Origin of the sequence: Streptomyces sp. NBC_00425 (assembly GCF_036030735.1) — a bacterium.
Lineage (GTDB): Bacteria > Actinomycetota > Actinomycetes > Streptomycetales > Streptomycetaceae > Streptomyces.
Genome location: NZ_CP107928.1, coordinates 7879375 through 8340747, shown reverse-complemented (window position 1 = coordinate 8340747; position 461373 = coordinate 7879375). Strand labels below are relative to the sequence as shown.

Below are 461373 nucleotides of genomic sequence, written 5' to 3'. Positions count from 1 at the left end.
GGGCGGTGACCCGTGCAGGCGGGCGGATAACAGGCCCGCTTCCGCTGATGTCGTCCCGTCCCCCGGCGCTCCCGGCGCGTGACCGCCCGGCTCGGCGACGTTCCCGCGGCGGCGGTCGGCGTGTGGCCTACGGCAGGGCGGGTTCCGGTTCGGCGGTCGGCGCGTAACCGCACGGCCCGGCGGAGTCCCGGTTCGACGGTCGGCGTGTGGCCTACGGCAGGGCCGGTTCGACGGTCGGCGTGTGCCTTACGGCACGGCGGGTTCCGGTTCGGTGGCCGGCGCGTTCGCGGTCGGCCCACGTCCCCCGGCCGCCCGCAGGGTCACCGTGGCCGCGGCGCCCGCCGTCAGTCCCCAGACGAGGGCTGCCGGGACTCCGTCGCCGATGCCCGAGGACAGATACATCAGGTCCCATTTCAAGGTCGACCCGTCCAGCGCCACCCGCAGCAACTGACTCGCCAGGAGTCCGAGCACGGTCACGCACACCGTGCCCACCGCCATCGCCGGGACCGTCACGCGCGTGAGCATTCCGGGCAGCCGCCGCAGCGCCGTCCACACCAGCGCGAGCAGCAGGACGTCCGTGGCCCGGTACAGGAGCCAGTCCCCGAACGACACTCCCGCCGGAGCCGACCAGGCGCCGAGAAGCAGCCACTGGCGGAGCAGGTCACCCGGTTCGGAGAACCGCCCGCTGCCCGAGAAGGACGTCTGCAGCTCGGCGGCGACCGACTCGTACGAGAGGACCACCAGGGACAGGGCGATGACCGCGGTCCCGACGGTTGCGGCAAGTCGGGCCGCACGCACCGGAACGGCCTCGCGCGGCAGCGGACCCTGACTCCTGGCGACCACCCGCGCGGCGAACACCGTCGCCAGGGACGCGAGCAGCGCGGTCACCACCAGCATCTGCCGTCCGGAGGAGATGACGCCCGCCAGTTGCGGGAGGAAGCGGTAACTGCCGCGTCCCTGCGAGGCGATCAGCCACGGCGCGGAGACGGTCACCGCCAGGGTTCCGGCCACCACGCCCCAACCCCACAGGGCGAGCAGCGCGGCCGGCAGCCGGCCGTCGACCGGCGGCAGCCTGCGGACCAGGAGCACCGCCCCCAGCACGAAGAAGACGAAGACCGCGGCGAACCGGATCTGCAACGCCGTCTCGTACAGCGAGAGATAGCGGGTGGCGTCGCCGCCGGCCGGATCCCCGATCTCGCCGAGCACGCCGGAACCGAACCGGACCGACGTCGGAGGGTCGTACGACCAGGGCGTGAGCCACTGCTGGAGTTCGGCGACGACCCGGCCGCCGAGCGCGTCGGTGGCGCCCTGCAGGTGCAGCGCCTCGGTGCTCGCCCCGGCCCACCACAGCAGCGCCGTGAGCAGTACCCCGCCGATCAGTGCCGGTATCGCCGCACCCCGATGTGTCATGTGTGTCCCCCCGTACTGGTCGAGCGCCCGGTGAGTCGAGTCCCCCGGTCGGCTGGAGACTACGCGGCACTGATCACACAACGATCACGTTCGGGCGTTGAGTGGTTGACGGCGCCGGATGACGGTGCGGCGGCGGGAGCCTTGACGGCCTTGTGCCGGGCTGGAATCGCGGGCGGTGCGCTGTGAGGTCGCGCACGGTAGGTGCGTAGCGGGCCTGGTGTGGCACTTGAGTGCCATGGAGTGCACTCAGGGGACGACACGAACGACACGGCCGCGATGGCCGCGATGGCCGGCATGGCCGGCTCGACTGGTGAGAGCGGTCCGGCTGAGCGGCGGGAACGTGGTGCGGACCGCCCGCCGGGCGTGGGCCGAGCCGGGCCGTGAACGGGATCTCGTGGCGCAGGCCGGCAAGGCCGCGCTGGCCGCCTGGGTGGCCTGGGCGGTGGCGGGCTGGTGGCTCGCGGCCCCGATGGCGTTCGTGGCGCCGTGGGTGGCGGTCGTGCTGGTGGAGGCGACGGTGTACCGCTCGGTGGCGCACGGTCTGCAGCAGCTCGCGGCGATCGCGGCGGGCACCGTGGTGGCCACGGCGGTGGCGTTGCTGCTGGACAGCACGATGGTCACGATGGCCCTGGTCCTGCCGGCGGTGCTGCTCCTCGGGCAGTGGCACCGGCTGGGCAGTCAGGGCGTGTACGCGGCCACCGGCGCGCTCTTCGTGCTGACCAGCGGCCAGGTCACGATCGCCTCGTCGGCGGCCCGGGTCGCGGAGGCGGTCTTCGGCGCGGCGGTCGGCGTCGCGGTCAACGCGCTGGTCCGTCCGCCGCTCTATCTGCGCGACACCCGCTCCGCGCTGGAGGACGCGGTCCGCGAGGCGCAGGAGATCCTCGACGCGGTGGCCGACGGGCTGGCCGACGGCGAAGGGGACGGCCGGGCGGCCGCCGAGTGGCATGCGCGCGCCCTGCGTCTGGACCGCCTGGTCGACCAGGCGCGGTCGGCGATCGGCCGCAGCAAGGAAGCCATGCGGGGCAACCCGCGCGGCCGGCGTGTGTACGCCGCGGCGCAACCCGACAAGACGTACGCCGACGCCGTGGTCGTGCTCGACTACATCGCCGTGCACACCGCCGGCGTGACCCGGACGGTGTGGGAGGCCGTGGACCACGGCAGCAAGGCCGCTCAGCCGGCCGCGGAGATCGCCCGTCCGTACGCGGACTTCCTGCACCGCACCGCCCACGCCATCCGGCTCTACGGCAGCGCGCGCTTCACACCGGCCGGCCATGACGACGACGCCGCCGACGAGCTCCGCGAGGCCGTCGAGGAGCTGCACCAGAGGCTCGACGCGTTCCGCCGACGGCTTCCGGGGGCCGTGCGGGACGACCCCGACGCGCTGTTGACGTACGGGGCGCTGCTGGCCCAGGCCCACCGGCTGGCCGATCAGCTCGTCCAGGACTGACCGGCGCACCGGCCCACAGGCCGCGCTCTCGCCAAGCCGCGCTCTCGCTCCGTGCGGGGCCGGGTACCCGGGAGCCGCGGCGGACGGCGGCGCCCGCGCGCGCCGCCGGGTGGGTCTGTCAACCACCCGGCGTGTGTGGCCAACTCTTGTCCGACGCTTTCTCCTCGCCACCGCTCCCCACCCCACCCCACCCCTCCCCCCCCCTCCCGTCCCCTCCCGGCCGTCGGGCGGGCTCCGTCGCGCTCGCCGTCGGGTCAGGGGATCTCCTGCTCCGCCCAGATGACCTTTCCGTCGGCCGTGTACCGGGTGCCCCAGCGGTGGGCGAGCTGGGCCACCAGGAAGAGGCCGCGCCCGCCCTCGTCCGTGATCCGGGCGTGCTTGAGCCGTGGGGCCGTACTGCTGGCGTCGGTGACCTCGCAGGTCAGGCGGGCGTCACGGAGAAGCCGCAGCCGGATGGGCGGGGTCGCGTAGCGCACGGCGTTCGTGACCAGCTCGCTCACGATCAGCTCGGACGTCATGGCCAGGTCCGTCAGGCCCCAGTCCGCCACCTGGCGGGTGGCCCGGGCGCGGACCTCGGAGACGGCGGCCGGGTCGGCGGGCACGTCCCAGGAGGCGACGTGCTCGGCTTCCAGGGCGTGGGTGCGCGCCAGCAGCAGGGCGACGTCGTCGGACTGCGGCACCGGCACCAGCCGGCGGACCGCCGACGTGCAGAGCGCGTCCAGGTCGGCGTCGGGCCGGGCCAGCACCTCGCCGAGCCGGAACATGCCCAGTTCCATGTCGTGCTCGGCTCCCTGGACGAGGCCGTCGGTGTAGAGACCGATCAGGCTGTTCTCGGCGAGGGTGATCTCGGCGGCCTCGAACGCCATCCCGCCGAGTCCCAGCGGAGGCCCGGCCGGCGGCTCCGGGAAGGACACCCGGCCTTCGGGCGTGACGACGACGGGCGGCGGATGCCCGGCCCGGGCCATGGTGAACCGCCGGGTGACCGGGTCGTAGACGGCGTACAGACAGGTCGCGCCGAGGAAGGCGGTGGTGCCCTGCTGGGCCGCGGGGTCGTCGGTGCGTTCCGTGCTCAGCCGGAGCACGAGGTCGTCGAGGTGGGCGAGCAGCTCGTCCGGCGGCATCTCCATGTCGGCGAGGGTCTGCACGGCGGTCCGCAGCCGGCCCATGGCCGCCGCGGCCGCGATGCCGTGGCCCACCACGTCGCCGACCACCAGCCCCACCCGCGCCCCGGACAGCGGGATCACGTCGAACCAGTCGCCGCCCACGCCGTCCGTGGGGTCCGCCGGCTGATAGCAGGAGGCAACCTCGAGCGCTGTTCCGCCCGCCAGGGCGTGCGGCAGCAGACTGCGCTGGAGGGTGACGGCCGCCGTGTGCTCGCGCGTGTAACGGCGGGCGTTGTCGACGCACAGCGCCGCCCGGGCCACCAGCTCCCGGGCCAGCAGGACGTCGTCGGGGCCGAACGAGACGGGGTTGAGCGACCGGACGAACGTGGCGAGGCCGAGTGCGGTGTCGCGCGCCCGCATCGGCACGGAGATGAGGGAGTGCAGCCCGAACCTGCGGATCGTCGCCGTCCTCTCGGGCTGCTCGGCGAGCCACAGTTCGTCGGTGGGGTCCAGGACGGGAAGCAGGATCGGCTCGCCGTCGATGAGCAGCTTCGTGTCGTGCGGCGGGGGCAGGAAGTCCACCCGTTCGCCCACCCGGGCCACGGCCTCGGGGCAGCCCTCGCGCACGGAGCTGAGCCCGGCCCGGCGCATCACCGGCCTGGCCGGGGCGGGCCCGGCGTCGGTGAGCCACGTGCCGTGTCCCTCGGTGCTGAGGACCGGCTCCAGCAGGTCGACGATGACGAAGTCCGCGAACCGCGGGACGGCGAAGTCGGCGAGCTCCTGGGCGGTGCGCATGACGTCGAGGGTCGTGCCGACGCTCGCCCAGGCCTCGTTGACCAGCGACAGCAGCCGGCGGGCGGCCCACCGCTCGGTGACGTCCTGCACCATGTAGCAGACCCCGGTGACCGAGTCGTCGGAGCCGACCAACGGGAAGAAGGACGTGGAGTAGGCGCGCCGGCGGTGCGGATCGGCCCAGCTCCACCCGAGGTACTCGTACTCGTTGACCGGGGTTCCGGACTTCAGGACCTTGCGCATGAGGCCCTCGATGGCGTCGGCCTGGAGGCCGGGCAGCAGCTCGCTCAGCCGTCGCCCGAGGCGCTGTTCGCGGGGCACCCCGCCGAGGCGTTCCAGCGTGTCGTTCAGCCACACGTACCGCAGTTCCAGGTCCAGCACCGCCATCCCGACCGGGGAGCGGACGAGGAACCCGTCGAGGACGGACTGCCCCACCGTCCACTGCCGGCTCTGCTCGCGTGCCGAGAGCAGAAAGCACTCGTCCACGCCGATCCGGAAGGACGCGGAGACCCGCAGGGCCACGTCGACGGAACGGCCGTCGCGGTGCCGTGCCGTGAGCTGGCCGCTCCACCCCCTGCCCGCGCGGCACCGGGCCGCGACCGCCGCCACCCGCGCCGGGTCCCGCGGCATCGCCACCAGCCGGCCGGCGAAACCCCCGACGACGTCGGACGCCGGGTGGCCGAGCAGTGCCTGCGCGCCTCGCGTCCAGCCGAGCACGACGCCGTCCGCGGTCACGATCGCCGCCGCGTCGGTGGACGCGTCGAGGAGATCGCGTGGTCCCGCGGGCGTCGGGGCCTCGGAGACTTCTCGCGCTGGATCCATGGGTGCCGTCCTCTACAGGACCATGGTGCTGCCTGTCCGCCCGATGCGCACGGCGTCGCCGTGCCCCGGCGACAACCCACCGCACCGCCCTCCTCACCCCGGCGACAACCCACCGCACCGCCCTCGTCTCTCCGGCGACAGCCCACCGCGCGACGGTGGCTCCGCAGCGCGCGCCCCTCGCCGGACCACCGGGCCGGGGGCGCGCGCCGGGCCCCGCTACCGGGCGCGCCGGATGAGGCGCAGCATGGAGGTGCGGGAGGAGGCTCCGCGATGACAGCCGAACCCATCCGGTCCGACGGGACCGCGTACGCCCGGGAGGCGCCGCCGCCGACCGGTCTGCTGGACGTGCTGAGCGTCTCCGCGATGGTCGTCGACGCCGAGGGACGCATCGTGTTCTGGACGCCGCAGGCGGAGGAATTGTTCGGCTACACCGCGCAGGAGGCCCTCGGCAAGTACGCGGCGCGGCTGTTCATCCACCCCGAGCACCTGCAGTCCGTGGTGCGGCTGTTCACGGAGGTGCTGGAGACCGGCCGGAGCTGGGCCGGCGCCTTCCCCATCCGGCACAAGGACGGCAGCAGCCGTCTCATGGAGTTCCGCAACATGCGGCTCCAGGACGATCTCGGAGACGTCTACGCCCTCGGCATCGCCGCCGACCACGAGTTGCTGCAGCGCGTCGAGACCGACCTGGCCCTGTGCGAGCGGCTGATCAACCAGTCCCCCATCGGGCTGGCGCTGCTCGACCCGGATCTGCGCTATCTCCTGGTCAACCCGGCGCTCGAGCGCATCGACGGCATCCCCGCCGAGGACCACGTGGGCCGGCGTCTGCGGGAGACCCTGCCGCTGCCCGACGTCGACACCATCGAGTCCGCGCTGCGCCAGGTGCTGACGACCGGCACGCCGCTGCTCGACCAGTACCACGTGGGACGGCCGCGGACCGACCCCGATCACGAGCACGCCTGGTCGCTGTCGTTCTACCGGCTGGAGGACCCCGGCGGGCGGGTGCTGGGCGCGGCCGCCTCGGTCGTCGACGTCACCGAACGGCACCGGGTGGCCGCGGAGGCCGACCGGGCCCGCCGTCGCCTCGCCCTCATCGCCGAGGCCTCCACGCGGGTCGGCACCACTTTGGAGGTGGAGCAGACCGCCCGTGAGCTGGCCGAGGTGGCGGTGCCCCAGCTCGCCGACGTGGTCGCGGTGGACGTCCTGGACTCGGCGCTGGCCTGCCGGCGCGCCCGTCGGCCGGACGACGGTCCTGAGCTCTTCCGCGCACTCGCGCTCAAGGCGGCGCATCCCACCGTGGCGCTGCGTGCCGCCGACCCGCCGGGCGACGTGGCCGCGTACCAGGGCGACCAGCTGGTCACCCTGTGCGTGCACACCGGCCGGCCGGTCCTGGTGAGCCACGTCGGCGACCAGGACCTGGCGCGCATCGCCCGGGACGCGGAGGCCGGCTCCCTGCTGGCCCGCGCCGGGGTGCACTCGTATCTCGCCGTACCGTTGATCGCCCACGGGGAGGTGCTCGGCGCCCTCGACCTCAAGCGCACCCGCAACCCGCTCCCGTTCGACGAGGACGACGTCCTCCTCGCCGTCGAGCTGGCCGGCCGGGCGGCCGTGGCCATCGACAACGCCCGCTGGTTCGAGAGCGTGCGCAACACCGCCCTCACCCTGCAGCGGAGCCTGCTGCCGGAGCACCCGCCCCACCACTCCGGCCTCGACCTCGCCTCCCGCTACCAGCCCGCCCAGGCCACCAGCGAGGTCGGCGGCGACTGGTACGACGTCATCCCGCTGGCCGACGACAAGACCGCGCTGGTCGTCGGGGACGTCATGGGCAACGGCATCGACGCGGCCGCCACCATGGGCCGGCTGCGCACCGCGACCTGCGCCTACGCGGACCTCGACCTCGAACCGGGCGCCGTGCTCCAGCACCTGGACAAGATCACCTGCGATCTGGAGCACTACATCGTCACCTGCCTCTACGCCGTGTACGACCCCCGCACCGGGCAGTGCCGGATCGCCAACGCGGGGCACATGCCGCCGGCGCTGGCCGGGCCCGGCCGACCGGCGACGCTGCTCGAACTGCCGTCCGGCGCCCCGCTCGGCGTCGGCGGCGTCCCCTTCGAGACCACCACGACCACGCTGGGCTCCGGCGACCTCCTGGTCCTCTACACGGACGGCCTCGTCGAGACCCGGCAGCACCCGATCGACGACCGTCTGGCGGTCCTCGTCGGCTTCCTGGACGAGCCGCACCGGCCGCTCGAGGAGATCTGCGACCTCCTGCTCTACGGCCTGCGCCATCCTGACGACCACGACGACGTGGCCCTGCTGGTGGCACGGGCCCGGTAGCCGCCGACCGTGCTGCTTGCGCCGGCCCGGGAGCGCTACGGCCGCTCGCCGGACGACCGGACCGGGGACGTGCCCGGTTGCCGGACGTCGGCCGTGACCAGTCCCGCGACGTGGGCCGTGACGGTGTCAAGGATGTCGGACCAGGCCGCTTCGTCGCCGAGCACGAGGTAGTTGAGGGTCAGTCCGTCGGTCATGGCGGCGAGATAGCGGGCCAGGACGGGGACGGGCACGCCGAGCCGCAGCCCCATGCTGCGGCACAGGTCCCCTATGAGCTCGGCGTAGGCCTCGCCGTACAGCTCGTACTGACGGCGGGCCAGGTGCTCGAACCCGGGTTGGCGCAGGGCGTATTGAGTGAGCTCGTAGGTCAGCATGTGCGTGTCGGGGTGGGCCCGGACGTGGTCCCAGTACGCCGCGAACCCCGCGCGGACGGTCTCCTCGAGCGTGGCCCGGGGGCGGATCGCCTCCCGCACGACGCTCACCGACTGGGCGGTGAGCGTCGTGATGACGGACTCGACGAGGGCCTGCTTGGAGTCGAAGCAGTAGTGGAAGACGCTCAGGGAGACGCCCGCCTCGGCGGCGATGGACCGGGTCGTCGTCCTGGGGACGCCGTCCCGGGCCATCGCTCTGATCGCGGCATCCGTCAACTGTCGTCGTCGCTCCGCCGACGGCATGCGCGCCATCCGTGTCCCCCCAGTGTCGCCTTCGCGGCTAGGCGCTGTGGACGCCCACCTCGTAGAGGGAGTATCCCCAGTCCGTGCCGCGGCCCAGACAGTGCACCCGGACGTAGCGGGCCGGGGCGCCGGCGAACTTCGCCGTGTCCAGGCCTCCGTCGCCGGACGTGGTCGACCAGGCGGTCGTCCAGTTCACGCCGTCGGTGGACAGTTCGACGCGGTACGACTTCCCGTACGCGCGCTCCCAGTCGAGGGTGACGCGGGAGACCCGGTTGGTGGCGCCGAGGTCGACCTGCCAGTACTGGTCGTCACTCCAGTCACTGGCCCAGCGGGTGCCGTCGTCGCCGTCGACGGCCCGGCCGGGCTGGTAGCTGGTGAACGGGTTGGACTCGGACGAACTGGCGGTGGCGGTGCGGCCCTCGGCGAGGTCGACCGAGGCCTGGTGCTGCTCGGTCGAGCCCCAGGTGCCGAGGTAGGACTCGGCGCCGCGGAAGAGGTCGTCCACCACGTCCTGGCCGCCGACGCGCCGGATGTCCTCGATCCAGTCGGGGATCATGCCGACGTGGGCGGCGCCGTCGGTGTTGAGGTCGAAGGTGCGCGAGCCGGTCGTCTGACGGTCGATGACGGAGCCGCCGTCGACGCTCTTGAACGGGTAGGTGACCTTGTTCGCGGCGTCGGCGCCGCGGGGGGCCGGGTGGTCGCCTATGCCGTTGAAGTCGGTGCCGAAGCCGTACCCGACGTGGTACTGGTCGCGCAGCGCGTTCGTGCGCTTCGCCTCCGCGGCGAACCCTTCCGAGCCGTGCATGTACTGGGCGACGAAGCCGCCGAGGGAGTAGACCCGCTCGGTCCAGTTGAGGTCCATCCAGCTGTGCGAGGACAGCACGCCGGGGTAGTTCGCGGCCTCGAAGATGTCGAGCGCCTGGCCGGTCGCCTTGACGCTCATGTGGTCGACCTCGAGCATCATCTTGCGTTTCATCATGCCGCGCACGGCGTACTCGCCGAGTGCGGTGAGACCGCGGGTGTTGCACTGCGCGTCGGCCTTGTACGACGGGACGTCGGTGCCCGCCGGGAGGTCCGCCTCCGCCTTCGAGGCGGCGGTGCCGATGGGGTTGTCGTGCTGCGGTCCGGTGCACTTCTCGGTCTGCCAGAAGGTGCCGGTCGACAGGAACTGCCCGACGTTGATGGCCGTTCCCAGACCGCCCTCGTCGAAGCGGACGCCGCAGAGCGCGTTGTCGAACTTGTGGCACAGGAACATGCTGCGCACGCCCAGCCCGTACAGCTCGTCGAGTCCCTTGTCGACGTCGGACTTGCTGCACTGCGCGATGTCGAGGATCTGCTTGCAGCCGAACGGCTCGGAGGTCTCGACGCCGAGGACGACCGCCAGCTTGCCCTGCTTGACGACCTCACGGGCCTGCGCGCTGTCGAGGACGATCCGGAACCAGCCCTTGCCGGGGCCGCCGTACATCTTGTCGATTTGGGCCTGGAGGTCGTACGTCAGCTTGGCCTGCAGCCGGATCGAGGTCATCTCGTCACAACTGCGGTCCTTGAACGGGTAGATGGAGCAGATCATGCCGTTGGTGACGAGGTCGTTGACCAGCACCCGCTGTCCGCCGCGCCAGGCCCGCTCGACCCAGGCGTAGTAGTTCGCCTGGTGGGTCATGGAGTCGTAGGCGGGCCAGTCCTTGAAGGTGGGCCAGCCGGTCGGGTCGTGCTTGCCGTCACCGCCGTGGGTGATGTAGTCGAAGATCGCGAGAGTCCCGTCGGGGTAGTGCTCGGGACAGTCCTTCAGCGCGTCGGCGACGCCGGCCTCGGAGAACACCTTGCCGCAGATCAGCCGTCCGCCGAAGGCCTCGCCCGAGAACAGGTGGTTGTGCGCGTCGACGAACCCGCGGACCTCGCCCGCCGCGTTCGTGCCGGTGAACGGTTCGCCCGTGACACCGATCTGGGAGTCGGGGGCCGGCCGGGCCGTCGGCGTCCACCAGTCCGCGCCGGCCGCCGAGCTCGGCGTGGGCCCGAGGACGGCGGCGAGCACGAGGAGGAGGAGCGAGACGACGGTGGCGTCTCGGCGTCTGCGGTACGGGCGTCCGGTCATGGTCACAGCACACGTCCCTCGGTCGGCGGGGATCGCGCGGTCGACGAGGGCTCTTTGGATGCCCTTGAGCTTGTCATGACCGGCGCAAGATAGTGGGTCGAGGATCGCGACTGACTCCGTTGAGAGTCAATAGTCCGGGACGCTTGACCTGATGAGCCGGCACGGCAGGAACGACGCAAACCCCCTGCATCCGCCCGCCTGTTGCGCCGGAGTCGGGGAGCGGGCGGTGTCGGAGTCGGGGCGCGGGCGGCGCCTGAGGCGATCCGGCGCGTACGAGCGAGGCGGATGCCACCCGATCGGATCACGACCGCGCGCCACATTTTGAACACGTTCAAAATATGGGTAGGGTCTTCTTCGAGAGAGAAGGGGACCCTGCCCATGAAGATCGTGCTGCCCGGCGGGACCGGACAGGTGGGAACGGTCCTGCGCCGCGCGCTGACCGCGGCCGGACATCGGGTCGTGGTGCTGAGCAGGCGGCCGGCGGGCCGGGACGAGGTCGCGTGGGACGGCCGTACGCTCGGCCCCTGGACCGAGGAGATCGACGGCAGCGACGTCGTCGTCAACCTGGCCGGCCGCAGCGTCAGCTGCCGCTACACCCCCGCCAACCTCGAGGCGATGATGAGCTCCCGGGTGGAGTCGACGCGGATCGTGGGCGAGGCGATCACCGCGGCGGCCCGGCCGCCGCGGCTCTGGCTGCAGATGAGCACCGCCACCGTCTACGCCCACCGCTTCGACGCCGCCAACGACGAGGCCACCGGTCTGATCGGCGGATCCGAGCCGGACGTCCCGGACTACTGGGGCTACAGCGTCGACATCGCGACCGCGTGGGAGGAGGAGCAGGAGAAGGCCTGCACCCCGGACACCCGCAAGGTGGCCCTGCGGTCCGCGATGGTGATGAGCCCCGACCGGGGCGGGGTGTTCGACGTCCTGCTGCGGCTGGCCCGGCTCGGCCTCGGCGGCCCGGTCGCGGGAGGCGCGCAGTACGTGTCGTGGATCCACGACCGCGACTTCGTCCGCGCGGTCCAGTTCCTCGTCGCACGGGACGACCTCGCCGGTCCGGTGAACCTGGCCGCGCCCGCTCCGCTCCCCCAGCGCGCGTTCATGCGCGCGCTGCGCGGCGCGTGGGGCGTCCCGGTGGGCCTGCCGGCGACGCGGTGGATGGCCGAACTGGGCGCCTTCGCCCTGCGGTCGGACACCGAACTGCTGCTCAAGAGCCGCCGCGTGGTCCCCGGCCGGCTGCTGGAGGCTGGCTTCGTCTTCGACCACCCGCAGTGGCCGCAGGCCGCCGCCGACCTCGTGCGCCGGGTGCGAAGCCGCTGACGGGCGACGCCGGTGTGCCCGTCATCGACCGCGCCCCGGCCGGTCGGGTGCGGGGGTCTCAGGGCGCCGGCGGGCCGGTGGTGGCGGGCCGGTGGTGGCGGGCCGGGCGGGCGCGCACCCGGGTGGGGGTGCGCGCCCGCGCGACTGACCCGTCCCCGTGTCAGCTGGTCGCGCGCACCGCGTCGAGGATCAGGTCCGCGACCGCCTTCGGCTGCGACACGGCCACCGCGTGCGAGGCGCCCTCGAGTTCGACGATCGTCGCCCCCGCCCGCTTGGCGCCGAAGCGCTCGACGTCGGGGTTGATCGCCTCGTCCGCGGCGGCGATCAGCGCCCAGGACGGCTTCGTCTTCCAGGCGGCCGCCGAGGCCGTCTCCCCGAACGCGGCGGCGGCCAGCGGGCGCTGGGCCGCGGCGAGGATCCTGGTGACGTCGGCGGGCACGTCCGCGGCGAACACCGACGGGAAGGCGTCCTCGGCGATGGTCACCTCGACGGCCGGGTCGCCGCCCGGCACCGGGTACGTCCACTCCTTGAGGTTGCTGACCAGCGGCGAGAGCGGGAAGCGGCCCTGCAGCTCGCCGAGGCTCTCGCCCTCCTCCGGGACGTAGGCCGCGACGTAGACGAGGCCGACGACGTTCTCCGCCGCGCCGGCCACCGTGATGAGGGCGCCGCCGTACGAGTGGCCGACGAGGATCACGGGGCCGTCGATCTGCGCGGCGACGGACGCGACGTACGCGGCGTCGGAGGCGAGGCCGCGCAGCGGGTTCGGCGGGGCGATCACCGGGACGCCCTGGCCCTGGAGCTCGGAGATGACGCCGGACCAGCCGGCCGCGTCGGCGAACGCGCCGTGGATCAGGACGACGGTGGGGGTGGTGGTCATGGGTGTGCTCCTTGTGGTGGTCAGACGTGCAGGGCGTCGCGCAGGGTGCCGACCGCGAGGTTGATCGCGGCTTCGGCGGCGTATGTCGGACGCAGGGCGTTCAGCATCACGAAGTCGTGGATGACGCCCTGGAAGCGGACGGCGGTGACCGGGACGCCTGCCTCGCGCAGCTTGTTGCCGTACGCCTCGCCCTCGTCGCGCAGCACGTCGGCCTCACCGGTGATCACCAGGGCCGGCGGGAGGTCCTTCAGCTGCTCGGGCGTCGCCCGCAGCGGCGACGCGGTGATCTGCGCGCGCTCGGACTGGTCGGTCGTGTACTGGTCCCAGAACCACTGCATCGCGTCGCGGCGCAGGAAGTAGCCCTCCGCGAACTGGTGGTACGAGCCGGTGTCGAAGGCCGCGTCGGTCACCGGGTAGAACAGCACCTGCTGCACCAGCGGAACACCGCCGCGCTCCTTGGCCATCAGCGTCAGCGCGGCGGCCATGTTCCCGCCCACCGAGTCACCCGCGACGGCGATGCGCGCCCCGTCCAGGTCCTTCGACGCGCCCTGCTCCACGACCCACCGGGCCACGGCGAAGTTCTGCTCGATCGCCACCGGGTACCGCGCCTCGGGCGAGAGGTCGTACTCCGGGAACACGACCGCGGCCCCGGCCCCCACCGCCAGCTCACGCACGAGCCGGTCATGCGTGTGCGCGTTGCCGAACACCCAGCCCGCGCCGTGGATGTACAACACCACCGGGAGCACGCCGTCGACGCCGGCGGGCCGCACGATCCGTACGCGTACGGACCCCGTCGGACCGCCCGCGACCGTCAGCCACTCCTCGTCGACGGCGGGCTTGGCGATCTCACCCGACTGCACCTCGTCGACCGCCTTTCGACCCTCCACCGGACCGAGGTCGAAGAGGTACGGCGGGTTGGCGGTGGCCTCGGCGAACGCCGCCGCCTGGGGTTCGAGCACCGGCGTGACCGGCTCGACGAGGTCGGACATGGAAACTCCTGCTGTTCTCGTGGTGCGTTGTCTCGAGTAACCAAGCTAGAACGCGCGTACGCCCGGGAGTTGGCCGTCCGCGCACCGTCGCTGTTCCCCCAGTGCACCACCCGGGAGGCCGGCCGGACCGGATCCGGCCGCGCGGCGCGGCGCGGCGCGGCGCATTCAACGGGGCTCGCCCGGCGGGGCCGGTACGCGGGGCTCGTACGCGAGTGCCGGACGGCGGCCCGTCGCAAGAGAAAATCGGACGCGCCCCTCAACCTGGTTGCACTAGCCTAAAACCTAGAGCCTCTAGCTATCGCTATCGCAGCCCGACAGGAGCAAGCGTTGAACGCGACCCGTACCGGCACGCTCAAGGTGCCCGGCGCCACCCTCCACTACGAGACGGCCGGCAGCGGGCCGGTCCTCCTCCTCATCCCCGGCGGAGCCGGCGACGCCGGACTGTACGCGGGCATGACGCCACGGTTGGCCGCTCACCACACGGTGGTCACCTACGATCCGCGCGGCCTGTCCCGCAGCCCGCTCGACGGCCCCGCCGGTGCCCCGCCCGCCGACGAGCAGGTCCGGGTGTGGAGCGACGACGCCCACCGGCTGCTCGAACTGCTCGCCCCCGACGAGGAGGCGGCCGTGCTCGGTTGCAGCTCCGGCGCGGTCGTGGCGCTCGATCTGCTGGCCCGACGGCCGCAGCGGCTGCGCAGGGTGGTCACGCACGAGCCGCCGCTGGTGGAACTCCTCGAGGACCCCGCTCCGCACCGGGCGCTCTTCGCCCGGGTGCGCGAGACCTTCCGGCGGGCAGGGGCCGAAGCCGCCATGGCCCGGCTCGGCGAGGGCCTGTCGGACGGGACCGGGCGGCAGGCGCCCGAGCAGCCGACGGAACTGCCGCCCGGCGTCCGGGAGATGGCCGGACGGATGCACGCCAACCTGCCGGTCTTCCTCGGCCGCGTCCTGGTCCCGTTCTCCTCGACCCTGCCCGACCTCGCGGCGCTGCGCCCGGTCGCCGACCGGCTGACGCCGGCCGCCGGGCAGGACTCCCGCGGGCAGGCGGCGCTGTACGGGCCGGCCGTGCGGCTCGCGGAGCTCCTCGGATCCACGTTCGTGGAGTTCCCCGGCGGCCACCTCGGAGCCGTCGAGAATCCCTCGGAGTTCGCCGAACGACTGCTGACCGTACTGAAGTGAACGACCCCGCTCGCCCTCGTCAACCCGGGCCGTCCCCACCCGCACCCGCACCGGGAGCGTCTTCACCGAGGAGGCGGCCGAGCTCGCGGAGGCGGTGGGCGTCCTGCGTCGGCGAAAGCGCGGCTGGGCTCCCGCGGTCGTGTCCCACCCCGCGACGGCCCGCCCCTGCGGCCGGGGCGGACCGTCCGGAACTCCTGCGCCGACTCGCCGTGCGGGACCGGGAGTTCGCCCGCTGGACGGACGAGGCCGGGCCCCGCGGCCTGCGGCGGGCGGCGGGCGGCATGGGGGCTTCTCCCCGCCTCCCCCGACCTGCTCGAGACGGCGCTGCGCGAGAGGCTCGACGGCAGCGCCGGCCTCCTCCGGGCGAAGAGCGGCGCCTTCGCGCAGGGCGCGGTCCGGTACCTCGGCGAGGTCGTCCGCCGCGCCGGGAACGGCGTGGTGTGGCAGTACCGGAACCGCACCCGCTTCGACGAGCCCCTCACGACGGCGATGTTCCACGCCGCGGACGGGATCTGCCCCGAACACTCCGACGTCCTGGACGACTTCGCGTGAGTGCCCGTCACCACGGGCTCAGCATGTGCTCAGTGCGGGTCCATCGCGGACGTCAGCACAGACGGCCGACGTAGTAGGCGCCCTGGATCTTGCCGGCCGGCCCCAGCCAGGTCGTGCCCGGGCCGACACAGCGCTCGTAGTCCGGCGCCAGGGCGACCTCGACCTTGACGACCACCCGGGAGCCGTCCGACGTGCAGTGGTTGTAGTAGGCGTCAGAACTGGTCTTGTAGAAGCCGCACGGGTCCGCGGCCGCGGGGCTCACGGTGGCAGCGGTCACCGCGCCCAGCGAGGCGACCACGAGAGCGACGGAACCGATGGTGCTGAGCACCGTACGACGAAAGCGCACGACAGAACTCCTTGACGGATCGGGAGAGCGGGACGGGGCGGGTCGACCGGACGGCCGGCCGAGGATCGCCTGCCTCAGGATCGGGGCGCGCAGCCGGGGACGGCCGCGTCTCGCGTCCCGTTCACCCCGGGAATCGTTTCGCCGGTCCGCCGTTGGAGTGGATCTTCCTCGGGGGACGACTCACCGGTGCGGATCCGGGGCAGGGCGGGCCGATTTCACCCGGCTGACCGCCTCGAGTGGTGGACCGGCGTGCGCTGACTGACGGTGGATCACGTCAGGCCGGGTCAGGTGAGCTGACGAGGTGTCGGCTGCCCGGTCGGGACGGAAGGACCATCAGATGCGCTCTGCTCGAATGATCCTGGCCACCGCGGCGGCCTCGGCCGCCCTGGCGATCGGCGCCCCGGGCGCCTTCGCCACCGACGGGGACTGGGACCACGACAGCTCCTCCTACAGCAAGGAGGACAGCTCCTCCGCCAAGGAGGACGGCTCCTGGTCCGGCAAGGAGCACGGCAAGGAGGACCACGGGAAGGAAGAGCACAGCAAGGGCGAACACGGCAAGGGCGAGCACGACGGACCGCACGGTGGGATGCACACCGGCGGAGGCGCCCTGACCGCGGTGGACCAGGACGGCGACCGCGGCGCGGCGAAGGACCCCCGGTTCGACCCGGAGACCTACAAGGACAAGGACAAGGACAAGGACTGGGAGGCCGCCGACACCAACAAGGAGGAGCACGGCTCGGGCTCCTGGGAGGGCGGCAAGGAGGAGTCCGGCGGCTGGAGCGGTAAGCACGACAAGCCCAGCGGCGGCATGCACACCGGTGGCGGCGCCCTCGCCGGCCCGTCGACGACGGCGGCCGGACTCGGCGTCCTCGCCGTCGCCGGCACCGGCGTCTACGCCCTGCGCCGCAGGAAGACGGCGGGAGGTGTGGCCTGACCATGCCTGACGCGATAGCAGCCGCGGCCGCCACGCTCGCCCCGCGTGGCGGTCCGGCCGGCTGCCGGTCACGGCCGGCGGCACCCGGCGCCGACGTCCTCGTCGGCGCCGGCCCCGTACGCTTCGCCGCCGATCCCCCTGTCGGCAGCCCCGCTGCGCCCGTACACTGACAAATCGCAGATGTGCGGGCGCAGTTCAGCGGGGGGAGCCGCCATGTCGGGGGACCAGTACGGCAGATACGACCACACCTTCAACGTTCCACCCATGCCGTCGGCGCCGCCGCCGGCCCCGGCCGACGGAGTGCGGGCCGTCGCGGTCGCGGTGCTCAACCTCAGCGGACTGGGGCTGGGGTACGCGCTGACGCGGCGCTGGGTGCTGACGGCGCTGTGCTGGGCGGCCACCGCCGCCCTGCTGCTCGTGGCGCTGCCGGCCGACCCGGACGGCGTCCCGGGTCTCGCGCTCGTCCTGTACGGCGTGTTCCTCGTCGCCGTGGCGGCGCACGGGGCGCGTGTGGGCCTGCGCACACCGCTGGCGGGACTGCGCAACGCGCCCCTCGCGCTCGGGCTGGGGCTGCTCCTGCTGGTGGCCCCGGCCGGTGGGGCGGTGCTGTACGACGGGGCGCGGGACGAAGCGATCCAGCAGATGCTCCTCGACCGGCTCGACGAGGCGAACCGCCTGGTGGAGGCGGCCGGTGACCGGCCCTTCGACTCGGCGCAGGCCGACTACCGCAAGGCTCTCGCCTCCTACGCCGCACTGCAGGCCGATCACCCCGGCTCCCGGGCCGCCGAGCGGGTGCCTGCGCAGATGAAGACCTTCTACCGGACGGTCGGCGCCTCCTACGAACAGGGCGACCACTGTGCGGCCACCGCGCCGCTGAAGTTCCTGCGCACCGTGCCGAAGAGCCTGCCCGCGACGGATCTCGGTGAGCTGAAGACCTGGCCCGACGACCGGCTGGCCACCTCGCTGTACGAGTGCGCGTCCACGTCTCTCACGGCGGGCGAGGCGGGCTGGACGGGACAGTTCGGGGAACTGCTGACCACCTTCCCCGCCTCGGCGCAGGCCGCGAAGGTGGAGCCGGCCGTGGCCGCGGCCGTCGTGCGGACGGAGAAGGACCTGGGCGGAGCCGAACCCTGCTCGGCGGTCGAGCGGCTGTCCACGCTGAGCTCGCAGATCGACGGGCTGCCCGCCGAGCGGACGACGTTCTCCGGCGCCCTCGACAAGGACGCCGCCCGGGCCACGGCGAGCGCCGACACGGGTAAGTACACCTGCGGTGTGGACCAGTACCGGGACGGCGACTTCAAGTCGGCGCAGACGACCATGACCGACTACGCCTCCGGCCACAAGAACGCCGGGAACGCTGCACTGGCGAAGAAGTTCGCGATAGCGGCGGAGATCGCCCAGACCGTGCCGGCCGCGGGAAAGAAGCTGCCGACGACGCGTTCCGGCGGAAGCATCTCGGTGACGGTGCAGAACGACAGTCCCGACCAGATCACGGTTCTGTACACGGGTCCGGTCACCGGCAGTTTCACCCTCAAAGGATGCGGCAGCTGTAAGGCGTACTCCCTCGGCAGCACCCTCACTCCGGGTTTCGAGCCCTGCAGCAACAGCAGTAAGAAGTATCCGGAGCGGACCATCAGCCTGCCGGTCGGCACCACGTTCTTCCTGCACAAGCCGATGAACGACAGCCTCGACACGCCCGCTTCGGACACGGCGAAGCTCGAATCCGGCTACATCTACACCGAGTGCGCCTATACGACGCAGCGCCTGGGGTCGCTCTCCTGAACGTGGGGGAAACGGGCGGGGAATTCCGTTCGCTGAATTTCCGTCAGTTTCTCAATTCATCACCTATGGGTCACATGTGACAGGTGATAAGGTGCGCCGGAATTCCCTTGCGCAGGCCCCCCACGAAAGCCCTGAGAAACCCCCATGGACGACATAATGCCGGACTCCCCCACCACCTCCTTCGCGCCGGGCGGCCGGCGCAGACACCGCAAGGCCCGGCACAACGGCGCAGGCCTGCGCCGGGCGCTCGTGCTCGCGCTGGCCGTGCCCGTCACGTCCGCCGCCCTGGCCGGCCCTTCGGCGTTCGCCGCGGACAAGGGCGTCGGCACGACGGCCAAGGACACCTCGCCGTCCAAGGGCCCCGACGCGGACGACCAGCAGATGGCCGCCAATCTCGCGACCCGGGTCCTGGACCGGCGACTGGGCTCCGACGTCAGCGGCGTGGTCCTCGACGCCGACTCGGGCGCCTCGCTCTGGGACCACAACGGGGCGACGGCGCTGATGCCGGCGTCCAACGTCAAGCTCGCCACCTCGACCGCCGCGCTCACCGTGCTCGGCCCCGACCACCGGTTCACCACCAAGGTCGTCTACGGCGGCGGCACCCTCACTCTCGTCGGGGGCGGCGACCGCACGCTCACGGGAGCGGACCTCGGCGAGCTGGCGAGCAGCGCGGTGGCCGGCCTCAAGGCGGCCGGGCTGACGTCGGTGAAGGTCGCCGTCGACGACAGTCTCTTCCCCGAACCCACCCTGGCCAACGGCTGGAACACCGGCTACTACCCCGACTCCGTGGCGCCGGTGCGCGCTCTCGTCGTCGACGGGCACGGCGTGCAGGACACCTCCCTGGACGCCGGGCAGGCGTTCGCGCGGCAGCTGACCGCGGCCGGGGTCACCGTGGACGGCGCCGTCACCCGGGCCACCGCGAAGGCGACGGACTTCCCGGTCGCCCGGCATCAGTCGGCGCCGCTGTCGGACATCGTCCACACGATGCTCAAGACCAGCGACAACAACATCGCCGAGACCCTGCTGCGGATGACCGCCCTGGGCGCGGGCCGTCCGGCGACCTTCGAGGGCGGCACGCAGGTCGTGCGCCAGGTGCTGAGCGAGCGGTACGGGGTGTCGCTCGACCACTTCGAGATGTACGACGGCAGCGGCCTGTCCCGGGCGGACCGCATCCCGGCCGCCACCCTCGCGGACATCCTCGAGCTGGTGACGAAGCCGCAGCACGCCCGCGTCCTCGGCTCCATCCTGGACGGGCTGCCCGTCTCCGGCGAGGCCGGCAGCACCCTCGGACCGGAGTGGGGCCGCTTCGACGACGCGAACTCCAAGTGCGCGGTCGGCAAGGTGCACGCGAAGACCGGCACCCTCACCGGGGCCATCGCGCTGAGCGGCCTCACCCAGGGCAAGGACGGCAAGTGGAAGGTGTTCTCCTTCGTCGAGAACGGCTCCACCGCCAACCCGAACGACATCAAGGACGCGATGGACGGTCTCGCCGCGACCGTGAACGGCTGCTGGGCCTGACCCGTCGCCGGGCAGGACACGGGAGGGCCGGCCGCCGGAAGGCGCCGGCCCTCCCGCCTTGCGCGATCAGCTGTGACGCACACCACAAGGGAACGATGCCGTTTCGATGACCCGGAGGACTATTCTGGCCAACAAGTGAACGAAACAGTTTCGTTCCTAAGAGGCGTTCGCCCCCACCGCATGGAGTTCGCCCCCACCGCATGGAGAACGACAGCCATGGCCTCCGTACTCATCGTCGACGATCAGTCCCTCCAACGCGTCGGCCTGCGCATGCTGCTGGCCGGGGTACCCGACCTCACCGTCGTGGGCGACACGGCGAGCGGCACGGAAGCGGTGCGCATGAGCGCCGCGCTCCGTCCCGACGTCGTCCTGATGGACGGCCGCCGTCCGCTCGCGGACGACATCGAGACCATCCGCCGCATCGCCCGCCCCGCACCCCTCGCCGCGGTCGGCGAGACGGCCCGGCCGCCCGGCCCCCGGCCGCGGGTGCTGGTCCTGACCTCCGGCAGCGACGCCGCCCACGCCTACGCCGCACTGCGCGCGGGCGCCGGCGGCTTCCTGCTCAAGGACGCCACCCCCGACGAACTGACCGCGGCCGTCCGGGCGGTGGCGGCGGGGGACGCCGTCATCACGCCCGAACTGACCCGTGCGCTCATCGACACCGTCCGCCACGAGCGCGCCGCGCTCCCCCGCGGCGGGGCGGCCGGACCGGACGCCCTCACCGAACGCGAGCGCGACGTGCTCGTCGCGGTCGCCTCCGGCTGGTCCAACGCGGAGATCGCCGCGCGGCTGTCCATCGCCCCGACCACCGTCAAGTCGCACGTCAGCCACATTCTCGCCAAGATCGGCGCCCGCGCCCGCGTCCAGGCGGTCGCCTTCGCCTACGAGTACGGCCTGGTGCACCCGGCGGCCTGACGCGGCCTCGGACCGCCCTAGCGCCGGGCGCGCTGGCGCACGTGGGCCAGGAGGAGGTTGGGGTCCTTCTGGCTGAAGTACGCCGCGCTGGTGACGTAGGCGGTCCTGCCGCGTACGGCCACGGCCGTCGGGTTGGACAGTCCGGCCTGGCGGTCGAGGACGACCTGGTGGGTGCCGTCCGGGCGGACCAGGGCGACCTCGCTGCCGCCGGTCAGCGCGACGAGGGCGGTGTCGCGGTGCCGCTCGACGAACCCGAAGTCGTCGAGCGCGTAGAGGCCCGTCGCCCGGGTCTGGATCGCGCAGGCCGAGCCGTCCTGTCCGACCGGGATGCGCAGCAGGGTTCCGGCGTTGGTGTTGGACACCCACACGGCGTCGCGGTGCAGGCGCAGACCGTTGGCTCCGACCTTGGCCGCGGGCCGCGGGTTGCGCGGCTCGAGTGCGGCTCCCTCGGCCCACGCGGTGGGCTTGCCGCCCGCGCGCGGGACGCGCCAGACGGTGCCGAGCACCGAGTCGGCGACGTAGAACACGCCTCGGCGCTCGTCGAGGGCGAGACCGTTGGGGAACCCCGTCGCCGGCAGCTGGGCGATCTGGCGGGGCTTTCCGCCGCCGGCGGGGACGCGCCAGATGCCGGTGGCGCGGGTGCCGGTGGCGTAGGTGACGTACAGCGTGCCGTCCTGCGCGCGGACGATGCCGAGGACGACGGCCCTGCCGACGACGGGCGTGGACGCGTCCGGCACGGCGGGCAGCGTCGCGAGGAGCCGCTCTCGGCCCTCGCGGGTGACGTTGACGACCTGCCGTGCGGTCGAGAACGTCAGGTCGGCCGAGCCGTCGGGTTCGAGCGCGAGGTTCTCCGGCGACCCGCCCTTCGCGAGGTCGAAGTGGGCGACGACGCGCGGCGCGGACACCGTCGGCTCGTCGCCGGCGGCGGGAGCCGTGGCGAGCAGCCCTAGGGCGAGTGCGGCGGCGGTGACACCCGCCGAACGAGGAAGTCGGGGCATGGGACCTCTTCTCGGAGGAAGCTGAACCGCCGTGGTGCGGCGGCCAGACGACCATGGCGGCGTCCCGGCGGCGACCGCCGCCGTCGCGGCCGGGAGATCGCCCGCGTGGCCCAGGGCATCGACCCGGCTGCCGCTCACCCGGGTGATCCCGCGATGCAGCAGACTGTGCGGTGCTACAGCCGTCCCGAAGGACACCCGGGCGGACACCCGCCCGGACGGACACCCACCCCAGAAGGAAGCACGACGTGATCATCTTCGGCACCAAGGGATACCTCTACCAGCTGGCGATACTGACGCTGGTGTGCGGCCGCTGCGGCAACCCCGCCGCGCACACGCTCAGGAAGCGGGTCACGAAGTTCACCCTGTTCTTCGTGCCGTTGTTCCCGATCTCCTCGAAGTACGCGACCCAGTGCACCTTCTGCGGCGCGGAGCAGAAGGTGGCCAAGGAGCAGGCCGAGCAGCTGCAGGCGCAGGCCGCGGGCCACGTCGGCGGTCAGGCGTACGGGCAGCCGCAGCAGCAGCCGTACCAGCACTGACGTCCGACCGGGTTCACGGGGTGAGTCCGACCCGGTCGCAGGCCGCGCGCAGTCGCGGGGTGCAGATCTGGGCGACGGTGTAGACGCCGCTCCCGACGAGGACCGGCTCGACGTCCTCGGCCGTCACGGCGGTCGGGGTGAGCAGGACCGACGGGATGTCCTCGGTGGTGGGGCTGTCCACGGTCGTGGTGGCCCTGTCGCGGGGATCGTCGCCCCGCCCGACGGCGACGGCCATGGCGGCGACCGCGGACGCCTCGTCCTTGAACGGCTTGTACACCGTCATGTACTGCTCGCCCTTGACGATCCGCTGCACAGCGTCGAGGTCGGCGTCCTGGCCGGTGACGGGCGGGAGGTCGGTGACGCCGGCGCTCTTCAGCGAGGAGATCACGCCCGAGGCGATGGCGTCGTTGGCGGCCAGCACACCGTCGATGCGGTCCGGGCCGAGGGCCGCGACGGCGGCGGACATGTTGGCGTGGGCGTTCTGCGCGCTCCAGTCCAGCGTGTTGTAGGACCTGGCGATCGTCACCCGGCCGGCGAGGACGGACAGCGCGCCCTTGCGGTACAGGGCCGCGTTGGGGCTGGTGGGGTCGCCGTTGACCATGACGACGTCGGCGTCCTCGGCCCGCTTGCCCAGGGCGTCGAGGAGCGCCTGGCCCTGGAGCCTGCCGACCTCGTGCCCGTCGAAGCCGACGTAGCCGGTGACGGGGCCCTCGGCGAGGCGGTCGTAGGCGACGACGGGGACGCCCGCCCGGCGCGCCTCCTGGATGGAGGAGCGCAGCGCCCGGGTGTCGGCGGCGTCGAGGATCAGGACCTTCGCGCCCTTGGTGACCATGGACACCATCTGCTGGCGCTGTCTGGTCACGTCGTTCTCGGCGTTGGCGTATTCCACCGTGCAGGCCGGGCACAGTTTCTTCACCTGCGCCTCGATGAGCGGCCGGTCCGAGTGCTCCCAGCGCGGCACGGCCCGGCTGGGGAGCAGCAGGCCGACGGTGAAGCCCTCGCCGGAGCCGCTCTGCCCTCCGCCGTCGCAGGCGGCCAGGGGCAGGGTCAGAAGGGCCGCGCCGACCACCGCGGCTGCGTATCTGCGTCGGGTGCTCACGGCACTGCCTCCGGTACGACGATCTCGCTCCACACTTGTTTGCCGCCGGCCACCGGGACCGAGCCGAACGCGTCGGACATCGCCTCGACCAGCAGCAGGCCGCGGCCTCCGGTGGACTCCCAGTCGACGATCACCGGTTTGGCGGGGGCGCGCGGCGAGGAGTCGCTCACGCAGACGCGCACGCGGTCGCCGCGCAGGATCAGGTCGAGCCGGACCGGGCCCTGTGTGTGCACGAGGGCGTTGGTGACGAGCTCGGAGACGACCAGCAGCACGGCGTCGGCGGCCTCCTGGACCTGCCAGCGGCGCAGGGTGCGCGCGGTGAAGCGGCGGGCGTGCATCACGGCGTCGGGCAGCCGCCACACCATCCAGCCGGCCCGGATGGGGCGGGTCTTCATGCCGTCGTAGCGCAGCAGCAGCAGCGCCACGTCGTCCTCGCGGCGGCCGGCGTCGCCGAGCAGCAGGTCGGCCGTGCGGCCGAGGTCCGCGGGGTCGGCCGCGGCGAGCGCGGCGCGGGTGCGCCGCATGCCCTCGTCGAGCGGGAGGTCGGCTGCCTCGACCAGACCGTCGGTGACCAGGGCGAGGACCGTGCCGGGGGTCAGTTCGACGGCCGTCATGGGGAAGTCGGCCTCGGCGAGGATGCCCAGCGGGGGGCCGCCCGCGACCTCGACCTCCTCGGTCTCGCCGTCGGGCCTGCGCAGCAGGGGCGCCAGATGGCCGGCCCGCACGAACAGGGTGTTGCCCTCCTCCATGTCCAGTTCGGCGTAGCAGCAGGTGGCGAACAGGTCGGTCTCCATGCCGACGAGGAGCCGGTTGGCGTGCGAGACGACCACGTCGGGCGGGTGACCCTCCATCGCGTAGGCCCGGACCGCGGTCCGCATCTGGCCCATGATCGTCGCGGCTCCGGCACTGTGGCCCTGCACGTCTCCGATGACCAGCGCCACCCGGTCCTGGGAGAGGGCGATGACGTCGTACCAGTCGCCGCCCACCTGGAGGCCGCGCCGGGCCGGCAGATAGCGGGCGACGGCGGTCCCGCCGGGGAGTTCGGGCAGGCGCCGGGGCAGCAGGCTGCGCTGGAGCATCGTGGCGAGTTCCTGCTCGGCGTCGTGCGCGTGGGCCCGTTTGAGGGCCTGTCCGACGAGGGCGGCGGTCGCGGTGAGCAGCGACCGTTCCTCGGGGACGAACTCGTGCGGCCGGTCCCAGCCGACCAGGCACACGCCGGCGACGCTGCCCTTGGCGGGCAGCGGCAGGACGGCCAGTCCGCCGGGGCCGATGCCGGACAGTCCGGGTTCGAGGTCGGCGTCGGTGGGCCACAGGTCCATCCGGCCGTCGCGCAGCGCGTCCCGCAGGGTGGGCAGGGCGCGCAGCGGGGCGTCGGGCCATTCGGTGCGCCATTCCGAGCGCCAGGCCTCGGGCCAGGCCGTGGGCTGGGGCGGGTCGAGGACGGTGACCATGAGCCGGTCGTCCTGCAGTGCGGCGAGGGCGACGCGGTCGGCGGCCAGCGGCTCCCGCAGGGCGGCGACCACCACGCGGCCGACGTCGCGGACGGTGGCGGCGTCGTCGAGGGCGGCGGTCAGCCACTGGATGCGGGAGACGTCGTCGGCTCCGCCGCGCAGCACCGGGGTGGCCGTCACCAGGCCGAGCACGCCGTCCGGCCGGCCTTCGGCGGCCGGCGCGGTCCGGCAGCTCAGGCTCAGCCAGCGCATCTCGCCCTTCGGGCCGCGGACCCGGAACTCCAGGTCGCGCCGGCCGGACTCCAGGTCCGCGGGCTCCAGGACCGTCATCAAAGCGTGCATGTCCTCCGGCAGGGCGTGGGCGAGCAGGGTGTCGACCTTGCCGTCGAAGTCGTCGGGGGTGATGCCGACCAGCTCGAGCAGGGTCTCGTCGGCCTCGATCAGGCCGGTGTCGGGGAAGAGGACGAACGAGCCGACGCGCAGGCTGTGCAGGGCGGGCGCCAGCAGGGACGCCGTTCCCGGCGGGTCGGGGGCCGGTTCGAGCAGCACGGCGACGGCGTCGGCGTACCGCTCCAGGAACCGGCGCTGTTCGTTCTCGAAGCCGTCCGCGGAGGAGCCGAGGACGAGGAGGCAGCCCAGTCGCCGGCCGTCCGCGTCCAGGGGAAGCGCGCCGAGCGGTCCGGGTGGGGTGTCGGCGGGCAGCCAGAGGGGGCGGTCGGTGCGGAAGGCGAGGACCGCGGGCGAGTCACCGGACAGCGGCAGGCGCTCCGGCGGCCGCTGTCCGGAAGGGGTTCCTCCGGACGTGTCCACCAGCCGGAGTTCTCCCTCGGCGGCGCCGGGCGCGTAGACCGCCGCCAGCGTCGCTCCGGCGAAGGTCAGGGCCCGGTCGAGGCATGTCCGCAACGTACCTCCCGTCCTGCCGCAGGTGCCGACAGGTTGAGATCGGGGCACCCACCCACCAGAATCGCATATAAGGATCAGCCGAACATATCCACCCTATTGTCGTCTACGGCAGGTATCGCATATGAAGGCCTGCATTCGGGACACGGTGATGGCCCTGACCGTGCTCTGCACGGCGGCGGTCCTGGCCGCCTGCGGGGCGGACGCCGACAGCGAGCCCCGCGACGGCGGGAGCGGACCGCGCATCGGCCTGTTGCTGCCGGACGCCACCACGCCCCGCTGGGAGGGCCAGGACAGGCCGCTGCTGGAGAAACGGATCGCCCGGCTGTGCGACGACTGCGAGGTCGAACACGCCAACGCCAAGGGCGATGTGGCACTCCAGCAGGAACAGATGGATTCGATGATCACCAAGGGGGTGGACGCCATCGTGCTGGTGGCCGTGGACGCGCGCTCGCTCGGACCCGCGGTCACCAAGGCCCACGAGGCCGGCATCCCCGTCATCGCCTACGACCGGCTCGCCGAGGGCCCCGTCTCGGGCTACGTCTCCTTCGACGGCGTGGAGGTCGGCAGGCTCCAGGGCAGGGCCCTGCTGCGGGCGATGGGCGACAAGGTGCCCGGCGCCCAGATCGTCATGATGAACGGCGACCCGAGCGACCCCAACGCCCGGGCGTTCCAGCGGGGCGCGCTGTCCGTGCTCGCCGGGAAGGTGCGGATCGGCAAGGCGTACGACACCCCGCAGTGGCGGCCGGAGACCGCGCACATGAACATGTCCGGGGCGCTCGCGGCGCTCGGCCCCGAGTCGATCGACGGGGTCTACGCGGCCAACGACGGTCTCGCCGGAGGCAGCATCTCCGCCCTCAAGGCGAACAAGGTCACCCCGCTGCCGCCGGTCACCGGGCAGGACGCAGAACTCCCCGCGCTGCGCCGCATCGTCGGCGGCGACCAGTACATGACCGTCTTCAAGCCGTTCGGGCCCGAGGCGGCGGCCGGCGGCTCCATGGCCGTGGCGGCGGCGCGCGGCGAGAGCCTCGAACCCGTCGCCACCGGCGAGGTGCCGACGCGCGGCGGGGAGGCCGTCGCGTCCGTGCTGCTCACGCCGGTGTCCGTGACGGTCGACAACATCGGGACCACGGTCGTCAAGGACGGCCTGCACACCGTCCAGCAGATCTGCACGCCGCAACTCCGGGCCGCCTGCGACAGGGCCGGACTCACCTGACGCCGCGTCCCCCGCTCCCGGGAAGAAGGTGGTTTGCGTGCCGGATCCCCCCTTGCTGGCGCTGCGCGGGGTGTGCAAGCGCTTCGGCGTCGTCAAGGTCCTCGACGACATCGAACTGGAGATCCACGCCGGCCAGGTCGTCGCCCTGCTCGGCGACAACGGGGCCGGCAAGTCCACCCTGGTCAAGGTGATCTCCGGAGTGACCCCCGCGGAGAAGGGCGTCATCGAGTGGCGGGGCGCTCCGGTGCACATCCGGCGTCCGCACGACGCCCGCGACCTCGGCATCGCCACCGTCTACCAGGACCTGGCGCTGTGCGGGAACCTCGACGTCGTCGGGAACCTGTTCCTCGGCCGGGAGATCCGCCGGTTCGGGTTCCTCGACGAGGTGGAGATGGAACGCCGTACCCGGCAGCTGCTGGAACGCCTGACCCGGGGCATGCCCGATCTGCGCGGCCCCGTCGTCTCGCTCTCCGGCGGTCAGCGGCAGACGGTGGCCATCGCCCGCTCGCTCCTGGGCGACCCGAGGATCCTGCTCCTGGACGAGCCGACCGCGTCCCTCGGGTTCGAGCAGAGCGCCGAGGTCCTCGACCTGGTGGACCGGTTGCGCGACCGCGGGCTGGGCGTGCTGCTCATCAGTCACAACATGGGCGACGTGAAGGCGCTCGCCGACCGGGCCGTCGTGCTGCGCCTGGGCCGCAACAACGGCTTCTTCGACGTGAACACCGCGTCGCAGGAACAGATCGTCTCGTCCATCACCGGCGCCACGGAGAACGTGCCGCGCCGGCCGGCCGGCCGGGAGGCGGGGTGGTGAAGAGCCTGCGGGCCGTCGCCCGCGCGATGGAGAGCGGGGTGACGGCGTTCCGGCGCAAGCTGAGCGCCGGCGAACTGGGTTCGCTACCCGTCGTCCTCGTCCTGGCCGTCGTCTGGATCACCTTCCAGTCCCTCAACGAGAACTTCCTCTCGCCCCGCAACCTGTCCAACCTCAGCGTGGACATCGTGGGAACGGGGCTGATCGCCGTCGGCATCGTCTTCGTGCTGCTGCTCGGTGAACTCGACCTCTCCGTCGGCTCGATCAGCGGCCTGGCCGCGGCCGTCTTCGCGGTGCTGAACGTGAACCACGGGGCGCCGGAATGGCTCGCGCTGATCGTGGCGGTACTGGCGGGCACGGTCGCGGGAACCGTGCAGGGCTACTCCATCGCCCGGACCCGGGTGCCGGCCTTCGTGGTCACCCTGGCCGGCCTGCTCACCTGGAACGGCCTCATGCTCGCCGTCCTCGGCGACAGCGGCACCGTCAACCTGGACGAGGACGGCCTGATCGCCAAGCTGACCAGCTACTACTTCACGCAGGACGCGGTCGCCTACGGCCTCGCGGCGCTCGCCGCGGGCGCCTACTTCCTCGCCTGCGACCGGGACCGGCGCCGCCGCCGGGCCGTCGACATGCCGCACCGCTCGCTGCGCGGCACCGTGGTGCGCACCGCCGGGCTCGCTGCGGTCGCCTTCGGCGTCGCCTACCTGCTGAACCGCTTCCAGGGGCTGCCGCTGGCCCTGCTGGTCTTCCTGGTGGTGGTGGCCGGCCTCGACGTCATGCTGCGCCGCACGCACTACGGACGGCAGGTATACGCCCTGGGCGGGAGCGTCGAGGCGTCCCGCCGGGCCAGTCTCAGCGTGACCTGGGTGCAGACGGCGGTGCTCGCGGTCTCGGGCACGATGGCCGCGATCGGCGGCCTGTTCCTGGCCTCGCGCATCACCTCGGTGAGCCAGAGCTCGGGGTCGGGCGTCCTGCTGGTGAACGCCATCGCGGCGGCGGTCATCGGCGGCACCAGCCTGTTCGGCGGACGTGGCACCACATGGTCGGCGGTGCTGGGCATGCTGGTGATCCAGTCGATCGCGTCCGGCATGGCGATCACGGACACACCGCCGGCCGTCCAGTTCATCATCACCGGCGGAGTGCTGTTCGCCGCGGTGGTCATCGACGCCCTGTCGCGCCGCTCGCAGGAGTCCCACGGCCGCGCGTGACCCTGTGCGCCCGGGCACGCCACGGTCGAAGTCGTGTGCAAAGTCATGCGGTCCACGGTGGCGAACGGGACGCGAACGGCACTAGTTTGGTGAAAGTTGCACCACTTCTGAACGCAGTGCCGCGTACCCGCCGTAGTGAGGGGTACCGGCGCATCCCGCGCGGGGCGTTCCACAGGCGATGAGGACAGCGTGCCGAACAACTCACCCACAGCGGAGGGACGGAGATCCCTCACCCGCAACTGGCCCGTGGGCAGACGGCTGCGCGCCGTTCTCCTCATCCCGGTGCTCGTGGCCCTCGTGTTCGGCGGCATCCGGGTGAAACGTTCGGTGGACACCTGGCAGGACGCCGACGACGCAGTCAGCGTGGCCGAACTCGTCCAGGCCGCCAACAAGTACGCGAGCGACGCGATCAACGAGCGCGACGTGTCGGTGATCCCGCTCGTCGCGGAGAAGAAGGAGTCGGCCGCCGTCGTCCAGGCCCGGAAGATCACCGACGCGGACGCGAAGGCGTTCGACGCGGCGGTCGCCCGGATGCCGCAGACCAGCGGCCTCCTGCGGCGCGTGCAGCTGGTGCGCGAGGGCGAGAAGCAGCTCACCGCCGTTCGGACCAACGCGTTCACCTCACGGATGACCGGCGTGCAGACGGAGGAGAGCTACCACACCGTCCAGCACCCCCTGATGGAGATCTCCAACGAACTCGGCTTCGGCAGCGACAACCAGGCCAGCTTCGGCCGGACGCTCTACGCCGTGTCCCTGACGCAGGCCGCCGAGTCCCTGATCCGGGCGATCGGCACGCATCTGCTGGTGGACGACCGCGACGCCCTCGCTCCGGGCGAACTGGAGACCCAGCTCGCCTCCTTCCGCTCGTACGCCTACCTCGAACAGGTGGGTCTGCAGGAGTTCGCGGGCGCCGCCACCACCGCGGACATGGCGCGGCTGCAGAAGGCGCTGACCGACGCCGGGGCCCGCGGCAAGCAGCAGACCGCCGCGGCCGCCGCCGAGGCCGAGGCGGCGGGGAAGAGGTACGTCGCCCCGCCTTCCATGGACGCGATGATCGCCGCGATCGCCACCGGGAAGCCCGCCGGGGAGCTCGCCGAGCAGGGCATCACCCCGGAATCCTTCTTCGCCGCGTCCACCCTGGGCTTCGACGCCTACCGCGGCGTCCAGGTGTATCTCACCGACGCCGCCCTCGCCAGCGCCCAGGACATCGCCGACCAGGCGCGCGGAGACGCGATGACCAACGCCGCGCTGGTGCTCGCGGCGGTGCTCGTCGCGTTCCTGCTCGCCACCTGGGTGGCCCGCACGATGGTCACCGGCATGCGCCGGCTGAGCGCCTCCGCCATCGAGATCGCCGGGCAGCGACTGCCGGCCCTGATCGACCAGCTGTCGCAGACCGACCCCGGCAAGGTGGACACCCGGGTCACTCCCATCGCCATCGACACCACCGACGAGATCGGCGAGGTCGCCCGGGCCTTCGACCACGTCCACCGCGAGGCCATCCGGCTCGCGACCGAGCAGGCGCTGCTGCGCGGCAACATCAACGCGATCTTCACCAACCTCTCGCGCCGCAGCCAATCCCTGATCGAGCGGCAACTAGCCATGATCACCAGCCTGGAGGACAACGAGACGGACCCGGACCAGCTGGAGAACCTCTTCAAACTGGACCACCTCGCCACACGGGTGCGCCGCAACGGCGAGAACCTCCTCGTGCTCGGCGGGGAGAGGCCCGCCCAGCAGTGGGACGGCCCGCTGCCGCTCGTCGACATCGTCCGCGCGGCCTCCTCGGAGGTGGAGCAGTACGAGCGCATCCGGTTCGCCGGTCTGCCGGAGGCGCAGGTCCAGGGCCAGGCCGTGACCGATCTCGTGCACCTGCTCGCCGAACTGCTGGAGAACGCCACGGCGTTCTCCTCCCCGCACTCGCTGGTGCGGGTGACCGGCTCGCGGCTTCCCGACGGCCGGATCATGGTCGAGATCCACGACGAGGGCATCGGCCTCGAGGCGGACGACTTCGCGGTGATCAACCACAAGCTGGCCAACCCGCCGACCGTCGACGTCGACATCGCCCAGCACATGGGGCTGTTCGTGGTCGGCCGGCTGGCCGAACGCCACGGTATCCGCGTCCAGTTGCGCCCGTCCGCCGAGAAGTCCGGCACCACGTGCCTCGTCATGCTGCCCGACACGGTGGCCCAGCGCCCGGCGGACGCGATGCCCGACTCCGACACCCTGGCCCTCGCCATGATCAGGGACCTCCCGACCGCTCGGAGCGCGGGCGGCACGGGGCTCTTCGGCGGCTCGGACTCCGGCGACGCCTTCACCGACTACGAGGCCTGGCAGGACGACGCGGGCAGGGCGGGCCCTGCGCAGGAGGCGCCCGCCGACGTCCGTCCGCGACGGCTCCCCCGCCGCACGCCGCCCGGAGGCAACCGGCGGGGCCGGGGCGACGGGCGCTGAGGGCGCCGCCCCCGTAGCCGCCCCCGCGGCCCGCCCGCAGGGGGCGGCGACGGGGGCGGACACGCCGGACACGCCCTTGGATGGCCCATCCCGCCGGTTAACCCGGCATCGGGTCATAGCGTGCGCGATATGAAGAAATGCCATATCGCGTACCTGGCGTGCACAGCGACCCTCCTCGGGACGGGGCTCGGCGCCGCCTCCCCCACCGCCGGGCACACGGCGCACCAGGTGCACCTCGTGCATCCGGGACAATCGATCCAGCAGGCCGTGGACGCCGCGGCGCCGGGCGACACCGTTCTGGTGGCCTTCGGCACCTACCGCGAGAGCGTCACCGTGAAGACGCCCGGGCTGACCCTGCGCGGCATGGGCCGCGGCACGGTCATCCGGCCGGCCGCCGTCTCCGGCGCCGCCGCGGCGGGCACCGCGGGCACCGCCACCGGTGCGGGCGCCGCCAAGCCCGCGACGAAGCCCGCCGCGAAGCCGGCGGCCAAGCCCGGTGCGAAGCCGGCGGCCAAGCCCGCCGTCAAGGCCGCCGAGGGCTGCGCCGAGAGCGGCAACGGCGTCTGCGTGCTCGGCACGAAGGAACAGCACGTCGAGGACGTCACCGTCGCGAACCTGACCGTCACGGGCTTCACCCGGTCCGGCGTCTACGCCATGGCCGCCGACAACCTGACGGTGCGCAACGTCACCGCCGAGAAGAACGGTGTGTGGGGCATCGCCCAGGAGGGCTCCCTGCACGGCGTGTTCCGGGGCAACACCGCACGGGACAACGGCGACGCGGGCCTGTTCCTCGCCAACTCCGTCAAGGAGGAGATGGGCGCCGTCGACACCGAGGGAACGGTCGTCGAGCGCAACCGGCTCGAGGGCAACCGGATCGGCGTCACCGTCCGCCGGCTGCGCAACCTCACCCTCGCGTCCAACCGCCTCACCGGCAACTGCGCGGCGGTGTTCGTCGTCGGCGACGAGAACAAGCCGCGGGCCGGCCTGGTGACGGTGACGGAGAACCGTATCGAGCGCAACAACAAGTCGTGCCCGAAGACCGCCCGGCTGGACGCCCTCCAGGGCTCCGGCATCGTGCTGACCGGCGCCGAGGACAGCCTGATCACCCGCAACGTCATCAGGGACAACGTCGGCGCGTCCCCCCTCTCCGGCGGCATCGTGCTGTTCAAGAGCTTCGTCGGCACCCCCAGCGAGCGGAACCGGATCAGCGACAACACGCTCGAGGGCAACGCCCCGGCGGACCTGGTCAACGCGGACACCGCAGGCAAGGGCAACACCTTCGAGGGCAACGCCTGCGCGGCGTCGAAGCCCGCGGGCCTGTGCCTCCCGGCCGACCGCACCCGTCGCTGACCGACGGCGCCGCAAGGCCCCGAAGCACTTCGAGCACTTCGAGCACCTGAAGCACGACGAACTCCTGGCATCCGAGAACGAAGGAAGGCGGCACATGACGACCGTTCAGTCCCCCAAGCTGTCGGACCCGCCCGAGCAGGACCCACCCCCCGCCCCGCCGCCCTCCATGCGGATGCGGGAGCTCGCGTTCGGGGCCGCGTGCGCCGCCGCCCTGCGCGCGGCCGCCCGGCTGGGCGTCGCCGACGCCCTCGGCGACAGCCCGCTGCCCGTGGAGGACCTCGCGGCCGCGGTGAAGGCCGAACCCCGGCAGCTGCGGCGGCTGCTGCGGGCCCTGTCCTGCTACGGCGTCTTCGCCGAGCGGCCGGACGGCACGTTCGCGCACACCGACGTCTCACGGCTGCTGCGCGAGGACGACCCGAACAGCATGCGCGCCATCACTCTGTGGTGCACCGAGCCCTGGACCTGGGACGCCTGGCCGCTCCTGGACGAGGCGGTGCGCACCGGGCACAACGTCGTGGAGGGCCTGTACGGGAAGGAGTTCTTCACCTACCTCAACGAGGACGCGCCGGAGTCCGCCGACGTCTTCAACCGCGCGATGACCACGTCCAGCGTGCAGTCGGCGCGGGACGTCGCGGCGTTCCTCGACCTGTCGGAGTGTGCGTCGGTAGCCGACCTCGGCGGCGGCCAGGGGCACGTGGTGGCGAGCCTGCTCGACAAGTACCCGGCGATGCGGGGCGCGCTGCTCGACCTGCCCCGGGTGGTGGAGAACGCGGTGCCGAGGCTGCTCGCGGGCGGCGACCTCGCCGACCGGGCCCGGATCGTGCCCGGCGACGTGCGCGAGGCCGTCCCGGTCGAGGCCGACGTCTACGTCATCAAGAACATCCTCGAGTGGGACGACGAGAGCACCGCCCGCACGCTGCGCAACGTCCGTGAGGCGGGCGGCCCGGGCACCCGGGTCGTGGTCATCGAGAACCTCGTCGACGACACGCCGTCGATGCGGTTCAGCACCGCGATGGACCTGATGCTGCTGCTCAACGTCGGCGGGGCGAAGCACACCACCGAGAGCATGGTCGCCCGGCTGACCGCCGCCGGACTGGTCATCGACGACATCAGCCCGGTCAACCCCTACCTGCACGCGTTCGACTGCCACGTCCCGGGCTGACCCGGTCGCGCCCGTCGCACCCGTTCCCCCACAGACCACCGGTCGCCGGGCCCGCAGCGTCGCGGGCCCGGCGACCGGTGTGGTCCGGCGACCGGTGTGGTCCGGCACGGCTCAGCGGGCCGGCTCGCGCTCCCAGAGGTAGAAGCGCTGCGCCATGGCGTCCTTCGGGGACCGCCAGGTCTCGGGGTCGTACGCGCTGACGTACGAGGACAGCCGCTCGCTGACGTCCCGGAACTCCGGATGCCCGGTGATCCTGGCGATGGCGGGCCCGGGGTCGCGCTCGGACTCGATCAGATGCATGTAGACGTCGCCGAACTGGAAGAGGCTGCGCCGGACGACGCCGACGAGCTGGGGAAGCTCTCCGCGGTCGGACTCCTCGAACACCTTGGCGATGTCGGGCGCCGATCCCGGGGCCATCCGGGCGACGATCAGTGCTTGGTGCATGGGGCCGTCCTCCGAACGGGTCAGTCGGTCAGACCGGGCGTGGCGCCGCGCTCCGCGGCCGCCTTCTCGATGCGGTCCCGGATCAGGGCCATCTGGACCTTGGAGTTCCGGTTGATGTTGTCGGTCATCCACTCGTCGTCGACCGGAGCCTGCGGTTTCATCGCGAAGTCCTGCGTCCAGACCATCCGCGTGCCCGCCGGCACCTCTTCGTACCGCCAGTGGATGTCCATGTGGTCGAAGGGCCCGGTCTCGACCCGGCGGGCCTTGACCGTGCGGGTGTCCCGGTCCGGCTCCCGTTCCGAGACCCAGCTCCACACGGTGCCGTTCTCGTCCGGGTGCATGGTCAGCCGGAAGGTGGTCCTGCGGCCCTCGCGGGAGAGGATCTCGACGGAGGCGTACTCGCTGAACAGCCGAGGCCAGTTCTCCAGGTCGTTGGTGATCTCCCAGACCAGTTCCAGGGGCGCCGCGATGGTGATCTCGTTCTGCGTGTGTCCGGACATCTCACGCTCCTGTCATGAGTGCGCTGTTGACGAGGTCGAGGAACTGCCGGGGCGTCTTGGAGCGCTCGGCGTCCGGGGGCATCGGCGTGCCGTACCGGTTCTCCAGCTCGCCCACGATGCCCAGCAGCCCGAGCGAGTCCACGCCCAGGGTCGCGAAGGCGGTGTCCTGCTGCCGGAGCTCGTCCGGCGCGACGGTGACGCCGGCGGACTTCTTCATGAGTTCGGCCAGCTCTTCCACGGTGATGCGGTCGGTCATGGGGTTCCTCTCCTCTGCTGCTTCCCTGCTGCGCGACGCCCCGCTACGAGGCGTCGGCGACGCCGTGCCGCAGCACCAGCGCCGAGTTGGAGCCCATGAGCCCCCGGCTCAGGACCAGGGCGGTGCGCACCTCTGCGGTGCGGGCGCGGCCGGTCACGAGGTCGAGGTCATGGCAGATGTCGAAGACGTTGGGGGTGGGTGGGATCAGGCCGTGCTCCATGGCGAGCACCGCCGCCGCGGTGTCCATCAGCGGCGCCGCGCAGTAGCCGCGGCCGATACCGGTCTTGGGCGCGGTGACGGGCACCCGGGCGCCGCGCGGGCCGAGCGCGTCGACGATGGCCAGGGCCTCGGCGCGGTCCGCGGCCGGGACGCCGAGCGCGTCGGCGAAGACCACGTCGATCTCCTCCGGGGCGCAGTCCGCCTCCTCCAGCGCTCCCCGGATCGCCTCGGCGAGGCCCTGCCGGGACTCCTCCCAGTGGGAGGCGCCGGTGAAGGTGGCCGCGTGCCCGGCGAGGAAGGCCCGCACCCGGGCGCCGCGCGCCCGGGCCGACTCCGCCGCCTCCACCACGACCATGGCGCCGCCCTCGGCCGGTACGAACCCGCAGGCCGCCGACGTGAACGGGCGGTAGGCACGGGCCGGGTCGTCGACCGTGCTGAGTTCCTCGTAGCCGAGCTGGCAGACCATCGAGTACGGCGCGATCGGCGCCTCGGTCGCCCCGGCCACGATCACGTCGGTGCCGCGCCGCACGGCACGCGCCGCGTGGGCGAGGGCGTCGAGGCCGCCGGCCTCGTCGGCGGCGACGACCGAGCAGGGGCCCTTGAACCCGCGACGGATGGAGATCTGGCCGGTGCTGGCGGCGTAGAACCAGGCGATGGACTGGTACGGGCCGACATAACGGCTGCCCTTGCTCCACAGCTGCTGGAGCTCGCGCTGGCCGAACTCGCCGCCGCCGGAGCCGGCCGCGGTGACCACGCCGACGGAGTACGGCGCGGCGTCGGTCTCCGGCCGGCCGAGTCCGGCGTCGTCCAGCGCGAGGTCCGCGGCGGCCATCGCGAAGTGCGTGAACCGGTCGGTCTGGACGAGGTAGCGCTCCTCGATCGCCGCCGACGGGTCGAAGTCGCGGACCTGGCCGGCCACCCGCAGCGGGAGGTGCTCACAGCCCTCGCGGGTGACCCGCTCCAGGACGCTGATGCCCTCCTTCGAGGACTTCCAGAAGGTCTCGGTGCTGGCTCCATTGGGCGCGACCACGCCGATTCCCGTGACGGCCGCGCGCCGTGGAAGGGGTTCGCTCATCGTGTCTTCTCCCTCGGCCGGTTCATGACCACCGCGGACTGGAATCCGCCGAACCCGCTGCCCACCGAGAGCACGCTGGAGAGCTTGCGCTCACGCGCCACGCGCGGGACGTAGTCCAGGTCGCACTCGGGGTCGGGCGTCTCGTAGTTCGCGGTCGGCGGTACCACCTGGTGGGCCAACGCCAGGACGCAGGCGACGAGTTCGATCGCTCCGATGGCGCCCAGGGAGTGGCCCACCATCGACTTGATGGAACTCATGGGGGTGTCGTAGGCGTGCCGGCCCAGGACCCGCTTCACCGCGGCGGTCTCGTGGCGGTCGTTCTGCTTGGTGCCCGAGCCGTGCGCGTTGACGTAGTCGACCGCGCCGGCGTCGGTCCGCGCGTGGTCGAGGGCGTCCTCGATGGCCCGGGCCATCTCCAGGCCCTCGCTGGTCAGGCCGGTCATGTGGTACGCGTTGCCGAAGGTGGCGTACCCGCCGAGCTCGCAGTACACGTGCGCGCCGCGGGCCCGCGCGTGCTCCAGCTCCTCCAGGACGAGCACCGCGCCGCCCTCCCCCATGACGAACCCGTCGCGGTCGGCGTCGAAGGGACGCGAGGCGTGGGCGGGGTCGTCGTTGTGGGAGGAGGTGGCCTTGATCGCGTCGAAGCAGGCCATGGTGATCGGGGAGATCGGCGAGTCCGAGGCGCCGGCGATGCAGATGTCGGCCCGGCCCTCCTCCACCGTGTGGAAGGCGTACCCGACCGCGTCGAGGCCGGAGGTGCAGCCCGTGGAGACGGTCTGCACCGGCCCCCGCGCGCCGAACCGCTCGGCCACCGTCGAGGCGAGGGTGCTGGGGGTGAACGCGCGGTGCAGCTGCGGGGCGGCCTGGCGGTGGTCGACGTCCCAGCGCTGTCCGTGATGGCTGACCAGCACGTAGTCGTTCTCCAGCCGGGTGGTCCCGCCGACCGCCGTGCCCAGGGAGACGCCCACCCGCCAGGGGTTCTCCGCCGCGAGGTCGAGACCCGCGTCCCGGACCGCCTCGTCTCCGGCGACCATGGCGAACTGGATGTAGCGGTCGCAGCGTTCGACGTCCCCGGCGTCCAGTCCGTGCGCCGCCGGGTCGAAGTCGCACTCGGCGGCGATCCGGGACCGCAGACCGGCCGGGTCGAAGAACGTGATGCCCCGCGTCGCCGTGCGGCCCTCGACGAGGAGGTTCCAGAACGCGGGGACGCCTATGCCGCCGGGGGCGACGATGCCTATGCCGGTGACCGCCACCCGTCTCGTCATGACCGGACCTGACGTCGGCCGGCGACCTCGGCGCCGATCACCACGGCCTCGGCGTCGGTCCCCTCGGTGTCGACGTGGCCGAGCGGCGGGCTCGGGGCCAGCGGGCCGAGGTGGAAGACCATCCGGGCCTCCACCTTGCCGACGTTGCGGAAGCGGTGGCGCATGCCGAGCGGGATCAGCAGCCCCTGCTCGGGCTGCAGCGCCTGGGCCTCGCCGTCGAGGTCCACTTCCAGCTGGCCGCACACGACGTACACGAACTCCTCGGAGTACGGGTGGTAGTGCTCGCCGATGCGGTCGCCGGGCTTGATGATGGCCAGGCCCATGAACCCGCTGGTCGAGCCGACGGTGGCCGGGGTGAGCATGGCGCGCAGGTCGCCGCCGCGGCGGGTGTTGGGCTCGACCTCGCTGAGATCCACGACTCTGGGACGGGATGTGATCACGACGTTCCTCCGATGGTGTACTGCACCGAGGTGGGGGGGCGGGTCGCCGCCCCGGCCCACGTGATGACGGATCAGGCGTCGGGCGACCGACGGTCGGTGACGAGGTCCATGCGCGCGCGCTCGATGAACCGCGCGAGCAGGGCGTCCTTCGCGCCGGCCGGGGCCGCGTCGGCGATGCCTTCCGCGAGCGTCGTCAGCTCGGCGGCCTGCGCGGGGTCGGACAGGCCGAGGGCCTGGCCGGGGTCGGCGCCGTCGAGTCCGCCGCGCACGTCGATCAGCCGTACGACGACGTCGTCGCGCTGGAAGATCGTGCTGCGCAGCACCGGGTTGCGCGGGTCGTCGGCCGCCGCCTCGTCCTGCCGGGCGAGCAGCTCGGCCAGCTTCATGCCGCGGTCCGGCCGGGCCGGGTAGTACAGGGCGTACCGCTCGGCCTGGGGGTCCTGCCGGTCCGCCGTCACATGGTGGACGGCGGGCAGCGCGGCCCGGGTGAAGAAGACCCGGGCGGACTCGGGGTCGTTGAGGTCCCGGTCCTGCTCCAGATAGGGGTTGATGGCCTCCTCGACGGCCCGCACCTCGGGCTGGCGGGAGACGTGGCGCAGCGCCGACAGCAGGTCGCCCCGCACCTCGATGGCCCGCACCACACGGTTGCCGTGCATGAACAGCGAGGTGCGGCACAGCCGGGTGGTGTCGTCGACCTGCGGCTCGGGCGAGGCGTAGTCGGCGAGGATCTTGGCAACGATGTCCTCGCTGCCCGGCTTGACGGTGAAGGTGAGAGCGTGCCGGATCACGCCGTCGCCGATCCTGGGCGAGGTCTGCAGCCTGCGGCGGTTCGCCTGCGCGTCCGCCGCGGGTCCGCCGGTCTCGCGGACCACGTGGAAGCGCAGCGACCTGGTGTCGCGGACGCAGCTGTGCAGCGGCTCCACCATCCGCACGTGTTCCTCGCTGTTCACCCAGGCGAGGAACGGCGGCGCGCTCTCCCACTCGCTGGTGATGAGCCACTGCGAGGGGTTCTCGATGGACTGGCACAGCTGGTCGCTCACGTGCCCGGGGACGGAGGCGACCTGGTTGCAGAGCTGCTCGTAGGCCTCCAGGAACTGCTGCTGGGCGCCGTCGTAGACGTCGACCAGCAGGACGACCCGGAGCCGGGAGCCGTCGAACACGGACTGGGAGACACGTTGCGACGCCTGTCGCGCCCGCGAACCTGCAACACGTTCGGACGTGGTGGTCATCCTGCGCACATCTCCTTCGCGGAGGGGGAAGGGAACGTCGGCCGCGTGATGCGACGTCAGCGTTCCTCGATCGTGTGCCCGTCCCCGTGAGCGCGCGACCGGGGATGAACTACGTGGGTGACTGGGCGGGCCGACGTCACAGCAGATGCGCGAAGACGACCAGGTTGTCCGTGTAGTCCTTGACCCGGCGGTCGTACTCCCCCGCGCAGGTGATGAGCCGCACCTGCGCCTCGGAGGTGTCGCCGTACACGCGTTCGTCGGGGAAGTCGGCCTTCTCGAAGGTCTCGACGCTGTCCACCCGGAAGGACGGCTTGCTGCCGTCGGCCCGCAGGACCTGGAAGACGTCGCCCTCGGTCAGTGCGCTGAGCCCGGCGAAGACGGCGGGCGACGTCTTGGTGTCGACGTGGCCGGCGATGATCGCGGTGCCCGCCTCGCCGGGAGAGGCGCCCTTGGCATGCCAGCCGACCAGGTTGACGTCGTCCGCCGGGGGCGGGTCCAGCCGGCCGCTGCGGCCGATGGCGAGGTCGGTGAAAGGGGCGTTCACCGAGATCTTCGGGATGAGCAGGCGCACCGGTCTCGATCGGCGCAGATGCCTGCCCGACGGCTCCGCGTCACGGGCGTTCGACGAGGACGGGGCCGGCGGGGCGGCGGCACGGGTGGCCTGACCGGAGGCGCCCGGCGGGGCGTGCGGGGGGCGTCCGTCGGACGACGGGTCGTGGCCGCCGCACAGGCTGATCGCGAGGAAGACGGCGGCGGTGGCGCAGAGCATCATCACGCCGGTGCGGGAGCCCCCCTCCGACGGGGACCCGGAGGACCCGGACGACCCGGAGGCGCCGGAGGACGACGGAGGGGAGGAAGCGGGAGGGGAGGACGGTGAAGGGGGGACTGCCATCGGTGGAACACCTCATTCGGGCGCGGCAGCGGGGCGGACGGACGCGGGGAGCGGGCCGGGCCGCCGCACGGGTGCACGGGCGGCGGCCGCGGCTTCGCTATCGCGGCCGGCATGGTCAGGCCGAGCCGACGGCGGTCCGGCGACGCAGGGCGTAGAGGCCCGCGCCGGCGACGGCGAGGACGCCGAGTCCGGCCGCCGTCGTCGACGGGCCGGCGAGGGCGCCGCCACCGGTGTGCATGCCGCCGCTGGGCTTCTCGTGCTCACCGCCGCTCCAGCCGCCGGACTCCTCCTTGCCGCCCTCCCGGGAGCCCGAGCCGTGCTCGCCGGCGTCGCCGCCCTCGGTCAGGGCGCCGCCGCCGGTGTGCATCCCGCCGTGCGGTCCGTCGTGCTCCCCCTTGCCGTGCTCCTCCTTGCCGTGCTCCCCCTTGCCGTGCTCCCCCTTGCCGTGCTCCCCCTTGCCGTGCTCCTCCTTGCCGGACCAGGATCCGTCCTCCTTGCTGACGGAGGAGGCGTGGTCCGTGTCCACGTCGGCCGCGTGGGCTCCCGGGGCGCCGAGGGCGAGGGCGGCCGAGGCCGCCGCGGTGGCCAGGATCATCCGGGCAGTGCGCATCTGATGGCCTTTCCGTCACGGCCGGGCAACCGACACCTCGTCAGCTCGTCCGACCCGACCGGGACGTGATCCACCGTCAGCCGACGGCCGCCGCGGCACCACTCGGGGCGTTCACTCGGGTGAAGGGCACCGGTTCAGCCCAGCCCCAGACCGGTCTGCAGGACGCGGCGCAGTGTGGACTCGGCGTCCGGGTCCGGGCCCGGCGACCGCCAGGCGACGAACCCGTCGGGCCGTACGAGCACGGCGCCCCCGCGGGACGTGCCGTGGCGCTCCGCCCAGTCGGCGTCGCCCTCCGGCGTCAGGTCGGCATCGGGGCCGTCGCCCACCCGGTACGACCTCAGCGGCAGCGACAGCTCCTGGGCGAGGCGGCAGGCGGCCTCGTGCCAGCCGCTCGGCCGGGCGGCGTCGCTGAGCAGCACGAGGGACCGCTCGTAGAGGTCCAGGGTGGAGAGCCGTTCGTCCCCGCGCCGCACCCACAGGTGGGGAGCCCGGCTGCCGGGTGCGCCGCTCAGATCGAGGCCTTCCGGGACGACCGGGACCGTGTCGTCGGCGCCGACGACGGCGCCCTGCGGGTAGCGGTAGCCGAGGGCCACGTTCAGGATGCCGCGCTGCGGGCCGCCCGCGGAGCCGGGGGGCGGGGCGAAGCCCGGGTGGCTGTGCTCGGCGGACCGGGCGGCGGCCCGGGCGCTGGTGGCCTCCGCGACGGGACGGCGCTCGGCGTCGTAGGTGTCGAGCAGCTCGTCTCCCGCCCAGCCGTCGAGCACGGCGGCCAGCTTCCAGGCGAGGTTGTGCGCGTCCTGGATGCCGGTGTTGGAGCCGAACGCCCCGGTCGGCGACATCTCGTGCGCCGAGTCGCCGGCCAGGAACACCCGGCCCGAACGGTAGCTGCGGGCGACGCGCTGGGCGGCGTGCCAGGGCGCCTTGCCGGTGATCTCCACGTCGAGGTCGGCGACCCCGACCGCGCGGCGGATGTGCTCGACGCACCGCTCGTCGGTGAACTCCTCGAGCGTCTCGCCGTGTTCGGGGTGCCAGGGGGCGTGGAAGACCCAGTTCTCGCGGTTGTCCACGGGCAGCAGGGCGCCGTCGGCGTCCGGACTCGTCAGGTAGCAGACGATGAACCGTCGGTCGCCCACGACATCGGCCAGAGCGCGGGAGCGGAAGGTGAGGCTGACGTTGTGGAACAGGTCTCCGGGGCCGCTCTGCCCGATGCCGAGCTGCTCCCGGACGGGGCTGCGCGGGCCGTCGGCGGCGACGAGGTAGTCCGCGCGGATGGCGAGGTGCTCACCGGTCTCACGGCTCTTGGCCACCGCGCCGACGCCGTGGGCGTCGGCCTCGAACGACATGAGCTCGGTGGAGAACCGCAGATCGCCGCCGAGTCGTCGGGCGTGGTCGAGCAGCACCGGCTCCAGGTCGTTCTGGCTGCACAGGCACCAGGAGCTGGGGCTGAAGCGGGCCAGGCCGCCACCCGGGTCGATGTCCCGGAACAGCCATTCGCCGGCGTCGCCGACGAGGGTGGGCGCCTGCAGGATGCCGTGGTTGTCGGCCAGCGTGGCCGCCGCGTCCTGGATCCCCCGCTCCACGCCCGCCACCCGGAACAGCTCCATCGTGCGGACGTTGTTGCCACGTCCGCGCGGATGGATGGAGGTGCCGGCGTGGCGCTCCACCAGCAGGTGCGGTACCCCCAGCCGTCCGAGGAACAGCGAGGTCGCCAGGCCCACCAGGGAGCCGCCGACGATGAGGACCGGGACCCTGAGGGTGGGGGGACCGGCCTGTCCGGCTCGTTCGTTCATCACTCTCGCCTCCAGCGCGTCGTGTCCGCCGACCCGGCCGGATACGGCGGAGACCACATGCATGCCCCGTGGAGCTGACGGCGCTTCAGGCTTCACCCGGCTGCGTCGCGGCACGGAAGGGCCCGCCGCGGTCGTCGCAGCGGGCCCGGGGGGGGCGGCGGAGCGGACGCGCCCTCAGCGACCCACGCGGCCGACGCCGTCGACGCGACCGACGGGGTCGGCACCGCCGGGACGGCCGACGCGGTCGAGGTAGAAGCGGACGGTCGTCCCGTCGTCGGCGGTGTGCACCCGCACCAGGTCGGCCACGTAGTGCACGAGCAACAGGCCCCGGCCGCCGATCTGACCGTGCTCGGGCGGCCTGCGGCCGGCCAGCGGGTCGATCATCCGGCCCGCGTCCCGGACCTCGCACACGACCTGTCCCCCGTCCGCCCAGACCGCGAGCGTTCCGCGGCCTCCGCCGTGCACCACGCTGTTGGTCGTCAGCTCCGCCACCGCCAGCTCGGCGTCGGTCAGCCGCTGCCCCGCCAGGCCCAGTCGTCCGGCGCGGTCGACCGCGAAGGCGCGGGCCGCGGCGAGCTCCTGCGCGCCGAAGGCGAACTCCGCGGCGTCCGGCGCGGGCGGCAGCGGCCGGTTGTAGCGGGCGACGACGGAACGCCAGTCGTAGGCGTCGCTCGCCGCCTCCGCGTCGCCGCTCAGCACGGTCGGGTGGGTGATCCGCGCGTCGGCCAGCACCTCCTCGTCCAGGCCGGTCTCGTCGTACGGGCACAGGACGGTCACCGCGCGGCCCGCGAAGGCCGGGTTGATCAGCGCCTCGTGCTGGGCGCACGCGGGGTACTCCAGGGCGCTGCGGCCCGGCCAGATCGGCTCGCCGATGATCCGCACCCGGCCGTTCCGGTGGCCGTCGGCGAATCCGCGGAGCACCTTGGAAATGATCCGGCCCGGGTTGCGGCCCGCCTCGGTCATGTCCAGCAGGAGGACGGCTCGCGCGTCCGCGCCGAGGGCCTCCCTGATCAGCTCGAGGTTGGGTCCGGGCACGGCCACCGCCACCGGCTCTCCGACGTCCAGGCCCTCCTGGACGAACGACACCGTCCGGTCCACGTACTCCCGCGCGGAGCGGTAGAACAGCGCGGGGTGCTCGAACGACTCGTGGATCGCGACCGTGCTCATCGCGGCGACACCTCGATCCGGTGCAGGCCCGGCCAGAACAGGCTCAGCACCCTCGAAACCTGCGGCGGCGGATGCTCGACGACCACCCGGCCCCCCGGCAGGCCCAGGGCCGTGACAGCCAGCGCCGCGACTCCGGCCACGTCCACGAACCCGACCTCCGACAGCTCCACGTACGACACGTCGGCGTGCCGCCGGGCCAGGCCCGCCAGGGCCTCTTCCCACGGCGTGCGGGTGACCGAGCTGATCTCGCCCCGGGCCCGGATGCCGGGCCGGCCGGGCAGCGAGGTCACTTCCAGCACTGCGGTCCCGCCGTGCGGCAGCCCGAATCCTCCGGCTGTCTGCGGGGCGTTCACCACCCGCGGCCTCCTTCGCTGTGCGCCGGCGTGTCCCCGGCGACCGTGCGGCACGCCGGACGCCGCCTTCTCCCGAACGGCCCCCACCGCAGCCCCTACCCGTCCCCGGCAGCCTAACGCCGCTCCTGCGGGTGCGTTGCCGGAACCGGACGTAGCGTGGCATGCACGGAGCAACGGAGGCGGACGACGGTCGAACCCCTGGGGACGCGATGTGCTGGAGTGCGACGGCCGATCTGGTGGCGGGGGCTGGACTGCTCGCCCTCGGAGGGGTCGCCGTGGCCCGGGTTCGCCGCCGCCGGGACCTTCCGCTGGCCGCGTTGCCCCTGCTCCTCGGGGCGCACCAGATCGTGGAGGCCTTCGTCTGGGACGCGGGCGGGGGAAGCGGAGCCGCCACCGTCGCCTGGACCGTGATCGCGCTGCCGCTGCTGGCGGTGTGGGTGCCCGCGGGGGTGTGGTGCGCGGCCCCGCCGTCCGCCCGGCGCGGCGTCGCGTTCACGCTGGCCGTCGGCGTGGCGACCGCCGTGCCGCTCGCTCACGGCATCGCCGCAGGTCCGGTGACCGCCGAGATCCGCGACCACCGGGTCGGCTACCTCGTCGACCTGCCGTACCAGCCCGTCCTGATCGCGGGCTATCTGGTGGCCACGGTCGGTGCGCTGCTCCTGTCGGGCGACCGCCGGCTGCGGGCCCTCGGGGCGGTGGTCGCCGTGGGCGCGGCGGGGTGCTTCGCGCTGTGGCGGCTGGAGTTCGTGTCCACCTGGTGCGCCTTTGCCGCGGTCTGCTCGACGATGCTGCTCGGCTGGGCCCGTGCGCCGCGTCCGCGCCGCGTCGTGAGGTGAGTCACATCTTCCGCCGATCGCAACTTTAGTTGAAAGTTCTGGCATCTAGGGTCAGACAGCCAGCCCTCCGCGGAGCCTTCCGCCCCTCGCCCGGCAACTGGAGCGTTCCTCCATGACCGACAGGTCTCCCACGGTGCCCGCCCCGCCCTCCGCCGCCACCGGCGCCACCACCGACGCCGCCGCTGCCGCCACCGCCGAGTACGCGCGCGTCTACGCCGAGCAGCAGCCGCGGCTCGTCGCGTACGCCCGCTCGCTCACCAGGAACACCTGGACCGCCGAGGACCTCGTCGCCGAGGCCCACTTCCGCGTGTGGCGCCGGCTGGCCGCGGGGCACGAGATCGACAATGTGCCGGCCTACCTGAGGACGACGGTGCGGCATCTCGCGATCGCGTCCGGGAGCACGGCGCGCGAGACCCCGAGCGACCCACAGGCGCAGGCCCAGGACCGGGCCGAGACGGGCACGCACGGGGAGGATCCGGCCGAGCGGGTGGCCGGCGTGGACCTGGTGGTCCGGGTGCTCGGCCAGTTGCCCGAGCGCTGGGTGAAGGCGCTGTGGCTGGCGGAGGCCGAGGGGCAGCCGCTGGCGGCGATCGGGCCGCAGCTCGGCACGAAGGACGGCGCGACGGCCGTCCTCCTGCACCGGGCGCGGGAAGGCATGCGCCAGGCCTTCCTGCGGGCGCAGACCGGCGCTCCGGACGACCCCGCGTGCCAGGTCCACTGGGCCAGGATGCCGGCGTACGTGCGTGGCGCCGCGACCGCGCGCCAGAGCGAGCGGCTGCTCGGGCACGTGGACACCTGCGACGCGTGCCGTGCGTCGCTCGCCGCGCTGATGCGCGCCAACGACCGGCTGCCCGCTGTCGTCGGCCCGGCCCTGCTCGTCCTCGCCCTGGGCGGCACCGCCAGGTTCCTGCCGGTCTTCACCGCGGCATCGGCCGGCGTGACGGGCGCGGTCGGCGGCCACGGTGCGGGCCTGCTGCACGGGATGCGTCATGCCGTGTCCACCGGCGCCAGGACGCCCACGGCGGCGACGGCGGGCGCGCTCGTGGTGGGCGCCGCCGTGGTGTGTCTCGTCCTCGGCTGGACGGACTCCGCGCCGGCGCCCCACCCGTCGGCGAGCGGGGCACCGGTGGCCGAAGCTCCGGTCGACGAGGGCCCGGTGACGGGGACGGCGGTGTCGTCGCCTCCGCCGTCACCGACCGCGGCGCGGGCCGAGAGCCCCGGCACGTCGGTGCGGGAGGCCGATGTGCCGGTAGCCGGCCCGCCCGGGCCGGTGGCCGTCGCCGCACCGCGCGGCGGCGCCGACGCGGCCGAACCGGCCGCGCGGCGGCCCGCGTCCGCCGCGGACCCCACGGCACTCCCCACGCCCGCTCCGGCGGACGAGCCCTCGACGGAAGCCCCGCAGGAGTCACCGCCGCCGGACGATGACCCGGACGGCACGCCGGAACCCACCCCACCTGTAAAGGACCCCGAACCCGAAGACCCCGAACCCACCGGTGACGACGGCCACAAGGGTCACGAGGGTCACGGCGAACACGGCGGACACGGGAGTGGCTCAGGGCACGGCGGCTGCCCGACCGACCCCCCGCTCACCCGAGCCGGAAACCCGAAAGACCGGCCACCGCATCCGCGTTCGCATTCGCAGGCCGGGACGGCCCCGGACCGCGAAGCCGGCCACCCGGGCGTCCCACACACCGCACACCCCCACTGAAGCTCGACACGAAACGCCGGAACGCCAGAACGGCGGAACGCCCGGACACGGCACGCCCTGACGCCCCGACACCGGTACGCCGAACGCCCGACGCCGGAACGGCGAACGCGGGACGCCCGGACGCCGGGGCGGGTTACGCGGAACGTCGAACGCCGGGGTGGCGGCCGGGGGTCAGGTGAGGGCCGCCGCCGTCAGCGCGGCGGCCTTGGCCACCAGGGGGTTGTCCGTGGGCCCCGCAGGATCGTGCTTGGTCGACAGGACCGCCAGGACGAGGGCCGGCCGCCCGGGAGGCCAGACCACGCCCACGTCGTTGGCGACCCCGTACGCCTGCCCGCCCCCCGTCTTGTCGGCGAGCGTCCAGTCGTCGGGCAGGCCGGCCCGGAAGCGTTCGGTGTTGGTGGTGTTGGCGATCAGCCATCCGGTCAGCCGCCGTCGGTCCGCGGACTCCAGAGCCCGGCCGAGCACGAGACGCGCGTAGGTCAGCCCGATCGCGCGTGGCCGCGTGGTGTCGGTGCGCCGCCACGGCTCCGCCGAGTTCAGCGCGGGCTCGTACCGGTCGAGCCGGGTCGTCCGGTCCCCGAGCGAGCGGCAGAAGCGGGTGATCGCGGTCGGCCCGCCCAGCTCGCGCAGCACAAGGTTCGCCGCCCCGTTGTCGCTCTCGGACACGGCGGCTGCGCACAGTTCCTCGACGGTCAGACCGCCCGCGATGTTCTCGGCCAGGCCGGTGACCGGCGCGTACCCGGCGTCCGTGACGTCCTTTTCGGTGTAGTGGATCCGCCGGGCGAGGTACGCGCCGTCGTGGTCGAGGTCGCGCAGGACCGCCGCCGCGGCGAGCGTCTTGAACACCGAGCACAGGGGGAAGCGCTCGTCCGCGCGGTACTCCGCGGTACGCCCCGTGGCGGTGTCGAGGGCGAAGACGCCGAGCCGCGCGGAGTACCGCCGCTCCAGGTCGCGCAACCGCCGCGACAACGCGGGACCGCCGGGCGCCGGACCCCGTGCGGGCGGCGTCGCGGCGTGCGCGGAGGCCGACGGCACGGTCGCCAGCGCGGCCCCCGCGCCCGCGCCGAGGGCCAGCACCGCACGCCTGCCCGGTCGTGACTCCGGACGGGCCGCCGCTTCGGCCCGGTCCGTCTCCTTCGTCTCGTGCATACCGTTCTCCTCATGCATTCCGTACGTTCCCGAGGTCGTGATCTCTGTTCCGCTACCCCGTGCGGGACGACGGCAGGCCGGGTCCGGGCCGCTCAACGCCGTCCGACGGCCGTGCCGGTGGCTCGACTCGGCGTTCCTGTGCGGCGAGTGCGGCAACCTGCCGTTCACCGTCCGAGGGACCGCGGGAAACACGCCGTTCCTAGCATCCGGTCGAACACGCAAAGGCACCGTCCCGCTCGTCCACCGCCTCCGCAGTCCGGGGATTCCCGCCCCGGCTCTCGAAGGGCTGATCATGACGACCACCGAGTCATCCCCCACCGCGGCCCGGCCGACGTCCCCCACGAGTCAGGCGACGAAGGAGACCCTGGAGGACTACACCCTCCGTTTCGCGCCCCGCAGTTACCGCCGCTGGACCCCCATGGTCGTCGCGACGACCGCCCTCGGCGGCATCGCCTACATGGCCGACTTCTCCATCGGCGCCGGCATCGGACTCGCCCACGGCACCGGCAACGCGCTCGTCGCGATCGCCGTCGCGGCGGTCGTCATCTTCGTCACCGGTTTCCCGCTCGCCTACTACGGCGCCCGCTACAACATCGATCTGGACCTGATCACCCGCGGCTCCGGATTCGGCTACTACGGCTCGGTGTTGACCAGCGTCATCTTCGCGAGCTTCACCTTCATCTTCTTCGCCCTCGAGGGCTCGATCATGGCCCAGGGCCTGAAACTGGGACTCGGACTCCCCCTGTGGCTGGGCTACCTGGTCTCCACGCTGATGGTGATACCGCTGGTGATCTACGGCATGAAGGCGCTCAGCAAACTCCAGGTGTGGACGACGCCGGTCTGGCTGCTGCTGATGGTCGGCCCGCTGGTCTACCTGGTCGCCACCGACCCCGGCACCGTCGACCGCTTCCTCGCCTACGCCGGCACCGACGGCGAGGGCGGGGTCGACACCGCGTCCGTGCTGCTGGGCGCGGGCGTGTGCCTCTCGCTCATCGCGCAGATCGGCGAGCAGATCGACTACCTGCGCTTCATGCCGCCCAAGACCGACGCGAACAAGCGCAGTTGGTGGACCGCAGTCATCATGGCCGGACCCGGCTGGGTGATCCTCGGCGCGCTCAAGCAGGCCATCGGCGTCTTCCTCGCCGTGTACGTCATCGCCCGGGTCGGCGCGGACGCCGCTCCCGAGCCGATCCAGCAGTTCAAGGGCGCGTTCGACGCGATGATGCCGTCCTGGCTCGTGGTGCCGCTGGCCGTGGCACTCGTCGTGATCAGCCAGATCAAGATCAACGTGACCAACGCGTACTCCGGCTCGCTGGCCTGGACCAACTCCTTCACCCGCGTCACCCGGCACTACCCCGGCCGTATGGTCTTCGTCCTGGTCAACCTCGGTTTCGCGCTGGCCCTGATGGAAGCCGACATGTTCAGCTTCCTCAACGACATCCTCGGCTTCTACTCGAACTGCGCCATCGCCTGGGTGGTCACCGTCGCCACCGACATCGGCGTGAACAAGTACCTGTTGAAACTCTCGCCTCTGCAGCCGGAGTTCCGGCGCGGCATGCTGCACGCCGTGAACCCGGTGGGCGTCGTCGCCTTCGTCGCCGCGTCCGGTCTTTCCATCGCGATGTACTTCCACGCCCTCGGCGACACGCTCCAGCCGTACTCCCCCGTCGCCGCGGCCGTCATCGCGTTCGTCCTCACGCCGTTCATGGCCGCCGTCACCAAGGGCAGGTACTACCTTCGCCGTACGGAGGACGGCATCGACGAGGCCTTGCTCGACGCCGACGGCAACCCGGCGGCGACGACGTACGACTGCCACGTCTGCCGGCAGCCCTACGAGCGCCCCGACGTGGCCGCCTGCCGGACCCACGACGCGGTCGTCTGCTCCCTGTGCCTGAGCACGGACAAGACCGGCGGCCACGTGCTGCCCGAGGAGGCTCCGGCGGTCTGATCCGTCGCCGGCAGTGACGAGGGGCCGCCCCGGTCCGTGATCGCGGGCGGCCCCTCGTCGGCCGGGTGCGGGTGGGTGCGGGGCGTCAGGGCCGGGCGACCGGGCGGAAGCTCCGGGCCGCCGCGCCCGGTGCGCCGCGTGCCGCGCTGCCGTCCGGGCGCCTCGTGGTCATCGGGTCACCGTCCACTTCTGCTGGGCGGCGCCTGTGCAGGTCCAGATCTGCAGCCGGGTGCCGTTGGCGGAGGCTCCGCCCGCGGCGTCCAGGCATTTGTTCGCCTGCGGGTTGACGACGTCCCGCGCGGCGGGGAGGGCCCACTGCTGGGCGGCGGTGCCGTTGCACTCCCAGAGCCGGACGGGGGTGCCGTCCGCCGTGCCGCCCGAGGCGACGTCCAGACACTTGCCGAGCGCGCGGATCGTGCCGTCGGCTCCCACCGACCACTGCTGGGCGGCGGTGCCGTTGCAGTCGTACAGCTGCACGGCCGTGCCGTCGGCGGGGTCGGCCCCGGCCACGTCCACGCACTTGCCGCCGATCCCGGTGATCCGGCCGGCGGCCGGCTGGGCGGTGTCGGTGCTGACGCGGACGTAGTCGACGAGGAGCTGCTGCGGGAACACCGTGCCGCCGTCGGGGTCGCCGGGCCAGTAGCCGCCGACCGCGAGGTTGAGGATCAGGAAGAAGGGCTTGTCGAAGACCCATCGACGTCCGCCCAGGTCGGCGGGGGTGCGCCGCTGGTAGACGGCGCCGTCGACGGACCAGGTGATCGCGTTCGGGCTCCAGTCGACGGCGAAGGTGTGGAAGGCGTCGGCGAACGCCTGCCCCCCGGGCAGGGCGTACCCGGCGCCGATGCCGCCGGAGCCCGAGTAGCCCGGGCCGTGCAGCGTCCCGTGCACCGTGGACGGCTCGAAGCCCACGTTCTCCATGACGTCGATCTCGCCCGAGTCGGGCCAGCCGACCCGGCCGATGTCGTCGCCGAGCATCCAGAACGCGGGCCACATGCCCTGGCCGCGTGGGATCTTCATCCGGGCCTCGACGCGGCCGTACGTCGTGGTGAACCGGCCGGCCGTGTTCAGGCGGGCGGAGGTGTACTCGCACCGCCCGTACCAGCAGGCGTAGTTGCCGGGATTCTCCCGCCGCGCGGTGACCACCAGGTGGCCCTGTCCGTCGAGGGCGGCGTTGCGGTTGCCCGCGGTGTAGTACTGCCGCTCGTGGTTGTTGACGTTGTCACCGGTCTCGGTCTGCCATTTCGCCCCGTCCACGGCCGCGCCCGCCGGCCCGTCGAAGTCGTCGGAGAACGTGACGGCCGCCGCCGCCCGGGACGCGGGGGCCCCGACGGAGCGTCCAGCGGATTCCGCCGCGGGCGGAGACGCGCCGTGCGCCGGCAGGGCGGACAGCGCGGCGAAGGCCATGAGCGAGGCGAGGGAGACCAGCAGGCGCCGGGTCGGGCGCGGAGAGTTCATGACTCTCCCTTCATGAGGCAGAAGGGGGCGGCACGGCGTGCGCATGACAGACAATCGCGAGCCACGGGGGCCGCGAAGGGAACGCGAGGGAGCAGCGGGCGCCGAAAGCCGTGCCGACCGGGTGGGGGTATGCGAACCGGCCCTGACGAGGGCTTAGTTCACTACGTGATTTAAGAAGTGAGCAATGCGCGTGTCAAGGGTCTGGTACGGACCGGTCGTGCCGAAGTCCGGGCCGGCCGCGCACGACGACCGCGGTGCGACCAAGATGGTCGACCATGACTGGACGGATCTTCATCGACAAGCAGAGCCCCAAGGCCTACCACGCGCTGGTCCAGACGTCCGAGGCGGTGCGGGCGACCGCCGCCGAGGCCGGCCTGGAGCGCACCGTCGTGGAACTCGTCAACCTGCGCGTCTCCCAGCTCAACGGCTGCGCCTACTGCCTCGACGTGCACACCAGGGCGGCGCTGCGCGCGGGCGAGGACACCCGGCGGCTGGGCGTCCTCGCCGCCTGGCGGGACACCGGCCTCTTCACTCCCCTGGAACGGGCCGCCCTGGCGCTGGCGGAGGCGACCACCCGGCCGGCCGACGCCGCCGCACAGGAGGCCGCGTACGCCGACGCCCGCGCGGCGCTCACCGACGACCAGATATCGGCGGTGATCTGGGTGGCCGTCACCATCAACGCCTTCAACCGCGTGTCCGTCCTCAGCAAGCATCCCGTGCACTGAGCCGCCCCGGGGCCGGGGTTGGCCGTCGGAGCGTCCGGTAAGAATCGTGGGGTCCGGTGATCGTCGTCCGCCTCAGGAGGTCCCGTCCATGCCCCACTCCGACGCCCGCGGCGCACGGGACTTCGTGGACCCGGACTCGGAAGGGCCGCCGTTCGAACGGGAGTTGCCCGCCCGGGAACCCGCCGAGGCGTTCCTGGGCGAGCTGACGGGGCGGCGCGTGCTGGATCTCGGGTGCGGAACGGCCCGTCGCGCCGCCCGGCTCGTGCGGGAGCACGGCGCCGTCGTCGACGCCGTCGACCCGGCGGCGGACGCGATCGGGCGGGCCCGCGCCGCCTACGGGTCCCTGCCCGGGCTGCGGCTCTTCCACGCCACCCTCGACGCACATCTGCGGACGGCCGAGCCCTACGACGTGATCTACTCCGCGGGCGGCGTCCCGTCCGGCGAACTGCGCCTGCTGGCACCCTCGCTGGCGACCGCGCTCGCACCCGGAGGAGTCCTGTGCCTCTCCGTACCGGACGACGGCCCGCCGACGGTCCCGACGACGGCTTCGACGACGGCTCGGCCGGCGACGCCCGCGCCCGGCACATGGGAGACGCTGCTCGCCGAACACGGGCTGCGCGTCGAGGAGACGGCCACCCTGCGCACGTCCGGCCCCGCGAACCCGCCCGGCCCCGCGAACCCGCCCGGCCCCGCGGGCCGGACCGGCTACCGCCTGGTGCGGGCACGGCGCCCCCCGCGCGTCTGCGCCCGCCCCCGCGGCGGCGGGCCGCCCGCAGCGCACGCCGCGATCGGCGTCGGCGCCATCGTGCACGGCCCCCGCGGGCTGCTCCTCGGCCGCCACCGCCGGGGCACGTGGGAGTTGCCCGGCGGCACGGTGGAGCCCGGCGAGTCCCTGCGGGACACGGTCGTCAGGGAGTTGCGCGAGGAGACCGGGCTGCGGGCCGCCCCGTCGGACGTCCGGCTGCTGGGCACGCTGCTCGACGAGGCCGGCGGCATCGTGCGGATGACGGTGGGCGCCGTGGTGACCCGCTGGGAGGGCGAGCCGGCCGACCAACCGGACGAGAGCGTCGGCGACTGGCGCTGGTACTCCCTCGACCGTCTGCCGCCGTCCCTGTTCGAGTGCAGCGCCCAGTCCCTCACCGTGTGGCGTCCGGACCTGCCGATCGACCACGCCCCGACCCACTTCACGCCCTACGGCTCCTGACCGGACGGGGCTGCGCGTCAGACGCCGGGCCCGGCGCCGTGCCGGGAGGTCGGGCGGGACCGGTGAGGGCGGGGCGGGTGAGGGCCGGGCGGGTGAGGGCCGGGCGAGGCGGGTGGGCGGGACAGGGGCGATAGCACAAAGGCTTCCGCGGCGCGGCCGGACCACGGATCGAGCCACTCGGAATCGTGCCTTTCCTCACCCGTTCTCGTGGACTCCCCGCTCACCTCCCGCGGGTCGTTCCCGCAGGTCGTGGGAGAGTGACGGCCGGAATCAGACAGGGGGGCCTGTGACGCGTCGACAAAAACGTTCCAGGGCGGCCGGAACGCCTCCGCGCCGGAAGTGTCCGGCGCTGTTCGTCGCCCTGGCCGTCGTGGCCGGTGCGACGCTCGCGGGAACGGCCCCGGCCGACGCCGCGACCTGGACCGGCGTGGCACCGGGCGTGACGTACCGTCAGTACGACCTGGTCGCGGCCGCCGGCACGGCGCGTGCACATGTGCTCGGCGTCGACCTCGCCGACTCCCGCGTGCGCCTCGGTCTGTTGTACCCGGGGGCGATGGCCGCCCGCGCGACCGTCTCCTCGCTGGCCGGCCGGCAGAAGGCGGTCGCCGGCGTCAACGGCGACTTCTTCGACATCACCGAGGCGCAGCACCCGGGGGTGGCGGCGACCGGGGCGAGCGTCGGTCCGGCGGTCGCCGGCGGAAGGGCGTTGAAGGGCGCGGTCCCGGACGCGCAGCGGTTCGGCCCCGCGCCGCCGCGGGGCACGGACACCAGGGCCGTGGTCGGCGTCGGCGCCGACGGCAGGGCGAGGCTGGACAGTCTGACCCTCGACGGCTGGTACACCGCCGCGGGCCGGCGCATGCCGCTGGGCGGCGTCAACCAGTATGCGCTGCCGGAGAACTCGGTCGGCGCGTACACCGCGGACTGGGGCAGCGTCTCGCGCCGCCGGGCCGCCTGCGGCTCGGACACCGCGCGGGCCGCGCCCTGCAGCACCGGCGCCTACGAGGTCACCGTGCGCAGGGGCCGGGTCGTGTCGGCCTCGGTCACGCCGGGCAGCGGCGCGATCGCCGCCGGCAGCACGGTCCTCGTCGGACGGGAGGCGGGCGCCCAGCGGCTGCGGAGGCTGATCGTGGGGCAACGGGTGGCGGTGCGCTACGCGCTGAGGTCCGCGTCGGGGTCGGCCTACGGCTTCGCCGTGGGCGGCATTCCGGTCCTGTCGGGCGGCCGGCCGCTCGCCGGTCTCGACACGTCGGTCTCCGCGGTGCGCACGGCCGTCGGCATCGGCGACGGGGGACGGCGGGTCTTCCTGTTCGCGCTGGACGGCGCCGCCCGGTACCGCAGGGGCCTGACGATCGCCGAGGTCGCCGCCGCTCTCAGGGGCCTCGGGGCGACGGAGGGCTTCGGTCTGGACGGCGGCGGGTCCTCGACCCTGGTGGCCCGTCCGCCGGGCGCGGCCGCCCGCGTCACGGTCCGCAACCATCCCTCCGACGGGGCGGAGCGGCCCGTGGCGAACGGCGTCGGGGTCTTCGTCAGCTGACCCGGGATCACCGGGATCACCGGACGCACCCGGTGATCCCGGCGCCACGGAGCCTCACGGCCGGAGGCCTCCGACGATGTCGGCCGTCGCCGTGAGGCCGCCGGCGATGGTGGGGGCCATGCTGGTGCCGGCCAGGAGGAATCCGAGCAGCAGGCAGACCAGGGCGTGCGAGACCTTCAGTCCGCCGTTGCGCATGAAGATCACCGCCAGAACGAGCAGCAACAGCACCACCGAAATCGAAACGGCCACCGCCGACCTCCTCCACGTCCGTTTTCACAGCGTTCGGCCGTAAGTGTGGCGTAAGGAAGGTTTCGTCTGGGTGGCTTGCCCGTCCGCCGAAGGAGTGGTGTCACGCAGAAGCCCGCCCCTGGAGTGCCCCTGGGGCGGGCTTTCACCGGGTGACGGCCGGGGTCAGGGGGCCCGCAGGTCGACGAGTTCGGCGACGGCGGCCCGGTGGGCGCCCGCGGTGCCGTACGCGATCGAGTCGGCCTTGGCCCGCTTGAGGCACAGGTGGACGGGGTGCTCCCAGGTCATGCCGATGCCGGCGTGCAGTTGCAGAGCCTCCTCGGCGGCGCGCACGGCGACCGCCGCCGCGTAGGCCTGCGCGACGGCCGTCGCGAGGTCGGCGTCCTCGCCGTTCGCCAGCGCGTCGGCCGCGGCGCGGGCGGCGGCCCGGAGGTTGACGACCTCCAGCCACAGCTGCGCCAGACGGTGCTTGAGGGCCTGGAAGCCGCCGACGGACCGGTTGAACTGCTTGCGCTCCTTCAGGTAGCGCACGGTCTCGGTCAACGCCCATTCGGCCAGCCCGAGTTGCTCGGAGGCGAGGAGTCCCGCCCCGGCCCGCAGGGCCCGCCGCACGGCGGGTGCGGCGTCGCCGCGCCGACGCCCGGCCGCGACCCCGGAGAGCGTGACGGTCGCGAGGGGCCGGGTGAGGTCGAACGACACCTGCGGGGTGACCGTCGCGGCCGAGGCATCGACCGCGTACAGGCCGCCGTCGTCCGCGGGCACCAGCAGCAGGTCGGCGGCCACGGCGTCGGCGATGCCGGTCAGCTCGCCGGACAGCAGCCCGTTCTCGAGTCGTACGGCCGGGAAGGCGGCGCCGGGCGCGCTGTGCAGCCCCACGGCGAGCGCTGCGACCGTGGTCGCCGACGCCAGCCCCGCGAGCAGGTCGTCGGCGCCGCACTCCAGCAGGGCCTCGGTGGCCACCACCGCGCTCGTCAGATAGGGCACGGGCGCGACCGCCCGCCCCAGTTCCTCGAGGACGACGGCGGCCTCCCGGTGGGTGGCGCCCTGTCCGTCCAGCTCCTCCGGGATCAGCAGCCCGGCGAGGCCCATGTCGCCGGTGAGCGTCTTCCACAGGGAGACGTCGTGCGGGGCGTCCGACTCGGTCCGCGCGATGACGCCCGCCGGGTCGAGCCGGTCGGTCAGCAGGTCCCGGACCGCCGACCGCAGCGCCTCTTCCTCTTCGGTGTAGAGAAGATCCGGCTGTGTGCTCATCGGGCGAGGTCCTTCCAGGCGACGTCCTTGTCGGTGCGCGGCTCGGACGGCAGGCCCAGGACGCGCTCGGCGACGATGTTCAGCAGGACCTCGCTGGTCCCGCCCTCGATGCTGTTGCCCTTGGAGCGCAGGTAGCGGTACCCGGCGTCGCGGCCGGTGAAGTCCACGAGCTCGGGGCGGCGCATCGTCCAGTCGTCGTACAGCAGGCCTTCCTCGCCGCGCAGTTCCACCTCCAGGCCGCTGATCTCCTGGTTCAGACGGGCGAAGGCGAGCTTCATGCCGGCGCCCTCGGGGCCGGGCTGGCCCGACGCGAGCTGCTGGCGCAGGCGTTCGCCGGTGAGGCGGGCCACCTCGGCCTCGACCCACAGCTTCAACAGCCGCTGGTGCAGGTCGTGGGTGCGCAGTTCGGGCCGTTCGCGCCACGTCCTGGCGACCGGGCCGATCATGCCGCCCTCGCGGGGCAGTCGCATGCCGCCGATGGCGACGCGTTCGTTGTTCAGCGTGGTCTGCGCGACCCGCCAGCCCTCGCCGACCTCGCCGAGGCGGCGCGCGTCGGGAATGCGCACCTCGGTGAGGAAGACCTCGTTGAACTCGGCCTCGCCGGTGATCTGGCGCAGCGGGCGCACCTCGACACCCGGGTCGGTCATGTCGCAGAGGAAGTAGGTGATGCCCGCGTGCTTGGGCACGTCCGGGTCGGTGCGGGCGATGAGGATGGCCCAGCGGGCGACGTGCGCGCTGGAGGTCCACACCTTCTGCCCGTTGACGACCCAGTCACCGTCGTCCGCGCGGACGGCGCGCGTGCCGAGCGCGGCCAGGTCGGAGCCGGCGCCGGGCTCGCTGAACAGCTGGCACCAGACCTCTTCGCCCGTCCACAGCGGCCGCAGGAACCGCCGCTTCTGCTCGTCGGTGCCGTACTTCAGGATCGTCGGAGCGGCCATGCCGAGGCCGATGCCGATGCGCCGGGGGTCGTTGTCGGGGGCGCCGGCGGCCTCCAGTGCGGCGTCGACGACGGCCTGGAGGGAGCGGGGGGCGCCGAGGCCGCCGAGGCCCTCGGGGTAGTGCACCCAGGCGAGCCCCGCGTCGAAGCGGGCCTCGAGGAACTCCGTCCGGCCGGTCGTGGCGGGCGGGTGGTCGGCCAGCAACTGCGCTGTGCGGCGCTGGAGTTCGGCTGCGTCGGTCATACGGCGGCTCCGTTCTGCGGTACGACGGCGACCCGGCCGGTGGTCACGCCGTCGGCGACCCGCTGCACGGCGGCGGCGGCTCCGTCGAGCGGTGTGCGCTCGCTGATCAGCGGCTTGATCGCGCCCCGGGCGGCCAGGTCGGTGAGCTGCTCGTGGCAGTGCTGGACCAGCTTCGGGTTCTTCGTGTTGTACAGGCCCCAGTGCAGGCCGAGGATCGCGTAGTTCTTCACCAGCGCGTGGTTCAGCGCGGGGTTCGGGATGGTCCCGCTCGCGAAGCCCACGACCACGATCCGGCCCTCGAAGGCGACGGTCTTCGCGGACTGCGTGTAGGCCTCGCCGCCGACCGGGTCGTAGATCACGTCGGCGCCCCGGCCGCCGGTGGCCTCCTTCACGGCGGCGACGACGTCCTCGGCCCGCCGGTCGATCACCGTGTCGCAGCCGAGCTCCCGGGCGACGGCCGCCTTCTCGGCGCCGCCCACGACGCCGATGACGGTCGCGCCCGCCGCCTTCCCGAGCTGCACGGCCGCGCTGCCGACGCCTCCGGCGGCGGCGTGGACGAGGAGCGTCTCGCCCGCTTCGATGCGCGCCCTTCGGTGCAGGCCGAACCAGCCGGTCTGGTAGCCGATGTGCAGGGCGGCGGCCTCGGCGTCGTCCAGCGACTCGGGGGCGGGCAGCAGGGCGGCGGCGTCCGCGACGGCGTACTCGGCGAAGCCGCCGTGCGGCAGGGCCGGGTTGGCGATCACGCGACGGCCGTCCTCGGTCTCGCCGCAGATCTCCACGCCCGGGGTGAACGGCAGCGGCGGCCGGACCTGGTAGTGCCCCCGGCACATCAGCACGTCCGGGAAGTTGATGTTCGCGGCGCGCACCCGGAGCAGGACCTGGCCGTCGCCGGGCGTGGGCCGCTCCACGTCCGCGAGCCGCATCACCTCGCTCGGCTCGCCGTTCTCGTGCACCTGCCATGCCTGCATGCGGAGCCTCCACGGGACTGCGTCGTCGGACCCTGGTCCCGTGCATACTAAGCGGTCGCTTGCCCTCCGGGGAACCGTTGCGTGCGTCACCTCTGCGACGGCCGCGCCCGCACGTGCATCCGCTCGCCCTGCGGGCCGAAAAGGCTGAGGAACTCGGCGGGACCCTCGCCCGTCGATCCGAACCAGTGCGGCACGCGCGTGTCGAACTCGGCCGCCTCCCCCGCCGTCATCACCACGTCGTGCTCCGCGAGCACCACCCGCAACCGCCCGGACATCACATAGAGCCATTCGTAGCCCTCGTGGGTGCGCAGCTCCGGCTCCTCCTCGCGCTGCGGCACCAAGACCTTGAACGCCTGCAGTCCGCCGGGCTGCCGGGACAGCGGCCAGAAGGTGCGCCCGTGCCGCACCAGGGGCTTGGCCCGCACCCGGGGGTCGCCGACCGGGGGCGCACCGACCAGCTCGTCCAACGGCACCTGGTGGGCCTGCGCGATCGGCAGCAGCAGCTCCAGGCTGGGCTTGCGCAGCCCGGACTCCAGCCGCGAGAGGGTGCTGACGGAGATGCCGGTCGCGCCGGACAGCGCCGCGAGCGTCACCTCCCGCTCCTTGCGGATGCGGCGCAGCCTGGGCCCGACCTCCGCGAGAACGCCATCGGTAGTCATGTCTCCATTTTGCAGAATCGGCAAAGACGTTTGTCAATGGCGTCGGCCGGCGGCGACGGTGGCGGCGGAGGTGGTCACGGTGACCGAGAAGTTCGAAGTGATCGTCGTCGGCGGCGGCGCCGCCGGGCTGTCGGCTGCGCTCGTCCTGGGACGGTCCCGGCGCGGCACGCTGGTGATCGACGCGGGCGAGCCGCGCAACGCGCCCGCCGCGCACATGCACGGCTATCTGTCCCGGGACGGCATGTCCCCCGCCGAGTTCCTGGCCGTCGGCCGTGAGGAGATCGCGCGGTACGGCGTGCGGCTGGTGCGCGACCGCGCGGTGGACGCGACCCGGGTCGACGGCGGCGAGGGCTTCGCCGTCCGGCTGGCGGGCGGGCGGACGGTGCACGCCCGGCAGCTCGTGGTGGCGACCGGCCTGAAGGACGAACTGCCGCCCGTCGCGGGGCTCGCCGAACGCTTCGGCCGGGACGTGCTCCACTGCCCCTACTGCCACGGCTGGGAGGTCCGCGACCGGGCGTTCGGCGTGCTCGCCACGACCTCGATGAGCGTCCACCAGGCGCTGGTCGTCTCCCAGTGGTCGAAGGACGTGGTCCTGTTCCTGCACACGGTGCCCGAGGAGGAGCTGACCGGCGAGGACCGGCGCCGACTGGCCGCGGCCGGAGTGGACGTCGTCGCCGGCGAGGTGGCCGCCCTGGTGGTGGAGGACGACCGGCTCACCGGCGTGCGGCTCGCCGCGGGCGGCCCCGGGGAGGGCGAGGCCCACGACCGCGAGGTCCTGTTCGTCGCGCCCCGGGCGGTGCCGCAGACGGATCTGCCGGCCCGGCTCGGCGCCGAGATGACGCAGACCCCGTTCGGCGCCTACCCCGTGGTCGACGCGCGCGGTCTGACCACGGTGCCCGGCCTGTGGGCGGCCGGCAACGCGTCGGGCTTCGCCGAGCAGGTCGTGAACGCGGCCAGCCGGGGCTACCGGGCCGGCGCCGCGATCAACGGGGAGCTGCTGATGGCGGACCTCGACGCGGCCGCCGCGACAGCCGGGCCGGCCACGACCACCGGGTCCACCGGGACAGCCGGAGCAGCCGGGGTGTAGTCACCGGCTCCCCGTTGCACCATGGCTGCATGTTGCTGACCCGGCTCGCCGACGTGTCCCGGGAGGTCGCCGCCGTCCCGGCGCGCTCCCGCAAGATCGCCCTGCTCGCCGAACTCTTCCGGGAGACGGACGCGGAGGACGTCCCCGTCGTCATCCCGTACCTGGCCGGGCGGCTCCCCCAGGGCCGCCTGGGCGTCGGCTGGAAGGTGCTGAGCCGCCCGGTCGCCCCGGCCGACGAGCCGACCCTCTCGGTGCGGGAGGCGGACGCCCTGCTCACCGAGCTCGGCACGGTCTCGGGCCCCGGATCGCAGGCCGAACGGGCGCGTCTGGTGGGCGAGTTGATGAGCGCGGCCACCGCCGACGAACAGCGGTTCCTGCTCGGCCTGATCACCGGCGAGGTCCGCCAGGGCGCGCTGGACGCCGTCGCCGTGGAGGGCCTGGCGCAGGCGACCGGCGCGCCCCCGGGAGACGTACGGCGGGCGGTGATGCTCGCCGGGTCGCTGCAGTCGGTGGCGCGGGCGCTGCTCGCGGACGGCCCCGCGGCGCTGGAGTCGTTCCGGCTCACCGTGGGCCGCCCGGTGCAGCCGATGCTCGCGCACACCGCGTCGTCCGTCACCGAGGCGGTCGGCAGGCTCGGCGCATGCGCGGTGGAGGAGAAGCTGGACGGCATCCGCGTGCAGGTGCACCGCGACGGCGACGACGTGCGGCTGTACACCCGCACCCTGGACGACATCACCGACCGCCTGCCCGAGGTGACCCGTGCGGCCCGGGAGCTCGCGGGTTCGCGGTTCATCCTGGACGGCGAGGTCATCGCCTTCGACGGGGCGGGCCGCCCCCGTTCGTTCCAGGAGACCGCCGGACGGGTCGGCTCCCGGGTGGACGTGGCGACGGCCGCGGAGGCGGTGCCCGTGTCCCCCGTCTTCTTCGACGCGTTGTCCGTGGACGGCCGGGACCTGCTCGACCTGCCCTTCACCGAACGGCACGCGGAACTGGCCCGGCTGACGCCCGAACCCCTGCGGGTGCGCCGCACGCTGGTGTCCGGCCCGGACGACGTCGAGGCCGCGGAGGAGTTCTCCCGGCAGACGCTGCTCCGTGGCCACGAGGGCGTCGTCGTCAAGGCGCTGGACGCGCCCTACAGCGCCGGCCGACGGGGTGCGTCCTGGCTGAAGGTCAAGCCCGTGCACACCCTCGACCTGGTGGTGCTGGCCGCCGAATGGGGCCACGGGAGGCGCACCGGCAAGCTCTCCAACCTGCACCTCGGCGCCCGTACGCGGGACGGCGGGTTCGTGATGCTCGGCAAGACCTTCAAGGGCATGACCGACGCGATGCTGGCCTGGCAGACGGAACACCTGCGGGGGCTGGCCGTCGAGGAGAACGGGTACGCGGTGACCGTCCGGCCCGAACTCGTCGTCGAGATCGCCTACGACGGGCTGCAGCGCTCCTCCCGCTACCCGGCCGGCGTCACCCTGCGCTTCGCCCGTGTGCTGCGCTACCGCGAGGACAAGCGACCCGAGGAGGCGGACACGGTGGAGACCCTGCTCGCCGCCCACCCGCAGGTGCGCCCGTGACCGCGCGCCGAAGTGCCGGCCTGCTGCTGTTCCGGCACACCGGAGCGGGCCTGGAGGTGCTGTTGGGTCATATGGGCGGCCCCTATTTCGCGAAGAAGGACGCCGGCGCGTGGACCGTCCCCAAGGGCGAGTACGAGTCCGACGAGCCCGCCTGGGAGGCGGCCCGGCGCGAGTTCCGCGAGGAGCTGGGGCTGGCCCCGCCCGACGGCGAGCCGATCGCGCTCGGCGAGGTGCGGCAGACCGGCGGCAAGACCGTCACGGTGTGGGCCGTCGAGGCGGATCTCGACCCGGCCGCCGTCGAGCCGGGCACGTTCACCATGGAGTGGCCGCCCCGTTCGGGGCGCACCCGGGAGTTCCCTGAACTGGACCGGGTGGCCTGGTACGGCCTGGAACGCGCGCGCGAGCTGATCGTCACGGCGCAGGCCGCGTTTCTGGACCGGCTGGCGGAGCACTCGTCACCGAGCGCCTGAGCGGACGCGTACGCGTTGCGGTGTCCGGTGCGGCGCGCGAAGGTCGGAACACAGCCAGCTCCCCAGGAGGTCGGTCATGCCCATCGCGACGGTGAACCCGGCGAACGGCGAGACGCTCGAGACGTACGCGGCCATGGACGGGGAGGAGCTGGAACGTCGGCTCCAGCTCGCCGAGGCCACCTTCCGCACGTACCGGACGACGACGTATCCCGAACGCGCACGAATGCTGAACCGGGCCGCCGACCTGCTCGACGAGGACCAGCGGGACATCGGCCGGACCATGACCCTCGAGATGGGCAAACCGGTCGGGCAGGCGCGGGCCGAGGCGGCGAAGTGCGCCCGGGCGATGCGCTGGTACGCCGAGCACGCGCAGGAGCTGCTCGCCGACGAGGAGCCGGCCGCCGCCGACGTGAAGGACTCCGGCGGCTCGCGCGCGGTGGTCCGGTACCGGCCGCTGGGTCCGGTGCTCGCGGTGATGCCGTGGAACTTCCCGCTGTGGCAGGTCGTGCGGTTCGCCGCGCCGGCGCTGATGGCGGGCAACGTGGGGCTGCTCAAGCACGCCTCGAACGTCCCGCGGACCGCGCTGTACCTGGAGGAGCTGTTCCACCGGGCGGGCTTCCCCACGGGCTGCTTCCAGACCCTGCTGGTCGGTTCGGGCGCGGTGGACGCCGTCCTGCGCGACGAACGGGTCAAGGCGGCGACCCTGACCGGCAGCGAGCCGGCCGGACGGGCCGTCGCCGCCACCGCCGGCGAGATGATCAAGAAGACCGTGCTGGAGCTGGGCGGCAGCGACCCGTACGTGGTGATGCCGTCGGCGGACGTCGACCGAGCGGCCGAGGTCGCGGTGACCGCGCGTGTGCAGAACAACGGGCAGTCGTGCATCGCCGCCAAGCGGTTCATCGTTCACACGGACGTGTACGACGCGTTCGTCGAGCGGTTCGTCGCGGGCATGGCGGCACTGAAGGTCGGGGATCCGCTGGAGGAGGACACGGATGTCGGCCCGCTGGCGAGCGAACAGGGGCGGTCGGACCTGGAGGAACTGGTGGACGACGCGCGGCGCTTCGGAGCCGAGGTGCTGTGCGGGGGCGAACGGCCCGAAGGGCCCGGCTGGTACTACCCGCCGACCGTCCTGGCCGGTGTCACGCGGGAGATGCGCATCCACCGCGAGGAGGCGTTCGGGCCGGTGGCGACCGTGTACCGGGCGGCCGACCTGGACGCGGCGGTCCTCATCGCCAACGACTCGCCGTTCGGGCTGAGTTCCAACGTCTGGACGCGCGACGAGGCCGAGGTCGACCGGTTCGTCCGGGATCTGGAGGCCGGCGGGGTGTTCGTCAACGGGATGACCGCGTCCCATCCGGGGTTCCCGTTCGGCGGGGTGAAGCGGTCCGGATACGGCCGTGAGCTGTCCGGGCACGGAATCCGGGAGTTCTGCAACATCACCACGGTTTGGCACGGTGCGTGACCGCCGCGCGGCTACGATCCCGGATGTGAACCGCGAAGTGACCCTGCCCCTGATCGTCGACGACCGCGGGACCCTGCAGGTGGCCGCGGCGGACGTGAGCAAGCTGCTCCGCACGCTCGGGGGCCGGTGGCTGCATCTCGTCGAGGCCGGGGCGGAGGGTCTCGACGAGGACACCGTCGCCGCGCTGACGATCGAACTCGCCAAGCTCGCCGACCGGATCGACGTGGCCTGCATCGCGCACAGCAGCGGAGGCGCGCCCTAGGGCGGCGCACGGTCGTGCCCGCGGCGACGGAGGCAGTGACGGACGCCGGATCGGCGAGCCGTCCGCAACGCGATCCGGCTCCCGGGGAGTGCTTCCCCGGGAGCCGGATCGCGTCGTCGTCCCGCGCGTCAGCGGATCGGCATTCCCGACAGCGTGCGGGCGATCACCAGCCGCTGGATCTCGCTCGTGCCCTCGAAAATGGTGTAGATGGCCGCGTCGCGGTGCATGCGCTCCACCGGGTACTCACGGGTGTAGCCGTTGCCGCCGAGGATCTGGATGGCCTGCCCGGTGACCTTCTTCGCGGTCTCGCTGGCGTACAGCTTGGACATCGAGCCCTCGGCGGCGGTGAACGGCTTTCCGTTGACCGCCATCCAGGAGGCGCGCCACACCAGCAGCCGCGCGGCGTCGATCTGGGTGCGCATGTCCGCGAGCTGGAAGGCGACGCCCTGGTTGTCGATGATCGGGCGGCCGAACTGCTCACGCGTCTTGGCGTAGTCGAGGGCGACCTCGTAGGCGGCGCGGGCCGTGCCGACGGCCATCGCGCCGACGGCGGGGCGCGAGGCCTCGAACGTGGCCATCGCCGCGTTCTTCACGCGCTCGCCGCCCGTCTTCGCCCGCTCGCGGGCCCGCGCCAGCCGCTCGTCCAGCTTCTCCTTGCCGCCGAGCAGGCAGGAAGCGGGGACCCGCACGTTGTCGAGGACGACCTCGGCGGTGTGCGAGGCGCGGATGCCGTGCTTCTTGAACTTCTGGCCCTGGGCGAGCCCCGGGGTGCCCGGCGGGACGATGAAGGAGGCGTGCCCCTTGGAGCCGAGCTCGGGGTCCACCGCCGCGACGACCACGTGCACGTTGGCGATGCCGCCGTTGGTCGCCCAGGTCTTGGTGCCGTTGAGCACCCACTCGTCCTTGGCCTCGTCGTACACGGCCCGCGTGCGCAGCGAGGCCACGTCGGAGCCGGCGTCGGGCTCGGAGGAGCAGAAGGCGGCCACCTTGACGTCGTTCGCGTCGCCGTACATCTGCGGGATCCAGGTGCCGATCTGCTCCTCGGTCCCGTTGGCGAGGACGCCCACGGCGGCCAGGCCGGTGCCCACGATGGACAGGGCGATGCCCGCGTCGCCCCAGAACAGCTCCTCCATGGCCATCGGGATGCCGAGGCCGGTGGGGTCGAAGTACTGCTGCGCGTAGAAGTCGAGGGAGTAGATGCCGACCTTCGCGGCCTCCTGGATGACCGGCCAGGGAGTCTCCTCACGCTCGTCCCATTCGGCTGCCGCGGGGCGGACGACGTCGGCGGCGAAGCCGTGCAGCCAGTCCCGGACCTCCTTCTGTTCGTCGTTGAGCTCCATGGTGAACTCGGCCATGTCCCCTCCAGCGGCGGTGCGTGTTACTAGCGGTAACGCGAGTCTGTTACCGGTCGGTAGGAAAAGTCAACTCCTGATGACGGCGCAGGAGCGCTTCCACCCGTTCGATGTCAGGCTGCTGTCAGGTGTTAGTTTGCGCAGGCGTCAGCGAAACAGCACGGGTGGGGAGAGCACATGGACACCACGCAGCGGACCGAGCAGCAGCGGTCCGCCGACCGCCGACGGCGCGAGTTGCTGGAGGCCGCCGACCGGGTGGTGCTGCGCGACGGCCCACAGGCGTCCATGAACGCCATCGCGGCGGAGGCCGGCATCACCAAGCCGATCCTGTACCGCCACTTCGGCGACAAGGGCGGACTCTACGCCGCTCTCGCCACCCGGCACACGGACGCCCTGCTGTACTCGCTGCGCGCCGCGCTGGACGCTCCCGCCGAACGGCGCGAGCGGGTCGAGGCGACCCTCGACACCTACCTCGCCGCCATCGAGGCCCGGCCGCAGGTGTACCGGTTCCTGATGCACCCCTCCGACACCGGCGCGGGCCCGGACCAGGGATTCGACGTCGGCAAACACAGCGCGCCCCTGCTGCGCCGGATGGGCGAGGAGCTGGCCCAGGTGATCGAGGAGCGGCTGGATCTCGGTCCCGCCGGCCAGCAGCTCGCCCGGGTCTGGGGGCACGGGATCGTCGGGATGATGCACGCCGCGGGCGACTGGTGGCTGGGCGAGCGGCCCTGCTCCCGCGCCGAGCTGGTGCGGAGTCTGGCCGACCTGCTGTGGGGTCGCCTCGCGGCGGCCGGCGACAAGGTCGGCGGCCCCGGCTTCTGACCCCGGACCGCCGCATGGGCACGGGTGCGGGCCCGCAGGGCCCCGCCCCGTCCGCGGCCGCGGACCGGCGCCGCCCGCGTCCCTAGGGCGCGTTGTGCCAGGAGGCCCGGCGCACCTGGCGGGCCAGCCGTCTGCCGCGCCAGCCCGACACCCGGTCCGCGTACACCTTGCCCTCCAGGTGGTCGCACTCGTGCTGCAAGCATCTGGCAAAGAATCCCGTGCCGTGGACCCGCAGCCGCTCCCCCGTCATCGTGCGGCCCTCGACCACGGCGTGGTCGTGACGCTCGGTGCCCGCCTCCAGCCCCGGCAGGGACAGACACCCCTCCGGTCCGCGCAGGACCAGGCCGTCGGCCTCGACCAGCCGCGGGTTCACCACATGGCCCACATGACGGACGTCCTCGTCGTCGGGGCAGTCGTAGACGAACACCCGCAGCGCCTCGCCGACCTGGTTGGCCGCCAGGCCGACCCCCTGGGCGGCGTACATCGTCGCGAACATGTCCTCGACGAGACGAGCGAGTTGGGGACCGAAGTCGGTGACGTCCTCGCAACGGGCGTGCAGGACGGGGTCGCCGAGCAGGGTGAGAGGCCGGACGCGCCCGCGGGCGCCCGGGATGGAGCCGTGTCGCATGGCGGCAAGGGTACGGTCCTTTCTGACACGCGCATGCCGCGCGCGACGTGAAGCGGTGCCGGGATTCGGGAGTGCGAATGGATCTCGATAGGCTGACCGCCTACCACGTTGCCGTACGGCAGAGGCGCGGCGCGTACGCAAGGAGGATCGAGAACTGATGGCAGGCAACTCGGACCCGCTCACGCCGCGGGCCAAGATCGCCGTGACCGCGGGCAAGGCGGTCGCGGCGGCGTCGCGCGCCGCGGGGCGCGGCAGCGGTTCGGTGATCGGCGGCCGGGTGGCGCTCAAACTCGACCCCGACCTCCTCGCCCGGCTCGCCCAGAACCTGGACGTGGTCCTCGTCTCGGCGACCAACGGCAAGACCACCACCACCCGGCTGATCGCCGAGGCGCTGCGCGCCGCCGGCCCGGTCGTGTCCAACGCGCTCGGCGCCAACATGCCGGCCGGCATCACCTCGGCCCTCGCGGGCGGCTCCGAGGCCCGCTACGGCGTCATCGAGGTCGACGAGAAGTACCTCGCGGGCGTCGCCCGGGACACCGCGCCCAAGTGCATCGCGCTGCTCAACCTCTCCCGCGACCAGCTGGACCGCGCCGCCGAGACCCGGATGCTCGCGGAGAACTGGCGTGAGGGGCTCGCCGGCTCCAAGGCCGTCGTGGTCGCCAACGCCGACGACCCGCTGGTGGTCTGGGCGGCCTCCTCCTCCCCCAACGTCGTCTGGGTCGCCGCCGGCCAGATGTGGAAGGACGACGCCTGGTCGTGCCCGTCCTGCGGCGGCGTCATGCAGCGGCCCGGCGACGACTGGTTCTGCGGCGAGTGCGGCTTCCGCCGTCCGACGCCGAGCTGGGCGCTCTCCGGCGACCACGTCATCGACCCGCACGGATCGGCCTGGCCGATCCACCTCCAGCTGCCGGGCCGCGCCAACAAGGCCAACGCCGCCTCCTCGGCCGCCGTGGCCGCCGTCTTCGGCGTGCCTCCGCAGGTGGCGCTGGAGCGGATGTACGCGGTGCAGGCCGTCGCCGGGCGCTACGACGTCGTCCAGTTCCAGGGCCGCGACCTGCGGCTGCTGCTGGCGAAGAACCCGGCCGGCTGGCTCGAGACGTTCAGCCTGATCGACCCGCCGCCGACCCCCGTCATCCTCTCGGTGAACGCGCGCGGCGCCGACGGAACCGACACCTCCTGGCTGTGGGACGTCGACTACACGCGGCTGACCGGCCACCCGATCTTCGTCGTCGGCGACCGGAAGCTGGACCTCGCGGTGCGCCTCGAAGTCGCCAACCAGCACTTCCAGGTCTGCGAGAACCTCGACCAGGCCGTGCAGCAGGCGCCGCCCGGCCGGATCGAGGTCATCGCGAACTACACCGCGTTCCAGGACCTCCGCCGCCGCGTCGGCAACTGACCCGAAGGACGATCCCATTCCCATGAGCGACAACCAACTGCGGCTGGTGTGGATCTACCCGGACCTGCTGAGCACCTACGGGGACCAGGGCAACGCCCTCGTCGTGGAGCGCCGCGCGCGCCAGCGCGGCCTCGACGTGGCGCGGCTCGACGTGCGCAGCGACCAGCCGATCCCGACCTCCGGCGACATCTACCTCATCGGCGGCGGCGAGGACCGGCCGCAGCGGCTCGCGGCGGAGCGGCTGCGGCGGGACGCGCACCTGTACCAGGCGGTGAACAACGGCGCGATCGTGTTCGCGGTCTGCGCCGGCTACCAGATCCTCGGCCACGAGTTCGTCAACGACCTCGGCCAGCGCGAGCCCGGCCTCGGGCTGCTGGACGTGACGACGACGCGCGGCGAGGGCGAGCGGTGCGTCGGCGACGTGCTCGGCGACATCGACCCGCGGCTCGGCCTGCCCCAGCTGACCGGCTTCGAGAACCACCAGGGCGTCACCCACCTCGGCCCGACCGCCCGTCCGCTGGCCCGCGTCCAGCTCGGCAAGGGCAACGGCACCGGCGACGGCACCGAGGGCGCGTACAACGACACCGTGTTCGGCACGTACATGCACGGTCCGGTGCTCGCGCGCAACCCGCTGATCGCGGACCTGCTGCTGAAGCTGGCGCTCGACGTGAACGCGCTGCCGCCGATCGACGACCGCTGGTACGAGGCGCTGCGCAGCGAGCGCATCGCCGCCGCTCAGCAGCCCGCGTGACCTGACAGCCCGCGCGACCTGTGTGTTCACCTGATCTTCAGGGCGCCGTCAGCAGCCCGTCTGACGGCGCGTCCGCACAGGTGAGCAGATGCGTCCAGCAGGCGGACGCATGCTTCGGCCCCGCCCCCTCCTGCCGCTAGGGTGGCGGGGATTCGAGCCGGACAGTGTGGTCCGGACCAGGCCCACGTGGAGAAGGTTGTTTCGGGCTATGCGCATTGGTGTCCTCACGTCCGGCGGCGACTGCCCCGGCCTGAACGCCGTCATCCGGTCCGTCGTGCACCGCGCCGTCGTCGACCACGGCGACGAGGTCATCGGCTTCCGGGACGGCTGGAAGGGCCTCCTGGAGTGCGACTACCTCAAGCTCGACCTCGACGCGGTGGGCGGCATCCTCGCCCGCGGCGGCACCATCCTCGGCTCCTCACGGGTCCAGCCCTCGCATCTGCGGGACGGCGTGGAGCGGGCCAAGGGGCACGTCCAGGACCTCGGTCTCGACGCGATCATCCCGATCGGCGGTGAGGGCACCCTCAAGGCGGCCCGGCTGATGTCCGACAGCGGACTGCCCGTCGTCGGCGTGCCGAAGACCATCGACAACGACATCGCCGTCACCGACGTGACCTTCGGCTTCGACACGGCCGTCGGCGTCGCGACCGACGCGCTGGACCGGCTGAAGACCACCGCCGAGTCGCACCAGCGGGTGCTGGTGGTCGAGGTCATGGGGCGGCACACCGGCTGGATAGCGCTGCACTCCGGTATGGCGGCCGGCGCGCACGCCATCGTCGTGCCGGAACGGCCCTTCGACATCGAGGAGCTGGCCCGCCGGGTCGGCGAGCGGTTCGAGGCGGGCAAGCGGTTCGCGATCGTGGTCGCGGCGGAGGGCGCCAAGCCGGCGCCCGGCGGCATGGCCTTCGACGAGGGCGCCAAGGACGTCTACGGGCACGAGCGGTTCGCCGGCATCGCCCGGCAGCTCTCCATCGAGCTGGAGTCCCGGCTCGGCAAGGAGGCCCGGCCGGTGATCCTGGGCCATGTGCAGCGCGGCGGCACGCCCACCGCGTACGACCGGGTGCTGGCCACGCGGTTCGGCTGGCACGCGGTGGAGGCCGTGCACCGCGGCGAGTTCGGCCACATGACGGCCCTGCGCGGCACGGACATCGTGATGGTGCCGCTGGCGGAGGCCGTGGAGACGCTGAAGACGGTCCCCGAGGAGCGGTACGCCGAGGCGGAGACCGTCCTGTAGGAGGGTCACGGCTGCGGCTGCCCCCGGTGACGGTGATCACCGGGGGCGGTTCTACTCTTGGGGCGGCAGGAAACGTACAACCCCCCACGAATCAGGAGCCGGCGCAATGGACCACGGCGGGCACGGCATGACGATGGATCTGCCGCCGTTCACGCTGGGACGGGGCCTTCAGTGGTCGGCGGACCCGTTCTTCCTCGTCGCCTGTCTCCTGGCGCTCGGACTCTACGGATGGGGCGTGCTGCGGCTGCGCCGGCGCGGGGACGCCTGGCCCGTCGGACGGACGGTGTCGTTCGCCGTCGGCGTGCTGACCGTCATGCTGGTGATGTGCACCGGGCTGAACGACTACGGCATGGTCATGTTCAGCGTGCACATGGTGCAGCACATGGTGATCAGCATGCTGTCGCCGATCCTGCTGCTGCTCGGCGCTCCCATGACCCTCGCGCTGCGCGCGCTGCCGGCCGCCGGCAAGGGGCGCAAGGGACCGCGCGAGCTGCTGCTGATGCTCCTGCACAGTCGCTACATGCGGATCATCACCCACCCCGCGTTCACCATCCCGCTGTTCATCGCGAGCCTCTACGCCCTGTACTTCACCCCGCTGTTCGACTTCCTGATGGGCTCGAGGACGGGGCACCTCGCGATGATGGTGCACTTCCTCGCCGTCGGCGTGGTGTTCTTCTGGCCGATCATCGGCGTGGATCCGGGCCCGAACCGGCCGGGCTATCTGATGCGGATGCTGGAACTCTTCGCGGGCATGCCGTTCCACGCGTTCTTCGGCATCGCGCTGATGATGGCCTCGCAGCCGATGGTGAAGACGTTCGAGAACCCGCCGGCCTCCCTCGGCATCGACGCCCTCACCGACCAGAACGCGGCCGGCGGCATCGCCTGGGCGTTCAGCGAGATCCCGTCCGTGCTGGTGCTGATCGCGCTGCTCTTCCAGTGGTACGGCTCCGAGCAGCGCCAGGCCCGGCGCAAGGACCGGGCCGCCGACCGCGACGGGGACCAGGAGCTGGAGGCCTACAACGCCTATCTTGCGTCACTCGACGCACGCGGGCGCTGATCCCGGGGCACCATGGAGGGGGACCCGCCCGGCGGAGGGCGGCCCTGAGGAGGGTGTCGCGATGGCCGGTACCACGGACAGTTCCACGAAGACCATGGGGGTGCTCACCGTCGGCGGCCTCGTCGCGGTGACCGCCTACACGGTGGCGCTCGGCAGCAACGGCTGGCTGTGGTTCGGCTGGGTGGTGCTCGGGCTGATCACCCTCGCCCTGGTCGTGATGCGGACCACCTGATCACCCGGGGCCGAGCCGGGCCGCCGAGTGCACGCCCGGCTGGTACTTCGGCAGCCGGGCGGTGATCTTCATACCCGCCCCGAGGGCCGTCTCGATGACCAGGCCGTGGTCGTCGCCGTAGACCTGCCGCAGCCGGTCGTCCACGTTGGACAGGCCGATCCCGCCGGAGGGACCGACCTCGCCGGCCAGGATGCGGCGCAGCGCCACCGGGTCCATGCCGGCGCCGTCGTCCTCGATGACGACGAGGGCCTCGGCGCCGGCGTCCTGCGCGGTGATCTGGATGTGGCAGGTGCCGGCCTTCCCCTCCAGACCGTGTTTGACGGCGTTCTCCACCAGCGGCTGGAGGCAGAGGAAGGGCAGCGCGACCGGGAGCACCTCGGGGGCGATCTGCAGGGTGACGGCGAGCCGGTCGCCGAAGCGGGCCCGCACCAGCGCGAGGTAGTGGTCGATGGCGTGCAGCTCGTCGGCGAGGGTGGTGAAGTCGCCGTGCCTGCGGAACGAGTAGCGGGTGAAGTCGGCGAACTCCAGCAGCAGTTCGCGGGCGCGCTCGGGGTCGGTGCGGACGAACGAGGCGATCACGGCGAGGGAGTTGAAGATGAAGTGCGGGGAGATCTGGGCGCGCAGGGCCTTGATCTCCGCCTCGATCAGTCGGGTGCGCGACTGGTCGAGGTCGGCCAGTTCCAGCTGCACGCTCACCCAGCGGGCCACCTCGCCGGCCGCCCGGACCAGCACGGCGGACTCGCGGGGTGCGCAGGCGACGAGCGCGCCGTGCACCCGGTCGTCGACGGTGAGCGGGGCGACCACGGCCCAGCGGACGGGGCAGTCGGCGTGCTCGCAGGCCAGCCGGAAGGCCTCGCCGCGGCCGCTCTCCAGCGGACCGGCCAGCCGTTCCATGATCTCGGCGCGGTGATGGGACCCCACTCCGTCCCAGACCAGCACCTGCTCCTCGTCGGTCAGGCACAGGGCGTCCGTGCCGAGCAGGGTGCGCAGCCTGCGGGCCGATCTGCGGGCGGTCTCCTCGGTGAGTCCGGCCCTCAGCGGGGGCGCGGCGAGGGACGCGGTGTGCAGGGTCTGGAACGTGGCGTGCTCGACGGGGGTGCCGAGGCCCCCGAGGCGTTCCGGCCGTCCGGTCCGCCGCCCGAGCCAGAAGCCGGCGGCGAGGAACGGCAGGATGGCGATGCAGACGCCCGCGAGGAAGCCGCTCACGGCTTCGTCTCCGCCGCCTGTGCGGTGCGGAGTTCCTCCGGCAGGTGGAAACGGGCCAGGATGGCGGAGGTGCCGGACGGGACGCGGTTCGGGGTGGCCAGGGACACCAGGATCATGGTGAGGAAGCCGAGTGGCACGGACCACAGGGCGGGCCAGGCGAGCAGGGCGTGGGCCGGGCCCGCGCCGGGGAGGCCGGCCATGGTCGCGGCGACCGCGACGAACGCCGATCCGCCGCCGACCAGCATTCCGGCGGCCGCGCCGGGCGGCGTCAGCCGGCGCCACCAGATGCCGAGCACCAGCAGCGGGCAGAACGAGGACGCCGACACCGCGAAGGCCAGCCCCACGGCGTCGGCCACCGGCAGTCCGCCCACCAGCAGGCTGGCGGCCAGCGGGACGGCCATGGCGAGCCCGGTGCCGAGCCGGAAGTGCCGGACGCCGCGGGTCGGCAGGACGTCCTGGGCGAGCACCCCCGCCACCGCCATCGTCAGTCCGGACGCCGTGGACAGGAACGCGGCGAACGCGCCGCCGGCGACCAGCGCGCCGAGCAGCTCGCCGCCGAGGCCGCCGATCATCCGGTCGGGCAGCAGCAGCACGGCGGCGTCCGCGTCGCCGGTGAGGGCGAGCTCGGGCGTGTAGAGACGGCCGAGGGCGCCGTAGACGGGCGGCAGGAGGTAGAACGCGCCGATCAGGGCGAGGACGGCGACCGTGGTGCGGCGGGCGGCGACGCCGTGCGGGCTGGTGTAGAAGCGCACGACGACGTGCGGCAGGCCCATGGTGCCGAGGAACGTGGCGAGGATCAGCCCGTAGGTGGCGTACAGGGGCCGCTCCTCACGGCTCGCGGCGAGCGAGGTGGACATGCCGCCGCTGGTTCCGCGTTCCGCGGCGGGGACCGCGGCCCCCTCGGTGAAGGTGAGGCGGGCGCCCCGCTCGATGCGGTGGGTGCCGGCGGACAGCCGGAGCACCGCGTCCTCGTGCGGGCGGCCGTCGACCGTGCCGTCCACGGTCACGGTCAGGGGGCGGTCCAGCTTCAGGTCCAGGGTGTCGCCGACCCGGACCACCCGCTGGTCGCGGAAGGCCGCCGGCTCCTCGAAGACGTCGCGGGGCGCGCCGTCGCTCTGCCAGGCGAGGACCAGGAAGAGGACGGGGACGAGGAGGGCGGTGAGTTTGAGCCAGTACTGGAAGGCCTGCACGAAGGTGATGCTGCGCATGCCGCCCGCGGCGACGGTGGCCGTGACGACCAGGGCGACGATCAGCCCGCCGAGGGAGTCCGGAGCGCCGGTGAGCACCGTCAACGTCAGCCCTGCGCCCTGAAGTTGGGGCAGCAGGTACAGCCAGCCCACGCCGACGACGAACGCGCCCGCGAGCCGTCTCACGGCCTGCGAGGCGAGCCTCGCCTCGGCGAAGTCGGGGAGGGTGTAGGCGCCGGAGCGGCGCAGCGGAGCCGCGACGAAGAGCAGCAGGACGAGGTAGCCGGCGGTGTAGCCGACCGGGTACCAGAGCATGTCGGGGCCCTGGACGAGGACGAGGCCCGCGATGCCGAGGAAGGACGCGGCGGAGAGGTACTCGCCGCTGATGGCGGCCGCGTTGAGGCGGGGGCCGACGGTTCGGGAGGCCACGTAGAAGTCGGAGGTGGTGCGGGAGATGCGCAGGCCGAAGGCGCCGACGAGCACGGTCGCGACGACCACCAGGGCGACGGCGGGGACGGCGAAGGTCGAGTTCATCGCCTCGTCGCCCTCACCGGTCCTCGACCAGCCGGACGAAGTCCCGTTCGTTGCGCTCGGCGCGGCGCACGTACCACCGGGCGAGCAGGACGAGCGGGGCGTACAGGCAGAAGCCGAGGACCGCCCATTCGAGGCGGTGGGCGTCGGGCATCGCCGCGAAGAGCAGCGGCAGCGGGCCGACGAGGAGCGCGAGGACGGCGAACACCGTGAGGGCGGCGCGCAGTTGGGACCGCATCAGGGAGCGGACGTAGGTGTCGCCCAGGGTCGTCTGCTCGTCGATCTCGGTGCGCGGGCGGTAGTAGCCGGAGGTGTGCGGGTAACGCCCGCGCGAGCGGAGCCGGGCGTGGGGAAGGGCGCGGCGGCCGGGGCGGGTGACGACGACACGTCGTTCGACGGGGTCCTGATGGGGCACGGTCAGGGCCTCCTCATCAGCAGGTCCCGCAGTTCGCGGGCGTGCCGACGGCTGACCTGGAGTTCCTCGCCGCCGACGAGGACGCTCACCGTGCCCGCGTCGAGCCGGAGTTCGCCTATGTGGCGCAGGGCGACGAGATGGCGGCGGTGGATGCGGACGAAGCCGCGGGCGCTCCAGCGGTCCTCCAGGGTGGACAGCGGGATGCGGACGAGGTGGCTGCCGCGGTCGGTGTGCAGCCGGGCGTAGTCGCCCTGCGCCTCGACGTGGGTGATGTCGTCGACGGCGACGAAGCGGGTCACGCCGCCGAGTTCGACGGGTATGTGGTCGGGGTCGGGTTCGTGGACCGGGATGCGGGGTGCGGCGCCGCGCAGTTCGGCGGCGCGGCGGACGGCCTCCGCGAGGCGTTCCTTGCGGACCGGTTTGAGGACGTAGTCGACGGCCTTGAGGTCGAAGGCCTGGACGGCGAAGTCCTCGTGGGCGGTGACGAAGACGACCAGCGGCGGCCGGGCGAAGCCGGTGAGCAGGCGGGCCAGGTCGAGGCCGTCGAGGCCGGGCATCTGGATGTCGAGGAAGACGACGTCGACGGCCTCGGGGCCGTCGGGTCCGGACTCCAGGGCCCGGTTGATGCGGCGCAGCGCCTCGGTCGCGTCGCCGGCGCCCTCCACGCTGCCGATGCGGGGGTCGGCGGAGAGCAGGTAGAGCAGCTCCTCCAGCGAGGGGCGTTCGTCGTCGACGGCGAGGGCGCGCAGCATGAAGGTGGAGTGTAGGGGCGATCGGCGCGGCGGGACACGTACGGGGCCTGGACGTTCGTGCTGGATACAGTGCGGGCATGAACGACGGCGGCGCCCTTTTCGACGATCTCGACCGGAAGATCATCACCGCGTTGATGGCGAACGCCAGGACGAGCTTCGCCGAGATCGGCACGGCCGTCGGGCTGTCCTCGACGGCCGTCAAGCGCCGGGTGGACCGGTTGCGGGACACCGGGGTGATCACGGGGTTCACGGCCACCGTGCAGCCGGCGGCGCTGGGCTGGAGCACGGAGGCCTACGTCGAGGTGTACTGCGAGGGCGCCGCCCCGCCGAGGCGGCTGGCGGAGGTGGTGCGCAACCATCCGGAGATCACCGCGGCGATGACGGTGACGGGCGGCGCGGACGCGCTGCTGCACGTGCGGGCGCGGGACGTGGAGCACTTCGAGGAGGTGCTGGAGCGGATCAGGGTCGAGCCGTTCATCCGGAAGACGATCAGCGTGATGGTGCTGTCGCATCTGCTGCCGGAGAGCCCGGAGGCGGGCGCGACGCAGCCCGCTCCCGAATAAACCTGCGAACAGACCTGCGCAGACGCAGCGAACCTGCGTCGACGGGGTGAATCACGCAGCGTTCGTGCGTGAACACGCAATGCTCGTTGCTTGTCGGGCCTCCCCGTCAGTTCCTACCGTGGTGTCAACCCTCAGTCGACTCCGCAGGAAGGTCGACACCGCAGGAAAACGGAGGAACCCCTCTGTGTCCGAAAGCCGTGTGCGGCGCCCCCGGCGCTTCCTCGTCTGCGAACCCAGACACTTCGCGGTGCAGTACGCGATCAATCCCTGGATGCATCCCGACACCCCCGTCGACGTCGATCTCGCCCAGGCGCAGTGGCAGGGGCTGATCAGCGCCTACCGCAGCCACGGCCACACCGTGGACACCGTGGAGCCGGCTCCCGGCCTGCCGGACATGGTCTTCGCCGCGAACTCGGCGGTCGTCGTCGCCGGCCGTGTCTTCGGCTCCCTGTTCCACGCGCCCGAGCGGCGTCCCGAGTCCGTCCACTACGACACCTGGTTCAAGGCGGCGGGCTACGAGGTCCACCGGCCGGAGTCCGTCTGCGAGGGCGAGGGCGACCTGGTGTGGACGGGCCGGTACGTGCTGGCCGGCACCGGGTTCCGCACGACCCGGGAGGCGCACCGGGAGGTGCAGGAGTTCTTCGGCCACCCGGTGATCAGCCTGACCCTGGTGGATCCGCACTTCTACCACCTGGACACGGCGCTGTTCGTCCTGGACGGCGGGCACGACGGAAACATCGCGTACTACCCGGAGGCGTTCTCGCAGGGCAGCCGCGAGGTGCTCGCCCGGCTGTACCCGGACGCGGTGCTCGCCACCCGCGACGACGCCATGGCGTTCGGCCTGAACTCGGTGTCCGACGGCCGTCACGTGTTCATCGCGCCCCGGGCCGAGGCCCTCGCCGCCCGGCTCGGCGAGCGCGGCTATGTCCCCGTCCCCGTCGACCTCTCGGAGTTCCAGAAGGCCGGCGGCGGCATCAAGTGCTGCACTCAGGAGATCCGTTCATGACCGCACCCGTCGTCCCGACGCGTTCCTCCGCCGATCTGATCCGCGCCGAGGAGCCGGTCCTCGCGCACAACTACCATCCGCTGCCCGTGGTCGTCGCGAGCGCCGAGGGCGCGTGGGTGCAGGACGTCGAGGGCCGCCGCTACCTCGACATGCTGGCCGGCTACTCGGCCCTCAACTTCGGCCACCGGCACCCGGCGCTGATCGAGGCGGCCCACCGCCAGCTGGACCGTCTCACGCTCACCTCCCGCGCCTTCCACAACGACCGCCTGGCCGAGTTCGCCGAGCGGCTCGCGGAGCTGACCGGTCTGGACATGGTCCTGCCGATGAACACGGGCGCGGAGGCGGTCGAGAGCGGCGTCAAGGTGGCCCGCAAGTGGGCGTACGAGGTGAAGGGCGTCCCCGCCGACCGGGCGACCATCGTGGTCGCCGCCGACAACTTCCACGGCCGCACGACGACGATCGTGAGCTTCTCGACGGACGAGACGGCCCGGGCGGGCTTCGGCCCGTTCACGCCGGGTTTCCGGATCGTGCCGTACAACGACCTGGCTGCGCTGGAGGCGGCGGTCGACGAGACGACGGCGGCGGTGTTGATCGAGCCTATCCAGGGCGAGGCCGGCGTCGTCGTCCCCGACGACGGCTATCTGGCCGGGGTGCGGGAGCTGACCCGCCGGACGAACTGCCTGTTCGTCGCGGACGAGATCCAGTCCGGGCTCGGGCGGACCGGGCGCACGCTGGCCGTGGAGCACGAGGGGGTCGTGCCCGACGTGCTGCTCCTCGGCAAGGCGCTGGGCGGCGGCATCGTGCCGGTGTCGGCGGTGGTGGCCCGGCGGGAGGTGCTGTCGGTGCTGCGGCCCGGCGAGCACGGGTCGACGTTCGGCGGCAATCCGCTGGCCGCCGCGGTCGGCACGGCCGTGGTGGAGCTGCTGGAGACGGGTGAATTCCAGCGCCGGGCGGCCGAACTGGGCGTCGTGCTGCGCGAGGGGCTGACCTCGCTGATCGGCAAGGGCGTCGTCGGCTTCCGCTCGCGCGGGCTGTGGGCGGGGGTCGACGTGGACCCGGCCCTCGGCACGGGCCGCGAGGTGAGCGAGCGCCTCATGCGGGAGGGCGTCCTGGTCAAGGACACCCATGGCTCGACCATCCGGCTGGCGCCGCCGCTGACCATCACCGGCGAGGAACTGGCCGCGGCGCTGGGCGCGTTGGAGCGGGTGCTGACGCGGGGCGCCTGACGGGTCCGCCGTCCCCCCGGGGCCGGTGCGGGTGGGTCCCGCGTCGCCCCGGGTGGCCCGGCCGCACTTGTGCAGGCAGGGTGAAGATTGGGTCGGGAGGTGGTAGACCACTCTCAGCGACAGAGAGGCCGGCCGTGGGCATTGAGGACGAGGACGACACTGCCCGCCGGCGGTTCGACGTGGCGGACACCGCGCCCCTGCTGCTCGACGAGCGGGGCGTGGTGACGAGCTGGACCAGGGACGCCGAGCGGCTGCTGGGGTATCCGGCGGCCGAGGCCGTGGGCAGCGACCTGGCCGCACTGCTCACCCGCGCCGACGCCGGACGGGTGCCGGACGTCCTCGCGCGGTGCCGCGAGGACGGCGGCTGGGCGGGGCTGCTGTCGGCTCGCCGCAGGGACGGGCGCCCGGTGCCGGTCATGGTGCGTCTGACCTCCGCCCACGAGCCCGGCGGTCCCGCGCGCTGGCTGGCCCTGCTGAACGAGATGTCCGACGCCCCGGGCTGGAACATGAGCCGCTCGGTGCTGGAGCAGATGGTCGGCGACTCCCCGATCGGCATAGCCATCGTCAACACCGATCTGCGTTTCGTGTGGTCCAACGCGGCCCTGGCGCGATTCGGCGGCGGGCCTCCGGAGCGCCGGCTGGGGCTGCGGCTCGCGGATGTGCAGCCGGGCCTGGACTCCGCGTCGATCGAGGCGCAGATGCGCCGGGTGCTGGAGTCCGGGGAGCCCGTCATCGGCTACGAGCTGTTGGGCAGGGTGCAGGCGGCTCCGCACCGGGAGACGGCGCACATGCTGTCCTTCACCCGGCTGGAGGACGAGCGGGGCGGCCCGATGGGCGTCTACTACACGGTCGTGGACATGACCGAGCGGCACCGCGCCCGGCAGCGGCTCGCCCTGCTCGACCGGGCCGGCCGGCGCATCGGCCGCAGCCTCGACATCACCCGGACGGCACAGGAACTGGCGGACGTGGCGGTGCCGGACTTCGCCGACGTCGTCACCGTGGACCTGCTCGAGCCGGTGCTGCGGGGCGCGGAGCCCGCGCCGGCCCGGCCGGCGGGCGGCCCCGACGACGCCGTGACGCTGCGCAGGGCAGGGCGGCGGCGGGCCGGGGACGCCGAGACGACCCCCGACGCCGATGGTCCGGCCGGGGCAGCCGGGGCCACCGCGGTCGTCTACCCCGCGGGTTCGCCGCCGGTGCGCGCTCTGGCCGACGGACGGCCCTGGCGGGTGGACCGGCTCGAGCCGGTCGGCCCGCGGGAAGCGTGGCGCCCGGGCGGCCCGCAGGACCTGGGCGCCCCGCAGGACGCGGGCCGCCCGCGCGCCGAGCGCGCCGAGGAATGGGCCGCCGTGCTGCCCGCCCGGTCGGGCCCGCCCAGCGCCCTGATCGTGCCCGTACGGGCGCGGGGCACCGTCCTGGGCGTCACCACGTTCCTGCGCGGCGACCGGCGCGAGCCCTTCGACGACGACGACCTGGCGCTCGCCGAGGACCTCGTCTCGCGCGCGGCCGTCTGCGTGGACAACGCCCGGCGCTACACCCGTGAACGGGACGCGGCCCTGGTCCTCCAGCGCAACCTGCTCCCTCGCCGGCTGCCCGAGCAGGACGCCGTCGAGGTGGCCGCCTGCTACCGGCCGGCCGACGAGCTGACCGGCCTCGGCGGGGACTGGTACGACCTGATCCCGCTGTCGGGGGCCCGGGTGGCACTCGTCGTCGGCGAGGTGCCCGGGCACGGCATCGACGCCGCGGCCGCCATGGGACGGGTGCGGACGGCGGTGCGCACCTTGGCCGCGCTGGACCTGCCGCCCGCGGAGATCCTCGCGCACCTCGACGACCTGGTCACCCGCATGGACGAGGAGGAGGACGACACCGGCGACGAGGAGCGCGTCTCGGCGGACGTCCGGTCCGGGACCGACGGCAGGCAAGCGGCGGGGTCGGCGTGCGTGTACGTCGTGTACGACCCGGTCGACGGGAGTTGCGTGATGGCCGCCGCCGGGCACCCCGCGCCGGCCGTCGTGCTGCCCGACGGGACCGTCGACTTCGTCGATCTGCCCCAGGGGCCCGCGCTCGGTGTGGGCGGGCCGCCGTTCGAGTCGGCCGAGCTGCTCCTGCCGGAGGGCAGCACGCTCGCGCTGCACACGGACGGTCTGCTGGGCGACGGCGAGCGGTGGGAGCCGGCCACCGACCGGGAGCGGCTGCGGCAGGCCCTGGAGCGGCCGGCCGACGCCCTCGACCTGCGCTGCCGGACGGTGATCGACGCCCTCGTCCCGGCCCGTCCGTACGACGACGTGGCCCTGCTGATGGCCCGTACCCGCCGCCTGCCGGCCGGCCAGGTGGCCGACTGGGAGCTGCCCGCGGACCCGGCGGCCGTCGCCGAGGCCCGAAAGACCGCGAGCCGCCGGCTGGCGGAGTGGGGGCTCCCGGAGCTCTCGTTCACCACCGAGCTCGTCGTCAGCGAGCTGGTCACCAACGCCATCCGGTACGCCACGGGGCCGATCCGGCTCCGGCTGATCCGGGGGCGGACCCTGTTCTGCGGGGTCTTCGACGGCGGCGCCACCGCGCCCCATCTGCGCCATCCGAGGGCCACCGACGAGGGCGGGCGGGGGCTGCTGCTGGTCTCCCAGGTCACCCAGCGGTGGGGCACCCGCTTCCTCCCCGAGGGCAAGGTCATCTGGGCGGAGCAGTCCCTCACGGACCCCGGCGTGTGATCGACGAGACGCATTCGTCGCATCACGTGAGAAACTGGCGCAAATACCGGCAGATGGGGCGCGAGCCATGAACGACACGTCGATCGACTACGCGGCGGTGTTCCAGGCCCTGCCGGGCATGGTGGCGCTGCTGACGCCCGGGCTGGTGTACGCGGACGCCAACGAGGAGTTCCTGCGGGTGGCCGGCCGCAAGCGCGAGCAGATGGTCGGCCGGCACCTCTTCGACGTCTTCCCCGACAACCCCGAGGACCCCGGCTCGAGCGGCATGCGCAACCTGGAGGCGTCGCTGCAGCGGGTACTGGCCACCGGCGAGCGGGACACCATGGCGCTGCAGCGCTACGACGTCGAGTCGGCCGAACGGCCCGGTGAGTGGGAGGAGCGCTACTGGAGTCCGGTCAACGCCCCCGTGTTCGGTCCGGACGGGTCGGTGGTGCTGCTGGTGCATCGCGTCGAGGAGGTCACCGAGCTGATCCGGGCCCGCGGCGGGCGCGGGTCGGCAGCCGACGGCGCACGGGAGGACAGCCGGGGCAGGGTGCTGGAGGCCGAGCTGTACACGCGCGCCCGTGAGCTGCAGGAGCTCAACGAGCGGCTGCGGCTGGCCCACGCCCGCGAGCGCGAGGTGGCCCTCGCCCTCCAGGAGGCGATGCTGCCGGCCCGCATGCAGGTCGGGCACCACCGGGCCGCGGTGCGCTACCGGCCGGCGGTCGGCGCGCTCAACGTGTGCGGGGACTGGTACGACCTGGTCGACCTGGTCGGCGGCAACCGCATCGGGGTGTCGGTCGGCGACGTCGTCGGACACGGACTGGACGCGGCAGGGGTGATGGGCCAGCTGCGCAGCGCCCTCAGCGCGACCTCCAGGGTGGCCCGGGGACCCGGCGAGGCGCTGAACGTCCTCGGGCGGTACGCGCACGTCGTGAAGGGGGCCGAGTCGGCCACCGCGGTCACCACGTTCATCGACTTCGACCATCACACCATCACCTACAGCAGCGCCGGGCACCCGCCGCCCGTCCTCGTCCACGCCGACGGGCGGGTGGAGTTCCTCGACCGGGCGACCGACCCCCCGCTGGACGCCCGGCCCGACCCGGCCCCGCGGCCCGAGGCGCGCACCACGTACAGCGACGGCGCCACCCTGGCCCTGTACACGGACGGTCTGATCGAGCGACGGCGGGAGGACATCTACACGGGGCTGAACCGGCTCGCGGACGCGCTGGCCCGGCATCGGGACGCCGACCCCGAGAGCCTCGCCGACGCGGTGCTGTGGGAGCTCCTGCCGCCGGGCGGCGCGACCGACGACACCGCCCTGGTCGTCGTACGGCTGTGACGGGCGAGGGGGACGGGGCTTGAACGGCACGGTTCCGACGGTTGCCGCCTGCCCCTACACTGACACCCCACACCATGTCGGTTGACCTGCTGGAACACGGCCTCGAGCCGATCCGCCGGACACGAGGAGCGACACCCTTTGTTCTACTACCTCCTGAAGTACGTGGTGTTGGGGCCGCTGCTGAGACTGCTCTTCCGCCCCCGAATAGAGGGTCTGGAGCATGTGCCGGACTCGGGAGCCGCCATCATCGCGGGCAATCACCTGTCGTTCTCGGACCACTTCCTGATGCCCGCCATCCTCAAACGGCGCATCACGTTCCTCGCGAAGGCCGAGTACTTCACGGGTCCCGGCCTCAAGGGCCGGCTGACCGCGGCCTTCTTCCGCAGTGCGGGCCAGATCCCGGTGGACCGCTCCGGCAAGGAGGCCGGCCAGGCCGCGATCCGCGAAGGTCTGGGGGTGCTGAGCAAGGACGAACTGCTCGGCATCTATCCGGAGGGCACCCGCTCCCACGACGGGCGCCTCTACAAGGGCAAGGTCGGCGTCGCCGTGATGGCCCTGCGGGCGCAGGTGCCGGTGATCCCCTGCGCGATGATCGGCACCTTCGAGGCGCAGCCGCCGGGCAAGATCGTCCCGACCCTGCACCCGGTCGTGATCCGCTTCGGCAAGCCCCTCGACTTCTCCCGCTACCTCGGCATGGAGCACGAGAAGGCGGTACTGCGCGCGATCACCGACGAGATCATGTACGCCATCCTCTCGCTGTCCGAGCAGGAGTACGTCGACCAGTACGCGGCCGTCGCCAAGGCGGAGGAGGCCGCGGCGAAAGCGGAGGCGGAGAAGTCGGGGAAGGGGCGCAGGTTCCCCCGGCTGCCGTCGAAGTGACGACACGTCGGCGCGGAGCACGACACCAGTGAGGGGCGGCCGGATCGATCCGGCCGCCCCTTGTCGCCCTATGGGCGGTGCCCTACGGGCGCCGCCCTACCGCTCGACGGCTACGGCTTGGGCGTGGCGTGCGGTGCGCAGGTCACGTCCGACCGGTCCAGCTTGCCGGTGAGGAGGTAGGCGTCGACCCGGCTGTTGATGCAGGTGTTCACCAGGCTGGTGACACCGTGGGAGCCCGCGCCCTTCTCGGTGATCAGGCGGGAGCCCTGGAAACGCTTGTGCAGCTCCACGGCGCCCTCGTACGGGGTGGCCGCGTCGTTCGTGGACTGCACGATCAGCACCTGCGGCAGACCCTTGTGCGTGGTGACGTGCACCGGAGTCTGCTGCTTGACCGGCCAGGTGGCGCAGGGCAGGTTCATCCAGGCGTTGGCCCACGTCATGAACGGGTGGTTCTTGTGCAGCGCCGTGTTGTCGCGGTCCCACTTCTTCCAGCTGGTGGGCCACTTGGCGTCGGTGCACTCGACGGCCGTGTAGACGGCGTTGCCGTTCTCCGAGGAGATGTTGCCGGCGGTGTCCGTCAGGTCGGGAGACGCCGCGTCGACGAGCGCCTTGGTGTCCCCGGCGAAGTACGCGCTGAAGACCGTGGCGACCGGCACCCACGAGGAGTCGTAGTACGGGGCGCTCTGGAAGAAGGAGATGAGCTCGGCCGGGCCGACGACGCCGCCGATGGGGCTCTTCTTCGCGGTGGCCCGCAGCTGGAGCCACTTCGCCTGGACGGCGGCGCGGGTCGCGCCGAGGTGGAAGGTCGCGTCGTTGGCGGCGACCCAGTCCTGCCAGTCCTTCCAGCGGCCCTCGAAGGCCACGTCCTGGTCGAGGTTGGCCTCGTACCAGACCTTCTCGCGGGAGGGGTTGACCACGCTGTCGACGACCATGCGGCGCAGGTGGCCCGGGAACATGGTGCCGTACACGGCGCCGAGGTAGGTGCCGTAGGAGACGCCGAGGAAATTGAGCTTCCGCTCGCCGAGGGCGGCGCGGATGACGTCCAGGTCGCGCACGGTGTTCGGCGTGGTCATCTGCTGGAGCATGGCCTTGCCGGTGCGCTCGGCGCAGCCCTGCGCGTACTCGCGGGCGAGCTTGCGCTGGGCGTACTTGTCGGCGGTGGTGTCCGGGACCGGGTCGGCCTTGGGCGCCTTGACGAACTCCTGCGGGTCCATGCAGGAGATGGGCGCGGAGTGGCCCACGCCGCGCGGGTCGAAGCCGACGAAGTCGTAGGCCTTGGCCACGTTGGCCCAGACGGGCGCCTTGGTGGTGACGCGGCGCGGGAAGCGCAGACCGGAGCCGCCGGGGCCGCCGGGGTTGTAGACGAGCGCCCCTTGACGCTCCTGAGCCGTGCCCGTGTTGCCGATGCGGTCGACGGCGAGCTTGATCTGCTTGCCGTTCGGCCTGGCGTAGTCGACCGGAACGGTGACCCAGCCGCACTTGATCGGCTTCTCCAGACCCCAGCCGTCCGGGCAGTCCTGCCAGTCGATGCCTGCCTTCGCGGCGCGCTCGGCGGCGATCGCCGCGCCCCGCGCCTCACGGTCCTGTCCCGGACGACTGCTGGTCGCGCTCGCCGTGGGCGCGGTGACGGCGCCGGCGAGCAGAGTCGCGGTGACGAGTATGCCCGCCGAGCCCAGCGCTGCAACGCGCTTGTTCGGTCGTATGTCCTTCAAGTGGGAACTCCCCCTACCTGGTTATGGCGGCAGGGTGGATCCTCGCTGCTGTGAGGCGTCTGAGAAAAGGTGTCGTTGACCTTCTTTGCCAATCCGATAACCGGAGAGGAAGGTACCGTTCACCGGATGCACAGGTCGGCGAGGGCTTCGTCCAGTACGCGGCGCAGCCGGAGTCCGTCGGGCGCGAGGGCCGTGACGAGCGCGGCGGGGCCGGCCAACGGCATCACGCAGGCCTGTTCGCCGACCGTCCGGGCCGCCGCCGGCTGCACCGCGAACTCCGGGCGGACGACGACGAGTTGTCCGACCGCGCGGTGTCCCGCGAGAACGGCGGGACCGTCCCAGCCGCCGGGCGCGCCCGGACCGCAGGCCAGTTCCTGATCGAGGACGGTCCGCCCGGCGACCTTCACGACCAGCCGGCTGGTCAACCGGCCCGGCTCCTCCCCCACCCGCCCGAGCACCTGCTCCTCGCGCAGCACCAGGCGGCCGCCGGCGCCGAGGTCGGCACGCGTGGTGACGTACAGGTCACTGCCGGCGGCGGAGATCAACTGCTCGGGCATCCAGTGCAGTTCGCCTCCGTCGGCGACGGTGAGCCGCACGTCGTAACGCGCCTCGCCCTTGGCCTGACCGGGCAGGGCGATGGTGGCGGCGGCCGAGCCGACCCGCAGCCGGGCCCCCCTGCCGACGTCCGCCTCCACGGCGAACCGGTCACCGCCGAGGGGGCCGCTCATCGCCCCGACGAGCAGGACGCGCGCCTCGTCGCCGACGGCCCGGGTGCGCCGCAGGGCGAGCGGTCCGTCGCTTTCCAGCACGGGCAGGGAGGTGCCCCCGCGCCCGTCGGCGCTCGCCCTGATCCGTGCGGTGGCGCACACCCCGCTCATGTCACGCCGTCCAGGCGGCGAGCAGCGAACGCACCCACGCGGCGACGTCCGCGACGCCGCCGTCGCCGCGCAGGGACTGGAAGACGACGGGCAGTTCGGCCCGCCCCGCCTTCGCGTCGGCGGCCATGCGGGCGAGGTCGGAGCCCACGTACGGCGCGAGGTCGGTCTTGTTGACGACGAGCAGATCGGCGGTGGTGACGCCCGGGCCGCCCTTGCGCGGGATGTCGTCCCCGCCCGCCACGTCGATGACGAAGATCTGGGCGTCCACGAGCCCCTTGGAGAAGGTGGCGGTGAGGTTGTCGCCTCCCGACTCGACCAGGATGAGGTCCAGCGGCCCCACGGCGTCCTCGAGGTCCTCCACTGCTTCGAGGTTGGCGGAGATGTCGTCCCGGATCGCGGTGTGCGGGCAGGCGCCCGTCTCGACGGCCGTGATCCGCTCGGGCGGCAGCACGGCCTCCCGCAGCAGGAACTCGGCGTCCTCCCGGGTGTAGATGTCGTTGGTGACGACGGCCAGGGACAGTTCGTCCCGCAGTGCCCGGCACAGCGCCGCGACGGTGGCGGTCTTGCCGGACCCGACGGGTCCGCCGAGCCCGATGCGCAGCGCGCGCCGCGAGCCGTCGGGCCGCCGGGCGTCGGCGCTCACGGCGGCGGGACCCTGATGGGTGTGATCAAGATGCACGACGGCTCCTATCGGCCGGGCAGGTTGAGCCCGTCCGGCGTGTGAGGACAAGGCCCGTTCAGGGCCGAAGCGGGGGCACGGGGGCGGCGGCCCCCGGGTCAGAACGGGAAGGGGCGGCGGGGGCGGGGAAACTCAGGAGGCGAACAGCCGCATGGGCCAGGCCGCATGCACCTCCGCCCCGATCTCCAGCAGCGGAGCGGACGCGGAGGGCAGCACGTCGACGCCCTCCGTCGGCGCCGCCGTCCCGCAGGCCGCGGCCCGGTCGACGACCATGTCCAGCTCCGGCGCCAGCCTGGCCAGCACGGCGGTCGCCTGGAAGGGGTCGAGGCTCAGCAACCGGACGACGGCGGTGGCCGGTCCGCTCACACTCTCGTAGACCGCGCAGTACGCCGCGTCCGTCGCCCCCAGTCCGGCCGCCCGCGCCGTCAGCCCCCACACAACCGGCTGATGCGCGCCCTTGGGGAACTCCTGGGCCAGCGCGTCCAGTTCGGCGCTCGGCCAGGCCGTCCGGGCGGCCCGCAGCAGCTGCCGGCCGAGTCTGCGCGCGACCAGCCGCAGCGCCGGGGAGGGCGTGCGGGCGTCCGCCGCGGCGTCCAGCCGCGCGGGGTCCGCCCCGGCGGCGGCCGCCGCGGCCAGCGCCGCCGCCACGAGTCCGGCCGTGTGCAGCCTCCCGCGGCAGAACGCCTCGAGGCTCGCCGCGCCGGTGATCCGTCCCGCCTTGACGGCCTCCTCCGCCCCGCCGGAGTGCGCGTGCCCTCCGGCGGGGAAACGGCCGTCGGCGAGGACCAGCAGTGCCGCTCTGGTCACGGTGACCGTCCTCCGTCTCAGAACAGGAAGTAGCGCTGCGCCATGGGCAGTTCGGCGGCCGGAGCCGCGTCGACGAGCTCTCCGTCGATGTGCACGGCGAAACTGTCGGGGTCGACCCGGACGCGCGGCCGGGCGTCGTTCTCCCGCATGTCGGCCTTGGTGACACCGCGCGTCGACTCGATGGCGACGAACTTCTTGCCCAGCTGCAGACGCTCGGGCAGTCCGTCCTCGATCGCGAGCGGCGCCACGAAGTTGAAGGAGTTCGAGGCGGGCGCCCGGCCGATCGCGCCGTACATCGGACGCGGCAGGATCGGCTGCGGCGTCGGGATCGAGGCGTTGGCGTCGCCCATCTGGGCGTACGCGATCTGCCCGCCCTTGATGACGAGGTGCGGCTTGACGCCGAAGAACGCCGGCTCCCACAGCACCAGGTCGGCGAGCTTGCCGCTCTCCACGGACCCGATCTCGCGGGCCAGTCCCTGTGCGAGGGCCGGGTTGATCGTGTACTTGGCGACGTACCGGCGGACGCGGTGGTTGTCCGCCCGCCCGTCCCCGGGGAGCGCGCCGCGCCGTCGCTTCATCACGTGCGCGGTCTGCCAGGTCCGCAGGATCACCTCGCCGACGCGGCCCATGGCCTGCGCGTCGGAGGAGATGATCGAGATCGCTCCGAGGTCGTGCAGGACGTCCTCGGCGCCGATCGTCGACGGCCGGATCCGCGACTCGGCGAACGCCAGGTCCTCCGGGACGGCCGGGTTGAGGTGGTGGCACACCATCAGCATGTCGAGGTGTTCCTCGGCCGTGTTCACCGTGTACGGCCGCGTCGGGTTGGTCGAGCTCGGCAGCACGTGCGGCTCGGAGACGACGGTCATGATGTCCGGCGCGTGCCCGCCGCCCGCGCCCTCGGTGTGGTAGGCGTGGATGCCGCGTCCGGCGATCGCGGCCAGTGTGTCGCCCACGAACCCGGCCTCGTTGAGCGTGTCGGTGTGGATCGCGACCTGGATGCCGGTGCGGTCGGCGACGGTCAGCGAGGCGTCGATGACGGCCGGGGTCGAGCCCCAGTCCTCGTGCAGCTTCAGTCCCAGCGCCCCGCCGCGGATCTGCGAGAGCATCGCGTCCTGCGAGACGGTGTTGCCCTTGCCGAGGAAGCCGATGTTCAGCGGGTACTGCTCCATCGCCTCCAGCATCCGCGCGAGATGCCACGGGCCGGGCGTCACGGTGGTCGCCTTGGAGCCCTCCGCCGGTCCCGTTCCGCCGCCGACCAGCGTGGTGACGCCCGACGCGAGGGCCTCGTCGGCGATCTGCGGGCAGATGAAGTGGACGTGCGCGTCGACCGCGCCGGCCGTCAGGATCCGTCCGTTGCCGGCGATCACCTCGGTCTCCGGGCCGATGACCAGCTCCGGGTGGACGCCGTCCATCGTGTCGGGATTGCCGGCCTTGCCGATGCCGGTGATCCGCCCGTCCCGGATGCCGACGTCGGCCTTCACCACACCCCAGTGGTCCACGATGACCGCGCCCGTGACGACCGTGTCGGGGGTGCCCTCGGCGCGGGTGGCCCGCGACTGCCCCATGGACTCACGGATGACCTTGCCGCCGCCGAAGACCGCCTCGTCACCGGCGAGTCCGGGGCCGCCGCAGCGGTCCTCCTCGATCTCGATCAGCAGATCGGTGTCGGCGAGACGGATGCGGTCGCCGGTCGTCGGACCGAACAGGTCGGCGTACGCGGCACGTGAGATCTCAGGCATCGAGGGCACCTCCGGTCTCCCCGCGCAGTCCGGGCACGATCCGGTCGCCCGCCAGGGGCACGAGTTCGACCTCGACGGGAATCCCCGGCTCGAAGCGCACAGCGGTGCCGGCGGCGACGTTCAACCGCCTGCCGTGCGCGGCGGCGCGGTCGAAGTCGAGGCCCGGGTTGGCCTCGGCGAAGTGGTAGTGGGAGCCGACCTGGACGGGCCGGTCGGCGGCGTTGAGCACGGTGAGCCGGGTGACCGCACGGCCCTCGTTGTACACGACCGGCTCGTCGGCGAAGAGGATCTCTCCGGGAATCATGGTGGCCTCTCCCGTCAGACGATCGGGTCGTGGACGGTGACGAGCTTGGTGCCGTCGGGGAAGGTGGCCTCGACCTGGACGTCGTGGATCATCTCGGGGATGCCCTCCATGACGTCGTCGCGGGTGAGCAGTTTGCGGCCGGAGGACATGAGCTCGGCGACCGTACGACCGTCCCGCGCGCCCTCGAGAATGTGCGAGGTGATGAGGGCCACCGCCTCGGGGTGGTTGAGCTTCAGCCCGCGGGCCCGGCGCCGCTCGGCGACGTCTGCCGCCACATGGATCAGCAGCCTCTCCTGCTCGTGCGGGGTCAGTTGCACGTCCCACCTCACATCCTCGCTCCGGACCGTGCGGGGCCCGGTTGCCGCGGCCACGGGGGAATGCCCCTGGTGGCATGGATCGGCAGGCTAGTTGGACCGCATTTCGAGCAAGTTAACCAAGCTGTGATCATTCAGGCCGGCGGCGGCCGACCGACACGTTCATCAACGCGCGCAGCCCGTCACCGAGCACCTCGACGGGCCGCGGGGCCGAACAGCGACTGCTGGGCGACGAAAGCCATGACACTGGCGATCAACGTGCGGGCCACGTGGGCCGGGGGGACGTCGGACCGCATCATCCCCGCGTCCTGGCGGGCGACGACGATCCGGGCCCAGGCCTCGCGCACGCCGCCGTACCCCTCGCGCAGGAGGACCGACAGCTCCTCGTCGCGCAGCGTCTCCGCCCCCACCTGGAGGACCAGGCGGAGAGAGGCCGGACGGCCGTCGACGGTCAGGGACTCCCGGGCGGCGAGGGTCCGGCCTCGCCTGGCCCGCGGCCGTACCGGCCCCCCTGCCCCGCGACCTGCCGCTCCAGGTGGCCGGTCCGGCCGCCGCCACGGCCCAGCTGGAACAGCGGCTCGCACGGCACGGGGACGCCTTCGGGACAGACCGTTACGCCGACGAGGCGGCGGCCCGTGACGCGATCGCGGACCGGACCGTATACGGCGCGGTCGTCGTCACCGCCGACGGGCCCGAGCCGCTGACGGCGTCGGCGGCGAGCCCGGTCGTGGCGCAGCTGCAGCAGCAGGCCGTGGCGCAGCGGGCGGCCGCCGACGGCAGTCGGGTGAAGACGGTGGACGTGGGGTTCCCGCCCCGGCGGCCGACCCGCGCGGCGCGGCCCTCACGGCGAGCGTGCTGCCGCTTGCGCCGGCGCTCGAGAGGATCATGGCGGGTGCCGCGGCGACCGGTCCGGCTCTCCCGCTGTCCTGCTGTGCCGTCCTGGGACTCGGGGCCGTCCTGCCGGGCGCCGGGCTGCGGTCCCGGCGGGCACGGACGGGCGCGGCCCCCGTCGGGGAACGCGAGCCGGCGCCCGTCGACTGAACGGCGGCCCGGCACCCCCGCCGCGACGGACCACGGGGCCGGTCCGGCCGCGCGCGTCGTCGGCCCTTCGCACGCCCTGACGCGCCCACCCTTCCGGCCGCACTTTCGCCGGCCTTGCGCAGGCCCTACGACGGGCCGGCCCCCCGGTGCTCCGCGGCGATCCCGAACCGCTGCTGTTCACGGGGAGCGGAGGCGACCTCGCGCACGGCGGAGACGGAGCGGATCACCGGTTCCTCCGCCGGACGGTCCAGCTCGTCCAGTCGCTCCAGGTCGGCGGCGGAGACGAGGGCGACGAGGGGTTTGCCGTGCCGGGTCACGACGACGCGCTCACCGCCGTACACCACGCGGTTGATCAGCTCGGCGAGTTCAGCCCTGGCTTGCGTCACCGGAATCTCGTAGGCCATGAACCCATTCTAACGTCACGTACGTCCTGTACATTTCTTACAGACGTGCCAGACCTAGAAGGAGGGGGCACCCATGCAGCGACCGTCCGCCCGCCATGTCCTGCCCGAGTTCACCGAACGGACGAGCTCGGGGCACCGCACGATGGATCCGTACGCGAAGCTGCTGGAGGAGCGGATCGTCTTCCTGGGCACCCCGGTCGACGACGTCTCGGCGAACGACGTCATGGCCCAGTTCATGTACCTCGAGCACAAGGACCCGGACCGGGACATCGCGCTGTACATCAACTCCCCCGGCGGCTCGTTCAGTGCGATGACGGCCCTGTACGACACGATCCGGTACATCACCTGTGACGTGTCGACGACCTGTCTGGGGCAGGCGGGCACGTCGGCTGCGGTCCTGCTGGCCGCGGGCACGCCGGGCAAGCGGTTCACCCTGCCGGGGGCGCGGATGACGATCCGCCAGCCCTCGCTGCCCGAGCCCGCCGAGGGGCAGGTCGGTGACCTGGTCATCCAGGCCGAGGAACTGGCGCGCACCCGTGCGGCCCTGGAGGAGATGCTCGTGCGCCACACCGGGCGGACGCCGGAGCAGGTGACCGCGGACATCGAGCGGGACACGTTCCTCTCCGCCCCGCAGGCGGTGGAGTACGGCCTGGTGGACGGCATCGTCCCGAGCCGCAGGGCTTCCTCCGGGGCACAGGGCGGGAGGTGAGCCGGCGATGGTGCCCGAACTGCCGCCGCTGCCCGCGCTGACCCGCGCGGAGGCCGAGCTGATCGACGGATACCTCGACGTGGTCGACATGCTCGGCCGCATCAATCCCGCCCACCACGGGGACACCTACCGCGGACTGCGCGCGGCACAGGCCCTGGTGAGCAAGGCGACCGCGCTGCGCGACGCGCTGACGCTGATGCACCAGCGGGGTGAGAGCGAGCTGCACGCGGCGACGCTCGCGCGGGCGCTGCGCGTCCTGGACGGGGAGCGCCGCACCGCGCGCGTCATGCTGCCGCCGCTCTCCGAGAGTTGACCCGGGGCGGCTCCGGTCCGGACGGCTCGCGGCTCGCACGTGACGTCCGGACCGGAGTCGAAACGACCCAGAAGGCGTACCCCCGTTCGGCAGAACGTCTACTGTTCCCCCGGACGCCCAGAACTTGCGCGGAAGGGCGCTCTTCGAGCGGAACGGGGGGCGTCTCCGCTGGTGAGAGCGCCTGAGGCGACACGGCACCTGATCACCCGTCAGAGTGTTCACCCGAACGGGTGAGTGGTGAGTAACCCCACAAATCCCCGGTTCCGTTGGGATTTTCGGACATCCGTGAGCCAAGATCCCTGTCTGACGACAAGCCCCCGCCACAAGCGGCGGGGCGATCCGGGTGGACGCCGAGTCCTGCCGCCTCCCGGATGACCGGTCGACAGGAGTGCATCGGCAGGAGTGGAGGACCCAAGCACGACGGGTCGCCGGAACGGTCACGCCATGACCGGGCCGAGCAGCCCTTGGGGTGAAGCCGCTGACGCGGCCGGGCAACTTCGCCAGCCCGAATCCGACAGGTCATCCTTCACAGGCGGCTGACGAAGGGTTGCGCATGACTGCGCTCAATCGTGTCCCGTCGCTCATGGCCCGGGCCGGTACGGCCTCGGCGTTCGCCATCGCCGCCGTGGGCGGCACGGTCGTGGTCCCGGGGCTCGCTCCGGACGCCGCGGCCGCCACACCGGCGACGAAGGCGCTTCAGGTCGCGGCCTCCAAGAAGGGTGCACCGTACAAGTACGGGGCCACCGGGCCGAAGAGGTTCGACTGCTCGGGGCTCACGCTGTACTCGTTCAAGAAGGCGGGCAAGAGCCTGCCGCGGACGGCGGCCCAGCAGTACAACAAGACGAAGCACATTTCGGCGTCCAGCCGCAAGGCGGGCGACCTGGTGTTCTTCCACTCGGGGTCGAACGTGTACCACGTCGGGATCTACGCGGGCAAGGGCAAGATCTGGCACTCGCCGAAGACCGGGGACGTGGTGAAGCTGCAGAAGATCTGGACCAAGAGCGTCTGGTACGGCCGGGTCCGCTAGCGCCCGGACGCTGATCCGCCCGGCCCTGCGGGGCCCGGGCGCCGATCTGCCGGGTCCGCCGAGCTGCCGGACCCACTGGCCTCCCGGGGCCGTGCAGGGCGTCCTGACACGCCTTCATCGCCCCGGGAGCTCGCCGTCCGCCGGGACCGCCAGGACTCCGGCAGCCGGCTCAGCCGCCGGGACGGTCCACGGGAGCTCGACGATGACCGTCTTGCCGCCCTCCCGGGTGGGCCGCACTCTGAGTCTGCCGCCGGCCTCCGCGGTCAGCCAGCGAATGATCACCATGCCTCGGCCGTTGTCCTGCTGGACGGCGGCCGGCAGTCGTTGCGGGAAGCGCGGGTGACTGTCGGTGACGCCGATGCTCAGACGTTCGTCGCGGTCGAGGACGAGGTCCACCGTGAACGTGGGTGACTGGCCGAAGGTGTGCTGCACGGCGTTGGTGGCGAGTTCCGAGACGATCAGGCGGACGGTGTCGGCCGCCTCGGCGTCCGCCGGCAGGCCCCATTCGCCGAGGGCGCCGGCCACGAAGGCACGGGCCGTGGAGACCGAGGCGGGATCGCTCGGCAGAGTGACGGATGCTTCCAGGTGATCTGCCATGGCGACGTCGTACCTTTCCCACGGGACCGGAGCCCGACACGGCGCGGATGGATTCGAGTACGGTCCCGGACTGGTGCTTCTTCGCCAGACTGCCATCACCACACCGGTCACGGGTGGCGATCCACCAAGATGTGCATATATCTGTCGCCCGATGCGGTGAACTCTACGACGACAGAGCGTATTTGGCCGACCTGTCAGGAGTAAGGAAGAGCCCATGCAACACGGACCGGCGGTGCGCCGCCGCAAGCTGGGCGCCGAACTGCGCACTTTACGCGCCCAGGCGGGCCTCACCAGCGGTGAGGCGGCCCGGCTCGTGGGGTGGCACCAGTCCAAGGTGAGCCGTATCGAGACCGGTACCAGTGGATCGAAACCGGCCGATGTGCGGTTACTCCTCGACGCGTACGGTGTGGCCGATCCGCAACTGCGCGAGCTGATGCTGGCGTTGGCCGGCGACGACGCGGGCGACGGTCGGGACCACTGGTGGCACGCCTACCGCGGGGTGCTGCCGCCCGCCTACCGGGACTTCATCAGCCTGGAGTCCCAGGCCAGCGCGATGCGCACCCTGGAGACGACCGTGGTGCCGGGCCTGCTGCAGACGCCCGAGTACGCGCGCGCCGTGACCTGCGCGGCCGTCGAGGGCCTCGACGAGGAGCAGTTGGACGCCTTGGTGGAGGTGCGGCTGGCCCGCCAGGACGTGCTGCGTGCGCAGCCGCCGCTGGAGCTGAGCGCGGTGCTGGACGAGGCGGTGCTGCGCCGCGAGGTGGGCGGCCCCGAGGTGATGGCGCGCCAGCTGCGACGGCTGGCGGAGGCCTCCCGCACGCCGCAAGTGAGCCTTCAGGTACTGCCGTTTACCGCGGGTGCGCATATCGGAGTAACCGGCCCTTTCGTTATCTTTTCATTTGCGCGCACTTCTGATCTGGATGTGGTTGTTCTCGACCATTTGACGAGTAGCCTCTATCTCGAACGGAAAGAAGACCTCCAGGCCTACGCCCAGGCCTTCAACGCCCTTCGGGCACACGCCCTTTCGCCCGGGGAAACATCGGAATACCTCGCCGCTGTCGCCGGCGGCGCGTAAGGAGGCACCATGTCCGCAGTACCGCGGAACGTACCTTCCCGTACCGATCCCGACCGGCTCCCGCAGATGCGGTGGCGGCGCAGCAGCTACAGCACCGGAGCCAACAACTGCGTCGAGACCGCCCGGCCGGACCACGGCCCCTGGGCCGGTCTGCTCGCCGTACGCGACTCCAAGGACCCGGCCGGCCCCGCCCTGCTCTTCTCCCCCGAGAGCTGGACGGGCTTCACCGCCGCGCTGCGCCGACCACGCCGCACCTGACGGCGCCTCGGGGCACCCCGGTCGGACCCCGTCAGATCCCCGTCAGATCCCCCGTCACAGGCGACCCACGGCCCTGTCCCGCCGACTCACGGTCGCGTCTCGCCGATCACCCGCACAGCGCGTTCCAGCTCGGCCCCGGAGAGGTCCGCACGGGCGGTGAGCCTCAGGCGTGAGATTCCGTCGGGCACGGAAGGAGGACGGAAGCAGCCCACGGCCAGGCCTGCCGTCCGGCAGTCCGCCGCCCACTGCAGAGCCTCCTCCGGGGACGGCGCACGCACCGAGACGACCGCCGCGTCGGGACGCACCGCTTCCAGGCCCGCGGCCGTCAGCCGGGCGTGGAGTTCCCCCGCCACCGCACGCGCGCGTGCCGCGCGCCCGGGCTCCCGGCGCAGCAGCCGCAGGGCCGCCAGCGCGGCGCCCGCCGCCGCCGGGGCCAGGCCCGTGTCGAAGATGAACGTGCGGGCCGCGTTCACGAGATGCTCGATGACCCGCGCGGGCCCCAGCACGGCTCCCCCCTGGCTGCCGAGCGACTTGGACAGCGTGAGCGTCACGACGACGTCGGGGGCGCCGGCGAGACCGGCCGCGTGCGCGGTCCCCCGGCCGCCGTCGCCGAGCACGCCCAGTCCGTGGGCGTCGTCGACGACGAGTCCGGCGCCGTGCTCCCGGCAGGCGGCGGCGAGGCCGGCCAGCGGGGCCGCGTCGCCGTCGACCGAGAAGACCGCGTCGGAGACGGCGACGGCCGGGCCCTCGTGGGCGTCGAGCGCCTTGCGCACGGCCTCCGGGTCGGCGTGGCCGACGACCTGGACGGCCCCGCGGGCCAGCCGGCAGCCGTCGATGAGCGAGGCGTGGTTGCCCGCGTCGGAGACGATCAGCGAGCCGTGCGGGGCCAGCGCGGTGACGGCGGCGAGGTTCGCCGCGTAACCGGAGGAGAAGACCAGGGCCGCCTCGAAGCCGCAGAAGTCCGCCAGCTCCCGCTCCAGGTCGCCGTGCAGCTCGGTGGTGCCGGTGACGAGGCGGGAGCCGGTGGCGCCGCCGCCCCAGGTGCGGGCGGCGGCCGCGGCGCCCTCGACGACCTCAAGATGGCGGGCCAGACCCAGGTAGTCGTTGCTCGCGAGGTCGAGCAGCGGCGAGTCGGCCGGACGCGGCCGCAGGGTCCGTACGAGTCCGGCCCGGCGGCGCAGCTCCGCCTGCTCGTCGATCCAGCCGAACGCCATGGGTCCTCCGGGGCTTTTGTAGGTAGCGGACAGACACTAGCGGCAGGGCCGCCCACCCACGGTGTGGCAATACCCACACGTCGAACCGGGTGTGTTGTGTGATCCCTACCTTGGCCCGGAGCGGGTGCGTAGGACAGGATCGGCTCTCATGGACCTGCTGAACACGCTGGTGGACAAGGGGCTTCGGCGCGAGCTGCCGACCCGCGAGGAGGCTCTGGCCGTCCTCGCCACTTCCGACGACGACGTGATGGACGTGGTGGCCGCGGCCGGGAAGGTGCGCCGGCACTGGTTCGGACGACGGGTGAAGCTCAACTACCTCGTCAACCTCAAGTCGGGCCTGTGCCCCGAGGACTGTTCGTACTGCTCCCAGCGGCTGGGCTCGACGGCCGGCATCCTGAAGTACACCTGGCTCAAGCCCGACGAGGCCTCGCAGGCCGCCGCCGCCGGTCTGGCGGGCGGCGCCAAGCGGGTCTGCCTGGTGGCGTCCGGGCGCGGGCCGACGGACCGGGACGTCGACCGGGTCTCCGACACCATCAAGGCGATCAAGGAACAGAACGAGGGCGTCGAGGTGTGCGCCTGTCTGGGTCTGCTCTCCGACGGCCAGGCCGAGCGGCTGCGCGAGGCGGGCGCCGACGCCTACAACCACAACCTCAACACGTCGGAGTCCACGTACGGGGACATCACGACCACGCACACCTACGCCGACCGGGTGGACACCGTCACCAAGGCGCACGCGGCGGGCCTGTCGGCCTGCTCGGGTCTGATCGCCGGCATGGGCGAGACGGACGAGGACCTGGTGGACGTCGTCTACTCGCTGCGCGAGCTGGACCCGGACTCGGTGCCGGTCAACTTCCTCATCCCGGTCGAGGGCACCCCGCTGGCCAAGGAGTGGAACCTCACCCCGCAGCGCTGCCTGCGGATCCTGGCCATGGTGCGGTTCGTCTGCCCGGACGTCGAGGTGCGCATCGCGGGCGGGCGCGAGGTCCATCTGCGCACGATGCAGCCGCTCGCGCTGCACCTGGCCAACTCGATCTTCCTCGGCGACTACCTCACGACCGAGGGCCAGGCGGGCAAGGCCGACCTGGAGATGATCGCGGACGCCGGGTTCGAGGTGGAGGGCGCGGAGCAGGTCACCCTGCCCGAACACCGGGCGACTGCGGGCGGCGGCTGCGGGTCCCACGAGAGCGGCGGCTGCGGCTCCGAGGGGTCCGCGGGGTGCGGCTCGCACGAGGGCTCCGGGTGCGGCTCGCACGAGGGCGGCGGCGTCTGCGGCTCCGTCCCCGCGGCGACTGCCGCCTCCGCTGCCCCCGCCGCCGCGGCGTCGGCCGGGGAGGCCCGCACCGACCTGGTCGCCGTGCGCCGCCGCGGCGCCGGCACCGATCTCGCCCCCAATGCCTGAGCCGTCCCCGCTCGCGGTGCCGGAGCTGCTGGAGCTCGACCGGCGGCATGTGTGGCATCCCTACGGTCCGATGCCCGGCCGGGCCGAACCGCTCGTCGTGGAGTCGGCGAGCGGGGTCCGGCTGCGGATGGCGGACGGCTCGGGCGAGCTGGTCGACGGCATGTCGTCCTGGTGGTCCGCCATCCACGGCTACAACCACCCGGTGCTCAACGACGCCGTGCGCGAGCAGCTGGGACGGATGAGCCACGTCATGTTCGGCGGGCTCACCCACGAGCCCGCCGTTCGGCTGGCGAAACTCCTTGTCGACATGTCGCCCGACGGTCTCGAGCATGTGTTCCTCGCCGACTCGGGTTCGGTGTCGGTCGAGGTCGCCGTGAAGATGTGCCTGCAGTACTGGCGTTCGTCGGGCCGTCCGGCGAAGAGCCGCCTGCTGACCTGGCGCGGCGGCTACCACGGCGACACCTGGCAGCCCATGTCGGTCTGCGACCCCGACGGCGGGATGCACGACCTGTGGACCGGGGTGCTGCCCCGGCAGGTCTTCGTGGACGAGCCCCCCGCGGAGTACGACGAGGCGTACGCCGATCAGCTGCGCGCCGCCGTCGAACGGCACGCCGACGAGCTGGCCGCGGTCATCGTGGAGCCGGTGGTGCAGGGCGCGGGCGGGATGCGGTTCCACTCCCCCGGGTATCTGCGGGTGCTGCGCGAGGCGTGCGACGCGCACGACGTGCTGCTGGTGTTCGACGAGATCGCGACCGGATTCGGCCGTACGGGCGCGCTGTTCGCGGCGGAGCACGCCGCGGTCACCCCGGATGTGATGTGCGTCGGCAAGGCTCTGACCGGCGGCTATCTGACGATGGCGGCGACACTGTGCACCTCCCGGGTGGCCGACGGGATCTCGCGGGGCGAGGTACCGGTGCTGGCCCACGGCCCGACGTTCATGGGCAACCCCCTCGCCGCGGCCGTCGCCTGCGCCTCGATCGAGCTGCTGCTCGGACAGGACTGGCTCGCGGAGGTCAAGCGGATCGAGTCGGGGCTGCGGGAGGGCCTCGCGCCGGCCTCGCGGCTCCCGGGCGTGCGGGACGTGCGGGTTCTCGGCGCCGTCGGCGTGGTCCAGCTCGACCACGAGGTGGACATGCGGGCCGCCACCGCGGCGGCCGTGCGCGAGGGCGTCTGGCTGCGTCCGTTCCGCGATCTCGTCTACACGATGCCGCCGTACGTCACCGCGGACGCGGACGTGGCACGGATCGCGCGCGCGGTGTGCGCCGCGGCGCGGGAGGGATGAGCATGCCGATCCTGGTGATCACGGGGACGGGCACGGAGGTCGGCAAGACGGTCACGACGGCGGCGGTCGCCGCGGCGGCGCTGGCGGCGGGCCGGTCGGTGGCCGTGCTGAAGGCGGCGCAGACCGGCGTGGCGCCGGACGAGCCGGGGGACGCCGAGGAGGTCGCGCGGCTGGCGGGCGCGCTCACCGCGGTCGAAGTCGCCCGCTTCCCCGAGCCGTTGGCTCCCGCGACGGCGGCGCGGCGGGCGGGCCTCGCGCCCGTACGCCCGAACGACGTGGCGGAGGCCGCGCGGAAACTGGCGGCAGAGCACGACCTGGTGCTCGTCGAGGGGGCGGGCGGGCTGCTCGTGCGGTTCGACGAGGCGGGCGGAACGCTGGCCGACGCCGCTCGGCTGCTGCGGGCGCCGGTGCTGGTGGTGTCCTCGGCGGGGCTGGGCACGCTGAACACGACGGAGCTCACGGCTCGCGAACTGCGTTCGCGTGGGCTGGAGTTGCTGGGCGTGGTCATCGGCGACTGGCCGGACTCGCCCGACCTGGCGATGCGTTGCAACGTCACCGACCTGCCGGAGGTCGCCGGGGCCCCGCTGCTGGGGGCGCTGCCGACGGGTGTGGGGGCGCTGGCGCCCGCCGACTTCCGCGCGTCGGCCCCGGGTTGGCTGGCTCCCCGTCTCGACGGGGCGTGGGACGCCGACGCGTTCCGCGTACGGGCTGCGGACTGAGTCAGGCCCGCGAGGCGCCACAGGCCCCGTCCGCCGCGCGAGACCCGCGGAGTGACGGGGCCTTCGCGTGAGCGTCGTCGGAACGGGCGGGCCGGCGCTCGCGCCCGGGCACGGGCGGGGCGGACGTCTGGGACCGGTGGGACTTCATGGACCCGAGGGGCGGACGTCGTCCGGGACGCCTCGGTCCTGCGGTGGACCGGACGACGCCCCCGTCCCCTGGGCGTCGGCCTGGGCGATCAGCCGGACGAGTTCGATGCGGGAGCGGATGCCCAGCCGGTTGAAGACGCCGCGCAGATGGTGGTCGATCGTGCGATGGCTGAGGGCGAGACGGACGGCGATCTCCCGGTTCGTCGCGCCCTCGGCGGCCATCCTGGCGATCAGGAACTGCTGGGCCGTCAGCAGGACGGCCGGACTGTCCGCCCCACGGGCCGCGGTCGCGGGGGCGCCGAGGGCGCGGAGTTCGGCCCGGGCCGCTTCGGCGCAGTGCGGTGCGCCGAAGGATTCGAACGCCTCCCGGGCGCTGTGCAGCCGGTCGCGGGCCTCCGCACGGTGGCGGAGTCGGCGCAGTGCGCTGCCGAACAGCAGCTCCGTGCGGGCGTGTTCGAAGGGGCGGGCGCCCTCGGCGTGCAGTTCGAGCGCGGTGCGGTAGTGGTCCAGGGCGTCGGCTCCCGGGGTCAGCAGGGCGCGGCAGCGTGCGCTGAGGGCCAGTTCGTCGGGGCTGCGGACGGCTCGGGCCCACCGGTCGTAGTCGGCGTGCGCGGCGCGGGCGACGCGCGTGTCGCCGGTGCGCACGGCGGCCTCGACATAGTGCGGGGTCGCCGAGTGGCGGACTGCGCGGTGGCCGTGTCCGGGTCCGAGGGCGGCGAGGGCGCGCAGCCGGGCCGCGGCGGGTCCGTAGCGCCCGGTGCCGAGGTCGAGGAAGGCGAGCGCCCATTGGGCGAGCGCGGCGGGCAGGCCCAGGCCGTGGGCGAGGGCGTGGGAACGGGCCGCCGCGGCGCGCCTGCGGCACAGGTCGCCGTCTCCGGTGAGCGCGGCGAACATGGCGAGGGCGGCCTGCAGATGACAGGCGCCGTTGTCCTGCCCGGTGGCGTGGGCCTGCCGTAACGCGTCCAGGGCGGCGGCTTCGGCGGCGCGCGGTCGACCGGTCCAGAAGTCGGCGTAGGCGCGGAACTCCAGCGCCTGCGGGACGAGAGAGGTGAGCCCGCGCGTCCGGGCGGCGGCCGCCGCCCGGACGGTGGCGGTGGCGGCCCGGGGGTGGTCGCCGAGCATCAGGGCGGCGACGCCGGCGTGCAGCAGATCGGTGGGGTCTCCGCCGGGGCCGCATCTGCCCGCGGTCGCCTCCAGCAGGTCGCGGGCGTCCTCGTAGCGTCCGTCGACGGCGGCGGCGATCCCGCCCAGCACCCCCGGTGGCGCGACGCCGAGCCGCCGGGCCGCCGCCACCGCCTCCCGGCAGCGCCGCAGGTCGCCGGTGTAGACGGCGGCTTCGGTGGCACGGGCCAGCAGGGGCGCCGGGTCGGCGCCGGCAGCGGTGCCCGTCAGCAGCGCGTCGAACGCCTCGGCGGCGTGGCCGGTGCGCAGGGCGAGGATGCCGGTGAGGGCGTCGGCGTCGGTGCGGGCGGCCAGGGCGCGGGAGCGGTCGGCGTCGCCGGCGTTCCAGGCGTCGGTCGCCGCGTGGGCGAGCAGGCGGGAGCGTTCCCGGGGGGCCGGGCAGAGGACGGCGGCGCGTTCCGCGAGGGCGGCGGCCAGGGCGGGGTCGGCGGCAGTGCGGGCCCGGTCGGCCGCGGTGGCCAGCTCCACGGCGAGCCGTCCGGAGGGACCCAGCGCGGCGGCGCCCCGGTGCCAGGAGCGGCGGGGCAGTTCGGCGGCGTCGTGCAGGACGCGGGCCAGCAGCCGGTGGACGTCACGCCGGTCGTCCGGGGCCGCCGTCTCGTAGGCGGCGATGCGGGTCCAGGCGTCGCGGAAGCCGACGCCGCCCGCCGTGGCGTACGCCAGTCCGGCCGTCTCGGCGGCCTCCAGCGGCCGGGTGTCGAGCCGGGCGGCGGCGACGGCGCGCAGGAAGGCGTGGGTGGCCACCGGGTACTGGTCGGCGGCGGCGAGCAGGAGCAGCAGCCGGGTGTCGTCGGGCAGGGCGCGGACCTCCCGGCGGTGGGCGCGCAGGACGTCCGGGGCCTGCTCGGCCGGGTCGGTGGGCAGGGGGTCGAGGCCGGCCGCCTGCCGTTCGGTGAGCCGGGCCGCGAGTTCGGCGGCGGCGCGCGGGTCGCCGTGCACGAGACGCAGGGCGCGCACCCGGACGCCTTCGGGCAGCGCGGCGACCGGGCGCGGACCCGCGTCCGGGGGCCTCGGTGGCGAAGTGCGGTCCAGAGGTGGGGGGTTCACCGGAGTCACCACACACATGACGTTACTGGCGGGTTACTTGAACAGTAAAGACCGGCGATATCACCGATGCGGCGCGCGTAGACCCGACCGGACACTCCTGGCAACCCCACCCGTTTCAGGAGGCATCATGCAGCGCCGCAAGCGTCGCATCGCCGCGGTCCTCTCGGCCGCGGCCACTTCGCTCCTTCTGTCACTGTCCCTCTCCGCCCCCACCGCCCACGCGGCGACCCACGACCCGATCGTCTTCGTGCACGGCATCAGCAGCTCGTCGAGCAGCTGGGACGACTGGGTCGCCTTCTTCAAGGCCGACGGCTACACGTCCGCCGAGCTCGACGCGTGGACGTACAGCTGGTCCCAGTCGAACGTCACCACGGCCGCGCAGCTGGCCACGGAGATCAAGAACGTGCGCGCGCGGACCGGCGCGAGCAAGGTCGACGTGGTCGTCCACTCCATGGGCGCGCTCAGCTCCCGCTACTACCTCAAGAACCTCGGCGGGACGGCCTTCGTGGACGACTTCGTCTCCGTCGCCGGCACCAACCACGGCACGTCGGTCGCCTCGCTGTGCAGCTGGCTGTACAAGTCCTGCGCCGAGATGGTCACCGGCAGCTCGTTCGTGACCGCCCTCAACTCCGGTGACGAGACGCCGGGCAGCGTCAACTACGCCGCCTACTGGTCGAACTGCGACGCGGCCGTGGACCCGGACTCCTCGGCGCTGCTGAGCGGGGCGACCAACGTGGGCGTCGGCTGCATCTCGCACGACGACATGAACAACGACCACGGTGTCTACGCACAGGTGCGCGCCTTCGTCGAGTGAGCGGCGCGGGCGGCACGGCGTGGGTGCGGCGGACCGGTACGGGGAAGGATCCGGGTACGCCCGTTCTGCCCGGGAGGTCGCCATGCCGATACGGTCCACGGGTTCCGGCAAGGTGTCCGGTGACCCCGTCCACCACCCGCTGTTCGCCCGCTGGTATCCCGCGGTCAGCTCGGCCGCGGAGACCCGTGGCGGCCTGGCGGCGGTCCGTGAGCGGCTGCTGGCCGGGCTGTCCGGCCGGGTCGTCGAGATCGGCGCGGGCAACGGGCTGAACTTCGCCCACTATCCGCGCACCGTAGCCGAGGTCGTCGCGATCGAGCCGGAGCGCCGCATGCGGACGCTGGCGCTGGAGGAGGCGCTGCGCGCCGGCACGCCCGTCGACGTGGTCCCGGGGGCGGCGGAGGCGCTGCCGGTCAAGAGCGAGGCGTTCGACGCGGCGGTGCTGTCGCTGGTGCTGTGCAGCGTGCGGGACGTGCCGCGGGCCCTGGCCGAGCTGCGGCGGGTGCTGCGGCCCGGCGGCGAGGTGCGGTTCCTCGAGCACGGGCCGGGCGGCGGCCAGGTCATGCGGTTCACGCAGCACGCGCTGGACCGCACCGTGTGGCCGCACCTGGCCGGCGGCTGCCACCTCACCCGGGACACGGTCGGCGCGCTGCGGGAGGCCGGCTTCGAGCTGGGCCCCTACCGGCGGGTGCGGCTGCCGGAGAACGGGACCCCGCTGCCGTTCTCCTACTGTGTGACGGGGACCGCGTGGCGGCCCGGAGCACCCGGCTGAAGCCCCGCCCGCGCGATGCCCGTGCGTCCGGGTCCGGATCACCCGCGCGGTCGCCCGGTGCTTCACGGGCCCGATCACCCGCGCGATCGCCGGCGGGTGACCGGTTGCGTCACCCGCTCCACTCCCGCAGCTCCCGTGCGATGTCGGCGACGGACGCCTCCCCGTTCTTCACCAGCCGGGCCAGGTCACGGACCTGCTCGGGCGAGGTGACGACCTTCAGACCACTGGCCACCAGATAGGCGTAGGCGACCGCGCACGCGAAGAGCGCGTTGGAGCGTTCCAGGGCCGGGACGTGGATGAGGAGCTGCAGCAGTGCGGCGGCGCGGGCCTGCGGGTCGTCGTAGACGGGGACGTCGAATATCTCCGCCTGATGGCGTGCCACGGCCGCGACCAGCGCACCCCAGTCGGTGACCTGCGGGTCCCCCGGGGTCTTCTGTTCGGCGAGCATGAGGAGCCAGGCGAGGTCGATGCGGAGGTCGCTCAAGGGTTCAGCGGCGACCTTCGCGCGTGCCGCCCTCGCGATCGGCGCCGAACTCCTCGGCGAAGAGCGCCTCGTACTGCTTCATGAAGTCACCGGCGGCCTCGACGAAGGTGTGGCCGATCTCCCCGGCGTCCTGTCTGACCAGCTCTTCTATGTAGCGGTTGACGCTCATGCCGCGGGCGGTGGCGCGCTCGCGGGCGACCTGGGCCGTGCCTTCGTCGACGCGCACGTTCAGCTGGGTCTTCGCCATACCTCGAAGCTAGCGCCGATGTGCTAGCAACGGCAAGGGCGGGCCGGAATCGAAAAGTGATACCAGCTGTGCGGCGCATCACACTACGCTCGGCCGGGCGGTTCACCGACGAGCACGATCACCGAGCGAGGAGGCAGCCTTGTCCACCCCTGCTGCGCAGCACGCCCCCGGTCCGGCCTCGGCCGACGGGGTCGCGGCCCGCGCCCGAGGTCTGACCAAGGCGTACGGCTCCGGCGAGACGGCGGTGATCGCCCTCGACTCGGTCGACGTGGACATCGCGAGCGGCCGCTTCACCGCCGTGATGGGACCGTCCGGCTCCGGGAAGTCCACCCTCATGCACTGTCTGGCCGGCCTCGACACCGTCTCGGCCGGCCAGGTGTGGCTCGGCGGGACCGAGATCACCGGGCTGAAGGAACGGGAGCTCACCCGGCTCAGGCGGGACCGGATCGGGTTCATGTTCCAGTCGTTCAACCTGATCCCGACGCTGAACGCGGTCGAGAACATCACCCTGCCCATGGACATCGCGGGCCACAAGCCCGACCAGAAGTGGCTGGACCAGGTGATCGACACGCTCGGCCTGCGGAACCGGCTCAAGCACCGGCCCGCCCAGCTCTCCGGCGGACAGCAGCAGCGGGTGGCCTGCGCCCGGGCGCTCGCCTCCCGTCCCGAGCTGATCTTCGCGGACGAGCCCACCGGCAACCTCGACTCCCGGGCCGGGCTGGAGGTCCTCGCGTTCCTGCGGCAGGCCGTCGACGACCTCGGCCAGACAGTCGTCATGGTGACCCACGACCCGGGCGCCGCCGCCCACTCCGACCTGGTGCTCTTCCTCGCGGACGGCCGGCTGGTCGACCGGATGGAACAGCCCTCGGCGGAAGCCGTGCTGGAACGCATGAAGCGCTTCGACGTGGGCCGCGCCCCACGGGCCGGCGGCCCCCTCGACGGCACCGCGGACGATCCACCCGAGGGCAGGACCGACGGCCTGCCCGACAGCGCCCCCGAGGAGGACTGACCCGGTGCTGAAGGCGACCCTCAGAAGTTTCCTGGCGCACAAGGGGCGGCTGCTGCTGTCCGCGCTCGCCGTCGTCCTGTCGGTGGCGTTCGTGGCCGGCAGCCTGATCTTCTCCGACACGGTGACGCGCACCTTCGACCGGCTCTTCGCGTCCACGTCGGCGGACGTGACGGTGGAACCCGCCGACGACCTGAACTCCTCCGTGCCGACCGGCGCGGTCCAGACCCTCCCCGGGGCTCTCGCCGGCCGGCTGGCCCGGGTCGAGGGGGTCGCGTCCGCGCATGCGGACGTGAGCGTCCAGAACATCACCGTCGTCGACGCCGACAACGAGTCGGTCGGGCCGACCACCGGCGCGCCCACCGTCGCCACCGACTGGTACGTCACCGACCGCAGCCCGGTGAAGCTGACCTCCGGCCACGCCCCGCGCGGCGCCGGCGAGGCCATGCTCGACGCCGACACCGCCGACAAGAAGCACGTGCGGATCGGCGACACCCTGACGGTGATGGCCCAGCCGGGCTCGTTCAAGGTGAAGGTCGTCGGCATCGCCACCTTCACCACCACCAACCCCGGCGCGGCCCTGGTCTACCTCGACCCCGGCACCGCCGCCGCCCAGCTCCTCGGATCGGCGGACAAGGCGACCGGCATCTCCGTCGACGCGGCGCCGGGGGTGAGCGACGCGGTGCTCGAACGGCGTGTCGTCGCCGCGCTCGGCGACGGGCGGTACGAGGTGCAGACCGCCGAGGAACGGGCCGAGTCGTCGGCCGCGTCGCTGGGCGGGTTCCTCGACGTCATCAAGTACGTGATGCTCGGCTTCGCCGGGATCGCCGTCCTGGTCGGCGTGTTCCTCATCGTCAACACGTTCTCGATGCTGATCGCCCAGCGCACCCGTGAGCTGGGCCTGCTGCGCGCCCTGGGCGCCGACCGCCGCCAGGTACGGCGTTCGGTGCTCACCGAGGCGGTGCTGCTCGGGCTGGTCGGCTCCACGCTCGGACTGGCAGCCGGCATCGGCCTCGCGGCCGGGCTGATCAAGCTCATGGGCACGTTCGGCATGAACCTCAAGACCACCGAGATGGTCGTCGGCTGGGCGACTCCGGTGTCGGCGTACGTCGTGGGCGTCGGCGTCACCTTCGTCGCCGCGTACCTTCCGGCCCGCCGTGCGGCCGGCGTCTCCCCGATGGCGGCCCTCGCGGACGCGGACATCGCGGGGGTGGGCCGCCCGCTGAAGACGCGCGCCGTGGTCGGCACGGTCGTCGGTGCGCTGGGCGTGGCCGCGCTCGCCGGCTGCGCGGCCTCGTCGACGACGTCGTCCGCGGCGTCCCTGCTGGGCCTGGGCGTCGTCCTCACCCTGGTCGCCACCGTCATCGCGGGCCCGCTCCTGGTCCGTCCGGTGATCCGGGTCCTCGGCGGCGCCTTCCCCGCGCTGTTCGGCTCCGTCGGCCGCATGAGCCAGCGCAACGCGCTGCGCAACCCGCGCCGCACCGGAGCCACCGCCGCCGCGCTGATGGTGGGCCTCGCACTGGTGGGCGGCATGTCCGTGGCGAGCGCCTCGATGTCCAAGTCCTTCGACCAGCAGATCGACAAGACGCTCGGCGCCGACTTCGTCGTCCAGAACGCCAACTTCACGCCGTTCCCCCAGGAGGTCACGGACGCGGTGCGCGACACCGAGGGCGTCGGCCTCGTGGTGCGGCAGCGGTTCGCCCCGCTCGCCGTGCGGCTGCCCGACGGCAAGCGCGTCGAGACGACCGCCGCCGGCTACGACGACCGGGTCGACGACGTGGCGCACATCCCCTACGCCGAGGGGAACACGGCGGCCGCGCTGGCTGACGGCGCACTCGGCATGGACGTCGACTTCGCGAAGGAGCACGGCGTGCGGCTCGGCAGCGTGCTGCCTGTGGAGTTCCCCGGCGGCCGGACGACGTCGCTGAAGGTCGGCGCGCTCACCGACCAGGAGACGGGTGACGGCTTCGGCATGCAGGGCGGGCTGTTCCTCGGCATCGCCGCCGTCGAGAAGTACGTGCCCGGCGGGCAGGACTCCGCCCTGTACGTGAACGCCGGCTCCGGCACGAGCGGCGAGCAGCTGCGCCCCCGGCTGGAGAAGACGCTGGACGCGTACCCGCAGGTCCAGGCCCGCGACCAGGCCGACTACAAGAAGCTGGTGCACGACCAGATCGCGGTGCTGCTGTACCTGGTCTACGCGCTGCTCGGGCTGGCGATCGTCATCGCGGTGCTCGGCGTGGTCAACACTCTGGCGCTGTCGGTGGTGGAGCGGACCCGGGAGATCGGGCTGCTGCGCGCCATCGGGCTGGGCCGGCGGCAGCTGCGCCGGATGATCCGGCTGGAGTCGGTGGTGATCGCGGTGTTCGGCGCGGTGCTGGGGCTCGCGCTCGGACTGGTCTGGGGCGTCTGCATCCAGCAGGTGCTGGCGTTGCAGGGGATGAAGGCCTTCGCCGTTCCGTGGGGCACGATCGTCGCGGTGGTCGTCGGCTCGGCGGTCGTCGGCGTCGTGGCGGCGATGCTGCCGGCCCTGCGGGCGTCCCGGATGAACGTGCTGGCGGCGATCGCGCACGAGTGACGCCGCCGGCCGCCCGGCAGCGCGTCCGGATCCTGGAATTCCGGGTCCGGGCGCGTCGCCCGTGATGGGATCGCCGTATGTCTGATCTGCGTATACGGGCGGCGACGCCCGAGGACCTGGATGCCGTGCTGGCCTTCTGGAAGGCCGCCGCCGAGGGCACGAGCATCAGCGACGACCGCGGCGGGGTGGAGCGGCTGATCGCCCGCGATCCCGAGGCGCTGATCCTCGCCGAGCAGAGCGTCGAGGGGGCCGGGCAAGGCTCGGAACGGGGCGGCGCGCAGGGCGTCGAGCTCGTCGGCACGGTGATCGCGGGATTCGACGGGTGGCGGTGTCATCTGTACCGGCTGGCGGTGCATCCGGAGCGCCGCCGTCAGGGCGTCGGCACGGCGCTGCTCGCCGCCGCGGAGGAGCGGTTCGTGCGGCTCGGCGGGCGGCGCGGGGACGCGATGGTGCTCACCCGCAACGAGACGGCGCATCATGCCTGGCGCGCCGCGGGGTACGCGCCCGAGGAGAAGTGGCGGCGCTGGGTCAAGCCGCTCGCCGGCTGACCCGGAGCCCGACCGGACCGCTTTACCGATCCTTTACCCTTGGGGGATCGTGCGGATCGCCCGCACGGTCCCCCGACGACCTCATGAAAGGTGTGAGCGTCCGCCCATGGGCGAGCCTCCCCGCACACGTTCCCGTGCCCGCTCCGAAACCCGCACGCGTTCCCGCACCCGTTGTCGCGCGCTCCGTCCCGCCCTGCCCGATCCTGGGACGGAGGAGACCCGATGACCGAAGTGCTGCTGCTCCTGGTGGCGATCCTGCTGTCGTTCGCGTGCGGCGCGTTCGTAGCCGCCGAGTTCTCGTTGACCACGGTCGAGCGCAGCGAGCTGGAGCGGGCGGTGGAGCGCGGCGAACGCGGCGCGGCCGGTGCGCTCAAGGCGGTGCGCAACCTCACCTTCCAGCTCTCCGGCGCCCAGCTCGGCATCACCGTCACCAACCTGGTGGTCGGCATGCTGTCCGAGCCGTCGATCGCCAAGCTGATCGCAGGGCCACTGGAATCGCTCGGTCTGTCCGGCTCCACGTCCAGCTCCGTCGCGTTGGTGCTGGGCACGGCCCTGTCGACCGTGTTCCTGATGGTCGTCGGCGAGCTCGTGCCGAAGAACTGGGCGATCTCCTCCCCGCTCGCGGTGGCCAAGAGCGTGGGCAACGCGCAGCGCTGGTTCAGCGCCGCCTTCCGGCCCTTCATCAGCCATCTCAACGAGACCGCGAACCGCATCGTGCGCCGCTTCGGCGTGGAGCCCACCGAGGAGCTCGTCGCCGCCCGAGGTCCCCAGGAGCTCGCGGCCCTGGCCCGGCACTCCGCGCGGGAGGGCGCCCTGGAGGCGGACACCGCGGAGCTGTTCGTGCGCACGCTGAACCTGGCCGACCTCATGGCGGAGAACGTGATGACCCCGCGCGTGCAGGTCGTCGCCCTGGACGCGACGGCGACCTGCGAGGACGTGGCCAACGCGACCCGGGCGACGGGCCTGTCCCGCTTCCCCGTCTACCGCGGGAACCTCGACGCGGTGGTGGGGACCGCGCACATCAAGGACGCGTTGGCGGTGCCCGCCGGGCGACGCGCGCGCGTGCCCGTCGCCGAGATCATGCGCGACCCCCTCCTCGTCCCCGAGTCGCTCACCGTGGACCGGCTGCTGGACCGGCTGTCCGGCAAGCGGACGATGGCCGTCGTCATCGACGAGTACGGCGGGACCGCGGGCGTGGCGACGCTGGAGGACATCGTCGAGGAGGTCGTCGGCGAGGTCCGCGACGAACACGACCCGCACGAGACGTCCGAACTGGCGCTCGCGGGCACCGACGACGACGGCCGCACCCTGTACTCGGCCGACGGCGCCGCCCGCACCGACCAGCTCGCGCGCGTCGGCCTGCACGCGCCCGAGGGACCGTACGAGACGCTGGCCGGGCTGGTGGCCACCGAGCTGGGCCGGATACCGGCCGTCGGCGACACCGTCGAGATCGCCGGCTGGCGGATGGACGTGGTGGACGCCTCCGGCCGCCGGGCCGCGCGCGTGCTGCTGCACGCCCCGCTCGCCGACACCCACGTGGAAGGGACCGGGCAGTGACCGCCGTCCAGTTGCTCATCGGGCTGGCGACCCTCGTCGTCAACGCGTTCTTCGTCGGCGCCGAGTTCGCGCTGATCTCGGTCCGCCGTTCCCAGATCGAGCCGTACGCCGAACAGGGCGACCGGCGCGGGCGCAGCGTGCTGTGGGGGCTGGAGCACGTGTCCGCGCTGATGGCCGCGGCACAGCTCGGCATCACGCTGTGCACGCTGATCCTCGGCGTGGTCGCCGAGCCGGCCATCGCGCATCTGCTGGAGCCGGTGTTCCACGCTGTCGGCGTGCCCGAGGGCGCCGGACACGCGGTGTCCTTCGTGATCGCGCTGACGGCCGCCACCTATCTGCACATGCTGCTCGGCGAGATGGTGCCGAAGAACATCGCGCTCGCCGAGCCGGTGCGCAGCGCCCTGCTGCTGGGCCCGCCGCTGGTCACCCTCGCCCGGGCGCTGCGGCCGGTCATCTTCGCGATCAACGCCTTCGCGAACGGTCTGCTGAAGCTGCTGCGGATCGAGACGAAGAACGAGGTCACCGCGACCTTCTCGGACGCGGAGCTGGCGCAGATCGTCCGGGACGCCGGCGAGGCGGGCCTCATCGACGACCGCGCCCAGGAGCGCCTGCACGACGCCCTGGAACTGGGCCGCCGCCCGGTGCGCGACGTCGTCCTGCCGCTGGAACGCGTCGTCTACGCGCGCGTGGGCGTCACTCCGGAAGGACTGGAGGAGCTGGCGGCGGAGTCCGGGTTCTCCCGTTTCCCGGTGGTGGACGAGGGACGCCGGATCGTCGGCTACCTCCATGTGAAGGACGCGCTGGACGCCTCGCCGCGGGACCAGGCGTTCCGGCTGCGGGACATGCGGGCCATCGCACGGGTGCGGGAGACGACCCCGCTGGACGACGTCCTCACCGCGATGCGGGGCAGCCGGACGCATCTGGCGGCCGTGCTCGGCTCCGACGGCAGGCTGGCCGGCCTGGTCACCATGGAGGACGTGCTCCAGGAGCTGTTCGGACAGCGGACGTAGGCCCGGCGGTCGGTCGGATGGGCTGGGCGGTCCTACCGACCGGCGGGTATGAGACTCGGGCTACCATCGGTGTCGCCATGCAGACGAACACCATTCCCCCGTACTCCAGCCTGGTCGCCCTCGGCGACTCCTTCACCGAGGGCATGTCGGACCTGCTGCCCGACGGCTCCTACCGAGGCTGGGCCGACCTCCTCGCCGCGCGGATGGCCGTCCGCACCCCCGGCTTCCGGTACGCCAACCTCGCGGTGCGGGGCAAGCTGATCGGGCAGATCGTCGAGGAGCAGGTGCCGGTGGCCGCCGCGATGGGCGCCGACGTGATCACCCTGGTCGGCGGCCTCAACGACACCCTGCGCCCCAAGTGCGACATGGTCCGGGTGAAGGACCTGCTGACCGAGGCGGTGGAGCGGCTGGCCCCGGCCTGCAAGCAGCTCGTGCTGATGCGCAGCCCGGGGCGGCAGGGGCCCGTCCTCGAGCGGTTCCGGCCGCGTATGGAGGAGCTGTTCGTGTGCGTCGAGGAGCTTGCGGAGCGGCACGGCGCGCTCGTCGCCGACCTGTACGGCGCTCCTTCGCTCAGCGACCCCCGCATGTGGGACGTCGACCGGCTGCACCTGACGCCGGAGGGCCACCGCCGGGTCGCCGAGGCGGTCTGGCAGACCCTCGGACACGAGGCCGAGGACGCCGACTGGCATCGGCCGATGCCGGCCACCCTGCCCCCGGGCTGGGCCGCCCGGCGAGTCGCGGACGCACGGTTCGCCCGGCAGTACCTGCTGCCGTGGATAGGCCGCCGGCTGACGGGCCGGTCCTCCGGGGACGGCCTGCCGCCCAAGCGTCCCGACCTCGCGCCGTACGAGAGCCAGGCGTAGGCGGACGACACCGGTCCGCGCGCGGCCGTGACGCCTGCCCGCGCGCGGGGGTGACGCCCCCGTCCGCGCGGGGGTGACGCCGGTCTCGTAGGTTCCGCTGAACCGGACCGCTGCGCCGACCTGCACGAAGCGCCAGTAGAATCCCTCCACGTGACTTCCGCTGCCGCCGCCAAGCCCCGCATCCCCAACGTCCTCGCCGGACGCTACGCCTCCGCCGAGCTCGCCACGCTCTGGTCGCCCGAGCACAAGGTGAGGCTGGAGCGTCAGCTCTGGCTCGCCGTGCTGAAGGCCCAGAAGGACCTCGGGATCGAGGTGCCGGACACGGCGATCACCGACTACGAGCGTGTCCTCGACACCGTCGACCTCGCCTCGATCGCCGAACGCGAGAAGGTCACGCGCCACGACGTGAAGGCCCGCATCGAGGAGTTCAACGACCTCGCCGGGCACGAGCAGGTCCACAAGGGCATGACGTCCCGCGACCTCACGGAGAACGTCGAGCAGCTGCAGATCCGCCTGTCGCTGGAGCTGGTCCGCGACCGCGCCGTGGCCGTCCTCGCGAGGCTGGGCAAGCTGGCCGGCGAGTACGGCGAGCTGGTCGTCGCCGGCCGCTCCCACAACGTGGCCGCGCAGGCCACCACCCTCGGCAAACGGTTCGCGACCGCCGCCGACGAGCTGCTCGTGGCCTACGGCCGGGTCGAGGAGCTGCTGGAGCGCTACCCGCTGCGCGGCATCAAGGGCCCGGTCGGCACCGCGCAGGACATGCTGGACCTGCTGGGCGGCGACGCCGCGAAGCTGGCCGAGCTGGAGGACCGGATCGCCGGTCACCTGGGCTTCTCGCAGGCCTTCACCTCCGTCGGCCAGGTCTACCCGCGCTCGCTGGACTACGAGGTCGTGACGGCGCTGGTGCAGCTCGCGGCGGCTCCCTCCTCGCTGGCGAAGACGATCCGGCTGATGGCCGGACACGAGCTGGTGACCGAGGGCTTCAAGCCCGGCCAGGTCGGCTCCTCCGCCATGCCGCACAAGATGAACACCCGCTCCTGCGAGCGCGTCAACGGCCTGATGGTCATCCTGCGCGGCTACGCGTCGATGACCGGCGAGCTGGCGGGCGACCAGTGGAACGAGGGCGACGTGTCCTGCTCGGTGGTGCGCCGCGTCGCGCTTCCGGACGCGTTCTTCGCGCTGGACGGCCTGCTGGAGACCTTCCTGACGGTGCTCGACGAGTTCGGCGCGTTCCCGGCCGTCGTCGCGCGGGAGCTCGACCGCTACCTGCCGTTCCTCGCCACCACGAAGGTGCTGATGGGCGCCGTGCGCGGGGGTGTCGGCCGTGAGGTGGCGCACGAGGCGATCAAGGAGAACGCGGTGGCCTCGGCGCTGGCGATGCGGGAGCAGGGCACCGAGCGCAACGAGCTGCTGGACAAGCTGGCCGCCGACGAGCGCCTGCCGCTGGACCGCGCCCAGCTGGACGCGCTCATGGCCGACAAGCTGTCGTTCACGGGCGCGGCGGCAGCCCAGGTGGCCACGATCGTGGGCCGTGTCGAGGAGATCGTGAAGCAGCGCCCGGAGGCGGCCGGATACACGCCCGGAGCGATCCTCTGACGCGCTTCACCCAGGCCGAGCTGGAGGCCGCCCGCGACCGTCTCGTACCGGACGTCGTCGCGGACGGTCTCCGCGTGCTGTTCTGCGGTATCAATCCGGGCCTGATGACGGCGGCCACCGGCCACCACTTCGCCCGCCCGGGCAACCGCTTCTGGCCGGTGCTGCACCTGTCCGGCTTCACTCCGCGGCTGCTGAAGCCCGCTGAGCAGGAGGAGCTGCTCGCCCTCGGACTGGGCATCACCAACGTGGTGGCGCGCGCGACCGCACGGGCCGACGAGCTCACGGCACAGGAGTACCGGGACGGCGGGCGGCTGCTCGCGGAAAAGGTGGCACGGCGGGAACCCCGGTGGCTGGCCGTGGTGGGCGTGACCGCGTACCGGGCGGCGTTCGACGACCGCAGGGCCGTAGTGGGCCCGCAGGAGCGGCGCATCGGCGACACCCGTGTGTGGGTGCTGCCCAACCCCAGCGGGCTGAACGCGCATTGGACGGCCGCGACGATGGCCGAGGAGTTCGCGCGGCTGCGGCTGGCGGCGGACGAGGACTGACGGCGGGGATTGGCGGCCTGCCACGGCCGGGCCGCTGCGCACGGGGGGACTGACGGCGGAGCACCGACAGCGGTCAGGGCGGGTCGGTCTCCGTGACGACGAGGAGGAGCTGTATCTCGTCGTCGGGGTCGAGATCGGCCACGCCCAGGGCCGCCCACCGCCCCTCCTCCTCGATCCGCCACAGATAGACGTCGCCCACGCGCAGGCTCAGCCCGGCCCAGGGCTCGGGTATCTCCTCCGCCCCGGTCCGCAGCCGGACCGTCTGCAGGCCGACATAATGCGGCACGCCCCAGCGCCGGGTGAGTCGCCCGGCGAGGATCTCCCGCTCCGCACGGAACCGCTCCGCCTCCGCGAGACGCACCGCGGCGTCCGCCGTCACGAGGCCGTGACTGGTCGCTAAGGCCGCCGTGCGCCCCCCGGGCCCGAGATACCCGTCGATGTCCATGCGATCCAGTAAACCGGCCGCCACTGACAATTGGCGGCCCGTCAGCCCCCGCTCCGCCGCGGAGACCCCCTACCCCACCCCAGACGCCCCCTCCCCGACACCCACCGCAGGCAGCCCGCCTCCCGCGTCACGCCTCAAGCCCCGCGTCTCAGGCATCCCGCCGCCGCACCGCTCGCGCCCCGGCCGCGACTGCGGCCGTCGTCCACAGGGCGGTCACCGCGAGCCCCTGCCACGGGCCCAGGGCGCCGTCCCCAGTGCCGTGCAGCACGGCTTGACCGGCCCGGTCCGGCAGGAAGTCGGCGACGGTCCCGGACACACCGCCGATGACGAAGGACACGATCAGCAGAGAGGGGACGAGTAGCGCGAGCGACACCGTTCCGCTGCGCAGGACGGCTGTCAGACCGGCGGCGAACAGTGCCATCAGCGCGAGGTAGACGGCGCAGCCGAGCACACCTCGCAGGCATGCGGCCCGACTCAGCCCGCCGGCCCTCTCCCCCAGCATCGCGCTGCCCACCGCCAGGGTGAGGAGGCCGGTGACCAGGCCTACGGCGAGGACCGGCAGCGCGATCGCGGTCAGTTTGGCGGCGAACCAGCGGCCCCGGTGCGGAACGGCGGCCAGCGGTCCTCCGAAGATCGTCGTGGTGACGACGTTCGAGAACGACGAGTACGTCTACGAGGCGCTGAGGGCGGGCGCCGACGGCTTCCTTCTCAAGCGGGCCCGGCCCGCCGAGATCGTGCACGCGGTGCGGCTCGTCGCCGCGGGCGAAACGCTGCTGTTCCCTGCCTCCCTGCGGCGACTCGCCGCCGCGTACGGCGGCGGGGGTGGGAACCGAGCCGCCCGGAGCGCACTGGAACGGGCCCGGCTGACCGACCGGGAAGCGGACGTGCTGCGGCTGATGGCCCGGGGCCTGTCGAACGCGGAGATCGCGGCACGGCTCGTCGTCGGCTCGGAGACCGTCAAGTCTCATGTCAGCGCCCTGCTGGCGAAGCTCGGGGTGCGGGACCGGACGGCGGCGGTGATCACGGCGTACGAGTCGGGGTTCGTGGAGCCGGGCTGAGGGGCCGCGGGGTCGTCGGTGCCGGCCGGGCACTCGCCGGGGTGCGCCGGGCCGAGTACGATCCGCCCAACACGCGCACGAGCTGGGAGGACGGACGTTGGGGCAGCTGACCGGCGGGGACCCCTCGCTGCTGCGAAGGATCAATTCCGCGGTGGTGCTGCACGCGCTGCGCGCCACGGACTGCGCGACGCTCACGGAGATCACCCGCGTCACCGGGCTGTCCCGGCCGACGGTGGAGGGGGTCGTCGAGGATCTGATCGCGGCGGGGCTCGTCGTCGAGAAGGCGGCGGACGAGAGCGTCGCCCGCCGGCAGGGGCGGCCCGCGCGACGGTTCCGGTTCCGGGCGGAGGCGGGGCATCTGCTGGGCCTGGAGATCGGGTCCCATCGGGTGGCCGCGCTGCTGTCCGACCTGGACGGCCGTGTGCTGGGCGCCCAGGCCAGGGAAGTCGACGAGGCGGCCCCGGCCGACGAGCGGCTGGAACGGCTGCGCGCGGCCGTCGCCGAGCTGCTGCGCCGGGCGGGCGTCCCGCGCAGCTCGCTGCGGGCGGTCGGGGTCGGCACGCCAGGGATCGTGGAGGCGGACGGCACGGTGCGGCTGGGCACCGCGCTGCCCGAGTGGACGGGGCTGCGCCTCGGCGAGCGACTGAGCCGTTCCTTCAAGTGCCCGGTACTGGTCGAGAACGACGCCAACGCCGCCGCCGTGGCCGAACACTGGAAGGGGTCGGCCACCGAGTCCGACGACGTCGTGTTCGTGCTGGCCGGGCTGAGCCCCGGGGCCGGCGCACTGATCGGGGGGCGGCTGCACCGCGGGTACGGCGGCGCGGCCGGAGAGATCGGCGCACTGCACCTGCTGGGCCGTGAGGCGACGCCGGAGACGCTGCTGTCCACGACGGACGAGCCGCTGCACCCGCTGGACGAGCAGGCCGTCGCGAAGGTGTTCGCGCAGGCCAGGGGTGGCGACCTGCGGGCCCGGGCGGCAGTGGACCGCTTCATCCAGCGGCTGGTGCACGACGTGGCCGCGCTGGTGCTGGCGCTCGACCCGGAGCTGGTCGTGGTCGGCGGCTGGGCGGCCGGCCTGGACGGCGTACTGGAGCCGCTGCGCGCGGAGTTGGCGCGCTACTGTCTGCGGCCGCCGAGCGTGGCCCTGTCGATGCTCGGGGAGGCGGCGGTGGCGACGGGGGCGCTGCGGCTGGCCCTCGATCACGTGGAGGAGCAGTTGTTCGCGGTGGAGGGGACGGTCACGGCGCGGCGGTGAGCCTCGGCTCGGCGGGCCTTCACTCGGCGCGGGGGTGGGTTTTCACTCGGCGGGCCGTCCGTCACGGGTCGAACGCCGAGCGCCCCGGAGGAGGTCCGGGCCGCCGGGCTTCGCGGCTGCGCGGCCGCCGAGTCGCTTTCGCAGCCGGTCGGTGGCTTTCACAGGGCGACCTGTCGCTCTTGCGGGCGGCCGGTGGCTTTCGCGGGTGGTCCGGGCGGACCCGCCGCAGGCTGTTCAGGGAGCCTGCGGCAGGCGGGCCCGCTGCGCACGCCGCGTTCAGGAGGCCTGCTGCTCCGGACCGTGGTGTATCTCCACGCCGCCGGACGCGCCGAACGTCAGCCGGCACGTGTCCGCGCGGTACGTGGCCACGGAGAGCGCGGCGGTACGGCCCTCGGCGAAGTAGCGCGTCGTGACGACGAGGACGGGCGCGCCGGGGAGCCGGTCGAGTTCCCGCGCGTCGTCCGCGCGCGCCGAGCCCAGTTCCACGGCGCTGTCCTGGCCCTGCAGTTCGAGGCGGTGCAGCTCGCGCAGGACCGCACGCGCGCGTGCCGCCTCGGACGGGCCGTCGATCGCGCTGAGGTCGGGCACCGACGTCTGCGGGACGTACAGGAGCTCGGCGGCGACGGGCTGACCGTGCGACACCCGTGAGCGGCGCACCACGTGCACGCTCTGCTCGCGCGGGGTCTCCAGGGCGGCGGCGACGGCCGCGGGCGGCACCGCGAGCGTGCAGCCGACGGCCTGCCAGGCGTCCTCCCCCACGCCCGGCCAGACCCGCTGCTCGGTGCCGACGGCGACACCCATCCGGGGCGGCGCGACGGTGGTGCCGACACCTCGGCGGCGCTGCAGCCGGCCCTCCAGCTCGAGCTGCTCCAGGGCCTGACGGAGCGTCGCACGGGCGACGCCGAAGCGGGCGGCCAGCTCACGCTCGTTCGGCAGGATCTCGCCCACGGCGAACTCGGAGTCGAGCGCTTCGCTGAGCACGGTCTTGAGATGCCAGTATTTCGGTTCAGGCACCGATTCCAGTTGCGTGGTCCCCACCCTGTCCTCCGCAATCGCCGTGGTCCTGCGGCGTTTTCGCGCCCTTGTTTATTAAAGGTTGTTGTACTTCTCTCGCGACCATAGGACGGGCCCCACCCTTGGTCAATACCAATCCTCCAACCCTGTGGCGGCCAAGGGGAAAGCGCTCGCTACACGTCCGGAATGACAGGATTCGCTCGAAGGGCTACCCGCCGGTAGTAATTGCTGACAAGCTGTCTACGGCGTCCGACGTCCCGTTGCCAGAACGAGGAGCTCCCATGCCCGCCACCGTCTCCTTCACGGTCCCCTCCCCCGAGGGCCCGCTGCCCGTCACGGTCTCCTACGCGCGCGTGGGCCGCGGCGAGCCGCTCCTCCTGCTGCACGGCATCGGGCATCACCGGCAGGCCTGGGACCCGGTCGTGGACATCCTGGCCGCCGAGCGCGATGTGATCGCCGTGGACCTGCCCGGCTTCGGCGTCTCCCCCGCCCTGCCGGACGGCCTCGCCTACGACCTGCCCACCACGGCCGCCGTGTTCGGCGCCTTCTGCGAGGCGCTGGAACTGGACCGCCCCCATGTGGCGGGGAACTCGCTCGGCGGTCTGCTCGCCCTGGAACTCGGCCGCGAGAAACTCGTACGGTCCGTCACGGCGCTGTCCCCGGCCGGGTTCTGGTCGGAGGCCGAGCGCCGCTACGCCTTCGGCGTGCTGGTCACGATGCGGCAGATCTCCCGTCGGCTGCCGCTGCCCCTCGTCGAGCGCCTGGCGCGCACCGCGGCCGGCCGCACAGCCCTCACCAGCACCATCTATGCCCGCCCCGGCCGCCGCTCACCCGAGGCCGTGGTCGCCGAGACGCTGGCCCTGGCCCAGGCCACCGGGTTCGACCAGACCCTGCGCGCCGGCACCACCGTCCGGTTCACCGACGACCTGCCCGGCATCCCGGTCACCGTCGGCTGGGGCGCCCGCGACTGGCTGCTCGTGCGCCGGCAGGGCGTCCGCGCCAAGCAGGTCATCCCGGCCGCCCGCCTCGTGCGGCTGCCCGGCTGCGGCCACTGCCCGATGAACGACGACCCGGCGCTCGTCGCGCGCGTGATCCTCGACGGCAGCCGCTGAACCCCCGCGGGCGCGCGACAGGGCGCCCGCGCCCACCGTGACACCGGCCCCGACCAGGGCACTCCCCACAGCCTGGACGGGGCCGTACGAGCCGGTTCCCACGAGGGGTGCGGTACAGGCGGCCGCCACGGGGATGAGACCCGAGAAGAGCGTGGCGCGCTCCGCGCCGATCCGTTGCATGCCCATGTACCAGCACACGAAGCCGACGACGGTGACGACCGCCGACTGCCACAGCAGCGCGGCGGCCTCCCCGCCGTCCGGCCGCCGCAGCCACCGGCCGCCGTCGAGCACCAGGCCGACCGCCGCCGACTCGACCGTGGCGAGCCCGCACACCGTGGCGGACAACAGCCGTGGCCCCAGCGGCCGCAGAACGGGCACGGCGAGCACCGCGAAGCCGACCTCCCCGGCCAGCGCGCACACCGACCAGCCGAGACCCGCGGCGTCCGTCCGGCCCCAGCCCTGCACCGTGAACGCGCCGACGGCGACCAGCGTCGCCCCGTACAGCACCTCGCGCCGGGGCCGCCGTCCTTCCACCACCGGCACGACGACGGCCACCACGATCGGCGCGCAGCCCACGAGGACGCCGGGCACGGCGGGTTCCGCGGAGCGTTCGGCGGCCAGCACGGCGAGGTTGAAGCCGACCATCCCGACGGCCGCGAGCAGCGCGAGCCGCACCCACAGACGCGGGGCGAGCGCGCGCAGCCGGGCTCCCGCGCCCGCCCCGGCGAGGGGCACGAGCAGCAGACAGGCGAGGCCGTAGCGCAGAGCCTGGCCGCCCGCGTACGGGTAGGCGCCGAGGACGCTGTTGGCGGTGAAGGATCCTCCGACGAGGACGCAGGCGAGCGCCGCGAGCAGCGACCCGCGCAGAGCGGTGACGTTCATGCAAACCGACGCTAGGAGCGGGGGCGGCACCGTTTAAGGTCCACTTCCATGACGTCATCGGGGACCAATCCCGAAGGGCCCTCGCCGTCGGCTGCCTGGGAGGTACTGCTGCCGGCCGCTTCCGCGCCGGCACGCGCGCGTGGCCGCGCCCTCCGGGCCGCGCTGCGGGACGCGGTGCGCTCCGGACTGCTCGCGCAGGGCGCCCGCATGCCGTCCAGCCGGGACCTGGCCGCCGACCTCGGGGTCTCGCGCGGGCTCATCACGGAGGCGTACGAGCAGCTGACCGCCGAGGGATACCTGCGCAGCGGGCGCGGCGCGGGCACCTGGGTGGGCGGCGCCGTACGGGCGGCCCGGCCGCGCGCGCGTGACCTCGCTCCGCGCCCACCGGGCGCGCGGGCCGACTTCGTGCCGGGGACGCCGGACCTGTCGCTGTTCCCGCGCGCCGCGTGGGGCGCCGCACACCGGGCCGTCCTGGCCGACCTGCCGCACCACGAGCTGGGCTATCCGGACCCGCGCGGGCTGCCCCGGCTGCGCCTCGCCCTCGCCGAACTCCTCGCCCGCCGCCGGGGCGTGGTCGCCGACCCCGAGCGCCTCGTGATCGTCTCCGGCGTCGCGCAGGCGAGCGCGCTGCTCGGCCTCGCCCTGCACGCGCGTGGGACGGCAGCCGTCGGCGTGGAGGACCCCGGCAGTCCCCAGCACAGCGCCCTGTACGCGGGGGCCGGCGTCACGGCCGTCCCCCTGCCGCTGGACGACGAGGGCCTGGCCATGGCCCCGCTCCGGTCGTCGGGCGTACGGGCCGTGGTGACGACGCCGGCGCACCAGTTCCCCACCGGGATCGCGTACTCAGCGCGGCGGCGCGCCGAGTTGCTGGACTGGGCGAGGTCGGTGGACGGCTTCGTCCTCGAGGACGACTACGACGGCGACTTCCGCTACGACCGCGCCCCCGTGGGCGCCCTGCAGGGCCTGGACCCCGAGCGCGTGGCCTACGCCGGGTCGGTCAGCAAGTCCCTCGCACCGGGACTGCGCCTCGGCTGGCTGCTCGTGCCCGAGGCGCTGACCGAGGCGGTCGTCGAGCGCAAGCGCACGACGGACCTCGGCCATCCCGCGCTGGACCAGGCGCTGTTCGCCCGGTTCGTGGAGCGCGGCGACTACGACCGCCAGCTGCGCCGCTGCCAACGCGCCTACCGCGAGCGGCGGGACGCCGTCGTGAACGCGCTCCGTGAGCACTTCCCCGGGACACGGGTGTCGGGCGTCGCGGCGGGGCTGCACGCCATCGCCGAACTCCCGCAGCGCTACGGACCGCAGGAGCGGTTCCTCGCGCGGACGGCCGCCGCGGGCGTGGACGTCCGCGCCCTGGACCAGTACGCCCACGCGCGCGTGCCGCACGACGGGTCCGTACGCCTCGTGCTGGGCTACGCGCACCTGTCGCCCCCGCGCATCCTGGACGGCGTACGCCTCATGGCGCAGGCCGTCGCGAGCGGGTGACGCGCGGGAGCGCGGACCGCGGCCTTGTGTGCGCGTTCCGTTGTTCATCCGCGGTTTCCGTGTGCGCTGCGGCGCCCGCGTAGGTGTGTCGGTGCACACCGGCCGGTTCCCGTCCCAGGAGGCCCTTCATGTCACACCGTCCATTTCCGGGGCGCCGCAGCGTCCTGCGCGGTTCGCTCGCCGCGTCCGCGGCCCTGACCCTGCCCGCCGCTGTCGGCACGGCTCCCGCACTCGCGTTGTCCGGGCGGCCCAGGGCGGCCTGGGGCGTGCAGAGCGGGGATGTGACGTCCCACTCCGGGCTGGTGTGGGTGCGGTCCGACCGTCCGGCGCGGATGATCGTCGAGACCGCGGCCACCGATTCGTTCCGCGGCGCCCGCCGCCTGCACGGTCCGCTGCTCGGCGCCGGCACGGACTTCACCGGCACCGTCCGGCTGCACGGGCTGCCGGCCGGCGAGCAGATCCACTACCGCGTGCTGCTCGCCGACCCGGACGACCCGCGCCGCACCGGGGAGCCGGTGGCCGGGGCCTTCCGCACGGTGCCCGAGCGGCGCCGGCGCGGGGTGCGCTTCCTGTGGTCAGGGGACCTCGCCGGCCAGGGCTGGGGCATCAACCCCGACCTCGGCGGCTACCGCATCTACGACGCGATGGCACGGCTCGACCCCGACTTCTTCCTGTGCAGCGGCGACAACATCTACGCCGACGGCCCGCTGACGGCGACCCAGGCGCTGCCCGACGGCAGTATGTGGCGCAACGTCACCACCGAGGAGAAGTCGAAGGTCGCCGAGACCCTCGCCGAGTTCCGCGGGAACTTCCGCTACAACCTGCTCGACGAGAACCTGCGCCGCTTCAACGCCCAGGTGCCGTCCATCATCCAGTGGGACGACCACGAGGTCCGCAACAACTGGTACCCGGGCGAGGTCGTCGCCGACTCCGACCCCCGCTACACGGAGAAGAGCGTCGACGTGCTCGCCGGGCGCGCGCGGCGGGCGTTCAGCGAGTACTTCCCGATCTCGACGCTGCGTCCGGGCGCCCGGGAGGGCCGGGTCCATCGGGTCGTGCGCCACGGCCCCCTCCTCGACGTGTTCGTGCTGGACATGCGGACGTACCGCAACGCCAACTCGCCCGACAACCAGGCCACGGACCCGCAGGGCATCCTGGGCGCCGAACAACTGGCTTGGCTCAAGCGCGAGTTGTCGCGGTCGCGCGCGGTGTGGAAGGTGATCGCCGCCGACATGCCGCTCGGCCTCGTCGTGCCGGACACCACCGAGGGCCGGCCGAACATCGAGGCCGTGGCGCAGGGCGACCCGGGCGCGCCGCTGGGCCGTGAGCTGCAGATCGCCGAACTGCTCAGGTACGTCAAGCACCGGCGGATCACCGGGACGGTGTGGCTGACGGCCGACGTGCACCACACCTCGGCGCAGCACTACCAGCCGTCGCGGGCCGCGTTCACCGACTTCGAGCCGTTCTGGGAGTTCGTCTCCGGGCCCCTCAACGCGGGCGCCTTCCCCGCCAGCGCGCTGGACGGCACGTTCGGACCGGAACGGGTGTTCGTGAAGGCGCCGACCGCGGCGAACGTCTCGCCCGCGGGCGGGTACCAGTTCTTCGGCGAGGTCGACATCGACGGCGACAGCGGGGAGTTGACGGTGCGGCTTCGCGAGCAGGACGGCACCGTGCTGTTCACGAAGGCGCTGCGGCCGGGGCTTGTCGGGCAGTAGCCCGCCGTCCCGTAGCCTCGGACCTGTGCCGCGCATCGGCGTCATCCCCCGGTGCGCGGTCCCCTCGTCGCGGCCGGAGTGCGGCGGATCGCTCGCACCGGAGTGATGGAAGGCTCAACAAAACGGGCATTAGTATCCTTTACCCGTCAGTCACACATCGTTCGTGATCACGCAACACAGTTCCTCCACAGTGGCTGCATGACTCGAGACCTGACTGATGTGACGCGCGCGCGGCGCGGACGCCCCGTGCACCACTGGCGGCGGGACGTGGTGGAACTCGCCGCGCTCTTCACCGCCGTCGCGGTGGCCGACGGAGTGGCGAACATGGTGGGCCACGGTCCGGACGGCCCGGTGCTGCTGGCGGTGTCGGCGGCCGCGCTCGTCGCCACGGCCGGGTTCCACACCTGGTGGGCACGCCGCCACGGTCATGCGCCGCCCGCCGGCGATACCGGCGCCCGGCCGCGCTCCGAGGAGCCGCAGGCCGGGCCGTCCGCGCTCCCCTCGCCGGCCGACGAGGGGAGCACCCTGTGGCGGATGCGGACGACGGTGCAGGACGCCCCGGGGTCACTGGCCGCGCTCTGCGCGGCGCTCGCGGGGCGCCGGGTGGACATTCTGAGCCTGCAGACGCACCCGCTGGGCGAGGACACCGTGGACGAGTTCCTGCTGCGGGCCCCCGGCGGCCTCGCGGCGGGCGAGATCGGCCGGGCCGTGGCGCTGGGGGGCGGCCGCGACACCTGGATCGAGCGGGCCGACGCCCACGATCTGGTGGACGCGCCGACCCGGGTCCTCGGGCTGGCCACCCGTACCGCCCTCGACGCCGCGGAACTGCCCCTTGCGCTGCGGCAGTTGCTCGGCCGCTGCACGATCCGCTCGCTGCCCGCGGCGGCCGGCGGCGCGGGGGCGTCCGACGTGCCGCTGGAAGGCGCGCTGGAGGACACCGTGATGCGTCTGCCCACGACGGACGGCGGTGTGATCACGGTGGAGCGACCGTATCTGCCGTTCACCCCGACCGAGTTCGCGCGCGCGCGTGCCCTGGTGGAGCTGGACGCCCGGCTCGGCCCGCGGGTCCCGCACGGCCAGGACGTCCTGACGCTGTCCGAGGGCGAGGACATCACCGTGCGCCGGGCCGACACCGGTGACGTCGCGGCGGCGAAGGAGATGCACGAGCGGTGCTCGGCGCGCACGCTCGCAATGCGCTACCACGGGCCGGTCGGCGACGCGGACCGCTACCTCAACCATCTGCTCAGCCCGCGCTTCGGCCGCACCCTCGCCGTGCAGACGCGGTCGGGCCGCATCGTCGGCCTCGGCCACCTGCTGTGGGACGGTGACGAGACGGAGGTCGCGCTGCTCGTCGAGGACGGCTGGCAGCGTCGCGGCATCGGCGCCGAACTGCTCGGCCGGCTGGTGGCGATGGCCGGGGAGGCCGGCTGCGCGAGCGTGTACGCCGTGACGCAGGCCTCCAACACCGGCATGGTCGCGGCGATGCGCGGCCTCGGACTGCCCCTCGACTACCAGATCGAGGAGGGCACCCTGGTCATCACCGCCCGCCTGGAGAAGGCCGCAGCGGCACGGGGGACGTCCGAGCAGCGCTACGAGGAACGCGTCCGACGCGACTGAACCTCCGCCCGGGAGCGACGAACGACGGGGCCCGGCGCCGGATGCGGACGGCGTGACCGGACTCCGGACGCGGACGGCGTAAGCGGACTCCGGTCACGACAGGGCGGACTCCGGTCACGACAGGGCGGCACGTACGACGAGCGGCCCGGCGGTGCAGTACCGCCGGGCCGCTCGCACACCCTCACACCCTCACACCGTCACACCGCGGCCCTGCCCCGCAGGGATCGGGGAGCCGGCTCCCCCAGCCGTTCGCCCCGGCCCTCCGCTTGCCCCTCAGGACCCGGACCGGCCCCGTCGAGCGCCCGGTCCAGGTCGCCCCACAGGTCCTCGACGTCCTCAAGACCGACCGACAGCCGCAGCAGCCGGTCACTCACGCCCGCGCCCCGGCGTTCCGCCGCGTCCACGATCCGGTGGCTGATCGACGCCGGGTGCTGGATGAGCGTGTCCACGCTGCCGAGGCTCACCGCCGGGGTGATCAGACGGACCCCGGCGATCACCGCGTGCGGGTCGCCGTCGACCTCGAAGGCGACCATCGCGCCGCCGATCCGCGGATAGCGCACGCGGGCGACGCGAGGGTCCGCGGCCAGCCGGCGGGCCAGCTCGGCGGCGGTCCCGGAGGCGGCCCGCACCCGCACCGGCAGCGTCGCCAGACCGCGCAGCAGCAGATAGCCGGCCAGCGGATGCAGCACGCCGCCGGTGGCGAAACGTATCTGCCGCAGCTGACCCGCGAACTCCTCGTCGCAGGCGACGACGCCGCCGAGCACGTCCCCGTGGCCGCCGAGGTACTTGGTGGCACTGTGCAGGACCAGTCGCGCGCCCTGCTCCACCGGCCGCTGGAGCACCGGCGTGGCGAAGGTGTTGTCGGCGAGCAGCGGCACCGAGCCGCAGGCGTGGGCGACCGCCCGCAGATCGACCTCGGCGAGCGTCGGGTTGGCGGGCGACTCGACCATGACCAGCCCGGTGTCGGGGCGCAGCGCGTCCGCGATCCCCGCGGGGTCGGTCCAGGTGACCTCCGAGCCGAGCAGCCCCGCCGTCAGCAGATGGTCGCTGCACCCGTAGAGCGGGCGCACGGCCACGACGTGCCGCAGTCCGGCCGAGGCGCGCGCGAGCAGCACCGCGGTCAGCGCCGCCATCCCGCTGGCGAAGGCCACCGCGCTCTCGGCGCCTTCGAGCCGTGCCAGCGCCGTCTCGAACCGGGCCACCGTCGGGTTGCCCAGCCGTCCGTAGACGGGCGGGCCGTCCGGCTCCGCCCCGGTCGCGGCGAACGCGTCGATGCGGGCGGCCTCGGCGCGGCTGTCGTAGGAGGGGTAGGTGGTGGACAGGTCGATCGGCGGGGCGTGCAGGCCCTGCCCGGCCAGGTCGTCCCGTCCGGCGTGCACGGCCTCGGTGGCCAGTGCCCGGGCGCGTGCGCGGGGCGCTCCGTCCGTGCGTACTCCGTCGTACGCGTGCGTGCTCGCAGCGGTTGAGTCCATGGACGGCAGAGTGAACATCGGACGGGTGATCGGATCCGGACTCCGTGCTACGTTCGGCCGATGGCCGAATCCGTCGTACTGGACCCGGTCGATCTCCAGCTGCTGCGGCTGCTGCAGAACGACGCCCGGACCACCTACCGCGACCTCGCCACGCAGGTCGGCGTCGCGCCGTCGACGTGTCTGGACCGGGTGACGCGGCTGCGCCGCTCGGGCGTGATCCTCGGGCATCAGCTGCGGCTCGATCCGGCCAAGTTGGGGCGTGGCCTGCAGGCGCTGCTGTCGGTGCAGGTCCGCCCGCATCGGCGGGAGCTGGTCGGACCGTTCGTGGAACGGATCCGGGCGATGCCGGAGGCGTTGACCGTCTTCCACCTCACCGGGCCCGACGACTATCTCGTCCATGTGGCCGTCGCGGACATGGCGGATCTGCAGCGCCTCGTGCTCGACGAGTTCACGTCGCGGCGCGAGGTGGCCCGTGTCGAGACGCGGCTGATCTTCCAGCAGTGGGAGTGCGGACCGCTGCTGCCGCCGACGGGTTCGGGACAGATGCCGTGACGCGCGCCGCCCCGTCGTACGAGGATGGAGCGCATGTCACACACCACCAACCCGCTTCCCCGCGAGATCGCCGACGCCTATGTCGACGACCTCATCGCCCTCGACCCGGTGACCGGCACCTACCTCGGCGTGCAGGAGAGTTCGAGCCGGCTGCCCGACTTCTCGCCCGCGGGCCAGGAGGCGCTCGCGCGGCTGTCGCGCGAGACCCTGGCGAAGCTCGACGAGGCGGAGCGCAGGCCCGGCGCGGACAGTGACATCGAGCGCCGGTGCGCACGCCTGCTGCGTGAGCGGCTGACCGCACAGCTCGCCGTGCACGACGCCGACGAGGCGCTCCGTACCGTCGGCAACATGGCCACGCCCGCACACCATGTGCGCGAGGTGTTCACCGTCACGCCCAGCCGCACAGACGAGGACTGGACGGCGATCGCCGAGCGGCTGCGCGCCGTGCCGACGGCACTCGCGGGCTACCGCGAGTCGCTCACGCTGGGCCTGGAACGCAAGCTCTACGCCGCTCCGCGGCCGACCGCCACCTTCGTCGAGCAGCTCACACAGTGGTCGGACGCGGACGGCGAGGGCCCCGGCTGGTTCGAGGAGTTCGTGTCCGCCGGCGCCGAGTCGCGGCCCGACGCCCTGCGCGCCGAGCTGGACGAGGCGGCGCGCGCGGCCACCGCGGCGGTCGTGCAGCTGCGCGACTGGGTCCGCGACGTGTACGCGCCGACGATCGAGGGCGTGCCGAACACCGTCGGCCGGGAGCGCTACGCCCGCTGGTCGCGCTACTACAACGGCACCGACCTGGATCTCGACGAGGCCTACGCGTACGGCTGGGCGGAGTACCACCGGCTGCTCGCCGAGATGAAGAAGGAGGCCGAGAAGATCCTTCCGGGCGCTGGGACGCCCTGGGTCGCGCTGGCCCACCTCGACGAGCACGGCCGGCACATCGAAGGCGTGGACGAGGTCCGCGACTGGCTCCAGGGCCTGATGGACCAGGCGATCGAAGCCCTGGACGGCACCCACTTCGAACTCGCCGAGCGGGTGCGGAAGGTGGAGTCGCGGATCGCCCCGGCGGGGAGCGCCGCCGCCCCCTACTACACGCCTCCCTCCGAGGACTTCTCACGGCCGGGCCGCACCTGGCTGCCCACCATGGGACAGACCCGCTTCCCGGCCTACGACCTCGTCTCCACCTGGTACCACGAGGGCGTTCCCGGCCACCACCTCCAGCTCGCGCAGTGGGCCCACGTCGCCGGGGACCTCTCCCGCTACCAGGCGTCCGTCGGGATCGTCAGCGCCAACGCCGAGGGCTGGGCGCTGTACGCGGAGCGGCTGATGGACGAGCTGGGCTTCCTCACGGACGCGGAGCAGCGGCTCGGCTACCTGGACGCGCAGATGATGCGGGCGGTGCGGGTCATCGTCGACATCGGCATGCACCTGGAGCTGTCGATCCCGGCCGACTCGCCCTTCCACCCGGGCGAGCGCTGGACGCCGGAGCTGGCGCAGGAGTTCTTCGGCGCGCACAGCAGCCGCCCCGCGGACTTCGTCGAGAGCGAGCTCACCCGCTATCTGACGATCCCCGGCCAGGCCATCGGCTACAAGCTGGGCGAGCGGGCCTGGCTGCTCGGGCGGGAGAAGGCCCGCGAGCGCCGCGGCGACACCTTCGACCTCAAGTCCTGGCACATGGCGGCCCTTTCGCAGGGCTCGCTGGGCCTCGACGACCTGGTCGACGAGCTGGCGCAACTCTGACGCTCCGCGTCACGGCCCGCTCCGACCCCGGACACGGCCGACTCCCGGCCCCCGACCCGAACCAGGGCCGGGGGCCGGGTGGCCGGGGGCCCGGGGGGCGCCGTACCAGGGCCCGGACGAGGACCGGGGATCGTGGACCGTGGACCGGCGCGAGGGGCCGCATGAGGCCCCGGTGCAGGCATCAGCGCCCTGTGGCCCGGGTCAGGGACTCGGGCCGGGGACAGGGGGCGGGTTGCCGGGGCCGAGGTCAGGGGTGGGGTCGCCATGGGGCCGGGGGCGGGCGAAATTCGGTGTCCTCAGGGGCGCCGGTGGGCCACCCTCGTCGCATGACCGGCACTCGCACCCTGTTCCTCTCCCCTCGCGTCACCGCCACCGGCCACGCCCTCGCGGACGCGGCACGGCGGCGCGGGATGCACGTCGAGACGTTGCGGGAGTGGCGGGTGCCCGCACCGTGCCGTCGGGCCGCGGGCGCCTCCCTGTACGCCGGACCGCTGTTCGCGGACGCGGTGGCGCGGGAGCTGGGTGTCGGGCTGCTCGAGGCGCCGGCGGACTGGCTGGCCCGGCTGCCTCGTGAACTCACCTCGCGGGATGTCGGGTTCGCCACGATCGCGGAGGCGCGGCGGCTGCGGCGTCCGGCGTTCGTGAAGCCGCCGAACGACAAGAGCTTCCCGGCCCGGGTCTACCCGGACGGCAGCGGGCTGCCGGGCGCGGATGCCGTCGACGGCACGGAGCCCGTGCTGATCAGCGACATCGTCACGTTCACCGTCGAGTACCGGCTGTTCCTGCGGGACGGCGAGGTGCGCACCGGCAGCCGGTACGCGACCCGGGGCGACCTCGATGTGGCGCCGCTGGCGCGGGACCCGCGCCGCGGCGAGGTGCTGGAGTTCGCCGGACGCCTCGCCGGGACGGGGCTGCCGAGCGCGGTCGTGGTCGACGTCGGCCTGGTCGACGGCTGTGGATGGGCCGTGGTGGAGGCCAATGCCGCCTGGGCCAGCGGGCATTACGCATGCGACGCGGACGCCGCACTCGGCGTCGTGCTGCACGCGGCCCGGCCCGAGGGCGAGTTCGCGGCGGCGGACCGTCGCTTCCTGCGCCCGTCGCCGGAGATCGTCCGGGACTGAAGGCGCGGGACCGAACGGGCGGGACCGAACGAGCGGCCCAGGACGGACGGCCGCGGATAAGCGGCTTGAACGGGCGGCCGCGGATGGGCGGCCCAGGACGGGCGCTTCCGAACCGGCCCTGCCTCGCGGGCGGTTCACGCTGTCACGGAAGGAGGGGGCCATCGCATCCGCGTGCGGTCAGCAGCCGCAGTTCGGCGCGTCGACCGGCGCGGTGAGCGGGTCGGCGGCGCGCTGCCCGCCGCCCTCCCAGGTCTCGTACGCGAAGCCCTCCCGCACCCAGTACTCGAATCCGCCGAGCATCTCCTTCACGCGGTAGCCGAGTTCGGCGAGCGCGAGGGCGGCCCGGGTGGCCCCGTTGCAGCCGGGACCCCAGCAGTACGTCACCACCGGCACGTCCCGGTCGAGGAGCCGCTCGGCCTGTTCCGCGATGAGCCCGGTGGGCAGGTGGACGGCGCCCGGGATGTGACCCTGGTCCCAGGACGCGGTGGAGCGGGAGTCCAGCACGACGAAGCCGGGTTCGTCGGCGGCGAGGGCGGCGGCCACGTCGGAGACGTCGGCGTGAAAGGCGAGGCTCGCCCGGAAGTGGGCGGCGGCCTCGGCCGGTGCGGCGGGGGCGACGCGCAGTACCGGGTCGAGGGGGGTCGTGGCAGTCACTGTTGGGGCCTTTCCGCAGGGTGCCGACGGGTTCGCTACGACCGAAAACCTACGGCGGCGATCACCCGGACTGAAGGGGCGTTCCACGGCGTCCGCCTTGCTTCGCCGGGGATTTCCCTGCAGTCTTCCGCTCATGACCGCGTATTCCCCGGACGCCACCGACTGGCGCATCCTCGAGGTCCTCCAGCGGGACGGCCGGGCCAGTTTCGCCGACCTGGCACGTGCGGTGGCGATGTCGGCGAGCGCCGTCACCGAGCGCGTGCGCAGGCTGGAGGAGGCGGGCGTCATCCAGGGCTACGCCGCCGTGGTGGACCCGGAGCGGCTGGGCCTGGGCATCCTGGCGTTCGTGCGGCTGCGCTACCCCAACGGCAACTACCGGCCGTTCCACGATCTGGTGTCCGTCACGCCCGAGATCCTCGAAGCGCACCACGTGACGGGCGACGACTGCTTCGTGATCAAGGTCGCCGCCCGTTCGATGCGTCATCTGGAGGAGGTGTCGGGGAAGATCGGCGCGCTCGGGTCGGTCACGACGAGCGTCGTCTACTCCTCACCGCTCCCCCGGCGCCCGCTCGGCAGATGACCCCGCTGCCGCACCACCGAACCCGACCTGCCCTTCACCACCTCCAGCTGGGCGTGGACACGTCGTCGCAGGTCGGCGACGTGGCTGACGATGCCGACGCTCCGATCGCGTTCGCGCAGTGAGTCGAGGACGTCGAGGACCTCGTCGAGCGTCTGGTCGTCGAGGCTGCCGAACCCCTCGTCGATGAAGAGGGTGTCGAGCCGGACGCCGCCCGCCTCGTCGGTGACGACGTCGGCGAGGCCGAGCGCCAGGGCGAGCGAGGCGAAGAAGGTCTCGCCGCCGGACAGCGTGGACGTGTCGCGTTCGCGCCCGGTCCAGGCGTCGACCACGTGCAGCCCGAGCCCGCTGCGACCGCGGCCCGCCCGGTCGTCGGAGTGCACGAGGGTGTAGCGGCCGGACGACATCCGCTGCAGCCGTACGGTCGCGGCGGCCGCCACCTGTTCGAGGCGGGCCGCCAGCACGTACGCCTCCAGCCGCATCTTGCGTTCGTTGTCGGCCGAGGTGCCCGCGGTGAGGCCGGCCAGGCGGGCCACCCGGTCGTACTCCTCCCGCACCGGTGCGAGCCGGCGCACGCCGGTGACCGCGCGCGCGGAGAGCTGGTCGAGCTCGGCGCAGCGGCGGGCCGCGGCGTCCTGCGCGGAGGAGGCGGCGCGGAGGCGTTCCGCTGCGGCCTGCGCAGCGGCCTGCGCGGCCGCGGGGTCGGCGGGCGGCTGCCCGGCCGCGGCGACGGTGTCGGGCTCGGCGAGCACGGCCCGGACGGCGGCCTCCTCGACCTGCCGGACGTCCAGCACGCGTTGCAGTTCCCGGTGTTCGGCCGCGTCGAGCAGGGCGTCGGCTGCGGCCCGCGGGGTGTCGAAGCCGGCCCGGAAGGCGGCCTCCTCGAGGCGGCCGTCGGCCGCCTTGACGCGGGCGGCGCTCTCCTCCACGGCTCGCGCGGCCTCGGCCGCCTCGGTGAACCGGGCCGTGTGCCGCTCCAGCTGGGCGGCCCGCGCGGCGACGCTCTCCGCCGCGCCCCGGGCCAGCGTCAGCTCCGCCTCCAGGGTGACGCGCTCCCGCTCCAGACGGTCCCGGTGGCCCACCCGGGACGCGGCTCGCACCGCGGCCTCGCGCTGGGCCGCCGTGCGGCGTTCGTGTTCCTGCTCGGCCTGCCGCAGTTCCTCGCGCGCGGGGTGCAGCGCCGAGGCCTCCCGGCGGGCCAGGGCGTAGGCCTGCTCCACCTCCTGCGCCTCGGCGAGGAGCCGGTCCGTGGGCGCGTCGCCGGCCTCGGCGGTCGCGCCGGCGAGCGCCTCGCGCACCTGGCCGAGACGGCGTTCGTCCGCGGCGTGGTCCTCCTCGGCGACCCGGCACGCGGCGAGCGCCTGCTCCTCCGCCTCGCGGTCGACGTGACCGGCGACCTTGCGGGCGGGAGCGGGGTGTTCGGTGGCGCCGCACACGGCGCACGGAGCGCCCTCGGCGAGGGTGGCGGCCAGCTCGGCGGCGATGCCGTCGAGGCGCTGCTCCTTGAGGGCGAGCCAGTGCGCGCGGGCGGCCTGCGCCTGCTCCCCGGAGGCGAGGGACGTGCGCCGGCCGGCCTCCAGGTCACGGGTCAGCTCGTCGCGCCGGCGGGCCGCTTCGAGGCGGCGGCGCGCGGGCTCCCGCCGGCCGTCGAGCTGTTCGGCGCGGGTGGCGGCCTCCTGGGCGGATTCGACGGCGGCCCGCAGTCCGTCGCGGACGGCGTCCCACCCGGCGAGCCAGGTCTCGGTCTCCGCCAGGACCTCGTCGTCGTCCCGCTCCCGCCGGTCCAGTTCGGTCCGCTCGGCGACGAGGTCGGCCAGTCGGCGTTCGCCCCGGCGGGCGGACTCCAGCCCGCCCAGCTCCTCGGCGGCCCGGCGGGCGGCGGCAGCCAGTCCCGCGGCGCCGAGCTCCGCGAACCCCTCGGGGAGCAGGGCACGCGTGCGTACGGCACGGGCGGACGCGTCGCCGTGCTCGGCGTCGGCGGACTCCCGCAGCTCCAGTGCCGGCGCGACCGTCTCCGCCTTGCGCGCCCGTTCCATCCGCGCCTGCGCCTCCCGGTGGGCGCCGGCCCGTTCCTCGAGGGCGGCGGCGCGCTCGCGCGCGTCGGCGAACCGCTGCTGCAGCCGGGCCCGTTCGCGCACCTCCGCCAGGGTGCGTTCGGCGGCGGCCTGGGCGGACTCGGCGGCGAGCCGGCCGCAGTGGGCGACGGTCAGCCGCTCGCGTGCGGTGCTGCGGGCGACGGCGGCGGCGGCCAGCACCGCCTCGGCGAGACCGGGTTCGCCCGGGGCCGCCTCGGGCAGCTCCATGGCGTCACCCGCCACCTGCTGCATCCGGTGGGCGTCGGCGAGCAACGCGGAGTCGCCCTCGCGCACGCGTGCCTCGGTGACGCGGCGGCGCTCGGCGAGCCGTTTCTCGACCTCGGCGAAGCGCCGGGTGTCGAAGAGGCGGCCCAGCAGCCGCCCCCGCGCCTCGGCGTCGGCGCGCAGGAACCGCGCGAAGTCGCCCTGGGGCAACAGCACGACCTGGCAGAACTGCTCGCGGCTCATGCCGAGCAGCTGGGTGATCTCCTCGCCGATCTCCTGGTGGGAGCGGCTGAGATCCTTCCAGGCGCCGGCGGCCGCGTCGTGCTCGCGCAGCCCGCTCTGCGCCTTCTCCACCGTCGTGCCGACGCCGCGCTTCTTGGGCCGCTCCCAGGGCGGCTGCCGGGTGATCTCCAGCCGGCGTCCGGCGACGGTGAGTTCGAGGGTGACCTCGGTGCGGGTGCCGGCGGCCGCGTGGTCGCTGCGCAGGGTCAGACCCTGGCCGCTCTGGCGGGCGCCGGGCACAGAGCCGTACAGTGCGTAGCAGACGGCGTCCAGGATCGAGGTCTTGCCGGCGCCGGTCGGCCCGTGCAGCAGGAAGAGCCCGGCGGCGGACAGCTCGTCGAAGTCGACGCTCTGGGTGCCGCCGAAGGGGCCGAAGGCGGTCAGGACGAGCCGGTGCAGCCTCATCGGGCCACCTCCCGTGCCGTGTCGTCCGCGCGCACCGCGTCGAAGGCGTCCCGCAGCACGCCCTGTTCGCGGGCGTCGGGCCCCGCGCCGCGCACATGCGCCACGAAGTCCTCGGCGATCTCCTGGTCGCTGCGGTCGGCCAGTCGCCGCGCGTACGACACGTCCGGGTCGTCGGGGGCGCGCTCGGGGGCGAAGACGAGGCTCAGGGCATGCGGGAAGCGGTCGGTGAGCCGGGCCATGGGGTCGGCCGGGCGGACGGCGTCGGTGAGCGTCGCCTCGACCCAGGCGTCCTCGTGGCGGGCGAGCGCGGGGTCGGCCAGCAGGTCCTCCAGGGGGCCGTGGAGGCGGGCCAGCGGGCGCGGGACCGGACAGTCGATCCTTTCGGCCGCGATCTCGCCCTCGGGGCCGAGGTCGACGAGCCACATGGTCTTGCGGTGCTCGGCCTCGGAGAAGGAGTACGGCAGCGGGGAGCCCGAGTAGCGCACGCGCTCGGTGAGGGTCTGGCTGCCGTGCAGATGGCCGAGGGCGGTGTAGTCGACGCCGTCGAAGACGCCGGCGGGCACCGACGCGACCCCGCCGACGGTGATGTCGCGCTCGCTGTCGCTGGGCTCGCCGCCGGTGACGAAGGCGTGGGCGAGGACGACGGAGCGGGTGCCTCGGGCGCGTGCGGCGAGGTCGGCACGGACCCGCTCCATGGCGGCGGCGAGCACGGCCTCGTGGCTCGCCTTCTCCACGCCGAACTCCTCTTTCACCAGGGCGGGTTCGAGGTAGGGCAGGCCGTAGAAGGCGACGTCCCCGTGGGCGTCCTGGAGGACGACCGGGGTGGCGGCCGCCGTCGGGTCCGTGCGCAGGTGGATGCCGGCGCGGCCGATGAGTCCGGCGCCGACGCCGAGCCGGCGGGCCGAGTCGTGGTTGCCGGAGATCATCACCGTGGGCACGCCGGCGTCGGCGAGCCGGTGCAGTGCGTCGTCGAACAGCTCGACCGCGGCGAGCGGGGGCACCGCACGGTCGTACACGTCCCCCGACACGACCACCGCGTCGACCGCGCGTTCGCGCACGGTGGCGACCAGGTGACCGATGAACTCGGACTGGGCGCCGAGCATGTTCACCCGGTGGAACGCCCGGCCGAGGTGCCAGTCGGAAGTGTGCAGGAGCCTCATGATCCCCGAGACTAACGGCCGGGTCCGACAGCACGGGCGGTTACTCCCGTATCGCACCGTCACGACAGGTGACGAATAGGCATGTTGCGGACATCGCGCCCGTGCGTGTGTCCGACTCGTCACGCGTCCCCGTACGACTCCCCGCCCAGCTCGAACCCGGCCGTGCCCGCCGTGGCGTCGGCCAGCCAGGCCCGGAAGGCGTCCACCTCGGCCTCCGGAAGACCGATCTCGATGGTGACGGCCTCGCCGTAGGTGACCTCGCGCACGTCGCGTCCGGTCGAGTGGAGGTCGTTGTGGACCTTGCCGGCCCGCTGGTGGTCGACGGTCACCGTGGCCAGGCGGAACCGGCGACGGGTGCGCACGGGAAGGACGTCCAGCGCCTCGCCGACCGCGCCGCCGTACGCCCGGATGAGACCGCCCGCGCCGAGCTTGACGCCGCCGTAGTAGCGGGTCACGACGGCGGCGACATACCGCATCTCGCGCCGCAGCAGCATCTGGAGCATCGGCACGCCCGCGGTGCCGCCGGGCTCGCCGTCGTCGCTCGCCTTCTGCACGCCGGCGTCGGCGCCGATGACGTACGCCCAGCAGTTGTGGGTGGCGTCGGCGTGCTCCTTGCGCACGGACGCGATGAAGTCCTGGGCCTCCTGCTCGGTTGCCGCGGGGGCCAGGGCGCACAGGAAGCGGGAGCGGTTGACCTCGGTCTCGTGCACGCCCGCGCGGGCGACGGTGCGGTACTCCTCCTGCATCCGGCCAGCCTATGCGGTGCGCTCCCGGTCGCCGTCGGCGCGGGCACGGCGCGGGCGCCGATGTGCCCGGCGGCCTGCTGCACCGCCGTGATCACGCCCGACCGCAGGGGGCCGGGCGGGGCGGCTACGGCGTGCGGTCGCCTCTGGGCACGGTCGCCGACGCCAGCAGGGCCGCGCCGGGGACCAGGGACCGCCAGTCGGTTCCGCGCCAGGTCAGGACGGCCAGGGCCGAGGTGGGGAACTTCAGCCGCACCGCGTCCAGGGCGGCGGGCTCCCCGCCCCCGGCCACGTCGAGCACCAGTTCCTCCAGGCCGGGGTTGTGCCCGACCAGCAGCAGCGTTCCGATCCCGGCGGGCGTCTCGCGCACGATGTCCAGCAGCTCGGGCACGTCGGCCCCGTACAGCCGGGGGTCGAGGCGGACCGGCGAGGGTGCGTCCCACTGCGCGGACGCCAGCTCCCAGGTCCCGCGGGCGCGCACGGCGGTGGAGCACAGCGCGAGGTCGGGGACGCAGCCGGCCTCGGCGATCGCCCGGCCCGCCGCCGGGGCGTCCCTCCGGCCGCGCGGGGCGAGCGGCCGCTCATGGTCGGGGACCCCGGCCGGCCAGGCCGACTTGGCGTGCCGCAGTACGACCAGACGACGCGGTGCGAGGCCGTCCGGCCCGCTCATTCCGGGGCTCCCACGTCGCGGGTGAGTTCCAGGCCGAGGAGACGGTCCGCGTAGGCGTAGGTCTCGAAGCGGGCGCCGTCCGGCAGCTCCGGCCCGGCGTCCTGCGTCCAGCGCAGCACTCGCAATACCTCGGGCACGTTCAGATCGTCCTCCCACGCGGCGCGCAGCCGCCGGCGCACCTCGTCGGGGACCGGCCGTGAGGGCTGTCGCGCCCATTCGGCGACGGCTCGCCGCCAGCGCGCGAGGGCGTCGCGGGCCTCCTCCAGTGCGGCCGCGTCGAGCCGGAGGGGTTCGCTGCGCTCCACCGCGAGCAGGGCGAGGCGCAGGACGGCGGGGTCGAGGTCCGGTGCCGCGCCGCCCGCGGCCGGTTCGCCGCGGGCTCCGGCCGTCCCCCGCCAGTCGGGCACGGCCCCCTCCGCCGGAGCGACGGCGACCCGTACGCCGTCCGTGGCCGGGCCCTGCGCCCCGACCACGTGCAACACCTGCGCCGCGCCCGTTCCCGCGGTGGCGTCGTGGCCGTCCTCGAAGGGGTGCATGCCCAGGGCTGCGGCGCCGGCGCGCAGTTCCGCGCGGTCGCTCGTCCGGTCGCTCAGCAGGGCCCACGCGGGCGTGCCGCCCATCTCCAGGGCGCGGACGAGCAGGTCCGCGACGAGCAGGACGCGCAGCGACGCCGCGCCGTACCCGCAGGCATGCGCCTCGACCCGGGTCGGGCCCCGCCGGACGGAGGCGGCGGCGACGGGCTCGCCGGTTCGGGCGTCGATGATGCTCAGCACAGGGCGAGCCTAGGCGGGCGGAGCGCGATGCGCAGGCAGGAGCCGGAATCAAGGTGCGCCGTGCGGTGTTGCAGCGGGGGCCAGGCTGTGGACGACCCTGACCCAGAGGAGGCCGACGGTGTACGGCGACGAGGCGACGATCCGCAAGATCCTGACCGGGCTCGGTGACACCTGGGCCGTGGTCGGCCTGTCGACGAACCGCAGCCGCGCGGCCTACGGGGTCGCCGAGGTGCTGCAACGCTTCGGCAAGCGGGTGGTGCCCGTCCATCCGAAGGCGGAGACCGTGCACGGGGAGCAGGGGTACGCGTCCCTCGCGGACATCCCCTTCGACGTGGACGTCGTCGACGTCTTCGTCAACAGCGAGCTCGCGGGGGCCGTCGCCGACGAGGCGGTGGCCGAGGGCGCGAGGGCGGTGTGGTTCCAGCTCGGCGTCGTCGACGAGGCGGCCTACGAGCGCACGCGGGCGGCCGGGCTGGACATGGTCATGGACCGCTGCCCGGCCATCGAGATCCCCCGTCTCGGCTGACTCCGCGCGGGCCCGCCCCGGCACATAATGTGCGGGTGACCACCAACTCCCCTCTCTCGCAACGGACGCGGGTAGTCGTCGTCGGCGCGGGCCCCGCGGGGCTGACCGTCGGGAACATCCTTCGTGCCGCGGGTGTCGACTGCGTCGTCCTCGAGTCGGAGAGCCGTGCGTCCATCGAGGCGCGGCCGCGGGCCGGGGTGATCGAGGAATGGGCGGTGCGGGCGCTGGAGCGACGGGGGCTCGCCGACAACCTGTTGGCGCGGGCCCAGCGCCACACCGTGTGCGAGTTCCGCTTCGCCGGTGAGCGGTACCGCTTCCCCTACGGCGATCTGACCGGGCGTCACCACTGGGTCTACCCGCAGCCGTTGCTGGTGGCGGACCTCGTCCGCCACTACGTCGACATCCGGGGCGGGGACGCCCGCTTCTCCGTGCGGGACGTCGAGCTGCACGACCTGGAGTCCGCCCGGCCGTCGGTGTCGTACACCTGCCCGCACACGGCTGCGCGGCAGGTGCTGACGTGCGACTTCGTCGTCGGCGCGGACGGGGCGCGGGGGATCAGCCGGGCCGCGCTGCCGGTGGGGCACGCACGGGTGGCCCGGCACGACTACGGCGTCGGCTGGCTGGCGTTGCTCGCCGAGGCGCCGCCGTCCTCGGACTGCGTGCTGTTCGGCATCCACCCGAACGGCTTCGCCGGGCACATGGCCCGCAGCCCCGAGGTGACCCGCTACTACCTCCAGTGCCACCCTGGCGACGACCCGGACGACTGGTCCGACGAGCGAATCTGGTCCGAGCTGCGCCTGCGGCTCGCGGGCGGCGCGGACGCCGTACCGCTCACCGAGGGGCCGCTGATCGAGAAACGCGTGTTGGACATGCACGACTACGTGGTCGAGCCGATGGCGTACGGGCGGCTGTTCCTGGCCGGTGACGCGGCCCACCTGGTCGCGCCGATCGCCGCGAAGGGCATGAACCTGGCGCTGCACGACGCGTTCCTGCTCGGTGACGCGCTGGTCGCCCACCTCGACGGCGGCGACGGCAGCGGCCTGGACGGCTACTCACAGGCGTGTCTGCGGCGGGTGTGGGACTACCAGGAGTTCTCGCAGTGGCTGTCCGAGGTCTACCACGGCACCGCGGCCGGCGACCCGTTCCGCGCGGGCACGGCCCTCGCCCGGCTGCGCCGCCTGCTCACCTCGCCCACCGCGGCCGCCGCCTTCGCCGAACAGTATCTGGGGACGGCGGAGCACTGCTGACGGCGGGCTGTCTGTTCGGCTCACGGCGGCGCGGGCCCTGGGAAGTCTGGTTGTTCACCTTGATCTTGGCGTCCGGGCGCCGTAGCCGCTGGCACCGGGCGAAGCGGCCCCCTAGTCTTCCGGCGGCCGGTCTGAGCTGCTCGCCTCCCGGTGCCGCCTGCCGGACGTCGTACTGAGAGGAGAGTGGCACTCCATGGTGACCGCGAATCCGTCCCGCGAGGGCGAGTCCGGAGCCTCGGGAATCCGACGAGCGCGGATCCTGGCGGTTGTGGCCGGCGCCGTGGCGGCCCTGGTCGTCTGGTTGGTGGGTGCGCAGCTGGCGGGCGTCCACCTGGACGTCCACAGCGGTTCGGACCGCCACGAACAGTCCGTCGGCGCCGCGGCGGTCCTGACTGCGTCGGTGGCGGCGGGCCTCGCCGCGTGGGGTTCGCTCGCCGCCCTGGAGCGGTGGGCGCCGGCGAGGGCGCATCGCACCTGGACGGTCCTCGCCCTCACGGTCCTGGTCCTGTCCTTGGCCGGCCCGTTCGGCCTCGGTGTCACGGCGGGCGCCAAGGCGGTGCTCGTGTGCCTGCATCTGGTCCCGGGCTCGGTCCTCGTCATCGCACTGCGGCGGACCGCTGCAAGAGCGTAGGGACCCGGGATCCCGGGAGGCGCCCTGCGTTCCGTGCCGGCCCCCGGCCCCCGCCCCGTCGTGATCACCGGCAGGGGAAAGGCCAACCCGGCGATCGCCCTGGGGGAAGTGTCCAGGGCGATCCAGCGCGTCCTGCACCACCCGCTGCTCGACGGGGATTTCGACCCGGGCCGGTGCGGGCAGGAACTCCCCGAGGTGTCGAACCGCTGCGCGCAACCATGTGATCACCCGCGCCGGCCCCCGGGCCGCCCCACGCCAGGAGCCCTGCGCCGTGACTCCCCCCACACCGTCCGAACAGCCGACGACCGCCCCTGCCGACGGCGAGAGCGCCACTCCCCAGGCCGAAGCGTCCTCGGCCGGCAGGGGTCTCGCGGTGACCATCGCCTTCGACGTGGTCATCCCCACCTCCCTCTACTACGTCCTGCGCGGCGCCGGGCTGAGCGAGATCCCCTCACTGCTGCTGAGCGGCGCCGCCCCCGCCGTGCACACGCTTCACTCCGCCGTACGGCACCGAAAGCTCGACGCCATAGGCGTGTTCGTCATCGCTCTCCTGATCGGGGGCACGGCCGCCTCGCTCATCACCGCGAATCCGCGCGTCGTCCTGGCCCGCAGTGGTCTGGTCACCGCGTGCGCCGGGATCTGGCTGCTCGTCACCCTCGCGACGGCCCAGCCCTTCACGTTCCGCGCGCTCAAGTCGCTGCTGCCGGGCCGGACTGCGCTCCTGGACCGGCTGTGGGAGACGGACCCTGGGTTCCGGCGCGTCTGGCACGGCATGACCTGGCTCTGGGGTCTGGGGCTGATGGCGGACGCGCTGGTGCGCGTCTTCATGGCGTTCGCGTTGCCCGTCGACGCGGTTCCGGCACTGGACGGTGTGCTGTACGCGGCGACCTGGCTGGTGCTCCAGGTCATCACCCAGATCACGCTGTTCCGCACCGGGACTCTGGCCAAGATGTTCCCCCACGGTGGCCGGGCCGCGCCCCCGGGCGTTGCCGGACCCGAGAACAGCTAGCAACTCCCCGTCTCGTGCCTGGGCGACCCGTAGCGCAAAGTTGCGGCCCACCATGAGCTGCTACGACGTGGGCAGAACGCATCGGGCGCCTTCGGTGCCGGCCTCCGCGAAGAGATCCGGCTGTCCGCGAGGGCTGCTGTCGCCTCCTCGACCACCCGGTCGACATCGAGTCCATGGGAGAACTCATCGCCATGGCCGGCGACCCCGACGCCCGGGTCAGGATCGCCGCATTCCACGCCCTGGCGGGCGACCGGTGCAAGGGAGACAGCTGTGCGCCGGGCCCAGACCAGGTGCGCGAACCCCCGTTACGCCACCTGGCTTCAGACCCGGACGCGCACGTCCGGGCAAGGGCTGCCGAGCTCGCCGGCACATTCACCCACTCGGATGCACGCGCCGCTGCCGCCTTGACGGCGTCCCACGCCAAGGACCCGAGCACTGCCGTGCGGGAGAAGGCGGGCTGGTTCACACCTGGCGGGCCCGTCTACGAACGGACCGCCCCGCCCCGCCCGCCCCCTGATGACGGGACACCCCTCAGGGGTGTTTACCCGGGGCGATGACCACGGCCTGGCGGTAGAGTTCCGGCCAAAGTTGTGACCAGGGCTTCTTCGGGTCGCCGCACAGCCAGATGGGCATGCCTTGGTTGAGGTTGTTCACCCCGAGGCGGTTGTCCACCCTGCCCTTTTTGGATACCGAACCGAAGAACTTGTCGAGGTACTCACGGTCGGCCCCGACGAAGATGACGTGGCGGCTCGTGTCGGCAGGTCGTCCGAAGTACCAGTAGGAGCGGTGGCCGCTGTACACGGGAGGCAGTCCTCGGGACGGCCCGTAGCGATCGAGCGCGGCTGCCTGCTCGTAGCGGTCGGTCAGGATTACCGTGGCCCCGCGGTCCGCGGAGGGCATCGCCTGATACACCTCGGCCACGGAATCTGCCATTTCCGGCCAGCCCACCGTCGCCATCGATGCCTTGTCCGGCGAATTCGCCAATTCACTCTTGGGGTAGACCGGCAACATCACGAAAATCGTGGCAAGGGACAAGAGCAGGAGCGGAGTGACGATCCACCAGCGCCTCTTCAGGAATTTTGGTCTGTCCTGGAGATCGACCACAGCTGCGGCCCAGGGGAGCATGAGATAAGAGCCGGCGTAGTAACCCCGGCCGCCGGTGACCGCGTACACAACGACAATGATGACGAAGGACCAGCCGAGGAATCGGTACGTGCGGAGACGTGATGATCCGAGCAGCCGAACCAGTCCGTGAGGCAGCAGCAGCAGCCCGAGGAAACCCCCGCAGGAAAACAGGGTGGACAGCATGTGGACTCCACCCTGTCCCGCTCGGGCGACTTCGTCGGCGACCGCCTTGGAGACGGCGATCTGCGGCCAGCCGTGCTGGGCCTGCCAGATCAGTGAGGGGGTCGTGACGGCGACGACCAGCAGCGTACCGATCCAGAGTTTCGGCCGGCGCAGGAGCTCACGCGGCCCGAAGACCAGCGCGGCCGCGAACAGCGCGCCCCAGAAGGTGACCGCGAGGTACTTGACCTGCAGTTCGATGGCCACCACCGCACCCAGGACCAGCAGGAGACGGTCGTCGCGCAGCCTGATCCACCGCACCAGCAGCCAGCAGGAGACGCCTGCGAGGAAGGTGTCGACAGGGGTGGTGATGAGGGCATGTCCGGACTGGAGGGTGATCGGCGCCAGGGCGCAGGTGGTCGCGGTCAGGATCTGGGCGCCGCGTCGGCCGCCCAGCTCACGCGATGTGAGCGCCGCGACCACTACGCTGCCCGCGGCCATGAGGGCTGGTGGCGTCCGCAGCGCGACCAGTGATCCGCCGAAGAGGACGTCCATGACATGAGTCAGCACGGGCACGAGCGGGGGTTGATCGGGGTAACCCCAATCCAGATGGCGGCCCGCAACGAGAAAATACAGTTCGTCGTTGGAAAATCCGAAACGGTTGCTGATCGATATCAGTAGAAGCGCTACGGCACCAGCGATGATCAGGACCGGCCTGCGGGCCAGGGGAGGAACGTGAGGCGAGGCTTGCCAATCCGTCGGCACCGAGTTGCCATATCTCTGACGCCTGGAAATTAATGTCATTCTGGAGCTCCTGGAACCGGGGGGAGGAGATGAGGCGGACCCTCGCTCGACCGCACCGAGGATCCGCCTCCAGGTACCGCCGACAGCGCCTCCGGCCGCCGGCCGAGGTCGGCCGGAGCGGAGATCGTGTCGTCGCGCACACGGCCAAGATCGTGCAGGGCGGCGAAAAACGTTGGATCAACGCGGGATATACGCCGTACGCCGGGGCTTGCGGCCACTCTCAAACACACCGAATCGACCAGGAGCACTCAGATCGATGAGAACGAATGCAAAAGCCGCGGTCCTTATTCGTGCAGCGGCTTGTCGCCGAGTCTGTGGTCGGCGACGTTCAGCGCCTCGTCCAGCAGGCGGGGCAGATGGCCGTCGGAGAGAGAGTAGATCACCCGGCGGCCCTCCTTGCGGGTGTGCACGAGCCCGGCCAGCCGCAGCCTTGCCAGGTGCTGGCTGACCGCGGGCCGGGCCGCCCCACAGACCTCCGTCAGGGTCGTCACGTCGGCCTCCGACGAGGTCAGGGCGTGCAGCAGGGCGAGCCGGGTGCGGTCGCCGAGCAGGGCGAGCAGCTCGGCGGCGAGCGCGAACTGCTCCTCGCCCGGGGTGCGCGGGTGCGCATGATGCGCAGGTGACAGGTGCATGCGTGCGCTCATACGCACATAATGGCGGTGCGGGCACATCCGCGTCCACCCGCCGCGGGCGAACGGAAGGGACCGACGTGAGCGAGCACCACGGGCACGAGCACCACCACGGCCACGCGCACGAGCATCCGCACCACCACGCTCCCGCAGCCCCGGGCCTGCGCCACCGCCTGGGCCACCTCCTCACCCCCCACTCGCACGAGAGCGCGGACAAGCTGGACTCCGCGCTGGAGTCCTCGGCCCGGGGCATGCGCGCGCTGTGGGCCTCACTGGCGGTGCTGGGCGTGACGGCCGTCGCCCAGGCGGTCGTCGTGGCGCTGTCCGGGTCGGTGGCGCTGCTCGGCGACACCGTGCACAACGCCGCGGACGCCCTGACCGCGGTACCGCTCGGGATCGCCTTCGTGCTGGGCCGTCGGGCGGCCACCCGCCGCTTCACCTACGGCTACGGGCGGGCGGAGGACCTGGCGGGCATCGCCATCGTGCTGACCATCGCCGCGTCGGCGGCCTTCGCCGGGTGGACCGCCGTCGAGCGGTTGCTCGATCCCCGGCCGGTCGAGCACGTCGGGGCGGTCGCGGTGGCCGCGCTGGCCGGCTTCGCGGGCAACGAGTGGGTGGCCCGGTACCGCATCCGCGTCGGCCGCGCGATCGGCTCGGCGGCGCTCGTCGCCGACGGGCTGCACGCGCGCACCGACGGCTTCACCTCGCTCGCGGTGCTGCTGGGTGCGGCCGGTTCGGCTCTCGGCTGGCAACTGGCCGACCCGCTCGTGGGGTTGGCGATCACCGCGGCGATCGCGCTGGTGCTGCGGGACGCGGCGCGGGAGGTGTTCCGGCGGGTGCTGGACGCGGTCGACCCGGCGCTGGTCGACCGGGCCGAGCGTGCCCTGCGGGAGGTCGAAGGGGTGCGCGGGGTGGGCGAGTTGCGGCTGCGCTGGATCGGGCACCGGCTGCGCGCGGAGGTCGCGGTCGTGGTGGACGGCGAGGTGACGGTACGCCGGGCGCACGCGATCGCCGTGGACGCCGAACACGCCCTGCTGCACGCCGTACCGCGGCTGACGGCCGCGCTCGTGCACGCCGATCCCGCGGCGGCGCCGGGCGAGGAGGATCCGCATCGCGCCCTCGCCCACCACGCCGCCGCGAGCAGGCCTTAGGCCACGGGCAGTCCCAGCCCCTCGAGAACCACCGCGCCCGGCAGTTCGGCCAAGGCCTTGCCCGGCACCAGGAGCTTCCCGCGCCGACGTCCGCTGCCCACCAGCACATAGGGCAGGTCGACGACCGCGGCGTCCACCAGCACCGGCCAGGAGGAGGGGAGGCCGATCGGTGTGATCCCGCCGTACTCCATGCCGGTCTCGCCCACCGCCAGGTCCATCGGGGCGAACGAGGCCTTGCGCGCCCCGAGTCGGCGGCGCACGACACCGTTGACGTCGACCCGCGTGGCGGACAGGACCACGCACGCGGCGAGCGTCGTCCCGCCGCCCCGTTTGCCGGCCACCACGACGCAGTTCGCGGACTGTTCCAGCAGCTCGCGGCCATAGTGCTCCCCGAAGACGGCGGTGTCCGCCCACGCGGGATCGGTGTCGACGTGCACGATCCGGCCGGCGGGCACGCTGCCGCTCCAGTGACGGACGGCGTCGGCGACCGGGCCGGCCAGCTCGTCGAGGCGGTCGGGGGCCGGGGCGGCGGTGTCGAAGTGTCCGATGGGTGCGCGCATGGCCGCACGCTAACAGCCCGTTCCGGGCCGTTCGGCCGCCGGCTCAGTGCGCGGGCGCGGGCACCGACACGGTCAGCACCATCTCCGTCGGCGTCTCGCCGCGGTTGGCGTAGGAGTGCGCGGCGTTGGCCTCGAACGTGACGCTCGCCCCCGCCTCGACGCGGTACTCGGCGCCGTCGACGGTCAACGTCAGCTCGCCGGCCGTGACGTGGGCGATCTCGACCGTGCCGGCCGGGTGCGGGTCGGAGCCGCTGCTCTCGCCGGGCATGAGTCGCCAGTCCCACATCTCCAGCGGACCCGGCGCCTCCGCGCCCGCGAGGAGGCGGCTGTAGCTGCCCGCGTCGGTGTGCCACAGCCGCACCGCCTGGTCGGCCGGGACGATGCGGACCTTCGGGCCCCGTTCGTAGTCCAGCAGCGTGGTGACGCTGATCCCGAGGGCGTCGCCGATCTTGACGACCGTGCCGATGCTGGGGTTGGTGCGGGCCTGTTCGATCTGGATCAGCATGCCGCGGCTGACGCCGGCGCGGGCCGCGAGCGCGTCGAGGGTGAATCCGCGCTCGGTGCGCCATCGCTTGACGTTGCGCGCCAGGGACTGGGTCAGCAGGTCGAGGTCCGACACATTCCATCCAGAAGACGAGGGCAATATGTTGAATGACAGGGTGCACTCCACTGCACTACGGTGTGGTGTACCCGATCGTCCACCGAACTGTACTGCGAGGGACCCGTGACAGCACTCTTCGCCCTCGCCACCAGCCTGCTGTGGGGGCTGGCCGACTTCGGCGGCGGCCTGCTGACCCGGCGCACCCCGGCGCTGACGGTGGTCGTCGTCTCGCAGGCGATCGCGGCGGCGGTCCTCGGCGCGATCGTGGTCGTCACCGGCGGCTGGAGCGAGGCCGGTCCCCTGTTGTGGTTCGCGGCCGCCGCCGGGACGGTGGGCCCGGTGGCGCTGCTCTGCTTCTACAAGGCGCTGGCGCTCGGCCCCATGGGGATGGTCTCCCCGCTCGGCACGGTGGGCGTGGCCGTCCCCGTCGGCGTGGGCCTGTTCCTCGGCGAGCGGCCCGGACTGCTGCAGATCGCGGGGATCGCGGTCGCCGTCCTCGGGGTCGTCCTCGCGGGCGGACCGCAGCTGCGGGGCGCGCCCGTGCAACGGCGGGCCATCCTGCTCACGCTCGTCGCGGCCTTCGGCTTCGGCACGGTGTTCGCCCTGATCGCGGAGGCGTCGACCACGGTGACGGGCCTGTTCCTCGCCCTCTTCGTCCAGCGCGCGGTCAGCGTGGCCGTCGGCGGTCTCGCACTGTACGTCTCCGCGCGGCGAGGCGCCGCCGCCCTCCCGGACGGCGGTTTCCCGTGGCGCTCGCTGCCGGCCCTGGCCTTCGTCGGCCTCGCCGACGTCGCGGCGAACGGCACCTACGTCGTCGCCGCCCAGCACGGGCCGGTCACCGTGGCCGCCGTGCTCGCCTCCCTCTACCCCGTCGTCACGGCCCTCGCCGCGCGCGGCCTGCTGCGCGAACGGCTCCGCGGGCTCCAGGCGGCCGGCGCGGGACTGGCCCTGGTGGGCACGCTGCTGCTGGCGACCGGCTGAGCCGCCCGCCCCGGCCGGCCCCCGCACTCCGGTTCAGCTCTCGGGCTCCAGCTGGGCCAGGCGTTCCACCGTCTCCTCGTCCAGCTCCGACAGCGCGACCAGCTGGTCCGGGGTCACGTCGTCCGGTATCGGCACCGGGGGCGGGGTGCGCAGCGGCGGCTGCCAGCCGTCGGCGGGCGTCCAGCGCCGTACGACCCGGGCGGGCGCACCCGCGACCACCGAGTGGTCGGGAACCGGGCCGCGCACCACCGCCCCGGCCGCCACCACGACGTTGCGGCCGATCCGCGCACCCGGCAGGATCACCGCGCCCGTGCCGATCCAGCAGCCGGGGCCGATCTCCACGGGCTCCATCCGCGGCCACTGCTTGCCGATCGGCTCGTGCGGGTCGTCGTAGGAGTGGTTCGTGGACGTGACGTACACGTACGGGCCGAAGTAGCAGTCGCTGCCGATGGTGACGGTGGTGTCGGCGATGACGTGACTGCCCCGGCCGAGGACCACGCCGTCGCCGAGACGCAGGATCGGATCGGGTCCGAGATCGAGGTCGGGCATCAGACCGGCGGTCAGGGTGACCTGCTCGCCGACGATGCAGTGCGCCCCCAGGTGAATCCACGGCTCACCGAACACCGTGCCGAGCGGGAAGGCGAGCCGGGTGCCCGCGCCCATCGAGCCGAAGCGGAAGCGTCCGGGGCGCTCGGCGGTGACGGAGCCCGTGCGCTGCACCCAGGCCCAGCCCGCGTGGACGGCACGCTGCACGAGGCGGCGCCGCCATGATGAGAACGTGTTCTTGCGCTTCGGCACCCGCTCACCGTACTCAGCGGGCGCCGGGGCCACGGAACCGCAGCCCTGTGATCTTCGCCCCACCGGGTGGCGTACGGTGCGCGGAGACGACGGACGCGAGGAGACGGTGATGACGCACAGGGCGCTGATCGTGGGCATCGGCGGCAGGGAACCCCAGGTCGACCCGGAGGCGTTCGTGGCGCCGACGGCCTCGGTGATCGGCGACGTGACGCTGGAGGCGGGCGCGAGCGTCTGGTACGGGGCGGTGGTGCGCGGCGACGTCGAGCGGATCACCGTGCGCCGGGACGCGAACGTCCAGGACAATGTGACGCTGCACGCCGACCCCGGATTTCCCGTGACCATCGGCGAGCGGGTCTCGGTAGGCCACAACGCCGTCGTGCACGGGGCGACCGTCGGGGACGACTGCCTCGTCGGGATGGGCGCCACGGTGCTCAACGGGGCCGTGATCGGGGCGGGTTCGCTGATCGCCGCGCAGGCGCTGGTGCCGCAGGGAATGCAGGTCCCGCCGGGTTCGCTGGTGGCGGGCGTGCCGGCCAAGGTGAAGCGGGAGTTGACGGAAGAGGAGCGTCAAGGGGTCACGCTGAACGGCACGTTGTACGCGGACCTGGCCAAGGCGCACGACGCGATCCACGAGTAGTCCGCGGGCCCGGCGCCCCGCGCCCCGGGGCTCGTGCGAGAGGGGCCGTCACTCCCCGGCGGTCACCGGCTCCGGCTCGGACGCGGACTCGGGCCGCGCCGCCTGCATCTTCCTGGCCTTGCGCTTGAGCACCAGCATCGAGGTCAGGCCGATCAGCACCGCGAGCACCAGCCCCAGCCAGGAGAACCGCTTCAGCCAGGACTCCGCGACGACGCCCACGTAGTAGATGACCGCGGTCGTGCCGCCCGCCCACGCGATGCCGCCGAGGACGTTGGCGACGAGGAACTTCCAGTACGGCATGTGCAGGACGCCGGCGAGCGGTCCGGCGAAGATGCGCAGCAGGGCGACGAAGCGGCCGAAGAAGACCGCCCACATGCCCCACTTCTCGAAGGACCGCTCGGCGGTTGCGATGTGCCCCTCGCTGAAGTGCCGGGGGAACTTGTCGCCGAGCCAGGCCAGCAGCGGACGTCCGCCCTTGCGGCCGATCGCGTAGCCGATGGAGTCGCCGATGACGGCCCCGGCGGTGGCGCACGCGCCGAGCACGACGGGGTTGATGCCGCCGTGCTGGGAGGACAGCAGCGCGGCCGAGACCAGGATGATCTCGCCGGGCAGCGGGATGCCGAGACTCTCGAGGCCGATGACCAGGCCCACCATCGCGTAGACGGCGATCGCGGGCACCGAGTCGAGCCATTCCTGCACGTGCACCGCGAGTTCCTCCCGTTCGACGTCCCTGGGCTTGCGCGTCCCCGGGAAGCCTACCGGGTCGGCCGGGTCCGGAGCCGTCCGGTGCTGCGCCGCGGCGCCTCCCCCGTATCCGGGACGCGGAAGGCGGTCGACAGGCCTGCCCGGGCGGACGAGGACGGCGGTCGAGGACGGTCACCCGCGGCCGTGCGGGCGACCGGCCCGACTCCGCCGCGACCGGCCCGACTCCCCCGCGATCGACGCTGCGGAGTCCGGCGCTGCGGATCGGTCTGCTCCCCGCTCGCCGCTCCCCGCAGCCCGGCCCGCGGCCGGCTCCCGTCCCTCTCGGTCCTCGCGTCCGCCTCCGCTCAGTGGCCCACGGCCCTCGCCACGACGGAGACGGCGACGGCGGCGCCCGGCACCCGCTTCGCGCCGTGCGGGACGGGAAGAGCCTTGAGCGGCACGGCGTGGGCCGGCCGGCCGCTGGGGCCGTCCGGGGCACCCGGGGCACCCGGGGCACCCGGGGTGCCAGGGATGCCAGGGATGCCAGGGATGCCCGGGGCGTCCGAACCGTTCGCGGCATCCGAGGCGCCTGGGTCGCCCGGGTCGCCGGTCGAGTCGCAGCAGTCCACCTGGACGATCTTCGTATGGAACTGCGGGGCCGACGGGGTCGGTTCGGCTGGTGTCGGAGCTCCGTCGGGGGCGACGGGTGCGGCGTCGCGCGGGGCGGGCGCGGCCGGCGGCGCCACGGTCTTCGGGTCGGGCGGCTCCGCCGAGCCGCGGGCCTGCGGGCCGGGCTGCCCCGCCGTCGGGGCGGCCGTGTCGAACAGCCAGCGCTGTCCCGCGGAACCGTCCCGTGGGGCGACGGCCAGGGTCCGGCCCGAGCCGTCGGCGTCGCGGGCGACCACGAGAGCGTCGTTCCTGCGCAGCAGGAGCTCGCCGCGGACGGTCAGGTCGAAGAACGTCTCGCCGGAGTGCACCAGACAGCCGGCCAGGGCGGTCGTGCGGCGGTGCGGGTCGGCGGTCAGGCAGAGCGTCGGGTCGGCCGAGCTGCGCAGCAGACCGTCCTCCTCGTACGACCACCGCTGGGTCGCGGCCGGTGAGCACGACGTGAGGACGATCGCCGCTCCGGGCGCCGCCCGGCCGCCCTGGACGTCGAGGCAGAGTTCGGTGTCCGGGCTGCGCAGCCTGCCGCGGGCGATCTCGGTGGACCGGGAGGCGGACGCGGCCGACGGAAAGGCGGAGGACGAGCGGCTGCCCGAACCCTTCGATCCGCCCTGCGCGACGGTCCCCGGGGCGCTGATGCCACCGGCCGGTGCGCCCCAGGTGGCCCCGGGGGCGGGCACGCCGGTGTCGTCCGTCCAGCCCTTGGCCACGAACACGGTCGCGACCAGCACGAGAGCGGTGAGCCCGGCGCCCACGAGCGCGGCCGTGGGCCGCCTGCCCGGCAGGGCCAGCAGGCCGGCCGAGGTGGTGCGGTGGCGACCGGCGCCGGCGTGGGGACGCACGGGGGCGGGCCGGGGAGCGGCGCCGGCGGCGGCCGCACGGGCGGGGCGCGACTCGAGGTAGCGCAGCGCGCCCCAGCCGAGCACGGTCTCGGCGAGCAGGACGTCCAGTCCGCCGTCGAAGTGGCTGAGCTGCTCGGCGGCGTGCCGGCAGAAACGGCAGTGCGCGAGATGCCGGCGGACATCCGGCAGCAGGGTTCCGCCGCGGCGCAGGGGAACGTCGAGGAGACGGTTGTGGAAGCGGCATTCGCTGGTCGGCGCGAGTTCCCGGTGGGCGCGTACGCAGGCCGCCCGGAATTGTTCCCGCGCCTGTTCCAGGACGGCCGCCGCGGTCACGGCATCCATGCCCGACAGACCAGCCGGTACGGTTATGGGATCCGACTCCACCTCCGTGTGCCACAACAGGCATTGGGAGGCTGACGGGAGCAACTGGAAAGCGCGTTCGGCGAGTTGCCGCCTTTCCGCGGTCACCGGTCGCGCGGCCCGCAGTCCACGGCCGCCGACGGTCTTCCGCAGCTCCGGCAGAACGGCCGAAACCCCCTCGGCGCCGGCCCATTCCCTGACCGTCTCCCGGACGGCGACGAGGAGCTGCGGACGCAGGGCGCCTCCGGTGCTCCCGCCCGCGAGGCGGCCGAGGACCTCGTGGAACGCGGCGGCCGCCACCAGGCGCGCCGTGTCCTCGGTGCCGGCCAGACAGACGGTCGCGTAGTCGTGGGCCGCCCGCCAGTGACGGGCGAACAGCAGGGCGATCGCGCGGTGCCGTCCCTCGTCGCCGCCGGCCAGTCGGGCGACGAGCTGGGGGTCGGAATCCCCGGGGGTCCAGCCGGGTCGGGGCGGGTGGGGCGGGCGTGGGGGGTTGGGGGATTGCACGGAACCAATTCCTTCCAAGCCGACGAACGGCACGGAATAGGACGTCGCCGGAAAGCAGGTGCCTGATTGGTGCGTACCTTTGGCCTGACCAGGCACGTTGGCCGGATCCGACCCTTCCGTAAGGGGAGGCTCACCTTCGCACACGCGCCTCACAGGAAACAAGGAGTTCGGGTGACCCAAGTTCAAAGCGTGGGAATTTCAGATAAGTTACCGGCGGTATCCGCACCCGTTTTCGAAACCGCACCGGACGGCCGGGCTCAACTTGCGCCCGCGAAAAGCAGGATGGCGCACGAAATCTTCGGCCCCGGGCCCCTCGCGGCGGCCCTGCGCTTCGCCCGGGCAGCCGGCGCGGCCGGTCCACAGGAATCTCCGAGGCGGCTCTCGGCGTACTCCCATCACCGTCGGTCAGCATGATCGGCATGAGCACCCCCCGCCCCGCACCCAGCGTCCGCAAAGCGGTCGTCCCCGCCGCCGGTCTCGGTACCCGGTTCCTTCCCGCCACCAAGGCGACCCCGAAGGAGATGCTCCCGGTCGTCGACAAGCCGGCCATCCAGTACGTCGTCGAGGAGGCGGCCGCCGCCGGTCTGGACGACGTGCTGATGGTCACGGGACGGCACAAGCGGGCCATCGAGGACCACTTCGACCACGCCTTCGAACTGGAGCAGGCGCTCGCCGCGAAGGGCGACACCGTGCGCCTGGACGCCGTGCGCGACCCGGCCCGGCTCGCCGACATCCACCACATCCGGCAGGGCGACCCGCTGGGCCTGGGCCACGCGGTGCTCTGCGCCCGCAACCACGTGGGCGACCAGCCCTTCGCCGTGCTGCTCGGCGACGACCTCATCGACCCGCGCGAGACCCTGCTCAGCAGGATGCTCGAGGTCCGCGACCGGTACGCCGGCAGCGTGGTCGCCCTCATGGAGGTCCCGCCGGAGCAGGTCCACCTCTACGGCTGCGCGGCAGTGGAGCCCTCCGGCGAGGACGGGGTCGTACGCGTCACCGGGCTGGTGGAGAAACCCGCACGCGAGGACGCGCCGAGCCGGTACGCGGTGATCGGGCGGTATGTCCTCGACCCGGCCGTGTTCGAGGTCCTGGAGCGCACCGGACCGGGCCGCGGCGGTGAGATCCAGCTGACCGACGCCCTCCAGGAACTCGCGGCGGGCGGCACGGTGCACGGCGTGGTCTTCTCGGGCCGCCGTTACGACACCGGAGACAAGGCCGACTATCTGCGCACGGTGGTCCGCCTCGCCTGCGACCGGCCCGACCTGGGACCGGAGTTCACGGCCTGGCTCAGGGAGTTCGTGGCGGCCCTGGACTCCGGTGACACCGCACGGGAGCAGGAACAACAGCGGCCACAGGGACCGGAGCAGGTGCGGGCACAGGTGCAGGGGCAGGAACGCGGACAGGAGCGGGAACGGGGACAGGAGCGGGAGCCGGCGCGGCCGGACGCGGCGCAGCGGTCGGCGGCTTGACGTCGTCGCCCATGACGCCGCGCCCGCAGGACGCGGCGCCGACGGCCGCCGCCGGCAGGAGAAGCCGGCTCAGCCGTTGGGACGCAGGGTCCAGATCACGGTCATCTCGCCGGTGACGGCCCCGTCGGCACGGCGGATCTCGATGGCGACCGGGAACTCGGGACGCTCCCCGGCGTCGAGTTCCGCGACCACCTCGGCGGCCGGACGGCCCAGCGTGGCGGTGGCGGTGACCGGGCCCATGGCGAGCTTGCGGTAGGCGATCTCGGCGCCGACGGCGAGCGGCACCGCACGGGAGAGCTGGTCGCCGAACGCGGCCAGGACGATCGCGCCGCTGGCGGACTCGCCGAGCGTGAACATCGCCCCGGCGTGCGGGCCGCCCACGTGGTTGTGGAACTCGCCCTGGTCCGGAAGGGCGACCACGGCCTTCTCCGGACCGGTCTCCAGGAACTCGAGGTGGAGGGTCCGGGCCATCGGCACGGTGGCGGCGAGCATCTCGCCGACGGACATCTGGTCTGCGCTCATACCTGGAGGTTACCTGTGAGTAGCTTCGGCTGGCCAGACCGGTGTGACGAGCCCCGCACCCCGATCCCCGGTGATGTGGACGACATCCGCGCACGGCCGGGACGCGAGCGGCCGTCGCCGCAATCCGGGAGGTCACGGACACTGTCCGCGTGTTCCGGCCGGCGGCGCCCCGATTCGGTACGTCCCTGACAAGGGGCGGTGACCGAATCGTGTCCTGCACGGCACTAGGGTTTCTGGCCATGTGGCCAGGACAGCAGCCCCCCGGGGGAGAGCAGAACCCGCAGGCGCAGAACAACCCGTACCAGCAGCCGGGATACCAGCAGCCGAATCCGTATCAGCAGCCCGGCTACCAGCAGCAGCCCAACCCCTATGCCCAGCAGCCGCAGTGGGGCGCTCCGGCGCCGACGGTGGTGTCCCCGCCGCCCGGCGGCAGCGGCGGGACCGGGGGCGGGGGCAACCGGACGAAGCTGGTCGCCATCGTCGCGGCCTCCGCCGTCGTCGTGGCCGCCGGAGTCACCGGCTTCCTCGTGCTGGGCGGCGGCGACGACGAGAAGACCGACGCGAGCAAGGACAGCCCGAGCCCCAAGGCCTCCGTCTCCGCCTCGGCCTCCGACTCGTCCGGCACGGACGACAACCCGCGGGGCAACGAGACCGAGAAGCCGACCGTCGCCGGCTGGAAGGTCGTCGTGAACCCCAAGTGGGGCCTCGCCTACGACGTGCCGGCGGACTGGGAGGTCCAGTCGCCGGGCCTGAGCCAGGGCTTCGAGTGGGAGGACAAGAAGAAGTCCGACGGCTACGACCGGATCCTTCAGGGGGGCACGGCCGAGCTCAAGTCGAAGTGGTGCTCCACGGACTCCGACAAGGACGGCAAGACCGAGGACACCGCGCTGGCCGTGGTCGGCTCCAAGGGCGCCGAGGGCGCCAAGACCACCGACGAGATCGCGATCAACACGCCCGCCTGGTGGGTGTTCGGCGGCTACACCGAGCCGGACAAGAAGAGCCTCACCTTCGACAAGAAGGCCACCGCCTTCACCACCGCCTCGGGCATCAAGGGCAGTTACGCCTGGGCCCGGTCGACGAACACGCCCCAGAAGGGGAAGTGCGACAGCGACGGCAAGGCGATCACGTTCGGCTTCAAGAACTCCACCGGCGACTTCGTGTCAGTGAACCTCTACGGGGCCAAGGGCGTGAAGGACGAGCTCCCGACGGCCACGATCATGCAGATCCTCAGCACCGTACGCCTCCACGGAACACCCACGCACAATTAGGCACGCACAACCAGTGGCGGCCACGGCCGTGGACGGTGAGGGCGCGGGTGGCGGGCGGGGTCGGGCGAGGGGCGCCGGTCAGCCGATGCCGAACGCGCCCTCGGGCGGCTCGGGCGAGGGGACGGCGTCCTCGTCCCGCACCGGGTGCGCGTCCCCGATGAAGCGGCGCAGGCCGAAGCCGTGCTCGACCCTGGCCGGGAACGCGTCGGAGGCCGTGCGGCGGGCCAGGGCGGTCACGTCGAGGGGTCGGTGCGCGGCGGCGAGCACCGCGTTGCCGAACCGGCGGCCGCGCAGCACGGCCGGCTCCGCGATGAGCACCAGCTCCTCGAACACCGCCGCCAGGTTGGCGAGCTGGGAGCGCAGAAAGCCGAACGGCGCCGAGTCCGCGAGGTTCGCGAGGTAGACGCCGTCACCGCGCAGGACCCGTCCGGCCTGCCGGGCGTAGGCGAGGGACGTGAGTGCGGCGGGGACCCGTGAGCCGCCGAAGACGTCGGCCACGAGTACGTCGGCGGAGTCGTCGGGCGCCGCCTCCAGCCAGGCCCGCGCGTCCTCGGCGTGCAGGGCGATGCCCGCCCCCACAGGCAGGGGCAGGCACTCGGCGACCAGGTCCAGCAGGCCGTGGTCGAACTCGACGACGTCCTGCCGGGAGCCCGGCCGGGTGGCGGCCAGGTACCGGGGCAGAGTGAGCGCGCCGCCGCCGAGATGCAGCGCGTCCAGCGGCCGCCCCGGCTCGGCGACGGTGTCCAGGACGTGGCCGAGCCGGCGCGCGTACTCGAACTCCAGGTGGGCCGGCTCGTCGAGGTCGACGTACGACTGCGGGGCGCCGTCGACCGTCAGCAGCCAGGCCCGGTCCCGGTCGACGTCGGGCATCAGCTTGGCGACGCCGTGGTCGACGGCTCGGGACACGGGTACGGGGTCGTCGTTCGCCTGCCGGCTCACCTGGTCGTTCACGTTCTCATTGTGCCGGGGGACCGCGGCGCGCGTCCGCGGTCCCCCCACCCACCGTGCCCGCCGGACAGCGGCGCGCGTCCGCGGCTCGCCCACGAGGCGGCGCGCGACGGCTCACAGGACGGCTGTCACCGTGCCCGCCGCGACCGTCCGACCGCCCTCGCGGACGGCGAAGCCGAGCCCCGGCTCCAGCGGGACCTCCCGGCCCAGTTCGACGGTCATGGCGACCCGCTCACCGGGCCGCGCCACGGCGGTCTCCCCCAGGTCCACGTCCCCGACGACGTCCGCCGTGCGGATGTAGAACTGCGGCCGGTAGCCGGTCGAGACGGGCGTGGCACGGCCGCCCTCCCGCGTCGACAGCACGTACACCTCGGCGGAGAACCTGCGTCGGGGCGTCACACTGCCGGGGGCGGCCACCACATGACCGCGGCGCACCGCGTCGCGCGGCACACCGCGCAGCAGCAACGCGACGCTGTCGCCGGCCTGCGCCTCGTCCATGGGCTTGCCGAACGTCTCCAGACCCGTCACCACGCTGTCGACGCCCGCGCCGAGTACCTCGACCCGGTCGCCCACCCGCACCGTGCCCCGCTCCACCGCTCCGGTGACGACGGTCCCGCGGCCGGTGATGGTGAGCACGTTCTCCACGGGCAGCAGGAACGGCGCGTCGAGATACCGCTCGGGCAGCGGCACGTAGGTGTCCACCGCGTCGAGCAGCGCGTCGACCGACGCCGTCCACCGCGGGTCGCCCGCCAGCGCCTTCAGCCCCGACACCCGGACGACGGGCGCGGCGTCGCCGCCGTAGCCGTGCTCGGTGAGCAGGTCGCGGACCTCGAGTTCGACGAGGTCGATGAGCTCCTCGTCCCCGGCGTCGGCCTTGTTGAGCGCGACCACGATGTGGTCGACCCCCACCTGCCGGGCCAGCAGGACGTGTTCGGCGGTCTGCGGCATGATGCCGTCGAGCGCGGAGACGACGAGGATCGCCCCGTCCAGCTGCGCGGCCCCGGTGACCATGTTCTTGACGTAGTCGGCGTGGCCCGGCATGTCGACGTGCGCGTAGTGCCGGGTGTCGGTCTCGTACTCGACGTGCGCGATGTTGATGGTGATGCCGCGCGCGGCCTCCTCCGGGGCGCGGTCGATGCGGTCGAACGGCACGAAGGCGCCGGTCCCGCGGTCGGCGAGGACCTTGGTGATGGCCGCGGTCAGGGTGGTCTTGCCGTGGTCGACGTGACCCATGGTGCCGATGTTGAGGTGCGGCTTGGTGCGCACGTAGGCGGTCTTGGGCATGGCTGTACCTCGAAGCGTGTCCGTAGGAGTTCCAGAGGAACGCGGGCCCCGTGTCACTGCCCGACCCTCCCCCTGCGGGGTCCGCCGGACGATCCGGAGAGGGTCAGCTTCGGGCGCCGTCGACAGCGGCCGGGAGAGGCGGGACGGCAGCCTTCGGGGCATCCGCGGCTGCGGATGCGGCGAGGAGGAAGGCGTACCGGAACATGTCGTCGATCATCGCGCCCCGTTCGTCCGGTGTCGAAGGGTTTTCCGCGACCCGGCAGGCAGCCCGCCGCCGGTGTCGCTCCGCCCGTCGTCCGGGCCTCACCAGACCCTCACCAGGCCTCACCCGGCCTGGAGGCCGCCGATGTTCTTCAGGGCCTCGCGCACGCTGAGCGGCGCGAACCTGCCCCGCTCGCGGGCGAGGAAGGCGCGCACGGCCTCCGGGTCGGTCTTGGCGTACTCGCGCAGGCTCCAGCCGATGGCCTTGCGCACGAAGAAGTCGGGGTGTCCGGACTGGCGCAGGCAGTACGCGAACAGACGGTCCGCGTCCGTGCGGTCCTTGTAGGTCAGTTGGTGGAGCAGCGCGGTGCGGGCGACCCACAGGTCCTCGTCGACGATCCAGGCGTCCATGTCGGCGGCCAGCCGGGGATCGGCCGCGACGAGGGCGCCGACCACATGGGCGGCGAGCAGGTCCACCGTGTCCCACCAGGACGTCGTGGCGACGAGTCGGCGGGCCGTCGGCAGGAAGGCGGAGGACAGACGTCCGGCGTACCTGCGCAGGTAGTCGACGGCGAAGTAGTGGTACTCGCGCTGCGGCAACGCCCAGCAGCGCAGCGCGATCGCCGTGCAGTCGTCCTCGCCGGGGCGCGGGGCGCCCGCCAGGACCGTGCGGGAAAGGGCCCGGCGGTCGGGTGTGGGCAGGCCCAGGAACGGGGCGACGTCCTTCATGTACGCGCGCATCGCCGCCGCCCGGCCGGGATCGGCCGCGGCCCCGTACACGGTCGTCAGCCGCTCCAGCACGGTGTCGGCGAGAACACTGTCCGGCGCGCCGGGAGCGCCCGCACTTGTGACGGTCATGAGACGCACCATACGGCGATCACACATCTTCTTCGGTTACTGTCGCTGGATGCTCGATGCCACCACCCGCTCTGGCGGCACCGCCACGGCCCCTCCCCGGGCCATCGCCACGGAGCTCGCCGTCCTCCCGCTCGTCACGGGCGTCGTCATGCCCGCCGTGCCACCCGTCGTCGCCCGCGTCACGGCTCCGGTCCCCGCGCCCGGCGGTCTCGCCGCGCGATGCACCGCGGTGCTGCAGTCGCCCTGGTCCCGCCTGGCTCTGCTGGTCGCGCTGCTCGTCGCCGCCGCCACGACCGTGCTGCTCTTCGAGCCGCAGAAGCTGCTCGCGGACGGCTGGCCGCCGCAGTTGGCCGGACCTTCGGCGGCCGTGGTCTTCGCCGTGGCGTACGGGCTGTGCACGGTGGCGTTCGTGCCGAGACCCCTGCTGAACCTGGCCGCGGGCGCGCTGTTCGGCTCGCAGTGGGGCATCGCGGCGGCGCTGGCGGGCACGGTGCTGGGGGCCGGCACGGCCTTCGGGCTGGGCCGTCTCCTGGGTCAGGACGCCCTGCGGCCGCTGCTGCGCGGACGGCTGCTGACGGCGGCGGACGGGCAGCTCAGCCGGCACGGTCTGCGCTCGATGCTCGCCGCGCGGCTGTTTCCCGGCGTTCCGTTCGCGGCCGCCAACTACTGCGCCGCCGTCTCGCGGATGAGCTGGCCTTCCTTCCTGATCGCGACCGCGCTCGGCTCGGTCCCGAACACGGCCGCGTACGTCGTCGCCGGGGCCCGCGCCTCCTCCCCCACCTCGCCGGCCTTCCTGATCGCCCTCGGCTGCATCGCCCTGCCGGCGCTCGGCGGCGCGGCGGTCGCCTGGCGCAAACGCCACCACCTGCGCCGCGCGTGACGCGGTGACCGGCCCGGACGCGTCCTACGCCCGGTACACGTCCAGCCGGCCGCACATCCCGAACCTCCCGTACACCGACGGCTCCTCGGCGCGGACGACCGCCTCGGCGAGGTGGGAGACGTCCCCGTCCGCGAGCCGGTCCAACTGCTCCGCCGTGGTCTGCGCCGCCGCCCGCGCACCGCGGAGCCAGCGCTCACGCCATGCGTCGAGCCGCGGCCGGACGAGCTCGGCGGCGGCCCGGTGGAAGGCGGCCAGGGCTGCCGCCTGGTCCGGCGCCTCGCGCAACGCCCGGTAGCCCTCCAGCGCGAGGTCCCGCCGGGCCCGGGCGATCCGGGCCTGCTCCGCCTCCGGGGCGTCGGCCGGGATCGCCGTCGCGGCGGCGTACGTCTGCGGGTCGGCGAGGTACCGCGGGGGCAGGGTGAGCACGGCGTCACCGGCTTCGGGCAGCCCGCTGTTCTGCATCAGCACCGTGATGCGCAGGTCGCCCTCGTCGACCAGCCGGTGGATCGTGCCGGGCGTGAACCAGGCGACCGTGCCGGGCGTGAGGGGCGTGACCCGACGGCCGGCCGCCGTCAGGGTCTGCACCGCCCCGCGGCCGCCCGTGACGACGTACCCCTCCGTGCAGGCCAGGTGCATGTGCGGGGTTCCGCCGCGCAACCCGTCGGACGCGGGCCAGTCGTACACGCGCAGCTGCGACACCGCGACACCGCCGGGCAGCCCCGCGTACCCGCTCACCAGGGATGCTCCTCGAGGTACTTGGCGATCTCCGGCCGCTCCCAGGCGCCGTCGGCCACCACGACGCGATAGCGGCGCGTGAGCGTCTCGCCGGGGGCGAGCTCCAGTTCGTCGAAGAACGCCCAGGACGGGGCGATGCCCGCGAAGGGCTCGTTGCGGACGAACCAGTGGGCGGGGTGCGCGCCCCGGGCGCCGTCATGGTCGTTCTCGGGGGCGTGCGCGAACACGACGGTGGCGTGGCCGTCGACGCCGTCGTGTTCGCCGGACAGGGCGAGCCAGGGGCTCTGCGACGCCATCAGCCCCGGTCCCTCCCCGTCCGGGCCGATGATCCGGCCCTCCCGGAAGGCCCGCGGGCCGCGCCAGAACAGGCCCGTGTAGCCGGCCATCTCCCGCCCGGCGGTGGTCGGGCTGCCGAAACGCAGCGGCTCCTCACGGCGGTTGACGACGGCGCTGGTCCAGGTCAGCGCCCAGGAACCGGAGGCGTGGTCGACGTCGTGCACTTCGATCCGGCGTGACTCCCGCGCCCACAGCTCCCCGCTGTGCGGCCGCCAGTCCAGCCGCTCGGCGATGACGGCCCGGCCGTCCTGTGCGGCGACCTCGTCGAAGCCGGCGTGCGCCATGGAGCCGACCCGCTCGGGCAGCTCGAGATAGCCGTCGCCGTGGACGTAGGAGTTGCCGCCCCACAGGTTGGCCCCCGAGAGGTGGGAGGCGGTCAGCGACAGTCCCTTGTGCCAGCGGTGGTCGTTCGGGCGGTAGTCGGTGACGACGTCGCCGGCCAGGGTCCGCATCGGGTGGATGTACGGCTTCGGCGCCTCCCACGCGGCCTCCGGCCGGTAGACGTAGGCGAGCAGCTCCACGCCGGTGGCCGGGTCGCTCACCGTGACGCGGTCGCCGTGGGCGTGTACGAGCCGCAGCTCCCCGGTCACGCCGGCACCTCCGCCTGCCCGGGGTTCGGGACGACGCCGGTGCGCGTGGCTGTGCCGGGGGCCCAGCCCGGGGCGCCGCCGTGCAGCGCCGTGTAGTAGGGGTCGCCGGGCCCTGTCTCGCCCCGCCGCACCGTGGTGTCGGTGAACGCCGACTTGTACAGCGCGGTGACCAGTTCCAGGCTGGTGCGTCCGTCGGCGCCGCTGCTGCGCGGCCTGCGGCCGGCCCGCATGCTCGCGACCAGCTCCCGCAGCTGCGCGAGGTGCGAACTGGGGACGTCCGCGCCGAAGTCCCGCCAGCCCGCCGCCTCGTCCGCCGGCACACCGGGGGCGGGGGTGACGCGCCAGTCGGCGTTGGAGTGGCCGTAAAGATGGGTGAGCTCGACGGTGGCGCGCTCGCAGTCGATGCGGATGCGGCTGACCTCGTCGGGGCTCAGGACGCTGTTGACGACCGTGGCCAGGGCGCCGCTCTCGAAGCGGACCAGCGCGGTGGACACGTCCTCCGTCTCCACGTCGTGCACGAGCCGGCCGGCCATCGCGCGCACCTCGCTCCACGGGCCGAGGAGGTCGAGCATGAGGTCCATCTGGTGGATGCCGTGACCCATGGCCGGGCCGCCGCCCTCGGTCTGCCAGCGGCCGCGCCAGGGCACGGCGTAATACGCGGTGTCGCGGTACCAGGTGGTCTGGCAGTGCGCGACGAGGGGTCGTCCGAGGGCCTGCTCGGCGAGCAGCCGCCGTACGTGCCGTGTCCCCGAGCCGAAGCGGTGCTGGAAGACGATCGACGAGTACGGGCCGCCCTGCGGGCCCTCCTCCGCCTCCACGGCCGCGTAGTCGGCGAGGGTCGGCACGGGCGGCTTCTCGCACCACACCCAGGCGCCCGCCCGCAGCGCGGCCACGCTCTGCTCGCGGTGCAGGGTCGGCGGGGTGCAGATGGTCACGAGGTCGGGCCGCTGCTCCGCCAGCATCCGCTCCAGATCGGTGTAGGCGTGCGGGACGCCGCCGTCCGCGCAGAACTCCCGGACGGCGGTGGCATCGATGTCAACGGCCGCCACGACCTCGGTCTCGCCCTCGGCGGCGAGCTGCTGGAGAGCGGGCAGATGGGAACCGCGGCCGATGGCGCCGGCGCCGATGACGGCGGCCCGGATGCGGCGGCCGTCGAGCGGGATCCGGGGCGGAGTGGAGGGGGACATGGACGTGATCAGCACTCCTGTGACGTGCGGCCGTTCAGCCGGGCGGTCCAGCGACGAGCGGGAAGCGTGCAGCACATGCGCACAGCAAGCGCTTTCCCATCGGCAGCAACGTATGCGGCGGCCGTGCGGCCGGTCAACCATGCGTGCCCGCTCCGCCGCCCTGCGGCGGGTCGCGCGCGGCCGGGCCGGGAAGGGGGCGGGGAGGAGGCTGGGAGGGAGGCTGGGAGGGCCAGGGAAGGGGGAGAGTGGAGGCGGGACGGCCCGAGGTCCCGGACCGGGGGCTCATCGGCGGTGAACGGGCCGCACACCGGCCGCGCACACCGGCCGCATACCGGCCACGCAGCGGCCGTGCCCCGGCTCTCCCCGGCTCTGCACCGGCCGCACATCGGCCGTGCCTCCGCGGTCGAGCGGGGACGCCTGCCGGGCTCCGGCCGCGGCGTCCCCGAAACCCCTGTGAACGAGGCGGCACACGAGACCGCTACGCTTCCTTTGCACAGTCTTGAACCAACGGTCGCGGCGGCCCGCCGTCGCCCCTCTCCGATCGGCACTTGGACTCCGTAACCTCATGTCTTGGTTTGAATCCCTCATCCTCGGACTCGTCCAGGGGCTGACCGAGTTCCTCCCCGTCTCCTCCAGCGCCCACCTGCGGCTGACCGCTGCGTTCTCCGGATGGGAGGACCCCGGCGCCGCGTTCACGGCGATCACGCAGATCGGCACGGAGGCCGCGGTCCTCATCTACTTCCGCAAGGACATCGGCCGGATCATCGCGGCCTGGAGCCGGTCGCTGTTCGACAAGACGATGCGCAAGGACCACGACGCCCAGATGGGCTGGCTGGTGATCGTCGGCTCGATCCCGATCGGCCTGCTGGGCGTGACCCTGAAAGACCAGATCGAGGGACCGTTCCGCGATCTGCGGATCACCGCCACCATGCTCGTCGTCGTCGGCATCGTGATCGGCGTCGCCGACCGTCTCGCGGCCCGCGACGAGACGGGCGGGAAGCACCGCGCGCCCAAGCAGCGCAAGACGCTGGAGAATCTGGGCGTCAAGGACGGCCTGATCTTCGGCCTCTGCCAGGCCTGCGCGCTGATCCCCGGCGTCTCGCGTTCCGGCGCCACCATCAGCGGCGGCCTGTTCATGGGCTACAAGCGCGAGGCCGCGGCGCGCTACTCGTTCCTGCTGGCCATCCCGGCCGTGCTGGCCTCCGGGGTCTTCGAGACGAAGGACGCGCTGGAGGGCGGCCATGTGGCGTGGGGGCCGACGCTGTTCGCGACGGCGATCGCCTTCGCGTCGGGCTACGCGGTCATCGCGTGGTTCATGAAATTCATCTCCACCAAATCCTTCATGCCGTTCGTCTACTACCGCGTGATCCTCGGTGTGGTGGTGATTGTGCTGGTCAGCATGGGTGCGCTGAGCCCGCACGCGGGCGAATCCGGCGGCTGAACCAGGGCCGCGCAGGTAGCGCTATCTAGCATTTCCTAGCGCCTGATTGCAGCACCACGCCATGATCATCTCCCACTTGTCTCCCACTCATCTCCCACCGGGGAGGCGGGATACGCCCCACCAGGGCGTGTACATCCGCAAAAGTAGGGGATGACGCGGAAGGGCCCGCACGTCCGTGTGGGCCCTTCCGTACGGAGGGTGGAGCGGGTCAGCTGGGGTTCATGTCCGGCCTAGGCCGCGACCCTCGCCACGAGGAAACGCAGCCGCTCATCCACCGTGTCCCAGGCATCGCCGGTGAGGGCGTCCAGTGCGGCGGCGGCTGTGAGGATGAGTCGGCCGAGGCGGGCCGGTGCCCAGCGCGCCGTACACGGCGGTGGCGATGGCGCCCATGTCGCCACTGATCGCGAGGACCTGGAGGCGCCGGATGCCCCCGGCCGCCGTGGTCTCCTCCTCCACGCGGCCCTGGAGCTGCTGCTCCACCACGGTTGCGCCATCCCCGCTCACGCTGTCCAGGGCGACCGCGGCCGTCACGGCCGTTTTCGCGTAGATTCCCACGGGGTGATCGAGCCGATGGCCTACCCGTCCGGCGCCGGTCCGCCGGCAGCCCAGGCTTGCGCGGCCGCGAGGTACCGGCAGGTGGCGATGCGCGGCCGGCCGGGACGCGGCATCCGCGTCCCGGGTGCGGACTGCCGTTCCAGGCGCGCGAGCCGCAGGGCTTGCCTGTCCCCTTTCAGCCGCGGGGCCGGGGCCATTTCTCCCGCAGCCACGCCAGGTCGGTCTCGGCGCGGACGCGGGCCGCTTGCTCACGGGTGAACACCGCGTTCGTCTTGGTCAGGACCAGGGTGTAGGGGCGTCCCTGACGCCGGGTGGTGTGGGACACGGGCAGGCCGGCCAGATCGATACGGCTGTGGATGTGGCGGCGCCGGTCCTTCGCGAGCGGCCAATCCATGACCCGACAGGTGCGGGAGGTGAGGAAGGCGTCGAGGTCGGGGCAGAGGCCGCAGCCGGACCGGCAGGTACCGGCCGGGGTGAGTGACCAGTCGTCCGCCGCGCGTACGGGGCGAGTGACGGCCGCGGTGAGCCGGGCCTCGCAGTGGTCGGCGAGCGTCTGGAAGGCCTGGGCCGCGGGTGCCCCGTCTCGTACGGTCGTCGGTCGGTGGGCCGCGGTGCGCAGGGCCGGGAGCAGGCATTCCAGGGCGGTGTCCGGCAGGCCGCGCAGCGCGGTGACGATCGTGTCGGCGGTTTTCGGGTCGCACGCCTGCAGGATGCGGGCCAAGGGAGCTCCCAGCCGTTCCATGCCCGCGCGGCGCTCCCCCTCGCGGCCCACGTCCAGCCAGCCGGTGAGCTGCTGCTCGGCCGCTTGCCACACGCCCTCCACCAGCGGTGCCGCCACCGCGTCTCCGTCACCGTCAGCGGCCCGCAGCGCGGCACAGAGGCCGGGCAGAGACTCGAGCCACGCTGCGCGATCCGCCCCGGTGTACGCGGCGACCGGGCCGAACCAGCTGCCGACGGCCCCGCGCGACCACGTCCGCCCGTACCGTGCGGCCGCCTCCGCGAGATCGGGGACGTGTCGCTCGCCCAGGGTCTCCACCCCGAAGGGCGCAAGGAGCATCGCGGCGGTGTCCGCTTCCTCCAGTCCCACCGCGACGTGCAGGGCGGCAGTGAAGAGTGGAGCGGCCGCTTCGCCCGAACCGCGATGCTTCCAGATCGGGGCGAGCGACCGGGCGCGCGTACGCGCCAGCTCCAACTCCCCGGTGTCCAGGTGGCCCTGGAGTTCTCGCAGGGCTCCCTCGGAGCCGGCCTCGGCGCGTGCCGCGAACGAGCGTTGCCGGGGCCAGAGCACCACTGCGGCCCGCCGGTACCAGCGGTCCAGGGTGTTGCCGTAGTTGCCCATGTAGCCCTCGTACTCGGACTGGTAGGGCGTGAGGTCCTTGTTCTCGGTGGTGGCGCACACCTCGGCGTAAGAGACGGGCAGGGAGATCTGCTCACCGTCGGCGCCGTCGGGGCGGGTCCACCAGTCGAGGGTGATCTCGTCGTCGATCAGGTCGCCCAGCTCGTAGTCGGAGAAGTCGCCACTGCGGCGGCGCTCGGCCCCGGGCTCCCCGTCGGGGTCGAGGAGGCACTCACCCTCGCACTCCTCGTCCTCGCAGCCGTCGAAGTGCTCGACATCGCCGTAGTAGTCGTAGCGGTCGTAGGGCGGTACGGCGTCCCAAGTCTCCTTCACCTCGGCCAATGCGAGGACCGCCTCGCAGCCTGCCTGCCCGGCGGCCTGGCGGAGCCGGGTGGCACGCGTGGCGTCGGCACCCTTGAGGCGGTCCCAGTCCAGGCCACGCTGGGTGTACTCGTGGTCGAGAAGGTACACGAGGCGGTTCGGGGGCGCCGTTTTCTGGCGGCCGTAGGCGTAGCGCTCTTCGGCCGGCTCGGTGAAGTGTTCGGTCAGGCAGTGGGCCAGGTCGGCGGCCGGGCCACCGCCGTCCTCGCCGGCCGGGCGGGTGCGTTCGGCGAGGAGGTTCATGGTGAGGGTGACGCGGTAGCCGGACTTGACGGGCTTGACCTCGTGCAGGCAGTCCGCGTAGAAGGCAGCGAAGGTCAGCTTCTCCCGAGACGCCTGGTGGACGACGCTCCGGCCGGCGTGGGAGACGACGAGTTCGCCGCCGGTGTGGTGCGAGGGCAGCGAGACCACCAGGGTGCCCACCATGGAGTCGTCCTTCTCGGAGTCCTGGTGCGGCAGGAAGAACTGGCCCTTGCCGTAGACGAGCAGCGCGTGCGGTTCGGCCCGCAGGACGGTGGTGGGCGGCAGACCGAGCGCGGTACGGACGCCGTCGAGGACGCCGCTCAGGGTGCGGTCCCAGTCGGGGCCGCCCAGGGTGATCCGGTCCGGGGTGATCTCCCAGGTATCGCGCACGCTGGTGTCGGCCAGGGTCTGCTCACCGCGGCCGAAGCGGGCCTGCCGGGCCTGCGCGATCAGCTTCTTGGTGACCGGAGCGCGCAACGGCAGGGGCAGCGCCCCGACGCCGTCGACCTCGATCCGCAGCGCGCGGGCGGACATCTCGATGCGGGTGCTGAAGTCCCCGCATCGCTCCGAGGCATCGAGCAGCTTCGCCAGTTGCTTGCGTGCTCCGTGTCCCATGGTGTTTCGTTCCCCTGGTCGGCAGCGTGCCATTTCCTCTGTCCCGGAAACCCTAGCGCTGCTGGAAGTCCCTGTTCTCAGATGGCAGAACGGCCTTGACATTCGGGGCACCCGCGCAGGTTCAGGGAAGGCCCGGGACCGGTGGGGCGTTCAGCGGGGTGATCAAGGGGGCGGTTCCGTTCCCTGTGGAGATCGACCTCAGCCGGATCTTAGGCGGTACCCCATCCCGGTGCCTATGCGCGGGAATGTCGTGCGGCGAACTCTCTGAGCGGCCGCGCCGACGAACAGCCCGGCTTGCGGCGGCGGGAATCCCGGATCGCCAAGGACGACTGACGGGCGCCAGCGCCACCAGTCGTGCGAGCCGCACCTCTGGCCGGCTGCTCACGTCATCGTCCGTCGCGCCGTTCCGGTCCGTCGGGCCTCCATCCCTTGAGGTATGGCTTCAGTTCCGCCGGCGTGGGCTCACGCGTGTGCGGCATTCCTGGAAGCCGGGTCGATGAGCACTGTGCATCGTGAAGTTGCTGGTCACGGGCCTGGTGTGCGTAGGGTTTCGGGATGCTCGTGCTGGTGGCGGACGGATGACTTCGGCGAAGATCGTCGGTCAGCGGGCGACTTCCCGGTTCGTCAGCACCAGCAGGGCCCGCACGAGGAACGCGCCGCCGGGGGAGCGTGAGTGTAGGGCTTTTCGCAAGGCTCGTGCCTCATACCGGGGACATTTCACTGCAGGAAGGCTACGACGGGCGCGGGGAGAAGATCCCGCAGATCGGTGATCTGAACGTGGGCGGCATGGGTCGCGGTGAACTGGGCGACGGACATGCTCGGCGGGCCGAAGACCGTGGTGAAGGTCCGCAGTGACCCTGGGGTGCGGTCCAGGGCCCAGGCCGCGGTTGAAGTGCTGGTGGTCAGGAAGCGGCGGGGCTCGGGGCCGATCACGAACAGCTCTGCCCGGCGGCCGGAGGTGTCGGCGGCGAGCATCACGAGGTCCTTGAAGGTCTGGCGCTTGCGCATGGCGTCCGCGCCGCGCCAACGAGCGAGCTTGAACTCCGCGATGCGCTGGTCTGTCTCCACGTCGTACGGGCGGCTCGGGTCATTGCCGGCGCCGAGGGAGGGGCGGACGGTGATGTGCTCTCCTTCCCCGAGGATGTGGGGCAGGACGAGGAGGATGCCGCAGGCGTGGATCAAGTCGTTGATCCGGCCCAGGCTCTCGCGGACCGTGAGCGCTGAGGCAAGCAGCTCCGGCACGACGTGGCCGTCCTCCGCGACCCGCATGACATCTATCCCGTCGGCGCCCTTCAATCGGTGCTCCAGCGAGGCCAGGGTCTGAGTGAGCGGCTGGCGGCTCAGGAAGTCAGCGAGGACCCCCACGGCGGTGCTCAGCCGCTCTGCTTCTTCACGGTCCGGGTGTCCTGAGGAGGTGTCCATGACGGACAGTCTGGTGCTCCTCTCGCAGAAGCATGAGGCCTGCCCCGAGTCACAGTGCACGGGGGTCCCGCTTGTTGCCTTGGACGCGGACCATGATCACGGTTCATGAGCGGGGCGGCGGGGCCCAACGTGCCCGATGTGGGCAAGAACAGGGGAAGCCCTCGTTCTCCGTCAACCCCGCCATGATTACCTCCGCACGCGCCCAACGACTGCTTCGGGAGATCCCGCCCGATCGTGTACTCCTGGAAACCGACGGCCCTTTCACCCGCCACCACGGCAGGCCGAGCCGCCCGTCCGACCTCCCCGCTCTCCTGCCACGGCTGGCCGCCTTGTGGTCCTTGGACGAGGACGGGGCCCGGCGCCAGCTGAACACCAATCAAGCGGTCTTCTTTCCGCCGCCAACCCCGTCCTGAAGGGGGCCGGGCCGACTCGTCGTTGATGCCGACGGCCGCGTCGACGGCTTGGTCGAACAAGTTCTCGCCGAGCTCGGGGTGGAGGGTGCCCGCGATGCCGGCGCTCCGGCCAGGAGCTCCAGGCGGTCCGCGGCGTCGTATCCGTCGTCGCGGGCGGACGTAGCGGACGTGCGGGCCGCCGAAGGAGCCGCGGACGTGTGCGGCCGATGTCGGTGTCCACGGAAGAAGCGGCGGGTCTCGGCAGCGAGTTCGACCTGGTCGCGGCCCGCTCCTGGCACCCCTGCGGCATCCTCTGGGTCGTCACCGAGATCGACCGCGGAGCTGGAGCTGCCACCCGCCCTTGAACGCAACCCCATATATCGAGCATCCGGTCGCTCGAAGAACATTCATGTGTGACTGATAGTGCATTGTCAGTGACGTGCTGTATACCGATCGGCTGTGAGTACTACTCAGGAAGCCGCCAGATTCGCTGGCCATGCACCCACTCAGTCCGCCGCACCGGAGTCGCCAGGCGACTGTCCATCGGCGGAGGGGACAGTGGAGTCACCAGACGTCGTGCTCGCCAGCGGAACGGGCCTGCGGAGCTCAGCGGACGACTACGTGACGGTGGAGTTGCTGTGTGCTGCCTTGGCGAGAATCCGGCTCGGTCGGCAGCAGGCGGATGCCGGGCACTTCGGGTCTGCTGAAGCACACAGTCCATTGCCTCGCGCCTGGCGTGACGCCCGGGGGCGGTTGTGGTGGAAGGCGCAGGTGCTGGGGTCGGACTGGCCTGGCAACGACCTTGAGCTGTTCGAGTGGTGCCGTCGCCCGCTGGGGTCCTGGCCCGTTCCGCTCTCCCTCGCCGACGGTGATCTCGAAGCCGTCCTGCTGGACCAGGATGAGCTGTCAGAGTTCGCCGAGCAGGCAGCCGATCTGGTCCGGCACGCAGACGTCGAGGCGGAGTTGGTTCAAAACCAGACCTTCGCGGCGCTGATGTCGTGCGCTCGGATGAACGGTGACGACGAGGAGGCTGTCCAGCGAATCTACTGCCGCCTGCGGCGCCTGCTGATCGATCGCCCCGTGCTGAGCGACCGCGACGTCCACGCATTGACTCGAGAGCTGCCGAAGGCGGACGCCGACAGCGACTCGTACCTCGCGAAGTTCGTGCGCACCGCGTACATCCTCCATCCGGTCGAGAGTCCGGGGAAGGTCCGGCTGAGTCGCTGTCGGGAGTGCCGCAACCCGGTCGACGACGGGACGAGCGGCTGCGGCACTCCAGGGTGCGACGGAAGGCCAGAGCGGTTCGAGGTGGCGTGTCTGGGCGGGTACTGGACCCAGCACAGGGCGACCCGTCAGTTCTTCCACGACCCTGGACTGCTCGAAGGGCGGCTGCTGGACCGGCTCGCCGAACTGCCGGCGGACCGGGTTCGGGCTGAGCCGTGGCCGTGTCTGGACGCCTGGGACGCGGCGTTGATCTTCGAACCGGTGAGCGCCGTCGGGGGGAGGGAATGCTGGGCGATCGACGCGAAGGACTGTGCGAGCCCCACCCTCCTCGCCAGGGGGTTCCGCAGCGATCCCCGTGTGCCGGCGCGTCGGCGCATCATCGTCGTCCCGATGCACCGCCTCCAGGCACCTGGCTACCTCACGGATCTGGAACGCGAGCTCCAGGGCCGGGCCGCCGGAGTCGAAGTCCTCGATGAGAAGGCCTTCCTGCGGCAAGTCCGCATCCGCGCGATTAAGGTGGGAGGCGCACGATGAGGGACACCCGTTCCTGGAGCACCTCGCTGGTGAAGGAGCTGGACGACGAGTGCGTCCGGCCGATGCTCGGCCCGCTCAAGCCGTGGGAGCTGTGTGCCCTCGAACTGGGGCTGTCGTTCCTGGCCGATCACATGCCGGGGCGGGGCATCGGCGCTCTGTGGCCCGTGCTCGCCGGGTACATGCGGTTGGACCCGGTGCTCGACCCGCAGATCCGGACTCTGCGTGAGCTGATGGGCCCGGTCGCCAAGACCGGGACGATGCGGGAGAAGCTCGACCACTACGTAAAGCTCCCCGCCCAGGTGCGCGGGTTCGAGCCAGGCGACATGGCGGGGCACAAGGCTGAACTGTCGACGGTGTTCAGCTGGCGCCCTTCCCCGTATGCCGCGGCACGCCATGACGTCTACCGGCAGAAGCTTCAGGAAGCCGCCCCCTACAAGGCGGGGAACGGCTATCGGCCGGCGCCGCCTGGTTCGACGTGCTCTTTCGAGCGAACTGACGGCAGCTGGGAAAAGATCCGTATCCCTGAGACGTTCGTCCCTGCGCCGGCCCCGCCCGAGCTGGCGGCGACGGCCTTCCGAACACGGGAGCCGATTCCTCTCGCCATGGAGGATTTCAAGCGGGCTGCCGCCGAGATGGACGAGCTCCTGGTCGCTCACCCGGAGATCGAGAACCGGAACTTCGTCAAGCGGCTGAAGCAGATGGAGGCCCTGCTGGCCGACCATGCGGGAGGGCGCCTCCTGGAGCAGCCACAGGAGATGGTCATCGACGGTCTGTGGCACGTGGTGGGCCTGATGAACAGCGGAAAGTCCACACTGCTGGACATGATTGCCTACATCGTTGCCCAGCGCGGGGGCAAGGTGGGCTTCGTGCTCGCCTCGGGTAGCGACATGTACGCCAAGGTCACCTTCCTGCAGGCGCTCGGCATCAACACTGTCCCCATCTTCGGACGGACCCGGGAGGGAGTCCACAAGGACCGCTACTGGCGCTCCCTCCTCCACGACGGCGCTACCACCTTTCCCACCGGGGCCGATGCTGGAGCAGCGTTCGCCGACGACCAGTGCTACGTGGAGGAGCTGCGCCTGACCAGCAGGAGCGACCGGGCTCCGCTCCCGAGGGAGGAGCGGCCGTGCAGGGGCAAGCTCTTCGTGGACGGCCAGCGCGGGCGCCGGGACTGCCCGATCCTTTCGCGATGCCCTGCCCACGCAGCGGCTCGCCATGTGGCCGATGCCCAGGTGTGGGTGACCACTGCTGCCGGCCTGGCTTCCACGATGATGCCGCAGTCCCAGATCGAGGTCCGCGTCGCCGAAGCGGCCCAGCATCACCTGGCCGTTCTCCTGCTGGACGAGGCCGACACCGTGCAGCAGCAGTTCGACGACCGGTTCCTGCTGCACGAGATTCTCTCCCAACCCGGCCGGGGCTGGAGCCATCGCGTGGGGGATCGGATCGGACAGCACTTGGAGCACTCGTGGTTCCTCGTCCTGCGGGACCCCGAGGTGACGGCGGGCGAAAAGCACTTCCGGCGCCACGACCAGGCGCTGACGGAGCTCTACCGGCTGATGATCGACCCGGGAGCCGACCACCTGCGCGCGATCATCGCCGAGGGACCGTTCACCGGGTACAGCCTCCTGCGGCGCCTGTCCCGAAGCCTCCATGGCCTCGGCGAGCGCAACGACTTCGCCCGCAAGGCGGAACTGGAGGAAGCCGCCGACCGGTACTTCGAAGAGAACTTCGAGCCGCTGGTCACCGCCCCCTTCCAGGTGCCCGCAGAGAACTGGGCCGAGCTGATCGAGGCCATGACAGCGGCCCACGACACTCCCCTGTCGGCGCAGGAGGCCGCCGAGGCGTGGATCGCGGCCCATCTGCCGGTACTCGACGGCATCACGGCCCGGGGCACGGCGGCGGAACTCGCGCAGCTGCTGCAGGGCGGCTTGTGGGCCGCGCGCATCACCACATCGTTCTTCGAGGTCGCCCAGCGTCTGCCGGCCATCAGCCCGTCGCAGATCGGTGACGGCGACGACTTCTGGAGCCGCCAGCCGCCCCGCGACCTGATGTCCTTCGTGCCCGAACAGGCCGCGGGCAATCTGATGGCACTGCAGTGGCAGCCCAACCCCGCCGGCGACAGCGGGTCCTTCAGCATCCTGTGGTTGCGTGGTGTGGGCCGGTGGCTGCTGTATCACCTCCATGACCTCCTGGAGGCCGAAGGGATCCAGGGGCCTAACGTCGTCCTGGCCTCCGCCACCAGCTGGATGCCCGCCTCGCCCCGCTTCCACCTCGACGTCACCCCGAACCTGGTCCTGCGCGAACCCGAGAAGGCCAGGGCGGCGCTGCTGGAAAGCAAGATGTTCTTCCGTCCGCCGCGCTACCGCGACGGCCGCCCGGTCTTCACCTCGGGCACCGGAGGTAACCCGACCCTCCACGCGCACGCCCTGTGCGCGTCCGCCGAGTGGATCTGCAATCCCGCCCCCGGTGCGCGGGAGTCGCTGCTCCAGCAGGCCCGTCAGCGTCTTGCCTCCGACCGTCAGCAGGTCCTGTTCACCGTGCAGAGCACGCGGGACGCTCAAACCGTCGCCGACTACATCAACCAGAAGACCCCGTACACGGCCCTCCATGTCATCCGCGACGACGATCCGCCCACCCGCCACAGCATCCCCCGGCGGCGTCTTGCCACCTTCGCCGCCTCCGGTGCCGACATCCTCGTGGCAGCCGAAGGCGCTGTTCAACGCGGCCACAACATCCTCAACGCCCGCCGCGTCGCGGCCCTCGGCGCCGTGTTCTACCTGGCCCGGATCCATCCGCCCGCCGACGACGCGACCTTCCCGCTCTCGCTCCTCAGCCGCGAGGCGATGCGCCGTCTTCGAAATCCTGTCGACATCACTCTTGACCACGCCGATCCGGTTGACCTCGCGCGCAAGCTCCGCGGCAGCGAGCGTCGCCGCTGGCAGCGACGGGTGGGCGAGCCCGTCCTGTTCACCCGGCTCACCGACCCCATCGAGCACGCCGCGTTCGTCGGCAACTTTCTCGTTCCCCTCCACCAGACCCTCGGCCGTGGCATCCGCGGCAACGAGCCCGTGCTGGTCTACCTCTGCGACGCGGCCTTCGCCCCCCGCACCGCGAACCTCGACGAAACCGCCCCGGACACCGCCCGTACCAGCGTGATCGTCGCCGCGCAGCAGCTCCTGCACGGTTGGCTCACCGACCCCGGCCCTGCGGCCACGGCCTCCGAGCGGCTCGAGCACGAACTCGCCAAGGCCTGTTGGGGCCTGGCTTCCCATCTTCTCGACAACATCGACTGGGGTCACCGCTGATGCCCGCCTACCGCAGCACCCAAGCCACCGTCCTCACCTTCACATCGGAAGCCACCTGGCCCGTCACCGGCTATCGAACGACCTGCCCGCCGGGGATGCTCGCCCTCCTGGAGAAGGCGTGGGATACCCGGCCCGGCCGTCGCCCCCGCGGCGGGCCCGACTACCTGCCCACCCGCTCGCTGAGGGACCTGCTCACCCTCATCGACCCCGACATCACCTCCGTACAGACGAATCCCCGCGATCCCGCATGGCTCCGGGCCCGGACCGAGGTCGACCCGGACCTCCTTCTGATCGCTCTGTCGGCATGGGCCTCGGCCCGCGTGGCACCCCACATGCCCGACACCGACTGGTACAGCCAACTCGAAGGCGCCGGCCAACTGGAGTGGATCCCCGAGGAACTCGACCTCGCCCGCCACGACCTTCATGCCAACGGCACCGCCAACCCCCCGAGCCACGTCTTCAACCTCCTGCCCAGCCTCGTCGCCGAGCACCTCACCAGCAACGGGCTCCAACTTCTAGGACACCACCGCGACCTGCGGCTCGGTCCCACGCGCGCAGACGGCCGCCGTACCCTGCACCTCGGCGCACCCGAGACCCTCACCGACACAGACGGCTCGGCCGGAGCCAGTGTGGACGTCCTGACCTTCCACCTCGAGACAGTGCCCGGCGTCCCCGAAGTCCACCTCCACGTAGACCTGAACATGACACGCCTCGCGACGCGCCCAGTCGAGTACATCCCCCGCCGCGGATTCAGCGACCCGACCGCCAGCGTCCTCCTGTCCGCCAAGGAAGGATTCGTCCACCGCCGCGAGCGGCCCATGCTCCTGCAGAGCGGAGTCACCATCCAGCGGCGCGGGGAGAGCAGCACCTGGACCTGGGAGCCGGGCGTCGCCGAGATCCTCGCTCGCCTCACCCACCACCAGCCACCCAGCCTCGACCAACTGCGCACCGCGCCCGGCGACGCGGCAGCCCAGCCCTTCGCCGCCCACCTCGTCCACAGCACCGGCATGACCTACCGCTGCCCCGACAAGGACGGCGCCCCGCCGGTGCGCTCGGTCCACGACCACCCCGTCGGCCACGGTTACCAGCCCCGCGACCACATGGAGGTCCTCACCCGGGTCGCCCACCAGCTGGAGGAGAAGGGGCTGGCTCCGCTCGCGCCCACGCACAAGGCCCGGACCCGCGCCAAGGCGCTCCTGCCTCTGGAGCTGCCCGACGCCCCTACCTACGAAATCGAGGTATGGGTGTCCTCCGACCGGACCTGGCAGGGCCTGCAAGTCGCTGCCGCCGCGAAGCTCGGCCTGACCCCCGGCCGATCCACAGCGACTTCCGCCGGCTTCACGGGGCCGATCAACGTCACGCTCCACCGCTGCGACCCCGGGGACCTGACCGCCGGCCTTCCCCGTTCCACCAACCCCGACAAGGCCGTGCGACGCGCCGAGTACGAAAGGAGCGAGACCGAGCGCGCCACGAGGATCGCCGAAGCCTTCCCCCGCCTCGCCGAACCCATCGCCTGCATCGTGGAGATGGAAGGAGCCGCCTACTTCTCACGAACGCGCCAAGGCGATCCAAAGAAGCTCTTCAAGAAGACCCTCCCGGCTCTCCGCCGGAACGTCCAGTGCCTTCGCCCGATCGCCCCGGCCAACCCCAATCCCGGCAAAGCCGCCCTCGCCAAGCGCTTCGCCGACACCGACTTCGCCACGAGCGACATCGAACGCGCCGCCGCCGCCCTCAACGACGCGCTCCGCCAGGCCGGCCACCTGCCCAAGATCGCCGTACCCCAGGGCATCGACGGCGCCTTCGAACTGATCACGGTCTGGCTCGTCCCGGCGGGCGAACGGATGATCGTGCCCATCCTCATCCGGCAGCACACCCACGAAGAGCCCACCGCACAGCTCATGCCCACGCCCGGCAGCCCGACCGAGCACCCCATGCCGCTGACCGCACTTCCCGAGGCGCTGACCGCCGGCCGCGGACGCGTAGCCACCCGCACCTCACGCGCGGCCCTCGCCGAGTTCATCACCGGCGCCCTGGCCCTCGACTCCACAGCCGACCGGCTCCTGCTCGTACGCCGCGCGCGGACGAGCGATCGGGAGATCTGGCCGTGGCTGCAGGACAGCCGGATCGCCTTCGACCAGCTGGTCCTGCCAGGGGTCGGCATGACCGACCCCGCTGTGACTCCGGCGATCCGAAAGCCCGGCGACCAGCCCGGCCTGCGAATCATCCGGCTCCGGGAACGAAGCGACCGCGACGCGGTCCCCCGGTCCTTCGGAGTCACCGAGGAGCTGGTCAGGACCGGCGAGGAATCGGAAGAGCTGGTTCCTGTGACGAGGTACGGGCGGTTCTCCGGGGTCGTCCAGGTCGGAGAACGCGCGTTCTGGGGCATCAACCCCCGCTCGGCCCAGAACCAGACCGCGCTCGGCGTCACCAAGCTCGACCCGGCCGAACCGGGCAACCGAACCAAGACCTGCTCCAACCCGACTTCCCTGGAGATCGTGCCCGCGTTCCTCCAAGACGGAGACAACCCCGCCGACTGGGCAATGTATGTCCACGCCCAGCGACGTCTCCACGCCCACACGACGATCGCCACCACCTGGCCAGCCATCGCCCACCTCGCCGAACTGATGGAGGAGTACATCCTGTAATCAGCGCGGCGCACATGACGGCGCTCGGGCAGCTCCCACACGGCCGGGCTGAGAGGGCGTCAGCCCGGCTGGAGCCCCTGTAGGACCTGCTCCGCCAGTCTCCGTGCGGGAACCCGACGCGGGTCCGCGGGATCGGCGTAGGGGCCGAGGGTTCACGGTGACGAACAACGTCATCAGCTTGCCGATCTTCTCGCGCGCCGCCATTCGGCCCGTTCCCGTCCAAGTCGTTCGGGACGGCCACGCACGGTGCGCTCGATCCGCGCTCTCATCCTGTGTCTGGCGAGGGAGAATCCTGGGTGGGGGTATCGGCGCATCCACGGTGAGCTGCTCGTCCTGGGCGTGCAGGTGGCCGCCTCCACCGTGTGGGAGATCTTGAAGGATGGCGGGATCGACCCGGCACCCGAACGCGGCGTAACGACCTGGGCCGGCTTCCTGCGCTCCCAGGCCGATGCCCTGCTGGCCTGCGACTTCTTCGAGACCATCACTCTGTCCGGGACGCGGCTGTACGTGTTCGCGGTGATCGGGCACGTCGGCCGACGCATCCGCGTCCTGGGCGCGACGGCGCACCCGACCGCCTCCTGGGCGGCGCAGGCGCCCGACCACTGCACGCTCTGCCCCCACCGATCACCGCTTCGGAGCAGCTCACCCACCTCGACATACGCCGGCGTGACCGCCTCGGCGGCATCCACGAGTACCGACATGCAGCCTGACCTGCACGGACGAGATCCTCGGCAGGGACAGGGAGCAGTTCACCGAACGCGACCGCACCGGGCAGCGGGCACGGAGCGCGAACTGCGTGAGGATCAGGCGGCCTTGAGGCGCGCCGCGATCGTCAGTGCGCGCTGCGCCCGGCCAGCGGTCATAACCCAGTCCAGGTCGCCCGCCGTCGTGGGCGGGGGCCAAGAAAGTCACGAGGGTTGGCGTACGCCTGGCCGTGGTTCCGGGGACGAGGTAACGGGCGCTCTGCCGCCTCATAGCTGGTCGAGAGACGCGACCCCGGCTGCCATGGCCTTCTGGGCACCGGAGGCCAGGCTACCTGGGGCGCCGATGCGGCCCAGGGCGTCCCACTGCTCGGGGGTGACCAGAACATCGATCTTGGCCCGGCCGTAGGTAGCACCGGTAAGGTCGTCCAGCGCGGCGACGGCCGTGGAAGCCGACGGGTTCGCGGATTCCTGAGGCCCTGTCGCGCCGAACTCGGAGGTGTCGGAGCTCTTCAGGGCGAAGAGACCAACGGGTTCCCGTTTTCAAGATGGAGACATACCAGCTGATCCACTCGTTGCCAGACGGGCTTCGCGCAACGGGAAAAGTCCGATGCATCAGGCGATTGGGCGACCTAGCATCGCGGGCATGGCAACACCCCTTCCGCTGATGGTCTATCTCGACCTGAACCACTGGTATGCCCTCGGAGACGCACTCGCGGGCAACCCGCAGAACCCCGACCACGTCATGGCTCTGAAGCAGTTCCAGGGCCATGTCGAGCGGGGAGAGGTCATATTTCCCCTCTCGACCGTGCACTACATGGAGTTGACCGAGAATCCCCGCGACGCTCACCGCGAGCGGGCGGCGGACGCGATGGCCTTGTTGTCCAGGTTCGTGACCATGGCACCCGGGTCTAAGATCCTCGATGAGGAACTGGCGCTGGAGCTCAACCGCTGGCTCGGCCGCCCCGCCTTCCCCAAGAAGGTGACGAAATTCGGTATCGGCGTAGGGTTCGCGTTCGGCGAGGCCAAGCGGATGGTGCTGAACGGAATCACGGAGGAGAACCGCCAAGAGCTGGAGACCCGCCTGGGAATGTCAGTGTCGGAGTTCGAGGCCTCGGCGAACGCGACCACCGAGTACTGGGTCCTGAGGGGGCCACCCGGGACTCTTCGGTCCGCGATCCCGGATTATGACCCCTATGCAGCCCGGCGCGTCGCGGACGATCAGCTCGCCAGTTTCAGCGTCATGATCAACACACTGCGCACCGTCCCGGAAATCGCTAAGCGATCGATGGACGCCATCGTCGCCCGCCAGCTCAGCTTCGACATCATCGACAACTACACCCGCGCGCTCATGAGCGCCGGCTTCGTGAAGCAGGGTCCGTTTCACAGCCGGGACGATCTCACGAGTTTCCTGATGGCGCTTCCGTCCCGCAAGGTCGTCACGATGATGCACTTCCACTATCTCAAGGACGTGCACCGGAACTGGACGATCAACGATCTGCGCGACATAGCCGCGCTGTCGATCGCGATTCCGTACTGCGACGTGGTCGTCACGGATAAGAAGGCGTGGGACACCGCGGTCAACCGTTCCCATCTCGACAAGGAGTTCAACACTCCGATCTTCAGCAGCCTCACCGACCTCGCGAAGCACCTGACAGTCTGATCGTCCTGTGTTCTCCGGCGGCATGCCGCCGGAGACCAGCGCTGGTCAGGCCTGTGTTGGGTCCTGTTTAAAGCGGTGCGGATGATGAGCCGCTTGGAGATACTTCATTGCGGTTGCATCGCCGAAGCCCCGCGCAAGACACCGATGAGATGCGTCAATGCACCAGCCGGGACACGCATCGGCCTCCACCAAGACCCTTGACGGCCTCACACGAGTACGCCCAGTCCCCGACGCGGAACAGCGGCGCGGGAGCGGTCAGCCGGTTCGCCATCAGTACCTCGATCACCTGGCCGTGCGTCAGGTCCGCCCGCGAATCCGGTGGCCGCAGCCCGTCGACGATCCCCGCGACGTCCAGCCGACGCAGAAACTCGGCAGCGACAGGCAGAGCGCCCAGGCGCTTGGTCACCACGGACTCCATCACGACCTCCACGCGAGGGCGTTCCGTCCGCCCGGACGACACTCCGGGCCGTCTACGAGACGGTCCTCAAACCAAGCGGTTGGCTGCGGCGACTGCGGGTCGGGCAAGGGCGGCAGAGCTCGACCTGATTCCTCGGCGACGGCAGCCAACCCCAAAGCCCCTGCTCCCGCTCTCCCGACTCAGGGCGGCGTCAACCTGGAAGACCGCAGCGAACTTCCGGGCTTCCTGCCCCTCAGGAGCGGACAGGCCGTTCTCAGACCTCCCGGGGATCTTGCTGGTCGAGCGCGGCCAGCACGCGAGCCGGATCGTCGATCAGATCGAACAGGCCGCTGGTCCGTCGCGCCCACTGCTCTGGATCCTCTCCCTCCGCGAACGCCGCGGCCGACGCGAACTGGTCCTGGAGGTTGACCGGCAGTCTGCCAGCCAGGGACGCACCGAGCTCTCGGCCCAGGACGGCTCGCGACGATGGCGGCCGCATGAAGCGGGCCAGCTTGCCGGTCGCCGGGACGGCGGTGCCGTTCGCGCCCTCGAGGGCCGCGACGGCATCGCGCACCCAGCCGCCATCCCAGGTGTCGGGGAGAGGAACAGCGATCCGCTGAACGCTGGCGATCGCGTCCCTCCCCAGCGCGAGCGAGAGCCCTCCCGGATCCTCGTGGTAGTTCAGGTAGCGGGCGACGTCGACGCCTGGCGGGCAAACCTCGTAGAGCACGACGTCGCCGACGAAGTTGCTGGGGTCGACGAGCCACCCCTCCCGCACCACGACGAATGGCTTCAGACGGACCCGATACAGATAGAACTGGCTGCGCTGGTCGGCCTGGTCCCGGATCCGACGCAGCATGTTGTGGACAGCGGCCTCGTACGTACCGACGTGGAGGGCCTTCGCCCGCTGGCGCGCGGCCCACGCGGAAACCCGCTGCTCTCCGCCCATCATCCTGCGGGTCTCGGGAGCCAAGACGGCTGCCGGGTCGAAGTCCCGCGTCGGCCAGTCCGGCTGCGTGCTCGTGTGGTACCAGGAGAACTGCGCGACCCTCTCGTCGTCGAGCGCCGGGTCGCCGGAGTCGAGCGTCACCCGAGGCGAGTCCTCGTGCCCGCAAGCCGTGCCGCAGCCGGGGCAGGTCTCCTTCACCTGCTCCCACCGATTGATCCAGTCCAGATCGACGACGAAGCGACGGCCGCAGCCGCCGCACAGCATCTGCCGGTCGCGCGAGAAGTCGATTTGCCGTTCCACGGCACCATTCTCCGGGAGCGTCCGACGGAGAACCAGCCTCAGCCGAGGTCTCGAAGCTGCCGGAACTCCGCTTCCGCGGTATCTGCTTCGTCGCGGAGCAGGCAGACGATCTGCTCCGCGGACCTGCCGGGATCCTCGGAGCGCAGCTCAGCAGCGCAGCGAACGCCGTACCACTTGCCCGCGAAGGCCATCTCGTCGTGAAGCAGGGACTCGGACATGGCACCGAGATAACCGCTCATGCTTTGACTCTACGGGTGGATGGATCTGATGCGACGAGACGCCGGCAGATTCGTCGGGGCCTCGTCGCGCTCCGAGGAGCGGTTCCCTACGAGACGTTCGGCGTCTTGAGGCTCGTGTTGCTGACCGGCACGTCGATCCGGTCCCGAGCGACGACGACCCCGTCCTTGACGACGTAGCACTCGACGACGTGCTCGCCCTTGAAGTCCGAGTGCTCGATGCGGGCTCCCCGCTTGCTCGAGTTGACGATCTGGCCGCGGATCATGTCCCGCCGCTCGGCCTCCGGACCACGATTGAGCACCTTCCACTTCAGCGTGTAGGGCTCCCCGACCGAGCAACTGGTGACCACGAACCTCAAACTCTTGTCGGCCTTGAGCAGGATCCCGCCGCGACGCATCGTGCGGAGCCAGGTCGGACGCCATCCGGCCTGCGTGACCTCGCAGTCGATGGACACGGTCTCGGACACGTCGACCGGGAACTCGTCCTCGATGAACTCCTCGGTGTCCTTGAACGACCGGGACGACTCGCTCGCGCTCTTCGCCAACGGCACCGACGTGCCGAAGACCTCGCGCCACTTCTTGTTGGCGGACGTCTTGCCTTCGTCCGCGATCGCCTCGAGGCATCGGTTGTACGCCTTCTTCGCCTTCGGCTGGAACTTCGCCTTGACGTGGACCCGCTGCTGGCTGCCCAGCGCCAGGTAGTACTCCTGCTCTGGCTGATCTTTGAGGAATGCGAAGAAGTCGCGGGCCATGAGGTCGAACGAGCCTGTGCCCGCTGCGTCGTAGTCGTTGGTCTGGTCGAAGAAGTTGTAGACGAGGGTGTCGATGAGCAGGCCGCCCATGTTCACGCCGTTCGCGTTCTTCCATGCCCGTGCCATCCGGGCGAGGTGGCGCATGTTCGTCGAGGTGCGGTCTTTGCACTCCTTGGTCGCGGCGATCTCCTCGCGCGGCTTGGTGACCTTCCAGCCCTCAGCCTTCGTGTCCGGGTAGTCGAAGCTGCCGTCGGCGTTCTCGAATGCCGGCTGGACCTCGAACTTGAAGGCGTTGGACGTGAACCGCACTCGGACGACACACTGGTCGACGCGGATCTCCGTGTTCTTGTACCGCGCCTTGAGGTCGTCCCGAACCCTCTCGAGAATCGTCCGCGGGCCGGTGTCCCCGTCGTAGCTCGACCGGATCCCGGGCGGGAGGATGAAGATCATGTCGAGGTCGGACACGCCCTTGATCGCGGTGTGCCGGCCGAACGATCCGACCATCAGCTTGTAGTCGGTGCAGCCGTCCTTGTCGCGGAAGTCCTTGTTGAGCGCCTTCGTGATCTCGTCCCGGCGTGAGGCGACCGTCGTGGCCGTCTCTCCGACCTTCAGGTTCTTGAGCAGCGTTTCGAAGATCTCTGAGGTCTTCATCGTGATGCCTCGCCTTCGCCGAGCCGGAGCGCCTCCGGGAGGAAGAGGTCGATCTCGCGCGAGGTGAACGTCATCTCCTCGTTGTTCTGCAACCCGCCCTGGGCGCGCGCGAACGCCCTGCTGCTCGTCCTGGGCGCGTCGGCGTACGCGTCGCGTGCGGCCTGCTGCAGCTCGTCCCGCCGCTCTCGGCCCTCCGCGCCGGAGACGGTGCCGGACATCAGGTCGGCGATGAGGGAGATGTAGGACTCCCGAACGTCCCACAGCCGAGAGGCGATGCCGCGGTGGGCCTCGGACTCCTCCTCGAACTTGAAGGTCTTCGTCCCAAGGCTCATCCAGCTGACCAGGAGCGCGATAGAAGACGTCGCGAGGCTCGTCAGCACTGCGTTGCCGAGCAGGCCGACCACCGCGGCGAGGAAGGTGCCCGAGCCGATCGCGGTGAGAGCAATGAGGACGCCCTGCTGCCACCGGTGCTTGGTGAAGCAGATGTCCGCCTGCTTCTCATGGGTCTTGTGGCTGTAGACCACGCGACCGAAGGCCTCACGCATCTGCGCCAGAAGGTACGGGTCGCGGTCGGGCACCGCGTCGCTCTCGGGTGTCAATTCGTTCCTACTCGGTCGAGAACTCCTGGACATGCGCCTGAAAGTCAGTTGCACGTCTTCTGAGTATGGCGGCGACCACTGACACTCCGACCGACTCGAGCTACCTCCCGTTCAGACCGCGCTCGATCCGGCCCGCCCTGCGGTCCTTTCCTGCTTCGCACGAGTAGCGGAGAGCGGTGGACACGATGCCGCGGAGCCGCTCGCCCTCATTCTCCGCGGCGGCCCCGCGAAGCTACTGGCTCCAGGCCCGGGCGAGAGCGAGGCTCAGAGCAACTGGTGTTGATCCGTGCGGACTGGGGCCGGACCTGCTTGTCGGTGAGTTGCCTGCCTCACGCGAACCCTTGACGCTGAACCGTTTCATTGCTTCTCTCGAAAGGCTGCTTCTGGGAGCGCTCCCACCTCACGCCGAAAGGGACCCCTGTGCAGACCACCCCCCACGCCACCCCCCATATCACCTCCTTACGCCACCTCGCCCGTACCCTCCCTGCGCTCGTCACGGCCGTTCTCGTCGCCTGCCTGCTGTCCTGGACGGGGAGCTCCCCCGCCCAGGCCGCGCCAGGTGACGGCTCGGTCTCCGACCCCAACATCGTCTACGTCGGGCGCTGGGACACCAGCGCCGGCACGGCGGCGGTGCCCTCCTGGACCGGTGCCTACCTGCAGACGGCCTTCACCGGCACCACGGTGAAGGTCAAGGCGAGAGACGCGGTCAACCTGTACGCCAGCATCGACGGCGGCCCCGACGTCTTCCACCCCGGCGTGCGCGGCACGGTGGACCTCACTCCCCAGCCGTTGTCCGCCGGTACCCACACCCTGCGCATTTCGTACCGTTCCGGCGACACCGTCTTCCAGGGCCTGGTGCTGGACCCCGGTGCGCGCACGGTCGCGCCGAACGCCCCGTCCCGGCTCGTCGAGTTCGTCGGCGACTCCATCACCGCCGGCGCGCTCACGGACCGGCTCGCACTGGACTCGTACGCCTGGAAGACCGGCGAGCAACTGGGGGCGCGCCACACCCAGATCGCCCGGTCCGGCTACTGCCTCGTCGCCCAGTCCGGATGCACGGGCCTGAGCACGCAGTTCTTCAGGACGGCGAGCACGGGCGACCAGAACTGGGACTTCTCCCGCTACCGGGCGGACGCCGTCGTCATCAATCTGGGGACCAACGACATCGGCCACGGAGTGACCGGCGCCTCTTTCCAGTCGGCCTACACCAAGCTCCTCGCCGACCTGCGCGCCACCTACCCGAACGCGCAGCTCTTCGCCGTGCAGACGCTCAAGAAGCGCTACGTCACCGAGACCAGGGCAGCCGTCACCTCCCGCACCAACGCCGGTGACAGCAGGGTGCACTACGTCGACACCACGGGCTGGCTGACCGACGGCACCGACTACGAGGACGGCAACGGGCATCCCAACGAGGCCGGCCACACCAAGTTCGCGAACCGCCTCGCCCCCGTCATCGCCGCCCGACTCGGCAGCCCCACATCCACCCTGGCGGCCGCTCCCGGCCAACCCGGCGACCCCAACATCAAGTTCGTGGGCCGCTGGGACACCAAGACCTCCACCGCCTACACCCCGTACTGGGCGGGCGCCTACTACAGGGTCGGCTTCACCGGCCGGACCGTCCAGCTCAAGCAGCGCGGAACGATCGACTTCTGGGCGAGGATCGACAACGGCCCGGTGAAGTTCTACGACGACGTCAAGGGAACCGTGAACCTGACCCCCTCCCCGCTGTCCGCCGGCAACCACACCCTCCAGGTCAACTACCAGGTGGTCGCCGGTTCCTACCGGGGTGACGCCGTCTTTCAGGGACTGGTCCTCGACAGTGGCGCCACCACGTTCGCACCGCAGGCGCCCGGCAAGCTGATCGAGTTCGTCGGCGACTCGATCACGGTGGGGACGACGTCGTCGCAGAACGCCCGCACCGCGTACGGCTGGCTGATCGGGGAACGGCTCGGCACCGAGCACACCCAGATCGCCCAAGGCGGCGCCTGTCTGGTCGCCGCGGCGGACGGATGCGTCGGCCTGGAGCGGCAGTTCACCAAGCTCAACCCGAACGCGGCCACCCCCGACTGGGACTTCTCCCGCTACCAGGCGAACGCGGTCGTCATCAACCTCGGCACCAACGACGTGGGCCACGCGGTCAGCTCCGCGCAGTTCCAGACGGCGTACACCAGCCTGCTGCGGGAGGTCCGCGCCGCGTACCCACAGGCGTGGATCTTCGCGTTGCAGACCTTCCGCGGCCGGTACGTCCCGCAGACCCAGGCGGCGGTCAAGGCGGCCGTCGACGGTGGCGACTCCCGGGTCTCCTTCGTCGACACCACCGGCTGGCTGGGTTCGGGCGACCTGACGGACTCGGTCCACCCCAACGACCAGGGGCACCGCGTCATCGCGGACCGGCTGGCACCGGTCATCGCGGCGCGGATCGGTATGTGAGGGAGGGCCGGGGCCGCCGGACCGCGACGCGCAGGCGGGCGCCTCCGCTGCCCTGCGCGGGCGCCCGACCCCGGCCCAGGCTCGACGGCGAGATCGCCGCACTTCCCTCCCTTCCTCCTGACCGCGTCGAGCACAACGCTCGATTCGCCGTCCAACCACATCGCGGGTGGATGCCGATCGTCCTGCTCGACGGGTCACCTCGCTTGCCGGGAATGCGCGGGATCGCCCCGAACATGAGGCACCAGCCAGCCTCCTGCCAGGTGTGCTCGGGCAGCGGCACCTTGCGCCCGTACTCGGTGCCGACCAGGTCGGGGGCAGGCTCGCGAGCCGCTGTGGATCTCCTACTCGTGCTGGTAGCGAGCGGTTGTCCGACCTCAAGATCATCCGCCGGCGGGCCACCTCGGTGTCCGGTGAGTACGAGCGGCGCCATCAGCAGCCCGGTCGCCCACCGCGCCGACAGCCGCAGCCCTTTGAAGATTCGAGTCTTCAGGCGGGAACCGAACCCCCGCCCGGCGGGAAATGCTCAGGCAACCGTGACCTTGATCGTGTGCCGGCCGGTCGCCCCGTCGGGCGAAGGCTTGTGCACCTGTCCTGTCTGCACCTGGCCGGTGTTGTCGGTGGCGCGTACTTGCAGCCGATGCTCGCCGGGCGTCGCCTGCCACGGCCAGCTCCACTGCCGCCACGTGTCCGCCGACGGCACGGCCGCGAGCTGTGCCTGCTGCCACGGGCCGTCATCCACGCGGACCTCTACCGCGGACACCCCACGATGTTGCGCCCACGCCACCCCGGCCACCATCACCAGACCCTGTTTCAGACGCTTGCCCGCAGCCGGTGTGTCGATCCGCGACTGTGTCTTCACCGGAGCCAGCGCCGCGTAATCCCGCCGTACCCAATAAGCGCTGAAGTCCGAGAAACGACTCAGTTCCAGCTCCGTCAGCCACTTCGTCGCCGATACGTATCCGTACAGCCCGGGCACCACCATCCGGACCGGAAATCCGTGCTCGACCGGCAGTGGCTCCCCGTTCATCCCGACCGCCAGCAACGCGTCGCGTCCGTCGCGCAACGCCGCCGTCGGTGTACCGGCCGTGTAGCCGTCCACGGAACGGCTCACCACCTGATCCGCCCGGTCATCCGGCTCGACTTCATCCAGCAGATCTTTGATCGGTACCCCCAACCACCGCGCGTTGCCGACCAACTCGCCACCGACCTCATTGGACACGCACGCCAGCGTGATGTAGCGCTCCACCAACGGCCGTGTCAGCAATTGCTCGTACGTCAGCGTCAGCGGCCGTTTCACCCGGCCATGAATCCTCAGCCGCCAGTCCTTGGGTTCCATCTGTGGCACCGTCAAAGCGGTGTCGATCCGGTAAAAGTTGGAGGTACTGGTCACGAACGGCTCCACTCCGGGCACGCCGACGGAGACCTTGGCGGGCAATGGCGCTGCCGGGCTCGACGGCGACGGAAGAACCACCGCGGCCCGGGCCGCGGCCACACGCTGTGCCCACAGCCGACGTCCGCCCGGTACGGCCACCGCGGCCGCGCCGATCGCCCCGACCGCCAGCGCGAGAAACCGTCGTCGGCCCGGCGGTCGTCCCGCGCCGTCCACCTCCGAGATGCCGGTGTCCGACGACCGTGAACTGGCCCCCTGCAGGGGGGTGTGGGTTCCCGGTGCCGCCACGTCCGTATCTGGGCCGGTGTCGTCCCCCAGGTCCTGCGCCGATACCGCGGCACGGCGCGGCAGGGTGCGGCGCAACAGCACCAAGAGGCCGGCAGCGGCCAGTGCACCGGCCACTGTCGGCAGCGGGTACGCCCACGTGGCGCTGGGCCGGGTGGCTGACGCGAGTACGCCGATCATCCCGAACACAGCGACGCCGGCCAGCCCGTACCAGAGCCGGCGCATGGCCAGCACACCGATGAACGCGGCGAACACCGCCAAGACCAGCACGATTCCCGCCTGCAGCGCCAGCTTGTCGTACGTGTAGAACACCGCGACGGCGAACTCCTTGACCGGGGTCGGCGCGGCGTCCACGGCGACGCCACCCACCGCCACGAGGGGTGCTGAGGGCCCGCCCGTCGCGGCTGCCACCAGCTCACCGAGGCCCAGGGCGAGTGCGGTGGCCGCGACGCCGGCAAGCTCGCCGTACCACTGCTTGGGCGGTCTTCCCGGTGTCGGCCGATCTGTCATCTGAGTCTTTATATCGATACCGGACATCTGATCTGCGCTTATCGGCTCACCCGGCGTAGCCGGGCGAAGCCGACACCCAGCACGACGAGACCGACGATCGCCACGATCGGCCCGACGACCGCCCACAACGTCACGCCGCTCATCGCCGAGCCCTTCATGACGTCGAGTCCCTGCAACGTCCAGCCCACGCCGATAAAGGCCAGCAGTGCGCCCAGGCCGAGGACGAACCAGTTCTTCTTCATGGGGTACCTCCAGGTGTGGAGCCGAAGTTCTCGACAACGAGCGTGACGGTTCTGAGGCGCGGCGGCGACAACGCTTGGTTGGACCCCGTTGTCAACCGATCGACGTACGCACGGCTCCACTGGTGCGTGGACGTTCCTCGGCGCCGAGTCGGCCACTGTGGACGTGGGCGCCCGTAAACTGGCGGCCAATCTCCGTGGGCGAAGGTGGGCAGGGCGTGGCAGTGCGCAGCACCGTCGACTTCGGCTACCGCTACCGCGTCGGATGGCATGTCCTCGTCGGCGCCGTCGCGATACCTCTTGCCGTCGCCATAGCGGCCGACGTCTCCGTGGCGCTCGGACAACGCCTGCTGGCCCTCGGTACGCTCGCTGTCATCGTCGCCTGCTACGCCTTGGTCGCTCCGCGGGCCATGGAAAACCGCGACGAGCGTTGGGGTGCGGCCTATTTCGCCGTCCTGGCGGTCGCGTTCCCGCTTCTGCTCGCCATCGCCCCGATCGCTGGCGCATTGCTGTTCGCGCTCTGCCCACAGCTGTTCGTGATGGTCGCGAGGTGGCGGGTACGCCTACCGTTGTTGTTGGTTCTCTACGCCGAGCTCGCCTGGGCCATGGTGGCGCGGGTCGGAGTCAGCCGCTACACGCTGGCGATGGTCGGCGTGACCGTTCTGGTACCCATGACCGTGACGATCCTCGTGGGCGCCTATCTGACCGGCATCCGCGAGCAGAACCGCAAGCGGGCCGCGCTGATCGAGGAACTGACCCTGACGCGGGCCGCATTGGAACGCGCGGGCCACGAGGCAGGCGTCCATGCCGAACGTGAACGCCTGGCTGCCGAGATCCACGACACCCTGGCGCAGGGCTTCACCAGCATCCTCATGCTCGCTCAGGTCGCACGGACGACCCTGCTCCGTGATCCGACGGCCGCCGACGGCCAGCTCGACATCCTGGAGAAGACCGCCCGCGAGAACCTCGCGGAGGCACGCTCGCTGATCGCCGCTTCGGCCCCGGTCGACCTGACCGGGCGCGGGCTCGCGGATGCGCTGGACCGGCTCGCCGCCCGGCATACTCGCGACACGGGTACGCGCGTCGAGGTCTCGATCGTCGGCGAGCGGTCCGGCACATCCACCGGCACCGACATCGCCCTGCTGCGCACCGCGCAGGAGGCCCTGGCCAACGTCGGCAAGCACGCCGCCGCCACGACGGTGCGGATCGAGCTACGCCACGATTCCGGCCTCATGGCGCTGGCCGTGACCGATGACGGCCAGGGCTTCGACCCGGCCACCGTCCGGGGTGGATACGGCCTGCTGGGCATGCGCACCCGCGCCTCCAGCTTCGGCGGAACCTGCACGGTGCGATCGGCTCCCGGCCAGGGCACCACGGTGCGGGTCGAGCTGCCGCCGGCCCCGGCCGCGCAGACGGCGCGTAGCCTGCAGCCTGTACTTGATTTCAGCTCCACACCCGACAACTGAGCGGGCGGAACCGGCTCGATGACTGTCCACATCCTGATTGTCGATGACCATCCCGTCGTACGCTTCGGCCTCCGCGGCATGCTCGAGGCCTACGAGGACCTGCGGGTCGTCGGCGAGGCCGGCTCCGGCGACGAGGCGATCGTCCTTGCCTCCACGACGCGCCCGGATGTCGTCCTGATGGACCTGCGGATGCCGGGTACCGATGGCGCCACCGCAACGGCGCGCATCCGTCAGGAGCACCCCGGCATTCGCGTGCTCGTGCTGACCACCTACGAAGGTGACGCCGACATCCTGCCGGCGATCGAGGCCGGCGCCACCGGATACCTGCTCAAGGACACCCCGATCGGTACTCTGACCGACGCGATCCGGGCGGCAGCCCGCGGTGAAACCGTCCTCGCCCCGCCGGTGGCCGCACGGCTGGTGACTCGCCTTCAGGCGCCGGCCGGGGAGCAGCTGACCCCACGCGAGGTTCAGGTACTCGGCCTCGTCGCGCGGGGTCTGTCCAACAGCGAGATCGGTCGGCAGCTGTACATCGGCGAAGCGACGGTGAAGACGCACCTGCTGCGAACGTTCGTCAAACTGGGTGTCAACGACCGCACCGCAGCCGTCACCGTCGCTCTCTCGCGCGGCGTCCTCACCTCACCACACCGGTGATCTTCGCCTGCGGGACTGTAGAACGAACGGCTCTGGCCCGTAGTCGGTGGTGACACCGGGTAGTCACCCTTGGCCGGTGATCTTGTGATGAATGTCAACTCCCTTGTCAGCAGGGTATGTTCCGGGCCGTACCGATCAGGCCGCGCCGGTGTCCCGTTCGATGGCCTGGAGGCGGTTGTTGAGCTGTTGGCTGCTGCCATTGATGGAGGCGAGCCGGAAGCGGTGCAGGGTGCGGTCGAGAATCGCTGTGGGCGGAACACCCTCACCGAGGACCCCGGCTCGCCAGAGGTCTGACTCGAGGGCCGGTGGCTCACCGGTCGAGAGCGCGAGGATGCTGGCGCGCCCGGCACACGGCGCCCGTGCCGCCGCTCTGCCTCGTCACCGATGGGGCACTAGGAAGGGCTCACTGATGAGTGATCCGTCGGGGCCCGGGAAAAAACCGGTTGGTGACGCGCTGATAGCGGATGTAGTCGGGGCGTCGTTGCCGGCTGAAATACTCCGCAGGAACGGCACCGGTGTAGTGCACGAGCATGTTGTAGGTGGTCCAGGAGATCCAGGCCAGGGCGAGGGCTGTGAGCAGGCCGAAGACGATGTGATGGTGTGGCCAGCGGTCGATCAGCACTGGCAGCGACAACAGGATGAGACTGCTCCACTGCATCCACTGACCGAAGTAGTTGGGGTGACGGCTGTAGCGCCACAGCCCGACGTCGCAGGTGCGGCGCGCACCGTCTCGTCGGGTGCGGTCGGCGAAACGGGCCTTCTGCAGGTCCGCCACCGATTCGAAGACCCAGAACACCGCCCACAGCGCGATCGCCGCGACACTCACGACATCGAGGCCGGCCGGGCGCACGGTGGCGAGCGCGGCCGGAACCGCGAGCACGGCGATGTTGGCGCCGCACTGGACCATGATCTCGACTTGGAGCGACACCTTCTCGTTGCGGAACCCGTCTCGCTCCCAGCGGCGCCGCTGATACTGGTACCGCGGCAACTCTCCGGGCAACCGCTTGAACACCATGAACCGCAGCGCCCAGGCGCCCATACGCATGCCCATCAGCAGGTAGATCGCCGCAGTCGCGACAGCCACAGGCGAATCCAGGCCGCCGAACGCCAGGACCTGCACCCCGACCAGGGCGAGGCCCCACGGCCAGGCCACATCCACGTAGGACATGAACCCGGTGCGGTGGGCCGGCAGACACGCACCCACGACGAAGACGGCCAGTTGCACAAGCAGGTTGCAGACCATGAACCCCGTGAGGTCGCTCTGAAGTGCAAGGGCCGCGAATATCACGACATAGATCGCGAACGGCATTGTCCGCCTCACTGTGGCCACGGCAACTCCCCAAAAGTGAGACACCGATACGCATGTGTCTCGTCAGATAAAGTGAGACACTAGGACAGTGATGTCTCAAGCGCAAGAGGTTCCGCCTCCGCTGCCCCCGGACGAGCCGGTGCTGCGTGCTGCGGTCGCGATGTTCCTGCGGGACGGCTGGATCGACGCACGGGCGCTGGCTGCCGAGGCCGGCATCGGCCGCGCCACCCTGTATCGGCGTTACGGCGATCGCGACCGCCTGATCGGCGAGGCGATCTGGGCGATCGCCACAACCGAGTTCGCCCAGATCTACCCACGGAGCCGCGGGCAAGGCGCCGACAAGGTCGCCGACCTCGTTCACGCCATGCTGACCACCAGCGCACAACTGCCGGCCATGCGTCGGTTCGTCGCCGACCACCCCGACACCGCACTACGGGTGATGACCTCGCGTGACGGCGTCATCCAGGACCGCATAGTCGAGACCGTCAGCCGGCTCATCCAGTCCGAGATCGGCGAACCCGACGACATCGACGCCCCGACCCTCGCCTACGCCGTCGTCCGGGTCGCCGAGTCCTTCTATTACCGCGAGCTCCTCACCGGGCAGCCCACCGACATCAGCGCCGCCACCACCATCATCCGCAGACTCCTGCGCTGACCGGCCGGCCTGACGCTCGACCACGTGTGCGCTGTCGAGGCCAGGCCGGATACGGACGGACCGAAGTGCCCTCCATCTGTCGGCTCGGTGGCAGGTCCACGAAGCCATGGACCGTCCACTCCCCCCGTACCCGATACACGCAGCTCAAGCAGCGATGGTCACCGCTGGTACGGGCCGGGCCGGCGAACCTTTCCAGCCAGAGCAGCAGCAACTACTCAAACCGGCTCCACGCGGCGGCCGCCATTCGGCGTCGGCCGTGGCTCGGCGGTGTGTTTTGCCGATGCAGCACAAAGCCCCACCCTCATTTGGGCGGACAGGAGATCGTAGGCCGACCGGCCTCCATCATCTCGGCGACCCGGGCCATCGTCTCCCGCAGCCACATGTGCGCCGCGTCGTGCATGTGGACCGGATGCCACCACAAGGCCTGCTGGATCGGCACGGCGTCATAGGGCGGTTCCATGATGCGGACGTGTGCGAGCCCGACCAGCTCGTCGGCGAGACGCCTCTGAAGGAGAGCTACCCGGCGGGTGCCCGCCACCAGGAGTGGCATCAGCTGGAAACTGTCGACGGAGACCGCCACGCGCGGCTCGATGCCGAGCATGGCGATCTGGCGGGCGGCGGGGGCGTCGTAGGCCCGCTGGTACATCACCCACGGCAGTCGGGCCAGGTCGTCGAGGGTGAGCTGCTCACCGACCTCGGAGTTGTCGTCCGCGACGAGGAAGACCCAGCTGTCCTGGTAGAGCTCGACCACTGGGAAGCCGCGAATGATGCCGTGGGGCAGCAGTAGCCCGTCCACAGTGCTGAGCAGCGACCCGGTGTCGTCGATGATTTCGTTCGGTACCTGTTTGAACCTGAGCCGGATACCCGGTGCCTCGGCCTGGATGGTGCGGGCGAGTTCGGTGCCGAAGACGGCCACCGCGTAATCCGAGGCGATCAGCGTGAACTCGTGTTCCTCGCGGGAGGGGTCGAATTCCGCCTGACTGGCGAAGACGCGCTCCAACAGGTCGCACGCGGTGGTGGTCCGGTCGAGGAGGGCCCGCCCGAGGGCGGTCAGTTCGTACCCTCCGCCCACCCGCGCGAGCAGGTCGTCGTCGAAGTGGCGGCGCAGCCGGGCCAGGGCCGCGCTCATCGCGGGTTGACTGAGCCCGATGCGCTGGCCGGCCCTGGTGACGTTGCGCTCCTGCAGGAGGGCGCGCAGGGCAACGACGAGGTTGAGGTCCAGGCTGGCCAAGTTCACGAAGCATCCCAATTCCGGAGCCGGGCCCATCGGTATTCACCGGCTGGATTCTCGTATACAGGAAATCGATTTCCCTGATTGCAATCTACCGGGCCAGATTAGTGGCACCGCAATCGGGAGGAAATCTCCGTGACATCCGCAGCCCCGTCGGCACCCTTCACCCCCTTCTCCGGGCCGTTCGCCATTGGCACCCTCTCGGCACCAGGCGGGACCAGGTTCCCGAGCCTCGTGTCGCCAGAGGGCCGAGCGCTCGATCTGCGCACGGCACTGGACGCACCCGCGTTGACCACGCTCACGCTCCTGGAGCGCTGGGACGAGGAGCTGCCGCGGCTGCACACTCTCGCCGGGGACCCGACGCGCGACTGGCGGCCGCTGGCGGAGATGACGGTGCACGCGCCCGTCGAGCCCCGGCAGATCTTCCAGTCCGGCGCCAACTACCGGCAGCACGTGATCGACCTGGCGGTCGCACACCGTGCCCCGGACGCCCCGGGCACCGTCGAGGAGGCTCGCGCCGCGGTCGCGGCGGTCATGGACAAGCGGGCCGCCGAGGACCTCCCGTACGTCTTCATCGGCCTGCCGACCACGATCAGCGGCCCCTACGACGACGTGGTGCTGCCCGCCTGGGCCGAGAAGCCCGACTGGGAGCTGGAACTGGCCGCCGTGATCTCCCGCCCCGCCTACCGGGTCACCGTGGAGGAGGCGCTGGAGTACGTCGCGGGCTACACCATCGCCAACGACCTGACCGACCGAGCGAGTGTCTTCCGCCGGGACATGCCCCCGATCGGCACCGACTGGCTGCGCAGCAAGAACGCCCCCGGTTTCACCCCGCTCGGCCCGTGGATCGTGCCGGCCGGCTCCATCGCCGACCCGTCCGACCTGCAGGTCACCCTGAAACTCAACGGCGAGACCATGCAGGACGAGTCCACCAAGGACATGATCTTCGGTGTCGCACGGTTGGTCTCATACATCTCCCAGACCGCCCGACTGCTCCCCGGCGACCTGGTTCTGACCGGCAGTCCGGCCGGCAACGGCATCCACTGGGGCCGGCTGCTGCGCGACGGCGACGTGATGGACGGGTCGGTCACCGGGCTCGGCGCCCAGCGCACCCGCTGTGTCGCGGAGGAGGCCCGATGAGCGCCGACCGTGTCGACGGCATCGACCGTACGGATCCCGAGGCGGCGATCGCCGAGGCCGCGAAGGCGTACTCGAACTGGGGCCGCTGGGGCGAGGACGACGTGCTCGGCACGCTCAACTTCCTCGACGAGGCCAAGCGCCGCGAGGGCGCGGCCCTGATCCGCGACGGTGTCAGCTTCTCCTTGTCACAGGCCTTCGACATGGACGGCCCGCAGAAGGGCTGGCGGCGGCGTACCAATCCGGTGCACACCATGCTCGCCACCGGCACCGACGCAGCCCTGGGCGGCCAGGGCTTCCCGCACGGTTTCGGTGGCGCCGACGACGTGATCGCCATGCCCCTGCAGTGCTCCACCCAATGGGACGGGCTCGGGCACATCTTCGATCACGGCAAGGCGTGGAACGGCCGCCGGGCGGAGAAGGTCGTCACCTGCGAAGGCGACCTGGTCACCGGCATCGAGCACATGGCTCCGCACGTCGCCGGGCGGGGCGTCCTCCTCGACGTGGGCCTGGTCATCGGCCAGGACGGCGAACTGCCCGACGGCTTCGCCATCACCGAGGACCACCTGACCGCGACAGCCGAGGCGCACGGCGTGACCGTCGGCCGTGGCGACCTGGCCCTCGTGCGCACCGGGCGGCTGGCCCGCGCCCGTCGCGAAGGCTGGGGCGACTATGCGGGCGGACCGGCTCCGGGGCTGAGCTTCAGTACGGCCGGCTGGCTGCACCGGAGCGAGATCGCCGGGATCGCCACCGACACCTGGGGCTTCGAGGTGCGGCCCAACGAGTTCGACCACGCCTTCCAGCCGCTGCACCAGGTGTGCATCCCCCACATCGGTCTGCTCATCGGTGAGATGTGGGACCTCGACGCCCTCGCCGCACACTGCGCGGCCGACGGCCGGTACGCGTTCTGGCTCACCGCCGCGCCCCTGCCCATCACCGGGTCCGTCGGCTCACCGGTGAATCCCATCGCCGTCAAGTAACGCCCTGGACGGCCGGGCGGGCCGCGCCCGGACGGCTACGCCCCCCTCGACCGCCCGGCCGGCAACACCCCCCTCGCCGCTCGAAGTCGCGCGGCACCCATCTCAGGGAGAACCCATGAACGACCCCCGTTCCCGCACCGTCCTGGTCATAGGCGGAGGCGTGTCCGGCAACGCCGTGACCGTGCTGCTGCGGCGGGCGGGCATCGCCGTGGAACTGATCGAGGCCAAGCCCGACTGGAACGTGCTCGGCTCCGGCATCACCCTCCAGGGCAACGCGCTGCGCGTGCTGCGTGAAGTCGGCGTATGGGACGAGGTCCGGGAGAGCGGTTACGCCGTCGACGCCGTCGGCATGGCCGCGCCAGACGGGACCGTGTTCCACCTCCAGCAGGACTTCCGCACCGGTGGGGACGACCTGCCCTCGATCTTCGGCATGCAGCGGCCGCGGCTGCAGGAGATTCTGTGTGAGGCCGTTCGCGAGAGCGGCGCGGCGATACGCCTCGGCGCCACCGCCGAGGAACTGGTCCAGGACGCGTCCGGCGTCACCGCCCGGTTCAGCGACGGCACCGAGGGCCGCTACGACCTCGTCATCGCCGCCGACGGCGTCGGCTCCCGCACGCGCGCGATGATCGGCATCAGCGACAAGCCCGAACCGACCGGCATGGCCATCTGGCGCGTCCCCGTGCCCCGCCCCGAGAGCGTGGAGCGCATGACCCTGGCCTACGGCGGACCGTGCTACATCGCCGGCTACTGCCCCACCAGCAAGAACACCATCTACGCCTACCTCGCCGAGGCCAACCGCGACCGCGCCTCCATCGACCCGGCCTCGTACGCGGACGAGATGCGGCGGCTGGCCGCGCCCTACGGGGGTGCGTGGCCGGAGATCGCAGCGAGCATCACCGACCCCGCCCAGGTCAACTACACCTGGTTCGAGCGGCTGCTCGTCGAGGGCTCCTGGCACCGCGGCCGGGTCGTCCTGATCGGTGACGCGGCCCACGTCTGTCCTCCCACGCTCGCCCAGGGCGCGGCCATGTCCCTTGAGGACGCCTCCGTACTGGCCGAGATGCTGACCGCAGAGCAGGACTGGGGTTCCCTGGACGCCCTCCTGACCGGCTTCTACGAACGCCGGATCGGCCGTGTCCGCATGGTGGTCGAAGCATCCGTGCAACTCGGTCAGTGGCAGCTGGACGGCGTCCGTGACGCCGACGCACCCGGTCTGATGAGCCGCACGATGTCCGCCCTCCAGGAGACCCCGTGAATCCCGTGAGTCCCCAGAGCAGCGCACCCACGATCGACGTCCACGCGCACGTCCTGCTCCCGCCAGTCGAGGACGCTGTCGCCGGACACCCCGGGCTGGCCGCGGCCCGCGATCTCGACGCCCGCCGCAACGGCCCCGAGGCCATCGCCGTCAGCGGGCCGATGTTCCGGGACCGCTTCCCGAGGCTGACCGACGTCAAGGCCCGGCTCGCCGCGATGGACGCCTCCGGAGTCGACGTCCAACTGGTCTCGCCGTCTCCGTCGCACTACCACTACTGGGCCGACGAGGACCTGGCCCGTACGGTGTGCGAACTGGCCAACGAAGGCACCGCCGCGCACGTCGCCCAGGCACCGGAACGGCTGCACGGCCTCGGCCTCGTCCCGCTCCAGCACCCGGGGCTCGCCGTCGAAGCCCTCGATCACGCCCTCGGTCTGGGCCTGCGCGGTGTCGAGATCTCGAGCCACGCGCCGGGACGCGAACTGTCGGACCCCGCGTACGAGCCGTTCTGGACACGGGCCGAGGAAACCGGCGCGATCCTCTTCCTGCACCCCTTCGGCTGCACGCTCGACGAGCGCCTCAACCGCTGGTACCTGTCCAACACCGTCGGCCAACCGACCGAGAACGCGGTTGCCCTGTCCCATCTGATCTTCTCCGGCGTCCTGGACCGGCACCCGGGGCTGCGCATCGTCGCCGCCCACGGAGGCGGCTATCTGCCCACCCACATCGGCCGCTCCGACCACGCCTGGCTCGCCCGCACCGACACCCGCGGCTGCGCGCACCCGCCCAGCAGCTACCTCAGGCAGCTGTACTTCGACTCCCTCGTTCACGACCCGGACGTCCTGCGCGAGCTGATCCGGGTGGCCGGCCCAGACCGGGTCCTGCTCGGCTCCGACTTCCCCTTCGACATGGGCACCGACGACCCGCTCGGCGCGCTGCGCGACGTCACAGACCTGCCCGCCTCCCACTTCCACGCCGTACGCGGCAGCAACGCGGCAGCGCTGCTCCGCCTTGTCCGAACCGTCTGAACCGCGCCTCAACCGCCTGACCGCACAGAGGAGAACCCCCACCATGAGCACACGTCTGCTCACCCACCTGCGCCACGTCGACCTGGCCGTGCCGGACTACGACAAGCAGCTCGACTTCTACGCCGGCGTCTGGGGCCTGACCAAGGTCGCCGAGGACTCCGGCATCTCCTTCCTGGCCGCCGAGGGCTCCCCCGAGCAGTACATCGTCCGGCTGCGCAAGGCCGAGGAGAAGCGCCTCGACCTCATCTCCTACGGCGCCGCGAACCCCGCCGACGTGGACACCCTCGCCGAGCAACTCCTCGCGGGTGGCGTGCAGTTGATCTGCCAACCGGGCAAGGTCGACACCCCCGGCGGCGGCTACGGCTTCCGCTTCTTCGACATCGACGGCCGCACCATCGAGGTCTCGGCCGACGTCGAGGCGCGCCGGCACCGTCGTATCGAGGAGAAGGAGTCCATCCCGGTCCGCCTCTCGCACGTCGTCCTGAACTCCCCCGACATCAACGCCACCCGCGCCTGGTACGAGCAGCACCTCGACTTCCGGCTGTCCGACACGATGGCCTTGCCGCACATGGGCGACGTCATGCACTTCATGCGGATCAGCAACCAGCACCACTCCATGGCCATCGCCAGCGGTCCGCACGCCTCCCTGCAGCACCTCTCCTTCGAGATGCGCGGCATCGACGAGTACATGCGCGGCTCCGGCCGCGTGATGCGCTCCGGCGCCCGCAAAATCTGGGGCCCCGGGCGGCACATGGCGGGCGACAACACCTTCACCTACTTCCTCGACCCGCACGGCAACACCGTCGAGTACACCACCGAACTCGAAAAGCTGGACGAGGACACCTGGCACCCGCACATCTACGACCTGACAAAGCCCGAGAACGCCGACCAGTGGGGCACGTCCAACCCGATGAACGAGATGGTCGCCAAGGAGATGCTCAACGACGTCGACCGCGGCGTCTTCGTCGCTCCGCCGGTCTGACCCCCCTGACTCCGGGGGCCCGGCGCACTCCCCCGTTTGCCATGCCGCCGGGCCCCCGGCCTGAGCCAACCCACCCAGACCCCTAGGAAGCCATGCGTTTCGCCACGTACGAACAGCACGGCCGCAGCCGTCTCGCCACCGTCGAGGACGACGGTGTCCTCCACCCCTGCCCCGGCCGAGCCTCGCTTCTCGATCTGGTCCAGGCCGGTCCCGAGGCGCTGCTCGAGGCGGGCAACACAAGCCTGGACGTGCCGCGCGGGCCGCACGTCTCCGAGGTGCGACTGCTGCCGCCGCTCCAACCGCCGTCCGTACGCGACTTCGTCACCTTCGAGGAACACGTCGAGGGTGTACGGCGAAGCATCGACGGAGTCCCGGGCGCCCCGGACGCCTGGTACGACGCGCCCACCTTCTACTTCACCAACCCCTACGCCGTCATCGGCGCTCACGACGACGTCCCCGTGCCGCCCGGCAGCCAGGTGCTGGACTTCGAGCTCGAAGTCGCCGCCGTCATCGGCCGCGAGGGCCGCGACCTCGCCCCCGAGCAGACCCGCCACCACATCATCGGCTACACCATCTACAACGACTGGTCCGCCCGCGACCTCCAGTCCCGCGAGATGCAGGTCCGCCTCGGCCCCTGCAAGGGCAAGGACACCGCCACCACCCTCGGCCCCTACCTCGTCACCGCGGACGAACTGGAGCCCTACCGCGACAGCGACGGATTCCTGCGGCTGGCGCTGACCGCCGAGATCAACGGCGAGGTCGTCGGCCAGGACCTGCTGTCCAACATGAGCTGGACCTTCGAGGAGATGACCGCCTACGCCTCCCGCGGCACCTGGGTACGCCCCGGCGACGTACTCGGCTCCGGCACCTGCGGCAACGGCGGTTGCCTCGCCGAACTCTGGGGGGTACGCGGCCGCCAGGACCCGCCGCCGCTCAAGCCCGGCGACACCGTCACCCTCACCGTCGAGGGCATCGGCACCGTCTCCAACACCGTGGTACCCGGGGCTGAACCGGTGGCCGTCCCTCGCGCCCGTACGCGCCCGCGAACGCGCCCGTGAACCGCGCGGCGGAGAGCAGGCCGGCCGACAAGGTCGTCGCCAGCGGGGCCGCGCGGGCAGGGCACGGTCGAGGCGCCGACCCGGGCGGGAGCGACCGTGACCGCCCCCGACGTCACCCACCACGACATCACCGCCGCCACCGCCGCGAAACTGCCCACCGCCGCTTGAGGCAGGTCAACGACGACCAAAGCTGAGGAACCCACCATGACGAGACTTCCCGCCAAACGCGGCCGCGTCGCCGTGATCGGTGCCGGACCCGGTGGCATGGCCGCCGCACTGTCCATCCATCAGGCCGGCCACGACGTCGTACTGTTCGAGCGCTACCCGCAGGCCAGACCCGCCGGCAACATCCTCAACCTGTGGCCGCCCCCCATCAAGGCACTCGGGCTGCTCGGAGTGAACACCGAGGACCTGGGTGCGCCCTGCACGTCCGAGTTCCGCAACGCCCGCGGCCGCCGCCGGGTCCGCGCGACCCTTCCGGAACAGGTTGTCCGCGACTACGGCGGCGGCTTCGTCGGCCTGCTGCGCCCCGAGTTGTACGAGCGGCTGCTCGACGCGCTCCCCAAGGGAGTCCTGCGGGTCAACCACACAGTGGAGAGCGTCGAGCAGGACGAGAGCGGTGTTCGACTGCACCTCGCGGACGGACGAGTCCACGAGGCGGACCTCGTGATCGGCGCGGACGGCATCGATTCCCTGGTCCGCCGCACCCTGTGGGGCGACAGCCCCAAGCGCGAGCACAACCTGCACATCTTCGGCGGCTACACCTTCGACGACAGCGTCGAGACCGAGCCCGGGATGTGCGTCCTCTCCCACACCCGCACGGTGCAGGGCAGTTGGACCTCCATCCGCGACAAGGGACGTGACGGCCACCAGTGGTGGGTTCTCGAAGCCTTCGACGCAAGCCGGGAATTCACCGGTGACCTGCATTCGACCGCGACCGGCCTCGGTCAGGCCTTCGCCCACCCGCTCCCTCAGCTGATCGCCGCGACCGACACCGCACACGTTCAGCGCTGGGTGATCCGCGACCGCAAGCCGCTGAAGCAGTGGTCCAAGGGCCGCGCCACCCTTGTCGGCGACGCCGCTCATCCCACCTCCCCGTACGCCGGGTACGGCGCCGGTATGGCCACCGAGGACGGTTATTTCATCGGCCGACACCTGGCAGGGGTGGACCTGAGCGACTACGTCGCCGTCCGCCAGGCACTCGACGCCTTCGAGGCCCCCCGCAAGCCGCACACCGCCCGGCAGTCCCAGCACGCCTACGCCCTCGGGCAGGTCTTCCATCACGCGCCGCGCGCTCTGCAACCGATCCGGGACGTGATCCTGGACCGCACGCCACTGATGCAGAAGGTGGTCGGCGATTCCACCCCCGTATCGATCCTCACTCAGCTCGGTGAGATCGACCGGGCCGAAGCCCGCTTCACCGCGCTCCTCGGCGGCGGCGGCGAGGCACATGACACCGACACCGCTTCCTGAACCACGTGGTCAACGCATCGCCGGGGTCGGCTCGGAGGTGGCCGAGCGCGGCGCAGTGGCTCCAGGAGGCCGGGGACCTGGTGAAACTATTCCGTCAGCGTGTCCATCGCGCGGTCGAGCAGTACGGCCAGGGGCACGGCGCCCTCGCAGGCCACCCAGCCCGTCGCGGCCGCATCCAGACAGGCGAGCGCGGCCCCGGAAAGCGAGTTCGGCCCGACCTCCTCCGGCTGGTCGGCGCTGACGCCGAGCCGCCGGGCGATCTCCGGCTCCAGCATCGCCTGCCAGCTCAGCTGCTTCTCGAAGTGCCGGGCGCGCAGTGACGGAGTCTCCTGGAGCATGCGCAGGTAGGCGAGTGTCTGCTCGGGGGCCTGCTCGTTCGCCTGCGTCAGGACGTCGAACGCCCTGCGCAGCGCCTCCCAGGGACGCTCGGTGTCGGGGCGGGCGGCGAACGCCTCCGCGATCTGCAGGCCAGTCTCCTCCAAGCCCTGCAAGACCATGTCTTCTTTGGTGCCGAAGTACCGGAATAGGCTGGCACGCGACAGCCCGACCTCACCGGCGATCTGGTCGACGGTCGTCCCGTCGAATCCCTGCTCGATGAAGAGCCGGAGCGCGACCTCGACGACTTCCTTCCGGACCGTCGCACGCATACGCTCCCGCAGGCCGGGCGGCTTGGTCGCGGACTGGGCGGAGGCGCGGGCGGAGTCGGTCATGAGTAAAGAATACAACAGCGGCTCAATCTGATACTGAGCATCAGAAGCATGGGATCCCGGCAGCTGCACCGCGGTTTGCGCTGGAGACGTCAGCTTCAGGGTGGCCACGGCCTGTTCGCCGACGGCGCGGATGCGCGCGTGGGCGACATTGACGGCCTGGTGACCGACGGAAAGGTCGCGGTGTCTGCCGCGGAAGGGCACGCGTAGACGTCGATGACGCCGTGGGTGCGGGCCGCGTTGATGTCGCGTACGACACCGGGCAGGGCGGCGGAGGCCCACGGCCTCGCGGATGCAGCGGTAGACCGTGGCGGCCACGCCTGTGCCGAAGGAGGCCGCGAGCCGGTGCAGGTGTCACCGCAGCGCGAGTGTCAGCTGGACAGGTCGATCGCGGACGAGTAGGCAAACACGACGACGCCCTTGGTCAAGCGAGTGTTCTCTGGCGCCGGCTGCGATGAGGTGGGCTGCACCCGGATGAGCAGGTATCGATCAATCGCCGTTGGGCCGCCACAGCCAGCGCAGCGCGTCCGGCAGCAGGACGCCGCCGTGGTTGGGGCTGTGTCCGCCGTCTCCCAGGACCAGTCGGAAGTCGTAGCCCGCTTCGGCGAGAGCGGCTGCCACGCGCAGGTTTTCGGCGAGCCAGTTCCACTGTGGCTCGTTCCACTGCAGGTCGCGGTGGCCGCCTTGCATGAAGATGCGCAGCGGCTTGCGGGGCACGCGGGAGATGAGGTCCGGGTAGGGGTTGCCGTCCGGCATCTGCGCGAAGCTGGACAGGTACCCGATGACGCGGCGGAACTTGTCCGGCCGCAGCCACGCGGCGGTAAAGGCGCAGTTGCCGCCGCTGCTCCCGCCGCAGATGCCCCACCTTTCGGGTGACTGGGCGATGGTATAGCGCTCCTCAACCTGCGGGATGATCTCGGTGAGGAGGAAGGTGACGTACCGGTCGTCGAAGGCGTCGTACTCGTTGTTGCGGTTCTTCGGGTTCTCCGCATCGGTGAAGACGCCGGGATCGACGAACACGCCGATGGTGACGGGGATGTCGCCGCGGTGAACGAGGTTGTCCAGGACGATCGCGCCGCGTACCTCCCCGGCGGGGTCCAGATACCACCATCCGTCCTGGAACACCATCAAGGATGCCGATTCCGCCGGGTCGTACTGTGCAGGCACATGGACCCAGAACTTCCGGACGGTTCCCGGGTAGACCTCGCTGCCCCTCCACTCGAACTCGACCGTCTCACCAGCGGGCACACCCGGCTGTGGTGCGGAATCGGGTCCGTGGAGGTAGCGCACGTCGGACTGGTCGATCGGAAGTGGCCGGTAGGGCATCTCCATGGTCACGGGAGCAACCGTAGAGCGATCACCTCCCTTGGTCGCAAGGGATTTCCGCTCAGACGCTCCACCTCGCAGCGCGTCAGCGACGCGAGGTGAGGTGAGGTCCACTTGCCCCGGAAGACCTGCTCGGCCGCACCCAGTCCGTCCTCGCGGACGGCAGCGCTTACGAAGAGGTCGCCGGCGACGCCGGCACCTGCCCCGAAAGGTTGACCCTTCTCGTACGCACGGTCTGAGGCGCTGGTTCGCTCCTGCAGTGCTCCGCAGGCAAGAAGCACGCGCCCGTGAAGTCGTGACCGACATCCCCGACGAACAGGCCACTCCCGATGCCCTTCGGCGGCGGCATCCACAGCCACCTCGGCGCACCACTGACCCGGTTGGAGTCCCGCCTCGTTCTGGAACAGCTGCTGGGGCGCTTCCCCGAACCGCGGCCCGCGCGCGGCTATCGCTCTGAGCCCGCTCCGGACCGGGTCATGGTCCGCCGCCCCGGCTCGGCTCGACGTCGTGCTCTGGTCTGAGCGGGACTTCTCCGATGACTGCGCCGTGCTCATCGGCTACGGCGCGCCCGGGAGGCCGGACGACCGTCACCGGCCACGAGGGCGTCGGTCAGGTCGCGGAGCAGCTCAGGGCCGGACAGCCGACGCTCACCGCGCGAGAAGCCGGCACGGTCATCGAGGGGGTGTGCTCGCCCGCAGAACGACGTTCGTGGCGACCGGTACGATCCGCGGGGCGTCGTCGTCGGAGAGCGCGAGCTCCATCGCACGGAGCCCGACCTGCTGCAGAGGAACGGTCACGGACGTCAGCTCCGGGACGACGTCCACCGCCGGGCCGATGTCGTCGAAGCCGGCGACGGCGATGTCCCGGCCAGGGACAAGCCCCGCGTCACGGAATGCGGTCATGACACCGATCGCCATGACGTCGCTGACCGCGAAGACGAGTTCCGTACCGTGCAGTCCCCGCCGGACGAGCTCCCGGGCCGCCTCACACCCCCCTCGCCGACTGAGCTCGGCATCGACCACCAGCCGCTCGTCGACGTCGATGCCGAACTCGCGCAGGCCCTCCACGAAACCGCTGCACCGGTCACGGGAGGTCCTGAGGTGGGTCCCCGCCCGGACCACCGCGAACCGGCGGTAGCCGAGCCCGACCAGCGCGCGGGCAAGCTGCCGCGCTCCACCGTAGTTGTCGATGCTGACGGTGTGGAACGGCAGGTCGTGCTGGCTGATCAGGACTACGCTGCCGCCCGCTTCCCGGTAGGCCTGGAGCTCCTCGACGAGTGCGTCGCGGGCATCGGCGCCGTCGACGCGGCTGCCGGTCAGGATGATGACGCGGGGGCGCATGCCGCGCAGCGTCCCGACGATCTGGAGTTCCCGCTCCGGCGAGCGGTCCGCGACCGCCATGGTCACGATGAGTCCGGCGGCCTCGGCCGCCTGCGTCACGCCGGCCGCGATGGAGGAGAAGTACGGGTCGTCGACACCGCTGACGACCAGCGCGGCGATGTTCGTCGAACCCCGCGCGATCGCCTGGGCGGACAGGTGCGGTGCGTAGTCCAGTTCCGCGGCCGCGGTGAGCACACGGTCGACGTTCTCCTGCCGGACGTTGCGGACGCTGCCGTTGAGCACGCGCGACGCCGTCGCCTGTGAGACGCCCGCTGTCCGCGCCACATCATGGAGGGTCACCTGACGCCCCTCGGATACGGCCTCCCCGCGACGCCCCGCAGGCGCTGCCGCTCCATCTTCCATGCCGCACATTGTGCACCGAGCCGCCCAGCGCGCAAGGCGTGTGCGACGCAGCAGCGCACCGGCCTGGGGAGTGACCGTCGGGACGGAATCCAACCGGGCCGACGTGACCACCTACCAGCCAGGCGACCGTATCCCGAGTCGGTCCGGCCGACCATGCCCCCCTCGGTCCGGCCGACCGTATCCCGTGTCGCTCACCGGCACTTTCGTCCACACCTCCGCCGCCTGGCCGGGGACATCCTCGGGTAGCGTCGGCGGCGGCTCGTTTTCGTGGTGCGGGAGGGACGCGCGATGCCCCATTCAGCCAGGCCGACCGTCACCCTGCGTGACGTGGCGGCGGCCGCCGGTGTGTCGGTCTCGACCGCGTCGCGAGTGCTGGGCGGCAGTTCCCGGACGGTCGCGGAGGAGTACCGGCAGCGGGTCGTCTCCGCCGCGGCCGCGTTGCGCTACACCGCGGACGCCGCGGCCCGGGCGATGCGGCGCGCGAACGACTCGATCGCGGTCGTCGGCGACGATCTCACGACTCCGTCGATGGGGATGGTCGCCGCGGCGATGGAACGGCGAGCGCGCGACGCGGGTGCGTTCGTGACCGTCTCGTCGACCCACGGCACCGCCGAGCGCCAGCTCGAAACCGTCCGGTTGCAGCGTGCTCTGCGGCCGCGTGCGCTCATTCTGACTTCGAGCCGCCTCGACACGAAGGCCCTCGGCGGGCGCCTGCTCGACGAGTTGCTGGGCTACGAACGCGAGGGCGGCCGGGTGGTGATCGTCGGTGACACCGACATGCCGTTCGACTCCATCAGCTTCGACAATCACGGCCCTGCGAAGGAGTTGGCCACCTACGTCGCCGGGGCGGGGCACCGGCATGTGACGATCCTCGCCGGCGCGCGCGGGCAGGGAAACGTCTCGGCCCGTACCGCGGGCTTCATCGCGGGTCTCCGCGACGGCGGCGTCGAGGAGCGGCACATCCGGGTCTCGCACTGCACGGTGAGCCGCCAGGGAGGGTTCGACGCGGCGCGCCGGTTGGTCGCCGAGGGGCTGGAGCCGGCCCACGCGGTCCTCGCCGCCAACGACACCATCGCCATCGGCGCGATGTCCGCCTTCCGTACTGCCGGGGTGGCGGTGCCGGACGAGGTCTCGGTGACCGGTTTCGACGACATCGAGCTCGCGACCGATGTGACACCGCGGCTGACGACCGTGTCGTTGCCGCTGGCGCAGGCAGGTGCCGAGGCGGTCCGCCTCGCACTCGCGGACCGTACGGAAGCAGAGCATCTGATGATGCGCGGGCAGGTCGTGGTGCGCGACAGCACCGCGATCCGCGTCGTCTGAACAGCCCCGAGCCGGTCACTCCCGCCGACGCGCACACCGCCTTCGGGCACCAGAACCTGCCACGTCAAAGCCGCATTTTTTACCCGCTGACCGACGCTTGACGCCTTCGAGCACGGACGGGCACACTGCGCGGAATACGATTTCCCACTGAGAAGAGACGCCTCCACCGGGCGGGCCCCCTCTGCGATCCACGCGACAGGCCCCGCACCGAGTCTCAGTGCAAGCCGCACCCACACCCGCACTCCCTCCCAGGAGGATCTTCCGTGCACCACGTCATAGGGCTGCCTGACAGGCACATCAGACGGTTGGCGGCCCTGGCCGCCCTGCTCATGGGACTGGCCCTGCTGACCGGCCGAGCACTGTCGCCCGCGTACGCCGCCACCAACACGGCGATCACCGTCGACGGAGCCAGCGCAGGGCGCACCTTCGACGGCGTCGGCGCGATCAGCGGCGGCGGTGGCAACACCCGCCTCCTGGTCGACTACCCGGCCACCCAGCGCAACCAGATCCTGGACTACCTGTTCAAGCCCGGTTACGGCGCCGCCCTGCAGATCCTCAAGGTCGAAGTCGGCGGCGACGTCAATTCCACCGACGGCTCCGAGATCAGCTTCGAGCACACAAAAGGCGACATCGACTGCGACGCCGGCTACGAGTGGTGGGTGATGGAGCAGGCCAAGGCCCGCAACCCCGGCATCAAGCTCTTCGCCCTGGCCTGGGGCGCCCCCGGCTGGATCGGCAACGGCAACTTCTACACGCAGGACGGCATCGACTACATGATCGACTGGCTGGGCTGCGCCAAGCAGCACGGCCTGTCCATCGACTACATCGGCGGCCTGAACGAGAAGACGTACAGCGCCTGGTTCTACCAGAACCTGAAGTCGGCCATGGCGGCGAACGGCTACGCCTCGACCAAGCTGGTCGGCGGCGACGAGACCGTCTGGAACATCGCCACCGGCATGAAGAACAGCAGCGCCCTGTACAACGCCGTGGACATCGCAGGCGCGCACTATCCCTGCACGTACCAGTCCGCGATGACCACCTGTTCCTCCTCCGCCGACGCCCAGTCGCTGGGCAAGCCGATCTGGGCCAGCGAGAACGGCTCGGAGAACGCCGAGACCGGGGCGGCCCCGGTTGCCCGCGCCATCAACCGCGGCTACCTCGACGCCAAGATGAGCGCGTACATCAACTGGCCCATGGTGGCCGCCGACTACCAGAACCTCTTCTTCCACGACCAGGGCCTGATCACCGCGAACCAGCCCTGGTCCGGCGCCTACAGCGTGTCCCGCACCGCCTGGTCCATCGCCCAGACCACACAGTTCACCTCACCCGGCTGGAAGTACCTCGACACCGCCTCCGGATACCTCGGCGGCGACCGCGCCAACGGCAGCTACGTCAGCTACGCCGCGCCCGACAAGAGCGCCTGGAGCACCGTCTACGAGACCCTGGACGCCACCGCGTCCCAGACGGTCACCTTCGACGTCGCTGGCGGCCTGCCCGGCGGAGCCCTGCACGTGTGGTCCACCGACCTGTCGCAGCCCGGCGGCGCCACCCCGCGCATGGTGCGGAACAGCGACCTGACCGCCTCCGGCGGCACGTACACGCTCACCCTGGACCCCGGTCGCGTCTACACCGTGACCACCACCACCGGTCAGGGTGCCGGAACGACCACCACGCCCACCCGCAACCGGCTCTCGATGCCGTACTCGGACTCCTTCGCCGGCTACAGCACCGGGCAGGAGGCGAAGTACTTCGCCTCCATGAACGGTGCATTCCAGGCCGCCCCCTGCACCGGGGGCCGCAGCGGCCAGTGCCTGCGTCAGACCGCACCGACGAAGCCGATCCTCTGGTGGGCGCCGGCCTCGAACGACGTCCAGCCCTACACCCTCATGGGCGACATCGGCTGGAGCAACTACACGGTCAGCTCCGACGTACTGCTGGAGAAGAGCGGCAGCTCCGCGGAGATTCTCGGCCGCGTGGGCACTCAGTCGAAGTTCAGCACCGGGCTGAACGCCTACCACCTGCGCCTGTCCGACACCGGAGCCTGGTCGCTGCTGAAGACCGGCACCACCGGCACCAACTCGTGGAACTGGACCACCCTGGCCAGTGGTTCGGTCAGCGCGCCCGGCACGGGCACCTGGCACAAGCTGGCCCTGACCTTCCAGGACAGCACGATCACCGCCAAGATCGACGGGACCACCGTCGGCACGGTCACCGACACGAGCTACGGCGCGGGTCTGGTCGGCCTGGGCACGGCCGGCTACTACCCCGTCGAGTACTCCAACCTGTCCGTCACCCACGAAACCGTCCCGGACCTCTCCGGCACCTACAAGATCATCAGCGTCGGCAGCGGCAAGGCGCTCACCGCCTCCAACGGTGGAACCAGCGACGGCACGCCCATCGTCCAGAAGACCGACCAGAACAGCGGTAACCAGCAGTGGAAGCTGGCCTACACCAGCGGCGGCTACCTCACCGTCACAGGTGTCACCAGCGGCAAGGCCCTCGACATCAACGCGGCTTCCACCTGGCCCGGCACCCAGTTGCAGCTGGGGACTTCCAGCGGGAGCGTCAGCCAGCAATGGCTCATCGCGCCGGCCGGCAGCGGCACCTACACCATCGAGTCCCGATCGAACGGGTACAAGGCCGACGTGTACAAGGCGCAGACCACCGACGGCACACCGATCGACCAGTGGTTCACCAACGGCAGCACCAACCAGCGATGGAGGCTGGTCAAGGTCTCGTGACGGACTGAGCACCCGGCCGATCCCATGGGCGGGGCAGGCCCCCATCGCCGGCCTCCCCGCCCATGCGCCAAGAAGCCTGACTTCGGCCTGCGCTCCCGCGCCCATCGGGCGACGGATACTCGAGCGGCCAGTGCCGTCGGCTTCCGGCAGGCCCCCACAGCGCTGCCGCGTTCATCTGCTCGAAACCTTGACTCACTCGAGGTCCGCTGGGCACACTGCGCGGAATGCGTTTTCCCAGTACGTCCGCAAGGACAAGCACGAGGCTTCCAGACGGCCGGCTTCACATCCGGGAGGGCACTGTGACACCGCTATCAAGACGCCTGGAGCCGCCGGCGATCTCTGCTCCCGACAGGGCACGTCCGGCCGGCCCGGTTCCCGTGGCGTCAAGCATCCGCGGGTGTGTCCGCCGCACGGTCCCGAACCGCCCCCGCCCCGGGTCGTTAAGCGACGCCTCGACCGGAGGCGCCACGACAGGAGCCAGTACCTCACCACCGCGGACGACAAGAAGAGGACCATGACCGTCAATCGAAGACTTGTGTCACAAGCAACAGCCGCCGCACTCTGCGCGCTGGCAGTCGTGCTCGCGTCGATCGTGCTCATACCCGCGCAGCGGGCCTTCGCCGCGGGCACCACGTACTTCGTGAGCGCGAACGGCAGCGACAGCAACGCCGGAACCAGCAGCAGCGCGCCCTGGCGCTCGCTGAGCAAGGTGAACGCGACGACATTCCAGCCCGGCGACACGATTCGCTTCGAGGCCGGTGACAGCTGGACCGGCCAGCTCTGGCCGAAGGGGTCCGGCGCCGACGGCGCCCCGATCGCCATCGACAGCTACGGAACGGGCGCCAAGCCGAAGATCGCGGGCCAGGGCACAGTCGGCGACGCGGTGCGGCTGAACAACCAGCAGTACTGGGAGATCCGCAACCTCGACGTGTCGAACGCGGTACCCACCGGAACGACGGACGGTTCGAAGCTCGGCGACCTCCGCGGCATCGGCGTGCACGGTGACAACGGCCAGACCCTGCACCACTTCGTGATCGACTCGGTCGACGTGCACGACGTCACCGGCGAGGTCAAGTGGGTCGGCGGCAGCACCGCCGACAACAAGCCGGGCATCACCTTCGCGCAGGGCTGGGACCGCTCGAAGGACACCGGCGGCATCGCCTTCCTCACCGGCGTCCAGGACATCACCGCGCCCGGCGCCCCCACGGTCCTCGACGGCATCACCGTCGAGAACTCCACCATCAAGAACACCTCGTTCAGCGGGATCGTCACCAAGCAGTACGCCGGTGACGCGCCCGGGGCCGTCTTCACCGGCTGGGGCAAGCGCGCCACGGCCACCGACCCCGCCTACACGCCGTACACCGACGTCACGTTCCGCGGCAACTACATCACGCAGGCCAACACCCCCTTCGGCTGCAACGGCATCTACCTCACCGGCGTCCGGGGCGGACTCGTCGAGGGCAACGTGATCGACCGGGTCGGTGTCTCCGGCGTCGAGACCAACATGGCCGACACCGTCACGGTCCAGCACAACGAGATCATGGGCACCCACCTCTCCTCGGGCGGTGCCGACCAGAACGCCCTGGACCCCGACATCGGCACCACCAACCAGGTGTTCCAGTACAACTACCTCCACGACAACGGCGACGGCATGCTGCTGTGCGCGTGCAACTCCGCGGTCAAGTTCGGCAGTGTGGTGATCCGCTACAACGTCATCACCGGCAGCACGCGGTGGAACATCCACATGTCGCAGCAGAGCGGCACGGTGGCGAACCTCTACAACAACACCATCGCCAACACCAATTCGCAGAACATGGTGACCGGCGGTGTCTCCGGCAAGGCGACGTTCACCAACAACCTGTTCGTCTCCAGTCAGTCCGCCCCCCAGTTCATACAACCGTCGAGCATCACGTACAACAACAACGGATACTCGTCCAACCTGACGACTCGGCCGGCGTCGGACGCGAACGCCGTGGTCGGCGCTCCGCAGTTCGTGAATGCCTCCGTCACGGGGCCGTACGGCGACGAGAACGGCCCGAGGCTCGGCACGGCGGCGAACTTCGCGCTCCAGTCGGGATCGGTGTTCGTAGACGCCGGAGCCACAGTCACCGGCAACGGCGGCCTCGACTACGCCGGGGCGACCGTGCCGATCGGGAACGGTCCGGAGATCGGTGCCTTCGAACGCGGCGCGCCCGACATCGCGTTCACGGACACGTTCGACGGCCTGGCGACCGGCGCACTCGCCAACGGGACCAACGGATGGCGGGTCATCTCGACCAACAACGACGTCTCCGTGGTGGAGACGCCGTCCGCCACCGACAAGAGCGTCCGGCTGACCCGCACCATCGAAGGCGGCGGGACCGACGGGACCAACCTCGCCCGCCTCTTCAGCACCCCGCTCCAGGGCGTGGTGACCATCGACACGCAGGTGATGCGCAACGACACGCAGGCCGGCTGGTTCGGGCTGCCCTACCTGTACAACGCCAGCGGTGCCCCAGCCGTCAGCGTCGCCTTCGCGCGCGGCCAGATCCACGCGTACAAGGGCACCACGGACACGGTGCTCGGTACGTACACCAATGGCAAGTGGTACCGGGTCACGCTCACCGTGGACACCGTGAACCAGCGCTTCGACCTGGACATCGACGGTCATCGCGTGCTGAACGACGCGGCATTCCGCACCTCGATGCCGGGGATCGCGAAGGTCGCGTGGTACTCGAACGGGGGCGAGCGCGGGGCAGTACACGTGGACGACGCCCGGATCTCGCGCGGCACCGGATTCGGCCAGTGAAATCCAGGGCCAGTCTGGTGGCGTGAGCATTCGGTAGGTGTGCCGAACCAGTAAGCGCTTCCGCGTCCCCCATGATGTTCAGCTCAGAGTGACGTCAAGAAAATGAGGAATCGGATCTGCCTGGCCGATATCGGTCAGGCAGATCCGATTGCCGACTGATCAACGTGATGAAATCTGCTGCAGCGTGGCGCTCACCACCGGCACATAGAAAGTGGTAATACCTGCCTCGTTGGGATGTGTTCCCGACCCCTCTGTGCCAGGGAAACCGTCAACCAGGTCGTCGAATGTGTATTTCGCACGCTGAGTGTCATCGCGCGTGTCGAACGTCGTTTCTCCGAAGACGTCGGCAACGGCGACGTCCCGCTTGCGGCAGGTTTCCAGGGTCGCCTCGCGCAACGCCACCTGAGTGTCCCAGTCGCGCGAACCGAGCCTGTGGGCGGCGACGTACACGATGCGGGCGGTCGGCCACTTCCGCTCCATGGCGTGCAGCGTCTTCTCCAGCTCTTCGGCATAGGCGCCGAGCGTGTACGCGCGGTCCCGGAAGATGGACTGCGCATCGTTGGTGCCTCCGTCGAAGACGACGAAGTCCGGCGCGATGTCGGTCGCTTCCTCGACCTGCGTGAGTATCTGCCCTCCGGAAGCGTGGGGATCGACGCCTATGGTCGCGCCGTTCCGGGCGAACTTGGTGAGGGTCATGCCCTCACGCTCTGCGACTACGTCCACGAAACTGTGCGGGTACACGTGTCCGTACACAATGCTGTCGCCGAAGGCATAGACACTCTTGCCTGCCAACGCATTTTTCACATCGTCCTCCTCGCGACTTCACCATTCGGGTTTGAGTTTAGACAGAACATTGACCGGTTGGGCGATCGGTGCGTAAATTGAGAGAGATAGAAAGCGCTTACTGAGTACACCTGGAAAGTTGACACACGCATGAACACAACCAACACCGGACTGCCCGGGGGCGTCGCCATCTCGCATCTGTCGGTGTACGACTGGCCTGCCGCCGACGGAGCGTGCGGCGGCACGCCTCACATGCACCTGGCGTGTTCAGAGGCTTACGTCGTCACCGGCGGACGCGGGGCCGTGCAGACGCTGACCTCTTCCGGGTACGAGGTCACTCCGCTCCACGCCGGCACGGTCGCCTGGTTCACGCCGGGCACCATCCACCGGCTGGTCAACGAGGGTGATCTGCGGATCACCGTTCTCATGCAGAACAGCGGGCTGCCGGAGGCGGGGGACGCGGTCCTCACGCTGCCCCCGGAGTACCTGAAGGATCCGGAGACGTACGCCCGCGCCACCGCCATCCCGGCCGACGCGCCCGAGGAGGAGCAGGAGCGCGTCGCCCGGGCCCGGCGGGACCTCGCTCTGGAGGGCTACCGGGCACTTCGGGAGGCCGAGGGTCCACAGGCCCTGGCCGCGTTCCACCGTGCCGCCGCCGCACTGGTAAGGCCCCGCATCGCCGATTGGCGCGAGCGGTGGCGACAAGGTGCCGAGGCCTCCGCCGCGGCCACTGCGGCGCAGCTCGACTGGCTGGAGCGGGGGGAGTCCCCCCATCTCGCAGATGCCGCCGTGAGCTCCGAACAGCCTTCCGCTTGTGGGAAGTTCGGCATGTGCGGTCGGCTTGACGTCTACGCGAACTGAGGGCGATACGCACCTGAGGACGCGTGGCGTGCGCGGCCGGTTCGGCCCGCACCCAAGGCCGGGTCGGGTGGGCGGTGCAGGCTCAGGGGACGTCCGCCTGCTCCGCGCCCACCCCGGCGGCGGCACTGGTCACCGCCCGCGGCTGAGACGCCCTGCCGCATGCGGCTCGGCCGTCGACTCCCGCCAGATGATCCGGAACAGGGAGCCCTCCGTCGCCTCGGGCGCACTGCCCCCCAGACCCGCGATCAGCTTGGCCATGGCCGTACTGCCCAGTTGTTCGAGCTCCACGTCGACAGTCGTCAGGGACGGGGTCATGAACTGCCCGACCCCGGCGTTGTCCCAACCTGTCACGCTGAGGTCGCCGGGCACGTCCCAGCCGCGCTCCCGGGCGCCCCGGACGACACCGGCGGCGACGAGGTCATTGGCCGCGATCACCGCGGTCGGCCGCGTATGGCTCGGGAGCGACCGTATCGCCTCGATGCCGGACTCTCCCGACCAGTCTCCGTCGAAAACACCGACGGACTCGACGCCAAGGCGTTCGACGGTCTCCAGATAGCTCTGCTTGCGCGCCCTCGCGGAGGCGAACTGCACGTCGCCGGCCACATGGAGGAACCGGGAGTGACCGAGCGCCGCCAGGTGCTCGATCATCCGCACCAGGGGCGTGGCGTCGGCCAGTTGCCCGATGCCGCGCATCTCGTCGTCGAAGTCGGCCGAGATCACCACGGCCGTCCTCTGGTGCAGTTTGCTCTCCACGTCGGGAAGCACGGGAGCGAGGGAGAGGAGGCCCTCGTACTGTCCCGAATCGGCGAGCTCCAGCAGGCGGTCGCTCCTTGCGGCTACGCCGCCCCCGGCGCTCACGACATCGACGAAGAACCCTGCGTCCTGCGCCGTCGCACCGGCACCCGCCAGCATGCGCGAGGGGTTGAAGGCCATGGCGGGCATGAGGATCGCCAGGCGGCCGGTCTTCCGTGTGCGCATCGACCGCGCCACCAGGTTGGGACGGTAGTCCAGCTCCCGTATGGCCTTCTCCACGCGTTCCAGGGTCGCCGGCTTCAGTCCGCCGTTGAACCGCAGATACCGCGACACCGTCTGGGGTGACACACCGGCGAGCCGCGCCACATCGGTGATCGTAGGCCGTCGTCGCGCCGTGTCAGCGCCATCCATCCGCTTCCCCCACCTTTCCGCCAACGTTCGGTGAAGTCAGAGACTACACACTCTTGACGTAAAAAGTGATCGTTCACTATGGTCCTCGCAACCCACAAAGTGAACGATCACTTTTCGGGGTGACGCGAGGCCCGGGACGGGCTCGCACCACTGTCTGCAGATGCCGCCGCTCAAGGGAGCAGTGCCGTGAGCTCCATCAACGAACTACGCCGGCTGCGCGGGTCCCAACGGGGCGCGCGCCAGCAGAACAAGGCGGCGTTCTTCTTCCTACTGCCATGGTTCGTCGGGCTCTTCGGGATCACTCTCGGCCCGATGCTGGCCTCGCTCTACCTCAGCTTCACCAAGTACAACCTGTTGCAGCCGCCGCAGTTCAACGGAGTCGAGAACTGGACGCGCATGCTCGACGACGAGCGTCTGCACAAGTCGCTCGAAGTGACGTTCAGCTACGTCCTCGTCTCCGTCCCGCTGCAGCTGGCGATGGCCCTCGGGCTCGCCCTGGTGCTGGACAAGGGAGTACGGGGTCTGGCCTTCTACCGCTCCGTCTTCTATCTGCCGTCACTGATCGGTGGCAGCGTGGCGATCGCCGTGCTGTGGCGCGCGATGTTCGGGACCAACGGCCTTGTCAACGAGGCTCTGTCCCTTGTCGGTATCCAGGGGCAGGGCTGGATCTCGGAGCCGGGAACGGCGCTGTCGACCCTCGTCGTCCTCAACGTCTGGACCTTCGGCTCACCCATGGTGATCTTCCTCGCCGGGCTGCGGCAGATTCCGACCTCCCTCTACGAGGCGGCCTCCGTCGACGGCGCGAAGCGCTGGCGCCAGTTCCGCAGCATCACCATTCCGCTGCTGACACCCATCATCTTCTTCAACCTGGTGCTGCAGATCATCCACGCCTTCCAGACCTTCACCCAGGCCTTCGTGGTCTCCGGCGGTACCGGAGGGCCCGCCGACTCCACCCTCTTCTTCTCGCTGTACCTGTACCAGCGCGGGTTCGGCCACTTCGACATGGGATACGCGTCCGCGCTCGCGTGGGTCCTGCTCCTCATCGTCGCGGCCTTCACCGCCGTCAACTTCTGGGCCTCAAAGTACTGGGTGTTCTACGATGACTGACCGCACCGCAGCCGTACCCCCCTCGCTGCCAGCCCCCCGCCCTCACGCGATACGCCGGATCAGACGCGCCGTGCGCGCCCCTCTCAAGCACTGCCTGTTGGCCCTCTGCGCCCTGACGATGCTGTACCCCGTCCTGTGGATGGTGGTCAGCTCACTGCGTCCCAACAGTGAGATCTTCCGCAGTGCGGGACTCGCCCTGACGCACCCGCGCTTCGAGAACTACAGCAACGGCTGGAACGCCTTCTCCCAACCGTTCAGTCACTACATGATCAACTCGGCGATCGTCGTCACCGGCGCGATCCTCGGGAACCTCCTCGCCTGCTCCCTGGCCGCGTACGCCTTCGCCAGGCTGGAATTCAGGGCGAAGCGCGTGCTGTTCGCCATCATGCTCGTCACGATCATGCTGCCGATCCACGTGATCATCGTGCCCCAGTACGTCCTCTACTCGGAGCTCGGCTGGGTCAATACGTTCCTGCCCCTGATCGTGCCGAAGTTCCTGGCGACCGACGCCTTCTTCATCTTCCTCATGGTGCAGTTCATCCGTGGCATCCCGCGCGAGATCGACGAGGCGGCGCGGATCGACGGCGCCGGGCACGCGCGGATCTTCTTCCACGTCATCCTGCCGCTGATGGTCCCGGCTCTGGCGACCACCGCGATCTTCACCTTCATCTGGACCTGGAACGACTTCTACACCCAGCTGATCTACCTGACCGACCCGGACATGTACACCACGCCTCTCGCGCTGCGCACCTTCGTCGACCAGCAGAGCGCGACGGACTGGGGCTCGGTGTTCGCCATGAGCGTCGTGTCGCTCGTTCCCGTCTTCCTCGTCTTCCTCGCCGGGCAGCGCTTCCTGCTGCGAGGCATCGCGACCACCGGCGGCAAGTAACCGCGGGGGCTACTGCCGGACACGCGGAGGCGACCGAGTCATGGCCGTTCGGGCGCACCGCAGCCACCGATCCGACCCACGTATCAGCCACAGGAGAACCACATGAACCCCAGCCCCTTCAGACGCGTCGCGATCGGGGCGGTCGCCTCACTCTCGCTCGTACTGACCGCTTGCAGCGGCGGCAGCAGCGGCTCCGCTCCCAAGCTCGGCGACAAGCCGGTCACCATCCGCGCCACCTGGTGGGGAGCGGACGCCCGCGCCCAGCTCACCGACGAGGTCATCAAGGCGTTCGAGAAGAAGTACCCCAACATCAAGGTCAAGGGCCAGTACAAGGACTGGAACGGCTACTGGGACGCGCTCGCCACGACGACCGCGGCGAAGGATTCTCCCGACGTCGTCCAGATGGACGAGCTGTACCTCGCCTCGTACGCCGACCGCGGAGCGCTGTACGACCTCGGCAAGGCCAAGAAGCTCCTCAGCACGTCACAGTTCGACGACCAGGCCCTGGCCACCGGACAGATCGACGGAACGCAGTACGCGCTTCCCGTCGGCGTCGGCGTCATGTCCATCCTCGTGAACACCGACATGTTCAAGAAGTACGGCGTGAAGGTTCCCGACGACAAGACGTGGACGTGGGACGACTACGCCAAGACCGCCAAGGAGCTGACGGACAAGAGCGGCGGCAAGATCCACGGTGCGGCCGGCGCGCCCGGCTTCTCCGCCGGCGACGTCAAGTACTGGGCTCGTCAGCACGGTGAGAACCTCTTCGACAAGGACGGCAACGTCTCCCTGAAGCCCGAGACGCTCGCCGGCATGTGGAAGTACGGCCTGGACCTGCTCTCCTCCGGCGCCAGCGTCAACACGTCGACGATGGTCGAGGACCTGACCGCGGGTGTCACCGCCGGCAGCTTCGCCACCGGCAAGGCGGCAATGATGGGCGCGTACAACACCCAGATCACCGCCATCCAGCAGGCCGCGGGCGCCCATGTGCAACTGCTGCAGATGCCTCGTGTCGGCGACACCAAGGCGAACTTCTTCAAGCCCTCCATGTACTGGGCGGTCTCGAGCCAGAGCGCGCACCCGGCCGAAGCGGCCGCGTTCATCAACTTCATGCTCAACGACCCCAAGGCCGCCGACATCCTCAAGACGGAGCGCGGCATCCCCGCCAACAAGGCGATGCTGAAGCACCTCCAGCCGACTCTGGCCGGGACCGACAAGGCGGCGGCCGACTACATGAACGCCGTGACCCCGGGTGAGTCGCCGGTCGTGACCCCCAACGGCGGAAGCGGCATCGAACCGGAGCTGCAGCGCTACAGCCAGGAGGTCTACTTCAAGAAGACCTCGCCGGAAGCCGCCGCGAAGGCCTTCATCAAGGAGCTCCAGGGCGAGATCGACGCGGCCAAGTGACCTCCTTCCGGAGGCCGTCGCCGCTGCCCACGGCCCCCGGTAGCCCCACGAGACGTGGGTCAGGAACCAAGAGAGAGAAAACACCCATGCCCAGCCCCCGGCCGCCGTACCGCGTGGCCATCATCGGCACCGGCGGTATCGCCCACGCTCATGCCGAAGCCCTCACCGAACTCTCCGAACGTGCCCGGCTGGTCGCCGTCGCCGACCTCGACCCCACCCGTGCCGCCGAGTTCGCCGACCGATTCTCCGTGCCGCACGTCTTCGACGACCCGCAGGCTCTGCTGGACAGCGAAGACCTCGATCTCGTACACATCTGTACGCCCCCGCAGACTCATGTACCGCTGGCATCCATGGTGATGCGGGCCGGCGTCACCGCCCTGGTGGAGAAGCCGACGGCGCTGAGCCTGCGCGAGATGGACCAACTGGCCGCGGTGCAGGAGCAGACCGGCTCCAAGGTGCTGACCGTCTTCCAGCACCGCTACGGCGCGGCGGCGGTACGCCTGCGCCGGCTGGCCGACTCCGGCGCACTGGGCCGGCCACTGGTCGCCACCTGCGAGACCCTCTGGTACCGGCCCGACGCGTACTTCGAGGTGCCGTGGCGGGGACGCTGGGACGTCGAGGGCGGCGGCCCCACGATGGGACACGGCATCCACCAGTTCGACCTCATGCTGTCGGTCCTCGGCCCCTGGTCCCAGATCGCCGCACTCGCCGAGCGCCAGGCCCGGCCCACGGACACCGAGGACGTCTCGATCGCCGCCGTCCGGTTCGACAACGGAGCCCTCGCCACAGTGGTCAACTCCCTGCTGTCCCCCCGGGAGACCTCGCGCCTGCGCTTCGACTTCGAGTACGCCACGGTCGAACTCGAACACCTCTACGGCTACCGCGAGGAACACTGGCGGTTCACCCCGGCCCCCGGCCACGAGGGTCTCTCGGACCTCTGGACCGACGGTGCCGAGCCGGACATCACGAGCGGACACAGGCTCCAGATCGAGGCCGTGTTCGACGCCTGGGAGAGCGGACAGGAACCCGGCGTCTGCCTGCAAGAGGCGCGTCGCACGCTGGAGTTCGCGGCGGCGACGTACGCCTCGGCCTTCCGCGGTGTCCGCGTCAGCGCGGGCGATCTGACCGACGACGACCCGTTCGCGCTCAGCATGGACGGCGGCGCCGTGCCGTGGGAGCCGGTCAAGGAGGCCCTCGTATGAACGCTCTTGAGATCCGCCACGACCTGGGTACCTCGGTCAGGGTCCGCGACGGCGGCACCGAGTTGTTCCGCTACGTGTACCGGCCGGACACCGTCCAACTGGAATCGCCCAAGCCCTACATCCACCCCCTGCGCACCCGGGCCGGCAAGGTCGTCAGCCTGTTCCGGCCCCACGACCATGTGTGGCACAAGGGCATCGCCTGGTCCCTGCCCCACGTGGGCGAGGAGAACTTCTGGGGCGGTCCCACGTACATCCACGGACGCTTCTACGTGCAGCTGGAGAACAACGGAACCCAGGCCCACCGCCGGGTCGTCGACCTGGACAGGGCCGATGGCACGGCGACGTTCGCCCACGACCTGGACTGGACCACCCAGTCCGGCGCGCTGTTCTTCACCGAGCGCAGGACGCTGCGGGCGAGCCTGATCTCCCCGCACGCCTGGGCGTTGACGTTCGAGACGCAGATGACCAACGTCTCCGGAACGGACGTCTCCATGGGGTCCCCGACCACCAAGGGCCGGGAGAACGCCGGCTACGGCGGCCTGTTCTGGCGTGGCCCCCGGTCGTTCACCGGCGGACAGTTCGTGACCGAGGAAGGCCTGGGCGGCGACGAGGTCCGCGGGCGGCGCATGGAGTGGATGGGCTTCGCGGGCCGCCATGACGAGACGGACGCGCAGTCGCTCGTGCTCATGGTCGACGACGCGGCCAACCCGAGTCACCCGCCGCAGTGGTTCGCCCGGACCGAGGAGTTCGCCTGCCTCAACCCGGCACCGTTCTTCAGCGAGGAGGTGACCGTCGAGGACGGCGCGACCGTGCGGTTCCGCTACGGCGTCGGGATCGCCGATGCCGACGCGGACGCGGCTCCCGCACTCGCCGACGAGGTACGCCGGGTGCTCGCACGGTCGGACACGCCGTCCGCTCATGTCACAGAGTCCTCTTCAGGACGCTTCGCGACGGAGTGATAGGACCCCGCTCGCTGTGCTGCCCCAGCGGCGTGCACTCCCCGCTCACCAGGGAGTGCACGCCTTCCTCGCGACCCCGGACATCGCAACGGCCCGGCGCCTCTCGACGAACCGTGAGACGGCGGGCGTCCCGACGCTGCTCCGTTCCTAATCTGCTGGAACCGGACGAGGTGGCCGTGGATGAGTTCGCGCGGAGCTGTGCGGTCCGCTGCTCAGTTCCCGGGGGCCCGCACCGGCCGTAGCTCTTCCAGACGTGACGTGTCCGCCTCCGCGGCCTGGGCACACAGTTCGTGACGCGGCCCAGGTCGCCGGGTCGGGCCCGAGTGGGTGGCACTCACGAGCCTGCTGAAAGGCCGATTTCCCGGGTGGACTCGTCCCCGCCCGCGTCCGCCGTGACTTCCGGCACATTCGCTGGAAGACCGTCCACCCGGCCCGAGCATCTCCCCGGCCCGGACTTTCCCCCCTGACCGCCCACTTGGCCTTTCGGCCGGCGAGGGGGCTCGGGCTGCCAGGAGTTTCGCTGAGAATAGTGTGTTGCGGGTGTAAAAGGTGATGCTTGGCATGGACGCCACGGATGCGGTGCTTGATTGTGCTGGTCTGGGGGCTGAACCTGATCGGCAGTGCACATGGGAGAGGGCACGGGGCGTGGAATTGCTGGACGAGTCTGATCCGGGGACCGTTGGGGGATATCCCCTGCTGGCGCGGCTCGGTGAGGGTGGCATGGGGCGGGTGTATCTGTCCCGAACGGTGTCGGGGCGTCCCCTGGCACTGAAGACGGTGCGCGCCGAGTTCGGACGGGAGCCGGGGTTCGAGGAGCGGTTCGCGCGGGAAATCCGAAACAGCGACCAAGTGCGCTCTCCTTGGACACCCGCGGTGGTGGACTACAGCCCGGTGGGGCAGCGCCCGCAGTGGCTCGCCACCGAGTACGTGGCCGCGCCGTCCCTGGCGGAGTGGGTACGGCAGTACGGCCCGCTGCCCGAGCAGAGCGTACTGGCACTGGCGGCCGAGCTTTTCGGGGCGCTGGGAGCGGTACACGGGGCCGGGCTGGCCCACCGGGATGTCAAGCCGTCCAATGTGCTGCTGGGCCGCCGCAGTCCGTTGCTCATCGACTTCGGGATCGCACGCGCGAGGGAGGACACGCGGCACACGAGGACTGGCGGTGTGATCGGTACCCCCGGCTATCTGGCACCGGAGCAGGCGAGCGCCGGGGAATCGGGTGCGCCCGGTGATGTGTTCTCGCTGGCTGCGGTGCTGGTGTACGCGGCAACGGGCCGGGGCCCGTTCTCCCGCCCCGCCGAGGAGTTCTCGCCTGCGGTGCTGCTCTACCGCATCGTGCATCAGGAGCCGAACCTCGACGGCGTTCCGGCGGCCCTGATCCCGTTCTTGCGGTCCTGTCTGGCCAAGCACCCCGAGCAGCGGCCCACGCCCGCCGATGTGAGCGTTCTGCTGGAACGCCTGGGCGGCCGGTGCGGTACCTGGACGCAGTTGCTGCCCGAGGCGCTGGAAAAGGATCTCGCCGTGCGCGAGGAGGAGGCGGACGCGTTGGTCTCCACGACAGTGCGATCGCCATCTGTGCCGGCTGTGTCACGTGGGCCCGAAGACGGCCCGGCCCCGGCCGCCGCGGGGACGGCCGTCCTGCCGCCTTCCGACGCTGTGCGACGGTGGCTGTCAAGCCGTACCGGCCGGGTGGTCGCCGGGACCACGGTCGCGGCCTTGATGGCCACGGCGGGCACGTTCGTCGTGCAGCCCTTCTCCGACGATGACGCGTCCGGCGGGACGCCTTCGTCGTCCGCGCCTACATCGCTTCCCGCGGCCTGGGCAGGTACATGGGTCGGTACCGGGCCGGGCAATCCCACCCCTGAAAGTTTCAGTCTGCCCCGGACCAATCGGTTCTCCGTCACTTTGACTCTCCACCCGGCACAACGGGGTGAGCTGGCGGGCAAGCAGGTCAGCCACGTGACCGAGGTGAACACCGGCCTTGAGCTGGGATGCACCGAGACACTGCAATTGCGGGAGGTACGCAAGGACTCGATGGTCCTCAAGGCTGTCACCAGCCAACCCACCGACCCGTCGGCCGAAGTCGGCTGCCCCAGCGGCAATGTCTACGTCGTCACGATGACCGACCGAGACACCCTGAGCCTGAGCGACGAGGGTGACCAGTCCGCCGGGGCGCCGTCCACCCTCACCCGGCGCTGACGGATGCGCCCGCCGACCATGCGATGCCACGCCCTTCCCATCCATCGCCGGCTTCGCTGAGGCCGTAGCGCTCCGTCCCCTCCCTCCGGACGCACTCCCGGCCGCGAGGTGCGAAAGCAGTGCGCGGGCGGCGCGGGAGCGCGAGGCGCAGCGGGAGGCAGGAGTGCCGAGCCCGCGGGGCACTGCCCGGGCACCTGCGCTTCACCGGTGCGCGGAGGTACCGCCGGGTGGGCCGATCCCGGCGGAGCTCCACCCGACGATCTCCCAGCCGTTAAAGTGGTGCCGATCCTGTCCACCGCGTCGGAGCCGACCTTGCCGAACCTGTCCCACCTCGAGGAGATCTTCTCCGACGAGGGTGACGGCGCCGCCGGCCCCGTACGGTCGCCCGGCTGGCAGAGCACCGTCTCGCCACAGGGCCTCGCGGTGACGTTGATCGCCGACTACACGTTCCCCGTCCGGTCCTGGCTGCCGTCAGCGGCAATCGTGGCGCTGCTCGGCGAGTTCCATGTGACCCCGGGCGCCGCCCGTACGACGATCAGCAGACTGATGCGCCGTGGGGTGCTGGAGGGCAGCCGGCAAGGGCGGTACAGCTCCTACCGGCTGACGTCTCAGGCCGCCGTCGATCTGTGGAGCGGCGCCAGCTCGATCGCCACCTTCACCACTCAGCCCGACTCGTGGGACGGGCGGTGGACACTGATCGCCTTCTCCGTTCCGGAACAGGAGAGCACGCGGCGGCGGGCGTTGCGCACCGCGCTGCGTTGGCGCGGGTTCGCGCCGCTGTACGACGCGCTCTGGGTGTCGCCGCACCCCCTGACCCCCAAGGGGCGGATCGAGGTGGCCGACCTGGCGCGAGGAGCGGTGACCGTGTTCCGCGCGCGGCAGGAGGAACTGGACACGGCGGTCGACCGCAACCCGGTCGAGGCGTGGGACCTCACCGGCATCGCCGAGCACTATCACGCGTTCATCAGTCGCTGGAGCGGCTTGCTCCCGCACATCAGCGCCGACGGCGTCACCGGTGCCGACGCGGTGCGCGCACGGACCGAGGTCATGCACGCTTACCGGCACTTCCCCATTTTGGACCCGTTGCTCCCCATCGGGCTGCTGCCGTCCGACTGGCCCCGGTCACGGGCGCGGGAAGTCTGCGTCGCGGTGTACGACGGGCTCCTCCAGCCCGCCCAGGACCATGTCCGCGCCGTGGTGACCCGATTCTCGGAGGGACCGCACCTCGACATCAGGGCCCATACGATCGCCGGCATGAGTGCCGGTATCGGTCACGGCTGACGAGGGACCGTCGCGAGCGTGACGGGGCGATGCACGGAGACGCGATACCGCGCCGCCCGCCCCTCGATCTGTCGAATGCGCGTCGAAGACAACAGAGTTGGGCGCCAATGATTGACAGACCGGCACCCGATCGGGACTCTGACTGTTGCAACCCGATGTGGGAACGCTCCCAGAGGCGCGGCACAGGTGGTCACCGGCTCGCCGTCACCGTGTCTCTGCCCGCAGGGCAACGCCCCATCGAGCACCACCACGGTCGCTGCCACAGGCAGGACCGGAACGTCCTCCACCGTTCCTGATACGCCCACCTGACCACCCCCACGGCCATGCCCCCCACCACCTCGGTCAGTGCGACCGCCCCGGCATCACCGATGCCTCCTCCCGGCACCTGACCGAGCAGCGCTCCGCACCCCCCCACACCAGGAGTCTTCATGACCATGCAACGGCGCAGTTTCCTGACCCTGAGCGCAGCCGGAGCTGCGGGCGCAGGCCTGTCACTGCTCGGCACAGGGCAAGCAGGCGCCGTCGCAAGCGCCGGAGCTCCGACCCAGCGGTTCGCGGTCGGCGTGCGGCCATATGCCTGGAGCCGCGGCAGCCGCCGGTGGACCACCTACGTCTACTACCCCGCCACCGGCACTCCCGGTGGCTCCCCGGTCACCAACGCACCCGTGGCCCAAGGCGTCTTCCCGGTCTGTGAGTTCATGCACGGCTTCAGCAGCAGCCCGCAGAATTCCCTGGCGATCATCCGACCTCTGGCCGAGGCCGGCTTCGTGGTCCCCGCCCCCCACTTCGCCAACCTCAGTGGCCAGGACGTCTACAACGGCAACCAGTCCAAGGACGTTTCCGAGGTCATCACCCGGACCCTCGCCCTGAACACGGCCGGAGACCCGCTGGCCGGCCACCTCGACACAGCGGTCGGAGTCGGTGTCTCCGGCCACTCGATGGGCGGCATGACCACCCACGGCCTGCTCACGGCCTGGCCGGACGCGCGGATCACCGCCGCGATCCCCATGTCCTGTGTGGACATGGGCAACCCGAGCCCGTCGGTCCGCGCCAAGGTCCTGTTCACGCACGGCGACCGGGACGGAACGTGCCCGATCTCCTCCGCCCGTCAGGCATACCGCGAACTGCCCGCCGCCAAGGCGTTCCTCACCTTCCGCGGCGCCGGCCACAGCAACTACTTCGGCGACTCCCGCACTGTCAACACCTTCGTGGACTGGATGCGGTGGAGTCTGTACGGCGACATCGCGGCCCGCGACCGCCTGCGCTCCGACGCCACCTCCGGCACGACCACTTGGGAATCAGCCCTGAGCTGAGGAGCCACCACGCACGGCCCCGGACGCGCGCGGTCGCCGTGACCGCGGCGCACCCGAGCCGTGCGGGATGCGCGACCGTTCACGGATGCGCAACAGCGGACGCCCGGGCCAACTGTGTACGGACCCAGGCCCGAGGCCTCCAGAAATCACACCCCCGAACAGCCGGGCGGCTCCTGCCGCTCGCACTCGGGCAGAAAGGTCCACTTGGGGGATCCGACACCCCCCCCAAGTCCGCAAGAGAGGAAAGCCCATGGCTTCACTAGCAGGGAAGATCAGAGTCGTTCTCCTTGCCGTCATGTTGGCGGTTGCCGCATCTGTGTACGGCACGGCCCATCAGGCGTCGGCCGATACCGTGGCACAGTCGAGCGCCTCGCAGATCGTGGCCGACATGGGCGCGGGATGGAATCTGGGGAACCAGCTCGAAGCCACCACCAACGGATACCCCAGCGAAACGGCATGGGGCCAGCCGACCGTGACACAGGCCCTCATCGACAAGGTGAGAGCGGCAGGGTTCAAGACGATCCGGATCCCGGTCTCCTACCTGGGATACATAGGCCCCGGCCCGAACTACACCATCAACGCCGCCTGGCTGAACAGGGTCCAGGAGGTCGTCAACTACGCCTACAACAGGGGCCTGCATGTGATGATCAACATGCACGGCGACGGCTACAAGAACGTCAGCGGCTCCTGGTTGATCTGCGATTCCTCCTCCCAGACGACGATCAAGGCCAAGTACGAGAAGGCCTGGCAGCAGATCGCGAACAGGTTCAAGAACTACGACCAGCGCCTGATCCTCGAGGCCATGAACGAGGAGTTCGACGGGCAGTACGGCCGTCCGACCCAACCGTGCTACTCGAACATCAACAGTTACAACCAGATCTTCGTGGACACCGTACGGAAGACGGGTGGCAACAACAGTTCGAGGTGGCTGCTCGTGGCCGGCTGGAACACGAACATCGACTACACCGCGGGGAATTACGGCTTCAAGCTTCCCTCCGACCAGTACCGCTCCCCCTCCATTCCCGCCGGTGAACGGCGGATCATGATCTCCGTCCACCACTACGCTCCGTGGGACTTCGCCGGAGAGGAAAGCGGCACCATCACGCAGTGGGGACGAGCGGCGACCAATCCATCGAGGAAGTCGACCTGGGGACAGGAAGACTATCTGGACGCCCAGCTCAAGACGATGCACGACGTGTTCGTCACGAAGGGGTATCCGGTGGTCGTCGGCGAGTACGGCGCGATCGACAAGTCGTCGTTCGATTCATCGAACAACAGGTATCGCGCGGACTTTGCGCGGGCCGTCGCGGCCACCGCCAAGAAGTACGGGGCGGCCAGCGTCTACTGGGACAACGGTGCAACCGGCCGGTACGGGTTCGGGCTGTTCGACCGGCGCTCCCTCGCGGTGACCCAGCAAGGCATCATCAACGGCATCATGAGCGGCGTCAACAGCAGCGTTGCCGGCTCCGCCCTTCCGGCCGGCACGTAACAGGACCCGAGTCTCGGCGACGGGTACGTACCTCCGCATCCTCGTGGGCGCGCAGTTGGGCCGGGTGGCGATGCCACCCGGTGTGCGACCTGGTCAACTGCGCGCCTACCGGCCGGAGAAGCCGCGCTGCTCCGCGCCTGGGAGCACGTTCGACAAACGGAGGACAGCGATGTCTGCACATGTAGCGACCGACGACGTAGTGTCTGCCGGACTGACCGGCGTGCCAAGCTCAAGGAGTTTCTGCGGTCTCTCAGAGCTACGCACACCTGGACCAGGGCTACGGCGTAAGCATGTCGGCTGAGGTGGCGGACGCCCTGGCCCACGCAGAGCGCCCGACCGAGAAGGAACGGGACCATCTGTTCCGGCCGGCCCAGGCCGACCGGAACAGCACACCGCGGTCGGCGCCCCTGCCGCAGCTGCTTCAGCCCACCGCCCAGCACCTCCGCGGCACGCTCGGCGTGCCCGCCTTCTTCGTCAGCCGACGCCTGGACATCCTCGGATGGAACCGGCTCACCACCATTGTCTTCGGGGACTGTGCCCGACTGCCGCGCGGGGAGCGGAGCATGGCCCGGTGGATGTTCCTCTCGCCGGCAGCCTGGGATCGGTCCGCCGAACCGGCCCGCATGGCTGCGACAGTCGCTGGCGTTCTGCGGATGAGTGTCGGCAGGAGCCCGGGACGATGTGCAACTCTCCTCGCTGATTCGCGAGTTGCCGTTGAAGCGCGAGGAGTTTCGGCGGTTGCGGGCATGGCATGAGGTGAGTTGCGCGGGATGGTCGGTGAGGTTGCAGGCATGCGGCTGAACCTCTGTCACGCAGAACCGGGCTCCGGTCGGAGAAACTCTCGCGGATGCCGGCCCGTTGAGAGAAAGAGCCGTAGGACTGAGACGTTTTCACGGCCAGGGTGACTACACTCCGCGCCGCCCCGCTCCTCATGAGCGTCCTCAGCGCCTTTCGATTCTCGTGGCTTGTCAGCGAGCGAGCGGCGGCTTCGCGGCCACCGGGACGGAGCCGCGGATCGGGTCGGGGACGCGAGACAAGGACAGACCGGCGCCTGTGCTGCGGTGGGCGATGATCTCGGCGGAAATGGTACGCGGCAGCAATCCTCTGACGGTCTCGGCGGCAACAACCATGAGGCCAGAAGAAGGCGGTACCGGGTCCCCGGACTTCAGCCCAGTCCGTGCGACCGCCATCTCCGACAGGTGCAGTACCCCAAGAACAACCATCAGCGCGATACGTGCACCAATGCCAGTGCTGCGTTACCCGTGCCAGGTTCTACTCGTTCGACGAACACCCCTTCCCTCATGCCTGAACTCGCTCAAGCATCAGGGAAGACGGCTGTCCGGCTCAGAGGCTGTTCGGCAGCGCGACGGTGGGGCGGGGTGGCGTGGGCATGTTGGCGCCGATGAAGAAGCTGGGGTGCGGGGGCTGGTTGTAGGCGGTGTTCTGCCAGGCCAGGGCCGTGCGGTACTGGGTGTCGTGGAGGAGGGTCGTGATCCGCGTAGTGGTCTGGTACGGCGTGGAGTAGATCCGCAGGGCCGTGTTGTTGGACGTCGGCCAGATGACCTCCTCGCGCCAGTCGCCGAGGATGTCGCCGGAGAGGGACGGCGTCGACTTGGTGCCGTTGTTGGAGTGGACCCCGGAGCCGGTCAGCAGGCGGGTGTCGCCGGAGGTGCCGTACTTGTCGATGTGGGTGCCGTCGAGGAGTTCGCGGACCGTGTCGCCGTCCCACCACGCCAGGAAGTTGCTGGACCCGGGCTTACGGCTGGCGACCACCGCGCCCTTGGGGTTGCGGACGCCGCTCACGAGCGACGACCACGACTCGGCGCCCGCGCTGCCGGACCAGATGTCACCGGACACGCCCCGGCCGTTGTCACCGCCGGCGGGGGTGGACCAGAGGATCTGGCCGGTCCTCGCATCCGCCATCCAGGAGGACGGCTTGGAACCGTCCTCGTCGACCTTGAACTCCTCCAGACCCGGCCGGGACGGGTCGAGGTCGCCCACGTGCATCGCGTCCCCGTGGCCGTTCCGTGTCGTCCACAGGCCGTCGCCGTTGTCGTCGACGGCCATCGCGCCGTAGACGATCTCGTCCTTGCCGTCGCCGTCGACGTCCGCGACCGACAGTTGGTGGTTGCCCTGGCCGGCGTAGCCGCTGTTGGCGTTGGAGTCGAAGGTCCACCGGCGGGTGAACTGCCCGTTCCGCCAGTCCCATGCCGCGATCACCGCGCGGGTGTAGTAGCCACGAGCCATGATCACCGAAGGGCGGGAGCCGTCCAGATACGCCGTGCCCGCCAGGAAACGGTCCACGCGGTTGCCGTAGGAGTCCCCCCAGGACGACACCGTGCCACGGCCTGGGACGTAGTCGACGGACTGCATCGCCTTGCCCTTCTGCCCGTTGAACATCGTCAGATACTCGGGGCCGGACAGGACGTAGCCGCTGGAGTTGCGGTGATCGGCCGACGAACTGCCTATGACCGCGCCGGTTCCGTCCTTCGTGCCGTCGGCGGTCTTCATGGCGACCTCGGCCTTGCCGTCGCCGTCGTAGTCGTACACCTGGAACTGCGTGTAGTGCGCGCCGGAGCGTATGTTGCGGCCCAGGTCGACACGCCACAGGCGAGTGCCGTCGAGCTTGATGCCGTCGACGATCGTGTTGCCGGTGTAGCCGGACTGGGAGTTGTCCTTGGCGTTCGTCGGCTGCCACTTCAGAACGATGTCCAGGGTGCCGTCGCCGTCGAGGTCGCCGACGGAGGCGTCGTTGGCCTCGTAGGTGTACGGCGAGTTGCCCGGTGACGTGCCTCCGGGCGGCGGGGAGATCGGCACGTCCTTGTACCCGGTGCGGAACTGGAGCGCGTGCTCGGACGGCGCCTGCTCGACGCCGTTCACCACCGCGCGCACCGTGTAGTCCGCCGAGTCCGGGGCGCCGGCGTCCAGATAGTTCGTCGAGGTGGTCAGGGGCGAGGAGTTGAGCCTGGTGGCGCCGCGGTAGACGTTGAAGGCCACGTCGTTGGGGTCAGTGGCCAGCCACCGCCACGACACCAGGTTCCCGCTGCCGGTGTGGACGCTGGTCAGGCCCCGATCCAGGCGTTCCACCTGCCGCGCGGTCGCGGCGTGCGCGGTCTGCGGCAGTCCGGTGAGTGCGGCGAGGGCCAGGGCGGTGGCGGCCGTCAGGCCGCGGAACAGCCGCTTGCTCGACCGGCGTTGGAATCGCCTTGGGGGCGATGCGGTGCGCGGATACCGGTGCGGGTCGGTCACGATGACCTCCGATGTGTGGGGGGCTATGTGAAGATCGCGGAGACGGCGGTCTGCCCATAGCGTGGGAACGCTCCCATTCGCTGCGAGGGTAGGAATCCACTGATAGCCCGTCAAGCATTCTGTTGGCTTTCCCTGTTCGAGTGTGTTCGAGTGTGAGCCGACGAGATGCCCGCGCACAGCCTCGTCCCCGTCGCCGCATTCCTTCTGAAAGGGCACTTGAACTGGGATGACTCCAACCGGTTCAGACGACCCGCAGTCGAGGCACGGCGAACACCCGCCCACAGGATCGCACTGCTTCTTCCATTGGATCGGTGAGCAATGGTTGACAGCTTCGTGCCCGATCGGGAAGCTGCGTGATGCACCTCCGGTTCGTTGTGATGCGATTGCGCACTTTCGTCGCAACACTTCTGTGATCGCTCACAGCTCCGACCTGGAGGAGCGTCCCTGGCATGCCAAGGCCGCTCTCTCCGACACGCGCCACTCGCAACAGTCCTGCCTCAGTTGTCGCCACACCGAGGGAGGCAGCATCGGCTGGATCGCACGCGCTACACCAACTCCCTGACCCTGAGCGCCAGTTGCCCCCATCACCCGCCTCGCTCCTGGAAGTCTCTTTCTCACTGATCCGCTCTCCGCCGACCGCGACGTCTCACCCACGGCCGACGGAAGGAAAGGACCTACCATGTCCCCGCAACCCCCCACACCAGCTGCCGGGCGCATCAGCCGGCGAACCCTGCTCAGGGCCACCACCGCGACCGCCGGGGCGCTCGCCACGGCCGCCGCGTTCGCCGAACTCGAGACGCCTGCCGAGGCCGCCGCGAGCTTCGTCAAGGGCGTCGACATCAGCTGGGCGCCTCAGATGGAGGCGCGCGGCTACTCCTGGAAGAACGCGAGCGGGCAGACCCAGGACCTGCTGACGATCCTCAAGGGCTACGGCATCACCGCCGTACGCCTGCGCACCTTCGTCAACCCGTCCAACGACCCGGCCAACGGGCACTGCGGCATCCACGAGGTCGCCGCCTTCGCCAAGCGGGTCAAGGCCGCCGGCATGTCGATCATGCTCGACTACATGTTCGGCGACACCTGGAACTCCGTCGGCGTGCAGAACCCGCCCGCGGCCTGGCGGAACATGAACTACAGCCAGATGCGCACCGCGATGGGCACGTACGTGAACCAGACCATGACGGTCATGAGGAGCAACGACGTGCTCCCCACCTGGGTCCAGATCGGCAACGAGATCAACAGCGGGATCTGCCGCCCCGTCGGCAGCGTCTCCAACGGGGCGCAGATGACCGGTCTGCTCAACGCCGCATACGACCAGGTCAAGGCGGTGTCGCCGAACTCGACGGTGTGCATCCACCTGGCCCAGCCGCAGAAGTGCGACGTGATGACGACGTTCTTCAGCCGCTTCGCGGCGAGCGGCGGCAAGTGGGACATGTCGGTGTTCTCGTCCTACGGCAGTGCCGACCTCGCCCCCGGGATCGTGGCGAACATGAAGAAGATCTCCGCCGCCTACGGCAAACCGTTCCTGCAGAGCGAGTTCGGTGGCCGGGTGGACCGGGTCTCCGCCACCCAGGCCTCGCTGGTCGCCTACATCAAGGCCCTCAAGGCCAACGGCGGGCAGGGGATCTTCTACTGGGAGCCGGAGTGCATGTCCCCGTTCACCGGCTACAACATGGGCGCCTGGGACTCCTCCAGCAAACGGCCCACAGCGATCATGAACGGCTTCACCCAGGCCTGAGCGACGGGCCATGGACCTCAACCCGGGCAACTCTCCGGTCAAGGATGGGGATTGGTGATTGCAATGGACATGGCATCGGGTCTCGAAGGGCACGGGGTCAGGCTGGGAGTGGTGGGCCTGCTGACTCTTGCGACGCTGGTCGGCACCGGTGCGGCGCATGCCGATGTCGCCACGCGGGCGCTGCCAGCCGGTTGTTCCGGCACTGCGCCGATCAAGTGTCACTACGCGGTCTCTCCCGGCAACTACGACGTGACGGTCTCCATCGGCGGTGTCACTGCCGCCGAGACCGACATGTGGGTGGAGGCGCGACGCCTGATGCTTCCGGCGACGAAAACGGCGGCCGGTGCCAACGCCACGTACTCGTTCACGGTCAACGTACGGCAGCCGGAGGGGCAGCCGACCGGCCAGGGCGGCACCGGAAACCCCGGGCTGGACATCCGGTTCGCGGGCACCAACCCGCAGGTGAAGGCCGTCTCCGTGAAACCGGCGACTCAGCCGCTGGTCGCCTACCTCGCCGGTGACTCGACCGTGTGCGACCAGCCCGTGGCCCCGTACACGGGCTGGGGCCAGATGATCACGCCGGCGGTGCGCCCAGGAGCGTCCGTCGCCAACTACGCGGACTCGGGGGAGAGTTCGGGCAGCTTCCTGAGGAACTCGGCGCTCTTCCCGGCGCTGTTGTCGAAGGTCAAGGCAAACGACGCGGTGTTCATCCAGTTCGGGCACAACGACAAGCAGACCAGCGCGTCGGCCTTCCGGAGCAACCTCACCTCCATGATCACGCAGGTCCGTGCGAAGGGCGGCGTCCCGGTCCTGGTGACCCCGCCGGTCCGCCGACAGTTCAACGGCAGCCGGCTCACGCCCACAGCACTGCACGTCAACGGCCTCCAAGTGAACCTGCCCGCCGAGATGCGCTCGGTCGGCACGGCGCAGAACGTGCCAGTGATCGATCTGACCACCAAGAGCAAGACGCTGGTCGAGTCTCTCGGCCCGTCCGCCTCCGCACAGCTCTTCCTGCGCTCATCCGTCGACGGTGTCACGGACAACACCCACTTCTCTCAATACGGCGCGAGCCAGATGGGCGGGCTGGTGCTCCAAAGCATCCGCGAGCAGCGCCTGCCCCTGGCCGCGTACCTGCGCTGACCGACGCCCGGCGCCAGTCCCAAGGAGGGACCCGTTGAGGAACTTACGGATTCTCATCACGACCGCGCTCGTGATCGCCTTGTCGAGCCTCGGTGTCAGCGCCGCGTCCGCGGCGGACCGTGTCGCCACGAACTGCACCAGTGCCTCCCACGCCCAGACCTCGGCCGCACCGGCGGCCGCCGCGCCGGTCACCGTGTGGCTGGCCGGCGACTCCACCATGGCCAACCCGAGCTCCGGCCGGTGCCCGGTCGGCTGGGGCAGCCAGTTCGACGCCCTGTTCAACAGCGACGTGACCGTCAAGAACCAAGCCGTGGGAGGCCGCAGCATCCAGACCTGGCTGTACGAGGGGAACGTGAGCAGCACCAAGGGCTCGGACGGTGAGTGCCGCCTCACCTCCAGCACGTACTCGTCCCGCTGGCAGGCGATGCTGAACTCGACCACCGGAATGAAGGCCGGTGACTACCTGTTCATCCAGTTCGGCATCAACGACTCCTCCTCGACCTGCCCCCGGCACGTCGGCCCGGCCCGGTACCAACAGCTGATGACCATGATGGCGCAGGCCGCCCTGGCCCGGGGCGCGCACCCGGTGCTGCTCACCCCGGTCGCCGCCATCACCTGCTCCGGCAGCACAGCGACCAAGAACCGCGGCTTCGTCAACGAGACCTTCGCCGCCGGCTCCGCCACCAGGGCGCCCGTCATCGACCTGCAGACACTCAGTGTCTCGCTCTACAACAGTCTCCACTTCTGCCCGAACAACGGCGACTACGGAGGCAGCGGTCCCCTGGGCACCTTCTTCTGCAACGACCACACCCACTTCGACACCTACGGCGCCCAGCGGATCGCCGGGCTCGTCGCCGGTGACGTGCGCCGCCAGAACCTCCCGCTCGCCGCGTATCTCAGGTAACACGCGGCGGTGGGCGCGAACCGGGGCCGGTCGGTTCGCGGGCGGCCTCGAGGACGGCACGTGCCGCGAGCGGCTCCGACCGGGCCGCGGCGTGCGACGAAGGCGGAGGCGGAGGCGGAGGCGGAGGCGGAGGCGGAGGCGGAGGCGGAGGCGGAGGCGGAGGCGGAGGCGGAGGCGGAGGCGGAGGCCGGGCGAGAGTACGACCGCAAGGCGATCTCCGCATCGGTGGTGACAGGAGGCCTCTCCATGGGTGAGTCACGGCTGGCGGTTCGGACACGACGTATCCGCAGTACTTCAGCGGCCGCGTTCGCGTGGGTCACCGAAGTCAACAGCAGGGGCATGCCGGAGGTCGGCCGCCCGGGCTTACGGACACGAAGGTGCGCGGCCACTTCGTCCTGTGGGCCATGAGGTCCGCACCGCCGCTCATGGGCGGCGATGTGTGCAGCGTGCCGGCGGCGTGCTGAGCCTCCTCAAGCACGCCGCCCCCGTTCAACCAGAACGGCCGTTCGCGATGTCTGTTCGGCAACCGCCCGAGAGTTCAGGGGCTGGGCCGCTCGCTCGGAAGGTGGTGCACGTGTCCATGGCAGTGTCACGAAGACGGTTTCTGGCGCTGGGCGCCGGAGCGGCCGCCGGAGGCTTCGGGCCGGCCGGCTGCGGGTCGCAGCGCTCGCTAGGCGACCCGGATGAGATCACGCTGTGGACCTGGGACCGGTCGGTGAGCGACGAGCTGGTCACCCGGGCGGAGACGAAGGGCATTCCCGGGGCTCAGGGCTTGAGACTCAGCCGCACCAACATCGGCGGCCATTTCAACACCAAGGTGCGTACCGCGCTCGCCGGCAAGTCCCTGGTGCCGGACATCATCGGCATCAACTCCGACGTGGCCACCTACTTCCCCAACCAGGACGTCTTCGTCGACCTCAACGACTTCGGCGCGGCCGAGCTGAAGGACCGGTACCTGGACTGGAAGTGGAACGAGTGCGTCACGCCCGAGGGCCGGATGATCGCGTTCCCCATGGACACCGGCCCCACCGGGCTGTTCTACCGCGCCGACCTGCTTCAGGAAGCCGGGATCACCACCGACCCGAAGGAGCTCGCCGCCCGCGCCCCGGACTGGGACGGCTTCATCACCCTGGGCAAGGAACTGCGGAAGTTCCAGGAGCGCGCGGTGATCTGCCCCAACATCCGCCACGTCTGGAGCATCCGCCTGGGCCAGCTGGGCAGCAAGTTCATGACTGAGGACGGCCGGTACATCGGTGACCGGGACGAACTGCGCGAGGCGTTCGAACTGGCCTACCGGATCGGCAGGGACGGCCTGTCGGCCGGCGCCCCGGAAGGCTCCCCCGACTTGTACGGAGTGATCACCAGCGGCCGCCAGCCGGTCGGTATCGGCGCGGTGTGGTGGGGCCTCGCCTTCCCGGAGTCGGCCGCGCCGAAGACCAAGGGCACGTGGCGGGTGGCCGACCCGCCCGGTGGCTCCGGCAACGTCGGGGGGTCCTTCCTGGCGGTCACCAAGTACTCCAAGAACCCCGAAGCGGCCTACAAGTTCATCACCTGGCTGCAGTCTCCTGAGAACCAGGTCAAGGCGTTCACGGAGATGTCGCTGTTCCCGTCGTCCCCGCACTCCTTCACGAGCCCGGAGATGCGTGAGCCCCGGCCCTTCTACGGCGGACAGCGCACCATCGAGGTGTTCGGGCCGTCGGCGCGGCAGGTCAGGACCGTCTACAAGAGTCCGTACGACCGGGTGATGGACCCCGTCTTCGCCGCCGAGCTCGCCAACGTGGAGTCCGGCAAGAACGTCGACACGGCATGGAGGGACACCCAGAACACCATCGAGCGTGAACTCACCCGCGAGGGGGCGATCTGAATGGGCCTCGCCGATGTCCCTGCGCGCGGGAAGACAGTCGAGCGGCGCGGGAGGACCGCCGAGCCACCGCCGGACGGGTCCAGGCCGCTGCCCGGCTGGCGCCGCTACTGGCCGATGTACACGGCGGTCTCCCCGTTCTTCATCCTCTTCGCCGTGTTCGGCGTCTTCCCGGTCGGCTTCTCCGTCTACCTGTCGTTCATGTCGTGGGACGGCATCGGGGAGACGCGGTCGGTCGGCTGGGACAACTTCGCGTACCTGGTGACCGACTCCGACTTCTGGCAGTCGATCGGCAACACGCTGATCATCTGGATCCTGTCCACCGTCCCGATGGTCTTTCTGGCCTTGGTCATCGCCTACGCGCTGCACACCACGGTGCGGTTCAAGGCGTTCTACCGGGTGGCCTACTTCGTCCCGAACATCACCTCGATCGTGGCGATGACCCTGGTGCTCGGCTCGGTCTTCAGCGACAGCTCCGGGCTGCTCAACAGCGCGCTGCGGGCGATCAGTTCCGGCGAGGTCGGCTGGCTGTCCGACCCATGGGCGATGAAGGTGTCCGTGGCGGCGATCACCGTCTGGCGGTGGGTCGGCTACAACGCCATCATCTGCCTGGCCGGCCTGCAGGCCATCTCCAGCGACGTGTTCGAGGCGGCCAAGGTCGACGGCGCCGACGACCGCCAGACCTTCTTCCGGATCACCGTCCCGATGCTCCGTCCGGTGATCCTGTTCGTCGCGGTCACCTCCACCATCGGCGGGCTGCAACTGTTCACCGAGCCGCAGGTGCTGTTCCCGGTGGACGACAACGGCAACGTCGGTGGGCCCGGCGGCGAGGCCACCACCATCGTGCTCTACCTGTACCAGCAGGCGTTCGTCTTCAACCGGTTCGGCTACGGCGCTGCCGTCGGCTGGGCGCTGTTCCTTCTGATCGCGGTGTTCTCCGTCATCAACTGGCGGCTGATCGGCGGCGGGGACGAGGACGTGCCGGGCACCGGCAAGCGGAAGGGGAAGTCAAGTGCGCGCTGAGACCGCCGCCCGGTCGCGGACCGTCGTGGGCCACGCCGTGCTCCTTCTGGGCGTGCTGATCACGATCTTCCCGTTCTACTGGATGTTCGTGATGGCCTCGAACACCACCGGGGACATCTTCGCCTACCCGCCCAAGCTCATTCCCGGCCCCCACCTGTGGGAGAACATGGACAAGGTGTTCGACGGGATCGACTTCTGGGGGTCGATGGGCATCACCGTCGTGGCCGCCACAAGCGTGACGTTCCTGGTGCTGCTCTTCGACTCGCTGGCCGCCTTCGCCTTCGCCAAATACGCCTTCCCCGGGCGGAGGGTGCTGTTCTGGATCGTGCTGGCCACCTTCATGATCCCGATGCAGCTGGCGCTGGTGCCGCAGTTCGTCACCCTGGCCTGGCTCGGCTGGGTCGGCTCGCTCAAGGCTCTGATCATCCCCGGTGCGGCCAACGCGTTCGGAATCTTCTGGATGCGCCAGTACGCGCAGGGGGCGATCGCCGACGAGCTGATCCAGGCCTCGAGGGTCGACGGGGCCGGGTTCTTCCGCCAGTGGTGGGCGGTGGGGCTGCCGGTGCTGCGCCCGGGGCTGGCGTTCCTGGGGATCTTCACCTTCTTCCACATCTGGAACGACTACCTGTGGCCACTGATCGTGATGACCGACCCGGGCAAGGTGACACTGCAAGTGGCCGTGCAGCAGCTGAACGGGGTCTACACCACCGACCAGTCGATGGTCATCGCCGGAGCGCTCATGTCGGTGATCCCGCTGATAGGGGTCTTCCTGATCGGCTCGCGCCACTTCATCGCCAACCTGGCCGCCGGCGCCATGAAGTTCTGAAGAAGCACGCGCGTGGTCCCACCCTTCGAAAAGCAGCTTTCGCACCTGCGCTGAGTTCTGCAGGCAGGCACGAGCCCTACTGCCGCACGGGAAGACACATGACTCGGGAGATGACGCTGTGAGAACCGCGAAGTTCGGCACCCCCGCCCTCCTGCTCTCGGTGGTCACGGCGAGTTCCGTCGCCATGGTCCCCGGCTCGGCGTCCGCGAGTGCAGCGGCGGCCGGAAACACCTACTACGTCGCCCCGAACGGGAATGACGGCGCAGCAGGCACGCAGGCCGCTCCGTGGGCATCGATCGCCCGCGCACAGGCCGTCGCCACGGCGGGCGACACGGTCTACTTCCGGGGCGGCACCTACGCCTACACCCGCGCGAACAGCGCCTGTTCGAGCCAGACCGCCAAGGTCGACGCGATCACCCTCAACAAGAGCGGCAGCTCGGGCAACCCGATCCGGTACTGGGCCCAGCCGGGCGAGAGACCGGTCTTCGACTTCTCGCAGATGACGGACAACTGCCGTATCAAGGGCTTCGACGTCACCGGCAGCTGGATCCACCTCAAGGGACTGGAAGTCAAGGGCGTTCCCCAGAACAACAACCGCAACGCCGAGTCCTGGGGGATCTGGGTGTCCGGCAGCAACGACGTCTTCGAGCAGATCGACACCCACCACCACATGGGTACCGGCCTGTTCATCAGCGGCGGGGGCGGCAACCTCGTCCTCAACTCGGACGCGCACGACAACTACGACCCGCGCAGCAGCGACGGACCCGGCGAGAACGCCGACGGCTTCGGTGCGCACTACACGCCGGCCGGCCGGTCCGCGAACGTGTTCCGGGGGTGCCGCTCGTGGTGGAACGCCGATGACGGTTTCGACCTCATCTCCACGTATGCGCCGGTGACCATCGAGAACTCGTGGGCCTGGCGCAACGGGTACGTGCCGGGGACGACGACGTCCGCCGGCAACGGGGCCGGCTTCAAGTCCGGCGGCTACGGGGGTGACTACGAGGCCAACGCACCGAAGCACACCGTCCGTTTCTCAGTGGCGTTCCTCAACAAGGGGGCCGGTTTCTACGCCAACCACCACCCGGTCGCCAACGACTTCTTCAACAACACCGGATACGGAAACCGCCCCAACTTCAACATGCTGGGAATCGACTCGCGCGGTGCCGCCGTCGGACGGGGCAACCTGCGCAACAACATCGCCTACACCGGAACGGCGACGTCGAACATGAGCGGCACGAACGCGGCGTACAACTCCTGGAACCTCGGCGTCCCCCTGTCGGACTCCCAGTTCCGCAGTGTGTCCACGTCCGGCTGGGACGCGCCCCGTCAGAGCGACGGAAGCCTGCCCGTGCTGTCCCACCTCCGTCTCGCGGCGAACAGTGCGCTGATCGACAAGGGCACCGCCGTGGGACTGCCCTTCAGCGGAAGTGCGCCGGATCTCGGCGCCTTTGAGAACGACGGAAGGTGATCCTCTTGAGGCAAAGACCTCGTGTCGTCTCCAAGTACTGGAAACTGGCCGCCGCCACCGTCTTGTCCGTGGCGCTGGCGGCGCCGCTCTCGGCGAGCACCGCCGCGGCGGAGACACCTGCGACGCAGAGACAGACAACGGACCTCCGTGACCAGGGGGCGGCTGCTGGACCGGTGGTGGATCGCGGCCTCGAATACCTGGTGTCCGACTACCAGACGCGCACTCCGACGAAGTACACGGCTGACTCCTGGAAGCCCTTCGCCAAGGCGTTGACCGCCGCGGCCGAGGTCGCCGACGACTCCTCGGCCACCACGTCGGACGTCGCCGACGCGAAGACGGCACTGATGACCGCCGCCGCCGATCTGAAGGCCGCGGACGAGGGCACGTTCCAGACCATCACGAACAACACCTTCTGGAACGACACCAGCGGCAACCCCATTTATTCGCAGGGCGGTGGGGTCTTCAAGTTCGGTGACACCTACTACTGGTACGGCGTGCACTACACCGGCGCCGAGCTCTACCGGGCCAATCCGACGAAGAAGTACGACGGCAACGTCAGCTTCGTCTCGGTCCCCGTGTACTCCTCGAAGGACCTGGTGAACTGGAAGTTCGAGAACAACGTCGCGACGCGCTCGACCAGGATCCAGAACGGCGCCACCCTCGGCCAGGCAGGGTGGGTCGGGCGTCTCGGGGTCTCGTACAACGAGAACACCGGAAAGTACGTCCTCGCCACCCAGGCCTACGTCGGAGGCGGGCACGGGGTCCTGATCCTCCAGGGTGACTCCCCCACCGACACCTTCGACTACGGCTACTTCCAGACCCAGATCACCAACTCGCCCACGACCGGCACCGGGGATCAGACCGTCTTCACCGACGACGACGGCAAGGACTACCTGATCTTCTCCAACCGCGAAGGACGGTCGCGCGGCTTCGTGGCCAAGTTCCGGGAGTCCGACTCGCTGCGGATCGAGCCAGCCGTGCAGATCCGCAGCGGCGCCGGTCGCGAGGGCAACGCCATGTTCAAGCTCGACGGCAAGTACTACCACGCGGCGTCGGACCTGCACGGCTGGAACACCTCCGTCAACTACGTCAATGAGTCGACCAGCAGCAACGTCCAGGGCTCCTACAGCAGCGAGTACGTCCTCGCCGGCACCGAGATGGACTACAGCCACGTGACCCAGACCGGGTTCTTCGTGACGGTCAAGGGCACCAAGCAGAACACGGTGCTCTACGCCGGCGACCGCTGGGCCGACTTCGCCTGGAACGGCATCGGGTACAACCAGTGGGTGCCGATCACCAAGACCGGCGCACGGCCGCAGTTCCACTCGGTGAGCCAGTGGCAGTTCAACGCCACGACCGGGGAGTGGCGCGTCGGGCCGGCGAACAACTACATCCTCAACCCCGACATCCAGGCCGACCGCGTCATCGTCTCCAGCGTACGGGGATGGCGGAACCTCGGTGGTTCGGTGACCAACGTCAACGGTGGGGTGAACGGGTCTCGCTTCGCCCTCCAGGTGAGCAACAGCGGCGGCGTCGAGCAGCGGGTCGAGTCGGTGCCCGCAGGCACCTACACCCTGTCCCTGCACGCTCGGGGCAGTGCCGGACAGGTCGTGATCACCGGCGCCGACGGCAGCCAACGCACCCTCGGCATCCCGTCGTCGAGCGACTGGGGCAAACGCGAGCTCACTGGCATCGAGCTGCCCGGCGGGGCCGCCACGGTCACCGTGCGGGCGTCGGGTTCGGGCGGCGTCATCGTCGACCAGCTCTCACTCGTCAAGACCTCGGCCGGCACACCAGCACCTCCGGGGCGTTACGAGGCGGAGACCGCTCCGGCGCAGTGCCGGGGCACGATCGACTCCAATCAAGCCGGCTATTCCGGCAGCGGGTTCTGCAACGGCGACCCCACTGTGGGGGCCTTCGCGGAGTTCACCGTGAACTCCGAGACCGCCCGTACGGCCACGCTGGGGATCCGGTTCGCCAATGGCGCCACCACCGGTGCGAGGCCCGCGAACCTCGCCGTCAACGGAGCCACGGCGGGGGCGCTTTCGTTCGAGTCCACCGGTGCGTGGACGACGTGGACGACCAAGACCGTGACCGTCTCGCTGAACGCCGGCAGCAACACCATCCGGTGGGATCCGACCACGGCAGCCGGACTGCCCAACGTCGACTACCTCGATGTCGGCTGACTGACATTCCGTGCTCTGCCGGTCCTTGCGACCGGCAGAGCGTACGGAACAGCCCATGCCGCCCGTGCGTGACATCGTCAGGAGAAGGACATGAGCAGAACGCGTCTCCCCCGCGCCATCGCGGTCACGACGACGTTGGTCACCATGGCGTCCGCGAATCTACTCATGGTGCCCGAGTCGGCCCACGCGACCTTCGGAACCGCGGACATCAAGCCGATCGAAAGCAATATCGCCGCCAAGCCCTGGGCCTCGGCGACGGCCGCCACCGGCTCGTCCAACGCCCGTCTGGCCATCGACGGCGACCCGGCGACGTCCTGGCAACCCGGTAGTGCCGGCGCCCGTCAGTGGCTCACCGTCGACCTCGGCGGAACCTACGACAACCTGCGCAAGGTCAAGGTGTTCTTCTCGGACCGTGGCGTGGCCCACCGTTACGTCGTCGAGGCCTCGTCCGACGGTCGCCGGTGGAAGACCATCGCCGACAGGTCCCACAACCGATCCGTGTCGCGAGGGGAAGTGCACCTGTTCACCCGGCCGGGAACGCGCTTCGTCCGGCTGACCTTCACCGGTGGCCCGGGCAAGGCCCGGGCCGGGGTCAGCGAGCTCCAGGTCCTCAACTACCTGCGGGACGACCTCACCCTCGGCGCCGATCTGTCCTGGATGGACGACGTCCAGGACCGGCAGTACTGGGTCGACCCCCTGGCCGCAGACCGCGGCGCCGGGCCACACCTGCTCGACGTGGCCAAGGACCGTGGCATCGAGTACAGCCGGCTGCGGATATTCAACGAGCCACGCAGCGAGAGCACCGGCCAACCGACGCCGATACCCCGCCAGGGCCCGGAGCGCTCACTGGTCTCGGCGCAGCGGATCAAGCAGCGCGGCATGGGTCTGGGGATCGACTTCCACTACGCGGACTCCTGGGCGGACCCGAGCAAGCAACCAAAGCCACGCGCCTGGGCCGAGTTGGAGTTCGCGGACCTGTCCAAGGCCGTGTACGGCTTCACCGCCGACTATCTCAAGCGGTTGATCCGGCAGGGCACCACGCCGGAGAAGGTGGCGGTCGGCAACGAGATCATCAATGGCTTCATGTACGGCAGTGAGGCGGCAGACATCGGCACGACGAATCCGCCGTATTTCGTCGACCAGGCCGACATCTACCAGTCCCAGCCCGGCGGTGGCCTGCTGTGGAAGTACTGGCGGTCGACCGACCCGGTGGAGCGGCAGCTCTACGACCAGTCGTGGGACCGGTTCACCACCCTGGCCGCGGCCGGGATCAAGGCCGTCCGCGACGCGTCACCGACGTCCAAGGTCGAGATACACGTGATCGTGGACAAGGACAAGCTCGACAAGACCATGGAGTTCTGGCACCAGTTCCTCACACGTGTGAAGGCAAAAGGTCAGAAACCCGATGTGCTGGCCATCTCGTACTACCCGGAGTGGCACGGTACGCCCGAGGCGCTGGAGCGCAACCTGAACACCATGGCCACCACCCATCCCGGCTACGAGATCGACATCGCCGAAACCGCCTATCCCGCCTCGGGCGGCGACGGCTCGCCGCTGCCCAACTCGCCCTACCAGCGCACGATTCAGGGCCAGGCGGACGCCATCCGGAGGGTGTTCCAGGCCGCCAACGACGTGGTCGACAACCGAGGTTCAGGGGCACTGGTATGGGAGCCGGCCGGATATCAGCCCATGTTCCGGGCCGTGCCCGGACTGGCGAACACGTGGGAGCCGCACGCGTCCATCAACGTCTTCAACGCCAGCCGCGCCAAGCACATCCTCCAGGACACCGTCTACACCAGCACCATGGTGGGGGCCTCCCCGACGCTGCCCTCCGCCCTCCGCATGCTCACCACCGTCAACAACAAGATCACCAATGTCCCCGTCCGCTGGCAGCCGTTGCCACCCGGGTCGACCGACAGGCCCGGTGAGGTGACAGTCACCGGGACGACCGCCGCAGGACCGGTCACGGCGGTCATCGACGTCATGCCCGGACACGGCGAACACGACGTGACCACCTCATAGCCAGCCTGGGAGAACCAGGCCGTGTTCGAGGGAACGGCCACGCTCGCCCCGACATCCGGGGCGCTCGACCCACCGCACACCGCTCGCGCCACCCCTCGCGGGTGGCAGGAGCACCCACACCCGCTGTCGCGCCGTGCGCCCCGTCGCCCTGTCGGCTTCTGCCGCCGACGGGACGCACCCGGCATCGGGACCAGCCGAACGCCGAACCCCCCACCCATTCCCGCACCCAAGGAGTCACCATGACCCTGCGACGACGGACCTTCCTCACCATGAGCGCGGCCGGAGCGACCGGCGTGGGCCTGTCCCTGCTGGGGGCAGGACAGGCACCGGCCGCCGCCGGGCCGCTGGACACCGCGCCGACCACACCGTTCGCGGTCGGCGTGCGCCGGTACAACTGGACCCGCGGCGGCCGCCCCTGCACCACCTACGTCTACTACCCGGCCACCGGCACGGCCGGCGGCAGCCCGGTGACGGACGCCCCGGTCGCAAGTGGGGTCTTCCCCGTCTACAACTTCACCCACGGCTACGGGAGCAGCCCGCAGAACTCCCTGTTCATCATCCGGGCCCTGGCTTCAGCGGGCTTCGTCGTCCCCGCCCCGCACTTCAACCACAACTTCACCGACGTCAACAACGGCAACACCTCGAAGGACGTCTCGCAGATCCTCACCAACACCCTCGCGCTCAACGCGAGCGGACCGCTGGCCGGGCACCTCAACACCGGCATCGGCGTCGGCGTCTCGGGCCACTCCCTGGGCGGCATGGTCACCCACGGTCTGCTGACGTCCTGGCCCGACAGCCGGATCGTCTCCGCCAACCCGCAGTCCTGCGTGGACATGGGAAACCCCGCCGCCTCGGTCTCGGCCAAGGTCCTGTTCGTCCACGGTGACCGGGACTCGACCACGTCGTACTCCTCGGCCCGGCAGGCGTACTCGGAGATGACCTGGCCAAAGGCCTTCCTCACCTTCGTCGGTGGCAGCCACACCAGTTTCTGGAGCGACCAGCGCTTCCCGAGGACCGTCGTCGACTGGGCCCGCTGGACGATTTACGGCGACACCGCCGCACGGGACCGCCTCCCCGCTGACGCGTCCGGGTCCAACACCAGGTGGGAAGCCCAGCTGGGCGACTCCCCCGGCGGCCCGGGCCTCTACACCCTGCTGGCCCAGCACAGCGGCAAGGCCGCCGAGATCAACGGAGCCTCCACCGCCGCCGGCGCACAACTCGTCCAGCGCACCAGCAACACTCGCCCCAACCAGCAGTTCGAGTTCATCGACGCCGGCAACGGGCACGTCCGCGTCAAGGCACAGCACAGTGGCCTGTACCTTCAACCCACGGGCAGCGCGACCGGCGCGGACGTCGTCCAGCAGGCCGACACCAACGCCACCAGCCAGCACTGGCGCGTGGTCGATCACGGTGGTGGCGTGATCAGCCTCGTCAACCGGGAGTCCGGCCTGGCCATGGATGTCTGGGAATACTCCACCGCCGACGGCGCCCGCATTGCCCAGTACACCTACAGCGGCAACCCCAACCAGCGCTTCACCCGCCGCCGCGTCTGACCGGAACGGGTCGGGGCACCGCTCGGACGACAGGGCGGGCGGTGCTCCTCAGCGCTGCGGGCAACCGGACGAGGGCCCGCTCCCGAGGCGACCTGCGTCGACCTGGCGCGTGGTGGCGGCAGGCCACCGGCCGAAGCACGGGTGATCGTACCCGGCGAGGACGGTGGCGCCGCCGGCCGTGACCCCACGACCCGTCTCGTGGCCGCGGCCGTCCCGTCGCGCCATCTCGTCACGGCGTCGTGCCGACGCCGTCGCCGAGGACGTCCGCTCGCCGGCCGCGCAGGGAGCTGACCCCAGGATGGCCACACCGATCCGCCTGCTGTGCTCGCGCGGCAATGAGTGTGTTGGCCAGGAGCATGGCGATGGTCATCGGGCCCACGCCGCCGGGGACGGGAGTGACGAAGGCCGCGGTGCCGACGACGGCGTCGGTGTCCACGTCCCCGCGCAGACCCGCCGTGGAGCGGTGGATGCCGACGTCGATCACGGTGGCGCCGGGCTTGACAGCGTCGATGCCGATGAGACCCGGGATGCCGGCCGCCACCACCAGGACGTCGGCGCGGCGGCACACGGCGGCCAGGTCGCGGGTGCGGGAGTGGCAGATCGTGACGGTCGCGTTCCTCTCCAGGAGCAGCTGGCCCATCGGCTTCCCGACCAAGGTGCTGCGGCCGACGACGACGGCTTCGGCCCCCTCGAGAGGAATCCGGTGGGCGTCGAGCAGGGCCATCACCCCAGAGGGAGTGCAGGGTCGCAGGCCGGGGCTGCCCTGGGCGAGCAATCCGGCGTTCACGGTGGTCAGGCCGTCGACGTCCTTGTGCGCCGGGATGCGCGCGAGCAGGGCGGCGGCGTCCAGGTGGGCCGGTGTGGGCAGCTGCAGGAGGATCCCTGAGACCGCAGGGTCGGCCGCCAGTTCGTCGATGAGCGCGGCAGCGTCATCCTGAGTTGTCTCGGCTGGAAGATGCCGGTGCAGGTCGGTCATGCCGGCCGCGGTGCAGGCGCGGCGCTTGTTCCGGACATACACCTCGCTCGCCGGGTCGTCGCCTATGAGGACGGTGGCCAGGCCGGGCGCGTTCCCCCCGGCGTCCACGAGTGCGGCGACGCCGGAGGCGACGTCGGAACGGACCTGCCGGGCAACGGTGGTGCCGTCGATGAGCTGCGCGGTCACGAGAATCCCTTGGAAGACGATTCAGAAGACGATGGTGGAGTTGCCGTGGATGGCGAGCCGGTCCTCCAGGTGCGCGCGCACGGCGCGCGAGAGAACGGCGCGCTCGACATCGGCGCCGAGGCGTACGAGGTCGGCGGTGGTGTGCCGGTGGTCGACCCGGACGACGTCCTGGTCGATGATCGGGCCCTCGTCCAGATCGGCGGTGACGTAGTGGGCGGTCGCACCGACCAGCTTCACGCCGCGGTCCTTGGCCTTCTGGTACGGGCCGGCCCCGATGAAGGCGGGCAGGAAGCTGTGGTGGATGTTGATCAGCGGACAGCCGACCGCTTCGAGGAAGGAGGGCGTGATGATCTGCATGTACCGCGCCAGCACGACGAGGTCGACGTTGCCGCGCAGCAGGTCGAGGATGCGGCTCTCGGCCTCGGCGCGGTTGTCCCGGGTGGCGGGGACGTGGATGTAGGGCACCCCGAAGGGCCGGACCTCGTCGGCGAGGTCGGGGTGGTTGGACACCACCATGACCACATTCATGTCCAGTTGGCCGCGACGGTGACGCCAGAGCAGGTCGAGCACGCAGTGGTCGGTCTTGGACACCATGATGGCCACCCGTTTGGGCCGGGCGGCCTCGGTGAGGCGGTGAGTCATGCCCCAGCGCTGAGCGACGCCGGTTTCGAATGCACGGTCCAATTCGTCCCGGGCTGCGGACAGGCCGGGCAGGTGGAACCCGGTGCGTTGGAAAAAGGTGCCGCCGACGGCAGTCGTCGAGAACTGGTCCAGGCTCGTGATGTTCGCACCGGCCTCGGCCAGGAACGTGCTCACTGCCGAGACCACGCCCGGCCGGTCGGGGCACTGGATCAGCAGACGCCCGTGGTCGGCTCGGTCCTCAGGGATCCCGCCCTCACGCGAAGTGCTCCCTTGGGGCGTGGTGGGCGCGGACGCGGTTCGTGCGGACGTGGTGGGTGCGGACATGGCGACTCCGGTTTGATGGGCGGGGCGGGTACGCGTCGGCGCGGTGCTGGTCGCGGCGCCGGTCATGTCAGGTCCGAGAGAAGACGCCGGCGCCACGCCTCGGTCGGCGCGAGATCGTTGAAGGTGAAGACGTGGAACCCGGCGACGGCGTCGGCCTCCCCGAGGTGGGGCGCGAGCCCCGAGAGCAAGGCGTCCGGCCGATAGCCGCCGGGGAGGAAGAAGCGCCGGAGCAGGGTCTGCTGCTTCTTCAGGAACTTCGCCGACTCCCCGAGGCCCAGTCCGCCTGCGACGCGCAACAACTTCTGCCGGTGGACGGCACCGGGGAGGCCGACGTGGATTGGCAGGTTGATGTCGTAGGCGCGGACCCGGTGGATCCACGCCAGGATGGCTCTGGGATCGAAGACGATCTGCGTCGTGATGTGCGTGGCGAGCGGCGCCTTGTCCGCCAGCGCCTGCATCAGCACCAGCTCCGATACGTCCGGATGGCCCTCGGGATGACCGCCGATCCCGATGTCGGTGAAGCCGTGGTCCAGTTCGTGCACCGCCCGTAGCAGTGCCAGAGCGTCGGCGAACGCTGTCGTCGTGGCGGTACGGTCGCCTCCGACCACGAACACGCCGGTGATACCGGCGTCGCGGCACCTGCCGACGAGACCGGCGAGGTGCTGGTGGTCCCTCACTTGTTGGGCCGACAGGTGCGGTGACACGGCATAACCGTGGCCCGCGAGCGCTACCGCCAGGTCGATGGTCGCGTCCTGTCCCTTGGCCGGTGAGGCGGTCACGGTGAGCGGGACGTCGGTCGGGACGTGGTCGCGGACGGCCTGCTCGGTCTTGGCGAACGGGATGACCTCGTAGCCGAGCCCCCTCACGGCCCGGACAAGGTCAGCGCGCACGATCACATCGTGCCGGGAGTGGAGTCGGTTCACGGTCGGCCTCTCGGATGGGCGGGTGGAGGGGTCCGGCACGTCAGTGCTGAGCCGGCGGCCGGGTCCGTACCGTGGCCCGGATGGTGGTCTGCACGTGGTGGGGTTCGCTGAGCGGCCGCCCGGCTCCGCCGTCGGGCTCGCCCCACAGGACCTCGACGCGGTCGCCGTCGGTCAAGGACTCGTCGAGGATGGCGATGGTCACCACGCGCCCGACGTTGACGGTGTATCCACCCCACGTGGACAGGCCCACGAGGCGATCGCCCTGCAGCACGCTGTCCAGGTAGATCGTGGCGGGGTTCAGGTTGGGCAGGCTGAGCAGCTTGGGTCGGGGACCGTCTCCGAAGAAGCCGGCCCGGACCACCTCCATGACGTCGTCGGTGTCCCACTCCAGCCAACGCTTGAGGCGCTTGGGTCCCTGGGCCGCCTGCTCGAGGGCTGTGCGGCCGATGAAGTCGTGGTCGAGCTTGACGATGGAGCCGTAGCCCAGCTCCCAGGGGTAGAAGTAGTAGTCCTGGATGTCGTCCGAGACGTAACTACCCTCAATGGTGATCATGCCCTCCATCCCGAAACCGGGCAGGTGCTGCCGGTAGGCGGCCGTCTCCGGGGAGCTGTAGACGGCGGACGGGACGGCGGGGATCCACCCGGACTCGACGGTCGAGGACAGGTAGGAGACGGCCCCGCCCTGGCGCAGGCCGCTCTGCGCGCCGGCGTGCAACAGGGTCTCCAGGACGCTGGGGCCGTGCTCCACCGGGCCGAAGAGCTCCAGGCCGGTGTACTCCTCGCCCGGCACGCCCGCCATCGTGTGGTTCAGGGCGCGAACCGGGGTCCCCGCGATCGCGAAGGAGCCCATGCGGAAGAACGGGATGCGGTCGATCGGGGCGCCGACGGCGCGTTCGAGGATCTCCTGAGTGCGAGGGCCGTTGAGCTGGTACCGGTAGTGCTGTCGGCGGCCCAGCGGGTTGTGGACCGACGCCGGATCCACGCTGAACTCGACGTCGTAGTCGCCCTGTTGAGCTTGGAACTGCACCCAGTTGGCCGCCTGGGGGACACCGACCAGGCTCAGGTGGTCCTCCTCGAGGCCGAACAGGATGCAGTCGCCGATGTAGCGGCCGTCCGGCCCGACGGCGACGAACTGCTTGGCACGGTCGCGGCCGAGGGTCGCCGGGCTGTTGACGCCGGTGTCGCTGATCAGGCGCTTCACGTCGGGCCCGGTGATGTGCACCTCGGTCATGTGGTGGGACTGGTCGAACAGGACACAGGCGTTCTTCCAGGCCCACTGCTCGTTGTGCCAGGTCGTGTACTCCTGGGCGTAGGTGAACGGGTAGTGCGTGGCGGGATTGGTCCGCAGCATCGCCAGCGGGCCCCCGCTGCGGTCGATGCGCTGCTGCAGGGTCTCGAGGTGCGGTTGGTCGGTCACGGGGTGCCTCCTGGGTGGGTGGTGGTCGGCGAGGCGCCGGGGTCGCTGCGACGAGATGCCGGGCAGTGCGTCGCCCTGGAGCGCGCGGAGGGGGCGCCGCCCGGGCCTGGCGTGCTCGGGGCGACTCCGTTTCACGGGTCACCGGCCGCGGAGGCCCTCGTTCACGCAGCGGTTGCGCTGACGGCCGGGGCCGATGACGGAGCTGCCGGCGATGTCGCCGGCAGAGAAGAAGCGGCCGCCGTGGTGGGCACCGGTTCCCGGCCTGAGACCCTCAAGTACGAGGTCCTGCAGCCGCCCCCGCTCGTGGGAGTAGGCGACCAGCCGGGCGAAGTGGAGGAACGTCTCGTCGGCGGCCAGTCCTGCAACACCTCGCCGCTGACCTGTAGGACGATCCGTACGGCGTCGCGGTCGGCCAAGGGCGCCGGCACGACGAATGGCCCGGACGGCTCGGCGCGGCATGTAATGGTTTCAGGCACCGGTCCGTCGCCGAACTGAGCGGCGAACAGCGACGTACATGCTGTTTCCGGCGACGAAGCCGAGCGGCAGCGTCAGCCCCATCGGCGGCATCGGCGACCTGCTCCGCCCCCCTGGGGAACTGGGCTGGTCCCGTGGCGTCGACCTGCACGGCCGCGGCTTCCTCCGCCGCGACGCGCTTCTCACCCAGGCGGCTGACGGCGGTCCGCGCCGGTTCGCCGGGGCGGTCGGGAACACCGAGGAGCCGCATCCCGTGCTCGGCACAGGCGGCCGTCGGGGCGGCCCGGACGGTTGACGTCGCAGCTGTCGCCCCAAGTCCGGTACAGGATTCCCTCCGCGGGTGGACCGAAGGTTGCCAGGCGGTCCAGATCCCAGCGGCCGTCCCGGCGGGCCGGCTGCGCGGCCGTTGTGACCCGCTCGCGTCAGCGGCGACCTGCGCGGGAGGCACAGGGGCCCCTTCGGATACCACCATCGTCGTCTTCTCCTGGGGCGGGCTGCCGTCCGACTCTCGGCCGGGCGGCAGGAGGTGGGGTGGGGCCGCCGACGACGCGCGGGGCTTTCGGTGCCTGCTCGTCCCGCCGACGTCGTTGATAGTGACAACAGCCGCACCGATGCGGAATGGTCGAACTGGTATGCCACCAATCCACAGGACGTATGGCGAGCCACCGATGTCCACCTATTGAGCCGCCTATCGGACCCCAGCCAGCGGACCAGCTCCAAGCCTCGGTCCATGTGCGCGTGAGGCGCCGACCCGGTTGCGGCGGCGCTTCGGTGAGGACCTGCGCCCGCGTCGACCGCGCCTACGAGCTCACGTCGTTCGCCGCCACTCTGCTGGTCCGGCTGTGGACGCGGTCAACGTCAAGGCTCTGATCCGGCCCGACGACGCGAGCACCCTGCCGCGGGAGGCCGTCCGCGACTGTCCCGGCGAGCCCCCGGTCCAGGTCCACTGAGTCCGCGTGGTGGCAGAGTCCGACGACAGCGTGGACAACGAGTTGCCGACCGCCGACCTGTCCCCTCGTCACCACCTACAGGGGGCACGCCCCGCTCCCCTACGCGCCCCTACGCGGGATACACCCGATTCAGCCGCTTGATGACGATGGCGGCGCGGCGCCTCCAGGATCGTGAACACCGGATGGAGTTGAACCGGCCACGCCGGGTTTCCGGCCCCGGGCAGGTGGGAGTGCCGGAGTTGTTCACGGCGGTCTGATGCTGCGTCAGCACGACGCGGCCCTCCAACTCGGCGGCCCACCGATCGGCGCTGCGTGAAGTCGACGGCGCCGCCCGAGGTTCACACGTCGCGCCACCGGGCCGTGGCCGCGCCGGCCACCGACGCGAGCGTGCCACCCCCGGTTCCTCGTGTTCGACGTGGGCCGCTCTGCCCAGCTCGCCGTACCGCTGGTGCACGCGGGGCGGCCGCCTCCGCCTGGCACGCCCGCCGGTGCCCTGCCTGTCGAAGTGTGGCGTCGAGCCGTCGGGAAAGCAGGTGGCCGCCGGGCCCGTCAACGCGTTTCCAGACTCTCTCTGCCACCGTGAAAAGTGCTGCTACGCCGCCGAGCGCACGCGCAGTCCTCGACGACAGAGCGCCGAACGGCAGGTCACCAAGGAGACCGCCACCGCATTCGTCGGGCCGCGCGACGAGTGCCGCCCACCGGCGCGCGCCGTCCTGGCCGACTCATGCAGAGGCCTCACCGGAGCTCCGGTGGGGCCTCTGTGGCAGCCGCGCTCTCACCTGCCTCTGCTCGGTGGCTCTCCGCCGTCCTCGCCACTCTTACCCTCCTCAACAGTTTCGATCCCACGACTCGACTTGATACTCAGTATCAGTTCGATGTACAGTCTTCTCATAAGACTTCAGCTCGAAGAGAAGAGCTTTCCCATGAGCAAGATCTGGTTCATCACTGGCTCGTCGCGTGGCTTCGGCCGTCAGTTCGCCCAGGCGGCCCTGGAGCGTGGCGACAAGGTCGCGGCCACCGCCCGCAACACCGACTCCCTGGCGGATCTGGTGGCCGCCCACGGTGAGGCGGTCCTGCCGCTGAAGCTGGACGTCACCGACAAGGCCGCCGCGTTCGAGGCCGTCCAGCGGGCGCACGAGCACTTCGGCCGCCTGGACGTGATCGTCAACAACGCCGGGCACGGACTGTTCGGCGCGGTCGAGGAGCTGACGGAACAGCAGGTCCGCGGTCAGATGGAGACCAACTTCTACGGCGCCCTGTGGGTCACCCAGGCCGCCCTGCCCCTCCTGCGCGCCCAGAACAGCGGCCACATCGTGCAGATCTCCACGGTCGGCGGCGTCACCTCCTTCCCCAACCTGGGCGGCTACAACGCCTCCAAGTGGGCCCTGGAAGGCCTGACCGAGGCCCTCGCCCAGGAGGTCGCCGGCTTCGGCATCAAGGTCACCCTCGTCGAGCCCGGCGGCTTCGAAACCGACTGGGCCGGCTCCTCCGCCACCTTTGCCACACAGCTGCCGGCCTACGACGACCTGCGCACCGCCGTCGCCGCCGCCTGGAGTGACGTCGAGTCCGGCGACCCCGCCGCAACCGGCCCCGCCCTGCTGAAGATCGTCGACGCCGACAACCCGCCCCTGCGCGTCTTCTTCGGCACCGCCCCCCTCCACCTCGTCCCCCAGGTCTACGCCGAGCGCCTGAAGACCTGGCAGGAATGGGCCGACATCTCCACCCAAGCGCAGGGCAACGCCGCGTAACCCGTGCGACGGCCGCGCCGGTCACGCCCGCTGACCCTCCCATGGCCATGGGAGGGTCAGCGGGCGTGTGCACTTCCCCAGCGAGCAGCCGCAGGCTCGCCAGTCGAGCTTCTGTGAAGTAGCCACCTGTCCTCCGGCTTGGCAGCTCTCAACCGATGGGCAGGCAAGGGACGGTCGGCAATGCTCCGCTCCGACCAGACCTCGACGCCGGCTGAGCCCGAGCGGCGGCCTGCCCGAGAACGAGACCATGCCCTCGTGCACCCCGCGCTGCGGGACGGACGGGTTACCTCAGGGCAGCGGCTTCAGGTTCCCGTCACTGATGCCGTCGAAGGACAAACTTCTGGATCTTTCCCATGGCGTTGGCAGGAATGGCGTCGGCCAGGTACCAGTGGCGTGGTGCCTTGTACGGGGCCAGATCCGTGTGCAGGTGGTCGTGGAGTCCGGCTGCGGTGGGCGGGTCGGCCGGATCGGTGGCGTTGATCACGGCGGCGACCTGCTCGCCCCACGCCGGGTCGGAGAGGCCGAGCACGGCGGCCTGCCGCACCTTGGGGTGGGTGCTGAGCGCCGCCTCGACCTCGGCGGGGTAGATGTTCTCCCCGCCTCAGATGATCATGTCCTTCAGGCGGCCGCTGACGGTGACGTAGCCGCGCTCGTCCATCACGCCCAGGTCGCCGGTGTGCAGCCATCCGTCGCGGTCGACGGTCTGCGCGGTGGCCTCAGGGAGGTCGTGGTAGCCGAGCATGACCTGGTATCCACGGGCGCAGATCTCACCCGGCTCGCCCACGGGCAGCGGATCGGCGTCGGCGGGGCCGACGATTTTGACCTCAACCTGCCACAGGGGCCGGCCGACGGTGTGCAGCTTGTCGTGGGCGCTGTCGTCGGGGCTGGTCTGGGTGACGGCGGGGCTGAGTTCGGTCTGCCCGTACAGGGTGGAGAAGCGCGCCGAAGCGGCGCTCGGTCTCCTCAACGAGTTCTGGAGGCACCCGGTCACCGCCGGACAGGACGGCAGAGCAGGCGCTGAGGTCATAGGGGTCGAACGAGGGGTGGTTCAGCAGGGCGGAGAGCATCACCGGGACTCCGGCGAAGAAGCTGACCCGCCACTTCTGCAGCGCCTCCAGAACCAGGGCGGGCTGGAAGGCCTGGACGAGCACGAGGGTGCCGTTGGCGGTGGCCACGCCGAGCACCGTCAGATCGCAGCCGGCGGTGTGGAACAGCGGCAGTGCGCTGCCCCAGACCCCGTTCCGGGTGAACCGGCGCGGGCGGCCACGAAGGCGGCGTTGGTGACGAGGCCACGATGGTGTAGGACGGCGCCCTTGGGGGTGCCGGTCGTCCCGGAGGTGTACTGGATCTGTGCCGCCGCACCGGGGCCCACCCGCGGCAGAGGCCTGAGGGCGGTGCCGCGGACCTCGGCGAGCCAACCGGTGAAGGAGACCCGCTCGCGCAGTCGAGGGAGACGCGGCCGTGTCCGTTCCACCGCCGCCGCCATGTCCGTCTCACGGAAGGAGTCGGTGAGCAGCAGTCCCACGGCGCCGGACTGGGAGAGCACGTGCTCGAGTTCGGCGCCGCGCAGTGCGGGGTTGACGGTTGCCAGGACCAGCCCGGCCAGTGCGGCGCCGTACTGCAGGACGACCCACTCGGGGATGTTGGGGGCCCAGACGGCGATGTACTCGCCCGGGGCGAACCGTGCGGCCAGCCAGGACGCGGCGTGCTCGGCGTCGTCCAGGAGCTGGGCGTAGGTCCAGGTACGGTCGGTGCGGTCGGTGCGGGACAGGGCGGTGCCGGGCGGGGCGATCTCGACCAGCGCCAGGCGGTCCGGTGCGGTCGACGCGGCGTTGCGGAGCACGTCCCCGATGGTGAGGTCAAGGACGGGCCGGGAGGCGTCGGCAGGCAGGTACGAGCGGGTCAGCGGTTCTTGCATCGTCACTCCTCCAGGTCCTGCGCGGTCGGAACCGGGCCGCCGCCGTCGGGGATCCAGCGGCCCGAGTCGCGCCACTTGACCGCCTCGTGGAAGCCGTGGGTGGCGGCGAACTGTTGGAACCAGCGCCCCTCCGGCGAGTGCCGGGTGATGCCGTCGAAGAGGGTGGCCAGGATCTGGGTGCCGTGCAGGCCCATGTTGTCGTACGCCTGGTTGATCATCAGTTTCTGCATGGCGAGCTGGCTGATGGGCACCCCCGCGATCCGGTCGGCCAGTTCCTCCACCCGCGCGTCCGGTTCCCGCGGCGGAGCGGCATCCAGTACCAGGCCCCAGTCGGCGGCGGTCCGGCCGTCAATGGTGTCGCCGGTCAGCAGCATCCGCTTGGCGCGCTCGGCGCCCAGCCGATACACCCACATCGCTGTGGTCGGGCAGCCCCACACCCGCGCGGGCATGTAGCCGATCCGCGCGTCCTCGGCCATGACGACCAGATCGCAGGACAGGGCGATGTCGCTGCCGCCGGCGACGGCATGGCCGTGCACTTTGGCGATGGTGGGCTTCAGCGACCGCCACAGGGTGAAGAAGTCGTCGGTGAAGCCCTTCATCCAGGCGAAGTCCTTGATGGGATCCCACACCTGGTCGCCGCCGGTGGCGCCCTGGGTGCCGTGGCCGTCCTCGGCAGAAATCTTCAGGTCGTATCCGGAGCAGAAAGCCCGGCCCGCCCCCTGCAGCACGATGACGTGCACGCCGGGGTCGTCGTTGGCGCGCCGGACGGCGGCCGCGATGTCACCGGGCATCCGGAAGTCGATCGCGTTGAGCCGGTCGGGACGGTTGCGCGGGTTGGTGCGCGCCACCGCCCACAACTCCATCTCCGCACCGAACGAGGGCCCGCACATGACGGTTCGGAGCACGCGCAACGAGCGTGACACCGGGTCACCGTCCGGCCGAGCCACGGCCAGTTCCTCGCGTACCGCCCGCTCGTTCCGGGTGACGAAAAACCATCTCACAGTCAGCACTGACTGTGAAGTAGCGACGGCCTCAATGGTTCGGCTCGGCGACCATGATCGTTCTGGGGCGCCTGGTCGAATCCGGCCGTCAGATCACGGAGACGCCGACCGCCCATCCCGAGGACAAGCAGCTCTGCCGACCGGACGTTGCCCGCGCCGTTGCTTCGTCGCGGTACACGCACTCGGCGACGTCGAGGGGGTGTACGGAGGCGTTGCCCGGGTCGCCACCGGCTGGCAGGGGCACAAAGGGCCTGTTCAATGCCGTACGCCCAAACCCCCGAGAGCCGTCTGTGGCCGGACGGCTCTGCCTACTATTGCCAGACGCACCAACGGCGGTGGCACCTGACGGAGTCGTCCCAAAGACGTCTGCTCGTTGGATCGAGCACGTGCCACACAGTGGATGTCGTGCCACACCGATCCAGGTGAGGCGGCTGCCGATCGTGTTCAATCTCTGGCCGCCGCACTCCTTCTGAGCAGCGGCGCGCCTCGTCCGCCGCGGCGTGAACCGTGTCCCGAGACGCCGACCCGATCGGCACCGCCGGGACGCGCAGACCACGACGCCACGCGGCGGGACTGCTCACCCACAGCAGTCGTCCACGCGCTGACCAAGGAGTTCCCTCCCATTGTCCCTTCGTCCCTTTTCGTTCTCGACAGTCACCGCAACAACGGGAACACCGGGTTGCTCGAGCGCCAGGCCGCCGCCCGACTTCCCGCCGACGTCGACCAGCAGTGGATCTCGCTCGCCGAGCATCTGCTCCCCCGACTTCGACGACCTGCGGCACGGCGCGGGGCACCCCACACGGCCCATGGAGGGCAACCACGCGCTGCTTCTCGAGGCCACCCTCGCCGCGACCCATATCGTGAGCACCTCCGCTGTGCACGGGTACGCGCTGGCCTCCCACACCAAGCACTACCTGGACCACTGGACGTCCTGGATGTACATCCAGGATCCCGACTTCCGGGCCGCCACGGCCGGACGCACCGTGTGGGGCGTCACCACCGTCAGGATCGTGCAGCTCGCGGATGACCGGGTACTCATGATCCGCAACGAATTCGACAGAGTCTTCCGGAGCGCCGAGCACACTCGGCCATACCTCAGGGCCCCGCGGCGGCGACACTCGGCGACGAACCCACGCACACCACCGGCTGCGGCAACGCACTCGCCGTCCGGATGCGTCCGATACCGGAATCGGCTTGGGCGGCGATTCGCTAGGCGACGCGTTCCGCCGCACGCCCCAGCGCATCACGGAACCATCGGTGGCCGGGATCGTCGCTCATGGTCGGGTGCCATCGCAGCGACAGGTTGAGAGGTCCGATATCCACCGGGCTCGGCAGGATCCGCACGGGCGCCACGGGTGCCAGGCGTCGCGCGAGTCTCTCCTGAAGGAAGGCGACGCGGTTGCTGCCGGCGAGCAGGAACGGGACCGACAGGAAGCTGTCGGTCACCACCTCCACATGCGGCTCAATGCCGTTCGACCGCAGGTGGCGCAGCGCCGGGAAGCTGACCGGGTCGGAGTGGGTGAACTGGCTCACCCACGGCAGGAGGGCGAGTTCGGCCAGGGTCGGCTCGCTGCTGATCACGGTGTTGCTCTCGGCCACGACGCACACCCAGCGGTCGCGCAGCAGGAGCCGGCCGGGATAGCCCTGCACCAGCTCGTGCGGCAGGACCACCCCGTCGGTGTGCCGGATCAGAGCGTCGGCGTCGAAGTGGGAGCTGGTGGTGAGGGGGCGAAGGTCGAGTCCGGCGCCGGGGGCCTCCTCGGCCAGAATCCGGTTGAGTTCCTCGAACAGGATGGCGACTGTGTAGTCGGAGAGCGCGAGGGAGAACTGCCGGTTGGTCGTCGCGGGGTCGAAGTCGTCGCCGAACACGCGCTCCAGCGCTTCGGTGGCCGACTCGATCCGTGACAGCAGGCTGGCGGCCAGCGGGGTGAGCTCGTAGTCCCGGCCGACCCGGATCAGCAGCTGGTCGCCGAACCGGCGACGAAGGCGGGCCAGCACCGCGCTGGTGGCGGGCTGGCTCAGGCCGAGGGACTCGCCGGCCCGGGTGACGTTGCGCTCGACCAGCAGGGCACGCAGCACGGGCAGGGTCGCCACGTCCTGGTTGCGCAGTATCCGCCCTGGCTGCTCCGGGGTGCGTCCACCTGCCGTCGGGCTTGGAGTCGAGTTGTACGTCACCGCGGTGTCCTCCCCCGGCTTCTGTTTCAGGCGCGGTCCGGCGAGCCCACCAGCACAGCAGTGCGACTCCGAGGCCTTCGCCGAACGACCCGCACCGGCCGGTCGATGCTGAGCATCCGTTCCGTCGATGGGTCGCATACAAGGCTGAGCATATCCCAGGCCTCGTGGCCCGGTTCACAATCAGATCATCCTCCGGCCGGCCCGTCCTCCGGGCTCCTTGTCGTCCGCCGGAACGGCCGGACAGACCCATGGCGAAAGGTGATCCATGACTTTCCGCCGTCCAGGTGTCGTGCGTCCCGCACGACCCAGCGTCACCGAAACGGAAACGTGACCCATGACTGAGACCGCCCCTGTCACGCGCGCTCCGGAACACCCGGTCGACCCGGCGACCGGACTGCGCGCGGGAACCTTCGCGCTCGGAACCTTCGCCGACGAGACGCGTGCCTTCTCGGCCCTCGTGACCGCCGACGGCATGGTCACCGACCTGTCCGACCGGTTCCACGACCTGCACGAGGTCTTCGCCGACTGGACGACGAACCTCCAGTTCCTCGAAGAGGTGTGGACCGACTCCTCCCGACCGACGCGGCCGTTGACGGAGCTGCGTGCGCTGCCGCCGCTCAGCCATCCCAACCTCCTGGGCGCCGGCGCCAACTACAAGACGCATTCGGCGCAGATGCTGACGAAGAACGCCTTCAACCAGCACAACCGCCGAGTGGGCGAGACCGACGAAGAGTTCTTCCAGCGCAATCTCGCGTTCATGGAGCGCCGGTCGCGAGAGGGCATTCCCTTCGCCTGGGTCGGGATGCACTCCTCGCTCGTGGGCGCGACCGACGACGTCGTGCTGCCGGCCCTGGGCGACGAGCCCGACTGGGAGCTCGAACTCGGGGTCGTCGTCGGCGGGACCGGTCGGTTCCTCACCCCGGACGAGGCAACAGGGCTGATCGCTGGCTACACGATCGTCAACGACCTAGGCACAGTCGACCAGTTCCGCCGCACCGACATCCCTTGGGGCTTCGACTGGATGGGCAAGCACCAGCCTGCGTTCAAGCCGGCGGGGCCGTTCGTCGTGCCCGCAGAGTTCTTCACGCTCGACGACACCATCCGGACCACGTTGAAGGTCAACGGCCAGGTCATGCAGGACTGGCCGACCGGCGACATGATCTTCGACCCGGCGCAGTTCGTGGCGTACGCCTCCGAGCACGTCCGGCTGACGCCCGGGGACATCATCTTCATGGGCTCTCCGCCCGGGAATGGCAAGCACCACGGTCGCTTCCTGCACGACGGAGACGTCATCGAAAGTGAGATCACCTACCTCGGACGGCAGCGCAACCGCTGCGTCGCCGAGGTCCTGCAGGGCCGCAAGCCCCACTTCGGCCGCTTCCCGACCGACTGAGCCCGGCCGACCGACTCGGCCGGCCCCACCCAGGCGTTTTCAGATCCACCGGAGAGCGAGGCGCACCATGTCGTACACCGCCGAGACGCATGTCGAACCGGACTGGTACCAGGAGGACCGAGGGGCCGTTCCCTCGGTAGTGGGATCCGCTCACCGGAGCGGTACGCCGAGTACACCCGTCTGCGCCGCGAGTGCCCGGTCGCCTTCAGCGACACCCCCGAAACGCACGCGCCCCGGGCCCGTGTCCCTGGACAGGTTGATCGGCTGGGACAACGGCTGGAATCAGCGCTCCGAGCCGGCTCGGATGGATGAGGTGGTGGCGCCGTGAGCGTGCCCACCGTCGATGTGCACGCCCATGCGGGCGTACCGGCCGTCGACGCGCTGATCGAGGGGCAGCCGGGTCTGGTACGGCAGCGGGAGATCGACGCGGCCACCCTCGGCCGGGCGTCCCTGGCGGTGAACCTGAAGCAGATCGCCGAGCTCGGGCCGAAGCTGGTCGACCTCGAGCTGCGGCTGGCCGCGATGGACGCCGCGCGTGTGCAGGTGCAGGCGGTCAGCGCAGTACCGCTGCCCCATGCGTGGGCCGACCGGGAGCTGGCCTCCCGCATCGTCGCGGTGGGCAACGAGGGCATCGCCGCGTTGTGCGCGAAGAAACCGACTCGGCTCCTTCCGATCGGAGCCGTAGCGCTGCAGCACCCCGACCTGGCGGTCGGGCAGCTCGTGACAGCGGTCCGCGACCTCGGTATGCGGGGGGTGCAGATCTCGACCTCCGCCGGGCCGGGCCGGGAACTCGACGACCCGTCGCTGGCCGACTTCTGGGCGGCCGCCGAGGAACTGGGCGCCGCCGTGCTCATCCACCCCTGGGGCTGCACCCTCGGCGAGCGGCTGAACGCCTACTACCTGTTCAACAGCGTGGGAAACCCGACCGAAACCGCTCTCGCGCTGTCCCGGATCGTGTTCTCCGGACTGCTCGAGCGGCACCCGCGGCTGAAGATCTGGTCCGCGCACGGCGGTGGCTACCTGGCCGGTTACATGGTCCGCGCCGACCACGCCTGGGCGGCCCGCTCCGACGCGCACACCACCGCCGAGCCGCCGTCCGCGCTGCTGCGCCGCACCTTCGTCGACTCGCTGGTCTACACCACCGAGCAGCTGCGGCACCTGGTCGGCTCGATGGGCGCGAGTCAGGTGACCCTCGGCAGCGACTACCCCTTCGACATGGGCGTGGTCGACCCGGTCGACCGACTGGAGGCGGCCGGCTTCGACCAGGCCACGACCGACGCCATCCGCGGTGGCAACGCCGCCCGCCTCCTGGGTCCGATCCCGACGGTGGGAACCGCGCACTCGTGACGAAGCCCCGATGCCCTTGCTGCCGATTCTTGATCGGAACTCCACGGAGGAAGACCTGTGACCACGTTCGACCGCTCCGATCCCGAAGGGGCCATCGCGGCCGCAGCCAAGCGCGTCTCCAACTGGGGCCGCTGGGGCGCCGGTGACGTCCTCGGCACGCTGAACTTCCTCGACGAGGCCAAACGGGCACAGGGCGCGCAGCTGGCCCGCCGCGGCGTGAGCTTCTCGCTGGCCCAGCGCTTCGACGCGGAAGGTCCGCAGAAGGGGTGGCGGCGGCGCACCAACCCGGTGCACAGCATGCTCTCTTCCGGCCTGGACGCAGAATTCGGCCCGGCGGAGTTCCCACACGGGCTCGGCGGCGCTGACGACGTGGTGTTCATGCCGCTGCAGGCCTCCACCCAGTGGGACGGCCTCGGCCACATCTTCGACCACGGCACCGCCTACAACGGACGCCGCGCCTCACAGGTGGTGACCAGCGAGGGAGACAGGCTCACCGGCATCGAGACCGTGGCCGACAGGATCGCCGGCCGGGGTGTGCTGCTCGACGTCGGCAGGGCGATCGGAGCCGAGGGCGAACTGCCGGACGGCTTCGCCATCACCGCCGAACACCTCGAGGCGACCATCGCCGCGCAAGGTGACACTGCCCGGGTCGGCCGCGGCGACCTGCTGCTGGTGCGCACCGGCCAGCTCACCCGGGCCCGGCGCGCCATCGCCGCGGGCGACGGCTGGGGCGACTACGCGGGCGGTCCCGCCCCCGGTCTGTCGTTCGCCACGGCCGACTGGCTGCACTCCTCCGAGATCGCCGGCATCGCCACCGACACCTGGGGCTTCGAGGTTCGCCCCAACGAGTTCGATGTCGCCTTCCAGCCGCTGCATCAGGTCGCCATCCCGCACATGGGCCTCTTCCTCGGGGAGATGTGGGACCTCGACACCCTGGCGGCCGACTGCGCCGCCGACGGCGTCTACGAGTTCTTTCTCGTGGCCGCCCCCCTGCCCGTGACCGGCGCCGTCGGCGCACCGGTCAACCCCCTCGCCGTCAAATGACGGGTAAGGAGCCCACCGTGCCCGTGGTGCACGACGTCATCGTCGACCGACGTCCGTCGAACACGCTCGCTCCGCCGCCCCTCCACCTCGCCGGTTCGGGTCGATGAAGTTCGCGACCTGGGAGTCCCAGGGCAGAACGTTTTCGGGTGTCGTCTCCGAGGCGGGGCTGCACGCCCTCCCGGAGGGGACGACGGTGCTCGACCTCGTACGTGCGGGGCTGCCGGCCGCGCTGGAGACCGGCGGCACGGCGCTGGAGACACGGGCCGTGCCGGTGGACGGCGTCCGGCTGCTGCCGCCGCTCGCCCCGCCCACCGTGCGGGACTTCGTGGCGTTCGAGGAGCACGTGGAGGGGGTGGTGCGGAGCATGACCGACGGCGGAGTGATGCCGGAGTGGTACGAGGCACCCACCTTCTACTTCACCAACCCCTACGCGCTTGTCGGTGCCCATGACGACGTCGCCGTCCCGCCCGGCTCACAGCTGCTCGACTTCGAGCTCGAGGTCGCCGCAGTCGTCGGCAGGGGCGGCGCGTCGCTGAGTCCGGCGCAGGCCCGTGATGCCGTCTTCGGCTACACGGTGCTCAACGACTGGTCCGCGCGCGACCTGCAGCGCCGGGAGATGAAGGTCGGCCTGGGCCCGGCCAAGGGCAAGGACTTCGCCGGCACTCTGGGCCCGTGGCTGGTCACCGCCGACGAACTGGAGCCGTACCGGGACGACGAGGGCTTCCTGTCCCTCGAGATGCGGGTCTCCGTGAACGGCACCGAGATCGGGCATGACCTGCTGTCCAACATGGGCTGGCCGTTCGAGGAGCTGGTCTCCTACGCATCCCGCGGCAGCGAGGTCCGCGCCGGGGACGTCCTCGGCTCGGGCACCTGCGGGAACGGCGGTTGCCTGGCCGAGCTGTGGGGCCTCCGTGGCCGCCCGGATCCGCCGCCGCTGCGGCCCGGCGACGTCGTGGAGATGACCGTCGAGGGCATCGGCACCATCCGCAACCGGATCGTCCCCGGCCTTCAGCTCCCGCCGGTCCGCGCCGCCCGGCCTCGGCCACGGGCAAGGAAGCGGCTGTCGTGAGCGGGCGGTGACGTGAGCGTGGTGCTTCGCCGGGGGTCGAAGTCCGGTGAGCACGAAGGCGCGCGTCGATGAGCGCACCGCCGGGCGCCACCCTCAGGGGCGACGCCCGGTCCGGTGGTCGTGCATCGTCATGCTCGCCGGCTCCCGTGGTTGTCGGTCCGCATGTGCCGGGCACGGGGGCTTAGCAGGGGGCTCAGTAGGGGCTGGACAGAGCCTCCATCGCCCGCCCCCGCACCTTGTTCTGGGCGGCGATCGGCTCTCCCCGCTGCTGCATGCGGTCCAGTTCGACGCTGGTCTGCACGACCAGGCGAGCCCGCTCGAAGCGCCGTGTCATGAAGCGCTTGAACACGTCCTCGAGCGGGCCGCCGGCCGCGCATTCCTGACCGAGGACCACGCCGTCCTCGACCGCCATACCCCCGCCGGCACCGAGGTGGGCAGTGGTGGCGTGCGCGGCGTCGCCGATCAGCAGGATCCGACCCCGGTACCAGGGCTCGGACACGAGCAGCCAGTCGTAGTCGTTGACGATGATCTTCGTGTCGTCCGTGAGCCGTTCCTCCAGCGCGCGCATCAGCGGTGCGGTGAAAGAGCGGAGGTTCTCCCGGACGATCTGCCGGGCCTGTGCCGCGTCGATCCGCGGGCGCTCCGGGAACTCGCGGCCGGTTGCAAGGTAGAGGCCGCCGTCCCGCTGCCGCCGGGTCACGCAGAGGTGCTCCGACTCGTAGTGCCCGATCGGGCCGACGTCCGGCACCCCGTCGGCGACCCATCGGAACATCGTGAGGCCGGAGTAGGTCGGGGTCACCTGGTCCCCCAGAATGAGCGTACGCGTCTTCGACCGGATGCCGTCCGCGCCGATGACCAGGTCGTACGACCGCTCCGAGCCGTCGGTGAGGGTGGCGGTGACGGAGTCTTCCGTCTGCCGCAGCCCGGCGAGACCCACGCCGTTCCGCACGCTCGCGCCGGCCCCCTCCGCGGCTCGCCGGAGGATGTTCGCCAGGGCAGGCCGGTAGATGAGGATGCCGTGCGGCAGAGCGGACGTCGGTGCGGGAGGCATGGGCGGCGTGGACACCGGTTTCCCCGCCGCATCGAAGTAGGCGAAGATGTCCTGCGGGGACACCGCCAGCCCCTCGTCCAGGCACTGATCCAGGACTCCCATCTCGGCGAGACCGTCGACGGCCCGGTTGAGCAGTGAGATGGCGGCCCCGGCCGGACCGTCGGCCAGGTCGACGACGTCGCAGGAGATCCCGGTACGGGACAGGGCGGTCGCGGCGGTCAGGCCGGCGATGCCCCCGCCGACGATGAGCGCGTTCTGGATGCTGGTCAAGGCAGGACTCCCGAGTGCGTCAGGGCAGGTTGAGGAGATCGGTGCAGGGCGATGAGAGACGTCCGGGCCGAATGCCAACGAGCGTCGGTGAGCACCGGGAGTCCCGGCGGCTCCGCTGCGGATGCCCTGAACTCCCGTGGTGCAGCACCATCTTGTGGGTGGCCTGGGCCACGTCCAATACGCGGTTTCATATCGCAGCCATGGACCGGATGAATACCCGGCCACACGCCGTGTCCGCCCTTCGGGGCAGCTCGCGTCACGGGCCGGCGTCAAAGGATCTGGTGTCCCCCCGGTGCTGGTGTCCCCTCCGGTGCTGGTGGCGCTGCTCCGGGGAACGGTGCGTCACACCGGCCGGCGAGGTCGTCGGGCTCATCCAGTCGGCCACCAGCAATGCCCTGGCCGGCTGCGGCCCCGCTTCGGTGACGAGCTGCTGGTGGGCATGCTCCACCGGGCGGCCTCAGCTGCCACGGACTTTCGCGCACCCTCCCACATGACGAACGTCGTCGGACCATACGCTCCGCGGATAGTGCGCATACCGGTTCCGCTATTCCACAACGACGTCGCACCGCTCACGCTGTTACCACCGAATGTGGAGATCCCCTCTGTACGGCTGGTCTGCCTGGAGGGTTCCATGCTGAAAGGTGAGCGATGGCCAGCGTCGTCCAAGTGCTGTGCACTCCCCATGACCCGCTGCTCCCCGGCGTTGCCGCCGGCGGATCGGCGGCTCCCGAGCCGCTGCGGCGATCAATAGCCCATTTCGCGGAACTGCGGACACGGCTCGCCGCCGCGCGGCCCGACGTGCTGGTGGTGGTTTCCGGTGACCACTTCAACCAGTGGTTCTACGACAACATGCCGACCTTCCTGATCGGCAAGGCGGTCCGTGCGCGTGGCCCGTTCCCGCACGAACAGGAGCTGTTCGGCATCGGGTCCTACGACACCGCCCTGGAAGGGGACATCGCGCGGCACCTACTGCGCGGTGGCTTCGAGCGCGGGATCGACTTCTCCTACAGCGATGACTTCCTGCTCGACCACGGTTTCACCGTCCCGTTGAGCTTCCTCAGGCCCGAGCAGGACCTACCGGTCGTTCCGATCTTCACCAACGTGATGGCTCCGCCGGTGGCCACCGGTCGTCGTTTCTACGACCTCGGCGCCGCCATCGTCGAGATGGTGGAGGCGCACCCCGCCGACCTGCGGGTGGCGATCATCGCCAGCGGGCACCTGTCCAACGCGATCGGCAACCCGGCCATGGCTCGGTTCCAGACCGAGCCGGAGACAGAGTGGGACAAACGGGTATGGGAGCAGATCACCGCCGGTGACACCGAGTCGCTGATCAAGGAGACCACCTACGAGTCGCTGGCAGCGATCGGCAGCGGCACCCCTGGATTCCTCGACTTCCTCTTCGCGCTCGGCGCTGTGGGCGGAGTCACCCCGGACTACGCCGAGAAGGTAGCCAGCACCTTCGCCCCGCCGACCGGTTTCCTGGCCTGGGGTGACCATGCGTCCGCCCCCGCATCGGAGGTGGTGGCCCCATGAGCCGGTACGCAACCAACCGGGTGCTGTGGGAGGTCGCCGCCGACGGCGACCTGGCGAAGCAGCTGAAGGAAGTCCCGGAGGCCGCCCTCGCCGACCGCGACCTGACCGACCAGGAGCGCGAGGCGTTGGCCAGGACCGACATCCGCGAGTTGTTCCAGCTCGGTGTCCACCCCTTCCTGCTCTACAACTTCGCCCTCCGGCTGAACGGCGGCTTCTCCATGGAATTGATGGCGTCCTACCTGGAGCAGCTGAAGGGTCTGGAAGTCGGCGACGTGACGACCTGACCGCGTGACCAGGGCGGCGTATCGACGGCCAGACCCCTCGGCCGCCGACCGGGCCAAGTAGTCGTCGCCTGCCGACGCAGCGGCACAGGCCGCGCCGTCCATCCTTCTCGTGAGTATGTCGCTCAGCGAAATGACAGCTTCCCGGCGAAATAACTCCGGGTCAGAGGTGCCGTACCACCATCACCGCCGGAGGAATTTCATGGAGCATCTGATCGACCGGCAGCGCGCCCGTTACCAGGCTTTGCTGGAACTGGCCGACCGTCCCTTCGACGTGGAGCGGCCGGCGGTGTTCAGCCCGGCGGCCGCCGCGCAGGACGAGGCGAACGTCAAGGGTCTGCTCTTCCGTTGGACGCCCGTTTTCATCCCGTACGAGTACACCAACTGGGGCGAGGAGAGCCTGGCCCATGTGCGGTCGTGCTACATCGGCGACTGGTCGGCCATCGGCAAGCTCCGCGTCCACGGGACCGAGGCCCTGACCGCGCTCACCCGCATCGGCATGAACAACCTGTCACGCTTCGAGCCCGGCCAGATCAAGCATCACGTCCAGCTGGACGAACGCGGCCACATCGCCTCCGAGGGCCTGCTGTACCGGGTGGCCGAGGAGGAGTTCGTCTACAGCGGCGGCGGCGTCGACTGGACCGCCTGGCAGATCGACCAGGGCGACTGGGACGCCAAGAGCGAGGTGATCAGCCCCGACATGTTCATCTTCGAGATCCAGGGGCCGACGTCGCTGTTCGCACTCGAGGCCGCGACCGGCGAGAGCCTGCGCGACATCGGCTTCAACCGGAGCCGCATGACCAGTATCAGCGGCATCCCCGTGCGGATTCTGCGCTCGGGGATCTCCGGGGAGCTGGGGTACGAACTGCACGGGTCCGCCGACGACGCCAACGCGGTCTGGACGGCGGTCGTCGAGGCCGGGGCCGAGCACGGCATCCGCCAACTGGGGATGCGCTCCCAACTCGTGGCCCACATCGAGGCGGGCATCGCGACCGTCGGCATCGACTACCTGCCTTCGTCGATCATCACGCCGGGGGCGCCCAGGCTCTTTCCCCGCGGGATGCCGGACGGCAGTTTCGTCCCGACCGACGTGACGGAGTTCTTCCGCCGCCCCGGTGAGCTCGGCTGGGGCCGTCGCGGAGCCCTCACCTCCCACGACTTCATCGGACGCGACGCGCTGGCCGCGGAGGCGGCCGAAGGCGGCCCGGCGCGCCACCTGGCAGGCCTGCACTGGAACAACGAGGACGTGATCGCCCTGTTCGCCTCCCAGTTCGGCGACGGCCCGGTGCCCGAACCCATGGAGATGCCGCGCAAGATCGGCGCCAGCCTCGACCAGGTGCTGGTCAACGGACGCCCGGTAGGCGTCTCGACCTCCCGCACGTACAGCACGCACCTGCGCCGCACCATCTCCCTCTGCGTCATCGATCGCGACCTGGCGGCACCGGGCACCGAGGTGACGGTGCTGTGGGGGAACCCCGGCACCGCCCAGCGCGAGCTCCGCGCCACCGTCACCTCCCTGCCCATGAAGGAGGACCGCCGTCGCACCGACGTCAGCACGCTGTGATCCTGTCGTGACGCGCGCGTACCTCCTGCGCCGTCGGTCATCGACGACATCCGCGCCCTCCTTTCATCCGTCGCACAAGAAAGGTGAACTTCGTGAAGGCAGCCGTGATACCCGCGGTCAACGGCAGGTGGGAACTGCGCGAGGTGCCCACTCCACAGCCGGGGCCCGGCGAGGTGCTGATGCGGGTGCGCGCCTCCGGCGTATGCGTCAACGACGTCCTGGCCACCACCGGGGCGATCCGGTTCCCCTCGGTCGACCCGGCGATCACCGGACACGAGCCGGCGGGCGAGGTCGTCGCGGTCGGGCCGGGGGTCACCACGCGCCGCGTCGGTGACCGGGTGGGAACCCACTGGGTCCGGGCCGCCTGCGGACGGTGCGACTACTGCCGTCTGGGCCTGCCGGTGACCGGGCAGGCCGCCTTCGCGTGCGCGGCACCCACCACGACCGGTTTCAGCGTGCAGGGCGGACATGCCGAGTACATGGTCGTGGGCGCCGACGAGACCGTACTCCTGCCCGACGGGCTCCCCTTCGAGTTGGCCGCGCCCATGCTGTGCGCGGGCTACACGGGATGGTCCGCCCTGCGCGCCGGGGAGCCTCAGCCGCACGAGCGGGTCGCCGTGCTCGGCATCGGCGCGGTGGGCCATCTGGCGGTGCAGTTCGCGCACGCCTGCGGCCTCGAGACGATCGCGATGACAAGCTCGCCGAACAAACACGACGTGGTACGGCGGCTGGGCGCGGACGAGGTCGTGGCGAACGGCGCCGAATTGCGCGCAGCGGGCGGCGCCGACGTCATCTTGGCGACCGGCACGTCCTATCCGGCCGCGGCGGAGGCGCTGCCGGGCCTGCGGCCCGGTGGGCGACTGGTCCTGTCGGGCATCGACCCCACCGCCCCCTTCACCGTCCCGCCCTCCGGCAGGGGCCTTCCGTTCATCGGCACTCGCATGCAGGTGATCGGTTCCACCCACAACGGGCCGCAGTACCTCCGGGAGGCCCTCGACCTCGCCGCCGCGGGAAAGGTCACCCCCATGGTCGAGACGTTCCCGAAGGAGGAGGTGGCCACGGTGGTCGACAAGGTCGCCAAGGGCGCCGTCCGCTTCCGTGCGGTGGTCACCTACTAGGAGGTCGTCCGGGCGGCGACCTCGCCGCCTCGCCACGCTAAAACAGAAGCACGTTGATGAATTAAGGCAGGGGCAAGGCACCGCTCTATGCTCGACCCGTGACAAAGCAGGCGAAGGCAGCGAGCAGCGGGGCCCGCGGCCCCCGGGGGTCCTATGCGAAGACCGCGGAGGTGCGGCAGAAGATCCTCGACGCCTGCGTCGAGGCATTCGGCGCCGGAGGCTTCCACGGCGCCACCATGAAGGACATCGCAGAGCGAGCCGGCATCAGCCAGACCGGCCTGCTGCACCACTTCGGCAGCAAGGCGGAACTGCTGGTCGAAGTACTCGCCGCACACGAGCGGGAGACGGCCGCGATCGTCCGGGAAGCCGATGACCTGGATGTTCTGCAGACTCAACTGCGGGTCGTACACGCCAACAAGGCCCGACCCGGACTGATCCAGCTGCACAGCATCATCTCGAGCGAGGCCACAGCCGACGGGCATCCCGCTCACGAGCTGTACCGGGCCCGCTACGACAGCCTGCGCCTGCACCTGACCCGCATCTTCGCCGAGTTGCGCGGTCGCGGACGCCTGAAGGTCGACACCAGGCCGGAGGTCCTCGCGAACCTGCTCATCGCATCCATCGACGGACTTCAGATGCAGTGGCTGTACAACCCGGGCGCGGTGGACGTGTCGACAGGCATCGAGGCCTTCCTCGCAGGGGTGGTCGACGACGAGGCCTGAGAACTTCCATGCGACTGAAACCGTGTGCTAGCGTCCACCTCAATCTCGAAATACGAATCTAATTTCGAGATTGAGGTGATCGGTTCGCCGATCGCGCACGCGCAGTCAAGGAGACCTCACATGCCTCGCTCTCGGCCATCCGAGGCTCGCACCCCGGCCGAGACATCCGCTGCATCCGCGCCGTTGGCCGACGCCGCCGCGCCCGCCCCGAGCACGGTCCACGATGTGACTTCGTCCGGTACCGGTCTGCGGCGAAGGCCCCGAGCCGGCCGCCCGGCTCTCCGCCCGCCTCGTCGGCGCGCGACCCCGACCGCACCCGGCGTGGCGGAGGCCGGCGAACACTTCCCCGGGTACGGCACATCCGAAGGCGCAGGCGACCAAGGCATCGATCGGATCGGGCATGCCTTCGTCGACGAGCACCCTGCCGACACGTATCGAAGACCCCGGCGACGCTCCCGCTGAAGGCCGCCGAGGCTCCTCCGGGCGCGGCCGACCTGTGTGCCCGCGCACCGGCGAGACCGGGATCCGGCTCCTTGTCGGCGACCAGGCGAGCCATGAGCGTGCTCGCGCCTGGTCGGCCGACCCGTCTCGAAGCGGCTTGAGCGCACGACGCCAGATGCCGCGGCGGCATCGACGGCGGCGGGTCACGGAGACGTCCCAGCGCGCGGCTACGACATCCACGGACGCCGCGCCCCCGATCATCGCCGAACACCGGGACGGCGGCACGCCGACCCCGGAGACAGCCGCCGTCCCGTGTCCCCGGGCGCCGCGAGCCCGGCACGGACAGAGAAGCGAAGCATGACTACAAGGAGACGGACCATCTTGAACGGCAGGCGCGTGAGGATCCCCGCGACACTCGCTCTGGGCGCGGTGATGGTCTTCGGATGCAGTCACCCTCCCGCCCAGACAGCCGAGGCAGCCCGGACAGCCGGGGCAGCCGCGGCAACCCGCACCGATACCGGCATCGCGCTGGTGAACAAGAAGCGACTCTCGCCGCGGCTCAGCGAGCTGACCTTCACCTCGTCCGCTCTCGACGGCACGACCGAGGTGCGCGTACTTCTCCCCCGCGGCTACGACGCGCAGAAGGGGCGCCGTTACCCCGTCCTGTACCTCTACCACGGTGGCGGGCAGAGCGCTTCGAGCTGGACACAGGACGGTGCCGCAGAGGAGATCACGGCCGGCCTGCCCACGATCGTGGTGATGCCGGACGCCGGCTCCACGGAGTGGTATGCCGACTGGTGGAACAACGGCCACCGCGGCCGGCCGATGTGGGAGACCTTCCACATCAACAGGCTCCTCCCCTGGGTGGACGAGCACTACCGCACGATCCCCGAGCGCGGGGCCCGGGCTGCCGCCGGACTGTCGATGGGCGGGTTCGGGGCCGTCTCGTACGCCGCTCGGCACCCCGACCTCTTCGGTGCCGTCGGCTCGTTCTCCGGAGACGTCGACCACCAGAACGTCCAGATGCGCACCATCATCGAGCAGCTCCACCCTTCCCTCTGGGGCCCGTGGGCGACGCAGGAAGTCCGCTGGCGCGGGGACAACCCCTGGGACCTGGCGGCCAATCTGGCCCACACGGACGTGTCCCTGTACACGGGCAACGGCCGGCCCCGGCACGACGGCGAGGCCGTGGACCCTACGGAACAAAGAATCCAGCAGGAGAACGTGTCCTTCCACGAGCGCCTGCTGGATCTCGGCATCCGGCACCGGTGGCACGACTACGGACCCGGCAGCCACACATGGCCCTACTGGCAGGCCGACCTCCGCGCCTGGATACCGCACCTGAAGGCCTACTTCGCCCGCCACTCGCGGCACCGCGCCACTCCCCGGTCGTTCACCTTCTCGTCGATTAGGCCGCAGTACAGCGCCTACGACTGGACCGTACGGATGCGGCGGGAAGTCACCGAGTTCAGCGCACTGAACGTTGCGCGCCAGCGCCGCTTCACGGTGGTCGGGAACGGCTCGGCCACCGTACGGACGCCCTCACTGGCTCGCCCGGGCACGCGGTATCGCGTCACCGTCCGCGACCACGAGGGCGCTTCAGCGCGGTCGGCCACCACCGACGCCCAGGGGCGCTTGACGCTTCCCCTCGTACTGGGCACCGGCAACCCGCACCAGCAGTACTCGCCGCACGCCGACACGTCGAGTACGGGCCCCAGCCCTGACGACATGCCGTTCCACACCAGGGGTGACAGCTCCCGCTTCAACCGGGCCGAGGTGACGATCCTCCCGCGTTGAGATCCGCTCGCCCAGCCCTCCGGGCCAGAGGCCCGGGGGACACCGAGGAAGATCAGCAGAGCCATTCATGCACATCCCGGCACCGGGCGAGGCTCCGCCGCTTGAGCGACTCGGACGGACGTCACTATCGTCTTGCCCAGAGGTGAGACACCTCTCTGCGATGAGGCATCCCGGGAGGCTCCCCCTGACGGTCAAGAACGAGGAACAGGGTGCTGGGCGCGGTATGCGCCGCGACGCGGTCCGCAACCGGCGCAAGCTCCTGGAGGCCGTGGGGGAAGCGCTCAGGACCGAGCCCGGCGCGATGACCATGGCGGTCGTCGCGGAGCGAGCCAACCTGTCGCTGGCCACGGCCTACCGGTACTTCCCGTCGGTCGAGGAGCTCCTCAAGGCCTACCTGCTCGGCGTGATCGTCCAGCTGCGCAACTACAGCCACGACTGCCCCAAGACCGGCCCGGCCCTGTTCGAGGACGTGGTGCGGGAATGGGCTCGTCTGGTCCGCAGCTACGGCCCCGCCATGGTCCAGATCCGGTCGCGCACGGGGTTCCTCACCCGCCTGCGCGGCAACGACGAGGTGATCACCCCGGTCCGGGACGCCTGGGAGCGCCCCATTCGCAGTGTGATGCGGCACCTGGACGTGCCGGATGATCATTTCGATCACGCGTTGTTCCTGTACAACGCCATGTTCGATCCACGCGAGATCCTGGACCTGATCAGCACCGGCCTCCCGGAGGAGGAAGCGATCAGCCGTCTGACGGCGGCCTACTACGGGGCTCTCCAAGGCTGGGCAGGCGCCTGAGGCGCACGATCGGCAGCCGGTGAGGGGCGGCTCCCGGCGGGGGCCGCCCCTCAGTACCAGGAACCAACCTCCCACGGCGTCTGCGGTGGGCTTCAGGCCTGCCCACCGGACCACAGCGCGCAGGCAGCGCGCCCACCGCGGACCCGCTCGGGCATGTGCAACCACCTACCTCCGGCCGATCCAGCCGCGTCCCCACCCTTGAACCGCTCATCACGATGTGAGAATGTTCTCGCACTTTACATCCATCGTGACTCCCTGGAGATCGGATGAGCGCCCTCCCCTCCCGAACGGCCACTTCCCTCCCGGAACGCATCAGAGCAGCGTCGAGGCGGCCCAAAACGCTGGGCGGTTCGGTGCCGGGCGCCATATCCCTGGCCATGGGTGAGCCGGACAGCAACACGCCGCTGCCAGTGGTGGAGGCCGCCGTCCGGGCGTTGCGCGCCGGTCGCACTCGTTACTCGCAGATCACGGGGTCTCCGGATCTCCGTCAGGAAATCGCCTCCCACCTGGCGCGTTTCCAGGGCCCGGGGGTCGAACCGGCGAATGTCGTTGTCACTCACGGAGGCAGCGCCGGCCTGGCAGCCACCGTCCTCTCTCTGCTGAACCCGGGCGATCGAGTGCTGCTCCCCGAACCGACCTACTCCCTGTACGCGGACCACGCAGCCATGGCAGGGGCCGAGGTCGAGTGGATCTCCACGCGCCCTGACGGCTCGATCGACCTGCGCAAACTCGCGGCGGCGGCACCCGGTGCCCGCATGCTCATCCTGTGCAATCCCGTGAATCCCACCGGAATGGTGTTCTCCAAAGCCGATATTGAAGGAGTCGGTGCCATTCTGCGCGCTCACCCCGACCTCTACCTCCTGTCGGACGAGGCATACAGCGACATCATCTTCGACGGCATCGCGTTCACCTCGGCATCCGAACTGATCTCCGTGCAGGACCGCGTGGTGCTCTCCGGCACGTTCTCCAAGTCGTACTCGATGACCGGCTGGCGCATCGGTTTCATCTGCGCCGCCCCCGCTGTCGCCGAAAAGATCAACCTCGTCCACCGGACGATCAACGGGCCTCTGAACACCTTCGTCCAGGACGCGGCCATCGAGGCGCTACGCATTCCCGACAAGGATCTGCACGCACTCTCGGCGCCCTTCCAGCACCGCCGAGATCTGGTCATGCGGCACCTCGACGGTCTCGACGCGGTGAGCGTCGTCCGGCCTCTCGGGGCGTTCTACGCATTCCCCCGTATCGACAGCGCCCTGTCCTCCGTCGAACTTGTGCAACGGTTCGCCGACGGAGGCGTGCTCGTACGCGCCGGGTCCGAATTCGGCCCGTCGGGCGAGGGACACGTACGCCTGTCCTTCGCCACGGACGAAGCGGCACTCGAAGAGGGTCTGCGCCGCTTTACGCACGTCATCAAAGCGCTTTAGCACTGCCCTCCTCGATTTCGATCACATATCGGCCTGACCGACAACGCCCATACATTGACTCTCGGAGATCTCGAGTGCGTCACAGAGGTCCCGAACTCCGTGCTGCCCAGCAACTCTTTCAGTGAACCTCTTTCATCCTGTACTGACGGGTGAAAAGGGCTGGTCAGTGGGTGTGGTGACGAGGCAGGGCCCCTCGTCGTTGGCGTGGTGATTCCACTCAGCACACCGGCGACCGAAGGGGCCCTGTTGGTTCCGTATCCTGCCACTCTCGACGTCCCGCATGAGCTCGTTGAGCACGTTGCCTGGCTGCTGTACGAGCACCGCCGCGCGCGTAACACCCGCTGGCGGAAGCTCGGCTGCTTCGACCAGGCACTGCTCACGCTTGTCCACCTGCGCAAGAACGAGACGTTCGCCCAGCTCGGCGCCGGGTTCGCGATATCGCAGGCCACCGCCTGGCGCTACGTGGACGAGGCCCTGGAGGTGCTGGCCTCCTGGGCCCCAGGCCTCCATGAAGCCCTCACCGGCCTCGGTGAGGGCGACCACATCATCGTTGACGGCACGCTGATCCCCACCGACCGCGTCCGCGCCGATCAGCCGTACTACTCGCAGAAACACAAGAAGCACGGCATGAACGTGCAGGTCATCTCCCGCTCTGACGGCACACCACTGTGGTTCTCCCGCGCGACACCAGGCCGCACACATGACCTGACCGCGGCCCGCGCCCACGGCATCGTCCAGGCCTGTCTGACCCGGCAGATCCTCGTGCTGGCGGACCGCGCCTACCAGGGTGCCGGCGCCACATTCCGCACCCCGTACTACCACCACAGCGAACAGCCCGAGCACTACCAGCAGTTCAACCGCGACCACGCCCGACTCCGAGCCCCCGGCGAACGCGCCTTCGCCCGGCTCAAGTCCTGGCACATCATGCGCAGAGCACGCTCCTCCACCCGCCGCATCAGCCGCACCGTCCAAGCCATCCACGTACTACTGACCTGCGACTATTCAGGATGAAAGAGGTTCAGTGACGAGCCAAGCTCTTTACCAAAAGTCGACGAGGAAGCGTTGACAGGCGGCGCACCCGGCCCCATAGTCGACGCAACTGAGACTCGCTTCGCACTTCAGAGTGGGCCGCTCGGTTCGAACGCAAGCACTCCGAGCCTCGGACCCTGCTTCGCGGGGCCAGCGCATCACGTAGGCCAGACGGGCCAACAAGGGCTGGCGCACACCTCAAGTGAAACCCCAATCGCAAGCCGTTCGGCAGTGTTCGTAGGGATGAGTCCCCGATGACGGGAAGCTCACCAACGACTCCGTGCGCGACACGCCGCTCGCAGATCAACCGGCAAGCTCCGCAAGGCGGACGGCCGACGGAAGGAGTTCCCATGGCTTCACGGTGGGTGAAGGGGGCCGGGGTCATGTTGACCGTTGCCTCGCTCGTCACGCTCAGCGCCTGCAGCGGGTCCGGCGACTCGGGCGGTTCGAGCTCCGGCGGCAAGCCGGTGACGGTGGAGTTCTGGGGGGCGGCGGTCGGCCTCGACAAGTCCGTGGCGCTGTGGAACAAGTCCCACCCCGACATCAAGGTCAAGTACAGCCAGATCCCGGCGGGCAGCATCGGCGGCTACGCCAAGATGCAGAACGCGGTGAAGGCCAGCAACGCACCCTGTCTCGGTCAGGTGGGCTACGACACCCTCTCGAACTTCATCGCCACCGGCGCGCTGGAGGACATCTCCCAGTACGCCGACTCCGCCAAGGACAAGTTCGTGCCGTGGACCTGGCAGATGTCCAGCGTCGGCGACAGGGTGTTCGGCATCCCCGTCGACACCGGGCCCATGGCGATGTACTACCGCACCGACCTGTTCAAGAAGTACAAGATCTCGCCGCCGAAGACCTGGGACGATTTCGCCGCGGCCGCGCAGAAGGTACACAGCGCCAACCCCTCGGCCTACCTGACGACCACGCCGCAGGACGCCTATGACCTGGGGGCACTGACCTGGCAGGCCGGGGGCAAGTGGTTCGGTACTGCGAACGACCGGTGGCAGGTGACCATCGACAACCCTCAGACGAGCAAGGTCGCGCAGTACTGGCAGGGCCTGCTGGACAAGAAGCTGGTCACCAGTGACCCGATGCTGGACACGGCCTGGTTCAAGAAGGTGCAGGACGGGCAGCTGCTGTCGCTCGTCAGCGCCGTGTGGGCGGCTCCGCTCATCTCCAAGAACCTGCCCGAGCTGTCCGGCAAGTGGGCCGTGGCGCCCATGCCCCAGTGGTCCGCCGGGCAGGAGGCGGCCGGTAACCGCGGAGGCTCGGCGACCGTGGTGCTCAAGGGCTGCGAGCACCCGAAGGAAGCCACGGAGTTCGCGACCTGGATGAGCACCGACAACGACAGCGTCACCAGTCTGATCAAGAACACGGGTATCTACCCGGCCGCGACGAGCGGACAGCAGCTGCCTGCCGTGGACCAGCCGTCGGCGTACTTCGGCGGACAGAACATCTACGACGTGTTCAGGACAGCGGCCGCGAACACGAGCACGGGCTGGGTGTGGGGCCCGACGATGAGCCAGGTTCAGTCCGACATGAAGGACGGGCTCAAGAAGGCCGGAGCCGGGCAGGGCACCATCCCGAAGACCGTGACCTCCGTACAGGACAGCACCGTCGCGGCCATGAAGAGCCAGGGGCTGAGCGTCGGGAAGTGACGCGCGCGGTGAACGACGTCGGGCGCCCGGCGGCCTTCCTCACCTGCCGGGCGCCGGAGCCGCGGCTTTACGCCCTTGCCCTCGACACGCGAGCGTCCGTCCCTCCCTCGTGCCACCACCGCCCGCGCCCCCGCAGGGCGACGACCAGCCCGACCAGCACCCATGACCAGTCGGTCCCTCACTTCACGGGACCACTTCAGCAAGGAGCAGGCATGGCGACAAGAACGCCTGACGACGCTCTCGCCCACCCCATCGCCGGCTCGGCAGCGAAGCGAATCCCCGGCCGTGGCCACACTCGTTCCGCGGTGCTCTTCCTGGCACCGTTCGGGCTGTTGTTCACGGCGATGATGCTCGCACCGATCGGCTACGCGGTGTACCAGAGCTTCTTCAGGACGCACCGCAGCGGCCTCGGACTGGGTCCGTCGACGACTGTCTTCGCCGGGTTCGACAACTACGTGACGGCTCTGCACGACAGCCGGTTCATGTCGTCGTTCCTGCGGGTGTTCACGCTCGGCATCGTGCAGGTGCCGGTGATGCTGGGCCTGGCGCTCCTGCTGGCGCTGCTGCTGGACTCGCGTGGCGCCGTGTTCAAGAAGTTCTTCCGGCAGATCTACTTCCTGCCCTACGCGCTGCCGGGCGTGATCGCCGCGATCATGTGGTCGTTCCTGTACGCGCCGAGCGTCAGCCCGTTCACCGCCGCTCTGCGGCATGTCGGGCTCGATGTTAACTTCCTGTCCGGCGACCTCGTGCTCGCCTCGATCGGCAACATGATGACGTGGGCCTGGACCGGCTTCAACATGCTGATCATCTACTCGGCCTTGCAGGCGATCCCCGGCGAACTCACCGAAGCCGCCGTGATGGACGGCTGTTCCGGGTGGCGCGTCGCCTGGCACGTGAAGATTCCCGCGGTACGGCCGGCGCTGATCCTCACCACGGTGTTCTCCATCATCGGTACCGCACAGCTGTTCAACGAGCCCGCGGTGCTGAGCCAGGTCGCCCCGACCGTCTCCCCGACCTACACGCCGATCCTGGCGACACAGCAGTCGGCGGACATCAACAACTACAACTACGCGGCCACCCAGTCGGTCATCCTCGCCCTGCTGACCTTCGTGCTGTCGTTCGGCTTCCTCAAGTTCACCCAGCGGAAGGGCACCTTCGCATGACGACCGTCACTCCCTCCGCAACACGTGCCGCCGCCGGGCCTCCCGGCCGACTGCGTACGTCATCGCTGGCCGGCCGGGCGGGCGTGTTCGCGGTCATGGCGCTCTTCGCCCTGTACACGCTCATCCCGGTCTGGTGGCTGCTGGTCACCGCGACGAAGAACAGCGGCTACCTGTTCACCACGAACGGGCTGTGGTTCTCCCATTTCGACCTGTGGACCAACATCCGTGACGTCTTCCGGGAACAGGACGGCATCTTCGCCCGGTGGCTGCTGAACAGCGCCCTCTACAGCATCGGCGGTGCGGCGGTGAGCACGACGCTGTCCGCCATGGCCGGGTACGCGCTGGCCAAGTACCCCTTCCGCGGTCGGGACCTGACCTTCAACGTCATCCTCGGCGCCGTCCTGATCCCGGACGTCATGTTCGCGCTACCCCTGTACCTGATGTTCAGTCAGGTCCACCTCGTCAACACCTACTGGGCCGTCTTCCTGCCCAGCGTCGTCAGCCCGTTCGGGGTCTACCTGTCACGCATCTACGCCGGAGCGTCGGTACCGGACGAACTGATCGAAGCCGCGCGACTCGACGGTGCCGGCGAGGCCCGGATCTTCTGGCGGGTCGCCATGCCGATCATGTCGCCCGCGCTGGTCACCATCTTCCTGTTCCAGTTCGTCAGCATCTGGAACAACTACCTGCTGCCCCTGCTCATGCTCAACAGCGACGAACTCCAGCCGGTCACCGTCGGGCTGGCCAACTGGCGAGAAGGGGTGAACCAAGGCATCCCCTACAACATCACCATCACCGGCGCGTTCCTCTCGGTGATCCCTCTGATCGTCGCGTTTCTCGTCCTTCAGCGGTTCTGGCGCTCCGGACTGGCCGCCGGGAGCGTGAAGTAGGCCTGCCCACCCGGCAAATCCGGCCGGCCACGCGGCCGAGCGGACATCCCCCACCGCCTCCCGCCTGCGCGCGCTGCACCCGATTCCCCGCACCCCTGGAGACCTGACCTGATGACCCTGCATCCCAGCATCTCCGCCCGGCTCAGCCTGATCGAGGGTCTCCCCTCCTGGCGCGAGACACTCGCCGATCCGGCTGTGCAACCGCGCCTTCAGGAATACCGGACCTGGAAGGCGGCACCGGCACTGCCCTCCGTCGAAACCGGCGACGAGAGCATTCCCGGCCCGCACGGCCCGATAGCCGTCCGCGTCTACCGGCCGCCGTCAGCACCGCGGGGGCCTCGCCCCGGCCTGGTCTGGGTGCACGGCGGCGGATGGGTCTTCGGCGATCTCGACATGCACGAGGCCGACTGGACCGCCCGCGAGGTGTGCGCCAGGGCCGACGCCGTGGTCGTGAGCGTGGACTACCGGCTCGCGGTCGACGGCGTGACGTATCCGGTGCCGCACGACGACGTCGTGGCGGGCGTCCGATGGGTGCGCGATATCGCCGCGGAGCTCGGCATCGAACCGGCGCGGATCACCGTCGGTGGCGCGAGCGCGGGGGCGAACCTCGCCGCAGGAGCCGTACTTCGCCTGCGGGACGACGACAACTGGCTGCCCGCCACCCTGGTACTGGCCTATGCGACCATGCACTCCGTCTCCCCGCCCCTCGCGCCGGCACTGGCCGAAGCATTCGCGCCGTTGCCGCGCATGGTCCGGATCCTGCCGGAGGACGTGCCCCAGATGACGGCCAACTACCTGGGCGGCACGCCGGATCCGCACGGCTACGCCTTCCCCGCGAGCGCCGTCCTGGACGGACTCTGTCCCACCCTGCTGCTCGACGCCGAGTACGACGACCTGCGCGCCAGCAGCGAGGCATTCGCGGCCGCACTCGCGAAGTCGGGCGTACCCGTGCGGCATGTCACGGTGCCCGGCGTACTGCACGGCTTCCTCAACCTGCCCTCTTCGGTTGAACCCGTGGACCACGCGCTCGCCGTCCTGGCCGACACGGTGACAACGGCTCATGCGGGAGAACTCGCACCGGACCCGGGAGAACGCGGATGACGGAGCGCCTGCACTCAGTGCAGCTCTATACGCTGCGCAACGCCATCGAGACCGATCTCCCGGGGACGCTCGCGCGCGTTGCCGCGATGGGATTCGAGAACGTGGAGCTGTGGAGGTTCGAGCAGTACCGCGACGCGTACCGGCGTGCGCTGACCGAGACACCGCTGCGCCCGCTCAGCGCACACGCGAGCCTCGTCGATGGAAACGCTTCCGCGGCTGTCCGCATGGCAGCAGAGCTCGGAATCGGCACGCTCATCGAACCGCACATCATCGCTCGGCGCTGGACCACGCGGGCGGACATCGAAGCGGCGGCCGCGAGTCTGAACGGCGTCGCGAGGCTTGCCCGGGACGCAGGCATCACCATCGGGTACCACAACCACGACCACGAGGTCCGTCAGGACTTCGACGGCAGGACCGGCCTCGAAGTCTTCGCGGAGGCGCTGGACGAGGACGTCGTCCTGGAACTCGACACCTTCTGGGCCGAGGTCGGTGGCGCTTCCGCCGTGGAGTTGATCTCCCGGCTCGGGGCGCGCGTCAGGTTCCTGCACCTCAAGGACGGCCCGTACACCACAACCCTCCTGGAGCAACTGCCGGTCGGCCAGGGTTCGATGCCGGTGGCCGACATCCTGAAGGCCGCACCGGACGCGGTCCGCGTCGTGGAACTGGACGACTACGCGGGCGACCCGTTCGATGCCGTGCGGCAGAGCCTGCGTCACCTGGTGGAGGTCGACCGGTGAACTCCAAGCGAGTGGGTGTCGGCGTCATCGGCGGCGGCGTCATCAGCAGCCACTACCTCGAGAACCTGACCCGGTTCCCTGATCTGAACGTGGTCGCGATAGCGGACCTCGACCAGGAGCGCGCCCGTGCCCGTGCGCGGGAGTTCGGGTTGCGGCACCTGCTCGTCCACGAGCTCCTGGCCCACGACGACATCGAGATCGTGCTGAACCTCACCGTCCCCGCCGCCCACTTCGACGTGTCGGCCCGGATCCTCGCGAGCGGCAAGCACGTCTGGAGTGAGAAGCCCCTCGCCACCAGCCGCCGCGACGCACGGTTGCTGCTGGACAAGGCCGGACGGAGAGGACTTCGCGTGGCCTGCGCGCCCGACACGTTCCTCGGTGGTGCCCTTCAGACAGCACAACGAGCGGTCCTCGCGGGCCGCATCGGCGAACCGAAGAGCGCGCTGGCGATCATGCAGTCCCCGGGACCGGAAGGCACCCACCCGAATCCCGCCTTCTACTACGACCAGGGCGCCGGCCCGCTGCTGGACATGGGGCCGTACCACGTCACCGCGCTCGTGCAAACCTTGGGTGCCGTCCGGCGTGTGAGCTCGGTTTCCTCCACCGCACGAGCCGTCAGGCGCGTCCTCGTCGGGGCGGGCGCCGGGACCGAGTTCGACGTGCGCGTACCGAGTCAGCACATGGCTCTGCTGGAGTTCGCCTCCGGCGCACGGGCGACCCTCGTCACGAGCTTCGATTCGGGCATCCGCCGCGACCTTCTCGAACTGCACGGCACGGAAGCCTCACTCGAGATTCCCGACCCCAACCGCTTCGCTGGAACAGGCAGGTTCGTCCCTCTCCACGCGGAACCGGAAGACGTACCCGCTGTCGGGTCCACGTGGGGCCGGGGAGTGGGGGTGCTGGAGCTCGCTCGCTCGATACGCGACGACGTACCGGAACGCGCCTCCGGTGCACTCGCCTGCCACGTTCTCGACGTGCTCCTCGCCATCGCGGAGGCGGCACGGGCCGGGACACCGTTGACCCTCGAATCCACCGTGGCATCGCCGGCTCCCCTGGCCGAGAACTGGGACCCCACGGCCGCGACCCTCTAGAACGATCGAGCAAGGAAGTTCCAATGATCCGCATCCCGTTCAACGACGCGTGGCGCGTCGGCCCTCTCGTGTCCGTTCACGAGGCGATCGTGGTCGCCGGCGCCGGTGAGGAAGAAGTCACCCTGCCGCACGACGCCATGTTGGGGGGAGGGCGGTCCGCGGAGAACTCCGGTGGACCGCAGACGGGCTACTTCCGCGACGGAAAGTGGACCTACGAGAAGCAGTTCGACGTTCCGGAGGAATGGGCGACGAAGCGAGTCACCTTCGAGTTCGAAGGTGTCTACCGTGACGCGATGGTCTACATCAACGGTGCTCTCGCCGGTCAGTGGGCGGGCGGATACTCCCGCTTCCACGTCAGCGCGGACCCCTTCCTGCAGTACGGCCGGGCCAACACCGTCCGGGTGGACGCACAGGCACACCAGGACTCCCGCTGGTACTCGGGGGGCGGCCTCCACCGTCCCGTCAGCGTCCTCGTCGGCGACCTCGTCCACGTCACCCCGACCGGGCTGCGAGTGACCACGCCGGACATCGACGCCGATCTTGCCACCGTGGTGGCGGAGACCGAGATCGTCAACGAGGACGTCTGCACTCACGTCGTCGACGTGCTCCTCCAGATCCTGGACGCCGGGGGCGAGGTCGTGGCGTCCGACCGGGCCCGGGTCACGCTCCTGGCGGGCGAAGGGATCACCACCCATCAGCGGGCCTACGTCCAGCGGCCGTCGCTGTGGAGCGTCGACTCGCCCCACCTTTACCACGCGTCCGTGCGCCTCTTCGACGACAACCGCCCGCTCGACGAGGCTTCCACTCACTTCGGTATCCGTACCGTCACCGCCGACCCGATCCGCGGCCTGCGGATCAACGGCGAGAGCGTCAAGCTCCGCGGCGGTGCGATCCACCACGACAACGGCATCCTCGGCGCCGCCGACTTCGCCGACGCCGCCGAGCGGCGGGTGCGGACGCTGAAGGCCGCGGGCTTCAACGCGGTACGCTCCGCGCACAACCCGATGAGCATTGCCCTGCTCGACGCGTGCGACCGTCTCGGCATGCTCGTCATGGACGAGCTGTTCGACGTGTGGACGGTCGCGAAGTCCGGTGACGACTACTCGCGCAGATTCCCGCAGTGGTGGGAACGCGACGTCGACTCGCTCGTGGCGAAGGACTTCAACCACCCCAGCGTGATCATGTACTCGATCGGCAACGAGATCATCGAAGCCGGAACCCCGCACGGCACGCGGCTGGGCCGCCGCATCGCCGACCGGGTACGCGCGCAGGACCCCACCCGCCTGGTCACCCACGCGCTCCAGGGCATGTACATCGCCCGCGACAAGATCCCCGCATTGAAGGCCGAACTGGGCCAGGACGCCGCCTCTGTCCGGGGCCTGAACGACTACCTCGGCCAGGTGACGCATCTGATCGACGCCCTCATGGCCTCGCCGGTCGTCGGAGAGCGACTCGCCGAGCCCGCCTCCGTGCTCGACGTCGTGGGACTCAACTACGGCGAGAGCCGGTACGTGCTGGACAAGGAGGCCCATCCCAACCGCGTGGTCGTGGGCTCGGAGACGTTCCCGACGAAGATCGACCGGCTGTGGCAGCTCGTCACCGAGAACCCCCACGTCATCGGCGACTTCACCTGGACCGCATGGGACTTTCTCGGCGAGGTGGGAACCGGCCGGCACGTCTATCCCGAGGACCAGCAGGTGCACCGCGCCCCCTACCCGTGGCTCACCGCCGAATGCGGGGACATCGACGTCGTCGGGCAGCGTCACCCGATCTCGTACTACCGCGAGATCGTCTACGGGCTCACACAGACGCCGTACCTCGCCGTGCGACGCCCTCGCGAGGACGGCTACGTCATCAAGCCCAGGGCCTGGACCTGGACCGATGTCTCCCCCAGCTGGACCTTCGACGTTCCTGACGGCTCGCCGCTCCATGTCGAGGCCTACGCGGCGGCCGAGGAGGTCGAGTTCCGGCTCAACGGCACCACCGTCGCGACCGTGCCCGTCGGTACCGAACGGAACTTCGTCGCCGAGGCCGACGTGCCCTACGCGCCCGGTCTCCTGGAGGTCGTGGCGTACCGCGACGGAGCGGAGGTGGGACGCTCGGCGCTGCGCACCGCCGGCGAACCCACGCACCTGAGCCTGGAGACGGACCGCACCGAACTCGGCGCCGATCCACAGCGGTTGGTCCACATCGACATCACCCTGATCGACGACAGCGGTGTGCTCAACCCGAACCGGGACACAAAGATCACGATCCAGGTCGACGGTCCCGGGGTCCTCCAAGGATTCGGTACGGGAGCCCCGGCCACCGAGGAGAGCTTCCTCGACGATTCCGCCACGTCGTTCAAGGGACGTGCCCTGGCGATCGTCAGGGCCACCGGGGAAACGGGACGGATCACCGTCACAGCCCGGGCGCACGGACTCCCGGACGCCTCCCTCGAGATCGACGTCGTCCAGGCACCCATGCATCACGTGACACGGGAAGGACAGCAATGACCTACGCGCCGACATCGGCCGGCTCGCCCAACATCGAGGTCGGCCCGAAGTGGCAGCGCCCTGACGGGGAGTTGCTCGCACAGTTCCAGCGGCACTCGGTCGCCAACATCGGAGACGCACTCGGACGCCTCGGCATGCCCGACGGCGGCATCACACCCCTCTGGGACGGCTGCCGTGCCGTGGGCAGCGCCCTGACGGTCCTGACGGTCGCCGGAGACGATCTGGCCGTGATCGACGCCGTCGCGCACATCGAATCCGGCGACTTCCTCGTCATCAACGGATTCGGTTACCCGGGCCGGGCGGTGATGGGCGACATCCTCACCCAGTACTTCTCCTCGCGGGGAGCCGTGGGAGCGATCGTCGACGGAGCGGTCAGGGACCGCGACGAGATCCGGCAGCAGCACTTCCCCGTGTGGTCGCGTACGGTCACGCCGGCAGGACCGTGGAAACACGGCCCGGGAGCCGTCGGGACGCCCGTCGCCATCGGCGGTGTCGTCATCAACCCCGGTGACGTGGTCGTGGCCGACGCGGACGGCGTCGTCGCAGTGCCCCTGAGGAAGGCGCACGGCATCGCCGCCGAGCTGGCGCGGATCGCGGAATCCGAACAGGGCATGCGCACGCAGGCCAAGCAGGCGCCCACGAAATGAGCCGCATACATGAAGAGGACGCGCATGCGCAGGGACCAGCGGTTGAACAACGCCAAGCTGATCCAGGCCGCCGCAGAGCTTTTCGAGCGTTGCGAGCAGCCGATCAGCCTCGCCGACATCGCTCGGCAGGCGGACGTGTCGGTCGCGACGGCTTACCGGCACTTCGAGTCAGCGGACGACGCCCTCAGTGCCTACCGGCGGGACATCGTGAGCAAGTTCCGCGATCACAGCCTCGAGCAGCCGAGCAACGGTCTGGCCCTGCTCGAGAGTGTCTGCGGCTTCTGGGTGGACCTCGTCCTCGCCGAGGGCGCGGCGCTGGTGCACCGCCGGTCACCGGAAGGGTTCCTCGCTCGGTACAAGGCCGATGAGCCGTACCTGGAAGGCCAGGCGGAGGCCCTGGCCCGTCCTGTCCGCGAACTCGTGGCGATTCTCGGGGTGGGAGAGCTCGTCGGCGTCGAGGACGAGGCCGCCTTCCTGTGGAACGTCCTCTTCGACCCCCGGGAGATCTTCGATCTCCGTGACACGCTCGCGCTGTCGCCCGCGCAGATCACGCACCGACTGGTGTTGGCGTTCCGCGGTGCGCTGCTCGGCTGGGCGACCGCGCGGCTGACCGAGCCAGCCTGACCGCGAGAAAGCCGTCTCTCCGCACGCGCAGACGGGCGGGACCCTTAGCAGCCACAGATTGTCGTGAGGAAGAGGACGATGACTGCACCCATCACCGAGACCGGGCGGCCGGGCGGGCGACGCTTCCGTCTGGATGACCGCTACCGCCGCGAGGAAGGCGTCGTGCACCTCTCCGGGATCCAGGCTCTCGTCCGCATTCTGCTGGACCGCTCCCGGCGTGACAACACGAACGGACTGCGTACCGCGACATTCGTCTCGGGATACGAGGGATCACCACTGGCCGGCTACGACATCGAGTTGGGCCGACGCGGGGCGTTGTTGCACGAGCACGACATCGTCCACAAACCGGGGCTGAACGAGGAGCTCGCCGCGACCGCCGTCATGGGCAGCCAGCTGGCCGGCCAGGTCGGCGCTTCCCGGTGCGACGGCGTCGTGGGCATCTGGTACGGCAAGTCCCCCGGCCTCGATCGCGCCTCCGACGCTCTCCGCCACGCGAACCTGGTGGGAACCGGCCCTTCCGGCGGTGCCGTCGCGCTGGTCGGCGACGACCCGGGAGCCAAGTCGTCCAGCGTGCCGTGTGCCAGCGAGGCGACGCTCGCGGACCTGGCGATCCCAACGCTGTACCCGGCCGATGCCCAGGACGTCCTCGACTTCGGGCTCCACGCGCAGTTCCTCTCCCGGTTCAGCGGCCTGTGGGCGGGCCTGAAGATCACCACCGCCGTGGCGGACTCAGCGTCCACGGCCGTCGTGGCACGCAATCGGATCACGGGCACCGAGGGCGACGGGAGCCCCAGCCCGCACAAGCCGAGCTCCATGCTCCTGGGCGCGAACCTCATGTCCCTCGAACGCAGCCTGCACGACATCCGCCTCCCTCGTGCCGTGGCGTACGCCCGCCTCAACCGCCTCAACCGCCTGGTCCAGCGCGGGCCGTCGGACACGATCGGCATCCTGACATCCGGCAAGACCTACCTCGACGTCCGCGAGGGCCTCCGCATCATCGGCCTCACCGACACAGACCTCGCACGGTACGGCATCAGGATCCTCAAGCTCGGCATGATCTTCCCCCTCGAACGCGACGCCGTCATCGAGTTCGCGGACGGTCTCGACCAACTGGTCGTCGTCGAGGAGAAACGGCCGTTCCTCGAAACCGCCGTCAAGGAGATCCTGTACGGCCGTCCCAACGCCCCGGTCGTCCACGGCAAACAGGACCAGCACGGGCGATCGCTGTTCAGTCGCTCAGGAGAGCTCGACGTGGACAGCATCGCCGCCGGACTGTCCAGGGTGCTGGCTCCGCTCGGCATCGAAGCCGCCCACGCATGGCGTCAGCGCCCCAAAGCGCGTGCGACGTTGGCGCTGCCCCTTCTGGCCCGCAGCCCGTACTACTGCTCGGGGTGTCCGCACAACACCTCGACCACCGTCGGTGGGGACTCACTGGTCGGCGCTGGGATCGGCTGCCACTCCATGGTCGTGTTCATGGATCCCGAACAGGTCGGCCCGGTCGTCGGCATGACCCAGATGGGCGGGGAAGGTGCTCAGTGGATCGGATTGGAACCGTTCGTCGACGCCGACCACTTCGTGCAGAACATCGGTGACGGCACCTTCATGCATTCAGGCAGTCTGGCCGTCCGGGCAGCGGTCGCCGCGGGGGTGAACGTCACGTTCAAGCTGCTCTACAACGGAACGGTCGCCATGACCGGCGGCCAGGACGCCGTCGGTAACCTGCCGGTCGACCGGCTCGCCGCCATGCTGCTGCACGAAGGCGTCGCCAAAGTGATCATCACGACAGAGGACAGGGCCCGCATCCCACGGGCCCGGCTTCCGAAGTCGGTGAAGGTTCTGGACCGGGCCGAGATCGAGGGAGCGCTCGCGGAGCTTAAGGCCACTGCCGGTGTCACGGTCCTCATCCATGACCAGGAATGCGCCGCCGAGAAACGGCGCGCCCGTCGGCGCGGTAAGGCCGAGGGGCCGACGACGCGAGTGTGGATCAACGAGCGCATCTGCGAGGGCTGCGGTGACTGCGGCCGCAAGTCGAACTGTCTGTCGGTTCACCCGGTCTCGACCGAGTTCGGCCGCAAGACCAGGATCGACCAGTCCTCGTGCAACCTGGACTATTCGTGTCTCGACGGCGACTGCCCGGCGTTCATGACCATCACGCCCGCCGGCAAGCCGAAGCACGCCGACCTTCCCGCCCTGGGCCCCACCGACATCGCCGAGCCGGCCCGCACGGCCGGAGCCGGATCCTTCGGTATGCGGATCACCGGGATCGGCGGAACCGGCATCGTCACCATCTCGCAGGTGCTGGCGACCGCGGCCGTCATCGACGGCCGCCACGCCCGCAGCCTCGACCAGACCGGACTGGCCCAGAAGGGCGGCGCGGTCGTCTCCGACATCAAGATCACTGAGGATGCCGTCGAACAGGGCGCCAAGATCGCCGAGGGACAATGCGACCTCTACCTCGCGTGCGATCCGCTCGTCGCGACCGACCCGAAGTACCTCTCCGTCGCCTCCGCGGATCGCACCGTCGCCGTCATGACCACGACCGAGATACCCACCGGGCAGATGGTGGTCGACACGACCGTCGGCTTCCCGGCTCCCGATGTCGTACGTCATGCCGTCCACGACGCGATGAGCCGGCTCATCGCTCTGGACTCCGGCTCGCTGGCCACGCAGCTCTTCGACGACGAGCAGTACGCCAACATGCTCCTGGTGGGTGCCGCCTACCAGACCGGGCTGCTGCCGATGGCGGCTCCGGCCATCGAAGAGGCCATCACCCTGAACGCAATCGCCGTCGAACGCAATGTGCAGGCCTTCCGGCGAGGCCGCCAGGCGGTCGCCGACCCCGAGGCGCTGAGTGCCACGCTTGCCGACCCGACGCTCCCAGACGTGGAACCGCGGCTGCCCGCCGGGACCACCGAGCTCGTGGCGTTGGTCACCGATGATGAGGAATCGGAGCTGCATCGCCTCCTCACCGTGCGTGTGTCCGACCTCATCGACTACCAGGACAGGCGCTACGCCCGCGCCTACGTCGACTTCGTCCAGACGGTGGCGGCCACGGAGCGCGCTGCCGCCGACGGCTCGAACGAGCTGACCGAGGCTGTCGCCCGCTGTCTCCACAAGCTCATGGCATACAAGGACGAGTACGAGGTCGCACGACTCGCCATCGACCCAGCCGTGGACGACCGCATCACCGCGGCATTCGGAAGCGCGAGCCGACGCTCCTACCGCCTGCATCCACCCGTCCTGCGAGCCCTGGGCATGGAAAGGAAGGTCGCTCTAGGAAGCTGGTTCCGCCCGGTCCTCAAAATGCTGCATGGGCTGCGGCGCGTTCGAGGAACCCGCCTCGATGTGTTCGGGCTCCAGCACATGCGACGCATCGAGCGTGATCTCGTCGGCGAGTACCGGGAGTCGATCAAGACCGCGATCGCGCTCCTGACCGAGGAGAACCTTGCCGATGTTCGCCGGCTCGCGGAACTGCCCGATGCGGTCCGTGGATACGAAGGCGTCAAACTCGCGGCCATTGAGCGCTACCAGGCCGAGCAGGCGCGCATTCTCGGCGAGTTGCGGGAGAGCGCGGACCCCGTCCCGACGGAAGCCGGGCAGGGCCGTTGAACTCGCTGTGAGGCAGACCGTCTCGCGGGAGCCATCGGCTCAGGGAGTACGGCCCCGCGTCCGGACCGGAGGCTCGCCCACAGGTCCGTTGCCCCGCCCCGGACGCGCGCATGGTGAAACTGACACCATGCCGGTTCGGTACGGGACCCGGTCGGCATGATTGGCCACTCCAACGAGACGCCCAGTTGTTCGGTTCCGTGATCGCTGGCCGTGCGGCTACTTCATTCCCGTGGTAGCGATTCCCTTGACGAGGTAGCGCTGGCCGACCAAGAGGACGACGAAGAGCGGGATCAGCCTGATGACGGACATCGCGAACCGCGTTCCCAGGGCTCGGTGGCCGAGGACGGCCTCGTCGCCGGCCACCCGATGTCCCTGCTCATGAGCCGAACTGTCCCGGGTCGCTGCAGTGGTCGACACGTTGAGCCGTGCCCTGTTCCGCCCGCTCACGCGCCAGGAGCCCGCGCCGCTCCTCCCGGTGCTCGCACTGTGCGACCGGGGCGGGGACGGGCGCGGCGACCAACAACGGCCTTGGGTGTAGGGGGTGTCGGGGCGTAGCGGTCGCCTGCCCGGCGGCTCCGGTGTCAACGATCTCACCACCTCGGCTGACGCCTCAGGCCTGCTCACCACGTCTGGACCAGCGGTTTCCGCTCCGCCCACAGGGGACACCCCCATTCTTCGCCACCGCGTCTGCTGCGATCGCAGTAGGCGCAAGTGTCTGCGAACGGCCAATGACGAGAGGCCGGAGAACTGCGAGCGTGAGGGTGGGCCGTGATCACCGGCCCGGTCGCATGGCATTTTCTGGAAAGGCACGTCGATGTCCCCTCTCGCCCGCTGGTGTCACAGGCACCGGCTCGCCGTCGTCCTGGCCTGGGTGGGCCTGTTGCTCGCCCTGGGGGCCGGGGTCGGTGCCGCCGACAGCGCCTTCGGCAACAGCTCGACCTCGCAGGACACCGACTCGGCCAAGGCCACGGCCCTGCTGCAGCAGGCCTCCGACAGCGCCGCGGGCAAGAGCGGCCGGGTGGTCTGGCAGCTGGACGGCGGCGAGGTCACCGAGCCCGCCGCCGAGAAGGCGATGACCGGCACGCTCAAGGGCATCGCCGACGCACCGGGCGTCGCCGCGGTGACCAGTCCCTACACCCCCGTCGGCAAGGGACAGATCAGCAAGGACGGCAGGACCGCCTACGCGACGGTCGCGTTCGACCAGGACGTCTCGGACGCCCAGATCGACCACGTGAAGGAACTCGCCACCGAACCGGAGACGGGGAGCCTGCACATCGCCCTCAACGGGCAGGCGTTCACCGTCAACCCGGAGCCGAACGCGGTCGCCGACGCCATGGGCATCGTCCTCGCCTTCATCGTGCTGCTGTTCGTCTTCCGGGCGGTGTGGGTGGCGGCGCTGCCCATCATCACGGCCGTCATCGGAGTCGGCACCTCCGCGGTCACGGTGATGCTGCTCAGCCACCTCATCACGCTCTCCGACACCACGCTGACCCTCGGCTCGCTGATCGGCCTGGGCGTGGGCATCGACTACGCGCTGTTCATCGTCAACCGCCACCGCGCCAACCTGATGGCCGGCATGAGCGTCGCAGAGTCGGTCGCCAAGTCCCTCAACACCTCCGGCCGGGCCGTGGTCTTCGCCGGACTCACCGTCGTCGTCGCGCTGCTCGGCATGCTCACCCTGAACGTCGGCATCATCAACGGCATGGCCATCGGCGCCGCCGTCACCGTGGTGCTGACCGTCCTGGCCGCCATCACCCTGCTGCCGGCGATGCTCGGCCTGATCGGTCCGCGCGTCCTCAGCCGCAAGGAGCGCCGTGAGACGGCCGGCGGGACCCAGCCGCGTTCCTCGGGCCGCACCGGGGCGTGGGGCCGGTGGGCCGAGCGGGTGCAGGCCAGGCCCAAAGCCCTGGGTCTCGTCGCTCTCGCCGTGTTGACTGCGCTCGCGTTCCCGACGCTCTCCCTGCGCCTCGGCGCGTCCGACGACGGCAACCTGCCCACGTCCTCGACGAACCGTCAGGCGTACGACATGATCGCCGACGGCTTCGGCCCCGGCTTCAACGGCCCGCTCGTCCTGGCCGTCCAGGCACCCACCGCCGCCGACAAGGCAGCCGAGGCGAAGCTGGTCACCGCTCTCGGAAAGGTCGACGGTGTCGCCAGTGCCAACGCCGCGCCCATGAAGGACGGGCAGACCGTCGGAGTGGTCTCCGTCGTCCCGACGACCTCCCCGCAGTCCGAAGCCACCTCCGACCTGATCCACCACCTGCGTGACGACGTGATCCCGCAAGCCGAGCAGGGCACGTCGATGAAGGTCTACGTGGGCGGTGTCACCGCGAGCAACGACGACTTCGCGTCGGTCCTGATGGGCAAGCTGCCCTTCTTCGTGCTGGTGATCGCCGCGCTCGGCTTCCTCCTGCTGACCGTCGCCTTCCGCAGCCTGCTCATCCCGGCGGTCGGCGCCGTGCTCAACATCCTCAGCATCGGGGTGGCGTTCGGCGCGATCGTGGTCGTCTTCCAGTACGGCTTCGGCGCCGGACTGCTCGGACTCGGCGCCGGCGGACCGATCGAGTCGTTCGTGCCGATCCTGGTCGTCGGCATCATGTTCGGCCTGTCCATGGACTACCAGGTCTTCCTCGTCAGCCGGATGCGCGAGGAGTGGGCCCACACCGGTGACAGCCACCGCGCGGTCCGGGTCGGGCAGGCCGAGACCGGCAAGGTCATCGCCGTGGCCGCCACCATCATGGTCTGCGTCTTCGGCTCCTTCGTGTTCGGCGGCATGCGGGTGATCTCCGAGTTCGGGGTCAGCCTCGCGGTGGCGGTCGCCGCGGACGCCCTGCTGATCCGCATGATGGTCGTCCCCGCCCTCATGCACCTGTGCGGGAAGGCGAACTGGTGGCTGCCCCGCAGTCTGGACAGGGCACTGCCCAACGTGTCCGTGGAAGGCCCTGCCGACCAGCCGGCGCAGCCGCACGCGGTGCCGCAACGGACGACCGCAGACCTGGCCAACTGACGGTCGGCACAACGGACCGACTTCCCGCGCGCGGGCCGGCGGAAAACGGGGTGACCCCGGGTTCCGCCGGCCGGCGCTCCTTAGAGTGAGGGAATGGGACTGCCCATGGTGTGGCGACAGTGGCTGGCTCGTCATGACCGGATCAGAGACGCGCTGCCCGCCGTTCCGCTGATCGTGATCGCCGTGGCGGCGACCGCCGTCGGCCCGTCACACTGGCACGAGCCGCGGTGGGACGAGGTGGTGTGGACGGCGCTGTCGTGCGTGCCGCTGGCCTTCCGGAGTCGCTGGCCCCTGGGCGTCGCCCTCTTCACCCTGGCCGGCGACCTCACACTGATGGCCGTCGCCTCGCACATCTCGCCGACACCGGGGGCGAGTCTCGTCGCCCTGTACACCCTCGCCCTCCTCGGCAACCGGCGCACCGCGTGGATCGTCGGCGCCTTGGCGGCCGTGGCGATCACCGGTGTCTACGCCGCGACCCACGCGCAGTCCGTGGTGGGGGGTCCCGGCCTGCTGCGGTTCGACCTCGCGATCGCGGCCACCGCGCTCGGCCGCACCGTCCTCAACCGCCGCCAGAACCTCGCGGCGGCCAGGGAACGCGTGGAACACGCCGAACGCACGCGGGAGGAAGAGGCCCGGCGCCGGGTCACGGAGGAACGCGTGCGCATCGCGCGCGACCTGCACGACGTGGTCACCCACCACATCACCCTGGTCAACGCCCAGGCGGGGGTGGCCCACCACCTCATGCGCGCCAACCCGGAACAGGCCTACGCGGCACTGGCCCACATCAAGGACAACAGCCGCGCCGCGCTCGACGAACTGCGCGCCACCGTCGGTCTGCTGCGTCAGCCCGACGACGCGCCCGGCTCGCGTGCCCCCATCCCGCGACTGGCCGATCTCGACGCCCTCGTCGGCGGGTTCCGGGCAAGCGGCATGCCCGTGTCGCTGTCGAGCACCGGCGATCCGTCGCTCCTGGCACCCGCAACCGAGCTGACCGCCTACCGGATCATCCAGGAAGCACTCACCAACACGCACAAGCACGCCTCCGGGACCCGGGCCACGGTGGAGCTGGACCACGGGGTGCACTCGCTCCGGATCACCGTCACCGACGACGGGCGGCCGGGCGCGCCCAAAGGCGCGGGAACCGGCCACGGGCTGATCGGGATGCGTGAACGGGCCACCGCCATCGGCGGTACCGTGACCGCTGGGCCGCTACCCGAGGGAGGCTTCCAGGTCGTCGCCGAGCTGCCGCTCTCGCTCACCCCCACCACTGTCTGACCCCATGTGAGAAAAGATCACCGATGGCCATTCGCGTCCTGCTCGCCGACGACCAGGCCCTGCTCCGGGGCACGTTCCGGCTCCTCATCGACGCACAGCCGGACATGGAGGTCGTCGGGGAGGCCTCCGACGGGCGGGAGGCGGTGCGGCTGGCCCGGTCCGAGCGTGCCGACGTCGTGGTCATGGACATCCGGATGCCCGAGCTGGACGGCATCGAGGCCACACGGCTGATCGCCCAGGATGAGGACCTGGCCGGAGTCAAGGTCCTCGTCCTGACCACCTTCGAGGAGGACGACCTCGTCATCGAGGCCCTCCGGGCCGGGGCGAGCGGTTTCCTGGGCAAGGGCGTCGAACCGGCGCAGCTGCTCGATGCCGTCCGGCTCGTGGCCGCCGGCGAGGCGTTGCTCTCCCCCGCAGCCACCAGGGGCCTCATCGCCCGCGTCCTGGCCCACCCTGCCCCCGGCGACCTCGTCGACCTCCGCAGGCTGGCCACTCTGACTCCCCGGGAACAGGAAGTGCTGACCCTGGTGGGCTCCGGCCTGGCCAACGACGAGATCGCCGAACGCCTCTTCGTCACTCCGGTCACCGTCAAGACCCACGCCAACCGGGCCATGGCCAAGCTCGGCGCCCGCGACCGGGCTCAGCTGGTCGTCATCGCGTACGAGACCGGCTTGGTACGCGCGGGAGAACGACGGGGCTGAGGTGCGGGCCGGGCATGGCCGACGCCCTGCCCGCACCGCGCGCACGCAGGCCGGTCCGCCGCCAACCAGCCGCCCGCCGGCCTCACTTCTGCTGCGCGGCGGCGAGCGCCGCCTCGGCCTTCTTGCGATAGACGGCGAGTTTCTCGGCAGGGGCGACGATCTGGTGGCTACGGGACCTGACGGACACGTCGTGGTCACCCGAGGCCCTGCGCAGGGCGCCCACGGTGGCCCGTTCGCGGGGAACGTGGGCGAACGGGTCGAAGGAGTACCAGCGCATCGCGTTCTCGTGCGTCATCTTGTTGATCTCGTCGTCCGGCACGGAGTTCGCGGTCAGTACCTCGTGGAGTTGTTCGGGGGCATTGGGCCACATCGAGTCGCTGTGCGGGTAGTCGGCCTCCCAGCAGATGTTGTCGATACCGATGTCATGACGGAGCTTCACCCCGATCGGGTCGCTGATGAAGCAGGTCAGGAAGTGCTCGCGGAAGATCTTCGAGGGATGCTTCCCGCCGAAGTCCTGAAGCGTCCAGGTGGCGTGCATCTCGTAGGTGCGGTCCAGGCGGTCCAGGAAGTAGGGGATCCAGCCCGTGCCGCCCTCCGACAGCCCGATCTTGATGGTCGGGTACTCCTTGAGGACGCGGGACCACATCGGGTCTGTTTCGAAGATCGATGCAGTTGTCGAGGTGTCTGTTGTCGCTCCGTCCCCGTTCCGGTGAGCAAGTCCCATCTCTGACCGTGCAGATCGCGCGGGCGAGCAATCCGGGCGGCACGACGGCGATGTGGGTGCGGGACCGGCTGGACTGGCTGTGGCACGACGAGGACTTCGCCGGCTGGTACCCGCGCGACGGCCGTCCCGGTCTATCGCCTGCTCAGTTGGCGACCGTCTGCGTACTGCAGTTCCTGCTTGGTTTGTCAGACCGGCAGGCGGCGGAAGCGGTCCGCTGCCCTAGCTCGCTCGCCCTCGGCGGCGCCCTGGCCTGCCTGGCCATCTTCTCTCGGACGGAAATGCTGCTCGCCCTGCTGGTCGGCCTGTTCCTCCTGATCACCCTGTCCGTGGTCATCCAGGTCAGCTCGTTCAAGATGACCGGCAAGCGGGTCTTCAAGATGGCGCCACTACAGCATCACTTCGAACTCAAAGGCTGGTCCGAAGTCCTGGTCGTCGTCCGCTTCTGGACCATCCAGGGCGTGTGCGTCATCGTCGGTCTCGGCCTGTTCTATGCAGGATGGGCAGCGGGCTGAGACGGAACACTCTCTCCCGTCGGCCCGCGGGGGACAGAGAAACTCACCAGCTGCAGCAGGACCGCTCCATCGACTACATCGTCAGCCTCGGCGCCTCATACGCGCTGACCGCCGTGCAGTCCGTGTCCGAGGCGGGCAGCAAGGCCAAGATCGCCACCTTCGACCTGAACAAGGACCTCACCGGCGCGATCAGCAACGGCACGATCCAGTTCGCGGTCGACCAACAGCCCTACCTCCAGGGCTACCTGGCGATCGAATGCTGTGGCTGTACAAGACCAACGGCAACTACATGGGCGGCGGTGAGCAGCCGGTCCTGACCGGCCCTGACCGGTCCTGACCGGCCCCGCCTTCGTCTACAAGTCCAACGTCGACCAGATGGCCCAGTTCGCCGCCAAGGGCACTCGTTGACGAGCCTGGACCGGCGGTCGGCGCCGGCGGTGCCACACCGCCGCTCCCCCACCCGGCCCGCAACCAACCTGGTCGCCGGTGCCCGCGACCTGGCACGGCTGTATGCCGCTACCGTCGGACATCGACGGCGTGCGCCTGCTGGACGCCGAGAGCAGTATTGCGCTCGCCCGCACCCGCTCCATCGGGCTCGACGAGGTCCTCGGCGAACCGTCCCACTACGGTTCCGGAGTCCAAAAGCCCACAGCGCGACTTCCCCTCCTCGGCCCGGCCTCGTACGGACATGACGGACACGCCGGCTCGCTCGCGCTGGCCGATCCCCGGTTCTCCCTCGGCATGGCCTTCACCACCAACGTCAGCCCGCCCGCCGCCGGAGCAAGTGCCGCAGCCCTCACACTCGTCGCGGCAGCCAGCCACTGCCTGAACGCACCCGCCGCAACACGACCGGATGAACGGCTCAGGTGCTGTCCGCCACCGCGACCGCCCCGGCCCGGCCCGGCCCGCCGGTGTTTGCGGTCGGTGACGGCTGCCCGTCTGGCTGTGTACGTCTCAGCGAGCGTCCACGCCCTCGACCCGGACTACTTCGGGCTCGCCCCCGTGCAGGCCATCAAGCGAGCACTCGCCAAGGCGGGCAAGAGATTTGACGACCTGTCGGTCCTCGAACTGAACGAGGCCTTCGCCGCCCCGGTCCTCGACTGTGTCGCCGAGTGGCCCGAGTTCGACCCGGCGATCCTCAACCCGCAGGGCGGCGCCATCGCGCTGGGCCACCCGCTCGGCGCCTCCGGCGCCCGCCTCGCCGGCACCATCGCGCACCAGCTCGCTCGCAGGGGCAGCGGCGTCGGCGTGGCCACCCTCTGCATCGGCGTCGGCCAGGGCCTCGTCCTCGAACGCTGACCTCCGACCGCCCACTGAGCACGCGGTCCTGCTTCGGGGGTGCACATGGGGGTTTCCGCCTCGGGAAGCTCCGGGTGGCTGTTCCATCATCATCTCCCGCGCGGTCCAAGAACGTCCCGGCCCTTGCCCGGTCTCCTGCTCGAGGAGCCGGAGACACGCGGCGCAGGGTCGTGCTTGGCGCATTGGAGCGAGCTTCTCGGTGCGTACGCCCAGTGCGCCCAGGAAAGACTTTCGGGACGCTCCAACCAGCTGCGCGCGTCCCGGCCGCCGGAACTCGTGGAGTCGGCGGAGGATCTCCCCGTTGTGCTCCGGGTTCTTGGCGAAGCCGAGGCCCGGGTCGAGCGCGACGGAACTGATACGCAGCGGCTACCAGCCGATCTCCGTCTGTACCGGCAGGCTCGCGTTGATCTCGTAGCGCGCCGCCGGTGCGCCGAGGATCGGGATGTCGAGCTTGTTCGCGATCGACGTGTACAGGTCGGTCTCGACTTCCGGCGTCTCCAGCGATACCAGGAGCGCGTACCGTACGGGGCGGCCCACCCGGTCGGTGCGGTTGTGGTTCTTCCACCAGCCCCCGGAGGGGTGGACGGCCAGCACGCCGCAGTCGGCCAATTCCGCCGCTGAGCCCTGCCAGACATCGGTGTGGAGCGATCCCTGATTACGCCCCTGGGGGCCGACCAGCCAGTTTTTGTCTCCCTCGAAGGCCTTGGCGTGAGAAGGAGTATCACTTTCGGCTTCGGCCTGGGCGGTGATACGTCGTTCGAAGCCGTCCACGGATTCGCCGGGCGCCCTGATCGCGAAGCGGAGCCGGTGGGAGGCGTAGCTGTACCTGCCCCGCATACCGAGGCGCCCCGGATTCGGCTCGACGAAGTACGACAGCGTCACCCGAAGCGCGACAGTGGCGGCACCCAGTTCCCACAACTGCTCCAGTGGCCAAGGAAGTTCGTGAAACTCCAACTCTGCCAGGCTCACGCCGCCACTGCTGTTCCTCTGGAACGGGATCAGCCGGCTCTGCACGATGAGGGTGACGGCATTGGCGGCGCTGGACAGCACTCGTTCCGGGCTCGGCACGCCCCAGCCGTAGCGGCGGATGACCTGCTTCATCAACTCCTTCTTCGCCAGCCTTGGGCGCCCGGACTTCGTGTAGAGGCCGTTCCCCATCATCGCGGGCGTCCAGCGCGCCTCATGCACCAGCAGCCCCCGTACGGCCTCAGGTGACAGGCTGGGGTAGGCAGCGTGGGCCAGAGCGGCGAGACGGGCGGCTTGAGCGGTGGCGGAGCTGGTCGCGTTCGCGGAGGAGATCTTCCGAGAGGAGTCCTTGCCGGTTGTGGTCACGCTGACCACAGGATGGGAATCCAGCAGGGTCTCTCCGGGATCGACCAGGAGGTTGCCGCCCTCCATGACAATATCGGGCTTGACCACGGGCGTTCCGGTCAGGGCGACCGACGTCCGGCTGAAGGGTGAGAGCTGACCGGGCTCAGCGAGCGGCCGGAAACCCGCAAAGGACGGGTCTTCGGGTACGCCGGTCAGTTCGGTGAAGGCCCCTACGGCGAGGATGTTGTGGGCCTGCGCGGGCTCTTCGATCCGCGAGAGGTCACACATCATCAGGTGGTCCAAGCGCCCCTCTGGGGTGCGAATGTGCCGCGGCTCCAGGCCCCGGACATTGCCTGCGCTGACCACGATCAGTCGCGAGGCGTCCGGATCGGGAGCACCGATCAGCTCGATACGGTCGTCGTGGGCCACCACGTCCGTTCCCGCGGCGAGTGCGTCAAGGGCGGCGGACCATAGGGTGGGGGTCCCGTCGACACCGTTCTTGCCGTCCCGGGACTGGTCGGTGACCGCCATGGAGAACACGCGGGCACGCGGCGGGCCTGCGCTCAGAGCCTCGATCTCGGCCGTTGCCACGGCGTTCGCTGTCACCTCGGCGTAGGTACGGGGGTGCGCGGGATCGCCTGTCACGCCGTCGAGGATCTTTACGGACTCCAGTCCGTGAGTCAGCACGATCGGCTCCGAGCTCTCCAGCGGTCCGGTCAGGTCCCCGTATAGCGCGATCCCCGCCATCTCGGTGCCGTGTCCGTGTCGGTCGGCCGCGGTGAAGCGTGGCAGTGCGCTGTGCGCCCGTCCGTGCAGCGACGTCTTCAGGAGAGGGTGCTCCTGGTTCACTCCCGTATCCAGGACGCACACCGCGGGCGCATCAGGCGGGGCGGCCTCGACCCGATCGGCGAGGTTGTCCACCAGCTCGTGCTGGAGAGAACGGTCCACGGCGTGCAGTTCCTGGGCGAAGGAGGGGCGACGGATTTCCACCGGGGTGGCGTTAGTGCCCATGAGGGACTGCAGGTCATCGCCGGAGGCGTGCACATGGGCGACGAGACGCTCGCCCACTGCCAGAGCCATCTCGGTCACTGGCCACTGACGCTCCGAGGCCAGCTCCCGCAACGCCGAGACCGGATCCGATGCCACGATCTGCGGGTCGAACCAGAGTTCCCACCAGCGGCGCTCCTCCAGCGGTGGCAGCGGATCATCTTCCTGCCACAGATGCTCGAAGAGGGCTCGCTGGACCTTCTCCATGTTGGCGACCAGCACAGCTTGCTTCGGCGCACCGCCGTCGGTGTCCTCGGTGAACTGCTTGATACGGCGGGAAAGACCTCCGACCTTCTCGTACGGGACCCACACCATTGCGTCCTCGGGACGCTGGTCGGTGCCCGGATGGACGCTCATCAGCTTCAGCCCCGAGCTGTCGAGCGCCTCCAGTTTGAGGGCGTGTCCGGCCGCGGCCTCGATGCGTACAGCGAAACCATCAGCCCGGTACGGCTCGGGGATCTCGTCACGGGCGTCCACTGCCGCGTTGCGGGCCTGTTCCAGGCCACCGACCAGGCGAGACACGTGTCCCTGTCGGTCGGCGGACCGGTCCATCGGGTCTTTGTCCCTCGCCGGCCGGGGCTGCTTGGGCCGCAAAGTGCGAGCAGGCCAGGGAACGATGAGATGCGGAGCGCTGCGGAACGAGTGCGGCTCAGGCATGGTGGAGCGCGTGCCGCTCACTCAGAGCGTCCAACAACAGGCGATCGTCGATCACGTCAGCACCCCCAAGAATGGCCTGCTTGGCAGCGGACTCGGCAGCTTTCACGAGTTCCGCATGGCTCAGTCCGGCCACACGCTCAGTCACAAACGGCCACTGTACTGCGCTGGTGTCCATTCCCGCGAGCCTCCTGTGCATCACTTCCACCGCCTGCTCCGGAGTAGGCGCCTCGTAGGCGATCACCAGATCGAAGCGCCTGAACAAAGCTCGGTCCAGGATCTCGTGGTGGTTGGTGGCCGCCACCACGAGGCTCTCCGAAGGGGCCTCGTCCAAGAACAGCAGGAAGGAGTTGAGGATGCGTCGCGCCTCGCCCACGTCATTGCCGACGGCTCGCTGAGCTCCCAACGCGTCGAACTCATCGAACAGGTAGACCGCCCGTGTCTGGGCCACGGCATCGAACACCAATCGCAGCTTCGATGCCGTCTCGCCCATGAATCGGCTGATCAGCGCGTCCAAGCGGATGGTGAACAGCGGCAGGGACAACTCGCCGGCCAGCGCGGCCGCCGTCATGCTTTTCCCGGTGCCCGGCGGGCCGGAGTGCAGAATCCGGTGCACCGGGGTGAAACCGAAGCGCTCGAGCCGAGCGCGCTGCCGTTGCTCGTGCAGCACCCGGTCCAAGGAGGCGCGCAGTTCCGAGCTGAGGGTCATATCGTCGAGCCGGATGTCGGGATACCAGGCCGTCAGCAGGCTCGACAGTTCCCCTCGGGGCTGGACCACAGGCGTAGGACCGGCAGCACCGATCGTCTTCGCGCCCCGTTGCCGCATCGACTCGACAAGCTCTCGCAGCTCTACCGCGAACTTTCCGTGTCCCTGACGTGCGGACTTAGCCGCCACCTGGAGGGCGATGCTGTAGAAACGGTCGTCGTCCTCCTCGGCGTGCGCCCGCACGAGGGCTTTGAGATGTTCGGCGCTGGCAGCCATCCGCGTCACACCTCCTCGAGCAACCGGTGCGGCCACCGTAGCCGCTTCCACTGACAAGGCATCGTACGAGGATCTCGTCCCACGTACCCACCGCGTGAAACCGCCTGGGCCTTTCTATTCGGTCTCGGTGGCATCGTTGTCAGCTTGTATGGCAGGCCAGGCCTGCCGGGCCACAGCGAGTTCGTGACGCATACGACTCCTGCGCCTTCGGGGGGCTCCTCAAGCAGCAGTTGCCGTCCGAGATCGAGGTCCGGGCCGGTTACAGGCCGGGCGGGAACACCGAGCAGCAGACCGCGCAGGCACCTGTCCGACGTGCCGCTGGCCCTAGGGGCCAGGCGTTCGTGGAGGGGCGATGATCAGCTGTGGTTGCTCCCGCAAGAGCATCCGGGCATTCCGTTCGGGGCCGGCCTACGGCGTGTCCGATGGATCGCGGACCTGCGCGGGCGGGAGCGGCGGCTATATCCGCGCCGATGCAGGCGATCACCCGTGCGGTGAAGGTGGAGGCGTTGAAGCCGTGGTCGATGGTGGAGATCAGGTATCTGCCCTACGTCGTCCGACGCGCACTGGGACGGAACGCATAGCCATGCCCGGGGCATCCATGGCTGGGGCACTTGTCCGAGTTGCCATCCGGGGCGCCCAGCGACGACGTCCGCGCCCCAGCGCCCGAGTGTGCCCCGCAGGAGACACATCAGACGACACTTTCGGTGGCTGTCCGCCACTCCCCGTCCGGGTATCCGTCGGCTTGCGACCCTCTCGCACCCACTGAACACCGATATATCACGCTTATCCATCTGCCACTGGGGCGGGGCGGACAATACACGGGGTCGAATTCGCCCCGGATTCGACCCAGGAGTTTGTTTACTGGATAGACATGCGCTCTGACCTGCGGAAATAAAGAGCGGCAGACGAGTCAGGCTGCACGCTGGGTACGAACCTGCCGGCACGAGCTGCTGGACGGCACCCTGATCTGGAACCAGCACCATCTGCTCCACGCCCTGCGCGAGTTCGCGCAGCACGACAACTCCCACCGGCCCCACCGGGGCATCGCAGGCGCCCGACCACTGCACGCCTTGCCCCACCGATCACCGATTCGGAGCAGCTCACCCACCTCGGCATACGCCGACGTGACCATCTCGGCGGCACCCTCAACGAGTACCGACATGCGGCCTGAACTTCACGGACGGAGTTCTCGGCAAGGGCAGGGTCTGACAGTCCCTCTGCGGTTATCGGTGCCGCGGTCTCTGCTCCGGGCACGACGAAGCCCCGCCTCAACGGGAGACGGGGCCGCGGCGGTCAGCGGGTGCTGTACGGATTGCGCAGTGGCTTCGTGATCGTTTTCATCTTTGCCTTCACCGGGTCCATGGCGGGGCCTGCGGTGTAGAAGCGTCCGCGGGCCTGCCCATGCGAGCGTAGCCATCCCGTGCGCACCATGGCCTTCATGTCGCGCATCGCCGTGTCCGAGCTCAGGTCCGCGTCCCGCTGGTACATCGTCCGGCGCACCTTCCCTCCGGCGAGGGCGGGCATCAGGGCGAAGGCCATGCGCTCGTCAAGGCCGGATGTCTCCATCTGATCGACGAGCAGGAGCCAGGCGTCGCGGAAGAACTCGATGCGACGCTTCGCCGTCTGCGCCTGCATGTGGTGGGCGCCGAGACAGAATCTGATCCACGGCCCGGCGTCACGCTGAGGGCTCCACACCTCGCCGCCGACATCTTTGAGCATGTCGTAGTAGCGGTAGGTGTTCTGGCCGCGCCCGAGCCATTCCTCGATCGAGGAGAACTCCGAAGGCATCAGCGCCTCCCGCGAGAACACCAGCGTCGACAAGGCCCGGGAGGTTCGGCCGTTGCCGTCGGCCCATGGGTGGATCTTCACGAGGTTCAGGTGGGCCATGGAGGCGCGAACGTGCACGGGCGAGTCGAGGTCGCCCTCGTTCAGCCACGCGACCAGCTCCGCCATGAGTCCGGGGACCGTCTCGTAGTCGGGCCCCGTGTAGTCCATGACCATGGGGTCATCGGGGCTCGTGATGTAGACAGGGCCCTTGCGGAGCCGGCCGGGCCGCTTATCGGGGTGATGCTCCTGGATCATGAAGTGGAGACCGTTGAGGAGCCCCAGGTCGTAGCGGAATCCCTCCCCGGCGTCTGAGAGACCCTGGATGTAGGTCATAGCCCGCTGATAGCCCTCCACCTCCCTGCGGGTCTCGTCGCTGGCCTCCAAAGGATCCTCGCCGGACATCAGGGCCTCGACATCGTCCACCGACGCGGCGTAGCCCTCAATCGTGTTCGACCCGGCGATATTGCGTGCCGTGAGGTTCCGGCGGAGCTGCTTGGTCCAACGCACAGTGGGCCGTAGGAAGTGGCGGAGGTCTTCGCGCAGGGTCTCGATCTCAGCGAGAACCCGCTCGTCCTCGTCGGTCAGGGAGGGAGTCTGGAACAACATACAATGATGCAACCAAAAAGGTCGGATGGTCGCAAGATGGCGCGCGTCGCCAGTGCGGCCGCGGACCGAAGCCGGTGGCTCTGCCCCTCTTCCTGGCCCGCGGATATGCCCTCGTACGGCTCGATCTCCCGCCGCCCTGCGCCTGCCGAAAAACTCATCCGTCCTGGTGGAGGCTGGCGTACGGGCGGTGTCGAGCGCGGGCCCTTGGGCGGGTGCTCTGGGCGCCTGATGAGTGCCCCGGCACGATGATCTGTCGTGCTGCTGCGACTGACCTATCTCGCTGTGACGAACGCGTTCGCCCTGCTGCGCCTGCTGCTGATGAACGACCATGGCAAGGACATCGAGATCCTCGCGCTGCGTCATCAGAATCGGGGTACTGGAGCGCCAACTCGACGGCCGGAGAGTGGGGAATTGCCTGATCGTCGACACGGGCGTTCCTGGCGGCGCTGCCAGGGTCTGCCGCCCGAGGTGCTGCGTCGGATGCGGCTGCTGGTGCGGCCCGACACCGTGCTGCGTTGGCACCGCGACATAGTCGCCCGCCGCCACGCCGCCCGGTCCCGGCCGAAACGCGGGAGCCGACCGCGCACCGTGCGCTCCATCCGCGCCCTGGTCCTGCGCCTGGCCCGCGAGAACCCGACCTGGGGCTACCGGCGCCTGCACGGTGAACTGCTCATCCTCGGCGTGAAAGTGGCCGCCTCCACGGTCTGGGAGATCCTCAAGGACGCCGGGATCCCGCCGGCACCCGAGCGGACGTCCAGTACCTGGGCGGACCTCCTGCGCTCCCAGGCCGATGCCCTGCTGGCGTGTGACTTCTTCGAGACCATCACTCTGTCCGGGACGCGGCTGTACGTGTTCGCCGTGCTCGGGCACGGCAGCCGGCGCATACGGGTCCTCGCCACCGCACACCCAACCGCCTCCTGGGTGACACAGGCCGAGAAGAACGTCGTCATGGGCCACGAGGCCGTCGGCGTGGAAGGTCTCCACTCGCACGTCACCCTGACCATGGAGCAGGAGATTGCCGATTCGCTGCAAACCCGGTGGCTGCGGCTTCGCGGCCAGCGAGGGAGAGCACTGGAAAGTGCCATCTCCCACTGCTCTCGCATTCGATCTTGAAGAGTGGTGGAAAACAGCAGGTCAAGTCCGCTCGGTCAAAGTCGTCATAAGTTCGTTCATGAAGTTCATCTCGCACAAGAGCTTCATGCCGTTCGTCTACTACCGCATCGCGCTCGGTGTGGTGGTGATTGTGCTGGTCAGCATGGGTGCGCTGAGCCCGCACGCGGGCGAATCCGGCGGCTGAACCAGGGCCGCGCAGGTAGCGCTATCTAGCATTTCCTAGCGCCTGATTGCAGCACCACGCCATGATCATCTCCCACTTGTCTCCCACTCATCTCCCACCGGGGAGGCGGGATACGCCCCACTAGAGCGTGTGCGTCCGCAAAGTAGGGGATGGCGCGGAAGGGCCCGCACGGCTTGCCGTGCGGGCCCTTCCGCACAGAGGGTAGAGCGGGTCAGCTGAGCTTCATGTCCGGCCAAGGCCGCGACCCTCGCCACGCAAAAACGCAGCCGCTCATCCACCGTGTCCCAGGCATCGCCGGCGAGGGCGTCCAGCGCGGCGGCGGCCCTGAGGATAAGCCAGCTGCGGCGCGCTTCCATGTCCTCCCACGCGTGCGTCACCTCGACTGCCTCACCGTGCGGACCCGCGCCCCCATACACCGTTACGGCGACTTCCCCCATGTCCCCGTTGATCGCGAGGACCTGGGGAGCCGGATGTCCCCAGCCGCCGGTGATCTCATCCGGCGCGAGGCCCTGGAGTTGGTGCTCCACCACCGCCGCGCCGTGAAGGACCTCCGCGGCCTCGCCCAGCTCCTGACTGATCTTGAGCACGCGCACCGGCTCCGCCGCACGCCGCCCATCCTCGTACGGCCCCTCCACCAGACCGACTCACGGACGCTCCTCGCCCGCCGTTCGGCCCATGAGATCTGCACCGTCCCGCGCTACCGCGCACAACGCCGTGGGCCGAGCCACACCCGACGGTGGCCCGAGGGCCGGCACACCGGGATCTGACTGGACGACGAGGACACCCGTCTGCGCTGAGGCCTGGCCGATCCTGCACGACTCGCGGTGTACAAGGTGAACCTTCCCCTTGATCTTGGACACCTGGAGACTGGGACGTGAGTTCCAAAGGAAGTAGTGCCAGGTGGGAAGTAAGAGCAACCGCAGCAGGCGGTACACGGAGGAGTTCAAACGGGACGCAGTCGCTCTCGTGCGTTCCTCCGGGAAGACCGTCACCGAGGTGGCCCGGCAGCTCGGGGTCAGCGCCGAGGGCCTGCGGAACTGGGTCAAGCAGGATGAGCCCGACTGCGGGCACGGGGCGCCGGGAGAGCTGACGACGGCCGAGCGCGAGGAGCTGCGCCGGCTGCGGAGGCTGGCCGCCGGTCGGTGTGCATGATGCAGCCGTCCTCCAGACCACCGCATCCGGCCGCCATCCGCAGGGCGGCGACCGGCAGCTCGGCACGGTGGTGGGCGGCCATCGCCCAGCCGATCACCTCCCGTCGCGAGATCGATGCAGGTCGCCAGATACAACTTCTCTTCCAGTGTGACGAGTTCGGTCGTGTCACCGACCATCCGCATCCCGGGACGGGGCGCGGTGAAGTCCCGGCCGATCAGGTCGGCGGCGAACACCGCCCGCATGGCCTGCCTGGTCAGGCCCCGACGCCGACGGCGGGTGATCCCGACGATCCGGTACTTGCGCATCAGCCGCTCGACCCTCTTCGGGTTCACCGCCCGCCCGGCCCGCCGCAGGGCGGCGTGGATCGCGGGGCCCCGTAGGCGCCGCGCGATCCGGCGTGGAGCACTCGGATCTCGTCCACCAGGCGTTCCTCCTCGCGCCGCGTGACCCGGCGCGCTGACGCGGCCGCCCGGTGCGCATAGTAGGTAGAGCGCGGCACGCCGAGCGCACGACACAGCAACGCAACGCTGTGACCTGCTTGATTGTCGTCCGATGTCTTCTCCGCGTCGATGAAGCGGCACCGCGTGGCGGTGTCTACCTCATCTTGTCCTGCGCGAAGAACGGACCAGCGGTGGACGCTGGCACGGATCAAAACGCTGATCGGCAGGCTGTTCCATGTGAGCTACATTGTGGAGGGCACCTGGCAGCTGTTGAAGCGACACGGCTGGTCCTGGCAGCAGCCCGCCCGGCGGGCGATCGAGCGCGACGACGCGGCGGTCGAGGTCTGGAGGAAGGAGACTTGGCCGCTGGTAAGAGCGAAGCCGGCCAGTCGATGACGCCGCCGCGAGCCAGAAGCTGGGGCCGCAGGGGCTCCACGCCGGTGGTCCGGGTGCGCGGCCGGGGCTCGGGCCGGGTGTCCATGGCCGGGTTGACCTGCTACAAGTTGGGGAGTCAGTCCCGGACGTTCTACTCGGTCCGCGAGTACCGGGGCCGCAAGGGCGAGCCGAAGGGCATCGACTGGCGCGATCTGCTGGTCAGGGCCCACATCCAGCTCGGCGGCCCGATCGTCCTCGTGTGGGACAACCTGCGCATGCACCTGGTCGAACCGATGCGCCAGTTCATCGCCGACCATGCGGCCTGGCTCACACGGTGTTCCAACTTCCAAGCTACTTACCGGACTTGAACCCGCAAGAGGGTATCTGGTTGCTGGTCAGCGCGACATCGGCAACCTCGCCGCGGCCGACCTCGGCCAGATCACCCGTGCCGTCAAGCGCAGGCTCAAGCAGATCCAGTACCGCCCGGACCTGGTCGACGGCTGCCTGACCGGCACCGGCCTGATCATGGACGGCTGACCAAAGGCGGAGTTCGCTGCTGGATCACGCATCCCAGTCCGCGTAGTCCCCGATCGCCACGTCGTCGCAGAACGTCTCCCAGAACCCGTTGTCCGCGAGAGCCGTCTTGTCGATGTCAGAGACGAGATCGCGAAGCTCTACCGCCACCTCCTCGTACCTGTCCTCGTCGTCGTCCGCGTAGAACGGGAAGCGTGCGATCACCGCGGCCACGCATTGGCTGAATGAGCCGAGATCGCTGTTCACGTGACGGGCCCTCGCTGAGTCGATCGTGGGAATCTGCACCACGTGACCAGTAGCAACATCGACGGCGATGCGTCCGAACAGGCCACTCGTCGCGAAGGCGATCAGCCCTCGCTCACCGATCCCCGCGAGGAAGGCTGGCCTACCCATCGGCTGGTACTCGTATCCGATCAACCGGGCCGGGATGCCGGTCTCACCGAGATCGATAGCGATCTGGGCGGGCGCCCCGGATGGAGCCTCGACGCGGATCAAGACGAACTCGGGCTTCGGCAACTGCGGCAGAGGCTGGCTCACGGGGAGATCTTCTCCCGAAGGGCTGCCCCAGCAACACCCGGAGGCCCGCGAGACGGGCGCCTCACGTTGGGGGGCCGGGTCCCGGCATCACCCATTCAAGTTCAGTAGCAGATCACCTTCGTACATGTCCCCCTCTGCCATCGGGTTCTCCCGCAGTACATCCAGTGCCAATGGCAGGAGGTAGGGCAGGCCTATGTCCTGCCCTACCAGCAAGCGCATGTCCTCGACGGTCAGCTCGCCGATCGGCCGACGCCGCAAGGCGTGTGCAGTAGTGACAAGGCGGGTCTCGTCGGCTAACGGGGCTGGCCAGCGGGCGCGTTCAAGCTCATCAAGGGAACAGTCACGATTCAAGGGGAGCGTCACCGATCGATTGTCCTACGACCAGATCTCGAACGCGGCCTGAAACCCGGTCTGTCCGGGGAAGCGCTGAGGCGAACTCGGGGCAGTTCAGCGTGTGTTGTTCCGCACATCGCTGCAGACGGCGTAGGAACTGCAACCGGTTCACATACACTCACCTTGGTCAAATTGCGGTACACCTTCACGCGTGTATCGCAGTGGTGTGACGCGTAGGGCCTCTCCCCAGCGTCCTCAGCGGAGGTTGTGGCCCTGTTGCCCAAAGTATCGCGTCGCATTGCTATCGGAGCGCTTGGGCTGGGGACAGTCGGAGTCATGGGCGGCTTCGCCCTGCGGGGACCTGACGTTCCGCCCCGGCGCATTCTGCCTCGCCCCGCCCCCCGGACCGGGGCCAATCCCGTGGTGAGTGAGAACCAGCTCATAGGGTCAGCGGCCTGGACCTTGGCCGGCGGGGGCTGCAAGGGCGTCACCGACATGACGCGCGATATTCAGGGATACGCCTCCAAGACATCTGTCAGCCACGGAGAGTCCCTGGACTTTCACGTGTCGGTGCAGTCTGAACAGCAGTTCACCGTCTCGGTCTACCGCATCGGACACTACGCTGGCGTCGGCGCTCGTCACATACTGACCAGCAAGAAGCTCGGGGCGAGACCGCAAGGCCTGCCGCAGGCGGACCTGGAGACCGGAGCCATCACATGTGACTGGCCGGTTTCCTGGAGCGTGAAAATACCTAGCGACTGGGTCTCCGGAATATTCCTGGCCGTCTTCACTTCCGAAGATGGTCGCCGCAGCTACACGCCGTTCGTCGTGCGTGATAGTTCGCGACGCTCTGATGTGCTGGTGGTCGTCCCTTTCGCCACCTACCAGGCGTACAACCTCTGGCCGCTGGACGGACATACCGGAAAGAACCTGTACAAAGGATACCGGAGCGAAGGCGAAATAGGCGGAAACGCCGAGAGGGCGTTCAAGGTTTCCTTCGAGCGCCCCTATGCCAATCTGGGGCTGCCACGCTGGTTCGAGATGGATACCAGTTTTGCGCGCTGGGCGGAAGAAGCTGGGTATGACGTCACATACGCGACCAGCATCGACCTTCACGAAAAGCGCATTGATCCGGAAAAGTACACGGCAATGGTGTTTTCCGGGCATGACGAGTACTGGTCCCGGCAGATGCGGGACGTCACCGAAGACGCCGTGCGCGCGGGAACACACCTCGCTTTCCTGGCGTCGAACAACATCTACTTCCGGATACGGATCGAGGACTCCGCACGGGGATCTGCCAACCAGGTGGTGACCTGCTACAAGGAGGAGCCGGACCCTGAGTCGGACTCCGACGGGCGGACTGTGCGGTGGCGCCATGCCAAGAAGCGGCACCGCGCCGCCGAACAGGGTCTACTGGGCGTCCAGTACAACGGCATCCTCAACAAGCCAGCCCCCATGGTGGTCCGCGAGAGCGATCATTGGTTCTGGGCAGGGACCGGCTTGCGCGACGGTGACGAGATAGCCGACCTGATAGGTGTCGAGGCGGACGGCTTCGATCCCAAGATGCCGCAGCCCGAGAACGTGAAGCAGACACTACTGTCTGCTTCTCCGTACATCGACAGCCGGGGCGGTGGCCGCACGGTGCAGAACACCAGCCTCTGCGTGAATGAGCAGGGCACGGTCGTGTTCGTCGCCGGTACTTTCCACTGGCCATTGGCGCTTGATGATCCGGACCACATCAACAAGCACGTCCAGACCGCAACCAGAAACCTCATGACGCGACTGCTTCAGGCGCGCCAGAACGCTTGATCCGAAGAGCTCGGCTCATCAACGTCGACCTTGCGGTGCAAAACAGGTCCCCCGTGACCGGTCGACGTCCAGAAGCACTTCGGCATCCGAGGTGAACTTGGCTTCACCCGCCAAGCTCTGTCACAGCAGCTGTAGTTCTTGATCACGGTTGGTCGTGACGGTGGTCTCGTTGCTGGTGGCAGGTGGTCGCGACGGCTTGGTGATGGCGTCGTCAGGCGGTCCAGTGCAGGACGTGCTCGCGGCCGCGGACGGGTGGCGGCAGCACGAGGGCTCGCAGGAGCCGGATGAGCTCGGGGCAGCTCAGCGGGACGAGCGCGGGCTCGTCCTCGGCGGCGTCGTGGACGGCGGTGGCCGTGAGGGCAAGGACAGCGGCGGCGATCAGGGAGAACAGTGACCAGCACATCCAGGAGTTCCAGCAGGTCACCTGGCCCTGGTCGAGTCCGGTGAAGCCCTTGGCGAGTTGGAAGGTTTCCTCGATCCGCCACCTGCGACAGATCACTTCCACCAGCGTGCCGAGCGAGACGCCGCCGGGTGCCCAGCAGCGGAAGTAGGACACCTCGCCGTTGTAGCGGTGCCGCCGCGTGACCAGCACACTCGCCCCGAGCCCCTTCTCGTTCCGGTTCTCGTCGGGAGCGTCGTCGGGGCGGACATCGAACCAGGCCCAGTCGTACTCGCGGGTGCCCTTGGTGCCGTGTCCGGTCTGCCGGCGCATCTACTGCCCAGGCCGCACCTTGTTGATCATTTTGCGGGCCTCCCACCGGCGTCCGGTCCCGTCGATGACCTGGTAGGTGGCGGCGATGCCCACCGTCTAGCCGAGCCCCAGCGCCCGTATGCCCCGGCGTAGTTCGCGCCCGCAGTACACCTCGTCGCCCGCGAACCAGTGGCCTTCAGGCCAGCGGCGAACGCGTCGGTGACCATGGCCAGCGCCTGCTGCGGCTTCGTCGCGAAGGCGATCTCCTCCGGTACTCCGGCGACCTCGCGGCGTTCCTCGTCCGCAGCCCAGTCCGCCGGGAGATACAGGGCCCGATCGATGATCACCTTCGTCGTCGCGGTGACCGCCGCCAGGTGCACCGTCACCTGGCACAGTCCGCCACCGCCGATTTCACCGGAGTATTGCCGGCCAGCGCCCACTCAGTCCGTGGACGACTTCGCCACCCCGTCTCGTCCGCCACCAACACCATGCTCTGATCGGCGGGTTCATCGATCACGAGGCTGGCGATCTCCTGCCGGGCCCGCTCATGGTCGAACCGGCGCGCGAGAGCAGGCGCTGCAGCCGGGGCGGGCCCGGATGTCCCAGAACCTGCGCGAGCGTCCAGCAGTTCCGCGTGTCCACCTCCAGCAACAGCCCCGCGACCAACTCCGCCGCCGTCGCCCGGGCTTCACGTCGCGCGAAGCAGCCCGCGACCGCCCGCATCGCCCTCCCGAACGCCTCGCCCCACGCCCGCACCCGCCCCGGCAACACGCTAAACAGCCCAGACACTGAGCATTTTCAGCGTTGCCTCTCCAGGGTGAGGACGGCTTTGGCGATGACGCTCATGCGGTTGGGGCTGACGCGGGATCTGCGGAAGATCTGCCAGGACTTCAGCCGCGCCATGCCTCGTTCGACAGGTGCCCGGGAGGCGGACAGGGCCCGGTTCTCGGTCCGCTCGGTGAGGGTGAGTTCACCGCCTGGCGGGCGACGCTTGGCAGTGGTGACCCAGTCGCCCGCACCGATGTAGGCCATGTCGGCGAGGATCGGGACGCCTTGGCGCGCGCAGATCCGGAGGATCTGGTGGGTGCGGGCGGCCGTCAGATCGTGTGTTCGGCCAGGCAATGCCGGCGACAGCCACAGAATCTCGCCGGCAGGGTTCGTGACGACCTGCACGTTCACCCCGTGCCGCTTATGTTTCGAGGAGTAGTCGGCCCTGCCGTCGCCGACGCGGTCGCACTCTGCGAGCGAGCCGTCCAGGAGGACGAAGTCCGGGTCGTGCGCGCGCAGCGTCTTCAGCAGGCCCGGCGCCTGCTCGGCGAGCAGACCCGTGACCGCGGCGACGTAGGTGTGGGCGGTGCCGACGGATATACCGAATGCCGCGGCGATCCTCGTGAGGGTGTCGTGGCGACGCAGGTACACGAGTGCGACCAGCGCACGGCGGTGCGGCGGGAGTTTGCACCGCCGGTCACCCTCATGGGTGACGATGAGCATCGTGACCCACTCGACCAAGGCGTGAGGCAGGTCGAGTGCGGCAGGATATGGAACCAACAGGGCTCCTGTGCTGCTGAGTTGAGACGTCGAACACCTCCCTCAACGGCACGGGGGCCCTGTCCGTTGCGCGCCCCGACCTCACACCGCCCCGTCACCCGTTCAGTGGCCACACTGAAAACGCTCACTGGAACTACAACTGCCGTGTCTGTCCGCATCACTCTGGCACCAGGCTCGTCGAACTCGCCGACCGCCCTCGACTTGGGACTGCGTTGCCGGACGCTCTACGCGTCGGGAACGCGCGCTTCGCTACGACACCGCCGCAGCTGTAGCGGCGACGGTCGGGATACGACGGAACGGAAACGGCGGGGTGCACGGTGAGCACCTCCGCCGTCCATGGTAGGGCCGCCGCCAGAGACGGAGCCCGTCCTGCTTCTGTCGGCCGTCTGCAGACATGAGAGTCATATCGAGCCAGCCCCGTGGCACCTTCGGGAAGACGCAGGACGGTGCGGGACCCATGCTCTACGAACGCGGTCAGCGCCTCGACAGGTAGTAGGTGTCCCGTACGTCCGGGTCGGAGGTCAGGAAGAACAGCCTCAGCCGTCCCGCCTCGTCCTTGACTACGCCGAGGTCCCAGGACGCCTCCGCCGGAGGCGGGGCCGTGCGCGTCGCTGCTGCTTCCGGAAGCGGCGACGCGCTCGTAGTCGGGGGCATGGTCAGGGCGCCAGTCGGGGACGGCGAGCCGGAGCGACCCATATCGGACGGATCAGCGGACCCACCGGATCCGGCCGTCGAAGGCTTCACCTTCACATGCACCACGGAACCGTCGCCCACGGTGTTGCCGCCCTTGTAACGTCCGGGCTCGGACAACGTCCAAGTACCGGTCCCGGTCATCCGCCATCCGTCGTCGAAGCGGAACTCCTGACCGTCCAGATCTGCCACCTCGGCGACCCCGTCCGGCCTCAGCGTGAGCGAGCTGCTGGCCCAGCCCTTCCAGGTCCCGTACAGATCCACGCCCACCGCCTTGACTGGTGGTGGCGGCGGCGCGTACCGATTGTCGACGCAGGAGGCCGTTCCGGCGACCAGTGCTGCCATGACAGCCGCAGAGGCCAGGCCGCGCCGTGATCGGGTAAACATGTGCAACCTCTTTCACAGAGTGGGTCAGGCAGGCCGAGGAGTGCTCCCCCGACCTGCCCGACAGTACTGCTGGTCGTACTCCTTGCCGCTACTCCGGTCGCTGCATGTGGATGTTCTCGGTCCATCGGACGGTGAACTGCAGATCCCTCTGACCGCTCGGGAAGATGCCCCGGATCGTTTGTGACAGGGCCATCGCTCCCGGGTCCTTGGCCCCGCTCTCGTATCCCTCCTGCGAAACTCCCCGTGTCAGCGACGCGACTGTCATCTTCTGGGTGAGCTCGAACTCGACCTTGCCGGTGCGGTTCAGCGGCTGGTAGTCGGTCACGGTCGCATGCAGGTTGAAGGATCCCAGGGTGGCGCGGGTCGCGCCCTCCTCGGTGCTCGGATCCGTCCCCCCGCCGAGGAACTGCGTGATCGCATCGGAGAGCTCGCCGGCCATCATGCCCTTCAGCGGCAGGTCGTTCATGACCGCGCCGTACTTCGTCTTGTAGTCGAGGCCGGTGATCTCCTCCCCTATCTTGGTGCCCTTGCGATGCGACAGGTACCTGCGCACCACGTCCATCCAGATGTGGTTCTGCACCCCTGCGGTGAATTTGTCGTTCTGGTCGAAGGAGTACGCGGCCGGGGTCGCGCCCATGAACCACATCGCCACCACCTGGGTGGCGTTGGGGTTCAGATGGGTCCTGGTGATTCCGGGACCACCGAAGCGGTACGCGGCGGTCGCACGCCGGCCCAGCTCCTGCTGGCGCTGGTAGTTCTGGTAGTTCTTGTGGTAGTACGCGCTGTTCCGCTCCTCCTGAGCGACGATCTGGTCGTAGTGCTTACCCTTGCCGATCACCTCACGGCCGTTGCGGCACTGGTACATGCCGCTCATGCATTCCGCCAGGGCCTCACCGGTGGGGTCGGAGAAGCTGACCGGGTTGTTGGCCGCGTAGCCGTAGCCGTTCATGGTCTGCGGCTTGTCGGCCTCCAGGATCGGATCGACCGAGACGAACCGGCCGATGGACGGGTCGTACTCGCGCGCGCCGATGTGGGTCAGCCCCGCGTCGGCGTCCTTCGTCCCGCCGATGAAACCCTTGTCACCCACCCATCCGGTGGGCTGGGTGCCACGCGCCTCGCCGAAGATCGTCGACTTGCGGCGTGTGACGGTCTGCGCGGCGTCCCCACTGACCTGCGTCGTTCCGGTGCCGTGGTGGTCACCGAAGACGAAGGTGAGCCTGGACTGGGTCCGTACGGCCACCGGCACCTCGCCCGCGAGGTAGTAGCGCGTGCCCGTGAGGGTGCCCGCCTGGTCGAGCCGAAGCTCGTTGCCGTTGGGCAGGTACAGGGTGGTGCCGGTGGAGTCCTTGCGGACCAGCCGCTGCCCCTCGGTGTCGTACAGGTACGAGCTGGTCGCGGTGCCCTGGGCGACGGACTTCAGATGACCCTCCTCGTCCCAGTCCAGGGTCTGCACTGCATCGGCACCTATCTTGTGTGTCCTGGTGTTGCCCGTCTCGTCGTAGGTGAATAGCTCCTCGTGGGCGTTGTTGCCGGTCTGGGTGACCTTGGGCAGGTCGTGGGTTCCCGTGGTCGGGTCGGCGTAGGTGCGGACGGTGTCGGCGGAAGGGCCCGAGGTGGTCGCGTGCCTGGTCTCGCTCTTGCGGTTGCCCACCGCGTCGTAGGTGTAGCTCGTCCAGTAGGCGTCCTGACCACCGACCTCGGAGGCCGACGGCGCCTGCGCGCACTGGCCGGCGGTGCGGTTGCTCCACGCCTCGGCTATGCGGCGCAGCGCATCCAGGCCGAAGCACTGGGTGTCGGTGGTGCGGGCGGCTTCCTGTCCGTAAGAGGTGGAGATGGACGTTACGTTGCCCGCAGGGTCGTATGTGTAGTGGTTGTCGTCGATGCGCTGCGGGGCCGTGTCGCGGTCGAGGTAGGTGTCGGTGAGCTGCCCGGTGTGCTCGTCGAAGGTGTTCGTCCGCAACACGCTCTGCCCGAAGGCGCCGAACTGGCGGCGGACCTCACGGCCGTAGTGGTCATACGTGGTCCCCGAAACCAAGGGATCGGTGCCTGCGCCCACGGTGTTCAGCAGACCGGACACCGGGGCGTAGGTGTTGGCAACCTTCTCCGCGGGCAGATCGCCGATGGCCGGGTGCTGGATCCACATCACCTGGCCGGTGTTGAGGTTGTAACTCGTCGTCCACTTGTAAGTACCCGCCAGCGCACCCTGGCTGTCGGGGATCGTGACCTGCGTGACGACGGGCAGGTAGAGGCTGTTGTATGTGGTGACCTCGGTCGCGTAGGCCTTGCCGCCGACGTAGCGGACGGACTTGGACAGCTGGCCCTTGGCGACGGTGTCGTACTCCCAGGCGGCGAGCGTGGTCGCACCCGACTTCAGGGCGGTCTTGCGTCCGAGGTTGTCGTAGTCGGTGTGGAGCGTGACGTTCCGCTCATCGGTGACGTCGGTGGCCCGGTCGCCTTTGTCGAACGTGGTGCGCGTGGTGCCCTTGTCGGGGTCGGACGTCTCGATGCGACGGCCGCGGACGTCGTACGTGTACGTCCAGTGGGCCCCGGACGGGTCGGAGATCCGCCCGAGGCGACCAAGCCTGTCGAACATGTACGTGGTGGACTGCGCGGTCGTGCGGGCTGCGTCCGTGTACTCCCTGACCTCCGTCGTGCGGCCGACGGCGTCCTTGATCGTGGTGGTCGTCGTGCCGCCCTTGGGCGGGATCACGGTGGTGGTGTCACCGGTGTACGAGGTAGTGGTGCGCTTGGTCTCGTCCCCGAACCGCTTCGCGATCACGGCTGTGACCCGGCCCGCGCCGTCGTACTCGGTGTCGGTGGACGCCGGCTGGTTGAGCTCCTCGCCAGTCACGAGGACCGGTTCGGCCGCGCCCGCGGCGTAGTAGGTCCCGGACGAGCGCCAGGCCAGACCACGTGTGTCGTAGAACGTCTCGCTGATCAGACGGCCGGCGCGGTCGGGAGAGGTCTCCTGGGTCTGCCGTTCACGCAGCATGCCGTCCTGGAACGAGTAGCTGGTCTCGTACTTGCTGTCGTAGGTGAGCGACTTCGACGTCACCACGATCGGACCGTCGTTGCGGACCAGATACTCGAAGACATAGTTCGGCGAGTCCGGGAAGGTCGCGGCCGACCTGGTCGGCAGCCAGACCTTGGTGACCCTGCCCAGCGGATCGTACGCAGTCGTGGTGATCTTGCCGTTGGCATCGGTGACTTGGGCGGCCTGGGCCCGCAGCGGGTCCGTGACCGTGGTCGTGGTGTGGCCCTTGGGGTTGGTGACCACCATGGAGGTCGGCGCCTCGCCGCTCACCGGCATGTACGCCGTCCTAGTCACCTCGCCGTAGGCATCCGCGCCCGCGAGCCCACGGCCATAGAGGTCGTAGCAGAGCTGATTGCCGGTCACACCGCAGATGCTGGGGACGCTGGTCTGGACGTCGTAGCCGGAACCGGCCCCGTTGATCCGCTCGGTCCTGGTGACCAGACCCTTGCTCGGCGCGGCGCCGAGCGCTCCGCCGTCGTAGTAGGTGCGGACGTCGTCGATGACGTCGGCCGGACGGGACATGGCTGTACCGCACGGCACGGCGACGGTCTCGACACGGCTGACCTTGTCGAGGATCCAGGCCGAGGTGTTCCGCGCGTACGTCGTCGTCGTGCACTTCTCGTCGCCGGTCTTCGCGGTGTCCCCGGTCTCGTAGATCGAGTCGACCATGCCGTAGCCATCGAAGTGACGGGTCTGCTCGATAGTGCGCACACCGCCGGTGACGGTGGTGCGGGTGGACTCCTTCTGCACGCCTGTCCGGTACGACTCGAGGTCCGGCAGTCCCGTGCGCGCGCGGGAGGCGAGGACCCCGGACCGCCAGGGGGTATACGAGGTCGCGGACACCGGCTTCGCGGTGTCGTCGCCGTTGTAGGTGGCGGTCTCGCGCTGTATTCCGGCGAACTGTTCGCGGTCGGTCACGGCCACGCCCGCACTGTCCTTGACCCCGGCGCCGTCGATGCCGCGGAAGTAGCGGGCCTCGGCCAGGGTCTTCGGGTCGGAGGCGGCGCCGGTGCGGGTCTGGACACGCTCGTAGCCGCGGGCGACGGAGTGAACGCGATCGGCGGCCTTGGTGAACTCGTCGGTACTCTTCGCCCAGGCGGCGCCGCCCAGGTAGGAGTAGCTGGTCACCTTGTCCGGGGACTCGACGAGGTTGTCGCCCTCGACGACCTGGGTGACGACGTAGGTGTTGAACCAGTCCTGCTTGGCGGTGTCACCCTCGTACGCCCACTTCACCGGGTAGCAGCGGGTGGTGTTGGTCCCGTCGGCAGGGGGCAGGGTGGCGGCGGTGCAGTCGGGCTGGGAATAGCTGACCCCGATCGTGCCACCGGTCTCCGTGGTGATCTGGTACAGACGCAGCCGGACGAATGGCGCGAGGCCGTCGCCGAGGGCATCGACGCGATTGGGCCTCTGCTCCCCCGCGAAGGTCACCGGCGGGAGGGAAGCGGTGCCTCCGGTCTTTCCGGTACGCCGGATGGACTTCAGCCACATGGGAGTGGAGATACCGTCACCGGCAGCGGGGAAGTCCTGCGCCAGCGTCCAGGTGTCGACGTCCTTGTAGGCCCCGCCGGTCAGCAGCTTGGTGGTGATCGCCGCGAGGCGCTTGCGGGACCAGAAGGTGGGCGAGTACTGGTCCTTGCACTCGGTGGCGCCATCCTTGCAGTACCGGTCGAAGGGGACGTCCGGCCAGTTCTTGGCGTTGGCTTCGTCGAAGGTGCCGCAGTCGGTCAGACAGCGCTCGGACACATCGAAGAGGACCTGGCCCATCGCCTTGCCCGAGTACACCGCGTTCGACCGCAGACCGTAGTCGATGTGGTCGAGGTACCCGCCTCGGACATACGGGGTAACGGTGGCCTTGCCGGTGGTCTCAGAGACGTTGCGGCCGTAGTTGTTCGACTCGGTCTTCCAGTAGTACGCCATCGCGTTGCCGGTCGGGCTGACGACGTAGTCCAGCTGCCAACGCCAGCCTTGTTGGCACCAGCCGGAAGCGAAAGAGGCGTTGTAGCACGGCTCACCGGAGTGGTTACCGAAGACCGGGGCGGTCCAGGTGGAGTTGGTGACCGGGTCGTCCGCGGCGGTGCCGTTGTCGCTCCAGCCGGGCAGACGGTTCAGACCGAAGAAGTACTGGGTGCCGTCGGTGGTCGTGACCTTCCAGTGCTCGCCCTCTCCGTCGACACCGGCCGTGCCTTTGTCGCCGTTGGTCGCACCGGTCAACTTCTCGATCTTTTCGCCCGAGTCGTTCACCGGATGCCAGCCCTTGCCCGACTCGTAGACGAGCTCGGTGGACTTGCCGCCCAGGGACAGGGTGGCGTTGTCGTTGAACCAGCACAGGTCGCCGACCTTGGTGGTGTTCGTGGCGTCCGTCTTGTCGTCGTTGCAGGATTTGTAGCGGCGCTCGATGAAGCCCGGCTCCCACGACCAGCCGTCACCGATCCAGGAGGGCTGGTTGTTGGTGACAGAAGTACGGCCGTCAACCGACTGGGAGTTATATCCGAGCGAGATCTTTGGATCCATGCCGCCGGGAACCGTCGGCACACTGATGGGGTGCGACCAGGTAAAGATACCGGTCGAGCCGCCCGCACTCCACGATCCGGAAGCCTGCAGCGAGGTCGCCTTGTAGTCACCGGTCGGGCCGGAGGCCTCGGCCGTTGCCGCAAGGACCGTGGCGGCGCTGGCCATCATGGCCTTCTTGGTGATGGTGCCGTTGCCGGCTGCGGAAGCCCCGGCCACGGACACCTGGGCCGAGAGCTTGCCGGACCGGATGTCGTTGTTCGTGGCCAGGGGCTTCTGGATACGGCACTTGGCGAGCTCGGGGTCGGTGAGCGCGCAGGCTGGCAGCTGCACGAGGCGCAGTCGCGCGGCCCAGTCACCGCCGTAGGCACCGCGGAAAGAGCTGTAGTCCACCTCAACCCTGGCCGGTATGGGATTTCTCACAACATCTGCGCGACGCATCGTCAGAAGCAGTCCGCTTACGCCGACTTGGCGGGCCTCGTCGCGGGCCGCCACGGTCACCGTCACCCTGGCCGGCGCCGCCGTCCCGCCCTTCGGCGGCGCACCCTTGGCCGGAGCGTTCTTCTTCGTCGCGAGCCCGCCCGTCGTGACCGACACCGGCAGTGAACCCGCTCTGCCTCCGGGCGCGAGCGACACCTCCGCGGTGCCGGCACCAGGCCACCTGACCTTCGGCGCCTTCTTCTTCCAGGAGTTCGCAGAGGCGGCATCAGGCCGCTTCCCGCCCCCGACGGCGACTTCCGCGACCGGTACGGCCTTGGGCTGCTTCAGCTTCGGTAGGTCTGGCCCTCCGTCCGCAGCAACCGCCATCCCCGGCAGCGCTCCGGCGAGAACCACGGCGGCCAATGTCGCTGACAGGCCGCGCATGCCGAAACGTCTCACACCCCCACCCCCTTATTCATCTGTGAAACGGACCGGGGGAGATTAACAGGCCCTCGCAAGCCACTTGAGCATTTGGTGAGCACTAAGGGCTTGAAAGGAATTCAAACGTGACCTTGGGGAGAATTCAGACTTACTGGCGAGATCATGACAAAGGTGCCGGTGGGGCGGTGCGCGCCGCTCAACCTCTCTGTAGAGTCCCGCCGGTTATCGGACATTGAGAGGTTTCATGCTGCAGATAAGACCTCGCGGGGGCGAGCCGAGAAAGAGATGGCTTTCCAGGGCGATTTCTGTCGCCTTGATAAGCGGAATTACCGCTTCAGGTGTGCTTGCCCTTCCCTCCACTGCAAGCGCGGCGGTTTCCGCCGCCACATCGACGGACCCTGTCGCCGACGGCTCGAAGAGCGAAGAGGAGTACGCGCTCGAACAGGCCGCAGCGACGGGTCAGCCCTACGAACTGGTCTCCGCCAGGACGGAGTCGACGGACACCTGGGCGCAGCCCGACGGAACCTGGTCGGTCAAGCGTTATGGCACCCCGGTGCGGCTGCTGCGAGACGGTGCATGGATGCCCACCGATCCGACTCTTACCGTCGCGAACGACGGTAGGGTCGTGCCGAAGGCTTCCACCGTGGACGTGGCGTTCTCGGGTGGCGGCGCAGGTCCGCTTCTCACAGGCGTCAAGGATGGCCGTACGCTCTCGCTGACCTGGCCCAAGGCACTGCCCGCGCCGACGCTGTCCGAGAACGTGGCTACATACGCCGAGGTTCTGCCCGGTGTGGATCTCCAGCTGAAGGCTGAGGTCGAGGGCTTCTCGCAACTGCTCGTAGTCAAGACGGCAGAGGCTGCCGCGAACCCGAAGCTGGCGTCGCTGAAGTACAAGTTGGACACCGTCGGTCTGGATGTGTCCACTGACGCGGAGACCGGCAGCGTCAGCGCTGTGAATCCGGCCGGGCAGACGGTGTTCACCAGCCCCTCGCCACTGATGTGGGATTCCTCCTCCATCTCCTCGGGCACGGCACCCGGGGCCCCTGCGGCGTTCACGGCCATGACCGCTTCGGGCAAGACGGAGGGCGGGGCGCCCGCCGATGTCTTCGATCCGCCGCCGGGCGCGCAGGACGCGCAGATGCCCACGACGGTCAGCGGCGACACGCTGGAAATCAAGCCGGATCAGGAGCTGCTCCAGGGCGCGGACACCCAGTACCCGGTGTTCATCGACCCTTCGTGGGCCTGGGGCGAGAAGCAGAACTGGACTAGGGTCTACAAGCACTACCCGAAGACTTCGTTCTGGAACACCAAGGATCCGGTCCGGGTCGGCTACGAGGCCGAGACGGGCGGCTCGGACCGGATCTCACGGTCCTTCGTCCAGCTCGACACCAGTGACACCAAGGGTGCACAGATCAAGAGCTCGGTCTTCCGGATCCGCAACATCTGGTCGTGGTCCTGTCAGGACCGGCCGGTGGAGCTATACCACACCACTGGCATCACCAAGAAGACGACCTGGAACAACCAGCCCAGCAAGAAGTCGACGCTGCCGCTGGACACGGTCGACGACTCCAAGGGCTGGAGCAAGGACTGCGCCGCCGGGAACCTGGAGTTCGACACCACCTCCGTAGCTCGGGAAGCTGCCTCCAAGCGCTGGTCGAACATCACTCTTGGCCTCTACGCCTCGAACGAGACCGACACATTCGGCTGGAAGAAGTTCGACGCCAAGACTGCGGTCCTGGAGACGAAGTACAACAACCCACCGAAGACTCCGACCGGCCTCGGCACCAACCCGCGCACGGACTGCAAGGCGGGCGGCCTGATCGGCAACACCCGCGTCAGCCTGTACGCAAAGTTCGACGACAAAGACGCCGGCAATCTCACCGCCGAGTTCCAGGTGTTCAAATCCGGCACCACAACGCCAGCCGCGAGCGTGTCGCTGCCCGCCAACAAGGGCAAGATCACAACCTGGGCAGTTCCAGAAGCAAATCTGCCGACCGGTGACTGGACCTGGAAGGTACGCGCGAAGGACCAGGACAACGCCTACTCTGCCTGGTCGGCGACGTGCAAGTTCACGATCGACCGCACCCGTCCGAGCAAACCGCCTGTGATCACCTCCGCAGACGGCATTTTTCCGCCCGGTGACGGCGGCTGGCCTGCCGCCACCGGAAAGGCCCGCGAGACCGGCAAGTTCACCTTCGCGCCCAACGGCGTGACGGATGTGGACCACTATGTCTGGTGGACCGACTACGAGCCGGACCCCAGCGACGCCAAGCCCAGTATCCCGGCTTCCGTGAAGCCCCCAGGCTACGGTCCGCACTTCCTCTATGCCTACAGCGTCGACAAGGTTGGCAACCGCTCCGACACCGCGACCTACCTGTACTACGCGGGTCGCTCCCAGCTCCGGGACGGCCCGACCGACCTTAACGGTGACGCCAACAGCGACATCTGGAGCCTCGATTCCAACGGCACCCTGCTGACGTACGCCGGGCAGGGCAACGGCGATTTTGCCGCCGCGACCAACGGCGGCAAGTTCTTCTCCGGCGCCAGCGTCGACTCCCGCGGCGACTGGGGCCAAGACGGCTACAACGACCTTGTCGCTCTGCAGTACGACGACGTCGAGAAGCGAAAGCGGCTTTGGACCTACCCGAACAACGGCAGCGGCGTCATCAGTGACGACTACACCGAGCTGACCGTCTCCTGCCCCGTGGTGAACGAGGAGCTCGGCTGCATGGGCGATGAGACCTGGACAGGTGACGACCACTGGCACAACGCCGAACAGATCATCGCAGCTGGCGACCTCAACGGCGACACCGCTCCGGATCTGCTGGTCAAGCAGGGCAAGTTCCTCTGGGCCTACTACGGAAACCGCGCCGCGTACTCCCTCGACGTGCGCGAGCCGGTGCTCGTCGGCGGCGGCGACTGGGACAAGTTCACCGTGATCGCCCCGGGCGACCTGAACGGCGACAAGATCGCCGACCTGTGGCTGCGCGAGAACGCCACCGGCGACATCTGGCGCTCGTACGGCAGTAAGGGCGCCAACGGATACGTCGATCCGACGACCTGGGGCAACACCGCAGCTCGCGTGAAGATCGCGGTCGGCTACCAAGCGTATGCCTACCCCGCCATCGGCTCGGTCGGCGACGTCACCGGCGATGGCCTGGCGGACCTGTGGGCCCGCAAGACCGACAACACGATGATCGGCTGGTACGGAAAGGTTCCGGGCGCTGACAGCAAGTCCTTCAGCTCCGCCTTCGTCATCGACGGCATCACCGGTGGTTCCCGCATCCCCTCGGGCACCACGCTGACTGGTGGTCAGTCGCTGACCTCGCGCTCAGCCAAGCTGACGATGCAGGACGACGGCAACCTCGTCATCACCTCCAACGCCGGCAAGGCGCTGTGGTCCTCTAAGACCGCAGGAAATGTGGGCGCCAAGGCTGTCATGCGCAGCGACGGCAACCTGGTGGTCTACAAGGCCGACGGCACGACCGTGGTCTGGGAGTCGAAGACGAACGCTCCCGAGGGCTACGCGTTGCTCCAGGATCGCGGTGACCTCGTGGTCTTCAACGTCAGGAGCCAGTCGCTGTGGTCCAGCGGCAGCTCGATCCGTCACGACTACAACGCCGACGGTCGCAGCGACATGGCCGACTGGTACGACTACGCCGACGGCCACGACGCCATCCACACCTTCGCCACCAACTCCGACGGCACCTTCCAGGCGCCGAAGACAGCATGGACCGTGGCGCCCGACAACTACTGGGCCGACCACATGAAGCGGCTTACCGGCGACTACAACGGCGACGGCATTGGCGACGTCGCAGCCGTTTACGGATACGACTCCGGCGCGGTCGCCCTGTTCACCTGGACAGGCAAGGGTGACGGCACGTTCAACGCACCCTTCAAGTCCTGGAACGTCACCGCGGGCAGCTGGACCTTCGACCGGATGACCCCATACAGCGGCGACTTCAACGGCGACGGACGCGACGATGTGGCCGTGTGGTACGACTACGCCGACAAGCACGACACCATCTGGACCCTCACCAGCACCGTGAAGGGTGGCTTCAACTATCCGGTCATCTACTGGACCTCCGTCAACGGCTGGGAGCAATCGCGGGCGAAGACCGTCACCGGTGACTTCAACAGCGACGGTCGCGACGACTTCGCGTCCTTCTACGGATACGCGGACGGCAGCGAGAAGCTCTGGACATTCAGCTCCACCGCCGACGGCAAGTTCGTCCCCGCATCCTCGTGGAGCTCCACCACATGGGGCGACTGGGCCCGTACCACGCTCCACGCGGGTGACTTCAACGGCGACGGACGTGACGACGCGGCCACTTGGTACGACTACGTGGACGGCCATGACGCCATCATCCTCTTTCCGAGCAATGCCAACGGAACCTTCACCTCCATGTACGAGGCGTGGAGCACACCGGCCGAGGTCATGTGGCGGAACCACATGAAGATCGTCAGCGGCGACTACAACGGCGACGGTCGCGATGAGTTCGGCGCCTTCTACGGTTACGACGACGGCAGTGTCCGGATGTTCACTTGGACGGCAAAGACCGACGGCAAGCTCAACCCGCCGGTGGGCAGCTGGTCCGCGCCCACCGGAAACTGGTCCCGCGATCGCGCCTACTTCTTGGAGCACCAGAACTGAGGCCCACGGGAGGTGAGTGACCTGTAACGCGGCCCGTCCTGCCACCAGGACGGGCCGCAGTCGTCTGAATCTTCGCGCCCTCTACGCCTGCGCGCCTACGCTGACCGGTCGGCAGGGGGCAACAGCCCGGTCGTCCCAAGGGCGGTTGGCTCTGGGGGACGCCTGGAGCCGACCGCATCCGGTCCGAACGGTTGCATCGTCCGCAGCGCGTTAGGGCCCAGCGGACGGGAGACGCTTTCTAGTGCTTTGACCGGGATGGTTCGCCGGGTTGGTGGTCGTGGCGGTTGGATGTGCGGGTGACATCCAGTCCGACCGCTGGGGGTGTGGTGACAGAGCCTGTCCGTGTGCGCCGGTTAACCGACCAGGAGGGGCAGAAGCTGCAGCAGATCGTGCACCGGGGCAGCACCAGTTCGGTGCGGTTCCGCCGGGCGATGATGCTGCTGGCCTCGGCCGGCGGGAACCGGGTCCCGGTGATCGCCCAGCTGGTGCAGGCCGACGAGGACACCGTCCGCGATGTGATCCACCGGTTCAACGAGATCGGCCTGGCCGCTCTGGACCCTCGGTGGGCGGGAGGCCGTCCCCGCCTGCTCAGTCCTGACGACGAGGACTTCGTCGTCCAGACGGCCACTACCCGCCCGACCAAGCTCGGCCAGCCTTTCACCCGCTGGTCGATCCGCAAGCTCGCCGCCTACCTGCGGAAAGTCCACGGCCGTGTCATCCGGATCGGCCGCGAGGCGTTACGCCGCCTGCTCGCCCGCCGCGGCGTCACCTTCCAGCGCACCAAGACGTGGAAGGAGTCGCCAGATTCCGACCGGGACGCCAAGCTGGACCGCATCGAGCACGTCCTGGACCGCTTCCCCGACCGTGTCTTCGCGTTCGACAAGTTCGGCCCCTCGGGATCCGCCCCGCCGGCGGCTCGGGCTGGGCTCCATCAGGTCACCCCGAGCGGCACCCCGCGACCTACCACCGCACCCACGGTGTCCGGTACTTCCACAGCCGTTACTCGATCGGCGACGACACACTGTGGGGCGTCAACCGCTGCAAGCAAGGGCGCCAACATCACGTTGGCCGCGCTCCGGTCGATCCGCGGGGCCCGCCCGAACGGCGCCCCGATCTACGTCATCCTGGACAACCTCTCCGCCCACAAGGGCCAGCAGATCCGGCGCTGGGCCAGGAAGAACCACGTCGAGCTGTGCTTCACCCCGACCTACGCGTCCTGGGCCAACCCGATCGAGGCCCACTTCGAGCCGCTGCGGCAGTTCACGATCGCGAACTCCCGCCACCGCAACCACACCTTCCAGACCAGGGCCCTGCACGCCTACCTCCGCTGGCGGAACGCGAACGCCCGCCACCCCGACGTCCTCGCCGCCCAACGCCGCGAGCGCGCCCGTGTCCGCAGCGAGAAGGGCATCCGCTGGGGCGGACGCCCACTCGACACGGCAGCCTGACGACCCGGTGAACCGTCGCGGGCAGAAGGGCAATAGCGCTATCTCAACCCAGCAGCTCCATCAGGCGGTCGGCCTGCCGCTCTGCGGTGCCGGGTGGATTCCTGGGGCTGTCTGGATCGTCGAACGACAACAGGAACAGCAAGACAAGGGCGAGGAGCCGCCGACAGTCGCGAAGCCGGGATGCCTCGGATGCGGTCAAGTCGACGTGTGCCAAGAACGAGGAAACATCGAGAGGCGGTCCGATCCAACTGGACACATGCTCGGTGATCTCCGCCAACTCGAAGGCTCGATCGCTGCGGCCGGAGTCCTCGAAGTCGACGACCCGGACCTTGTTTCCGTCCCAGAGGTAGTTGGCGAGGTTGCCGTCTCCAGGCCCGAACGCTGCGGGGACGTCAGGCTCGCCGTTCTCCAGACCCGACTGGGCCAGCCACGCCAATCCAGCGACCTTGCCGCGGGCTACGACGCTGGTGTCGTCACGACGCTCGACAGCTGACCAGGTACGCAGGTGCGTGAACAGCTCGCATTGATGTCCCGGCCTGAGCGGAACTCCCGCGAGCACCGACGGCGGGACCGCATTGTGCATTGCTGTGACGGCATCCGCGAGGGCCTTCAGCTGCCGGTGGTCGAGAGAGCTTCCCCGCAGAGGCGAGCCGCTCAGCCGGGACATCACGAGGGTCGGCTGCGGGGCAGCCAACTCCGATAGAAGCGGCTTGGCGGCCAAGCCGGGAGCATACGCGGCAAGCAGTGTCAGCGCACGCAACTCGCGCTCGCACCGCTCGCGGTCTCTCACAATGAACCGCTTGATGACACTGGTTGGTCCCATCTCGATCGCGTGAGTGCTCCATCGATCTGAACTCATGGGAGGTGATCTTGCCAGGCGTCAGCCTGTCGCAGGAGACGCTGACAACCGATCGAACCCACGATCTCGCCGACTCGCTTCGGCAGCCTGACCAACCCGGTGAACCTACACGGTCAAAGCACTAGGGTCCGTCTTCAAAGATCATCGAGTGGTGGATCATGGTGGGGTGATACGTCGCCATGAACTCACCGATCAGGAGTGGGAGTTACTCGCTCCCCTCATACCGCGGGCCGCGACAGGTCGTCCGCGCGTGGAGGATCGGCAGGTCGTCAACGGGATGGTCTACAAGATCCGAACCGGGATCTCCTGGCGCGACCTGCCGGAACGTTATGGCTCATGGCAGACGGTGTACACCCGCTTCCGCCGCTACGCCCTGGACGGTGTGTTCACCCGAGCTCTTCAGCAGATCCAGGCCCGCGCGGACGCGGCCGGCGATGTCGACTGGCTCGTGCAGATCGACTCCACCATCGTCCGCGCCCACCAGCATGCCGCTGTGACAGGGCGAAAAGGGGGATCTACCGGCCGGACGAACCGGACGATCAGGCCCTCGGTCGATCCCGAGGCGGACTGACTACCAAGATCCACCTCGCCTGCGACGGCAAGGGGCGCCCGCTCGCGATCCTGCTGACCCCGGGCCAACGCCACGACAGCATCTGCGCACGCCCCGTCCTGGAACGCATCCGCGTCCCACGCACCGGCCAGGGCCGGCCCCGCTGCAGACCCGACCAGGTCGTCGCCGATAAGGCCTACAGCTCCCGCTCTTTCCACGCCTACCTGCGACGACGCGGCATCGCGTGCACCATCCCGGAGAAGAACGACCAGCAGCGGCACCGCGGCCGCCACGGAGGCCGACCGCCGGCATTCGATCGGCAGATCTACCGCCGACGCAACGTCGTCGAACGCTGCTTCAACCAGCTCAAGGGCTTCCGTGGCATCGCCACCAGATACGACAAGACCGCCACCTCCTACGAGGCAGCGGTCAGTCTCGCGTCATTCCGGCTTTGGGCAAGATCCGACTCGAAGGATGGGCCCGCAACGGTCCCACCGCCGTGATCCACACCCTCCCCCGTCGACTGTGGGCGGGCTCCGGCGTACGGGCGGACACCTGGCAGGTCACCTCACCCCGCCCGGGCGTGCCGAACAGCGCCTGGACAGTGACGGACCAGGTACTCCCCCCGAGTGTCGCCCCGCCTCCGCCCGTTCCCATCCCCGTACTGAACCTCACCCCGACCGGCTTCTCGACCTGGGCCGCCGTGAACACCACAGTCGGGCGCCCCATGCCGGTACGCCTGTGGTCACCCCACCGGCCCCAGACACCTGCTGGCAAGCCCAGCCGCGTCTCCGTCCGGGACTTCGGCCGCGCCGCCTCGCCCGAAGCGGTGCGCCTGGCCGCGCATCTGGCGGCCATGGCTCCCGTCACCGTGCCCGTGATGCAACTCGTCCACTCCTGCCTCCACCAGCGGCAGGGGGCCGCACCGCTGGCCGAGGTCCTCCTGGGCGGACTGATGCAGCCCCTTCTGTCATCCGGGGACGCGCAGTTCACCGGCCGCCACCAGTTGTTCGACTTCACAGCCGAAGCAAAGGATTTGCTGCTCGATGCCGTCCCCACCACCGAACTCCTCGACTGCAGTCGGCGGGTGGGAGAGCGCATCGAGTCCCTGATCGGCCACTCCTCGGACTTCCCCGCGTGGCCCCTGGGCCCGGACGACCAAGTGACCGCCACACCGTTCGCCTACCTCGGGCCCGCGTTGCAGGCACGCCTGGGACTGGCGAACCCCGAAACCAACAACACTGCCTCCGACAGAGCTGTGCTGTCCCCGACCACCGGGGAACCCTCCGCCGAGCCTGCGTTCGCATGGGTGTCGAACGACGGACTGAACGAATCCCTGGACTTGCTGTCCGAAGAACTAGGCATCGCCACACTCTCCGGCGAAACGGATATTCCTCGCTGGGATTCCGTCATGAATCTGGTGGACACGGTCGCGGAGCGCCGCGGCGAGCCGCCCGCCGACGTGAGACCCCGTCTGCGTGCGCAGTATGTGGAATCGCTGCTGCACCTGTGCCCTTCGGAGGTCCAAGCCGCTTTCGCCCGAGTGGGCAGCACCCCACAGGACACGGCCCTTCTACTTCTCTACTTGCTTCTCTACGTCCACGCCCGGTCTGACGGCTCGCGAATGACGGAGACGGAGATTGCCGAGGATCTATCACATTTCCTCGACGGGCGGGGACTCCACCTAGACCCGTGAACGTCGGCTCGGCCCGGAGGACACACGTCGGTTCGACCTGCTCTGGCGCATCGACGGCCGGTACTGCCCAGTGGAGTTCAAACGGACCGGAACGCCCTCCTCTTGGAAGGCTGCTTTCACACAGACCGAGCACCATCTGGGGTTGTCGGGTGATTCCTTTGTCGCAGGTTTCGTTGTGGCCGTGGACGACGACGAGAAGCCTGCCGGGCCAGCCCCGCTCGAGGAATGCGTCATCGGCTACGCGCCGCCGTCCCATCCCAACAGGATGATCACTGGTCTGCGTTTCCAAAATGGTGCGGCGCCAGCGATCCGCAGGGTGTGTATCGCCGTCGACACCGTGGGGTTCGCGGCGATGACCGCGGCTTCGCGACAGTCATGGCACGAGAATCTTGATGGTGCTCTTCGCCATGCGATACAAGCGGCGGGGGTCGAGCCTGACGCGTGCGTCCGCCACGACCAAGGCGATGGCGTCCTCATCCTCCTGCCCCCGGGGGCAGACGAAGCAAGGGCTGTACCTGGATTCGCCGAGGGCCTCGCCCAAGCGCTTCGGCACGCCCTTGAACAGGGGCACACCATGCGCCTGAGAGTCGCGATGGACTCAGGAGCCGTCGTTACGGGGAGGTACGGTTTTGCTGGGGAGAGCGTGGAGCGTGTCAATCGGCTCGTCGGCTCAGATGCGCTGCGCGAGCCGCAATCCGAGTGCGCACTCCTCGTCTCCGAGACCCTCTATGAGGAAGTGCCAGCCTTCCACGGACGCTTCCAACGTGTGAACGTGAGAAGCAAGAACCTTCAGGCCTGGGCTTGGCTGCTGTCTAGCCTGCCCGAACGCTTCCGCCCCTCGGAACCCTTTGCCCCGTCCCGCTCGAACGCTGTCATGGCAGACGAAGCCTTGTCAGCGGGAGGCCATAACCTGGCTAAACGGGAACCGCAGAAGGGCACCTCCATGAACGCCAGTTACTACCGGAGCCAGCTGGACAGGAAGAACAAGGCTCGCGCTGACGCGGAGAAGAAGGTCGGCGAGTTCCGCAAGAAGGAAGCCGACAAGCGCGCGAAGGCCACAAAGGAGCGATCGGCCGCCGCCAAGGCGAGCAGCCAGAGCACCGTCAACAGCAAGCTGCGTGCTGCCCAGCGGTACGAGAACGAGGCCAACAAGGCGGGCCAGGATGCCAGCACGTGGAGCGCCAATGTGGGCAAGCTCTCCAAAGAGGCAGCTGACCTTTCGGCCAAGCTGGCGAAAGCGGAACAGGCCGAGCGGGCGGCCGCGGAGAAGGCTCGCCAGCGTGAACAGCAGAAGACGCAGCGGCGTGCCGCAGCTGAGCAGCAGAAGATCGAGAGCCGCCTGACGGCGACGGAGGGCGAGGTGCGCATGGTGATGAGGGAACTGCGGGCCCCGAAGCCGGAGAAACTGCGGGTGCTGCTGCTGGCGGCCGCCTCCGCCGGTGATCTGCGAGTCGGCCAGGAGCAGCAGAGGATTCGTGCGGCCGTGCAGAGTGCCACCCATCGAGACCTTGTCGACCTGGATCTCCACCCGGCCGCGACGGCGGACGTCTTCCTGGACGCGCTGACCCGGTTCCGTCCCCACGTCGTGCACTTCTCCGGTCACAGCACGCAGGACCTGATCGCATTCGAGAAAGGCGAGGACGGCTTCCACGAAGGTGCCATCGTCAGCGCCGGCGCCTTCGCCCGGGCCATCGCCGCCGTGGACGACAAGCCGCTGCTGGTCCTGCTCAACTCCTGCCACTCTGCGGCCCAGACCGGGAAGCTGGTCGACACCGTGCCCTTCGCCATCGGCATGTCCGACACCATCGGCGACGTCGACGCCATCACCTATGCCGCCCGGTTCTACGCCGCCGTCGCCGACGGCCAGTCCGTCCAGGCCGCCCACCTGCTCAGCCGGGCGGCCATCGAAATGAACGGCCTGCTCGACCGCGACCTGCCGACCCTGGCCTGTGCTGCGGACGTCGACCCCAGCGCTACGAAGCTGGTGACGCCGCCTCCGGAGTAGGACGTGGTTGAAGCACGGCATCGCGTTGCGCGGGCCCGGACCAGTTGGTCCGGGCCCGCGCAACTCCTCCAGAAACCCGGTGCGTCCCCGGACGCCATCGCCCACCTCGACATACGACGAGACGACGCGACCGCCTCGGCGGCACCTCCACGAGTACCAGCATGCGGCCTGACCTGCACGGACGAGAATCTCGGCACGGACAGGGCGGGGGCCAAGGAAGTCCCGTGACTGCCGCGGGCGTTGCCCTCGCACCTTGTCCTTGGCGTTCCCATGCCTCGCCCGCGGCGTTCAGGCTGGTGCGGGTGGCGGGAAGTGCGTGGTGCGGAACTCGGCGAGGGTTTGCTCCACACCGGCGATGGTCAGACGCCAGAAATCCCAGCCGTCGATCTTGTTGCTGCCGGTCGCGGCCCTGGCGGCGGTGATCGGGGTACGCCAGGGGCGGCCCAGGACGTTGATCTGGCCCTCGTGGTTCAGGACCGCCTGGTGGACCTTCTTCTCGTGCCGGCCGGTGAGGGTGATGCCGGCCTTCAGGTCGTCCGGGGGTGCAGGTAGGCCATCATCACCAGCTGTGCTGCCGCCTCCGGGTAGGTCGAGGCGGTGGCCAGGATCTCGCCGTTCTCCCGCCAGAACTCGGCGGAGGAGCACAGCAGCTTGTCCCCATGTCGATCCGGCCGTCCGGCAGCCGGAAGCTGCTCGGGGCGGCGACGACCTGGCCCTCCGTGTCGTTTCCCAGGACCCGGACAATGACCTCCTGGTAGATCGGATTGGCCACCCGCACCGGCGCGTCCGGAGCGACCAACCCCAGGTCGCGCACGTACGCCAGATCGTCGTCGTACGTGTCCGTCGGCAGGAGCAGCTCGCCCGCGATCACCGGCTGGATCACCCGCCGCACCCGGTCCTCACCCAACCTGGCGGCCAGCGAGTCCAAATGCGTCGCACGCGCCAGGATCAGCCGCTCCTTCGCCTCCTCCATGTGCCCGGCCGTGATCGGCGTGTCCGACACCACCCCCAACTCCTCGACGACCTCCCGGGCCAGCGCGTTGACCAGCCACGGCTGTCCCTGGGTAAAGCCGAAGGCACGCTCCAGCGCATCCACCGTGACATCCTGGCCCGTCTGCGTGGTGTGCTGCCCGTACAGCTCGGCGACCTCGGCCTCGGTGAAGTCACCCAACCGCAGCGACGCCACCTTGATGTTGAACGGACTCGACGTACCAAGGCGCCCCGGATCCCCGCCCGAGGCCGCCTTGTAGTCACGCACATCCCGCAGCCCGCACAGCACCACCGCATGCGGGAAGCCGCCACGGCTGACAGTGAAGCCGTCGCGCAACTGGCGCAGCACACTGCGCAGGCTCTCCCCCCCCCGCAGCGCGTCGATCTCGTCGAAGAACAGCACCAGCGGACGCGGACAGCTCCGCACCCACTCAGTCAGCCCCCGCGTGAGCCTGGACCCGGGCACCGCGTCGGGCCAGAAGGCGGGGGGCACCAGCTCATCAGGAAGCCCAGCGGACTCCGCGGACCGCCGAATCGCCTCCAGCACCAGCAGCTCGGCCTGGCCGTAGTCCTCCCCGGCCACCTCCGCGCTCTCGCACGAGAAGTGCAGCGCCGCGTACCGGCCCGAGGCCGTCAGTTCCAGGGCCATCGCCGCCAGCACCGTCGTCTTCCCGGTCTGCCGTGGCGCGTGCACCACGAAGTACTGGCCCTGCTCGATGTACCTGCGGGCCCTGGGCAGCCGCTCCTGGGCCGGCACCATGTAGTGACGCGTGGGGACGCACGGCCCGGCCGTATTGAAGTAGCGCATACCTCGCACGCTAGCCGACGGCACCGACATCAACCTGAGGCGACCATGCACCCGACCACCGGCTACACCGCCCCGTACGGGCACGAGTGCCACAACAGCGGTGCCCCGGTGCGGGGATCACCCGGCGGGCAGACGCAGAAACGCGGCCAGCGCCCGCTGGGGTGCGGTGACCGCTGGAGCGCCTCCGGCGCCCGCCAGGGCACGCAGGTCACCGCGGCACAGCTCTTCACGTGCCGATCAGCCCATCCGGGGCACGTTGTCGTCCTCATCGTCCCAGTCGGCCTCATGCATCCTGCCCCTTGCCGAAGATCTCATCCGGGCTGGTGAGCGACCGAGGCGCGCACCGCGGCCAGTGCCTTGTTGGACAGTTTGGCCGCGGGTCAGGGGCCGGTTCCCCGCGCCCACAAACGCCGGAAAGCGGCTGTACCTGCTTCGTCACGGCGGCAAGGAGTGGCTGGATGAAGATCGACACAGTCGCATCGCCGTGGAGACCCGCATGGGGCCACGAGGTCGCCGACATGGAAGGTCTCCACTCGCACGTTGCCCTGCCCATGGAGCAGGAGATTGCCGATTCGCTGCAAAGCAGGTGGCTGCGCCGTTCGTGGTCGGCGAGGGAGGGCACTGGAAAGGCGCCATCTCCCACTGCTCTACCATTCGATCTTGAAAAGTGATGGAAACCAGCAGGTCAAAGCCGCTCAGGACACGTCGACATAGTTTCGTTCATGAAGTTCATCAGCACCAAGTCGTTCATGCCCTTCGTCTACTACCGCGTCGTCCTCGGCATCGTCATCATCGCCCTGGTCACGACGGGCGCGCTGAGCCCACACGCGGCGGAGTCGGGTGGCTGACGCGCCCGACGGACCAGGCCGGGCTGCTCGGGCCGGGTCAGGTCGGGCCGGTCGAACTGGACCGGGTCGGACCGGGCCGAGTCTGGTGGGTCGGGGCGCGCGGCGCGGGACATGAAGCGGCGAGGTCGGGTGAACTCGCCGCGGACAGGGCCCGGTTGATCGATCAACCGTGACCAAGCCCATATCGGCGGGCGTAGCCGTCCGGTAGCGCAGTGTCAGTGCTTGCGCCTAGGCTTGGCGCATGTCCCCCACTTCTGTCTCCCCTGGTTCCGTGCGGTCCGCTGCCGAGGTGAACGAGCGGATCCGGGCGCTCTGGATGCGCGCCGGCGGGTCGCTGTCGACCCAGGAGCGGGCGGAGTACGAGCTGTTGGTGGTCGAGTGGGCCTCGGCGATCCGCGGCGAAATGGTCAAGGCGGCCTGACTCCCCTCTGCCCTCGATACCTTCGGGCGATGGCCACCGCACAGGACGGCGGCCATCTCCACGTCGACTGCTTCCCCGGCCACTACTGCCTCGCCGAGGGTTCGTTGCCCCTGGTGGTCGAGAGCCCGCACGGAGGCATGCCCGTCGGCGAGCGTCCGACAGCCGGGTTACCGTCGGCAACGGGACGGTCGTCGGCGGACCTCGCCACCGGCGGGCGACCCCGCGCACACAATCCCGCGGATGGACCGGAGCTCGCTCAGCCGGCCGGCACGGACGCTTCCCCGGGCAGCAGCGCACCCGGTCGAGCCCCCGCCCAGCGACCCTCTGAGCCGTCGCACTCGGCCCACGTCGGATCAGAGGAGGCTCTCGTCGTGCACCGTCCATCCTGCGCCCAGCTCACGCCGCAGAGCCGCCAGGGCCGCCTGCGCCTGCTGCTTGAAGAGCTCACGTTCCTCGTCCGACCACGGCGACGGATCCGACGGACAGGACCAGTCGATCGACGACTGATACCACTCGGACAGCCTGGCCAGCTCCGTCCTGAGCGCCGGGCTTACCGGCAGCCGCCGCAGGTGGACGGGGTAGCCGTACTCGCTGTGCATGTCCACCGGCCACAGCGGAGTGTCCACGCCGGCCTCGAAGAAGAACCGCAGGGAAGAGGTCACACGGCATCCTCCCTCACCCGGTGGGCGTCCTCGTCGGGCCGGGGCTCCCGGGGATCTCGTCGACGTTGCCGGTGAACGTCCACACGGCATGGCTGCCGGGACCGACGGTCAGGGTGGAGTGACCGATCCGCTCGATGTGCCGTTGCTGCACGGGCCGGTTGAGCGCCATGTCGACCTGCCGCAAGCCCGCCTGGTCACGCGGGACGGCGTCGAGCCGGATCGTGGTGCCACCCCGCTCCGCGACGACGCCACCGCCCGTCGCCGTCCGGACGGCGAACCCACCGGCCCGGAGCAGCGGCAGGGTGTCGGCGAGATCGCCCTCGGTGACCGCGATCCGTACGGAGGTCACGTCACGCATCAGGTGGGTGAGGTAGCCGTCGGAGAGATAGCGCTCCCGGCCGACGTCACCGGGAGAACTCGCCGGCTCGGTGTGGCCGCGGGGGTCGGCGAAGTACTCCGGCCGGTATTCCATCGCCCAGGCCCCGAAGGTGTCGTACTCGGTGGTCGTGAGGACGGCGTCGAACCACGGCACGGGCACACCGTCGCCGAAGTCCCGGGTCTGGAGGAAGGCGACGGGATCGGCGACCCCCTCGCTCCGCAGACGCTCGGTGACCGTCTCCAGGTCTCCCGCTCGTTCGGTCGACAGCCCGAGCCCGGCGGAGCCGAGGGTGCCGTCCTGCCCGGCGACGTCACCGACTCCGAACAGTTCCAGATAGGTCTCGCGGCCCATCAGATAGCGGCCGGTCCAGGTCTGTCCGCCGGTCCCGGTCGTGGTGCGGACCTGGAAGTCGGCGAAGTCCGCGAGATAGCCGGAGTGTTCGATGGCGTCGGCGGTCTCCCGGTCGAGGACTCCGTAGGAGTGGTTGTAGAACAACAGCTGCCGGTCGTACGAGGACCGGCTCCCCTCGGCCTGTGCCGTCCCCACGCCACCCCCGATCGCTCCGGCGAGGGTCACAGCGAGCACGACGATCATCCGTAACGTCCGACGCATCAGCATGCGAGCGATCGTAGGACGGAGAGCACCCGACCGTGGTTCCTTTTCCGACGACCCCGATACCGAACGGGCTGTGAGCAAGGCCTGACGCGCAGTCGGTCTGTGAACGCGGCTCGTTGATCCATGTCGATCGGCGTTCACAGCGCTTTCTTCGTCGGTGCGCACGGGGGTGCCGTAGCTTGGCGAAAGCGACGGTTCGAGTACTGCGCCCCGGCACGGCAGTGGTTACTCTTGAGTCACGTTGACCTGCGGGGACGGACCGAGCAGGTGACCTCCGACGAGTGGATGTGCGAGACACCGATTGCTGGATAGAGTCGTCTCGTGACAACCGGTTGCGGGGACAACCAAAGCACCTTGCGGCTGCCCCCATCCTGGGGAGGGCCTACAGCACATGAGTCGTCGCTCTACTGGTTCTGTCGGCGTCTGGGCCGAGATGCAACGGCAGCAGCAGCGCCAGCAGGAAGCCGAAGCCAGACGGCGGAGACAGCAGGAACAGCAGGAACGGGCCTACCAGCGGCGAGCGGCCCAGAGTCACCGCGAATACCGGCAGGCGGAGGCTCTACGGCGCACGGAGGAACTGGACGCGCAAGTCGGGTCGTTGCAGGGTCTTCTTGCCTCAGGCTGCCAGGCTCCGCCCTTCAGAGCCGCCTCTCTCCTACGAGCTGAGGACGTCCAGCCCTTCGCTCCAGGTCCCTTGGCACAGCCGGTTCCCATGCCGGACTTCCATCACTACCAGACGCAGAGCGGCTGGACCGCGAGTCGCAGGGCCCAGGCGCAGGCCGAAGCGCGAGCGCGTTTCGAGCGTGACTGGCAGACGGCCCAGGCCGCGGAAGTTCAGCGACAGCGACAACTGGCCTCGTATCAGCGGGAGTACCAGCAGTGGGTCGATACCCAGCTGGCTGATGTACGGCGGCACAACGCCGGCATCGGCGCGATGTCCGAAGGCGTGAGGCGCCAGGATCCCGACTCCGTGATCGAGTACTTCTCTGCCGCCCTGTACGCCTCGACGGTATGGCCGGAGGATTTCCCACGTCAGGTGGCTGCCGCCTACGACCAGACAGCCCGGCAACTGGTGCTCGATTGGGAGTTGCCCGCTTACGGCATCGTGCCGGAGGTCAAGGCCGTCCGGTACATGTCCGGGGTCGACCAGGACAAGGAGACCCCCCGCCCGGTAGGCCAGCGGCGTGCGCTGTACAGGGAGGTTCTGGCTCAGTGCATGCTGCTTGTCCTGCACGAGCTGTTCGGCGCGGATGAGCTGGGCGCGCTCGAGTCGGTGGTCCTGAACGGGTTCGTCGACGGGCATGACCCGACGACGGGCCGAGCGGGTCATATCGTCCTGGCGACCGTCATGGCCTCGCGCTCTTCGTTCCGTGACTTACATCTGGCGCAGGTCGACGCGGGCAGTTGCCTGGCCGACGCGCTGCGCGGGCAGCTCTCGGCGCGACCGGACCAACTCACACCCGTGCGGCCGAACAGACGGCCGCAGGACGTCGGGAATCGCGTCGTCGCCCACGGCGGCGACGAGGAACCTGATCTGTTCGCCATGGACCCGATCGCCTTCGAGAACCTCGTTGCCGATCTCTTCCGTGCCATGGGGATGCAGGCGGTGACCACCCAGCGCTCAGGCGATGGTGGTGTGGACGTCGACGCGCTGGATCCGGCGCCGATCCGAGGCGGCAAGATCGTCGTGCAGGTAAAGCGCTACCGCAACACGGTGCCGCCCACCGCCGTGCGTGACTTGTACGGAACCGTGCAGGACGCCGGCGCCAACAAGGGTGTCCTCGTGACGACGTCGGGGTTCGGCCCCGGCTCACACACCTTCGCCAACGGCAAGCCACTGGAACTCGTCTCGGGCCCTGAACTCGTCGACCTGCTCCATCGTCATGGGCTGCACGGGCGGCTGGGCGACCGAGACCGCCAAGTCCCATCGCAGAGATCGTCCTCGAGGCCGGACTCTCGGCTGCCCGACGATTACAACGTCCTGGGGATGTCGTGGACCGGAAGCGTCGCCCTGGACGTGTGTGCTCTCGTCTGCCGTGGCAACCGGGTTCTCAGTGACGATCACTTCGTCTTCTTCAACAACCCGCAGACGCCGGACGGCTCGGTGCGTGTTCTTCCGGCCACTGCACCTGACAAGGCCGCGATCTGTGTCTCGTTCGACGGGCTGCCCGATGAGGCTGACCGGTTCGTACTCGTGGCGGCCATCGACCCGGAGGTCAACCCGAACGCCGACCTCTCCGGTTTCACCGACGCATGCATCCGACTCCTGGACCCCGGACTGGCTGAGCTGGGACGACTCGAGGTCTCCGACGGCCGGCCGCGCGAAACCGCCTTGGTACTCGGTTCTTTCCGCCGAAGGTCGAGCGGGGACTGGGACTTCGTCCTGGGCGGGAAGGGATACACGGGCGGCCTGGAGGAACTCGTGCAGGACTTCGGCATCGACGTGGAGTAGAGACCGGCCAGGGGCAGGGGCAGGGGCAGAGCCCCCCTTGCCGGGTGAAGGCCGTGACGTGGCCCCATCATCCACAGGAAGCTGGGCTTGATCCACGTCAGGCCTCGTTCACAACCCTTTCTGTCATTTGCGCCAGAACAGGTGATGCGTCACTCCGCTCGGGCTCGGCACGACGTCCATGTGGAACCGGTCCAGCAGCTGTTCGGGCGAGTCCCAGAGGCGGAGCCCGCCGCCGAGCTTCACCGGTGCGACGGCCACATGCATGGTGTCGACGAGGCCGGCGTCGAGGAACTCCCGGACGGTGGTCACGCCGCCGCCGAGCCGGACGTCCTTGCCCTGCGCGGCCTCCCGTGCCGCAGCGAGAACGGTGACGGGGTCGCCGTCCACGAAATGGAACGTGGTGTCGGAGAGCGTGAACGATGGACGCTTGTGGTGGGTCAGGACGAACACCGGCGTGTGGAAGGGCGGCTCGTCACCCCACCAACCGCGCCACTCGTGGTCCTGCCACGGACCGCGCTGGGGTCCGAACTTGTTGCGGCCCATGATCTCGGCGCCGATGTTGTGGCTGAAGTCCCGGGCGAAGTAGTCGTCGAGGCCCCGGCTTCCTCCGGGCTCGGTGCGGTTGGGCCAGCTCGCCGTGGCGCCGGCCCAGGCGAAGAGCTTTCCCGGATCGACGTCGTGGCCGAAGGGCCGCTCCAGACTCTGGTCCTCGCCGGCGGCGACGCCGTCGCTCGAGACGGTGAAGTTCTGCACTCGCAGCAGCTGATCCATGTGCTTCCTCATCAGGTCCTGTCGCCTCCTCGTACGGCGATGCGCCCTACGTCAGGATGTCGAACGGGCCGTGGCCGAATCGACAGCGGAGCCCGAGTTCTTCCAAAACTTTCCCGCGCGACCGCTCGTCTGCGTCGTTCGGCGGCACATCGGGCTGTGAAGGGCGGGGGCGACCATGTGGGCACTTGCCAGGCCGGTACAGCCGTCAAGGCCGTCTCATGTGGCCGGCCCGAACGCTGTCAGGCGGACGCCACCACCTCGCCGGCCATGACCTGGGGAGGGTTGGGGAGCAGCGAGGCGAGGCTGTCCCGTACGAAGTCCGCGGCCCTCGAGATCGACTCGTCGGCGCCGGCCCGGTCCTGGAAGACGCTGGTCGAGACCATCACTCCGTCCCCCGCGTCGATCCAGTAGTAGGCCACGAAGCCGGAGACCTGCCGCATGAGCGGCACGAACCCCTCATTCACGAGACGTGCGGCCTCGGCCGGATCGGTCACTCCTTCGTACCGCCGGACTGCTGCGAACATCACCAAGCTCCTCACGGCGTTCTGGGCTCGCCCTCTGCTGAGGCGTCGTACCCCAGCGGTGGCTGCCCGGCTCACCGGGCGTCCGGCAATCACCTGAAGGGTCGCCCCGGGTGATCCGAACGGCGGCGGCCGGACCGGACACGCGGCCCCGCGCACGTCTGTCGGGAGAGGACGTCGGGGTGGAGTGGGGGCGGCCTCAGGCGGGTGGCTCCCGCAGCACGAAAGAGACCTCGGAGGCCGTTGCACAGACGCAACGTCAGGCAGGTCTCAGCCGACGCCTTCGGCAGACAACCGAACACGGCGGCCGTCGAGGTCGACATCGACGATCAGCACCGACACGGCCTGGCCTTCGCGGACGCTCTCTGCGAGGTCCGCGACCTCCTCGGTGAGGGGAACAAGCCCTTCCACACAGTCGGCGAGGCGTACGAAGAATCCGATCGGCGCGATCTTCGTGACGTGTCCGGTGACGACCTGGCCGACACACTCCACGAACCGGGGCAGCAGGTCCTCGTGCTCAGCCCACTCGCGAAGCATGACGCCCACCTGATGATTGTGCTCGGCGTGCCAGACCACCTCGCCGGCGACGAGCTGTCCCACGGTCGGCAGTTCCCTGCACCTGGGCATCCTGTCGACTCTGGCCAGGCCAACGGCTTCAGGGCGACCATCTATGGAGAGGAAGGCGCCGAAGGGCTGTCTGCCGATCACCTCACCGGCGATCGGCGTGCCGACGGGCAGAGAACGAACCGTCTCGGCCCAGGCCGCCTCGGCACCGGTCGCCTGGCACCAGCCGTTCTCGGAAGGCCAGGAGTACTCGCCCATCCGCTGATCATGGCACGCGACACCTGCCCTCTGGACGAGTACCGGGGCACCGGTCATGAAGAGGTCCGTCAGGACGGAGCGCGGCCGCGCACCTATCGCCGCAGGCGGGCCAGCACAGCCTCCGCCACCGGATACGGACGCTCCTCCGGCAGCAATGCGGTCGCCGCGTCCAGGTCACCGGCGCGCACATGACCGTGGATCTCCCGTGCCAGCGGCGTCACATCCTCGATGCCGACGATCCACTCGTCCGCGTACCGCACGGTCGCCTCACCCGCGAGGCCCAACTGCAGTGACCGGTGCGGCAAGGGCTGCAGTCGCAGATCCCGCTCCGGATCCCACTGAACCCGTGCCGGCGACCGCTTCAGCTCCCGCTTCCAGTCCGCCTAGTCGGCGTGCAGCTCCGGCACGTAGTGCGAGAGGCACGCATGGCGCAACGCCCACTCGAAGCCGTCCCGTCGCATCTCCACGGCCAGGACGGTCTCCTGCCCCTCCTTCAGGCCCCACCCGCAGCGGTACATCATTCACAGGAAGCTGGGCTTGATCCATGTCAAGCGTTGTTCGCAGACCTTTCCCGAGGAGGCTCGGCCCCTTCGGGTGCTCGTTCCTGACATGGCGCAGCCGGCGCACGACGATCACTCAGCAGCCCGGGTCTGCGCTTCACGGAGCTTGTCGGCTTGCGACTTCAGCATGTCCGGGTCCGGCTGCGGCATGAAGGCGCTCTTCTGCGACGCCGAGAGTTGGCTGCCGACGCTACTGTCGGCCATGACGGTAACGGTAGCGTCGCCTGTGCGCAGAGTCGTAATCAAGGAATAGGTGTCCGACTTGAACCCGTCGCGATCGAAACTCCAGTGCATCCGGAAACTCACAGAGACGTAGCCCGCCACGATCGGGTTGGCCAGTTGTTCGATCTCCGCTGTCGCGCGATCGCCGTAGGAGCTCAGGAAGGAAAGCGACGCGCAAGAATCCAGGGCTTTTTCGAGGGAAGCGAAGTAGGCGTCTGCCTGTTCGGGACCGTAGCTGGCAAAGGTCAGCCTCTCGGTCTGCAGGGCGGCATCGGAAGGGACTATCGCGACCGAAGCCCAGGCTGCCGAGGTGGCAGAGGCGCCGACGCGTGCATCCCAGAGCGGACGGCACACCTCAGGCTTTGCACCAGCGTCTGACGTGCTACCGCCGGTTCTCGACCTGGGCGCACCGGTGACCCGGTAGCCCGGCAAGGTCCCCTCTACAGGGAGCGCGGCAGCCAGTTCTGCGGCTTTCAGAGGCTGCACACGTTTCGACGATGCTCTCGGAGTGCGGGACGACTCCCCGGATCGGGCATCCGCGCCACCCGCCGGTGCCGAACATCCCCCGACAAGAACCAGCACAGCACCAGCGGCAGCCGCTGGCAGGAAGGAGCGGCCCCGTTTGAACGACATACAGACCCCCGTCACAACGCTTCTAATGCCAGGGAGTGTATGCGCCAGTCAATCCATGTCGGGCTGCTGCGGATCCCAAAGCCAAGCCATTGCGGCTCTGTTGGGCTGATCTTTGTCATTGAGTCACAGCGCACGCAACGTCCCACGGGGCACGTTACCCTGCGCTCGGCGACTGACCTCTGCCACGTCACCTTCCTCGAAGAGGATATGAGCGCGGCTTGATGATCCATGTCAAGCCGCGTTCACAACCCTTTGTGCAGCCGGTGCGCGCAGCGGACCAGGGAGTGCGCCGAAGTTCACGGCTACCCCGTTCTCGTCACTGCTGACCTGTGCAAGCCATCCCGGGGCCACGAAGAACCTTTGGCCCCGCAGGTCGGTAGAAACGGACCCAGGGCCGATTCGCCGCTCGCTGGCAGCCAGAGGTCAGGGCGGCAGGCGGATTGGCTACTCGATCAGATGCCGGTGCGTCTTGCTCCAGTCGATCCTGTCGTCGAGTTCGGTCAGGAACCCATTGGCAGCCCAGGTGGCCTGGGGCTCGTGCCCCTGCTCGGCCAGGCGGCGCACGAGGTTGGCAGTGTCTTGCTGTCTGGCAATGACGGCGTCGACGATCCCTGCGGTCGAGTCGAGGCCGTACGCGCTGCAGAAGTCCTCCAGTCGCGAACGGCGGTCGGGCGGCGTCGGATAGTGCAGCCGGCGCATGCAATCGGCATCGTCACGGAACGGGGCGACGTACTCCAAGGCGTAGGCCACGTCGTGCATGCGTGGTGCCGGGCGGGCGAAGTCCCAGTCGATGATTCCCACCGGCTGGACACCCTGCCAGATGACGTTCCAGGGACCGAAGTCCCCGTGGCAGATGACCTCGTCGTCACCCGGGTCGCCCGCGTCCGTGGACCAGCTCGCGCCCGGCGGAGGCGAAAAGCTCCTGCACGCATCGTGGTAGTCGCGCAACAGCCGGGCGAAGTTCCTCAATCCTTGGCCGTCCACGACCTTGGCCCAGCCCGCCGCACCGGAGTCACCCTCGATGTAGGTAAGGACCTCACGCCCCTGGTCGTCGATTCCCAGCGGCTGCGGCGCATAGGCGAAGCCGACCGCCGCCAGGTGCCGGAGCAGTGCATGGACGGTGGGCGTCCACGGCTGGACGGGCCTGCGGACCGTCTCACCGATCCGTACCACCCGACGGTGGGCCCCGTCCTGCATCACTTCCTCACTCGACACGCGGTGCACATTACTCAGCCATCTGAAGGCGCGGCACCTCGGAGTACGCGACTGTCCGCGCCATCGATCACGCCTGCGAAGAAGCTGGAACCTGCGCGACCGACCATCTGGCGCTTGAGCATCTGGGCGCGGACGACGGTGAAGACGGTCGGCAGGCCGACCAACACCAGCACGGACGGACCGCAGGCGAGGCATCCTCACCGCCATGATCGGCCCGGCCACGAGCACCTACCCGACGGAGGCAGGTTCATATTCGCCTGCCCCTGGGCCTCTTGTCGGTCACTGTTTCCATGCGGTCCTGGGACCGCGAACCTGGGCGGTGCGCCGAGCACGGCCGTCGCACCGACCAGACCCGCGTGCTGCGGCTGTACGTCAGCGGATCTCATCCGGCTTGACCACGAGCCAGTTCTTGTCGGCTGTGACCTGCTGGCCGAGCTCCTCCTGCCGGGCCGCGTTCGCCTTCTGCATGTCCTGGATCTGCGTAAGGTACTTGTCCTTGCGGTTGACCCAGATCCGGGTCCCGCCGTGTTCCACGTCGGTGGACTGGAAGAGCATGGGGCCGTCGCTGACCGGGGTGTCGCCCGCGACCAGAATCGGCTTGCGCCACTGGTCGATATACGTGTTTATGGCGGCGGGCTTGCCCTGGAACCAGGTCAGCGGGGCCCACAGGGTCGGGGTCAACTTGTCGTTCGCGAGCTCGCGCGGGTCGTAGCGGCCCTCGGCGATCTCCTTGCGGGCGGTGGTGAGATTCCCGGTGACCGGGTCCTTGAGCAGCATGGAGACGCCGATGACGTTCTGCGGCTTGGCGCCGTAGCCGTGTTTGGGGTCGGACAGCACGTCCCGGACCAACTCTTCACTGGCGGCGCTGACGACGTAGACCTCGATGCCGTTGTCCCGCAGGGCGTGGTACAGCTCCTGCATGCCCCGGTAGAACTGCGGTGGCTGCACCTGGGTCTTCGTCAGCTGGTCACCGACGTAGTACTCGGCCGGGATGGGCTTGCCGTATGCGAGCAGGTCGTCGACGTACCCCTTGAGCTGCTTCAGCGTGAATCCGGAGAAGATCTGGGCGACCCAGGGGTAGCAGACCTGGTCGTCGATCTCGCAGAGCCGGTTGTAGTAGCTGTAGAGACTCTCCTGATGGTTCTTCGTGTCCTTGAAGGGGATGAGCCTCAGGGACCGGTCCATCGTCGAGCGCTTGAGCTTCCCCTTCATCTCCAAGTAGGGGAGCAGCGACTCCTCGAGGTCGTACCGGTAAGTGGTGTTGTCGGCGTCGAAGACCGCGTACGCACCCTGGTTGGCGTGCTCTTCGATGACCTGGCCGAGCTTTTCGGCGACCGGAGCGGGCCAGTGCTGCAGCTGGGCCGCCACGGCCTTCCCGTCCGTGCCCGCCGCCGTCGCATCCTGGGGCGGCCACAGCCCGACGAGGCTCGCGATCAGCAGCGCTGCGAGCGCGCTCAGTACCGCCGACAGACTGAGCCGTCTTCCCCTGCGTGGTGTCATCTGGCCTCCCTTGAGGAGAGTGGAACGCCCCGTGATTGCTCCGTCCCCCCTGGAGCACGGCGGGGCGGCAACGAGGTCGAATACCGCGTCAAGCGCGGCAATCATGGCCCGGTCATTGCTTGATACGCAACAGTCTGCACAATGTGAAATCGATGGAGTTGCAGTCCCGGGAGGAGCACCGAGGCCGGGCACCTTCTTGGGCCCGTCGCGACGAGCGGCCGTCGAAAATCGGTGGCCTCCTGACCTGACCGACTCCGCGCTGTACGCCATGGAGGAACCGCACCACAGGATCCGAGCGCTTCACACGGCATCCACGATCACCGTCCACCAGGCGTACTCCCCTGAAATCGGACTGCCCGCCGTCCGCGACGGCCGTTTTCCGGACGCGTGGAAGCCTGACCGGACGACGTGGATTACGCCCAGTTTCCTGTGGATGATGTACCGCTCCAACTGGGGCACGAGCACCGGGCAGGAGACCGTCCTTGCCGTCGAGATCACTCGCGACGGCTTCGACTGGGCGCTGAGCCACGCCTGCCTGTCGAGTTACGTCCGCAGGCCTGCATCCCGATCTCGGCACCTGACAGCGTGACCTCAAGTGCGCACCGGCCCGTCTCCAGTGGGATCCCGAACGCGGCCTGCGCCTGCGTCCCCTGCCGCACCGCTCGCTGCAACTCGGGCTCTCGGGCGAGGCATCGTCGCGTTACGCGAACGAGTGGACCGCGTCCATCAGTGACGTGACCCCGCTCGCCCACGAGATCCACGCATTCGTCAGCAGCGGTGAACTGGACTCAGCGGCCCGGCTTCTCCCACAGGAACAGGAGTACCCCGCCGGTGACGAACTGCTCGCCCCGAAAGGCATGCGGGAGGCTGCGGTTGAGCGCGAGCGAGTGCACGAGCCAGTGGTCGTCGACGGCGATGATCTCGGCGATCATGTCGTCGGTGAGGTCCGGGCGCTTGGCAACGCTGCCAAGGCCGTTGCGGTGGGCGAAGAGGCGGCGGATGAGCTCGGGCGGTAGCGCGGGGTTCTTCGCGAGTCCCTCCACCACCCGGTCGAGATGAACCGGAAGCGGCGCGGCGTCCGACACTGCAAGCGACCCTTCCGGCTTGGCGAGCTGGCCGCCGAGTCTCTCATACGCGGTCGCCTCATACGCTCCGCAAAGACTGGTGAAAGACTTCAGCGAGCAGGTCTGTCCCTTCACCTAGCCCGAGGTGGGGGGATTCAAGGTTCTCGCCGCAGTTCCGTGAATCCCCAGGTCCGCGACGGGAACGCTGGAGTTGATGCGGGCAAGGGACCTGGCGACAACGGTCCACGGGAATGATCAACGTGTGTCCTGAACGGTGTCACGCAGGTCTCGCGGTGCGCCCTACTCAGCCGCGTGTCGGGCCGTGGAGAGCAGCCACCGCCAGCGTCGGCGTTCCGTCACGAGGGTGGTGACCACGAGGAGGGACACGAGGACTGCCGCATAGCCGGGCACTACCACCCACGCGGCGATCGTGGCAGCGGCGAGTTGCAGCAGCACGAGCAGGATGGTGACAGCACCGGGGACAGGAACGATCACCTGTGTCTTGTCCCCCGGAGTGGAGAAAACGGTCGGCAGGCCGACCAGTACCACCACGGCCAGGACGGCGAGCGGCCATGAGTACGTCGACAAGGCCCACGGAGTGGTGACCCAGGCGACGAGTTCAGCGGCGAAGCGCAGGACGGAGGCGATGCGGTCGTCGGGCTTCTCCATGTACGCCCCCCAGGCTGCTTCGGCCACCGGCGGGAATCCTACGACAAGTCACCCGCCGTCGAGGCACGACAGCCATCTACCGGTTTCCAGCCAGACGCCGTAGCATCGCGTGACATTCGGGATCGTCAACTCACCTTGTTGACAGGCCTGTTGGGGAACAGCAGCGCGGTGGGAGTGACGATGGCGGCTCGAAACCTGTGGGACGAGATCCCGGCGACCGTGCCGGGCACGGCGGCGCAGCGGCAGCTCGGCGCCGCCCGGTACGCCTTTCGCGCACAGACCAGTTCGGTTGCCTGGTGGGGCTCGTTCATGCTCCTGCTGGTCACGGCTTTCTGCGTGATGATGGTCTTCGTCATCAGCGGTGAGAGTGAGTGGACGAACGCGATCCTCTTCATCATCCTCGGCGGGGGCTCCTTCCTCGGGGCGATCGCCGTCCCGCTGGCCGCACGGTTCAGACCGGTTGCCTGGTGTGCCGTTTTCGACCGTGGCGTCGTCTACCAGTACGGTTCACAGCCACCGATCGCCGGAGCCTGGGACGAGATCACCGGATGTCAGCGACACGCGACGGACCTCGTACGCAACGGGGTCAAAATGTCCACCACCCATTCCGTGTACGTCCAGATGCCGGCCGGTAACTTCATGGTGTCGGGTGACACACCCGGGGCGCAGGAAATCGGCTCCCTGATCGCGAACGGTTGGGCCGCTGTCCAGAACCGGATCGCGGAAGAGGACGCCACGGCCCGACTGGCCGAACTCGCCGAGTTGTTGCAGACCGGTGCGCGCGTGGAGTTCGGACCGTTCACGGTGAGCTTGGCCGGACTCGAGCACGGGGGCACGGTCCTGGACTGGAAGAGGATCAGCGAGGTCGAACTGATGGGATCGACCATCTGCGTGGTGGTCACCGGTGAGCGCAAGCCGGTGCGGGAGCCGGTCTCCAGCATGCCGGACCCCGTGCTGTTCCTCACCGTGGCGGACGCCGTGCTGCGGGCTGCGCGGCAGGCCAGGTGAGTCAGAGGCCGCCTTCCCGACCGGTACCGGTCACCACTGAACTCGACCCGCGGACCTGTCGCCGCAGATGGTTCAGCACATCCTCGGCCACCGGATACGGCCGTTCCGCCGGCAACAGCGCGGCCGCCCGCTCCGGTTCACCCGCCCGCACATGAGCGTGAACCTCTTGGGCCAGCGGTGTCACATCCTCGATCCCGACGATCCACTCGTCCGCATACCGCACGGTCGCCTCCCCCGCGAGCCCCAGCTGAAGAGACCGGTGCGGAAGGGGGTTGAGATGCAGATCCCGCTCCGGATCCCACTGCACCCGCGCCGGCGCCCGCCGCAACTGCCGCTTCCAGTCGCCCTGGTCGCCGTGCAGCTCCGGAACGTAGTGCGACAGACACGCGTGCCGCAGCGCCCACTCGAACCCCTCCCGGCTGATCTCGATCGCCAGGACAGTCTCCTGCCCCTCCTTCAGACCCCACCCGCAGCGGTACATCATCCACAGAAAGCTGGGCTTGATCCACGTCATGCGCTCCCGGCTCCAGGCCGGCGAGAAGCGGCCGTCGCGGGCCGCCGGGACGCCGATGCCCGGGCGGTAGGCCTGGTAGACGGTGACGGTCGCCTCGGTGTGGAGCGCGCGGATGCGGAACTTCGGTTCCTGCTGCGCGGGTTGGGCATCGCGGTGGTTCCGGTCGTGCGTCTTCCTCGTTTTGATCTCTTCGTTCACGGGAGCAGACCGACCGACCGCCAGTGCGTCGGGCCACCGAATTACGCCCCGCCCGCACCGATCCCGGCACAGACCTTGGCTGAGCAGCCCGCATGCCCAACACTCGGGCCCATGACGCAGCGTGTGGAACTCGCCGCCGTGATGGACCGGCTGGCCGTCGACGGGTTGGTCACCGACTACGCGGTGGCGGTCGACGACGGGGACTGGTCGGCGTACCGCGACCTGTTCACCCCGGACGGTCGGGCGGACTACCGCTCGGCCGGGGGCATCGAGGGGGATGCCGGGAGTGTCGCCTCCTGGCTCGCGGACAATCTGCGGGTGTTCGCGATGCGGCAGCACCTCATCGTCAACCGTAGGGTGCGCTTCGGCATCCTGGAGCAGGACGCGGGCGACACCGCCCGGGTACAGGCCGACTACGTCAACCCGATGCGGTTCGCTGCCGAAGAGAACGGGGCGCCGCCCGGCGCGCCGGACTTCGTGTGCGGGGGCCGGTACTCGTTCGGTCTGCTGCGCACGCACGACGGCTGGCGGGTGCGGGAAGTGGCCGTACAGGAGAAGTGGCGCCGCATGTCCGGTTGAGCCGCGACGGGCCGAGCCGAGCTGAGCCAGACCGAGCGTCCGGTCGAAGCCGGCGAACTGCGAGCCGAGGCACACCATCGAGCCCGGACGTCGTGTCGATCCCGGGCATCCCGTCGATCCCGGAGCTCGTGTCGATCCCGGGCATCCCGTCGCTGCCGGGCGTCGTGTCGATCCCGGGCATCCCGTCGCTGCCGGGCGTCCCGTCGGTGTGGGGCGTTGTGTTCGGCCAAGTCCGGAACGTGCCCTGTCCGAGATCGTTCGCGGAGCGCACACTGGAGCTCAGCGCGGGTAGGGAGGTGCGATGAAGACGCTCGGACACTGGCTCACCTCCCCCCGGCGGCGTACGGCCTTGGCGGCCCTCGCGGGCGCGCTGCCCGTGGCGGCCTTCCCGGCGCCGGGCCTGTGGTGGTGGGCGTATCTCGCGCTCGTCCCCTGGATCCTGCTCATCCGCTCCGCGCCGACGTTCAGGCGGGCCGCGTACGACGGCTGGAGCGGCGGGTTCGGATTCATGCTGGCCATGCACCACTGGCTGCTGCCGGACCTGCATGTGTTCACGCTCGTCATCGCCGCGCTGCTGGGCGCTCTGTGGGCGCCGTGGGGCTGGCTGGTGCGCCGGTTCCTGGCGGACGACGGCGTCCCCACCCGGGGCCGTGTGCTGTGCGCGCTCCTCGTCCTGCCCTCCGGCTGGCTGGCCGTCGAGCTCGTCCGCTCCTGGCAGGCGCTCGGCGGGCCGTGGGGCATGCTCGGGGCCAGCCAGTGGCAGGTGGAGCCGGCTCTGCGGCTCGCCTCGGTCGGCGGGGTGTGGCTGCTCAGCTTCCTGGTCGTGGCGGTCAACGTGGCGGCGGCCGTGCTGATCGCGCTGCCCGCGTCCCGGGCGCCGGCCGTCGCCGGGCTCGTGGTCACCGCCGCCACCGCTTCGGCCGCCTGGGTGTGGGCGCCGCGTCCCGACGGCGAGGGGCAGGCCCGGATCGCGGTCGTGCAACCGGGGGTGATCGACGGGCCCGACCTGCGTTTCGACCGCGAGGAGCAGTTGACCCGCCGGTTGATCGGGCAGGACGTCGATCTGATCGTCTGGGGCGAGAGCAGTGTCGGGTACGACCTCGCCGAGCGGCCCGATCTCGGCGAGCGGCTCGCGACGCTGTCCCGCGCGACCGGCGCGGACATCCTCGTCAACGTGGACGCCCGCCGCTCCGACCGGCCCGGCATCTACAAGAGCTCGATCCTCGTCGGCCCGGCCGGTCCGACCGGCGACCGGTACGACAAGATGCGGCTGGTGCCGTTCGGCGAGTACATACCGGCCCGTTCCCTGCTGGGCTGGGCCGCGTCCGTCGGCAAGGCGGCCGGTGAGGACCGGCGGCGCGGCGCCGGACAGGTCCTGATGCACGCCGGCCCCGGGCTGCGCGTGGGGCCGATGGTGTGCTTCGAGACGGCGTTCCCCGACATGAGCCGTCGCCTCGCCGAGGACGGGGCGGACGTCGTCGTCGCCCAGTCGTCGACCTCGTCGTTCCAGCACAGTTGGGCGCCCGCGCAGCACGCCTCGCTGGGCGCGCTGCGCGCCGCCGAGACGGGGCGGCCCTTCGTCCATGCGACCCTCACCGGCGTTTCGGCGGTGTACGACGCGAGCGGCTGGCGCGTCGGCTCCTGGCTGGGCACGGGGGCGAGCACGACGGCCGTCTTCGAGGTCCCGCTCGCCGACGGCGTCACCCCGTACGTGCGGTACGGGGACTGGCCGGTCCATCTGGCCCTGCTGGTGCTCGCTGCCGTGGCGCTCTCGGAGGGCGCGCGCACGGTCAGGCTCCGGCGGACCGCTGCTGCACCGCTCGGACCACCCGCTCGCACAGTTCATGAGTCGCCAGCGCGTCCCGGGCGCTGAGCACCCTGCCAGCGCGCACGGCGTCGAGGAACGCGAACACCGCCTGCTCGATGCCGCGCTGGCGGGCCACCGGGACCCAGTCGCCGCGGCGGCGCACGGTCGGCTGCCCCTTGTGGTCGACGACCTCGGCGAGATTGACGACCTGCCGCTTGGTGTCCTGTCCGGACACCTCCAGGATCTCCTCGTTCGAACCGCTGAGCCGGTTCATCACGCCCAGCGCGGTGAAGCCGTCACCCGCGAGCTGGAGGACCACGTGGTGCAGCAGTCCGTCCTCGACGCGGGCGCGCACGGTCACGTCGTCGACCGCGCCGGGCACCAGGAAGCGCAGCGTGTCGACGACGTGGATGAAGTCGTCGAGGACCATCACGCGCGGCTCCTCGGGCAGCCCGATCCGGTTCTTCTGCATGAGGATCAGCTCACGCGGATGGTCGGCGCACTGCGCGTAGCCGGGCGCGAAGCGCCGGTTGAAGCCGACGGCGAGAGACGTGCCGCGCTCCTCCGCGAGTTCCACGAGCCGTTCGGAGTCGGCGAGTTCGTAGGCGAGGGGCTTGTCGACGTAGGTCGCGACGCCGGCCTCCAGCAGCCGGGCGACGATCTCGGGGTGGGCGGCGGTCGGCGCGTGCACGAAGGCCGCGTCCAGGCCGGCGGCGAGGAGCGCGTCGAGGTCGCGGTGACGCTGCTCGTGGGGCACGCGGAGGGTGTCGGCGACCCGGTCGAGGGTGGCCGGGGTGCGGGTCTGCAGGTGGAGCTCGATCCCCGGCGCCGCGCCCAGTACCGGCAGGTACGCCTTCTGCGCGATGTCTCCGAGTCCGATGCAGCCGACCTTCACGGGAGCTCCTTCACTGCTTGCCTGCCCGGCAGCATACGACCCCGCCTTCTGAGCCGGCCCGCCGGTCCGTGACCGGGGCGACTTGGCTGACCGCGGTGAGGTGGACGACCATACGAGGATGACTACCCAGCGCACCGAACCCGCCCAGGACGCCGACGAACGCACCATGCTGGAAGGCTGGCTCGACTACCACCGGCAGACGCTGGCGTGGAAGTGCGAGGGCCTCAGCGACGCACAGCTGCGCACCGCGTCGGTGCCGCCGTCCGAACTGTCCCTCATGGGTCTGGTGCGGCACATGGCGGAAGTGGAGCGCGGCTGGTTCCGCAAGGTCCTGGTGGGCGAGGACCCCGGCCCGATCTACTACAGCGAGGCCGATCCCGACGGCGAGTTCCACCTCACCGAGCAGGACACCTGGGACCGGGCACACTCCGTCTGGCAGGCCGAGATCGAGGTGGCGCGGCAGAACGCGGCCGGCTTCGCGCTCGACGAGCTCTCCCACGGGAAGAGCAGGTCCACCGACGAGCCGTTCAGCCTGCGGTGGATCTACACGCACATGATCGAGGAGTACGCCCGGCACAACGGTCACGCCGACCTGCTCCGCGAGCGGCTCGACGGCGCCACGGGGGAATGACCGTCAGCACGGGCGGCCTGGCTCCCTCGCAAGGGGCACGAGATCACCCGTGCGGGGCAACCTGCGCCCGTCCGCTGTCGCCCGGGCCTCCGGAACCACCAGAGTTGCGCGGGTGCATCGATCGACGACGACCACCGCGACGCTTCTGGCCGCCATGGCCGCCTTCTCGGCGCTGTCCGGATGCGTGAGCGTCCAGCATCCCGCCGCGCCCGGTCCGACCGCGGCCCCGGCCCGGCCGCCCGTCCCGGAGCCGCCCGTCCCGGAGCCGGACGGCCGGGCGGGGACGCAGGTCGTGCAGGCGCCGGCCCGTGAGGCCCTGGAGATGGCCGGCCCGCCGCGCGAACCGGAGTCGTCCGCCCCGTCGGCCGCGCGGCCGCGGACCGCTGCGGGCGGACCGGCGACGGGCTCCCGTTCCCGCCCGCACGCGCGGCCGGACCGACCGGAACGTCCGCGGCACGCACAGCCGCACGTGGAGAACCCTGACGTGGCGGCTGAGGTGCGCGGGAACGCCGACGTGTGCGCACTCGGCGAGACATACGGGGGCTGGCGGGAAGACAGTCCCGAGGCGGTGATCTGCGAGCAGGCCTACGGCCGGTGACGCGGGAGGGCCGGTCACGACGGGCGGGGAAAGGCAGGCCGGTCACGGGGGCGACCGCGGTGGGCCGGTCCTCGGAGGACGGTCGTGGGGGGAAGAGGGCGGTCGGTTCCCGGAGAACGGTTGCGGACGGCGACCGAGGGACGGCCGGTCCACAACCTGCGGGTCGGGGAGGGCTGCCCCAGGACGGTGGGTCACCGAGGGCTGTGCGGTGGCCGTCGGCCTGCGAACGCCACGCCGCGAGCCCTAGCGCACTCGTCGCCCTTCACTCACCGCTCGCCGGGCACAGCTGCCCGGTGATCCGTTCCCTCGACGGCACAGTTGCCCGTCATCCGCTCCCGTCCCGGTCCCAGTCGGCCCGCTCCTCCCCCAGCCTCAGCTCCATCCTGCTGATCGCCGCCCGCACGCCGTCCCCGTAGCTGTCGTCCGCCAGGGCCACGGCCGCCCTGCGCGCCCTGCGGACATGGGTGCGGGCGGCCTCGGCCCGGCCCAGCTTGACGTAGTCCGCGGCGAGGTTGAGATGCAGCGACGGGTACAGCGCGCGGGCCCCGGCCGACCCCGCGTGCTCCTCCGCCGCCGTGAGCGCCCGCAGATCCCAGGCGAGTTCGTCCAACGGGTCGTCGTGGGTGTCGGCCAGGTAGTGGGCGAGGGTGCAGCGGTGCAGCGGATCGCCGCCCTCACCGAGCTCCGTCCACAGGTCGAGCAGCCGGCTGCGGGCCTCCTCGCGGTCTCCCCCGTGGTGCAGCATCACGACCTGCCCGATCCGCGTCAGCACGGCATCCGGCGCCGTCTGCCCCTGTCGCTCCGCCACCTCGGCCTCCTTGCGTCGTTGCGACGACGCTAACCGCAGGGTGCGGCAAACCGGGTCAGGCGGCACCGGGCCGGTCCACGCAGGAACCGGCCCGGCGGCCGGAGGGCATCCTGGCGGCCGGCGGGGCGGTCGGGCCGCGCGGGCGGTCAGGCCAGGTTCGGGATCGTCCAGTCGATCGGCTCGTGGCCCTGCTGGGCCACCGCCTCGTTGATCTGGGTGAACGGGCTGGAGCCGAAGAACTTCTTGGCCGAGAGCGGCGAGGGGTGCGCGCCCTTGACGACGATGTGCCGAGTCTCGTCGATGAGCGGGAGCTTCTTCTGCGCGTAGTTGCCCCACAGGACGAAGACGGCCGGGTCGGGCCGGTCGGCCACGGCGCGGATCACCGCATCGGTGAACTTCTCCCAGCCCTTGCCCTTGTGCGAGTTCGCCTCACCGGCGCGGACCGTGAGGACCGCGTTGAGCAGCAGGACGCCCTGCCGCGCCCACGGCATCAGATAGCCGTTGTCCGGGATCGGCGTGCCGAGCTCCTGCTGCATCTCCTTGTAGATGTTCCGCAGGGACGGCGGGGTCTTCACCCCGGGACGCACCGAGAAGCACAGGCCGTGCCCCTGGCCCTCGCCGTGGTAGGGGTCCTGACCGAGGACGAGCACCTTCACGCTGTCGTACGGCGTCGCCTCCAGCGCGGCGAACACCTCCTCGCGCGGCGGGTAGACGGGGCCGTTCGCCCGCTCCTCCTCGACGAACTCCGTCAGCTCCTTGAAGTAGGGCTGCTGCAGTTCGTCGCCCAGAACCCCGCGCCAGGACTCGGGCAGCATGGCGGTGTCGGTCACGTCAACGTCCTTCGTCGTGCGGTCATTTCCTCAGAGCACAGAACCTACAGGCGACCACTGACAACGTGACCGGGGCCGTCCCGGCGGCGCGGCCTACCAGCTGGTCTTCCGCGACAGCTCCCACACCATCATGATCGTCGACGGGTCGAGGGCCCGCTCGCCGCCCGAGACGTCCTCGGACGAGGCGATGTACTGCTTGCCCTGCCACAGCGGCAGCAGCCGGGCGTCCCTGACGAGGATCTGCTGGGCCTCCTCGAAGTCCTTCGTCACGTTGGCGCGGTCGCTCACCTCGCGGGAGCGGGGCAACAGCACCTGGGTGATCTCCCTCGCCGGATAAGGCGTGCCGAGCGCGTTCTGCTCGCCGACGAAGGGGGCGATGAAGTTGTCGGCGTCGGGGAAGTCCGGGGCCCAGCCTCGCCCGAACACCGGGTACTCGCCCTTCTGGTAGCCGAGGACGTAGCTGTTCCAGGGGCGGTTCTTCAGGGTGACCGAGAACAGGCCGGAGGCGTCCAGCTGGCTCTTGAGCTCCTTGAACTCCAGGGCGGTGTCGGAGCCGTAGCGGTCGGAGGTGTACCAGAAGGTGAGCGGGACGGTCTCGTTGATCCCCGCGTCCTTGAGGATCTGGCGCGCCTTCTTGGCGTCGGGGTCGCCGAAGGAGTCGAAGAAGCCGGTGGTGTGGCCGGTCAGACCGGCCGGGACCATGGAGTACAGCGGGTCGACGGTGTCCTTGTAGACCTTGTGGGCGATGGCGGCCCGGTCGACGACCTGGGCGATCGCGCGGCGCACGGCCAGCTTGTTCGACCACGGGTCCTTGGGGTTGAACACGAGGTAGTTGATGTTGCTGCCGGCGGCCTCGATGAGCTGCAGGCCCTCGTTGTCGTCGCCCTTGCGCCCGAGGTCGATGATGTCGTCGGCGGCGAGACCCTGGTAGGTGATGTCGATGTCCTTGGCGCGCAGGGCCTTGACCATCTTCCCGGAGTCCTGGAAGTAGCGGATGGTCACCGCGTCGTTCTTGCGCTCGGCGAAGCCCTTGTAGTTGTCGTTGCGCACCAGCACGGCCTGCTTGCCCTCTTCGTAGGACTGCAGCCGGTACGGGCCGGAGCCGACGATGCCGTCGTCCTTGCGCAGGGACTTCGCGGGGTAGTCGTCGGGGTCGACGATCGACATGCCGGGGGTGGCGAGCACGAAGGGGAAGGTGGCGTCGGCCTTGTTGAGCCGGAAGAGCACCTCGCGCTCGCCGTTCGCCTGGACGCTCTCCAGGGTGCCGAGCAGCCCGTTGGGGCCGGTGCTCGCGTTGATCGCCCTGATCCGGTCGATCGAGTACTTGACGGCCTTCGCGTCGAGCGTGTCGCCGTTGGAGAACTTGAGGCCTTCGCGCAGCTCGCACTTGTAGGTGCGGTTCGTGCTGTCCGTGAAGGCGCACTCGGCGGCGTCCGTCTGGGGCGTCGTCGCTCCCGTGGGATAGCTCAGCAGCGTCTGATAGATGTTGCGGAACAGCTCCCAGGAGCCGTCCCAGGCCGCGGCGGGGTCCAGCGTGCTGGGCGCGCTGGTCGTGCCCACGACGATCGGTCCGGCATCGTCGGAGCTCTCCTCTCCCAGGAGGCTGCACCCGGCCACCAGGGATATGGACACGATTGCCGCCATTTGCTGCACGGATCGGTTCCGGTTGAACACGCGCACGCTCCTCGATCTGCCATGCCAAGGGTTGGCAGACCATACCGCAGCGCCGGGCGGCCTGAACCCGCGGTGGTGGAGCGTTCTTGATCACTCTCGGTATGACGACGTTGTCATCCGCGTGTCTGCGATCCATATGTCCCTGAATACGACGACACGGGCGCCGTTTCCGTCAGGGAAACGGCGCCCGTGGAAGAGCTACCCGACCGGCCCGGGCCGGTCCGGCCGGCGCCGGTCTCAGCCCACGCCGGCGTTGAGGAAGATGCCCCCGTCGACGACGAGAGTCTGGCCGGTGATCCAGTCCGACTGCTCGGAGGTGAGGAACGCGGCGGTGCCGCCGATGTCGGAGGGCACTCCGAGCCGGGCCAGCGGATAGGCGGCGGCCGCCTCCTCCTCGCGGCCCTCGTAGAGGGCCTGGGCGAACTTGGTCTTCACCACGGCCGGGGCGATCGCGTTGACCCGCACGCGCGGCGCGTACTCGTGCGCCAGCTGGACGGTCAGGTTGATCATGGCGGCCTTGCTGATGCCGTAGGCGCCGATGAAGGGCGAGGCAGAGAGCCCGGCCACGGAGGCGATGTTGACGATCGCGCCGCCGTTGTCCTTCTGCCAGGCGTGCCAGGTCCGCTGGGCGAAGCCGAGCGCGGAGACCACGTTGGTCTCGAAGACCTTGCGGGCAACGTTCAGGTCGAGGTCGGCGATCGGCCCGAACACCGGGTTCGTGCCGGCGTTGTTGACCAGGAAGTCGATGCGGCCGAAGGCGGCCATGGTGCGCTCGACGGCGGCCGCCTGGTGCTCCTCGTCGTGCGCCTTGCCTGCGACGGCGATGACCCGGTCGGCGCCGAGCTGCTCGACGGCCTCCTTGAGGGCGTCCTCGCCCCGGCCGGTGATGCAGACCCGGTCGCCGCGGGCGACGAGCGCCTCGGCGACGCCGTATCCGATGCCGCGGCTGGCGCCGGTGACGAGAGCGACCTTGCCGGAGAGTGCGGGCAGTTCAGTCATGTCGGTGATCCCCAGGTATCCCTAGTGGGCTTAGTCGAGCGGTCCGCCGGCGACGTACAGCACCTGGCCGGAGACGAAGCCCGCGGCCTCGTTCGTGAAGAAGGCGATCGCGTTGGCGATGTCGTCGGGCTCGCCGACGCGCGCGACCGGGATCTGGGTGGCGGCCGCGGCCTTGAACTCCTCGAAGCCCATGCCGACGCGGGCGGCCGTCGCGGCCGTCATGTCGGTGGCGATGAAGCCGGGGGCGACGGCGTTGGCGGTGATGCCGAACTTGCCGAGCTCGATGGCGAGGGTCTTGGTGAAGCCCTGCAGACCGGCCTTGGCGGCGGAGTAGTTGGCCTGGCCGCGGTTGCCGAGCGCCGAGGACGACGACAGGTTGACGACACGGCCGAAGCCCGCGTCGACCATGTGCTTCTGGACGGCCTTCGTCATCAGGAACGACCCGCGCAGATGCACGTTCAGGACGGTGTCCCAGTCGGTGGCGCTCATCTTGAACAGCAGGTTGTCGCGGAGCACGCCCGCGTTGTTGACGAGGATCGTGGGCGCGCCGAGCTCGTCGACGATCCGCGCGATCGCCGCTTCGACCTGGGCCTCGTCGGAGACGTCGGCTCCGATCGCGACGGCCTTGCCGCCCGCCGCGGTGATCTTCTCCACGGTGTCCTTGCAGGCAGCCTCGTCGAGATCGACGACGGCGACCGCACGGCCCTCGGCGGCCAGCCGTACGGCGGTGGCGGCTCCGATGCCGCGCGCCGCGCCCGTGACCACAGCGACCCGCTGCTCAGTGGTGGACATTGCTGGTTCTCCTCGCCCTTGAGAAAGCCTGATGCGCCCGGGTGCCGGGCGCCGTATGCGCCCTGGTGGTGAGCGACCGCTTAGTACCTTCGGCAGACGTGACGCTAGAAGCCCTGGCACCCGGTGTCAACGCCACACGACGCCGGTGTGATCCATTACCTCACCAGCAGCTCCAGGAGCCGCTCCGTCTCGGCGTCCGGATCGGCCGTGAGCCCGGTGTGCACGGGGCCCGGCTGGACGATCGTCGAGCGCGGCGCGATCAGCCAGCGAAAGCGCCGCCCGGCGTCGTCGCCGGCCGCCTGCCCGGCCGACGCGCCGCCCGCACAGACGCCTTCGACGGCCCGCAGCGCGGCCCGCACGCCGGGCACGTCCGCGCCGGGGTCCAGCGCCAGCAGCCTCGCCTCGTCCAGGTGGGTGCGGGCGCCCACGTAGTCCCGGCCGCGGCAGTACACGAGCACGCCCGCGTTGATGCACTCGCCGCGCTCGACGCGCGGCACGACGCGCAGCAGCGCGTACTCGAAGACGTCCCGGTCGCCGCCCTGGCCGGGCCGGATGATGTGGCGGTCGGTCACTTGATCCCCTCGATGCGTTCATGGACGTCGGCGGCGCGCGCGAGGAGGGGCGCCGCATAGGCGCGCCGGAGCGCGTCCGGGGTGTCGAAGCCGGGCTCGTCCGTCAGCCAGACCTCCGGGATCTGCGCCGTGACCTCGGCGAGGAGGTCGGCGGTGACCAGCGGCGCGAGCTCTGCCGCCGCGGCCCGGACGTCCGGCCCGAAGGGGGCGAGGACGTGGTCGGCGGCGTCGTAGGGGCGGGCCGCGGAGGTCTCGGCGGTGGGCCAGTTGTGCTGCCAGATCATGGTGGCGCCGTGGTCGACGAGCCACAGGTCGCCGCGGTGCATCAGGAGGTTGGGGTTGCGCCACGACCGGTCGACGTTGTTCACGAGCGCGTCGAACCAGACGACGCGGCCGGCCTCCTCGGCGCTGACCGCGAAGGCGAGGGGGTCGAAGCCGAGGGCTCCGGAGAGGAAGTCCATGCCGAGGTTGGTCCCGCCGCTGGACTTCAGCAACTCCTGTACCTGCTGGTCGGGTTCGCCGAGCCCCAGCAGCACGTCGAGCTCGACCGTCACCAGGCGGGGGGCCCGCAGTCCCAGGCGGCGGGCCAGCTCCCCGCAGACGACCTCGGCGACGAGCGTCTTGCGGCCCTGGCCGGCGCCGGTGAACTTCATGACGTACAGGCCGAGGTCGTCGGCCTCGACGAGTCCCGGCAGGGAGCCGCCCTCCCGCAGGGGCGTGACATAGCGGGTCGCGGTGACTTCCTTGAGCATCGCCCCAGGTTACTGGGCCTGGCACGTTGCACGGCCGACAGCCGGCCGACAGCTCTGGCTTACGCCGTACTCATGTCGAACGGGTCAATATCTCGACACTGTCCGGACTTGGCGGGGGCGCTGAACAAGGGGCGTCCGCCGCTCGTACCTCTCGGCAGATCCACGCACCCTCTGGAAGGGACCCCCCAGCATGACCAGCGCATCGATCAAGTCCGCGTCGGGGCCTGCCCGCCGTGCCGTCGTGGCAGCCGCGGGAGCCGCGGGGCTCTCCGTCGCGCTGACCGCGTGCGGAGGCTCCGACGGCGACTCGTCGAGCACGTCGTCGTCCGGCACGTCGGGTTCCACCGGTTCCACCGGTTCCACCGGCAGCAGCGAGGCCGCGAGCACGGGCGGCACGGGCGGCGGGGACAACGCCGGGGCCGGTGCGGCGCTCGCGAAGACCGCCGACATACCCGAGGGCGGCGGGAAGGTCTTCGAGTCCGAGAAGGTGGTCGTCACCCAGCCGGCCGCGGGCACGTACAAGGCGTTCTCCGCCGTGTGCACCCACGCGGGCTGCGCGGTGAAGTCCATCTCCGACGGCGTCATCAACTGCCCCTGTCACAACAGCAACTTCTCGATCACGGACGGCAGCGTGAAGAGCGGTCCCGCGCAGAAGCCGCTGCCCGAGGTGTCGATCAGCGTCAGCGGCGACTCGATCAGCCTGGCCTGAGCCCCGGCGTCGCCGCGGGAGCCGGCCGGAGACAGGCCAGCACCTCGGCCGTGGTCGCGACCGTGGCGACCAGGGCGAGGGTGTGACGGATCATCGCGGGGGTGTAGTCGGCAGGCACCCCCGCGATGGCGTCCGACGCCACGACGGCCGTGTAGCCGCGGTTGACGGCGTCGAACACGGTGTTCGGGATCGCCACGTTGGCGGAGACCCCGGTGACGACCAGGGTGCGGCAGCCGAGGTTGCGCAGCAGTGCGTCGACGTCGGTGCCCTGCACGGGCGAGAGCCCGTGCAGCCGACGTACGACGAGGTCCTGTTCGGCGACCTCGATCTCCGGCGCGAGGCGGGTCGCGTCGGTGCCGGTGAGCTGCTGGACCGGGAGGCGTTCGGCCGCGCGGAACAGCCGGGCGTTGCGGTTGGCGCCGCGCCCGTCGGGGCGGCGCTCGGCGACGGCGTGCACGACCTGGACACCGCTCGCCCGGGCCGCCGTCACCAGCCGGGCGATGTTGTCGAGGACCCCCGACTCCCTTGCCGCACAGGCGAGTTGGGGCAGCGCGGCGGCCGGTCCGACGACGCCCTGCTGGCACTCCACCGTGATCAGGACGGTGCTCGCGGGGTCGAGGAGGTCGCTGAGCTCTTCGTGCGACGGCATGGGCTCCCCCTGGCGTCGGTGTGGGGCGGGCGACAGTAGCCGCCATTGCGTGGAGAAGGAAGAAGACCCATCCTTTTCTGACGGAGTTTCAGAAAAGGCAGAACAGGTACGCACAAGAGCAGAATGAGGGGGCCGGATGACCGTCACACAGCGCCGTGGCCGGAAGATCATGATGTCGCCGGGCGAGCTGGACGCGTTCCTCACCGTCCATCGCACCTGCCGGGTGGCGACCGTGTCCGTCGACGGCGCGCCCCATGTCAGCGCCCTGTGGTTCCTCTGGGACGGCGCCGCACTGTGGCTGTACTCGGTCGTGCGCAGCAAGCGCTGGGCGGACCTGCGCCGCGATCCCCGGGTGGCGATCGTGATCGACACCGGTGAGGAGTACGACGCACTGCGCGGCGTCGAACTGTCCGGCGCCGTCGAGTTCGTGGGCGAGATCCCGCGCACCGGCGAGCTGTGCGCCGAACTCGACGCGGTGGAGACGCTGTTCGCGCGCAAGAACTTCGGCCTGGACTCGATGCCGCACGACGGCCGGCATGCGTGGGTGCGCCTCAGGCCGGAGAAGATCGTCTCCTGGGACTTCCGCAAACTGGGCGGCGCATAGGCCGCGTCCGCGCCATTCCGCCGGCCCGCGGCGTCGCGCACGGCACAGCACGGCGCGGCCCGTGGCAACCGGGCACAGCCGTAGCAGCCCGGCGCCGCCCACAGCAGGCCGGCACCGCCCGGCGGAGCCCTGCTCTCAGCCGACGGCCTCCCCTGCGGACTTGAGGGCGCGGACCGCCGCTCTGATCGACGGGCGGCGGTCCGCGTCCGCCCGCCAGACCACGTACACATGGCGGCGCACCCGCTGCCGCAACGGGACCGTCACGACGCCCTCGGGCACGGGCCGGCGGCCGAGCACGGGGGCGATGCACACTCCCAGTCCGGCGGCCACCAGCCCGAGCTGGGTGTGCGTCTCGGCCGCCCGGTGGCCGACGATCGGCTCGATGCCCCGCGAGCGCAGGGTGAACATCAGCCACTCGTGACAGAACTCACCCTCGTTCCAGGTGATCCACTCGTCCTCGGCGAACTCCCCGAGGTCCACCTCGTCCCGGCCGGCGAGGCGGTGGTCGGCCGGCATCGCGACGTCCGCGGGATCGTCGAGGATGGGCGCCTTGACCAGGCCGTCCGGCACCGGCATCGGCTTGTTGTACCAGTCCAGGACTACGGCGAGGTCCAGGTCGCCGCGCACCACGCCGGCGACGCCGCGCTCCGGCTCCAGTTCGCTCGAGCGCAGACGCAGGGCGGGGTGCGCCTTACGCAGCTCGGCGAGCGCGACGGGGAAGAGCCCACGGGCCGCTGTCGGGAAGGCGGCCAGCCGCAACTCCCCGGCCACCTGACCGCGTTGGGCCTCCAGGTCGGACTGGGCGAGCTCCACCTGGGACAGGATCCGGGACGCGTGGTCGGCGAGCAGCCGCCCCGCGTCCGTCAGCCGCACGCCCCGTCCGTGCTTGGCGAGGAGCTGCTGACCGACCTCGCGCTCGAGTTTGGCCAGCTGCTGCGAGACGGCCGAGGTGGTGATGTGCAGGCCCGACGCGGCGCCGCTGACCGAGCCGTGCCGGGCGAGGGCGTCGAGGGTCCGCAGGCGCTCCAGGTTCAACATGTAAGCGATGCTACGAGGTATTGCTGGAAAATTCTCGATTGTGCTACGAGATGGTGTCGACGATCGTGGATGCCATGACCACCGCGCCCACCGCATCGACCCCACCGCCGGCCCCTGCACGGACCACCCCGCCACCGGCTCCCGCGGCGCCCTCTCCCGGGCTGCCCGCCGAAGGCCGCTCCCCGGCTCCCTCCTCCGCTCCGGCCCCTGGCCGCCGCGCCCTCGACTGGCGTCTGCGCTTCGGCGCGCTGTCCCTGATCTGGGGCTTCAGCTTCCTGCTGATCAAGGTGGGCACCGGGGGCTACGCGCCGTTCCAGGTCACCCTCGGCAGGCTGGCGTTCGGCACCGCGGTGCTGGCGGTCGCGATGGCGGTGAAGCGGGAACGGCTCCCTCGCGGGGCCCGCACCTGGGCGCATCTGACGGTGGCCGCGCTCCTCCTCAACGCCGTGCCCTTCTCCCTCTTCGCGTTCGCGGAACTGACCATCCCCTCCACCCTGGCCGGCATCTGCAACGCCACGTCGCCGCTGTGGGGCATGGCGCTCTCACTGGTCGCGCTGTCGGAGGACCGGCCTACCCGGCTGCGCGTCGCGGGCCTCGGCCTCGGATTCCTGGGCGTCCTCACGGTGCTGGGCGCCTGGCAGGGATTCGACGGCCTCGACGCCCGCGGCACGACCCTCGCGCTGCTGGCTTCGCTGAGCTACCCGGTCGGCTGGATCTACCTCCGCCGCACGCTGGCGCACACCGGCTCCTCGGCCCTGTCGATGACCGGCGCCCAGCTGTTCCTGGCGACCCTGCAACTGGCCGTCGTCACCCCGCTGTTCACCGATCTCCCGACCCGCTTCCCGCTCGTCCCGCTGCTCGCGACCGCGGCCCTCGGCGCGCTCGGCACCGGCCTGGCCCTCCTCATCCAGTACGGCCTCGTGACGGAGATCGGTCCGACGACGGCCCAGATGGTCACCTACTTCATCCCGGTCATCGCCACGGCGGCGGGCGTCGCACTGCTGGGCGAGACCCTGAGCTGGTCGACGCCGGTGGGCGCGGCGATCGTCCTGGCGGGCGCGGCACTGACCCAGGCACGGCGGTCCCGTTCGTAGCCGGGCGGCCGAGCGCGTCGGCGGGGCGATCGAACGCGAGCCGCGGGGAGATCGAACGGGTTGAGCTGCAGGGAGATCGATCGATCGGGCCGCGGGGCTGCGGAGGCTGCCGGGCTCCGGGCTGCCGGAGGGGCTCTTCCGACGTGCTCGCTCCCTAGACGTAGTTCCGCGTCGCGGAGGGTCCGACCGCCCCGGCGACCAGATCGGCCAGCGTCTCGATCTCCCGCGCGTCCAGCGTCGACACCGTGATGCGGATTCCGGGCGCGGACCCGATCCGGAACCGTGCCCCCGGCGCGACCGCCCACCCGGCGTGCAGCAATCGGGTGACCGCCCCCGTCTCGTCCGGCACGGGGACCCATACGTTCATCCCGCTGCGCCCGCGCGCCTCGACGCCCCGCGCGGTGAGCGCGGCGATCAGCGCGTCGCGTCGGGCGCCGTACGCGCGGGCCACCGCGCGCGCGTCCACCGCGCCGTCGGCCCACAGGCGCAGTACCGCCCGCTGCGTGATCCGGCTGACCCAGCCGGGCCCGAGCCGCTGCCGTCCGCGCACCCGGTCCAGAGTGACGTCATCTCCGGTGAGGACGGCGAACCGCAGGTCCGGGCCGTAGGCCTTGGCGGCCGAGCGCACGAGGGCCCAGTGCCGGGTGACGCCGGCCAGGGGGTACAGGGGGAGGTCGACGATCCGGTGACCGTGGTCGTCCTCGATCAGCAGGGTGTCCGGGTGGTCCCGCAACACGGCGCGCAGGGCACGCGCGCGTGCGGCGCCGATCGCCGCGCCGGTCGGGTTCTGCGCCCGGTCGGTGACGACGAGGGCGCGCGCCCCGGCTTCGAGTGCGCGGCGCACGTCGTCGGGCAGCGGTCCGTCGTCGTCGAGGCCGACCGGGACCGTGCGCAGCCCGAGCGCGGGCACGAGGTCGAGGAGGGAGCCCCAGCCGGGATCCTCGACGGCCACGCTGTCGCCCGGTCTGAGGTGCGCGGCCAGGACGCGTTCGATCGCGTCCAGCGAGCCGGAGGTCACGGCCACCGGACCGGCCGGCACGCCGTCGGCGTCGAGATCGGCGCGGGCCACCCTCGCCAGCTCGGGTTCGACCGGCGCATGCCCGTACAGGACGGGCTCCCGGTCGCCCTGCGCGGCGGCCCAGGCGAACGCCGGCGCCAGCGGCGGCAGCAGCGTCGTGTCGGGATTGCCCGCCGCCGCGTCCCGCACGCCCGCCGGCACCTCCACCCGGATGAACTCGCGGCCGGTGGTGGCGGGCTTCGACCGCACCCGGCTGCCCCGGCGGCCGTCCGTCTCGATCACCCCGCGCTCACGCAAGGTGCGGTAGGCGGCCGCGACGGTGTTCGGGTTCACTCCCAGCTCTGACGCCAACTCCCTCATCGGAGGCAGCAGTTGCCCCGGCCGGAGCTCACCGGTACTCACCGCCGCCTCGACGCTCGCGGAAATCTCGGCTGCACGCCGGCCTTTGATCGGATACTCTCCTAGCACAAACAACATTATGCACTAGTGCAATGGAGAACGCCATGCAGGGGACCCCGGAGACGACGACACCGGCCGCCGCCTACACCCCCACCGACCGCACGGTCCCCACCCGGTCCGCACAGAAGGCCTCCTACGACAAGGATCTGGTCCACGCGATACTCGACGAGGGCTACGTCTGCCATCTCGGCTTCGTCCGCGACGGCGCGCCCGTCGTGCTGCCGACGCTCTACGGCCGGGTCGGCGAGACGCTCTACGTGCACGGTTCGACGGGCTCGCGCCCCCTGCGGATGACGGGACAGGCGGACCCGGGGCTGCCGGTGTGCCTCACGGTGACGCACGTCGACGGGCTGGTCCTGGCGCGCTCCGCCTTCCACCACTCGATCAACTACCGCTCGGTCGTGGTGCACGGCGTCGCCCACGACGTGACGGACCCGGCGGAGAAGCTGGCCGCGCTCGACGCCCTCGTCGACCACGTCGTCCCGGGCCGGGCCGCCGACTCCCGCCCCGCCAACCGGAAGGAACTGGCGGCGACCGCGGTGATCCGGCTCGACCTGAACGAGGTCTCGGCCAAGACCCGCACCGGCGGGGTGAACGACGAGCCGGAGGACCTCGCCCTCCCCCACTGGGCCGGTGTGCTGCCGCTGCGCAAGGGCTACGACGCGCCCGTCCCGGAGGCCGACCTGGCGCCCGGCACCGCGTTCCCCGGCTACCTCGCGACCCTGTGATGCTCGTCCACCCCTGGGACGCGCCCCGCGACGACGCCGAATGGCAGAACTGGCTGGCGGCCCACGACTTCGGGCAGCTCGCCGTCAACGGCCCACCGGGCGAACCCCCCTTCGTGCAGCCCCTGCACTTCGCCTACGACCCGGCCGAGGGCGACGCCGTCACCCACCTCGCACGGCCCAATCCGCTGTGGCCCGCCCTGGAGGCGAACCCGACGGTGACCCTGAGCGTGGTGGACGACTACGTTTTCGTCCCCGGCCCGTGGCAGGCCCCGCCGGGCGCCCCCGCCGAGCACGGCACCCCGACGAGCTTCTACGCGGCGGTGCAACTGCGGTGCACGGCGCAGATCGTGGACGATCCCGCCGCGAAGGCGGACCTGCTCACCCGTCAGGTGGCGCACTTCCAGCCCGAGGGCGGCTCCGCCCGCCCCACCGTGGGCGAGGCCCCGTACGGCCGCCTGCTCCCGGGCATCCGCGGCATCCGGCTCCACGTCACCGACGTCCGGGCGAAGTTCAAGTACGCGGCGCATCGCCCGCCAGAGACCCAGGACCGCATCGTCGACGGCCTGACCACCCGCGACGCCCCCGGCGACGCCGCGGCCCGCGCCCACCTGCTGCGCCGCCGGGGGTGACGCCGCCGCCCCGCCCGCACCTCAGCCCCGCGCCGGACCGCCCCGCACTTCTGTCAGGGCGAGGCCGGTGACCGAGGCCAGCATCAGCAGGGTGCCGGCGAGCGTGGCGGCCGTGAGGGGTTCGCCGAGGAGCACGACGGCCAGCGCCGCCGCGCTCACCGGCTCGAGCAGCATGATCACGGAGACCGTGGCGGAGCGTACGACGGCCGCGCCCGCGAAGTAGAGGGCGTAGGCGAGCGCCGTGGGCACCGCCGCGATGTACGCCAGCAGAAGCAGCACCCCGACGGGGTCGGCGGTGTGCGGCAGCAGCCCCTCGGCCACGGCGAACGGCAACAGGCACACAGCGGTCACCGCGAACGCCCCCACGGCGCCGGCGGAGGCGTCCTCGCCGCCGCCTCGCCCCCACCGGCGGGTGAGCAGCGTCATCGCGCTGTACCCGGCCGCGGACACCAGCGCGAAGCCGACGCCGCGCGGGTCCACCGACGAGCCGCCGCCACCCGCGAACAGCACGCCGAGCCCGGCGAGCGCCCCTGTGACGGCGACCGCTCCGCCGCGGCCGAGCCGCTCCCCCAGCGTCAGCCGTCCGCCGAGCGCGATCAGGACGGGCCCCGCCCCGAGGGTGACGACGGTGGCGACGGCCAGTCCGGTGGCGGAGACGGCCGCGAAGTACGCCGTCTGGAAGACCGCGAGGCCGACCCCCGTGACCGCCGTCCGCAGGGCCTTGCGGCGCACCGGCTCCGGCATCGGCACATTGCCGCCGGGAGCCGGGGCCGCCGGGGCGGACACGAGAGCCTTGGTCGCCGGGGCGGACCGGGCGCGCCGCCGCCGCAGCAGCGGGCGGGCGACCGACAGCAGGGCCAGCCCCGCGGCGCAGCGCCAGAACGACAGGGCGACGGCGCCCAGATCGCTGCTCCGGTAGACCAGGGAGGCGGCGGCGCCGGCCGTGCCCCAGGCCACGCCCGCGACGATCAGATAGAGCAGAGCCCGTGAGACGGGCAGGGAGACGACGGCGGAGCCGCCGCAAGAGGAGAGGGAAGAAGAGACGGAAGATGACACAGAGGAAGACACACTCGAGGAGGACACGCGTTCTCTCCGCACAGAAGTTCGGGAAGGGGCCGCCGCAGGGCAGCGGACCTCGGACTTCGTCTGCGGGCAGCACCGTTCCGCCCGGCAGCGCGTGCCGGGCGTGGTTCACCGGAGGGCCCGCCTCAGCGGGTCGGAGGCGGAAGAACGCGTGCGTCGAGAGGCATGATCGAAACCCTAGGTCGCCGTCCCCCGGGCGGACAACTCCCTTTCCGGGCCGCCCGAGGCCACCGGCTCCGCGGAGCCCTTCGCGGGCGCGGACGACTGCGCGACGAACGCCCCGAGCAGCACCACCGCCCCGCCGACGATCTGCGGCGCCGAGAGGTGCTCGCCGAGCAGCACCCACGCCAGCACGGTGGCGATGACCGCCTCGAGGCAGGCCACGACCCCGGCGACCTGCGGGGAGAGCCGGCGCACCGAGACCACGCCGGTGACGTACGCGACGACGGTCGCGATGAGCACGATCCAGCCGAGCAGCAGCCAGGCGGGGACCTCGGCGCCGTTCATCCCGGCGTCCCCTCCGAGGACGGACCAGTCCATGCCCCACGGCCTGGTGACGGCGGTGAGCACGACGGCGCCGACGAGGAGTCCGTAGGCGATGACGCCCAGCGGCTCGGGGGCCTCGTCGCCCGAGTCGCCGCCCTGGTCGGACAGGACGAAGTAACCGACCTGACAGCAGGCGGCAGCGAGGGCGAGCAGCAGTCCGAGGGCGTCGAAGCCCAGACCGGACCAGACCTCGACGACGCAGGCGAGTCCGCCCGCCGCGAGGACCACCCCGAGCGCCGCGGCGCGCGTCACCGGCCGCCGCTGCACGAACCGCACCCAGCCCAGCACGAGGGCGGGCGCGAGGTACTCGACGAGCAGCGCGACGCCGACGGGGATGCGTGATATCGCGGCGAAGTAGAACGCCTGCACTCCGGCCACGCCGAGCAGTCCGAACCCGGCGAGCAGCGCGGGTCGGCTACGCAGCAGCGCCCGGTGGCGCACGGCCAGGGGCAGCATGACGAGGGCCGCGCCGGTCACCCGCAGCCACACCACGTGCAGCGGGTCGAGGCCCGCCTCGATCAACGGCTTGGCCGCCACCCCGGACCCACCGAAGGCGATGGCCGACGCGACCGCCAGACCGAGCCCGACGCCCTTTCCGCGGTCGCCCTGACTGCTCACAGAGGTACGCACCGGCCCATGATGACAGGGGATGACATGACCGTCATCCCCGATGGCACCTGTCTCAGCCGTCGGACGAGCACGGATCCGCGAGGGCGCGGACGTTCGACGAAGGAACGGTCACCGGGCGGAACGGCCACCGCGCGGAACGGCTGCCCGGCGGGCCGGTCACCGGGCGGAAAGGCTGACGGGCGGGCCGGTCACCGGGCGGAAAGGCTGACGGGCGGAACGGTTGAGGGCCGGGCCCGTCGGCGGCCGAACCGGTCAGTGGGTGGGGTCGCCGCCCCCGACGCATGTCCCGCACCCCTCGGGAGCCCGCTGCCCCGCGCCGCCCTCAGAGAGGAGACCGTGCTCGGGGAGACCGTGCTCGGGGAGACCGTGCTCGAGGAGAGCGTCCGCGATCCGCTTCCGCAGTTCGTAGGCGTCGACGCCGGCATGGGTCAGGACTTCGACGGCCCGCGCCTTCGGGTCCGCGACGATCGCCGCGAGCAGATCGACGCCGCGGGCCGGCTCGCCGTCACGCCCGGCCGCCCGCACGCGCGCGTGCTCCAGCGCGGCCGCGGCTAGCGGGGAGAAGCCGTCGGCAGCGGCGAGGTGCGGCGCCTCAGCGGAGTCCTCGACGACCGACGGGCCGGACGGCCCTCCAGGCCCGCCTGGGGCAGTGAGCACCGGGACGGCGGGCAGGGCGCCGGAGTCCTCGACGCCGCCCTGCCAGCGCAGGCCGTAGCCGATGCTGCGCTGGACGAGGTAGCCGAGCAGCCGGGCGAGCTGGGGTCCGCCGTCGAAGGCGGCCCGCACCTGGGGGTCGTGTTCCAGGAGCGAGTGCAGCAGATGAGCGGTGTCGATCTGCCGGTCTCCGTCGCGCAGGGCCCGGCGGCGAGCGGACGCCAGCGCCGCGGCGACCTCTGCATCCAGCCCGGGATCGCCGCCCGTGGCGTGCGCCGTCAGATCGCGTAGATCGCGCGAGGACTGCCGTGGGATACGGGGTTGCACACCCCTCACCCCATCAGTCCCGCCCGGGTGCCGTCATCCCCGAGAGGAACCATCTTCGTGTCCCACACAGAGCGGAGCAGAGCCGTCGGCATCTCCTCCCTACGGATGAGATCAGGCCGGCCCATTGCCGGGAGGGCGCGCCTCCTTGCCGTCCGAGGCGGACGGCGCCTGCGACGACGGGCCACCCCACTCCCCCACTTCTGACTGTTCGTCAGTATTGAATGTTGGCGGCCCTGGAGTTACGTTCCGCGCACCGCAGCCCGAGTCGCCGGCCCGAGTTGCCCGACACGAAGAGGTGGTCGCATGGCCGAAGTCAGCGCGGAGGCACGCATCCAGGCACCGGCGGAGAAGGTGTGGGCCCAGCTCACCGACTGGCCGGCGTACGGGGAGTGGAACGCGACCCACACCAACTTCCCCGAGGGCGGCCCGGCGGCTCTCGAACTGGGCGCGACCTTCCAGGAGAACATGAAGCTCATGGGCTTCCCGGCCGAGGTCGAGTGGACCGTGGCGGAACTCGAGCCGGCGCGGGTGCTCGCCATCCGCGGCAAGGGCCCGATGGCCGTGTCGGTGGCCACCCGCTACACCCTCACCCCGGACGGGGACGCGACGACGGTCCGTATCGACGGGGAGTTCACGGGCGCGGCCGTGTCGCTGATGGCGGGCAGGCTCAAGGACTCGGGGACGGCCGCCCTCAACGAGTCGCTGCGCAAGCTGGGCGGCCTGGTGACCTGACCTCCGAGGACGGGAGACACCGGCGGCCCGCACGGACGTATCCGTACGGGAAGGCCCCGCACAGGGAGCCGCACGGCGCACGAAGGCGCCCCGCGGGCGGTTCCGCGGGGCGCCTTCCCGTGCCGGGCGCCGCTCAGTCCTCGTCGGCGAGGATCAGGTACAGCTTCTTGCGGGCGTCGTTGATGACCGCGAGCGCCTTCTCACGCTGCTCCTTGCTGCCGGTCTTCCAGACCTGGCCGAAGGCCTCCATCAGCCCGAAGCCCGCCTGACGGATCTCGCCGAGGGCTTCCCAGTCGACCCCGCGCGTGGCCTCCTCCCAGGGAGCCTCCGGGCCCTCCTCGGCCGCCGTGCGGCCTTCCTCGGTGAGCGAGAACAGCTTCTTGCCGCCGTCGCTCTGGCTGCTGATCAGACCTTCGTCCTCCAGCAGCTGCAGGGTCGGGTACACCGAGCCGGGGCTGGGCTTCCACGCCCCGCCGCTGCGTTCGGCGATCTCCTGGATCATCTCGTAGCCGTGCATGGGCCGGTCCTTGAGCAGGGCCAGGATCGAGGCCCGTACGTCACCCCGCCGCGCCCGGCCCCTGGGGCCGCCCCGCCCTCGTCCGCCCCAGGGGCCGCCGAAGCCCGGCCCGAAGCCGGGACCGAAGCCCGGGCCGCCGGGGCCACCCGGACCGAAGGGCCCGAAGGCCGCCCGCTCTCCGCCGAAACCACCGCGGCCGCGCCGGGGGCCCTGACCATGTCCACGCTCGAATCCGTGGGTACGCATCGCAAACCACTCCTTCATTCCATCGTTGATCTGTCGCGATGCCTCAACGATATATCGGCATAGCTCGCCTGACAAGACCCTCCCCAGTGATCGTGCTGACCTGTGACAGTGATCGTTGATCGATTGCCAGTGAAGGATGATCAACGCTAGTTTGTGCCACCGCAGGTTGATCATTCGGCGTACAGGTGGGCGGGGGGGACGTGGTGGGGGCACCTCTTGGCGTGTTCGAAGAGGCTGCCCTCACGTCCTTTGACCTGGCCTTTTCCGTCAATGGGACGCTCGTACGTCGATCGCTTGGGTCTAGCTGGGATACGCCGTTCGAGGCTGTGGACCCGGTGCGGGAGTTCAGCTGGCACAAGGGCGGTCACGGGTTCGCCGGCTGGTACTACTCGGCGACGCTGCGGGATCACGTGGGCTACGAGTCGTGGCTGGAGCGGGACCGGCTGATCTTGCTGGACCGTGATCCGCAGGTAGTCGCGATCGCCTCGCAGCCGTTCTGGCTGCACTGGCACGACGGCACACGCAAACGCCGGCATGCCCCTGACTACTTCGTCCGGCTCTCCGACGGACGCGCCCGCGTCGTTGACGTCCGTGCTGCGGACGAGATGGACGAGGTGACGCGAGAGGCGTTCGAGGCGACCGAGCATGCCTGCAGGGCCGTGGGCTGGGAGTTCGAGTGGGTCGGGCGGCCCGAGCCGGTGTTCATGGCGAACATCCGCTGGCTGTCCCGATACCGGCGGGCCCGCTGCGGCCGACCGGTGACGGTGAGGAATGGCCTCTTGGAGGTCTTCCGCGAACCGATGGGGTTATGGGAGGGCGCCGGGCTGGTCGGAGACCGGTTGCAGGTTCTGCCGGTGCTGTTCCATCTGTTGTGGTCCGGCGCTCTGAGGACCGATCTGGCGGGAGGACTTATGGAGAGCGACAGTCTCGTCTGGACGGAGGGAATCCGATGGGCAGCTTGAAGCGGCCCCCGGCCTTGGTGGTCGGCCAGAGGGTCCGGTTCGAGGGCCAGGTGAGGGGTGTTCTCGAGGTCACCGCACGGGCGGCGGTGCTGGAGGACGCCGAGGCACCGCACCGCGTTGTCGCTCTGATCGACCTGTTCGAAACCGCGGACTTCGAGATCCTGTTCCAGCCCGAACGCATGCCTCTGCCCCAGTCCGGTCTGTTGGAGACCTTCGCACCCGAGGTGATGAAGCGGGCACTGTGGTGGGAAGGACACGTCCTTGAGGTCCTGCACGGGCTGCCGCCAGGCGCCGAACCGGGCACACCGCCGCGACCGGGCTACGGACCGGGCACATCGGTGACGTCGCGCCAGAAGGCCAAGGCGGCTGAACTCGCCGCCCTCGGCCACGAGATCAAAACCGGAGCGGTGGGCCTCCGGCGACGCCGTTACACGGAGGAAGGCCTGGTCGGCCTGGCTCGGCTGGTCGATCACCGCTCGGTCCGCAAGCGCAAGGAGTTCGGTGACGTGCCCGACGCCGTCGTCGAGGCGATGCGGCAGGCGATCAAGGAGGGCGTCGAGACCTCGACACGCAACGGGGCCTACCTGATCTGGAGGACCGGGGAGATCATTCGGGAGAATGACGGGAACCTGGCCGAGCTGCCCTCGCGACGGACTCTCTACCGACTGGTGGCGAAGCTGACGGCAGGCACACATGCGACCGGGTCGGCCGTCACACGCAGGTCGAAGGCCCATGGGGCCGCGGCCCCGTTCGGTGAGTTGACGGTGTCGGCTCCGGGTGAAGTCATGCAGATCGACTCCACACCGCTGGACGTCATGGTCCGCCTCGACAACGGAGTGGTCGGCAAGGTCGAACTCACCGGCATGATCGACGTCGCCACCAGGACACTGGCCGCGGCGGTGCTCAGGCCCACGACGAAGTCCGTCGACGCCAGCGTGCTGCTGGCCCGCACGGTCACCCCGGAGCTGATGAGACCAGGCTGGGTCGACGCGCTGAAGATGTCCCGCTCGGTGCTGCCGCATGCCCGGATGCTGACCCTCGATGAGCGTCTGGAGCACGCGGCAGCCAAGCCGGTGATCGTCCCGGAGATGATCGTCTGCGATCACGGCAAGGTGTTCGTCTCGCGCAACTTCCGGGCCTCCTGCCGGTTCCTGGAGATCGACTTCCAGCCCACGCACAAGGGCTCGCCCTTCGAAAAGGGCCACATTGAGAAGATGCTCGGCTCCGTCGCCACGATGTTCGCCCAGTTCCTCCCCGGCTACACCGGCCGCAACACCGACCACCGTGGCCGTCACCCGGAGCGCGAGAACCTGTGGGCTCTGCCCGAACTGCAGGAACTACTGGACGAGTGGATCGTCGCCCACTGGCAGAACCGCCCTCACGAGGGGCTGCGAGATCCCGACCATCCGGGTCGGCTGTTCACGCCGAACCAGAAGTACGCCGCGCTGGTCGAGGCCTGCGGCTACGTCCCAGTCGCTCTCAGCGGCCAGGACTACGTCGAACTCCTCCCAGCGGCCTGGCGGGCCGTCAACTCCTACGGAATTCGGATCAACAACCGCACCTACGACGCCCCCGAGCTGGGGCCGATGCGACGGCGCGACTCAGGGGTCACCGCCAAGCGTGGGCTCTGGGAAGTCCACCGTGACCCCTACGACGTCTCCCGCGTGTGGGTACGCAACCACCGCGGCGAAGTCGAGTGGATCCAGGCAACCTGGAAGTACTTGAACCGCGCGCCCGTTCCCTTCGGTGACCTCGCCTGGGACCACGTCAGCCACCAGCTGCCCAAGGCCACGGAGGAAGAACTCGCCGAGGCCGTCTCCGCCCTGCTGACCCGCGCCCACGCCGGCCCTGAACAGCCAGCGGCAAACAAGCGGAAGGCCAAGCGGTCCAAGGCGGACCGTCGTGTCACGGCCCGGACCAAGGCCACTACACCGGCAGCAGCCATGCCTCCGCCGCGACCGGAGACGCAACCCTCGCCGGAGCCGCCGGCGGAGGACGAGGAAACGATGGCCGAAGTGATCCCGCTGGGCATCTTCGACCCGCTTGAGGACCCCTGGAGACGTTCGTGAGCACGCCGCTGGCAGACCAGCCGGAAGACGAGTTCGGCCGCTATCTGACAGCCCTGCCCGGCTGGCGCGAGTTCATCGCGGAGGCGATCAGCGAGCCGATGGCCATGGTGACGCAGGACGAGTACGACGCTCTGACCAAAGAGGACAGGTATCAGTACGACGAGGATCGGCTCGACCACCATGCCCGCCTGCAGGTGGTCGCCACCTCAACCGTCCGGCACACCGTCACCTGCGGACGCCGCCTGGTGATCCTCAACCGCGGCGCCATCAGCGCCCGTCGGGGCCTCATCGTCACCGGCCCGGCCAACACCGGCAAGACGATCGCCCTGACCCAGCTCGGGCTGGCGCACGAGCTGCAGGACCGCCGCCGGCACCCTGGCCAGGACGAGCGCATACCGGTCATCTACATCACCGTCCCGCCCGCCGCGACACCCCGCATGATCGCAGCTGAGTTCGCCCGTTTCCTCGGCCTCCCGGTCCTGCGAAGCTCCAACATCACCGACCTCACCGAAGCCGTGGTCGGCGTCTGCACCAAGGCCCGCACCGGCCTTGTCCTGGTCGACGAGATCCACAACATCTCCCTGCACACCCGCACGGGAGCCGAGGCGTCCGACACACTCAAGTACTTCTCCGAGCGCATCCCCGCGACGTTCGCCTACGCCGGCATCGACATCGAAGGCAGCGGCCTGCTGTCCGGCACCCGCGGCGACCAGATCGCCGCCCGCTTCACCTCGGTGGCCACCCACCCCTTCCCCTACAACAAGGAGTGGAAGGGCCTGGTCGCGCAGATGGAGGCGAACCTGCTGCTGCACCAGCACACACGTGGCACCCTGACTCGCTTGGACCGCTTCCTGCACACCCGAACGGGCGGCATGATCGGCACCCTTTCCCATCAGCTCCGCGGAGCTGCCGTGGATGCCATCCTCACCGGCGCCGAGAAGATCACCAAGCCCGGCCTGCTGGCGGTCGACCTGGACATCGCCTCCCGTCGCAGGCACCCCGGCGGCCTCTCGGACGCGGATAAGTGACCCACCCCACCGCGGACAGCGAGCCGATCACCAAGCTTCCCTTCCAGGTCCGGCCGATTGCCGGTGAAGGCTGCTATCCCTTCATCGCCCGCCTCGCCCGCGCCAACTGCCTTCCGCCTGCCTACCTGCGGCGCTTCCTTGCAGGACCGCCCAGATATCACGGCCGTCCATCTTGGGCACGGATCGCCGCCGTCACCGGCCGTGACCCCGAACAGCTACGGAAGACGCTCGACACCGTCAAGTGCAAGAGGTGTGGCTCCGAATTCGCGGTTACCCGCACGTTCGGCGTCATGCCCGTTTACTGCTCGACTCGATGCCGCGTCCCCCAGAAGCATCCAGTCATGGAACCCTGCCGAATCTGCCGACAGCCGATGAAGATCCAGTTCGGTCAACGTCACCGGCTCTGTTCCTCTGCCTGCCGCAGAGTGGCCTACATCGAACGTCGTTCCCGCGATGAGGACGCCGCTGACCGGCAGCCATTCCGCGATTGCGCCGCTTGCGAAGGCCCCATGCCGCCGACCCCTCAAATCGCCAAGCGCACCTGCTCGGAGACATGCGAACTGCAGGTCTCCCGCTGGGACCGGCTGATCGAGAGGGACGGGCTTCCCCTGCCTTCCAGGACATGCGTGTTCTGCGGCATCCCGATAGAAGCGAAGTCGCTCGCCGATCCCCCTCGCCGCTGGTGCAGCCGCCGTTGCCGCACATGGTCGTCTGGGGGCGCTGACCCATCCATCTTCTTCGGGCCGGTGTCCTGCGGCCAGTGCCAGAAACCCATTGACCGCCGCAAGGACGGCTGGACTCGGCGATGGTGCTCGCGCAAGTGCTACCGGTTGTCCCGCGGCTGGCCTGAGCAGCCGAAGAAGGCTGAGCAGCCGAGCGCCTGATCATGCAGACACCCATCTGCCGACGTACACGCGATGCGACAGGCGGGCCGTTCCCGAGGCTGCGCAGGGTGGCAGGGCGGCCGCTACTGCTGTTGACGCAAGGGGTTCTCGGGTTATGTCAGTGGTAGTTGCGATCCTGTGCAGTATGGACGATAAGACCTTCTGGGCGCTCATGGACGAGCTGAGCAGTCGCTCCGGTGACCGGCATGAACGGTTGGAATGGCTGCGCGGGGAGCTGCGATGTCGGCCGGCTGCGGAGGCGGCGGAGTTTCAAGCGTCTCTGGAGGCCGCGTGCGAGGCGGTCGCCACGGATGCACTGTGGCGGGCGGCGGGCCGGATCGAGGGTGGCTTGTGCTCCGACGACGGCTTCGACTACTTCGCGCTGTGGCTGGTGGCCCAGGGGCAAGGGACGTACAAGACGGTGCTTGCTGATCCGGATGCCCTCGCTGACGTTGCTGAGGTGCGGGCCCTGGCGGGACGGCACCCGCGAGAGTGGTGTGACCACGAGTGGCCGGAATGGGAGGAGCTCGACTATGTGGCCCAGGAGGTATTCGACGAGCTGACGGGCCAGGAGGGCGACTGCGAGGAGGCGTTCTACGAGGCCCTGGAAGCCGTTCAGGAGACATGGGCGAAGCCAGAAGAAGAGATCGACACCGTAGAGGCCACGGTGAGAACTGGGACACCCCGGCTCGACGCCCTCTTCCCTGCAAGAGCCAGCTCCTAATCAGTGACGCGACGCCGGCGTCCATGACCGTGGGTGGAGAGTGAGTCTGGGATTTGACGTACCAGAGCGGCGCAGAGCTCTGCCCTACTCGTAGAGGGTGGCGGCGCGGAGGGCTCGGGCCATGAAGGTCCAATCGCCATCGGGCGGGATCTGCTCACCTGCGTTCTTGTACGCGCCCGGGGAGTCGTGCACCCATGCGGCAAGCGCTTCCAGGAAGTCGTCCAGGGTGCTGTTCTCCCACTCGTGGCCCCGGGCACGGAACTCCTTGTGCAGGTCACGCAGCAAGGCGACCAGCTCTTCACGGCTACGCGGTTCGGGAGACATGGACGACAACGTACCCCGTACGATCGCGCGGGGATCCACCCCGGTCGCAGGAGCAGCGACAGAGCCGGTTCACCCGTACAGGCCCGGTCACCGCAGTGAGATACGTCCATGCCGCCCATCCCGAGCGCACCGGGAAGTCGTTGCGTTGAGCAGCGGCTCTGCGTTGCCGCGGTCAGGTGGTCAGTCCCAGTCGGACGCCGGCTGGTCGACGTTGCCGCCCGTGTGCGGGAACTGCACGTAGCCCTCGGCTCCTTGGGGAAGGGCGTCTACACAGGTCGCCGAGCAGGCGTTGACCAGGAGGGGTAGCACATCGGTGGCTACCCTTAGGGAGATCCACACTTGGTGGAGGCCGTGCTGCTTGATCGGCCGGTTGCAGACGCTGCAGCTGCGGATGGCCGTTGTCCCCCAGCGGCTGGCATCGAGCGCTGTCAGGTCGAGGTCCGCGACAGAGTCCTGAGGCGGCCGGAGACGGGGAAAGGGGGGACGGAGCTTGTAGTTCCCGAACAGCGCGCGTGTGCTCACCGTGCTTCGGGCCAGCTTGGAGCACCTGGTGATCTCGTAGGGGAACCAGTGCAGTCGGTAGGAGGTGTACGGGGTGAACTCCTCCAGGCTGGTCATCGCCCCGATTTCGGGCGGGATCCGGACCAGGTTGCTGCCGTAGAGCACGAAACGCTTGACCGCAGTCAGCTTGGCGATGCTCGGCGGCAAGGTCACGATCTGCCGCCGTTCAACCGGGCTGAGCTCAACCAAGGGACGGAACTCCTCCCGTCCGTCGGCCGCGGCCTCGTCAACGAGCTGCAGCAGTCGTTTCCACCCAGGGGCCGAAGTGTCCTGAGATTCGGCGTGGAAGCCAACGCGCGCTCGCGAATGCGGCCTGGCCTGGTCGAAGCATCTGCACTCATCCCGATAGGACTCGCCGCCGACCGACGCCGGGTCCGATGTGTCGCCCCACCGGTTCACAAAGAGTCTCGGCTCTCCCTCATTCGCCATGGGGCCAAGATACGGATCTTCATCGGAACGACCCAGCGGTTAATCCCGGTCGAACCCGTCTGCAAGGCAGCTTTCGACGCAGGCCGATACACGGGTTCACCGGCTCACGGCTCCCGGAATCCACGAGCCTGCGCGCTTCACCATCAGCAGGGCAACACCACACGACGGTCGGCCTTTGCTGACACAGGCGGCCAAGTGGTCACTCTTCGCTGACACAAAGCAGCTTTGATCAACCATCCCTGTCAATCGATCAACGATCACTGTCACAGGTCACGTGCAGGGCGCCTGCCCCTCGTGGTCGCGTGGCGCCCGTCGGCGGAGTCGGTGTGAACGCCGGCCGCTGTCCCGTCTCGCGTGGTCCAAGTGCTCTGGTCCGAAGCTGTGGCTGTGACCTGGGGCCACCAGAAGGGCTGAGGCGACTCGGTGGCCGGAAGTCGCAATTTCGCTGGACCGTCGCGTAGTTGATCTGGTCTGCTTCCGGGGCTTCGAACGGGACCGGCGGAAGAGTCTGCGAGAGATGACCATGCACCATGATCAAGTGGACGTGACCACCGAAGTCGTCGCGGCCTTGATCCGAGAACAGTTCCCCGAGTGGAGCGACAGGGCGGTCCGACCCCTGCCGTCGACCGGCACGGTCAACGCCGTCTTCCGCATCGGCGACGACCTCTCGGCGCGTTTCCCACGGCGTCTGGCCGATGCCGCCGAGGTGCTGGCGGTTCTGGAACAGGAAGCCCTGGCGAGCGCGGAGCTGGCACAGGTGTCTCGGTTCCCCGTGCCGGAACCCGTCGCCCTGGGAAAGCCCGGAGCGGGCTACCCCATGCCGTGGTCGGTCCAGACATGGCTGCCGGGAACGGTCGCCTCCGATGCAGACCCGAGCGGGTCGGACGCGTTTGCCGAGGACCTCGCGGTCTTCGTCGCGAGCCTCCGGAACGCCGATACGCGGGGGCGGCTCTTCAGCGGCGACAATCGTGGCGGCGTCCTCGCCCACCACGACGACTGGATGGAGAGGTGCTTCGAGGAGAGCGAGGACCTGCTCGATGTGCCCCGGCTGCGCCAGGTGTGGAGCCGCTTTCGGAAGTTGCCGCGCACGGATGGCGATGTGATGAGCCACGGTGACCTGATTCCCGGCAATGTCCTGGTCGCGGGAGGCCGGCTCGGCGGCGTGCTCGACACCGGCGGCTTCGGGCCCGCCGACCCCGCGCTGGATCTCGTCAGTGCCTGGCACCTGTTGCGGTCAGGCCCGCGGGAAGTGCTCCGGCAGGCACTGGCCTGTGACGATCTGGAGTGGGAGCGCGGCAAGGCATGGGCGTTCGAACAGGCCATGGGTCTTGTCTGGTACTACGTCGAGAGCAATCCGACGATGAGCGGAACCGGACGCCGGACGCTGGACCGCATTCTGGAGTCGACGGGATGAAGCGCAGCGCAGGCGACGAACCCGATGAGGCAGGACAGGCCTCTAGGCTGCGGACATGACATCCCCGAGCAGCCCGCACGGCACCGCGTCCGCCGCCCCGCCCGCCGCCGCACCCGACGCCCCGGATGCCGCGAACGCCACCACGGACGACACCCCGCCCGGCGTCTTCGTCACCCCCGGGACATCGGACGCCTATCTGGCCGGGCTGTTCTCGCTGGACGGCCGGGTGGCCGTGGTGACCGGCGGCAGCTCGGGAATCGGGCGGGGCATCGCTGAGGCTCTGGCGCGTGCGGGGGCGCGCGTGGTGATCGTGGCGCGCAGGGAGGCGGAGCTGGCCGCGACGGTCGACGAGCTGGCGGCGGCCGGCTGCCGGGCGGCCTGGGTGAGCGGCGATCTCAGCACCCGCGACGGGGTCCGCACGGCGGCGGAGCAGGCGACGCGGGCCTTCGGGGAGCCCGACATCCTCGTCAACAGCGCCGGGATCAACCTTCGCCCGCCGATGGGCGAGCTGGACGAGGACGTCTGGGACACCACGATGGCGGTGAACCTCGAGGCCCCCTACCTCCTGGGCCGGCGGTTCGGGCCCGGGATGGCGCAGCGGGGTTTCGGGCGGATCATCCACATCACCTCGCAGCAGGCGCACCGGGCGTTCGTCCAGAGCGGCGCGTACGGGGTGTCCAAGGGAGCGCTGGAGTCCCTCGCCCGGTCGCAGGCGGAGGCCTGGTCGCCGCACGGCGTCACCTGCAACACGCTGGTGCCCGGGTTCGTGATGACCGCGCTCAACGCGCGGCTGTCGTCCGACCCGGAGCGGGTGGCGGCGCTGGCCGCGCGCACGATGGTCGGGCGCAACGGGCTGGCCGAGGACTTCGCGGGTGCGGCGGTCTTCCTCGCGAGCCGCGCCTCCGGCTACGTCACCGGGCAGTCGATCTTCGTCGACGGCGGCTTCTCCGTCCACTGAGCGGACGTCCGCCGTTGCGCGAACGTCCCCCGTCACGCGATGGTCCGCTGTCGAGCGAGCATCCTCCGTCGAGCGAACGTCCTCCGTGTGCGGCCCCGGCCCGGCCGCGTACGGAGGACGTCACCCGTCACGCCGCCAGCGGGGTGAACGGGATGATCTCGTCCTGCCCCGGCTGCACCACGCCGTAGGTGCTCTCGGGGACCTTGTTCCAGGCGCCCGGCAGATCACCCAGCGGTTCGGAGACGATCAACCGGGTCTCGTCGGAGACCTCCCGCAGGAACGCCATGTCGGGGTGGAGCGACCGGAGCGTCTCCACCCGGGTGCTGTAGAAGAGCGACCGGGAGGCTCCCTGGCTGGAGTACCGGAAGGCCCACAGCCGTTCACCGTCGGTCACGGCGACCGTCATCTGCAGCGGGTACTCCACGCCGTGCGCCTGGCCGACCCGCTCGACCAGGCCCGCCATCCGCGCCACGGCGCCCGGCGGATCCTCCTCCAGGCCGAGGGTGAGCGCCAGGAAGAACATCAGCTCCGAGTCCGTCGACCCCTCGATGTCGAGGAAGAGGCGCGGATCGACGGCGAGCGCGAGATCACGGCGGAGCCGGTGGAACTCGGCGATCGCCCCGTTGTGCATCCACATCCAGCGGCCGTGCCGGAAGGGGTGCGAGTTGGTCTGCTGCACCGCCGTGCCCGTCGAGGCCCGGATGTGGGCGAAGAACAGGGGCGAGCGGACGTGACCGGCGATCTCCCGCAGGTTGCGGTTGCTCCAGGCCGGGCCGATCTCCCGGACGACGGCAGGATTCCCGTCGTCCGCCTCGAGGCCGTACCAGCCGACGCCGAAGCCGTCGCCGTTCGTCGTCTCCACGCCCATCCGGGCGTGCAGGCTCTGGTCGATCAGCGAGTGCGCCGGCCGGTAGAGGATCGCTTCCAGCAGCACGGGGGTGCCCGAGTAGGCGAGCCAACGGCACATCGTCTACCGCCTTCCTGGAAGCGCCGCGCGGTACTCCGTCACCTCAGCGACCTGTCGGGCTTCGCCACGCACAGAGCCCAGATGACGAACGCGGAGAACGCGATCATCACGACGGACCAGACCGGGTAGTACGGCAGGGACAGGAAGTTGGCGATGACGATCAGGGCGGCGATGCCCACGCCCAGAACGCGCGCCCACGTCGCTCCCGTGAACAGTCCCAGACTGACGATCACCGCGACCGCGCCCAGCGCGAGGTGGATCCAGCCCCAGCCGGTGAGGTCGAACGCGAACACGTAGTTGCGGGTCGTCACGAAGATGTCGTCCTCCGCGATCCCCATGATGCCGCGGAAGATGTCGAGCAGTCCGGCGAGCATGAGCGTCACGGCGGCGAAGACCATCAGGCCCTCGGCCCACTGCTGCTTGGCGGTGTGCCGCTCGGCCGACGGCGTGTGGGTGGAGTGAGTCATCCCAGTGCCTCGATTCGTGTCGGAGCTGTTGGTTCGGCGGAGTACGCCGGCTCAGCGGCGGGTGCCGCTCAGTACGAGTTGCTTGGCCTTGTCGAACTCCTCGTCGGTGATGTCGCCCCGCGCACGGATCTCCGACAGGCGGGCGAGTTCGTCGACGCTGCTGGTGGGCCGGTCCGCGCCCTTGGCGGTCTCACGGATGTAGCTGTCGAAGGCCTTCTGCTGCTCCTGTGCCTGCGTGATCTCCCTGCGCCCCATGTTCTTGCCGCGGGCGACCACGTACACGAACACGCCCAGGAAGGGCAGGACGACGCAGAACACCAGCCAGCCGGCCTTCGCCCAGCCACTGAGGTCGTCGTCGCGGAAGATGTCCACGACGACCCGGAACAGCAGCACGAACCACATGATCCACAGGAAGAACACCATCATGGTCCAGAAGGCGCTCAGCAGCGGATAGTCGTACGCGAGGTAGGTGTCGCCACTCATCTGTCTCCTCCGTCCCGGGCTTTCGCCCGACACCCGGCAGGCCGTTGCGTGCCGTTCTCAGAGTGCGCGCCCGGGGGGCCGTCGTCCTCACCCGAGGCGGGTGAGGAATGACCGTCACCCGAGCCGCGCCGATCACTCAGGGATCGCCGGCCGGGCCCTGGGACGCCATGGGCGTGCGGGCCCTGCGCAGCGCCGCCCGCCAGGCGAAGGCGACGACGGCCTCGACCAGTCCGAGCAGGACCAGCCACAGGCCGAGCAGCCGGGTCAGCGCGCGGGCGGACTCGGTGGGCAGCGCGAGCACCACGATCCCCGCGACGATGGCGAACACGGCCGCGCCGATGACGACGCCCCGGTGCGGCAGGTCCTTGGCGGCGAGGGCGGTGTAGAGGGTGAGAATGCCCGACACCAGCCACAGGACGCCGACGATCAGCGAGAGCGCCGCGATCGTCTGCATCGGGTGGCGCAGGCACAGCACCCCGGCCACCACGTAGAGCATGGCCAGGAGGAGCCCGGTGACCCGTTCGCCGTGGTCGCCCCCGCCGAAGGCGGCGACGAACCGGAACACGCCGGTCACCAGCAGGTACAGGCCGATGAGCACGGCGAGGACGTGCAGGGTCTCGTCCGGCCAGACCAGGATCAGGATGCCCGGCACGAACGCCGCGATCGCCGACCCGAGGATCCACGTCCAGGACCGCCCGAGCACACCCAGGACATCGGCGGGATCGCCGCCCGCGGGCCCTCGGGCGACCCGGTCGTCGCCCCGGCGGTCGCGGCCGCCGGACAGCTGATCGGGTTCGGACGGCGGTACGGAACCGTGCGGCACGCTCATGACTTCCTCCTCGCGCCCGGCCGGGACGGCACGCCCCGGCGCCTCACTCGGGCAGTTGGCGCATCTCCATGACCCGCAGCCCCAGGGACTGGCAGCGGGCCAGCAGCCCGTACAGGTGCGCTTCGTCGATCACCCGCCCGAACAGAACCGTCTGGCCGGACATGACCACATGCTCCAGCTCCGGAAACGCCCTGGTCAGCGTGTCCGACATCTGTCCTTCCACACGGATCTCGTAGCGCATGGGCTCTCTCCCCGGGATGGCCTGGGACAGGCGAACCGCGCCCTCTACCGCGATGGTCCGCCCCGGTGAAGCCCTGGGCCTCACCCGGTGCAGGTGAGTCAGTGGTTCAGTGCGTCAGGAACAGCTTGAACGCGATGATCGCCAGGCCGAGCACGAGGTTCACCGAGGCCGCGGTGGTCACGAGACGCCAGGAGCCGCCGGCCCGGCGTGCCGCCGCCGCCGACCAGCCCACCTGCCCGGCGACGGCGACCGACAGCGCGAACCACAACGTGCCCGACAGGTCGAGGCCGAGCAGGGGGCTGAGGGCCACGGCGACGGCCGGCGGTATCGCGGCCTTGACGATCGGCCACTCGTCGCGGCAGACGTGCAGCACGACCTCGCGGTCCAGTCTCCGCTGCGCCAGCCGTGCCCCGAACAGCTGGGCGTGCACATGCCCGATCCAGAACACGAGGCCGGTGAGCAACAGCAGCAGCATGAGCTCCAGACGCGGGAACGACCCCCAGGCGCCGGCCCCGACGACGACCGAGGCGGCCAGCATGGATCCGTAGACGCCGCCGGTGTAGTCGGCGTTGGCCCGCCGCTCGGCGGCGCGGGCCCGGGCCGCCTCGCGGTGTCCCGTCTCGGTCATGACGGCCTCTCTTCGGCGATCGGACGTTGGAGGACGACTCGGGCACGTCGAGCGGTTCGGGCCGTCAACGTGTTAGGTCGACGGGACCGCTCGGCGTGCTGCCCCGTGACTTCCCGGGGCGTCCGGTCCTCGCGGTGGGCAGATGCGACGTGACCAGAAGGCTGGCGAGCGTGATTCCGCCGGCGGCGAGGATCGCCGCCTTCAACCCGTCCAGCTGCGCCGATGCGTAGGAGTCCGTGAGGGCGTCGACCTCCGCCGGCGGCAGTCCGGCGTCCTCGGCGGCGGTGCGCACCTGCTCGGTGGGGACGAAGCTGATGCCCGCCTCCAGGGCGACGCCGGCCTGCCGGCTGGTCTCCTCCGACAGCTGGGGGTGGCTCTCCACTCGGGTGGTGAAGGCCTGCGCCAGGGCTCCGACCAGCAGCGACCCGATGAGCGCGGTACCCAGCGCGGAACCCAGGTTCTGCGCCGTGAACTGCAGTCCGCCCACCTCGCTGCGCTCGTCATCGTCCACGCTCGACTGGACGACGTTGCCCAGCTGCGACGCCAGCAGACCCATGCCCACGCCGAGCAGCGCCATCGCGCCGGCGAACTGCGCGTCGTCGATGACGGGGTCGATGGTGGCCAGCAGCCATACGACGGCCCCGGCCAGGGTCAGCAGCGCGAGTCGCACCACCCGCCGCGCTCCGGCGACCCGGCCCAGCCGGGCGGCGCCCAGGGACGCGGCGAGCATGGTCACCGACACGGGGAGCAGGCGCAGGCCCGTCTCGAAGGCGTCGAAGCCCTGCACGACCTGCAGATACAGCGGGATCGTGAAGAACAGGCCGAGCAGGATGAGGTTCTGGCTCAGCAGGCACATCAGCCCCGATCTCAGCACGGGCCTGTGCAGGAGCGCGAGGTGGACGAGGGGGTCCGCGCCCTTGGCCTCCCTGCGGCGTTCCCAGTGCAGGAAGGCGGCCAGCACGACCACTCCGGCGCCGACGACGAACAGGGTCGGCGAGAAGCCGAACACGGTGAAGGGCGGGTTGCGGGGCTGCAGCCAGCCCCAGGTGCCGCTCTGCAGGACGCCGAGCACCCCGAGCGCCAGCCCCGCCGCCGACAGCGCGGCGCCGACGCCGTCCAGACGCGGTCGTGTCCCGGTTCGGGGCGCCTCCGTGACCGCCTTGCGGAAGCACAGCACGACCAGCACCACGACGACCTCTCCGACGAAGACCAGCCGCCAGGTGAGGTACGTCGTCACCCAGCCGCCCAGCAGCGGGCCGACCGCGATCCCCGCACCGGCCAGCCCGCCGATCACCCCGTAGGCGACGGCTCTGTCCCGCCCGTGGTAGGACTCGGCGACCAGCGCCGCCATCGCGGGCAGGACCATCGCGGCGCCCAGCCCCTCGATGACCGACCAGCCCAGCGTGAGAACCCACAGGGTGGGCGCGGCAGCGGTGAGGGCCGAGCCCGTGGCGTAGACGACGAGGCCGAGGAGGAAGAGCCGGCGCCGGCCGAGGATGTCGCCGAGCCGACCGCCGATGATCATGAAGGCGGCCATGACGAGTGCGTACAGGGTGATGACCGCCTGGATGGCCGTCACCTCGGTGTCGAAGTCCTCGACCAGCTGACTGATCGAGACGTTCATGACGGAGGTGTCCAGGACCATCAGGAACTGGGCGGTCCCCAGGACGATCAGAGCGCGCCAGCGGGTCATGGTGTCCACGGGTCCATCGAAGCCGGGCGGCCCCGTCGGCGCCTCACCCGCCACGGGCGAGCCTGAGCTCGAACGCTCCCGGCAACGCCGTCCGTACGGGCAACGCCGTCCGTACGGGCAACGCCGGCGGCTCCGAGGACCACGGAGTACCAGGAGCCGGTCCCGCCGCGGCATCGGCACGAACCCGCCGCGGCGTCGGCACGAACGCCCTCGCTGTCAGAGCAGGTCCAGCTCGCGTGCCCGGCGCACCGCCTCGTTGCGGCGGTTGACCGACAGCTTCCGGTACGCGCTCTTGAGGTGCGTCTTGACCGTGTTCACGGACACGTACAGGTCGGCGGCGATCTCCTCCGTCGACATCATCAGGGCCAGCCTGCGCAGCACGTCCCGTTCGCGTCCGCTCAGTTCCTCCACCAGCGGCGGCGGACCGTCGTCGGACGGCGGCGTGCCCGGAGTGAGCCAGTCCCCGGCCGTCCCCCGCAGCGACGCCGGGGCGAGGAAACGGCGGATCCAGGGCCCGGCCTCGGCGAAGGGCCGGCGCAGGCCGTCGCGGCGCGCCTCGCGCAGGGCCTGGACGACGAGTCCGTGGGCGGCGGCAGAGTCCCCCGCCTCGCTCGCGGCCTGCGCCCGCACCAGCAGGGCCCGGACGATCACCGCCGGACCGGAGCGCCCCTCCCGGCGCACTGCGTCGAGCAGGTCGATCGCCGCCGCCGGCCGTCCGGCGGCGAGCTGGGCCCGTGCGGCCGCGACCTCGCAGGCCGGCTGGGCGTCGGGGACCGCCAGGAGCACCTTGACCGCCGTCTCGGGACGGCCTTCGGCGAGATGCGCGGCGGACGCGACGAGCGCCGTCTGTCCCTCCGCCCAGGGCGAGGGCACGGCGGCCGAAACGGCCGGCTCCGCCACGGCGAGCGCCGCGCGGGAGTCGCCGCGGGCCAGGTGCAGCCGGGCGGCGGCGATGGCCCGGACCGACTCCATGACCGGGTCGCACCACGCGGAGGGCGACTCGGCGGTCTCGTCGAGGAGCGTCCGGGCGCGCGCCAGGTCGTCGCGGTCGACGGCCACGGCGGCCAGCACCAGCCGTGCCATGCCGGAGCCGGACGACTGGGGCAGGCCGTACCGCTCCGTCTCGGCCGTGGCGGCCCGCGCCCTGCGTTCGGCTCTGCCGGGCCAGCCGTCGAGGTAGTCGATCAGCGCCAGCCGGCCCAGCGCGTCCTCGCGTGCGAGAGCCGTCGCGGCCCCCGCGCCGGAGCCGGCCACGCTCGACAGGGCGGCGCACGCCTCCTCGAACCGTCCGGCCCACAGCCGCGCCGAACCCAGATGGGCCAGCAGCTGTGCGGTGAGCTCGGGATGCTTCTCCAGCAGCTGGGCGGGGACCTCGTGCCGGAGCGTGTCGGCCGCCTCGGCGGCCAGCTCGGCCCGCGCCGGCGCACCGGTCAGCCGGGCGGCCAGCGCCTCGAGCAACGCGCAGCTCAACCGTGCCGCCGCCAGGGCGGGCTGCGCCTCCACGGGATCGTCCCCGACGTGTGCGTGTTCCAGCGGCCCGCGCCCGGCCGCGTCCAGCGTCCGTTCCGCGTGACGCAGATGCGCCTGGCCGCGCTCGAGCTCGTGCAGGGACAGCTCGCGTGCCGCACGGACGAGATGGGCGGCGGGGCTCGCCGCCTCCGGCCCCATCCCGGCGAACAGCTCGGCGAGCGCGTCGACCCGCAAGCCCGTGAAGAGCCAGCCGATCGCGAGGTCGTCGACCAGCGCGCCCGCGGTGAACTCCCAGTCGCCCGCGGCCGCGCCGTGGTTCAGGGTCGCCGCGAGGGATCCCGAGCCGCGCAGCCAGTGCGCGGCCCGCCGGTGCAGTTCGGGCTCGAGACCCGGCGACCGCATCCGCAGATGGGCACGGAGGATCTCCGCGAACAGCGGATGCAGGCGGTACCAGTCCCGCTCCAGATGCTCGACGAACGCGTTCTCGCGATGCAGCCCGGCCAGGATGGACTCGGCGTCGGTGCGCCCCGTGAGCGCGTTCACCAGCCCGGGACGGAACCGGTCGAGGACGCTGACCCGCAGCAGCAGGTCCTGCGTCTCGGGAGGCTGCCGCCGCAGCACCTCCGCCAGCAGGAAGTCGGCGACCGCCGTGCGGTCGGCCTCGAACTTCTTCAGGTACGACTCCGGATCCGGGCTCTCGCGCGCGGCGAGGGCGCACAGCCGCAGGCCGGCGGCCCAGCCCCGGGTGCGCTTCACAAGCCCCTGTGCCGCGTGCGCCGGAAGCCGCAGGCCGTGCAGTTCCAGCAGCTCGGCCGCCTCCTCGCCGGTGAAGGCCAGCTCCGCTCCCCGGATCTCCGTCAGCTCACCGGCAGCCCGGTAGCGGTGCAACGGCAGCAGCGGCTCGGTGCGGGTGACGAGGATCAGGCGCAGGCCTCCGCCCGCGTGGTGCAGGACGAACTCCAGCTGCTCGGCGATCTCCGGGTCGACCACCCGGTCGTACTCGTCGAGCACGACGATCACGGGCCGGTCCCGGGTGCTCAGCCCGGCGGCCAGCCGGGCCAGCAGCGCGGCGGGCACCCGGCTCGCGTCCGCGGGGCAGCCGATATCGGCGGGCAGGCCGGTTCCGGCGGCGCGCAGTGCCTCGAGCAGGTATGCCCACAGCATGCCCGGGCCCTGGCCCGCCGCATCGGTGGTGAGCCAGGCGACGGGATGCTCGCGTGCCGAGGCCCAGTCGGCGACCAGCAGTGTCTTGCCCGCGCCCGCCGCGCCGTTGACCATGGTCAACGGCGTCTCCAGAGCACCGTCGAGGTGTCCGACCAGTCGCTCGCGCCGCAGAAACGTCACCGGACGGGCCGGGACGACGAACCGCGTGCGCAGGAACGGATCTCCTTGGGGATCGGCGTAGGGGCCCGCCGGCACGTACGGGCCCGTCCGTTGCGCGTCGCTCTCCTCGAGTCCGGCCATGGCGCTCACCGCCCCGGTCGTCAGGTCATGCGTAACGCTCCTCCCAGCATCCCAGGGTTCCGCCACCGCCGCTTCGCGAGAGCCCTGCGCACGGATGCGAAGGCCCGCTCGACGACGCGGATGACCTGCGACGACGCCGGACCGTACGACGGCCCGGGCGCCCCCGACCCCGCCCCCGCCGCGCCACACCGGCCACGGGCCACGCCGGAGGACCGGACACGACGAGCGGACCGTCACGGGGGTCGGCAGGAGGGACCGGCGGCCAGAATCGACGGGCGGGTCGGCACCTGGAACCGGCGGACGGGATCGACGAGCGGGTCGCCGCCAGGAACCGGCGGACGGGATCGACGAGCGGGGTCCGCCCGCCGACCGTCAGCCCGGCGTCTCCGCCGCCGACGCGCCGCAACCGGGCCACACACCGCGGATTGGCCTTGGCCGACGGCGCCGCCCGCCTCCTAACGTCACCCGCATGCGGATGCGAATCGTCGACGCCTTCACCGACCGCCCCTTCGCCGGCAATCCGGCCGGGGTCCTGCTCCTGGACGCCTTCCCCGAGGACCGCCGACTCCAGAACGTGGCCCTGGAGATCAACCACGCGGAGACGGCGTTCGCCCATCCCCTCCCCGAGGGCGGCGACGCGGACTGGGCCCTGCGCTGGTTCACCCCCGTCACCGAGGTCGACATGTGCGGACACGCCACGCTGGCCACGGCACATGTCCTGCACACGACGGGCGTCCACGCCGGCCCGGTGCGGTTCGCCACCCGCAGCGGGGTCCTGGTGGCCACGCCCGCCGAGGACGGCTCGATCACCCTGGACTTCCCGACCGCCCCACTGACCACGGTGGACGTCCCGGCGGCCCTCGCCGGAGCGCTGGGCGCCGAACCGCTCGCCTGCCTCGACACCGGCCCGCACATCGGCGATCTGCTGATCGAGCTGGCCGACGAGAAGACGGTGCGCGCCCTGCGGCCGGACCACAGGGCCCTCGCCGCCTGTTCCCGCCGCGGCGTCATCGCCACCGCCCGCGCCGAGGACTCCGCCCGGGGATACGACTTCGTCTCCCGCTGCTTCTTCCCGAACGTCGGCATCGACGAGGACCCGGTGACGGGCAGCGCCCACACCGCTCTCGCCCCGTACTGGTCCGAACGTCTCGGCCGCACCGCGCTGACCGGCCTCCAGGCCTCCCCGCGCTCCGGCCGCGTGCGGACCGAACTGAGCGGCGACCGCACCCTGTTGAACGGCCGCGCGGTCACCGTCATCGAGGGCGAACTGCTGGTCTGAGCTCGCGGTTCACGCCGTGGGCAGCCACCCCACCTTTCCCGCCAGCAGCGCATATCCCACGAAGGCCCCGATGTCGAGCAGCGAGTGGGCCACCACGAGGGGGCCCACCCGGCCCCAGCGCCGGTAGAGGTAGACGAACACCACGCCCATCACCATGTTGCCGATGAAGCCGCCGATGCCCTGGTAGAGGTGGTACGAGCCGCGCAGCACCGAGCTGGCCACCAGCGCGGTGCCCGGCGTCCACCCCAACTGGCCGAGCCTGCGCAGCAGATACCCGACGACGATGACCTCTTCGAGGATCGCGTTCTGCAGCGCGGACAGCACCAGCACCGGGTACTTCCACCACACGTCGGGCAGCGCCTCCGGCACCACCGTCAGGTTGAAGCCGAGTCCCCGGGCCGCCAGGTAGAAGGCGATGCCGGTGCTGCCGATCACCGCCGCGACGGCAGCCCCGCGGCCGAGGTCCGGCCAGGGGCGGGTGCGGTCGAAGCCGAGCGTGCGCAGCCCCTGACCCTCGCGCAGCAGGAAGTGCGCGACGAGCGCCACCGGGACCAACGCCGTGGCGATCCCGAACAGCTGCCAGGCAAGATCGAGCCACGGGCGGCCGGGCGCGGCCGAGGCATTGAGGGTCGCCGCCTGGTCCTTCAGACCCCCCGGCTTGGTGACCGAGCCGACAAAACTGATCAGGGCGGACACACCGCTCGCACCGAGCGAGACCCCCAGAACGAGCAGCGTCTCGTCACGGAAAATCCGTCGCGAGAACCGTTCCTGCGGAAAAGAATCAGCCAACGAACCCTGCCTCCACCTGTACACCTGCCTCCGGTTGCGTGACCCTGCTCCCACCACTGCCCCGCCAGGCTCTCGGACGAAGCTGTGAAGACCGTGCGTGGCAGGACGACGAGAGGACGGGCGCCCCGTACAGAGCGCCCCTCCGCTTCGCGGGCCGTGCGGCGGGGAGCCGCCGCCGGCCGCCATGCAGGGACGTCACCGTCGTGGGAGGTCACAGCTTGCCCGATCCGTACGGGGGAGCCGGCAGCGACCCCCGTCCTCGCACGCTCCGGCGCAGACGACGGCCGTCACGACCTCCTCCGCGCTCACCCCCACGGCGGATCACGCCAGGGGGCACCGCCCGCGTCACCGGAGCGCGCACCGGGCACGGACGCGCCGCCCGCGGACGAGAGCCGGGACACCGACCGCGAGGCCCCCCGAACCCGGTCACGCCGCCCGCAGAACTCAACCCGGCGGCCCCGGCGCTCCGGCATGATGCGCCCACCGCGCGGACAACGTGCGACCAGCCGCCCACCGCGCGGACATCAGGTGGCCGGCTGCTCGCCGATCAGACATCAGGCGCTCAGCCTCCCGCCTCTCAGGCATCAGGCACCAGGCACCAGGCACCAGGCACCAGGCACCAGGCACCAGGCGACCAGCCGCCCACCGTTCTGGCGTCACGCGGCACGCGGCACGCGGCACGCGTCAGGCGCTCGGCGCGAGCTCGGGCAGCCCCACGGGCCAGGTGTGCACCGGGTCGTCCGCGTGCATCAGCTCCGCGTACCGCCGCGTGGTCGCCGCCAGCGCGGTGTCCCGCGACATCCCGGCCTCCACCGCCCGGTGGAAGGTCGCCACTTGCCAGGACGCCCCGTTGGTCCGTCGCCGGCACCGTTCCTCGATGACCCCGAGGTACAGATCGCGGTCGGCCGGATCCACCCCCCAGGCGTCCAGCCCCGCCTCGGCCAGCGGCAGCAGCTCGTCCCGTACGAGACTCACCGCGTCCACCTCGACCAGACCCCCCAGCCGCCCGCGCCGCGGCCACAGCAGCCGGGCCTCGATCCCGTGCCGGCAGGCCGCGTCGAAGTTGGCCTCGGCCGTCTCGAACGGCAGCCGGGACCACACCGGCCGAGACTCCTCCGCCAGGGCCCGGACGACGCCGTAGTAGAAGGCCGCGTTCGCGATCACGTCGGTCACGGTCGGTCCGGCGGGCAGCACGCGGTTCTCCACCCGCAGGTGCGGGACGCCGTCGGCGATGCCGTAGACGGGCCGGTTCCAGCGGTAGACGGTGCCGTTGTGCAGGACGAGTTCGGCGAGCGAGGGCACCCCTCCCGCCTCGAGGACGTCGAGCGGGTCCTCGTCGTCGCAGATGGGCAGCAACGGCGGGAAGAAGCGCACGTTCTCCTCGAACAGCTCCTGGGCCGAGCTGATCCACTTCTCCCCGAACCACGTCCGCGGGCGGACGCCCTGCGCCTGGAGTTCCGGCGGCCGGGTGTCGGTGGCCTGCTGGAAGAGCGGGGGCCGCGACTCCCGCCACAGCTCGTGGCCGAACAGGAAGGGCGAGTTGGCGCCGACGGCGATCTGCGCGGCGGCGACGGACTGCGCCGCGTTCCACACGGCGGCGAAACGGCCCGGCGTCACCTGCAGATGAAGCTGCACGGAGGTGCAGGCCGCCTCCGGCACGATCGACTTCGACGTGCACGACAGCCGCTCCACCCCCTCGATCTCGAGGGCGAAGTCCTCGCCGCGGGCGGCCACGATCTGGTCGTTGAGGAGGGTGTAGCGATCGACGTCCGACAGGTTCGACGAGACCAGGTCGTCACGGTCGAGCGTCGGCAGAATACCGATCATCACGATTCCCGCGTCGACCTCGCCCGCCTTTCGGTGGGCATATGCCAGTGACGTACGGATTTCCTCCGCGAGTCGATCGAATACGCGGCCGCCCAATCGGTGTGGAGCTATGTTGACTTCCAGGTTGAACATGGCGAGTTCTGTTTGGAAATCGCGGCTCGCGATCCGCTCCAGCACCTCGCCATTCAACATTTTCGGCAGTCCGTCGGCACCCGCGAGATTCAGTTCGATCTCGAGACCCATGAAGTTCTTGGGTCGGTCGAAGCGCTTCTGGGCCAGGAGTCGCTCGAGCCCCGTCAGGCACTTCCGGAGCTTGTCCCGGTAGTCCCGACGATCGGACAGGTCGAACGCGCCTGCCACGACCTTCTCCCCCATCGAAGCGTCCTTCCTCGCGTGGCGGCCCGGCGGTGCGGCCGCCGGTGGTCCCGGGGTCAGGTGCAATGATGCCCAGCCCTGCCGATCGATAACGTCCCCGGCGGGAGGCATCGGCCGCTACGCTGACCCAAAGCCACCGGAAGTGACCGGTGGCACATTCACCGGGCATGGTGCCGGACGCTCATTAGGTGAAATCGGGAACTCGTGAAAAACGCCGACGAGAATGGGCCGACCGTCCGGCGTGTCACAACCCGAGGTCATCGAGGAGCGACCCGCTCGGAATCGGGATTTTTCACACGTATCGCCGACCGATAGAACCCTTGCCGAGTGTCCCGGAATCGACTAGACGAAACACAGTCTGAACACGTGTCGTATAAACTCCGCGAACAAGGCAGAGAAGGTTGGCGCCCACGGTCGAAGGAGCCTGTCGTCGAGGAGACGGCAGGCCGCTCGCGCACCCCCCGCACTCTCTCCCAGACCCGGCCCCCGCCTCTCCGACCTCGAGAGCTAGCTGACAGCGCCGTCCGCCCACGCCCTCGCGCCACCGTGCCTGTCGAATTGAGAGGCGACCCACCATGCCTTTGCATGTCCCCCCGGCTCCCGCGCCCGCACTGCGCTCGGTCCTCACGGCACTCGGTTCCCCCACCGCCGTCCACGAAGCCCGCACGCCGTCCCTGCGCACCGCCCAGCAGGACGCCGTTCCCGACCTCCCCCTGCCTCTGCACGTCCTGGACGCGATCACCCCGGAAGGCCTGGCCGAGACCCGGCTGGCCGGCTGGCGGTTCCTGATCCGCTGCGGCGACCGGGCCGTGGCCGCTGCCGAGACCCGGCTCACCCCGGACGGCTGGGCGTTCTCGCACTTCTTCGAAGGCCCTTACATCGCCTCCACGGAGCGGGCCCTGCGTCAGGCCGAGTCGGTCGCCCAGCCCTGCCAGGCACGCCTGCTGTCGGTACCGGGGCTCTACATGCTCACGCTGTGGCTGCACGGCGACAGCGCTTCGGACGGCACCACCGGTCACCCCGATCCGGCCGACCTGCTGGTTCCGCTGGCCCCGGCGCCGCCCGGGATCGCCGCCCACCGCCCGCACCGGGTCGCCGAGCTGCTCCCGGTGCTCACCCTCCGGGTCACGCCCGCGCCGCCCCCGCTGCTCGGCTCACCCGCCTGACCCTCCCGGCCCCCGTACCCCGTCGTCCCGCCCTTGGTGACGGGGTACGGCGCTGCGCGCCCGCATGCCGACCAGGACACCGGACCAGGGCGTGGCCTAGCCCTATCCGGCCACCGGGAACCACCCGAACGGACGGTGCGGTGGCGATGAACCGCCCGCGCGGGTGACGCGTCCTGAACCTGTGAGAAGCGGTGCCGCGAAATCCCTGCGGATCGGCCTCCGTGGGGCAACACTGGTTCCGACCGACTTATCACAACGGGGGGCGGCCATGAACGACGTTTCACGCCGCGGGACAGACACCACATCCATCTCACATCTCACGCCAGAGCGGAAGTTCCCATCCATGTGCCAGCACCAGCCACCGTGCCCCACAGCGACCTCAGCCGACCGGGAGTCCGCCCGCCTCGTGGCGCACCACCCGGAACAGGGCTGGAGCCTGCTGTGCAACGGCGTCCTGCTCTTCGAGGACACCGGTGAGCTCCTGCCGGACGGCCGCGTCATCGCTCCCCACCGGGTCGTGACCGCCGCCTAGGCCTCCTGCCCGGCGGCGGCCGGACGGGCGCAGTACCCACGGACGGCGCGGGACCGCCGTCCGCAGACTCGAGGGGCCGGCCGCAGCGACCACTGCGAACCGGCCCCGACGCGTGTCCGGAGCCGGTCACTCCGGGTAGCGGGTCCGTTTCCCCGCGAGACGACGCCGTGAACGTCTCCCGTGGCAGCGCTTTTTCCGGAAGACTCCTGGAAGTTTCGGCGGCGGCGTCCGGAGCGGATGGCGGCGGAGGTGGGCAGTGACGACGGACGATGCGACGGCCGCGTCCCGGGTCGAGGTCAGGGTCACGATCACCGAGATCGCCCGGCAGGCCGGCGTATCGGTGCCGACAGTGTCCCGGGTGGTCAACGGCCGCTCCGACGTGTCGCCGCGGACACGGGCCCGGGTCGAGGACCTGCTGCAGCTGCACGGCTACCGCAAGCGCCCCGCCTCGGCGCCGACCCGCGCCTCCCTGCTCGACCTGGTCTTCAACGACCTCGACAGCCCGTGGGCGGTGGAGATCATCCGCGGGGTGGAGGAGGCCGCCCACGCGGCCGGGGTCGGCACGGTGGTGTCGGCGATCCACGGACGCTCGGGCGACGCCCGCGAGTGGATGCGCAACCTGCGCTCGCGCGCCTCCGACGGCGTCGTCCTGGTCACCTCGGCCCTGGAGCCCACCCTGCACGAGCAGCTGCGCGTCCTGGGCGTCCCGCTGGTCGTCGTCGATCCGACGGGCTCACCCGCCGCCGACACGGCGACCGTCGGCGCGGCCAACTGGTCCGGCGGCCTGGCAGCCACCGAGCACCTTCTCTCGCTGGGCCACCGCAGGATCGGCCTGATCGCGGGCCCGTCCCGGCTGCTGTGCTCGCGCGCCCGCTTCGACGGCTACCGGGCCGCCCTGGAGGCGGCAGGCCTCGCCGTCGACGACGCCCTCGTCGTCCCCGGGGACTTCCACCCCGAATCGGGCTTCACCGGCTGCAACGCCCTGCTCGACCTGCCCGAACCGCCGACCGCGGTGTTCGCGGCCAGCGACCAGATGGCCCTCGGGGCGATCGAGGCGCTGCGCCGGCGCGGTCTGCGGACGCCGGAGGACATGAGCGTGGTCGGCTTCGACGACCTGCCGGAGGTCCGCTGGTCGGCCCCGCCCCTGACCACCGTCCGCCAGCCCCTGGCCGAGATGGGCAAACTGGCCGTCCGCACGGTCCTGAGCCTGGCCCGCGGCGAGCGCCCCGACTCGCCGCGGGTGGAGCTGGGCACGGAGCTGGTGGTGCGGGCCAGCACCGCGCCGCCCCGTGGCGCCAGGGCCTGACGTTCGGATCACCCCGCAAAGGCGGGAGCCGGCACCGACAGGCCCAGGCCGGTGCCCTGCGACCTGGTCCGAACGACAGAACCTAGCTGAGCGCCTCCCGGATCGCCCGGTACGCCGGCTTCGGCGCGAGCTGCTCGTCCCAGGGCAGCGCCGCGCCCTCGCCGGGGAAGAACGCCGGAATCCACGAGTACTTGTCCGTGTAGTCCCAGACGGTGATGCCGACGCACCGCCGCACCGCGAGGCACGCCTCGGTCATGTCCCGGTACCAGTCGGCCTGCTGGGCCAGCTTCTCCTCGGTCGCGGGCAGCAGCATCCGGACGTCGACCTCGGTGAGCGCGGTGTCCAGACCGAGCCGTGAGAAGCGGCGCAGGTTGTTCTCGAGGGTCGTCGGATAGCCGTACTGAAGGGCCAGGTGGGCCTGCAGGCCGATGCCGTCGAGCGGCACGCGCTGCGCCTTCAGCTGCTTGGCCAGGGCGTAGTAGGCGTCGCTCTTCGGGCCGACGGCCTCGATGTTGTAGTCGTTGAGGTAGAGCTTCGCCTTCGGGTCGGCCTGGTGCGCCCAGCGCAGGGCGTCGGCGATGTAGCCGGGACCGAGGGTCTTGTAGAAGACGGTCTCGCGGTAGGTGCCGTCCTCGTTGAACGCCTCGTTGACGACGTCCCAGGCATAGACCTTGCCCCGGTAGTGGCGCACCTCGGTCTGGATGTGCTTCTTCAGCACGGCCCGCAGTTCGTCGGCCGTCCACTCCTTGCTCGTCACCCAGCCGGGCAGCTGGCTGTGCCAGACCAGGGTGTGGGCGCGGACCTGCTGGTGGTGGGAGCGTGCGAGGTCCACGATCTCGTCGCCGGCGGTCCAGTCGAAGACGCCCTGCTGGGGCTCGGTGGCGTACCACTTCATGCCGTTGCCCGGGGTGATCATGTCGAACTCGTGGCCCAGGATCTTCGTGTAGGCGGTGTCGGTGAGTTCGGGGTTGTCGGTGGCGCTGCCGAAGTAGCGCCCGTGGCGCTGGGCGAGGTCGGCGAGGGTGGCCCGCGGCTTTCCGTGCGCGGGTTGCTCGTGGGCCTGTGCGGCCGGTCCGGTGACCACGCCGGCGGCGACCAGGACGGTGGCGAGGGCGCCGGCGAGTCTGAACCGGGTGCGGGCGGTGCTGGGCATGGTGCGACTCCTCACGGTGGGCGGGTGGGCGAGCCGTACGGGTCCGCGGGCGCGGGTCATCCCTTCGTGGCGCCGGCGGAGAGGCCGCCGACGAGCTGGCGCTCGGCGACTGAGTAGAAGGCCAGGGCGGGGACCATGGCGAGGACGAGATAGGCGAAGACGCGCGCGTACTCGGCGGAGTACTGCCCCTGGAACTGCTGGACCCCGATCGGGATGGTCCACCAGGTGGGTTCGTTGAAGACCAGCAGCGGCAGCAGGAAGTTGTTCCAGCTGCCGACCACGGCGAGGACCGAGACCGTGCCGAGGGCGGGCCTGGCCATGGGCAGCAGGATCCGCCAGAAGAAGCCGAGCGGCCCGCAGCCGTCGAGGGTGGCCGCCTCCTCCAGTTCGGCGGGGATCTCGCGGAAGAACCCGCGCAGGATGACGATCGTCATCGGCAGTCCGAACGCGGCCTGCGGCAGGATCACGCCGAGGGGGTTGTCCAGCAGGCCGATGGAGCGCAGCAGCAGGAACAGGGGCAGCGCCGCCACCGCGAACGGGAACATCAGCCCCAGGGTGAACAGGGTGAATAGCAACTCCCGTCCCCGGAAGGCGAAGCGGGCGAAGGAGAACGCCGCGAGCGCGGACACCGCGACGACGACCACGGTCGTCCCGACCGCGATGAGGGTGCTGCTGCCGACCAGGCGCCAGAACGAGCCGGAGCCGAGGATGTCGGTGTAGTTGGAGGGGACCCACGGGTCGGGCAGGCCGATGGGGTTGCGCGAGAGCTGGTCGGTGGACTTGAAGCCGGACAGCACGGCGTACACGAGGGGCACGGCCATCATCGCGCCGACGATCCCGAGGACCAGGTGCAGCGGCAGGGTCCGGCCGGTCCGGCGCGCGCCCCGCCGCGTCCCGAGGTCCGTGCCGCGGTCGGTCTTGGCGATGCTCACGAGCCGCCTCCTCGCATGGTCGTGGTGGCGCCCTGGAGGTCGCGGCGGAGCACGAACCGCTGGTAGGCGAGGGCGAAGACGAGGCAGATGCCGAACATGACGACGCTGATCGCGCTGGCGTAGCCGACCTGGTAGCGCTTGAAGCCGTACTGGAACATGGTCACGGCCATGGTCTCGGAGTGGTGATCGGGGCCGCCCGCGGTGACGACCCACACCAGGTCGAAGAGCTGGATCGCGCCGATGACCGACAGGAAGACGCTGATCCGCAGGGTCGGCGCGAGCAGCGGCAGCGTGACGTTGCGGAAGCGCTGCCAGGGTCCGGCTCCGTCGATCAGCGCGGCCTCCGTCAACTCCGCCGGGATGGACTGGAGCCCGGCGAGGTAGAGCATCATGTGGAAGCCGAAGTACTTCCATGTCATGACCAGGAAGAGGGTGGCCATGACGGTGGAGGGATCGGAGAACCACTGGCCGCCCACCCCGTCCAGTCCGACGGCGCCCAGCACGTGGTCGGCCAGGCCGGCGTCCGGGGCGAAGATCATGCCGAACAACACGCCGGTGATCGCCTCGGAGAGGATGTACGGCGCGAAGAACAGCATCCGGTAGACGGCCCGGCCGCGGATCTTCTGGTTCAGCGCGACGGCGAGGGCCAGCGCGAACGGCAGTTGCAGCAGGAGCGAGAGGCCGACCAGGAGCAGGCAGCGCCACAGGTCGCCGAGGAACACCGGGTCCTTGAAGAGCCGGGTGAAGTTGTCGCCGCCGACGAAGTCCTCGGGCATGCCGAAGCCGCCCCAGCGGAAGAACGCGGCGTACACCGCGAACAGCATCGGCAGCAGCACGAGCGTGCCGAACAGCACCAGCGCGGGCACCTGGAAGCCGACGGCGGTGAGCCAGTGCAGGGCCCGTCGACGGGCCCGCGCACGGCCCGCGACGACGGCCGGCGGCGCGGGCTCGACGTCCGGACCGCTGCGCTTGTCCGGGAGGAAGGTGGAGGTCATCGCCGGCTACTGCTCTTCCTTCGCGACCTTGGTGATCGACTCGCTGACCTGCTGGGGCGATTTCGAACCGGCGATCAGAGCGGCGACGCTGTCGTTGACCTCCTGGCCGAGGGCGGGCGCGTACGCCTGGTCGAGGTAGAGCTGGAAGCCGGTGGCGCCCTTCAACTGTGCCTGCACGGCCTTGATGTTCGGGTCGGTCAGGGCGCTCTCGGCGGCCGGGACGACGGGCAGCACCCCGGTCTTCTTGACGAGTTCGGTGTCCGTGGCGGCGGAGGCGAAGAACTTCAGGAAGTCGACGGCCGCCTGCGGGGCGTCCTTGCGCAGCGCGTGCCCGCCGCCGCCGCCGAACACCTCGGTGATCACGCCCTTGCCGCCGTCGACCGCCGGGAACGGGAAGAAGCCGAGGTTCGCGCCGAGCCCCTTGCCGGCGTCGGCCTCCACGACCGGCGCCCACTGGCCCATGAGTTCCATCGCCGCCTTGCCGTTGCCGACGGCCGCGGCCTGGCCGGTGGGGCTGGAGTACGCGGCGCCGAGGAAGCCCTTCTGGAACGGCTGCAGATCGACGAGGTCCTGGAGGTGCTGTCCGGCCTGGACGAAACCGTCACCGGTGAAGTCCTTGTCGTCCCCGGCCTTCTTCAGGGCGTCGACGCCGGCGGTGCGCATCGCGAGGTAGGCCCAGTAGTACATGCCGGGCCATTTCTCCTTCCCGGCGAGGGCGAGCGGGGTGATCCCGGCGGCCTTCAGCTTGCGCACCGCGTCGAGGAAGCCGCTCCAGGTGGTGGGCGGCCCGCTGACGCCGGCCTGCTTGAAGAGGGCCTTGTTGTACCAGAACCCGATCATCCCGATGTCGAACGGTATGCCGTACGCCTTGTCGCCGATCAGATACGGCTGCCGGGCGACGGACAGCAGGCCCTCCCCCCAGTCCTTCGTGCGTTCCGTGAGGTTCTCCACGAGCCCCGCGTCGACCTGCTGCTTCAGGACCCCGCCGCCCCAGGTGTGAAAGATGTCGGGGAGCTTCCCGGAGGCGGTCAGCGCCGTCATCTTCGACTTGTAGGCGTCGTTCTCCAGCTGGACGATCTTGACCTTCACCTTGGGGTTCTGCGCCTCGAACTTCTTGGCCAGAGCCGCCCATACGTCCTTGGTCGGCTGGGTGGTGGAGATGTTCCACCACTCGATGGTGGTCGTCCCCGACGACGACCCCCCGTCCGAGTCGCCGCCGCAGGCGCTGAGTGCCGTCATGCCCAGACCGGCCGCGGCGGAGGCCGCCAGGAAGCCTCGGCGGGAGAGTGCCGGGTCGCCCATCATGCGCTCCTTGTGAGATCGAAAGTTTCGAACCAGATCCAGAAAGGTTCGCTGCTGCCGCACCCTAGAGACACCCTCCGACGGGTGGCAACCCCTTGAACACAGAGAATCCAGAGGCCTGTTCGCGGAGGGCCACCCGAGTAGGCTCCGATCGGGACCGAAACATTCGGATCACACGGCGAACGTTACGAAGCGGGGACCGGCGCGACATGATGGCCGAGATCAGCCTTACCTGGCACGGGTCGGTGACCGGAGGGGCCTGGCGGAAGCCGACCTCGACCGGATCGCCGCCCTGGATCACCCCCGGATCGCCGACCCGGACCGGGCCGACCGCGCGTCACTGTGACGACGGCACCGGCACCGCGCCGCTGCGGCGACCACGGCCTGCGCCCCCGCGCCGTGTCGCCCAGCACACGCCGGAGCGGCCCCGCGTCCGCCGAGCCGCCTCCCGGCCCTATCGTGACCGCATGCAGAGCTACACGATCGGCCAGGCGGCACGACTGCTCGGCGTCAGCCCCGACACCGCGCGCCGCTGGGCGGACGCGGGCCGCGTCACGACCCACCGCGACGAGACCGGACGACGCCTCGTGGACGGCAAGGCCCTCGCCGCCTTCTCCGTGGAACTCGCCCGGTCCGGCGTCACCGAGGACGACACCCCCCGCACCTCGGTCCGCAACGCCTTCCCCGGCATCGTCACCGCGATCAAGCTGGGCGACGTGGCCGCCCAGGTGGAGATCCAGGCCGGCCCGCACCGCCTGGTCTCCCTGCTGACCCGGGAGGCGGTCGAGGAACTCGGACTCGAGGTCGGCATGGAGGCGACAGCCCGCGTGAAGTCGACAAACGTACACATCGACCGGGCGTGATCGAGGGCGGCGCAAAGCGGGCATCCCCGCCATAAGCCCCTAAGAGCCGTACCGTTGACGCCCATGAGCTTGAGCATCCGCAACCAGCTACCCGGCACCGTCACGGCCGTCCAGCCCGGCCAGGTCATGGCCCTCGTGAAGATCCGCCTCGACGGCGGGCAGCACCTCACCGCGGCCATCACCCTGGAGGCCTCGGAGCAACTCGCCCTCGCGCCCGGCGCCGCCGTCCACGCCCTGGTGAAGTCGACGGAGATCTCCCTCTCCACGGGCCAGGTGGCCGGTCTCTCGATCCGCAACCGGTTGCCCGGCACGATCACCGGACTCGTCCTCGGCTCGGTCATGGCCGCGGTGAAGATCACCGTGGACGGCGGCGAACTCACCGCGGCGATCACCAGGGAGTCGGCCGTCGACCTCGGTCTGTTCGTGGGCTCCGACGTCATCGCGCTGATCAAGTCGACCGAGGTGTCCCTGGCCACGGCGTAGAACGACGTGGGGCCCCGTCCGTGACGGACGGGGCCCCACGCGCTCCGGCTCAGTCCTCGTACGCGTCCAGCGGCGGGCACGAGCAGACGAGGTTGCGGTCGCCGAAGGCCTGGTCGACACGGCGCACCGGCGGCCAGTACTTGTCGGCGGCGGACACCCCGGCGGGGAAGACCGCCTCCTCACGCGAGTACGCGTGCGCCCACTCGCCGCCGAGCGCGGCCGCGGTGTGCGGGGCGCCGACGAGCGGGTTGTCGTCGGCCGGCCACGCGCCCGCGCCGACCCTCTCGATCTCCGCGCGAATGGCGATCATCGCGTCGCAGAACCGGTCGAGCTCGATCAGGTCCTCGGACTCGGTCGGCTCGATCATCAGCGTCCCGGCCACCGGGAACGACATCGTCGGCGCGTGGAAGCCGTAGTCGATGAGCCGCTTGGCCACGTCGTCCACGGTCACACCGGTCGCCTTGGTCAACGGCCGCAGGTCGATGATGCACTCGTGCGCCACCAGCCCGCCCGGACCGTTGTAGAGCACCGGGTAGTGCGGCTCCAGCCGCTTGGCGACGTAGTTGGCGCTCAGCACGGCCACCTGCGTGGCCCGCTTGAGGCCCTCACCGCCCATGAGCCGCACGTACGCCCAGGAGATCGGCAGAATGCCCGCGGAGCCCCACGGCGCCGCCGAGATCGGCCCCACACCGGTCTCCGGCCCGGCCGCGGGCTGCAGCGGGTGGTTGGGCAGATACGGCGCCAGATGCGACCGGACGGCCACCGGCCCGACGCCCGGGCCGCCACCGCCGTGCGGGATGCAGAACGTCTTGTGCAGGTTCAGATGGGAGACGTCGCCGCCGAAGTGCCCCGGCTTGGCGAGCCCGACGAGCGCGTTGAGGTTGGCGCCGTCGACGTAGACCTGACCGCCGGCCTCGTGCACCTGGGCGCAGATGTCCGCGACGTGCTCCTCGAACACGCCGTGCGTGGAGGGGTAGGTGATCATCAGCACCGACAGCTCGTCCCGGTACTGCTCGATCTTCGCGCGCAGGTCCTCGACGTCGATCTCGCCGTCCTCGGCCGTCTTCACGACGACGACCTTCATGCCGGCCATCACGGCGCTCGCCGCGTTCGTGCCGTGCGCGGAGGACGGGATCAGGCACACGGTGCGCTGCTCGTCGCCGTTGCCGCGGTGATACCCGCGGACGGCGAGCAGACCGGCCAGCTCGCCCTGCGACCCGGCGTTCGGCTGCAGGGACACCTCGTCGTACCCGGTGACCTCCGCGAGCCGCTCCTCGAGCTCCCGGATGAGCGTCAGATAGCCCTGGGCCTGCTCGGCGGGGGCGAAGGGGTGCATCTGCCCGAACTCGGGCCAGGTGACCGGCTCCATCTCCGTGGTGGCGTTGAGCTTCATGGTGCACGAGCCCAGCGGGATCATGCCCCGGTCGAGCGCGTAGTCCCGGTCGGCCAGCCTGCGCAGGTAGCGCAGCATCGCGGTCTCGGACCGGTGCCGCTGGAAGACCGGGTGGGTCAGGATGTCGTCGGTCCGCAGCAGTCCGGCGGGCAGGGCGTCCTCGACGGCCGCGTCGAGCGACGCGATGTCGCCGTCCACCCCGAAGGCCGCCCAGACCGCGGCGACCTGGGCGCGCGCGGTGGTCTCGTCACAGGAGAGCGCCACCTGGTCGGCGTCGACGAGGTGCAGGTTGACCCCGTGGTCCCGCGCCGCGGCGACGACCTCGGCGGCCTTCGCCGGCACCCGCACGGTCAGTGTGTCGAAGTACGCCCCGTGCACCACCTCGACGCCACCGGCTTCGAGTCCCGCGGCGATGATCGTGGCGTAGCGGTGCGTGCGCCGGGCGATCGCGCGCAGCCCGTCGGGGCCGTGGTAGACCGCGTACATCCCGGCCATCACGGCCAGCAGCACCTGCGCGGTGCAGATGTTGCTCGTCGCCTTCTCGCGCCGGATGTGCTGCTCTCGCGTCTGCAGTGCGAGCCGGTAGGCCTTGTTGCCGTCCGCGTCCACGGACACGCCCACGAGGCGGCCGGGCAGGCTCCGCGCGAACTTCTCGTGCACGGCCATGTAGCCGGCGTGCGGCCCGCCGAAGCCCATGGGCACGCCGAACCGCTGGGTGGTGCCGACCGCGATGTCCGCGCCCAGCTCACCGGGCGACTTCAGCAGCGTCAGCGCGAGCAGGTCCGCGGCGACGGTGACGAGCGCGCCGAGTCCGTGCGCCTGGTCGATGAGCGCCTTCAGGTCCCGCACGGCGCCGGAGGCGCCGGGGTACTGGACGAGCACGCCGTTGATCTCGCGCTCCGCGATCTCCGCCGGGATGCCGTCGCTCAGATCGGCGACGACGACCTCGACGCCGGTCGGCTCCGCGCGCGTCTCGATCACGGCGATGGTCTGCGGCAGCGCGTCCGCGTCGATGAGGAAGAGGCCCTTCCTGTTCTTCCCCACGCGCCGGGACAGCGCCATCGCCTCAGCGGCCGCCGTGCCCTCGTCGAGCAGCGACGCACCCGAGGTCGGCAGGCCCGTCAGGTCGGCGACCATCGTCTGGAAGTTCAGCAGCGCCTCGAGCCGACCCTGGGAGATCTCCGGCTGGTACGGCGTGTAGGCGGTGTACCAGGCCGGGTTCTCCATGACGTTGCGCAGGATGACCGGCGGCGTGAAGGTGCCGTAGTAGCCGAGGCCGATCATCGGGTCGAGCACCTGGTTGCGGTCGGCCAGGGAGCGCAGCTCGGCCAGTACCTCGGCCTCGGTGCGGGCGCCCGGCAGGTCCAGCGCGTCGGCGTTCTTGATCACGTCGGGCACCGCGGCGGCGGTGAGCTCGTCGAGCGAGCCGTAGCCGACATGCGCGAGCATCTTGGCCCGCGCCTCGTGGTCGGGCCCGATGTGGCGCTGCTCGAAGGGGATTCCCTGCTCGAGCTCGGAGAGCGGAATGCGATGGGCGGTCATTACGGAGGCCTCCTGGTCTGACACGACCTTCGAGGGTCACCACGGCGGGTACCCGGACGGCCTCCCCCTCTGTCATCTCAACCTGAGAGCTTCACCGGCCGCCAGCGGACGACCGGCTTTCACCGTCGGTGAGAGCGGACACCGTCGACGCCGTCGGTACCCGCCCTGCTTTCCAGAGTGACCTCGTCCGTGCGGTACGTGAGCCTGAGAGATTCCGGGGAGGATTTGCTCCTTCGGCGCCTCCGGTGGTGGTCTCCGGAGGACTCTCCCGCACGGGGTCAGCAGCCGTTGCCAGACTACCAGCGAGGTCAATGGGCCTCTCGAGTGGCCGCTCGCCCCAATGTGCTCTTTTGTAGTCCTTACGGACGAGCTGCGACCAAGAGGAGGGCCCGTGCAGACCGACATCGATCCGCGCAACCTGATCGGCCGCAAGGCGTTCGACCGCAACGGGGCGAAGATAGGCACCGTCGACGAGGTCTACCTCGACGACGCGACCGGCGTGCCGGAGTGGGCCGCCATCCGCACGGGCCTGTTCTCCCGTGACGCCTTCGTCCCCCTGGAGCCCAGCAAACTGGTCGAGGGGACCCTGCACATCCCGTTCGACCGCGCGCTGATCAAGGACGCCCCGGACTTCGGCGTCGGCCGCCACCTCTCCCCGGAGCAGGAACTCCAGCTCTACCACCACTACGGTCTGGACGTGGCGGCCCCTCCCCCGCTGCCCGACCACGACTTCGGCCGCCTGGCCGGCACGGACGACGGCTGACTTCCGGCAGCCCGGCAGCTCCTCGCCCTGAGGAGCTTCACAGCTCTGAAGCGGCCTCACGGCCGTGGTCCGTGCGTCCTTCCGACGTCCCTTCCGGCGTCACCGACGGTTCCCGGGTCCCGCCCGCCGCCTCCTCGTCCTCGCCCGGTCTTCGCCGCACCAGCGGCAGCGGGTCCGCCGGAGCCAACTGCGGATCGTCGGTGCGGAAGGTGCGCACCCGCCCCGGCTCCGACTGCGGCGTCTCGAAGCGCACCGTGACCCGGCCCAGCCCACTGCCCTGCACCCACCCGTGTCCGAGCTCGGCATGCCGCACGTCGTGACCCGGCCGCCACTGGTGCTCGGCAGGGACCGGGACCGGGGCCGGCTCCTCGGCGGCGCGCTCCTCCGTCAGCCCCTCCGCGGGCTCGTCCGCGCGCGCCCCCGCGGCCTGCGCGAACAGGTCCTCCTGCGTGAAGTCCGCCAGACCGCTGACGCCCACCCCGAGCAGCCGCACCCCGCCCGTGGTGTCCACGGAGTCCAGCAACCGGGCCGCCGCTTCCCTGATGACCGCCGGATCGTCCGTGGGCCCGCGCAGCGTCTCGGACCGGGTGAGCGTCGAGAAGTCGTACCGCCGCACCTTCAGCACGATGGTCCGACCCGACAGACCGGCCTCCCGGAGCCTGCGCACACACCGGTCCGCGAGCCGCTGCACCTCCAGCCCCACCCGGACCCGGTCGTGGATGTCCACGTCGTACGTGTCCTCCACCGACACGGACTTGGTCTCCCGCTCGGCCACCACAGGCCGGTCGTCATGCGCCAGCGCCATGGCGTGGAGCGCATGCCCGTGCGCCTTGCCCAGCAGCCGAACCAGCTCGTCCTCACCGGCCTCCGCGATCTCGTCGACCGTGGTGATCCCGGCCCGCCGCAGATGATCCCCCGTGGCCGGGCCCACCCCCGGCAGCGTCCGCACCGGCATGGGCCCGAGCAACCGCCGCTCGGTGCCCGGCTCGATGAGCACCAGGCCGTCGGGTTTCGCCTCCTCCGAAGCGATCTTCGCGAGCATCTTGCAGGAGGCCAGTCCCACCGAACCCGTGAGACCGGTGACGGCCCGTATGTCCGCACGCAGCCGGACACCGGCCAGCCGCGCCGAATCCCTGTCCCAGGCCGCCCCGCCGGCCTCCAGGTCCACGAAGGCCTCGTCCAGGCTCAGCGGCTCCACCAGCGGCGACAGCGCCCTCAGCAGCGCCATGACCTGCTCGCTGATCGACCGGTAGAAGGCGAACCGCGGCACGAGATATGCGGCGTTCGGCGCCAGCCTGCGCGCCTGGGCCATGGGCATCGCCGAGTGGACTCCGAAGACCCGTGCCTCGTAGGAGGCCGTCGCGACCACTCCGCGAGGCCCGAGGCCTCCCACGACCACGGCCTTCCCGCGCAGACTCGGCTTGGACGCCTGCTCCGCCTGAGCGAAGAAGGCATCCATGTCGAGATGCAGGATCGTGGGCGCGTTTCTCACACGTCCGATGCTGCACCACGCCACTGACAATGACGTCGTACCGCTGCCCCGCGCCCGGGAGGACGCGTCAGACCGCCCGGTTGCGCCTGCGCGCCAGCTCGTCCGCCGGATTGGGCCCGACGAGCGTCTCGCCGGTGTCCACACGCTCGCCGTGCAGCTGCGACAGCGCGCTCTCGACGTCCCGCCACACCACGCCCACGGCGATCCCGAACACTCCCTGACCGCCCTGGAGCAATGCGTGGACCTCGTCCGGCGAGGTGCACTCGTACACCGTCGCACCGTCGCTCATCAGCGTCATGCGCTCCAGATCGCTGAAGCCGCGCTCCCGCAGATGCTGGACGGCGCTGCGGATGTTCTGCAGCGACACCCCGGTGTCGAGGAACCTCTTGACGATCTTCAGCACGACCACGTCGCGGAAGCTGTAGAGACGCTGGCTGCCGGATCCGTGAGCGGGCCGCACACTCGGCTCGACGAGCCCGGTGCGCGCCCAGTAGTCCAGTTGGCGGTAGGTGATGCCCGCCGCCGCACAGGCCGTCGGACCGCGATAGCCGATCTGCTCGGACGCCATGGACGTCGTCCCTCCGCTGCTCGGCACGGCCGCCGGTCGCTGCGGAGCGTGATCGGCCGCACTGCTCTGCTGGGGGTACCCCATGCCCGTGCGCAGCCAAGAGCCTGGGGGAGGGTACGGACCGCTTCCCCCGACACCGAGTCCGGGGGCACCCCCAGCCGTACCGTCGCCGCTGCTTCTCACGCCGACCTCCGTCCTAGACCTGCCTTCTCGACGGTAGGCAGTCGCCAGGGGTGCGTCAACGATCGCCACACTCGGCACGCCGAGTGATAATCACCCTAGGAGTGGTTTCCCGCACCTCACCGCGGGGAAAGGCTAGCCGAATGCGCTGAGAACCAGCCGTAGGACGCTCTCAGTGGCCGCCGGCATTTGCCGAAGACGGCGGGACCCTCCGCGCAGGTCGCCGCAGGTGTGCACGTCTCGCACGGGTCGCTACTGATTGCTGGTGCCGAAGTCCTCCGGCGAGATCTGGTCGAGGAACTCGCGGAACTTCTCCACCTCGTCCTCCTGCTCGTCCGGGATGGCGATCCCCGCGTCGTCGAGCACCGTGTCACTGCCGTAGATCGGCGTTCCGGTGCGCAGGGCCAGCGCTATGGCGTCGGACGGGCGCGCGCTCACCTCGACGCCGCTGGCGAAGACCAGCTCCGCGTAGAAGACGCCCTCCCGCAGATCCGTGATGCGCACTTCGGTGAGCTCCTGGCCGACGGCTTCCAGCACGTCCTTGAACAGGTCGTGGGTCAGCGGTCGCGCCGGGGCCATGCCCTGCTGGGCGAAGGCGATGGCCGTCGCCTCCCCCGGTCCGATCCAGATGGGGAGGTAGCGGTCGCCCCCCACTTCGCGCAGCAGCACGATCGGTTGGTTGGAGGGCATCTCGACCCGGACACCTACGACATCGAGCTCGTTCACACAGCAACCCTAGGCCGTGCCCGGGACGTTTGGGTAGTCGGGCCGGGAACGGGCGACCGATCCGCCCTGGGCGAAACCGCCCGCTCAGGGCAGGCGCACCCCGAGCGCGGTCTGCACCAACGCCGCGTGCAGCCGGACCGCGAGCCCGGCGAGCTCCTTCGTGCGGGCCTCCGCGTGCGCCCGGGTCTGCGGGTTGCGATGCCGCCTGAGCGGTGCGACCACCTGGTCGACGAGACCGGCTTCGCGGTCGGCCGCCGTCTTCATCACACGCAGATGCCGTGGCTCGATCCCGAACCGCCCCAGCTCGGCGACCAGCGCCGCCACCGTGGCCGCCTCGGCGTCGTAGACGCCGTCCTCGAGGGGCACGACGAGCCCGTAGGACTCCCACTCCTCGAGCTCCGACTCACCGATGCCCGCGGCCGCCAGCAGCTCGGTCCTGCCGATCCGGGCGACCGTGGGACCGTCCGAGGGCTCCAGGACGTGCTCCCCGTCCCGCTGCCGGCCGACGGTCGGCAGCGGAGCGGCCTCGCCGCGCTCCATGGCGTCCAGGTGCTCACGGATGACCTTGAGGGGCAGATAGTGGTCCCTCTGCATCCTCAGGACGTGACCGAGGCGCTCCACGTCGCGCGCACTGAACTTGCGGTAGCCCGAAGGGGTCCGCTGGGGCTCGATGAGCCCCTCGGACTCCAGGAAACGGATCTTGGAGATCGTGACGTCCGGGAACTCGTCCCTCAGAGCGGTCAGCACGGTGCCGATGCTCATCAGCACACCGTCCGCGGCGGCGGTGCCGGCTCCGGCACCGCCCCTCGGTGTTTGCAGCATGGACCTTCCCTCGGATCCCCCCGGACGGAGCCCGGGGGCGGGTCAGTAACCCCGCTGGCTCGCGTAGAAGACCAGCCGGTACTTGCCGATCTGCACCTCGTCACCGTTCGACAGCGGGATCTCGTCGATCCGCTCCCGGTTGACGTAAGTACCGTTCAGACTGCCGACGTCCGCCACCTTGAACGTGCCGTCCGGGTTGCGCCGGAACTCCACATGGCGGCGCGACACCGTCACGTCGTCGAGGAAGATGTCGCTCTGCGGATGACGGCCCGCCGTGGTCAGATCGCCGTCCAGGAGGAAGCGACTGCCCGAGTTCGGGCCGCGCCGCACCACCAGCAGCGCGGAGCCCACCGGCAGCGCGTCGACGGCGGCCTGTGCCTCGGGAGAGAGCGCCGGCAGCTGCGTCTGCCCGGTGACCTCCGAGTCATAGGCCTCGAGACCGGAAATCGAGATCGTGGAGGTCGTCTCCGACGCACGCTCGGGCGTCAGCCCGGGACGCAGCGGCGCACCACAGTTCGAGCAGAAGCGGCTGTTCTCCGCGTTGCGGTTACCGCACCTCGTACACACCAGGGCCGACATAGGGGAAAACCCTCCACCCGTACTCGAGGTTGACGGTTGGCCGAAACCTATGCCGCCGGACTGCGCAGGGTCAACAGACGCCGCGCCCTGACCTCCGGGTACGTCACCGCCCGAACCGGACACCTGGTCCCTGAACAGCGGTCGCTGACCCTCTGCATCCGGCTGTGCGCGATGACGGGCGGTCGCATTGTCGCCACCCTCACGCGGGCTCTTGCCGAACAACTTCGCAAACAACTTCACGGGCGATTCCCCTTGACCGAAACAGACCCGCCCGTGGGGCAGGACGAACCCTGACTGAATACACCGGCCGACCCGGACACCTTCACAACGTCCGTGCCCACCAGACAGTTTCCACCACGCACCACCCGATCGGTGCGTCGACCCCCCGCAACCTCATGCCCCTGCCGGACGCCCCCTATGCGCCCCCCGCTCACGGCGCCGACGACCGAGCGTAGTCAGGCCGCTTCGCCTCTCGCAAGGCGTCCACAACGATCTTGTCCGACCGCTCCACGACCACGGTGGCCTGCTCCTTTTCGAGGGTCTGCACAACACCTCCAGGAATGTTCAGCGCCGGCTCGAGGTCCTGCGGGTTGCCGATGACCTTGAAACGGTAGGGCGCGTTGATCTTGTTCCCGTCGACGCTCACGCCCCCGCCCGACTCCGTCAGGAAGGTGCCGGCGACGACCCGCACACCGTTCACCTGGATCGCCTCGGCCCCCGCCGCGCGCAGCTCCTGGATCGCGTCGAGCAGCATGTCCGCCTCGACCGCTCCCTTCGTGTCCTCGATGGTCATCGTGATGCCGGGCCCCTGAGCAGCGACCGTGCCCGCCAGAATGCCGAGTTGCCGTTCCTTCTCGACCGTCTGCTTGCGGGCCTCTTCAGCCTGGTCGGAGCTGTTCTCCAGCTCCTGCCGCTGCTTCTCGAGCCCTTGCCTCTCGTCCTCAAGACGCTGACTTCGGTCGCCGAGTTCATCGAGGATGCGCACAAGATCTTCCTGGCGCGCGCCACGCAGCGCGTTTCCGCTGTCGCTGTTGGACGCGACCTGCACGGCCAGGCCGAAGCCCAGACCGAACAGCAGCAGAGCCACAATGAGTTGGGCCCGCGTCACCCGCGGCGGCCAGAGGCCCTCCACCAGCCGCCGACGGCCGTTCGACGCGGCCTCCTCCGGCTCCCGGGCCGGTCCGTCCCCGGACGACGTCACGGGGACCTCGTCGGGCAGTTCCTTGCGCAGCCGGTTCTCGGGCGTCTCGTCCCCGTCGCTCATCGCCCTCACGCCCGGAACACGTGCCGGCGGATCGCCGCGGCATTGGAGAAGATGCGGATGCCGAGGACGACGACGACACCGGTCGACAGCTGCGATCCCACGCCCAACTCGTCTCCCAGGAAGACGATCAGCGCGGCGACCACCACGTTCGACAGGAACGACACGACGAACACCTTGTCGTCGAAGATCCCGTCCAGCATGGCCCGCAGCCCGCCGAACACGGCGTCCAGCGCCGCCACCACGGCGATCGGCAGATAGGGGACGACGGCCGCCGGAATCTCGGGCTGGACCAACAGGCCGGCCACGACTCCCACGACGAGGCCCAGTACGGCGATCACGATGTGCCCTTCTCGGTGTGCGGCTGTGCTGTGCGGACGATCACGCTCGGAGCGGCGGGCAGCCGGAGGTCGCCCACCACGGAGATGGCCGTCCGGATGCCGTAGTTCTCCTGCAGGGCGTTGAGATAGAGCCCGTCCGCGCTGTTCTGGAACCTGGTGCTGAGCTTTTTCCCGTCCCCCACCGCGAGCACGGTGTACGGGGGCACCAGCGGCTTGTTGTCGACCAGTATCGCGTCACCCGCGGCCCTGATCGCGGAGAGCGCCGTCAGGCGCTGACCGTTGATCGAGACGGCTTCGGCGCCCGACGCCCACAGCCCGTTGACCACCCGCTGCATGTCACGGTCACGGACCCGCCCGGTGTCGGAGAACCCGGAGGTCTCGCGAGGGTCGCCGTCGCCGCCCGTGGTCGCCTCCTTGGCGTCGTCCACGACGAGCTTCACGCCGGGGCCGTGCACCGCGACGGCGCCCGACAGCAGCCCGGCCAGGTCCGCCTGATCGCTGCCGCCGCTCTGCTTGAGCGCCTCCTGCTGTCGGGCGCTCACGTCGCTGCGCAGTTTGTCGACGGTGCTCTCCAGCTCCTCGGCCGCCTTCGTCTCGCGGTCGACGCGGTCGATCAGCTCCTCGCGTTCCTTGGCGACGACCGGAGCCGCGACCCGCGCCTGGGCGGCGCCCACGGTGACCACCAGGGCCGCGAGCACCAGCCCTGCGGCCAGCCCGAGCTTCGCCCGCACCGTCCTGGGCAGGCCCCCGGAGCCGTCGGCCTGCTTGCGGGCGGCGGCCTCGGCATAACCTTCGTCGAGGCTGTGGTCCATGACGTTGGTGAGCAGCGACATGGACGCGTCCGGGCGCGACGCGCGCGCGGGTGTGCTCCGAACGGGGGGCGGCTGCGGCATGCCGCACATCGTCGCACGTCGTGCCCAGTACCTCCGAATGGCCCCACCGGCGTGCCGGACAGGCCCCCTTGGGGACACTTGTCCGGCACGCACGCGTGCGCGCGGTTCAGCGCCCGGCGCTGTCCACGACCGCCGACCACTCGTCGAGCAGGGCCTGCGCGGACGCGTCGTCCGGCCCCTCCGCCCACAGATGCGTGACGGCCTCCGCGGGGTCGGGCAGGACCATCACCCAGCGACCGTCCGTCTCCACCACGCGGACACCGTCGGTGGTGTCCACGAAGCGGTCGCCGGCCGCTTCGACGACCCGCCGCATCACCAGTCCCTTGACCGCCCACGGGGTCGCCAGATCCCGCTTCAGGACGTGCGCCCGCGGAATCCGCGCGTCGATCTGGCTGAGGGTGAGCTGCGTGCGAGCCACCAGCCCGATCAGCCGTACGAACGCCGCCGTGCCGTCGAAGACACTGTTGAACTCGGGGATGATGAACCCGCCCTTGCCGTCCCCTCCGAAGATGGTCGACTCGTCCCGGCCCACCCGGGTGAGGTCGTCGGGCGACGTCGTCGTCCACTCGACCTGGGTCCCGTGGTACGCCGCCACCTGTTCGGCGATCCTCGTCGTGGTCACGGGCAGGGCCACCCGCCCACTGCGGCGCTCGGCGGCGACCAGGTCGAGCAGGACGAGGAGCGCCCGGTCGTCCTCGATGATCCGGCCCTTCTCGTCCACGAGGGAGAGCCGCTCGCCCACCGGGTCGAACCGCACACCGAACGCGGCCCGGGACGACGCCACGATCTCGCCGAGCCGCACCAGCCCGGAGCGTCGCTGATCGCCCGTCTCGGTGGGCCGTGCCTCGTTCAGACCGGGGTTGATCGTCAGCGAATCGACCCCGAGCTTCCCGAGGAGGCTCGGCAGAACCAGGCCTGCGCTGCCGTTGGAGGCGTCGACGACGACCTTCAGCCCCGCCTCGGCGATGCCGGTCGTGTCCACGTTCCGCAGCAGCGACCCGGTGTACGCGTCGAAGACGCTGGCCGGGAAGTACAGGTCCCCGATCTCTCCCGGGAAGGCCCGCCGGTACTCCTGCCGTGCGAAGACCCGGTCCAGCTTGCGCTGACTGCCCTGCGACAGGTCGGCGCCCTGCCCGTCGAAGAACATGATGTCCACCGAGTCGGGCACCCCGGGCGAGGTCCGGATCATGATTCCGCCGGCACTCCCCCGCGCGGTCTGCTGCCGCGCCACGGGCAGCGGCACGTTCTCCAGGTCCCGTACGTCGATGGCGCTGGCCTGCAGCGCGGAGATGACGGCCCGTTTCAGCGCGCGGGCGCCTCGGGAGTGGTCCCGGGCCGTGGTGACCGTGGATCCCTTCTTCAGCGTCGTGGCGTACGCGCCGGCGAGACGCACCGCGAGTTCGGGCGTGATCTCGACGTTCAGAATTCCGGACACCCCTCGGGCGCCGAACAGGTGCGCCTGCCCGCGGGACTCCCAGATCACTGACGTGTTGACGAACGCGCCGGCTTCGATGGTCTTGAAGGGATAGACCCGCACATTCCCCTGCACGATCGATTCTTCACCGATCAGGCATTCGTCGCCGATGACAGCGCCGTCCTCGATCCGGGCGGCCCGCATGATGTCGGTGTTCTTCCCGACGACGCAGCCACGCAGATTGCTGTGCTGACCGACGTAGACGTTGTCGTGCACGACGGCCTTGTGCAGAAAGGCCCCGCTCTTCACGACGACGTTCGACCCGACCACGGTGTGCTCGCGAATTTCGGCGCCGGCCTCGACCTTGGCGTAGTCCCCGATGTAGAGAGGACCGCGGAGCACGGCGTCGGGATGCACCTCGGCGCCTTCCGCCACCCAGACGCCGGGCGAGATCTCGAAACCGTCGATCTCGACGTCGACCTTGCCTTCGAGCACGTCGGCCTGGGCCTTCACGTAGCTCTCGTGCGTGCCCACGTCCTCCCAGTAGCCCTCGGCGATGAAGCCGTAGACGGGCTTGCCCTCCTTCATCAGCTGCGGGAAGACGTCACCGGACCAGTCGACGGGAACATCGGCCTCCACGTAGTCGAAGACCTCGGGCTCCATGACATAGATGCCCGTGTTCACGGTGTCCGAGAAGACCTGGCCCCAGGTCGGCTTCTCCAGGAAGCGTTCGACCTTTCCCTCTTCGTCGACGATGGTGATGCCGAATTCCAGCGGATTGGGCACGCGCGTCAGACAGACCGTGACGAGCGCACCCTTTTCCTTGTGGAAGTTGATCAGCTCGGTGAGGTCGAAGTCAGTGAGGGCGTCACCGGAAATGACGAGGAAAGCGTCGTCCTTCAACGCCTCCTCTGCGTTCTTGACGCTTCCGGCGGTACCGAGTGGCTTCTCCTCGTTGGCATAGCTGAGCTCCATTCCGAGCTCTTCACCGTCACCGAAGTAGTTCTTGACCAGCGATGCCAGGAACTGGACAGTAACGACGGTCTCATTGAGCCCATGCCTTTTGAGCAGCCTCAGCACGTGCTCCATGATCGGCCGGTTGGCCACCGGCAGGAGCGGCTTGGGCATGCTCGAGGTCATAGGGCGAAGGCGCGTGCCTTCGCCTCCGGCCATCACGACGGCCTTCATGTCGGAAGCGTCCTCCTAAAAGAGACGACGGTCTAGCCGACTTCACTCATCCAGATTGTCCCGCACTTTTCCACCGCGGGCCAACGAGCCGATGCTCGGCCAATCGGCGAGGTCAGCCGGCCAAGGTGTCCGCTCGAACCAGGCGGCGGACCTGGACCACATAGAGGACTCCTGCCCACCAATACAGCGTTGTACCCCATCCGGCGAACGCCCATCCGAAAATAGCAGCGAGTGACGCCAACCACCCGCTTCCGTCACTCAGCAGAAGCAGCGGGAAGGCGTACATCAGGTTGAAGGTGGCCGCCTTGCCCAGGAAGTTCACCTGTGGCGGCGGATAGCCGTGCCGCCGGAGGATCCCCACCATCACCAGCAGAACCAGCTCGCGCAGAAGAAGTACAGCGGTCAACCAGAGAGGCAGAATCTCCCGCCAGGTGAGACCGACCAATGTCGAGAGAATGTAGAGCCGGTCGGCCGCGGGGTCGAGGAGCCGGCCGAGGCTGCTGATCTGGTTCCAACGCCGCGCGAGCATGCCGTCCAGATAGTCGCTGACACCGCTGAAGGCGAGCACGAGAAGCGCCCAGCCGTCGCTCTGAGGACCTCCGAACTCGGGCCTCAGGATCAGCCACAGAAACAGCGGCACGCCGACCAGGCGGGCCATGCTGAGGATGTTGGGGATGGTGAGGACCCGGTCTGTCTGGACACGGGTCTCCTGGACCTCCACCCGGGGGCCTCCAGTGGGAAATGAGCCGACGATTCCCCCCGACCTTACCCCAACGCAAAAAAGCTCTGGCTCTTGGGCTGTGTGCCCAAGAGCCAGAGCTCTAAAAGGAGTTCGGCGGTGTCCTACTCTCCCACAGGGTCCCCCCTGCAGTACCATCGGCGCTGTGAGGCTTAGCTTCCGGGTTCGGAATGTAACCGGGCGTTTCCCTCACGCTATGACCACCGAAACACTATGAAACTGTTTCAGCCGCACCACACCGTGACCATGGCATGGGGCTGTTCGTGGTTTCAGAACCAACACAGTGGACGCGAGCAACTGAGGACAAGCCCTCGGCCTATTAGTACCAGTCAGCTTCACCCATTACTGGGCTTCCACATCCGGCCTATCAACCCAGTCGTCTACTGGGAGCCTTACCCCATCAAGTGGGTGGGAATACTCATCTCGAAGCAGGCTTCCCGCTTAGATGCTTTCAGCGGTTATCCCTCCCGAACGTAGCCAACCAGCCATGCCCTTGGCAGAACAACTGGCACACCAGAGGTTCGTCCGTCCCGGTCCTCTCGTACTAGGGACAGCCCTTCTCAATATTCCTGCGCGCGCAGCGGATAGGGACCGAACTGTCTCACGACGTTCTAAACCCAGCTCGCGTACCGCTTTAATGGGCGAACAGCCCAACCCTTGGGACCGACTCCAGCCCCAGGATGCGACGAGCCGACATCGAGGTGCCAAACCATCCCGTCGATATGGACTCTTGGGGAAGATCAGCCTGTTATCCCCGGGGTACCTTTTATCCGTTGAGCGACGGCGCTTCCACAAGCCACCGCCGGATCACTAGTCCCGACTTTCGTCCCTGCTCGACCCGTCGGTCTCACAGTCAAGCTCCCTTGTGCACTTACACTCAACACCTGATTGCCAACCAGGCTGAGGGAACCTTTGGGCGCCTCCGTTACTCTTTAGGAGGCAACCGCCCCAGTTAAACTACCCATCAGACACTGTCCCTGATCCGGATCACGGACCCAGGTTAGACATCCAGCACGACCAGACTGGTATTTCAACGACGACTCCACCTGAACTGGCGTCCAAGCTTCACAGTCTCCCAGCTATCCTACACAAGCCGAACCGAACACCAATATCAAACTGTAGTAAAGGTCCCGGGGTCTTTCCGTCCTGCTGCGCGAAACGAGCATCTTTACTCGTAGTGCAATTTCACCGGGCCTATGGTTGAGACAGTCGAGAAGTCGTTACGCCATTCGTGCAGGTCGGAACTTACCCGACAAGGAATTTCGCTACCTTAGGATGGTTATAGTTACCACCGCCGTTTACTGGCGCTTAAGTTCTCAGCTTCGCCACACCGAAATGTGACTAACCGGTCCCCTTAACGTTCCAGCACCGGGCAGGCGTCAGTCCGTATACATCGCCTTACGGCTTCGCACGGACCTGTGTTTTTAGTAAACAGTCGCTTCTCGCTGGTCTCTGCGGCCACCCCCAGCTCATGGAGTAAATCCAATCACCAGTGATGGCCCCCTTCTCCCGAAGTTACGGGGGCATTTTGCCGAGTTCCTTAACCATAGTTCACCCGAACGCCTCGGTATTCTCTACCTGACCACCTGAGTCGGTTTAGGGTACGGGCCGCCATGAAACTCGCTAGAGGCTTTTCTCGACAGCATAGGATCATCCACTTCGCCACAATCGGCTCGGCATCAGGTCTCAGCCTTAATGTGTGACGGATTTGCCTATCACACGGCCTACACCCTTACCCCGGGACAACCACCGCCCGGGATGGACTACCTTCCTGCGTCACCCCATCACTCACCTACTACAAGTCTGGTCCGTCGGCTCCACCACTTTCCATTCCCCGAAGGGTCCGGAACGGCTTCACGGACTTAGCATCGCCTGGTTCGATGTTTGACGCTTCACAGCGGGTACCGGAATATCAACCGGTTATCCATCGACTACGCCTGTCGGCCTCGCCTTAGGTCCCGACTTACCCTGGGCAGATCAGCTTGACCCAGGAACCCTTAGTCAATCGGCGCACACGTTTCTCACGTGTGAATCGCTACTCATGCCTGCATTCTCACTCGTGAACCGTCCACAACTACCTTCCGGTGCTGCTTCACCCGGCACACGACGCTCCCCTACCCATCACGATCCCCGTTGGGGGTATATATCGCAATGACACGACTTCGGCGGTACGCTTGAGCCCCGCTACATTGTCGGCGCGGAATCACTAGACCAGTGAGCTATTACGCACTCTTTCAAGGGTGGCTGCTTCTAAGCCAACCTCCTGGTTGTCTCTGCGACTCCACATCCTTTCCCACTTAGCGTACGCTTAGGGGCCTTAGTCGATGCTCTGGGCTGTTTCCCTCTCGACCATGGAGCTTATCCCCCACAGTCTCACTGCCGCGCTCTCACTTACCGGCATTCGGAGTTTGGCTAAGGTCAGTAACCCGGTAGGGCCCATCGCCTATCCAGTGCTCTACCTCCGGCAAGAAACACACGACGCTGCACCTAAATGCATTTCGGGGAGAACCAGCTATCACGGAGTTTGATTGGCCTTTCACCCCTAACCACAGGTCATCCCCCAGGTTTTCAACCCTGGTGGGTTCGGTCCTCCACGAAGTCTTACCTCCGCTTCAACCTGCCCATGGCTAGATCACTCCGCTTCGGGTCTTGAGCGTGCTACTGAAACGCCCTGTTCGGACTCGCTTTCGCTACGGCTACCCCACTCGGGTTAACCTCGCAACACACCGCAAACTCGCAGGCTCATTCTTCAAAAGGCACGCAGTCACGAGACGCCAAGCAAGCTTGACGTCCGACGCTCCCACGGCTTGTAGGCACACGGTTTCAGGTACTATTTCACTCCGCTCCCGCGGTACTTTTCACCATTCCCTCACGGTACTATCCGCTATCGGTCACCAGGGAATATTTAGGCTTAGCGGGTGGTCCCGCCAGATTCACACGGGATTTCTCGGGCCCCGTGCTACTTGGGTGTCTCTCAAACGAGCCGTTGATGTTTCGACTACGGGGGTCTTACCCTCTACGCCGGACCTTTCGCATGTCCTTCGCCTACATCAACGGTTTCTGACTCGCCTCACAGCCGGCAGACTGTGAAAGAGAGATCCCACAACCCCGTACACGCAACCCCTGCCGGGTCTCACACGTATACGGTTTGGCCTCATCCGGTTTCGCTCGCCACTACTCCCGGAATCACGGTTGTTTTCTCTTCCTGCGGGTACTGAGATGTTTCACTTCCCCGCGTTCCCTCCACATACCCTATGTGTTCAGGTATGGGTGACAGCCCATGACGACTGCCGGGTTTCCCCATTCGGAAACCCCCGGATCAAAGCCTGGTTGACGGCTCCCCGGGGACTATCGTGGCCTCCCACGTCCTTCATCGGTTCCTGGTGCCAAGGCATCCACCGTGCGCCCTTAAAAACTTGGCCACAGATGCTCGCGTCCACTGTGCAGTTCTCAAACAACGACCAGCCACCCATCACCCCCAACCTGAGCTGGAGTTCACTGGGGCCGGCATCAGAAGGACGACCTCACGGCCATACCCTCAGACACCCAACAGCGTGCCCGACCCGATCCCGCCCGGAGATCATGCTTTCCACGCTCCGAAGAGCAGTACTCGCAAGCCTCCGACCCGGAAACCGGACCGAATAATCAACGTTCCACCCATGAGCAACCAGCATCGGACGTTCGCCGATGAACTGGCCCCTGGACAACCTTGCGGCTGCCTAGAAGTGCTCCTTAGAAAGGAGGTGATCCAGCCGCACCTTCCGGTACGGCTACCTTGTTACGACTTCGTCCCAATCGCCAGTCCCACCTTCGACAGCTCCCTCCCACAAGGGGTTGGGCCACCGGCTTCGGGTGTTACCGACTTTCGTGACGTGACGGGCGGTGTGTACAAGGCCCGGGAACGTATTCACCGCAGCAATGCTGATCTGCGATTACTAGCAACTCCGACTTCATGGGGTCGAGTTGCAGACCCCAATCCGAACTGAGACCGGCTTTTTGAGATTCGCTCCACCTCACGGTTTCGCAGCTCTTTGTACCGGCCATTGTAGCACGTGTGCAGCCCAAGACATAAGGGGCATGATGACTTGACGTCGTCCCCACCTTCCTCCGAGTTGACCCCGGCAGTCTCCTGTGAGTCCCCATCACCCCGAAGGGCATGCTGGCAACACAGAACAAGGGTTGCGCTCGTTGCGGGACTTAACCCAACATCTCACGACACGAGCTGACGACAGCCATGCACCACCTGTACACCGACCACAAGGGGGCGACCATCTCTGGCCGTTTCCGGTGTATGTCAAGCCTTGGTAAGGTTCTTCGCGTTGCGTCGAATTAAGCCACATGCTCCGCTGCTTGTGCGGGCCCCCGTCAATTCCTTTGAGTTTTAGCCTTGCGGCCGTACTCCCCAGGCGGGGAACTTAATGCGTTAGCTGCGGCACCGACGACGTGGAATGTCGCCAACACCTAGTTCCCACCGTTTACGGCGTGGACTACCAGGGTATCTAATCCTGTTCGCTCCCCACGCTTTCGCTCCTCAGCGTCAGTAATGGCCCAGAGATCCGCCTTCGCCACCGGTGTTCCTCCTGATATCTGCGCATTTCACCGCTACACCAGGAATTCCGATCTCCCCTACCACACTCTAGTCTGCCCGTATCGAATGCAGACCCGGGGTTAAGCCCCGGGCTTTCACATCCGACGTGACAGACCGCCTACGAGCTCTTTACGCCCAATAATTCCGGACAACGCTTGCGCCCTACGTATTACCGCGGCTGCTGGCACGTAGTTAGCCGGCGCTTCTTCTGCAGGTACCGTCACTTTCGCTTCTTCCCTGCTGAAAGAGGTTTACAACCCGAAGGCCGTCATCCCTCACGCGGCGTCGCTGCATCAGGCTTTCGCCCATTGTGCAATATTCCCCACTGCTGCCTCCCGTAGGAGTCTGGGCCGTGTCTCAGTCCCAGTGTGGCCGGTCGCCCTCTCAGGCCGGCTACCCGTCGTCGCCTTGGTGAGCCATTACCTCACCAACAAGCTGATAGGCCGCGGGCTCATCCTTCACCGCCGGAGCTTTCAACCCCCACCCATGCGAGTGGAAGTGATATCCGGTATTAGACCCCGTTTCCAGGGCTTGTCCCAGAGTGAAGGGCAGATTGCCCACGTGTTACTCACCCGTTCGCCACTAATCCCCACCGAAGTGGTTCATCGTTCGACTTGCATGTGTTAAGCACGCCGCCAGCGTTCGTCCTGAGCCAGGATCAAACTCTCCGTGAATGTTTTCCCGTGATCGGGATCGCACACACGAGAGCGGAACGTCGAGCGGAATAAGCCCGGCGTTCACAACGTCCTCGCTGTGTTTGTTTCAAAGGAACCTCATCCTCGGCTATCACTGCCGGGGACGGGGTATCAACATATCTGGCGTTGATTTTTGGCACGCTGTTGAGTTCTCAAGGAACGGACGCTTCCTTTGTACTCACCCTCTCGGGCTTTCCTCCGGGCAGTTTCCCTTCGGTCTTGCGTTTCCGACTCTATCAGGGTTTTTCCGACCCTCTGACCACTGTTCCGCAGGCATGCGGAAGCCGATCCAGAGAAGGAATCTGACAAGTTGGATGCTGCTCGGGAAGCGTGCTTGATCGCGTCGCTCACCCTCAGGCAGGAGTACGACTGTACACGCGGCCCCAGAGGCGCTGCAAATCGACTAGGCTAGTGGTCTAGACCACGGATCGGGATCTCTCGTGCGGAACAGGTACTTCATATGACATACCCTGCTGCAGAGTGCGCCTTCGTGGACAGGCAGTGACGGCCCATGTACATCTCCACCCCTGGGAGGCTCCCCATGACCACCGTGATGTCCCCTCTTGCAGGACGCGCCATCGGACTGGCCGCTGTGCCGGACCCGGTCTTCTCCGGGGCCATGGTCGGCCCGGGGACGGCGATCGACCCCGTGCGTGAGCCTTCCGAGGCCGTCGCCCCCGTGGACGGAGTCATCGTCTCCCTCCACCCCCACGCCTTCGTCGTCGTCGACCCCGAGGGGCACGGCGTGCTCACCCATCTCGGGATCGACACCGTGCAGCTCAACGGCGAGGGCTTCGAGGTTCTCGTGAACAAGGGCGACACCGTGACGCGCGGGCAGAGCATCGTGCGCTGGAACCCGGACGCGGTGGAGAAGGCCGGCAAGTCCCCGGTCTGCCCGGTCGTCGCGCTCGAAGCGACCGCTGACTCGCTGCGCGAGCTCCGCGAAGACGGCGACGTGAAATCCGGCGACGTCCTCTTTTCCTGGCAGTGACACCGCCGTCTCATGACGAAGGCGCGCAGGACAACCACCGCGGCGGCGGGGCCCGCCGCACTAACGGAGACGGGTGAGATGGAGACAACGCTGCGAGGCGTCGGCGTGAGTCACGGTGTGGCGATCGGCGAGGTCCGGCACATGGGTACGGCGGTGCTCGAGCCGCCGGCGAAGCAGATACCGGCGGAGGAGGCGGAGCGCGAACAGGGGCGCGCCCGCAAGGCCGTGGAAGCTGTCGCAGCCGATCTGACGGCACGGGGCAATCTGGCGGGCGGCGAAGCCCAGGCGGTGCTCGAGGCCCAGGCCTTGATGGCTCTGGACCCCGAGCTGATGGTCGATGTGGACCGGCGCATCGCCGTCGGCAGCACCGCCGAGCGTGGTGTGTACGACGCTTTCGCCGCCTATCGCGAACTGCTGGCGGGAGCCGGCGAGTACCTCGCCGGACGCGTGGCCGACCTCGATGACGTGCGGAATCGGATCGTCGCCCGTCTGCTGGGCGTCCCCATGCCGGGGGTCCCGGACAGTGACGAGCCCTACGTGCTGGTCGCGAGGGATCTGGCGCCCGCGGACACGGCGCTCCTGGACCCGACTCTGGTGCTCGGCTTCGTGACCGAGGAGGGCGGCCCGACGAGTCACAGCGCGATCCTCGCCCGTGCCCTGGGGGTGCCGGCCGTCGTGGCCCTGCCGGGCGCCGGTGAACTGGCCGAGGGCACGATGATCGCGGTCGACGGGAGCACCGGCGAGATCTTCGTGAACCCCAGCCGCGAGAAGAAGGCGGAGCTCGAGGCGGCTGCCGCAGCGCGCAGGGCCGCGCTGGCGGCTTCGACCGGACCGGGCGCCACCGCCGACGGGCACAAGGTGCCGCTGCTGGCGAACGTCGGCGGGCCGACGGACGTGGCAGCTGCCGTCGAGGCAGGGGCGGAGGGTGTGGGACTCTTCCGCACCGAGTTCCTCTTCCTCGACGACAGCAAGAACGCGCCGACGGAGGAGAAGCAGGTCGAGGCCTACCGTCAGGTGCTGGAGGCCTTCCCCGAGGGCCGCGTCGTCGTGCGCGTGCTGGACGCCGGCGCCGACAAGCCTCTGGACTTCCTGACTCCGGCCGACGAACCCAACCCTGCGCTGGGCGTGCGCGGGCTGCGGACGCTGCTGGACCACCCGGACGTCCTGCGGACCCAGCTGACGGCGCTGGCCAAGGCCGCCGAGGGGCTGCCGGTCTACCTCGAGGTGATGGCCCCGATGGTCGCGGACCGCGCCGACGCGAAGGCTTTCGCGGAGGCGTGCCGGGAAGCGGGGCTCCGCGCGAAGTTCGGCGCGATGGTCGAGATCCCGTCGGCCGCGCTGCGGGCTCGGTCCATTCTGCAGGAGGTGGAGTTCCTGTCCCTGGGCACGAACGACCTCGCGCAGTACACGTTCGCCGCCGACCGGCAGGTGGGCGCGGTGTCGCGGCTGCAGGACCCGTGGCAGCCGGCGCTGCTCGACCTCGTCGCGCTGTCCGCCGAGGCGGCCAGGGCCGAGGGCAAAAGCTGCGGTGTCTGTGGTGAGGCCGCTGCCGATCCGCTGCTGGCGTGCGTGCTGACTGGTCTGGGGGTCACCTCTCTCTCCATGGGGTCGGCGTCGATTCCCTATGTGCGGGCTGCCCTGGCGAAGTACACGATGGCGCAGTGCGAGCGCGCCGCGGCTGCCGCGCGGGCGGCGGACAGTGCAGAGGAGGCTCGCCAGGCTGCGCAGGCCGTGCTGTCCGGCGAGTAGCGTGCGAGTGGCCGGCTCTCCGCCGGGTGAGCAGGGGCGCTCCGCCTTCGGGTGGCGCGCCCCTGCCGCGTGGTGCGGTCTGCGTCAGTGGTGGTGACCTGGTGCCGGGTCTTCCGTGCCGAGGTCCGGTGGGAAGCAGTAGTCCACACCGGACTCGGGTGAGATGAGGTCGCCCGACTCGACATCGGTGCAGTAGGCGTCGAAGACCTCCCCGGCGGTCAGGGGGTCGAGCCCGTCTCCGCGCACGCGCCATCCGTAGATCTGGTCGGAGGCTCCGGGGGCGGTGGTGCGCATGACCAGGCCGCCCGGGCCCTGGGTGGCGAGGCCGAGGGCGAGGACGGTGGTGAACTCGAGCGCTTCGGCCTCGTCGAACCGTGTGACGCCGCCGGCCTCCTCGTCCACGTGGAGGACCGCCACGAGGGTCTCCGGTGCCGCCGTGACGCTGCAGACGAGGTGTCGGTCGCCGGGTGGGGCGGTGTCGACGATGCGGGCGACGAGGGCCGACGCTCGGGTGAAGGCTGCGCGACCGATGTCCTCGCCGCAGGTCGCGCAGGCTCCGAGGCGGGCCAGCAGGGTGGCCGCGTACTCCCAGGTCGCCCGCCGGACGGCTTCGTCGACGAGGGCCGGCACGAGGTCGGCGAGGGGCTGTCCCTCGTAGGGGATGGTGGGACCGGTGGTCGCGAGTTCCGCGGTGAAGCGGGTGCGGTGGGCGGGGATGTCGGGGTCGAGTCCCCTGTCGGCGCAGTACTCGGCGTATTCCTGCGGGTCGAACAGGGCCACGGTGGTGTGGGTGCCCTGCAGCGCGCGTGTCCTCAGGAGGTCCTCCACCTGCTGGAGGTAGGTGACGTGATCGTCGAAGGTGAAGGTGCGGTAGTGCCGCATGGCCCGGAAGTCGTGCTCGTCGGTGAGCAGGCCGATGGTGCCGGCGATCTCACGGCGCAGAACGCGCCGCATGGCCTGGTGGTCGGTGTGTGCCATGTTCTCCCCCGGTGTGCACGGTCGATCAATGCTCACTCACAGTAATCGAGGGCACTGACAGTGAGGGTTGCACTGAGCCGGCACCGGATGCTTCTCGAGAAAAAAATGCAGTTCACGGCGTTGGGCGGTCGACCAGTGCCTCACCGGGGATGTGGCCGAGCGTGATGGACCCGTCGGTGCGGTGCGAGGACGTCGGACGGGGCGCCGCACCGGCGGGCGTTCAGGACCGCTTGCGGGCGAGGTCCTCGTAGAAGTGGAGAAGGCCGAGGTCGTCGATGGAGCCGGGGTTGACGGCCTTCTCCAGGGGAGTGCCCTGGAGGAGCCGCTTGATCGGGACCTCGATGCGTTTGCCGGTGAGCGTGTGCGGCACACCGGGCACCTCGATGACCTCGTCCGGGACGTGGCGCGGCGAGAGCTGCTCGCGGATGGACTGCTTGATGCGGCCGAGGAGGGCCTCGTCGAGGGCGGCTCCCGGGGCGAGGTGGACGAAGAGGGGCATCCAGTAGCCGCCGTCAGGCTGCTCGATGCCGATGACCAGGGATTCCTTGATCTCGGGGAGCCGTTCGACGACCTCGTAGATGTCGGCGGAGCCCATGCGCACGCCCTGGCGGTTGAGTGTGGAGTCGGAGCGGCCGTGGATGACGACGGAGCCGCGCGAGGTGATGGTGATCCAGTCGCCGTGACGCCATACGCCGGGATAGGTGTCGAAGTAGCTGTCGTGGTATCGGCTGCCGTCGGGGTCGTTCCAGAAGCGGACCGGCATCGAGGGCATCGGGTTGGTGACGACGAGTTCGCCGACCTCGTCGATCACGGCGTGACCGTTCGCGTCCCAGGACTGCAGGTCGGTGCCGAGCCCCGGCGCCTGGAGCTCGCCGGTGTGGACGGGCAGCGTCGGCACGGCTCCGGCGAAGCAGGAGCACACGTCGGTGCCGCCGCTGACCGAGGCGATCCAGAGGTCGTCGCGCACTTCGTCGTGCAGCCACCGGAAGCCGTCGGGCGGCAGGGGGGACCCCGTGGTGGCGACGCACTGGACCTTGGAGAGGTCGAAGTCCCGGGCGGGGTGCACTTCCGCTTTGCGGCAGGCCATGACGTAGGCGGCGGAGGTGCCGTAGAGGGTGGCGCCCGTGCGTTCGGCGATGCGCCACTGGGCGCCGGTGTCGGGATAGCCGGGGCTGCCGTCGTACAGAACGATCGTCGTGCCGGTCAGGAGGCCGGACACGAGGAAGTTCCACATCATCCAGCCGGTGGAGGTGTACCAGAAGAAGCGGTCCTCGGGGCCCAGGTCGCAGTGCAGACCGAGCTGTTTGAGGTGCTCGACCAGGATGCCGCCCTGGGACTGGACGATGGCCTTGGGCAGTCCGGTCGTGCCGGACGAGTAGAGCACCCACAGGGGGTGGTCGAAGGGGACCTGTTCGAAGACGGGTTCCTCGTCGGCGGCGGTCAGGGCCGCCCAGTCCAGGGCTCCCTGGGGCGGCTCCGTGCCCAGCACGGGGATGTGGACCACCGCTCGCAGGGTGGGGAGTTCGGCGCGCAGTTCTGCGACGACGTCACGGCGGTCGTGTTCCTTGCCGCCGTAACGGTAGCCGTCGACGGTGAAGAGGACGACGGGTTCGACCTGCTGGAACCGGTCGAGGACGCTGCGGGCGCCGAAGTCGGGGGCGCAGGAGGTCCAGACACCGCCGACGGCGGCCGTCGCGAGGAGGGCCACCACGGCCTGCGGGATGTTCGGGAGGTAGCCGCTGACGCGGTCCCCGGGGCGGACGCCGAGGGCGCGGAGCTCGCCTGCCAGTGAGCCGACCTGGCGGCGCAGTTCGGACCAGGTGACGGGCGTCGGTTCGTGGGTCTCGTCGACATGCAGCAGGGCCGGTTCGGCCGGACGGGTGGCGGCCGCGCGCAGCGCGTGCTCGGCGTAGTTCAGCGTCGCTCCGGGGAACCACCGGGCGCCGGGCATGGAGCGGTCGCCGAGCACGCGCGTGTAGGGCGTCGAGAACCGTACGTCGAACCACTGGGTCACGGCCGTCCAGAACGTCTCCAGCTCGTCGACCGACCAGCGGTGCAGGGCCGGATATCCGCCGTGGGACGGGGCTCCGTACTGCTCGGCCGCCCAGGTCTGGAACTTCGTGATCTGTGCCCGGGCGATGCGCTGGGGATCGGGCCGCCACAGCGGCTCTGGGTTCACGGTCGGCATGGGGCGGCTCCCGGACTCGGCGCGTCGTGTGCGTCGCCCGCGCACGAGCTGGGGTGGTGCGCGTGACGCGGCTGACACGGACGATGCCATGTGATCGACTTCAGCACCAGGGTGGGCTCCACACAGTCCGTGTCGTGAAGATGTGGTCCGACCACGGATGAACGGAAGTTGAACGACCCGCGCGTGCGACGCGGTCAGTGACAGGGTGAACAGCATGGACGGTCGTGACCTGGTGCGTTCGATGAAGGCGGTCGGCTCCTCGGGAGCCGGCCAGGGGTTGCGCACTGTCCGGGCCGCGTGGCGCAGGAGGCGTGTCGACGCCGCCGCCCTGCCGGGGCGGGGACCCGAGCGGGCGCGGGTGCCGGGGCCGGTGCTGGAGGCGGAGCCGGGGCCCGGAGGGGGGACGCTGCGGTTCGGGCGCTCCGTGCTGAGGATCCACGTCGCCGTGAACGGGGCGGTCTTCTGGGGCTGGGACGGCGCGGAGCCGGAGCCTTCGTACGCGCTGGCCGGCCGCTGTCCGGAGCCGGACCCGCGGGCGGTGCTGGAGCCGGACAAGGACGGCGGCTGGCGCGTCGTCGCCGAACGGGTCACGGTGGTGGTCTCACGGCACGGCGCTGTCGAGGTGTGCACGCCCGGGGGCGTGCTGTTGCGCCGCGATCTGCCGCCCCGGTGGTGGGAGCCGCTGGACGGTGGCCCGGGGCGCTGGCTGCAGCGCTCGGAGGTGGCTGCGGACGCGCGTTTCTTCGGTCTCGGCGCCAGGGCCTCTGGGCCCCGGCTGCGCGACGGGTCGTACCGACTGTGGAACACCGATCCCGGTCACGCCTTCGGTCGCGGGGACGATCCGCTCCACCTCACGATGCCGGTGCACCTGGTGGTGGCCGACGCCGCCACCCATCTGGTCTTCCACGACACGTCGTGGGACGGGACGGTGACGCTTCGGGAGGGCGTGGAAGGGGCGGGGTCCGGGCACGACCGGCCCGGCGCCTGCGAGGTGCGGATGGACGGCGGTCCGCTGCGCTGCTGGGTGATCGTGGGCACCCCCGCGCGCGTACTCCTCGTCTGGGCGTCGCTGACGGGTCCGCCGGCGGTGCCGCCCGCGTGGGCGCTCGGTCACCATCACGCGCGGTGGGGGCGGGGCGGCGAACAGGAGCTGCGCGAGATCGTCGCGGGCTACCGCGAGCACGGGCTGCCGCTCGACGCCGTGCACCTGGGCATCGGCCACACGGATGAGAACCGGGTCTTCACGGTCGACCAGGACCGCTTCCCGAAACTGCCGGTGCTGGCCGAGGAGTTGCGTCAGGACGGGATACGGCTGGTGTCGGTCGTCGCTCCCGCTGTCCGGGCGGAGGCGGGCAGTGCGGTGTACGACGCCGGAGTCGCCGAGGACGCGTTCGTGCGGGAGCCGTCGGGGCGGCTCGTGGAGGGTGTCGTGGGGCCAGGGGAGTCGGTGTTCCCGGACTTCACGCACGCGCGGGTGCGTGCGTGGTGGGGAGGTCTGTACGCCGAGCGCCTGGGGCAGGGCTTCACCGGTTTCTGGCACGCCATGGACGAGCCGGCGTCGTTGACCGCGTTCGGTGAGTCGACGCTGCCCCGGTCGGCCCGGCACTCGCTGGAGGGGCGCGGCGGTGATCACCGGGAGGCTCACAACGTGTACGCGCTGTGCATGGCCCGGGCGGCCTACGAGGGGCTGCGGCAGCTGGCTCCGGACGAGCGTCCGTTCGTCCTCTCGCGGTCCGGCTGGGCGGGTCTGCAGCGGTACGCCGGCGCCTGGTCCGGTGAAGTCGCCCCGGGCTGGCCGGGGCTGCGGGCTTCCCTGTCCCTGGTGATGGGGCTCGGCCTGTGCGGGGTGCCGTACTCGGGGACGGACGTGGGCGGCCTCGGCGGCGATTCGACGCCCGAGTTGTATCTGCGGCGGCTGCAGCTGTGCGCCTATCTGCCGCTGTTCCGCACGGATGCACATCCGCGGGTGGAGCTGCGGGAGCCGTGGGAGCTCGGTCCGGAGGTGCTGGAGCACGTGCGCGTGGCGCTCGTCGGACGCCGGCGGTTGCTTCCGTACTTCGTGACGCTGGCGCATCAGGCCCGGCTGACCGGTGCTCCCTATGTGCGCCCGGTGTGGTGGGGGTCGCCCGGGAACCGGGCGTTGCGGGACAGCGAGGACGCCTTCCTGCTGGGCGAGAGCCTCCTGGTCGCGCCCGTGCTCGCGCCGGGGATCGACCGTCGGCCGGTGCAGCTGCCGAGGGGGCACTGGTACGACACGGCGACGGGGCGGGCCTACCGGGGGCCGGGGCGGGTGATGCTGGACGCTCCGCTGTCGCGCATCCCGGTGCTCGCGCGCGCGGGGGCCGTCGTGCCGGTACGCGGGGACGGCGGTGAACTGGAGCTGGAGGTGTGGGCGCCGGCCCGTGGGCGGACGGGCGGCGGCCTGGTGGTGCGGGACCCCGGCGACGGCCGGCGGGAGCCGGAGATCGAGCGGTATGTCGCCCGTTGGAAGGGTTCTCGGGTGGTCGTCGAGCGGGAGGGCGAGGACGGCGTGCACGCACCGTCCTGCCCGGTGCGCGTACGCGGGCTCGACTGACGGCGGTCCGGACGGACCTCAGATGTAGCGGCCCTCGAAGAACGCCCGTACGGCGAGCGTGTGCAGGGGGAAGGCCACCTCCTCCGCTCGGCGCAGGAGGTGCCAGCCCTCGGTCTCGTCCGTGGCGGCGGAGGCGGGCAGCCGGTCGGCGGGGCGGTCGGGGAGGAGTCCGAACAGCAGCAGATGGCCGTCGGGGGAGCTCATGGCGTCGGCGAGCCGCACGTCACGGGGCGCGGCGTCGATGCCGGTCTCTTCTCTGAGCTCGCGCGTGACGGCCTGCCGCCAGTCCTCGCGGTCGTCGATGAAACCGCCGGGCAGGGCGATGCCTCCGCGCGCGGGAGCGATGGTTCGGGTGATGACGACCAGGGCGGTGCCCTTCGTGTCGTACACGGGCTGGAGTGCGACGGCCACCGGCAGCGGGTTGCGGTAGGCCACGGCGGTGCAGGCCCGGCAGGTGCGGGGCCAGTCGGTGACGCCCTCCCCGTAGGGCGCCCCGCAGCTCGAACAGTGGGAGTCGCGCGCGGAGTTCGAAGTGGGGTGCAGAGTTTCGGACACGCGGCGGAGCGTATCCGATCTTGCGGAGAGGGGTGTACGGGGCGGTGGGGCGCTGCGGGCGCGTGAGGAGCGGGGCGGAGGGAGCCCGGACCTCTGAAGTCCACGTCCTGCCTTGTCCCTGCCCAATCACGGGTGACCGTGGCACAATCTGACGTTCCGTCAGATTCCGTGTTCGGGAGGCATTCTTGTCACGTACACGCACGCCCGTGGTCGCCGGGTGGTTCACCGGGGAGGGAGACGGGTTCAGGCTGCTCGGGACGCGCTGCGCGGCGTGCCGGTCGGTCTTCTTCCCCCGTGAGGACACGTACTGCCGTAACCCGGGCTGTCCCGGCGGTGACCTGGAAGAGATCCCGCTGTCGCGGCGCGGACGTGTCTGGTCGTACACGGACAGCCGGTACCGGCCTCCGTCACCGTACGTGACCGATCCGGAACTTCCGTGGGAGCCGTACGCGTTGATCGCTGTGGAGCTGGAGTCCGAGCGGATCGTGGTGCTGGGACAGGCGGTCCCCGGGATCACCGTCGCCGAACTGGCGGTGGGCATGGAGGTGGAGGTCGTCCCGGGTGTGCTCGACGAGGAACCGGAGACGACCTGGACGACCTGGTGGTGGCGGCCTACGGGGGTGGCGGGATGACAGCGGACGTGGCGGTGCTGGGCGCGGGGATGCATCCGTGGGGGAAGTGGGGGCGCAGCTTCGTCGAGTACGGCGTGCGGGCGGCGCGTGCGGCCCTCGCGGACGCGGAGGTGGACTGGCCGGAGATCGGCTCGATCGTGGGCGCGGACACGGTGCGGGGCGGGTATCCCGGGTACGTGGCCGGGGCCACGTTCGCCAAGGCCCTGGGGTGGCAGGGGGCCAAGGTCACCAGTGTGTACGCGGCCTGCGCATCGGGGGCCCAGGCGATCGACACCGCGCGGGCGCAGATCCTGGCCGGGATGGCGGACGTGGTGCTCGTGGTGGGCGCCGACGCCGCGCCCAAGGGGTTCTTCCGGCCCGCGGGAGGCGACCGTCGGGACGACCCGGACTGGCTGCGGTTCCGTGTGCTCGGCGCGACCAACCCGGCGTACTTCGGGCTGTACGCGCGTCGGCGGATGGCAGTGCACGGGGACACTCTGGAGGACTTCGCGCAGGTCAAGGTCAAGAACGCGGCCGTGGGGGCGTTGAATCCGAACGCGCGCTACCGCAAGCGGGTCACGGCGGAGGAGGTCGCCGCCTCCGCCGTGGTCTGCGATCCGCTGCGGTTGCTGGACATCTGCGCGACCTCGGACGGCGGAGCGGCGCTGGTGCTGTCCAGCATGGAGTTCGCCCGGCGACGGGGTGTCACCGACCCGGTGCGGATCAGAGCCGTGTCCACCGTGACGCCCAGGTACCCCCACACGGTGCTGGATCTGCCGGACATCGCGACCGACTCGGCGGCGGGGGTCGAGCCGGCCGGCGAGCCCTTCCGGGCGTCGATCGCCCGAGCCGCCTACGAGGAGGCGGGCATCGGCCCTGAGGACCTGTCGCTCGCCGAGGTCTACGACCTCTCCACCGCACTGGAGTTGCAGTGGTACGAGGATCTGGGGCTGTGCGGCGGCGGTGAGGCCGCGAAGCTGCTGCGGGAGGGCGCGACCTCGCCGGGCGGCCGCATACCCGTGAACATGAGCGGTGGGCTGGCCTCCTTCGGGGAGGCCGTGCCGGCTCAGGCCATCGCCCAGGTGTGCGAGGTGACCCGGCAGCTGCGGGGCGAGTCGGGCGATCGCCAGGTCGCGGGCGCCCGTGTCGCCCTCACCGCGAACCAGGGGCTGTTCGGCCACGGTTCGGCGGTGGTCGCGGTGCGATGAGGGACGGCCGCGCGGCGCCGGCGCCCGCGCCGGGTGACGCGCCGGGGCCGTCGCGGGAGCGCGGGCCGTCGAGGCGCCGCCACCCGGCACAGCCGTTCGGCGAGCCGGTCGGCCGGCTCTCAGGTGGTGACGGTCTGGCGGCGTTCGGCGCCGAAGTCCATGGCGTGCTGGACGACTCCCACCAGGACGTCCCGGACGGACCTGCGGTCGCGGGCGTCGCACAGCACCACCGGCACGTCGTCGTCGAGGTCGAGGGCCCCGCGCACGTCCTGCTCCGGGTATCGGGCGGCGCCCTCGAAGCAGTTGACGGCGACGAGGAAGGGGATGGAGCGCCGCTCGAAGTAGTCCACGGCGGCGAAGCACTCCCCCAGCCGGCGGGTGTCGGCGAGCACGACGGCGCCCAGCGCCCCCTCGGAGAGCTCGTCCCACATGAACCAGAAGCGCTCCTGGCCCGGTGTCCCGAACAGGTAGAGCACCAGGTCCTCGCGCAGCGTGATGCGCCCGAAGTCCATGGCCACGGTGGTGGTGTGCTTGCCCTCGACACCGGTGGTGTCGTCGACCGGGCGGCCCGCCTCGGTGAGGTACTCCTCCGTGCGCAGCGGTTTGATCTCGCTGACGGCACCGACGAGGGTGGTCTTGCCCACGCCGAAACCGCCCGCCACCAGGATCTTGAGCGTGACGGGCTCGACCGGGGGCTCGCCGCGCTCAGAACGCCCGAAGATCATCGATTGCTTCTCCTGCTCGATGGCTTGACTGGGGGGTGCTCCGCCGCAGGGGCCGGCCGATGGCGGCCAGCCGGTCACGTCGTCGTCCGCGTTTCACTTCGGTGCTGCTCACAGCGCTCGGAGGCCGTTGATCACGTCGCGCAGAATACTCTCGTCCGGCAGTTCGGCCGGAGGCACCGGCCGGTTCACATGGACGAACTCGGCGTCCACGAGGTCACCGACGAGGACCCGCACCACGCCGATGGGCAGATTGAGTTCGGCGGCCAGTTCGGCGACCGACTGCGGCGCCTGCCGGCACAGGTCCACGATGTCCACGTGCTCGGGGGACAGTGAGGAGTCCGCGTCCGGATCGTCGGCATGCGGCTCGACGACGACGAGCGCGATCAGGTCGAGGCGATGCTGGACCGCACTGGTGGTGCGGCCGCGCGTCATGGCGTACGGACGCACGACCGGTCCGGCCTCGTCGTCGAACCAGTGACTTGTTCCGTGACCGTCTGTGCTCATGCCGTCTCACTACCCGCCAGAGGGCAGATCGGTGCGCGGGGTGGTGGCCAGATGTACGCCGACCCGCTTGACCAGCAACGTCATCTCGTACGCCACAAGGCCCACGTCCGAGTCGGCGTCCGAGAGGACGGCGAGGCAGCTGCCGTCACCGGCCGCCGTGACGAACAGGAATGCCTCGTCGAGTTCGACGACGGTCTGACGGACGCTGCCGGCCTCGAAGTGGCGGCCGACGCCCTTGGCGAGGCTGTGGAATCCCGAGGCGACGGCGGCCAGGTGCTCGCCGTCCTCCCGCGACAGGTCCTTGGACACCCCCGTCGCCAGGCCGTCGCCGGAGAGGACGACCGCCTTGCGGATGCCGGCGACCCGGTCGACGAGTTCGTCGAGGAGCCAGTTCAGCTCGCCGTTGTGGGTGGTCTGGTCGGTCGCCTTCGGTGCGGTCATCGACCGTCCCCCTTTGTCGTTCCTCGTGGTGCTGTGCCGCTGTGGGCGTCGTCGCCCGCGGCGTTCTCTACGCGGCCGCGCTGCCAGCCGCGCTGGAGCGAGGCCATACGGCTGCGGACCTCGTCGGCGTCACGGTCGGCGGGATCGGCCGACTTCGGCGCCTGGGGGGCCTGGCCCTGCCGCAGCTGCGGCGCCAGGTTCGCCTGCCGCACGCGCCGGGGCAGCGCTCCCGCCCCCGCGGCGCCGGTGTCGCCCGTCGGGGCGGCGGCCGGGGCCGTGCTTCCTACGGCGCCGTCGGGGTCGCCTTGCGATGCCGATGGCTGACGGACCCGGCGGGGAAGCCCGGGCGGCTGGGAGGACTGTGCCGGGCCGCGCCCCGGATGCTCCGGCAGGGCGGGGCGCTCGGCTGCGCCGCCGCTGCGGGGGATCTGCGCCGTCGTGCCGCGGCGGCGCGACGGCAGGGGCGCCGGACCCTCGTCCGCCGGGCGGCGGGAGCCCGGCCGGACCGGGGGCTCCGGGTCGGCGTCGGCACGCAGCGGCCGCGGTTCCGGCACCGGACGGCCGTGCGAGCTGACCAGCTTGGGCGTGCGACGGCCAGGCAGCAGCGGGACCGGGCCGGCGGGGTCGTCGGCGGGCTTCGCCGGGTCACCGAGGCCGGCGGCCGGTGCGCGGGAGTGGTCGGCGACGTGGGCAGTGGGGTCGTCGTCGCGGGTGAGCGAGCGGCGGGGACGGAACAGCCCGCCGTGGTCGTCCTCGTCGTCCAGGACGGCCGGGAAGCCGCCGAGGGCGTTCAGGTCGACGGGCGACTCCAGTTCGACGGGGCCGTCGAGCATCGAGACCTGCAGGCCTGGGAGCTGCGCCCCGGCCGGGGACAGCGCGGGCCTGCGGGACTCGGCCGGCTCTGCCTCCTTCGGGGGCCGGGGGCGGTCGAGCCGGAACCCGATGCCGTTGGTGTCGGGGACGTCGTCGGTCAGCAGGGCGTCGGGGATGAAGACGACGGCGGTCGTACCGCCGTACGGCGACGGCTGCAGGGAGACACGGACGTTCTGTCGTTGGGCGAGCCGGCTGACCACGAAGAGTCCGAGGCGGTCGGTGTCGGACAGTTCGAACTCCGGCGTCTCGGCGAGCCGGAGGTTGGCCTCCAGTAGCGCTTCGGGCGCCATGCCGAGGCCACGGTCGTGGATCTCGAGCGTGAAGCCGTTGGCGACCCGGTCGCCGAACACCTGGACGGCGGTGTGCGGCGGGGAGAACACCGTGGCGTTCTCCAGGAGTTCGGCCACCAGGTGGGTGAGGTCGGCGACGGCCGGGCCGGTCGCCGCGAGGCGGGGCAGGCGGCGGACCTCGATGCGTTCGTAGTCCTCGACCTCGGCGACCGCGGCGCGCACGATGTCCATGAGCTGGACGGGCTTGCGCCACTGCCGGGAGGGGGCTGCGCCGGAGAGGATGACCAGGCCCTCGGCGTGTCGGCGCATACGCGTGGTGAGGTGGTCGAGGCGGAAGAGGTCGGCGAGCTCCTCCGTGTCCTCGGTGCGGCGCTCCATGGTGTCGAGCAGGGTGAGCTGCTTGTGCAGCAGCACCTGGCTGCGGCGGGCGAGGTTGACGAACACCTCGGAGACCCCGGAGCGCAGTTCGGCCTGCTTGACGGCCGCCTCGACGGCGGCGCGCTGCAGGGTGTTGAGGGCCTGGCCGACCTCGCCCATCTCGTTCTTGTCGTACTCCAGCCGTGGCACCTCGGTCTCCACGTCGACCTGCTCGCCCGCCGACAGACGGCGCATCACGCTGGGCAGCCGCACGCCGGACGCCTCGTGGGCGTCCAGTCGCAGCTGGCGCAGATCGCGGATGAGGCTGCGGCCGATGCGCACGGACAGGACGAGGGAGACGAGCAGGGCGATCAGCCCGAAGACGCCCGCGACGACCGCCTTGACGATGACCTCGATCGCCACCGGCCGCACGCGGTCCTGGTAGCGGTCGTTGGCCTGCTCGTCCAGGGCGCCGAGTTCGGCGAGGACGTTTCCGGCCGCGGTGTCCCAGTTCCGGGCGCTGACACCGCGGGGCAGGTCGCCGGACGTGCCGCCGATGACGGCCTGTTCGGCCGTGCGCAGGGTGGCGGTGGTGGCGTTCTTCCAGAAGGCCTCGTAGCGCTGGCTCTCCGCGGTGGGCAGTTGGGCCAGGCTGATCTCGTAGATCACCTCGCGCTGGGCCACGAGGTCGGAGACCTCACGGATCTCCTCGCGGCGGAGCCGGCCCACGACCAGGGCGGAGCCGAGCAGCGCGTCCTCCCGGGAGAGCAGTTCACGCGCGCGGGCGACGCTGACGAGGGCCCGGTACTGCTTGTCCATCTCCACGCTGTCGACCACGTCCAGCTTGGACAGCAGGGTGTAACAGGGGTCGATCAGCTGGGTGTAGAGGTTCAGCGCCTGGGTCCGTGTGACGCTGCGCTCCTCGACGCTCCGGCGCAGGGAGTCGATGCCGTCGAACCCGTCCAGCACCACGGTGAGGCCTTCGCCGTCGTCCTGGTCCAGGACGTCGCGGACGTCGGGGTCCTTCGCGTTCCTGCGGATCTCGGCGAGCGCCTCGTCGGTGGAGGTCCGGGTGCGCCGCAGCGCGGTCAGCGCGTCGGAGGCGCGGGGGTCGGCGAGGTAGACGAGGGTCTGACGGCGTTCCTGCTGGACGACGCGGACGGTGTCCTCGAGGGGGTAGCCGACCTTCTCGACGACGGCCGAGACGGTGAACAGCCGACTCGCCTCGCGACCCGTGAGTACCGTGGCGAAGCCCCAGACGGCGGTCAGGGACACCAGCGGCACGAGAAGCAGCGCCACGATCTTCCGGCGGATCGACTTCCCGCGAAAGCGCATGGCCTCCCCCAGCTCGAACCCCCACCGGTCGGGGGTACGCATGTGCGTCAACAAACGGCGAGAGCCTACTACCGACACACAGTTAACTCGAAGAGGCGTCCGGAACCTGAACTTCCGTACCGAGGGCGAGACATGGCATGTTGTCCGAAAATTACGGGAGATGACAGCCCCGAATCATGCGTCCCGGGCCCGGACGGATCCGGTCGACTCCGCGCATGAGTTGGCCAGAATTTTTCGCAACGAGGGAACAATCAGGGCACGTCGATCGTCCTACTCCATGGGAGCTGGGGGCGGAATCGGCCACACGAGCCGTGGGCCGCACCTGGGCGGCGTACATCAGCGCAAGCCGGGCAGCCACTGGGGAGCCGGGTCTTCGACCCGGAGGCGAGCGGACTGCCGGCGGTGGGGAGTGACACGGTGATGGGCACGGCGGAGCGGCGTGAGGCGTCCGAGGACGGTGCGGCGGCGGGCGGTACGGCGCTGCGGGACCCTGTGGCATCGGATGCCGCCAGTCGGAACAGGCAGGTGCGGGCGGAACAGCCGGCGCATACCGCGAGCGCGGGCGGGTCGACAGACCGGGGCGGCCCAGCGGCCACCGGTGGCGGTGGCGGTGGCGGCTCCTCCGCGCGACAAGGGCGGGTCGTCTACCGGCCGTTGTGGGTGGAGGAGCCGGCGAAGCGGCGTCGCATGCCCGACCCGGTGCGTACGGCGGCCGTGCGTGCGGTGCTCGTCATCGCCGTGACGCTGATCCAGGCGATGGTCGCCTTCCTGTGCACGCTGGCCGGGTCCTGGCTGGCGTTCCCCATGGTGATCAGCAGTGTGGTCAGCACGGTGCTGGCCACCTGGGGCGCGCTCGACGTCTGGGTGACGCGACAGGTGTGGAACCAGCGCAACGGCGTGGTGTCGACGCCGAGCAGCACCGCGCGTGCCCTGCGACGCGAGCAGCGCAGGGCCCGGCGACAGGAACGGACCGCCGAGCGGGCGCAGGAGCGGATACGCAGGCAGAGCGGCGCCGGGCAGCTGTCTCACCCCTGAGGCCGAGAGCCCTCCCCGGGCCGGGGAGGGCGTGCCCTGCGGTTCTCCTCGAGCCGTACAGCTGGTCAACCAGCGTTCGGTGCGGGCCGTTTGTACATTCGCGTCGCCGTGATCTCGCTGTGCGCCTGCACCGCGTCGCCGTCCGCCGCCGGTGCCTGCTGCGGCAGACCTGGCCGCAGATGCTCCTCGACACTGATGTACTTCAGGCCCGCCCGCAGGTCAGCGTCATTGCGCAGCCGGATGACCAGCGGGAACTCCGCGAGGGCCGTGGTGTCGAACAGGCCGGTGGTGTAGAGGAGCTGCACGCCGAGCGCGTCCGAGACCGCCCTCTGGAGTTCCAGCAGATAGGTCGCGTTGGCCCGCCCGATGGGGTTGTCGAGGAACAGCGTGCCGGCGTACCGGTGCTTGTCCCTGCCCCGGTCGTTGCTCCTCAGGGCCGCCATCGTGCAGTACAGGGCGATGGCTGCGGTGAGCAACTGGCCGCCGGAGAACACGTCGCCCATCTGTCCGACGGGGACGCGCTCGGCCCGCAGGACGGCGTCCGGCTTGAGGATCTCGACGGCGACGCCTCGGGGCTGCAGGGCCGCGCCGACCCCGCGCAACAGCAGCGACATGCCGTCACGCCGCAGGTCGGAGTTCTTCTTCACGGCCGCGCGCGTCGCCTCGTCGATGACCTCGCCGAGCCGCTCGACGAGGGTCGCCTGGTCGGGCTCCTCGAAGCGGATGCGCAGGAACTCCTGTCCGGACCACTCGCCGAGCCCTTCGGGCAGCCGGGAGAGCCGCTGGGCCGAGCGCAGAGTGGCGAGCGCGGACTCGACGAGCCCCCGCAGACGGTCCACGATCGAGTCCCGGTTGCGCTCCAGCTGCGCCAGTTCGTCCGTCAGGACGCGCAGCCGGGGAGCGAAGGCGTCCGCCCACTTCTGCGCGTGCTCCGGCAGCGCGGAGGCGGGAAGTTCGCGGATCTGCTGACGCGCGGGGGTGCGCACCTGCTCGTAACGTGTGGAGTTGGCGTGCCGGACGAGCACATCGCTCGCCTCGCGTACGGACGACTCCGCGGCGGAGAGGTCGGCGGCGCAGCCGCGCAGGGAGCGGCGGGCCTCGGCGGCCGACCTGCGCGCCTCCTCCAGGACGCCGGGGTAGGGCTCCGGCTCCTCCCGTTCTTCCTCAGGGCCGTGTTCGCGCAGCAGGTCGCGGAGCATCGCGGCGATCTCGTCGAAGCCGCCGGCCGCGTCCTCGGCGGCCCGGTGGGCGGCCAGGAGTTCGGCATGCGCCTCGCGTGACTGCTCCAAGGCCTCGGCGCGGGCGGCGAGTTCGGCGGTGGCGGTGCGCAGCAGCGCCTGGGCGTGCTCGGCGTCGCGGGGCCGGAGCTCCTCGGCCAGCTCGGTGTGCGCCTCGCCGTCCTCGGGCGCGAGCCGTTCGTGTTCGCCGCGCAGCCGCCCGAGCTGCTCGCTGGCGGTGGACATGCGGGTCTCCAGGAGCTGCACCAGCTCCTCCGCTCGTGCCGCGGCGGCCTGCCGGGAGGGTCCGTCGGAGCCGTCGGGCGACTGGAGCAAATGTTCGGCGCGGGTGCGGACCTTGTTGCTGAGCCGGTCCAGTTCGGTGCGGGCGGCGCTCTCGTCGCTCTCCGCCCGGGCCTGTTCGGCGCGCAGGTCGGCGCCGACGCCGACCTTCTCGTACAGCAGGGACGCGGCCCGGTAGGCCTCGCGCAGCGCGGGCAGGGACGCCGTGGGCTCGGCCGTCCCGTCCTGTGGGACGTCGTCGGGGGCGCCGGCGATCTCGGCGCGCTCGGCGCGCAGCGCACGCGCGGTGCGGCGGGCGTCGTCCGCGGCCCGCTGGGCGCCTCGCCGGTCCTCGTCGGCGGCCCTGGCGCGCTCGAGGCAGGACTGTGCGCGTGCCTCCGACTCGGCTGCCTCGTCGGCGAGTTCGCGCACCTTGACCTGCCAGCCGGCGCGTTCGCGCAGCCGGAAGGCGAGTCCGGCGAGGGCGTCGGCGGCCCGTCTGGCCCGCTGCGCGGCCTCCTGGTGTTCGTCGCGGGCCTGGGCGGCCTCGGCGGCGCTCTCCTCGGCCTCCGCGCGCACTCCGCGCGCCTCGGCCAGCTCGGCCTCGGACTCCTCGGCGAAGGCGCGCGCCTCCGTGGCGGCCCGGGCCAGCTCGGCGAGCCGCCCGGCCGGACAGCCGGCCCGCCAGGACGCGAGGCGCGCGGACAGTTCCCGGTCCTTGGCGAGCCGCCCCGCGAGACGGCGGATGTCCTCGTCGCGCTCGGTCGCCCGTGCGCGCAGCGCCTGCCGCTCCTCGTCGGCGGCGTGCTCGTCGTGCATGGCCGGGTTCGGCGGGACGAGGAAGACCTCGCTCAGGGGACCGCCGCCGGAGTCGACCGGCGGGGTCGGGGCGAGCAGGGCGGCGGCGGTGCCGACGGCCACGGCGGAACGGGGCAGCAGTGCGGCGGCGCCGAGCGCCTCACGCGCGCGTGCGTGGGAGCCGGGGTCGGTGATGATCACGCCGTCGACCAGTTCCGGCCGGGCGGCGAGCACACGGGCGTGGTCGGCGGGGTCGACGGCCTGGGCGAGGTAGCGCCAGCCGGGCAGGGCGGGGATGCCGTGCTCGCCGAGGAACTCGACGGTGGCGAGGACGTCCGGGCCGGGCGGCAGCAGTCCGCCGTCGCCCAGGGCGCCGAGGATGCGGGAGTCGTCGGCGGCGGCGGTCCGCAGGTCGAAGAGCTGCCGTTCCGCGGAGGAGACGGCGTCGTCGAGGAGCTCGCGCAGTTCGTCGGCGCAGCGGTCCAGGTCCTCGGGGGTCAGCGCTGAGCCGTCGTCCGGCTCGCCGTCCTGCCGGGGCTGGGGGATGCGGGGGCGAGCTCCGCGGCCGGTCAGCCCGAGCAGTTCCGCGAGGCGTTCCTCGCCGGCCAGGGATTCGGCGAGCCGCCGCTCGGCCTCGTAGGAGCGCTCCGCGCCTGTGGCCGCGTCGGCGGCCCGGGCGGCGGTGAGTTCGGCGCGGGACTCGGCCGAGGCGGCCTCGCGCGCGTGCTCGGCGGCCCGTGCCGAGGTTTCGCGGGCGGTGTCCCAGGCGGCGACGGCCGTCTTCTCGGCGTCGCTGGCGGCGAGGGCCGCGCGGGCCGGGTCGGCGTCGGGGGCGCTGTCGTCGAGCCAGCCTGCGCGTACGGCTTCGGCGGTCTCCTGTTCGACCTCGGAGAGCCGCTGGCGCAGGTGCCCCACCTCGCTGCGGGCGCGCTGGGCGTCGGTCGCGGCGGACGTGGCGTCGCGGTGGGCGGACTCGCCGACCTCCTGGAGCGCGGCCGAGCGCTCCTCCTCCTCGTTGGCGAGGGTCTCGGCGCTGTCGGCGGCGGCGTGCAGGGCACGGACGAGGTCGACGGCGGCCCGGGCACGGGCGGCGAGTGCGGGGGCGGCGTCCCGTTCTGCTTCCTGGATCGCGGCGGACACGCGCGCGACGCGGTCGGCGGCGGCCCGGTGGCGCAGTACGGCCTCGGCGGCCTGCCACGCGGAGTGCAGGGTGCGGGCGTCGGCGAGTTCGCGTTTCTGCGCGGCGGCGGACTTCTCCGCTGCGGCGAGGGCCAGCGACGCGTGCCGGAAGGCGAGTTCGGCCGCGATCAGGGCACTGCGCTCCCGTGCGCCCTCGGAGTGCGTGACGGCGTACGCGGCGGCCGTGACCCGCTGGGCGAGATCACCGGCCCGCGTCTTCTCCCGTACGCCCCGGGCGGACAGTCGGCGGGCCAGCGCGCGGGTGCGCCGCTCGGCCGCGGCGTGGACCTCGCGCGCGCGTGAGCGCGACCCGGCGGCGTCGACGATCCGCCCGAGCAGGTCCGCCGACCCGGCGGTGAAGTCCCGTTCGGCGATCAGCTCGGCGCGCCGGCCGAGCTTGTTGCCGAAGCCGCTGACCAGGTCGGCGAGTCCGTCGGTGTCGCGTGTGTCGGTGACCGCGCGCAGCAGCAGGTCGGTGAAGTCGGAGTCCTTCTTCACCGCGAAGAGGCCGGCGGCCTCGCCCTCGTCGGCATTCATCTCCCGCTGGTAGCGGAAGAGTTCCGGGTCCAGGCCCAGTTCGCCGAGGTGCTCGATCCAGCGGTCGTGGATCTCCTCCCAGTGCACCTCCAGGTGCGGATACGCCTTTCCGGCCTCGGTGATGGCGTCCCGGAAGCCCTTCATGGTGCGTCGGCGGCCCTGCGCGCCGGAGGCGCCCTCGACGGGCGGGCGGACGGCGGTGGCCTCGGCGACGGGCAGGTTGTCCAGGCTCAGCCCGGGCCCGGGCCGGAACGAGTACCAGGCCTCCGCGAACTTGCGCGGGTCGTTGGACACCTGCCGCCCGCGCCACTCGCTCGCCTTGCCGACGACCACGCACTCGCCGGTGAGCACGTGCTGCCACTCGAGAGCCACATGTCCGCAGTCGTCGGCCAGGAGGAACTTGCGCAGCACACCGGAGCTGGCGCCGCCGAGGGTGTTGCGGTGGCCTGGCAGCATCACGGAGAAGATCAGCTTGAGCAGGACGGACTTGCCGCCGCCGTTCTCCAGGAAGAGGACGCCCGCGGGGGCGGGCCGGCGCGGCGGGCCGACCGGTTCCTCCTCGAAGAACTCCGCCTGGGTGGGAGCGGGGTCGGGCACGACGTCGCCGACGCCCCGCAGGTCAAGCACGGTGTCGGCATAGCGCGCACCGGCAGGGCCGATGGAGTAGAGGCGGACCCGGGACAGCTCGTACATGGCGGACTCTCGTAAGTCTTCGGCAGAACAGGGGGGTTGAGGCGCCCTCAGGAGAGGGGCGGCGCCTCAGGAGTGGAACGGCAGCCCGGCGTCGGCCACCAGTTCCAGGTCGTCGCTCTCCTCGGCCGGCAGCAGCGTGGGGATGCCGTCGGTGACCGGGACGACTCCCAGCTCCAGCAGTTCGGCCATGGCGGCGGCGCCTGCCATGTCGCGTACCTGGAGCTGGTAGCGGGCGGTGGTCCGATACGTGCCGCCGCTGTCGTCGCCGGTCCGCTGCAGGAAGCCGGAGTCGGTGAGGAAGGCGACGGCCTTGCCGACGATGCCGGTGGTGGAACCGGCGAGTCTGCGCGCGTCCTTGGTGGCGCCGGTGGCGCTGCGTCTGGCCCAGATCCGCCAGGCGGCCTCCAGGCCGGGCGCGTCGCTCGCGGGGTCGGTGTTCTCGCCCTGCTGCTCCGCCCGTTCCTCCAGCCGGCGGCAGGCCTGGCGTACGAAGGCGTCGACGCCGTTGACGCTGACCCGCCCGATGTAGCCGTCGTCGGCCAGGTCCTCGGGTCGCGGGTAGGCCATCGCGGCGACGGCGAGGTGCGCGAGGCCGTGCAGGAAGCGGTCGCCGCCGTCGGCGGACGTACGACGCGCGTAGTCGCCCATGCGGACGGCGAAGACCGAGTCCTCGGCGGCGGTGACGGCCATCCCCGCGCGCGGGGACACCTCCAGCACGATCAGCCCCAGCCCTGCGGCGACGGCGTCGGCGAGCCGCGCGAAGGCCGGGTCCTCGCGGTGGCGCCGCAGCAGCTCGGCGTATTCCTGGTCGCGCGCGGGCTGCAGTCTGGGCTGGAGCCCGAAGGCGACGAGCCGCGCCGCGTCGGCGGCGTCGGCGGGGGTGACGGCGGTGTGCGCCGCCGGAGCGGGTGCCTCCGTGTCGCTCCACTCGACGTGCTCGGTCACGGCTTCGGCTCCTCGGTGTGCGTGTGCGTGTGCGTGTACATGGGCGTGGGCATGGGCTCGGGCATGCGGCGGCCGGTCCGGCTCATGCCGCCTCCGTGCGGTCCGCCGCCATCCCCGCGGCGTCGAGCAGCGCCATGCCCACGATCAGGTCGGCCCCGCCGAATTCGGGGTCGTCCAGCTCGGTCCCGTCGTCGACGGCGAAGAGCAGTTTCTCCTCGCCCTGCCGGTAGGCGGTGCCGACCGCGGGGCTGGCCGCGTGTACCGCCAGCAGGGCCACCAGATAGGGCAGTTCGGGGTCGGCCCGTCGCGCTTCGGCCAGCAGCCCGGACAACCGGCGCGGGGCGTCCGCGGGCAGGTCGAGCAGGTTCTTGGCGGCGGCGAGCTGCTCCTCGCTGAACCGGCTGTCGTCCGGGGTGGCGATGAGATCCGGTTCCGGCATCTCCGCGCCGAGGTGCTCGCGCTCCACCGGCGGCGTCAGCAGCAGGTCGACGAGATCGCCCATCCGCACGGCTCCCGGTGTGCGCAGACCGGTCCCCCGGGCGAAGAACGCGTCGGTGACACGGACGGCCTGCTCCAGCGGCAACGGCAGCACGGGGGTGACGAGCTGCCCGTAGAGGTCTATGCCCGACGAGGTCATGGGGGTGGCGAAGGCCTGCCGGTCCTGCTCGGCGCGGAACAGCGGGCCGGCCTCCAGCAGCCGGGACTGCAGCTGGGTGTGGCGGCGGATGCAGTCCTTGACGATGTCGACGAGCTCGGCGGCCCGCCGCTTGTTCTCGGCGTCCTCGATCTCGTCGCGGGCCTTGCGGATGTTGGTGAGGATCGCGTTCTCGTGGCGGTAGCGGTCCGCCACGTGGTCGAGGGCCTCGGCGATCATGTCGGGCACGGCGTTGAGCCAGTCCACCGCGCGCACGTTGCGCCGGGTGGCCTCCAGGGCGCGGCGCAGCGTCTCCGAGTACTGCACGGTGCGGTAGCGGGCCTGCTCGGCGGCGAGCTGGGCGTCGGCGAGACGGCCGCGGCGGATCAGTACCTCGAGCTTGACCTCGGCGGCGATCTGCGCGCTGGTGACATCGGTGTCCAGGGCCCCGACGAGGACGTTGACGGCCTCGTCGGTCGTCCGGAGGTAGACCACGCCGCCGTAGCCGGGGACCTCCTCGATCAGCTTGAAGTCGTAGTCGCGGCGCACATAGGTGCCGTCGGGCGCGAACGTGCCGTAGGCGGCGCGGAAGCCGCGGTCGACGCTGCCCACGTTGATCAGGTTCTCCAGGACCCAGCGGGCCACGCGCTCGTGCTCGGCGACGGGTCGCCGGGGCGCCTGGGCGGCGATGCGCGGCAGCAGTCGGGCCACTATCTGGTCGTGGTCGGCGCCGGTGTCGAAGTCCATGTTCAGCGTGACGAGGTCGATGGCGGCGAGGGCGATCTCCGCCATGCCGTAGACCGAGTACTCACCGGCGAGGTTGGCCTTGCGCGCGTCGAGGTCGTGGATCGGCGCGGTGCAGGCGAGCGCACGCAGCCGCCGCGCCAGCCCCTCGTCGGCTGCCGGGCCCGGTGCGGGGCGGGGCGCCGCGCTGAGCTGGGGCGGAACACGGTCCGTCGAAGCAGGCGAAGTCACGCTGCACAGACTAGGTCCTCGGTCTGACATCGACCCAAACGACGCAGAGCGACCGTCGTCACGGAGCCGCGAGAGGGCCTCGGCCGTCGTGCGGGGAGTCCTCGCCCACCCGCCGCCGGTAGACCTCGACCACCCGCTCGAGCGAGTCGGCGAGGTACACCTCGAGCAGTCTCTCCGCCTCGGACCTGTCGCCGGCCTCGAGGGCCTGCAGGATCTGGCGGTTGCGCTGGAGGTAGGGCTCGTGCAGCCGGCGCGGGTCCTCGACGAGGTGGAAGGCGAGGCGCAGCTCGGCGAAGACGCTGCGCATCAGCTCGTCGGTGCGCGCGCTCTGGGCCAGGGCCACCAGTTCCCTGTGGAAGTGGAAGTTGGCGGTGCCCAGTCCCTTCCAGTCGTTCTCGAGGGTCGCCGTCTGCCCTTCGGCGACCGCCGCCCGCAGGGCGTCCAGCGCGTACGGGGGCTCGCCCAGCCCCCGTACGACGGCGCACTCGACGAGGGCGCGGGTGCGGTAGATGTCCTCGACGTCCTGCACGGTCAGGACCCGGACGAACACCCCCCGGTTCAGCTCGTGGACGAGCAGGCGCTCATGCGTGAGCAGCCGGAACGCCTCGCGCAGCGTGTTGCGGGAGACCCCCAGCGCCCCGCCGATGCTGTCCTCCGAGAGCCGTGTGCCCGGCGGGAAGTAGCCCTCGGCGATGCGACTCCTGAGGATGTCCGACACCCGCTCGGCCGTGCTCGTGCGGCCCAGGAGGGCGCGGTCGTCGGCCAGTCCGGCCAGCTGCTCTGCCATGCCCGGAATTCAATCGCAGACAGAAGAACGAGACAACAGGGGTATTGAAGGATCGTTCAACGATCCTCTACCTTCTTTTCATGGCCCGCCCGTCCCCACCGCGGCGGCCCGCCTCACGCACGGCACGGCTCACCTCTCAGCACCGTCCGTCATCCCTCAGCGAGGTGCCCATGAGCACGACTCCTCCCTCACCGGTCCCAGCCGCCGACGCCCTCGACGCCACCGCCGAACACACCCCGGACAACGGGGCGTTCGCCTGGCTGCGGGCGCTCGGACCGCGCGGCCGGCGTGCCTTCGCCGGCGCGTTCGGCGGCTACGCCCTCGACTCCTACGACTACTTCACGCTGCCGCTGAGCATGGTGGCGCTGGCGGCGTACTTCGGTCTGGACAGCGCCCAGACGGGCCTGTTCACCACCGTCACGCTGGTCGCCTCCGCCGTCGGCGGCGCCGTGGCGGGCGTCCTGGCCGACCGGATCGGCCGGGTCAGGGCACTGATGATCACGGTGATCACCTACGCCGTCTTCACCGTCGCCTGCGGCTTCGCGCCCAGTTACGAGACGCTGCTGGTCTTCCGCTCCCTGCAGGGGCTCGGCTTCGGCGGCGAGTGGGCGGTCGGCGCGATCCTGGTCGCCGAGTACGCGAGCGCGAAGCACCGGGGCCGCACCCTCGGCGCGATCCAGAGCTCCTGGGCCGTCGGCTGGGGCCTCGCGGCGCTGGCGTACACGCTCGTCTTCTCGTTCTTCGGCGACGACATGGCCTGGCGGATCATGTTCTGGACGGGCGCGCTGCCCGCTCTGCTCGTGGTGTGGATGCGGCGCCGGGTGAAGGACGCGCCGCAGGCCGAGGCCGCCCGCGCGCGGAGCGCCGACAGGGGCTCGTTCCCGGCGATCTTCCGGGGGCCGCTGCTGCGGACGACGCTGTTCGCGGGACTGCTCTCGACCGGCGTGCAGGGCGGCTACTACACCCTGGCGACCTGGGTGCCGACCTATCTGAAGTCGGAGCGCGGCCTGTCGGTGGTCGGCACCGGCGGCTATCTGACCTTCCTGATCTCCGGCGCCTTCCTCGGCTACCTGACCGGCGGATACCTCACGGACCGGCTGGGCCGGCGCCGCAACATCTGGCTGTTCGCCCTGCTGTCGGCGGTGTGCATCCTGGCGTACGCGAACATCCCGAGCGGCGCGGACACCCTGCTGCTCGTGCTCGGCTTCCCGCTCGGGTTCTGCATGTCGGCGATCTTCAGCGGCTTCGGGTCGTATCTGAGCGAGCTGTATCCGACCGCCCTGCGCGGCACGGGTCAGGGTTTCACCTACAACACCGGCCGCGCCGTGGGCGCCGTCTTCCCCACGACGGTCGGGTTCCTGGCCGACAGCTGGGGCGTGGGCGGCGCGCTGGTCTTCGGCGCGATCGGATACGCCATCGCCGCCCTGGCACTGCTGGGGCTGCCGGAGACGCGCGGAAAGGAACTGGAATGATCCGACCGACCCTCACGCGGGAGCACCGTCCGCCGAGCAGCGCGGACCGTCCCGTCGCCCTCACCGAGGAGCACGCGCACGCGTGGAGCCCCGCCGCGGCCAGGTCCCGCTTCCGGGCGGGCCTGGCGGGTCCCACGGCCGGGGTCGCGGCCGGGCACACCCAGGCCAACCTGATCTCGGTCCCGGCGGACTGGGCGTACGACATGCTCCTGTTCTGCCAGCGCAACCCGAAGCCCTGTCCCGTCCTCGACGTCACGGACGCCGGCTCCTGGACGACCGTCCTCGCCGAGGGCGCGGACCTGCGCACCGACCTGCCCCGCTACCGGGTGTGGGAGGACGGGGAGCTCGTCGACGAGCCGACGGACGTGCGCGCGTACTGGCGCGACGACCTGGTGTCGTTCGTGATCGGCTGCAGCTTCACCTTCGAGTGGGCCCTGTCCGGGGCGGGCGTCCCGATCCGGCACGTCGAGCAGGGGCGGAACGTTCCGATGTACGTGACGAGTCGTGAGTGCCGCCCGGCGGGACGGCTGCACGGGCCCCTGGTGGTGTCCATGCGGCCGGTGCCGCCGCGACACCTGGCGACGGCGATCCGGGAGAGCAGTCTGCTCCCGGCGGTGCACGGCGGGCCCGTGCACTGCGGCGATCCTTCGGGACTGGGCATCGTCGACCTCGGCCGCCCCGACTTCGGCGACCCGGTGGACTCCGAGCCGGACGACATCCCGGTGTTCTGGGCCTGCGGCGTCACCCCGCAGGCCGCGGTGACGGCGTCGCGCCCGCCGTTCGCCCTCACCCACGCCCCGGGACAGATGTTCCTCACCGACGCCCGCGACGAGCAGTACCGCGTGGCCTGAGAAGGAGGTACGAAGGAATCATGACCGCGATGACCGCGATCGACTTGAACGCCGACCTCGGCGAGGGCTTCGGCCGCTGGCAGCTGACCGACGACGAGCAGCTCCTGTCCGTCGTCACCAGCGCCAACGTGGCCTGCGGCTTCCACGCCGGGGACGCGGTCACCATGCGGCGGGTGTGTGCACTGGCCGTCGAGCGGGGAGTCACGATCGGCGCCCAGGTGTCCTACCGGGACCTGGCCGGGTTCGGGCGGCGCGCGATGGACGTGCCGGCCGCCGAACTGGCCGCCGAGGTGGCGTACCAGATCGGCGCCCTCGAGGTGTTCGCCCGGGCGGCGGGCGCGCGCGTGGCGTACGTGAAACCGCACGGCGCGCTCTACAACCGGGTCGTGCACGACGAGGAACAGGCCGGCGCGGTGGTCGAGGGAGTGCTCCTCGCCGACGCCGCGCTGCCCGTCCTCGGGCTGCCCGGCTCCCGGCTGCTGGAGCTGGCCCGCACGGCGGGGCTGCCGGCCGTCCCGGAGGCCTTCGCCGACCGCGCGTACACCGAGCGGGGCACACTCGTGCCGCGCGGGCGGGCCGGGGCCGTGGTCACCGACCCGGACGCCGTCGTCGCGCGGTCGGTGAGCCTGGCCCGCGCCGGCCGGGTCGCCTCCGAGGCGGGGACCGAGATCGACGTCCGCGCGCGTTCCCTGTGCCTGCACGGGGACACGCCGGGTGCGGTGGACCTGGCCCGGCGGGTGCGGCGCGGGCTCGAGGAGTCGGGCGTGCGGGTGGAGGCCTTCGCATGAGCATGCGCATCCTGCCCGTCGGCGACGACGCACTGCTGGTCGAGGTGGCGTCGGGGGCGGAGGCCGAGGCCCTGCACGCCGAGCTGGTGCGTCGGCGCGCGGCGGGCCTGATCCGCGCCCGCGAGATCGTCCCTGCGGCCCGTACCGTCCTCCTCGACGGCCTGGCCGACCCCGGCCGGACGGCGACCGAGCTCGCCGCGGCGGACGTGCCTGCCGTTCCCCCGCGCGAACAGGCGGTCGTGGAGATCCCGACCCGTTACGACGGCCCGGACCTGGCCGAGGTCGCCGCCCGGTGGGGCGTTCCGGAGCGGGAGGTCGCCCGTATCCACGCGGCCGCCGAGTTCCGGGTGGCGTTCTGCGGCTTCGCGCCCGGCTTCGGGTATCTGACGGGCCTGCCCGCGCGCTACGACGTCCCCCGCAGGGCCACCCCGCGGACCGCGGTGCCGGCCGGGTCCGTGGCGCTGGCGGGGCCGTACACGGGCGTGTACCCCCGGGCGTCGCCGGGCGGCTGGCAGCTCATCGGCACCACCGAGGTGGTGCTGTGGGACCACGCGCGCGTGCCGGCCGCACTGCTGTCGCCGGGCACGCGGGTGCGTTTCGTGCCGGAGGACGGGTCATGAGCGACCGTGCGCTGTCGGTCGTCCGCGCCGGGGCGCTGACCACCGTTCAGGACCGGGGCAGGCCCGGGCATGCGCATCTCGGCGTGCCGCGTTCCGGTGCGCTCGACGCGCCCGCGGCGGCCCTGGTCAACCGGCTGGTGGGCAATCCGCCCGACGCGGCCGTCCTGGAGACCACGCTGACCGGCTGCGCCCTCGCACCGCGTTCCGACGTGACGGTCGCGGTCGGCGGGGCCCCGTGCCGGGTCACCGTGGGGGGCCGCCCGGCCGCCTGGGGCGCGCCCGTGCGGGTGCCCGCCGGTGCGGTGCTGGACGTCGGGCCGGCGATCCGCGGAGTGCGCGGCTATGTGGCGGTGGCCGGCGGCATCGTCGTCGAGGCGGTCCTCGGCAGCCGGTCGACGGACCTGCTCTCGGGCCTCGGGCCCACGCCGCTCACGGACGGCACGGTGCTGCCCTTGGGGCGCGAACGCACCCCGCACGCGCGCGTGGACGTCGCCCCGCAACCGGCGCCCCCGGCCGAACTCGTCCTGCGGGTGACGCTCGGCCCCCGCGACGACTGGTTCACCCCGGACGCGCTGCACGCCTTCACCGCCCGGACCTTCCATGTGTCCTCGGCGAGCAACCGCATCGGCCTGCGCACCGAGGGGCCCGTCCTGGAGCGGGCCCTGGACGGGGAGCTGGCCAGCGAGGGCATGGTCCTGGGCGCCGTACAGGTACCGCCCGCCGGCCGGCCGGTGGTCTTCCTGGCCGACCATCCGACGACCGGCGGCTACCCGGTGATCGGGGTCGTCCGGACGGCCGACCTCGCGGCCGCCGCCCAGGCCGCGCCGGGTACCCCTGTCCGCTTCGTGGCCGTACGGCGACGGTGACGCGGCAGGGCGCCGCGACGTCGGAGAGCCGACGAAGGAAGGTCCGTTCGGGTCGATCCTGCCGCTCGGGCGGCCCCACGACGCCGGGACGACCGCTACGGCGCGGTCGGCCTCGGCGACAGGGCGGATGCGGCGGGGTGACAGCGTCGACGGTCGTCCATCGCGCTCAGCCGCTCACGGCCCGACCACGGCCGGCTGGGCGGGCGTGCCTGCCCACGTCCTTGCGTGCCTGTGGGTGCCTGCGCGAGCACGTCCTTCGGTGATGCTGCGCGCGGATCTCGCGCCCGCCCCGGAGGAGTCGGGGCCCGGCAGACTCGCTCGCGTCCCTTGCCCGGTGGCCGCCGCCGGACGCGCATCGGGCGGCGGCCTTCCCGGCGTTCACATGGCGGACGTCGCGTCCGGGCCGATCCGGCTGCGCACGGCCGTCTGGACCTCGGCCTCCTCGGCCGGGTCGGCGGCGAGCCGGCGCAGGCGCTCCACGACCCGGGTGTCACCGGTCTCGGCGTGCCGGGCGGCGATCTCGCGGGTGCCCTCCTCGCAGTCCCACAGGCATTCGACGGCGAACCCGGTGGCGTAGGAGGGGTCGGTGGCGGCGAGTGCGCGGGCGCAGCGTCCGCGCAGATGGGACGAGGCCGTCTCGCGGTAGATGTGGCGCAGCACGGGCGCCGCGCAGGCGATGCCGAGACGTCCGGCGCCGTCGACGAGGGTCCACAGGCTCGGCGCGTCGCAGCCCTCGCCGCGAACGGCCTCGCGCAGGGCGCCCAGGACCAGGTCACGGTCCTGGACGCCGCCCCGGCAGGCCAGCATGCGGCCGGCGGCGGCGCCGAGGGCGTCGGGCCGGTGGACCCAGCCGCGGGCCCGGTCGACGGCGGCGACGCTGCGCATCCGTTCGAAGGCGTCGACGGCGGCCTCCACCACGGCGACCGGGCCGGTCGCGACGGCCTGTTCGACGAGGACCAGGGCGTCGGGATCATTGCAGTCGGCGAGGTAGCGCAGAGCTGTACATCGCGCCCCCTCGTCGCCGTCCTTGGCCGCCTGGACGATCTCGGGCCGGTCCTCGGGGCCGGCCACGGCGGAGAGGCAGCGGGCGGCGGGGACATGGAGCGCGGCTCCGCGTTCGACGCCCTGCTGGGCCCACTCGAACACGGCCTGGACACTCCAGCCGGGCCGGGGCCCGCTGGGACTCATCTGCCGTTGCCAGCGGTCGAAACAGCCGGCCTCGTGGGCGGCACGCACCCGCGTGGAGACGTACTCCCGGGGATCCTCGGCCCACAACCGCCAGGGCCGTGGCTCGAAGGCGTCCCGTACGGCCGCGGCGAGTTCGGCCTCGCCCTCGGCGTCGGTGGCGAACCGTGCCAGCACGGGCACCGCCAGGGCGCGCAGGCCGGCGTCGTCGTCCCGCAGGGCGAGTTCGTCGAGGGCCCAGGCCCAGTTGGCGCCCGAGGCGGCGTACCTGCGCAGCAGGTCGAGGGCGTCCCGTCGGCCGTAGGAGGCGAGGTGGCCGAGGACGGCCAGGGCGAGGCCCGTGCGTGACTCCTCGTCGTCGAAGACGTCCTCGACGTCGAAGAGGTGGGCCTCGATCTCGTCCAGCTCGCCGTGCAGGTCGAGGTAGAGACGGGCGTAGTAGAGGGAGCGGTTCTCCACCTGCCAGTCGTGACGGGGATCCCGCAGGACACAGTGGTTCAGCGCCGCGAGCGCCTCGGCTCGCGGAGCGGTGAGCGCGTGCAGCGTGCCGTCGCCGCGGCCTCTCTGGAGCAGGCCGAGCAGCGTACCGCTGGGCGCTATGACCGGATCGAACATGGGAAACAGCCTCACATCAAGCGTCGACGCAACCGGGGACGTGCATTACCTGGCCGCGTGACAACACGTCGGGGCGCCCGCCGTTTCCTGCTTGCTGTAGACCATTTCTCTCTGCCTCTCGTCGGTGGCCCATACGGACCGCGTCACGGCCCGCGCGGTGCGGCAACACCTGCCCGGCCATCGCGTCCGTGAATCACGACGTCATGATGACCCGGCTCTTCTACCTGCCGCGACCGAAATTTCCGGCGGCCTTGTACCGCCTCCCCCGTGGTCGTCGATTTACCTGGTCGGGAAATTCCCTCGACCTGCTCGGGACTGTCGGCTCACTGCGCGCCGAACAGGTCCAGCAGCTCCGTTCTGCCGAACATGCGGGCCGTGTCGACGGCCGACGGCGTGCCCTGGTTAGGGTCGGCGCCGGCCTCCAACAATGCCTTGATCACATGCGTCTCACCCTTGAAGGCAGCCCCCGCGAGCGGGGTCTGGCCACGGTCGTTGATCCGGTCGGCCTCGGCGCCGCGGGCCAGCAGGGCCCGGACCGCGTCGGCGTGCCCGTGGTACGCGGCGAGCATCACGAGGGAGTCGCCCCGGTCGTTGGTGAGGTTGGCCGGAACACCCGCGTCGACGTACGCCACGAGCTCCTCGGTCTGACCCTGGCGGGCCAGATCGAAGATCTTGGTCGCCAGCTCCACGACCTCGGGGTCGGGGGCTTCAGTCATCGGCCGGTCCGCCTCTCGCTACAACCGTTCAGGTGAATCGTCAGCGTACTGGCTCGTCGCAAACATGGCCGGACGCGTGGGCTGCGAAGCTCACGAACAGCCCCGTTCGACGCGATTCTCCTGCTCAGGCAGCCCTGCGTACCTTCCGCCAACCGAGGGAAAAGGACCGCTTTTCACTCAGTTGCACCTTTTGTCGTATGGATACATCCTGTGAGCCTGGAAGTACTCATGGTGACTGTCCCCCGCGAACCAGGAGAACCCAAATGATCCTGTCCATGTCAGGCGTGGTCCTGCTCGGCATCATCGTCTTCCTCTTCTTCCGAAAGGACGGACTCAAGGCGTCGCACGCCGTGGTCTCGGCCCTCTTCGGCTTCTACATGGCCAGCACGGCCATCGCCCCGAGCATCATGGCCGGCGGCGAGAGTCTGGCCAGCCTCCTCGGCGGCATCAAGTTCTGACGCCGCACGTCCCGTCCGTACGCACCACCAGGAGACAGAAGTGGCCCGGCGCCCCCTCCCCCGCATCCTGAGCACAGGCAGCGCACAGATCGCCCGGAGCAGGGAGCTGGCCCGGACGGCAGCCGACAGCGCCACCGACGTCCTCCATCCGCTGATCACGATCACCCGCGGACTGCGCCGGCTGGCCTCGGCCGGGCGGCGCAGGTGGGCCGAGACGCCCAAGGACAAACGCGGGCCGCTGCTGTTCCTGGCGGCCTCGGTGATCCTGGTCGTCGTACTCGTGCCGTACGGCCCGCTGCTCGCCGTCATCACCCTGGCGGCAGCGGCGGCCTGGCAGGGCAGGGACCGCACCACGGCTCCCGAAGGCCCCGACGAGTCGCAGATCCAGCGGCTCCAAGTGCTGTACGAGGCCCTGGTCCCGTACTTCTCGACGGCCGACGACCCCGCTCCCCTGTACGCCCACGGCGGCGACTGGGAGCAGGCCTTCCCCACACAGGAGTTCGACGACTCGGGCCGCGTCGCCCATCTCGTGATCCGCTACCCGGCGTACTTCCCGGACGGCGAACCCGGCCCGCGCGCGCGGATCGAGCAGCTGCTCGCCGCGAAGTCCGGCCGCGGCCGGGAGTACCTCTTCGTCTGGGACGAGGAGGGCAACGAACTGACGCTCAGCGTGCTGTCCCCGCTCCCCGCCGACATCTGCGCCCAGCGCTTCGTCACCGCCCCGGGTGAGACGGTTCTGGGCTTCACCGACCCCGCCGGGGTCCAGCGCACGCTGCCGCTCGCGTTCGGCGAGGACCGGCGCGACGTCCCGCCGGTGGTCTGGCGCACCGGCATCCGCTCGACCGAGCCGCATCTGCTGGCGGTGGGCCGTCCCGGCAGCGGCACGTCGACGCTGCTGCGCTCCATCGCGCTGCAGGCCCTCCAGCACGGTGACGTGCTCGTCATCGAGGGCGGCGGCACGGGTGAATACGCCTGCCTGGCCGGCCGGGACGGCGTCCTGGGCGTCGAGGTCGGGCTCTCCGGCGCCCTGGCCGGCCTGGAGTGGGCGGCGGGCGAGACGGAGCGCCGGCTCATCGCCGCCAACAGCGCCCGGCAGGTCGGCGAACCGGCGCCGGAGGACACCAAACGCCCCCTGTGGATCGTCCTCGACCGGCCCACCGTCTTCACCCATCTGGCCGAGGCCGAGGGCCACCGGGATCCGCAGTCTCTGCTGCAGCTTCCCCTCCGGCACGGCCGCGCGGCCGCCGTCACGGTCGTCGTGGCCGAACAGTTCGACGCTCTGGACTCCCTGAGCGAAGCGGTACGACAGCACACGCGCGCGCGTGTCGTCCTCGGCCCGGCGTCGAGGGAGCAGCTGGAGACGGTCCTCGGCGCTCCCCCGCACACCACTCCCGTGGACGACGTGCCGTCCGGGAGGGGCTACGCCCGGCTGGGCTCGGGGTCGGTGCACCGGCTCCAGGTCCCGGCCACACCGGACCCGTACGACGACGCGACGAGCGACGCGCACCGGAAGGCCGTGCTCGATCTGCTGCCGCCGCGCTCCGCGCCGGCCGACACCGAGCCGTCGCCGGCGCCGGTCGAGGCCTCCGTCGCGAAGGTCGTGGTCACCAAGACCGCGACCGCTCCGACCACGGACCCGCAGACCGCCGCCCCGCAGACGGCCCTCCCACAGACCGCTGTCCCGCAGACGGTTCTCCGGGACACCGCTTCGTCATCGACCGTGGCATCGGAAACCGCCGTCGCCGAAGCGGCGGTCGCCGAGTAGAGGCCGCACGCCCGGCCGCGCGCCGGGCGGGCGCACGAAGGCAGCACCCCCCGCCCTACGCCACGAACGTGCGCGGCCCCTCGCCGCCCGCCGTCCCCCCGCTCCGCACGATGCGGGCGGCGGCGGCCAGGCGGGCGGCCGCCTCGTCCGCCACCGCGCCCCCCACGGTGAACGGCAGCCGTACATACCCCTCGAAGGCGCCGTCGACGCCGAATCGGGGCCCCGACGGCACCCGCAGACCCACCCGCTCCCCCGCCTCGGCGAGCCTCGATCCGGAGAGCCCCCCGGCTCGCACCCAGAGCGTCAGCCCGCCCTTGGGCACGGTGTACTCCCAGTCCGGCAGCTCACGGCGCAGTGCTGCCACCAGGTCGTCCCGGTTCCCCCGGGCCTGGGTGCGCCGCAGCTCCACCGCCTGCTCCCAGCCTCCGGTGCTGAACAGCCAGTTCACCGCCAGCTGTTCCAGCACCGGCGTGCCCAGGTCTGCGTAGGCGCGGGCGGCGACGAGACTGCGGACGACGTCCGGGGCGGCCCGAACCCAGCCGATGCGCATCCCGGCCCAGAACGCCTTGCTCGCGGACCCGACCGTGATCACGGTCGACCCCGCGGGGTCGAAGCCGCACACCGGTCGCGGCATCTCGACGTCGTCGTCGAGCCACAGTTCGCTCATCGTCTCGTCGGCCACCAGGACCGTCCCGGCTGATCGGGCTGCCTCCACGAGCCGGCGCCGCTGGTCCTCGTCGGCGAGCGCGCCGGTCGGGTTGTGGAAGTCGGCGACGACGTACGCGATGCGCGGCGCCGCGTCCCGCAGCACCTGACGCCAGCGGTCCATGTCCCACCCGGCCAGTCCGTCCGCCATGGCGACCGGCACCAGACGGGCACCCGCCTCGCGCATCAGCTGAAGGATGTTGGCGTAGGAGGGCGACTCGACGGCGATGCGCTCCCCGCGCCCGCCGAAGAGGTGACAGATGGCGTCGATGGCCCCCATCGCACCCGTCGTGACCATGATCTGCTCGGGCATCGTGGGAATCCCGCGCGCGGTGTACCGCTCGGCGATCATGGTCCGCAGCGCGGGCAGGCCCGCCGGATAGTCGCCGTGCGTGTGGGCGTACGGCGGAAGTTCCTCCAGCGCGCCCTGCACGGCGCGGGTGAGCCACGGCTCGGGGGCGGGCAGGGCCGCGCAGCCCAGGTCGATGATCGAGCCCAGGGCCTCGGGCGGCAGCGGTTCCAGGCCGCGGGCCGGGACCGGGTTGCCCGCCGGGACGGCCGTCCAGCTGCCGGCGCCGCGCCGGGACTCCAGGAACCCCTCCGCGCGCAGCGCCTCGTAGGCGGCGGCCACGGTCGTACGGCTCACGGACAGGGCGAGGGCGAGTTCCCGTTCGGCGGGCAGGCGCGCGGCGACCGGCACGCGGCCCTCCAGCACCAGCAGCCGGACGCCGTCCGCGAGCGCCCGGTAGGCGGGGGGCCGGCGCGAGCCCGGCCCCGCCGGGCGGTCCTGCTGGGACTTGAGCAGCCGCGCGAGCTGAGCGGCCCCCACCGCCGAGGTCCACTGCGCCATGGATATCAGTCCACCTTCCCCGAATTGGCCATGGATGGCATGCACTTCCCAGCCACAGAGTGTCACGAGTCAGGCCACTAACACCACAGGGGGGCACCTCTTGGAGACCACAGGACTTCTCCGGCGTCCGACGGGGCGGCGTCCGACGCGGGGAGGACTGCCGCGACGGCTGATCCAGCTGTACGCCGGCCTCGCGCTCTACGGCGCCAGTTCGGCACTGCTCGTCAAGGCGGGTCTCGGTCTGGAGCCCTGGAACGTGCTGCACCAGGGCCTGGCCGAACTCACCGGGACGACGATCGGAGTCGTGACCACCGTGGTCGGCGCGGCGGTGCTGCTGCTGTGGATCCCGTTGCGCCAGCGCCCCGGCCTCGGCACGATCTCCAACGTCCTGGTGATCGGCGTCGCGATGGACGGCACGCTCGCTCTCGTCCCCGAGGTGCACGCCCTGACCGTGCGCGTTCCCCTCATGGCGGCGGCCATCGTGCTCAACGGGGCCGCCACCGGCCTGTACATCGCGGCCGACTTCGGCCCCGGGCCGCGCGACGGACTGATGACGGGACTGCACCGGCTCACCGGGCGCTCGATCCGTCTGATGCGCACGACGGTCGAGGTGGCGGTCGTCGCGACCGGGTTCGCGCTCGGCGGCACGATCGGCGTCGGCACCGTGCTCTACGCGGTCGCGATCGGCCCGCTCGCCCAGTTCTTCCTGCGGGCGTTCGCCGTTCCCGTGCCGGCGGCCGGCAGCACGGTCGTTGCCGCAGGGACGCCCCAGGGAGCGATACTGCGTCCGTGACCAGCTCCGGACGCCACCCGTACCTCGATCACCCGCGGCCCATCCCGATCGCCCACCGCGGCGGCGCCGCGGACGGCCTGGAGAACACCGTGGCGCAGTTCCGGCGCGCGGTCGAGGCGGGTTACCGCTATATCGAGACCGACGTGCACGCCACCCGGGACGGCAGGCTCGTCGCCTTCCACGACGCGACGCTCGAACGGGTCACCGACAGCTCGGGACTCATCGCCGACCTCCCGTGGTCGGACGTGGCCCGCGCGCGCGTGGGCGGCGAGGAACCGGTGCCGCTCTTCGAGGAACTTCTGGAGAGGTTCCCCGAGGTGCGGTGGAACATCGATCTCAAGGCGGACCCCGCCCTGCACCCCCTGCTCGATCTGCTCGACCGCACGGACGCGTGGGACCGCGTCTGCGTCGGCTCGTTCTCCGAGGCCCGCGTCGGGCGCGCCCAGCGGCTGGCGGGCCCGCGCCTCGCGACGTCGTACGGCACCCGGGGCGTGCTCAACCTGCGGCTGCGGTCCTGGGGCGTGCCCGTGCCTCTGCGCCGGTCGGCGGTCGCCGCGCAGGTGCCCGAGGTCCGGTCGGGCGTCCAGGTGGTGGACCGCCGCTTCGTCCGCGCCGCGCACGCGCGAGGGCTGCAGGTGCACGTGTGGACGATCAACGAACCGGAGCGGATGCACCGGCTCCTCGACCTGGGGGTCGATGGCATCATGACCGATCACATCGACACGTTGCGCAAGGTCATGCAGGACCGGGGCGTCTGGGTCTGACCTCGGCCCACCGCCCGCGCGCGGGTTCCGGGAGCGGGAAGCGAGGGCACGGGTGGACATCGACACCGTGCGGACGGCGGCGTCCGACGAGGCCGCCGGGCGGCGGCGCGAGCAGCGCGGCTGGTACTTCTACGACTGGGCGTGCTCGGTCTACTCGACGAGCGTGCTCACCGTGTTCCTGGGCCCGTATCTGACCTCGGTCGCGAAGAACGCCGCGGACGCCGACGGGTACGTGCATCCGCTCGGCATCCCGGTCAGCGCCGGCTCCTTCTTCGCTTACTCGGTCTCCCTTTCCGTGATCGTCGCCGTCCTCGTGATGCCCCTCGTGGGCGCCGCGGCCGACCGGTCCGGGCGCAAGAAGCCCCTGCTGGGCGCCGCCGCCTATGTGGGCGCCGCGGCCACCGCCTGCATGTTCTTCCTCGGCGGCGACCGCTATCTGCTGGGTGGCGCGCTGCTCGTCGTGGCGAACGCGGCCCAGTCGGTGGCGATGATGCTCTACAACTCCTATCTGCCGCAGATCGCCCCGCCCGGGGAACGCGACGCGGTCTCCTCGCGGGGATGGGCCTTCGGCTACGCGGCGGGCTCGCTGGTGCTGGTCGCGAACCTGGTGCTCTACCTCGCCCACGACTCCTTCGGTGTGTCCGAGTCCGCCGCCGTCCGCATCTGTCTGGCCTCGGCCGGTCTGTGGTGGGGCGCCTTCACGGTGATCCCGCTGCTGAGGCTGCGCGACCGGCCGGCCGTCGTGCGGGAGGCGACGGCTCCGGGGCTGCGCCGGCTCGCCGCGACGGTCCGCGACATGCGCCGCCACCCGCTGACGCTCGCCTTCCTGCTCGCCTATCTGGTCTACAACGACGGTATCCAGACAGTGATCTCCCAGGCCTCGGTCTACGGCTCCGAGGAACTCGGCCTCAGCCAGGCCACGCTGATCGGGGCGGTGCTGCTGGTGCAGGTGCTCGCCGTGGCGGGCGCGCTCGGCATGGGGCGGCTGGCCCGGGCGTACGGTGCGAAGCGGACGATCCTCGGATCGCTGGTGGCGTGGACGCTCACCCTGGGCGCCGGGTACTTCCTGCCGGCGGGAGCGCCGGTGGCGTTCTACCTGCTGGCCGGCGCCATCGGACTGGTCCTCGGCGGCAGCCAGGCCCTCTCCCGCTCTCTCTTCTCCCATCTCGTCCCGCCCGGCAAGGAGGCCGAGTACTTCTCGGCGTACGAGATGAGCGACCGCGGCATGAGCTGGCTCGGACCCCTGCTGTTCGGCCTCACCTACCAGCTGACCGGCAGTTACCGGGACGCGATCGTCTCCCTGGTGGCCTTCTTCGTCATCGGGTTCCTGCTGCTCGCACGGCTGCCCGTGCGGCGGGCGATCGGCGACGCGGGGAACCCGGTGCCCGAGAAGATTTAGCACTCAGGGCGAAAGGGCGGTAGTGTACGCGTTTGGCCTGCCAGGCGTACCGTTACTGCGCGTCAAAGATGCCGAAACGCTGGGTGACATCTCCTTTCAGATGTGACAAACCGGGCGCCGGTGGGTACTGCACTGGTTGACAAGGCTGCGGCTACGACGGCGACCCACGACCCGGAACGGGGCTCGGTACGGGAATCTTTACCGCCGACCGGACGTTGACCGGATGACGACGACAGCGACACCTGTCCTGTGGGCGACAAGCCCGGGAGGCACGATTCATGAGTGAGCGAGCTCTTCGCGGCACGCGCCTCGTGGTGACCAGCTACGAGACGGACCGCGGCATCGACCTGGCCCCGCGCCAGGCCGTGGAGTACGCATGCGAGAAGGGGCACCGGTTTGAGATGCCCTTCTCGGTCGAGGCGGAGATTCCGCCGGAGTGGGAGTGCAAGGTCTGCGGAGCCCCTGCACTCCTCGTGGACGGCGACGGCCCTGAGGAGAAGAAGGCCAAGCCCGCGCGTACGCATTGGGACATGCTGATGGAGCGGCGGACCCGCGAGGAACTCGAAGAGGTCCTCGAGGAGCGGCTGGCCGTTCTGCGGTCCGGGGCGATGAACCTTGCGGTACATCCCCGGGACAGCCGCAAGTCGGCATAGGCCCCGCACGGCTGAGGCCGGCTGCACAACACGCACGCCAATGACCGCGGGCGCCGTACGTGAAGTTGCGTACGGCGCCCGCGGTCTTCGTGCTGCGTTCTTGCTGCCCGTTACCGGTAGGCATGTGCCGTTGCCGGTGCGTGCAGCCGACGCCGCGCGCTTCGATTCCGAGCGGGCGAGCCCTAGCAGGCGGGCCGGAGAAGGCGGGCCCGCGGGCGTGGGCCACACGGGCAGGGGCCCGTCCCGGTCGGACGGACGGACCGAAGGTATGAGCGTCTGGCGCGGATTCTCCGTCTGCCGCGGGTTCTACCGGTCGTCCCGGACGACCTCGCCCTGGACCACCTTGCCGTCGGGGCGATGGATGCGCGCCTGCTGGAAGGCGTCCCCCAGGGTGCCCGGGGTGGCCGCCGCCGCGCGCAGCCTGCGCTCGGCGAAGGCGCCGACCGCCTTCTGGACCGGCGGGAGGAGCAGGAGCAGGCCGACCACGTCGGAGAGCAGGCCCGGGATCATCAGGAGCAGCCCCCCGAGCATCATCAGGCCGTTGCCCCCACGGCTGGGGGCGGTGCCCCGCTGCAGGGCCTCGTTGAGGTTGCGGAAGGCACGGCGGCCCGCCCGCTTGATGACCACCGCGCCGAGCACGCACCCGGCGACGAGGAGCAGGAACACCACGAGCCCCGAGGACGCGCCGGCGACCGTCGTCAGCAGCCAGATCTCCAGCACCAGCCACGCGGCGAGGCCCAGGGGCACGAACGTGCGCAGTCGCGAGCGGCGGGGCTGCGGCTGGGGACGGCCAGACCGGTCGGAGGTCGGGTAGGCGGGGGTCGGAGCTCCAGTCGTCATGCTTCCAGTGTGCCCGGACCCGGCTCAGAGCGGCGTAAGGGGACGATCAGCCTTCGCTGTGCGTCTTGGCGGGCGTCTGCGGACGCTCGGGCTGGTCGGGGGTCCGTCCGGTGATCCTGCCGACCCGCTCCCCCACACCCCAGGCCGTGACCCGCCACAGGGCCTCGACGAGGATGTCGCGGCTCATCTTGGAGTCGCCGTGCTCGCGCTCGACGAAGGTGATGGGGACCTCGACCACGTGGAAGCCGCCCTTGACCGCGCGGCGGGCCAGGTCGACCTGGAAGCAGTAGCCCTGGGAGGCGACCTCGTCCAGACCCAGCCCCTCGAGGGTCTCGCGGCGGAAGGCCCGGTAGCCGCCGGTGATGTCCCGCAGGGGCAGGTCGAGGGCCAGGCGGGAGTAGAGGCTGCCGCCGCGCGAGATGACCTCGCGGGATCTGGGCCAGTTCACGACCCGGCCGCCCGGCACCCAGCGCGAGCCGAGGACCAGGTCGGCGCCCTTGAGCGCGGTGAGCAGGCGCGGCAGTTCCTCGGGCTGGTGGGAGCCGTCGGCGTCCATCTCGATCAGCACGCCGTAGTCGTTGTCCAGGCCCCAGCGGAAGCCCGCGAGGTAGGCGGCGCCGAGGCCTTCCTTGCCCTTGCGGTGCAGCACCCGGACCTGGTCGTCCGAAGCGGCCAGCTCGTCGGCGAGCCGCCCGGTGCCGTCGGGGCTGTTGTCGTCGGCGACGAGGACGTGGGCCTCGGGAACAGCCTCCCGCACCCGGCCGACGATGCTCTTGATGTTCTCCGCCTCGTTGTAGGTCGGGATGATCACCAAGGCCGTGCCGAGCGGACCGAACGTCCTCCCCCGGTCCTGTGCCGCGAGGGTTTCGTCGCCGTCGTTCACTGCTGCCCCTTCATGTCCGTTCGCCGGAGACCACCTTAGTGGCCCCAGCCTGCGATGACGTGACCGGACGTTCGAACGGTGGTGTCGAACCACGGAAGCGGGGTAGCAATGTGCTTTTGGGCCCGTATGTACGCACCCGGCCCACCAGAGGTACGGTCCCTGCACTGCCCAGACCCCGCACGCGTGCGGGGGCGGCTGCGGATGGGGGCCCGGCGCCCTTCGGGCCGGCCCGGGACCCGCTGGCTGCGGGTCGACCGAAAGCCGTTGTCTACTGAGCACCCGGGCCCCACCCGGGTCACACCTCCCCGACCGGCCGGAACGTTCCCTCGCTGCGGCGCGGGCGCTGAGCCTGGCTGCCAGTGGACGTGCGCCGGTTCGGCACACCGTCCCTGACCCAGCGGCGCCGCGGCGAGTGCGCGGATGTTCCCCGGGCGGGGCGTCCGGTGGTGGACTCCGCCGAACCTACCGGCCCGCCGCCGTCAGCTGTCAACAGCGGTTCGACCTGCGGGTCTTCTGCCAACGCGCAGGTCAGCCGGGAGAGGGCCCGCATCGCACGGCGACGGGCGGACGGGTGATCTTTCCCGGGGCGCCCCGGGAGATCACTCGCTCGGCCGCACGAACACCGTCCGGCCGCCCACCACGGTGCGCAGACACACCGGGAGGTCGGTCCCGGGCGTCAGATCGGGCAGTCCCGGGGTCCCGGAACGGGGGTCGGTGGACCAGCGGGCGACGCGGTCGTCGGGGGCCTGGACCACCAGTTCGTCCGTGCGCCAGACCGCGTAGTCGGCGGGCGCGCCCGGGACCAGCACCCCGGCGTCGTCGCGGCCGACCGCCCGCCAGCCGCCGCGGGTGTGCGCGGTGAACGCGGCGCGCGCGGAGACGCGGTGCTCCGGGGTCCGGTGGAAGGCTGCGGCGCGCACGGTCCCCCACGGGTCGAGCGGGGTCACCGGGCTGTCGGAGCCGAAGGCGAGCGGCACGCCGGCCCGCAGCAGGGCGGCGAACGGGTTCAGGGTCCTGGCCCGGTCCGCGCCCAGCCGCTGCGCGTACATGCCCTGCTCGCCGCCCCACAGGGCGTCGAAGGCGGGCTGGACGGAGGCGGTGAGACCCAGTTCGGCGAACGCGGCGACGGTCTCGGGCGTCAGCATCTCCGCGTGCTCCACACGATGGCGGGCGGCGCGGATCCGGGCGAGGCCGACCTTCTCGGCGGCCGCGCGGACGCCCTCGACGACGCCCGTGACGGCGGCGTCGCCGATGGCGTGGAAGCCGGCCTGGAGCCCTGCTTCGGTGCAGGCCGTCACATGGGCGGCGACCTCGTCGGCGTCCAGGTACGCGACTCCGGTGTGGCCGGCGTCGGCGTACGGGGTGTGCAGACAGGCGGTGTGGGATCCGAGGGCCCCGTCGACGAACAGGTCTCCCGCGGCCCCGAGGGCGCCGAGCTCGCGGGCCTTGTCCACGTCGCGCTCCGCCCAGTAGCCGACGACGCGTGGGCCGGACGTCTCGGCCGCGAGCCGCAGCAGGTCCGTGAAGTCGTCCTCGGAGGAGATCTCCGGGCCGGCGCACTCGTGGACGGAGCCGATGCCGAGCGACGCGGCGTGGGCGAGGGCGGTCCGCTGGGCCTCGGCACGCTGGGCCGGCGTCACGGCTGCGAACGCGGCGGCGCGGACGGTGTGGTGGGCGTCGCGGGTGAGCGGCTCGTCGTCGGCGAAGCCGGCCGCGTCCCGGGCCCGGGGGGCGAGGGCCAGCAGTGCGGTGGTCACCGCGGCCGAGTGGACGTCGATCCGGCTGAGGTAGAGCGACCGGCCGCCGGCGGCCTCGTCCAGTTCCGCCCGCCGGGGCGGGCGGCCCTCCGGCCAGCGGGAGGCGTCCCACCCGTGGCCCAGCAGCACCTTGTCCCGTGGACGGGACACCGCGAACTCGCGCACCAGAGCGAGTGCGGCCGCCAGGGAGGGGGCCGCGGACAGGTCGAGTCCGGTGAGCGCGAGGCCGGTGGACGTGGTGTGCACATGGGCGTCGGTGAACGCCGGGGTGACGAGGGCGCCGTCCAGGTCGACCACCTCGTCGACGCCGCCGGCGAAGGCGTCGGCGGCGCCCTCGGAGCCCACCCAGGCGACCTGGCCGCGTTCGACGACCATCGCGGTCGCGAAAGGATCGGCGGGGCTGTGGACCTCTCCTCGGCGGAGCAGGACGGTCTTCGGCTCGGGGGCGTGCTCACTCATGGGGAACAGTCTCGCGCCTCTGGAGGGCGGCTGTTCGCCAGGGTGCTCCTCAGATGCGCGGCGGCCGGGCCTCGTAGGGAGTGGACAGGACGACCGTCGTGCGCGTCGACACGCCGGCGAGCGCCCTGAGCCGCCCCAGCAGCTCCTCCAGCTCGTGCGGGGTGGCCACGCGGACCTTGAGGATGTAGTTCTCGTCGCCGGCCACGCTGTGGCAGGCCTCGATCTCGGGAACGTCCGCAAGCCGCTCGGCGATGTCGTCGGGGGCACTGGGGTCGAAGGGCTTCACCGAGATGAAGGCGGTCAGGGGCAGCCCGACGGCCTCCGAGTCGACGACGGCCGCGTACCCACGGATGACGCCGCGCTGTTCCAGCCTGCGCACCCTCTGGTGCACGGCAGATGTGGACAGGCCCGTGGCCTTGCCCAGATCGGTGTAGCTCATCCGCCCGTCCTTGACGAGCAGCTGCACGATTTGTCGGTCCAGCTCCTCCATGACGCAAGAACTTACAGGCAGCGCGATCTCCGCGTATACCTATACAGCGCAGGTCATACCCCGTTTGTGATGTGTCCGGAGCGGCCCGCGCGCCACCCGGGCATCACCGGGGTGACGCTCACGGCGCCGCCCGGGTGGCGCTCGCGTGTGAGGCACCTGCAAGCGGCATGTGACGAAAGCCACAGCACTCGTGAACGCTTAGTGATGCCACGGCGGTTACCGCCGGGACGGGCTGGGAAGTGCTTGCTGTGGTCGAGGCCGCACTGCCGTCACGACCCAGCCCGAGGGGGAGAATCACATGCAGAGTTTCAAGCGCCCTGGTCGCACCGCGCCCAAGCGGCTCCAGTCCGTCGGCGAGCCCGAGCCGGAGGGCGTCGAACCCTTCGACGCCGACGGCTTCGAAGGTGACTCCGTCGAGCACCTCGACGCGTACGACACCTTCGAGATGTACCGGGTGATCTGCCCGGACTGCACGCAGCCCATCGCGCTGCTCGCGGACGAGGAGAGCCTGCCGGAGCACGCG

Annotated in this window: 386 protein-coding genes, 3 rRNA genes, 21 pseudogenes and 2 riboswitches (1 of these 412 only partly in view); of the genes and pseudogenes, 213 read left to right on the top strand and 197 right to left on the bottom strand. The window is 70.6% G+C overall.

Translation table 11 applies throughout. From position 1 onward, the window contains the following. Window positions 1-246: 246 nt before the first annotated feature. On the bottom strand, window positions 247-1410 hold the full coding sequence (locus tag OHS82_RS36770; RefSeq protein WP_328435389.1) for a hypothetical protein: 1164 nt from the start codon (window positions 1408-1410) through the stop codon (window positions 247-249). A 310-nt stretch (window positions 1411-1720) separates the two neighbouring features. On the opposite strand from OHS82_RS36770, the gene OHS82_RS36765 reads away from it, so the two are divergent. After that, window positions 1721-2857 carry an FUSC family protein gene (locus OHS82_RS36765; RefSeq protein ID WP_242433230.1) on the top strand — a complete coding sequence of 379 codons (1137 nt, stop codon included), beginning with the start codon at window positions 1721-1723 and terminating at the stop codon, window positions 2855-2857. Between the two features lie 254 nt (window positions 2858-3111). On the opposite strand, the gene OHS82_RS36760 is transcribed toward OHS82_RS36765, so the two are convergent. Next, entirely contained in the window at window positions 3112-5574 is a 2463-nt protein-coding gene (locus tag OHS82_RS36760; RefSeq protein WP_057580872.1) for a SpoIIE family protein phosphatase, read from the bottom strand. A gap of 270 nt (window positions 5575-5844) precedes the next feature. Here OHS82_RS36760 and OHS82_RS36755 point away from each other — a divergent pair, with 270 nt between their 5' ends. After that, a complete protein-coding gene (locus OHS82_RS36755) occupies window positions 5845-7911 on the top strand; it encodes a SpoIIE family protein phosphatase (protein WP_079041400.1) in 2067 nt (688 codons plus the stop codon). Window positions 7912-7946: 35 nt separating this feature from the next. Here the strand turns inward: OHS82_RS36755 and OHS82_RS36750 are convergent, their stop codons facing one another. Beyond that, entirely contained in the window at window positions 7947-8591 is a 645-nt protein-coding gene (locus tag OHS82_RS36750) for a TetR/AcrR family transcriptional regulator (protein ID WP_057580870.1), read from the bottom strand. A gap of 28 nt (window positions 8592-8619) precedes the next feature. Continuing rightward, entirely contained in the window at window positions 8620-10674 is a 2055-nt protein-coding gene (locus OHS82_RS36745) for a discoidin domain-containing protein (RefSeq protein WP_328435388.1), read from the bottom strand. A gap of 378 nt (window positions 10675-11052) precedes the next feature. Here OHS82_RS36745 and OHS82_RS36740 point away from each other — a divergent pair, with 378 nt between their 5' ends. Next, on the top strand, window positions 11053-11994 hold the full coding sequence (locus OHS82_RS36740) for a TIGR01777 family oxidoreductase (protein WP_057580869.1): 942 nt from the start codon (window positions 11053-11055) through the stop codon (window positions 11992-11994). Window positions 11995-12154: 160 nt separating this feature from the next. Here the strand turns inward: OHS82_RS36740 and OHS82_RS36735 are convergent, their stop codons facing one another. Both OHS82_RS36735 and OHS82_RS36730 read right to left on the bottom strand, forming a co-directional pair. Next, window positions 12155-12871 (bottom strand): alpha/beta fold hydrolase, encoded by a 717-nt coding sequence (locus OHS82_RS36735; RefSeq protein ID WP_057580867.1) that lies wholly within the window; start codon window positions 12869-12871, stop codon window positions 12155-12157. 20 nt (window positions 12872-12891) lie between these two features. Then, complete coding sequence (locus OHS82_RS36730; RefSeq protein ID WP_057580866.1) at window positions 12892-13860, bottom strand: alpha/beta hydrolase; 969 nt, start codon at window positions 13858-13860, stop codon at window positions 12892-12894. A 327-nt stretch (window positions 13861-14187) separates the two neighbouring features. Between OHS82_RS36730 and OHS82_RS36725 the strand changes: the two genes are divergently transcribed. Continuing rightward, window positions 14188-15036 (top strand): alpha/beta fold hydrolase, encoded by an 849-nt coding sequence (locus tag OHS82_RS36725; protein WP_328435387.1) that lies wholly within the window; start codon window positions 14188-14190, stop codon window positions 15034-15036. Between the two features lie 604 nt (window positions 15037-15640). On the opposite strand, the gene OHS82_RS36720 is transcribed toward OHS82_RS36725, so the two are convergent. Continuing rightward, window positions 15641-15934, bottom strand: a complete 294-nt coding sequence (locus OHS82_RS36720; RefSeq protein ID WP_057580863.1) for a DUF6355 family natural product biosynthesis protein — start codon at window positions 15932-15934, stop codon at window positions 15641-15643. A gap of 337 nt (window positions 15935-16271) precedes the next feature. Here OHS82_RS36720 and OHS82_RS36715 point away from each other — a divergent pair, with 337 nt between their 5' ends. From OHS82_RS36715 to OHS82_RS36700, 4 genes are all read left to right on the top strand, one after another. After that, window positions 16272-16868 (top strand): hypothetical protein, encoded by a 597-nt coding sequence (locus OHS82_RS36715; protein WP_328435386.1) that lies wholly within the window; start codon window positions 16272-16274, stop codon window positions 16866-16868. Window positions 16869-17081: 213 nt separating this feature from the next. Continuing rightward, window positions 17082-18650, top strand: coding sequence for a hypothetical protein (locus OHS82_RS36710; RefSeq protein ID WP_057580861.1), 1569 nt, complete (start codon window positions 17082-17084; stop codon window positions 18648-18650). Window positions 18651-18794: 144 nt separating this feature from the next. Beyond that, a complete protein-coding gene (dacB, locus tag OHS82_RS36705; RefSeq protein ID WP_328435385.1) occupies window positions 18795-20168 on the top strand; it encodes a D-alanyl-D-alanine carboxypeptidase/D-alanyl-D-alanine endopeptidase in 1374 nt (457 codons plus the stop codon). Between the two features lie 216 nt (window positions 20169-20384). Next, entirely contained in the window at window positions 20385-21083 is a 699-nt protein-coding gene (locus OHS82_RS36700) for a response regulator transcription factor (RefSeq protein ID WP_328435384.1), read from the top strand. Window positions 21084-21100: 17 nt separating this feature from the next. Here OHS82_RS36700 and OHS82_RS36695 read toward each other — a convergent pair whose 3' ends face one another. Next, the gene (locus OHS82_RS36695; protein WP_057580858.1) at window positions 21101-22081 is read right to left on the bottom strand and encodes an SMP-30/gluconolactonase/LRE family protein; all 981 of its coding nucleotides are present in this window, start codon (window positions 22079-22081) and stop codon (window positions 21101-21103) included. A gap of 245 nt (window positions 22082-22326) precedes the next feature. On the opposite strand from OHS82_RS36695, the gene OHS82_RS36690 reads away from it, so the two are divergent. After that, on the top strand, window positions 22327-22617 hold the full coding sequence (locus OHS82_RS36690; protein WP_057580857.1) for a zinc-ribbon domain-containing protein: 291 nt from the start codon (window positions 22327-22329) through the stop codon (window positions 22615-22617). Between the two features lie 13 nt (window positions 22618-22630). Here the strand turns inward: OHS82_RS36690 and OHS82_RS36685 are convergent, their stop codons facing one another. Together OHS82_RS36685 and OHS82_RS36680 are read right to left on the bottom strand one after the other, a co-directional pair. Beyond that, complete coding sequence (locus tag OHS82_RS36685) at window positions 22631-23716, bottom strand: sugar ABC transporter substrate-binding protein (RefSeq protein WP_079041399.1); 1086 nt, start codon at window positions 23714-23716, stop codon at window positions 22631-22633. Beyond that, on the bottom strand, window positions 23713-26070 hold the full coding sequence (locus OHS82_RS36680; RefSeq protein ID WP_328435383.1) for a SpoIIE family protein phosphatase: 2358 nt from the start codon (window positions 26068-26070) through the stop codon (window positions 23713-23715). Before OHS82_RS36680 ends, OHS82_RS36685 begins: the two co-directional genes overlap by 4 nt. A 121-nt stretch (window positions 26071-26191) precedes the next feature. Here OHS82_RS36680 and OHS82_RS36675 point away from each other — a divergent pair, with 121 nt between their 5' ends. The 6 genes from OHS82_RS36675 (at window position 26192) to OHS82_RS36650 (ending at window position 34262) form a co-directional block, all read left to right on the top strand. Then, window positions 26192-27283, top strand: a complete 1092-nt coding sequence (locus OHS82_RS36675; RefSeq protein WP_057580853.1) for a sugar ABC transporter substrate-binding protein — start codon at window positions 26192-26194, stop codon at window positions 27281-27283. Between the two features lie 37 nt (window positions 27284-27320). Beyond that, window positions 27321-28094 carry an ATP-binding cassette domain-containing protein gene (locus OHS82_RS36670; RefSeq protein WP_057580852.1) on the top strand — a complete coding sequence of 258 codons (774 nt, stop codon included), beginning with the start codon at window positions 27321-27323 and terminating at the stop codon, window positions 28092-28094. After that, complete coding sequence (locus OHS82_RS36665; RefSeq protein WP_057580850.1) at window positions 28088-29299, top strand: sugar ABC transporter permease; 1212 nt, start codon at window positions 28088-28090, stop codon at window positions 29297-29299. Before OHS82_RS36670 ends, OHS82_RS36665 begins: the two co-directional genes overlap by 7 nt. A gap of 189 nt (window positions 29300-29488) precedes the next feature. Beyond that, window positions 29489-31750 carry a sensor histidine kinase gene (locus tag OHS82_RS36660; RefSeq protein WP_328435382.1) on the top strand — a complete coding sequence of 754 codons (2262 nt, stop codon included), beginning with the start codon at window positions 29489-29491 and terminating at the stop codon, window positions 31748-31750. A 129-nt stretch (window positions 31751-31879) separates the two neighbouring features. Further along, window positions 31880-33100 (top strand): right-handed parallel beta-helix repeat-containing protein, encoded by a 1221-nt coding sequence (locus tag OHS82_RS36655; protein WP_328435381.1) that lies wholly within the window; start codon window positions 31880-31882, stop codon window positions 33098-33100. A gap of 94 nt (window positions 33101-33194) precedes the next feature. Further along, window positions 33195-34262: a methyltransferase gene (locus OHS82_RS36650; RefSeq protein WP_328435380.1), complete on the top strand. Its 1068-nt coding sequence runs from the start codon at window positions 33195-33197 to the stop codon at window positions 34260-34262. Between the two features lie 111 nt (window positions 34263-34373). Here the strand turns inward: OHS82_RS36650 and OHS82_RS36645 are convergent, their stop codons facing one another. From OHS82_RS36645 to OHS82_RS36590, 12 genes are all read right to left on the bottom strand, one after another. Then, window positions 34374-34706, bottom strand: a complete 333-nt coding sequence (locus tag OHS82_RS36645) for a TcmI family type II polyketide cyclase (RefSeq protein WP_057580847.1) — start codon at window positions 34704-34706, stop codon at window positions 34374-34376. Between the two features lie 20 nt (window positions 34707-34726). After that, the gene (locus OHS82_RS36640; RefSeq protein WP_057580845.1) at window positions 34727-35206 is read right to left on the bottom strand and encodes an SRPBCC family protein; all 480 of its coding nucleotides are present in this window, start codon (window positions 35204-35206) and stop codon (window positions 34727-34729) included. Between the two features lies 1 nt (window position 35207). Further along, the gene (locus tag OHS82_RS36635) at window positions 35208-35462 is read right to left on the bottom strand and encodes an acyl carrier protein (RefSeq protein WP_057580843.1); all 255 of its coding nucleotides are present in this window, start codon (window positions 35460-35462) and stop codon (window positions 35208-35210) included. A 43-nt stretch (window positions 35463-35505) separates the two neighbouring features. Then, window positions 35506-36756, bottom strand: a complete 1251-nt coding sequence (locus tag OHS82_RS36630) for a ketosynthase chain-length factor (RefSeq protein ID WP_057580841.1) — start codon at window positions 36754-36756, stop codon at window positions 35506-35508. Beyond that, the gene (locus tag OHS82_RS36625) at window positions 36753-38021 is read right to left on the bottom strand and encodes a beta-ketoacyl-[acyl-carrier-protein] synthase family protein (protein ID WP_057580839.1); all 1269 of its coding nucleotides are present in this window, start codon (window positions 38019-38021) and stop codon (window positions 36753-36755) included. Before OHS82_RS36625 ends, OHS82_RS36630 begins: the two co-directional genes overlap by 4 nt. Then, window positions 38018-38461, bottom strand: a complete 444-nt coding sequence (locus tag OHS82_RS36620; protein WP_057580837.1) for a cupin domain-containing protein — start codon at window positions 38459-38461, stop codon at window positions 38018-38020. The genes OHS82_RS36625 and OHS82_RS36620 overlap by 4 nt, the downstream gene beginning before the upstream one ends. A gap of 71 nt (window positions 38462-38532) precedes the next feature. Continuing rightward, on the bottom strand, window positions 38533-39690 hold the full coding sequence (locus OHS82_RS36615) for a SchA/CurD-like domain-containing protein (RefSeq protein WP_057580835.1): 1158 nt from the start codon (window positions 39688-39690) through the stop codon (window positions 38533-38535). Between the two features lie 136 nt (window positions 39691-39826). Beyond that, window positions 39827-40459, bottom strand: a complete 633-nt coding sequence (locus OHS82_RS36610; RefSeq protein WP_057580935.1) for a class F sortase — start codon at window positions 40457-40459, stop codon at window positions 39827-39829. A gap of 238 nt (window positions 40460-40697) precedes the next feature. Then, window positions 40698-41192, bottom strand: coding sequence for a hypothetical protein (locus OHS82_RS36605; RefSeq protein ID WP_057580833.1), 495 nt, complete (start codon window positions 41190-41192; stop codon window positions 40698-40700). 134 nt (window positions 41193-41326) lie between these two features. Beyond that, window positions 41327-42982, bottom strand: a complete 1656-nt coding sequence (locus OHS82_RS36600) for an FAD-dependent oxidoreductase (protein WP_107105276.1) — start codon at window positions 42980-42982, stop codon at window positions 41327-41329. 174 nt (window positions 42983-43156) lie between these two features. Then, a complete protein-coding gene (locus OHS82_RS36595; protein ID WP_079041396.1) occupies window positions 43157-44149 on the bottom strand; it encodes an anti-sigma factor RsbA family regulatory protein in 993 nt (330 codons plus the stop codon). Beyond that, window positions 44146-44502, bottom strand: coding sequence for an STAS domain-containing protein (locus OHS82_RS36590; protein ID WP_242433228.1), 357 nt, complete (start codon window positions 44500-44502; stop codon window positions 44146-44148). The genes OHS82_RS36595 and OHS82_RS36590 overlap by 4 nt, the downstream gene beginning before the upstream one ends. Before the next feature lie 209 nt (window positions 44503-44711). Here OHS82_RS36590 and OHS82_RS36585 point away from each other — a divergent pair, with 209 nt between their 5' ends. Together OHS82_RS36585 and OHS82_RS36580 are read left to right on the top strand one after the other, a co-directional pair. After that, entirely contained in the window at window positions 44712-45338 is a 627-nt protein-coding gene (locus tag OHS82_RS36585) for a DUF6629 family protein (RefSeq protein WP_057580831.1), read from the top strand. A 112-nt stretch (window positions 45339-45450) separates the two neighbouring features. Further along, window positions 45451-47046, top strand: a complete 1596-nt coding sequence (locus tag OHS82_RS36580; RefSeq protein ID WP_057580829.1) for a sigma-70 family RNA polymerase sigma factor — start codon at window positions 45451-45453, stop codon at window positions 47044-47046. 171 nt (window positions 47047-47217) lie between these two features. Here the strand turns inward: OHS82_RS36580 and bla are convergent, their stop codons facing one another. Further along, window positions 47218-48195 (bottom strand): class A beta-lactamase, encoded by a 978-nt coding sequence (bla, locus tag OHS82_RS36575; RefSeq protein ID WP_063894282.1) that lies wholly within the window; start codon window positions 48193-48195, stop codon window positions 47218-47220. Window positions 48196-48487: 292 nt separating this feature from the next. Between bla and OHS82_RS36570 the strand changes: the two genes are divergently transcribed. Further along, on the top strand, window positions 48488-50143 hold the full coding sequence (locus OHS82_RS36570) for a purine-cytosine permease family protein (RefSeq protein WP_057580827.1): 1656 nt from the start codon (window positions 48488-48490) through the stop codon (window positions 50141-50143). Window positions 50144-50311: 168 nt separating this feature from the next. Here OHS82_RS36570 and OHS82_RS36565 read toward each other — a convergent pair whose 3' ends face one another. After that, on the bottom strand, window positions 50312-51598 hold the full coding sequence (locus OHS82_RS36565) for a glycoside hydrolase family 16 protein (RefSeq protein WP_057580825.1): 1287 nt from the start codon (window positions 51596-51598) through the stop codon (window positions 50312-50314). Between the two features lie 275 nt (window positions 51599-51873). Here OHS82_RS36565 and OHS82_RS36560 point away from each other — a divergent pair, with 275 nt between their 5' ends. The 3 genes from OHS82_RS36560 to OHS82_RS36550 all read left to right on the top strand — a co-directional run bounded on the left by OHS82_RS36560 (window position 51874) and on the right by OHS82_RS36550 (window position 55061). After that, entirely contained in the window at window positions 51874-52323 is a 450-nt protein-coding gene (locus OHS82_RS36560) for a carboxymuconolactone decarboxylase family protein (RefSeq protein ID WP_057580823.1), read from the top strand. An 88-nt stretch (window positions 52324-52411) separates the two neighbouring features. Then, complete coding sequence (locus OHS82_RS36555) at window positions 52412-53527, top strand: bifunctional class I SAM-dependent methyltransferase/NUDIX hydrolase (protein WP_328435378.1); 1116 nt, start codon at window positions 52412-52414, stop codon at window positions 53525-53527. 286 nt (window positions 53528-53813) lie between these two features. Beyond that, window positions 53814-55061, top strand: coding sequence for a phosphodiester glycosidase family protein (locus tag OHS82_RS36550; protein ID WP_079041393.1), 1248 nt, complete (start codon window positions 53814-53816; stop codon window positions 55059-55061). A gap of 54 nt (window positions 55062-55115) precedes the next feature. Here the strand turns inward: OHS82_RS36550 and OHS82_RS36545 are convergent, their stop codons facing one another. The 5 genes from OHS82_RS36545 to OHS82_RS36525 all read right to left on the bottom strand — a co-directional run bounded on the left by OHS82_RS36545 (window position 55116) and on the right by OHS82_RS36525 (window position 59366). After that, window positions 55116-55310 (bottom strand): hypothetical protein, encoded by a 195-nt coding sequence (locus tag OHS82_RS36545; RefSeq protein WP_266719273.1) that lies wholly within the window; start codon window positions 55308-55310, stop codon window positions 55116-55118. Between the two features lie 162 nt (window positions 55311-55472). Further along, window positions 55473-56558: an acyl-CoA dehydrogenase family protein gene (locus tag OHS82_RS36540; protein WP_328435375.1), complete on the bottom strand. Its 1086-nt coding sequence runs from the start codon at window positions 56556-56558 to the stop codon at window positions 55473-55475. Next, complete coding sequence (locus OHS82_RS36535) at window positions 56555-57739, bottom strand: acyl-CoA dehydrogenase family protein (RefSeq protein ID WP_057580817.1); 1185 nt, start codon at window positions 57737-57739, stop codon at window positions 56555-56557. The genes OHS82_RS36540 and OHS82_RS36535 overlap by 4 nt, the downstream gene beginning before the upstream one ends. Continuing rightward, window positions 57736-58707: an NADPH:quinone oxidoreductase family protein gene (locus OHS82_RS36530; RefSeq protein WP_266719276.1), complete on the bottom strand. Its 972-nt coding sequence runs from the start codon at window positions 58705-58707 to the stop codon at window positions 57736-57738. The genes OHS82_RS36535 and OHS82_RS36530 overlap by 4 nt, the downstream gene beginning before the upstream one ends. Before the next feature lie 86 nt (window positions 58708-58793). Continuing rightward, window positions 58794-59366 (bottom strand): helix-turn-helix domain-containing protein, encoded by a 573-nt coding sequence (locus OHS82_RS36525; protein WP_328435372.1) that lies wholly within the window; start codon window positions 59364-59366, stop codon window positions 58794-58796. Between the two features lie 70 nt (window positions 59367-59436). Between OHS82_RS36525 and OHS82_RS36520 the strand changes: the two genes are divergently transcribed. From OHS82_RS36520 to OHS82_RS36500, 5 genes are all read left to right on the top strand, one after another. Next, complete coding sequence (locus OHS82_RS36520; RefSeq protein WP_057580812.1) at window positions 59437-60453, top strand: NAD(P)/FAD-dependent oxidoreductase; 1017 nt, start codon at window positions 59437-59439, stop codon at window positions 60451-60453. Between the two features lie 29 nt (window positions 60454-60482). After that, window positions 60483-62021, top strand: a complete 1539-nt coding sequence (locus OHS82_RS36515) for an ATP-dependent DNA ligase (RefSeq protein ID WP_057580811.1) — start codon at window positions 60483-60485, stop codon at window positions 62019-62021. Next, window positions 62018-62491 (top strand): NUDIX domain-containing protein, encoded by a 474-nt coding sequence (locus tag OHS82_RS36510; protein WP_057580807.1) that lies wholly within the window; start codon window positions 62018-62020, stop codon window positions 62489-62491. The genes OHS82_RS36515 and OHS82_RS36510 overlap by 4 nt, the downstream gene beginning before the upstream one ends. A 76-nt stretch (window positions 62492-62567) precedes the next feature. Then, window positions 62568-63953, top strand: coding sequence for an NADP-dependent succinic semialdehyde dehydrogenase (locus tag OHS82_RS36505; RefSeq protein ID WP_328435368.1), 1386 nt, complete (start codon window positions 62568-62570; stop codon window positions 63951-63953). Window positions 63954-63978: 25 nt separating this feature from the next. Next, complete coding sequence (locus OHS82_RS36500) at window positions 63979-64215, top strand: DUF6213 family protein (protein ID WP_057580803.1); 237 nt, start codon at window positions 63979-63981, stop codon at window positions 64213-64215. Between the two features lie 128 nt (window positions 64216-64343). On the opposite strand, the gene OHS82_RS36495 is transcribed toward OHS82_RS36500, so the two are convergent. Further along, window positions 64344-65570 carry an acyl-CoA dehydrogenase family protein gene (locus OHS82_RS36495; protein ID WP_057580801.1) on the bottom strand — a complete coding sequence of 409 codons (1227 nt, stop codon included), beginning with the start codon at window positions 65568-65570 and terminating at the stop codon, window positions 64344-64346. A 174-nt stretch (window positions 65571-65744) separates the two neighbouring features. Here OHS82_RS36495 and OHS82_RS36490 point away from each other — a divergent pair, with 174 nt between their 5' ends. After that, window positions 65745-66389 carry a TetR family transcriptional regulator gene (locus tag OHS82_RS36490; RefSeq protein WP_057580799.1) on the top strand — a complete coding sequence of 215 codons (645 nt, stop codon included), beginning with the start codon at window positions 65745-65747 and terminating at the stop codon, window positions 66387-66389. Between the two features lie 82 nt (window positions 66390-66471). Here OHS82_RS36490 and def read toward each other — a convergent pair whose 3' ends face one another. Beyond that, entirely contained in the window at window positions 66472-67017 is a 546-nt protein-coding gene (gene def, locus OHS82_RS36485; RefSeq protein ID WP_057580798.1) for a peptide deformylase, read from the bottom strand. A gap of 157 nt (window positions 67018-67174) precedes the next feature. Here def and OHS82_RS36480 point away from each other — a divergent pair, with 157 nt between their 5' ends. The 5 genes from OHS82_RS36480 to OHS82_RS36460 all read left to right on the top strand — a co-directional run bounded on the left by OHS82_RS36480 (window position 67175) and on the right by OHS82_RS36460 (window position 71687). After that, a complete protein-coding gene (locus OHS82_RS36480) occupies window positions 67175-68413 on the top strand; it encodes a MurT ligase domain-containing protein (protein WP_057580793.1) in 1239 nt (412 codons plus the stop codon). Window positions 68414-68435: 22 nt separating this feature from the next. Next, window positions 68436-69164 carry a type 1 glutamine amidotransferase gene (locus OHS82_RS36475; RefSeq protein ID WP_057580791.1) on the top strand — a complete coding sequence of 243 codons (729 nt, stop codon included), beginning with the start codon at window positions 68436-68438 and terminating at the stop codon, window positions 69162-69164. Window positions 69165-69372: 208 nt separating this feature from the next. After that, complete coding sequence (locus OHS82_RS36470; protein WP_057580789.1) at window positions 69373-70398, top strand: 6-phosphofructokinase; 1026 nt, start codon at window positions 69373-69375, stop codon at window positions 70396-70398. 106 nt (window positions 70399-70504) lie between these two features. After that, window positions 70505-71455: a cytochrome c oxidase assembly protein gene (locus tag OHS82_RS36465; protein WP_328435363.1), complete on the top strand. Its 951-nt coding sequence runs from the start codon at window positions 70505-70507 to the stop codon at window positions 71453-71455. A 61-nt stretch (window positions 71456-71516) separates the two neighbouring features. Next, on the top strand, window positions 71517-71687 hold the full coding sequence (locus OHS82_RS36460; RefSeq protein WP_107105273.1) for a hypothetical protein: 171 nt from the start codon (window positions 71517-71519) through the stop codon (window positions 71685-71687). On the opposite strand, the gene OHS82_RS36455 is transcribed toward OHS82_RS36460, so the two are convergent. From OHS82_RS36455 to OHS82_RS36440, 4 genes are read right to left on the bottom strand one after another with little or no spacing between them, the layout of a single operon-like run. Further along, complete coding sequence (locus tag OHS82_RS36455; protein ID WP_057580785.1) at window positions 71688-72893, bottom strand: sensor histidine kinase; 1206 nt, start codon at window positions 72891-72893, stop codon at window positions 71688-71690. It lies immediately after the preceding gene. Further along, window positions 72890-74614 carry a sodium/solute symporter gene (locus tag OHS82_RS36450; protein ID WP_057580784.1) on the bottom strand — a complete coding sequence of 575 codons (1725 nt, stop codon included), beginning with the start codon at window positions 74612-74614 and terminating at the stop codon, window positions 72890-72892. Before OHS82_RS36450 ends, OHS82_RS36455 begins: the two co-directional genes overlap by 4 nt. Window positions 74615-74627: 13 nt before the next feature. Then, window positions 74628-75026 (bottom strand): hypothetical protein, encoded by a 399-nt coding sequence (locus tag OHS82_RS36445; RefSeq protein ID WP_057580782.1) that lies wholly within the window; start codon window positions 75024-75026, stop codon window positions 74628-74630. 2 nt (window positions 75027-75028) lie between these two features. Beyond that, a complete protein-coding gene (locus OHS82_RS36440) occupies window positions 75029-75778 on the bottom strand; it encodes a LytR/AlgR family response regulator transcription factor (protein ID WP_057580780.1) in 750 nt (249 codons plus the stop codon). Window positions 75779-75855: 77 nt separating this feature from the next. Here OHS82_RS36440 and OHS82_RS36435 point away from each other — a divergent pair, with 77 nt between their 5' ends. From OHS82_RS36435 to OHS82_RS36410, 6 genes are all read left to right on the top strand, one after another. Next, window positions 75856-76341 (top strand): Lrp/AsnC family transcriptional regulator, encoded by a 486-nt coding sequence (locus OHS82_RS36435; RefSeq protein WP_057580778.1) that lies wholly within the window; start codon window positions 75856-75858, stop codon window positions 76339-76341. Between the two features lie 184 nt (window positions 76342-76525). Continuing rightward, window positions 76526-77347, top strand: a complete 822-nt coding sequence (gene ddaH, locus OHS82_RS36430) for a dimethylargininase (RefSeq protein ID WP_057580776.1) — start codon at window positions 76526-76528, stop codon at window positions 77345-77347. Beyond that, window positions 77344-78573 carry an ornithine--oxo-acid transaminase gene (gene rocD / locus OHS82_RS36425; RefSeq protein WP_328435358.1) on the top strand — a complete coding sequence of 410 codons (1230 nt, stop codon included), beginning with the start codon at window positions 77344-77346 and terminating at the stop codon, window positions 78571-78573. Before ddaH ends, rocD begins: the two co-directional genes overlap by 4 nt. Before the next feature lie 134 nt (window positions 78574-78707). After that, complete coding sequence (locus OHS82_RS36420) at window positions 78708-81275, top strand: SpoIIE family protein phosphatase (protein WP_328435356.1); 2568 nt, start codon at window positions 78708-78710, stop codon at window positions 81273-81275. Window positions 81276-81342: 67 nt separating this feature from the next. Continuing rightward, window positions 81343-82596, top strand: a complete 1254-nt coding sequence (locus OHS82_RS36415; protein WP_057580774.1) for a PP2C family protein-serine/threonine phosphatase — start codon at window positions 81343-81345, stop codon at window positions 82594-82596. Window positions 82597-82734: 138 nt separating this feature from the next. Continuing rightward, window positions 82735-83475 carry a lysophospholipid acyltransferase family protein gene (locus OHS82_RS36410; RefSeq protein WP_057580772.1) on the top strand — a complete coding sequence of 247 codons (741 nt, stop codon included), beginning with the start codon at window positions 82735-82737 and terminating at the stop codon, window positions 83473-83475. Window positions 83476-83585: 110 nt separating this feature from the next. Here the strand turns inward: OHS82_RS36410 and OHS82_RS36405 are convergent, their stop codons facing one another. From OHS82_RS36405 to OHS82_RS36370, 8 genes are all read right to left on the bottom strand, one after another. Then, a complete protein-coding gene (locus OHS82_RS36405; protein WP_328435353.1) occupies window positions 83586-85187 on the bottom strand; it encodes an alpha/beta hydrolase in 1602 nt (533 codons plus the stop codon). A gap of 119 nt (window positions 85188-85306) precedes the next feature. Beyond that, window positions 85307-86065 (bottom strand): urease accessory protein UreD, encoded by a 759-nt coding sequence (locus tag OHS82_RS36400; protein ID WP_328435351.1) that lies wholly within the window; start codon window positions 86063-86065, stop codon window positions 85307-85309. A 1-nt stretch (window position 86066) separates the two neighbouring features. Then, window positions 86067-86744 (bottom strand): urease accessory protein UreG, encoded by a 678-nt coding sequence (gene ureG / locus OHS82_RS36395; RefSeq protein WP_057580766.1) that lies wholly within the window; start codon window positions 86742-86744, stop codon window positions 86067-86069. Window positions 86745-86876: 132 nt separating this feature from the next. Beyond that, window positions 86877-87551 (bottom strand): urease accessory protein UreF, encoded by a 675-nt coding sequence (locus OHS82_RS36390; protein WP_057580764.1) that lies wholly within the window; start codon window positions 87549-87551, stop codon window positions 86877-86879. 17 nt (window positions 87552-87568) lie between these two features. Continuing rightward, window positions 87569-89290: an urease subunit alpha gene (locus tag OHS82_RS36385; protein WP_328435348.1), complete on the bottom strand. Its 1722-nt coding sequence runs from the start codon at window positions 89288-89290 to the stop codon at window positions 87569-87571. Next, window positions 89283-89594 carry an urease subunit beta gene (locus tag OHS82_RS36380; protein ID WP_057580760.1) on the bottom strand — a complete coding sequence of 104 codons (312 nt, stop codon included), beginning with the start codon at window positions 89592-89594 and terminating at the stop codon, window positions 89283-89285. The genes OHS82_RS36385 and OHS82_RS36380 overlap by 8 nt, the downstream gene beginning before the upstream one ends. Window positions 89595-89608: 14 nt before the next feature. After that, on the bottom strand, window positions 89609-89911 hold the full coding sequence (locus OHS82_RS36375; RefSeq protein WP_057580927.1) for an urease subunit gamma: 303 nt from the start codon (window positions 89909-89911) through the stop codon (window positions 89609-89611). Window positions 89912-90090: 179 nt separating this feature from the next. Beyond that, window positions 90091-90318: a hypothetical protein gene (locus OHS82_RS36370; protein ID WP_328435343.1), complete on the bottom strand. Its 228-nt coding sequence runs from the start codon at window positions 90316-90318 to the stop codon at window positions 90091-90093. Between the two features lie 74 nt (window positions 90319-90392). Between OHS82_RS36370 and OHS82_RS36365 the strand changes: the two are divergent. Then, window positions 90393-90814, top strand: a pseudogene (locus tag OHS82_RS36365) (ABC transporter permease); the annotation flags it as partial. Window positions 90815-91074: 260 nt separating this feature from the next. Here the strand turns inward: OHS82_RS36365 and OHS82_RS36360 are convergent. Continuing rightward, the gene (locus OHS82_RS36360; protein WP_057580757.1) at window positions 91075-91353 is read right to left on the bottom strand and encodes a type II toxin-antitoxin system Phd/YefM family antitoxin; all 279 of its coding nucleotides are present in this window, start codon (window positions 91351-91353) and stop codon (window positions 91075-91077) included. Between the two features lie 73 nt (window positions 91354-91426). Here OHS82_RS36360 and OHS82_RS36355 point away from each other — a divergent pair, with 73 nt between their 5' ends. The 3 genes from OHS82_RS36355 (at window position 91427) to OHS82_RS36345 (ending at window position 93402) form a co-directional block, all read left to right on the top strand. Beyond that, window positions 91427-92062, top strand: a complete 636-nt coding sequence (locus OHS82_RS36355; RefSeq protein WP_328435341.1) for an ATP-dependent Clp protease proteolytic subunit — start codon at window positions 91427-91429, stop codon at window positions 92060-92062. 7 nt (window positions 92063-92069) lie between these two features. Beyond that, window positions 92070-92375 (top strand): hypothetical protein, encoded by a 306-nt coding sequence (locus tag OHS82_RS36350; RefSeq protein WP_057580753.1) that lies wholly within the window; start codon window positions 92070-92072, stop codon window positions 92373-92375. A 379-nt stretch (window positions 92376-92754) separates the two neighbouring features. Beyond that, window positions 92755-92925: riboswitch (cyclic di-AMP (ydaO/yuaA leader) on the top strand. 3 nt (window positions 92926-92928) lie between these two features. Continuing rightward, the gene (locus OHS82_RS36345) at window positions 92929-93402 is read left to right on the top strand and encodes a C40 family peptidase (protein WP_057580751.1); all 474 of its coding nucleotides are present in this window, start codon (window positions 92929-92931) and stop codon (window positions 93400-93402) included. A gap of 114 nt (window positions 93403-93516) precedes the next feature. On the opposite strand, the gene OHS82_RS36340 is transcribed toward OHS82_RS36345, so the two are convergent. Continuing rightward, entirely contained in the window at window positions 93517-93999 is a 483-nt protein-coding gene (locus OHS82_RS36340; RefSeq protein ID WP_057580749.1) for an ATP-binding protein, read from the bottom strand. Window positions 94000-94213: 214 nt separating this feature from the next. Here OHS82_RS36340 and OHS82_RS36335 point away from each other — a divergent pair, with 214 nt between their 5' ends. Beyond that, window positions 94214-95074 (top strand): helix-turn-helix domain-containing protein, encoded by an 861-nt coding sequence (locus OHS82_RS36335; RefSeq protein ID WP_057580748.1) that lies wholly within the window; start codon window positions 94214-94216, stop codon window positions 95072-95074. A 9-nt stretch (window positions 95075-95083) separates the two neighbouring features. Further along, window positions 95084-95332 (top strand): DUF397 domain-containing protein, encoded by a 249-nt coding sequence (locus OHS82_RS36330; RefSeq protein WP_057580745.1) that lies wholly within the window; start codon window positions 95084-95086, stop codon window positions 95330-95332. Window positions 95333-95418: 86 nt separating this feature from the next. Here OHS82_RS36330 and OHS82_RS36325 read toward each other — a convergent pair whose 3' ends face one another. Next, window positions 95419-96546, bottom strand: a complete 1128-nt coding sequence (locus OHS82_RS36325) for an 8-amino-7-oxononanoate synthase (RefSeq protein ID WP_328435335.1) — start codon at window positions 96544-96546, stop codon at window positions 95419-95421. A gap of 148 nt (window positions 96547-96694) precedes the next feature. Between OHS82_RS36325 and bioB the strand changes: the two genes are divergently transcribed. The 3 genes from bioB to bioD are packed head-to-tail and all read left to right on the top strand — an operon-like array spanning window position 96695 to window position 99946. Beyond that, window positions 96695-97945: a biotin synthase BioB gene (gene bioB, locus OHS82_RS36320; protein ID WP_057580742.1), complete on the top strand. Its 1251-nt coding sequence runs from the start codon at window positions 96695-96697 to the stop codon at window positions 97943-97945. After that, window positions 97938-99227 (top strand): adenosylmethionine--8-amino-7-oxononanoate transaminase, encoded by a 1290-nt coding sequence (locus tag OHS82_RS36315; protein WP_057580741.1) that lies wholly within the window; start codon window positions 97938-97940, stop codon window positions 99225-99227. Before bioB ends, OHS82_RS36315 begins: the two co-directional genes overlap by 8 nt. Window positions 99228-99229: 2 nt before the next feature. Next, complete coding sequence (gene bioD / locus OHS82_RS36310) at window positions 99230-99946, top strand: dethiobiotin synthase (RefSeq protein WP_057580740.1); 717 nt, start codon at window positions 99230-99232, stop codon at window positions 99944-99946. A 144-nt stretch (window positions 99947-100090) separates the two neighbouring features. Here bioD and OHS82_RS36305 read toward each other — a convergent pair whose 3' ends face one another. Next, window positions 100091-102340 carry a helix-turn-helix transcriptional regulator gene (locus tag OHS82_RS36305; protein WP_328435332.1) on the bottom strand — a complete coding sequence of 750 codons (2250 nt, stop codon included), beginning with the start codon at window positions 102338-102340 and terminating at the stop codon, window positions 100091-100093. A 109-nt stretch (window positions 102341-102449) separates the two neighbouring features. Here OHS82_RS36305 and OHS82_RS36300 point away from each other — a divergent pair, with 109 nt between their 5' ends. Together OHS82_RS36300 and OHS82_RS36295 are read left to right on the top strand one after the other, a co-directional pair. Further along, complete coding sequence (locus tag OHS82_RS36300) at window positions 102450-103136, top strand: esterase/lipase family protein (RefSeq protein ID WP_057580739.1); 687 nt, start codon at window positions 102450-102452, stop codon at window positions 103134-103136. An 82-nt stretch (window positions 103137-103218) separates the two neighbouring features. Beyond that, a complete protein-coding gene (locus OHS82_RS36295) occupies window positions 103219-103905 on the top strand; it encodes a class I SAM-dependent methyltransferase (protein ID WP_057580736.1) in 687 nt (228 codons plus the stop codon). Window positions 103906-104014: 109 nt separating this feature from the next. Here the strand turns inward: OHS82_RS36295 and OHS82_RS36290 are convergent, their stop codons facing one another. After that, window positions 104015-104389, bottom strand: coding sequence for a hypothetical protein (locus OHS82_RS36290; protein WP_057580729.1), 375 nt, complete (start codon window positions 104387-104389; stop codon window positions 104015-104017). 4 nt (window positions 104390-104393) lie between these two features. Beyond that, window positions 104394-104636: a hypothetical protein gene (locus tag OHS82_RS36285; protein ID WP_057580727.1), complete on the bottom strand. Its 243-nt coding sequence runs from the start codon at window positions 104634-104636 to the stop codon at window positions 104394-104396. 139 nt (window positions 104637-104775) lie between these two features. Here OHS82_RS36285 and OHS82_RS36280 point away from each other — a divergent pair, with 139 nt between their 5' ends. The 8 genes from OHS82_RS36280 (at window position 104776) to mug (ending at window position 114336) form a co-directional block, all read left to right on the top strand. Continuing rightward, window positions 104776-105645: an ABC transporter ATP-binding protein gene (locus OHS82_RS36280; protein WP_328435328.1), complete on the top strand. Its 870-nt coding sequence runs from the start codon at window positions 104776-104778 to the stop codon at window positions 105643-105645. A gap of 4 nt (window positions 105646-105649) precedes the next feature. Next, window positions 105650-108217 (top strand): ABC transporter permease, encoded by a 2568-nt coding sequence (locus OHS82_RS36275; RefSeq protein WP_328435326.1) that lies wholly within the window; start codon window positions 105650-105652, stop codon window positions 108215-108217. A 77-nt stretch (window positions 108218-108294) separates the two neighbouring features. Beyond that, window positions 108295-108765 carry a GNAT family N-acetyltransferase gene (locus OHS82_RS36270; RefSeq protein ID WP_057580721.1) on the top strand — a complete coding sequence of 157 codons (471 nt, stop codon included), beginning with the start codon at window positions 108295-108297 and terminating at the stop codon, window positions 108763-108765. 222 nt (window positions 108766-108987) lie between these two features. Then, on the top strand, window positions 108988-110322 hold the full coding sequence (locus tag OHS82_RS36265; protein ID WP_057580719.1) for a hemolysin family protein: 1335 nt from the start codon (window positions 108988-108990) through the stop codon (window positions 110320-110322). Beyond that, the gene (locus OHS82_RS36260) at window positions 110319-111332 is read left to right on the top strand and encodes a hemolysin family protein (protein ID WP_057580717.1); all 1014 of its coding nucleotides are present in this window, start codon (window positions 110319-110321) and stop codon (window positions 111330-111332) included. The genes OHS82_RS36265 and OHS82_RS36260 overlap by 4 nt, the downstream gene beginning before the upstream one ends. Before the next feature lie 77 nt (window positions 111333-111409). Next, window positions 111410-112195, top strand: a complete 786-nt coding sequence (locus tag OHS82_RS36255; RefSeq protein ID WP_057580715.1) for an SGNH/GDSL hydrolase family protein — start codon at window positions 111410-111412, stop codon at window positions 112193-112195. A gap of 150 nt (window positions 112196-112345) precedes the next feature. Beyond that, a complete protein-coding gene (gene purB / locus OHS82_RS36250) occupies window positions 112346-113791 on the top strand; it encodes an adenylosuccinate lyase (RefSeq protein WP_266719326.1) in 1446 nt (481 codons plus the stop codon). Further along, window positions 113788-114336 (top strand): G/U mismatch-specific DNA glycosylase, encoded by a 549-nt coding sequence (gene mug / locus OHS82_RS36245; protein WP_079041390.1) that lies wholly within the window; start codon window positions 113788-113790, stop codon window positions 114334-114336. The genes purB and mug overlap by 4 nt, the downstream gene beginning before the upstream one ends. 73 nt (window positions 114337-114409) lie before the next feature. Here the strand turns inward: mug and OHS82_RS36240 are convergent, their stop codons facing one another. Then, window positions 114410-114781 (bottom strand): hypothetical protein, encoded by a 372-nt coding sequence (locus OHS82_RS36240; protein WP_057580709.1) that lies wholly within the window; start codon window positions 114779-114781, stop codon window positions 114410-114412. 148 nt (window positions 114782-114929) lie between these two features. Further along, window positions 114930-115400, bottom strand: a pseudogene (locus OHS82_RS36235) (ABC transporter permease); the annotation flags it as partial. Between the two features lie 4 nt (window positions 115401-115404). Here OHS82_RS36235 and OHS82_RS36230 point away from each other — a divergent pair. Next, window positions 115405-115839 (top strand): annotated as a pseudogene (locus OHS82_RS36230) (LuxR C-terminal-related transcriptional regulator); the annotation flags it as partial. 97 nt (window positions 115840-115936) lie between these two features. Beyond that, on the top strand, window positions 115937-117094 hold the full coding sequence (locus tag OHS82_RS36225; RefSeq protein ID WP_057580706.1) for an ROK family transcriptional regulator: 1158 nt from the start codon (window positions 115937-115939) through the stop codon (window positions 117092-117094). A 276-nt stretch (window positions 117095-117370) separates the two neighbouring features. Here OHS82_RS36225 and OHS82_RS36220 read toward each other — a convergent pair whose 3' ends face one another. After that, complete coding sequence (locus OHS82_RS36220) at window positions 117371-118132, bottom strand: GntR family transcriptional regulator (RefSeq protein WP_057580704.1); 762 nt, start codon at window positions 118130-118132, stop codon at window positions 117371-117373. Between the two features lie 257 nt (window positions 118133-118389). Here OHS82_RS36220 and OHS82_RS36215 point away from each other — a divergent pair, with 257 nt between their 5' ends. Then, window positions 118390-119220 carry an alpha/beta fold hydrolase gene (locus tag OHS82_RS36215; protein ID WP_057580702.1) on the top strand — a complete coding sequence of 277 codons (831 nt, stop codon included), beginning with the start codon at window positions 118390-118392 and terminating at the stop codon, window positions 119218-119220. A 96-nt stretch (window positions 119221-119316) separates the two neighbouring features. Here OHS82_RS36215 and OHS82_RS36210 read toward each other — a convergent pair. Next, window positions 119317-119865 (bottom strand): annotated as a pseudogene (locus tag OHS82_RS36210) (EamA family transporter); the annotation flags it as partial. 285 nt (window positions 119866-120150) lie between these two features. Here OHS82_RS36210 and pdxR point away from each other — a divergent pair. The 3 genes from pdxR to OHS82_RS36195 all read left to right on the top strand — a co-directional run bounded on the left by pdxR (window position 120151) and on the right by OHS82_RS36195 (window position 124919). Then, window positions 120151-121587, top strand: coding sequence for a MocR-like pyridoxine biosynthesis transcription factor PdxR (gene pdxR, locus OHS82_RS36205; protein WP_057580698.1), 1437 nt, complete (start codon window positions 120151-120153; stop codon window positions 121585-121587). Between the two features lie 128 nt (window positions 121588-121715). After that, entirely contained in the window at window positions 121716-123302 is a 1587-nt protein-coding gene (locus OHS82_RS36200; protein ID WP_328435322.1) for an alkaline phosphatase D family protein, read from the top strand. Between the two features lie 198 nt (window positions 123303-123500). Next, a complete protein-coding gene (locus OHS82_RS36195; RefSeq protein ID WP_199863833.1) occupies window positions 123501-124919 on the top strand; it encodes a GNAT family N-acetyltransferase in 1419 nt (472 codons plus the stop codon). Window positions 124920-125116: 197 nt separating this feature from the next. Here the strand turns inward: OHS82_RS36195 and OHS82_RS36190 are convergent, their stop codons facing one another. After that, the gene (locus OHS82_RS36190) at window positions 125117-126391 is read right to left on the bottom strand and encodes a trans-sulfuration enzyme family protein (protein ID WP_328435320.1); all 1275 of its coding nucleotides are present in this window, start codon (window positions 126389-126391) and stop codon (window positions 125117-125119) included. 60 nt (window positions 126392-126451) lie between these two features. Here OHS82_RS36190 and OHS82_RS36185 point away from each other — a divergent pair, with 60 nt between their 5' ends. From OHS82_RS36185 to OHS82_RS36175, 3 genes are all read left to right on the top strand, one after another. Then, entirely contained in the window at window positions 126452-126943 is a 492-nt protein-coding gene (locus OHS82_RS36185; RefSeq protein WP_057580694.1) for an Lrp/AsnC family transcriptional regulator, read from the top strand. 33 nt (window positions 126944-126976) lie between these two features. Then, window positions 126977-128680, top strand: a complete 1704-nt coding sequence (locus tag OHS82_RS36180) for a DUF885 domain-containing protein (RefSeq protein WP_328435318.1) — start codon at window positions 126977-126979, stop codon at window positions 128678-128680. A 326-nt stretch (window positions 128681-129006) separates the two neighbouring features. Next, entirely contained in the window at window positions 129007-129801 is a 795-nt protein-coding gene (locus OHS82_RS36175; protein ID WP_328435316.1) for an ATP-grasp domain-containing protein, read from the top strand. Between the two features lie 177 nt (window positions 129802-129978). On the opposite strand, the gene OHS82_RS36170 is transcribed toward OHS82_RS36175, so the two are convergent. Further along, window positions 129979-130542 carry a rhodanese-like domain-containing protein gene (locus tag OHS82_RS36170; RefSeq protein ID WP_443061839.1) on the bottom strand — a complete coding sequence of 188 codons (564 nt, stop codon included), beginning with the start codon at window positions 130540-130542 and terminating at the stop codon, window positions 129979-129981. A 46-nt stretch (window positions 130543-130588) separates the two neighbouring features. On the opposite strand from OHS82_RS36170, the gene OHS82_RS36165 reads away from it, so the two are divergent. Beyond that, the gene (locus OHS82_RS36165; protein WP_057580687.1) at window positions 130589-131035 is read left to right on the top strand and encodes an Lrp/AsnC family transcriptional regulator; all 447 of its coding nucleotides are present in this window, start codon (window positions 130589-130591) and stop codon (window positions 131033-131035) included. On the opposite strand, the gene OHS82_RS36160 is transcribed toward OHS82_RS36165, so the two are convergent. The 5 genes from OHS82_RS36160 to OHS82_RS36140 all read right to left on the bottom strand — a co-directional run bounded on the left by OHS82_RS36160 (window position 130996) and on the right by OHS82_RS36140 (window position 137365). Beyond that, the gene (locus OHS82_RS36160; RefSeq protein ID WP_328435313.1) at window positions 130996-134019 is read right to left on the bottom strand and encodes an SMC family ATPase; all 3024 of its coding nucleotides are present in this window, start codon (window positions 134017-134019) and stop codon (window positions 130996-130998) included. The genes OHS82_RS36165 and OHS82_RS36160 overlap by 40 nt on opposite strands. Further along, window positions 134016-135179: an exonuclease SbcCD subunit D gene (locus OHS82_RS36155; protein ID WP_057580685.1), complete on the bottom strand. Its 1164-nt coding sequence runs from the start codon at window positions 135177-135179 to the stop codon at window positions 134016-134018. The genes OHS82_RS36160 and OHS82_RS36155 overlap by 4 nt, the downstream gene beginning before the upstream one ends. 119 nt (window positions 135180-135298) lie before the next feature. Beyond that, window positions 135299-135925, bottom strand: a complete 627-nt coding sequence (locus tag OHS82_RS36150; protein ID WP_057580683.1) for a YigZ family protein — start codon at window positions 135923-135925, stop codon at window positions 135299-135301. 124 nt (window positions 135926-136049) lie between these two features. Beyond that, window positions 136050-136592 (bottom strand): SixA phosphatase family protein, encoded by a 543-nt coding sequence (locus tag OHS82_RS36145; RefSeq protein WP_328435309.1) that lies wholly within the window; start codon window positions 136590-136592, stop codon window positions 136050-136052. Further along, entirely contained in the window at window positions 136589-137365 is a 777-nt protein-coding gene (locus tag OHS82_RS36140) for a hypothetical protein (RefSeq protein ID WP_328435307.1), read from the bottom strand. Before OHS82_RS36140 ends, OHS82_RS36145 begins: the two co-directional genes overlap by 4 nt. Window positions 137366-137483: 118 nt before the next feature. Between OHS82_RS36140 and OHS82_RS36135 the strand changes: the two genes are divergently transcribed. The 4 genes from OHS82_RS36135 (at window position 137484) to OHS82_RS36120 (ending at window position 140778) form a co-directional block, all read left to right on the top strand. Beyond that, window positions 137484-137891, top strand: a complete 408-nt coding sequence (locus OHS82_RS36135) for a CoA-binding protein (protein WP_328435305.1) — start codon at window positions 137484-137486, stop codon at window positions 137889-137891. Between the two features lie 35 nt (window positions 137892-137926). Next, a complete protein-coding gene (locus OHS82_RS36130) occupies window positions 137927-139138 on the top strand; it encodes a 4-hydroxybenzoate 3-monooxygenase (RefSeq protein WP_079041386.1) in 1212 nt (403 codons plus the stop codon). Between the two features lie 193 nt (window positions 139139-139331). Then, window positions 139332-139769, top strand: coding sequence for a DUF6069 family protein (locus OHS82_RS36125; protein ID WP_057580673.1), 438 nt, complete (start codon window positions 139332-139334; stop codon window positions 139767-139769). Window positions 139770-140040: 271 nt separating this feature from the next. Next, complete coding sequence (locus tag OHS82_RS36120) at window positions 140041-140778, top strand: VC0807 family protein (protein ID WP_328435302.1); 738 nt, start codon at window positions 140041-140043, stop codon at window positions 140776-140778. Window positions 140779-141309: 531 nt separating this feature from the next. Here OHS82_RS36120 and OHS82_RS36115 read toward each other — a convergent pair. Further along, entirely contained in the window at window positions 141310-142827 is a 1518-nt protein-coding gene (locus OHS82_RS36115) for an ArnT family glycosyltransferase (RefSeq protein ID WP_328435300.1), read from the bottom strand. Between the two features lie 323 nt (window positions 142828-143150). Continuing rightward, entirely contained in the window at window positions 143151-143510 is a 360-nt protein-coding gene (locus OHS82_RS36110; protein WP_057580670.1) for an ArsR/SmtB family transcription factor, read from the bottom strand. A 65-nt stretch (window positions 143511-143575) separates the two neighbouring features. Between OHS82_RS36110 and OHS82_RS36105 the strand changes: the two genes are divergently transcribed. After that, on the top strand, window positions 143576-144646 hold the full coding sequence (locus tag OHS82_RS36105) for a cation diffusion facilitator family transporter (RefSeq protein ID WP_328435297.1): 1071 nt from the start codon (window positions 143576-143578) through the stop codon (window positions 144644-144646). Here the strand turns inward: OHS82_RS36105 and OHS82_RS36100 are convergent. Together OHS82_RS36100 and OHS82_RS36095 are read right to left on the bottom strand one after the other, a co-directional pair. Continuing rightward, entirely contained in the window at window positions 144643-145206 is a 564-nt protein-coding gene (locus OHS82_RS36100) for a YbaK/EbsC family protein (RefSeq protein ID WP_328435295.1), read from the bottom strand. The two genes, OHS82_RS36105 and OHS82_RS36100, sit on opposite strands and share 4 nt — an antisense overlap. A 43-nt stretch (window positions 145207-145249) precedes the next feature. After that, on the bottom strand, window positions 145250-145825 hold the full coding sequence (locus OHS82_RS36095; protein ID WP_328435294.1) for a helix-turn-helix domain-containing protein: 576 nt from the start codon (window positions 145823-145825) through the stop codon (window positions 145250-145252). Window positions 145826-145930: 105 nt separating this feature from the next. Between OHS82_RS36095 and OHS82_RS36090 the strand changes: the two genes are divergently transcribed. Next, on the top strand, window positions 145931-146788 hold the full coding sequence (locus OHS82_RS36090; RefSeq protein ID WP_328435293.1) for a DMT family transporter: 858 nt from the start codon (window positions 145931-145933) through the stop codon (window positions 146786-146788). Between the two features lie 33 nt (window positions 146789-146821). Here the strand turns inward: OHS82_RS36090 and OHS82_RS36085 are convergent, their stop codons facing one another. After that, window positions 146822-147586 (bottom strand): acyltransferase, encoded by a 765-nt coding sequence (locus OHS82_RS36085; protein ID WP_057580662.1) that lies wholly within the window; start codon window positions 147584-147586, stop codon window positions 146822-146824. A 109-nt stretch (window positions 147587-147695) separates the two neighbouring features. Between OHS82_RS36085 and OHS82_RS36080 the strand changes: the two genes are divergently transcribed. Continuing rightward, window positions 147696-148223, top strand: a complete 528-nt coding sequence (locus tag OHS82_RS36080) for a gamma carbonic anhydrase family protein (RefSeq protein WP_057580661.1) — start codon at window positions 147696-147698, stop codon at window positions 148221-148223. 48 nt (window positions 148224-148271) lie between these two features. On the opposite strand, the gene OHS82_RS36075 is transcribed toward OHS82_RS36080, so the two are convergent. After that, window positions 148272-148928, bottom strand: coding sequence for a DedA family protein (locus OHS82_RS36075; protein ID WP_057580658.1), 657 nt, complete (start codon window positions 148926-148928; stop codon window positions 148272-148274). A 344-nt stretch (window positions 148929-149272) separates the two neighbouring features. Next, the gene (locus OHS82_RS36070) at window positions 149273-151279 is read right to left on the bottom strand and encodes an RICIN domain-containing protein (protein WP_328435292.1); all 2007 of its coding nucleotides are present in this window, start codon (window positions 151277-151279) and stop codon (window positions 149273-149275) included. Between the two features lie 419 nt (window positions 151280-151698). Between OHS82_RS36070 and galU the strand changes: the two genes are divergently transcribed. Further along, window positions 151699-152748: a UTP--glucose-1-phosphate uridylyltransferase GalU gene (gene galU, locus OHS82_RS36065; RefSeq protein ID WP_242433219.1), complete on the top strand. Its 1050-nt coding sequence runs from the start codon at window positions 151699-151701 to the stop codon at window positions 152746-152748. Window positions 152749-152817: 69 nt separating this feature from the next. Here galU and OHS82_RS36060 read toward each other — a convergent pair whose 3' ends face one another. Beyond that, window positions 152818-153255: a DUF4442 domain-containing protein gene (locus OHS82_RS36060; RefSeq protein WP_057580654.1), complete on the bottom strand. Its 438-nt coding sequence runs from the start codon at window positions 153253-153255 to the stop codon at window positions 152818-152820. A 254-nt stretch (window positions 153256-153509) separates the two neighbouring features. Here OHS82_RS36060 and OHS82_RS36055 point away from each other — a divergent pair, with 254 nt between their 5' ends. After that, entirely contained in the window at window positions 153510-154538 is a 1029-nt protein-coding gene (locus OHS82_RS36055) for a hypothetical protein (RefSeq protein WP_057580653.1), read from the top strand. A gap of 78 nt (window positions 154539-154616) precedes the next feature. Here OHS82_RS36055 and OHS82_RS36050 read toward each other — a convergent pair whose 3' ends face one another. From OHS82_RS36050 to OHS82_RS36040, 3 genes are all read right to left on the bottom strand, one after another. Then, window positions 154617-155408: a spermidine synthase gene (locus tag OHS82_RS36050; protein ID WP_057580920.1), complete on the bottom strand. Its 792-nt coding sequence runs from the start codon at window positions 155406-155408 to the stop codon at window positions 154617-154619. 192 nt (window positions 155409-155600) lie between these two features. Further along, entirely contained in the window at window positions 155601-156770 is a 1170-nt protein-coding gene (gene tuf, locus OHS82_RS36045; RefSeq protein ID WP_057580652.1) for an elongation factor Tu, read from the bottom strand. A 324-nt stretch (window positions 156771-157094) separates the two neighbouring features. After that, window positions 157095-157829, bottom strand: coding sequence for a DNA alkylation repair protein (locus OHS82_RS36040; protein WP_328435291.1), 735 nt, complete (start codon window positions 157827-157829; stop codon window positions 157095-157097). A 49-nt stretch (window positions 157830-157878) separates the two neighbouring features. Here OHS82_RS36040 and OHS82_RS36035 point away from each other — a divergent pair, with 49 nt between their 5' ends. Next, window positions 157879-158709, top strand: coding sequence for a TVP38/TMEM64 family protein (locus OHS82_RS36035; RefSeq protein ID WP_057580651.1), 831 nt, complete (start codon window positions 157879-157881; stop codon window positions 158707-158709). Window positions 158710-158733: 24 nt separating this feature from the next. On the opposite strand, the gene OHS82_RS36030 is transcribed toward OHS82_RS36035, so the two are convergent. Genes OHS82_RS36030 through OHS82_RS36020 form a run of 3 tightly spaced genes read right to left on the bottom strand, consistent with a single transcriptional unit; the run spans window position 158734 to window position 161557 of the window. Then, window positions 158734-159447, bottom strand: a complete 714-nt coding sequence (locus tag OHS82_RS36030) for a cupin domain-containing protein (RefSeq protein ID WP_057580650.1) — start codon at window positions 159445-159447, stop codon at window positions 158734-158736. Continuing rightward, complete coding sequence (locus OHS82_RS36025; protein ID WP_057580649.1) at window positions 159441-160370, bottom strand: PmoA family protein; 930 nt, start codon at window positions 160368-160370, stop codon at window positions 159441-159443. Before OHS82_RS36025 ends, OHS82_RS36030 begins: the two co-directional genes overlap by 7 nt. Continuing rightward, on the bottom strand, window positions 160367-161557 hold the full coding sequence (locus OHS82_RS36020; protein ID WP_057580916.1) for a Gfo/Idh/MocA family protein: 1191 nt from the start codon (window positions 161555-161557) through the stop codon (window positions 160367-160369). The genes OHS82_RS36025 and OHS82_RS36020 overlap by 4 nt, the downstream gene beginning before the upstream one ends. A 565-nt stretch (window positions 161558-162122) precedes the next feature. Here OHS82_RS36020 and OHS82_RS36015 point away from each other — a divergent pair. Then, the gene (locus tag OHS82_RS36015; protein WP_328435289.1) at window positions 162123-162998 is read left to right on the top strand and encodes an undecaprenyl-diphosphate phosphatase; all 876 of its coding nucleotides are present in this window, start codon (window positions 162123-162125) and stop codon (window positions 162996-162998) included. 267 nt (window positions 162999-163265) lie between these two features. Here the strand turns inward: OHS82_RS36015 and OHS82_RS36010 are convergent, their stop codons facing one another. The 3 genes from OHS82_RS36010 to OHS82_RS36000 all read right to left on the bottom strand — a co-directional run bounded on the left by OHS82_RS36010 (window position 163266) and on the right by OHS82_RS36000 (window position 167550). Next, window positions 163266-163553, bottom strand: a complete 288-nt coding sequence (locus OHS82_RS36010) for a hypothetical protein (RefSeq protein WP_328435287.1) — start codon at window positions 163551-163553, stop codon at window positions 163266-163268. A gap of 175 nt (window positions 163554-163728) precedes the next feature. Next, the gene (locus tag OHS82_RS36005; protein ID WP_328435285.1) at window positions 163729-166128 is read right to left on the bottom strand and encodes a 2OG-Fe(II) oxygenase; all 2400 of its coding nucleotides are present in this window, start codon (window positions 166126-166128) and stop codon (window positions 163729-163731) included. Window positions 166129-166845: 717 nt separating this feature from the next. Further along, entirely contained in the window at window positions 166846-167550 is a 705-nt protein-coding gene (locus OHS82_RS36000) for a PE-PGRS family protein (protein WP_328435283.1), read from the bottom strand. Between the two features lie 32 nt (window positions 167551-167582). Here OHS82_RS36000 and OHS82_RS35995 point away from each other — a divergent pair, with 32 nt between their 5' ends. From OHS82_RS35995 to OHS82_RS35965, 6 genes are all read left to right on the top strand, one after another. Beyond that, the gene (locus OHS82_RS35995) at window positions 167583-167963 is read left to right on the top strand and encodes a TatD family hydrolase (RefSeq protein ID WP_328435281.1); all 381 of its coding nucleotides are present in this window, start codon (window positions 167583-167585) and stop codon (window positions 167961-167963) included. A 197-nt stretch (window positions 167964-168160) separates the two neighbouring features. Further along, on the top strand, window positions 168161-168307 hold the full coding sequence (locus OHS82_RS35990) for a hypothetical protein (RefSeq protein ID WP_328435279.1): 147 nt from the start codon (window positions 168161-168163) through the stop codon (window positions 168305-168307). A gap of 94 nt (window positions 168308-168401) precedes the next feature. Then, entirely contained in the window at window positions 168402-169700 is a 1299-nt protein-coding gene (locus OHS82_RS35985) for a restriction endonuclease-related protein (protein WP_328435277.1), read from the top strand. Beyond that, complete coding sequence (locus OHS82_RS35980) at window positions 169697-173005, top strand: hypothetical protein (protein ID WP_328435275.1); 3309 nt, start codon at window positions 169697-169699, stop codon at window positions 173003-173005. Before OHS82_RS35985 ends, OHS82_RS35980 begins: the two co-directional genes overlap by 4 nt. Beyond that, on the top strand, window positions 173005-175650 hold the full coding sequence (locus tag OHS82_RS35975; RefSeq protein WP_328435273.1) for a pPIWI_RE module domain-containing protein: 2646 nt from the start codon (window positions 173005-173007) through the stop codon (window positions 175648-175650). The genes OHS82_RS35980 and OHS82_RS35975 overlap by 1 nt, the downstream gene beginning before the upstream one ends. A 1347-nt stretch (window positions 175651-176997) precedes the next feature. Next, a complete protein-coding gene (locus OHS82_RS35965) occupies window positions 176998-178014 on the top strand; it encodes a hypothetical protein (RefSeq protein ID WP_328435271.1) in 1017 nt (338 codons plus the stop codon). Between the two features lie 154 nt (window positions 178015-178168). Here OHS82_RS35965 and OHS82_RS35960 read toward each other — a convergent pair whose 3' ends face one another. The 5 genes from OHS82_RS35960 to OHS82_RS35940 form a co-directional block, all read right to left on the bottom strand. Next, on the bottom strand, window positions 178169-178420 hold the full coding sequence (locus OHS82_RS35960; protein WP_328435269.1) for a DUF4277 domain-containing protein: 252 nt from the start codon (window positions 178418-178420) through the stop codon (window positions 178169-178171). A 265-nt stretch (window positions 178421-178685) separates the two neighbouring features. Continuing rightward, window positions 178686-179660 carry a hypothetical protein gene (locus OHS82_RS35955; RefSeq protein ID WP_328435268.1) on the bottom strand — a complete coding sequence of 325 codons (975 nt, stop codon included), beginning with the start codon at window positions 179658-179660 and terminating at the stop codon, window positions 178686-178688. A 38-nt stretch (window positions 179661-179698) separates the two neighbouring features. Beyond that, window positions 179699-179899, bottom strand: a complete 201-nt coding sequence (locus OHS82_RS35950; RefSeq protein WP_328435267.1) for a hypothetical protein — start codon at window positions 179897-179899, stop codon at window positions 179699-179701. A gap of 86 nt (window positions 179900-179985) precedes the next feature. Continuing rightward, complete coding sequence (locus OHS82_RS35945; RefSeq protein ID WP_328435266.1) at window positions 179986-181299, bottom strand: nucleotide-binding domain-containing protein; 1314 nt, start codon at window positions 181297-181299, stop codon at window positions 179986-179988. Continuing rightward, entirely contained in the window at window positions 181296-181898 is a 603-nt protein-coding gene (locus OHS82_RS35940) for an SLATT domain-containing protein (protein ID WP_328435265.1), read from the bottom strand. The genes OHS82_RS35945 and OHS82_RS35940 overlap by 4 nt, the downstream gene beginning before the upstream one ends. A gap of 420 nt (window positions 181899-182318) precedes the next feature. On the opposite strand from OHS82_RS35940, the gene OHS82_RS35935 reads away from it, so the two are divergent. Next, on the top strand, window positions 182319-184328 hold the full coding sequence (locus OHS82_RS35935; RefSeq protein ID WP_328435264.1) for a GDSL-type esterase/lipase family protein: 2010 nt from the start codon (window positions 182319-182321) through the stop codon (window positions 184326-184328). 523 nt (window positions 184329-184851) lie between these two features. Here OHS82_RS35935 and OHS82_RS35930 read toward each other — a convergent pair. Then, window positions 184852-186540 carry a molybdopterin-dependent oxidoreductase gene (locus tag OHS82_RS35930; RefSeq protein WP_266719398.1) on the bottom strand — a complete coding sequence of 563 codons (1689 nt, stop codon included), beginning with the start codon at window positions 186538-186540 and terminating at the stop codon, window positions 184852-184854. 11 nt (window positions 186541-186551) lie between these two features. Then, the gene (locus OHS82_RS35925) at window positions 186552-186755 is read right to left on the bottom strand and encodes a hypothetical protein (RefSeq protein ID WP_266719400.1); all 204 of its coding nucleotides are present in this window, start codon (window positions 186753-186755) and stop codon (window positions 186552-186554) included. Between the two features lie 215 nt (window positions 186756-186970). Here OHS82_RS35925 and OHS82_RS35920 point away from each other — a divergent pair, with 215 nt between their 5' ends. Beyond that, window positions 186971-188218 carry a sensor histidine kinase gene (locus tag OHS82_RS35920; protein WP_266719402.1) on the top strand — a complete coding sequence of 416 codons (1248 nt, stop codon included), beginning with the start codon at window positions 186971-186973 and terminating at the stop codon, window positions 188216-188218. A gap of 18 nt (window positions 188219-188236) precedes the next feature. Then, on the top strand, window positions 188237-188872 hold the full coding sequence (locus OHS82_RS35915; RefSeq protein WP_075662383.1) for a response regulator transcription factor: 636 nt from the start codon (window positions 188237-188239) through the stop codon (window positions 188870-188872). 403 nt (window positions 188873-189275) lie between these two features. Here OHS82_RS35915 and OHS82_RS35910 read toward each other — a convergent pair whose 3' ends face one another. Then, window positions 189276-190181 carry a DUF1295 domain-containing protein gene (locus OHS82_RS35910; protein WP_328435263.1) on the bottom strand — a complete coding sequence of 302 codons (906 nt, stop codon included), beginning with the start codon at window positions 190179-190181 and terminating at the stop codon, window positions 189276-189278. Window positions 190182-190272: 91 nt separating this feature from the next. On the opposite strand from OHS82_RS35910, the gene OHS82_RS35905 reads away from it, so the two are divergent. After that, window positions 190273-190836 (top strand): QsdR family transcriptional regulator, encoded by a 564-nt coding sequence (locus OHS82_RS35905; RefSeq protein WP_266719410.1) that lies wholly within the window; start codon window positions 190273-190275, stop codon window positions 190834-190836. A 301-nt stretch (window positions 190837-191137) separates the two neighbouring features. Here the strand turns inward: OHS82_RS35905 and OHS82_RS35900 are convergent, their stop codons facing one another. Next, the gene (locus OHS82_RS35900) at window positions 191138-192073 is read right to left on the bottom strand and encodes a LysR family transcriptional regulator (protein ID WP_266719413.1); all 936 of its coding nucleotides are present in this window, start codon (window positions 192071-192073) and stop codon (window positions 191138-191140) included. 129 nt (window positions 192074-192202) lie between these two features. Here OHS82_RS35900 and OHS82_RS35895 point away from each other — a divergent pair, with 129 nt between their 5' ends. The 7 genes from OHS82_RS35895 (at window position 192203) to OHS82_RS35865 (ending at window position 199977) form a co-directional block, all read left to right on the top strand. After that, window positions 192203-193207, top strand: coding sequence for a fumarylacetoacetate hydrolase family protein (locus tag OHS82_RS35895; RefSeq protein WP_266719415.1), 1005 nt, complete (start codon window positions 192203-192205; stop codon window positions 193205-193207). After that, a complete protein-coding gene (locus OHS82_RS35890) occupies window positions 193204-194184 on the top strand; it encodes a cyclase family protein (RefSeq protein ID WP_266719418.1) in 981 nt (326 codons plus the stop codon). The genes OHS82_RS35895 and OHS82_RS35890 overlap by 4 nt, the downstream gene beginning before the upstream one ends. A gap of 115 nt (window positions 194185-194299) precedes the next feature. Then, window positions 194300-195439 (top strand): FAD-dependent oxidoreductase, encoded by a 1140-nt coding sequence (locus OHS82_RS35885; RefSeq protein WP_266729004.1) that lies wholly within the window; start codon window positions 194300-194302, stop codon window positions 195437-195439. Next, entirely contained in the window at window positions 195436-196464 is a 1029-nt protein-coding gene (locus tag OHS82_RS35880) for an amidohydrolase family protein (protein WP_266729006.1), read from the top strand. The genes OHS82_RS35885 and OHS82_RS35880 overlap by 4 nt, the downstream gene beginning before the upstream one ends. Window positions 196465-196507: 43 nt before the next feature. Next, window positions 196508-197446 (top strand): VOC family protein, encoded by a 939-nt coding sequence (locus tag OHS82_RS35875; RefSeq protein WP_266729008.1) that lies wholly within the window; start codon window positions 196508-196510, stop codon window positions 197444-197446. Between the two features lie 92 nt (window positions 197447-197538). Beyond that, window positions 197539-198504 carry a fumarylacetoacetate hydrolase family protein gene (locus tag OHS82_RS35870; protein WP_328435262.1) on the top strand — a complete coding sequence of 322 codons (966 nt, stop codon included), beginning with the start codon at window positions 197539-197541 and terminating at the stop codon, window positions 198502-198504. Window positions 198505-198708: 204 nt separating this feature from the next. Beyond that, on the top strand, window positions 198709-199977 hold the full coding sequence (locus OHS82_RS35865) for an FAD-dependent oxidoreductase (protein ID WP_328435261.1): 1269 nt from the start codon (window positions 198709-198711) through the stop codon (window positions 199975-199977). 86 nt (window positions 199978-200063) lie between these two features. On the opposite strand, the gene OHS82_RS35860 is transcribed toward OHS82_RS35865, so the two are convergent. The 3 genes and pseudogenes from OHS82_RS35860 to OHS82_RS35850 all read right to left on the bottom strand — a co-directional run bounded on the left by OHS82_RS35860 (window position 200064) and on the right by OHS82_RS35850 (window position 202016). Beyond that, window positions 200064-200687, bottom strand: a complete 624-nt coding sequence (locus tag OHS82_RS35860; RefSeq protein WP_059210242.1) for a TetR family transcriptional regulator — start codon at window positions 200685-200687, stop codon at window positions 200064-200066. Further along, window positions 200684-200965 (bottom strand): annotated as a pseudogene (locus OHS82_RS35855) (hypothetical protein); the annotation flags it as partial. The pseudogene OHS82_RS35855 and the gene OHS82_RS35860, both read right to left, overlap by 4 nt. Window positions 200966-201173: 208 nt before the next feature. Beyond that, window positions 201174-202016, bottom strand: coding sequence for an alpha/beta hydrolase (locus OHS82_RS35850; RefSeq protein WP_266719502.1), 843 nt, complete (start codon window positions 202014-202016; stop codon window positions 201174-201176). Between the two features lie 323 nt (window positions 202017-202339). Here OHS82_RS35850 and OHS82_RS35845 point away from each other — a divergent pair, with 323 nt between their 5' ends. After that, window positions 202340-202531: a hypothetical protein gene (locus OHS82_RS35845; RefSeq protein WP_328435260.1), complete on the top strand. Its 192-nt coding sequence runs from the start codon at window positions 202340-202342 to the stop codon at window positions 202529-202531. A 150-nt stretch (window positions 202532-202681) separates the two neighbouring features. Here the strand turns inward: OHS82_RS35845 and OHS82_RS35840 are convergent, their stop codons facing one another. Continuing rightward, entirely contained in the window at window positions 202682-203689 is a 1008-nt protein-coding gene (locus OHS82_RS35840; RefSeq protein WP_266719428.1) for a LacI family DNA-binding transcriptional regulator, read from the bottom strand. 351 nt (window positions 203690-204040) lie between these two features. On the opposite strand from OHS82_RS35840, the gene OHS82_RS35835 reads away from it, so the two are divergent. The 3 genes from OHS82_RS35835 to OHS82_RS35825 all read left to right on the top strand — a co-directional run bounded on the left by OHS82_RS35835 (window position 204041) and on the right by OHS82_RS35825 (window position 210604). Continuing rightward, window positions 204041-205075: a LacI family DNA-binding transcriptional regulator gene (locus tag OHS82_RS35835; RefSeq protein ID WP_266719430.1), complete on the top strand. Its 1035-nt coding sequence runs from the start codon at window positions 204041-204043 to the stop codon at window positions 205073-205075. Between the two features lie 263 nt (window positions 205076-205338). After that, window positions 205339-207816, top strand: a complete 2478-nt coding sequence (locus tag OHS82_RS35830; protein WP_319095546.1) for an RICIN domain-containing protein — start codon at window positions 205339-205341, stop codon at window positions 207814-207816. Window positions 207817-208330: 514 nt separating this feature from the next. Continuing rightward, window positions 208331-210604: a right-handed parallel beta-helix repeat-containing protein gene (locus tag OHS82_RS35825; protein WP_319095545.1), complete on the top strand. Its 2274-nt coding sequence runs from the start codon at window positions 208331-208333 to the stop codon at window positions 210602-210604. A 159-nt stretch (window positions 210605-210763) separates the two neighbouring features. On the opposite strand, the gene OHS82_RS35820 is transcribed toward OHS82_RS35825, so the two are convergent. Continuing rightward, window positions 210764-211408: an SGNH/GDSL hydrolase family protein gene (locus OHS82_RS35820; RefSeq protein WP_319095544.1), complete on the bottom strand. Its 645-nt coding sequence runs from the start codon at window positions 211406-211408 to the stop codon at window positions 210764-210766. Between the two features lie 129 nt (window positions 211409-211537). On the opposite strand from OHS82_RS35820, the gene OHS82_RS35815 reads away from it, so the two are divergent. Beyond that, window positions 211538-212248, top strand: coding sequence for a cupin domain-containing protein (locus tag OHS82_RS35815; protein ID WP_328435259.1), 711 nt, complete (start codon window positions 211538-211540; stop codon window positions 212246-212248). Window positions 212249-212377: 129 nt separating this feature from the next. On the opposite strand, the gene OHS82_RS35810 is transcribed toward OHS82_RS35815, so the two are convergent. Further along, complete coding sequence (locus OHS82_RS35810; protein ID WP_328435258.1) at window positions 212378-213367, bottom strand: LacI family DNA-binding transcriptional regulator; 990 nt, start codon at window positions 213365-213367, stop codon at window positions 212378-212380. A gap of 231 nt (window positions 213368-213598) precedes the next feature. Between OHS82_RS35810 and OHS82_RS35805 the strand changes: the two genes are divergently transcribed. The 10 genes from OHS82_RS35805 (at window position 213599) to OHS82_RS35760 (ending at window position 226010) form a co-directional block, all read left to right on the top strand. After that, window positions 213599-214519 carry a carbohydrate ABC transporter permease gene (locus OHS82_RS35805; protein ID WP_328435257.1) on the top strand — a complete coding sequence of 307 codons (921 nt, stop codon included), beginning with the start codon at window positions 213599-213601 and terminating at the stop codon, window positions 214517-214519. Window positions 214520-214589: 70 nt separating this feature from the next. Further along, window positions 214590-215408 (top strand): carbohydrate ABC transporter permease, encoded by an 819-nt coding sequence (locus OHS82_RS35800; RefSeq protein ID WP_319095540.1) that lies wholly within the window; start codon window positions 214590-214592, stop codon window positions 215406-215408. A 102-nt stretch (window positions 215409-215510) separates the two neighbouring features. Beyond that, complete coding sequence (locus OHS82_RS35795) at window positions 215511-216815, top strand: ABC transporter substrate-binding protein (RefSeq protein WP_266728858.1); 1305 nt, start codon at window positions 215511-215513, stop codon at window positions 216813-216815. An 86-nt stretch (window positions 216816-216901) separates the two neighbouring features. Further along, window positions 216902-218017: a Gfo/Idh/MocA family protein gene (locus OHS82_RS35790; RefSeq protein ID WP_328435256.1), complete on the top strand. Its 1116-nt coding sequence runs from the start codon at window positions 216902-216904 to the stop codon at window positions 218015-218017. Continuing rightward, window positions 218014-218976 carry a PmoA family protein gene (locus OHS82_RS35785; RefSeq protein WP_328435255.1) on the top strand — a complete coding sequence of 321 codons (963 nt, stop codon included), beginning with the start codon at window positions 218014-218016 and terminating at the stop codon, window positions 218974-218976. The genes OHS82_RS35790 and OHS82_RS35785 overlap by 4 nt, the downstream gene beginning before the upstream one ends. 645 nt (window positions 218977-219621) lie before the next feature. Further along, window positions 219622-221172 carry a serine/threonine-protein kinase gene (locus tag OHS82_RS35780; protein ID WP_266728852.1) on the top strand — a complete coding sequence of 517 codons (1551 nt, stop codon included), beginning with the start codon at window positions 219622-219624 and terminating at the stop codon, window positions 221170-221172. Between the two features lie 312 nt (window positions 221173-221484). Beyond that, a complete protein-coding gene (locus OHS82_RS35775) occupies window positions 221485-222453 on the top strand; it encodes a PaaX family transcriptional regulator (protein WP_266728850.1) in 969 nt (322 codons plus the stop codon). Window positions 222454-222881: 428 nt separating this feature from the next. Beyond that, window positions 222882-223766: an alpha/beta hydrolase family protein gene (locus OHS82_RS35770; RefSeq protein ID WP_266728848.1), complete on the top strand. Its 885-nt coding sequence runs from the start codon at window positions 222882-222884 to the stop codon at window positions 223764-223766. 352 nt (window positions 223767-224118) lie between these two features. Further along, window positions 224119-225255 carry a glycoside hydrolase family 5 protein gene (locus OHS82_RS35765; protein ID WP_328435254.1) on the top strand — a complete coding sequence of 379 codons (1137 nt, stop codon included), beginning with the start codon at window positions 224119-224121 and terminating at the stop codon, window positions 225253-225255. A gap of 290 nt (window positions 225256-225545) precedes the next feature. Continuing rightward, entirely contained in the window at window positions 225546-226010 is a 465-nt protein-coding gene (locus OHS82_RS35760) for an MmyB family transcriptional regulator (protein ID WP_266728844.1), read from the top strand. Window positions 226011-226599: 589 nt separating this feature from the next. Here OHS82_RS35760 and OHS82_RS35755 read toward each other — a convergent pair. Continuing rightward, complete coding sequence (locus OHS82_RS35755; protein WP_443061815.1) at window positions 226600-228504, bottom strand: rhamnogalacturonan lyase; 1905 nt, start codon at window positions 228502-228504, stop codon at window positions 226600-226602. Window positions 228505-229183: 679 nt separating this feature from the next. On the opposite strand from OHS82_RS35755, the gene OHS82_RS35750 reads away from it, so the two are divergent. The 10 genes from OHS82_RS35750 (at window position 229184) to OHS82_RS35705 (ending at window position 243225) form a co-directional block, all read left to right on the top strand. Beyond that, window positions 229184-230242 (top strand): glycosyl hydrolase 53 family protein, encoded by a 1059-nt coding sequence (locus tag OHS82_RS35750; protein WP_328435253.1) that lies wholly within the window; start codon window positions 229184-229186, stop codon window positions 230240-230242. A gap of 63 nt (window positions 230243-230305) precedes the next feature. After that, the gene (locus tag OHS82_RS35745; RefSeq protein ID WP_328436146.1) at window positions 230306-231382 is read left to right on the top strand and encodes a rhamnogalacturonan acetylesterase; all 1077 of its coding nucleotides are present in this window, start codon (window positions 230306-230308) and stop codon (window positions 231380-231382) included. Between the two features lie 34 nt (window positions 231383-231416). Next, a complete protein-coding gene (locus tag OHS82_RS35740; protein ID WP_328435252.1) occupies window positions 231417-232286 on the top strand; it encodes an SGNH/GDSL hydrolase family protein in 870 nt (289 codons plus the stop codon). A gap of 580 nt (window positions 232287-232866) precedes the next feature. Next, a complete protein-coding gene (locus OHS82_RS35735) occupies window positions 232867-234150 on the top strand; it encodes an ABC transporter substrate-binding protein (RefSeq protein WP_319095532.1) in 1284 nt (427 codons plus the stop codon). Next, entirely contained in the window at window positions 234151-235170 is a 1020-nt protein-coding gene (locus OHS82_RS35730; RefSeq protein ID WP_328435251.1) for a carbohydrate ABC transporter permease, read from the top strand. It abuts the gene before it with no gap. Beyond that, complete coding sequence (locus OHS82_RS35725; protein ID WP_266728834.1) at window positions 235160-235996, top strand: carbohydrate ABC transporter permease; 837 nt, start codon at window positions 235160-235162, stop codon at window positions 235994-235996. Before OHS82_RS35730 ends, OHS82_RS35725 begins: the two co-directional genes overlap by 11 nt. Window positions 235997-236114: 118 nt before the next feature. Continuing rightward, window positions 236115-237464 carry a right-handed parallel beta-helix repeat-containing protein gene (locus tag OHS82_RS35720; protein WP_328435250.1) on the top strand — a complete coding sequence of 450 codons (1350 nt, stop codon included), beginning with the start codon at window positions 236115-236117 and terminating at the stop codon, window positions 237462-237464. Window positions 237465-237637: 173 nt separating this feature from the next. Further along, the gene (locus OHS82_RS35715; RefSeq protein WP_443061838.1) at window positions 237638-239650 is read left to right on the top strand and encodes a family 43 glycosylhydrolase; all 2013 of its coding nucleotides are present in this window, start codon (window positions 237638-237640) and stop codon (window positions 239648-239650) included. Window positions 239651-239740: 90 nt separating this feature from the next. Then, on the top strand, window positions 239741-241672 hold the full coding sequence (locus OHS82_RS35710; RefSeq protein WP_328435248.1) for a glycosyl hydrolase 53 family protein: 1932 nt from the start codon (window positions 239741-239743) through the stop codon (window positions 241670-241672). A gap of 239 nt (window positions 241673-241911) precedes the next feature. Then, window positions 241912-243225 carry an RICIN domain-containing protein gene (locus tag OHS82_RS35705; protein WP_266728826.1) on the top strand — a complete coding sequence of 438 codons (1314 nt, stop codon included), beginning with the start codon at window positions 241912-241914 and terminating at the stop codon, window positions 243223-243225. Between the two features lie 229 nt (window positions 243226-243454). Here the strand turns inward: OHS82_RS35705 and folD are convergent, their stop codons facing one another. The 4 genes from folD to OHS82_RS35685 all read right to left on the bottom strand — a co-directional run bounded on the left by folD (window position 243455) and on the right by OHS82_RS35685 (window position 247693). Beyond that, the gene (gene folD / locus OHS82_RS35700; RefSeq protein WP_266728824.1) at window positions 243455-244387 is read right to left on the bottom strand and encodes a bifunctional methylenetetrahydrofolate dehydrogenase/methenyltetrahydrofolate cyclohydrolase FolD; all 933 of its coding nucleotides are present in this window, start codon (window positions 244385-244387) and stop codon (window positions 243455-243457) included. A 21-nt stretch (window positions 244388-244408) separates the two neighbouring features. Next, window positions 244409-245353: a formyltetrahydrofolate deformylase gene (purU, locus tag OHS82_RS35695; RefSeq protein ID WP_266728822.1), complete on the bottom strand. Its 945-nt coding sequence runs from the start codon at window positions 245351-245353 to the stop codon at window positions 244409-244411. Window positions 245354-245415: 62 nt separating this feature from the next. After that, the gene (locus tag OHS82_RS35690) at window positions 245416-246243 is read right to left on the bottom strand and encodes a methylenetetrahydrofolate reductase (RefSeq protein ID WP_328435247.1); all 828 of its coding nucleotides are present in this window, start codon (window positions 246241-246243) and stop codon (window positions 245416-245418) included. A gap of 73 nt (window positions 246244-246316) precedes the next feature. Further along, the gene (locus OHS82_RS35685; RefSeq protein WP_266728818.1) at window positions 246317-247693 is read right to left on the bottom strand and encodes an aminomethyl transferase family protein; all 1377 of its coding nucleotides are present in this window, start codon (window positions 247691-247693) and stop codon (window positions 246317-246319) included. Between the two features lie 514 nt (window positions 247694-248207). On the opposite strand from OHS82_RS35685, the gene OHS82_RS35680 reads away from it, so the two are divergent. Beyond that, complete coding sequence (locus OHS82_RS35680) at window positions 248208-248462, top strand: hypothetical protein (protein ID WP_266728816.1); 255 nt, start codon at window positions 248208-248210, stop codon at window positions 248460-248462. A 1578-nt stretch (window positions 248463-250040) separates the two neighbouring features. Beyond that, window positions 250041-250865: an SDR family oxidoreductase gene (locus OHS82_RS35675; RefSeq protein WP_075662699.1), complete on the top strand. Its 825-nt coding sequence runs from the start codon at window positions 250041-250043 to the stop codon at window positions 250863-250865. Between the two features lie 313 nt (window positions 250866-251178). Here OHS82_RS35675 and OHS82_RS35670 read toward each other — a convergent pair whose 3' ends face one another. The 6 genes and pseudogenes from OHS82_RS35670 to OHS82_RS35645 all read right to left on the bottom strand — a co-directional run bounded on the left by OHS82_RS35670 (window position 251179) and on the right by OHS82_RS35645 (window position 255959). Next, window positions 251179-251454 carry an AMP-binding enzyme gene (locus tag OHS82_RS35670; RefSeq protein ID WP_328436145.1) on the bottom strand — a complete coding sequence of 92 codons (276 nt, stop codon included), beginning with the start codon at window positions 251452-251454 and terminating at the stop codon, window positions 251179-251181. Between the two features lie 12 nt (window positions 251455-251466). Next, window positions 251467-252055 (bottom strand): annotated as a pseudogene (locus tag OHS82_RS35665) (class I adenylate-forming enzyme family protein). After that, window positions 252052-252783, bottom strand: a complete 732-nt coding sequence (locus OHS82_RS35660; protein WP_328435245.1) for an AMP-binding protein — start codon at window positions 252781-252783, stop codon at window positions 252052-252054. Before OHS82_RS35660 ends, OHS82_RS35665 begins: the two are co-directional and overlap by 4 nt. A 2-nt stretch (window positions 252784-252785) precedes the next feature. After that, entirely contained in the window at window positions 252786-253688 is a 903-nt protein-coding gene (locus OHS82_RS35655) for a crotonase/enoyl-CoA hydratase family protein (RefSeq protein WP_328435244.1), read from the bottom strand. A 1006-nt stretch (window positions 253689-254694) separates the two neighbouring features. Then, the gene (locus OHS82_RS35650) at window positions 254695-254823 is read right to left on the bottom strand and encodes a hypothetical protein (RefSeq protein ID WP_256726563.1); all 129 of its coding nucleotides are present in this window, start codon (window positions 254821-254823) and stop codon (window positions 254695-254697) included. A gap of 170 nt (window positions 254824-254993) precedes the next feature. Further along, a complete protein-coding gene (locus OHS82_RS35645; protein ID WP_266728809.1) occupies window positions 254994-255959 on the bottom strand; it encodes a LysR family transcriptional regulator in 966 nt (321 codons plus the stop codon). Window positions 255960-256293: 334 nt separating this feature from the next. Between OHS82_RS35645 and OHS82_RS35640 the strand changes: the two genes are divergently transcribed. The 4 genes from OHS82_RS35640 (at window position 256294) to OHS82_RS35625 (ending at window position 260812) form a co-directional block, all read left to right on the top strand. Next, window positions 256294-257352, top strand: a complete 1059-nt coding sequence (locus OHS82_RS35640) for a fumarylacetoacetate hydrolase family protein (RefSeq protein ID WP_328435243.1) — start codon at window positions 256294-256296, stop codon at window positions 257350-257352. Window positions 257353-257676: 324 nt separating this feature from the next. Next, a complete protein-coding gene (locus OHS82_RS35635) occupies window positions 257677-258699 on the top strand; it encodes an amidohydrolase family protein (RefSeq protein WP_266728805.1) in 1023 nt (340 codons plus the stop codon). A 57-nt stretch (window positions 258700-258756) separates the two neighbouring features. Then, the gene (locus OHS82_RS35630; protein ID WP_266728803.1) at window positions 258757-259743 is read left to right on the top strand and encodes a cyclase family protein; all 987 of its coding nucleotides are present in this window, start codon (window positions 258757-258759) and stop codon (window positions 259741-259743) included. 103 nt (window positions 259744-259846) lie between these two features. Further along, window positions 259847-260812: a fumarylacetoacetate hydrolase family protein gene (locus OHS82_RS35625; protein WP_266728801.1), complete on the top strand. Its 966-nt coding sequence runs from the start codon at window positions 259847-259849 to the stop codon at window positions 260810-260812. Between the two features lie 193 nt (window positions 260813-261005). Here OHS82_RS35625 and OHS82_RS35620 read toward each other — a convergent pair whose 3' ends face one another. Continuing rightward, on the bottom strand, window positions 261006-262133 hold the full coding sequence (locus OHS82_RS35620; RefSeq protein ID WP_266728799.1) for an FAD-dependent monooxygenase: 1128 nt from the start codon (window positions 262131-262133) through the stop codon (window positions 261006-261008). A gap of 648 nt (window positions 262134-262781) precedes the next feature. Between OHS82_RS35620 and OHS82_RS35615 the strand changes: the two genes are divergently transcribed. From OHS82_RS35615 to OHS82_RS35525, 19 genes are all read left to right on the top strand, one after another. Beyond that, window positions 262782-263666 carry a hypothetical protein gene (locus tag OHS82_RS35615; RefSeq protein ID WP_266728797.1) on the top strand — a complete coding sequence of 295 codons (885 nt, stop codon included), beginning with the start codon at window positions 262782-262784 and terminating at the stop codon, window positions 263664-263666. Beyond that, window positions 263663-263950 carry a hypothetical protein gene (locus tag OHS82_RS35610; protein ID WP_266728795.1) on the top strand — a complete coding sequence of 96 codons (288 nt, stop codon included), beginning with the start codon at window positions 263663-263665 and terminating at the stop codon, window positions 263948-263950. The genes OHS82_RS35615 and OHS82_RS35610 overlap by 4 nt, the downstream gene beginning before the upstream one ends. A 199-nt stretch (window positions 263951-264149) precedes the next feature. Beyond that, window positions 264150-265511, top strand: coding sequence for a glycine cleavage T C-terminal barrel domain-containing protein (locus OHS82_RS35605; RefSeq protein WP_075662675.1), 1362 nt, complete (start codon window positions 264150-264152; stop codon window positions 265509-265511). Between the two features lie 92 nt (window positions 265512-265603). Further along, window positions 265604-266629, top strand: coding sequence for an alcohol dehydrogenase catalytic domain-containing protein (locus OHS82_RS35600; RefSeq protein ID WP_328435242.1), 1026 nt, complete (start codon window positions 265604-265606; stop codon window positions 266627-266629). A gap of 98 nt (window positions 266630-266727) precedes the next feature. Beyond that, window positions 266728-267351: a TetR/AcrR family transcriptional regulator gene (locus tag OHS82_RS35595; RefSeq protein ID WP_063768379.1), complete on the top strand. Its 624-nt coding sequence runs from the start codon at window positions 266728-266730 to the stop codon at window positions 267349-267351. Window positions 267352-268173: 822 nt separating this feature from the next. Next, window positions 268174-269589, top strand: a complete 1416-nt coding sequence (locus OHS82_RS35590; protein ID WP_328435241.1) for an alpha/beta hydrolase — start codon at window positions 268174-268176, stop codon at window positions 269587-269589. 223 nt (window positions 269590-269812) lie between these two features. Continuing rightward, window positions 269813-270385, top strand: a complete 573-nt coding sequence (locus OHS82_RS35585) for a TetR/AcrR family transcriptional regulator (protein ID WP_266728786.1) — start codon at window positions 269813-269815, stop codon at window positions 270383-270385. 377 nt (window positions 270386-270762) lie between these two features. After that, complete coding sequence (locus tag OHS82_RS35580) at window positions 270763-271809, top strand: pyridoxal phosphate-dependent aminotransferase (protein WP_266728784.1); 1047 nt, start codon at window positions 270763-270765, stop codon at window positions 271807-271809. A 204-nt stretch (window positions 271810-272013) separates the two neighbouring features. Beyond that, window positions 272014-272820 carry an IS5 family transposase gene (locus tag OHS82_RS35575; protein WP_328435240.1) on the top strand — a complete coding sequence of 269 codons (807 nt, stop codon included), beginning with the start codon at window positions 272014-272016 and terminating at the stop codon, window positions 272818-272820. Window positions 272821-273188: 368 nt separating this feature from the next. Next, window positions 273189-274496, top strand: coding sequence for an ABC transporter substrate-binding protein (locus OHS82_RS35570; protein WP_328435239.1), 1308 nt, complete (start codon window positions 273189-273191; stop codon window positions 274494-274496). 212 nt (window positions 274497-274708) lie between these two features. Further along, the gene (locus OHS82_RS35565) at window positions 274709-275659 is read left to right on the top strand and encodes a carbohydrate ABC transporter permease (RefSeq protein ID WP_328435238.1); all 951 of its coding nucleotides are present in this window, start codon (window positions 274709-274711) and stop codon (window positions 275657-275659) included. Continuing rightward, window positions 275656-276549: a carbohydrate ABC transporter permease gene (locus OHS82_RS35560; protein WP_328435237.1), complete on the top strand. Its 894-nt coding sequence runs from the start codon at window positions 275656-275658 to the stop codon at window positions 276547-276549. Before OHS82_RS35565 ends, OHS82_RS35560 begins: the two co-directional genes overlap by 4 nt. Before the next feature lie 111 nt (window positions 276550-276660). Next, window positions 276661-277650 (top strand): alpha/beta hydrolase, encoded by a 990-nt coding sequence (locus OHS82_RS35555; RefSeq protein WP_328435236.1) that lies wholly within the window; start codon window positions 276661-276663, stop codon window positions 277648-277650. Further along, window positions 277647-278387: a sugar phosphate isomerase/epimerase family protein gene (locus OHS82_RS35550; RefSeq protein ID WP_266728774.1), complete on the top strand. Its 741-nt coding sequence runs from the start codon at window positions 277647-277649 to the stop codon at window positions 278385-278387. The genes OHS82_RS35555 and OHS82_RS35550 overlap by 4 nt, the downstream gene beginning before the upstream one ends. Then, complete coding sequence (locus tag OHS82_RS35545; RefSeq protein ID WP_266728772.1) at window positions 278384-279478, top strand: Gfo/Idh/MocA family protein; 1095 nt, start codon at window positions 278384-278386, stop codon at window positions 279476-279478. Before OHS82_RS35550 ends, OHS82_RS35545 begins: the two co-directional genes overlap by 4 nt. A 23-nt stretch (window positions 279479-279501) precedes the next feature. Then, the gene (locus tag OHS82_RS35540; RefSeq protein ID WP_266728770.1) at window positions 279502-281973 is read left to right on the top strand and encodes a glycoside hydrolase family 2 TIM barrel-domain containing protein; all 2472 of its coding nucleotides are present in this window, start codon (window positions 279502-279504) and stop codon (window positions 281971-281973) included. After that, window positions 281970-282620, top strand: a complete 651-nt coding sequence (locus OHS82_RS35535) for an RraA family protein (RefSeq protein ID WP_266728768.1) — start codon at window positions 281970-281972, stop codon at window positions 282618-282620. The genes OHS82_RS35540 and OHS82_RS35535 overlap by 4 nt, the downstream gene beginning before the upstream one ends. 9 nt (window positions 282621-282629) lie before the next feature. Further along, window positions 282630-283244: a TetR/AcrR family transcriptional regulator gene (locus OHS82_RS35530; protein ID WP_266728766.1), complete on the top strand. Its 615-nt coding sequence runs from the start codon at window positions 282630-282632 to the stop codon at window positions 283242-283244. 78 nt (window positions 283245-283322) lie between these two features. Continuing rightward, complete coding sequence (locus OHS82_RS35525; protein WP_266728764.1) at window positions 283323-286853, top strand: indolepyruvate ferredoxin oxidoreductase family protein; 3531 nt, start codon at window positions 283323-283325, stop codon at window positions 286851-286853. Between the two features lie 216 nt (window positions 286854-287069). On the opposite strand, the gene OHS82_RS35520 is transcribed toward OHS82_RS35525, so the two are convergent. Then, entirely contained in the window at window positions 287070-287270 is a 201-nt protein-coding gene (locus OHS82_RS35520) for a hypothetical protein (RefSeq protein ID WP_266728762.1), read from the bottom strand. Between the two features lie 397 nt (window positions 287271-287667). On the opposite strand from OHS82_RS35520, the gene OHS82_RS35515 reads away from it, so the two are divergent. The 3 genes from OHS82_RS35515 (at window position 287668) to OHS82_RS35505 (ending at window position 291836) form a co-directional block, all read left to right on the top strand. Continuing rightward, complete coding sequence (locus OHS82_RS35515; protein WP_328435235.1) at window positions 287668-289860, top strand: MMPL family transporter; 2193 nt, start codon at window positions 287668-287670, stop codon at window positions 289858-289860. A 93-nt stretch (window positions 289861-289953) separates the two neighbouring features. Beyond that, entirely contained in the window at window positions 289954-291135 is a 1182-nt protein-coding gene (locus tag OHS82_RS35510) for a sensor histidine kinase (protein ID WP_328435234.1), read from the top strand. 23 nt (window positions 291136-291158) lie between these two features. Beyond that, window positions 291159-291836: a response regulator transcription factor gene (locus OHS82_RS35505; protein WP_328435233.1), complete on the top strand. Its 678-nt coding sequence runs from the start codon at window positions 291159-291161 to the stop codon at window positions 291834-291836. Between the two features lie 82 nt (window positions 291837-291918). On the opposite strand, the gene OHS82_RS35500 is transcribed toward OHS82_RS35505, so the two are convergent. Further along, window positions 291919-292482, bottom strand: coding sequence for an amidohydrolase family protein (locus OHS82_RS35500; RefSeq protein ID WP_328435232.1), 564 nt, complete (start codon window positions 292480-292482; stop codon window positions 291919-291921). 20 nt (window positions 292483-292502) lie between these two features. Between OHS82_RS35500 and OHS82_RS35495 the strand changes: the two are divergent. From OHS82_RS35495 to OHS82_RS43625, 4 genes and pseudogenes are all read left to right on the top strand, one after another. Continuing rightward, window positions 292503-292730: pseudogene (locus OHS82_RS35495) on the top strand (IS1182 family transposase); the annotation flags it as partial. Between the two features lie 54 nt (window positions 292731-292784). Then, window positions 292785-293072: pseudogene (locus OHS82_RS35490) on the top strand (phospho-N-acetylmuramoyl-pentapeptide-transferase); the annotation flags it as partial. A gap of 41 nt (window positions 293073-293113) precedes the next feature. After that, window positions 293114-293480 (top strand): annotated as a pseudogene (locus OHS82_RS35485) (substrate-binding domain-containing protein); the annotation flags it as partial. Window positions 293481-293582: 102 nt separating this feature from the next. Then, window positions 293583-294371: a hypothetical protein gene (locus OHS82_RS43625; protein WP_443061814.1), complete on the top strand. Its 789-nt coding sequence runs from the start codon at window positions 293583-293585 to the stop codon at window positions 294369-294371. Window positions 294372-294554: 183 nt separating this feature from the next. Here the strand turns inward: OHS82_RS43625 and OHS82_RS35475 are convergent. From OHS82_RS35475 to OHS82_RS35460, 4 genes and pseudogenes are all read right to left on the bottom strand, one after another. Next, window positions 294555-294728: pseudogene (locus tag OHS82_RS35475) on the bottom strand (dihydropteroate synthase); the annotation flags it as partial. Window positions 294729-294737: 9 nt separating this feature from the next. Beyond that, window positions 294738-297281, bottom strand: coding sequence for a S8 family peptidase (locus OHS82_RS35470; RefSeq protein ID WP_328435231.1), 2544 nt, complete (start codon window positions 297279-297281; stop codon window positions 294738-294740). A 97-nt stretch (window positions 297282-297378) separates the two neighbouring features. Beyond that, complete coding sequence (locus OHS82_RS35465) at window positions 297379-298365, bottom strand: AAA family ATPase (RefSeq protein ID WP_266728740.1); 987 nt, start codon at window positions 298363-298365, stop codon at window positions 297379-297381. 450 nt (window positions 298366-298815) lie between these two features. Next, a pseudogene (locus tag OHS82_RS35460) lies at window positions 298816-298906 on the bottom strand (citrate/2-methylcitrate synthase); the annotation flags it as partial. 373 nt (window positions 298907-299279) lie between these two features. On the opposite strand from OHS82_RS35460, the pseudogene OHS82_RS35455 reads away from it, so the two are divergent. Beyond that, a pseudogene (locus OHS82_RS35455) lies at window positions 299280-299536 on the top strand (integrase); the annotation flags it as partial. 122 nt (window positions 299537-299658) lie between these two features. On the opposite strand, the gene OHS82_RS35450 reads toward OHS82_RS35455, so the two are convergent. After that, on the bottom strand, window positions 299659-300798 hold the full coding sequence (locus OHS82_RS35450; protein WP_328435230.1) for a Fic family protein: 1140 nt from the start codon (window positions 300796-300798) through the stop codon (window positions 299659-299661). Window positions 300799-301053: 255 nt separating this feature from the next. Between OHS82_RS35450 and OHS82_RS35445 the strand changes: the two genes are divergently transcribed. The 4 genes and pseudogenes from OHS82_RS35445 (at window position 301054) to OHS82_RS35430 (ending at window position 303247) form a co-directional block, all read left to right on the top strand. Continuing rightward, window positions 301054-301911 carry a helix-turn-helix domain-containing protein gene (locus tag OHS82_RS35445; protein ID WP_328435229.1) on the top strand — a complete coding sequence of 286 codons (858 nt, stop codon included), beginning with the start codon at window positions 301054-301056 and terminating at the stop codon, window positions 301909-301911. Window positions 301912-301954: 43 nt separating this feature from the next. Beyond that, window positions 301955-302095 (top strand): annotated as a pseudogene (locus OHS82_RS35440) (undecaprenyl-diphosphatase); the annotation flags it as partial. Window positions 302096-302565: 470 nt separating this feature from the next. Then, window positions 302566-302862: a hypothetical protein gene (locus OHS82_RS35435; protein ID WP_328435228.1), complete on the top strand. Its 297-nt coding sequence runs from the start codon at window positions 302566-302568 to the stop codon at window positions 302860-302862. 133 nt (window positions 302863-302995) lie between these two features. After that, the gene (locus OHS82_RS35430; RefSeq protein ID WP_328435227.1) at window positions 302996-303247 is read left to right on the top strand and encodes a transposase; all 252 of its coding nucleotides are present in this window, start codon (window positions 302996-302998) and stop codon (window positions 303245-303247) included. 275 nt (window positions 303248-303522) lie between these two features. Here OHS82_RS35430 and OHS82_RS43620 read toward each other — a convergent pair. Then, a pseudogene (locus OHS82_RS43620) lies at window positions 303523-303762 on the bottom strand (IS3 family transposase); the annotation flags it as partial. A 108-nt stretch (window positions 303763-303870) separates the two neighbouring features. On the opposite strand from OHS82_RS43620, the pseudogene OHS82_RS43615 reads away from it, so the two are divergent. Then, window positions 303871-304599, top strand: a pseudogene (locus tag OHS82_RS43615) (winged helix-turn-helix domain-containing protein); the annotation flags it as partial. A 24-nt stretch (window positions 304600-304623) separates the two neighbouring features. Here OHS82_RS43615 and OHS82_RS35415 read toward each other — a convergent pair. Together OHS82_RS35415 and OHS82_RS35410 are read right to left on the bottom strand one after the other, a co-directional pair. Continuing rightward, window positions 304624-305133 carry an SUKH-4 family immunity protein gene (locus OHS82_RS35415; protein WP_328435225.1) on the bottom strand — a complete coding sequence of 170 codons (510 nt, stop codon included), beginning with the start codon at window positions 305131-305133 and terminating at the stop codon, window positions 304624-304626. An 87-nt stretch (window positions 305134-305220) separates the two neighbouring features. Next, complete coding sequence (locus OHS82_RS35410) at window positions 305221-305496, bottom strand: contact-dependent growth inhibition system immunity protein (protein WP_328435224.1); 276 nt, start codon at window positions 305494-305496, stop codon at window positions 305221-305223. Between the two features lie 393 nt (window positions 305497-305889). Here OHS82_RS35410 and OHS82_RS35405 point away from each other — a divergent pair, with 393 nt between their 5' ends. Further along, window positions 305890-307275, top strand: coding sequence for a N,N-dimethylformamidase beta subunit family domain-containing protein (locus tag OHS82_RS35405; protein WP_328435223.1), 1386 nt, complete (start codon window positions 305890-305892; stop codon window positions 307273-307275). Window positions 307276-307417: 142 nt separating this feature from the next. Here the strand turns inward: OHS82_RS35405 and OHS82_RS43610 are convergent. From OHS82_RS43610 to OHS82_RS35380, 4 genes and pseudogenes are all read right to left on the bottom strand, one after another. Then, a pseudogene (locus OHS82_RS43610) lies at window positions 307418-308755 on the bottom strand (IS701 family transposase). Window positions 308756-308764: 9 nt separating this feature from the next. Continuing rightward, window positions 308765-309514 carry a transposase family protein gene (locus OHS82_RS35390; RefSeq protein WP_328435220.1) on the bottom strand — a complete coding sequence of 250 codons (750 nt, stop codon included), beginning with the start codon at window positions 309512-309514 and terminating at the stop codon, window positions 308765-308767. A gap of 474 nt (window positions 309515-309988) precedes the next feature. Beyond that, a complete protein-coding gene (locus tag OHS82_RS35385; protein ID WP_328435219.1) occupies window positions 309989-310591 on the bottom strand; it encodes a hypothetical protein in 603 nt (200 codons plus the stop codon). Window positions 310592-310679: 88 nt separating this feature from the next. Continuing rightward, window positions 310680-316526: an RHS repeat domain-containing protein gene (locus OHS82_RS35380; protein ID WP_328435218.1), complete on the bottom strand. Its 5847-nt coding sequence runs from the start codon at window positions 316524-316526 to the stop codon at window positions 310680-310682. A gap of 808 nt (window positions 316527-317334) precedes the next feature. On the opposite strand from OHS82_RS35380, the gene OHS82_RS35375 reads away from it, so the two are divergent. After that, window positions 317335-321648: an FG-GAP-like repeat-containing protein gene (locus tag OHS82_RS35375; protein ID WP_328435217.1), complete on the top strand. Its 4314-nt coding sequence runs from the start codon at window positions 317335-317337 to the stop codon at window positions 321646-321648. A 344-nt stretch (window positions 321649-321992) separates the two neighbouring features. Next, on the top strand, window positions 321993-323096 hold the full coding sequence (locus OHS82_RS35370; RefSeq protein WP_328435216.1) for an IS630 family transposase: 1104 nt from the start codon (window positions 321993-321995) through the stop codon (window positions 323094-323096). A gap of 43 nt (window positions 323097-323139) precedes the next feature. Here the strand turns inward: OHS82_RS35370 and OHS82_RS35365 are convergent, their stop codons facing one another. Beyond that, window positions 323140-323955: a phosphotransferase family protein gene (locus tag OHS82_RS35365; RefSeq protein WP_328435215.1), complete on the bottom strand. Its 816-nt coding sequence runs from the start codon at window positions 323953-323955 to the stop codon at window positions 323140-323142. A gap of 169 nt (window positions 323956-324124) precedes the next feature. Between OHS82_RS35365 and OHS82_RS35360 the strand changes: the two genes are divergently transcribed. The 3 genes from OHS82_RS35360 to OHS82_RS35350 all read left to right on the top strand — a co-directional run bounded on the left by OHS82_RS35360 (window position 324125) and on the right by OHS82_RS35350 (window position 328206). Then, window positions 324125-325008 (top strand): IS5 family transposase gene (locus tag OHS82_RS35360; protein ID WP_328436144.1). Its coding sequence is split into 2 segments (ribosomal slippage): window positions 324125-324478 and window positions 324481-325008, totalling 882 coding nucleotides; the frame shifts between segments, so codons are not numbered across the junction. A 224-nt stretch (window positions 325009-325232) separates the two neighbouring features. Then, window positions 325233-326201 (top strand): hypothetical protein, encoded by a 969-nt coding sequence (locus OHS82_RS35355; RefSeq protein ID WP_328435214.1) that lies wholly within the window; start codon window positions 325233-325235, stop codon window positions 326199-326201. A 181-nt stretch (window positions 326202-326382) separates the two neighbouring features. Then, window positions 326383-328206 (top strand): hypothetical protein, encoded by a 1824-nt coding sequence (locus tag OHS82_RS35350; RefSeq protein ID WP_328435213.1) that lies wholly within the window; start codon window positions 326383-326385, stop codon window positions 328204-328206. A gap of 288 nt (window positions 328207-328494) precedes the next feature. On the opposite strand, the gene OHS82_RS35345 is transcribed toward OHS82_RS35350, so the two are convergent. Together OHS82_RS35345 and OHS82_RS35340 are read right to left on the bottom strand one after the other, a co-directional pair. Continuing rightward, window positions 328495-328851: a hypothetical protein gene (locus tag OHS82_RS35345; protein WP_328435212.1), complete on the bottom strand. Its 357-nt coding sequence runs from the start codon at window positions 328849-328851 to the stop codon at window positions 328495-328497. Beyond that, on the bottom strand, window positions 328766-330004 hold the full coding sequence (locus OHS82_RS35340) for an ATP-binding protein (RefSeq protein ID WP_328435211.1): 1239 nt from the start codon (window positions 330002-330004) through the stop codon (window positions 328766-328768). Before OHS82_RS35340 ends, OHS82_RS35345 begins: the two co-directional genes overlap by 86 nt. A gap of 458 nt (window positions 330005-330462) precedes the next feature. Between OHS82_RS35340 and OHS82_RS35335 the strand changes: the two genes are divergently transcribed. From OHS82_RS35335 to OHS82_RS43605, 4 genes and pseudogenes are all read left to right on the top strand, one after another. Then, entirely contained in the window at window positions 330463-330675 is a 213-nt protein-coding gene (locus tag OHS82_RS35335) for a hypothetical protein (RefSeq protein WP_328435210.1), read from the top strand. A 39-nt stretch (window positions 330676-330714) separates the two neighbouring features. Then, window positions 330715-330852, top strand: a pseudogene (locus OHS82_RS35330) (undecaprenyl-diphosphatase); the annotation flags it as partial. Between the two features lie 241 nt (window positions 330853-331093). Continuing rightward, a complete protein-coding gene (locus OHS82_RS35325; protein ID WP_079041382.1) occupies window positions 331094-331273 on the top strand; it encodes a hypothetical protein in 180 nt (59 codons plus the stop codon). Then, a pseudogene (locus tag OHS82_RS43605) lies at window positions 331231-331389 on the top strand (Imm32 family immunity protein); the annotation flags it as partial. The gene OHS82_RS35325 and the pseudogene OHS82_RS43605, both read left to right, overlap by 43 nt. Window positions 331390-331626: 237 nt before the next feature. Here OHS82_RS43605 and OHS82_RS35320 read toward each other — a convergent pair. Together OHS82_RS35320 and OHS82_RS35315 are read right to left on the bottom strand one after the other, a co-directional pair. Next, window positions 331627-331935 (bottom strand): hypothetical protein, encoded by a 309-nt coding sequence (locus tag OHS82_RS35320; RefSeq protein ID WP_057580647.1) that lies wholly within the window; start codon window positions 331933-331935, stop codon window positions 331627-331629. 13 nt (window positions 331936-331948) lie between these two features. Beyond that, window positions 331949-332908 (bottom strand): DUF5829 family protein, encoded by a 960-nt coding sequence (locus OHS82_RS35315; RefSeq protein WP_328436143.1) that lies wholly within the window; start codon window positions 332906-332908, stop codon window positions 331949-331951. Between the two features lie 412 nt (window positions 332909-333320). Here OHS82_RS35315 and OHS82_RS35310 point away from each other — a divergent pair, with 412 nt between their 5' ends. Further along, on the top strand, window positions 333321-335381 hold the full coding sequence (locus tag OHS82_RS35310) for a restriction endonuclease (protein WP_199863831.1): 2061 nt from the start codon (window positions 333321-333323) through the stop codon (window positions 335379-335381). A 123-nt stretch (window positions 335382-335504) separates the two neighbouring features. On the opposite strand, the gene OHS82_RS35305 is transcribed toward OHS82_RS35310, so the two are convergent. The 8 genes and pseudogenes from OHS82_RS35305 to OHS82_RS35270 form a co-directional block, all read right to left on the bottom strand. Beyond that, window positions 335505-336152: a dihydrofolate reductase family protein gene (locus OHS82_RS35305; RefSeq protein ID WP_057580644.1), complete on the bottom strand. Its 648-nt coding sequence runs from the start codon at window positions 336150-336152 to the stop codon at window positions 335505-335507. 239 nt (window positions 336153-336391) lie between these two features. After that, entirely contained in the window at window positions 336392-336676 is a 285-nt protein-coding gene (locus OHS82_RS35300; RefSeq protein ID WP_057580643.1) for a hypothetical protein, read from the bottom strand. A gap of 267 nt (window positions 336677-336943) precedes the next feature. After that, window positions 336944-337552: a S1 RNA-binding domain-containing protein gene (locus OHS82_RS35295; RefSeq protein ID WP_328435209.1), complete on the bottom strand. Its 609-nt coding sequence runs from the start codon at window positions 337550-337552 to the stop codon at window positions 336944-336946. A gap of 35 nt (window positions 337553-337587) precedes the next feature. Further along, window positions 337588-338049: pseudogene (locus tag OHS82_RS35290) on the bottom strand (DUF4291 domain-containing protein); the annotation flags it as partial. 78 nt (window positions 338050-338127) lie between these two features. After that, a complete protein-coding gene (locus OHS82_RS35285) occupies window positions 338128-338763 on the bottom strand; it encodes a hypothetical protein (RefSeq protein ID WP_328435208.1) in 636 nt (211 codons plus the stop codon). Between the two features lie 591 nt (window positions 338764-339354). Beyond that, a complete protein-coding gene (locus tag OHS82_RS35280) occupies window positions 339355-340107 on the bottom strand; it encodes an aminoglycoside phosphotransferase family protein (RefSeq protein ID WP_057580639.1) in 753 nt (250 codons plus the stop codon). Between the two features lie 32 nt (window positions 340108-340139). Next, window positions 340140-340298 (bottom strand): hypothetical protein, encoded by a 159-nt coding sequence (locus OHS82_RS35275; RefSeq protein WP_157876383.1) that lies wholly within the window; start codon window positions 340296-340298, stop codon window positions 340140-340142. Between the two features lie 199 nt (window positions 340299-340497). Next, complete coding sequence (locus OHS82_RS35270; protein ID WP_242433217.1) at window positions 340498-341625, bottom strand: HAD family hydrolase; 1128 nt, start codon at window positions 341623-341625, stop codon at window positions 340498-340500. A 268-nt stretch (window positions 341626-341893) separates the two neighbouring features. Between OHS82_RS35270 and OHS82_RS35265 the strand changes: the two are divergent. Further along, a pseudogene (locus OHS82_RS35265) lies at window positions 341894-342473 on the top strand (DUF4291 domain-containing protein); the annotation flags it as partial. On the opposite strand, the gene OHS82_RS35260 reads toward OHS82_RS35265, so the two are convergent. Beyond that, window positions 342414-342824: a hypothetical protein gene (locus tag OHS82_RS35260; protein WP_242433236.1), complete on the bottom strand. Its 411-nt coding sequence runs from the start codon at window positions 342822-342824 to the stop codon at window positions 342414-342416. The pseudogene OHS82_RS35265 and the gene OHS82_RS35260 sit on opposite strands and share 60 nt — an antisense overlap. A 165-nt stretch (window positions 342825-342989) precedes the next feature. Next, on the bottom strand, window positions 342990-343358 hold the full coding sequence (locus tag OHS82_RS35255; RefSeq protein WP_057580912.1) for a hypothetical protein: 369 nt from the start codon (window positions 343356-343358) through the stop codon (window positions 342990-342992). A gap of 180 nt (window positions 343359-343538) precedes the next feature. Between OHS82_RS35255 and OHS82_RS35250 the strand changes: the two genes are divergently transcribed. Then, window positions 343539-344366 carry a DUF6585 family protein gene (locus OHS82_RS35250; protein WP_057580638.1) on the top strand — a complete coding sequence of 276 codons (828 nt, stop codon included), beginning with the start codon at window positions 343539-343541 and terminating at the stop codon, window positions 344364-344366. 1 nt (window position 344367) lies between these two features. Here the strand turns inward: OHS82_RS35250 and OHS82_RS35245 are convergent, their stop codons facing one another. Beyond that, window positions 344368-345078: a DUF4291 domain-containing protein gene (locus OHS82_RS35245; protein WP_370444159.1), complete on the bottom strand. Its 711-nt coding sequence runs from the start codon at window positions 345076-345078 to the stop codon at window positions 344368-344370. 111 nt (window positions 345079-345189) lie between these two features. Here OHS82_RS35245 and OHS82_RS35240 point away from each other — a divergent pair, with 111 nt between their 5' ends. After that, entirely contained in the window at window positions 345190-345657 is a 468-nt protein-coding gene (locus tag OHS82_RS35240; RefSeq protein WP_057580637.1) for a nuclear transport factor 2 family protein, read from the top strand. 301 nt (window positions 345658-345958) lie between these two features. Next, window positions 345959-347530: an apolipoprotein N-acyltransferase gene (lnt, locus tag OHS82_RS35235; protein ID WP_328435207.1), complete on the top strand. Its 1572-nt coding sequence runs from the start codon at window positions 345959-345961 to the stop codon at window positions 347528-347530. Here lnt and OHS82_RS35230 read toward each other — a convergent pair. Beyond that, a complete protein-coding gene (locus OHS82_RS35230; protein ID WP_057580635.1) occupies window positions 347448-348359 on the bottom strand; it encodes a Gfo/Idh/MocA family protein in 912 nt (303 codons plus the stop codon). The two genes, lnt and OHS82_RS35230, sit on opposite strands and share 83 nt — an antisense overlap. 118 nt (window positions 348360-348477) lie before the next feature. Between OHS82_RS35230 and OHS82_RS35225 the strand changes: the two genes are divergently transcribed. Continuing rightward, window positions 348478-348990 (top strand): DinB family protein, encoded by a 513-nt coding sequence (locus tag OHS82_RS35225; protein ID WP_057580634.1) that lies wholly within the window; start codon window positions 348478-348480, stop codon window positions 348988-348990. A gap of 112 nt (window positions 348991-349102) precedes the next feature. Further along, on the top strand, window positions 349103-349588 hold the full coding sequence (locus OHS82_RS35220; protein WP_063894280.1) for a hypothetical protein: 486 nt from the start codon (window positions 349103-349105) through the stop codon (window positions 349586-349588). A 325-nt stretch (window positions 349589-349913) separates the two neighbouring features. Here the strand turns inward: OHS82_RS35220 and OHS82_RS35215 are convergent, their stop codons facing one another. From OHS82_RS35215 to OHS82_RS35185, 7 genes are all read right to left on the bottom strand, one after another. Further along, a complete protein-coding gene (locus tag OHS82_RS35215; protein WP_057580633.1) occupies window positions 349914-350396 on the bottom strand; it encodes a hypothetical protein in 483 nt (160 codons plus the stop codon). Window positions 350397-350542: 146 nt separating this feature from the next. Further along, on the bottom strand, window positions 350543-351226 hold the full coding sequence (gene ung / locus OHS82_RS35210; protein ID WP_057580632.1) for a uracil-DNA glycosylase: 684 nt from the start codon (window positions 351224-351226) through the stop codon (window positions 350543-350545). 93 nt (window positions 351227-351319) lie between these two features. Next, on the bottom strand, window positions 351320-352870 hold the full coding sequence (locus tag OHS82_RS35205) for an ABC transporter substrate-binding protein (protein WP_199863830.1): 1551 nt from the start codon (window positions 352868-352870) through the stop codon (window positions 351320-351322). A 267-nt stretch (window positions 352871-353137) separates the two neighbouring features. Continuing rightward, complete coding sequence (locus OHS82_RS35200) at window positions 353138-353899, bottom strand: SDR family oxidoreductase (RefSeq protein ID WP_057580630.1); 762 nt, start codon at window positions 353897-353899, stop codon at window positions 353138-353140. Window positions 353900-353929: 30 nt separating this feature from the next. After that, on the bottom strand, window positions 353930-354691 hold the full coding sequence (gene fabG, locus OHS82_RS35195; RefSeq protein ID WP_057580629.1) for a 3-oxoacyl-ACP reductase FabG: 762 nt from the start codon (window positions 354689-354691) through the stop codon (window positions 353930-353932). A gap of 155 nt (window positions 354692-354846) precedes the next feature. Continuing rightward, a complete protein-coding gene (locus OHS82_RS35190; protein ID WP_057580628.1) occupies window positions 354847-355263 on the bottom strand; it encodes a DUF3037 domain-containing protein in 417 nt (138 codons plus the stop codon). Then, window positions 355260-356015 carry a HipA family kinase gene (locus OHS82_RS35185; protein ID WP_057580627.1) on the bottom strand — a complete coding sequence of 252 codons (756 nt, stop codon included), beginning with the start codon at window positions 356013-356015 and terminating at the stop codon, window positions 355260-355262. Before OHS82_RS35185 ends, OHS82_RS35190 begins: the two co-directional genes overlap by 4 nt. A 190-nt stretch (window positions 356016-356205) precedes the next feature. Between OHS82_RS35185 and OHS82_RS35180 the strand changes: the two genes are divergently transcribed. Further along, the gene (locus OHS82_RS35180; protein WP_328435206.1) at window positions 356206-356724 is read left to right on the top strand and encodes a Rieske (2Fe-2S) protein; all 519 of its coding nucleotides are present in this window, start codon (window positions 356206-356208) and stop codon (window positions 356722-356724) included. Here the strand turns inward: OHS82_RS35180 and OHS82_RS35175 are convergent. Then, a complete protein-coding gene (locus tag OHS82_RS35175; protein ID WP_057580625.1) occupies window positions 356711-357373 on the bottom strand; it encodes a cysteine hydrolase in 663 nt (220 codons plus the stop codon). The genes OHS82_RS35180 and OHS82_RS35175 overlap by 14 nt on opposite strands. 136 nt (window positions 357374-357509) lie before the next feature. On the opposite strand from OHS82_RS35175, the gene OHS82_RS35170 reads away from it, so the two are divergent. After that, window positions 357510-357977 carry a pyridoxamine 5'-phosphate oxidase family protein gene (locus tag OHS82_RS35170; RefSeq protein ID WP_057580624.1) on the top strand — a complete coding sequence of 156 codons (468 nt, stop codon included), beginning with the start codon at window positions 357510-357512 and terminating at the stop codon, window positions 357975-357977. 135 nt (window positions 357978-358112) lie between these two features. On the opposite strand, the gene OHS82_RS35165 is transcribed toward OHS82_RS35170, so the two are convergent. Beyond that, window positions 358113-359015, bottom strand: coding sequence for a LysR family transcriptional regulator (locus tag OHS82_RS35165; protein WP_057580623.1), 903 nt, complete (start codon window positions 359013-359015; stop codon window positions 358113-358115). Between the two features lie 38 nt (window positions 359016-359053). Here OHS82_RS35165 and OHS82_RS35160 point away from each other — a divergent pair, with 38 nt between their 5' ends. Continuing rightward, a complete protein-coding gene (locus OHS82_RS35160) occupies window positions 359054-360109 on the top strand; it encodes a DMT family transporter (protein ID WP_199863829.1) in 1056 nt (351 codons plus the stop codon). A gap of 154 nt (window positions 360110-360263) precedes the next feature. Here OHS82_RS35160 and OHS82_RS35155 read toward each other — a convergent pair whose 3' ends face one another. Beyond that, the gene (locus tag OHS82_RS35155) at window positions 360264-361595 is read right to left on the bottom strand and encodes an aminotransferase class I/II-fold pyridoxal phosphate-dependent enzyme (protein ID WP_328435205.1); all 1332 of its coding nucleotides are present in this window, start codon (window positions 361593-361595) and stop codon (window positions 360264-360266) included. 35 nt (window positions 361596-361630) lie between these two features. Between OHS82_RS35155 and OHS82_RS35150 the strand changes: the two genes are divergently transcribed. After that, on the top strand, window positions 361631-362314 hold the full coding sequence (locus OHS82_RS35150; protein ID WP_057580621.1) for a pyridoxamine 5'-phosphate oxidase family protein: 684 nt from the start codon (window positions 361631-361633) through the stop codon (window positions 362312-362314). Further along, window positions 362314-362943 (top strand): FMN-binding negative transcriptional regulator, encoded by a 630-nt coding sequence (locus tag OHS82_RS35145; RefSeq protein WP_057580620.1) that lies wholly within the window; start codon window positions 362314-362316, stop codon window positions 362941-362943. The genes OHS82_RS35150 and OHS82_RS35145 overlap by 1 nt, the downstream gene beginning before the upstream one ends. A 21-nt stretch (window positions 362944-362964) precedes the next feature. Here the strand turns inward: OHS82_RS35145 and OHS82_RS35140 are convergent, their stop codons facing one another. From OHS82_RS35140 to OHS82_RS35130, 3 genes are all read right to left on the bottom strand, one after another. Next, entirely contained in the window at window positions 362965-363999 is a 1035-nt protein-coding gene (locus OHS82_RS35140; protein ID WP_328435204.1) for a DMT family transporter, read from the bottom strand. A 204-nt stretch (window positions 364000-364203) separates the two neighbouring features. Continuing rightward, on the bottom strand, window positions 364204-365202 hold the full coding sequence (locus tag OHS82_RS35135; protein WP_057580619.1) for an EamA family transporter: 999 nt from the start codon (window positions 365200-365202) through the stop codon (window positions 364204-364206). A 252-nt stretch (window positions 365203-365454) separates the two neighbouring features. Beyond that, a complete protein-coding gene (locus OHS82_RS35130; protein ID WP_057580618.1) occupies window positions 365455-366183 on the bottom strand; it encodes a Clp protease N-terminal domain-containing protein in 729 nt (242 codons plus the stop codon). A 303-nt stretch (window positions 366184-366486) separates the two neighbouring features. Between OHS82_RS35130 and OHS82_RS35125 the strand changes: the two genes are divergently transcribed. Continuing rightward, window positions 366487-366915 carry a type II toxin-antitoxin system Rv0910 family toxin gene (locus tag OHS82_RS35125; RefSeq protein WP_057580617.1) on the top strand — a complete coding sequence of 143 codons (429 nt, stop codon included), beginning with the start codon at window positions 366487-366489 and terminating at the stop codon, window positions 366913-366915. Between the two features lie 133 nt (window positions 366916-367048). On the opposite strand, the gene OHS82_RS35120 is transcribed toward OHS82_RS35125, so the two are convergent. Continuing rightward, window positions 367049-367678, bottom strand: coding sequence for a PadR family transcriptional regulator (locus tag OHS82_RS35120; RefSeq protein WP_057580616.1), 630 nt, complete (start codon window positions 367676-367678; stop codon window positions 367049-367051). A 221-nt stretch (window positions 367679-367899) separates the two neighbouring features. On the opposite strand from OHS82_RS35120, the gene OHS82_RS35115 reads away from it, so the two are divergent. From OHS82_RS35115 to OHS82_RS35095, 5 genes are all read left to right on the top strand, one after another. Then, a complete protein-coding gene (locus OHS82_RS35115; RefSeq protein ID WP_328435203.1) occupies window positions 367900-368640 on the top strand; it encodes a TnsA-like heteromeric transposase endonuclease subunit in 741 nt (246 codons plus the stop codon). Next, window positions 368628-370709 carry a Mu transposase C-terminal domain-containing protein gene (locus OHS82_RS35110; protein WP_057580613.1) on the top strand — a complete coding sequence of 694 codons (2082 nt, stop codon included), beginning with the start codon at window positions 368628-368630 and terminating at the stop codon, window positions 370707-370709. Before OHS82_RS35115 ends, OHS82_RS35110 begins: the two co-directional genes overlap by 13 nt. After that, window positions 370706-371737 (top strand): ATP-binding protein, encoded by a 1032-nt coding sequence (locus OHS82_RS35105; protein WP_057580612.1) that lies wholly within the window; start codon window positions 370706-370708, stop codon window positions 371735-371737. Before OHS82_RS35110 ends, OHS82_RS35105 begins: the two co-directional genes overlap by 4 nt. Beyond that, window positions 371734-372621 (top strand): hypothetical protein, encoded by an 888-nt coding sequence (locus tag OHS82_RS35100; RefSeq protein ID WP_157876382.1) that lies wholly within the window; start codon window positions 371734-371736, stop codon window positions 372619-372621. Before OHS82_RS35105 ends, OHS82_RS35100 begins: the two co-directional genes overlap by 4 nt. A gap of 145 nt (window positions 372622-372766) precedes the next feature. Continuing rightward, window positions 372767-373345: a DUF4240 domain-containing protein gene (locus OHS82_RS35095; RefSeq protein ID WP_057580611.1), complete on the top strand. Its 579-nt coding sequence runs from the start codon at window positions 372767-372769 to the stop codon at window positions 373343-373345. 84 nt (window positions 373346-373429) lie between these two features. Here the strand turns inward: OHS82_RS35095 and OHS82_RS35090 are convergent, their stop codons facing one another. Next, entirely contained in the window at window positions 373430-373669 is a 240-nt protein-coding gene (locus OHS82_RS35090; RefSeq protein ID WP_057580610.1) for a DUF7660 family protein, read from the bottom strand. 180 nt (window positions 373670-373849) lie between these two features. After that, window positions 373850-374659 carry a hypothetical protein gene (locus OHS82_RS35085; protein ID WP_057580609.1) on the bottom strand — a complete coding sequence of 270 codons (810 nt, stop codon included), beginning with the start codon at window positions 374657-374659 and terminating at the stop codon, window positions 373850-373852. Between the two features lie 517 nt (window positions 374660-375176). Here OHS82_RS35085 and OHS82_RS35080 point away from each other — a divergent pair. Beyond that, the gene (locus OHS82_RS35080; protein WP_057580608.1) at window positions 375177-376073 is read left to right on the top strand and encodes an aminoglycoside phosphotransferase family protein; all 897 of its coding nucleotides are present in this window, start codon (window positions 375177-375179) and stop codon (window positions 376071-376073) included. A 55-nt stretch (window positions 376074-376128) separates the two neighbouring features. Then, on the top strand, window positions 376129-377031 hold the full coding sequence (locus OHS82_RS35075; RefSeq protein WP_242433215.1) for an SDR family NAD(P)-dependent oxidoreductase: 903 nt from the start codon (window positions 376129-376131) through the stop codon (window positions 377029-377031). A 127-nt stretch (window positions 377032-377158) separates the two neighbouring features. Here OHS82_RS35075 and OHS82_RS35070 read toward each other — a convergent pair whose 3' ends face one another. The 8 genes from OHS82_RS35070 to OHS82_RS35035 form a co-directional block, all read right to left on the bottom strand. Beyond that, window positions 377159-377998 carry a class II glutamine amidotransferase gene (locus tag OHS82_RS35070; protein ID WP_057580607.1) on the bottom strand — a complete coding sequence of 280 codons (840 nt, stop codon included), beginning with the start codon at window positions 377996-377998 and terminating at the stop codon, window positions 377159-377161. A gap of 38 nt (window positions 377999-378036) precedes the next feature. Next, window positions 378037-378465: a DUF7144 family membrane protein gene (locus tag OHS82_RS35065; protein WP_057580606.1), complete on the bottom strand. Its 429-nt coding sequence runs from the start codon at window positions 378463-378465 to the stop codon at window positions 378037-378039. A 51-nt stretch (window positions 378466-378516) separates the two neighbouring features. Further along, on the bottom strand, window positions 378517-378948 hold the full coding sequence (locus OHS82_RS35060; protein ID WP_057580605.1) for an SHOCT domain-containing protein: 432 nt from the start codon (window positions 378946-378948) through the stop codon (window positions 378517-378519). Between the two features lie 136 nt (window positions 378949-379084). Next, the gene (locus OHS82_RS35055; protein ID WP_328435202.1) at window positions 379085-379777 is read right to left on the bottom strand and encodes an HdeD family acid-resistance protein; all 693 of its coding nucleotides are present in this window, start codon (window positions 379775-379777) and stop codon (window positions 379085-379087) included. Between the two features lie 43 nt (window positions 379778-379820). Beyond that, a complete protein-coding gene (locus tag OHS82_RS35050) occupies window positions 379821-380018 on the bottom strand; it encodes a hypothetical protein (RefSeq protein WP_057580603.1) in 198 nt (65 codons plus the stop codon). 106 nt (window positions 380019-380124) lie between these two features. Continuing rightward, window positions 380125-380646, bottom strand: coding sequence for a hypothetical protein (locus tag OHS82_RS35045; protein ID WP_057580602.1), 522 nt, complete (start codon window positions 380644-380646; stop codon window positions 380125-380127). A 64-nt stretch (window positions 380647-380710) separates the two neighbouring features. Continuing rightward, complete coding sequence (locus OHS82_RS35040; RefSeq protein WP_328436142.1) at window positions 380711-382339, bottom strand: MFS transporter; 1629 nt, start codon at window positions 382337-382339, stop codon at window positions 380711-380713. A gap of 216 nt (window positions 382340-382555) precedes the next feature. Next, on the bottom strand, window positions 382556-385273 hold the full coding sequence (locus OHS82_RS35035; protein WP_328435201.1) for a LuxR C-terminal-related transcriptional regulator: 2718 nt from the start codon (window positions 385271-385273) through the stop codon (window positions 382556-382558). Between the two features lie 469 nt (window positions 385274-385742). On the opposite strand from OHS82_RS35035, the gene OHS82_RS35030 reads away from it, so the two are divergent. Further along, complete coding sequence (locus OHS82_RS35030) at window positions 385743-386552, top strand: PhzF family phenazine biosynthesis protein (RefSeq protein ID WP_057580601.1); 810 nt, start codon at window positions 385743-385745, stop codon at window positions 386550-386552. 9 nt (window positions 386553-386561) lie between these two features. On the opposite strand, the gene OHS82_RS35025 is transcribed toward OHS82_RS35030, so the two are convergent. After that, window positions 386562-387341: a CPBP family intramembrane glutamic endopeptidase gene (locus OHS82_RS35025; RefSeq protein ID WP_328435200.1), complete on the bottom strand. Its 780-nt coding sequence runs from the start codon at window positions 387339-387341 to the stop codon at window positions 386562-386564. 684 nt (window positions 387342-388025) lie between these two features. After that, on the bottom strand, window positions 388026-389543 hold the full coding sequence (locus tag OHS82_RS35020; protein WP_328435199.1) for a glutamate--cysteine ligase: 1518 nt from the start codon (window positions 389541-389543) through the stop codon (window positions 388026-388028). A 575-nt stretch (window positions 389544-390118) separates the two neighbouring features. Between OHS82_RS35020 and OHS82_RS35015 the strand changes: the two genes are divergently transcribed. The 3 genes from OHS82_RS35015 to OHS82_RS35005 all read left to right on the top strand — a co-directional run bounded on the left by OHS82_RS35015 (window position 390119) and on the right by OHS82_RS35005 (window position 392547). Then, entirely contained in the window at window positions 390119-390709 is a 591-nt protein-coding gene (locus tag OHS82_RS35015) for a hypothetical protein (RefSeq protein ID WP_057580599.1), read from the top strand. Between the two features lie 343 nt (window positions 390710-391052). Then, complete coding sequence (locus OHS82_RS35010; protein WP_057580598.1) at window positions 391053-391241, top strand: DUF5999 family protein; 189 nt, start codon at window positions 391053-391055, stop codon at window positions 391239-391241. 256 nt (window positions 391242-391497) lie between these two features. Continuing rightward, window positions 391498-392547, top strand: a complete 1050-nt coding sequence (locus tag OHS82_RS35005) for a LacI family DNA-binding transcriptional regulator (RefSeq protein WP_057580597.1) — start codon at window positions 391498-391500, stop codon at window positions 392545-392547. An 82-nt stretch (window positions 392548-392629) separates the two neighbouring features. Here the strand turns inward: OHS82_RS35005 and OHS82_RS35000 are convergent, their stop codons facing one another. The 4 genes from OHS82_RS35000 to OHS82_RS34985 form a co-directional block, all read right to left on the bottom strand. After that, window positions 392630-393700: an endo-1,4-beta-xylanase gene (locus tag OHS82_RS35000; protein WP_057580596.1), complete on the bottom strand. Its 1071-nt coding sequence runs from the start codon at window positions 393698-393700 to the stop codon at window positions 392630-392632. 56 nt (window positions 393701-393756) lie between these two features. Then, a complete protein-coding gene (locus tag OHS82_RS34995; RefSeq protein WP_242433232.1) occupies window positions 393757-394524 on the bottom strand; it encodes a carbohydrate ABC transporter permease in 768 nt (255 codons plus the stop codon). A 104-nt stretch (window positions 394525-394628) separates the two neighbouring features. After that, window positions 394629-395627: a carbohydrate ABC transporter permease gene (locus tag OHS82_RS34990; RefSeq protein ID WP_328435198.1), complete on the bottom strand. Its 999-nt coding sequence runs from the start codon at window positions 395625-395627 to the stop codon at window positions 394629-394631. A 6-nt stretch (window positions 395628-395633) separates the two neighbouring features. After that, entirely contained in the window at window positions 395634-396929 is a 1296-nt protein-coding gene (locus OHS82_RS34985; RefSeq protein WP_057580891.1) for an extracellular solute-binding protein, read from the bottom strand. A 467-nt stretch (window positions 396930-397396) separates the two neighbouring features. Here OHS82_RS34985 and OHS82_RS34980 point away from each other — a divergent pair, with 467 nt between their 5' ends. Continuing rightward, a complete protein-coding gene (locus tag OHS82_RS34980; RefSeq protein WP_328435197.1) occupies window positions 397397-397792 on the top strand; it encodes a TOBE domain-containing protein in 396 nt (131 codons plus the stop codon). 63 nt (window positions 397793-397855) lie between these two features. After that, window positions 397856-398275, top strand: coding sequence for a TOBE domain-containing protein (locus tag OHS82_RS34975; protein WP_057580594.1), 420 nt, complete (start codon window positions 397856-397858; stop codon window positions 398273-398275). A gap of 49 nt (window positions 398276-398324) precedes the next feature. On the opposite strand, the gene gcvP is transcribed toward OHS82_RS34975, so the two are convergent. Further along, window positions 398325-401210: an aminomethyl-transferring glycine dehydrogenase gene (gene gcvP / locus OHS82_RS34970; protein ID WP_057580593.1), complete on the bottom strand. Its 2886-nt coding sequence runs from the start codon at window positions 401208-401210 to the stop codon at window positions 398325-398327. Between the two features lie 182 nt (window positions 401211-401392). Then, window positions 401393-401491: riboswitch (glycine riboswitch) on the bottom strand. A gap of 110 nt (window positions 401492-401601) precedes the next feature. On the opposite strand from gcvP, the gene OHS82_RS34965 reads away from it, so the two are divergent. Beyond that, entirely contained in the window at window positions 401602-401973 is a 372-nt protein-coding gene (locus OHS82_RS34965) for a PRC-barrel domain-containing protein (protein WP_057580592.1), read from the top strand. Here the strand turns inward: OHS82_RS34965 and OHS82_RS34960 are convergent. The 13 genes and pseudogenes from OHS82_RS34960 to OHS82_RS34900 all read right to left on the bottom strand — a co-directional run bounded on the left by OHS82_RS34960 (window position 401895) and on the right by OHS82_RS34900 (window position 417438). Next, window positions 401895-403465, bottom strand: a pseudogene (locus OHS82_RS34960) (DNA polymerase IV). The gene OHS82_RS34965 and the pseudogene OHS82_RS34960 sit on opposite strands and share 79 nt — an antisense overlap. A gap of 67 nt (window positions 403466-403532) precedes the next feature. After that, window positions 403533-404216, bottom strand: a complete 684-nt coding sequence (locus OHS82_RS34955) for a MerR family transcriptional regulator (RefSeq protein WP_199863827.1) — start codon at window positions 404214-404216, stop codon at window positions 403533-403535. A gap of 249 nt (window positions 404217-404465) precedes the next feature. After that, window positions 404466-404939, bottom strand: a complete 474-nt coding sequence (locus tag OHS82_RS34950; RefSeq protein WP_004934251.1) for a bifunctional nuclease family protein — start codon at window positions 404937-404939, stop codon at window positions 404466-404468. Between the two features lie 84 nt (window positions 404940-405023). Further along, complete coding sequence (ftsR, locus tag OHS82_RS34945; RefSeq protein WP_057580590.1) at window positions 405024-405761, bottom strand: transcriptional regulator FtsR; 738 nt, start codon at window positions 405759-405761, stop codon at window positions 405024-405026. Between the two features lie 42 nt (window positions 405762-405803). After that, a complete protein-coding gene (locus OHS82_RS34940) occupies window positions 405804-406688 on the bottom strand; it encodes an FHA domain-containing protein (protein WP_079041374.1) in 885 nt (294 codons plus the stop codon). Window positions 406689-406770: 82 nt separating this feature from the next. Beyond that, entirely contained in the window at window positions 406771-407604 is an 834-nt protein-coding gene (locus tag OHS82_RS34935) for a DUF881 domain-containing protein (protein WP_328435196.1), read from the bottom strand. Window positions 407605-407609: 5 nt separating this feature from the next. Beyond that, a complete protein-coding gene (locus tag OHS82_RS34930; RefSeq protein WP_030798533.1) occupies window positions 407610-407942 on the bottom strand; it encodes a small basic family protein in 333 nt (110 codons plus the stop codon). Continuing rightward, complete coding sequence (locus OHS82_RS34925; RefSeq protein ID WP_328435195.1) at window positions 407939-408844, bottom strand: DUF881 domain-containing protein; 906 nt, start codon at window positions 408842-408844, stop codon at window positions 407939-407941. Before OHS82_RS34925 ends, OHS82_RS34930 begins: the two co-directional genes overlap by 4 nt. 97 nt (window positions 408845-408941) lie before the next feature. Continuing rightward, on the bottom strand, window positions 408942-411437 hold the full coding sequence (locus tag OHS82_RS34920; RefSeq protein ID WP_057580586.1) for a mannose-1-phosphate guanyltransferase: 2496 nt from the start codon (window positions 411435-411437) through the stop codon (window positions 408942-408944). Between the two features lie 112 nt (window positions 411438-411549). Further along, on the bottom strand, window positions 411550-412158 hold the full coding sequence (locus OHS82_RS34915) for a CDP-alcohol phosphatidyltransferase family protein (protein WP_057580585.1): 609 nt from the start codon (window positions 412156-412158) through the stop codon (window positions 411550-411552). Window positions 412159-412267: 109 nt separating this feature from the next. Continuing rightward, window positions 412268-412384: ribosomal RNA gene (gene rrf / locus OHS82_RS34910) — 5S ribosomal RNA — on the bottom strand. A 91-nt stretch (window positions 412385-412475) separates the two neighbouring features. Further along, window positions 412476-415598: ribosomal RNA gene (locus OHS82_RS34905) — 23S ribosomal RNA — on the bottom strand. Window positions 415599-415912: 314 nt separating this feature from the next. Continuing rightward, a 16S ribosomal RNA gene (locus OHS82_RS34900) occupies window positions 415913-417438 on the bottom strand. Together the 16S, 23S and 5S rRNA genes form the textbook arrangement of a ribosomal RNA operon. A 562-nt stretch (window positions 417439-418000) precedes the next feature. On the opposite strand from OHS82_RS34900, the gene OHS82_RS34895 reads away from it, so the two are divergent. Together OHS82_RS34895 and ptsP are read left to right on the top strand one after the other, a co-directional pair. After that, window positions 418001-418450, top strand: coding sequence for a PTS sugar transporter subunit IIA (locus OHS82_RS34895; protein WP_057583778.1), 450 nt, complete (start codon window positions 418001-418003; stop codon window positions 418448-418450). A 78-nt stretch (window positions 418451-418528) separates the two neighbouring features. After that, window positions 418529-420199, top strand: a complete 1671-nt coding sequence (gene ptsP / locus OHS82_RS34890; RefSeq protein WP_328435194.1) for a phosphoenolpyruvate--protein phosphotransferase — start codon at window positions 418529-418531, stop codon at window positions 420197-420199. Window positions 420200-420283: 84 nt separating this feature from the next. Here the strand turns inward: ptsP and OHS82_RS34885 are convergent, their stop codons facing one another. Further along, window positions 420284-421177, bottom strand: a complete 894-nt coding sequence (locus OHS82_RS34885) for a hypothetical protein (protein WP_057583773.1) — start codon at window positions 421175-421177, stop codon at window positions 420284-420286. Between the two features lie 220 nt (window positions 421178-421397). Beyond that, window positions 421398-423365: an acetoacetate--CoA ligase gene (locus OHS82_RS34880; protein ID WP_057583771.1), complete on the bottom strand. Its 1968-nt coding sequence runs from the start codon at window positions 423363-423365 to the stop codon at window positions 421398-421400. A gap of 214 nt (window positions 423366-423579) precedes the next feature. On the opposite strand from OHS82_RS34880, the gene OHS82_RS34875 reads away from it, so the two are divergent. Then, window positions 423580-425940, top strand: a complete 2361-nt coding sequence (locus OHS82_RS34875; protein WP_328435193.1) for a TIM-barrel domain-containing protein — start codon at window positions 423580-423582, stop codon at window positions 425938-425940. Between the two features lie 18 nt (window positions 425941-425958). Here the strand turns inward: OHS82_RS34875 and OHS82_RS34870 are convergent, their stop codons facing one another. Further along, on the bottom strand, window positions 425959-426495 hold the full coding sequence (locus tag OHS82_RS34870) for an NUDIX domain-containing protein (RefSeq protein WP_057583767.1): 537 nt from the start codon (window positions 426493-426495) through the stop codon (window positions 425959-425961). A gap of 206 nt (window positions 426496-426701) precedes the next feature. On the opposite strand from OHS82_RS34870, the gene OHS82_RS34865 reads away from it, so the two are divergent. Together OHS82_RS34865 and OHS82_RS34860 are read left to right on the top strand one after the other, a co-directional pair. Then, entirely contained in the window at window positions 426702-427127 is a 426-nt protein-coding gene (locus OHS82_RS34865) for a Zn-ribbon domain-containing OB-fold protein (protein WP_057583765.1), read from the top strand. Then, window positions 427124-428314 (top strand): lipid-transfer protein, encoded by a 1191-nt coding sequence (locus tag OHS82_RS34860; protein WP_057583794.1) that lies wholly within the window; start codon window positions 427124-427126, stop codon window positions 428312-428314. The genes OHS82_RS34865 and OHS82_RS34860 overlap by 4 nt, the downstream gene beginning before the upstream one ends. A 119-nt stretch (window positions 428315-428433) precedes the next feature. On the opposite strand, the gene OHS82_RS34855 is transcribed toward OHS82_RS34860, so the two are convergent. The 4 genes from OHS82_RS34855 to OHS82_RS34840 all read right to left on the bottom strand — a co-directional run bounded on the left by OHS82_RS34855 (window position 428434) and on the right by OHS82_RS34840 (window position 432839). Then, window positions 428434-429039 (bottom strand): GTP-binding protein, encoded by a 606-nt coding sequence (locus OHS82_RS34855; protein ID WP_057583763.1) that lies wholly within the window; start codon window positions 429037-429039, stop codon window positions 428434-428436. Between the two features lie 108 nt (window positions 429040-429147). Continuing rightward, window positions 429148-429543: a DUF742 domain-containing protein gene (locus tag OHS82_RS34850; protein WP_057583757.1), complete on the bottom strand. Its 396-nt coding sequence runs from the start codon at window positions 429541-429543 to the stop codon at window positions 429148-429150. A 9-nt stretch (window positions 429544-429552) separates the two neighbouring features. Beyond that, window positions 429553-429984, bottom strand: a complete 432-nt coding sequence (locus tag OHS82_RS34845) for a roadblock/LC7 domain-containing protein (RefSeq protein WP_057583754.1) — start codon at window positions 429982-429984, stop codon at window positions 429553-429555. Further along, window positions 429981-432839, bottom strand: a complete 2859-nt coding sequence (locus OHS82_RS34840; RefSeq protein WP_328436141.1) for a nitrate- and nitrite sensing domain-containing protein — start codon at window positions 432837-432839, stop codon at window positions 429981-429983. The genes OHS82_RS34845 and OHS82_RS34840 overlap by 4 nt, the downstream gene beginning before the upstream one ends. A gap of 420 nt (window positions 432840-433259) precedes the next feature. On the opposite strand from OHS82_RS34840, the gene OHS82_RS34835 reads away from it, so the two are divergent. After that, the gene (locus OHS82_RS34835; protein WP_328436140.1) at window positions 433260-433874 is read left to right on the top strand and encodes a hypothetical protein; all 615 of its coding nucleotides are present in this window, start codon (window positions 433260-433262) and stop codon (window positions 433872-433874) included. Between the two features lie 65 nt (window positions 433875-433939). On the opposite strand, the gene OHS82_RS34830 is transcribed toward OHS82_RS34835, so the two are convergent. The 4 genes from OHS82_RS34830 to OHS82_RS34815 all read right to left on the bottom strand — a co-directional run bounded on the left by OHS82_RS34830 (window position 433940) and on the right by OHS82_RS34815 (window position 441921). Then, complete coding sequence (locus tag OHS82_RS34830; protein WP_328435192.1) at window positions 433940-438580, bottom strand: hypothetical protein; 4641 nt, start codon at window positions 438578-438580, stop codon at window positions 433940-433942. Window positions 438581-438646: 66 nt separating this feature from the next. Then, the gene (locus tag OHS82_RS34825) at window positions 438647-439525 is read right to left on the bottom strand and encodes a hypothetical protein (RefSeq protein ID WP_057583749.1); all 879 of its coding nucleotides are present in this window, start codon (window positions 439523-439525) and stop codon (window positions 438647-438649) included. Window positions 439526-439607: 82 nt separating this feature from the next. Beyond that, window positions 439608-441134: a hypothetical protein gene (locus OHS82_RS34820; protein ID WP_057583747.1), complete on the bottom strand. Its 1527-nt coding sequence runs from the start codon at window positions 441132-441134 to the stop codon at window positions 439608-439610. Between the two features lie 58 nt (window positions 441135-441192). Further along, window positions 441193-441921, bottom strand: coding sequence for a GntR family transcriptional regulator (locus tag OHS82_RS34815; RefSeq protein WP_057583745.1), 729 nt, complete (start codon window positions 441919-441921; stop codon window positions 441193-441195). 170 nt (window positions 441922-442091) lie between these two features. Here OHS82_RS34815 and OHS82_RS34810 point away from each other — a divergent pair, with 170 nt between their 5' ends. From OHS82_RS34810 to OHS82_RS34790, 5 genes are read left to right on the top strand one after another with little or no spacing between them, the layout of a single operon-like run. After that, window positions 442092-443393: an MFS transporter gene (locus OHS82_RS34810; protein ID WP_328435191.1), complete on the top strand. Its 1302-nt coding sequence runs from the start codon at window positions 442092-442094 to the stop codon at window positions 443391-443393. Continuing rightward, window positions 443390-444244, top strand: a complete 855-nt coding sequence (locus OHS82_RS34805; protein WP_328435190.1) for a putative hydro-lyase — start codon at window positions 443390-443392, stop codon at window positions 444242-444244. Before OHS82_RS34810 ends, OHS82_RS34805 begins: the two co-directional genes overlap by 4 nt. A gap of 29 nt (window positions 444245-444273) precedes the next feature. Beyond that, window positions 444274-445032: a LamB/YcsF family protein gene (locus tag OHS82_RS34800; RefSeq protein ID WP_328436139.1), complete on the top strand. Its 759-nt coding sequence runs from the start codon at window positions 444274-444276 to the stop codon at window positions 445030-445032. Between the two features lie 2 nt (window positions 445033-445034). Next, entirely contained in the window at window positions 445035-445652 is a 618-nt protein-coding gene (locus OHS82_RS34795; RefSeq protein WP_057583737.1) for a 5-oxoprolinase subunit B family protein, read from the top strand. After that, entirely contained in the window at window positions 445649-446518 is an 870-nt protein-coding gene (locus tag OHS82_RS34790; RefSeq protein WP_057583736.1) for a biotin-dependent carboxyltransferase family protein, read from the top strand. Before OHS82_RS34795 ends, OHS82_RS34790 begins: the two co-directional genes overlap by 4 nt. A gap of 378 nt (window positions 446519-446896) precedes the next feature. Here the strand turns inward: OHS82_RS34790 and OHS82_RS34785 are convergent, their stop codons facing one another. Both OHS82_RS34785 and OHS82_RS34780 read right to left on the bottom strand, forming a co-directional pair. Further along, window positions 446897-448318, bottom strand: a complete 1422-nt coding sequence (locus OHS82_RS34785) for a hypothetical protein (RefSeq protein ID WP_057583733.1) — start codon at window positions 448316-448318, stop codon at window positions 446897-446899. Window positions 448319-448641: 323 nt separating this feature from the next. Continuing rightward, a complete protein-coding gene (locus OHS82_RS34780) occupies window positions 448642-449034 on the bottom strand; it encodes an ankyrin repeat domain-containing protein (protein ID WP_328435189.1) in 393 nt (130 codons plus the stop codon). A gap of 263 nt (window positions 449035-449297) precedes the next feature. Between OHS82_RS34780 and OHS82_RS34775 the strand changes: the two genes are divergently transcribed. After that, a complete protein-coding gene (locus OHS82_RS34775) occupies window positions 449298-449492 on the top strand; it encodes a hypothetical protein (protein ID WP_057583729.1) in 195 nt (64 codons plus the stop codon). Window positions 449493-449532: 40 nt separating this feature from the next. After that, complete coding sequence (locus OHS82_RS34770) at window positions 449533-451257, top strand: hypothetical protein (protein ID WP_328435188.1); 1725 nt, start codon at window positions 449533-449535, stop codon at window positions 451255-451257. A gap of 55 nt (window positions 451258-451312) precedes the next feature. Here the strand turns inward: OHS82_RS34770 and OHS82_RS34765 are convergent, their stop codons facing one another. Further along, entirely contained in the window at window positions 451313-452812 is a 1500-nt protein-coding gene (locus OHS82_RS34765) for an SCO1417 family MocR-like transcription factor (protein WP_266723934.1), read from the bottom strand. Window positions 452813-452846: 34 nt separating this feature from the next. Here OHS82_RS34765 and yczE point away from each other — a divergent pair, with 34 nt between their 5' ends. The 4 genes from yczE (at window position 452847) to OHS82_RS34745 (ending at window position 456421) form a co-directional block, all read left to right on the top strand. After that, window positions 452847-453605 (top strand): membrane protein YczE, encoded by a 759-nt coding sequence (yczE, locus tag OHS82_RS34760; RefSeq protein WP_242433423.1) that lies wholly within the window; start codon window positions 452847-452849, stop codon window positions 453603-453605. Then, the gene (locus OHS82_RS34755) at window positions 453602-454369 is read left to right on the top strand and encodes a glycerophosphodiester phosphodiesterase (RefSeq protein ID WP_328435187.1); all 768 of its coding nucleotides are present in this window, start codon (window positions 453602-453604) and stop codon (window positions 454367-454369) included. Before yczE ends, OHS82_RS34755 begins: the two co-directional genes overlap by 4 nt. 52 nt (window positions 454370-454421) lie before the next feature. Then, window positions 454422-455768 (top strand): MFS transporter, encoded by a 1347-nt coding sequence (locus OHS82_RS34750; protein ID WP_057583725.1) that lies wholly within the window; start codon window positions 454422-454424, stop codon window positions 455766-455768. Between the two features lie 278 nt (window positions 455769-456046). After that, window positions 456047-456421, top strand: coding sequence for an RNA polymerase-binding protein RbpA (locus tag OHS82_RS34745; RefSeq protein ID WP_020128921.1), 375 nt, complete (start codon window positions 456047-456049; stop codon window positions 456419-456421). A gap of 306 nt (window positions 456422-456727) precedes the next feature. On the opposite strand, the gene fxsA is transcribed toward OHS82_RS34745, so the two are convergent. The 4 genes from fxsA to OHS82_RS34725 all read right to left on the bottom strand — a co-directional run bounded on the left by fxsA (window position 456728) and on the right by OHS82_RS34725 (window position 460850). Next, window positions 456728-457261, bottom strand: coding sequence for an FxsA family membrane protein (gene fxsA / locus OHS82_RS34740; RefSeq protein WP_057583724.1), 534 nt, complete (start codon window positions 457259-457261; stop codon window positions 456728-456730). Window positions 457262-457307: 46 nt separating this feature from the next. Next, a complete protein-coding gene (locus OHS82_RS34735) occupies window positions 457308-458144 on the bottom strand; it encodes a polyprenol monophosphomannose synthase (protein ID WP_057583723.1) in 837 nt (278 codons plus the stop codon). A 599-nt stretch (window positions 458145-458743) separates the two neighbouring features. After that, window positions 458744-460360 (bottom strand): amidohydrolase, encoded by a 1617-nt coding sequence (locus OHS82_RS34730; RefSeq protein ID WP_328435186.1) that lies wholly within the window; start codon window positions 460358-460360, stop codon window positions 458744-458746. Between the two features lie 49 nt (window positions 460361-460409). Next, window positions 460410-460850, bottom strand: a complete 441-nt coding sequence (locus OHS82_RS34725) for an Lrp/AsnC family transcriptional regulator (RefSeq protein WP_057583720.1) — start codon at window positions 460848-460850, stop codon at window positions 460410-460412. A 298-nt stretch (window positions 460851-461148) separates the two neighbouring features. On the opposite strand from OHS82_RS34725, the gene OHS82_RS34720 reads away from it, so the two are divergent. Beyond that, window positions 461149-461373: the beginning of a hypothetical protein gene (locus OHS82_RS34720; RefSeq protein ID WP_057583713.1), read on the top strand. The gene runs 231 nt beyond the window's last position; 225 of the gene's 456 nt are visible here — the first part of the coding sequence; its start codon is at window positions 461149-461151; the stop codon falls past the right edge of the window.

Excerpts from the sequence above, each read along its gene's own strand:
- OHS82_RS36770 (WP_328435389.1), bottom strand. The coding sequence starts at position 1,410 with ATGACACATCGGGGTGCGGCGATACCGGCACTGATCGGCGGGGTACTG.
- OHS82_RS36760 (WP_057580872.1), bottom strand. The coding sequence starts at position 5,574 with ATGGATCCAGCGCGAGAAGTCTCCGAGGCCCCGACGCCCGCGGGACCA.
- OHS82_RS36755 (WP_079041400.1), top strand. The coding sequence starts at position 5,845 with ATGACAGCCGAACCCATCCGGTCCGACGGGACCGCGTACGCCCGGGAG.
- OHS82_RS36750 (WP_057580870.1), bottom strand. The coding sequence starts at position 8,591 with ATGGCGCGCATGCCGTCGGCGGAGCGACGACGACAGTTGACGGATGCC.
- OHS82_RS36745 (WP_328435388.1), bottom strand. The coding sequence starts at position 10,674 with ATGACCGGACGCCCGTACCGCAGACGCCGAGACGCCACCGTCGTCTCG.
- OHS82_RS36740 (WP_057580869.1), top strand. The coding sequence starts at position 11,053 with ATGAAGATCGTGCTGCCCGGCGGGACCGGACAGGTGGGAACGGTCCTG.
- OHS82_RS36735 (WP_057580867.1), bottom strand. The coding sequence starts at position 12,871 with ATGACCACCACCCCCACCGTCGTCCTGATCCACGGCGCGTTCGCCGAC.
- OHS82_RS36730 (WP_057580866.1), bottom strand. The coding sequence starts at position 13,860 with ATGTCCGACCTCGTCGAGCCGGTCACGCCGGTGCTCGAACCCCAGGCG.
- OHS82_RS36715 (WP_328435386.1), top strand. The coding sequence starts at position 16,272 with ATGCGCTCTGCTCGAATGATCCTGGCCACCGCGGCGGCCTCGGCCGCC.
- OHS82_RS36710 (WP_057580861.1), top strand. The coding sequence starts at position 17,082 with ATGTCGGGGGACCAGTACGGCAGATACGACCACACCTTCAACGTTCCA.
- dacB (WP_328435385.1), top strand. The coding sequence starts at position 18,795 with ATGGACGACATAATGCCGGACTCCCCCACCACCTCCTTCGCGCCGGGC.
- OHS82_RS36700 (WP_328435384.1), top strand. The coding sequence starts at position 20,385 with ATGGCCTCCGTACTCATCGTCGACGATCAGTCCCTCCAACGCGTCGGC.
- OHS82_RS36695 (WP_057580858.1), bottom strand. The coding sequence starts at position 22,081 with ATGCCCCGACTTCCTCGTTCGGCGGGTGTCACCGCCGCCGCACTCGCC.
- OHS82_RS36675 (WP_057580853.1), top strand. The coding sequence starts at position 26,192 with ATGAAGGCCTGCATTCGGGACACGGTGATGGCCCTGACCGTGCTCTGC.
- OHS82_RS36655 (WP_328435381.1), top strand. The coding sequence starts at position 31,880 with ATGAAGAAATGCCATATCGCGTACCTGGCGTGCACAGCGACCCTCCTC.
- OHS82_RS36650 (WP_328435380.1), top strand. The coding sequence starts at position 33,195 with ATGACGACCGTTCAGTCCCCCAAGCTGTCGGACCCGCCCGAGCAGGAC.
- OHS82_RS36645 (WP_057580847.1), bottom strand. The coding sequence starts at position 34,706 with ATGCACCAAGCACTGATCGTCGCCCGGATGGCCCCGGGATCGGCGCCC.
- OHS82_RS36640 (WP_057580845.1), bottom strand. The coding sequence starts at position 35,206 with ATGTCCGGACACACGCAGAACGAGATCACCATCGCGGCGCCCCTGGAA.
- OHS82_RS36635 (WP_057580843.1), bottom strand. The coding sequence starts at position 35,462 with ATGACCGACCGCATCACCGTGGAAGAGCTGGCCGAACTCATGAAGAAG.
- OHS82_RS36630 (WP_057580841.1), bottom strand. The coding sequence starts at position 36,756 with ATGAGCGAACCCCTTCCACGGCGCGCGGCCGTCACGGGAATCGGCGTG.
- OHS82_RS36625 (WP_057580839.1), bottom strand. The coding sequence starts at position 38,021 with ATGACGAGACGGGTGGCGGTCACCGGCATAGGCATCGTCGCCCCCGGC.
- OHS82_RS36615 (WP_057580835.1), bottom strand. The coding sequence starts at position 39,690 with ATGACCACCACGTCCGAACGTGTTGCAGGTTCGCGGGCGCGACAGGCG.
- OHS82_RS36610 (WP_057580935.1), bottom strand. The coding sequence starts at position 40,459 with ATGCTCTGCGCCACCGCCGCCGTCTTCCTCGCGATCAGCCTGTGCGGC.
- OHS82_RS36605 (WP_057580833.1), bottom strand. The coding sequence starts at position 41,192 with ATGCGCACTGCCCGGATGATCCTGGCCACCGCGGCGGCCTCGGCCGCC.
- OHS82_RS36600 (WP_107105276.1), bottom strand. The coding sequence starts at position 42,982 with ATGAACGAACGAGCCGGACAGGCCGGTCCCCCCACCCTCAGGGTCCCG.
- OHS82_RS36595 (WP_079041396.1), bottom strand. The coding sequence starts at position 44,149 with ATGAGCACGGTCGCGATCCACGAGTCGTTCGAGCACCCCGCGCTGTTC.
- OHS82_RS36585 (WP_057580831.1), top strand. The coding sequence starts at position 44,712 with ATGTGCTGGAGTGCGACGGCCGATCTGGTGGCGGGGGCTGGACTGCTC.
- OHS82_RS36580 (WP_057580829.1), top strand. The coding sequence starts at position 45,451 with ATGACCGACAGGTCTCCCACGGTGCCCGCCCCGCCCTCCGCCGCCACC.
- bla (WP_063894282.1), bottom strand. The coding sequence starts at position 48,195 with ATGCACGAGACGAAGGAGACGGACCGGGCCGAAGCGGCGGCCCGTCCG.
- OHS82_RS36570 (WP_057580827.1), top strand. The coding sequence starts at position 48,488 with ATGACGACCACCGAGTCATCCCCCACCGCGGCCCGGCCGACGTCCCCC.
- OHS82_RS36565 (WP_057580825.1), bottom strand. The coding sequence starts at position 51,598 with ATGAACTCTCCGCGCCCGACCCGGCGCCTGCTGGTCTCCCTCGCCTCG.
- OHS82_RS36560 (WP_057580823.1), top strand. The coding sequence starts at position 51,874 with ATGACTGGACGGATCTTCATCGACAAGCAGAGCCCCAAGGCCTACCAC.
- OHS82_RS36555 (WP_328435378.1), top strand. The coding sequence starts at position 52,412 with ATGCCCCACTCCGACGCCCGCGGCGCACGGGACTTCGTGGACCCGGAC.
- OHS82_RS36540 (WP_328435375.1), bottom strand. The coding sequence starts at position 56,558 with ATGAGCACACAGCCGGATCTTCTCTACACCGAAGAGGAAGAGGCGCTG.
- OHS82_RS36535 (WP_057580817.1), bottom strand. The coding sequence starts at position 57,739 with ATGACCGACGCAGCCGAACTCCAGCGCCGCACAGCGCAGTTGCTGGCC.
- OHS82_RS36530 (WP_266719276.1), bottom strand. The coding sequence starts at position 58,707 with ATGCAGGCATGGCAGGTGCACGAGAACGGCGAGCCGAGCGAGGTGATG.
- OHS82_RS36525 (WP_328435372.1), bottom strand. The coding sequence starts at position 59,366 with ATGACTACCGATGGCGTTCTCGCGGAGGTCGGGCCCAGGCTGCGCCGC.
- OHS82_RS36515 (WP_057580811.1), top strand. The coding sequence starts at position 60,483 with ATGTTGCTGACCCGGCTCGCCGACGTGTCCCGGGAGGTCGCCGCCGTC.
- OHS82_RS36505 (WP_328435368.1), top strand. The coding sequence starts at position 62,568 with ATGCCCATCGCGACGGTGAACCCGGCGAACGGCGAGACGCTCGAGACG.
- OHS82_RS36495 (WP_057580801.1), bottom strand. The coding sequence starts at position 65,570 with ATGGCCGAGTTCACCATGGAGCTCAACGACGAACAGAAGGAGGTCCGG.
- OHS82_RS36490 (WP_057580799.1), top strand. The coding sequence starts at position 65,745 with ATGGACACCACGCAGCGGACCGAGCAGCAGCGGTCCGCCGACCGCCGA.
- def (WP_057580798.1), bottom strand. The coding sequence starts at position 67,017 with ATGCGACACGGCTCCATCCCGGGCGCCCGCGGGCGCGTCCGGCCTCTC.
- OHS82_RS36480 (WP_057580793.1), top strand. The coding sequence starts at position 67,175 with ATGGCAGGCAACTCGGACCCGCTCACGCCGCGGGCCAAGATCGCCGTG.
- OHS82_RS36475 (WP_057580791.1), top strand. The coding sequence starts at position 68,436 with ATGAGCGACAACCAACTGCGGCTGGTGTGGATCTACCCGGACCTGCTG.
- OHS82_RS36470 (WP_057580789.1), top strand. The coding sequence starts at position 69,373 with ATGCGCATTGGTGTCCTCACGTCCGGCGGCGACTGCCCCGGCCTGAAC.
- OHS82_RS36465 (WP_328435363.1), top strand. The coding sequence starts at position 70,505 with ATGGACCACGGCGGGCACGGCATGACGATGGATCTGCCGCCGTTCACG.
- OHS82_RS36460 (WP_107105273.1), top strand. The coding sequence starts at position 71,517 with ATGGCCGGTACCACGGACAGTTCCACGAAGACCATGGGGGTGCTCACC.
- OHS82_RS36450 (WP_057580784.1), bottom strand. The coding sequence starts at position 74,614 with ATGAACTCGACCTTCGCCGTCCCCGCCGTCGCCCTGGTGGTCGTCGCG.
- OHS82_RS36440 (WP_057580780.1), bottom strand. The coding sequence starts at position 75,778 with ATGCTGCGCGCCCTCGCCGTCGACGACGAACGCCCCTCGCTGGAGGAG.
- OHS82_RS36435 (WP_057580778.1), top strand. The coding sequence starts at position 75,856 with ATGAACGACGGCGGCGCCCTTTTCGACGATCTCGACCGGAAGATCATC.
- rocD (WP_328435358.1), top strand. The coding sequence starts at position 77,344 with ATGACCGCACCCGTCGTCCCGACGCGTTCCTCCGCCGATCTGATCCGC.
- OHS82_RS36415 (WP_057580774.1), top strand. The coding sequence starts at position 81,343 with ATGAACGACACGTCGATCGACTACGCGGCGGTGTTCCAGGCCCTGCCG.
- OHS82_RS36400 (WP_328435351.1), bottom strand. The coding sequence starts at position 86,065 with ATGAGCGGGGTGTGCGCCACCGCACGGATCAGGGCGAGCGCCGACGGG.
- OHS82_RS36385 (WP_328435348.1), bottom strand. The coding sequence starts at position 89,290 with ATGCCTGAGATCTCACGTGCCGCGTACGCCGACCTGTTCGGTCCGACG.
- OHS82_RS36380 (WP_057580760.1), bottom strand. The coding sequence starts at position 89,594 with ATGATTCCCGGAGAGATCCTCTTCGCCGACGAGCCGGTCGTGTACAAC.
- OHS82_RS36360 (WP_057580757.1), bottom strand. The coding sequence starts at position 91,353 with ATGGCCTACGAGATTCCGGTGACGCAAGCCAGGGCTGAACTCGCCGAG.
- OHS82_RS36355 (WP_328435341.1), top strand. The coding sequence starts at position 91,427 with ATGCAGCGACCGTCCGCCCGCCATGTCCTGCCCGAGTTCACCGAACGG.
- OHS82_RS36350 (WP_057580753.1), top strand. The coding sequence starts at position 92,070 with ATGGTGCCCGAACTGCCGCCGCTGCCCGCGCTGACCCGCGCGGAGGCC.
- OHS82_RS36345 (WP_057580751.1), top strand. The coding sequence starts at position 92,929 with ATGACTGCGCTCAATCGTGTCCCGTCGCTCATGGCCCGGGCCGGTACG.
- OHS82_RS36340 (WP_057580749.1), bottom strand. The coding sequence starts at position 93,999 with ATGGCAGATCACCTGGAAGCATCCGTCACTCTGCCGAGCGATCCCGCC.
- OHS82_RS36335 (WP_057580748.1), top strand. The coding sequence starts at position 94,214 with ATGCAACACGGACCGGCGGTGCGCCGCCGCAAGCTGGGCGCCGAACTG.
- OHS82_RS36330 (WP_057580745.1), top strand. The coding sequence starts at position 95,084 with ATGTCCGCAGTACCGCGGAACGTACCTTCCCGTACCGATCCCGACCGG.
- OHS82_RS36325 (WP_328435335.1), bottom strand. The coding sequence starts at position 96,546 with ATGGCGTTCGGCTGGATCGACGAGCAGGCGGAGCTGCGCCGCCGGGCC.
- bioB (WP_057580742.1), top strand. The coding sequence starts at position 96,695 with ATGGACCTGCTGAACACGCTGGTGGACAAGGGGCTTCGGCGCGAGCTG.
- OHS82_RS36315 (WP_057580741.1), top strand. The coding sequence starts at position 97,938 with ATGCCTGAGCCGTCCCCGCTCGCGGTGCCGGAGCTGCTGGAGCTCGAC.
- bioD (WP_057580740.1), top strand. The coding sequence starts at position 99,230 with ATGCCGATCCTGGTGATCACGGGGACGGGCACGGAGGTCGGCAAGACG.
- OHS82_RS36305 (WP_328435332.1), bottom strand. The coding sequence starts at position 102,340 with ATGTGTGTGGTGACTCCGGTGAACCCCCCACCTCTGGACCGCACTTCG.
- OHS82_RS36300 (WP_057580739.1), top strand. The coding sequence starts at position 102,450 with ATGCAGCGCCGCAAGCGTCGCATCGCCGCGGTCCTCTCGGCCGCGGCC.
- OHS82_RS36295 (WP_057580736.1), top strand. The coding sequence starts at position 103,219 with ATGCCGATACGGTCCACGGGTTCCGGCAAGGTGTCCGGTGACCCCGTC.
- OHS82_RS36285 (WP_057580727.1), bottom strand. The coding sequence starts at position 104,636 with ATGGCGAAGACCCAGCTGAACGTGCGCGTCGACGAAGGCACGGCCCAG.
- OHS82_RS36270 (WP_057580721.1), top strand. The coding sequence starts at position 108,295 with ATGTCTGATCTGCGTATACGGGCGGCGACGCCCGAGGACCTGGATGCC.
- OHS82_RS36265 (WP_057580719.1), top strand. The coding sequence starts at position 108,988 with ATGACCGAAGTGCTGCTGCTCCTGGTGGCGATCCTGCTGTCGTTCGCG.
- OHS82_RS36255 (WP_057580715.1), top strand. The coding sequence starts at position 111,410 with ATGCAGACGAACACCATTCCCCCGTACTCCAGCCTGGTCGCCCTCGGC.
- OHS82_RS36240 (WP_057580709.1), bottom strand. The coding sequence starts at position 114,781 with ATGGACATCGACGGGTATCTCGGGCCCGGGGGGCGCACGGCGGCCTTA.
- OHS82_RS36215 (WP_057580702.1), top strand. The coding sequence starts at position 118,390 with ATGCCCGCCACCGTCTCCTTCACGGTCCCCTCCCCCGAGGGCCCGCTG.
- pdxR (WP_057580698.1), top strand. The coding sequence starts at position 120,151 with ATGACGTCATCGGGGACCAATCCCGAAGGGCCCTCGCCGTCGGCTGCC.
- OHS82_RS36200 (WP_328435322.1), top strand. The coding sequence starts at position 121,716 with ATGTCACACCGTCCATTTCCGGGGCGCCGCAGCGTCCTGCGCGGTTCG.
- OHS82_RS36195 (WP_199863833.1), top strand. The coding sequence starts at position 123,501 with ATGACTCGAGACCTGACTGATGTGACGCGCGCGCGGCGCGGACGCCCC.
- OHS82_RS36190 (WP_328435320.1), bottom strand. The coding sequence starts at position 126,391 with ATGGACTCAACCGCTGCGAGCACGCACGCGTACGACGGAGTACGCACG.
- OHS82_RS36185 (WP_057580694.1), top strand. The coding sequence starts at position 126,452 with ATGGCCGAATCCGTCGTACTGGACCCGGTCGATCTCCAGCTGCTGCGG.
- OHS82_RS36180 (WP_328435318.1), top strand. The coding sequence starts at position 126,977 with ATGTCACACACCACCAACCCGCTTCCCCGCGAGATCGCCGACGCCTAT.
- OHS82_RS36175 (WP_328435316.1), top strand. The coding sequence starts at position 129,007 with ATGACCGGCACTCGCACCCTGTTCCTCTCCCCTCGCGTCACCGCCACC.
- OHS82_RS36165 (WP_057580687.1), top strand. The coding sequence starts at position 130,589 with ATGACCGCGTATTCCCCGGACGCCACCGACTGGCGCATCCTCGAGGTC.
- OHS82_RS36160 (WP_328435313.1), bottom strand. The coding sequence starts at position 134,019 with ATGAGGCTGCACCGGCTCGTCCTGACCGCCTTCGGCCCCTTCGGCGGC.
- OHS82_RS36155 (WP_057580685.1), bottom strand. The coding sequence starts at position 135,179 with ATGAGGCTCCTGCACACTTCCGACTGGCACCTCGGCCGGGCGTTCCAC.
- OHS82_RS36150 (WP_057580683.1), bottom strand. The coding sequence starts at position 135,925 with ATGCAGGAGGAGTACCGCACCGTCGCCCGCGCGGGCGTGCACGAGACC.
- OHS82_RS36145 (WP_328435309.1), bottom strand. The coding sequence starts at position 136,592 with ATGAGCGGGCCGGACGGCCTCGCACCGCGTCGTCTGGTCGTACTGCGG.
- OHS82_RS36125 (WP_057580673.1), top strand. The coding sequence starts at position 139,332 with ATGGTGACCGCGAATCCGTCCCGCGAGGGCGAGTCCGGAGCCTCGGGA.
- OHS82_RS36110 (WP_057580670.1), bottom strand. The coding sequence starts at position 143,510 with ATGAGCGCACGCATGCACCTGTCACCTGCGCATCATGCGCACCCGCGC.
- OHS82_RS36100 (WP_328435295.1), bottom strand. The coding sequence starts at position 145,206 with ATGCGCGCACCCATCGGACACTTCGACACCGCCGCCCCGGCCCCCGAC.
- OHS82_RS36080 (WP_057580661.1), top strand. The coding sequence starts at position 147,696 with ATGACGCACAGGGCGCTGATCGTGGGCATCGGCGGCAGGGAACCCCAG.
- galU (WP_242433219.1), top strand. The coding sequence starts at position 151,699 with ATGAGCACCCCCCGCCCCGCACCCAGCGTCCGCAAAGCGGTCGTCCCC.
- OHS82_RS36060 (WP_057580654.1), bottom strand. The coding sequence starts at position 153,255 with ATGTCCGTCGGCGAGATGCTCGCCGCCACCGTGCCGATGGCCCGGACC.
- OHS82_RS36055 (WP_057580653.1), top strand. The coding sequence starts at position 153,510 with ATGTGGCCAGGACAGCAGCCCCCCGGGGGAGAGCAGAACCCGCAGGCG.
- OHS82_RS36050 (WP_057580920.1), bottom strand. The coding sequence starts at position 155,408 with ATGCCCGACGTCGACCGGGACCGGGCCTGGCTGCTGACGGTCGACGGC.
- tuf (WP_057580652.1), bottom strand. The coding sequence starts at position 156,770 with ATGCCCAAGACCGCCTACGTGCGCACCAAGCCGCACCTCAACATCGGC.
- OHS82_RS36040 (WP_328435291.1), bottom strand. The coding sequence starts at position 157,829 with ATGACCGTCACAAGTGCGGGCGCTCCCGGCGCGCCGGACAGTGTTCTC.
- OHS82_RS36035 (WP_057580651.1), top strand. The coding sequence starts at position 157,879 with ATGCTCGATGCCACCACCCGCTCTGGCGGCACCGCCACGGCCCCTCCC.
- OHS82_RS36020 (WP_057580916.1), bottom strand. The coding sequence starts at position 161,557 with ATGTCCCCCTCCACTCCGCCCCGGATCCCGCTCGACGGCCGCCGCATC.
- OHS82_RS36015 (WP_328435289.1), top strand. The coding sequence starts at position 162,123 with ATGTCTTGGTTTGAATCCCTCATCCTCGGACTCGTCCAGGGGCTGACC.
- OHS82_RS36005 (WP_328435285.1), bottom strand. The coding sequence starts at position 166,128 with ATGGGACACGGAGCACGCAAGCAACTGGCGAAGCTGCTCGATGCCTCG.
- OHS82_RS36000 (WP_328435283.1), bottom strand. The coding sequence starts at position 167,550 with ATGGACACCTCCTCAGGACACCCGGACCGTGAAGAAGCAGAGCGGCTG.
- OHS82_RS35995 (WP_328435281.1), top strand. The coding sequence starts at position 167,583 with ATGAGGCCTGCCCCGAGTCACAGTGCACGGGGGTCCCGCTTGTTGCCT.
- OHS82_RS35980 (WP_328435275.1), top strand. The coding sequence starts at position 169,697 with ATGAGGGACACCCGTTCCTGGAGCACCTCGCTGGTGAAGGAGCTGGAC.
- OHS82_RS35975 (WP_328435273.1), top strand. The coding sequence starts at position 173,005 with ATGCCCGCCTACCGCAGCACCCAAGCCACCGTCCTCACCTTCACATCG.
- OHS82_RS35965 (WP_328435271.1), top strand. The coding sequence starts at position 176,998 with ATGGCAACACCCCTTCCGCTGATGGTCTATCTCGACCTGAACCACTGG.
- OHS82_RS35950 (WP_328435267.1), bottom strand. The coding sequence starts at position 179,899 with ATGAGCGGTTATCTCGGTGCCATGTCCGAGTCCCTGCTTCACGACGAG.
- OHS82_RS35945 (WP_328435266.1), bottom strand. The coding sequence starts at position 181,299 with ATGAAGACCTCAGAGATCTTCGAAACGCTGCTCAAGAACCTGAAGGTC.
- OHS82_RS35930 (WP_266719398.1), bottom strand. The coding sequence starts at position 186,540 with ATGTCCGGTATCGATATAAAGACTCAGATGACAGATCGGCCGACACCG.
- OHS82_RS35925 (WP_266719400.1), bottom strand. The coding sequence starts at position 186,755 with ATGAAGAAGAACTGGTTCGTCCTCGGCCTGGGCGCACTGCTGGCCTTT.
- OHS82_RS35915 (WP_075662383.1), top strand. The coding sequence starts at position 188,237 with ATGACTGTCCACATCCTGATTGTCGATGACCATCCCGTCGTACGCTTC.
- OHS82_RS35910 (WP_328435263.1), bottom strand. The coding sequence starts at position 190,181 with ATGCCGTTCGCGATCTATGTCGTGATATTCGCGGCCCTTGCACTTCAG.
- OHS82_RS35905 (WP_266719410.1), top strand. The coding sequence starts at position 190,273 with ATGTCTCAAGCGCAAGAGGTTCCGCCTCCGCTGCCCCCGGACGAGCCG.
- OHS82_RS35890 (WP_266719418.1), top strand. The coding sequence starts at position 193,204 with ATGAGCGCCGACCGTGTCGACGGCATCGACCGTACGGATCCCGAGGCG.
- OHS82_RS35885 (WP_266729004.1), top strand. The coding sequence starts at position 194,300 with ATGAACGACCCCCGTTCCCGCACCGTCCTGGTCATAGGCGGAGGCGTG.
- OHS82_RS35875 (WP_266729008.1), top strand. The coding sequence starts at position 196,508 with ATGAGCACACGTCTGCTCACCCACCTGCGCCACGTCGACCTGGCCGTG.
- OHS82_RS35870 (WP_328435262.1), top strand. The coding sequence starts at position 197,539 with ATGCGTTTCGCCACGTACGAACAGCACGGCCGCAGCCGTCTCGCCACC.
- OHS82_RS35865 (WP_328435261.1), top strand. The coding sequence starts at position 198,709 with ATGACGAGACTTCCCGCCAAACGCGGCCGCGTCGCCGTGATCGGTGCC.
- OHS82_RS35860 (WP_059210242.1), bottom strand. The coding sequence starts at position 200,687 with ATGACCGACTCCGCCCGCGCCTCCGCCCAGTCCGCGACCAAGCCGCCC.
- OHS82_RS35850 (WP_266719502.1), bottom strand. The coding sequence starts at position 202,016 with ATGGAGATGCCCTACCGGCCACTTCCGATCGACCAGTCCGACGTGCGC.
- OHS82_RS35845 (WP_328435260.1), top strand. The coding sequence starts at position 202,340 with ATGCCCTTCGGCGGCGGCATCCACAGCCACCTCGGCGCACCACTGACC.
- OHS82_RS35835 (WP_266719430.1), top strand. The coding sequence starts at position 204,041 with ATGCCCCATTCAGCCAGGCCGACCGTCACCCTGCGTGACGTGGCGGCG.
- OHS82_RS35825 (WP_319095545.1), top strand. The coding sequence starts at position 208,331 with ATGACCGTCAATCGAAGACTTGTGTCACAAGCAACAGCCGCCGCACTC.
- OHS82_RS35815 (WP_328435259.1), top strand. The coding sequence starts at position 211,538 with ATGAACACAACCAACACCGGACTGCCCGGGGGCGTCGCCATCTCGCAT.
- OHS82_RS35795 (WP_266728858.1), top strand. The coding sequence starts at position 215,511 with ATGAACCCCAGCCCCTTCAGACGCGTCGCGATCGGGGCGGTCGCCTCA.
- OHS82_RS35790 (WP_328435256.1), top strand. The coding sequence starts at position 216,902 with ATGCCCAGCCCCCGGCCGCCGTACCGCGTGGCCATCATCGGCACCGGC.
- OHS82_RS35785 (WP_328435255.1), top strand. The coding sequence starts at position 218,014 with ATGAACGCTCTTGAGATCCGCCACGACCTGGGTACCTCGGTCAGGGTC.
- OHS82_RS35770 (WP_266728848.1), top strand. The coding sequence starts at position 222,882 with ATGACCATGCAACGGCGCAGTTTCCTGACCCTGAGCGCAGCCGGAGCT.
- OHS82_RS35760 (WP_266728844.1), top strand. The coding sequence starts at position 225,546 with ATGTCGGCTGAGGTGGCGGACGCCCTGGCCCACGCAGAGCGCCCGACC.
- OHS82_RS35750 (WP_328435253.1), top strand. The coding sequence starts at position 229,184 with ATGTCCCCGCAACCCCCCACACCAGCTGCCGGGCGCATCAGCCGGCGA.
- OHS82_RS35745 (WP_328436146.1), top strand. The coding sequence starts at position 230,306 with ATGGACATGGCATCGGGTCTCGAAGGGCACGGGGTCAGGCTGGGAGTG.
- OHS82_RS35735 (WP_319095532.1), top strand. The coding sequence starts at position 232,867 with ATGGCAGTGTCACGAAGACGGTTTCTGGCGCTGGGCGCCGGAGCGGCC.
- OHS82_RS35730 (WP_328435251.1), top strand. The coding sequence starts at position 234,151 with ATGGGCCTCGCCGATGTCCCTGCGCGCGGGAAGACAGTCGAGCGGCGC.
- OHS82_RS35710 (WP_328435248.1), top strand. The coding sequence starts at position 239,741 with ATGAGCAGAACGCGTCTCCCCCGCGCCATCGCGGTCACGACGACGTTG.
- OHS82_RS35705 (WP_266728826.1), top strand. The coding sequence starts at position 241,912 with ATGACCCTGCGACGACGGACCTTCCTCACCATGAGCGCGGCCGGAGCG.
- purU (WP_266728822.1), bottom strand. The coding sequence starts at position 245,353 with ATGTCCGCACCCACCACGTCCGCACGAACCGCGTCCGCGCCCACCACG.
- OHS82_RS35680 (WP_266728816.1), top strand. The coding sequence starts at position 248,208 with ATGCTGTTTCCGGCGACGAAGCCGAGCGGCAGCGTCAGCCCCATCGGC.
- OHS82_RS35675 (WP_075662699.1), top strand. The coding sequence starts at position 250,041 with ATGAGCAAGATCTGGTTCATCACTGGCTCGTCGCGTGGCTTCGGCCGT.
- OHS82_RS35660 (WP_328435245.1), bottom strand. The coding sequence starts at position 252,783 with ATGCAAGAACCGCTGACCCGCTCGTACCTGCCTGCCGACGCCTCCCGG.
- OHS82_RS35650 (WP_256726563.1), bottom strand. The coding sequence starts at position 254,823 with ATGAGTACCCGGTCATCCGCGAGCTGCACGATCCTGACGGTGGTGACG.
- OHS82_RS35640 (WP_328435243.1), top strand. The coding sequence starts at position 256,294 with ATGACTGAGACCGCCCCTGTCACGCGCGCTCCGGAACACCCGGTCGAC.
- OHS82_RS35625 (WP_266728801.1), top strand. The coding sequence starts at position 259,847 with ATGAAGTTCGCGACCTGGGAGTCCCAGGGCAGAACGTTTTCGGGTGTC.
- OHS82_RS35615 (WP_266728797.1), top strand. The coding sequence starts at position 262,782 with ATGGCCAGCGTCGTCCAAGTGCTGTGCACTCCCCATGACCCGCTGCTC.
- OHS82_RS35610 (WP_266728795.1), top strand. The coding sequence starts at position 263,663 with ATGAGCCGGTACGCAACCAACCGGGTGCTGTGGGAGGTCGCCGCCGAC.
- OHS82_RS35605 (WP_075662675.1), top strand. The coding sequence starts at position 264,150 with ATGGAGCATCTGATCGACCGGCAGCGCGCCCGTTACCAGGCTTTGCTG.
- OHS82_RS35585 (WP_266728786.1), top strand. The coding sequence starts at position 269,813 with ATGCGCCGCGACGCGGTCCGCAACCGGCGCAAGCTCCTGGAGGCCGTG.
- OHS82_RS35580 (WP_266728784.1), top strand. The coding sequence starts at position 270,763 with ATGGGTGAGCCGGACAGCAACACGCCGCTGCCAGTGGTGGAGGCCGCC.
- OHS82_RS35570 (WP_328435239.1), top strand. The coding sequence starts at position 273,189 with ATGGCTTCACGGTGGGTGAAGGGGGCCGGGGTCATGTTGACCGTTGCC.
- OHS82_RS35565 (WP_328435238.1), top strand. The coding sequence starts at position 274,709 with ATGGCGACAAGAACGCCTGACGACGCTCTCGCCCACCCCATCGCCGGC.
- OHS82_RS35560 (WP_328435237.1), top strand. The coding sequence starts at position 275,656 with ATGACGACCGTCACTCCCTCCGCAACACGTGCCGCCGCCGGGCCTCCC.
- OHS82_RS35555 (WP_328435236.1), top strand. The coding sequence starts at position 276,661 with ATGACCCTGCATCCCAGCATCTCCGCCCGGCTCAGCCTGATCGAGGGT.
- OHS82_RS35550 (WP_266728774.1), top strand. The coding sequence starts at position 277,647 with ATGACGGAGCGCCTGCACTCAGTGCAGCTCTATACGCTGCGCAACGCC.
- OHS82_RS35540 (WP_266728770.1), top strand. The coding sequence starts at position 279,502 with ATGATCCGCATCCCGTTCAACGACGCGTGGCGCGTCGGCCCTCTCGTG.
- OHS82_RS35535 (WP_266728768.1), top strand. The coding sequence starts at position 281,970 with ATGACCTACGCGCCGACATCGGCCGGCTCGCCCAACATCGAGGTCGGC.
- OHS82_RS35530 (WP_266728766.1), top strand. The coding sequence starts at position 282,630 with ATGAAGAGGACGCGCATGCGCAGGGACCAGCGGTTGAACAACGCCAAG.
- OHS82_RS35525 (WP_266728764.1), top strand. The coding sequence starts at position 283,323 with ATGACTGCACCCATCACCGAGACCGGGCGGCCGGGCGGGCGACGCTTC.
- OHS82_RS35515 (WP_328435235.1), top strand. The coding sequence starts at position 287,668 with ATGTCCCCTCTCGCCCGCTGGTGTCACAGGCACCGGCTCGCCGTCGTC.
- OHS82_RS35510 (WP_328435234.1), top strand. The coding sequence starts at position 289,954 with ATGGGACTGCCCATGGTGTGGCGACAGTGGCTGGCTCGTCATGACCGG.
- OHS82_RS35505 (WP_328435233.1), top strand. The coding sequence starts at position 291,159 with ATGGCCATTCGCGTCCTGCTCGCCGACGACCAGGCCCTGCTCCGGGGC.
- OHS82_RS35500 (WP_328435232.1), bottom strand. The coding sequence starts at position 292,482 with ATGTGGTCCCGCGTCCTCAAGGAGTACCCGACCATCAAGATCGGGCTG.
- OHS82_RS43625 (WP_443061814.1), top strand. The coding sequence starts at position 293,583 with ATGCCGCTACCGTCGGACATCGACGGCGTGCGCCTGCTGGACGCCGAG.
- OHS82_RS35470 (WP_328435231.1), bottom strand. The coding sequence starts at position 297,281 with ATGGACCGGTCCGCCGACCGACAGGGACACGTGTCTCGCCTGGTCGGT.
- OHS82_RS35465 (WP_266728740.1), bottom strand. The coding sequence starts at position 298,365 with ATGGCTGCCAGCGCCGAACATCTCAAAGCCCTCGTGCGGGCGCACGCC.
- OHS82_RS35450 (WP_328435230.1), bottom strand. The coding sequence starts at position 300,798 with ATGTTGTTCCAGACTCCCTCCCTGACCGACGAGGACGAGCGGGTTCTC.
- OHS82_RS35435 (WP_328435228.1), top strand. The coding sequence starts at position 302,566 with ATGTCCCCAGCCGCCGGTGATCTCATCCGGCGCGAGGCCCTGGAGTTG.
- OHS82_RS35385 (WP_328435219.1), bottom strand. The coding sequence starts at position 310,591 with ATGTTTACCCGATCACGGCGCGGCCTGGCCTCTGCGGCTGTCATGGCA.
- OHS82_RS35365 (WP_328435215.1), bottom strand. The coding sequence starts at position 323,955 with ATGAGTTCAGATCGATGGAGCACTCACGCGATCGAGATGGGACCAACC.
- OHS82_RS35355 (WP_328435214.1), top strand. The coding sequence starts at position 325,233 with ATGCCGGTACGCCTGTGGTCACCCCACCGGCCCCAGACACCTGCTGGC.
- OHS82_RS35340 (WP_328435211.1), bottom strand. The coding sequence starts at position 330,004 with ATGCGCTACTTCAATACGGCCGGGCCGTGCGTCCCCACGCGTCACTAC.
- OHS82_RS35335 (WP_328435210.1), top strand. The coding sequence starts at position 330,463 with ATGAAGATCGACACAGTCGCATCGCCGTGGAGACCCGCATGGGGCCAC.
- OHS82_RS35325 (WP_079041382.1), top strand. The coding sequence starts at position 331,094 with ATGTCCCCCACTTCTGTCTCCCCTGGTTCCGTGCGGTCCGCTGCCGAG.
- OHS82_RS35315 (WP_328436143.1), bottom strand. The coding sequence starts at position 332,908 with ATGATCGTCGTGCTCGCTGTGACCCTCGCCGGAGCGATCGGGGGTGGC.
- OHS82_RS35310 (WP_199863831.1), top strand. The coding sequence starts at position 333,321 with ATGAGTCGTCGCTCTACTGGTTCTGTCGGCGTCTGGGCCGAGATGCAA.
- OHS82_RS35305 (WP_057580644.1), bottom strand. The coding sequence starts at position 336,152 with ATGGATCAGCTGCTGCGAGTGCAGAACTTCACCGTCTCGAGCGACGGC.
- OHS82_RS35300 (WP_057580643.1), bottom strand. The coding sequence starts at position 336,676 with ATGTTCGCAGCAGTCCGGCGGTACGAAGGAGTGACCGATCCGGCCGAG.
- OHS82_RS35295 (WP_328435209.1), bottom strand. The coding sequence starts at position 337,552 with ATGACCGGTGCCCCGGTACTCGTCCAGAGGGCAGGTGTCGCGTGCCAT.
- OHS82_RS35280 (WP_057580639.1), bottom strand. The coding sequence starts at position 340,107 with ATGCAGGACGGGGCCCACCGTCGGGTGGTACGGATCGGTGAGACGGTC.
- OHS82_RS35270 (WP_242433217.1), bottom strand. The coding sequence starts at position 341,625 with ATGACACCACGCAGGGGAAGACGGCTCAGTCTGTCGGCGGTACTGAGC.
- OHS82_RS35255 (WP_057580912.1), bottom strand. The coding sequence starts at position 343,358 with ATGGAGAAGCCCGACGACCGCATCGCCTCCGTCCTGCGCTTCGCCGCT.
- OHS82_RS35250 (WP_057580638.1), top strand. The coding sequence starts at position 343,539 with ATGGCGGCTCGAAACCTGTGGGACGAGATCCCGGCGACCGTGCCGGGC.
- OHS82_RS35240 (WP_057580637.1), top strand. The coding sequence starts at position 345,190 with ATGACGCAGCGTGTGGAACTCGCCGCCGTGATGGACCGGCTGGCCGTC.
- lnt (WP_328435207.1), top strand. The coding sequence starts at position 345,959 with ATGAAGACGCTCGGACACTGGCTCACCTCCCCCCGGCGGCGTACGGCC.
- OHS82_RS35225 (WP_057580634.1), top strand. The coding sequence starts at position 348,478 with ATGACTACCCAGCGCACCGAACCCGCCCAGGACGCCGACGAACGCACC.
- OHS82_RS35205 (WP_199863830.1), bottom strand. The coding sequence starts at position 352,870 with ATGGCGGCAATCGTGTCCATATCCCTGGTGGCCGGGTGCAGCCTCCTG.
- OHS82_RS35200 (WP_057580630.1), bottom strand. The coding sequence starts at position 353,899 with ATGACTGAACTGCCCGCACTCTCCGGCAAGGTCGCTCTCGTCACCGGC.
- fabG (WP_057580629.1), bottom strand. The coding sequence starts at position 354,691 with ATGTCCACCACTGAGCAGCGGGTCGCTGTGGTCACGGGCGCGGCGCGC.
- OHS82_RS35185 (WP_057580627.1), bottom strand. The coding sequence starts at position 356,015 with ATGCTCAAGGAAGTCACCGCGACCCGCTATGTCACGCCCCTGCGGGAG.
- OHS82_RS35180 (WP_328435206.1), top strand. The coding sequence starts at position 356,206 with ATGACCAGCGCATCGATCAAGTCCGCGTCGGGGCCTGCCCGCCGTGCC.
- OHS82_RS35175 (WP_057580625.1), bottom strand. The coding sequence starts at position 357,373 with ATGCCGTCGCACGAAGAGCTCAGCGACCTCCTCGACCCCGCGAGCACC.
- OHS82_RS35170 (WP_057580624.1), top strand. The coding sequence starts at position 357,510 with ATGACCGTCACACAGCGCCGTGGCCGGAAGATCATGATGTCGCCGGGC.
- OHS82_RS35165 (WP_057580623.1), bottom strand. The coding sequence starts at position 359,015 with ATGTTGAACCTGGAGCGCCTGCGGACCCTCGACGCCCTCGCCCGGCAC.
- OHS82_RS35150 (WP_057580621.1), top strand. The coding sequence starts at position 361,631 with ATGCAGGGGACCCCGGAGACGACGACACCGGCCGCCGCCTACACCCCC.
- OHS82_RS35145 (WP_057580620.1), top strand. The coding sequence starts at position 362,314 with ATGCTCGTCCACCCCTGGGACGCGCCCCGCGACGACGCCGAATGGCAG.
- OHS82_RS35125 (WP_057580617.1), top strand. The coding sequence starts at position 366,487 with ATGGCCGAAGTCAGCGCGGAGGCACGCATCCAGGCACCGGCGGAGAAG.
- OHS82_RS35120 (WP_057580616.1), bottom strand. The coding sequence starts at position 367,678 with ATGCGTACCCACGGATTCGAGCGTGGACATGGTCAGGGCCCCCGGCGC.
- OHS82_RS35110 (WP_057580613.1), top strand. The coding sequence starts at position 368,628 with ATGGGCAGCTTGAAGCGGCCCCCGGCCTTGGTGGTCGGCCAGAGGGTC.
- OHS82_RS35095 (WP_057580611.1), top strand. The coding sequence starts at position 372,767 with ATGGACGATAAGACCTTCTGGGCGCTCATGGACGAGCTGAGCAGTCGC.
- OHS82_RS35090 (WP_057580610.1), bottom strand. The coding sequence starts at position 373,669 with ATGTCTCCCGAACCGCGTAGCCGTGAAGAGCTGGTCGCCTTGCTGCGT.
- OHS82_RS35085 (WP_057580609.1), bottom strand. The coding sequence starts at position 374,659 with ATGGCGAATGAGGGAGAGCCGAGACTCTTTGTGAACCGGTGGGGCGAC.
- OHS82_RS35080 (WP_057580608.1), top strand. The coding sequence starts at position 375,177 with ATGACCATGCACCATGATCAAGTGGACGTGACCACCGAAGTCGTCGCG.
- OHS82_RS35075 (WP_242433215.1), top strand. The coding sequence starts at position 376,129 with ATGACATCCCCGAGCAGCCCGCACGGCACCGCGTCCGCCGCCCCGCCC.
- OHS82_RS35070 (WP_057580607.1), bottom strand. The coding sequence starts at position 377,998 with ATGTGCCGTTGGCTCGCCTACTCGGGCACCCCCGTGCTGCTGGAAGCG.
- OHS82_RS35065 (WP_057580606.1), bottom strand. The coding sequence starts at position 378,465 with ATGACTCACTCCACCCACACGCCGTCGGCCGAGCGGCACACCGCCAAG.
- OHS82_RS35060 (WP_057580605.1), bottom strand. The coding sequence starts at position 378,948 with ATGAGTGGCGACACCTACCTCGCGTACGACTATCCGCTGCTGAGCGCC.
- OHS82_RS35055 (WP_328435202.1), bottom strand. The coding sequence starts at position 379,777 with ATGAGCGTGCCGCACGGTTCCGTACCGCCGTCCGAACCCGATCAGCTG.
- OHS82_RS35050 (WP_057580603.1), bottom strand. The coding sequence starts at position 380,018 with ATGCGCTACGAGATCCGTGTGGAAGGACAGATGTCGGACACGCTGACC.
- OHS82_RS35045 (WP_057580602.1), bottom strand. The coding sequence starts at position 380,646 with ATGACCGAGACGGGACACCGCGAGGCGGCCCGGGCCCGCGCCGCCGAG.
- OHS82_RS35040 (WP_328436142.1), bottom strand. The coding sequence starts at position 382,339 with ATGACCCGCTGGCGCGCTCTGATCGTCCTGGGGACCGCCCAGTTCCTG.
- OHS82_RS35035 (WP_328435201.1), bottom strand. The coding sequence starts at position 385,273 with ATGGCCGGACTCGAGGAGAGCGACGCGCAACGGACGGGCCCGTACGTG.
- OHS82_RS35030 (WP_057580601.1), top strand. The coding sequence starts at position 385,743 with ATGCGGATGCGAATCGTCGACGCCTTCACCGACCGCCCCTTCGCCGGC.
- OHS82_RS35020 (WP_328435199.1), bottom strand. The coding sequence starts at position 389,543 with ATGGGGGAGAAGGTCGTGGCAGGCGCGTTCGACCTGTCCGATCGTCGG.
- OHS82_RS35015 (WP_057580599.1), top strand. The coding sequence starts at position 390,119 with ATGCCTTTGCATGTCCCCCCGGCTCCCGCGCCCGCACTGCGCTCGGTC.
- OHS82_RS35010 (WP_057580598.1), top strand. The coding sequence starts at position 391,053 with ATGTGCCAGCACCAGCCACCGTGCCCCACAGCGACCTCAGCCGACCGG.
- OHS82_RS35000 (WP_057580596.1), bottom strand. The coding sequence starts at position 393,700 with ATGCCCAGCACCGCCCGCACCCGGTTCAGACTCGCCGGCGCCCTCGCC.
- OHS82_RS34995 (WP_242433232.1), bottom strand. The coding sequence starts at position 394,524 with ATGATGGCCGTGCCCCTCGTGTACGCCGTGCTGTCCGGCTTCAAGTCC.
- OHS82_RS34990 (WP_328435198.1), bottom strand. The coding sequence starts at position 395,627 with ATGACCTCCACCTTCCTCCCGGACAAGCGCAGCGGTCCGGACGTCGAG.
- OHS82_RS34985 (WP_057580891.1), bottom strand. The coding sequence starts at position 396,929 with ATGGGCGACCCGGCACTCTCCCGCCGAGGCTTCCTGGCGGCCTCCGCC.
- OHS82_RS34980 (WP_328435197.1), top strand. The coding sequence starts at position 397,397 with ATGCAGAGCTACACGATCGGCCAGGCGGCACGACTGCTCGGCGTCAGC.
- OHS82_RS34975 (WP_057580594.1), top strand. The coding sequence starts at position 397,856 with ATGAGCTTGAGCATCCGCAACCAGCTACCCGGCACCGTCACGGCCGTC.
- gcvP (WP_057580593.1), bottom strand. The coding sequence starts at position 401,210 with ATGACCGCCCATCGCATTCCGCTCTCCGAGCTCGAGCAGGGAATCCCC.
- ftsR (WP_057580590.1), bottom strand. The coding sequence starts at position 405,761 with ATGCTGCAAACACCGAGGGGCGGTGCCGGAGCCGGCACCGCCGCCGCG.
- OHS82_RS34935 (WP_328435196.1), bottom strand. The coding sequence starts at position 407,604 with ATGAGCGACGGGGACGAGACGCCCGAGAACCGGCTGCGCAAGGAACTG.
- OHS82_RS34925 (WP_328435195.1), bottom strand. The coding sequence starts at position 408,844 with ATGTGCGGCATGCCGCAGCCGCCCCCCGTTCGGAGCACACCCGCGCGC.
- OHS82_RS34920 (WP_057580586.1), bottom strand. The coding sequence starts at position 411,437 with ATGAAGGCCGTCGTGATGGCCGGAGGCGAAGGCACGCGCCTTCGCCCT.
- OHS82_RS34895 (WP_057583778.1), top strand. The coding sequence starts at position 418,001 with ATGACCACCGTGATGTCCCCTCTTGCAGGACGCGCCATCGGACTGGCC.
- ptsP (WP_328435194.1), top strand. The coding sequence starts at position 418,529 with ATGGAGACAACGCTGCGAGGCGTCGGCGTGAGTCACGGTGTGGCGATC.
- OHS82_RS34885 (WP_057583773.1), bottom strand. The coding sequence starts at position 421,177 with ATGGCACACACCGACCACCAGGCCATGCGGCGCGTTCTGCGCCGTGAG.
- OHS82_RS34880 (WP_057583771.1), bottom strand. The coding sequence starts at position 423,365 with ATGCCGACCGTGAACCCAGAGCCGCTGTGGCGGCCCGATCCCCAGCGC.
- OHS82_RS34875 (WP_328435193.1), top strand. The coding sequence starts at position 423,580 with ATGGACGGTCGTGACCTGGTGCGTTCGATGAAGGCGGTCGGCTCCTCG.
- OHS82_RS34860 (WP_057583794.1), top strand. The coding sequence starts at position 427,124 with ATGACAGCGGACGTGGCGGTGCTGGGCGCGGGGATGCATCCGTGGGGG.
- OHS82_RS34855 (WP_057583763.1), bottom strand. The coding sequence starts at position 429,039 with ATGATCTTCGGGCGTTCTGAGCGCGGCGAGCCCCCGGTCGAGCCCGTC.
- OHS82_RS34850 (WP_057583757.1), bottom strand. The coding sequence starts at position 429,543 with ATGAGCACAGACGGTCACGGAACAAGTCACTGGTTCGACGACGAGGCC.
- OHS82_RS34845 (WP_057583754.1), bottom strand. The coding sequence starts at position 429,984 with ATGACCGCACCGAAGGCGACCGACCAGACCACCCACAACGGCGAGCTG.
- OHS82_RS34840 (WP_328436141.1), bottom strand. The coding sequence starts at position 432,839 with ATGCGCTTTCGCGGGAAGTCGATCCGCCGGAAGATCGTGGCGCTGCTT.
- OHS82_RS34835 (WP_328436140.1), top strand. The coding sequence starts at position 433,260 with ATGGGCACGGCGGAGCGGCGTGAGGCGTCCGAGGACGGTGCGGCGGCG.
- OHS82_RS34830 (WP_328435192.1), bottom strand. The coding sequence starts at position 438,580 with ATGTACGAGCTGTCCCGGGTCCGCCTCTACTCCATCGGCCCTGCCGGT.
- OHS82_RS34815 (WP_057583745.1), bottom strand. The coding sequence starts at position 441,921 with ATGGCAGAGCAGCTGGCCGGACTGGCCGACGACCGCGCCCTCCTGGGC.
- OHS82_RS34810 (WP_328435191.1), top strand. The coding sequence starts at position 442,092 with ATGAGCACGACTCCTCCCTCACCGGTCCCAGCCGCCGACGCCCTCGAC.
- OHS82_RS34805 (WP_328435190.1), top strand. The coding sequence starts at position 443,390 with ATGATCCGACCGACCCTCACGCGGGAGCACCGTCCGCCGAGCAGCGCG.
- OHS82_RS34800 (WP_328436139.1), top strand. The coding sequence starts at position 444,274 with ATGACCGCGATCGACTTGAACGCCGACCTCGGCGAGGGCTTCGGCCGC.
- OHS82_RS34795 (WP_057583737.1), top strand. The coding sequence starts at position 445,035 with ATGCGCATCCTGCCCGTCGGCGACGACGCACTGCTGGTCGAGGTGGCG.
- OHS82_RS34790 (WP_057583736.1), top strand. The coding sequence starts at position 445,649 with ATGAGCGACCGTGCGCTGTCGGTCGTCCGCGCCGGGGCGCTGACCACC.
- OHS82_RS34785 (WP_057583733.1), bottom strand. The coding sequence starts at position 448,318 with ATGTTCGATCCGGTCATAGCGCCCAGCGGTACGCTGCTCGGCCTGCTC.
- OHS82_RS34780 (WP_328435189.1), bottom strand. The coding sequence starts at position 449,034 with ATGACTGAAGCCCCCGACCCCGAGGTCGTGGAGCTGGCGACCAAGATC.
- OHS82_RS34775 (WP_057583729.1), top strand. The coding sequence starts at position 449,298 with ATGATCCTGTCCATGTCAGGCGTGGTCCTGCTCGGCATCATCGTCTTC.
- OHS82_RS34765 (WP_266723934.1), bottom strand. The coding sequence starts at position 452,812 with ATGGCGCAGTGGACCTCGGCGGTGGGGGCCGCTCAGCTCGCGCGGCTG.
- yczE (WP_242433423.1), top strand. The coding sequence starts at position 452,847 with ATGGCATGCACTTCCCAGCCACAGAGTGTCACGAGTCAGGCCACTAAC.
- OHS82_RS34745 (WP_020128921.1), top strand. The coding sequence starts at position 456,047 with ATGAGTGAGCGAGCTCTTCGCGGCACGCGCCTCGTGGTGACCAGCTAC.
- fxsA (WP_057583724.1), bottom strand. The coding sequence starts at position 457,261 with ATGACGACTGGAGCTCCGACCCCCGCCTACCCGACCTCCGACCGGTCT.
- OHS82_RS34730 (WP_328435186.1), bottom strand. The coding sequence starts at position 460,360 with ATGAGTGAGCACGCCCCCGAGCCGAAGACCGTCCTGCTCCGCCGAGGA.
- OHS82_RS34725 (WP_057583720.1), bottom strand. The coding sequence starts at position 460,850 with ATGGAGGAGCTGGACCGACAAATCGTGCAGCTGCTCGTCAAGGACGGG.